Annotated in this window: 409 protein-coding genes, 3 tRNA genes, 1 other RNA gene, 2 pseudogenes and 1 riboswitch (1 of these 416 cut by a window edge); of the genes and pseudogenes, 251 read left to right on the top strand and 164 right to left on the bottom strand. The window is 58.7% G+C overall.

The genetic code is table 11. From position 1 onward, the window contains the following. Positions 1-2,043 carry the 5' portion of a hypothetical protein gene (locus I2I05_RS09495; protein ID WP_196281987.1) on the bottom strand. 720 nt of this gene lie to the left of the window's left edge, so 2,043 of the gene's 2,763 nt are visible here — the first part of the coding sequence; its start codon is at positions 2,041-2,043; its stop codon lies beyond the left edge, outside the window. A 284-nt stretch (positions 2,044-2,327) separates the two neighbouring features. Between I2I05_RS09495 and I2I05_RS09490 the strand changes: the two genes are divergently transcribed. The 3 genes from I2I05_RS09490 to I2I05_RS09480 all read left to right on the top strand — a co-directional run bounded on the left by I2I05_RS09490 (position 2,328) and on the right by I2I05_RS09480 (position 5,065). Beyond that, positions 2,328-2,852 carry a hypothetical protein gene (locus I2I05_RS09490; RefSeq protein ID WP_196281986.1) on the top strand — a complete coding sequence of 175 codons (525 nt, stop codon included), beginning with the start codon at positions 2,328-2,330 and terminating at the stop codon, positions 2,850-2,852. Between the two features lie 116 nt (positions 2,853-2,968). Next, positions 2,969-3,508, top strand: a complete 540-nt coding sequence (locus I2I05_RS09485; RefSeq protein ID WP_196281985.1) for a hypothetical protein — start codon at positions 2,969-2,971, stop codon at positions 3,506-3,508. A gap of 81 nt (positions 3,509-3,589) precedes the next feature. Then, the gene (locus I2I05_RS09480; protein WP_196281984.1) at positions 3,590-5,065 is read left to right on the top strand and encodes an APC family permease; all 1,476 of its coding nucleotides are present in this window, start codon (positions 3,590-3,592) and stop codon (positions 5,063-5,065) included. A gap of 95 nt (positions 5,066-5,160) precedes the next feature. Here the strand turns inward: I2I05_RS09480 and I2I05_RS09475 are convergent, their stop codons facing one another. The 4 genes from I2I05_RS09475 to I2I05_RS09460 all read right to left on the bottom strand — a co-directional run bounded on the left by I2I05_RS09475 (position 5,161) and on the right by I2I05_RS09460 (position 8,129). Beyond that, positions 5,161-5,889 (bottom strand): carboxypeptidase-like regulatory domain-containing protein, encoded by a 729-nt coding sequence (locus I2I05_RS09475; protein WP_196281983.1) that lies wholly within the window; start codon positions 5,887-5,889, stop codon positions 5,161-5,163. A gap of 469 nt (positions 5,890-6,358) precedes the next feature. Next, complete coding sequence (locus tag I2I05_RS09470) at positions 6,359-6,790, bottom strand: hypothetical protein (RefSeq protein ID WP_196281982.1); 432 nt, start codon at positions 6,788-6,790, stop codon at positions 6,359-6,361. A gap of 111 nt (positions 6,791-6,901) precedes the next feature. Further along, positions 6,902-7,696, bottom strand: a complete 795-nt coding sequence (locus tag I2I05_RS09465) for a DUF547 domain-containing protein (RefSeq protein WP_196281981.1) — start codon at positions 7,694-7,696, stop codon at positions 6,902-6,904. Positions 7,697-7,862: 166 nt separating this feature from the next. Next, entirely contained in the window at positions 7,863-8,129 is a 267-nt protein-coding gene (locus I2I05_RS09460) for a hypothetical protein (protein ID WP_196281980.1), read from the bottom strand. A gap of 87 nt (positions 8,130-8,216) precedes the next feature. On the opposite strand from I2I05_RS09460, the gene I2I05_RS09455 reads away from it, so the two are divergent. The 11 genes from I2I05_RS09455 (at position 8,217) to I2I05_RS09405 (ending at position 20,908) form a co-directional block, all read left to right on the top strand. Continuing rightward, positions 8,217-9,554: an NAD(P)/FAD-dependent oxidoreductase gene (locus I2I05_RS09455; RefSeq protein WP_196281979.1), complete on the top strand. Its 1,338-nt coding sequence runs from the start codon at positions 8,217-8,219 to the stop codon at positions 9,552-9,554. Positions 9,555-9,667: 113 nt separating this feature from the next. Beyond that, entirely contained in the window at positions 9,668-9,898 is a 231-nt protein-coding gene (locus I2I05_RS09450; RefSeq protein ID WP_196281978.1) for a hypothetical protein, read from the top strand. A 68-nt stretch (positions 9,899-9,966) separates the two neighbouring features. Further along, on the top strand, positions 9,967-11,328 hold the full coding sequence (locus tag I2I05_RS09445) for a 4Fe-4S binding protein (RefSeq protein ID WP_196281977.1): 1,362 nt from the start codon (positions 9,967-9,969) through the stop codon (positions 11,326-11,328). Between the two features lie 976 nt (positions 11,329-12,304). Then, positions 12,305-13,297, top strand: a complete 993-nt coding sequence (gene mgrA / locus I2I05_RS09440; RefSeq protein WP_196281976.1) for an L-glyceraldehyde 3-phosphate reductase — start codon at positions 12,305-12,307, stop codon at positions 13,295-13,297. Between the two features lie 82 nt (positions 13,298-13,379). Then, on the top strand, positions 13,380-15,056 hold the full coding sequence (locus I2I05_RS09435; protein WP_196281975.1) for a GMC oxidoreductase: 1,677 nt from the start codon (positions 13,380-13,382) through the stop codon (positions 15,054-15,056). A gap of 11 nt (positions 15,057-15,067) precedes the next feature. Continuing rightward, a complete protein-coding gene (locus tag I2I05_RS09430) occupies positions 15,068-15,673 on the top strand; it encodes a gluconate 2-dehydrogenase subunit 3 family protein (protein ID WP_196281974.1) in 606 nt (201 codons plus the stop codon). A 169-nt stretch (positions 15,674-15,842) separates the two neighbouring features. Beyond that, positions 15,843-17,099, top strand: coding sequence for a nucleoside permease (locus I2I05_RS09425; RefSeq protein ID WP_196281973.1), 1,257 nt, complete (start codon positions 15,843-15,845; stop codon positions 17,097-17,099). A 103-nt stretch (positions 17,100-17,202) separates the two neighbouring features. Next, positions 17,203-18,354, top strand: a complete 1,152-nt coding sequence (locus I2I05_RS09420) for a Gfo/Idh/MocA family protein (RefSeq protein ID WP_230688238.1) — start codon at positions 17,203-17,205, stop codon at positions 18,352-18,354. A 7-nt stretch (positions 18,355-18,361) separates the two neighbouring features. Next, a complete protein-coding gene (locus tag I2I05_RS09415) occupies positions 18,362-19,414 on the top strand; it encodes a sugar phosphate isomerase/epimerase family protein (protein WP_196281972.1) in 1,053 nt (350 codons plus the stop codon). A 15-nt stretch (positions 19,415-19,429) separates the two neighbouring features. Then, positions 19,430-19,903 (top strand): c-type cytochrome, encoded by a 474-nt coding sequence (locus I2I05_RS09410; RefSeq protein ID WP_230688237.1) that lies wholly within the window; start codon positions 19,430-19,432, stop codon positions 19,901-19,903. 120 nt (positions 19,904-20,023) lie between these two features. Next, positions 20,024-20,908: a sugar phosphate isomerase/epimerase family protein gene (locus tag I2I05_RS09405; protein WP_196281971.1), complete on the top strand. Its 885-nt coding sequence runs from the start codon at positions 20,024-20,026 to the stop codon at positions 20,906-20,908. A gap of 35 nt (positions 20,909-20,943) precedes the next feature. On the opposite strand, the gene I2I05_RS09400 is transcribed toward I2I05_RS09405, so the two are convergent. The 7 genes from I2I05_RS09400 to I2I05_RS09370 all read right to left on the bottom strand — a co-directional run bounded on the left by I2I05_RS09400 (position 20,944) and on the right by I2I05_RS09370 (position 31,560). Further along, positions 20,944-21,720: a 3-keto-disaccharide hydrolase gene (locus tag I2I05_RS09400; RefSeq protein ID WP_196281970.1), complete on the bottom strand. Its 777-nt coding sequence runs from the start codon at positions 21,718-21,720 to the stop codon at positions 20,944-20,946. Positions 21,721-21,766: 46 nt separating this feature from the next. Then, positions 21,767-22,570: a hydroxypyruvate isomerase family protein gene (locus I2I05_RS09395; protein ID WP_230688236.1), complete on the bottom strand. Its 804-nt coding sequence runs from the start codon at positions 22,568-22,570 to the stop codon at positions 21,767-21,769. 597 nt (positions 22,571-23,167) lie between these two features. Beyond that, positions 23,168-24,613, bottom strand: coding sequence for a TolC family protein (locus tag I2I05_RS09390; protein WP_196281968.1), 1,446 nt, complete (start codon positions 24,611-24,613; stop codon positions 23,168-23,170). After that, the gene (locus tag I2I05_RS09385) at positions 24,606-27,797 is read right to left on the bottom strand and encodes an efflux RND transporter permease subunit (protein ID WP_196281967.1); all 3,192 of its coding nucleotides are present in this window, start codon (positions 27,795-27,797) and stop codon (positions 24,606-24,608) included. Before I2I05_RS09385 ends, I2I05_RS09390 begins: the two co-directional genes overlap by 8 nt. Before the next feature lie 176 nt (positions 27,798-27,973). Beyond that, positions 27,974-29,065, bottom strand: coding sequence for an efflux RND transporter periplasmic adaptor subunit (locus I2I05_RS09380; RefSeq protein ID WP_196281966.1), 1,092 nt, complete (start codon positions 29,063-29,065; stop codon positions 27,974-27,976). A gap of 428 nt (positions 29,066-29,493) precedes the next feature. Beyond that, positions 29,494-30,843 (bottom strand): sensor histidine kinase, encoded by a 1,350-nt coding sequence (locus tag I2I05_RS09375; RefSeq protein ID WP_196281965.1) that lies wholly within the window; start codon positions 30,841-30,843, stop codon positions 29,494-29,496. A gap of 45 nt (positions 30,844-30,888) precedes the next feature. Next, positions 30,889-31,560: a response regulator transcription factor gene (locus I2I05_RS09370; protein ID WP_196281964.1), complete on the bottom strand. Its 672-nt coding sequence runs from the start codon at positions 31,558-31,560 to the stop codon at positions 30,889-30,891. A 384-nt stretch (positions 31,561-31,944) separates the two neighbouring features. Between I2I05_RS09370 and I2I05_RS09365 the strand changes: the two are divergent. Together I2I05_RS09365 and I2I05_RS09360 are read left to right on the top strand one after the other, a co-directional pair. Next, positions 31,945-32,238 (top strand): annotated as a pseudogene (locus tag I2I05_RS09365) (4Fe-4S binding protein); the annotation flags it as partial. A 381-nt stretch (positions 32,239-32,619) separates the two neighbouring features. Continuing rightward, entirely contained in the window at positions 32,620-33,330 is a 711-nt protein-coding gene (locus tag I2I05_RS09360; protein WP_196281963.1) for an outer membrane beta-barrel protein, read from the top strand. Between the two features lie 68 nt (positions 33,331-33,398). Here I2I05_RS09360 and I2I05_RS09355 read toward each other — a convergent pair whose 3' ends face one another. The 4 genes from I2I05_RS09355 to I2I05_RS09340 all read right to left on the bottom strand — a co-directional run bounded on the left by I2I05_RS09355 (position 33,399) and on the right by I2I05_RS09340 (position 36,298). Next, the gene (locus I2I05_RS09355; RefSeq protein WP_196281962.1) at positions 33,399-34,139 is read right to left on the bottom strand and encodes a hypothetical protein; all 741 of its coding nucleotides are present in this window, start codon (positions 34,137-34,139) and stop codon (positions 33,399-33,401) included. Positions 34,140-34,347: 208 nt separating this feature from the next. Then, positions 34,348-35,340 (bottom strand): alpha/beta fold hydrolase, encoded by a 993-nt coding sequence (locus tag I2I05_RS09350; RefSeq protein WP_196281961.1) that lies wholly within the window; start codon positions 35,338-35,340, stop codon positions 34,348-34,350. 33 nt (positions 35,341-35,373) lie between these two features. Then, positions 35,374-35,829 carry an SRPBCC family protein gene (locus tag I2I05_RS09345; RefSeq protein ID WP_196281960.1) on the bottom strand — a complete coding sequence of 152 codons (456 nt, stop codon included), beginning with the start codon at positions 35,827-35,829 and terminating at the stop codon, positions 35,374-35,376. A 13-nt stretch (positions 35,830-35,842) separates the two neighbouring features. Then, a complete protein-coding gene (locus I2I05_RS09340) occupies positions 35,843-36,298 on the bottom strand; it encodes a peroxiredoxin (protein ID WP_196281959.1) in 456 nt (151 codons plus the stop codon). A 137-nt stretch (positions 36,299-36,435) separates the two neighbouring features. Between I2I05_RS09340 and I2I05_RS09335 the strand changes: the two genes are divergently transcribed. The 3 genes from I2I05_RS09335 (at position 36,436) to I2I05_RS09325 (ending at position 40,071) form a co-directional block, all read left to right on the top strand. Beyond that, positions 36,436-37,134, top strand: a complete 699-nt coding sequence (locus tag I2I05_RS09335) for a glycosyltransferase family 2 protein (RefSeq protein WP_196281958.1) — start codon at positions 36,436-36,438, stop codon at positions 37,132-37,134. 75 nt (positions 37,135-37,209) lie between these two features. Beyond that, complete coding sequence (locus tag I2I05_RS09330; RefSeq protein ID WP_196281957.1) at positions 37,210-38,658, top strand: cellulose synthase family protein; 1,449 nt, start codon at positions 37,210-37,212, stop codon at positions 38,656-38,658. A gap of 24 nt (positions 38,659-38,682) precedes the next feature. After that, positions 38,683-40,071, top strand: a complete 1,389-nt coding sequence (locus tag I2I05_RS09325; RefSeq protein WP_196281956.1) for a glycosyltransferase 87 family protein — start codon at positions 38,683-38,685, stop codon at positions 40,069-40,071. A gap of 65 nt (positions 40,072-40,136) precedes the next feature. On the opposite strand, the gene I2I05_RS09320 is transcribed toward I2I05_RS09325, so the two are convergent. The 5 genes from I2I05_RS09320 to I2I05_RS09300 form a co-directional block, all read right to left on the bottom strand. Next, the gene (locus I2I05_RS09320; protein WP_196281955.1) at positions 40,137-40,775 is read right to left on the bottom strand and encodes a TIGR04282 family arsenosugar biosynthesis glycosyltransferase; all 639 of its coding nucleotides are present in this window, start codon (positions 40,773-40,775) and stop codon (positions 40,137-40,139) included. After that, on the bottom strand, positions 40,768-41,289 hold the full coding sequence (locus tag I2I05_RS09315; RefSeq protein WP_196281954.1) for a rhodanese-like domain-containing protein: 522 nt from the start codon (positions 41,287-41,289) through the stop codon (positions 40,768-40,770). The genes I2I05_RS09320 and I2I05_RS09315 overlap by 8 nt, the downstream gene beginning before the upstream one ends. Before the next feature lie 109 nt (positions 41,290-41,398). Continuing rightward, positions 41,399-41,953 (bottom strand): heme NO-binding domain-containing protein, encoded by a 555-nt coding sequence (locus tag I2I05_RS09310; RefSeq protein ID WP_196281953.1) that lies wholly within the window; start codon positions 41,951-41,953, stop codon positions 41,399-41,401. Between the two features lie 144 nt (positions 41,954-42,097). After that, a complete protein-coding gene (locus I2I05_RS09305; protein WP_196281952.1) occupies positions 42,098-43,015 on the bottom strand; it encodes an anti-sigma factor in 918 nt (305 codons plus the stop codon). Positions 43,016-43,022: 7 nt separating this feature from the next. Then, on the bottom strand, positions 43,023-43,583 hold the full coding sequence (locus I2I05_RS09300; protein ID WP_317192335.1) for an RNA polymerase sigma factor: 561 nt from the start codon (positions 43,581-43,583) through the stop codon (positions 43,023-43,025). A 234-nt stretch (positions 43,584-43,817) separates the two neighbouring features. Here I2I05_RS09300 and I2I05_RS09295 point away from each other — a divergent pair, with 234 nt between their 5' ends. Then, a complete protein-coding gene (locus I2I05_RS09295) occupies positions 43,818-45,212 on the top strand; it encodes an NAD-dependent succinate-semialdehyde dehydrogenase (protein WP_196281950.1) in 1,395 nt (464 codons plus the stop codon). Between the two features lie 29 nt (positions 45,213-45,241). On the opposite strand, the gene I2I05_RS09290 is transcribed toward I2I05_RS09295, so the two are convergent. Beyond that, positions 45,242-46,009, bottom strand: coding sequence for a YdcF family protein (locus I2I05_RS09290; RefSeq protein ID WP_196281949.1), 768 nt, complete (start codon positions 46,007-46,009; stop codon positions 45,242-45,244). Between the two features lie 164 nt (positions 46,010-46,173). Beyond that, positions 46,174-47,931 (bottom strand): DUF885 domain-containing protein, encoded by a 1,758-nt coding sequence (locus I2I05_RS09285; protein ID WP_196281948.1) that lies wholly within the window; start codon positions 47,929-47,931, stop codon positions 46,174-46,176. 158 nt (positions 47,932-48,089) lie between these two features. On the opposite strand from I2I05_RS09285, the gene aspA reads away from it, so the two are divergent. The 8 genes from aspA to I2I05_RS09245 all read left to right on the top strand — a co-directional run bounded on the left by aspA (position 48,090) and on the right by I2I05_RS09245 (position 56,261). Beyond that, positions 48,090-49,496: an aspartate ammonia-lyase gene (gene aspA / locus I2I05_RS09280; RefSeq protein WP_196281947.1), complete on the top strand. Its 1,407-nt coding sequence runs from the start codon at positions 48,090-48,092 to the stop codon at positions 49,494-49,496. Between the two features lie 181 nt (positions 49,497-49,677). Then, complete coding sequence (locus I2I05_RS09275; protein ID WP_196281946.1) at positions 49,678-50,550, top strand: alpha/beta hydrolase; 873 nt, start codon at positions 49,678-49,680, stop codon at positions 50,548-50,550. 169 nt (positions 50,551-50,719) lie between these two features. Continuing rightward, positions 50,720-52,318 carry a protein adenylyltransferase SelO gene (locus tag I2I05_RS09270; RefSeq protein ID WP_196281945.1) on the top strand — a complete coding sequence of 533 codons (1,599 nt, stop codon included), beginning with the start codon at positions 50,720-50,722 and terminating at the stop codon, positions 52,316-52,318. 212 nt (positions 52,319-52,530) lie between these two features. Beyond that, the gene (locus I2I05_RS09265) at positions 52,531-53,994 is read left to right on the top strand and encodes a DNA/RNA non-specific endonuclease (RefSeq protein WP_196281944.1); all 1,464 of its coding nucleotides are present in this window, start codon (positions 52,531-52,533) and stop codon (positions 53,992-53,994) included. An 18-nt stretch (positions 53,995-54,012) separates the two neighbouring features. Next, positions 54,013-54,381 carry a DoxX-like family protein gene (locus I2I05_RS09260; protein ID WP_196281943.1) on the top strand — a complete coding sequence of 123 codons (369 nt, stop codon included), beginning with the start codon at positions 54,013-54,015 and terminating at the stop codon, positions 54,379-54,381. A gap of 8 nt (positions 54,382-54,389) precedes the next feature. Then, the gene (locus I2I05_RS09255; protein WP_196281942.1) at positions 54,390-55,130 is read left to right on the top strand and encodes a DUF2071 domain-containing protein; all 741 of its coding nucleotides are present in this window, start codon (positions 54,390-54,392) and stop codon (positions 55,128-55,130) included. A gap of 149 nt (positions 55,131-55,279) precedes the next feature. Further along, complete coding sequence (locus I2I05_RS09250) at positions 55,280-55,882, top strand: class I SAM-dependent methyltransferase (RefSeq protein ID WP_230688264.1); 603 nt, start codon at positions 55,280-55,282, stop codon at positions 55,880-55,882. Next, positions 55,866-56,261, top strand: a complete 396-nt coding sequence (locus I2I05_RS09245; RefSeq protein WP_196281940.1) for a hypothetical protein — start codon at positions 55,866-55,868, stop codon at positions 56,259-56,261. The genes I2I05_RS09250 and I2I05_RS09245 overlap by 17 nt, the downstream gene beginning before the upstream one ends. A 47-nt stretch (positions 56,262-56,308) precedes the next feature. Here I2I05_RS09245 and I2I05_RS09240 read toward each other — a convergent pair whose 3' ends face one another. From I2I05_RS09240 to rsmA, 5 genes are all read right to left on the bottom strand, one after another. Beyond that, positions 56,309-57,277: a lipoprotein gene (locus tag I2I05_RS09240; protein ID WP_196281939.1), complete on the bottom strand. Its 969-nt coding sequence runs from the start codon at positions 57,275-57,277 to the stop codon at positions 56,309-56,311. Positions 57,278-57,438: 161 nt separating this feature from the next. Beyond that, the gene (locus I2I05_RS22330; RefSeq protein WP_196281938.1) at positions 57,439-58,266 is read right to left on the bottom strand and encodes a nuclease A inhibitor family protein; all 828 of its coding nucleotides are present in this window, start codon (positions 58,264-58,266) and stop codon (positions 57,439-57,441) included. A gap of 140 nt (positions 58,267-58,406) precedes the next feature. Next, positions 58,407-58,883 (bottom strand): transcription elongation factor GreA, encoded by a 477-nt coding sequence (gene greA, locus I2I05_RS09230; RefSeq protein ID WP_196281937.1) that lies wholly within the window; start codon positions 58,881-58,883, stop codon positions 58,407-58,409. Positions 58,884-58,984: 101 nt separating this feature from the next. Further along, positions 58,985-59,992, bottom strand: a complete 1,008-nt coding sequence (locus I2I05_RS09225; RefSeq protein WP_196282041.1) for an NAD(P)-dependent oxidoreductase — start codon at positions 59,990-59,992, stop codon at positions 58,985-58,987. A gap of 45 nt (positions 59,993-60,037) precedes the next feature. Then, entirely contained in the window at positions 60,038-60,871 is an 834-nt protein-coding gene (gene rsmA, locus I2I05_RS09220; protein WP_196281936.1) for a 16S rRNA (adenine(1518)-N(6)/adenine(1519)-N(6))-dimethyltransferase RsmA, read from the bottom strand. 203 nt (positions 60,872-61,074) lie between these two features. Here rsmA and I2I05_RS09215 point away from each other — a divergent pair, with 203 nt between their 5' ends. From I2I05_RS09215 to I2I05_RS09155, 13 genes are all read left to right on the top strand, one after another. Beyond that, positions 61,075-62,535, top strand: a complete 1,461-nt coding sequence (locus tag I2I05_RS09215) for a leucyl aminopeptidase family protein (protein ID WP_196281935.1) — start codon at positions 61,075-61,077, stop codon at positions 62,533-62,535. Positions 62,536-62,650: 115 nt separating this feature from the next. Next, entirely contained in the window at positions 62,651-63,682 is a 1,032-nt protein-coding gene (gene pdxA, locus I2I05_RS09210) for a 4-hydroxythreonine-4-phosphate dehydrogenase PdxA (RefSeq protein WP_196281934.1), read from the top strand. A gap of 191 nt (positions 63,683-63,873) precedes the next feature. Beyond that, positions 63,874-64,407 (top strand): YceD family protein, encoded by a 534-nt coding sequence (locus tag I2I05_RS09205; RefSeq protein WP_196281933.1) that lies wholly within the window; start codon positions 63,874-63,876, stop codon positions 64,405-64,407. Positions 64,408-64,467: 60 nt separating this feature from the next. Next, positions 64,468-64,698 (top strand): 50S ribosomal protein L32, encoded by a 231-nt coding sequence (gene rpmF, locus I2I05_RS09200; RefSeq protein ID WP_196281932.1) that lies wholly within the window; start codon positions 64,468-64,470, stop codon positions 64,696-64,698. Between the two features lie 115 nt (positions 64,699-64,813). Beyond that, entirely contained in the window at positions 64,814-65,755 is a 942-nt protein-coding gene (plsX, locus tag I2I05_RS09195; protein ID WP_196281931.1) for a phosphate acyltransferase PlsX, read from the top strand. Between the two features lie 150 nt (positions 65,756-65,905). Beyond that, the gene (locus tag I2I05_RS09190) at positions 65,906-66,901 is read left to right on the top strand and encodes a beta-ketoacyl-ACP synthase III (protein ID WP_196281930.1); all 996 of its coding nucleotides are present in this window, start codon (positions 65,906-65,908) and stop codon (positions 66,899-66,901) included. Positions 66,902-67,015: 114 nt separating this feature from the next. Beyond that, on the top strand, positions 67,016-67,579 hold the full coding sequence (gene efp, locus I2I05_RS09185) for an elongation factor P (RefSeq protein ID WP_196281929.1): 564 nt from the start codon (positions 67,016-67,018) through the stop codon (positions 67,577-67,579). 83 nt (positions 67,580-67,662) lie between these two features. Further along, the gene (gene accB / locus I2I05_RS09180; protein WP_196282040.1) at positions 67,663-68,130 is read left to right on the top strand and encodes an acetyl-CoA carboxylase biotin carboxyl carrier protein; all 468 of its coding nucleotides are present in this window, start codon (positions 67,663-67,665) and stop codon (positions 68,128-68,130) included. Between the two features lie 125 nt (positions 68,131-68,255). Then, positions 68,256-69,602 (top strand): acetyl-CoA carboxylase biotin carboxylase subunit, encoded by a 1,347-nt coding sequence (gene accC / locus I2I05_RS09175; protein WP_196281928.1) that lies wholly within the window; start codon positions 68,256-68,258, stop codon positions 69,600-69,602. Between the two features lie 77 nt (positions 69,603-69,679). Beyond that, positions 69,680-70,036 carry a hypothetical protein gene (locus I2I05_RS09170; RefSeq protein WP_196281927.1) on the top strand — a complete coding sequence of 119 codons (357 nt, stop codon included), beginning with the start codon at positions 69,680-69,682 and terminating at the stop codon, positions 70,034-70,036. An 89-nt stretch (positions 70,037-70,125) separates the two neighbouring features. After that, positions 70,126-70,476: a hypothetical protein gene (locus I2I05_RS09165; protein WP_196281926.1), complete on the top strand. Its 351-nt coding sequence runs from the start codon at positions 70,126-70,128 to the stop codon at positions 70,474-70,476. A 110-nt stretch (positions 70,477-70,586) separates the two neighbouring features. Further along, positions 70,587-71,984 (top strand): dihydrolipoamide acetyltransferase family protein, encoded by a 1,398-nt coding sequence (locus I2I05_RS09160; RefSeq protein WP_196281925.1) that lies wholly within the window; start codon positions 70,587-70,589, stop codon positions 71,982-71,984. Positions 71,985-72,117: 133 nt separating this feature from the next. Then, a complete protein-coding gene (locus tag I2I05_RS09155) occupies positions 72,118-72,312 on the top strand; it encodes a hypothetical protein (protein ID WP_196281924.1) in 195 nt (64 codons plus the stop codon). A gap of 78 nt (positions 72,313-72,390) precedes the next feature. Here the strand turns inward: I2I05_RS09155 and I2I05_RS09150 are convergent, their stop codons facing one another. Both I2I05_RS09150 and I2I05_RS09145 read right to left on the bottom strand, forming a co-directional pair. Then, positions 72,391-75,021 (bottom strand): valine--tRNA ligase, encoded by a 2,631-nt coding sequence (locus tag I2I05_RS09150; RefSeq protein ID WP_196281923.1) that lies wholly within the window; start codon positions 75,019-75,021, stop codon positions 72,391-72,393. Positions 75,022-75,187: 166 nt separating this feature from the next. After that, entirely contained in the window at positions 75,188-75,538 is a 351-nt protein-coding gene (locus tag I2I05_RS09145) for a 4Fe-4S dicluster domain-containing protein (RefSeq protein ID WP_196281922.1), read from the bottom strand. A 194-nt stretch (positions 75,539-75,732) separates the two neighbouring features. On the opposite strand from I2I05_RS09145, the gene I2I05_RS09140 reads away from it, so the two are divergent. The 3 genes from I2I05_RS09140 to I2I05_RS09130 all read left to right on the top strand — a co-directional run bounded on the left by I2I05_RS09140 (position 75,733) and on the right by I2I05_RS09130 (position 77,414). Next, positions 75,733-76,746 (top strand): acyl-CoA reductase, encoded by a 1,014-nt coding sequence (locus I2I05_RS09140; protein WP_196281921.1) that lies wholly within the window; start codon positions 75,733-75,735, stop codon positions 76,744-76,746. A gap of 105 nt (positions 76,747-76,851) precedes the next feature. After that, entirely contained in the window at positions 76,852-77,157 is a 306-nt protein-coding gene (locus I2I05_RS09135; protein WP_196281920.1) for a hypothetical protein, read from the top strand. A 38-nt stretch (positions 77,158-77,195) separates the two neighbouring features. After that, a complete protein-coding gene (locus tag I2I05_RS09130) occupies positions 77,196-77,414 on the top strand; it encodes a hypothetical protein (RefSeq protein ID WP_230688234.1) in 219 nt (72 codons plus the stop codon). Positions 77,415-77,439: 25 nt separating this feature from the next. On the opposite strand, the gene I2I05_RS09125 is transcribed toward I2I05_RS09130, so the two are convergent. The 8 genes from I2I05_RS09125 to xerD all read right to left on the bottom strand — a co-directional run bounded on the left by I2I05_RS09125 (position 77,440) and on the right by xerD (position 87,688). Then, a complete protein-coding gene (locus I2I05_RS09125) occupies positions 77,440-78,309 on the bottom strand; it encodes a nucleoside phosphorylase (protein ID WP_196281919.1) in 870 nt (289 codons plus the stop codon). 109 nt (positions 78,310-78,418) lie between these two features. Then, the gene (gene trhO / locus I2I05_RS09120; protein ID WP_196281918.1) at positions 78,419-79,360 is read right to left on the bottom strand and encodes an oxygen-dependent tRNA uridine(34) hydroxylase TrhO; all 942 of its coding nucleotides are present in this window, start codon (positions 79,358-79,360) and stop codon (positions 78,419-78,421) included. Positions 79,361-79,464: 104 nt separating this feature from the next. Further along, complete coding sequence (locus tag I2I05_RS09115; RefSeq protein WP_196281917.1) at positions 79,465-80,097, bottom strand: NeuD/PglB/VioB family sugar acetyltransferase; 633 nt, start codon at positions 80,095-80,097, stop codon at positions 79,465-79,467. A gap of 95 nt (positions 80,098-80,192) precedes the next feature. After that, positions 80,193-81,533, bottom strand: a complete 1,341-nt coding sequence (locus I2I05_RS09110) for a hypothetical protein (protein WP_196281916.1) — start codon at positions 81,531-81,533, stop codon at positions 80,193-80,195. Continuing rightward, positions 81,533-82,831, bottom strand: coding sequence for a DUF2851 family protein (locus tag I2I05_RS09105; protein ID WP_196281915.1), 1,299 nt, complete (start codon positions 82,829-82,831; stop codon positions 81,533-81,535). Before I2I05_RS09105 ends, I2I05_RS09110 begins: the two co-directional genes overlap by 1 nt. Positions 82,832-82,900: 69 nt before the next feature. Then, a complete protein-coding gene (locus tag I2I05_RS09100) occupies positions 82,901-83,545 on the bottom strand; it encodes a LolA family protein (protein WP_196281914.1) in 645 nt (214 codons plus the stop codon). Positions 83,546-83,745: 200 nt separating this feature from the next. Further along, the gene (locus tag I2I05_RS21860) at positions 83,746-86,673 is read right to left on the bottom strand and encodes an FtsK/SpoIIIE family DNA translocase (RefSeq protein WP_230688233.1); all 2,928 of its coding nucleotides are present in this window, start codon (positions 86,671-86,673) and stop codon (positions 83,746-83,748) included. Positions 86,674-86,788: 115 nt separating this feature from the next. Next, entirely contained in the window at positions 86,789-87,688 is a 900-nt protein-coding gene (gene xerD / locus I2I05_RS09085; protein WP_196282038.1) for a site-specific tyrosine recombinase XerD, read from the bottom strand. A 176-nt stretch (positions 87,689-87,864) separates the two neighbouring features. Here xerD and aroQ point away from each other — a divergent pair, with 176 nt between their 5' ends. From aroQ to I2I05_RS09065, 4 genes are all read left to right on the top strand, one after another. After that, positions 87,865-88,311 carry a type II 3-dehydroquinate dehydratase gene (aroQ, locus tag I2I05_RS09080; protein WP_196281913.1) on the top strand — a complete coding sequence of 149 codons (447 nt, stop codon included), beginning with the start codon at positions 87,865-87,867 and terminating at the stop codon, positions 88,309-88,311. Positions 88,312-88,540: 229 nt separating this feature from the next. Further along, a complete protein-coding gene (locus tag I2I05_RS09075; RefSeq protein ID WP_196281912.1) occupies positions 88,541-89,617 on the top strand; it encodes an aminotransferase class V-fold PLP-dependent enzyme in 1,077 nt (358 codons plus the stop codon). 148 nt (positions 89,618-89,765) lie between these two features. Further along, entirely contained in the window at positions 89,766-90,236 is a 471-nt protein-coding gene (gene rnhA / locus I2I05_RS09070; RefSeq protein WP_196281911.1) for a ribonuclease HI, read from the top strand. A 7-nt stretch (positions 90,237-90,243) separates the two neighbouring features. Continuing rightward, positions 90,244-90,966: a tRNA1(Val) (adenine(37)-N6)-methyltransferase gene (locus tag I2I05_RS09065; RefSeq protein ID WP_196281910.1), complete on the top strand. Its 723-nt coding sequence runs from the start codon at positions 90,244-90,246 to the stop codon at positions 90,964-90,966. Positions 90,967-90,998: 32 nt separating this feature from the next. On the opposite strand, the gene I2I05_RS09060 is transcribed toward I2I05_RS09065, so the two are convergent. Genes I2I05_RS09060 through I2I05_RS09050 form a run of 3 tightly spaced genes read right to left on the bottom strand, consistent with a single transcriptional unit; the run spans position 90,999 to position 94,099 of the window. Next, positions 90,999-91,691, bottom strand: a complete 693-nt coding sequence (locus I2I05_RS09060; protein ID WP_196281909.1) for an ABC transporter ATP-binding protein — start codon at positions 91,689-91,691, stop codon at positions 90,999-91,001. A 50-nt stretch (positions 91,692-91,741) separates the two neighbouring features. Next, the gene (locus I2I05_RS09055; protein ID WP_196281908.1) at positions 91,742-92,701 is read right to left on the bottom strand and encodes a hypothetical protein; all 960 of its coding nucleotides are present in this window, start codon (positions 92,699-92,701) and stop codon (positions 91,742-91,744) included. Between the two features lie 45 nt (positions 92,702-92,746). After that, positions 92,747-94,099, bottom strand: coding sequence for a saccharopine dehydrogenase C-terminal domain-containing protein (locus I2I05_RS09050; RefSeq protein WP_196281907.1), 1,353 nt, complete (start codon positions 94,097-94,099; stop codon positions 92,747-92,749). Positions 94,100-94,234: 135 nt separating this feature from the next. On the opposite strand from I2I05_RS09050, the gene cdd reads away from it, so the two are divergent. Then, complete coding sequence (cdd, locus tag I2I05_RS09045; protein WP_196281906.1) at positions 94,235-94,732, top strand: cytidine deaminase; 498 nt, start codon at positions 94,235-94,237, stop codon at positions 94,730-94,732. Between the two features lie 76 nt (positions 94,733-94,808). After that, positions 94,809-95,471 carry an alpha/beta hydrolase gene (locus I2I05_RS09040; RefSeq protein ID WP_196281905.1) on the top strand — a complete coding sequence of 221 codons (663 nt, stop codon included), beginning with the start codon at positions 94,809-94,811 and terminating at the stop codon, positions 95,469-95,471. Positions 95,472-95,507: 36 nt separating this feature from the next. On the opposite strand, the gene I2I05_RS09035 is transcribed toward I2I05_RS09040, so the two are convergent. The 5 genes from I2I05_RS09035 to I2I05_RS09015 all read right to left on the bottom strand — a co-directional run bounded on the left by I2I05_RS09035 (position 95,508) and on the right by I2I05_RS09015 (position 100,786). Beyond that, complete coding sequence (locus I2I05_RS09035) at positions 95,508-96,254, bottom strand: SDR family NAD(P)-dependent oxidoreductase (RefSeq protein WP_196281904.1); 747 nt, start codon at positions 96,252-96,254, stop codon at positions 95,508-95,510. A gap of 66 nt (positions 96,255-96,320) precedes the next feature. Then, positions 96,321-97,127, bottom strand: coding sequence for a type IX secretion/gliding motility protein PorT/SprT (gene porT / locus I2I05_RS09030; protein WP_196281903.1), 807 nt, complete (start codon positions 97,125-97,127; stop codon positions 96,321-96,323). After that, a complete protein-coding gene (gene ubiE / locus I2I05_RS09025; RefSeq protein ID WP_196281902.1) occupies positions 97,076-97,804 on the bottom strand; it encodes a bifunctional demethylmenaquinone methyltransferase/2-methoxy-6-polyprenyl-1,4-benzoquinol methylase UbiE in 729 nt (242 codons plus the stop codon). Before ubiE ends, porT begins: the two co-directional genes overlap by 52 nt. 175 nt (positions 97,805-97,979) lie before the next feature. Then, positions 97,980-100,250, bottom strand: a complete 2,271-nt coding sequence (locus I2I05_RS09020) for an OmpA family protein (RefSeq protein ID WP_196281901.1) — start codon at positions 100,248-100,250, stop codon at positions 97,980-97,982. A gap of 65 nt (positions 100,251-100,315) precedes the next feature. Further along, entirely contained in the window at positions 100,316-100,786 is a 471-nt protein-coding gene (locus I2I05_RS09015; protein ID WP_196282047.1) for a hypothetical protein, read from the bottom strand. Here I2I05_RS09015 and yihA point away from each other — a divergent pair. The 3 genes from yihA (at position 100,701) to I2I05_RS09000 (ending at position 102,519) form a co-directional block, all read left to right on the top strand. Then, positions 100,701-101,321: a ribosome biogenesis GTP-binding protein YihA/YsxC gene (gene yihA, locus I2I05_RS09010; protein WP_196281900.1), complete on the top strand. Its 621-nt coding sequence runs from the start codon at positions 100,701-100,703 to the stop codon at positions 101,319-101,321. The genes I2I05_RS09015 and yihA overlap by 86 nt on opposite strands. A 73-nt stretch (positions 101,322-101,394) precedes the next feature. Continuing rightward, positions 101,395-101,862 carry an energy transducer TonB gene (locus I2I05_RS09005; protein ID WP_230688232.1) on the top strand — a complete coding sequence of 156 codons (468 nt, stop codon included), beginning with the start codon at positions 101,395-101,397 and terminating at the stop codon, positions 101,860-101,862. A 105-nt stretch (positions 101,863-101,967) separates the two neighbouring features. Continuing rightward, positions 101,968-102,519: a DUF5606 family protein gene (locus I2I05_RS09000; RefSeq protein WP_196281899.1), complete on the top strand. Its 552-nt coding sequence runs from the start codon at positions 101,968-101,970 to the stop codon at positions 102,517-102,519. A gap of 71 nt (positions 102,520-102,590) precedes the next feature. Here the strand turns inward: I2I05_RS09000 and fbp are convergent, their stop codons facing one another. Beyond that, positions 102,591-103,616 (bottom strand): class 1 fructose-bisphosphatase, encoded by a 1,026-nt coding sequence (gene fbp, locus I2I05_RS08995; protein ID WP_196281898.1) that lies wholly within the window; start codon positions 103,614-103,616, stop codon positions 102,591-102,593. Positions 103,617-103,789: 173 nt separating this feature from the next. Here fbp and I2I05_RS08990 point away from each other — a divergent pair, with 173 nt between their 5' ends. The 5 genes from I2I05_RS08990 to rsgA all read left to right on the top strand — a co-directional run bounded on the left by I2I05_RS08990 (position 103,790) and on the right by rsgA (position 108,803). Further along, complete coding sequence (locus I2I05_RS08990) at positions 103,790-105,052, top strand: aspartate kinase (RefSeq protein ID WP_196281897.1); 1,263 nt, start codon at positions 103,790-103,792, stop codon at positions 105,050-105,052. Positions 105,053-105,090: 38 nt separating this feature from the next. Next, positions 105,091-105,864 carry an enoyl-CoA hydratase-related protein gene (locus tag I2I05_RS08985; RefSeq protein WP_196281896.1) on the top strand — a complete coding sequence of 258 codons (774 nt, stop codon included), beginning with the start codon at positions 105,091-105,093 and terminating at the stop codon, positions 105,862-105,864. Between the two features lie 94 nt (positions 105,865-105,958). Continuing rightward, positions 105,959-106,540 (top strand): peroxiredoxin, encoded by a 582-nt coding sequence (locus tag I2I05_RS08980; protein ID WP_196281895.1) that lies wholly within the window; start codon positions 105,959-105,961, stop codon positions 106,538-106,540. Positions 106,541-106,641: 101 nt separating this feature from the next. Then, the gene (locus I2I05_RS08975) at positions 106,642-107,838 is read left to right on the top strand and encodes a 3-deoxy-D-manno-octulosonic acid transferase (protein ID WP_317192336.1); all 1,197 of its coding nucleotides are present in this window, start codon (positions 106,642-106,644) and stop codon (positions 107,836-107,838) included. After that, positions 107,835-108,803 carry a ribosome small subunit-dependent GTPase A gene (rsgA, locus tag I2I05_RS08970; protein ID WP_196281893.1) on the top strand — a complete coding sequence of 323 codons (969 nt, stop codon included), beginning with the start codon at positions 107,835-107,837 and terminating at the stop codon, positions 108,801-108,803. Before I2I05_RS08975 ends, rsgA begins: the two co-directional genes overlap by 4 nt. Before the next feature lie 71 nt (positions 108,804-108,874). Here the strand turns inward: rsgA and I2I05_RS08965 are convergent, their stop codons facing one another. Then, positions 108,875-109,504, bottom strand: a complete 630-nt coding sequence (locus tag I2I05_RS08965) for a fasciclin domain-containing protein (RefSeq protein WP_196281892.1) — start codon at positions 109,502-109,504, stop codon at positions 108,875-108,877. A 189-nt stretch (positions 109,505-109,693) separates the two neighbouring features. Between I2I05_RS08965 and I2I05_RS08960 the strand changes: the two genes are divergently transcribed. Beyond that, entirely contained in the window at positions 109,694-110,152 is a 459-nt protein-coding gene (locus I2I05_RS08960) for a peptidylprolyl isomerase (protein WP_196281891.1), read from the top strand. A 147-nt stretch (positions 110,153-110,299) separates the two neighbouring features. On the opposite strand, the gene I2I05_RS08955 is transcribed toward I2I05_RS08960, so the two are convergent. Beyond that, positions 110,300-110,878 carry a DUF3109 family protein gene (locus tag I2I05_RS08955; RefSeq protein WP_196281890.1) on the bottom strand — a complete coding sequence of 193 codons (579 nt, stop codon included), beginning with the start codon at positions 110,876-110,878 and terminating at the stop codon, positions 110,300-110,302. Positions 110,879-110,980: 102 nt separating this feature from the next. Between I2I05_RS08955 and I2I05_RS08950 the strand changes: the two genes are divergently transcribed. The 4 genes from I2I05_RS08950 to I2I05_RS08935 all read left to right on the top strand — a co-directional run bounded on the left by I2I05_RS08950 (position 110,981) and on the right by I2I05_RS08935 (position 116,582). Further along, positions 110,981-113,227: an ATP-dependent helicase gene (locus I2I05_RS08950; protein WP_196281889.1), complete on the top strand. Its 2,247-nt coding sequence runs from the start codon at positions 110,981-110,983 to the stop codon at positions 113,225-113,227. Between the two features lie 193 nt (positions 113,228-113,420). Further along, complete coding sequence (locus tag I2I05_RS08945) at positions 113,421-114,152, top strand: DUF4290 domain-containing protein (RefSeq protein WP_196281888.1); 732 nt, start codon at positions 113,421-113,423, stop codon at positions 114,150-114,152. A gap of 119 nt (positions 114,153-114,271) precedes the next feature. Next, the gene (gene murA, locus I2I05_RS08940; RefSeq protein WP_196281887.1) at positions 114,272-115,576 is read left to right on the top strand and encodes a UDP-N-acetylglucosamine 1-carboxyvinyltransferase; all 1,305 of its coding nucleotides are present in this window, start codon (positions 114,272-114,274) and stop codon (positions 115,574-115,576) included. A gap of 145 nt (positions 115,577-115,721) precedes the next feature. After that, positions 115,722-116,582: a DUF4349 domain-containing protein gene (locus I2I05_RS08935; RefSeq protein WP_196281886.1), complete on the top strand. Its 861-nt coding sequence runs from the start codon at positions 115,722-115,724 to the stop codon at positions 116,580-116,582. 89 nt (positions 116,583-116,671) lie between these two features. Here I2I05_RS08935 and I2I05_RS08930 read toward each other — a convergent pair whose 3' ends face one another. The 7 genes from I2I05_RS08930 to I2I05_RS08900 form a co-directional block, all read right to left on the bottom strand. Next, positions 116,672-117,010, bottom strand: coding sequence for a phage holin family protein (locus I2I05_RS08930; protein ID WP_196281885.1), 339 nt, complete (start codon positions 117,008-117,010; stop codon positions 116,672-116,674). A 26-nt stretch (positions 117,011-117,036) separates the two neighbouring features. Next, the gene (locus tag I2I05_RS08925) at positions 117,037-118,134 is read right to left on the bottom strand and encodes an agmatinase family protein (protein WP_196281884.1); all 1,098 of its coding nucleotides are present in this window, start codon (positions 118,132-118,134) and stop codon (positions 117,037-117,039) included. Positions 118,135-118,277: 143 nt separating this feature from the next. Beyond that, complete coding sequence (locus I2I05_RS08920) at positions 118,278-118,910, bottom strand: chemotaxis protein CheC (RefSeq protein ID WP_230688231.1); 633 nt, start codon at positions 118,908-118,910, stop codon at positions 118,278-118,280. A 53-nt stretch (positions 118,911-118,963) separates the two neighbouring features. Beyond that, the gene (locus tag I2I05_RS08915) at positions 118,964-120,604 is read right to left on the bottom strand and encodes a chemotaxis protein CheA (protein WP_196281883.1); all 1,641 of its coding nucleotides are present in this window, start codon (positions 120,602-120,604) and stop codon (positions 118,964-118,966) included. A gap of 105 nt (positions 120,605-120,709) precedes the next feature. After that, positions 120,710-121,111 (bottom strand): response regulator, encoded by a 402-nt coding sequence (locus tag I2I05_RS08910; RefSeq protein WP_230688230.1) that lies wholly within the window; start codon positions 121,109-121,111, stop codon positions 120,710-120,712. Between the two features lie 62 nt (positions 121,112-121,173). Then, the gene (locus tag I2I05_RS08905) at positions 121,174-121,704 is read right to left on the bottom strand and encodes a chemotaxis protein CheW (protein ID WP_196281882.1); all 531 of its coding nucleotides are present in this window, start codon (positions 121,702-121,704) and stop codon (positions 121,174-121,176) included. A 90-nt stretch (positions 121,705-121,794) separates the two neighbouring features. Continuing rightward, positions 121,795-126,237 carry a methyl-accepting chemotaxis protein gene (locus tag I2I05_RS08900; protein ID WP_230688229.1) on the bottom strand — a complete coding sequence of 1,481 codons (4,443 nt, stop codon included), beginning with the start codon at positions 126,235-126,237 and terminating at the stop codon, positions 121,795-121,797. Between the two features lie 278 nt (positions 126,238-126,515). On the opposite strand from I2I05_RS08900, the gene topA reads away from it, so the two are divergent. Both topA and I2I05_RS08890 read left to right on the top strand, forming a co-directional pair. Further along, a complete protein-coding gene (topA, locus tag I2I05_RS08895) occupies positions 126,516-128,999 on the top strand; it encodes a type I DNA topoisomerase (protein WP_196281881.1) in 2,484 nt (827 codons plus the stop codon). 90 nt (positions 129,000-129,089) lie between these two features. Further along, complete coding sequence (locus tag I2I05_RS08890) at positions 129,090-129,971, top strand: DUF4846 domain-containing protein (RefSeq protein ID WP_196281880.1); 882 nt, start codon at positions 129,090-129,092, stop codon at positions 129,969-129,971. Between the two features lie 51 nt (positions 129,972-130,022). Here the strand turns inward: I2I05_RS08890 and I2I05_RS08885 are convergent, their stop codons facing one another. Continuing rightward, a complete protein-coding gene (locus tag I2I05_RS08885) occupies positions 130,023-130,709 on the bottom strand; it encodes an HAD family hydrolase (protein ID WP_196281879.1) in 687 nt (228 codons plus the stop codon). A 221-nt stretch (positions 130,710-130,930) separates the two neighbouring features. Between I2I05_RS08885 and I2I05_RS08880 the strand changes: the two genes are divergently transcribed. From I2I05_RS08880 to I2I05_RS08865, 4 genes are all read left to right on the top strand, one after another. After that, complete coding sequence (locus tag I2I05_RS08880; RefSeq protein ID WP_196281878.1) at positions 130,931-131,353, top strand: pyridoxamine 5'-phosphate oxidase family protein; 423 nt, start codon at positions 130,931-130,933, stop codon at positions 131,351-131,353. Between the two features lie 94 nt (positions 131,354-131,447). Further along, positions 131,448-132,134, top strand: coding sequence for an SIR2 family NAD-dependent protein deacylase (locus I2I05_RS08875; RefSeq protein WP_196281877.1), 687 nt, complete (start codon positions 131,448-131,450; stop codon positions 132,132-132,134). A gap of 93 nt (positions 132,135-132,227) precedes the next feature. After that, a complete protein-coding gene (locus I2I05_RS08870) occupies positions 132,228-132,779 on the top strand; it encodes a metal-dependent hydrolase (protein WP_196281876.1) in 552 nt (183 codons plus the stop codon). Positions 132,780-132,830: 51 nt separating this feature from the next. After that, positions 132,831-136,577, top strand: a complete 3,747-nt coding sequence (locus I2I05_RS08865) for a BamA/TamA family outer membrane protein (RefSeq protein WP_196281875.1) — start codon at positions 132,831-132,833, stop codon at positions 136,575-136,577. A 209-nt stretch (positions 136,578-136,786) separates the two neighbouring features. Here I2I05_RS08865 and I2I05_RS08860 read toward each other — a convergent pair whose 3' ends face one another. Then, positions 136,787-137,527, bottom strand: coding sequence for a hypothetical protein (locus I2I05_RS08860; protein WP_196281874.1), 741 nt, complete (start codon positions 137,525-137,527; stop codon positions 136,787-136,789). Positions 137,528-137,601: 74 nt separating this feature from the next. Between I2I05_RS08860 and I2I05_RS08855 the strand changes: the two genes are divergently transcribed. Next, complete coding sequence (locus I2I05_RS08855; protein WP_196281873.1) at positions 137,602-138,597, top strand: Ppx/GppA phosphatase family protein; 996 nt, start codon at positions 137,602-137,604, stop codon at positions 138,595-138,597. Between the two features lie 105 nt (positions 138,598-138,702). Here the strand turns inward: I2I05_RS08855 and ppk1 are convergent, their stop codons facing one another. The 7 genes from ppk1 to I2I05_RS08820 form a co-directional block, all read right to left on the bottom strand. Beyond that, positions 138,703-141,057 carry a polyphosphate kinase 1 gene (ppk1, locus tag I2I05_RS08850; RefSeq protein WP_230688228.1) on the bottom strand — a complete coding sequence of 785 codons (2,355 nt, stop codon included), beginning with the start codon at positions 141,055-141,057 and terminating at the stop codon, positions 138,703-138,705. Positions 141,058-141,111: 54 nt separating this feature from the next. Beyond that, positions 141,112-141,492 carry a RidA family protein gene (locus I2I05_RS08845; protein WP_196281872.1) on the bottom strand — a complete coding sequence of 127 codons (381 nt, stop codon included), beginning with the start codon at positions 141,490-141,492 and terminating at the stop codon, positions 141,112-141,114. Between the two features lie 70 nt (positions 141,493-141,562). Continuing rightward, positions 141,563-143,557, bottom strand: coding sequence for a DNA topoisomerase (ATP-hydrolyzing) subunit B (gene gyrB, locus I2I05_RS08840; protein ID WP_196281871.1), 1,995 nt, complete (start codon positions 143,555-143,557; stop codon positions 141,563-141,565). 241 nt (positions 143,558-143,798) lie between these two features. After that, a complete protein-coding gene (locus I2I05_RS08835) occupies positions 143,799-145,133 on the bottom strand; it encodes a T9SS type A sorting domain-containing protein (RefSeq protein ID WP_196281870.1) in 1,335 nt (444 codons plus the stop codon). Positions 145,134-145,557: 424 nt separating this feature from the next. Next, a tRNA-Arg gene (locus I2I05_RS08830) sits at positions 145,558-145,631 on the bottom strand. Between the two features lie 20 nt (positions 145,632-145,651). After that, positions 145,652-145,725 (bottom strand) — tRNA-Pro (locus I2I05_RS08825). Positions 145,726-145,805: 80 nt separating this feature from the next. Continuing rightward, positions 145,806-145,893 (bottom strand) — tRNA-Ser (locus I2I05_RS08820). A 156-nt stretch (positions 145,894-146,049) separates the two neighbouring features. Here I2I05_RS08820 and I2I05_RS08815 point away from each other — a divergent pair. The 14 genes from I2I05_RS08815 to I2I05_RS08750 all read left to right on the top strand — a co-directional run bounded on the left by I2I05_RS08815 (position 146,050) and on the right by I2I05_RS08750 (position 164,244). Beyond that, on the top strand, positions 146,050-147,042 hold the full coding sequence (locus tag I2I05_RS08815; RefSeq protein ID WP_196281869.1) for a VWA domain-containing protein: 993 nt from the start codon (positions 146,050-146,052) through the stop codon (positions 147,040-147,042). Continuing rightward, positions 147,039-148,043: a hypothetical protein gene (locus I2I05_RS08810; protein WP_196281868.1), complete on the top strand. Its 1,005-nt coding sequence runs from the start codon at positions 147,039-147,041 to the stop codon at positions 148,041-148,043. Before I2I05_RS08815 ends, I2I05_RS08810 begins: the two co-directional genes overlap by 4 nt. A gap of 142 nt (positions 148,044-148,185) precedes the next feature. Next, on the top strand, positions 148,186-149,370 hold the full coding sequence (locus I2I05_RS08805; RefSeq protein ID WP_196281867.1) for an acetyl-CoA C-acyltransferase: 1,185 nt from the start codon (positions 148,186-148,188) through the stop codon (positions 149,368-149,370). 118 nt (positions 149,371-149,488) lie between these two features. Further along, positions 149,489-150,946: a toxin-antitoxin system YwqK family antitoxin gene (locus tag I2I05_RS08800; RefSeq protein WP_196281866.1), complete on the top strand. Its 1,458-nt coding sequence runs from the start codon at positions 149,489-149,491 to the stop codon at positions 150,944-150,946. 597 nt (positions 150,947-151,543) lie between these two features. Further along, complete coding sequence (locus I2I05_RS08795) at positions 151,544-154,093, top strand: TonB-dependent receptor domain-containing protein (RefSeq protein ID WP_196281865.1); 2,550 nt, start codon at positions 151,544-151,546, stop codon at positions 154,091-154,093. Positions 154,094-154,277: 184 nt separating this feature from the next. After that, positions 154,278-155,699, top strand: a complete 1,422-nt coding sequence (hisS, locus tag I2I05_RS08790) for a histidine--tRNA ligase (RefSeq protein WP_196281864.1) — start codon at positions 154,278-154,280, stop codon at positions 155,697-155,699. 120 nt (positions 155,700-155,819) lie between these two features. Beyond that, the gene (locus I2I05_RS08785; protein WP_196281863.1) at positions 155,820-156,191 is read left to right on the top strand and encodes a hypothetical protein; all 372 of its coding nucleotides are present in this window, start codon (positions 155,820-155,822) and stop codon (positions 156,189-156,191) included. A gap of 24 nt (positions 156,192-156,215) precedes the next feature. Next, positions 156,216-156,656, top strand: coding sequence for a hypothetical protein (locus I2I05_RS08780; RefSeq protein WP_196281862.1), 441 nt, complete (start codon positions 156,216-156,218; stop codon positions 156,654-156,656). After that, positions 156,640-156,966 (top strand): helix-turn-helix domain-containing protein, encoded by a 327-nt coding sequence (locus tag I2I05_RS08775; protein ID WP_196281861.1) that lies wholly within the window; start codon positions 156,640-156,642, stop codon positions 156,964-156,966. Before I2I05_RS08780 ends, I2I05_RS08775 begins: the two co-directional genes overlap by 17 nt. Positions 156,967-156,993: 27 nt before the next feature. Next, the gene (locus I2I05_RS08770) at positions 156,994-158,832 is read left to right on the top strand and encodes a serine hydrolase domain-containing protein (RefSeq protein ID WP_196281860.1); all 1,839 of its coding nucleotides are present in this window, start codon (positions 156,994-156,996) and stop codon (positions 158,830-158,832) included. Between the two features lie 87 nt (positions 158,833-158,919). Further along, positions 158,920-160,413 carry a histidine ammonia-lyase gene (gene hutH, locus I2I05_RS08765; protein WP_196281859.1) on the top strand — a complete coding sequence of 498 codons (1,494 nt, stop codon included), beginning with the start codon at positions 158,920-158,922 and terminating at the stop codon, positions 160,411-160,413. A 250-nt stretch (positions 160,414-160,663) separates the two neighbouring features. Further along, the gene (locus I2I05_RS08760) at positions 160,664-162,643 is read left to right on the top strand and encodes a T9SS type B sorting domain-containing protein (RefSeq protein WP_196281858.1); all 1,980 of its coding nucleotides are present in this window, start codon (positions 160,664-160,666) and stop codon (positions 162,641-162,643) included. A gap of 211 nt (positions 162,644-162,854) precedes the next feature. Then, complete coding sequence (locus I2I05_RS08755) at positions 162,855-163,193, top strand: YbaB/EbfC family nucleoid-associated protein (protein ID WP_196281857.1); 339 nt, start codon at positions 162,855-162,857, stop codon at positions 163,191-163,193. After that, a complete protein-coding gene (locus I2I05_RS08750) occupies positions 163,183-164,244 on the top strand; it encodes a glycosyltransferase family 2 protein (RefSeq protein ID WP_230688227.1) in 1,062 nt (353 codons plus the stop codon). Before I2I05_RS08755 ends, I2I05_RS08750 begins: the two co-directional genes overlap by 11 nt. 103 nt (positions 164,245-164,347) lie before the next feature. Here I2I05_RS08750 and I2I05_RS08745 read toward each other — a convergent pair whose 3' ends face one another. Both I2I05_RS08745 and I2I05_RS08740 read right to left on the bottom strand, forming a co-directional pair. Beyond that, positions 164,348-165,064, bottom strand: coding sequence for a DUF273 domain-containing protein (locus I2I05_RS08745; protein ID WP_196281856.1), 717 nt, complete (start codon positions 165,062-165,064; stop codon positions 164,348-164,350). 959 nt (positions 165,065-166,023) lie between these two features. After that, positions 166,024-166,242 carry a PspC domain-containing protein gene (locus tag I2I05_RS08740; RefSeq protein WP_092668307.1) on the bottom strand — a complete coding sequence of 73 codons (219 nt, stop codon included), beginning with the start codon at positions 166,240-166,242 and terminating at the stop codon, positions 166,024-166,026. Between the two features lie 162 nt (positions 166,243-166,404). Between I2I05_RS08740 and I2I05_RS08735 the strand changes: the two genes are divergently transcribed. Continuing rightward, positions 166,405-168,213: a tetratricopeptide repeat protein gene (locus tag I2I05_RS08735; protein WP_196281855.1), complete on the top strand. Its 1,809-nt coding sequence runs from the start codon at positions 166,405-166,407 to the stop codon at positions 168,211-168,213. A 73-nt stretch (positions 168,214-168,286) separates the two neighbouring features. Beyond that, complete coding sequence (locus I2I05_RS08730; RefSeq protein ID WP_196281854.1) at positions 168,287-169,270, top strand: pyruvate dehydrogenase complex E1 component subunit beta; 984 nt, start codon at positions 168,287-168,289, stop codon at positions 169,268-169,270. 73 nt (positions 169,271-169,343) lie between these two features. Here the strand turns inward: I2I05_RS08730 and I2I05_RS08725 are convergent, their stop codons facing one another. Together I2I05_RS08725 and I2I05_RS08720 are read right to left on the bottom strand one after the other, a co-directional pair. Then, positions 169,344-170,729 carry a hypothetical protein gene (locus I2I05_RS08725; protein ID WP_196281853.1) on the bottom strand — a complete coding sequence of 462 codons (1,386 nt, stop codon included), beginning with the start codon at positions 170,727-170,729 and terminating at the stop codon, positions 169,344-169,346. Then, complete coding sequence (locus I2I05_RS08720; protein WP_196281852.1) at positions 170,723-171,427, bottom strand: Tim17/Tim22/Tim23/Pmp24 domain-containing protein; 705 nt, start codon at positions 171,425-171,427, stop codon at positions 170,723-170,725. The genes I2I05_RS08725 and I2I05_RS08720 overlap by 7 nt, the downstream gene beginning before the upstream one ends. Positions 171,428-171,576: 149 nt before the next feature. On the opposite strand from I2I05_RS08720, the gene I2I05_RS08715 reads away from it, so the two are divergent. Then, positions 171,577-172,143, top strand: a complete 567-nt coding sequence (locus I2I05_RS08715) for a DinB family protein (protein WP_196281851.1) — start codon at positions 171,577-171,579, stop codon at positions 172,141-172,143. A gap of 5 nt (positions 172,144-172,148) precedes the next feature. Here the strand turns inward: I2I05_RS08715 and I2I05_RS08710 are convergent, their stop codons facing one another. Beyond that, positions 172,149-172,577, bottom strand: coding sequence for a thioesterase family protein (locus tag I2I05_RS08710; protein WP_196281850.1), 429 nt, complete (start codon positions 172,575-172,577; stop codon positions 172,149-172,151). Between the two features lie 77 nt (positions 172,578-172,654). Next, positions 172,655-173,386 (bottom strand): class I SAM-dependent methyltransferase, encoded by a 732-nt coding sequence (locus tag I2I05_RS08705; RefSeq protein ID WP_196281849.1) that lies wholly within the window; start codon positions 173,384-173,386, stop codon positions 172,655-172,657. Between the two features lie 144 nt (positions 173,387-173,530). Between I2I05_RS08705 and I2I05_RS08700 the strand changes: the two genes are divergently transcribed. Next, entirely contained in the window at positions 173,531-173,704 is a 174-nt protein-coding gene (locus tag I2I05_RS08700) for a DUF2256 domain-containing protein (RefSeq protein WP_196281848.1), read from the top strand. 92 nt (positions 173,705-173,796) lie between these two features. Next, entirely contained in the window at positions 173,797-174,189 is a 393-nt protein-coding gene (locus tag I2I05_RS08695; RefSeq protein WP_196281847.1) for a hypothetical protein, read from the top strand. 123 nt (positions 174,190-174,312) lie between these two features. Here I2I05_RS08695 and I2I05_RS08690 read toward each other — a convergent pair whose 3' ends face one another. Both I2I05_RS08690 and I2I05_RS08685 read right to left on the bottom strand, forming a co-directional pair. Further along, on the bottom strand, positions 174,313-175,125 hold the full coding sequence (locus I2I05_RS08690; RefSeq protein WP_196281846.1) for a molybdopterin-dependent oxidoreductase: 813 nt from the start codon (positions 175,123-175,125) through the stop codon (positions 174,313-174,315). A 10-nt stretch (positions 175,126-175,135) separates the two neighbouring features. Beyond that, entirely contained in the window at positions 175,136-175,861 is a 726-nt protein-coding gene (locus I2I05_RS08685) for a cytochrome b/b6 domain-containing protein (RefSeq protein ID WP_196281845.1), read from the bottom strand. A 272-nt stretch (positions 175,862-176,133) separates the two neighbouring features. Here I2I05_RS08685 and I2I05_RS08680 point away from each other — a divergent pair, with 272 nt between their 5' ends. From I2I05_RS08680 to I2I05_RS08630, 11 genes are all read left to right on the top strand, one after another. Next, positions 176,134-177,612 (top strand): phage integrase SAM-like domain-containing protein, encoded by a 1,479-nt coding sequence (locus I2I05_RS08680; protein ID WP_196281844.1) that lies wholly within the window; start codon positions 176,134-176,136, stop codon positions 177,610-177,612. Positions 177,613-177,651: 39 nt separating this feature from the next. Beyond that, complete coding sequence (locus tag I2I05_RS08675) at positions 177,652-178,158, top strand: hypothetical protein (protein WP_196281843.1); 507 nt, start codon at positions 177,652-177,654, stop codon at positions 178,156-178,158. Between the two features lie 640 nt (positions 178,159-178,798). Further along, positions 178,799-180,349, top strand: coding sequence for a hypothetical protein (locus I2I05_RS08670; RefSeq protein WP_196281842.1), 1,551 nt, complete (start codon positions 178,799-178,801; stop codon positions 180,347-180,349). Positions 180,350-180,400: 51 nt separating this feature from the next. Beyond that, positions 180,401-180,874: a hypothetical protein gene (locus I2I05_RS08665; protein WP_196281841.1), complete on the top strand. Its 474-nt coding sequence runs from the start codon at positions 180,401-180,403 to the stop codon at positions 180,872-180,874. Between the two features lie 99 nt (positions 180,875-180,973). Next, positions 180,974-181,381, top strand: coding sequence for a hypothetical protein (locus I2I05_RS08660; protein ID WP_196281840.1), 408 nt, complete (start codon positions 180,974-180,976; stop codon positions 181,379-181,381). Then, complete coding sequence (locus I2I05_RS08655; RefSeq protein ID WP_196281839.1) at positions 181,369-181,698, top strand: hypothetical protein; 330 nt, start codon at positions 181,369-181,371, stop codon at positions 181,696-181,698. The genes I2I05_RS08660 and I2I05_RS08655 overlap by 13 nt, the downstream gene beginning before the upstream one ends. A 91-nt stretch (positions 181,699-181,789) precedes the next feature. Beyond that, positions 181,790-181,978, top strand: coding sequence for a hypothetical protein (locus tag I2I05_RS08650; protein ID WP_196281838.1), 189 nt, complete (start codon positions 181,790-181,792; stop codon positions 181,976-181,978). A 1-nt stretch (position 181,979) separates the two neighbouring features. Continuing rightward, positions 181,980-182,156 carry a hypothetical protein gene (locus I2I05_RS08645; protein WP_196281837.1) on the top strand — a complete coding sequence of 59 codons (177 nt, stop codon included), beginning with the start codon at positions 181,980-181,982 and terminating at the stop codon, positions 182,154-182,156. Positions 182,157-182,244: 88 nt separating this feature from the next. Beyond that, positions 182,245-182,967 carry a hypothetical protein gene (locus I2I05_RS08640; protein WP_196281836.1) on the top strand — a complete coding sequence of 241 codons (723 nt, stop codon included), beginning with the start codon at positions 182,245-182,247 and terminating at the stop codon, positions 182,965-182,967. A 68-nt stretch (positions 182,968-183,035) separates the two neighbouring features. Then, on the top strand, positions 183,036-184,079 hold the full coding sequence (locus I2I05_RS08635) for a hypothetical protein (protein ID WP_196281835.1): 1,044 nt from the start codon (positions 183,036-183,038) through the stop codon (positions 184,077-184,079). Between the two features lie 398 nt (positions 184,080-184,477). Beyond that, a complete protein-coding gene (locus tag I2I05_RS08630) occupies positions 184,478-185,140 on the top strand; it encodes a recombinase family protein (RefSeq protein ID WP_196281834.1) in 663 nt (220 codons plus the stop codon). Between the two features lie 77 nt (positions 185,141-185,217). On the opposite strand, the gene I2I05_RS08625 is transcribed toward I2I05_RS08630, so the two are convergent. Beyond that, entirely contained in the window at positions 185,218-185,922 is a 705-nt protein-coding gene (locus I2I05_RS08625) for a hypothetical protein (protein ID WP_196281833.1), read from the bottom strand. A gap of 117 nt (positions 185,923-186,039) precedes the next feature. Continuing rightward, positions 186,040-186,399: a hypothetical protein gene (locus I2I05_RS08620; RefSeq protein ID WP_196281832.1), complete on the bottom strand. Its 360-nt coding sequence runs from the start codon at positions 186,397-186,399 to the stop codon at positions 186,040-186,042. A 492-nt stretch (positions 186,400-186,891) separates the two neighbouring features. On the opposite strand from I2I05_RS08620, the gene I2I05_RS08615 reads away from it, so the two are divergent. The 28 genes from I2I05_RS08615 to I2I05_RS08480 all read left to right on the top strand — a co-directional run bounded on the left by I2I05_RS08615 (position 186,892) and on the right by I2I05_RS08480 (position 213,543). After that, positions 186,892-187,599, top strand: a complete 708-nt coding sequence (locus tag I2I05_RS08615; RefSeq protein ID WP_196281831.1) for a hypothetical protein — start codon at positions 186,892-186,894, stop codon at positions 187,597-187,599. Between the two features lie 53 nt (positions 187,600-187,652). Continuing rightward, positions 187,653-188,198 carry a hypothetical protein gene (locus I2I05_RS08610; RefSeq protein WP_196281830.1) on the top strand — a complete coding sequence of 182 codons (546 nt, stop codon included), beginning with the start codon at positions 187,653-187,655 and terminating at the stop codon, positions 188,196-188,198. A 24-nt stretch (positions 188,199-188,222) separates the two neighbouring features. Then, positions 188,223-189,812, top strand: a complete 1,590-nt coding sequence (gene terL / locus I2I05_RS08605; protein ID WP_196281829.1) for a phage terminase large subunit — start codon at positions 188,223-188,225, stop codon at positions 189,810-189,812. A 29-nt stretch (positions 189,813-189,841) separates the two neighbouring features. Continuing rightward, a complete protein-coding gene (locus I2I05_RS08600; protein ID WP_196281828.1) occupies positions 189,842-190,627 on the top strand; it encodes a hypothetical protein in 786 nt (261 codons plus the stop codon). Between the two features lie 76 nt (positions 190,628-190,703). Then, positions 190,704-191,186 carry a hypothetical protein gene (locus I2I05_RS08595; RefSeq protein ID WP_196281827.1) on the top strand — a complete coding sequence of 161 codons (483 nt, stop codon included), beginning with the start codon at positions 190,704-190,706 and terminating at the stop codon, positions 191,184-191,186. Continuing rightward, positions 191,186-191,746 carry a hypothetical protein gene (locus tag I2I05_RS08590; protein WP_196281826.1) on the top strand — a complete coding sequence of 187 codons (561 nt, stop codon included), beginning with the start codon at positions 191,186-191,188 and terminating at the stop codon, positions 191,744-191,746. The genes I2I05_RS08595 and I2I05_RS08590 overlap by 1 nt, the downstream gene beginning before the upstream one ends. 12 nt (positions 191,747-191,758) lie before the next feature. Next, positions 191,759-193,177 carry a hypothetical protein gene (locus tag I2I05_RS08585; RefSeq protein ID WP_196281825.1) on the top strand — a complete coding sequence of 473 codons (1,419 nt, stop codon included), beginning with the start codon at positions 191,759-191,761 and terminating at the stop codon, positions 193,175-193,177. After that, positions 193,178-195,853 (top strand): hypothetical protein, encoded by a 2,676-nt coding sequence (locus I2I05_RS08580; protein WP_196281824.1) that lies wholly within the window; start codon positions 193,178-193,180, stop codon positions 195,851-195,853. It abuts the gene before it with no gap. 78 nt (positions 195,854-195,931) lie between these two features. Then, positions 195,932-198,745, top strand: coding sequence for a hypothetical protein (locus I2I05_RS08575; protein WP_196281823.1), 2,814 nt, complete (start codon positions 195,932-195,934; stop codon positions 198,743-198,745). 18 nt (positions 198,746-198,763) lie between these two features. Beyond that, positions 198,764-199,429, top strand: a complete 666-nt coding sequence (locus I2I05_RS08570) for a hypothetical protein (protein ID WP_196281822.1) — start codon at positions 198,764-198,766, stop codon at positions 199,427-199,429. Continuing rightward, on the top strand, positions 199,422-200,063 hold the full coding sequence (locus I2I05_RS08565) for a hypothetical protein (RefSeq protein ID WP_196281821.1): 642 nt from the start codon (positions 199,422-199,424) through the stop codon (positions 200,061-200,063). Before I2I05_RS08570 ends, I2I05_RS08565 begins: the two co-directional genes overlap by 8 nt. A gap of 110 nt (positions 200,064-200,173) precedes the next feature. Beyond that, positions 200,174-200,716, top strand: a complete 543-nt coding sequence (locus I2I05_RS08560; RefSeq protein ID WP_196281820.1) for a hypothetical protein — start codon at positions 200,174-200,176, stop codon at positions 200,714-200,716. Between the two features lie 23 nt (positions 200,717-200,739). Beyond that, a complete protein-coding gene (locus I2I05_RS08555) occupies positions 200,740-201,669 on the top strand; it encodes a hypothetical protein (protein WP_196281819.1) in 930 nt (309 codons plus the stop codon). Between the two features lie 89 nt (positions 201,670-201,758). Next, positions 201,759-202,310 carry a hypothetical protein gene (locus I2I05_RS08550; RefSeq protein ID WP_196281818.1) on the top strand — a complete coding sequence of 184 codons (552 nt, stop codon included), beginning with the start codon at positions 201,759-201,761 and terminating at the stop codon, positions 202,308-202,310. A 97-nt stretch (positions 202,311-202,407) separates the two neighbouring features. Then, positions 202,408-202,695, top strand: coding sequence for a hypothetical protein (locus I2I05_RS08545; RefSeq protein WP_196281817.1), 288 nt, complete (start codon positions 202,408-202,410; stop codon positions 202,693-202,695). A gap of 6 nt (positions 202,696-202,701) precedes the next feature. Further along, positions 202,702-203,607 carry a hypothetical protein gene (locus tag I2I05_RS08540; protein ID WP_196281816.1) on the top strand — a complete coding sequence of 302 codons (906 nt, stop codon included), beginning with the start codon at positions 202,702-202,704 and terminating at the stop codon, positions 203,605-203,607. A gap of 25 nt (positions 203,608-203,632) precedes the next feature. Next, a complete protein-coding gene (locus I2I05_RS08535) occupies positions 203,633-204,991 on the top strand; it encodes a hypothetical protein (RefSeq protein WP_196281815.1) in 1,359 nt (452 codons plus the stop codon). Next, positions 204,978-205,472, top strand: coding sequence for a hypothetical protein (locus I2I05_RS08530; RefSeq protein ID WP_196281814.1), 495 nt, complete (start codon positions 204,978-204,980; stop codon positions 205,470-205,472). The genes I2I05_RS08535 and I2I05_RS08530 overlap by 14 nt, the downstream gene beginning before the upstream one ends. A gap of 29 nt (positions 205,473-205,501) precedes the next feature. Then, entirely contained in the window at positions 205,502-206,017 is a 516-nt protein-coding gene (locus tag I2I05_RS08525) for a DUF6712 family protein (protein WP_196281813.1), read from the top strand. Between the two features lie 13 nt (positions 206,018-206,030). Next, a complete protein-coding gene (locus I2I05_RS08520) occupies positions 206,031-206,306 on the top strand; it encodes a hypothetical protein (protein ID WP_196281812.1) in 276 nt (91 codons plus the stop codon). Positions 206,307-206,311: 5 nt separating this feature from the next. After that, complete coding sequence (locus I2I05_RS08515) at positions 206,312-206,509, top strand: hypothetical protein (protein ID WP_196281811.1); 198 nt, start codon at positions 206,312-206,314, stop codon at positions 206,507-206,509. Positions 206,510-206,554: 45 nt separating this feature from the next. Then, positions 206,555-207,403: a hypothetical protein gene (locus I2I05_RS08510; RefSeq protein WP_196281810.1), complete on the top strand. Its 849-nt coding sequence runs from the start codon at positions 206,555-206,557 to the stop codon at positions 207,401-207,403. 11 nt (positions 207,404-207,414) lie between these two features. After that, positions 207,415-210,357, top strand: coding sequence for a hypothetical protein (locus tag I2I05_RS08505; protein WP_196281809.1), 2,943 nt, complete (start codon positions 207,415-207,417; stop codon positions 210,355-210,357). 74 nt (positions 210,358-210,431) lie between these two features. Further along, a complete protein-coding gene (locus tag I2I05_RS08500) occupies positions 210,432-211,922 on the top strand; it encodes a hypothetical protein (RefSeq protein WP_196281808.1) in 1,491 nt (496 codons plus the stop codon). A 152-nt stretch (positions 211,923-212,074) separates the two neighbouring features. Further along, on the top strand, positions 212,075-212,506 hold the full coding sequence (locus I2I05_RS08495; protein WP_196281807.1) for a hypothetical protein: 432 nt from the start codon (positions 212,075-212,077) through the stop codon (positions 212,504-212,506). A gap of 27 nt (positions 212,507-212,533) precedes the next feature. Further along, a complete protein-coding gene (locus I2I05_RS08490) occupies positions 212,534-212,719 on the top strand; it encodes a hypothetical protein (RefSeq protein ID WP_196281806.1) in 186 nt (61 codons plus the stop codon). Positions 212,720-212,815: 96 nt separating this feature from the next. After that, a complete protein-coding gene (locus I2I05_RS08485) occupies positions 212,816-213,217 on the top strand; it encodes a DUF5675 family protein (RefSeq protein ID WP_196281805.1) in 402 nt (133 codons plus the stop codon). An 86-nt stretch (positions 213,218-213,303) separates the two neighbouring features. Beyond that, positions 213,304-213,543, top strand: coding sequence for a hypothetical protein (locus I2I05_RS08480; RefSeq protein WP_196281804.1), 240 nt, complete (start codon positions 213,304-213,306; stop codon positions 213,541-213,543). A 361-nt stretch (positions 213,544-213,904) separates the two neighbouring features. On the opposite strand, the gene I2I05_RS08475 is transcribed toward I2I05_RS08480, so the two are convergent. From I2I05_RS08475 to ffh, 3 genes are all read right to left on the bottom strand, one after another. Then, positions 213,905-215,788 carry a CHRD domain-containing protein gene (locus I2I05_RS08475; RefSeq protein WP_196281803.1) on the bottom strand — a complete coding sequence of 628 codons (1,884 nt, stop codon included), beginning with the start codon at positions 215,786-215,788 and terminating at the stop codon, positions 213,905-213,907. Positions 215,789-216,138: 350 nt separating this feature from the next. Then, positions 216,139-216,846, bottom strand: coding sequence for a DUF1345 domain-containing protein (locus tag I2I05_RS08470; RefSeq protein ID WP_196281802.1), 708 nt, complete (start codon positions 216,844-216,846; stop codon positions 216,139-216,141). 51 nt (positions 216,847-216,897) lie between these two features. Next, positions 216,898-218,262, bottom strand: a complete 1,365-nt coding sequence (gene ffh, locus I2I05_RS08465; RefSeq protein ID WP_196281801.1) for a signal recognition particle protein — start codon at positions 218,260-218,262, stop codon at positions 216,898-216,900. 156 nt (positions 218,263-218,418) lie between these two features. Here ffh and I2I05_RS08460 point away from each other — a divergent pair, with 156 nt between their 5' ends. The 4 genes from I2I05_RS08460 (at position 218,419) to I2I05_RS08445 (ending at position 225,497) form a co-directional block, all read left to right on the top strand. Continuing rightward, positions 218,419-219,726 carry a glycosyltransferase family 4 protein gene (locus I2I05_RS08460; RefSeq protein ID WP_317192334.1) on the top strand — a complete coding sequence of 436 codons (1,308 nt, stop codon included), beginning with the start codon at positions 218,419-218,421 and terminating at the stop codon, positions 219,724-219,726. Positions 219,727-219,881: 155 nt separating this feature from the next. After that, a complete protein-coding gene (locus tag I2I05_RS08455) occupies positions 219,882-220,922 on the top strand; it encodes a putative sugar O-methyltransferase (RefSeq protein ID WP_196281800.1) in 1,041 nt (346 codons plus the stop codon). 18 nt (positions 220,923-220,940) lie between these two features. Then, positions 220,941-222,014 (top strand): acyltransferase family protein, encoded by a 1,074-nt coding sequence (locus I2I05_RS08450; RefSeq protein WP_196281799.1) that lies wholly within the window; start codon positions 220,941-220,943, stop codon positions 222,012-222,014. 27 nt (positions 222,015-222,041) lie between these two features. Then, positions 222,042-225,497, top strand: coding sequence for an FG-GAP-like repeat-containing protein (locus I2I05_RS08445; protein WP_196281798.1), 3,456 nt, complete (start codon positions 222,042-222,044; stop codon positions 225,495-225,497). 64 nt (positions 225,498-225,561) lie between these two features. Here I2I05_RS08445 and I2I05_RS08440 read toward each other — a convergent pair whose 3' ends face one another. After that, positions 225,562-226,425, bottom strand: coding sequence for a hypothetical protein (locus I2I05_RS08440; protein WP_196281797.1), 864 nt, complete (start codon positions 226,423-226,425; stop codon positions 225,562-225,564). A gap of 92 nt (positions 226,426-226,517) precedes the next feature. Continuing rightward, a complete protein-coding gene (locus I2I05_RS08435; protein WP_196281796.1) occupies positions 226,518-227,990 on the bottom strand; it encodes an MBOAT family O-acyltransferase in 1,473 nt (490 codons plus the stop codon). 183 nt (positions 227,991-228,173) lie between these two features. On the opposite strand from I2I05_RS08435, the gene pseB reads away from it, so the two are divergent. From pseB to I2I05_RS08370, 13 genes are all read left to right on the top strand, one after another. Then, on the top strand, positions 228,174-229,193 hold the full coding sequence (pseB, locus tag I2I05_RS08430; protein ID WP_196281795.1) for a UDP-N-acetylglucosamine 4,6-dehydratase (inverting): 1,020 nt from the start codon (positions 228,174-228,176) through the stop codon (positions 229,191-229,193). A gap of 15 nt (positions 229,194-229,208) precedes the next feature. Further along, positions 229,209-230,399, top strand: coding sequence for a UDP-4-amino-4,6-dideoxy-N-acetyl-beta-L-altrosamine transaminase (gene pseC, locus I2I05_RS08425; RefSeq protein ID WP_196281794.1), 1,191 nt, complete (start codon positions 229,209-229,211; stop codon positions 230,397-230,399). 130 nt (positions 230,400-230,529) lie between these two features. Then, positions 230,530-231,180: a pseudaminic acid biosynthesis-associated methylase gene (locus I2I05_RS08420; RefSeq protein WP_196281793.1), complete on the top strand. Its 651-nt coding sequence runs from the start codon at positions 230,530-230,532 to the stop codon at positions 231,178-231,180. After that, positions 231,180-231,914 carry a cytidylyltransferase domain-containing protein gene (locus I2I05_RS08415; protein ID WP_196281792.1) on the top strand — a complete coding sequence of 245 codons (735 nt, stop codon included), beginning with the start codon at positions 231,180-231,182 and terminating at the stop codon, positions 231,912-231,914. Before I2I05_RS08420 ends, I2I05_RS08415 begins: the two co-directional genes overlap by 1 nt. Next, positions 231,911-232,828 (top strand): class I SAM-dependent methyltransferase, encoded by a 918-nt coding sequence (locus I2I05_RS08410; protein WP_196281791.1) that lies wholly within the window; start codon positions 231,911-231,913, stop codon positions 232,826-232,828. Before I2I05_RS08415 ends, I2I05_RS08410 begins: the two co-directional genes overlap by 4 nt. Before the next feature lie 9 nt (positions 232,829-232,837). Then, on the top strand, positions 232,838-233,590 hold the full coding sequence (locus I2I05_RS08405; protein WP_196281790.1) for a class I SAM-dependent methyltransferase: 753 nt from the start codon (positions 232,838-232,840) through the stop codon (positions 233,588-233,590). Positions 233,591-233,704: 114 nt separating this feature from the next. Next, the gene (locus I2I05_RS08400) at positions 233,705-234,298 is read left to right on the top strand and encodes a GNAT family N-acetyltransferase (protein ID WP_196281789.1); all 594 of its coding nucleotides are present in this window, start codon (positions 233,705-233,707) and stop codon (positions 234,296-234,298) included. Beyond that, positions 234,270-236,240 carry an NAD-dependent epimerase/dehydratase family protein gene (locus tag I2I05_RS08395; RefSeq protein WP_196281788.1) on the top strand — a complete coding sequence of 657 codons (1,971 nt, stop codon included), beginning with the start codon at positions 234,270-234,272 and terminating at the stop codon, positions 236,238-236,240. The genes I2I05_RS08400 and I2I05_RS08395 overlap by 29 nt, the downstream gene beginning before the upstream one ends. A gap of 25 nt (positions 236,241-236,265) precedes the next feature. Continuing rightward, positions 236,266-236,943, top strand: coding sequence for an HAD family hydrolase (locus I2I05_RS08390; RefSeq protein WP_196281787.1), 678 nt, complete (start codon positions 236,266-236,268; stop codon positions 236,941-236,943). A gap of 82 nt (positions 236,944-237,025) precedes the next feature. Then, positions 237,026-238,069 carry a pseudaminic acid synthase gene (gene pseI, locus I2I05_RS08385; protein WP_196281786.1) on the top strand — a complete coding sequence of 348 codons (1,044 nt, stop codon included), beginning with the start codon at positions 237,026-237,028 and terminating at the stop codon, positions 238,067-238,069. Positions 238,070-238,101: 32 nt separating this feature from the next. Then, a complete protein-coding gene (locus I2I05_RS08380; RefSeq protein ID WP_230688226.1) occupies positions 238,102-239,376 on the top strand; it encodes a glycosyltransferase family protein in 1,275 nt (424 codons plus the stop codon). A 32-nt stretch (positions 239,377-239,408) separates the two neighbouring features. After that, complete coding sequence (locus tag I2I05_RS08375; protein WP_196281785.1) at positions 239,409-240,812, top strand: DUF7033 domain-containing protein; 1,404 nt, start codon at positions 239,409-239,411, stop codon at positions 240,810-240,812. 60 nt (positions 240,813-240,872) lie between these two features. Further along, entirely contained in the window at positions 240,873-242,366 is a 1,494-nt protein-coding gene (locus tag I2I05_RS08370; protein WP_196281784.1) for an oligosaccharide flippase family protein, read from the top strand. A gap of 128 nt (positions 242,367-242,494) precedes the next feature. Here I2I05_RS08370 and I2I05_RS08365 read toward each other — a convergent pair whose 3' ends face one another. Beyond that, positions 242,495-243,547 (bottom strand): methyltransferase domain-containing protein, encoded by a 1,053-nt coding sequence (locus I2I05_RS08365; protein WP_196281783.1) that lies wholly within the window; start codon positions 243,545-243,547, stop codon positions 242,495-242,497. A gap of 186 nt (positions 243,548-243,733) precedes the next feature. Then, the gene (locus tag I2I05_RS08360) at positions 243,734-244,072 is read right to left on the bottom strand and encodes a tetratricopeptide repeat protein (protein WP_196281782.1); all 339 of its coding nucleotides are present in this window, start codon (positions 244,070-244,072) and stop codon (positions 243,734-243,736) included. 153 nt (positions 244,073-244,225) lie between these two features. Between I2I05_RS08360 and I2I05_RS08355 the strand changes: the two genes are divergently transcribed. The 6 genes from I2I05_RS08355 to I2I05_RS08330 all read left to right on the top strand — a co-directional run bounded on the left by I2I05_RS08355 (position 244,226) and on the right by I2I05_RS08330 (position 249,308). Further along, positions 244,226-244,966: an electron transfer flavoprotein subunit beta/FixA family protein gene (locus I2I05_RS08355; protein ID WP_196281781.1), complete on the top strand. Its 741-nt coding sequence runs from the start codon at positions 244,226-244,228 to the stop codon at positions 244,964-244,966. A gap of 99 nt (positions 244,967-245,065) precedes the next feature. After that, positions 245,066-246,043, top strand: a complete 978-nt coding sequence (locus tag I2I05_RS08350; RefSeq protein WP_196281780.1) for an electron transfer flavoprotein subunit alpha/FixB family protein — start codon at positions 245,066-245,068, stop codon at positions 246,041-246,043. 212 nt (positions 246,044-246,255) lie between these two features. Continuing rightward, on the top strand, positions 246,256-246,888 hold the full coding sequence (locus I2I05_RS08345; protein ID WP_196281779.1) for a bifunctional nuclease family protein: 633 nt from the start codon (positions 246,256-246,258) through the stop codon (positions 246,886-246,888). A 125-nt stretch (positions 246,889-247,013) separates the two neighbouring features. Continuing rightward, positions 247,014-247,550, top strand: coding sequence for a YfiT family bacillithiol transferase (locus tag I2I05_RS08340; protein ID WP_196281778.1), 537 nt, complete (start codon positions 247,014-247,016; stop codon positions 247,548-247,550). 111 nt (positions 247,551-247,661) lie between these two features. Further along, positions 247,662-248,720, top strand: a complete 1,059-nt coding sequence (locus tag I2I05_RS08335) for a LacI family DNA-binding transcriptional regulator (RefSeq protein ID WP_196281777.1) — start codon at positions 247,662-247,664, stop codon at positions 248,718-248,720. 84 nt (positions 248,721-248,804) lie between these two features. Then, positions 248,805-249,308, top strand: a complete 504-nt coding sequence (locus I2I05_RS08330) for a cupin domain-containing protein (protein ID WP_196281776.1) — start codon at positions 248,805-248,807, stop codon at positions 249,306-249,308. A gap of 166 nt (positions 249,309-249,474) precedes the next feature. On the opposite strand, the gene I2I05_RS08325 is transcribed toward I2I05_RS08330, so the two are convergent. Both I2I05_RS08325 and I2I05_RS08320 read right to left on the bottom strand, forming a co-directional pair. After that, positions 249,475-250,290 carry an ABC transporter ATP-binding protein gene (locus I2I05_RS08325; RefSeq protein WP_196281775.1) on the bottom strand — a complete coding sequence of 272 codons (816 nt, stop codon included), beginning with the start codon at positions 250,288-250,290 and terminating at the stop codon, positions 249,475-249,477. Positions 250,291-250,377: 87 nt separating this feature from the next. Beyond that, positions 250,378-251,109, bottom strand: a complete 732-nt coding sequence (locus I2I05_RS08320) for an MlaE family ABC transporter permease (protein ID WP_196281774.1) — start codon at positions 251,107-251,109, stop codon at positions 250,378-250,380. Between the two features lie 101 nt (positions 251,110-251,210). Between I2I05_RS08320 and I2I05_RS08315 the strand changes: the two genes are divergently transcribed. Next, positions 251,211-251,936, top strand: a complete 726-nt coding sequence (locus I2I05_RS08315; protein ID WP_317192333.1) for an SDR family oxidoreductase — start codon at positions 251,211-251,213, stop codon at positions 251,934-251,936. Between the two features lie 101 nt (positions 251,937-252,037). Here I2I05_RS08315 and I2I05_RS08310 read toward each other — a convergent pair whose 3' ends face one another. After that, complete coding sequence (locus tag I2I05_RS08310) at positions 252,038-252,841, bottom strand: GIN domain-containing protein (RefSeq protein ID WP_196281773.1); 804 nt, start codon at positions 252,839-252,841, stop codon at positions 252,038-252,040. 21 nt (positions 252,842-252,862) lie between these two features. Here I2I05_RS08310 and I2I05_RS08305 point away from each other — a divergent pair, with 21 nt between their 5' ends. The 6 genes from I2I05_RS08305 to gldC all read left to right on the top strand — a co-directional run bounded on the left by I2I05_RS08305 (position 252,863) and on the right by gldC (position 259,481). Then, positions 252,863-253,558 (top strand): SDR family oxidoreductase, encoded by a 696-nt coding sequence (locus I2I05_RS08305; RefSeq protein ID WP_196281772.1) that lies wholly within the window; start codon positions 252,863-252,865, stop codon positions 253,556-253,558. Between the two features lie 33 nt (positions 253,559-253,591). Further along, positions 253,592-254,500: a gliding motility-associated ABC transporter ATP-binding subunit GldA gene (gldA, locus tag I2I05_RS08300; RefSeq protein ID WP_196281771.1), complete on the top strand. Its 909-nt coding sequence runs from the start codon at positions 253,592-253,594 to the stop codon at positions 254,498-254,500. Between the two features lie 119 nt (positions 254,501-254,619). Then, positions 254,620-255,345, top strand: a complete 726-nt coding sequence (gldF, locus tag I2I05_RS08295; RefSeq protein WP_196281770.1) for a gliding motility-associated ABC transporter permease subunit GldF — start codon at positions 254,620-254,622, stop codon at positions 255,343-255,345. Next, positions 255,345-257,075: a gliding motility-associated ABC transporter substrate-binding protein GldG gene (gldG, locus tag I2I05_RS08290; RefSeq protein WP_196281769.1), complete on the top strand. Its 1,731-nt coding sequence runs from the start codon at positions 255,345-255,347 to the stop codon at positions 257,073-257,075. The genes gldF and gldG overlap by 1 nt, the downstream gene beginning before the upstream one ends. Positions 257,076-257,903: 828 nt before the next feature. After that, entirely contained in the window at positions 257,904-259,028 is a 1,125-nt protein-coding gene (gene dnaN / locus I2I05_RS08285) for a DNA polymerase III subunit beta (protein WP_196281768.1), read from the top strand. 117 nt (positions 259,029-259,145) lie between these two features. Then, positions 259,146-259,481, top strand: a complete 336-nt coding sequence (gene gldC / locus I2I05_RS08280) for a gliding motility protein GldC (RefSeq protein WP_196281767.1) — start codon at positions 259,146-259,148, stop codon at positions 259,479-259,481. 81 nt (positions 259,482-259,562) lie between these two features. Here gldC and I2I05_RS08275 read toward each other — a convergent pair whose 3' ends face one another. The 5 genes from I2I05_RS08275 to I2I05_RS08255 all read right to left on the bottom strand — a co-directional run bounded on the left by I2I05_RS08275 (position 259,563) and on the right by I2I05_RS08255 (position 264,991). Next, positions 259,563-260,105 (bottom strand): hypothetical protein, encoded by a 543-nt coding sequence (locus tag I2I05_RS08275; RefSeq protein ID WP_196281766.1) that lies wholly within the window; start codon positions 260,103-260,105, stop codon positions 259,563-259,565. Positions 260,106-260,240: 135 nt separating this feature from the next. Beyond that, entirely contained in the window at positions 260,241-260,780 is a 540-nt protein-coding gene (gene dcd, locus I2I05_RS08270) for a dCTP deaminase (RefSeq protein ID WP_196281765.1), read from the bottom strand. Positions 260,781-260,842: 62 nt separating this feature from the next. Then, positions 260,843-261,724: a hypothetical protein gene (locus I2I05_RS08265; protein WP_196281764.1), complete on the bottom strand. Its 882-nt coding sequence runs from the start codon at positions 261,722-261,724 to the stop codon at positions 260,843-260,845. Between the two features lie 126 nt (positions 261,725-261,850). After that, the gene (gene hemL, locus I2I05_RS08260; RefSeq protein ID WP_230688225.1) at positions 261,851-263,149 is read right to left on the bottom strand and encodes a glutamate-1-semialdehyde 2,1-aminomutase; all 1,299 of its coding nucleotides are present in this window, start codon (positions 263,147-263,149) and stop codon (positions 261,851-261,853) included. A gap of 111 nt (positions 263,150-263,260) precedes the next feature. Next, positions 263,261-264,991, bottom strand: coding sequence for an ABC transporter substrate-binding protein (locus I2I05_RS08255; protein WP_196281762.1), 1,731 nt, complete (start codon positions 264,989-264,991; stop codon positions 263,261-263,263). Positions 264,992-265,276: 285 nt separating this feature from the next. Here I2I05_RS08255 and I2I05_RS08250 point away from each other — a divergent pair, with 285 nt between their 5' ends. Next, entirely contained in the window at positions 265,277-265,954 is a 678-nt protein-coding gene (locus I2I05_RS08250; RefSeq protein WP_196281761.1) for a DUF1361 domain-containing protein, read from the top strand. Between the two features lie 19 nt (positions 265,955-265,973). Here the strand turns inward: I2I05_RS08250 and I2I05_RS08245 are convergent, their stop codons facing one another. Beyond that, complete coding sequence (locus I2I05_RS08245) at positions 265,974-266,477, bottom strand: GNAT family N-acetyltransferase (RefSeq protein WP_196281760.1); 504 nt, start codon at positions 266,475-266,477, stop codon at positions 265,974-265,976. 153 nt (positions 266,478-266,630) lie between these two features. On the opposite strand from I2I05_RS08245, the gene I2I05_RS08240 reads away from it, so the two are divergent. Then, the gene (locus I2I05_RS08240) at positions 266,631-269,609 is read left to right on the top strand and encodes a M1 family metallopeptidase (protein ID WP_196281759.1); all 2,979 of its coding nucleotides are present in this window, start codon (positions 266,631-266,633) and stop codon (positions 269,607-269,609) included. Between the two features lie 63 nt (positions 269,610-269,672). After that, positions 269,673-271,040: a dGTP triphosphohydrolase gene (gene dgt / locus I2I05_RS08235; protein WP_230688224.1), complete on the top strand. Its 1,368-nt coding sequence runs from the start codon at positions 269,673-269,675 to the stop codon at positions 271,038-271,040. Here dgt and I2I05_RS08230 read toward each other — a convergent pair. Together I2I05_RS08230 and guaA are read right to left on the bottom strand one after the other, a co-directional pair. Beyond that, positions 271,037-271,765, bottom strand: coding sequence for a type 1 glutamine amidotransferase (locus I2I05_RS08230; RefSeq protein WP_196281757.1), 729 nt, complete (start codon positions 271,763-271,765; stop codon positions 271,037-271,039). The two genes, dgt and I2I05_RS08230, sit on opposite strands and share 4 nt — an antisense overlap. A gap of 156 nt (positions 271,766-271,921) precedes the next feature. After that, a complete protein-coding gene (gene guaA / locus I2I05_RS08225; RefSeq protein ID WP_196281756.1) occupies positions 271,922-273,457 on the bottom strand; it encodes a glutamine-hydrolyzing GMP synthase in 1,536 nt (511 codons plus the stop codon). Between the two features lie 220 nt (positions 273,458-273,677). Between guaA and ffs the strand changes: the two genes are divergently transcribed. The 5 genes from ffs (at position 273,678) to I2I05_RS08200 (ending at position 276,636) form a co-directional block, all read left to right on the top strand. Continuing rightward, positions 273,678-273,775, top strand: an RNA gene (ffs, locus tag I2I05_RS08220) — signal recognition particle sRNA small type. A gap of 182 nt (positions 273,776-273,957) precedes the next feature. Beyond that, positions 273,958-274,614, top strand: a complete 657-nt coding sequence (gene fsa, locus I2I05_RS08215) for a fructose-6-phosphate aldolase (RefSeq protein WP_196281755.1) — start codon at positions 273,958-273,960, stop codon at positions 274,612-274,614. Between the two features lie 104 nt (positions 274,615-274,718). Further along, complete coding sequence (locus I2I05_RS08210) at positions 274,719-274,922, top strand: fructose-6-phosphate aldolase (RefSeq protein ID WP_196281754.1); 204 nt, start codon at positions 274,719-274,721, stop codon at positions 274,920-274,922. Between the two features lie 80 nt (positions 274,923-275,002). Next, positions 275,003-275,683, top strand: coding sequence for a cell division ATP-binding protein FtsE (locus tag I2I05_RS08205; RefSeq protein ID WP_196281753.1), 681 nt, complete (start codon positions 275,003-275,005; stop codon positions 275,681-275,683). A 59-nt stretch (positions 275,684-275,742) separates the two neighbouring features. Next, on the top strand, positions 275,743-276,636 hold the full coding sequence (locus I2I05_RS08200) for a glycosyltransferase (protein WP_196281752.1): 894 nt from the start codon (positions 275,743-275,745) through the stop codon (positions 276,634-276,636). Positions 276,637-276,768: 132 nt separating this feature from the next. On the opposite strand, the gene I2I05_RS08195 is transcribed toward I2I05_RS08200, so the two are convergent. Further along, positions 276,769-277,626, bottom strand: a complete 858-nt coding sequence (locus I2I05_RS08195; protein WP_196281751.1) for a DUF6565 domain-containing protein — start codon at positions 277,624-277,626, stop codon at positions 276,769-276,771. Between the two features lie 226 nt (positions 277,627-277,852). Here I2I05_RS08195 and I2I05_RS08190 point away from each other — a divergent pair, with 226 nt between their 5' ends. The 4 genes from I2I05_RS08190 to I2I05_RS22325 all read left to right on the top strand — a co-directional run bounded on the left by I2I05_RS08190 (position 277,853) and on the right by I2I05_RS22325 (position 281,753). Continuing rightward, entirely contained in the window at positions 277,853-279,001 is a 1,149-nt protein-coding gene (locus I2I05_RS08190) for a DegT/DnrJ/EryC1/StrS family aminotransferase (protein WP_317192332.1), read from the top strand. Positions 279,002-279,195: 194 nt separating this feature from the next. Further along, a complete protein-coding gene (locus I2I05_RS08185) occupies positions 279,196-279,546 on the top strand; it encodes a hypothetical protein (protein ID WP_196281749.1) in 351 nt (116 codons plus the stop codon). Between the two features lie 40 nt (positions 279,547-279,586). After that, entirely contained in the window at positions 279,587-280,612 is a 1,026-nt protein-coding gene (locus I2I05_RS08180; protein ID WP_196281748.1) for a Gfo/Idh/MocA family protein, read from the top strand. A 289-nt stretch (positions 280,613-280,901) separates the two neighbouring features. After that, a complete protein-coding gene (locus I2I05_RS22325; protein WP_317192331.1) occupies positions 280,902-281,753 on the top strand; it encodes a DUF695 domain-containing protein in 852 nt (283 codons plus the stop codon). Between the two features lie 93 nt (positions 281,754-281,846). On the opposite strand, the gene I2I05_RS08170 is transcribed toward I2I05_RS22325, so the two are convergent. Further along, complete coding sequence (locus I2I05_RS08170; RefSeq protein WP_196281747.1) at positions 281,847-282,536, bottom strand: hypothetical protein; 690 nt, start codon at positions 282,534-282,536, stop codon at positions 281,847-281,849. 769 nt (positions 282,537-283,305) lie between these two features. On the opposite strand from I2I05_RS08170, the gene I2I05_RS08165 reads away from it, so the two are divergent. Next, positions 283,306-283,959, top strand: coding sequence for a hypothetical protein (locus I2I05_RS08165; RefSeq protein WP_196281746.1), 654 nt, complete (start codon positions 283,306-283,308; stop codon positions 283,957-283,959). A 36-nt stretch (positions 283,960-283,995) separates the two neighbouring features. On the opposite strand, the gene I2I05_RS08160 is transcribed toward I2I05_RS08165, so the two are convergent. Next, positions 283,996-284,937 carry a DUF3078 domain-containing protein gene (locus I2I05_RS08160; RefSeq protein WP_196281745.1) on the bottom strand — a complete coding sequence of 314 codons (942 nt, stop codon included), beginning with the start codon at positions 284,935-284,937 and terminating at the stop codon, positions 283,996-283,998. A 310-nt stretch (positions 284,938-285,247) separates the two neighbouring features. Here I2I05_RS08160 and I2I05_RS08155 point away from each other — a divergent pair, with 310 nt between their 5' ends. The 5 genes from I2I05_RS08155 (at position 285,248) to I2I05_RS08135 (ending at position 292,533) form a co-directional block, all read left to right on the top strand. Beyond that, positions 285,248-285,706, top strand: coding sequence for a BLUF domain-containing protein (locus tag I2I05_RS08155; RefSeq protein ID WP_196281744.1), 459 nt, complete (start codon positions 285,248-285,250; stop codon positions 285,704-285,706). A 71-nt stretch (positions 285,707-285,777) separates the two neighbouring features. Next, positions 285,778-288,789: a PD-(D/E)XK nuclease family protein gene (locus tag I2I05_RS08150; RefSeq protein ID WP_196281743.1), complete on the top strand. Its 3,012-nt coding sequence runs from the start codon at positions 285,778-285,780 to the stop codon at positions 288,787-288,789. A gap of 14 nt (positions 288,790-288,803) precedes the next feature. Continuing rightward, the gene (locus tag I2I05_RS08145; protein WP_196281742.1) at positions 288,804-289,256 is read left to right on the top strand and encodes a nucleoside deaminase; all 453 of its coding nucleotides are present in this window, start codon (positions 288,804-288,806) and stop codon (positions 289,254-289,256) included. Positions 289,257-289,384: 128 nt separating this feature from the next. Beyond that, positions 289,385-291,172, top strand: a complete 1,788-nt coding sequence (locus tag I2I05_RS08140; RefSeq protein ID WP_196281741.1) for a chloride channel protein — start codon at positions 289,385-289,387, stop codon at positions 291,170-291,172. A 92-nt stretch (positions 291,173-291,264) separates the two neighbouring features. Further along, complete coding sequence (locus I2I05_RS08135; protein WP_196281740.1) at positions 291,265-292,533, top strand: BaiN/RdsA family NAD(P)/FAD-dependent oxidoreductase; 1,269 nt, start codon at positions 291,265-291,267, stop codon at positions 292,531-292,533. A gap of 3 nt (positions 292,534-292,536) precedes the next feature. Here the strand turns inward: I2I05_RS08135 and I2I05_RS08130 are convergent, their stop codons facing one another. After that, entirely contained in the window at positions 292,537-292,800 is a 264-nt protein-coding gene (locus I2I05_RS08130; protein WP_196281739.1) for a hypothetical protein, read from the bottom strand. A gap of 195 nt (positions 292,801-292,995) precedes the next feature. Here I2I05_RS08130 and I2I05_RS08125 point away from each other — a divergent pair, with 195 nt between their 5' ends. Beyond that, positions 292,996-294,444 (top strand): DNA integrity scanning protein DisA nucleotide-binding domain protein, encoded by a 1,449-nt coding sequence (locus tag I2I05_RS08125; RefSeq protein WP_196281738.1) that lies wholly within the window; start codon positions 292,996-292,998, stop codon positions 294,442-294,444. 51 nt (positions 294,445-294,495) lie between these two features. Here the strand turns inward: I2I05_RS08125 and I2I05_RS08120 are convergent, their stop codons facing one another. After that, positions 294,496-295,488 (bottom strand): aldo/keto reductase, encoded by a 993-nt coding sequence (locus tag I2I05_RS08120; RefSeq protein ID WP_196281737.1) that lies wholly within the window; start codon positions 295,486-295,488, stop codon positions 294,496-294,498. A 235-nt stretch (positions 295,489-295,723) separates the two neighbouring features. On the opposite strand from I2I05_RS08120, the gene I2I05_RS08115 reads away from it, so the two are divergent. From I2I05_RS08115 to I2I05_RS08085, 7 genes are all read left to right on the top strand, one after another. Further along, positions 295,724-296,179 carry a hypothetical protein gene (locus I2I05_RS08115; protein WP_196281736.1) on the top strand — a complete coding sequence of 152 codons (456 nt, stop codon included), beginning with the start codon at positions 295,724-295,726 and terminating at the stop codon, positions 296,177-296,179. A gap of 3 nt (positions 296,180-296,182) precedes the next feature. Beyond that, the gene (locus I2I05_RS08110; protein ID WP_196281735.1) at positions 296,183-296,872 is read left to right on the top strand and encodes an SCO family protein; all 690 of its coding nucleotides are present in this window, start codon (positions 296,183-296,185) and stop codon (positions 296,870-296,872) included. Between the two features lie 36 nt (positions 296,873-296,908). After that, on the top strand, positions 296,909-297,274 hold the full coding sequence (locus I2I05_RS08105; RefSeq protein WP_317192330.1) for a c-type cytochrome: 366 nt from the start codon (positions 296,909-296,911) through the stop codon (positions 297,272-297,274). 246 nt (positions 297,275-297,520) lie between these two features. Then, positions 297,521-298,459, top strand: coding sequence for an enhanced serine sensitivity protein SseB C-terminal domain-containing protein (locus tag I2I05_RS08100; protein WP_196281733.1), 939 nt, complete (start codon positions 297,521-297,523; stop codon positions 298,457-298,459). Between the two features lie 219 nt (positions 298,460-298,678). After that, positions 298,679-300,037: a M20/M25/M40 family metallo-hydrolase gene (locus I2I05_RS08095; RefSeq protein ID WP_196281732.1), complete on the top strand. Its 1,359-nt coding sequence runs from the start codon at positions 298,679-298,681 to the stop codon at positions 300,035-300,037. 27 nt (positions 300,038-300,064) lie between these two features. After that, entirely contained in the window at positions 300,065-300,679 is a 615-nt protein-coding gene (locus tag I2I05_RS08090; RefSeq protein WP_196281731.1) for a hypothetical protein, read from the top strand. A gap of 73 nt (positions 300,680-300,752) precedes the next feature. Then, positions 300,753-301,523: a slipin family protein gene (locus I2I05_RS08085; protein WP_196281730.1), complete on the top strand. Its 771-nt coding sequence runs from the start codon at positions 300,753-300,755 to the stop codon at positions 301,521-301,523. An 82-nt stretch (positions 301,524-301,605) separates the two neighbouring features. Here I2I05_RS08085 and I2I05_RS08080 read toward each other — a convergent pair whose 3' ends face one another. Further along, positions 301,606-302,466 (bottom strand): DUF2911 domain-containing protein, encoded by an 861-nt coding sequence (locus I2I05_RS08080; protein ID WP_196281729.1) that lies wholly within the window; start codon positions 302,464-302,466, stop codon positions 301,606-301,608. A 133-nt stretch (positions 302,467-302,599) separates the two neighbouring features. Here I2I05_RS08080 and I2I05_RS08075 point away from each other — a divergent pair, with 133 nt between their 5' ends. Next, a complete protein-coding gene (locus I2I05_RS08075) occupies positions 302,600-304,060 on the top strand; it encodes an SDR family oxidoreductase (RefSeq protein ID WP_196281728.1) in 1,461 nt (486 codons plus the stop codon). Positions 304,061-304,273: 213 nt separating this feature from the next. Here I2I05_RS08075 and I2I05_RS08070 read toward each other — a convergent pair whose 3' ends face one another. From I2I05_RS08070 to I2I05_RS08060, 3 genes are all read right to left on the bottom strand, one after another. Then, the gene (locus tag I2I05_RS08070) at positions 304,274-306,862 is read right to left on the bottom strand and encodes a type IA DNA topoisomerase (protein ID WP_196281727.1); all 2,589 of its coding nucleotides are present in this window, start codon (positions 306,860-306,862) and stop codon (positions 304,274-304,276) included. A 144-nt stretch (positions 306,863-307,006) separates the two neighbouring features. After that, on the bottom strand, positions 307,007-307,675 hold the full coding sequence (locus tag I2I05_RS08065; RefSeq protein WP_196281726.1) for a GAF domain-containing protein: 669 nt from the start codon (positions 307,673-307,675) through the stop codon (positions 307,007-307,009). A gap of 275 nt (positions 307,676-307,950) precedes the next feature. Further along, positions 307,951-308,682 (bottom strand): GAF domain-containing protein, encoded by a 732-nt coding sequence (locus tag I2I05_RS08060; protein WP_196281725.1) that lies wholly within the window; start codon positions 308,680-308,682, stop codon positions 307,951-307,953. 283 nt (positions 308,683-308,965) lie between these two features. Between I2I05_RS08060 and I2I05_RS08055 the strand changes: the two genes are divergently transcribed. Continuing rightward, complete coding sequence (locus tag I2I05_RS08055) at positions 308,966-309,451, top strand: hypothetical protein (RefSeq protein WP_196281724.1); 486 nt, start codon at positions 308,966-308,968, stop codon at positions 309,449-309,451. A 94-nt stretch (positions 309,452-309,545) separates the two neighbouring features. Here the strand turns inward: I2I05_RS08055 and I2I05_RS08050 are convergent, their stop codons facing one another. The 4 genes from I2I05_RS08050 to I2I05_RS08035 all read right to left on the bottom strand — a co-directional run bounded on the left by I2I05_RS08050 (position 309,546) and on the right by I2I05_RS08035 (position 315,820). After that, a complete protein-coding gene (locus tag I2I05_RS08050) occupies positions 309,546-311,015 on the bottom strand; it encodes an amino acid permease (protein ID WP_196281723.1) in 1,470 nt (489 codons plus the stop codon). A gap of 188 nt (positions 311,016-311,203) precedes the next feature. Beyond that, entirely contained in the window at positions 311,204-312,223 is a 1,020-nt protein-coding gene (locus I2I05_RS08045; protein WP_196281722.1) for an LLM class flavin-dependent oxidoreductase, read from the bottom strand. Between the two features lie 10 nt (positions 312,224-312,233). After that, the gene (locus I2I05_RS08040) at positions 312,234-313,232 is read right to left on the bottom strand and encodes an ATP-grasp domain-containing protein (protein WP_196281721.1); all 999 of its coding nucleotides are present in this window, start codon (positions 313,230-313,232) and stop codon (positions 312,234-312,236) included. Between the two features lie 475 nt (positions 313,233-313,707). Beyond that, positions 313,708-313,800: riboswitch (SAM riboswitch) on the bottom strand. Between the two features lie 112 nt (positions 313,801-313,912). After that, a complete protein-coding gene (locus tag I2I05_RS08035; RefSeq protein ID WP_196281720.1) occupies positions 313,913-315,820 on the bottom strand; it encodes a TonB-dependent receptor plug domain-containing protein in 1,908 nt (635 codons plus the stop codon). Positions 315,821-316,026: 206 nt separating this feature from the next. Here I2I05_RS08035 and I2I05_RS08030 point away from each other — a divergent pair, with 206 nt between their 5' ends. Further along, entirely contained in the window at positions 316,027-318,513 is a 2,487-nt protein-coding gene (locus I2I05_RS08030; protein ID WP_196281719.1) for a M1 family metallopeptidase, read from the top strand. A 221-nt stretch (positions 318,514-318,734) separates the two neighbouring features. On the opposite strand, the gene I2I05_RS08025 is transcribed toward I2I05_RS08030, so the two are convergent. From I2I05_RS08025 to I2I05_RS08010, 4 genes are all read right to left on the bottom strand, one after another. Continuing rightward, a complete protein-coding gene (locus I2I05_RS08025; protein WP_196281718.1) occupies positions 318,735-319,499 on the bottom strand; it encodes a carbonic anhydrase in 765 nt (254 codons plus the stop codon). 84 nt (positions 319,500-319,583) lie between these two features. After that, complete coding sequence (locus I2I05_RS08020) at positions 319,584-321,221, bottom strand: SulP family inorganic anion transporter (RefSeq protein WP_196281717.1); 1,638 nt, start codon at positions 321,219-321,221, stop codon at positions 319,584-319,586. 141 nt (positions 321,222-321,362) lie between these two features. Further along, on the bottom strand, positions 321,363-322,772 hold the full coding sequence (locus I2I05_RS22320; RefSeq protein ID WP_196281716.1) for a HAMP domain-containing sensor histidine kinase: 1,410 nt from the start codon (positions 322,770-322,772) through the stop codon (positions 321,363-321,365). Between the two features lie 182 nt (positions 322,773-322,954). Further along, a complete protein-coding gene (locus I2I05_RS08010) occupies positions 322,955-323,635 on the bottom strand; it encodes a response regulator transcription factor (RefSeq protein ID WP_196281715.1) in 681 nt (226 codons plus the stop codon). Between I2I05_RS08010 and I2I05_RS08005 the strand changes: the two genes are divergently transcribed. The 4 genes and pseudogenes from I2I05_RS08005 to I2I05_RS07990 all read left to right on the top strand — a co-directional run bounded on the left by I2I05_RS08005 (position 323,634) and on the right by I2I05_RS07990 (position 328,247). Further along, positions 323,634-323,786, top strand: coding sequence for a hypothetical protein (locus tag I2I05_RS08005; protein ID WP_196281714.1), 153 nt, complete (start codon positions 323,634-323,636; stop codon positions 323,784-323,786). The two genes, I2I05_RS08010 and I2I05_RS08005, sit on opposite strands and share 2 nt — an antisense overlap. Positions 323,787-324,331: 545 nt before the next feature. After that, a pseudogene (locus I2I05_RS08000) lies at positions 324,332-324,841 on the top strand ((2Fe-2S)-binding protein); the annotation flags it as partial. Positions 324,842-324,984: 143 nt separating this feature from the next. Next, entirely contained in the window at positions 324,985-326,010 is a 1,026-nt protein-coding gene (locus I2I05_RS07995) for an FAD binding domain-containing protein (protein ID WP_196281712.1), read from the top strand. Further along, positions 326,007-328,247, top strand: a complete 2,241-nt coding sequence (locus tag I2I05_RS07990) for a xanthine dehydrogenase family protein molybdopterin-binding subunit (RefSeq protein WP_196281711.1) — start codon at positions 326,007-326,009, stop codon at positions 328,245-328,247. The genes I2I05_RS07995 and I2I05_RS07990 overlap by 4 nt, the downstream gene beginning before the upstream one ends. A gap of 351 nt (positions 328,248-328,598) precedes the next feature. Here the strand turns inward: I2I05_RS07990 and I2I05_RS07985 are convergent, their stop codons facing one another. Continuing rightward, positions 328,599-329,480 (bottom strand): NAD(P)H-binding protein, encoded by an 882-nt coding sequence (locus I2I05_RS07985; protein WP_196281710.1) that lies wholly within the window; start codon positions 329,478-329,480, stop codon positions 328,599-328,601. A gap of 75 nt (positions 329,481-329,555) precedes the next feature. Continuing rightward, positions 329,556-330,428 carry a helix-turn-helix domain-containing protein gene (locus I2I05_RS07980; protein ID WP_196281709.1) on the bottom strand — a complete coding sequence of 291 codons (873 nt, stop codon included), beginning with the start codon at positions 330,426-330,428 and terminating at the stop codon, positions 329,556-329,558. A gap of 126 nt (positions 330,429-330,554) precedes the next feature. On the opposite strand from I2I05_RS07980, the gene I2I05_RS07975 reads away from it, so the two are divergent. Continuing rightward, on the top strand, positions 330,555-331,709 hold the full coding sequence (locus I2I05_RS07975; protein ID WP_196281708.1) for an XdhC family protein: 1,155 nt from the start codon (positions 330,555-330,557) through the stop codon (positions 331,707-331,709). 612 nt (positions 331,710-332,321) lie between these two features. Here the strand turns inward: I2I05_RS07975 and preA are convergent. The 8 genes from preA to I2I05_RS07935 all read right to left on the bottom strand — a co-directional run bounded on the left by preA (position 332,322) and on the right by I2I05_RS07935 (position 343,594). Continuing rightward, positions 332,322-333,710 carry an NAD-dependent dihydropyrimidine dehydrogenase subunit PreA gene (gene preA / locus I2I05_RS07970; protein WP_196281707.1) on the bottom strand — a complete coding sequence of 463 codons (1,389 nt, stop codon included), beginning with the start codon at positions 333,708-333,710 and terminating at the stop codon, positions 332,322-332,324. Between the two features lie 131 nt (positions 333,711-333,841). Further along, on the bottom strand, positions 333,842-335,167 hold the full coding sequence (locus I2I05_RS07965; protein WP_196281706.1) for an FAD-dependent oxidoreductase: 1,326 nt from the start codon (positions 335,165-335,167) through the stop codon (positions 333,842-333,844). Positions 335,168-335,324: 157 nt separating this feature from the next. Further along, entirely contained in the window at positions 335,325-336,191 is an 867-nt protein-coding gene (locus I2I05_RS07960) for a nitrilase-related carbon-nitrogen hydrolase (RefSeq protein ID WP_196281705.1), read from the bottom strand. Positions 336,192-336,237: 46 nt separating this feature from the next. Beyond that, complete coding sequence (gene hydA / locus I2I05_RS07955; RefSeq protein WP_196281704.1) at positions 336,238-337,611, bottom strand: dihydropyrimidinase; 1,374 nt, start codon at positions 337,609-337,611, stop codon at positions 336,238-336,240. Between the two features lie 97 nt (positions 337,612-337,708). Further along, positions 337,709-339,061: an aminotransferase class III-fold pyridoxal phosphate-dependent enzyme gene (locus tag I2I05_RS07950; protein ID WP_196281703.1), complete on the bottom strand. Its 1,353-nt coding sequence runs from the start codon at positions 339,059-339,061 to the stop codon at positions 337,709-337,711. 353 nt (positions 339,062-339,414) lie between these two features. Further along, complete coding sequence (locus I2I05_RS07945) at positions 339,415-340,887, bottom strand: CoA-acylating methylmalonate-semialdehyde dehydrogenase (protein ID WP_196281702.1); 1,473 nt, start codon at positions 340,885-340,887, stop codon at positions 339,415-339,417. Positions 340,888-341,095: 208 nt separating this feature from the next. Continuing rightward, positions 341,096-343,057, bottom strand: coding sequence for a WG repeat-containing protein (locus tag I2I05_RS07940; RefSeq protein ID WP_196281701.1), 1,962 nt, complete (start codon positions 343,055-343,057; stop codon positions 341,096-341,098). A gap of 60 nt (positions 343,058-343,117) precedes the next feature. Continuing rightward, a complete protein-coding gene (locus tag I2I05_RS07935) occupies positions 343,118-343,594 on the bottom strand; it encodes a DUF6799 domain-containing protein (RefSeq protein WP_196281700.1) in 477 nt (158 codons plus the stop codon). A gap of 269 nt (positions 343,595-343,863) precedes the next feature. Here I2I05_RS07935 and I2I05_RS07930 point away from each other — a divergent pair, with 269 nt between their 5' ends. The 7 genes from I2I05_RS07930 (at position 343,864) to I2I05_RS07900 (ending at position 354,416) form a co-directional block, all read left to right on the top strand. Next, positions 343,864-344,691 (top strand): phosphatase PAP2 family protein, encoded by an 828-nt coding sequence (locus I2I05_RS07930; protein ID WP_196281699.1) that lies wholly within the window; start codon positions 343,864-343,866, stop codon positions 344,689-344,691. 270 nt (positions 344,692-344,961) lie between these two features. Further along, positions 344,962-346,611, top strand: coding sequence for a TldD/PmbA family protein (locus I2I05_RS07925; RefSeq protein WP_196281698.1), 1,650 nt, complete (start codon positions 344,962-344,964; stop codon positions 346,609-346,611). 135 nt (positions 346,612-346,746) lie between these two features. Next, on the top strand, positions 346,747-348,066 hold the full coding sequence (locus tag I2I05_RS07920; RefSeq protein WP_196281697.1) for a TldD/PmbA family protein: 1,320 nt from the start codon (positions 346,747-346,749) through the stop codon (positions 348,064-348,066). A 106-nt stretch (positions 348,067-348,172) separates the two neighbouring features. Beyond that, on the top strand, positions 348,173-349,825 hold the full coding sequence (locus I2I05_RS07915; RefSeq protein ID WP_196281696.1) for a TldD/PmbA family protein: 1,653 nt from the start codon (positions 348,173-348,175) through the stop codon (positions 349,823-349,825). Positions 349,826-349,849: 24 nt separating this feature from the next. Next, positions 349,850-351,184, top strand: coding sequence for a TldD/PmbA family protein (locus I2I05_RS07910; RefSeq protein ID WP_196281695.1), 1,335 nt, complete (start codon positions 349,850-349,852; stop codon positions 351,182-351,184). 183 nt (positions 351,185-351,367) lie between these two features. Next, positions 351,368-353,017, top strand: coding sequence for a TldD/PmbA family protein (locus I2I05_RS07905; protein WP_196281694.1), 1,650 nt, complete (start codon positions 351,368-351,370; stop codon positions 353,015-353,017). A 73-nt stretch (positions 353,018-353,090) separates the two neighbouring features. Continuing rightward, a complete protein-coding gene (locus I2I05_RS07900; protein WP_196281693.1) occupies positions 353,091-354,416 on the top strand; it encodes a TldD/PmbA family protein in 1,326 nt (441 codons plus the stop codon). A gap of 104 nt (positions 354,417-354,520) precedes the next feature. Here I2I05_RS07900 and I2I05_RS07895 read toward each other — a convergent pair whose 3' ends face one another. Beyond that, on the bottom strand, positions 354,521-355,147 hold the full coding sequence (locus tag I2I05_RS07895; RefSeq protein ID WP_196281692.1) for a porin family protein: 627 nt from the start codon (positions 355,145-355,147) through the stop codon (positions 354,521-354,523). A 247-nt stretch (positions 355,148-355,394) separates the two neighbouring features. On the opposite strand from I2I05_RS07895, the gene I2I05_RS07890 reads away from it, so the two are divergent. The 7 genes from I2I05_RS07890 to I2I05_RS07860 all read left to right on the top strand — a co-directional run bounded on the left by I2I05_RS07890 (position 355,395) and on the right by I2I05_RS07860 (position 364,866). Further along, on the top strand, positions 355,395-356,018 hold the full coding sequence (locus I2I05_RS07890; protein ID WP_196281691.1) for a DUF4159 domain-containing protein: 624 nt from the start codon (positions 355,395-355,397) through the stop codon (positions 356,016-356,018). A 117-nt stretch (positions 356,019-356,135) separates the two neighbouring features. Then, positions 356,136-357,113 carry an AAA family ATPase gene (locus I2I05_RS07885; RefSeq protein ID WP_196281690.1) on the top strand — a complete coding sequence of 326 codons (978 nt, stop codon included), beginning with the start codon at positions 356,136-356,138 and terminating at the stop codon, positions 357,111-357,113. Positions 357,114-357,190: 77 nt separating this feature from the next. Then, on the top strand, positions 357,191-358,066 hold the full coding sequence (locus I2I05_RS07880) for a DUF58 domain-containing protein (RefSeq protein WP_196281689.1): 876 nt from the start codon (positions 357,191-357,193) through the stop codon (positions 358,064-358,066). Positions 358,067-358,211: 145 nt separating this feature from the next. Next, positions 358,212-358,961, top strand: coding sequence for a hypothetical protein (locus tag I2I05_RS07875; protein ID WP_196281688.1), 750 nt, complete (start codon positions 358,212-358,214; stop codon positions 358,959-358,961). A gap of 193 nt (positions 358,962-359,154) precedes the next feature. Beyond that, the gene (locus I2I05_RS07870) at positions 359,155-360,789 is read left to right on the top strand and encodes a BatA domain-containing protein (RefSeq protein ID WP_196281687.1); all 1,635 of its coding nucleotides are present in this window, start codon (positions 359,155-359,157) and stop codon (positions 360,787-360,789) included. Continuing rightward, positions 360,786-363,050: a hypothetical protein gene (locus I2I05_RS07865; protein ID WP_196281686.1), complete on the top strand. Its 2,265-nt coding sequence runs from the start codon at positions 360,786-360,788 to the stop codon at positions 363,048-363,050. The genes I2I05_RS07870 and I2I05_RS07865 overlap by 4 nt, the downstream gene beginning before the upstream one ends. Positions 363,051-363,054: 4 nt before the next feature. Further along, the gene (locus I2I05_RS07860; protein ID WP_196281685.1) at positions 363,055-364,866 is read left to right on the top strand and encodes a hypothetical protein; all 1,812 of its coding nucleotides are present in this window, start codon (positions 363,055-363,057) and stop codon (positions 364,864-364,866) included. Between the two features lie 378 nt (positions 364,867-365,244). Here I2I05_RS07860 and I2I05_RS07855 read toward each other — a convergent pair whose 3' ends face one another. Both I2I05_RS07855 and murI read right to left on the bottom strand, forming a co-directional pair. Then, complete coding sequence (locus I2I05_RS07855; RefSeq protein ID WP_196281684.1) at positions 365,245-367,791, bottom strand: IPT/TIG domain-containing protein; 2,547 nt, start codon at positions 367,789-367,791, stop codon at positions 365,245-365,247. Between the two features lie 167 nt (positions 367,792-367,958). Continuing rightward, a complete protein-coding gene (gene murI, locus I2I05_RS07850; RefSeq protein ID WP_196281683.1) occupies positions 367,959-368,810 on the bottom strand; it encodes a glutamate racemase in 852 nt (283 codons plus the stop codon). Between the two features lie 139 nt (positions 368,811-368,949). On the opposite strand from murI, the gene I2I05_RS07845 reads away from it, so the two are divergent. Next, positions 368,950-369,177, top strand: coding sequence for a hypothetical protein (locus tag I2I05_RS07845; protein WP_196281682.1), 228 nt, complete (start codon positions 368,950-368,952; stop codon positions 369,175-369,177). Between the two features lie 50 nt (positions 369,178-369,227). Here I2I05_RS07845 and I2I05_RS07840 read toward each other — a convergent pair whose 3' ends face one another. Further along, positions 369,228-369,953, bottom strand: a complete 726-nt coding sequence (locus I2I05_RS07840; protein WP_230688222.1) for an arylesterase — start codon at positions 369,951-369,953, stop codon at positions 369,228-369,230. A gap of 249 nt (positions 369,954-370,202) precedes the next feature. Here I2I05_RS07840 and I2I05_RS07835 point away from each other — a divergent pair, with 249 nt between their 5' ends. Genes I2I05_RS07835 through I2I05_RS07825 form a run of 3 tightly spaced genes read left to right on the top strand, consistent with a single transcriptional unit; the run spans position 370,203 to position 373,632 of the window. After that, positions 370,203-370,904, top strand: coding sequence for an ABC transporter ATP-binding protein (locus tag I2I05_RS07835; RefSeq protein WP_196281681.1), 702 nt, complete (start codon positions 370,203-370,205; stop codon positions 370,902-370,904). Then, entirely contained in the window at positions 370,885-373,452 is a 2,568-nt protein-coding gene (locus I2I05_RS07830) for an ABC transporter permease (RefSeq protein WP_230688221.1), read from the top strand. The genes I2I05_RS07835 and I2I05_RS07830 overlap by 20 nt, the downstream gene beginning before the upstream one ends. Positions 373,453-373,476: 24 nt before the next feature. After that, positions 373,477-373,632: a thioredoxin domain-containing protein gene (locus I2I05_RS07825; protein WP_196281680.1), complete on the top strand. Its 156-nt coding sequence runs from the start codon at positions 373,477-373,479 to the stop codon at positions 373,630-373,632. A gap of 82 nt (positions 373,633-373,714) precedes the next feature. Here the strand turns inward: I2I05_RS07825 and I2I05_RS07820 are convergent, their stop codons facing one another. Beyond that, the gene (locus tag I2I05_RS07820) at positions 373,715-374,425 is read right to left on the bottom strand and encodes an arylesterase (protein WP_196281679.1); all 711 of its coding nucleotides are present in this window, start codon (positions 374,423-374,425) and stop codon (positions 373,715-373,717) included. A 306-nt stretch (positions 374,426-374,731) separates the two neighbouring features. Between I2I05_RS07820 and I2I05_RS07815 the strand changes: the two genes are divergently transcribed. Next, positions 374,732-377,560: an alpha/beta hydrolase family protein gene (locus I2I05_RS07815; RefSeq protein ID WP_196281678.1), complete on the top strand. Its 2,829-nt coding sequence runs from the start codon at positions 374,732-374,734 to the stop codon at positions 377,558-377,560. Between the two features lie 64 nt (positions 377,561-377,624). Here I2I05_RS07815 and I2I05_RS07810 read toward each other — a convergent pair whose 3' ends face one another. Together I2I05_RS07810 and I2I05_RS07805 are read right to left on the bottom strand one after the other, a co-directional pair. Then, positions 377,625-379,586: an ATP-binding protein gene (locus I2I05_RS07810; protein ID WP_196281677.1), complete on the bottom strand. Its 1,962-nt coding sequence runs from the start codon at positions 379,584-379,586 to the stop codon at positions 377,625-377,627. A 580-nt stretch (positions 379,587-380,166) separates the two neighbouring features. After that, positions 380,167-380,868: a hypothetical protein gene (locus I2I05_RS07805; protein ID WP_196281676.1), complete on the bottom strand. Its 702-nt coding sequence runs from the start codon at positions 380,866-380,868 to the stop codon at positions 380,167-380,169. A 102-nt stretch (positions 380,869-380,970) separates the two neighbouring features. Between I2I05_RS07805 and I2I05_RS07800 the strand changes: the two genes are divergently transcribed. Continuing rightward, positions 380,971-382,887, top strand: coding sequence for an ABC-F family ATP-binding cassette domain-containing protein (locus I2I05_RS07800; protein ID WP_196281675.1), 1,917 nt, complete (start codon positions 380,971-380,973; stop codon positions 382,885-382,887). Positions 382,888-383,040: 153 nt separating this feature from the next. Here the strand turns inward: I2I05_RS07800 and I2I05_RS07795 are convergent, their stop codons facing one another. From I2I05_RS07795 to I2I05_RS07785, 3 genes are all read right to left on the bottom strand, one after another. Continuing rightward, entirely contained in the window at positions 383,041-383,895 is an 855-nt protein-coding gene (locus I2I05_RS07795) for a hypothetical protein (protein WP_196281674.1), read from the bottom strand. Positions 383,896-383,972: 77 nt separating this feature from the next. Next, positions 383,973-384,320, bottom strand: coding sequence for a DUF952 domain-containing protein (locus tag I2I05_RS07790; RefSeq protein WP_196281673.1), 348 nt, complete (start codon positions 384,318-384,320; stop codon positions 383,973-383,975). Between the two features lie 167 nt (positions 384,321-384,487). Then, the gene (locus I2I05_RS07785) at positions 384,488-384,874 is read right to left on the bottom strand and encodes a hypothetical protein (protein ID WP_196281672.1); all 387 of its coding nucleotides are present in this window, start codon (positions 384,872-384,874) and stop codon (positions 384,488-384,490) included. A gap of 151 nt (positions 384,875-385,025) precedes the next feature. On the opposite strand from I2I05_RS07785, the gene hppD reads away from it, so the two are divergent. The 3 genes from hppD (at position 385,026) to I2I05_RS07770 (ending at position 389,237) form a co-directional block, all read left to right on the top strand. Then, positions 385,026-386,159, top strand: coding sequence for a 4-hydroxyphenylpyruvate dioxygenase (hppD, locus tag I2I05_RS07780; RefSeq protein ID WP_196281671.1), 1,134 nt, complete (start codon positions 385,026-385,028; stop codon positions 386,157-386,159). A gap of 91 nt (positions 386,160-386,250) precedes the next feature. Then, positions 386,251-387,987, top strand: a complete 1,737-nt coding sequence (locus tag I2I05_RS07775; protein ID WP_196281670.1) for a phospho-sugar mutase — start codon at positions 386,251-386,253, stop codon at positions 387,985-387,987. A 116-nt stretch (positions 387,988-388,103) separates the two neighbouring features. Further along, positions 388,104-389,237 carry a porin family protein gene (locus tag I2I05_RS07770; protein ID WP_196281669.1) on the top strand — a complete coding sequence of 378 codons (1,134 nt, stop codon included), beginning with the start codon at positions 388,104-388,106 and terminating at the stop codon, positions 389,235-389,237. Positions 389,238-389,407: 170 nt separating this feature from the next. Here the strand turns inward: I2I05_RS07770 and I2I05_RS07765 are convergent, their stop codons facing one another. From I2I05_RS07765 to I2I05_RS07725, 9 genes are all read right to left on the bottom strand, one after another. Continuing rightward, positions 389,408-391,516, bottom strand: a complete 2,109-nt coding sequence (locus I2I05_RS07765) for a hypothetical protein (RefSeq protein WP_196281668.1) — start codon at positions 391,514-391,516, stop codon at positions 389,408-389,410. 155 nt (positions 391,517-391,671) lie between these two features. After that, entirely contained in the window at positions 391,672-393,363 is a 1,692-nt protein-coding gene (locus I2I05_RS07760) for an ABC1 kinase family protein (protein WP_196281667.1), read from the bottom strand. A 174-nt stretch (positions 393,364-393,537) separates the two neighbouring features. Further along, on the bottom strand, positions 393,538-394,008 hold the full coding sequence (locus I2I05_RS07755; protein WP_196281666.1) for a phasin family protein: 471 nt from the start codon (positions 394,006-394,008) through the stop codon (positions 393,538-393,540). Between the two features lie 258 nt (positions 394,009-394,266). Further along, entirely contained in the window at positions 394,267-395,244 is a 978-nt protein-coding gene (locus I2I05_RS07750) for an alpha/beta hydrolase (protein WP_196281665.1), read from the bottom strand. A 165-nt stretch (positions 395,245-395,409) separates the two neighbouring features. Further along, a complete protein-coding gene (locus I2I05_RS07745) occupies positions 395,410-396,573 on the bottom strand; it encodes a lysophospholipid acyltransferase family protein (RefSeq protein WP_196281664.1) in 1,164 nt (387 codons plus the stop codon). Between the two features lie 87 nt (positions 396,574-396,660). Next, the gene (locus I2I05_RS07740) at positions 396,661-397,329 is read right to left on the bottom strand and encodes a YggS family pyridoxal phosphate-dependent enzyme (protein ID WP_196281663.1); all 669 of its coding nucleotides are present in this window, start codon (positions 397,327-397,329) and stop codon (positions 396,661-396,663) included. An 87-nt stretch (positions 397,330-397,416) separates the two neighbouring features. Beyond that, positions 397,417-398,439, bottom strand: coding sequence for a vWA domain-containing protein (locus tag I2I05_RS07735; protein WP_196281662.1), 1,023 nt, complete (start codon positions 398,437-398,439; stop codon positions 397,417-397,419). A gap of 95 nt (positions 398,440-398,534) precedes the next feature. After that, positions 398,535-399,446: a hypothetical protein gene (locus I2I05_RS07730; protein ID WP_196281661.1), complete on the bottom strand. Its 912-nt coding sequence runs from the start codon at positions 399,444-399,446 to the stop codon at positions 398,535-398,537. A 1-nt stretch (position 399,447) separates the two neighbouring features. Next, positions 399,448-400,350 (bottom strand): DUF58 domain-containing protein, encoded by a 903-nt coding sequence (locus I2I05_RS07725; RefSeq protein ID WP_230688219.1) that lies wholly within the window; start codon positions 400,348-400,350, stop codon positions 399,448-399,450. A 37-nt stretch (positions 400,351-400,387) separates the two neighbouring features. Between I2I05_RS07725 and I2I05_RS07720 the strand changes: the two genes are divergently transcribed. Next, entirely contained in the window at positions 400,388-400,810 is a 423-nt protein-coding gene (locus I2I05_RS07720) for a DUF4296 domain-containing protein (RefSeq protein ID WP_196281660.1), read from the top strand. Here I2I05_RS07720 and I2I05_RS07715 read toward each other — a convergent pair. The 6 genes from I2I05_RS07715 to egtB all read right to left on the bottom strand — a co-directional run bounded on the left by I2I05_RS07715 (position 400,803) and on the right by egtB (position 407,018). Next, a complete protein-coding gene (locus I2I05_RS07715) occupies positions 400,803-401,147 on the bottom strand; it encodes a tRNA-binding protein (RefSeq protein ID WP_196281659.1) in 345 nt (114 codons plus the stop codon). The genes I2I05_RS07720 and I2I05_RS07715 overlap by 8 nt on opposite strands. A 31-nt stretch (positions 401,148-401,178) precedes the next feature. Continuing rightward, the gene (locus tag I2I05_RS07710) at positions 401,179-401,778 is read right to left on the bottom strand and encodes a DUF922 domain-containing protein (RefSeq protein WP_196281658.1); all 600 of its coding nucleotides are present in this window, start codon (positions 401,776-401,778) and stop codon (positions 401,179-401,181) included. 120 nt (positions 401,779-401,898) lie between these two features. Further along, complete coding sequence (locus I2I05_RS07705) at positions 401,899-403,269, bottom strand: MATE family efflux transporter (protein WP_230688218.1); 1,371 nt, start codon at positions 403,267-403,269, stop codon at positions 401,899-401,901. Between the two features lie 105 nt (positions 403,270-403,374). After that, entirely contained in the window at positions 403,375-404,517 is a 1,143-nt protein-coding gene (locus I2I05_RS07700; protein WP_230688217.1) for a pyridoxal phosphate-dependent aminotransferase, read from the bottom strand. A gap of 89 nt (positions 404,518-404,606) precedes the next feature. After that, complete coding sequence (gene egtD, locus I2I05_RS07695) at positions 404,607-405,569, bottom strand: L-histidine N(alpha)-methyltransferase (protein WP_196281656.1); 963 nt, start codon at positions 405,567-405,569, stop codon at positions 404,607-404,609. A gap of 129 nt (positions 405,570-405,698) precedes the next feature. Next, the gene (gene egtB / locus I2I05_RS07690) at positions 405,699-407,018 is read right to left on the bottom strand and encodes an ergothioneine biosynthesis protein EgtB (RefSeq protein ID WP_196281655.1); all 1,320 of its coding nucleotides are present in this window, start codon (positions 407,016-407,018) and stop codon (positions 405,699-405,701) included. A 268-nt stretch (positions 407,019-407,286) separates the two neighbouring features. On the opposite strand from egtB, the gene I2I05_RS07685 reads away from it, so the two are divergent. The 4 genes from I2I05_RS07685 (at position 407,287) to I2I05_RS07670 (ending at position 410,437) form a co-directional block, all read left to right on the top strand. Next, positions 407,287-407,556 carry a KGG domain-containing protein gene (locus I2I05_RS07685; RefSeq protein WP_196281654.1) on the top strand — a complete coding sequence of 90 codons (270 nt, stop codon included), beginning with the start codon at positions 407,287-407,289 and terminating at the stop codon, positions 407,554-407,556. Between the two features lie 36 nt (positions 407,557-407,592). After that, complete coding sequence (locus I2I05_RS07680; RefSeq protein WP_196281653.1) at positions 407,593-408,663, top strand: o-succinylbenzoate synthase; 1,071 nt, start codon at positions 407,593-407,595, stop codon at positions 408,661-408,663. A 122-nt stretch (positions 408,664-408,785) separates the two neighbouring features. Beyond that, on the top strand, positions 408,786-409,997 hold the full coding sequence (locus I2I05_RS07675; RefSeq protein ID WP_196281652.1) for an aspartyl protease family protein: 1,212 nt from the start codon (positions 408,786-408,788) through the stop codon (positions 409,995-409,997). Between the two features lie 62 nt (positions 409,998-410,059). Further along, positions 410,060-410,437 (top strand): DUF423 domain-containing protein, encoded by a 378-nt coding sequence (locus I2I05_RS07670; RefSeq protein ID WP_196281651.1) that lies wholly within the window; start codon positions 410,060-410,062, stop codon positions 410,435-410,437. A gap of 80 nt (positions 410,438-410,517) precedes the next feature. Here I2I05_RS07670 and I2I05_RS07665 read toward each other — a convergent pair whose 3' ends face one another. From I2I05_RS07665 to I2I05_RS07655, 3 genes are all read right to left on the bottom strand, one after another. Beyond that, entirely contained in the window at positions 410,518-411,045 is a 528-nt protein-coding gene (locus I2I05_RS07665) for a DUF1573 domain-containing protein (RefSeq protein ID WP_196281650.1), read from the bottom strand. Between the two features lie 232 nt (positions 411,046-411,277). Then, on the bottom strand, positions 411,278-412,708 hold the full coding sequence (locus tag I2I05_RS07660; protein ID WP_196281649.1) for an ATP-dependent DNA helicase: 1,431 nt from the start codon (positions 412,706-412,708) through the stop codon (positions 411,278-411,280). A 142-nt stretch (positions 412,709-412,850) separates the two neighbouring features. Next, a complete protein-coding gene (locus I2I05_RS07655; RefSeq protein ID WP_317192329.1) occupies positions 412,851-413,297 on the bottom strand; it encodes a PaaI family thioesterase in 447 nt (148 codons plus the stop codon). A 215-nt stretch (positions 413,298-413,512) separates the two neighbouring features. Between I2I05_RS07655 and I2I05_RS07650 the strand changes: the two genes are divergently transcribed. The 4 genes from I2I05_RS07650 to coaD all read left to right on the top strand — a co-directional run bounded on the left by I2I05_RS07650 (position 413,513) and on the right by coaD (position 416,200). After that, positions 413,513-414,100: a DUF4126 domain-containing protein gene (locus I2I05_RS07650; protein ID WP_230688216.1), complete on the top strand. Its 588-nt coding sequence runs from the start codon at positions 413,513-413,515 to the stop codon at positions 414,098-414,100. A gap of 120 nt (positions 414,101-414,220) precedes the next feature. Then, positions 414,221-414,724 carry an NUDIX domain-containing protein gene (locus I2I05_RS07645; RefSeq protein WP_196281648.1) on the top strand — a complete coding sequence of 168 codons (504 nt, stop codon included), beginning with the start codon at positions 414,221-414,223 and terminating at the stop codon, positions 414,722-414,724. Between the two features lie 128 nt (positions 414,725-414,852). Then, positions 414,853-415,722 (top strand): DUF3822 family protein, encoded by an 870-nt coding sequence (locus I2I05_RS07640; RefSeq protein ID WP_196281647.1) that lies wholly within the window; start codon positions 414,853-414,855, stop codon positions 415,720-415,722. A gap of 10 nt (positions 415,723-415,732) precedes the next feature. Then, positions 415,733-416,200, top strand: coding sequence for a pantetheine-phosphate adenylyltransferase (coaD, locus tag I2I05_RS07635; protein ID WP_196281646.1), 468 nt, complete (start codon positions 415,733-415,735; stop codon positions 416,198-416,200). Between the two features lie 117 nt (positions 416,201-416,317). Here coaD and I2I05_RS07630 read toward each other — a convergent pair whose 3' ends face one another. Both I2I05_RS07630 and I2I05_RS07625 read right to left on the bottom strand, forming a co-directional pair. Then, entirely contained in the window at positions 416,318-416,686 is a 369-nt protein-coding gene (locus I2I05_RS07630) for a hypothetical protein (RefSeq protein WP_196281645.1), read from the bottom strand. A gap of 148 nt (positions 416,687-416,834) precedes the next feature. After that, entirely contained in the window at positions 416,835-417,539 is a 705-nt protein-coding gene (locus tag I2I05_RS07625; protein ID WP_196281644.1) for an NUDIX hydrolase, read from the bottom strand. Positions 417,540-417,677: 138 nt separating this feature from the next. On the opposite strand from I2I05_RS07625, the gene I2I05_RS07620 reads away from it, so the two are divergent. Next, positions 417,678-418,181: a metallophosphoesterase family protein gene (locus I2I05_RS07620; protein WP_196281643.1), complete on the top strand. Its 504-nt coding sequence runs from the start codon at positions 417,678-417,680 to the stop codon at positions 418,179-418,181. Positions 418,182-418,353: 172 nt separating this feature from the next. On the opposite strand, the gene I2I05_RS07615 is transcribed toward I2I05_RS07620, so the two are convergent. Beyond that, the gene (locus I2I05_RS07615) at positions 418,354-418,662 is read right to left on the bottom strand and encodes a hypothetical protein (protein WP_196282046.1); all 309 of its coding nucleotides are present in this window, start codon (positions 418,660-418,662) and stop codon (positions 418,354-418,356) included. Between the two features lie 229 nt (positions 418,663-418,891). Here I2I05_RS07615 and ltaE point away from each other — a divergent pair, with 229 nt between their 5' ends. After that, a complete protein-coding gene (gene ltaE / locus I2I05_RS07610; protein WP_196281642.1) occupies positions 418,892-419,944 on the top strand; it encodes a low-specificity L-threonine aldolase in 1,053 nt (350 codons plus the stop codon). 68 nt (positions 419,945-420,012) lie between these two features. Here the strand turns inward: ltaE and nhaA are convergent, their stop codons facing one another. Continuing rightward, entirely contained in the window at positions 420,013-421,209 is a 1,197-nt protein-coding gene (gene nhaA, locus I2I05_RS07605; protein WP_196281641.1) for a Na+/H+ antiporter NhaA, read from the bottom strand. A 205-nt stretch (positions 421,210-421,414) separates the two neighbouring features. Here nhaA and I2I05_RS07600 point away from each other — a divergent pair, with 205 nt between their 5' ends. Together I2I05_RS07600 and I2I05_RS07595 are read left to right on the top strand one after the other, a co-directional pair. Further along, entirely contained in the window at positions 421,415-422,068 is a 654-nt protein-coding gene (locus tag I2I05_RS07600) for a metallophosphoesterase (protein WP_196281640.1), read from the top strand. 30 nt (positions 422,069-422,098) lie between these two features. Next, positions 422,099-422,731, top strand: coding sequence for a DNA-3-methyladenine glycosylase family protein (locus I2I05_RS07595; RefSeq protein ID WP_196281639.1), 633 nt, complete (start codon positions 422,099-422,101; stop codon positions 422,729-422,731). A 2-nt stretch (positions 422,732-422,733) separates the two neighbouring features. On the opposite strand, the gene I2I05_RS07590 is transcribed toward I2I05_RS07595, so the two are convergent. Together I2I05_RS07590 and I2I05_RS07585 are read right to left on the bottom strand one after the other, a co-directional pair. Next, positions 422,734-423,273 (bottom strand): 2'-5' RNA ligase family protein, encoded by a 540-nt coding sequence (locus tag I2I05_RS07590; protein WP_196281638.1) that lies wholly within the window; start codon positions 423,271-423,273, stop codon positions 422,734-422,736. A gap of 6 nt (positions 423,274-423,279) precedes the next feature. Continuing rightward, positions 423,280-423,858 (bottom strand): DUF1572 family protein, encoded by a 579-nt coding sequence (locus tag I2I05_RS07585; protein ID WP_196281637.1) that lies wholly within the window; start codon positions 423,856-423,858, stop codon positions 423,280-423,282. Between the two features lie 176 nt (positions 423,859-424,034). Between I2I05_RS07585 and I2I05_RS07580 the strand changes: the two genes are divergently transcribed. The 5 genes from I2I05_RS07580 to katG all read left to right on the top strand — a co-directional run bounded on the left by I2I05_RS07580 (position 424,035) and on the right by katG (position 433,293). Beyond that, positions 424,035-426,734, top strand: a complete 2,700-nt coding sequence (locus I2I05_RS07580) for an AsmA family protein (RefSeq protein WP_196281636.1) — start codon at positions 424,035-424,037, stop codon at positions 426,732-426,734. A 171-nt stretch (positions 426,735-426,905) separates the two neighbouring features. After that, complete coding sequence (gene abc-f, locus I2I05_RS07575; RefSeq protein ID WP_196281635.1) at positions 426,906-428,807, top strand: ribosomal protection-like ABC-F family protein; 1,902 nt, start codon at positions 426,906-426,908, stop codon at positions 428,805-428,807. Between the two features lie 346 nt (positions 428,808-429,153). Continuing rightward, a complete protein-coding gene (locus I2I05_RS21845) occupies positions 429,154-429,618 on the top strand; it encodes a hypothetical protein (protein WP_230688215.1) in 465 nt (154 codons plus the stop codon). Between the two features lie 445 nt (positions 429,619-430,063). Then, positions 430,064-430,375 carry a hypothetical protein gene (locus I2I05_RS07565; protein WP_196281634.1) on the top strand — a complete coding sequence of 104 codons (312 nt, stop codon included), beginning with the start codon at positions 430,064-430,066 and terminating at the stop codon, positions 430,373-430,375. A 665-nt stretch (positions 430,376-431,040) separates the two neighbouring features. Further along, entirely contained in the window at positions 431,041-433,293 is a 2,253-nt protein-coding gene (katG, locus tag I2I05_RS07560) for a catalase/peroxidase HPI (RefSeq protein ID WP_196281633.1), read from the top strand. A gap of 258 nt (positions 433,294-433,551) precedes the next feature. On the opposite strand, the gene I2I05_RS07555 is transcribed toward katG, so the two are convergent. After that, positions 433,552-434,193 carry a DUF6000 family protein gene (locus tag I2I05_RS07555; protein WP_196281632.1) on the bottom strand — a complete coding sequence of 214 codons (642 nt, stop codon included), beginning with the start codon at positions 434,191-434,193 and terminating at the stop codon, positions 433,552-433,554. A gap of 252 nt (positions 434,194-434,445) precedes the next feature. Here I2I05_RS07555 and I2I05_RS07550 point away from each other — a divergent pair, with 252 nt between their 5' ends. The 3 genes from I2I05_RS07550 to I2I05_RS07540 all read left to right on the top strand — a co-directional run bounded on the left by I2I05_RS07550 (position 434,446) and on the right by I2I05_RS07540 (position 438,876). Next, the gene (locus I2I05_RS07550; protein ID WP_196281631.1) at positions 434,446-435,780 is read left to right on the top strand and encodes a type IX secretion system plug protein; all 1,335 of its coding nucleotides are present in this window, start codon (positions 434,446-434,448) and stop codon (positions 435,778-435,780) included. A gap of 117 nt (positions 435,781-435,897) precedes the next feature. After that, positions 435,898-437,358 (top strand): M48 family metalloprotease, encoded by a 1,461-nt coding sequence (locus I2I05_RS07545; protein WP_196281630.1) that lies wholly within the window; start codon positions 435,898-435,900, stop codon positions 437,356-437,358. Positions 437,359-437,472: 114 nt separating this feature from the next. Then, on the top strand, positions 437,473-438,876 hold the full coding sequence (locus tag I2I05_RS07540; RefSeq protein WP_196281629.1) for a M48 family metalloprotease: 1,404 nt from the start codon (positions 437,473-437,475) through the stop codon (positions 438,874-438,876). 115 nt (positions 438,877-438,991) lie between these two features. Here the strand turns inward: I2I05_RS07540 and ychF are convergent, their stop codons facing one another. After that, positions 438,992-440,092, bottom strand: coding sequence for a redox-regulated ATPase YchF (gene ychF / locus I2I05_RS07535; protein WP_196281628.1), 1,101 nt, complete (start codon positions 440,090-440,092; stop codon positions 438,992-438,994). A gap of 208 nt (positions 440,093-440,300) precedes the next feature. Continuing rightward, entirely contained in the window at positions 440,301-440,669 is a 369-nt protein-coding gene (locus I2I05_RS07530; RefSeq protein ID WP_196281627.1) for a DUF3276 family protein, read from the bottom strand. Positions 440,670-440,930: 261 nt separating this feature from the next. On the opposite strand from I2I05_RS07530, the gene I2I05_RS07525 reads away from it, so the two are divergent. The 6 genes from I2I05_RS07525 (at position 440,931) to I2I05_RS07500 (ending at position 445,155) form a co-directional block, all read left to right on the top strand. Next, positions 440,931-441,848: a DUF58 domain-containing protein gene (locus I2I05_RS07525; protein WP_196281626.1), complete on the top strand. Its 918-nt coding sequence runs from the start codon at positions 440,931-440,933 to the stop codon at positions 441,846-441,848. A 35-nt stretch (positions 441,849-441,883) separates the two neighbouring features. Beyond that, entirely contained in the window at positions 441,884-442,099 is a 216-nt protein-coding gene (locus I2I05_RS07520; RefSeq protein ID WP_196281625.1) for a hypothetical protein, read from the top strand. An 82-nt stretch (positions 442,100-442,181) separates the two neighbouring features. After that, on the top strand, positions 442,182-442,379 hold the full coding sequence (locus tag I2I05_RS07515; RefSeq protein WP_196281624.1) for a hypothetical protein: 198 nt from the start codon (positions 442,182-442,184) through the stop codon (positions 442,377-442,379). 56 nt (positions 442,380-442,435) lie between these two features. After that, complete coding sequence (locus I2I05_RS07510) at positions 442,436-442,900, top strand: hypothetical protein (RefSeq protein ID WP_196281623.1); 465 nt, start codon at positions 442,436-442,438, stop codon at positions 442,898-442,900. 355 nt (positions 442,901-443,255) lie between these two features. After that, on the top strand, positions 443,256-443,765 hold the full coding sequence (locus I2I05_RS07505; protein WP_196281622.1) for a DUF7878 domain-containing protein: 510 nt from the start codon (positions 443,256-443,258) through the stop codon (positions 443,763-443,765). Positions 443,766-443,844: 79 nt separating this feature from the next. Continuing rightward, positions 443,845-445,155 (top strand): cystathionine gamma-synthase family protein, encoded by a 1,311-nt coding sequence (locus I2I05_RS07500; protein WP_196281621.1) that lies wholly within the window; start codon positions 443,845-443,847, stop codon positions 445,153-445,155. 64 nt (positions 445,156-445,219) lie between these two features. Here I2I05_RS07500 and I2I05_RS07495 read toward each other — a convergent pair whose 3' ends face one another. Together I2I05_RS07495 and I2I05_RS07490 are read right to left on the bottom strand one after the other, a co-directional pair. Beyond that, a complete protein-coding gene (locus tag I2I05_RS07495; protein WP_196281620.1) occupies positions 445,220-445,981 on the bottom strand; it encodes an SDR family NAD(P)-dependent oxidoreductase in 762 nt (253 codons plus the stop codon). Positions 445,982-446,059: 78 nt separating this feature from the next. Then, the gene (locus I2I05_RS07490; protein WP_317192328.1) at positions 446,060-446,395 is read right to left on the bottom strand and encodes a helix-turn-helix domain-containing protein; all 336 of its coding nucleotides are present in this window, start codon (positions 446,393-446,395) and stop codon (positions 446,060-446,062) included. On the opposite strand from I2I05_RS07490, the gene I2I05_RS22135 reads away from it, so the two are divergent. The 4 genes from I2I05_RS22135 (at position 446,396) to I2I05_RS07475 (ending at position 449,274) form a co-directional block, all read left to right on the top strand. Then, entirely contained in the window at positions 446,396-446,527 is a 132-nt protein-coding gene (locus tag I2I05_RS22135; RefSeq protein ID WP_262895145.1) for a hypothetical protein, read from the top strand. A 281-nt stretch (positions 446,528-446,808) separates the two neighbouring features. Beyond that, on the top strand, positions 446,809-448,182 hold the full coding sequence (locus I2I05_RS07485; protein WP_196281619.1) for an OmpA family protein: 1,374 nt from the start codon (positions 446,809-446,811) through the stop codon (positions 448,180-448,182). Positions 448,183-448,314: 132 nt separating this feature from the next. Next, positions 448,315-448,695: a PH domain-containing protein gene (locus tag I2I05_RS07480; RefSeq protein ID WP_196281618.1), complete on the top strand. Its 381-nt coding sequence runs from the start codon at positions 448,315-448,317 to the stop codon at positions 448,693-448,695. A 129-nt stretch (positions 448,696-448,824) separates the two neighbouring features. Further along, complete coding sequence (locus tag I2I05_RS07475; protein ID WP_230688214.1) at positions 448,825-449,274, top strand: hypothetical protein; 450 nt, start codon at positions 448,825-448,827, stop codon at positions 449,272-449,274. Between the two features lie 104 nt (positions 449,275-449,378). Here I2I05_RS07475 and I2I05_RS07470 read toward each other — a convergent pair whose 3' ends face one another. The 5 genes from I2I05_RS07470 to I2I05_RS07450 all read right to left on the bottom strand — a co-directional run bounded on the left by I2I05_RS07470 (position 449,379) and on the right by I2I05_RS07450 (position 456,386). Further along, on the bottom strand, positions 449,379-450,350 hold the full coding sequence (locus tag I2I05_RS07470) for a deoxyhypusine synthase family protein (protein WP_196281617.1): 972 nt from the start codon (positions 450,348-450,350) through the stop codon (positions 449,379-449,381). A 149-nt stretch (positions 450,351-450,499) separates the two neighbouring features. Continuing rightward, entirely contained in the window at positions 450,500-451,039 is a 540-nt protein-coding gene (gene hslV / locus I2I05_RS07465; RefSeq protein WP_196281616.1) for an ATP-dependent protease subunit HslV, read from the bottom strand. A gap of 136 nt (positions 451,040-451,175) precedes the next feature. Further along, positions 451,176-453,689 (bottom strand): TonB-dependent receptor, encoded by a 2,514-nt coding sequence (locus I2I05_RS07460; protein WP_317192327.1) that lies wholly within the window; start codon positions 453,687-453,689, stop codon positions 451,176-451,178. Between the two features lie 177 nt (positions 453,690-453,866). Next, positions 453,867-455,627, bottom strand: a complete 1,761-nt coding sequence (locus I2I05_RS07455) for a pyruvate dehydrogenase complex dihydrolipoamide acetyltransferase (protein WP_196281614.1) — start codon at positions 455,625-455,627, stop codon at positions 453,867-453,869. A gap of 135 nt (positions 455,628-455,762) precedes the next feature. Then, positions 455,763-456,386 (bottom strand): histidine phosphatase family protein, encoded by a 624-nt coding sequence (locus tag I2I05_RS07450; protein WP_196281613.1) that lies wholly within the window; start codon positions 456,384-456,386, stop codon positions 455,763-455,765. Positions 456,387-456,528: 142 nt separating this feature from the next. Between I2I05_RS07450 and I2I05_RS07445 the strand changes: the two genes are divergently transcribed. The 5 genes from I2I05_RS07445 (at position 456,529) to I2I05_RS07425 (ending at position 461,337) form a co-directional block, all read left to right on the top strand. Further along, positions 456,529-456,963 carry a hotdog fold thioesterase gene (locus I2I05_RS07445; RefSeq protein ID WP_196281612.1) on the top strand — a complete coding sequence of 145 codons (435 nt, stop codon included), beginning with the start codon at positions 456,529-456,531 and terminating at the stop codon, positions 456,961-456,963. Continuing rightward, the gene (locus I2I05_RS07440) at positions 456,963-458,192 is read left to right on the top strand and encodes a chorismate-binding protein (protein WP_196281611.1); all 1,230 of its coding nucleotides are present in this window, start codon (positions 456,963-456,965) and stop codon (positions 458,190-458,192) included. The genes I2I05_RS07445 and I2I05_RS07440 overlap by 1 nt, the downstream gene beginning before the upstream one ends. A 19-nt stretch (positions 458,193-458,211) precedes the next feature. Beyond that, positions 458,212-459,921 (top strand): 2-succinyl-5-enolpyruvyl-6-hydroxy-3-cyclohexene-1-carboxylic-acid synthase, encoded by a 1,710-nt coding sequence (menD, locus tag I2I05_RS07435; RefSeq protein WP_196281610.1) that lies wholly within the window; start codon positions 458,212-458,214, stop codon positions 459,919-459,921. A gap of 112 nt (positions 459,922-460,033) precedes the next feature. Further along, a complete protein-coding gene (gene menB, locus I2I05_RS07430) occupies positions 460,034-460,858 on the top strand; it encodes a 1,4-dihydroxy-2-naphthoyl-CoA synthase (protein WP_196281609.1) in 825 nt (274 codons plus the stop codon). 104 nt (positions 460,859-460,962) lie between these two features. After that, a complete protein-coding gene (locus I2I05_RS07425) occupies positions 460,963-461,337 on the top strand; it encodes a DUF6370 family protein (protein ID WP_230688213.1) in 375 nt (124 codons plus the stop codon). Positions 461,338-461,373 lie beyond the last annotated feature (36 nt).

The raw sequence follows: 461,373 nt of genomic DNA, 5'->3' as shown, positions 1-461,373 counted from the left end.
ATTACTGGACGTGACGACCAGTAGCCGGGCGGGCGCCGCGGGGCCCGGCCCGGCCAGCAGCGCCGTTGCCCGCACGGTATCGGGCAGGTGCAACGGGAAAGGCAGGATTTCGGCGCCCTCGTTGCCCATCAAATGCAGCCGGTTGCCGGCGCCGGCCAGCAGCCCGCCGGGCACTCCCCCGCCGCCTGGCAGCAGCTGCACGCCCACGGCGGGCCCGGCCAGCGTATCGGACCACAGCACCGAATTATCAGCACTCACATAATGCAGCGCCCGCACCGAATCCTGCACTACTACAGCCGGGATGCGGGTGCCGAGGGCGGGCAGCAGCGTGGGCATTCCGGTTAACGGGTGCTTGAAGGTGAGCACCCGTCCATTGGCCGCGGCCACGCCGGGATGCGCCGTGGCTGGGCCCAGGTCGGGGTGGCGTAGCAGCAGCTGGGTGAAATACTGGGCATCAGGGACCGACTCGTTGTCGGCCGGCACCAGCTGCATCGCCATTTGGGGAAAACGCTTGAATAAGGCTTCGTTACGCAATAAGCCCGCCCGGCGCTCTTCCGTGAGCACCCCCAGCAAGGCATTCCAGCTGTTGCGCGTGTCGACGAGGATGCTCAATCGCGCCCGGGGCAACGTTTCCTGCAGAAAAGCCACTTGCGAAGGGTTTTGCGACCAAGTGCGGCCGGCCACAACGTCGGCCAGATAGCCGTTCAGGGTCAACTGGTCGGACAGCACCAGGTAATTTCCAACCACCACGCTCGCGCCGGGCCGGGCCTCAACTGCATTGGGCTGGGCGGGGTTCAGCAGTGGGCCGAGTACGGCCTCCTCGGCAAAGCCAACCGGGTGCACTTGATAAGGCCCTACATTGGTGAAAGACGGCGAATTATTGTTTAGACGGCGCAGCAGGGCCAGCCACCGTTGGGTGCGCGCCGGCGTGGGGCAATGCACGAAGGCGAGGCGTCCCAGCCGACTGCTGGCGGCCGGCGCAGCCAAGTAAGCAATGGCCATCTCGCCCCCAAACGTGGCCCGCAGGCTATCGAGCGCCGCGCCGTTGCCCAGCGAATCGGCCCGCGCGCCGGCCGGCCGGGGCCAGGTGCGGGCGGGGTTGGCCGCAAGGTGCAGCAGCAGCGCGGTGCGCATGCTCATCATGGGCGTCAGGCCCAGCGGCAGGGCGCGCTGGCCCCGCAGCCGCTGTTGCAGCGCGCCTTTGGCCGTTTCGGGGTTGGAAAACCCTTGCAACTGCACCCGGCTACCTATCACTTTCATGCCCAACAACCCCTCCGAAACCAACCCGGCCAAATGGTCGAATTGCCCGTGGGCTTCGGGCCGGAACAGCACATCCAGAAACTGGGGCAGGCGGCGGTAATTAACCATGAGCGTCGCATCCATGCCCCGCACCCGCAGCAAATCGGTGGCGCCAAACGGGGTGAGCACCGTGGGCTCGTCGGGGTGCGCCACCCGGCGCACAACGGCTTCCACCAACCCCGGATTGGTACTGATGAGCAAATGGTTGCGGTAGTTGAGGACGGTGAGGCTGGTTTCGCTGCTGCGCTCGGTGAGCACGCTAAACTCGTGGTCTTCGTAGTCCCGCGTGGTGAGGCGGTAGCGCGGGTCGCGGCCCAGCGTTTCGAGCAGGCTCCGCACCTGGCGGTATTCGCTCACCCGGGTCAGCGGTATTTGGTAGAGCACGTCGAACACCGCGGGCCCGGTGACGTGGATGGACGTAATCACCAGCTTGCGTCCCAGCAACCCGAGCAGGCCGGTGCGCCGCCGCGAGGTGCCCCCCGTCAGGCTATCGGCCAGGGCCAGGTGCCCAGCCGACTGCTGGAAGTAGCGCACCGCTGTGAGATTGTCCCACAGGCCGGTTTCCTGCAAGCGACGTACCAGCGTGGGGTGGTCTTGCGTGCTCAGCACCAGCACGGCGTCGTTGGGCACCAGCGCGTACGGGTCAACGGGCACGGCCGCCAGCGTGCGCCGGTAGTAGACATAAGTGGCCAGCGCGAGCAGCAGAAGGAGCGCCGTGAATAACGCCAGGAGCTTTCGGGACATGCGAAGGGAAGCGGATGACGGGCGACGAAAGTACGGCCGGATGGCGGATTGGGGAGCGGCGGGCCCAAGCGTTCCAAGGTTGCGCTTCCCCGAGGCAATAACGCACTTCTCTCCTTCGCTTTTCGCGTGGCCTTTGAATGCGTGGTGTATCTTTCTGCATGTTTTTCCGGCCTCGTATGCTGTGCAAATTTTTGCTTTCTGCTTCGTGCTGCCTTGCTTGGCTGGCGCGAGCGCGGGGCAGGGATGCGGTGGCAGGGTCAGTTTTGGTGGGGGGGCTGCTGCTCTTGCCGGGCTGTTTTCAGCTACGCGAGCCCGAGCCAGCGGCGGCTTCCAGCGAATGGATTCAGCCCACTCAAGTAGATATTTTGCTGGCCAATTTCACCACTGCCGTCCAGCGGGTGAACGCGGCCAACTACGAACGCAGCTTCAGCGGGCCCGACTTCCGTTTTGTGCCCGACCCAACCAGCGCCGGCTCCACGCCAGCCCTCTTCGCCAACTGGAGCGTCCCCGAGGAAGTCACCTATTTCACCAGCCTGCGCCGCCGCACGCCCGCGGGCACCACCAATTCGCTGGTGCTCACCGACCGGCGCGACCAACTCTACACAACGGATTCGGTGGAGGTTTCGGCGCTGTACGAGCTCCGCATCAGCCAGCAGGACACTGCCTTTCGCGCCGGATTGCTGCAAGGCAACATTCGCCTCATTCTGCGGCGCCGCAACAACGAGTGGCGCATCATTGCCTGGCGGGACCAACGCACCGGCCCGGGCTTGTGCTGGACGGACCTGAAAAAGTATTTCAGCACACGCTAGCAGCGGCTGTAAAAACCCGAATGAACCGGCCGCTGGGTATGGACGACCGCAGCCACGCCGCAACAAACTCGTCCGCTCTGGCTTTTTTCAACTCATCATCACGTATATTTCGTCTTATGAAGAGGCCGTTGCGTCCGTTGTTTCCGGTGGGGCTGCTGGCCGGCATCGTGCTGATGCTGACGGTTCCGGGCTGCAATCCCTTCGCCCCGGCGCTCGACGAGGTTCCCGCGAACGAAAACGACCTGTTGGGCAACCCCGTCACCGTCCGTGGCTTCTTCGATCGGTTTCGGGCGGCCTACCAGCTGCGGGATTCTACCCTATACGGCCAACTGCTGGCGCCGGAGTTCCGGTTTACCTACCGCGACTTCGCCGCCAACCTCGACCGTTCCTGGACGCGCGACGTGGACGCCAACACCACTTACCGCTTGTTCCGGGCCGCCCGCTCCACCAACCTGCAGTGGACGCAGTACCTGCCCAGCTCCGACACCCTCGCCTCGGACACGCTGGCGAGCGTGGAACGCTCATTTTTGCTCACCATCGAGCAACGCGACAACGAGCGGTTTTCGGGTTCGGGCACGGCCCGGCTGGTGCTCGTGCGCAAAAACCGCAACGACCCGTGGCGCATGCGCAGTTGGTATGACCGCAGCGAATTTTAAGCCATTTACAGTCTCGTTTATCCGGGCTCGCCGTTCACGGCGGGCCTTTTCGTTTTCTTTGACAAAAATCTCCGCTTTTATATGACCGAACCTCAACCTTCACAACCCCATTTTCAACGGGCCATCACCCTCTTCGATGCCATTATGCTGGTCACTGGCAGCATGATAGGCTCGGGCATCTTCATTGTTTCGGCCGACATCGCCCGGAAAGTAGGCTCCTCCGGCTGGCTGCTGGTGGTGTGGCTGCTCACGGGCGTCATCACCATGGCCGGTGCCATCAGCTACGGCGAACTGGCCAGCATGTTTCCTAAAGTAGGCGGCCAGTACGTGTACCTACGCGAAGCCTTTGGCCGCCTCACTGCCTTCTTGTACGGCTGGACGCTGTTCCTCGTCATTCAAACCGGCGTGATTGCGGCGGTGGCCGTGGCATTCGCCAAGTTCACGGGCGTGCTGCTGCCTTTTTTCAGTGTGCAGAACATTCTGTTCTCAGTCGGCAGCTTCGACTTTAGCTCGGTGCAGTTGCTGGCCATCCTGCTTATCGTCGGAATCACCGCCCTCAACGCGCAAGGGGTGCGCACCGGCAAGCTCATCCAAAACGTGCTGGGCAGCACCAAGCTGATAGCGCTGGGCTTGCTCATTGTGCTAGGCGTGGCCTTGGGAATGAATTCCGAAGCCATCGCGGCCAATTTTGCCGATTTGTGGTCGGCCAGCCGGCACGCGGCGCCGGGCGTTTCGGCGCCCACCATACCCATCAGCGGCACCACCCTGGTGGTAGCCATCGGCATGGCCATGACGGGTTCGCTGTTTTCTTCCGACTCGTGGAATAACATCGGCTTTGCCGGCGAGGAAATTCAAAACCCCGAGCGCACACTGGTGCGCAGCATGGCCATCGGCACGGCCATTGTCACGGCCCTCTACATTCTCATCAACGTGGTGTATTTGCTGGTGCTGCCCATCAACGGCTCACCTGAAGCCACCACTCTGGCCGGCCGCGGCATCATGTACGCCACCGACGACCGGGTAGCCACAGCCGTGGCCGAGTCGGTGCTGGGTCGGGCGGGTGCTTACGTGATGGCGGTGCTCATCATGCTGAGCACCTTTGGCGCTAACAACGGCATCATCCTCAGCGGCGCGCGCGCCTATTTTGCTATGGCCAAGGATGGCTTGTTTTTCCCAGGGCTGGCGCGCCTCAACGGGGCTGGTGTTCCCAGCCGAGCGCTGTGGGCCCAGTGCTTCTGGGCGTGTTTGCTCTGCCTGAGCGGCAAATACGGGCAGTTGCTCGACTACGTGATGTTCTCCGTCATCCTGTTTTATGTCGTCACCATCATCGGCATTTTTGTATTGCGCCGCACCCGCCCCGAGGCGCCCCGGCCCTACCGTGCCTGGGGCTACCCACTGGTACCCGGCCTGTACGTTCTGCTCGCTTCCACTTTCTGCATCATCCTGCTTTTTGCGCCGGACACGGCAGAGTTTTCGCGCCGAGGCCTGGGCCTGATGGCACTGGGACTGCCCGTTTACTTCCTCTTCGGCCGCCGGTTCGGCAACCGTACGGCATAACGCGCTGGCATACGCACACAAAAAAGGCCTCCCGATGGGAGGCCTTTTTTGTGTGAACTTTTGAAACAGCACAGTGCCCCAGGCACCCGCAGATGCTAGCGCCGGCTCCGCCCGGCCTTGGCCCGCGGAGTCAGGGTCACGTTCACGGGCCGGCTGCCGGAGCTGCGCACCACTTCATCTTCGTAGCCGCCGTAGCCAAAAACGAGGGTGTGGTCTTTATCGTTGGGCACTTCAAAAGAGTAGTTGCCGCTGGCGTCGGTGCTGGTGCCTTTGCTGCTGCCCTTCAGCAGCACGGTGGCGCCCACCATGGGGCGGCCGTTTTCGTCCTCAATCTTGCCCGACATCGTGACGAACGCAGGCGCGGCGGGCTCGGGGGCTGGCGCAGGGGCAGCTTCTGGTACCGGCTCGGGAGCAGGTGCAGGAGCTGCTGCCACCGGAGCCGCCACGGCAACCGGCCCGGCGGCGGGGGCCACCGTTTTGGCAGCTAGGGCGGCCTTTTCGCTTGGTTTAGCGGTGGTCTTTTCTTCCTCTTCTTCTTCTTTCGCAACGGGGGCTGCTTTAAGCCCCGCCGCAATGCTATCGGCCGCGGTGGGCGTTGTGCCCGTCACGGCGGCATCGTCCAGCATAAACGACGGCGTTACCGACGCTATGCCATCGCCACCACCTTTGGGCAGGGCCACGTAGCCAATCACCAATGCCACCACTACTGCTAGTAGCACATATAACAATCGATTGTTGCCACCCGACACAACTTCTTCATCTTGGGCATCCAAGTTGGGGTCGTACTGTTCTGGCTCTGCTTTTTGTAGATTTTCGGGATTCATATTTTGGAATTAATGAAGGTGTTCAAAAGCAATTGGAAAAGGATGAAGGCTAAAGCCACTATCCCAACTAGACCCGCAAGTTAAGCTTTTGGCGCGTTATCCCCTCTCATGATTGTTTTTTTTGTACACCTGCGAAAAAAAACTCAACCGCAGCAGCGAAAGGCGTCGTGAGCAAGCGGGTATTTAACCCTTGGAAGGAGGCAAAACTCCTTCGGGAGCAGAGTATGACGAAACATCCACCTCACTCCTTCTCTACTCACATTTCGCCTCGGGCGGAAACTCCTCCTTAGCAAGTTACGCCCAGGGGCTGCTGTGAATCAGCCCAAACGCGGCAACACCAATGCGCACGGCTGTAGTGTACACAAAAAGCCCCACCCTAGCGCGGGGCCAAGAACCAGCAGCTGCCTTCGCAGCCGTAGCTCCCGGTACCGCGCTGGGGTGGGGCTCCGTAAAATGACTTGCTAATGCGTTAGCCGTCGCTGATGCTTTCGTTGTGGCCAGCGGGCGTGGCTTCACCCGAAGCCTCTTTGGCTCCGAATGGCTGCTCGCGGGTGCGTAGATTGTGGTCCAACTCGATGCTGCCTTCGGCTTCGAAACCGGGGCCTTGGGCTTGTTCGCCGGCCCCGTGGTGGTCGTTGCCGCCCTGGGGCTCGGTTTCGGAGCCGCCGATGTGCAGGTTGTCCAGCTGGTCTTTCTGGTTTTCGCGCTGGGTGTAGTCGTTAGCGCCGGTGTTGCGGGCGGCCGAGGGGTCGTTGCTGGACTTGTTGTTGCTCTGGTCCTGCTTGTACGCTTTCTGTCTTTCCAGCTCTTCGTTTTTCGGGAAATTCTTGTTTTCGGTAATGTCGGCGTTTTCGCCTTCGTTGGGTTCGGTGCCGTTGCCGGATATGTTGTCGGGAAGCATAAGGGTAGCGCTGATGTGAGTGGGGAATTGCAGTAATTAAGCGTACGCAACGCCCCGGCTTACGTTGCTGCAAAGTCAGGCGGCAGCCTTGCGACCGTCCGCCGCTTTCCCTCAGCGGCCGGCCCGCTCAGCCGTCACTTCTTCCGTGAACTTCTGGTCGTTCAACGACCAATTGTAGGGATAATAAACCACCGAAAACCAGGTGGGCACGGTACTATCCTTCCGAAATTGATTGACGTAGGAAACACCCGTTTTGCCACTCGCGCTGAAGTCGGTTTCGTACCATTTGAAAATCTCCGGCAGCCGCACCAGCTTGTTCTGCTCGTCCACTTTCACGTAGCTGGGGTCGAGCATCGCAAACCGGGCTTGGTTGTTTAGCTGCACAAACAATTGCTTGCCGATGTACGCCGTGCGGCTCAACCGCGGGCAGCTGCTAGTGCCGCACACCAGGGCAAAATGCAGCCGGGGGTCGTCGTAAATTTTGCGCAGCTTGTCGAGCTCAATCTGGTCGAGGGTGAGGCGCTCCCCGGCAATGCTGAGCAACGTTTTGTTGAAAAAGCCGGGCATCTCCTGCACCGAGCGAAGCGGATAGTTTCGGACTATTTCCCCAATCACCAGAATGTTGTAGGCATTGAGATAAAAGGCGTACTGGTCGGCCACTTCGGTCTTGCCCGCATCAAAATCCGCAATCGAGGTCAGCAACTCGTCCAGCAACTGTGGGTTGACTTGAATCCCGGCATAATCGACCTTGCCGCTTTTATTCACATACTTGTGCAGAAAAGTATTTGTCTGGGCCGTAATCCGGGCCACCGTGGGCGAAGGCGCCTGCTGGGCCGCGGCGTTGCTTAAGCTCAGCAACCACAATACCACTGCCCAAACCATTCCGAAGTTGTACAAACTTTTCATCTGGTGTTCTTTAGCGTTAAAGATGACAGAGCTACTACGTTGGCACAGCGTCGGATTTAGCCGTTTATGGTATTCCCATTTTGAAACAAAATCGGATTATGAAAAGGGGATTTCCTGCCTGTGAAGCAGGCATCACCCCTATTTTTTCCAAAAAATAGTTTGCTCTTTATTTTCGTTCAACCGCAAAATCATTCATTTCACCGAGCAAATCAGTGCGTTCAACCGCCCGTTTTTGTTTGCGAAAAAGTAATGCTTCATAATCCAGGCAGCCGCCACTCCTGTTCAGGAATCCGGCAGTAATGAATTGTCTGGCCAAACCCTCTGGTAGGTAATGAAACGGCCGAACCAGCAAACTCCTGATTGGTACTCGGATAAAAGAAAACAACCGGTGCGCCGCAAGGTTGAAACGGCTGCCAGCCAATGATGGGTCCACTGGCGCGGGCTGGCCGGGCGTAGGATTGTGGTACGGCCCCGGTTACTTTTGACGATAGGCTTGGCCTCTCACCTCATCCATTCAGCAATGCGCCTGGTAATCATCGGCAATGGCATTACCGGCGTCACGTGCGCAGTGGCGGTGCGGCGCCTGAACCCCGAAGCGCGAATAACCTTGGTTTCTGCCGAAAGCGCGCATCATTACTCCCGCACGGCGCTGATGTACGTGTACATGGGCCACCTGCGCCCGCAGGACATCAAGCCCTACGAAGACTGGTTTTGGGCCGAAAACCGCCTGGAGCTGGTGCATGCGAGCGCCACTTTACTGAATACCGAAGAACAGCTGCTGGTGCTGGACAACGGCACCACCCTCGCCTACGACCAATTGCTGCTGGCCACCGGCTCGGCGAGCAAGCTGTACGGCTGGCCCGGCCAACACCTGGCGGGCGTGCAAGGCCTCTACAACCTGCCCGACCTCCAGGCCATGACCCGCGATACCCACGGCATCAGCCGGGGCGTGGTGGTGGGCGGCGGCCTTATTGGGGTAGAGCTGGCCGAAATGCTGCACAGCCGGGGCATCGAAACGCTGGTGCTGGTGCGCGAAGCCCGCTATTGGGCCGGCGTGCTCCCGCCCGAGGAAGCCCAACTGGTTGACCGGCAGTTTCAAGAAAACCACGTGACTGTGCGCTACCGCACCGAATTGCGCGAAATCTTGGGCGACACGCAGGGCCGGGTGCGGGCCGTGGTCACCACCGCCGGCGAGGAAATAGCTTGCCAGTGGGTGGGCCTTGCCACCGGCGTGGCGCCCAACCTGGGCCTCGCCCTGACCTCGAATGTGGAAACCGACCGCGGCATTTTGGTTGACGAATACCTGCGCACCAACGTTCCTAACGTATTCGCCGCCGGCGACTGCGCCCAGTTCCGGCGGCCTGCCAGCGGCGAAGTGCCCATCGAACAGCTCTGGTACACCGGCCGCATGCAGGGCGAAACCGTGGCCCACACCATTTGCGGCCACCCCACACCCTACCGGCGCGGCGTGTGGTTCAACTCGGCCAAGTTCTTCAACCTCGAATACCAGACCTACGGCCAGGCCCCGGCCGGCCCCACGCCGGGCCTCACCAGCTTCTATTGGGAACATCCGTCGGCGCGGGGGGCGTTGCGCATTTACTTCCGCAGCGAAGCGCCGCACGCCGTAGTTGGGTTCAATGCCATGGGCCTGCGCTTGCGCCAGGCCGTGTGCGAGCACTGGATACAGCAGGCCACGGCCGTGGCCACGGTGATGGCCCAGCTGGGCAAAGCTAATTTTGACCCGGAGTTCTTTCCGCAGCACGAAAATACCATCGTGAAGGCCTTCAACCAGCAATTTCCCCAGCAGCCCGTGGTGCTGAAGCACCGGAAAGGCCTGTTTAATTTCACCAAGCGTTGAACTCCGAAACCAGACCATTTCTGGCAGCTTATACGCTATCCACTACCTCAGACTTTTCGAATTAAAAACCAGGCTTTTCGATTCATTCTTGTTTATACTACTTCCTTCCTCCCGTGGACTACTCCAAACTTTACCGGCCTTCGGCGCTCAATAGCTTTCAGTTCATTGCCCTCACGGGCCTGTTGATGAGTGCTAGCGCCCACTTGATTCTGTACTTTTTTGTTGGCCATACGCCCGCCGGTTTCAACTGGCTGTATGTGTGCTGGACGGGCTTCTACATCGTCGGCACGCTCATCAATCTATTTGGCAAGCCCGATGAGCCGCACGACCACCACCATCATTGATATTCGGCACAACTGACTGGTAAGGTCAGGCTCAAACTAACCTTAGAACAGGCCTTCGCACTCCCCCAATGACCCCAACGCTTGCCACGCCGCCCCTGCCCACTTCCTCGCCGGCCGAGAAGCTCAGCCTGGCGGCGGTGGCCGCGGGCGTACTGGCCCTTGTACTGGCCCTGGCCGACGCCGACGCCGCCCGCCAGCAAACCTGGCTTTACCTCGCCCTGGGCCTGGTGAGTGCAGGAACGCTGGCCTGGAGCTGGCTGAAATTTGGCCAAAAGCCGGCCGGCGTACACCAGAATAATTTGTGGTTGCGCGCCAGCACCGGGCGCGGCGCCGTGGCCTGGGTTACGGGCCTCGTGCTCACGGGCTTTTACGTGGTGCTGTACTGGTACAGCGGCGACGACGGCCGGGGCAATTTTGGGCCGCTCAACAACTTGGTACATGGCTTGGACGACTTTAGCCAGTGGCTGCGCGCCCGGCCTGCCGACCAATGGTTTCTCTACGGCACGTTCTACACGCTGGCCATTCTGCTCATGGGCACCCGGGCGCTTTGGAAGTACCGGCACTCCCGCTACCAACTGATTCGCACCGGGTCGGTGATGTTCTTTCAGCTCGGCTTCGCGTTTATTATTCCGGGTTTGTTGCAGTTCTTTCAGCAGCCGGAATTCTACTTCACCTACTTCTGGCCGCTGAAGTACGAGTACCTGTTTCCCGGCACGGTGACGGGGTTGGTACATAATGGCGGCGTGGGCATGTTCATGGTGTTTTGGGGCGCGGTGATGTCCTTCTTGGCCACGCCCGTGCTCACGTATTTCTACGGTAAGCGCTGGTATTGCTCGTGGGTGTGCGGCTGCGGCGGGCTGGCCGAAACAGCCGGCGACCCCTACCGGCAGCTGTCCGACAAAAGCCGGGCCGCTTGGCGCTGGGAGGTACGCCTCATCTACCCCATTCTGGGGCTCATCATTGCCATCACGGTATTGCTGTGGGCAAATTTTGCCTTGAACAGCACGCTGCTCGGTGAAGCCGGCAACGTGGGTGCCAAGTGGTACGGCTTTGCCATTGGTGCCGTTTTCTCGGGCGTGATTGGAGTGGGCTTCTACCCTATTCTGGGTTCGCGGGTGTGGTGCCGCTTCGGCTGCCCCATGGCAGCGTATCTGGGCTTGCTGCAAAAGCACTTCTCGCGTTTCCGCATCAGCACCAACGGCGGGCAGTGCATTTCGTGCGGCAACTGCTCCAACGTATGCGAGATGGGCATCGACGTGAAGCAATACGCCCAGCGCGGCGCGCCCATTGTCCGGGCTTCCTGTGTAGGCTGCGGCCTGTGCAGCACCGCCTGCCCCCGCGGCGTCCTCAACCTGGAAAACGGGCCCCGTGAGGGACGTTACCAAAGCTCGCAACTGATTCACGCGGATTCGTTGCGGATACTGAGTTAATCAAGCAAGGTTAATCCTACTGTGTGTCGGGTTAAGCCGGGGTTTCTCCCTGCGACAACTTGAGCTGTATTCCCCGGCTTCGGAATTATGACCATTCATTTCCAATGCACCTAGCTCCTGAATGTGGTGTGTGGGCAAAGTGGACTCTCTGTGGAACGTAAAGTCATTCACGAAACGCAACTCACTTAAAGGTTTAGTAAACTTTGAATAGCAAACCAGCTTCATATATTCCGCCGGCATCACAATGAGCTGTCTGCCGCTTTGCACTGGGCTTATGCTAATGGCTCAATGAAAGAAAGGGCTTTGTCATCCATCTCTTCGCGACTGCCCTCACCGGTTTCCGGTTAGAAGATTAAACGGTGAACGAATTGGTGTTTCAACGCGATTTAGGAATAGAACGATATGGAAGCCTAAGCGCGAAGGCAAGAGGTTGCAAGGGCAATTATTTGACGTTTGTGAACGACAGTTGCGTGTAGCAAATCTGCATTGTTTTAGATAAAAATCGACTGGGAGAGTAGCAAGTCGAGCTTCTCAAAAACATTATGGAAATCTACGGATTAACTGGAAGTAAATCATGAGGAATGGTAATCCGTTAAAACAGGTGGTTTTCCTCGGAAAATGGCAGAATAACTTATTTATCCGCTTGATAATTAGCATACTATTAGCACATAGAAATGTTTACAAACGTTCAGTAAATAGTGGTTCCGAAATCTCTGAAATTAATATGGCCAGCTCGTCTTGCTGACAAACTGAAAGCCCGTTGACAAGCCGATAAAGAGCCGTAACTAAGAATTATATCCCTTGTTCGCCGCGGCCTCATCACCGGGCGCAAAGGGGCTCGGCACGAAGCATAATGCATCGGCAAAGGCAAGCGGCTGGCCTGGGCCTGTTTAGAAGAGCAAGTATTCAAATGTTTGCGGTACATTGGGAGCCCGCAGGGTCGGCATCGTGCGCCTGTTGCTCCTACTACCGCTGCATGACCTACCTCCCGAGCCCCACCCGCTACAACTCCATGCCCTACCGCCGCTGCGGACGGAGCGGCTTGAAATTACCGGCGGTGTCGCTGGGCTTGTGGCACAACTTCGGCGATGTGGACACGCTGGCCAATGGCCGTGCTATCCTGCGGTTGGCCTTCGATAGCGGCATTACCCACTTCGACCTGGCCAACAACTACGGCCCGCCCCCCGGCTCGGCCGAAACCAACTTTGGCCGGGTGCTGCGCGAAGACTTCAGCGGCTACCGCGACGAGTTGATTATCTCCACCAAAGCCGGCTACCACATGTGGCCCGGCCCCTACGGCGAGTGGGGTTCGAAAAAATACCTCGTCTCGAGCCTCGACCAAAGCCTGAAGCGCATGCGGCTGGAGTACGTCGACATTTTCTACCACCACCGCCCCGACCCCGACACGCCCCTGGCCGAAACCATGGCCGCGCTCGACCTCATTGTACGGCAGGGCAAGGCCCTGTACGTGGGTCTGTCCAATTACCAGCCTGCCGAAGCCGCCGAGGCCATCAAACTATTGCGCGAACTGGGCACGCCCTGCCTGATTCATCAGCCCAAGTACTCCATGTTTGAGCGCTGGGTAGAAGGAGGCTTGCTCGACGTGCTGGCGCAGGAAGGCGTGGGCTGCATCCCGTTTTCGCCGCTGGCGCAAGGGCTGCTCACCGATAAATACCTCAACGGCATCCCGGCCGATTCGCGGGTGGCCAAGGGCGTGGGCTTTTTGCAGGAAAGCCACCTCACGCCCGAGCGCCACGAGCAGATTCGCCGCCTAAACGACATCGCTCAAACCCGCGGCCAAAGCCTGGCCCAAATGGCCCTGGCCTGGCTGCTGAAAGACCCGCGCGTGACCTCCGTGCTCATCGGCGCCAGCCGCCCCGAGCAGCTTACCGACTCGCTGCGCTGCCTGGAATCGGCCGCGTTCAGCCCGGAAGAGCTGGCCGGCATCGAGCAGATTTTGCAAGATTAACACTGAGCCCCTAACCCCGGGCTCCTCATTCTTCCGCTTTAATTTTCTCCACTTAATTCCCACATCAATCGCAAGCCGAAACATGGAAAAAAACACCTACGATGCCATCGTCATTGGGTCGGGAATTTCGGGGGGCTGGGCCGCGAAGGAGCTGACCGAAAAAGGCCTCAAAACCATCATGCTGGAACGGGGCCGCAACATCGAGCACGTGAAGGACTACGTGAACGCCAACAAGGCACCGTGGGAATTCGACCACCGCGGCGGCAAAACCCAGCAGATGATGGCCGACTACCCGGTGCTTAAGCGGGACTACACCCTCAACGAAACCAACCTCGACTACTGGGTGAACGAGAAGGAAAGCCCCTACGTGGAGGTGAAGCCGTTCGACTGGTTTCGGGGCTACCACGTGGGCGGCCGCTCCCTCACCTGGGGCCGGCAGTCGTACCGCTGGAGCGACTTCGACTTTGAAGCCAATGCCAAGGAAGGCATCGCCGTGGACTGGCCCATTCGCTACAAGGACCTGGCCCCGTGGTACAGCCACGTAGAGAAGTTCGCCGGCATCAGCGGCTCAAAGGAAGGCCTGCCGCAGCTGCCCGACGGCGAGTTTATGCCGCCCATGGAGCTGAACTGCGTGGAAAAGGACGTGGCCGCCCGCCTCAAAAAGCAGTACGAGCACCGCCGCCTGGTCATTGGCCGCACGGCCAACATCACGGTGCCGCACCACAACCGCGTGAACTGCCAGTACCGCAACAAGTGCTGGCTGGGCTGCCCGTTTGGGGCGTATTTCAGCACGCAGTCGGCCACCATGCCAGCCGCCGTGGCCACCGGCAACCTCACGCTTCGGCCCCATTCCATCGTCACCAAAATCCTCTACGACAAGGACACCAAGCGGGCCAAGGGCGTGGAAGTGCTCGACGCCGAGACCAACCAAACCTATGAGTACTTTGCCAAGGTCGTTTTTCTGAACGCCTCAACCCTGAATTCGGCTTGGCTGCTGATGAACTCAGCCACCGACATCTGGCCCGGCGGCTTGGGCAGCAGCAGCGGCGAACTGGGCCACAACATCATGGACCACCACCTGCGGGTGGGTGCCCACGGCGACGCCGAAGGATTTGAGGACCAGTACGTGTACGGGCGGCGGCCCAACGGCGTATACGTGCCGCGCTTCCGCAACCTGTTCGGCGACAAGCGCGACTACCTGCGTGGCTTCGGCTACCAGGGCGGGGCCGGGCGCGAAGGCTGGGCCCGCGAAATCCCGGAAATGAGCATCGGCGGCGAGTTTAAAGACGCCCTCAGCGAGCCCGGCCAGTGGACCATGGGCCTCGGCGGCTTCGGCGAAACCCTGCCCTACCACGACAACCGCGCCTACCTCGACAAAACCAAGAAAGACAAGTGGGGCCTGCCCGTGCTGGCCATCGATGCCTATCTGCACGACAACGAGAAGAAAATGCGCATCGACATGCAGCAGGACGCCATTGAGATGCTGGAAAAAGTGGGCATCAAGAACGTGAAGGGCTACGACACGGAAATGGCTCTGGGCGCGGGCATCCACGAAATGGGCACCGCGCGCATGGGCAAAGACCCCAAAACGTCGGTATTGAACAAGTACAACCAAGTGTGGGACGCCCCCAACGTGTACGTGACCGACGGCTCCTGTATGACGTCGGCCGCCTGCCAAAACCCCTCACTCACCTACATGGCCCTCACGGCCCGCGCCGTGGACCACGCCGTGAGCGAGCTTAAGAAGCAAAACCTCTAAGCCTCATTCCTATGAATCGCAGAGACGCCCTCGCCCGAGTTGCCCTCATCATGGGCGGCACCGTCATCGGAGCCGACTTTTTTCTCAGTAGCTGCTCCTCCCCGACCAAAGAGGACAAAGCCGCGGTTAAAACGGCAAAGCCAGTCCCTCAAAAACCGGATTTCCTGAGTCCGCAGCAAGTGAGTTTTCTCGACGAAGTGGGCGAAACCATCCTGCCCACCACCAAAACGCCGGGCGCCAAAGCCGCCCACGTCGGCCAGTTTATGGCCGTGATGGTGCGCGACTGTTACGAACCCAAGGACCAGAAAGTCTTCCTCAACGGCATTGCCCAACTCGACGTTGACTGCCAGAAGAAGCAAGGCAAAACCTTCCTGGACAGCACCCCGGCCGAGCGCACCGCCTTCCTCACCGCGCTGGATGCGGAACAAAAGGCTTATTCCGCCACGCAGCCCAAGGATGCCCCCAACCATTACTTCCGCATGATGAAGCAACTCACGCTGCTGGGCTACTTTACGTCAGAAGTTGGGGCCACGCAGGCCCTGCGCTACTTGCCCGTGCCCGGCCGTTACGAGGGTTCGGTGCCCTACAAAAAAGGCGACCGCGCCTGGGCTAGCTAACGGAAACCTCACCCCTGTCACCCTCTCCCGCGGAGAGGGGGCACCGGTTATGCGCAGGCGTCAAGCTCCCCTCTCCCGCGGAGAGGTGCCGGGGGTGAGGTGACCCGGCTCCGCGCCGCAATGTGCTTTAATTGAACAATCCCCAGCAATCCATACCTCACCCCTGCCCATGACTCCTGTTATCCGCTTTAAGCTGTCGTTGATGATGTTCCTGGAGTTTTTCATCTGGGGCGCCTGGTTTGTGACGTTGGGCACCTACCTGCTGAAAAACCTGAACACCACCGGCACGCAGGTGGGCTCTGTGTTTCTCACGCAGTCCATTGGGGCCATTGTGGCGCCCTTCATCATCGGGCTGATTGCGGACCGGTTTTTCTCAGCCCAAAAAATACTGGGCGTGCTGCACTTGGCCGGGGCAGCCCTATTGTGGCTGGCCTCTCAGGCGGCTGATTTCAGCAGCTTCTACCCCTACGTGCTCAGTTATATGATTTTGTATATGCCCACGCTGGCTTTGGTGAACTCCATTTCCTTCCGGCAAATGCAAAATCCGCAGAAGGAATTTGCTACCATTCGGGTGCTGGGCACTCTGGGCTGGATTATTGCCGGCCTCACCATCGGCTGGTTGAACTGGGAGCAAAGCGGCAACCTCGTGCTCACCTTCCGCATGGCGGCGGGCGCATCGGCGTTGCTGGGGGTATTCAGCTTCACGCTGCCGCCCACGCCGCCCATCAAGAAAGTGGGCAAAAGCACCGTGGGCGAGCTGCTGGGGCTAGAAGCCATCGGCCTGCTTCGCAACCGTTCGTACCTGATTTTCTTCCTGGCCTCGGTGGCCATCTGCGTGCCGCTGTCTTTTTATTACGGCTTCACCAACCCGTTTTTGAACGAGATGGGCATGAAATCGGCCGCGGGCGTGCAAAGCCTCGGGCAGGTATCGGAGGTGCTGTTTATGCTCCTGATTCCGGTGTTTTTCGTGCGGCTGGGCGTGAAGAAGATGCTGGCCATCGGCATGGCGGCGTGGGTGGTGCGCTACCTGTTTTTCGCCTATGGCAACGGCGATTCGGCCTACTGGATGCTGATTGCGGGCATCGTGATGCACGGCATTTGCTACGACTTCTTCTTCGTAACCGGTCAGATTTATACCGATAACCTCGCCGGAGAACAATCGAAAAGCGCGGCCCAGGGCTTTATCACCCTGGCCACTTACGGGGTGGGCATGCTCATTGGCTCCCTCCTTTCGGGCCAGATTGTGGACGCTTACCAAACCACCGGCGGCCAGCACAACTGGCAAACCATCTGGCTGATTCCAGCGGGCATCGCCGCGGCGGTGTTGGCGGTATTCCTGCTGCTTTTTAAAGACCAAAGCGTACCGGCTACGGCTTCAACCGATGAAATCACCCTCGCCGAGACAAAGGCCCGCGTGGAGGTTTAATTGAAAACATGTTGAGAAAACCCGTCATGCTGCGCTGCGCTATGAATGACGGGTTGTAGTCCTTTGCTGACAGCCTCTACCATTTCCCAACCAACTACTCTCTATGAAATTACGACTGGCCATGATTGGTGGCGGACAAGGCGCCTTCATCGGTGGCATTCACCGCATGGCCGCCGCCCTCGACGGCTTGTATGAACTCACGGCCGGCGCCTTCAGCAGCGACGCCGCGAAGTCCCGCGCCACGGGCGTACTTCTGGGCCTGGCCCCCGACCGTGTGTACGGCTCTTACCAGGAGCTTATCGAGCAGGAACAGCAGCGGCCCACGGCCGAGCGGGTACAAGTTATTGCCATCGTCACGCCCAACCATTTGCACTTTGAGCCGGCCAAACTGGCGCTGCAAAGCGGCTTCCACGTCATTCTGGACAAGCCCATGACGTTTTCGCTGGCCGAGGCCAAGCAACTGCAACAAATTGCCGTCGCGAGCGGCCAGAAACTGTGCCTGACGCACACCTACACCGGCTACCCCATGGTGAAAGAGGCCCGGCAACTCATTGCGGCGGGCACGCTGGGCGGCATCCGGAAGGTGTACGTGGAATATCCGCAGGGCTGGCTCAGCGGCTTTGAAGAGGGCAGCGATAACAAGCAGGCGGCTTGGCGCACCGACCCGGCACGAAGCGGCATCGCCGGGGCCATGGGCGACATTGGCACCCACGCTTTCAACCTGCTAGAATACGTGAGCGGCCTGCAAGTCGAGAAGCTGTGCGCCGATATCAACGTAGTGGTGCCCGGCCGGCGACTCGACGACGATGGCGCGGTACTGCTCCGGCTAAGCCACGGCGCCAGCGGCGTGCTGGTGGCCACGCAAGTCGCGGCGGGTGAAGAAAACAACGTCCGTGTGCGGGTGTACGGCGAAAAAGGGGGCCTGGAATGGCAGCAGGCCGATGCCAACACCCTGCTGGTGCGCTGGCTGGACCGCCCGGCCGAAATCCGCCGCACGGGTACGGGCTACGTGGGTTCTTTCGCGCAGCATAATACGCGGACCCCCGCCGGCCACCCCGAGGGCTACCTCGAAGCCTTCGCCAACCTGTACCGCAATTTCGCACTGGCTTTACAAGCAGAAATGGCGGGCCAAACCGCCGCGCCCGAAGCGTTGGACTACCCGAGTTTAGCAGACGGCATTCGTGGCATGGCCTTCATTGAAAACGTCATTGCCTCGGGTCATTCCGACACCAAATGGACCGATTTCGTTGCCTAATTTGCCCATGAAAACCATTAAAGGACCTGCTATTTTCCTGGCCCAATTCATGGGCGACGACGCGCCGTTCAACAGCTTGGAAAGCATCTGCACCTGGGCGAAAGGTCTTGGCTACCAAGGCGTGCAACTCCCGACCAGCGACCCACGCTTCATCGACTTACAAAAAGCAGCCGAGAGCAAAACCTACGCCGACGAGGTAAAGGGCATCGTGAATGCCGCCGGCTTGGAAATCACCGAACTGTCCACGCACTTGCAGGGCCAGCTAGTAGCCGTGAATCCGGCTTATGACCAACTCTTCGATGGCTTTGCGCCGGAAGCTTACCGCAACAACCCCGCGGCTCGCCAGCAGTGGGCCGTGCAGCAACTAAAATACGCCGCCAAGGCATCCCAAAATTTGGGCTTGCAGGCCCACGCCACGTTCAGCGGCGCTTTGCTTTGGCCGATGGTGTACCCCTGGCCCCAGCGGCCAGCCGGGTTGGTTGAGGCCGGTTTTGACGAGCTTGCCAAGCGCTGGACGCCCATCCTGAACGCCTTCGACGAGTGCGGCGTGGACGTGTGCTACGAAATTCACCCCGGCGAAGACCTGCACGACGGCGTCACCTACGAGATATTTTTGGAGCGTGTGCAGCAGCACCCGCGCGCCTGCCTGCTCTACGACCCCTCACACTTCGTGCTGCAATGCCTCGATTACCTGGAGTACATCGACATCTACCACGAGCGCATCCGCATGTTCCACGTCAAAGATGCCGAATTTAACCCCACGGGACGGCAGGGCGTGTACGGCGGCTACCAGAGCTGGCCGAACCGGGCCGGCCGCTTCCGCTCCTTGGGCGACGGGCAAGTTAATTTCAAGGCAATATTCAGCAAGCTGGCACAATACGACTTTCCGGGTTGGGCCGTGCTGGAGTGGGAATGCGCCCTCAAGCACCCGGAAGATGGCGCCCGCGAAGGAGCGGCCTTCATCCGCGACCATATTATTCGGGTCACCGAAAAAGCCTTCGACGACTTCGCCGCCACAGCCCCCAATCCTACCCTCAACCACACCCTGCTGGGAATCTAAGCCCGCTGCATCCTCATGAAAAAAACTGCTTTGCTCCTCAGCCTTTGCGGCCTGCTCGCCGCTTGCGATACCGGCTACAAAAAAGATGGACCCGACCAAACCAGCACGGAAACCCCGGCTACTTCGGAGGGCGACAGCACGACGGCTTCTAACTTGAAAGCGGTGGCCCAGCAGCCCCAGATTGACACCAGCGTCTCGAAGATTGGCACCGAGCACCCCGGCGGCGTTGCTGCTGTGCCCACCGGCGCCACCCTGCTGGCCGCTTCCGATTGCGCGAGCTGTCACAAAATGAATGACAAGGTGATAGGCCCGGCCTACGTGGCCATTGCGCAGAAGTACCCCAACACCGAAGCCAACGCCACCATGCTGGCCGGCAAAATCATCCATGGCGGCTCCGGCAACTGGGGCGCGGTTCCCATGACGCCCCACGCCGGCATTTCGGCCGATGATGCCCAGGCCATGGCCAAATATATTCTAAGCCTCAGGTAGGCCAAATTGCGGAGCAACCCTACTTCAGAAACAGTTGGCCCGATATTCGAAATGCAGCGGCTGAGCTTTTTCAATCGCAAGGCGACTTCTTCTTATCTAATAACTTAAACCCGTTCGCCCATGACTTCCCGTAGAGACTTTTTGGCTTCGGCCGCACTCTTGTCCGCTGGCCTGCTGGTGGCACCGTCGCTGCTGGCGGCACCCAAAAAAAAGTACATCGGGCTGCAGCTCTACACCGTGCGCGACGCCATGGAAAAAGACCCGGCCGGCACGCTCGCGCAGCTGGCCAAAATCGGGTATAATTCCGTAGAAGGTGCCACCTACACGGGCAGCCAGAAATTCTACGGCATGACGCCCCAGGGTTTTGCCTCCCTGCTCAAGCAAAACGGGCTGATTATGCCCAGCAGCCACTACCGCCTGGGCGAGGAGCAGATGAACGGCGCCCCGGTGCAGGGCACCATGCTCCACGGTTGGGACCGCGCCGTGGACGATGCCGCCGCCGTTGGGGCCAAATACATGGTGTGCGCCTACCTCTCGCAATCCGAGCGCGGCAACATTGACCACTACAAGTACGTGGCCGACCAACTCAACAAAGCCGGCGAGCGCTGCCAAAAAGCCGGCCTGCAGCTCTGCTACCACAACCACGACTTCGAATTTGTGGCCCAGGAGGGCCAACTCCCCTTCGACCTGCTCCTGGCCACCGACAAGAAACTGGTGCAGATGGAGCTGGACCTCTACTGGGTGACCAAAGCCGGCAAAGACCCGCTGACGCTGTTTGCACAGCACCCCGGCCGCTTCCCCCTCTGGCACGTGAAGGACATGGACCACACGCCGCAAAAGTCCTTTACCGAGGTTGGCAACGGCAGCATCGACTTCAAAAAGATATTTGCCCACGCCAAAGAAGCAGGACTGCAATATTTCTTTGTGGAGCAGGATGCCACGCCCGGCTCGCCCTTCGATAGCGTGACCCAGAGCATGGCCTACATCAAGAAAAATTTGGTGTAAGCAGCAGCGCGGACTACAACGTCAGCGCTGCTGCCCTACGGCAACTCCCGCACCCAAATGTTGCGAAAGCTCAGTGGCTCGCTTTTGTCGCCGTGGGCCTGCAGCTTAATGGGGGCTGGGCCGTGGGGCTGTTGGTAGGCGGGCTTGCCAATGTAGACGGTGGGGCCGGCCAGGGCCACGTGGTTTTGCACCAGCACGCCGTTAAAAAACACGGTGGCAAAGGCGGGCGTGGCCACGGCGCCATTGGCTGCGAAAGTCGGGGCCGTCCACACCACGTCGTAGGTCTGCCACTCGCCGGGGCGGCGAGCTGGGTTGGCGGCCGGAATGCGCTGCTTGTAAATGCTGCCCGCCATGCCATTGACGTAGGTTTTGTTTTGGTAGGCGTCGAGAAGCTGCAATTCGTAGCCCAAGTCGCCTTTGCCCAAAGAAGCCAGGAAGATGCCACTGTTGCCCCGCACCTGCCCCGTGCCGCTGATGTTGGCCGGCACGCGCCACTCCAGGTGCAGCTGGTAGTTGCCGAAGCTGCGCTTGGTTTCAATGTTGCCCACCGGCTTGTTTACCGTGAACACGCCTTTGGCCACAGTCCAGTTGGCCGGCGCATTGCGGTTCTCGGTCGAAACCCACTCGTCCAGATTTTTGCCATCGAATAGCACCAGCGCATCGGACGGAGCGTCTGCGTTGGCCCTGCCTGGCGTTACCACTTTGGGAGCGGGCTCCCAGACCTCGGTTTCTTCGGGTTTGGCAGCTTGCTGGGCCTGAGCGGCCCCAACGGCGCTCACGAAAAGGACTGCGAGAAAAAGGCGAAAGTTCATGCAAAAAGGATAAGAAGAACGGGCGAAAATTGACAACAGAGCCTGGTTACACGTCGCAGAGCTGCACGGCTTTGCGTAACGAGGCAATTTTATCGGGTTGCTTCGGGATAAATTCCTGGGCCACATAGCCCTTGTAGCCAGTGGCTTTGATGGCCCGCATGATGGCCGGGTAATTCAGTTCCTGGCTGTCGTCGATTTCGTGGCGGCCGGGCACCCCGGCGGTGTGGTAATGCCCGATGTAGGCGTGGTTATCGGTGAGCGTGCGGATGACGTCGCCCTCATCAATCTGCATGTGATAAATATCGAAAAGCAGCTTGAAATGCTCGGAGCCCAGCTTTTTGGCCAGCGCCACACCCCAGGCGGTGCGGTCGCAGTGGTAGTCCTTGTGGTCGATTTTGCTGTTGAGTAATTCCATCACCAGCACCACGTTGTGCTTTTTGGCCAGGGCCAGCAGCGGCGTGAGGCCCTTCACGCAGTTGGCCCAGCCAGTGGCGTCGTCCATGCCGCGCCGGCTGCCACTGAAGCAAATCAGATTCTGATAGCCGGCCGCGGCCACTTTCGGAATCATAGCCGCGTAGTTCTTCTGCAGCGTGGCGTGAAACCGTGTGTCGTTGAAGCCATCAGTGAGGTTGATTTCGGCCCCGTTGCACATGGGCGAGTCGAGGCCGTGTTTCTTCAGTGTGGGCCAGTCGGCGGGCCCCACCAAGTCAATGCCTTTGATGCCGATGCTTTTGGCCGCCACGCACAGCTGTTCCAACGACAAGTCCTGGTAGCACCAGCGGCACACCGAGTGGTTGATGTTGCCCTTAAGGGCTAACGGCAGTGGTTCTATCTCTCCCGCAGGCATCATGGCACTCAATGCCCCCGCAGCTCCAACTGCGGCCGTGCTTGCCAAAATGGATTTAAGGGCCGCTCGGCGGTCTGGATAAGGCATACAAGCAGGGGTTTAGTAATAAGGCAAAGCTAGGACTTGCCATTTTCTGCGCGCTTGCTTTTCAGCAAATATGAGTTAGGCGCCAGCCGAAATTGTCCTCAACAAAGTAAACATTGTCACGCCTTATGAATTTTAAATAGGCAGCGGTAAACCTGCAGAATCGTTACTTATGCGTTGACAAAAAAGACAACTGTAGTAACCCTTCAGGCATGATAATGAAGACTTATGAGACCTAGGAATTTGAATATCGTAATAATCTGCGAATTAGTACCGTAAGAGTTGATAAAAAAACACCGTTAAAGTGAAGGTTGGTCTTAGCTTCCATTTTACGTTACGTTTCCCTCGCTGGGATGATGAATGCCAAACAGGCGAGTTCATTAAGCTTAACGGCCTGCCCTGTGTCATCGGCGCCTTAGCGAAAGTCTACGTGGGCGATTTACTCGTTCCCTAGATTTACTCATTCCCTAAGACGTCGTATTTAAACCGCGTAAGGCCATTTGGCCGCTTGCATCATTATTTCCAGCCACCGCCCAAGGCGCGGTACACATTCACCGTGGCATTGAGCTGCTGCATCTTGGTTTCGATGAGGTCGAACTTCGATTCCAGGGCGTCGCGCTGGGTGAAAAGGACCTCCGTGTACTCGGCCCGCGCCGAGCGGAAGAGGCTGTTGGAGATGTCGATGGATTGATTCAGGGCGGCTACTTCCTTGGCCTTGGCGTCGTAGCTTTTTGCCAGGTTGTTGATGTTCGAAAGCTGGTTGCCAACTTCGATGTAAGCGTTGAGCACCGTCTTTTCGTACTGGTACACTGCTTGGGTTTGCACGGCGTTGGCGCTGTAGTACGCGGCCTTGATGCCGTTGCGGTTCACCAGCGGCGCTACCAAGTCGCCGCCCAATGAATAGAGCATGGACTGGGGAGTTGAAACCAGCAAGCCGGGCGTGAATGCGGCCAACCCAGCCGCAGCGGAAAGCCCCAGCCGAGGGTAAAAATTGGCGCGGGCTACCTGCACGTCCAGTTTGGCGGCCAGCAACTGCTGTTCGGCCTGGCGGATGTCCGGGCGGTTGGTGAGCAATTGGGTGGGCATGCCGGCCGTGATAATAGCCGGCTGCAAGTTGTTGAAAGACTCGTCGTTGCGGGCCACCGGCTGCGGGTAGCGGCCCGCCAGGTAGTTCAACTTATTCTCCGTTTCAACAATGCTTTGCTGGAGCTTGAATTGCAGGCTGCGGGTATGCTGCACCTGCGCCTCGAAGCGCTTCACGGCCAGCTCGGTGGTGCGGGCCGACTCTTTCTGCAGGCGCACCAGCTCCAGGGCATTGCTTTGAATGCCAATGTTCTGCTTCACAATGGCCAGCTGATTATCCAGGGCCAGCAGCTCGTAGTAGGAGTTGGCAATTTCAGCCACCAGGTTGGTGACCATGAAGTTCTTGCCCTCTACTGACGCTAGGTAGCGCTGGGCCGCGGCCTTCTTGGCGTTGCGCAGCTTGTGCCAAATGTCAACCTCCCAAGTAGCGTAAGCACCTAGCTGGAAATTGGTGAGCGGGTCGGGCGTGTGGCGGTTTTTCTTGATGTCGACCTGCTCCTCGGTGGCGCCTTGCAGGGTGTAGCGGCCCACTTTTTCTACGTCGGCGCGGGCACCCAGGCCCACAAAGGGCAGGTACTCGCCGCTGCGGGCGCGGACTTCGTTGCGAGCAATTTTAATTTCCTGCAGGGTGATGTTCAGCTCCTGGTTGTTTTGCAGGGCCGTGCCGATGAGGGCTTGCAGGTTGGGGTCGGTAAAAAACTGCTTCCACTGCACGCGGGCAATGTTGGCGCTATCCTGGCTGGCGGCAGTCGTGGTGGTATAGCTGGCCGGCGTGTTGCGGCTCTCGTTTTTCACCACCAGCTCCGGCGTTTTGCAGGCGCCCACGGCGAGGGCCAAACCGGCGGCGCTCAGGCATTGATAAAGGCGTTTCTTAAGCATAAGGCTCGGTTTCTTCAATTAATACGCGAGGCTCTACGCCTTCAAATACGGGGGACTCGTTCTCGTCCCGAATCAGCTTGCTGTTACCGGCCAAGGTGCCAAAGAAGTAGTACAAGCCGGGAATGATGATGACGCCGAACACGGTGCCAAACAGCATACCGCCAAGGGCCGAGGAGCCGATGGTGCGGTTGCCAATAGCGCCCGCGCCGGTGGCCACCACCAGCGGAATCAAGCCGGCGATGAAGGCAAACGACGTCATCAGAATCGGGCGGAAACGCACTTTGGCGCCTTCGATGGCCGCGTCGCGGACGGACATGCCCTCTTCATGCTTTAGGGCTGCGAATTCGACGATAAGTACCGCGTTTTTTCCCAGCAGACCGACGAGCATCACGAGGCCCACCTGGGCGTAGATGTCGTTGGCGAGGCCGAACATCTTGATGAATAGAAACGACCCGAAGACGCCCGCAATCAGCGAGAAGATTACGGCCAGCGGTAGTAGAAAGCTTTCGTACTGCGCGGCCAGCACCAGGTACACGAACACCAGCACCACCAGGAAAATAATGGTCGACTCGTTGCCGCGGCCCACTTCGTCTTTCGACAGGCCGCCCCAGTCGATGCTGTAGCCGTGGGGCAGGTCCTGGGCCACTTCTTGCACGGCCTTGATGGCCTCGCCTGAGCTGAAGCCCTCGGCGGCACCGCCCCGGATGGAGGCCGTGGTGTACATGTTGTAGCGGTTGATTTCGTTGGCGCCCTGGGTCTTCACGATTTTCATGAAGGCCGAGAACGGCACCATTTCGCCCTTGTCGTTCTTGGCCCACATGTTCAGAATGTCCTCGGGCAGCTTACGGTATTCCGGCGAGGCCTGCACGAACACCTTGAAAAAGCGCTGGTACTTGATGAAGCCCAACTCATAGGTTGAGCCCACCAAAATGCTCAACGTGTTCATGGCGTTGCCGATGCTGACGCCCTTCTGCATAGCCAGCTCGTTGTCAATCTTGAGCTCGTACTGCGGGTAGTTGGCCGAGAAGAAGGTGAACAGGCCGGCCAGTTCCTTGCGTTTCTTCAACTTGGCCATGAATTCGGCGTTCACCTTTTCCAGGGCCTTATAGTCACCGGAGTTGGTTTTGTCGAGCAGCTGCAGCTGGAAACCGCCGGCCGCGCCGTAGCCCGGCACGGCCGGCGGCTCGAAGAATTCGATGGTCGCGCCCGGGATTTCGTGGGCTTTTTTCTCCAGATTGCCGATGATGTCGGCGATGGACTCCTTGCGCTCCGACCACGGCTTCAAGTCGAGCAGCAGGGTGCCGGCGTTCGAGCCGCGGCCTTCGGTCAGCACTTCGTAGCCGGCCAGCGACGAGATATTGGCAATGCCGGGCACGTCCTTGGCCATACCCGCCAGGCGCTGCGACACGGCGTTGGTTTGCTCCAGCGTGGTGCCGGGCGGCGTCTGCACAATGGCGTAAATCAGGCCCTGGTCTTCGCTCGGAATGAAGCCAGCCGGCAGCCGCGCCGTGATGGCCCAGATGCCCAGCCCGAAGGTCAGCAGCATGGCGAAGGTGATGAGGCGGTTGGCCACAATCTTTTGCAGCAAGCCGACATAAGCATTAATCAGCTTCTCAAACCCGCGGTTAAAAGCATCGAAGAAGCGCTGCATGGGCGTTTTCTTCTTGGGCTGGCCGTGGTTATTCTTCAAAATCATGGCGCAGAGCACCGGCGTCAGCGTGAGCGCCACAAGGCCCGAAATCACAATAGCCGTGGCCATGGTGATGGAAAACTGACGGTAGAAAATGCCCACCGGGCCGCTCATGAACGACACCGGGATGAACACGGCCGTCATCATGATGGTGATGGCAATGATGGCGCCACTGATTTCGCCCACCACCTTGCGCACGGCGTTGTAGGGCGAGAGGTGCTCCTCCTCCATCTTGGCGTGCACGGCCTCAATCACCACAATGGCATTGTCGACCACAATGCCGATGGAGAGCACCAGCGCAAACAGCGTAATCATATTGATGGTAAGCCCAAACGCCTGCATGGCCATGAACGAGCCCACCAGCGACACCGGCACCGCCAGCGCCGGAATCAGCGTCGAGCGCCAGTCGCCCAGGAACAGGAACACCACCAACGCCACCAGAATAAAGGCGTCGCGCAGGGTATGAATCACGTTCTCAATCGAGGCGTCGAGGAAGTTCGACACGTCGTAGGTGATTTTGTAGTCCATGCCGGGCGGAAAGCTGGTTTTCTTAAGCTCCTCCAGCTTGGATTTCACCTCCTTGATTACATCCGACGCATTGGAACCGTAAGTCTGCTTCAGCACGATAGCCGCCGACGGGTACTGGTTCAGGTTGGAGTAGATGTCGTAGTACTCCGAGCCGAGTTCCACGTTGGCCACATCCTTCAGGTGCAGGCTCTCGCCGTTGGCATTGGCCTTCAGAATCACGTTCTTGTACTGCTCCACGTCGTTGAAGCGGCCCTGGTAGCTGAGCACGTACTCCAACGATTGCGCCTGCTTGCCATCGGCCCGGCCGATGCGGCCCGGGGAGCCGATAACGCTTTGCTCATCCAGCGCCTTCATCACGTCGTCCACCGAAATGTTGTAGGCCCGCATGCGGTCGGGTTTCAGCCACACGCGCATGGCATATTGCCGGCTGCCCAGGATGCTGGCCCGCCCGATGCCGTTGATGCGCTGCAGCTCAGGCAGCATGTTCACGCCGGCAAAGTTGAACAGGTACTTCATGTCCGTGTTTTTGTCTTTCGAGTACAAGTTCACGTACATCAGCATGTTAGGCACCACGCGGTTCACTATCACGCCCTCGCGCTGCACCAGCAGTGGCAGGCGGTTGAGCACTTGCGCAATGCGGGTGTTCACGTTCACCACGGCCTGGTCGGGGTTGGTGCCCAGGTTGAAGACAATCTGGATGTTGGCCTCGCCGGCACTCACGGCGTCGGAGGTCATGTACTTCATGCCCGGCACGCCGTTCACGGCCTGTTCCAGCGGGATAAGCACCGACTCGGTGAGCACCTTGGCGCTGGCACCGGGATATGAGGCGCTTACCATCACCAGCGGCGGCGAAATCTCGGGGAACTGCGACGTGGGCAGCTGCATGATGGCCAGCCCTCCCATGAGCAGGATAACAATCGAAATAACAATGGCGAATACGGGCCGCCGAATGAATTTACTAAACATATGCTGGCTGATTATTTAATAATTGGAGAGGTTTAGAGCCAAAGCCCGTCATGCAGAGCGCAGCGAAGCATCTCGCTTGTGGTAGCCACTAACCCAATCGTTCCGCAGTGTTAATAGCTACCACAAGCGAGATGCTTCGCTGCGCTCTGCATGACGGCCTATTAGGCTCGTTTCCGTTACTCGCTGTACACCTTCAGATTCGACAGCACCGACTGCGGCTCTTTATAGTCGTAGGCCACCTTGTCGCCGTCCTTCACCTTGCGCAGGCCTTCCAGCAGAATGCGGTCGGTGCCGGTGATGCCGGATTTGATGACGTACAGGTCGGGCATTTCGGAGGCGATGTTTACCTCCTGCTGGTGCACCACGTTGTTTTTATCGACCACGAAAACGTACTTTTTCTCCAGCACTTCGAACGTGGCCTTCTGCGGAATAATAAGGGCACCTTTCAGCGGCACCGTCATGAGCACGCTGCCGGTTTCGCCGTTGCGCAGCAGGCCATCGGGGTTGGGGAAAGTGGCCCGGAAAGCGATGTTGCCGGTTTCGTTGTTAAAATCCGCCTCGATGGTTTGCACCACGCCGGTCTGGTCAAACTCTTCGTTGTTGGCCATGCGCAGCTTCACGTGCGCCGCTTTGTCGCTGGACTTGGCGTGTTGCTTATAGGCCAGGTATTCAGCTTCCGGCACGTTGTAGTACACCCACATTTTGCTGTTGTCGGAGAGCGTCGTCAGCAAATCTCCTTCATCTACCAAGCTGCCCAAACGGGCTTGAAAGTGGTCCATGATACCATTGAAGGGCGCTTTCACCGTGGTGAACTGCAGGTGCGTTTGGGCCAGCGACACCTCCGCGTTAGCCTTGTCGTACTTGGCCTGGGCCAGCGCCAACTCGCTACCGGACACGATGTTTTTATCGGCCAGCTTTTTGGTGTTCTGGTACTCCAGCCCCACGTAGTTGGCCTCGGCCTGCGACTTTCGGAGCTCGGCCTGGTACACCGTGGGCTTGATTTGAAACATAAGCTGCCCCTGCCGCACCTGCTGCCCCTCGTCAACGTAAATCTTCTCCAAATAGCCCTTCTCCAACGCTCGCAGCTCAATGCGCTGGATGGCATGAATCTGGGCCACGTATTCTTTCGTGATGGTGGTGTCTTTCAGCAGCGGGCTGGTGGCCACCAGCTTGATTTGCTCTTCAACTTCCTTTTTTTCTTCCGAACATCCTGTACCGCAATACAAGGCGCACAGGCTCATCAGCGCGAGCAGGGGCTTTCTTTTCATAAAATTAAGTACGATGGCGGGCGTTTGCAAACGCCCATAAGATGTTGGACCAGAATGGCAAGCGGACGCAGCTGCTCTGTTTCTGAAAGAATCCCACTATGACTAGCAATTAGGCCTGCCCTGCCGCCATGGCGGAGCAAAAAAATCAAGGCCAGCTCCTAGGCTGGCTAGGGCAGCGGGGGCGCCGCCCCAGCAAAAACCGCCCGCGCCAGCGTTGCCGGCACCTCCAAAAAACGCAGAAATGAGGCCATACCGTTGAGTTCTTCCCTCTAGAAGTCGCAAAGGTGAAGCGGCGGTATTAACGTGGGATTGGAAAGAAATTAGAACTTTCTAATGTGGTCCAACCCCACGTTTTGACCCCTAATTTTCAGAGCTACCCATAGTAAACACAGTGCTTTCGCAGGCCTTTAGCCAGCGCTTGGCCCCTCTCAGAGCCACAGGCGAAACTCCGTGCCCTCGCCCAGCACCGAATGGGCTGCCACACCGCCGCCGTGCAGCTCCGCAATGCGCTGCACCAAGCTCAGTCCCACGCCGTTGCCGCTGATGCGGGACCGCACGGCCTCGGCTCGGTAAAACGGCTCAAACACGTGCGGTAGCGCATCGGGGGCGATGCCGAGGCCGGCGTCGCGCACGGTATAGGTGTAGCCGTCGGGGCCAGCGGCGAGGCTGGCGTGCACGGCCGCGCCAGTGGGCGAGTACTTGCAGGCGTTGTCGAGCAGGTTGACCAGGGCCAGGGCCAGCAATTCGGCGTGGGCCGGGGCCTGGCATTCTTCCACCGCGTCGGGCAAGTGCAGCTCGATGGTGGCGGCCGGGTAGCGGCGCTGCACGGCCTGCACGGCATCGAGCAGGGGCTCGGTGAGTAGCACGCGCGTCAGGGGCAGGTCGTGGGCGGGTTTTTCCTGGCTCAGCTCGGCCAGCAACAGCAGGTCGTTGGTGAGCGAGATGAGGCGCCGCACTTCTTCGGTGGCGGAAGTAAGCGCGGCGCGCAGCTCTTCCGGCCGCTCGTCGTAGGCCCGGGAAATGTCAAGTGTGCCCAACAGATTGGCCAGCGGCGTGCGCAGCTCGTGCGAGGCCTGCCACACAAACGTGCGGTTCTGGGCCACTGTATCGGCCAGGCGGGCGAGCAGGCCATTAAATTGGGCGGACAGGCGGGCCAACTCGTCGTGGCCGTTGCCGGTTGAGAGTCGTTGGTCCAGGGTGCGCGAGGAAAGCGCCTGTATTTCCTGGCTGAGCTGTTGCACCGGGCTCAGGGCGCGGCCGGCAAACAGGTTGGCCAAAGCTACCACCAACGTCAGACCCAATATATTGCTGATAAGCAAATTGTTGCGCAAACGCACCAGCCCCTCCCGGCCAAATCGGTCTTCTGCCGTGACGATGACCACGAACCGCTCGTTGCCTTCCTTCGTGTAGAGTGCCACGCCCCACGCCGGCCCGTGGCTGAAAACCGCTCGCCCAGCAGTGCGCGCCCGCCGCAGCAAGCGGGCCGAGACAACCAAATCAGGATTGGGGCGGCTGGCGTAGACCCGTTGGTTAGCGTCGTTGTAGATGGCTTCGTACTGGTTTTCCTGAGTCAGCAGCAGGAGGGCGTCGGTGGGCTCCAATCGGTCGTGCCGGCGCACGTACACCTTGGCCGTCGCCTCGGCCTTGCGCAGCAGCAGCCCCTCAAAAATGCCCCGCTGGCTGCTGCGCTCAAAGAAATAGACGCCGCACGACACCGCCGCGACCAACGCCAGCATCAGGCCGGCGAAGAAGAGCGTAAGGCGGGTGCGAATGGTCATGCAAGCAAATGGCGGGTAGGCAATTGGGCAGCAGTAGCTGGCTGTTTATTCGCGCAGCACGTAGCCCATGCCCACCACCGTATGGATGAGCTTGGGCGCAAAGTCTTTGTCAATCTTGCGACGCAGGTACGTGATATACACGTCGATAACATTGGTATTGGTATCGAACTTCAACTCCCAGACTTTTTCGGCGATGTCGACCCGCGACACCACGTGGCCTTGGTTTAGGAGCAGGTATTCGAGCAGCGCGTATTCCCGGGCGGTGAGGGCAATGGGCCGGCCGGCCCGCTCCACGCGCTTGGTGGTGAGGTGCAGCGTGAGGTCGGCCACGCTCAGGGTGCGGCCGGGGCCGGCATCGTGGTAGCGCCGGTAGAGGGCGCGCACCCGCAGCAGCAACTCCTGGAATTCAAAAGGCTTCACCAGGTAGTCGTCGGCGCCCGCGTCGTAGCCCTCGGTTTTGTGGCCAATTCCACCCAGGGCCGTCAGCAGTAGAATAGCCAGTTGCGGCAGTTCGACCCGCAAGCGGCGGCACACTTCAAAGCCGTTGAGTTGGGGCAGGCTGACGTCCAAAATCACCAAATCGTAGTCTCCCCGCAAGGCCATACTCAGGCCAAGCTGGCCATCAAAAGCAGTTTCGACCCAATAGCCTTCGCCCTCCAGACCCTTACGCACGAATGAGCTGAGCTTGGCTTCGTCTTCGACCAGTAGAATCTTCATAGAACAGCAGCTTGCGCGAAGGAGCGCAAAGGTAGCCAGCATCCTACCGTATGTGGCAGCCCCAAGAGCCTGCTGCCTAATGTCAAGCTTGAGGTAAGATGTGGTGGAGAATTTAGTTAAATGCTCTTGGCGGTTACAAAAGTCCCGACTGGTTAGGCGCAGTTCGTGAAGGAAGGATGTAATGCAAAAACTAAGTACCTCGAACAAGAGGTTAATCGTTTTCGGCGTTCCGAGCGGGTTTTGCCCTATAATTCCTATCGCCGGGTCGCGTAATTGGTAAATGGGATGGTTCTCTGCAAAGAAACACGGGCACCCTACGGTCGTACCGAGCAGCCCTCGCTCGACCCATTGGCATTTTTCAAGTTGGTGTTCGTATGCTTGCTGCAAAAGCACTTCTCGCGTTTCCGCATCAGCACCAACGGCGGGCAGTGCATTTCGTGCGGCAACTGCTCCAACGTGTGCGAGATGGGCATCGACGTGAAGCAATACGCCCAGCGCGGCGCGCCCATCATCCGGGCCGCCTGCGTAGGCTGCGGCCTGTGCAGCACCGCCTGCCCCCGCGGCGTTCTCAACCTGGAAAACGGGCCCCGTGAAGGGCGCTACCAAGGCTCGCAACTGATTCATGCGGATTCTTTGCGGATTCTTTGCGGATTCGTTGCGGATTTTGAGCTGATTTAAGCAGGGTAAACCGACTGTAACCCGCTGGTAAATTGGAGTTATCTTCTCACTATAATTTTCGCAGTACCCCCGACTTAGAAATCGTGGTGATTTGCTTCGACCAACTCAGTCACCCGAATGTAATAAATCGACAGAGCGGGCTCCCACTGAAAAGTAAAGCCGTGCACGAAACTCATCCTTGTTGAAGGTTTCGTGAACTTTGAATCGTAGACCAGTTTCTTAAACTCCTGCAATATCACAGTGACTTATTAGCCGCTTTGCACTGGGCTCATTCTATTCGTTCAGCGAAAGGAGCCTTTTATTGTCCCGGCGCCGAAGCATACAATAATCTAAGTACCTCGTAGTTTAGCAGCGGGCTTTTCTTCCGGGCCCGTCATAAACATGATACATAAAGTACAATTATGCTCTTTGGGGCTGCTACTGGCCGGTTCGGGTCTGCTGCCCTGCGCCGCTCAGACGGCCTCGGTCCCGGCCCCCGGGCGCTTCTACGTCGGCGCCTCCTTCATCCGGAAGGAATACCTCGTGTACTCGGACGCGCGGCGGTACACCCAGCAAGCCCGGCCGTGGGAAGCGGTCGCCGGCGTCCAAGTGACGCCGAACTGGGCGCTGCAGGTGGGTTTCGCGAACCGGGTCAGCCGCAGCAGCCCCACCCCGGGGTACTATGGGGAAGACGGGCAGCTCATTGGGGACGTGCAGACGACGTATCGCATTACCGCTCTGCCGGTGCTGGTGCGCTACACCGCCCTGCGGGAGCGGCACACGGGGCTGCAGCTGGACGTGGTCGGCGGCGGCACGGTGGCTTTTTCCAGCATTGAAGAGCACTACCTGGGTTTCGTTGGGGGGCCGCCCGTGGTGGAGCAGACCTTCACCGAGCGCACGACCCAGAAGTACGTCACCGCCGGGTTGGGGGTGCGCTACCCCTTAGGACGGCACGTGGAGGGAGTGCTCGATTGGGCCTATAGCCGCAACCTGGCGAGTATGCCGACGGAGCAACGTAAAGGGTTTACGGGCAATAAATACGGCCTGACCCGCGCCGTGGGCTTGGGCCTGACGTACCGTTTTCACGGCTTCAAGAAGCCGGCCGCTTCCTAAACGGCCGGTGAGGTGCCCGTTCAGTCGACAGGCCCCGTCGCGTTGCAGTAGCCCCTCCGCGGTCCAGGTTACTCCGACGCGGGGGGGCGATGCAATTGGTAGGCCACGGAAAAGAGGCCCTGGCGCAAGGCTTGGCGGTAGCCGTAGGAGTTTCCTTGGTACTGCAGGGTCTTGGTGAACGGGGTCAGGTTCTGCTCGTAGCGCACCTGCAGGTCAACCCGGCCGGCCTGGTAGCCCACGCCGACCTGGCCCAGCAGCTGCCAGGATTCGACGCTGCGCGACAAGCGGTTAAAGAGTTCGGTCACGGGCCGCGTGGGGTCCACCGGCACCGCCCGGTCGCGCCGGTTATAGGCCACGCCCGGTCCCAGCATCAAATACGTCCGCTGGCTGGTGCGCACCCCGCCCAAGCCGACGAGGTCGAGCCGGCGCAACGGGTGTCCGAAGGGTTCCTGGTTCGGGTAAGCGTCTCCGGGCTTGTAGTACTCGATAAAGTAGCCATGGCCCCGGGAGGAGGTCAGCGCTAGTTCCGGCTGCACAAAGTAGCGGGAGGCGCCGAGCTGCCAGCGCGCAAACAGGGAGAGGCGAAACCCCACCTCGTCGTAGGGGCTGGTGTCCCGGGTCCGCAGGACGTAAATCCCCACCTGGGCGGGCGGGCTGGCGAAAGGCGTCTGCGTCACGTTCAGGCCCAGGCCCACCCCGAAGGTTTCCAGGCGCGGGCTTAGGTCCCTCGGTGCGGCGGACTGAGCCCGGCTTAGTGCTGCAGGAAGCAAAAAAGCCAGGCCTAACAGGCCAACAAGTAGACGGTTCACGGTAGAAGAGAAAGGGGCGCGAAGAAAACAACCGCGTAAGGCGATTGCACAGTCGTGAAAGATAGGTGTCATACTATGGACTTCACTCGGTGCTGGGCAATGCGGTTTAGAAAAACAGTGGTTCAAATAACATTCCAAGCACTTCAAACTCTGGTAGTAATTATTCACAACCAAAATAAGACTGGATAATAGCTCCACTCTTCAAAGTTTATCGCAAAAAATCCAGCAGCGCCTTATGAAACGGCGCTGGCGCTTCCAGATGTGGAATGTGGCCCACCTTATTCAGCTCCACCAGCTTGGCGCCTTTAATCTGGGCGGTGGTATGGCGGCCTAATGCTGGGTACTGCCCCATTCGAGCCAACACGTTGGGGTCTTTGATTAAGCCTTTGCCCACTACCGTGCGGTCTTCCTGGCCGATAATCAGCAGCGTGGGCACCGCAATCTGGGTGAATTCATAGCTCACCGGCTGCTGGTAAATCATCTCAAACGTGAGGGCGTTGGCTCGGGCCACTTTCGGAAAGTCGGGGCTTTTGGTTTGGGCAGCCAAGGGCAGCAGCCACTGGTCGTGGGCGGCTGGGTAGCCGTTTGGATAGTACGTTGCGTGGTACTTGCGGATGCTGGCCTCGGTGCTTTTGGCCTCGGAGGCTTCAGCTTGGTCTACGCTTTGAAACGGCACGCCCACACGGTAATCTTCCAAGCCAATGGGATTTTCGAGCACCAGCTTTTCGGTGCTTTCCGGGTACATAAGTGCGAAGCGGGTGGCCAGCATCCCGCCCATGCTATGGCCCAGAATAACAGCTTTCTGCACGCCCAGCGTATCAAGCAAGTGCTTCGTGTTGCGGGCCAGTTGATGAAACGAGTAATGGATATCGGCCTTGTCCGACTTGCCAAAGCCAATCTGGTCGGGGACCACCACGCGGAAACCGGCTCCGGCAAGGACTTTAATAGTTTCGCGCCAGTATGCCCCGAAGAAATTTTTGCCGTGCAACAGCACCACGGTTCGGCCATTGGCTTTGGCTGTAGCCGGCACGTCCATGTAAGCCATGCGCAACGCCTGGTCTTCCAGCTTCAGCGGCAATTTTCTGACCGGAAACGGGTATTCGTATCCGTCCAGCGTAGCATTCAAAGTCGAATTTTGGGCCTGGAGCGTGGTTGCCACCAGGAGCACCGGGCACAGCAATAGGAAAACAAATCGGGGCATAATGAAAAGTAAGGACCTCCGTCCAAGCTAATGTTAATGCTTGTTTTCAAGCTGTTGCTTCAAAATTGCATTGCGAGCCTGAAGGAACTTGGTTAGATAACGGGTTAGAAATAAACGGTTAAAGCATTGACCTATGATGCCAGCCGGGCTACTAAAATCGAACACGTCCCGCACGCGGGTACCCGTGGGCGTTGCTTCAAAGTAGTGGTCGTGCCACAGGGTGCGAAACGCCCCACGCACCAACTCGTCGCGAAAATGATGAGGTGCCGACGTGGCCGTGATTCGCACCGTTAAGTGCTGCCTAATCCCAAAATGCCGGCCCTCCCACGTCACCACGTCGCCCAATTGCAACTGGGCAGCAGCCGGCCCGGCAATCACTTTTTCGCCGGTTTGCTGGGCAGATTCCAGATGCGCCTGCACGTTCAAGGCCAGCGCATAGCAAGCTTCTGGCGGCGCCTGCACATGCATTTCTAACTCAATGCGCGGCATAGGAGCTCAATAATTAAGCCGGCAGCCCTTCCAATACTTCCTTGGTTTTGCGCACGTGGTCGGTGGCGCCGCTCAGGGAGTTGAAGATGTAGCGAATGATGCCCTTGTTATCAATCACATACGTGACACGACCCGGCAACAGGCCCAGCAATGCCCGGGGCACTTCGTAGAGCTTGCGCACGTCGCCCTTCTCATCGGCCAGCAGCTGAAACGGCAGGTTGTGCTTGGCTGTAAATTTTTGGTGCGACTTTTCGCTGTCGGAACTGATGCCGACTACCTCAGCGCCCAGGTCTTTAAAGTCCTCGTACTGGTCGCGAAAGCTACAGGCCTGGGCCGTGCAGCCGGGCGTATCGTCCTTGGGGTAGAAGTACAGTACCACGTGACGACCGCGCAGCGACGAAAGTTGAAACTTCTCGCCGGTGGTGGTATTCAACGTAAAATCGGGAGCGGGTTGGCCTACCTGGAGCATGGTTGAGTGGAATGAATTACAGCCGCAAAGGTGCGGCACCGCGCTGCTTTACGGCGGCGGCGACATCTTTGTGGTGCGGTTGGCAAGTGCTGTCCGGTTTCTTACGCTGTGGCGGTCCGGCCCCGCGTCCCTTTTTCATGTCCCAGCCCCGCATCAGCGTCATCATTCCGGCTCATAATGAAGCCAATGCCATTGGCCTGGTGCTGGCCGAAATCCCGGCCGGCCTGGTCGAAGAAGTTGTGGTGGTTGATAACAATTCGACCGACGACACCAGCCACGCGGCCACGGCCGCCGGGGCCACCGTGCTGCACGAGGCCCGCCCCGGCTACGGCTATGCCTGCCTGGCGGGCATGGCCTACGTCTTCGGCAAGCCCCAATCCGAGCAGCCCGATATCGTCGTATTTCTCGACGGAGACCATTCCGATTACCCCGAACAAATGCCTGAGCTGCTGGCTCCCCTGCTCGAAGGCACCGCCGATATGGTCATTGGCTCGCGGGCGCTGGGCGTGCGCGAACGCGGGGCGCTGCTGCCGCAGCAGCGCTTCGGCAACTGGCTGGCCTCCCGCTTATTGCGCCTGCGCTACGGCGGCACCTTCACCGATTTGGGCCCTTTCCGGGCAATTCTCGCCCCCGCCTTACTCGGCCTGCATATGGAAGACAAAACCTACGGCTGGACGGTGGAAATGCAGGTAAAAGCCGCCCGGCAGGGCCTGCGCACCGTGGAAGTGCCCGTGCGCTACCGCAAGCGCATCGGTACCAGCAAGGTATCGGGCACGGTGCGCGGTACCATTGGGGCGGGCTACAAGATTTTGTGGACCATTTTTCGGTATTGGTAAGCTCCCGGCGGCCCCGTTTTCTGCTACTTTTTAGCAAAGTTTCTCTGTGTTGTTGGTTTTTTGTTTCTGCTCCTGATGCCGCTGCTGCCCCTTTTTCTCGTGGTGGTGTACGGCCTGTGCCTGCTCTTCATTGTTTGCTTCAGCCTGGGCCAGTGGCAGCTTACACGGTTGGCGCTACGGGCCTACGCCGGGCCGCCCGCCCTGCCGCCACCCGCCCCGGCCGCGTGGCCCCGCGTCACGGTGCAGCTGCCGCTTTATAACGAGCAGAATGTAGTGGAACGCATCATCGACGCCACGGCGGCCCTCGATTATCCGGCTGGGCTGTTGCACATTCAGGTCCTGGACGACTCCAACGATGCCACCGTGGGCCTGGCCGCGGCCCGCGTAGTGCACCACACGGCGCAGGGCCTGCGCATCAGCCACGTGCGGCGGCTGAACCGGGAAGGCTACAAAGCCGGGGCCCTACGCCATGGCCTGACCGAAACCGACGGGGAATTCATTGCCATTTTCGACGCGGACTTTGTGCCGGAGCCCGATTTTCTGCGCCGCACCGTGCCCTACTTTTTGCAGGACGCCGCCGTGGGCGTGGTCCAGACCCGCTGGGGCCACCTCAACCAACACGAGTCGCTGCTGACGCGCCTGCAAGCATTTGGTCTCGATGCCCATTTTCTCATCGAGCAGGTGGGGCGCACGTTCGCCGGCTTTTTCATCAATTTCAACGGGACAGGCGGCATCTGGCGCCGCACCTGCATCGACGATGCCGGCGGCTGGCACATCGACACCCTCACCGAAGACCTCGACCTGAGCTACCGCGCCCAGCTGCGCGGCTGGCGCTTCATCTACCGGCCCGAAATCGTGGCGCCCGCCGAACTGCCGGCCGTGATGGACGCGCTCAAGTCCCAACAGTTCCGTTGGACCAAGGGCGCGGCCGAAACCGCCCGCAAGCACCTGGGCACCATGTGGCGCTCGTCGCAGCCGCTGGCCACCAAGCTCCAGGCCAGCTTCCATCTGCTCAACAGCAGCGTGTACGTCGTGATAATGCTGATGGCGCTGCTGAGCGTGCCGCTGGTATTTGTACGCGAGGACTACCGCGAATTCAAGTTCGTATTTCAGCTGGCTTCGGTGTTTTTGGTGGGTTTCGCGCCCCTCATCTACTACTACTACACGGCGTGGCGGCTGGCCCAGGGAAAATCGAGGCTTTATCCGGGCTTTTTTCTGCTGTTTTTATCAGTCTCCATGGGTTTGGCGCTGCACAATGCGCGGGCCGTTATCCTGGGTTGGATGGGCCAGCGCACCCCCTTCGTGCGCACACCCAAGGCCGGCAGCAGCGGCCGTACCAAGCGGCGCTACCGTACCGGGGGCGTCGGGTTTCTGGTGCTGCTGGAAGGCCTGCTGGCCGTTTACTTCGCCTTTGGTCTCGGGTGCGGCATTTACTTTGGCGATGCCGGCCTGCTGCCCTTTCATACCCTGCTCACGTTCGGCTTTGCGGCGGTGTGCTATTATTCGGTGCGCCACGCCCGGTAGGGCTATTTTCAATTATTCGTGCCAGTGGCCATCAAGCTCCCCTCTTTGTCGCAGCTAGCCGCCCTGGTGGCTTCGGGAGCGGCGTATTGGGGCTTGGCTTATGCTACACCCCGGGCACATTTCGGGCAATTGGTCGGCCTGTTTGGGGTGGCTTTGCTGGCGTATGTCTGGCTGCTCCGCAGCCGGCTGCCGTGGCGCTGGGGGCTGGCGGCAGCCTTGATATTTCGGCTGCTCTGGCTGCCCGCCGTGCCCGCCCTTTCCGATGATGCCTACCGCTTTCGCTGGGACGGGCTTTTGGTTGCCAGCGGGGTCAACCCCTTCCAATTCCGCCCCGCCGAACTCATCGCCGACGGGGCTCGCACGGCCATAAAAAACGAGGCAACCCGCGCTAAACTGCTGCCCGAACTGCAGCAGCTCTACCGCAAGCTCAATTCGCCGCAGTACTACTCGGTGTACCCGCCCGTGTGCCAGTACCTTTTTGGGGCCGCCGCGTGGTTATCTCCAACTTCATACGCGGGCTTCGCTTTCAGCCTACGCGGCGTGATTCTCGCCGCCGAAATAGCCACAGCGTGGTTGTTATGTGCTTTGCTGCCGGCTTTGGGATTTCCCGTGCCGCGCGCTCTGGGCTATCTGCTGCATCCGTTGGTAATTGTAGAACTAACCGGAAATCTTCATTTTGAAGGCGTGGTTTTCTGCTTTCTGCTACTGGCGCTCTGGTTGCTGAGTCGCGGGCGCTGGCGGGCCTCGGCGTTGGCGCTGGGACTGGGCGTGGCCACCAAATTGCTGCCGCTGCTGGCGTTGCCGCTGCTGGCGCGTCGCTTGGGCTGGCGGCGCTTCGCAGGGTATTCCGTGCTGAGCCTGGGCACCGTTGCCCTACTTTTCAGCCCGTTTCTTTCGGCTGATTTGTTCATCAACATCAGCCGTAGCCTCACCCTCTACTTTCGCAGTTTCGAGTTCAATGCCAGTGTGTATTACGTGCTGCGGCCCATCGGCATCTGGCTTACTTCTTATAATGAAATTGCCATTATCGGCCCGGCCCTGGCGCTGGCCAGCGGGTTGTTTGGGCTGGGGCTGGCGTGGCGGGAGCGGCGCCCGCGCCTGGTCTCACTGCCTCAGATGCTGCTGTTCCTGCTCACCGCATACTACGCCCTATCCACCACCATCCACCCTTGGTACCTCACGCTGTTGGTGGGTCTGAGCGTGTTTTCTCGGTTGTGCTACCCGCTGGTTTGGGGCGGCGTGGCCGTGCTGTCCTACTCGGCATACCGTTCCAGTACCTACACCGAAAACCTGTGGTTGGTAGCACTGGAATACACCGTGACGTTTACCGTGTTGGGAGTAGAACTCTATCAGCAATTCGCGGCTCGCAAGCGCGGAGCAGATTCAACGAACGAGTTGCTGACCAGCGACTGATTGTTGGAAATTGCTTGCCACTGCCCTCAATGGTCAAGGCCGATGAAATGGGTAGGGCTCTGGGATTACGAAGCGCGCCATGTAGCCAAGTCGTCGGCCGTATCCACGTCGTGCAGCGCGGGCAGAAGGGCCACCCGGCAGCCCAGGCGCTCGGCATCGGCCACGGTATCGGCCAGCACCGAAGCGGTGCTCCATTGCTTGTTCAGGAATAATTCGGGCCGGGGCTGGCGCATGCCCAGCAGGTAGTAGCCGCCGTCGGTGGCCGGGCCCAGCACCACGTCGTGCTGGTTCAGCAAGGCAAACGCCTGGGTCAGGTGCGCGTCGCGCAGGCCCGGGCAATCGGTGCCAATGATGGCCACCCGCTCGGCCCCGGCGCTAAACGCCGCCGCAAACGCCGCCGTCATGCGCTGGCCCAGGTCACCGTCGGCTTGGCACTGCGCCGGAAGCCCGCCCCATTCCTGGGCTTCGGTTTCGGTGGGTTCGGGGCCGGCGGTGCCAGCCAGCCAGACGGTGGTGGCCACGCCCGCATCCAAAACGGCCGTGCGCGTGATGCCCAACAGCTCCTGGTAAATAGCTAGCGCGGCCGGCTCGCCCACCCCGGCGGCCAAGCGGGTTTTCACTTGGCCCAGCGCGGGCACGCGGGCAAAAATAAGCAAATGGGCCTTTTCATGGCAGTCATTGCGCTTGGTCGGGGAATTACTCATACACTTTGCGTCCATTTTTCAGCCACGGGCTCCACAGGGCCGAGTACGGGTGCACGTCACGGGTGAGGCCCTGGGCGTTGTAAACGGGGTTGTTTTGGTTGACCCACTCAAATAGTCCGCCGTATAAATTGCGCACGTTCTTGAAACCCAAGGCCTGCAAACGCTCCCCCAGCCGCTCGCTACGGTAGCCCACTGAGCAGTACACCACCACCGGCTGGCGACGGTCGAGCCCCACAAACTGCTCTTTAGCCAGGGAATCGTAGTTCACAAACCGGGCGCCGCGCAAATGACTAACCTTGAATTCGGCCGGGCTGCGGGCATCCAGCAGTTGTGGCTTCACGGGTTTGCTCAACTCTTTCGCTAGTTCGGCAGGCGCGATGGTGGGCACGGTGTTGCGGTACAGAGCTTGCAGCATGCGGGCATAAGGCGCGCTGGTTTTGCCGGGTTCGGTTTGGCCGCAGGCCGTGAGCGCAAACAAGCTAAAGCAAGTAAAGGCGGCGCGTTTTAATGCCATTGGTTGAAGTATGGAGTGATGCTTGGGTAGCAAAAAGGCGTTGCGGAGGTCCGGCCCTGCAATGCCATCGCGCGAAGTATTGAGTGAAATATCCTGTAGCGGGACCGCGCTACTCGCCCCTGGGCGGGATGCGGCGGACGCGGATGTTCACATGCTCCCCGTCTTCGGAAGTGGTGGGAATGATGTGAATTTGGTCGGCTTCGTCGTAATAATTAGCCAAACCCCGGACAATTCCGACGGCAAGTCCGCCCATGCGGCGGTCCGAAACATATTCAATCACCAGTTCATTGGGCCCGATTCGGGTAACATCGAGAACCGGGGGCGAGTTCTCGGTGTGTTCTTTCCGCACTTGCTTGTGCATGGTGAGTTCGGTGTGCTCAATCATGTCCAACGTCTTCCACTCGGGCCGCAGCAGGCGTTGGTACATATACATCAGGTCGGGCACCAGGTATTCGCCAAATCGTTCGTGCAGCTCGCCGGCTGAAACGCCGGTCATGGCCGAGGCGTGGCCGACCAACGCATAGATGTATTCGTCGGGATACACCGTTTTGTGGTCGAACTCCACCTTGCTGATGCCCGACAGCTCCATGAGCGTCACCCACGTACTGTGGTCGTACTGGGTTTGCACGTAGCGTTTCAGCAAAATGATAATGGAACCGTGCATTTGACAATTAGAAGGACTGAAACAAATAACGTGGATAGTAAAATTACCGCCCGCTAGCCGGTTCGGCTAACAAGCGGTAATTAATGACAACCTGCTGACAGCAACCTTGAGCAGCGAAATCAGCTAATCCGGCTGCCGGTATGGCTAAATGTTGCCGACCACGGTCATGGTGCTGAGAGTTGGGTTGACGCTGCCGCCGGCGGGCTCTACCGTCATGGCAAACGCCTGGGCACTGGCAATGTCTTTCATGGCTTGCAGGCCTTCGCCCGTGGCCGTAGCCGCGGTGAGCACGCCGGCATCTACGGGCTTGCCGTTGTCGAGGGCCCAGAGCTGGTATTGCTGGCCAGCGGGCAGCGCCGGCAGGCTTTTCACGTCCACGTAAACCTTCTTGGTGGCGGCATTATACAGCACGCGGGCCTTAGCCAACGGTGCGGTTTTGGTGCCCGCCAGGGCCACGGCGCGGAATTCATCGCTCCGCAACACTTGGTTTTCCTGGCGCAGGCTGCCGAGCTGCTTATCCATCACCTGAGTGGTGGTGGCAAAACGGGCTTGGTTGTCTTGCAAGGCCACGAGGTCGGCGCTGGCGTCTTTCCAGCGGGAGTAGAACAGGGCGTTGGCCGCTAGGCTCAGGATGAGGGCGACAGAGGCGGCCATGGCCCAGGTGGACCGGCCGGCTGGCGCAGCCACAGGGGCCGACGACATGGGGCGAATAACAGCTTCGGGCGCAGTGCTCACGGGCGCGGCAGCTGCAGTAGAGGCATTGGGCTGAGGAGCGGCATTGGCTTGCGCCACGGCGTCAACGTCGGTGCGCAGGGAGCTCGTTGGGGTTGCAATTTGGGCCAGCACATTGCCCAGCACCCGTTCGCGCATGCCGGCGGGCGGCGTGATGGCGTGGGCTTCGGCGTAAAAACCCAGTGCTTGTTGTATTTGCAGCAACTCTTCGCGAATCTCGGGGTGGTGGGCAGCGTGCGCTTCAACCTCCGTCTGTTCGGCGGGCGTAAGTTCCCCGAGCACGTATTGCTCTAGGATGCCCGATTCTATATAGTCTTGGATGTTTTCCACGGTTGGTTCAGCGAATAAGTTTGCTAAGGACTTTGATGGCGGTGCGGGCGCGGGTTTTCACCGTTCCCAGAGGAATGTTGAGCTCCTCGGCCACCTCACTTTGGGTGAAGCCCTCGAAATAGAGCAGGTCGATAATCTGGCGCTGCTCGGGAATCAGTTTTTGAGTAATTTCCTGCAGGCCAATGTGCTCCGGGCGGAAGGTCGTGGGCGCGGCTTGGCGCTGCGCCGTCAGACTATCATCCAAACCCTGAGTGCGGCTACCTACGCGGTGCTGCCGGGAGCGGATTTTATCGATGCTGAGATTTCGGCAAATGTTGAGCACCCACGTGAAGAGCCGCCCCTTGCCTGGGTCGTAGCTGGCAAAAGCATGCCAGATTTTAACCAGGGCTTCCTGCAGCACGTCCTCGGCCTCGTCCTCGGCTTTCACGATGCGGAAGATGACGCCGTAGAGGGCCGCCGAGTACCGTTCATAGAAGAGGGTCATCGCCGCCTCGTCGCGGGCTTGCAGCCGCCGGACAAGGTCTGCCTCGGCGGCAGGTGGTAGGGAAATAAGGGAGATATCGGACACGGGAGTGACAGAAAGTGAATGATGAAGCCCAACCGGCCTCATGCTAAGCGCACGAAAATACAGTAACCTGGGCAATCGGCGCCACACGGCGCGGCACAGCGTAACCATAGTGCCCCTGCGTAAGTTGAAGCGAAGGCAAAATCGGGGCCGCCCGCGCTGGAGTGCGGGGCCAACCGACGCTTACTTTTAAGCCGTTGCGGCAGGGCCGGCTGCCGTTTTTTCTCTCCTCTTCTCATGCCCATCGAATCCTACAACCCGCATACGGGCCGCGTGCTGCGCCGTTTCTCCGCTTTTTCCTGGGCTAAAACCGAGCGCATCCTCGGCCAGGCCCACCACGCGGCAGCCAGCTGGCAAGCCACTTCCTTTGCCCATCGGGCCAAGGTGCTCCGCGCTGCCGCCGCGCTGCTGCGCGAACGCCAGCACGATTTGGCCCGCCTCATGGCCCTGGAAATGGGCAAGCCCGTGGCCGACGGCCGCGCCGAAGTCCTGAAATGCGCCACCTGCTGCGAGTACTACGCCGAACACGCGGAAGGTTTTCTGGCCGATGAAATCATCAAAACCGACGCCCGCCGCAGCTTCATCAGCTACCAGCCGCTGGGCGTGGTGCTAGCCGTGATGCCCTGGAACTTCCCACTTTGGCAAGTGGTGCGGTTTGCCGCGCCGGCCCTTATGGCCGGCAACGTGGGCCTGCTCAAGCACGCCTCCAACGTGCCCCAATGTGCGCTGGCCCTCGAAAAAATATTTCACGACGCGGGCCTGCCGCCGGCGTGTTTTCGCACCTTGCTCATCGGGTCTGACTTGGTAGAAAAGCTGCTGACCGACGACCGGGTGCGCGCCGCCACCCTTACCGGCAGCGAAGGCGCCGGGGCGGCGGTGGCGGCCATTGCCGGGGCCCAAATCAAAAAAACCGTGCTGGAATTAGGCGGCTCCGATGCCTTCATTGTGCTGGCGGATGCGGACATTGCCTTGGCCGCCAAAACCGCAGCCCAGTCCCGCATGATTAACAGCGGCCAGAGCTGCATTGCCGCCAAGCGCTTCATCGTGGAAAAGCCCGTGCTCAAGGACTTCATCAATCAGCTGAAAACGCATTTGCTGGCCCTACGCCCCGGCGACCCGCTCGAAGAATCGACGCAGTATGGCCCGCTGGCCCGGCCCGATTTGGCCGATGAACTGACCCAACAAGTAGCCGATTCGGTGGCCCAGGGTGCTAAAGTGGAGCTATTTGGCGGGCAGGCCAAGCCCGGCACCGCCCTGTTCCGACCCGTTATTTTATCAAATGTCAAGCCCGGCCAGCGGGCGTATGCCGAAGAGTTTTTCGGCCCGGTGGCGCTGGTACTGGAGGCTAAGAATGCCGACGACGCCGTGCGCCTGGCCAACGACTCGCGCTTCGGCCTGGGCGCCGCCGTGTGGACGGCTGATGCCCAAAAAGGGGAAGCCATGGCCCGCCAACTGGAAAGCGGCGCCGTGTTCGTGAACGGCCTCGTGAAATCCTCGTCGGAGCTCCCGTTTGGCGGCGTCAAAAAATCCGGCTACGGGCGGGAGCTGTCGTATTTGGGCATCCGCGAGTTCGTAAACCAAAAGTCAATTTGGATTGGCAAAGAAGCCGTTGCAACAGCCAAAACGGAGTAGCGACGCAGCCTTAGCCGCACGCCGTTTTTCTACAAATAGCCCATGGCTTTGTAAATGAGCCATCCGGCGATTTCGTGCACCAGCAGGCTCACGTTTTCGAGGGCACCGGGGTTGGGCAGCAGCCAATAATCGGGCGTATTCCCCCGGTCGGAGCTGCGGTAGCCGGCGGGAAATGCTACCGGCTGAAGCCCCACTTTGCGAAAGCAACCCAAGGCCCGCCGCTGATGAAACGCGGAGGTGACGAGTACCAACGAGTCGATATCCGGGTAAGGTGCCAGCAGGCGCTTGGTAAACAGCGCGTTCTCCCGGGTGTTGCGGCTTTGGTCTTCCAGCATGATGGCACTGTTTGGCACCCCGGCCAGGCGCAGCAGCGTGGCGAGTTCCGCCGCTTCGGTTTGGCTCTTTTTAACGACTGCACCCGAGCCACCGGAGATGATGATGCGCCGCACCCGTCCTGCCCGGTACAGCCACAGGGCATTGGTCAGGCGGTCGGCCCCCGGCCCGAGATACACCCGGTCGTGCGGCGATTTATTAACAGCGGTGATTCCGGTGAGTAGCACGGCCGCATCGGCGTGAGTCGGCAACGCGGCCAGCGCCACCGGCGCTTGCTCCCAAGCCAGCAAGGCCTCGTTCACCAGCGCCGAGTTCGTGGTAATCAGGAGCAAAGCCGTCGCGGCCACCAAAAACTGCCGCTTCCGGCGCGGCTGGCGGGCCACCAACGCCCCCAGTAGCAAGGCCAACAGCCACACCGTGGGGAGCAAAACGAAGTCGAGAATTTTGGAAAGCAGGAAAAACAAGGCGAATTTTTGAGTAGTCGTGAACCAGCAGACTCCGGTCTTGCTGAGCGCAGTCGAAGCATCTCGCGTGCTGTAACTAATCCTTACGATTGGTTTACTACCACACGCGAGATGCTTCGGCTGCGCTCAGCATGACGTTCTTTAATTTAACCAACTGTCGTCCCCTACTTCGCCAGCATCAGCTCCCGAATGTATTTGACGGGGGCGCTGCCGTAGCTCAGGAATTTTTCGTGGAAGGCTTTCAGGTTAAAATCCTTGCCTTGTTTCTGCTTGAGCTCTTCGCGTAGGGCATAAATTTCGGTGTAGCCCGTGAAATAGCTGCTGAGCTGCACCTGGCTCAGGGTGGCGCGCAGCCACTTGCCGCGGGCTTCGGCTTCTTCCTGGAAACCGTCGCGGCGCAGCAGGGTCACCACCTCGTTTTCGCTCATATTATCCACCTGAATGGCGTGGTCGATGACGGTATTGAGGGTCACGCGCATGTTCCACTTGTCCCAGAGCAGCCACATTTCGTCGGAGTTGTTGCCATAGCCGTTTTCCAGCATCATGCGCTCGGCGTACACGGCCCAGCCCTCCACCATGGCGCCGTTGCCGAAGATGCTTTTCACCAGCGAAGGCGAGCGGTTGGCGTACACCAGCTGGGTGTAATGGCCCGGAATGGCTTCGTGAATGTTCAGGATTTGCAGCGTGTAATCGTTGTACTCGCGCAGGTAGCTTTCGGCCTGGGCGGGCGTCCATTCGGCCGGAATCGGCTCCACGTTGTAGTAAGTATTAGCGCCCTTGTCATAAGGGCCGGGAGCCGATACGCTGGCGCCCGCGCCGCTGCCGCGCATGTAGAGCGGGGTTTCGCGCACCACCAGCGGCTTGCTGGGGTCCTGGGTGAGCAGTTTTTTATCGTTCACGAACGCCACCAACGTTGGAATCTGGCGCTTCACAGCGTCCACGAAGCCATCGCGCGGGGCGTGCTTCAGGGTGAGCTGATTGACAACGGCTGTAATTAGAGCCAGAGTGTCTTTGGGCGCAGCCTGCTCCGGGAAGTACTTGGGATAGAGCCGGGCGGCGCGACGGCCCATGTCGTGCAGCAGTTCGGCCTTGTGCTTCAGGGCCTGCTCGTATATCTCAGTGGCCGTGAAATGCGACTGAATATCATAGGCAAACTTCTGGTCGTAGAGCGTTCTGCCGATGCGGAACGAGCGGAATTTGCCGGCCGTCAGCACGTCGTTTTTCAGGTAATCCATGTAGCCCTGCACGGCGGCGCGGGTGGACGTCACGCGGTCCGTAAAGGTCTTTTTCTCGGCTGCGGACAAGCCGGATTTCTGAACCGAATCGGCCAGGGCAGCCCCGAACACGGCGAGCCCGCCGGCATTTTGCTTAATGGCTAGCTCCGTGTGCTCGCGGGTGGGGTTGCTGAGGTTGGCTTTGGCCGCCGCGTAGTATTCGGCGGCGTGGCTGATTTTGTCGGAGATGTTGCGCAGTCGCCGGTCGAGGGGAAAATAGCGGCCATTGAGCAAGTCGCCCACCGAGGCGCCGAGGTTGTAGCTGGCTGGGTTCCACTGCCAGTTTTGGAGGGTATCGGCGTACCAGCGCTGGGCGCGCAACTCATTGCGCAGCAGGCGCAGGTCAATCTGGTTATTCGGCGACAGGCTATCTAGCCCAAAGGAGCTCATGGCCGCCAGGTATTTGCGCGTAAATGCTGCGTCGCTCTGCCGCTGGGCAGCATTGGGAATCACCAGCAACGAATCGTACTTGTGGTAGCCCTGGCTGGAAGCATAATCGGGGCTCTGCCGCCACAGGGCTTCAATGAATTTGCCTTTGAAGGCATCAAACCGGGCATCGGTGCTCGAAGCGACATCGGTGCCGGAATTGTCGGCTGGGGAACAACTGGCTATGGCCAGGGCCAGCAAAGGCAGGTAACTGAATTTCATGAAAGGGGCGTGAATGACGGCTTTTTTTCTAAGTTGCCCAGTAGGCAGGGGCTGTAAAGGAACAGCGCAAAACTGATACGTTGCAGAGCCAGGCAGTAGGTTTGTCTGCTACTACGGCTCGGCCGTACAAGCTCCACATATCCTCCTGCCTCCGCCCCATGCAAACCACCCGCATCGAACATGATTTTTTAGGCGAACGCCAGCTGCCCGACACGGCGTATTACGGCATTCAAACCCTGCGCGCGCTCGAAAACTTTGCCATCACGGGCATTCCCATCAACACCGAGCCGCTGTTTGTGCAGGCGCTGGCGTATGTGAAAAAAGGGGCCGCGCTGGCCAATATGGAGCTGGGCGTGCTGCCCGCGCCCATAGCCGAAGCCATTGCCGCGGCCTGCGACCGAGTGGCGGCCGGCGAGTTTGATAATCAATTCCTGACCGACATGATTCAGGGCGGCGCCGGCACGTCGGTGAACATGAACGCCAACGAAGTCATCGCCAACGTGGCCCTCGAAATCATGGGCAAAGCCAAGGGCGAGTACCAGTACTGCCACCCCAACAACCACGTCAACTGCTCGCAAAGCACCAACGACGCCTACCCCACGGCGTTCCGCATTGCCCTCAACAACAAGCTGGTGGGCTACCGCGAAACATTGGGCCAGCTGGCCGATGCGTTTGCCGCCAAAGGCGAGGAATTCCGCAACGTGCTTAAAATGGGCCGCACCCAGCTCCAGGACGCCGTGCCCATGAGCATGGGCGACGAGTTCCGGGCCTTCGCCACCAACCTGCGCGAGGAGCTCCTGCGCATCGACGACTCCCGGCGCCTCATCGACGAAATCAACATGGGCGCCACCGCCATCGGCTCCCGCGTGAACGCGCCCACCGGCTACCCCGAGCTTGTGACCGAGCACCTGCGCGCCATCACGGGCCTGAACCTGATTTTGGCCGGCGACCTGTTTGAGGCGACCTACGACACCGGGGCGTACGTGCAGCTGTCGGGCGTGCTGAAACGCACGGCCGTGAAGCTCTCCAAGATTTGTAATGACCTACGCCTTCTGTCCTCCGGCCCACGCACCGGCATCAACGAAATCAACCTGCCGCCCTTGCAGCCCGGCTCCAGCATCATGCCGGGCAAGGTAAACCCCGTGGTGCCCGAGGTGGTGAACCAAACAGCATTCTACGTTATCGGGGCCGACCTAACGGTGACTATGGCGGCCGAGGCCGGCCAGCTTCAGCTCAACGTGATGGAGCCGGTGATTTCCTTCGCCCTGTTTACCTCCATTTCCTACATGACCAATGCCTGCCGCACGCTCCGGGACAAATGCGTAGTGGGCATCACGGCCAACGTGGCCCACGCCGAGGCCATGGTGCGCAACAGCATCGGCATCGTCACGCAGCTCAACCCGGTGATTGGCTACGAGGCTTCAGCCGAAATTGCCAAGGAAGCCCTGCTCACCGGCAAAACCGTGCACGAAATCGCCGTCACGGAGCGCGGGCTCTTGACCCAAGATAAATGGGATGAAATCTTCACCTTCGAAAACCTGATTCGCCCGGTGTTTATTCAGTAATTCAACTGGTGCCCTTCAACTCTGCTGAGAACCCCTCCTTCATTAATAATAACCCGTCATGCAGAGCGCAGCGAAGCATCTCGCGTGCAATAAGTAATTAGTGGTAGCACGCGAGATGCTTCGCTGCGCTCTGCATGACGTTCATAATTTCTACACAACAACTCCAACTCAACCCTTTCCCATGCGCCGCCTTCTACTCCTCGCTTTATTCCTTCTGACCACAACCGCGGCCTCTGCTGCCAAAGTCGATACGCTGGCCATTCCCAGCGCGGCCATGAACAAGACCTACCGCGCCGCCGTGGTGCTGCCGGCCTCCTACGCCAAGAATAAAAAGGCGAGCTACCCCGTGCTCTACCTGCTGCACGGCGCCTACGGCCACTTTGCCGACTGGCTAAAAAGCACTCCCGACAAGCAGCTGGTGCACCGCCTGGCCGACCAGTACAACCTAATCATCGTGCTGCCTGAGGGCGAAACCTTCGCCTTCTACCTCGACAGCCCCGTGAATCCCAGCAGCCAGTTCGAAACCTACCTGACCAAGGAAATAATCCCCAAAATCGACCAGACCTACCGCACCATCCGCGACCGTAAGGGCCGCGTCATCAGTGGCCTGTCGATGGGTGGACACGGTGCCCTCTATCTCTCGGCCCGCCACCCCGACCTCTACAGCGCCGCCGGTAGCATGAGCGGTGCCCTCGATTTGCAAACCATCAGCCGCAAGCTCACGCCCGAAGCAGCCGCCCAGCGCGCCCAGCTCTGGGCGCCCGTGCTCGGCTCCGAAACCGCCAACCCCGAACGCTTCGCCGCCAACTCCGTGGTAAACCTCGTGGACCAGATGCAGCGCAACGGCCTGCCCCTCATTATCGACTGCGGCATCGACGACGGCCTCATCGACATCAACCGCGAAGTACACCGCCGCCTGCTCTACAACCACACCCCCCACGACTACACCGAGCGCCCCGGCGCCCACACCTGGGAATACTGGCAAAACGCCCTGCCCTACCAGGTGCTGTTTCTGCATCAGGTGCTAAAGGCCAACGGGGCGGTGGCGCTGTAGCGTGGACTCTGCGAGTCCGCGTATCCGCCGCGCCCCTCAGAACGATACCCGAACAAATTCAGAACGGCGCGGGCGACACGCGGACTCGCAGAGTCCACGCTACAGGCAAACGCTTCCCGAACTTCCCGCCCCTAAAAGCGTTTCCCTGCCAGTACCCTTGCAGCGCCCCATGCCCACCCAGTCCCTCCACGAAGCCTCATTCACCAACACCCTCGTCGAAACTCTCCGCGGCGAGGACACCCCCACCCCCGGCTCGCGCCAGGTGCCCGGCTACACCTACTCCCGCGTGCAGCCCACCCCCGTGGCCGACCCGCGCCTGCTGGCCTGGTCCTACGAGCTGGGCCAATTCCTCGGCCTCTCCACCCCCGCCGAGCGCGGCCCCGCCGTCGATACCCTGGCCGGCAACCTCGTCACCGTCACCATGAAGCCTTTTGCCGCCCGCTATGCCGGCCACCAGTTCGGCAACTGGGCCGGGCAGCTCGGCGACGGCCGCGCCATCTCGCTGGGCGAGCTCCGTGCCACCGACGGCCGTACCTGGGAGTTGCAGCTCAAGGGTGCCGGCCCCACACCCTACTCCCGCCGCGCCGATGGCCGGGCCGTGCTCCGCTCCTCCCTCCGCGAGTTCGTGTGCAGCGAGGCCATGCACTACCTGGGCGTGCCCACCACCCGTGCCCTAAGCCTGGTAGCCACCGGCGACACCGTGGTGCGCGACATGTTCTACAACGGCAACCCCCAAGCCGAGCCCGGCGCCATTGTGTGCCGGGTGGCGCCCACCTTCATCCGCTTCGGAAACTTCCAGATGATGGCCGCCGCCGGGGAGCTTGACAACTTGCGCGCCCTCTCCGACTACACCATCACCCATTTCTACCCCGAGCTCGGCTTGCCTTCGCCCGAGGTGTACGTGGCGTGGTACGAGGAAATCTGCCGCCTCACCGCCGTTATGGTGGCCCACTGGATGGCCGTCGGCTTCGTGCACGGCGTGATGAATACCGACAACATATCTATCCTCGGCCTCACCATAGACTACGGCCCCTATGGCTGGCTCGAACCCTACGACCCCGACTGGACGCCCAACACCACCGACTTCGGCCACCGCCGCTACGCCTTCGGCCAGCAGCCGCAAGTGGCCCTCTGGAATTTGGCCCGCTTGGCTGAAGCTCTGGCCCTGCTGGTGGGCGACGTGGAAAAAATGCGCCCCGGCCTCGATGTGTATAAGTCGACTTTCGAGAGCACTCGCCATCAGCTATTCCTGAAAAAGCTGGGCCTTACCAGCCTCAGCCCCACCGAAGACGCGCAACTGCTCGGCGACCTGCTCGAAGCCTTGGCTGAGTCCGAAGTCGACATGACCATTTTCTTCCGCCAGCTTTCGCACACGGCCCCTGCCCTGCTGGCCGCGCCCGACCCCGAGGCTACTGGCTTCACCCAGCTGCTGGCCGCTGCCACCTACGTGCCCCTGCCCAGCCCCACGCATGCCGCGTTGCTGAACTGGCTGCCGCGCTACATCAACCGGTTGCGCCAGGAGCCCACCACTCCTGCGGCAATTACAGCCGCAATGCTCCAGGCCAACCCCAAGTACGTGCTGCGGAATTACCTCGCCCAACAAGCCATTCAATTTGCCGAACAGGGCGACCTCACCTACCTGCACAAGCTGATGGCGGTGCTCAAAAAGCCTTTCGACGAGCAGCCCGGGCACGAAGAATTCGCCGCCAAACGCCCCGACTGGGCCTGGGACATGCCCGGCTGCGCCACCCTTTCCTGCAGTTCCTAGCACAATGTAGCGTGGCCCCTAACATAAACGGCCGTCATGCCGAGCGCAGCGAAGCATCTCGCGTGCTATCACTAATCAATACGATTGGTTACTACCACACGCGAGATGCTTCGCTGCGCTCGGCATGACGGGATAGGATGGTTCGTGTATGCTTGAAGCCGTTTAGTGCCTTCCAATAACTACACACCTGCGGGCATACATATCTTCGTCCCATGTATCGCCCATCCCTGCTCATCCTTGCATTTGCCCTGCTCGCCTGCTCGCAGCAATCCGCCGAAAACACTACTTCGCGGCAGCAGCCCGCCGCAGCCCGCCAGCAGTCCGCACTAGCCCCATTTCCCGAAACCTTTGAAACCGGCAGCAAAGGCGCATATGCCGAAGCCGACGAGCCCCTGGCCACCGGCTCCTGGAAATTTGCCGAAGCCTTGGTGGGCAACAGCCCCCAGGACCATAAGAACGGGGAGCGGGCCGCTCGCCTGCACAACCTGGGCCGTATCCGGATGAATTTCGACGTGCCCGCCGGCGTGCAGCGCATAAGCATCAGCGCGGCGGCCTATGGGCAGGACGACCCCAGCACCTGGGAGCTCTGGCTGAGTCGCGACGGCGGCCGCAGCTACCAGCAAACCGGGCAGCGCATCACTACCCGCGGCCCTCAGCTCGTGCCCCACGTTTTTGAGGGCGTCGCCAACCAGTCCATTCGCCTGGAAATCCGCAAGACCAGCGGCCAAAACGCCCGGCTCAATATCGACGATATTCGGCTAGAAACCGCCCAAGGCGCCGCCGTGGCAGCGAATACGGGGGTAACCGGGGGCTATTTTGAGAACCGCACCAGCACCCAGCCTACGGCTCCTGCGCAAGCGCCCACCGCCCGCACGACGCAGCCTTCAACGGGCAGAACGCAGGCGCCCACGTCACCTTCCGACAACCTCGCCCTCGGCAACCCGAGCGGCGCCACCTCCGACCCGGCCAATGCGAGCAACTACCTGCTGGTGCATCCCGAATTCACTATTGGTTACCACGCGGCCCGGGGCATTCCGACCTGGGTGAGCTGGCACGTGGGCCGCGGCGACCTGGGCAAAGCGCCCCGCCAAAACAACTTTAGGCCCGATGCCGCCCTGCCGCGGCAGTTTTACCAGGTGAGCGCGGCTAGCTACAGCCGCTCCGGGTTCGACAAAGGCCACAACTGCCCCAGCGGCGACCGCACCGCCGACCTCGACGCCAACTCGGCCACTTTTCTGATGACCAACATGGTGCCCCAAGCGCCGCAAAACAACCAAAAAACCTGGGCCAGCCTCGAAGAATACGGCCGCGCCCAAGTGCAGCGTGGGCAGGAACTTTACATCGTGATGGGCAGCTACGGCCGCGGCGGCACCGGCGCCAACGGCTTCGCCCAAACCATCGACCAAGGCCGCGTGACGGTGCCCGCCCGCATTTGGAAAGTCATGGTCATTATGCCCGAGGGCCAGAACGACCTCCAGCGCCTAGCCACCGAACCCAGCGTGCGCGTGCTGGCCATCGACACGCCCAACGACAACGCGGTGAGCCCCGACTGGCAGCAGTACCTCACGTCGGTTGATAAGCTGGAAGCCGCCACGGGCCTCGATTTGTTGAGCGCCCTGCCCCGTGAGACCCAAGCCCGCCTGCAAAAGCTGGTGGATGGCGGAAGAGTGCAGTAAGTGAGTCGCGGCCCCCTTATGCATCGCCTCATTCTCTACTGCATTGCCTTGGTTTGGCTGGCCAATGGCTTGCTCTGCAAAGTGCTGGCGCTGGTGCCGCGCCACGAAGCCATTGTGGCCCGCATTCTGGGGCCCGCTCATGCCGGGGTGCTTACGCGGCTGATTGGGCTTTCGGAGATTGGCATGGCGCTGTGGGTAGTCAGTCAGATTCAGCGCCGGTGGTGCGCACTGGCGCAAATCGGGCTTATTCTGTCCATGAATTTGCTTGAAGCTTGGCTGGCCCCCGACCTGCTTTTGTGGGGCCACGCCAACGCGGTTTTTGCCGCATTGTTCTGCTTGCTGATTTACTGGCATACATTTACCGCCGCCCGCCTCTCCCCGCGCTAACTCCCACTATGCTGTCCTGGCTGAAAACCCATCCGTTTGCGGTAGAAGCGTTTATTGAGCACTCCCTGGTGCTCACTTTTGCCGCGCCGGTGGCCGAAATCCAAGCCTTGCTTCCAGCGCCGCTGGTGGCCGATTCCTTTGCCGACCGCTGGGGTTTCTTGGCGGTGGCGCTGGTGCAAACCCGGAATTTGCGCCCTAAAGGGTTCCCAAGCTGGCTGGGCCAAGACTTCTATTTGATTGGCTACCGCGCTTTCGTGCGCTACCCCGCGCCCAACGGCAAGCGGCTACGCGGCCTGTACATACTGGGTTCGGAAACCGATAAGCCCCGCATGTCCGCGTTAGGCAATGTCTTTACGCATTACCAGTATACGACCACCGACATAGTGCGGCAGCAAATAGGCGGAGGTTTCGAGGTGAACTCCCAGCAATCGGATTTGCACGTTCGATTGGCTCCCGCCAGCTCAGCCGTGCCCCTGCCGCCAGCGTCCCCCTTTGCCACTTGGAGTGAAGCCCGCCGCTTCGCGGGGCCTTTGCCCTTCACCTTTTCCATTGATGCCGGCTCACCCCGCATGCTGATTGTGGAAGGCGTGCGCCAGCACTGGGAGCCCCAACCTGTAGCTGTTGAAAGCAGCCACGTAGGCTTTTTCACGCACCTGAAGCTTAGCAGCTTGGTTTTGGCCAATGCCTTTGCTCTGCAGGATGTGCCCTACCACTGGAAGAAAGGTCGTACGGAACAATGGCGCCGCTAAGAAAACCACTCCAGGGACTGTGGAATGTGGTCCGGTTCAATTGGCATTTTTATGCCATTGCGATGGTGCTCGCCGGGTGCTTGGCTTTCGCCTGGCTAGTGGCCCCACCCGTTGCCAGGCCATATGTAATCGTGGCTTTGGTTTGCTTGATGTTGCCCATCGTGGCCTCCCTGGCAGCCTCTACCTACGTCTACGATTACTCGAACCTGTATCGGCTCAATTGGCTTCCCTCTGCCTGGCCAGCCAATTCTAAAATCCTGACGGTATCTGCAGGCTTTGATGAAATCAGTTCGGCGCTACTCCGCAAGTACTCGCCGCTTGCCTTGCTAGCCGTGGATTTTTATGACCCGGCCCGCCACACGGAGGTTTCCATCAAACGCGCCCGCCGGGCCTACGCACCATTTCCCGGCACCCAGCAAGTTGACACCCGCGGTGCGTTGCCCGCGCCGGATGACTCCATGGATTTGGTTTTTGCCTTTTTATCGGCACACGAAATTCGGGATGCGGCGGAACGGGCCGCCTTTTTCCGGGAGTTGAAGCGCGTTACCAAGCCAGCCGGCTCCATTATCGTGACCGAACACTTGCGCGACCCGGCCAACTTCCTGGCCTATTCTGTCGGTTTTATGCACTTCCATTCCCGTCGCGCCTGGCACGCCACCTGCCGCGATGCCGGACTACAGGTGCAGCAGGAAATCAAAATCACGCCGTTGGTCACCGCTTTTATTTTATGTAAAAATGGAAGCGCAGCTTGAAGTAATTGGCTTCTTACTCGTAGCCTTGGCGCTGCTACACGCGCCCTTTGCCCGCTACTTCAATTGGCGGCAGGAGTTTGCAGCCGTGAGCCTAATAAACCGGCAGATGATGTACGTCCACACGTTCTTCATCGCCTTCACAGTATTGCTGATGGGTGTGCTCTGCCTCACTTCGGCCCCGGAACTGGTGAGCACGGTGCTCGGTCGCAAATTGGCCCTGGGCTGCGGACTTTTCTGGCTGGCCAGGCTGCTTATCCAGTTCTTCGGCTACTCAGCGGTGTTGTGGCAAGGCAAGCGTTTTGAAACCACCATCCACGTGGTTTTTTCCATCTTTTGGGCGTACCTGAGCACCGTTTTTATCTTGGTTAGCTTCGGGTAGATGCGCTAGCCATCATGCCTAGGCAACCTTCTTGAACTCCCGCGCAGCTAGAATCGCCGCGTGAGCGACAACCCAGTTCCACCTGCCGAGCCAGGATAATTGACTAAGCCCACCTCCGTGCGCTCCACCGTGGCGTTGCGATGATGCAGCAGGTTCCAAGCACTCACGGCCAAGGTGGCGGTGCCAGCTCCAATATTGAGAAACGAAACAGTTCGTTCGGCAGCGTAGGATTTGCCTGGCAGAATAGAATTAATGCCTGTGATTGGGGGCATGTCGGCCGGTAAATGGAGCGCACCCAACAGCGCTTGGGCCGTTCCACTGACCAAACCGACGTAAGCAGCTCCCCGTCCCGCATTTGGCTGATTAAACTGGCTGGCGTTGGCCAGACCGAGCATTACGTTCACCCCGCTCCACATTGCGGAGCCGATGCCGTAGCTAGTTTGAACGGGCACAGCCGTGGCAGAACCTAGAGTAACTGGAGAGCCGTAGGTGGGCTGAATCAAGGCACATTCTGCCAGCGTGAGCCCCGACGATTGCACCCAAGCGGCCAGAGCGGGCGTCCGCATTGCGGTTATTAAATCGTATTTGTGCTGCTGGTTGATTCGTTCGGCCACAGGCCGCCCCGCGGTTTCCGCTACCAAGAATCCCACCGCGCACAACCGCCCGTCGCGGTCGATGAAGCACGGGCGTCGCTCACTGGGGTAATCATGATTGCGCGGGAATACGCCGGCCTGCCAATAGGCGTGCAGCTTATCGAGCAAGTTGGCGCGCCGTTGAGCGAGCGTGGGACTTAGGCCGGTGGTTGACTTCTGACGTAGCAGGCGCTCGGCATATGCCAAGTGGGCTTGCACGCGCGCCTCGTCAGGGGTTGACGTGGTGGGCAGCTGGCCGGTCGCGGCCACGTAGCTAGCATTGCCTATCACCGCATTGACTTGGTCGGTAGCTAAAGACGCGGGCTGCAACTGGCAACCGCTTAAGCCTAGCACAAATAGTAAAAGCGTGACGATTTTTTTCATAAAAAAAGGAATAAGCGACTGGAACGGGAACGCCCCGTTTTCAGGCCTGACCGCCCCATGCTGCCACAGGTTGCACGCCCTTTTTATCATAGCGTAAATCCCTGTTTATATTCTCCTAAAAAACAGCCCAACGATTAACGCTTAATCTAATGGAGTCTGGCCTATGTTTCGGTGAGCACGGTTTTGAAGCCGGCCAGCGTGCCGTCTGTCGTGCGGCCCAGGGCGTAGGCGTGCACCTTGGCGCCGGTGCCTACGCGGTATACCTGCGTGCCGTCAAGCTCCTGCTTCATAAACATTTGCAGGGCCTTGAAGCGGTTGGCTAGTTCTACATCGCCCAACACGCCGTCATCGGCCGTGTGGTTTCGCAGAAATTGTGTCAGCTCCACTTTTTCCATGGCCGTACCGGCGGGCTCGCCCACAGCTTTCAGTAGCGCCGCTTCGGACAACTCGCCACCGGCGGCGGCATAAGCCACGGCCTCCAGTGGGGCCTCCGATTCACTTACGAAATGCAAGCCCTTCACCGCTTCCTGGAGCGGCGGCGGTATGACCGCACCAGCTTCGGAACCGGCTTTTGCTTCGGTTAGGCCGCTGCCGCCTTCCACTTTGGCGGCGATGGCCGCGGCCAGCTCCTGCATGCGCGCCTCGGGCACCTTAATCTTGGGATTGGCAAAATTCATATCCGACACTTTGGTCATCGGAATGAGGTGAATGTGGGCATGGGGTACTTCCAGGCCAATCACGGCAACGCCCACGCGCTTGCAGGTCACGGCGGCCTTCACGGCCTTGGCCACGCGCTGCGAGAAAGCGTGCAGGGCCGCCAGTTCGTCCGTCGGCAAGTCAAAGATGTAATCGGTTTCCTTTTTCGGAATCACCAGTACGTGCCCTTCTACCAGCGGCGTGATGTCGAGAAAGGCCAAATGGCGGCCGTCCTCGGCTACTTTGTAGGCCGGCAATTCGCCGGAAACGATGCGAGAGAAGATGGAAGGCATATAGTTTGGATGCTGATGGGCAGTGTGCTGTTGTCAGTGCGAATAAACGAGAACAAATCCGCTAAGGGCGAGCCAAACGCTAAAAAAGAAAGGGCAGCACCTTGCGGCGCTGCCCTTAAAACTGATGACTAACGAAATGGCTAGCGGGTGATTTCCAGAATCTCAAACTGCAGCTTTCCGGCGGGCACGGTGATTTCGGCGGTGTCGCCGGCCGATTTACCCAGCAAGCCTTTGCCGATGGGCGACTTCACGGAGATTTTGCCGGCGGCCAAGTTGGCTTCTTCCTCGGCTACAAGCGTGTAGTCGAGCACCATGTTATTTTTCAGGTTCTTCAGCTTCACCTTGCTCATGATGAGCACCTTGCTGAAGTCCATGTTGGTTTCGTCGATGACGCGGGCGTTGCCCACTACTTCTTCGAGCTTGGAGATTTTGAGCTCGAGCAGGCCCTGGGCGTCCTTGGCGGCGTCGTACTCGGCGTTCTCGCTCAGGTCGCCCTTGTCGCGGGCTTCGCGCAAATCTTCGGCGGCCTTGGCGCGGCCCCGGACTTTGAGGTCCTGGAGTTCATCCTTCAGTTTTTGCAGGCCCTCGGGGGTGTAATAATTGATGGTGCTGGCCATAAGATGTAGATGCTGACGGTTTGGCTAAAAAGCAAGGAGAACGGCTGGCACTGCCAACCGTTCTCCCTCCTTAGGTTCCTTGCAAAGATACGCAAAACGGGCTAGCTCCCCGCCAACTCGCCGGGCCGGGAGGTGAGAAAAGCCCCAATCTTGTGAACCAACACCTCGTTGATGCGGGCGTAGCTCTGGTGCGTCCAGCCGCTCACGTGGGGCGAAAGCACCACATTGGGGGCGCTGCTGAGAAATTCGAACCGGGCTTGCTGCTCGAGGGTAAGGGCGCCAAGCCGCTCGTTTTCGAGCACATCGAGTGCCGCGCCGCGCACGCTGCCCGCTTGCAGTCCCGCTATCAGCGCCGCGTGGTCCAGCACTTCGCCCCGGGCCGTGTTGAGCAGCCAGATGGCCGACGAAAATTGTGTCAGCAGGCCCTGGTTCACGAAATGATGATTGGCGGGCGAGTACGGAATGTGCAGGCTCAGGACCTCGGCGCGGGCCTGCAGTTCGGCCAAGCTCACCAGTGTGGCGAAGTCATCGGGCACGCAGTTGGGGTCGATATCGTGGGCCAGCACGGTGCAGCCAAAGCTGCTGAGCCGTCGCGCAAACGCCCGACCCATGTGCCCGTAGCCCAGCAGCCCGATGATTTTGCCGCCAATTTCCTCGCCCCGGTTGGCCTCGCGGCGCCACTGGCCCTGGCGCACTTCGTAGTCGGCCCGCGTGATATTGCGGAACAGGGCCAGCAGCAAGCCCAGGGCGTATTCACCCACGGCATCGCGGTTGCCCTCCGGCGCATTCAGGAGCGTCACATTTGCGGAAGCCAAGGCCGGTTCGTCAATGTTATCCACTCCGGCGCCGGCGCGGGCCACGTAGCGCAGGTGCGGGCCGTGCGCCAGCAGGTCGGCGGTAATGCGCAGCTTGCTGCGCACCATCAGGCCATCGTAGGGAAAAGCGGCCAGAGCCACGGGCACTTCGGCAGCCGTGAGGTTGGGTTGGTAGTGAATGTCGACCCCTATTGCCTGTAGCATTTCGTGCAGTGAGGGATGCATTTCATCTACTACTAAGCACACACTTCTGTAGTGTTGGGATACGAGTGCGTTTTTACCGTTCTCAGACATTTCTACTGGCTTCATAGCGGCAGGTGCAGGGCCTCGGGCCGTGGCTTACTCGGCAAGGTCATTCAAATCTAAATCGGGCAAAGCGGCACTGGCACCGGCATTATGCTGCCCAATTCGCTGGGTCAGTCCTACAAATTCGGCCACACCCAGTTGCTCGGCCCGTTTCTCAAAAATGGCATCTGCGGTGGCTTCGGGCGGCAGGCCAAAGGGCTTGAGCGCATTGCGCAGCGTCTTGCGGCGCGTTTGAAACGCCTGCTTAACCACCCGGAAAAACAGCTTCTCGTCGCAGTCGAGTTTCTCCGTTTCGTTGCGGGTGAGGCGCACTACTGCCGATTCGACCTTGGGTGGCGGCACAAACACGTGTGGCGGCACCGTAAACAGGTAGTCAATCTTATAATAGGCTTGCAGCAGCACGCTCAGGATGCCGTAGGTTTTGGAGCCAGGTGGCTCGGCCAGGCGCTGGGCTACTTCCTTCTGAATCATGCCCACCACTTCCCGCACCTGCTGCCGGTTGGCCAGCACCTGAAAGAAAATCTGGCTGCTAATGTTGTAAGGGAAGTTGCCGATGATGGCCAACTTCTGGTCTGGGAACATGGTGCTCAGGTCCTGGCGCAGAAAGTCGGTGGCATAAATCCGGTTTTCCAGCGCCGGGTAATGCACTTTCAAATATGCCACCGATTCGGTATCAATCTCCACCACACTGGTTTGGTAGGCCGGGTTTTGCAGCAAATACTGGGTGAGCACGCCCATGCCCGGCCCGATTTCGAGCACCTGCCCCACGCCATCCGGCAGTTGCAAAGCGCCCACGATATTGCGGGCAATGTTGGGGTCGGCCAGAAAGTGCTGGCCAAGGTGTTTTTTAGGGCGAACGGTATTCACGATAGTGAGGCGTAAAGGATTAACAGAACGTCAGGCCGAGCTTGCCGAAGCAACGCTCACCCGCAAGTACTTCATGCTGCCGCAGCAAAGCGGCAGAGATGCCTCGGCAAGCTCGGCCTGACGGTATTCTAAATCCCATCAAAAAAACCTTGCTACCTAAACAGTACCTTGCGGACTCAAATCTACGGCCTTCATTCCCGCTCATGCCCCTAGCCCTTGCCCACGTGGCCGCCGCGCCGGCCCAATCCACGCAGGTCTTCATCCTGTCGAACGGCACCACCACCCTGCCCACCGGCGCCGCCGGCGACCTTTCGGCCGAAGCCCAGGCGTACGTAGCCACCGCGCTGGCCGATGACCAGAAGCTCGTTCACCTCAACCATTTCAGCCACCAGCACTACTTTGTGGTGCTGGCCAAGAAGCCCACGCCCGAGCAAGTAGCCGAGGCCCTGCGCCGCAGCGGCCACGCCCTGCACGGCCAGTTGAAAAAAGAAAAAACGGCCGAAATTTTCATTCACAACCTGAGCGAAACTCCGGACGCGGCCCTGCTCCTCGCCGAAGGCTTGGCCCTGACGGCCTACCAGTTTGAAGGCTACAAAACCGACGAGAAGTCGCGGAAGCCCGCCACGCTCACCACCATCTCCGTCGTGGGCGACGCGGCCACGCCCGCCTCGCTCACCGAGCTCGACGGCTTGCTGCAAGGCGTCACTCTGGCCCGCAACCTGGTCAATGCTCCACTCAATAAGCTCAATGCCATTCAATTGGCCGAGAGCATTGCCACGGCGGGCGATGAGGCCGGCTATACCACCGACATCCTAGACCTGCCCAAAATTGAAGCCTTGCGCATGGGCGGCCTGCTCGCCGTGAACTTGGGCTCGCCCGAGCCGCCCACCTTCAGCATCCTGGAATGGAAGCCCGAAGGCGCCCAAAACGCCAAGCCCTACGTGCTGGTAGGCAAAGGCGTGGTATTCGATACCGGTGGCCTCAGCCTCAAGCCCACGCCCAACAGCATGGACATGATGAAGTGCGACATGGCTGGCGGTGCCGCCGTAGCCGGCACCCTCTATGCCCTGGCCAAAAACAACGTGCCGCTGCACGTTATCGGCCTCGTACCGGCCACCGATAACCGCCCCGGTGGCCTCGCCTACGCGCCCGGCGACGTCATCACCATGCACAGCGGCCTCACGGTGGAAGTAAAAAACACCGACGCCGAAGGCCGCCTGCTCCTCGCCGACGCCCTCAGCTTCGCCAAGAAATACGACCCCGAACTGGTTATCGACCTCGCCACCCTCACCGGCGCTGCCGTGCGGGCCCTGGGCACCGAAGCCACTGCCGTGATGGGCACGGCCGATACGGCGACCTTGGCAGAACTTTCGGCCGCTGGCCACCGCGTGCACGAACGCCTCGTGGAATTTCCGCTCTGGGACGAGTACGCCGACCACATCAAGTCGGACATTGCCGACCTCAGCAACCTGGGCAAGGGCGAAGCCGGCCAGATTTCCGCCGCCAAGTTCCTAGAGCGCTTCGCCAAAGGCTACCCCTGGATTCACCTGGATATTGCCGGCCCGGCTTTCCTCACCGCGCCCGAGAGCTACCGCGGCAAAGGCGGCACCGGCATGGGCGTGCGCTTGCTGTACGCGTTTCTGACAAATAAACTGTCGAAATAGCCCTTCATGCAGAGCGCAGCGGAGCATCTCGCATGCCACTAATAACCCAATCGATTGAGACATAATAGCACGCGAGATGCTTCGCTGCGCTCTGCATGACGTTCCTCTGATAGCAATGCCCCAAAACCTTCCCCGCCTCGGCTTTTCCGTGGGCGACCTCGCCGGCATCGGCCCCGAAGTCATTTACAAAACGCTGCTCGACGAGCGGCTCCTCAAAATTTGCACCCCGGTTGTCTACGGCACGGCAACGGACCTGTTCCACGATTTTCCGGTGGCGCCTGATGCCGAGCCGCTCATGTTCCGCCAGTTGCGCGACGCGGCGGATATCGCGCCCGGCCGGCTCAACGCCGTAACCTGCTGGGAGGAAGACTTTGTGCTGGCGCCCGGGCAACCTTCGGCCGCAACCGGCCAAGCTGCCCGCGAAAGCCTGCTGGCCGCCAGCCGCGACCTGAAGGCCGGTAAGCTGGACGCCATTGTCACGGCTCCAATCAGCAAGGACAATACCCAGGCCGACGACTTCCGTTTCCCCGGCCACACCGAGTTCCTGACCAGCTATTTCGGGGTACCCGAAAGCCTGATGTTTCTGGTGGACGAAAGCGGCTTGCGCATTGCCACCGTCACGGGCCACATCCCGCTCAAGGACGTGCCCGCCCGCCTCACCGCCGAGTTGCTGCGCACCAAAATCACGCTACTGCTCAAGTCCTTGAAGCAGGATTTCGGCATCCTGCGGCCGCGCATTGCGGTGTTGGGTCTGAACCCCCACGCGGGTGAAAACGGCCTGCTGGGCAGCGAGGAAGGTGATATTGTAACACCCATAATCCAGCAGTTTGCGCAGGATGGGCAGTTGGTGTTCGGGCCTTTCCCGGCCGATGGCTATTTCGGCACCCAGCAGTTCCGGCAGTTCGATGCCACCCTGGCGCTGTACCACGACCAAGGCCTGATTCCGTTTAAGCTGATGGCTTTTGAGCAGGGTGTAAATTTTACCGCCGGCCTGCCGGTGGTGCGCACCTCCCCCGACCACGGCACGGCGTATGGCCTGGCGGGGCAGTTCAAGGCCAATGAATCGTCATTCCGGGCCGCTGTTTACTTGGCTTGTGAAGTGTGGAAGCAGCGGTGGGAAGATGCCCAGCCGCGCTCGGCTCGCTAGGAGTTGCACCACCAATTCGGGCACCATTACGGGGCGCGCAACGTATAGGGGTCCGTGCAATTTGCCAGAGCAGGACTGACCTTCGGCGTAAAAACCAGCCGTTTGCGGCTGAAAACGCTAAGAAAGTTGGGCTTATCTTTTGGCAAAAAGCCGGATTTTCACTACTTTTGCCCCCTGCTATCAAGCCGACCGTGAAAAAAGAAAGCCAATACGACATCAACCTAGCCAAGCTGGCGCTGAAAACGCACCATTTTGAGTACGAGTTGGGTCCCGACTTTTTTGCCTTATTCGACCAGCCTTTGGTGGAACAAGGCAATCTGCACGCCGACGTGGAGCTCATTAAAACCGAGCGGCTGCTTACCCTCAATTTCCACATCACTGGCACCGTGCGCCTGACCTGCGACCGCAGTTTGGACGAGTTCGACCAGCCGATGGACATTGACGAGCAGCTCTTGGTGCGTTTCGGCGACGAGAACAAGGAACTGGACGACAACGTGCTGCAAATCACGCCCGAAACCCAGTCCCTGCCCTTGGCGCAGCACCTGTACGATTACATCGGCCTGGCGCTGCCCATGAAGAAGCTGCATCCGCGCTTCCAGAACGAAGCCGATGAAAACCCTGACGCTCCCACCAAGCTCATTTTCAGCACCCGTCCTGCCGATGATGCGCCTGATGACGACGAGCCGGCCGACCCGCGTTGGGCCGCCCTGCGCAACCTGAACTAAGCGCCCCGAGTCGCCCTTACTCGTTTACTGAAACTTCAAATTCCCTAATTCAACAAAACCATGGCTCATCCTAAGCGCCGCACCTCTTCCTCCGTTCGCGATAAGCGTCGCACGCACTACAAGCTTACCCCGAAGGCCGTTACCTTGTGCCCCAACACGGGCGAGCTGCACCTGCGCCACAAGGCCTACGTAGTGGATGGCGACCTGTACCACAACGGCCAGCTGGCCATCAAAAACTACTCGAAGGTGAGCTCTGCGCCCGCTGCCGATGCTACCGGCGACGACGAATAGCGCGTCAGGTTGTTAATTCGCGGTACCTTACGGTCCGGCTTCGCGCTTTTGTAAGCCTGCGGGGCCGGACTTTTGGTTACCACCCCTCACCCTGACCTCCCCAAACACCTTTTACATGAAAATAGCCCTCGACGCAATGGGCGGCGATTTCGCCCCCCAAGCCGCCGTGGCGGGTGCCCTGTTGGCCGCCGAACAACTCGCCGGCCGGGCCACCATCGTCCTGATTGGCCAGGAAGACGCCGTGCGACCCCTGCTTGATGCCGCTGGCCCTGCGGGTGCTGCCCTCGAATTTGTTCCGGCCTCGCAGGTCATCGAAATGGCCGAGCACCCCGCCAAAGCCTTCCAGCAAAAGCAGGATTCCAGCATCGCCATCGGCTATAAATTGCTCCTTACCGGCGAAGTCGAGGCCTTTTGCTCGGCCGGCAACACGGGCGCCATGCTCGTGGGCGCCATGTTCACGGTGAAGGCAGTGCCCGGCGTAATCCGCCCCGCTATTGCCAACTTCGTCCCTAAAAAGCACGACAAATTTGGCATCCTGCTCGACGTAGGTGCCAATGCGGAATGCAAGCCTGAAATGCTGGAGCAGTTCGGCGAGTTGGGTTCGCTCTACGCGCAGTACGTGTTGGGCATCGACAAGCCCAAAGTGGGCCTGGTGAACCTGGGCGAGGAAGAAGGCAAGGGCACGCCCAATACCCAAGCCGCGCACCAGTTGCTGAAGGCCAACCCGCACATCCATTTCGTGGGCAATATCGAAGGCCGCGACATGTTCAACGAAAAGGCCGATGTGGTGGTCTGCGATGGCTTCACCGGCAACATCTTGTTGAAAATGGCCGAGTCCATTTATGAGATGATGGAGGAGAAGAACATTCACGACCCGTTTTTCGACAAGTTCAACTACGAAGCCGTGGGGGGCTCCCCCATCCTGGGCATTAACGACAATGCCATTATCGGCCACGGCCGTAGCACGCCGTTGGCCATCTGCAACATGCTGGTGCAAGGCTTCAATATGGCCGAGTCCGGAATTGTGGACCAAATAAAGGCTACTTTTAAGTCCTAACACCCGCTTCGAGCGGGGGAAAACTTCCGGCTCCGGCCGGATTTTTTTTACAATTGCTTTCGTCACTCTCCAGGGCATAATGGGCGTTATGGTAGCGCTTTTTTATTCTGCTTTGCCCATTTCTCGCTTGCCCCGCCTACTTTTGCCCATATGAAGATTACTGCTGCCATCACCGGCGTGGGTGCTTACGTGCCCGAATATGTGCTTACCAATGCCGAGCTTGAAAAACTGGTAGAAACCACCGATGAGTGGATTTTGTCCCGGACCGGCATCAAGGAGCGGCGCATCCTAAAAGGAGAAAACCAGGGGGCTTCCGTAATGGGTATTAAAGCGGTACGGCAGCTTCTGGAAAAAACCGGCACCAATCCCGAGGACATTGACCTGCTGATTTGTGCTACCACCACGCCCGACGTGCTGTTTCCGGCCACGGCCAACATCATTTCCAACGGCGTGGGCATTACCAAGGCGTTCAGCTACGACGTGAACGCGGCGTGTTCCAGCTTTCTGTTTTCGCTGGCCACGGGCGCGCAGTTCATTCAGGCCGGCACGTATAAGAAGGTGATAGTGGTGGGCGCCGACAAGATGTCGTCCATCGTGGACTACACCGACCGCGCCAACTGCATTCTCTTTGGCGACGGTGCCGCCGCCGTCCTGCTAGAGCCCAACTCCGAAGGCTTCGGCCTGCTCGACCACGTGCTGCGTACCGATGGCAGCGGCGAAGCTTACCTGCACCAGAAAGCCGGCGGCAGCCGCCGCCCACCGTCCCACGAAACCGTGGATAACAAGGAGCACTACATCTACCAGGAAGGCGCCACGGTGTTCAAGTTTGCCGTGAAGAGCATGGCCGACGTGGCCGCCCAGGTGATGGAGCGCAACCACCTCAGCAACGACGACGTGGCGTGGCTGGTGCCGCACCAAGCCAACAAGCGCATCATCGACGCTACCGCGAACCGCATGGGCGTGGGCCCCGAGAAGGTGATGCTCAACATTCACCGCTACGGCAACACCACAAACGCCACCATTCCGCTGTGCCTGGCCGACTACGAAAGCCAGCTGCGCAAGGGCGACAACCTGGTGCTGGCCGCTTTCGGGGGCGGCTTCACGTGGGGGTCCATTTACCTGAAATGGGCCTACGACCCCAAATAAGCGCAGCCGCCGCACTTTTTTCACGAATTTTCCCACCCAACGGGCAGTTTAACGTTGATTGATACGCCAATTAGGCGTTCGATTTTAACCGTCAACCGCTAAATCCTAATTACCATGGCAAGTACCGCCGACTTCCGCAATGGCCTCGTTCTCAATTACAACAACGAGCTGCACGTCATCACCGAGTTTCAGCATGTGAAGCCCGGCAAAGGCCCCGCTTTTGTGCGCACCAAAATGCGCAACATCAAAACCGGCCGCACCATCGACAACACCTTCAACGCTGGCGTGAAGGTGGAAACGGCCCGCGTGGAGCAACGCCCCCACCAGTTCCTCTACAAAGACGATTACGGCTACAACTTCATGGACAACTCGACCTTCGAACAAGTGGTGTTGCCCGAAGCCCTGGTGCCTTTCGCCGACATCATGAAGGAAGGCCAGGAGGTTACCATCCTGTTCCACGCCGAAACCGAGCAACCCCTCACCGCCGAACTGCCCACCACCGTGGACCTCGTGGTGACCTACACCGAGCCCGGCCTGCGGGGTGACACCGCTACCAACACGCTAAAGCCCGCCACGGTAGAAACCGGCGCCCGGATTCAGGTGCCACTGTTTGTTGATGTAGATACCAAAATCCGCATCAAGACCAGCGACTATAGCTACGTTGAGCGCGTGAAGTAAATCCTAAGGCGTTAGTTACTAGCTAATAGCCCACAACCAGCCGCTTATTGAATATGTCAAATTCGCCCAAAAAGGACGCTGCCATGAAAGCCAAAGAATTACAGGAGCTGCTCGATTTTATTGCCAAGTCGGGCCTCAACAAGGTTAACATTGAAACCGAAGAATTTAAGATTTCGGTGCAGCGTGACCCCAACACCAAGCACGTAGTAAGCATGGCGGCGCCGGCCCAAAACCACGCCCCCGCACCAGCTGCCGCCGCGGCCCCTGCGCCCGCCGCACCCGCCACGGCTGCTCCTGCCGAGGCTCCCGTAGCCAACCACCGCGCCCTGAAGGCCCCAATGATTGGCACGTTCTACCGCAGCAGCGGCCCGGATGCTCCGGCTTTCGTGCAAGTAGGCGACATGGTAGAGAAAGGTCAGGTTATCTGCATCATCGAAGCTATGAAGCTGTTCAACGAAATTGAAGCGGAGGAAAGCGGCCGCATCGTGAAGGCAATGGTAGAGAATGCGACTCCCGTGGAGTACGACCAGCCGTTGTTTTTGATTGAGTAGTTAATACGTCTGTCATCCTGAGCGGAGCGAAGGACCTTATCACGCTGGAACGACCTGTTCTGACTTGATAAGGTCCTTCGCTCCGCTCAGGATGACAGTTTTTTTATTCCTGACTATCCCACCCAATGTTCAAGAAAATACTCATCGCCAACCGGGGCGAAATTGCCCTGCGCATTATTCGCACCTGCAAGGAAATGGGCATCAAAACGGTGGCCGTGTACTCGACTGCCGACAAGGAAAGCCTGCACGTGAAGTTTGCCGACGAAGCCGTGTGCATCGGCCCGCCCGCTTCGTCGCAGTCCTACCTGAGCATGCCCAACCTGATTTCGGCCGCCGAAATCACCAACGCCGACGCCATTCACCCCGGCTACGGTTTCCTATCGGAAAACGCGGAATTCTCGCGCATCTGCGCCGAAAACGGCATCAAGTTCATCGGGGCCTCGCCCGAGATGATTAACCAGATGGGCGACAAGGCCACGGCCAAAGCCACGATGATTAAGGCCGGCGTGCCCTGCATTCCCGGCTCGGTGGGCTTGCTGGATTCGGTGGAGCAGGGCAAGAAAATTGCCAACAAAATCAAATACCCCGTCATTCTGAAGGCCACGGCCGGTGGCGGCGGGCGCGGCATGCGCATCATCCACTCCGACGACGAATTCCAGAAGGCCTGGGACGATGCCCGGACGGAATCCAAGGCGGCGTTCGGCAACGACGGCATGTACCTGGAGAAGTTTGTGGTGGAGCCCCGCCACATCGAGGTACAGATTGTGGGCGACCAGTTCGGCCACGTTTGCCACCTGTCGGAGCGCGACTGCAGCATCCAGCGCCGCCACCAGAAACTGGTGGAAGAAGCACCTTCCCCGTTCATGACCGACGCCTTGCGCGAGAAAATGGGCAAAGCCGCCGTGGCCGGCGCTTCGGCCATTGGCTACGAGGGCGTGGGCACCATTGAATTCCTGGTGGATGCCAACCGCGACTTCTACTTCATGGAGATGAACACCCGCATCCAGGTGGAGCACCCGGTGACGGAGGAAATCATCAACTACGACCTCATTAAGGAGCAAATCAAGGTGGCGGCGGGCATCCCGATTTCGGGCAAAAACTACTTCCCGAAGATGCACGCCATGGAGTGCCGCATCAACGCCGAGGACCCGCGCAACGGCTTCCGCCCCGCACCGGGCAAAATCACAACGCTGCACATCCCCGGTGGCCACGGCGTGCGCGTGGATACGCACGTGTACGCGGGCTACACCATCCCGCCCAATTACGATTCGATGATTGCCAAGCTCATCACCGTGGCTCAAACCCGCGAGGAGTGCATCGTAAAAATGAAGCGCGCCCTGAGCGAGTTCGTGGTAGAAGGAGTGAAAACGACTATCCCCTTCCACCTAGCGCTGATGGACAACGCGCAGTTCAACGAGGGCAATTTCACGACGGCATTTCTGGAGCAGTCGTTTGATTTCTCGACGATTTAGACTTTAATCTACTATTTGACAGCAGCGCCTAACCCAAAATGGTTAGGCGCTGCTGTTTACAGTTTTTCATTATCGCAATGAAGAGAGTATTCCAATCCGTCATTTTCCTAGGAATCGGTGTGTTGCTAGGCAGCTGCGCCGATGAATGCAACGGCAGCATCGAAACCACGGTGCTCTATGCCAAGCCGGGGCCTAAAGCGGTGGGCCGGTCCATCTATGTGAACGTGGTGAACAAGCCGGATTTGGGCATTAAGCAACGCCTGATGTACGAGGGGAAGGAGTTTGGCACTTTTGAGCACGTTGTCATCATCAGCGACCCCACCAACCGCTTTGCTTCGAACCGTACTATTTGCTTCTCTAAGTTTCGGCAGGAAGCGGCCACTACGGGCGGCGATTTAACAGAGGAAGGGCTGCCGGTTATCACAGTGGAGTAGTACGGGCGACATTATCATTGCCGACTCTACTAGAAAACTGCTGCAACATGATAAAATACGTCTTGCTAAGCCTCCTGCTAAGTGGAGCTATGCCAGCCTTTAGCCAGGGGCTCGATACTGTTTTTGCCGTGCACAAGCTGTTTCGCGAGAAGCGCGCTAGTGGCCAGGGCCTACAATCAATCAGGGATAGTTCGGCAGTAAAGGCACTTTATGCCGAGCGTGTTGGCAGGCCCCGCACGGCCCAGGAGGCCCGACAGGACGCCTTGGCCAGCACCGCATTTACGATTGCGGGCACATTGAAGGCCAGTGACTACAGCACCGAAAACGAGGCGGCTATCATTCGGCGCTACAACAATGGCGAGTCCATACCACCGGCCATTCGGCGCAAGCTGAAGCGCAAACATTTCCACCGCACCACCAGCGACGTGCTGAATCCTTGATATTGATTTAAACGCCCCCGCCGCTTTGCGCCGGGGGCGTTCAGCTTTCTGGCTACCTTTGTCCCACCAAATTCCCATCCCACCTTAATTCCCAAAATACCCCTCCTAATATGGCACGAGTGGAAATGACGATGCCCAAAATGGGCGAAAGCATCATGGAAGGCACCGTCCTGAAATGGCTCAAGCAAGTTGGCGACTCCATTGAGCAGGACGAATCAGTGCTGGAAGTAGCCACTGACAAAGTTGATACCGAAGTTCCCGCCATTTACGCGGGCGTGTTGCAGGAGATTTTGGTGCAGGAAGGCCAGGTCGTGGCCGTGGGTGCGCCCATCGCCATTATGGAAACTGATGCTGCCGCGGCAGTTGCCGCCGCCCCGGCCAGTGCCCCCACCGCGCCGCAAGCGGCAGCTGCACCCTCTAGCAACGGCAGTCCCGCAGCTGCTGTGCCCTACCTGCCCGAGCCCCACGACCCACAAGCCAGCCAGCAGGCGGCAGTGCACCAGCCCGGCCGCTTTCTTTCGCCGCTGGTGCTCAGCATTGCCCGCGAAGAGGGCGTGAGCATGACCGACCTAGAGTACCTGCCCGGCACAGGCAAAGAAGGCCGAGTAACCAAAAAAGATATTCTGGACTACGTAGCCAGCGGCAAACAGCCCCTGACCCCCAGTGCGGCTCCCGCGGCTGTTGCGACGGCTCCTGCGCCGGTTGCCCAGGCACATCCCCAGTCAGCTACCACTCCGGCCCCGGCTGCTACACCCGCTGCATCGGCTCCCAGCACCAAAGCCATGCCCAGTGTCAGCGGCGGCCAAGAGCTGATTGAGATGGACCGCATGCGCAAGATGATTGCGCAGCGCATGGTGGACTCGAAGCGCATTTCGCCGCACGTCACCAGCTTCGTGGAAGCCGACGTGACGAACCTCGTGAACTGGCGCAACAAGCACAAGGATGCCTACAAGAAGCGCGAGGGCGAAAACCTCACCTTCACGCCCATCTTCATCCAGGCCGTGGCCCGCGCCATTCAGGACTACCCGATGATTAACGTGTCGATTGACGGCGACTACATCATCAAGAAGCGCGACATCAACATCGGCGTGGCCGTGGCCCTGCCCAGCGGCAACCTCATTGTGCCGGTGATTCACAACGCCGACCAGCTGAACCTGAATGGCCTGAGCAAAAAGATGAACGACCTGGCCAACCGGGCCCGTGCCAACAAGCTCACCCCCGCCGACCTCGAAGGCGGCACCTACACGCTGAGCAACGTGGGTTCGTTCGGCAACGTGATGGGCACGCCCATCATCATGCAGCCGCAAGTGGCCATCATGGCCGTAGGCGCCATCAAGAAGAAGCCCGCCGTGATTGAAACGCCGCAGGGCGACCTCATCGGCGTGCGCCAGTTTATGTTCCTCTCCCACAGCTACGACCACCGCGTGGTAGATGGCTCGCTCGGCGGCATGTTCGTGCGCAAAGTGGCCGATTACCTGGAGCAGTTCGACCCGAATACGGCCATTTAAAGATATTGAGACCTTAGTTGAACGTCATGCTGAGCTTGTCGAAGCATCTCTACCGCAGTAGTAATTGATATTACTATTGCGGTAGAGATGCTTCGACAAGCTCAGCATGACGTTCTTATTTAAAGAAACGTACATGAAAAACATCTTTGTTTTAGGCGCCCTCGTCCTGGCTTTGGGCCTGATTGGCTATTTATACCAGCACCTTTCGGCCACCCAAAAAGCTCTACAGGCTTCCGAGCAGCGATTCTCTGATTGCGAGAAAGTGACTTTTCAACTGCAGAATCAATTGGCCACCATGCAGAAGAAGGCGGGCCAGCCGCCGCAATAGTATCATCTGGTCGCCCCTCCAATCAAAAAGGCCCTCTCCTGAATTAGGAGAGGGCCTTTTTGCTTTTGGTTGGCGGTATTATAAGCTAACCAAAGCCTGCTCCAGAGCCGTGATTTTCGCTTCGGCGTCGGCTAGTTTCTGGCGCTCGCGCTCCAGCACGTCGGGCTTGGCGTTTTGGGCAAATTTTTCGTTGCCCAGCTTGCGCTGCACCGATTCGCGGAAGCCCTGGGCGTATTCCAGCTCTTTCTCGAGGCGGGTGCGCTCGGCAGCCATATCGATGTGGCCTTCGAGGGGAATGAAGAACTCGCTGCCGCCCTGCACGAAGCTCACCGAAGCGGCGGGCCCGGCATCGGCGAACGTCACTTTCGAGATGCTGCCCAGCTTGCGGATAATGCCGTCGAAATCGGTCAGCAGCGCGGCCTCATCGGTTTTGGCTACCAGGGCTAAGGGCTTGTTGGGACCGATGTTTTTCTGGTTGCGCACAGTGCGAATGCCGGCTACTACGGCCAGAGCTTTGTCCATATCGGCCAGTATGCGCGGCGGCACGGCAGCGGCGCTGGCCTTTGGCCAGGGAGCCACAGTCACGTAGTCGCGGGGGCCGCGCTCGGCCAGCTCGTGCCACAGCTCTTCGGTGATGAAGGGCATGAAGGGGTGCAGCAGCTTGAGCAGCGTTTCGAGGTAAGCCGTGGTGTGGCGCAGCGTTTCCGCGTCGATGGGGTGCTGGTAGGTGGGCTTCACCATCTCCAGGTACAGGGCGCAGAAATCGTCCCATACGAGCTTGTACACCGTCATCAGCGCATCGCTCATCCGGAACTTTTCGAAATGGTCGTCGAGCTCGATGATGGCGGCCTGCAGCTTGGCTTCAAACCACAGCACCGGCTTTTCATTTACGAAGGGCAGCGCCGCATCCACCTCCCAGCCTTTCACCAAGCGGAAGGCGTTCCAGAGCTTGTTGGAGAAGTTGCGGCCCTGCTCCACCAGCTTCATGTCGAAAAGCAAATCGTTGCCGGCAGGGGCCGAAAACAGCATGCCGGTGCGCACGCCATCCGCACCGTACTGAGCAATAAGGTCGAGCGGGTCGGGCGAGTTACCGAGCTGCTTGCTCATTTTACGACCCTGGGCGTCGCGCACAATGCCGGTCAGGTACACGTTTTTGAACGGGATTTCCTTGCGGAATTCCAGCCCGGCCATAATCATGCGGGCCACCCAGAAGAACAGGATGTCCGGCCCGGTCACCAGGTCGTTGGTGGGATAGAAATAGTTGATATCGGCGTTGTCGGGGTCCTTGAACCCGTCGAAAACCGAAATCGGCCACAGCCACGACGAAAACCAGGTATCGAGCACGTCTTCGTCCTGGCGTAAGTCGGCTAGCTGCAGGTCGGCGTTGCCGCTTTGGGCACGGGCTTGTTCCAGGGCAGCCTCGGCCGTCAGGGCCACCACGAAGGTGCCATCGGGCAGGTAGTAGGCCGGAATTTGCTGGCCCCACCACAGCTGGCGCGAGATGCACCAGTCGTGCACGTTTTCCATCCAGGCCCGGTACATGTTCTTGAACTTGGGCGGGTGCAGCTTGATGGTGTCGTTTTCCACCACCTCCAGCGCGGGCTTGGCAAGGTGCTCCATTTTCAGGAACCACTGCAGGCTGAGCTTGGGCTCGATTACGGCCTTGGTGCGCTCCGAAGTCTGCACGATGCTGGCATACTCTTCAATTTTGACGAGTAAGCCGGCTTCCTGCAAATCCTTAGCAATTTGCTTGCGCGCGGCAAACCGGTCCTGGCCCACGTAGAGCACCGCTTTTTCGTTGAGTGTGCCGTTATCGGCCAGAATGTCGATGACGGGCAAGTTGTGCTTCACGCCCAACTCGTAGTCATTCAGGTCGTGGGCGGGCGTCACTTTCAGCGCGCCGGTTCCAAATTCTACTGATACGTACTCGTCGAAAACCACCGGGATTTCGCGGCCCAGTAGCGGAATCGTTACTTTGGCGCCCGCCAAATGGGCGTAGCGCGGGTCAGTGGGGTTCACGGCTACGGCTACGTCGGCCATAATCGTTTCGGGCCGCGACGTGGCCACGGTCAGAAACTGGTCCTCCTGCCCTACCACGGCGTAGTTAAGGTAATACATTTTGGCCTGCACGTCCTTGGCAATCACCTCTTCGTCCGAGATAGCGGTGCGGCCTTCGGGGTCCCAATTCACCATGCGAACGCCGCGGTAAATCAGGCCTTTGTTGTACAAATCGACGAAGACGCGTAGCACCGCCTCGGTCAGCTCGGGCTCCATGGTGAAGCGCGTGCGGTCCCAGTCGCAGGAAGCGCCCAGTTGCTTTAGCTGCTCGAGAATAATGCCGCCGTACTTTTCCTTCCACTCGAATGCGTGGCCCAGGAACTGCTCGCGGGTGAGGTCGCTCTTGGCAATGCCCTGCTCCTTGAGCTGCGCTACCACTTTGGCTTCGGTAGCAATGCTGGCGTGGTCGGTTCCGGGCACCCAGCAGGCCTCCTTGCCCTGCATGCGGGCGCGGCGCACCAACACGTCCTGAATGGTATTGTTCAGCATGTGGCCCATGTGCAGCACCCCAGTCACGTTCGGCGGCGGAATCACAACGGTATATGGGACCTTTTTCGGGTTGGCGGTAGCCTTGAAAAAGCCTTGCTCCTGCCAGCGCTGATACCATTTGGCTTCAACGTCGGTGGGCGAATAGGTGGTGGCGAGGGACATAAAATGGTGCTAGAATCAGAAGCCGCAAAAATAGGCATTAGAAACGCGGGACTCACTCATCAATAAACTGCCTAAGGCAGCTCATCGGCCTTTGACAGCAAGGCCAGCGACACGAAAAAGGCCGCTTCCAGGGAAGCGGCCTTTTTTGGATTTGATTTTCAGAAAGCTACGCGGCGATATGCAGCCATTCCTTCTTTTCGAGAAGCCGCTCGCGGGTTTCGCGCAAGTCCGGGTCGTCCACGCAGCAATCGACGGGGCAAACGGCGGCGCATTGGGGTTCTTCGTGAAAGCCCACGCACTCGGTGCATTTATCGGACACAATGTAGTAGTACTCATCCGATACCGGCGTTTGGGGAGCGGTACCGCTCACCACGCTGCCGTCGGCGGCAGTTACTTCTTTCAGGCTGGTGCCATCGGCCCAGCGCCACTGGGCGCCGCCCTCGTAAATAGCATTGTTGGGGCATTCCGGCTCGCAGGCACCACAGTTGATGCACTCGTCGGTTATCATGATGGCCATGGGGCGTCGGGGGTCAGGTAGTGAGGGGAAACCAAAGGGGAACTTGCCAGCTTTACGTAAAACGCCCGGCCGGCGCCGTTCTTTGGGCTAGCAAAATTAACCAACAACGGTTGGGTTTGCATGGTTTAGCCCAATTTTGCGGGGCATTTGTCCGCTCTGGTCCAAGTATTCTGCTCGGACCCCCTCTTTTCGCTATGAATCACGCCGAACGTTTAGCTGCTTTTGTAGCCTTGGGGCACCGCCTCACGGCCCTTTCCCCCGAAGAAATCACCACGCTGGCCGCGCGCGCCCGCAACCAAAATGCCTGGTTCGACGAGCCCAGCGTGGCGGCCGCCGTGGCCGGCATTGCCCATATGCTAAGCGAAGCGCCCTTGCGCCACTGGGCCAGCCGCTACCCGGCCGAACCCACCACCGTGCACCAAATTGGGGTAGTGATGGCCGGCAACATCCCAATGGTGGGTTTCCATGACCTGCTGTGCGTGCTACTCAGTGGGCACGTGCTGCTGGCCAAGCTCAGCGCCGATGACACCGTGCTGATGACTTGGCTAATCGATGAAATCACGCGACTGGAGCCACGCTTTGCCGCTTTCATCCAGATACTGCCCCGGCTGAATGCAGCCGATGCCTTCATTGCCACCGGCTCGGATAATACGGCCCGGTATTTCGAGTATTATTTTGGCAAGAAGCCCCACCTCATCCGCCGCAACCGCACCAGCGTGGCCGTGCTCACGGGCCAGGAAACCAGCGAAGAACTAGCCAAGCTCGGGCCAGACATTTTCCAGTACTACGGTCTGGGCTGCCGCAATGTGAGCAAGCTATTTGTGCCCACTGACTACAGTTTTGTGCCCCTGCTTGATGCCTTGCAAACCTGCGAAGGCGTACTCAACCACCACAAATACAACAATAATTACGATTACAACAAAAGCATTTTGTTGGTGAACCGGGTGGCGCATTTCGACAACGGTTTTTTGCTGTTGCGGCCCAGCCCCGCATTGGTTTCGCCCATTTCGGTGGTGCACTACGCCGAGTACGCCAGCGAAGTAGACCTGGTGGACCAGCTAACCGACATTGCGGCCCAAACACAATGCGTAGTTTCCGCCGGCGGTCGGTTTGCGGGCAGCCTGCCTTTTGGCCAAGCCCAGTCGCCGGGCGTCGATGAATACGCCGACCGCGTGGACACCATGGAATTCCTGGCCCAGCTGCCTTAGTTTTTTTCCGAAAAACCTAGACTGATGCGGTTGAAATCCCGTTTACACGCAAAATTGAGTTCCACTACTTCCTCATTTTGGCTGTTCAGCTAATCCCGTTTCACCATGTCGTTTATTCCCGCCGCCGCTACTGTCGAAATAGTTGAAAAAGAAGCCCTCGAAAGCCTGCTTTTTTCGCCCGAAGATGTTCTGACCGAAGTAGCTGACCGCCAACGCCGGCGGGCCGATGCCGACCGGGCCGTGACGCTGGGCAACGCCTACCACGGCAAGCTGGACATCTATTTCCAAACGGCCGACGGCGCCACCAAACGCGTGGCCACCACCGTTTGGGCCGCCGATGCCGAACACCTGACGCTGAAATCAGGCGCTATGCTGCCCTTGCGGGCGGTGCTTGGGTTCGACTTCTATTAGCCTGTTGTTGCCCCACCGGCATTAAGTTGATTATTCCAATGAACATCATTTCAACACTCTGGGGGATTGTGGCGCTATTGCTGGCCGTGTTGGCCCTGTTTCCACTTTTGGGGTGGGCCAACTGGTTTATCCTGGTTTTTGCCGTGATTGGGCTGATTATCGGCGCCTTTGGGCAACGCAAAACCGGCATGATGCTCAATGGCATTGCCATCCTCATTGCCTGCGTCCGCCTGTTTATTGGCGGCGGCATCATTTAAGCTCCCCGTTGCAGTAAGCAGCAGTTTAGAGCCGCAAGAGTGTGCGCTCAATCATTGCATCGACCACGGCGCCGGCATTTTCCGCAAACTCGCCCGTGGCTCGGTTGGCAACGATGGCATTGAGGGAAAGCACTTCGTGGCCCAGCAAACGGCCCAGCGAGTAGTAGCCGGCGGTTTCCATCTCAAAATTGCTTAAGCGGAACTCCCCTTCCGCACTTTGGTGCCGGAAGTTTTGCAGCTGCGATATGTAATCCGGTTGGCGCAAATCGAGGCGTAGCACGCGGCCTTGAGGCCCGTAGAAACCGGGACAAGTGAGCGTATTGCCCATCACCATGCCGGCCCCCACCTGCTCGCGTAGCAAATCGGAACCCCGAACCACGTACGGCGCAAACGGAAGGCCGAGCGACTGTTGCAACTCGGTGGCGATTTCGGTTTCGAGGCCGGTTTCTACCAGCGGATAGAACTGCATAAGGCTGTCCAGGCCCACGGCGTGCTCAGTAGCCAGCATGGCGCCAATGGGCACGTCGGCCTGCAAGCTGCCACTGGTACCAAGCCGAATGATGCGCAAGCTCAGCCGTTCCTCTACCGGCCGCACCGTGCGCGACACGAAGTCGATGTTGACCAGCGCGTCTAGCTCGTTCATCACAATGTCGATGTTGTCGGTGCCCATGCCGGTGCTCAGCACCGTGAGGCGCTTCCCACGGTAATACCCCACATGGGTCACAAACTCGCGGTGCGTGGTTTCGAACTCCACCGAATCGAAATGACGGCTCACCTGCGCCACCCGCGCCGGGTCGCCCACGGTGAGAATGGTGTCGGAAATGTGGTCAGGCATCAGGTTGAGGTGGTAGATGCTGCCGTCGGGATTAAGGATGAGCTCAGAGGATGGAATCATTGGAAAGAACTGAAAACCCGGGTTGAAAAAAGCTAAACCCAGGTGGTTACGTTTCACAGTTGGCCCGGAAGGAAGCGGAGGATTTTGCTGCTTCTGCTCCGGCGCTGGCTTATGCCTTATACGAGGCGAGCCCCTGTGCGGGGTTGTAATGGTTGCTGAGTTTGGGGTAGGCGCCGGTGCCGTCGTAGGCGCGCTTATCGGGGTGAGTGGCGCAAGCTTCGGAGCAGGCGCCGTGCAATTGTTCGCCGCAGGCCTCACAGAGCGGCAAGTGGGCGTTGCAATGCGGGTTGGCGCAGTTCACAAGCCGATTGCTGGGCTGCTGGCAGTGGTGGCAGCGCGAAATCACCGTGGGGTTCACGCGGTTCACATCCACGGCCACGCGGTTGTCGAACACGTAGCATTGGCCATCGAAATCCTCGCCGCCGGCTTCGATGCCGTATTTGATGATACCGCCGTGCAACTGGTACACGTTCTCGAAACCTTGCTCAAGGAGAAATGCGCTGGCCTTTTCGCACTTCACGCCGCCAGTGCAATAGGTCAGAATTTTCTTGTCTTTGAACTCCTTCAGGCGCTCCAACCGCTCGGGAAAATCGCGGAAATTCTCCATGTCCAGCGTCACGGCGTTTTTAAAGCGGCCGAGGTTGTACTCGTAATCCGAGCGCACGTCTACCACCACCACGTCGTCGCGGTCTTTCAGGTCCTTGAACTCCTGGGGCGACAAGTGCTGACCGGTTTTTTCGTGCGGCCGCACGTGGCGCAGGCTGCTGTGCACGATTTCGGGCTTTACCCGCACGTGTAGCTTCTGGAACGTGTGCGCCGGAACGTTGTCAATCTTAAACTCCAGCGCAGCAAAACGTGGGTCGGCTTTCACGGCGGCCATGTAGCGGGCGCAGTGTTCGGCCGTGCCCGATACGGTGCCATTCAGTCCTTCGGCGGCCACGATAATGCGCCCGCGCAACTCCAGCTCCAGGCAAAAGCGGTGGTGCTCCTCCCGAAATTGCTCCGGGTTTTCGATGGGCGAATAGCAGTAATAAAGAAGAACCTGATACATGGTTAATTAGGAGTTTTGAATTAGGAGTTTTGAATTACCGGTCCTGAGTAAAACAGCCTGCCGCTGAAAACTCATAACTCCTAATTCGAAACTCATCATTCCCTTCAGACTTTTACCGCAGGATTGCCAAAAACCGTTTGGCCGTTGGCCACATCGGCCACCACCACCGAGCCCGCACCAACCCGGGCCTTGTCGCCAATTTTAACGCCGGCCACCACCACCGCGCCCGCGCCAATGAAGGCCAGTTCGCCTACCTGCACATCGGCCCCGAGCAGGGCACCGCTACCCAGCTGGGCAAAATTGCCAACGGAAGCGCGGGCTTCCACCACGGCATTGGCCCCTACCATGCAGCCATCGCCGAGGGTAGCCGTTGCGGCCACTACCGCATTAGGACCCACGTAGTTGCCATGGCCCAGGGTGGCATGCGGAGCCACGCTGGCGCGCTGATGAATGGCATTGACGGGCACGGCTTCGTATTCCGTGCGCAGCATCTGGGTAAGGCTGCGGCGGCTTGCGGTGTCCTCGGTCGCCACGAATACTTCGCATTTTTTGCCGAGCAGTTTCAGCAGTTCGCCGTCATCGGTATTGCCCATCACGGGCACGTCCAGCAATTCGGTGCCTTGCAGGGCTTTATCGTCGTCGAGCAAACAGTACACCACGATTTCATTCGAAAGAAAAGCATCGAGGACGGCCGTGCCAACGGTTTGGGCACCAAGAATAATGACGGGGTTTTCCATAAAAGGCAGTATCAATTAAACGTTCGCGCCCAGGGCATAATGACCCCACCGGCGGCTGAACGGATGGCAAAGTTACGCCACTGGCAGCGCAAGGCTTATAATCCGGCTGTCGGGGGGCCGCCCAACTCCACGCGGCGCAGCCACGCGGCAGCATAGTCATTCTGAAGCAGCAGGAGCACCAGGAAGGGCATCAGCTCGCTCCGGTAGCGGTTCAACGAGCCCAGATTGGGCGTGGTGAGCCCAATGAGGAAAGCGAGTATCAAACAAAAAATGGCCAGCCCCAAACCCAACTCAAACGGCAGGCAGCCGCCGCGCCCCCGCCCCACGCCGATGACGGCCAGCAGCAGAAGGCCCAGCAAAAGGGCATTTTCAAGACCCGCAACAACGTACATGGGCAGTCGCGATTCGCCCAGCCAGGGGCGGGTCAAGGTATTGGCCACCGCCAGAGGAGCATGAGCCACGAAGCTTTCGATGGTCGGTCGAAGGGCTGGGTACTCGAAATGAGGCTTCCCGGCCGAATGATAGGCCTCGAAAGTGTACACCTTGATAACCTGATTGGTAAACTTGTTGGCGGTGAAACCACGACTAATGAGCGGGGCGAGCCAGACGCCGGTGGCTAGCACTGCTGCTAACACCGCCACCTGCGCCCATCGGGCCTGCACCACATTAATCTGCTTCAAACCAGCAAGTAGCGCCACCGCCGCGAGCACTCCAAGAAGGGGCACGGCAAAGAAATACCGCATCTTGAAATGCACAAATGCTAATACGATGGTGCCCAGCCACCACCTCAACTGCCGCCATATCGGCTTTGCGACGGGGCGGGCCCGGTCATAGAGTTGTTCTACAATGCGGGCCGTCAGCCAGGCGCCACTGCCCAATAGCACGGCTTCTTTGCTGATACCAGTGGACCAAAACCAGACCGAGGGCCACAACAGAAAGGCTACCACCCCGGCACCCGCTGGCGTGCCGGGCAATACCTCCGCCAACTTGCGCACCAGCTGCCAGCACCCCACAAAAGCGAATAAGCTGAGATAGAACCCATTAATGGCGCCAATGCCCAACGACCCAAAGTTCAGCAACGCCAAAAGCTTAATCAGAAACCAGGTATTGGATAAGCCCTGATAAACGGCCTGATAATCCGCGCCAGCTTCGTTTTGAATTCGAATGATGGTAACGGCCTGGGTGAGTGTGTTGAAAGCACTGGCCGGGGCAGCCCATAATTGGGCCGTTACCTGCTGGCTTAGGTTGCTCATGAACGCCGCATCCAACTTTGGCGTCCAGTTCCGTGCTATACCCAAGCCAAGGCGCAGGGCCATCCCTCCTACCAGAGCGAGGCGCCACCACCGCGGCCCTGCCCACCGCCACTGACGCAATAGCCACGGCAGCAGCAAGGCTAATAAGGCCGCGTTCAGCAGAATGGCCAAAAATATCTTCATTACGCCACGCGGGGTTGTTGCACCAAACGGCTGCCAATGGCGCACTGCAGGCAGCGGCGGGGGCCGCAATAGTTTTTGTGCAACGCCAATAAGCCCTGCGAATCGGCTGCGGTGCGATGGGTGAAACCCAATGACTCGTACATGTCCGTAAATTGATTGTGCTCAGCTGGCAATTCGCTTAGTAGCGCTACAATGGTTTCTACCAACGCTGCCTGGCCCACGTGGCGGGCGTAGGCCACCCGCAATGGCACCACCACGTTGGCAGTGAGAAGGTCGGTGCTGCTTTTGCCGAGCGCCGGGACCTTGCCCGGCCGGCCGGGCCGGTAATGCGTGCGCCAATAAGCCGGCACGGGAGCTTGAAAAAACTCACTCAGTGCCCGCACGCTGCCGGCCGTTAGCAACGCCTCAAACAAGGACGGACGCGCGTGCAACAGGCCCGCCAACTGCCCCAGCCGTACGGGCGGGAAATTAGCCGGCCGCAACCGCAGGTAGTTCCACTCGTGCACCTGCAAAGCCGTTGGCTGCAGTTGGTATTTGTGGCTCAGAAACGCATGTTCGCGCTTCAAGTCCTGGATGTACTCATCGCCACTGGTTTCCTCATTATCAGTCAGAAATCCGGCCTGGCCAAAGAGCAAGGCTTCCACCTGACGCTGGTCGTGGCGGTGGCGGCGCAGCACGGCCAGCGGCACGGCCTTGGCCAAACGTGCCAGTGGTTCGCTGTTCTTTTGAAAACCGAAGGCCGCCATTAACGCGTGGTAAGCCGTGGCTTCCCAGTCCTGCCCGAGGTGCTGATGCAGGGCCATTACCGCGTCGGCCTTGCGTTCCACCCGCTCGAGTAGCGCGCGCTCGGTCATCATTGTCTTCGTGATTTCCGGTATCAGATGTAGCAGCGGGGCGCAGGGCAGCGTCGCTGGCCCCGGTGTTTCCACCAAGGCCTGATAACGGCCCAGCAGTTCCGGAAGCAGGCGCGGCTGCAAGGCCAGCGTTGGAATGATGCTGCCGTTGGTGCGCGCCACATCCGCATCGTGACTCCCCACTACGTGTAGTATCACCTGGTCGTATTTGGGGTCGGTTTGGTGATTGTGGCGGGCCCAATCCGAAGCCCGAAGATGAATTTCCACGGCACCGTTCCACTCCACCTCGCCCACCCGCAAGCGCGCGTTCAGAAAATCCGGGCCGGCATCGGCGTTGCGGTAGCCGGGACGCAGAACCTGGATTTCCTCCCCAGCGGCGGTGCGCAAATCCACCTTGTCAAAATACTGGTGTTGCCAGATGTAATGGAGAAAATCCTCGCGCATGGAACAAATGTAAAACGGCCCGCCTCTTTCGAGACCGGCCGTTTAACATTTCAATATTTTTTTCCTAGACTAACGCAAATCCACCACTTTCACGCCCTTGTACTTTGCCTTATCAAAGGCAAACGTACTGGCATCAACAGTCGGATTGGGCTGAAATTTCTTAATGGCAAAGGTGTACTGGTTACCGTTCTTTTTGAACATCTGCCAGCTTTTTACCGAAGCATCCTTCTTGCGGACTTTCAGTCGCACTTTAAACACGTCATTCTGGCGGCTTTCGGGCGATAGTTCAATCACATCAATGGCCTCGCCGGCTTCCTGTACTTGCTGCACGTAGGTGTACTTATACCCCTTTTTGTACATGGTGTAAATCTGCGAGGGCGACATATCTTGGGCTTCCGGGTCGGAATCTGAGATGTTGACCTCGTTTTCATTTTTCAGGTAAGTCCAAGTGGTTTTGCCATCGTTGATGACTTCCTGGCCGCTGATTTTCAAACGAAATTTCTGGCCGCTCACCAAAATATCACCGTTGATGTTTTGCTTCACCTTGGCCGAAGGATTCTCCAGCGTCTGCGTAAAATTAGCCTGGAAGGCCTTCAGCGACTGGTATTTTGCGCTCATCTGGTCAAGAATTTTGCCAGCTTTGGGGTCTTGCTGAGCAGCAGCGGGCAATGCCAGCGTGGCCGCGAACAACAGCAGAGAAAGAGATTTTTTCATTGGTAAGGGAAGAGCTACAAGCGCCGAAGGACGCCCTGATGGCCTGATACGGTTTCTGTTTAACAAACGACCGGCCAAAGTGCTACTGGACGACCAATTAAAACAAAAATAATTGGTTTCCAAGTTTTCACCGACGGTAAGTGCATCCATCGTAGCCAGCCAACTTACTGGCTATGTGGCACTCAAAATTGCCACACCAACTATTTGCTCAGACTATTTAGCAACTGCTCCAGCGCGTATTCGTCTGGAATAAGCACGTCGCGGGCTTTGCTGCCTTCGAATGGCCCCACGATGCCCGCGTGCTGGAGCTGGTCGATGAGGCGGCCGGCGCGGTTGTAGCCCAGCTTGAGCTTGCGCTGGAGCAGGCTGGTGCTGCCCTGCTGGTGCAGTACGATGCAACGGGCTGCATCCTCAAACATGGAGTCGCGCTCCGAGGGGTCCATTTCTTCGTTACCGCCGCCGGCGTCGCCGTCGGCCCCGGCCACTTCGGGTAGCAAATAGGCATCAGAATAGCCTTGCTGGCCGCCGATGAAATCGCAGACGCGGTCCACTTCGGGCGTGTCGATGAAGGCGCACTGCACGCGTATTAGGTCGGAGCCGGCCGAGAACAGCATGTCGCCCTGGCCAATAAGCTGGTCGGCGCCGCCGGTATCCAGAATGGTACGCGAGTCAATCTTGCTGGTCACCTTAAAGGAAATCCGGCAAGGGAAGTTGGCCTTGATGATACCCGTAATTACGTTCACGCTGGGGCGCTGGGTGGCCACAATGAGGTGAATGCCGATGGCGCGGGCCAGTTGGGCGAGGCGTGCGATGGGGGTTTCCACCTCCTTGCCCGCCGTCATCATCAAGTCGGCCAATTCGTCGATGACCAGCACGATGAAGGGCAGGAAGCGGTGGCCTTTCTTTGGGTTGAGGCGGCGCTCGATGAACTTGTGGTTGTATTCCTTGAGGTTGCGGCAGCCGGCTTCTTTCAGCAAATCGTAGCGCCGGTCCATCTCCATGCACAGCGAGTTGAGGGTATTCACCACCTTTTTGGTGTCGGTGATGATGGCCTCATCGGTGTCGGGCAGCTTGGCCAGGTAGTGGCGCTCAATCTTGTTGAAGATGCTCAATTCCACCTTTTTGGGGTCGACCAGCACAAACTTGAGCTGGGCCGGGTGGCGCTTGTAGAGCAGCGAGGCCAGAATCACGTTCAGGCCCACCGACTTGCCCTGGCCCGTGGCGCCGGCCATGAGCAAGTGGGGCATTTTGGCCAAATCGGCCACGAATACCTCGTTTGTAATGGTGCGCCCGAAGGCAATGGGCAAATCCATTTCGCTGCGTGCAAACTTCTCCGAGCCCAGCACCGAGCGGATGCTCACCATCTCCTTTTTCGTGTTCGGCACCTCAATGCCGATGGTGCCCTTACCCGGAATGGGGGCAATAATACGGATACCCAACGCGGCCAAGCTCAACGCAATATCATCCTCCAATGCCTTGATTTTGGAGATGCGCACCCCGGCTTCGGGCACAATTTCATAGAGCGTGACCGTGGGGCCGATGGTGGCCTTGATGCTGGCGATGCTGATGCCGTAGTGGCCCAGCGTTTCCACGATGCGGTCCTTGTTGGCTTCTAGCTCTTCTTTGGTGACCTGGGCCTTGGCCACGCCGTAGTCGTTGAGCAGTTCAAGGGTGGGGAACTGAAAGCGAGAGAGCTCGAGCGTGGGGTCGTAATTGCCGGGGGGCATGGTATCGGCATCCTCGTCCTCGTCGGCCACGGCCGCGATGTCGGCACCGGCATTGGGGTCCAGGTCGTCGCGGCCGGGGGTGGTGATTTCCAGCGAGCGGGGAGCGGGAAGAGAAACCTTGGGGGCCGGAGCCGGGAGGTCGCCATCGGCCAAATCGGCCAGGGAAAGCGGCGTGGGAATCGTCGACAGTGGCACACTTGGCGCAAGGTCGGGGGTGGGCATTTCAATGGAAAAGGCCGGACCAGCGGCCACAAGCGGTGCAACAGCCGCCGCAGTAGCGGCCACGGCAGCCACCTCTGAGCTGGCTACCGACAGCGCCACACCAGCACCAACGCGCGGTGCCGGTTCAAATTCAACTGAAGGCGAGGCGGAAGCAGCTAGCTCATCGGCGTCCAATTGGAGCGCAGCCCGGCCCGTCTTCTCTCCACCCGCGGCACTGGTAGCAGCCGAATTCGCGGCAGATTCCTGTATGGCCGGCTTGGCTTTAACTGGCGCGGCGGCTACTACCGGCGCCGAGGCAGCGGCTTGCTCGGCGGCCAGCTCGGCTTCAATTTCAGCATCTTCCTCGGCATCGTCTTCCACTCCGAGGCGGCGGAAGCTGGCGAGGTTGATGCTGGTGACGTTGAAAAAGAACACCACAAACGAAATCAATACAAAGGTCAGCAGCAGCACCGTGCCCCAGCCAATGAGGCTATCGAGCCAAGATGCGGCCTCGAAACCCACGCCGCCGCACAAAAAGTCGAGCCGGTGCGCCAGAACGGGGTCGGCACCGGGCGTGGCCAGGGTCACGACCACATAGCCCAGCAGCACGCTCAGCCAGGCCATGCTGAACAGGCCCAGCGCCAGCACGTAGCTCACCGAACCGGTTGCGGTTCGGAACACAATCTTGTATCCTAGGAAGAAAACCACCGGAATCAGGGCAAATGCGGCTACGCCAAATAGCTTGTAGATAAACAGTTCGGCGGCCCAGGCGCCAAGCAGGCCCAGCCAATTGCCCGATTCCTGGCCGGCTTCTTTGAGCGGTGTGTTGCCCAGGCCAGCCACCACGCTCTGGTCGGCGTGGCCGGTAAAGAGGAACGACGTGAAAGCAATGGTCAGGTACAAGCTGGCGAGCAGCAAGCCAAACCCAATGAACAAATGAAAACGCCGGTCGCGCAAAATGGCCAGCAGGTTGCTCAGGCCGGGCAGCGGGCCACGCGGGGCACGGGGCGGCTTAGGCGCGGCCGCAACCCGGGCGGCTTTGGGCACATTGGCAGCGGCGGGGCGGGGCTCCGGGCGCACGGGAGCCGGCTCGGGACGGGGGCTAGCGGGGCGCGGCTCGTTTTGCCGGGGCTGACGGGCGTCGGCGGGGCGGTTGGCAGAAGGGCCAGCAGGGGTATTTTTATAACGATTATCTGCCATTCGGAGGAAGCATAAAGGCCAAATTTACGCAATGCAGGGTTGCAAATGGCCCGTTGGCTAGAAAATGAGCAGCGTTATTCTTTGCCCCTCGGCTTCCCTCCTCCCCCAACCCGTATTAGCTGCGCGGATGAAACTCAGTGATGACCTGGCGCAAATAATCCCGGTCCAGGTGGGTATAGATTTCGGTGGTGGTAATGCTGGCATGGCCCAGCATTTCCTGCACGGCGCGCAGGTCGGCGCCGCCCTCGATGAGGTGCGTGGCGAAGGAATGGCGCAACGTGTGCGGGCTGATGGTCTTGCGCAGGCCAGCTTGCTCGGCCAGTTTTTTGAGGGTGGTGAAGACGGTGATGCGGGAAATAGGCCGGCCGCGCTGACTGAGAAACACCACGTCTTCGGCGCCGCTCTTGATGTCGAGGTGGCCCCGCACACCGCTGAGGTAAAAGTTCAGGTGCTTCAGGGCTTCGCGGCCAATGGGCACCAGCCGCTCCTTGTTGCCTTTGCCCACTACTTTCACAAAACCCTGCTCGGCATACATATTCGACAACCGCAGGTCGCACAACTCGCTCACCCGCAGGCCAGAAGAATACATAACTTCGAGCAGGGCGCGGGCCCGCAGGCCGTCGTCGGTGCTAAGGTCGATGGCGGCCAGTAGTTCCTCGATTTCGGGATAGCTGAGGGTGTCGGGCAAGTGGCGGCCGGTTTTGGGCGCTTCCAGGGTGTCGGTGGGGTCCAGCTTCAGCAGGTCTTCCATTATCAGGAAGCTGAAGAAGGCTTTGAGCCCCGACAGCGTCCGCGCCTGCGACGTGGCGCTGAGCCCGAGGCCTTGCAGCGTGGCCAGAAACTCGCGTAGCAACGCCGTGGTCACCTGCAGGGGACCGGCGTGCATCTTTTCCATTACCAGAAACTGCTGGAGCTTGGTGACGTCGCGCACGTACGCCTCCACCGAATTTGGGGAGAGCGACTTTTCGAGCCGGAGGTAGCCCTGAAATTGCTGGATAGCCTGGGGCCAGGTCATCATTGGAAAGGACAGAAGGCGGTGGAGAGTCAGGGCGAAGCAACCGTAAAATTGCCGGGGGCAAGTCTAGCTTGCAGCTTCAAAGGTCGAAGAAAAGGAATCAGAAACGGCCGTACCCGGGCCCTGACCGGCAGCAAGCCTTTGAAAACTGGTCCCCGACAACTGTTAACTGCACAATGAACATCCTCATAATCAACGGCCCCAACCTGAATTTGCTTGGCCGGCGCGAACCCGGAATCTATGGCACCCGCTCGTTCGAGGATTTTTTCCCGGAGTTAGAAGCCGCATTTTCGCACCTCACCCTCACCTACTTTCAGTCGAACCACGAGGGCGAATTGCTCGACAAGTTGCACGAAGTTGGCTTCACACACCACGGCATTGTGCTCAACGCGGGGGCTTATACCCACACCAGCATTGCCCTGGCCGATGCCGTGGCCGCCATAGCCACGCCCGTAGTGGAGGTGCACCTGAGCAACCTGGCGGCGCGCGAGGAATTCCGCCAGAAGAGCCTGCTCGGGCGTCATTGTGCGGGCAGCATCAGCGGGTTTGGGCTGGAAAGTTACCGGCTGGCCGTGCAGTGGTTTCATAATCAGCAGCCCAAACGCGCCGGGTTTCGAGTGTGAGCCGACGGCGAGCAGGATTTTAACAAGGCCCGGGTTTTAGCAGGGCCGGTCTTCGGTTGGCGACGATTTGAAGCCGAACTTTGCGCAGGTGGCCCGTTCTTCTGCCACTCAATCCGTTCTGGGCGCCCCGCCCCAGCGCCGCAGCCAATACATCAGGCGATGTTTTCGTTGTGGCCCAGGTCTGTAAACCGGCCCCAGAATTTCCTCCACTCGAAAATCCGTTCAATCCGTGGTTCCGTTCTTCACCTTCAACCCCGGGCCTTCGGCCGTATATCCTGCCGTCCGCCAGTACCTCACCGATGCTTTCGACGACGGCTGGCTCTCGGCCCCGCACCGCAGCGAAAAAGTAACCAGCCTGGTGCGGCAGACCGTGGCCGACCTCAAGACCAAGCTCAACATTCCGCAGGATTACACCGTGCTCTTCACCGGCTCGGCCACCGAATGCTGGGAAATCCTGGCCCAAAGCCTCACGCCCCGCCGCAGCTTCCACTTATACAACGGCGACTTCGGCGAGAAGTGGCTAAAATATGCCAAAGCCCTGCGGCCCGCCAGCACCGGCATTGCTTTCGACGTTGATGAGGTGCCCGACATCGCGGCCCTCCCCTTTTCGGGCGAAGACACCGACCTGGTGTGCATCACCCAGAACGAAACCAGCACCGCCACCCAACTGCGCGAAGGCTTTATTCTGAGCCTGTACAACCGCCTCGGCGGGGCCCTGCTGGCCGTGGATGCCACCAGCAGCCTGGGGGGCCTCAACCTCAAGTACATCAAGGCTGACGTTTGGTTTGCCTCGGTGCAGAAGTGTTTTGGCCTGCCCGCCGGGCTGGGCGTGCTGGTGCTCTCGCCGCGGGCGGTGGCCCAGGCCCGCCTCGTGAACGACAGGGCGCACTACAACGCCCTGCCCGCCATGCTGAGCCAGATGCTCAACTTCCAGACCAACTACACGCCCAACGTGCTGGGCATCTACCTGCTCAGCCGGGTTTTGGCCGACCGGGAGCCCATCAAAGCCATGCACCAACACCTGGCAGACCGCGCCCAAAAGCTCTATGACTTTTTTGAGCAAGCCACGCCCCTGCAACCGCTCATCACCAACCCCGAAACGCGCTCGACCACGGTTATTGGCTTAAAAGGCGACGCAGCCACCATCGAAGAAATCAAGCGAAAGGCGCTGGAAGTGGGCCTGCACCTCGGCAGCGGCTACGGGCCGTTGAAAAACACCACCGTGCGCATAGCCAACTTCCCTGCGGTGCCAGATGCGGCCTTCGAAGCCCTGGTGCAATTTTTTGCCAAAGAATTTCCTGGCTAAATATGGAATTTGAACGTCATGCTGAGCTTGTCGAAGCATCTCTCCCGCTCAACTAATCCCCCTTGATTGGTTTACTGCTGCGGGAGACATGCTACGACAAGCTCAGCATGGCGTTTTGGGTCTAAAATATGGCCGTTACACTAAAATCATGATTCATCTATTCACCGACGGGTCGGCCCGCGGCAACCCCGGGCCGGGCGGCTACGGGGCAATTTTGCGCTACGGCCCCCACGAAAAGGAGCTGACCCAGGGCTTCCGGCTTACCACCAACAACCGCATGGAACTGCTGGCCGTCATTGTGGGCCTCGAAGCCGTGAACCGGCCCGAACTGCCCATCCGCGTCGTGTCCGACTCGAAATACGTGGTGGATGCCGTGGAAAAGAAGTGGGTTTTTGGTTGGGAAAAGAAGCCGGATTTTGGCAAAAAAGCCAATGAGGACCTGTGGCGGCGCTTTCTAAAAATATACCGTCAGCGCAAAGTCAGCTTTCACTGGATTAAAGGCCACGCCGGCCACGCCGAAAACGAGCGCTGCGATGTGCTGGCCGTGCAAAGCGCCCTGGGCAAAGGCCTGCTGATTGACGAAGGCTACGAAGCCTTGGTCAAAACGCCGCTCCTCTAGCCGCCCCATGCCCAACGACTACTTCCAGTTCCAGCAGTTCCGGATTGAGCAAGGCCACTGCGCCATGAAGGTGAGCACCGATGCCTGCCTGTTGGGAGCAGCCGTGGACCTCACAGGCGCCACTCGCCTGCTGGATGTGGGCACCGGCACCGGCCTACTGGCTCTGATGGCTGCGCAGCGCCATTCCACAGTCGCGATAGAAGCAGTGGAAATTGACGTGGCCGCCGCGGCCCAGGCAGCCGCCAATGTTGCCGGTAGTCCGTGGGCTTCCCGCATTCGGGTGCGGGGCCAAAGCCTAGCCGCACTTGCGGCCGCCGCCCCGGCACCATTTAGCCACATCGTCTGCAATCCACCCTTTTTCCGGCAGTCGCTGGCTTCGGCCGATGCAGCCCGCAACACGGCCCGGCACGTAAGTTCGGCGTCGCTGTCCTTTGAGGAGTTGGCGGGATTTGCCCACCAGTTCCTGCTTCCCCACGGTGCGTTAACCGTGTTGCTCCCACCGCCAGAGATGGCCATTTTTGAAAAGTCCGCCGCTACGGCGGGACTACAGTTGGCTACGCGCCTACTGGTGCGGCACCGACCAGGCAGCCGCGTCACGCGTACCATCGGCCGCTTCCAGCGGAGTGCCGCGGCGGCGGTAGAAACCGAATTGTTTATTCACCTGGGCGCTGGCTCCGAGTATTCAGCAGATTTTCAAAAGCTACTGGCGGGGTTTTACCTGGCACTGTGAATATCAGCCATTCAGGCGCATTGCCGGCGGCATCACACCAAAGAATCGAGTAGCCCCAGCTTTTCGCGGTGCAAACTATCGAGCAGGTCCTGTTCCAGGCTTCCGAATTCGGCTCGCGAATAGTGGCGCTGCACAAGGCCGCCCACCAGCACGGTCACCTCATCCGCCGTCTCGGTGAGGGCCCCCAGAATGTGGGACGTGAGCAGGATGCCGGTGCCCCGGTCGCGCAGCCGCCGCAGTATCTCTTTAAGCAGCAGATTGGCTTCCAGGTCCAGCCCATTGAAAGGCTCGTCCAGAATCAGGTAGTTGAAATCCTGCACCAACAGCGCTAGTAGGGCCAGCTTTTTGAGCATGCCGGCGGAGTATTCGTCGGCGTATTGGTCGAGGGGCAATTCGAGCAAGCGGTTCCAGCCAGCAAACTCTCTTAGCGGCCGCCCACGGGCTTGCAGGCAAAATTCCAGGTATTCGCGTCCGGTCAGGCGCGGGTAAAAAAACGGCTCGTAGGGCAGCAAGCCCGTTTGCTTGCGCAAGGCCGGGCCCGTGGTGGCCCGCACTACCCCGGAGAAGTCCGTTTCCAGCCCATACAAGCAATGGAGCAGCGTTGTTTTGCCAGCCCCATTGGCTCCCACCAGGCCGTGAATGGTGCCGGGACGCAGCGTCAGGCTCACGTCGTGCAGCACCACGTGGGCGCCAAAAGCTTTGTGCAGGTTTCTGATTTCGAGCATGGAAAAAAAGCTGCTTATTAAGTTTTTTATGACGCCACGGCAAGCCAGCCTTACCGACCATCCGGCCCCAGCACGGCCCGCAGCCGGCGCTGGCTTTGCCAGATAAGCCCCCCCACCGCCGCTAGCAGCAGCGCCGGATACACGGGGTTGCCGGGCAGGGCCACGGCGATGCCCACCACCAGCGCCTGGGTAATGCGCAGTTGCATGGCATTGGGGTAGAAAGCATATTTGGCCAGTATCACCAGCCCCAGCAACCCCAGCCAAACCACGCCAACGGCTACTGCCCCTGCCACCCCGGCCGGTCCTGTGGCCAGCACCCCTAAGAAGGGCGCGGCCGTGAGCAGGCCAAACCCTAGCCCCAGCAGCAACCGACGCAGCAAAAACCGGCGGGCGGTGCGCGCCGCCAGCACCAGCATTGTCAGGGGCTCGGGCACGCCGTAGCAGGCCAGCAGCACCAGGAGCCAGCAAGCCAGCGCAGCGATGGGCGCCAGCGGCGCGGTGTGCTGCCATACGGCCCCGGCCAAAAGCGGTAGCCACACCCAGCCCGCTCCCCGCATGCCACTCACCCACTCAAATGCCTCGCTACGGAAGAAGCTACGGCTTCTCATGCGCGTGCTGCGGGCTTCGCGCATGGCCGGCACCGCCGCCGCCAGCGGCGTCAGTAGCAGCGTTAGCCCGGCCGCGCCCCAATCTTTAAAGGCCAGCAACATCAAGGCCACCGGCAAGGCCCACAGCAGGTATTCCACCGCCAGCCAACGCCGAAATGCCGGCGCGCTGATTGCTAGGAAACGCAGGTCGGCGCGCTGGCGATGGGCAGCCGCCAAGAGCGCCGCTACACCCACGGGCACCGCCCACTGCACCACTGGGCTGCTTGCTGCCATTACCAGCGCCCGGCCAACGGCTACCAGCAGCACGGGCAGCAGAAGAGCCAGCCGCACCCAGCCAACTTCGCGCAGCTGCCGAATTACGAGATGGCGGCGCAGACGCAGGTAGGCTTGAAGTGCTTGCATGGAGAAAGCTGAACGGCCCGGAGCCACCCGATATTGTCGGTTGGGTCAGGCAGCCTTTTCCTCTTCCAGGAATACGATACCGTAATCAGCGGCCAACTCGTTCAGAATCGGCTCATACAGGGCAGCATCTACGGGCAGCAGCACGCCGCGCTGCTGTACTTCGCCCCGGGCGAGCCGGCGCACGGCCATCCCGAGCGGCAACCCCACGGTTTTGGCCATGCCGGTGTGCGTGGCGTCATCGCCCACTACAGTCAGCGACGAAGTCAGGCGGTGGCTGGCCCCACCCAGTTCAAACTCGAAAAGGTGCTGCATCACAATCAGGTCGTGGTCGTGGGGTTGCAACTGCCATTTTTCGCTGAGCAAGCGCTCCAGCAACTGCGCGGGCGTGGCATTGGCGTGGCCCACGGGGCGGGCCGAAAACAAGCCCAGCCAGTTTATGCGGCCCATCTCCGCCCCGGTTGGGTCCAAGCCAAGGTAGTGAGCCAGCCGCACCGATAAGTCCAGGCTCGGCGCGAGTGAAATCGGCAAGTAAGCTTCCACCAGCTCGGCCCAGGTCATAGTTTCCGAGTTGCCCAGATTTACGGAGTCATCGGTTAGCCCGAGGCGCACCAGGGCGTGCCAAGCGGCGCAGTAGCCCGGCCGCCGCAGGGTGCCGCGCAAAATGGTGGGAATCTCATCGAGGCCATACGGCGCGCGGTAGCTAAGCGAGTCGCGGTTGGCATAGCCCTCAAAATCGCCGTAGCCGGGCAAGGTCAGTGTTTCGGTACGCGCAAACAACTGCTGGTACGGAATAAAGCGCGGGTGGCCGTTTTCCAGGTATTTCGCCGTGCTTTGGCCCGCCAGCACAACATTGCGCGGGTTCCAGGTGAACTTGTATTTCCACGGATTATCGCCCTCGGCTGCGGGGGCCAGCAGCCCACCGCAGTACGACTTGAAAGAAGTAAGCCGGCCGCCCCGCGCCCGGATGTGCTCAATAGCCCGCATGGCCGACATATGGTCGAGGCCGGGGTCGAGGCCACACTCCATGAGTAGGGTCACGCCGGCTGCCCGGGCGTCGTCGTGCAGGGCAGCAATTTCCGGGCTCACGTAGCTGGCCGTGGCCAGGTGCCGGCCGTGCCGCACGCACACCCGCGCCACCACGGGGTGCAGCATAGCGGGGAGCATGGAAATTACGACGTCAGCTTCGGTCACCAGTTGCTCAAGCAGCGTTTCGTTTTCGAGGTCAAACGGCACCGCCCGGGCGTATTCCGAATGCGCGGCCAACACCGGTGCAAGATGCGCGGCATTGGCATCGGCCACGGTCATAAACCAATTTTCGGCCGGCGCGTGGCGCAGCAGGTATTGAATGAGGGACGAGGCCGAGCGCCCTGCGCCGAGCAATAGTAAGCGGGAAGTCATGCGGCAAAAGTAGGAAGCGCCGCGTACGCTGGCGGCAATCCAACTTTTGTCGCGTTGGGGCAGCGGTTACCGTTCTGCTTCCTGATTCCTCATTACGCGTAAGGTCTTATCTTCGCCGCCCCTTATCCGTACGACATGGCCCGCATTCCTCGCCAGCAACTCATTTCTTTTGAAGAACTGGACACTGCCGCTGACCTTTCTCCCGCCGAGCAAGCGACCTGGCAGGCCGCCCGCGATGCCACCGCGAATGCATACGCCCCCTATTCCGGGTTTCAGGTGGGCGCGGCCCTGCTGCTGGCCGATGGGACCATTTTCCGGGGCACCAACCAGGAAAACGCGGCGTATCCATCGGGCCTCTGCGCCGAGCGCACGGCCCTATTTGGCTTGGCCGCCAGCCAGCCGGGGCACGCCCCTATTGTGGGAATGGCCGTTGCCGCCCGCCCCATTGTTGGCGACTTTGGCCCGGCTCTCCCCTGCGGCGCCTGCCGCCAGGTGATGCTGGAGTATGAATCCCGCCAAGGTCAGGCCATCCCGCTTTTGCTTCCCAGCCGTGAAGGCACTATCCTACGCTTTGCTTCCCTGGCCGCGTTGCTGCCCTTTAACTTTTCTCCCGACGACTTACCAGCCAACTGAATCCAGCGGGTAATTCGTCCTTTTTTCATCGACTTCGGCGTAATCGCTCCCTCGCACGTTTCTGCAATCGGTAATAATGACGGAGCACCACCTCGCCGTAACGCGCACCGCCCGGTACTATCAACTGGGTGAATTATCGGCCACTACACGGCGAATTTGGTTTGTGTGTCACGGCTACGGCCAGCTAGCCGCCTACTTCTCGCGTCACTTCGCCTTTCTTACCGAAGCCGACCCGCACACGGTTATCATTTCTCCGGAGGGACTTTCCCGGTTTTATCTTAGCGGAAACGGGGGCCGCGTGGGGGCTTCCTGGATGACCCGCGACGACCGGCTACACGAAATTGACGACCACATCGGCTTTCTCAACCAGCTGGCGGAGCAAGTGCTGGCCGCTTGCCTTACTGAGGTGCACATCACCGTACTGGGCTTTTCGCAGGGCACAGCTACCGTGAGCCGGTGGCTGACGCGGGCGCCCTTTCGGCCCGACCACCTGGTGTTGTGGGCCGGCGGTTTCCCTGAAGACCTTGATGCAGTTGCTGCTACCCGTCTGCTGCAAGGAATACACCTCACGCTTGTCGTCGGCACCGAGGATGAGTACATTTCCGCGGCTAAAATCACCGAACAGCAAGCGCAGCTGCAGCAGCTGGGAGCCTTCCCTCGCCTGCTAACTTTCAGCGGCAAACACGAACTGAACCGCGCCGTGTTGGAGGCATTGCAGCAGGTGCCGGAACCTGAATAAGCGGCCGGGAGTGTTTCAAAACCGCAGTTAATGACTTTACTTGCGGACGATAGTAGTCGCGGCACCCTGCGCCCCGGCCAATACCAACACCTCGGCAATGGTCACGTGTGGGGGGCGCGTTACCATAAAAACAATGACGTCGGCAATATCCTCGGGACGCAAGGGCTCAAAGCCCTCGTATACTTTGGCGGCTCGGGCGTCATCGCCCTTGAAGCGAACCTGCGAAAACTCGGTTTCTACGGCGCCAGGGTTCACCTCAGCCACCCGCACGCCCGTGGGCAGCAAGTCCAAGCGCATGGTTTTGGTGAGCATGGCCACCGCCGCTTTGCTTGCGCAGTACACGTTGCCGTTGGCGTAGGCTTCCTGCCCCGCTACCGAACCCACGTTTATAATAAACCCGGTTTGGCGCGCCGTCATGCCCGGCAGCAAGGCCTGTGTCACGTTCAGCAAGCCCCGCACGTTGGCGTCGAGCATCTGGTCCCAGTCGGCGGGGTCGCCAGTCTGAATTGGGGCCAAGCCATGCGCTCCGCCCGCGTTGTTCACCAGCACATCGGGCGCTTGCAGTTCGGCGGGCAGCGTAGCCACTGCTGCCTGCACCGCGGCCCGGTCGCGCACATCAAACACCAGCGGGTGCACCGGCACGGGCGCCAGTTGGGCGGCTAGCTCCTCCAGGCGTTCGCGCCTCCGCCCGGTAATCACTAGCTGGTAGCCGGCTCCGGCCAGCGCTACGGCAGTGGCACGGCCAATTCCCGAAGAAGCTCCCGTGATAAATGCAGTCTTCATTGGTGGTAGTTGCGGGCCAACGGCCCTGTGTACAGCAAAGCCGACGGCCTCTTCGGCCGCCTAAGGCTAGTTCTGAATGTTGAGGTAAAGCGTCACCGAATTGGTGGTCATGCTTTGCAAGCTGCGGCTGAACACGTCGCGGTCCGTGGGCACCAGCAAATTGCGCAGGCCGTGCGAAAAACGCAGTTCCGGTGCCAGCTTAAACAACGGATAAAACAAATCGAGTCCAACGCCATATTCAAGCGTGAGGTCGCTGTTGAGGGCCCGCAGCTGGTTGCGCAACGGGTCGCTGCGGCGATTGCTGGCCGTCAAGCTGGGGCTAAGGCCGGCAATCATGTACACACGGCTGTTGCGGCGGCGGTCCGATTGGTACTTGAGCAGCACCGGAAACTGAATTACCGTGGAAGTCACTTCCTGGGTCACAATGGAATCCGGGTTGGGGTATCGCCGCGGGGTGAATTCCACCTTGCGCGTCAAGAACGTAACGCCCGGTGCAAAGCGCAGAACAAACGGCGAAGTTGCATTGCCTAGGCGCGCATCGCCAATGAACCCTACGCCCAAACTCGGGCTAATGATGGAGTTGGCAATGATGTTGCGCTTGTTGATGTACCGGTCCGACTGCTCGATGAGGAAGCGGGAAGCACTAAAGCCCAGGTACATGCCCGGGTGAAACCACCGGTCGTCGTAGGCCGGCAGGTTTTTCACCGTAATGGACTTCACGGTGCCGCCCTTGCCGCGCGTGGCCTTCGAGCTGGATTTGCGCTGCGCAAATGCCGCGGTAGGCACCAGCAGTCCCAGCATGCCCAACAGGGCAAGACGCTTTACTTGTGCGCCGTGTAAATGGAGCTGATACCGAATGTGAGTGGTTGCCATGCAGGTTCTTTAAAACCGACTTTGGCCAAAATGGCTAGGAAGTCGGGGCCGTCGGGGAATGCCTGCACCGAAGCGGGCAGGTACGTATATGCCGATTGGTCTTTGGAAATCAATTTGCCAAAGACTGGCAGCACCCGACGGAAGTAAAAATTATAGGCTTGCTTGAGCGGAAACGCCGTGGGCTTGCTGAATTCCAGGATAACGAGCTTGCCGCCCGGCCGCAGCACGCGCAGCATCTCGGCCAGCCCCGCCTCTAGGTGCGCAAAGTTGCGCACACCAAACGAAGCCGTGACGGCATCGAATTCACCGTCCTTAAACGGTAGGTTTTCCGAATCCCCCAACTCGAGCTGAATGCGGTTTCCAAGGCCCTTGGCCGCCAGTTTCTTGCGGCCTACCGCCAGCATGCCTTCCGAAATATCCACGCCCGTCACGTGGGCATCGGAGGCGGCGGTGCGCAGGGTTTCAATGGCGAAATCGGCCGTGCCGGTGGCAATATCCAGAATGCGCGCCGGACGCAGCGTTTTCAACTCATCCACGGCTTTGCGCCGCCAATAGATGTCGGTGCCAGCGCTAAGGAAATGGTTGAGGAAATCGTATTTGCCCGCGATGGAGTTAAACATCTGGGCAACCTGCGATTTCTTATCGGCGGAATTGTCTTTGTAAGGTACTACGGCCATGAGCGGGCGCAAAGAACGGTAATGAAGCGAGAAAATTGTATTCCCCCAACGCCCAACGGGGCAGGATTGTTAACGAATCGGGGAGCAAAGAAGGCAGAGGATGCGTTCAGAGCCCATAAAAAAAGCGGGCCGGACAATTTGCCCGGCCCGCTCCCCTATTTACTGGCCTGATTGACTAGTCAACTTTGGTCTTGATTTTGGTTTTGTCGCCGTTGGCGTCCTTGGCTTTGCCATCCAACTCACCGTTTTTGGTTTTGGTTTTGGTTTCCTCACCGTCGGGGCCTTCGGTTTTCACCTTCACTTTGTCAGAGTCCTCGTCCACTTTGGTTTTCACCTTGGTGCCGTCGGCCATCTTCACCTTGCTCTTGCCGGGGGTCAGCGGGGCGGCAGTGCCGGACGTGCCAACGTAGGTAGAGTCGGAGGTCGTAGTGGTGGTGGTGCCAGCGCCAGTAGTACCTGCGCCAGTAGCGCCAGTGGTTGGCATCGACTGGCCTTCGGCCAATACGGGCTTGAACTCGGCACGACGGTTAAGCTGCATGTTTTCGGGCGAATCGTTTGGCGCAGCCGGACGACGCTCGCCGTAGCTCACGGTGGTCATGCGGGTTTCGGCAATGCCCTGCTTCTTGAGATAGTTGTAAGCAGCCTCCGCACGGTTCTGGCCCAGTACCATGTTGTACTCGTCGGTGTTGCGCGAGTCGCAGTGGCCTTCAATCGAGATATTGATGCCGGGAGTGGCCTTCAGGATTGTGGTCAGGTTGTTGAGCTCCGTAATCGACTCGGGACGCAGCTTGTACTTGTCGGTATCGAAGTAGATGCTCTTGTAAGCGTAAGTACCGGTCGTATCGATGTAGTTCACGTAGAAATTCTTCGTGATTACAGTCGAGTCGTTGGTCGAAACCGGAACCGCAAACTCTTGCGTTTCGATGTTCTGACCATCCTTGCTAACGGCGACCTGATAGGTCCGGCCCGAAAGAACCGCTACTTGGTAAGCACCGTCGGGCTTGGTGATGTCACGGAAGCTCAGGGCCGTTTTGTCGGCTTGGGCACCGCTGAATACCAGCTCTACGCCGGGAATCACCGTCGTGCTGTCGCGCGACGAGAACACCTTACCTTGGATAATGGCATTTTTGATGTAGTTGATGGTGTAGATGTCCTTCTCACCGTAGCCCCCGATGCGATAGCTGCTCAGGTAAGCATACGAGCCATCGGGGCTCAAGCGGTAATAGGAGTCATCATCGGGCGTGTTCACGGGGTAGCCCATGTTCTCAGCCGTGCCCCAACGACGGGTTTCGGCGTTGTATTCCGACTTGAAAATGTCGTAGCCGCCCATCGTGTTGTGACCACGCGACGAGAAGTACAACGTTTTGCCGTCGCGGCTCAGGTACGGGCTGTCGTCGTCGTAGCGCGTGTTGATGACGCCACCGAGCGATTTGGCCGGACCGAAGTCGCCATTTACGTCCGAACGAGTCGAAACGTACAAGTCCAGCGTACCATCTTCCGAATAGCGGCCGGTTGAGAAATAAAGCGTCAATCCATCGGGCGTGATGTAAGCGTCGCCTTCGTAGGATTTGGAGTTGATGTTGCTTCCCAAAGGCTTGGGAGCCGACCACCCACCGGTAGCGCTGCGCTCGGCTACAAAGATGTCGCCGTTGTTATCGTTACGGTACATCAACAGCTTGCTGTCGTTGTCGAACAGCTGAGTCGAAGCGTCGTGGCCTTTGCCGTTCAGGGCCGCGCTCAGCGAGCGGGGAGCTTCCCAGTTTTCGTCGTCGACGCGCTTGGTCTCGAAGATGTCTTCGTAGTACTCGCCGTCGGCAGCAATGCTCTTGTTCTTTTTGTCGCTGGGGTTGCCGGTCGCGCCCGTCACTTTCTCGCCGCGCGAGGTGAAGAGCAGCATTTTGTCATCCGACGAAATAACGGGGCTGTGCTCCGAAAACTGCGTGTTGATGGTCGGGCCCAGGTTTTTCACGAAGATGTCCTTGGGCGAGTTGAACTGCACCTTGGCATTCTTGCTGTGCTGAATCAGCTGGGCCAGTTCCTCTTTGCGCTGGTCGTTCTTTTTCAGCGTGGCGTTGTAGGCCTGGAAATGCGCTACTGCTTCGTCGAAGTTGTAGTTGAGGTGGTCTACCCGGCCCAACCAGTACTCCACGTCCTTCGAAACCTTCGGCTTCAGCTTTTGCGCCTTGTAGATGTAGTCGCTGGCCTTTTCCTTGTCAAATGACATGTAGGAAATACCGGCGTTGAACAGCGCTTTGGCGTTGTTCGGGTCTTTTGCCAATACCTTTTCGTAGAACGGAAGGGCGGCGCGGTAATTTTCCTGCTCGAAGAACTTGTTGCCGGTCTTGAGGTCCTTACGCGTGCTTTGCGCCTGGGCCGGAGAGGCGATAGCGGCGGTGAGGGCAACGGCGCACGACGCTTGCAGTAACCTTCTGGATAAGTTGTCCATTGGAGGAGAAGTTTGAAAAAAAGAAATTTCTGAAGGGATTGTACTCGGAAAACACGCGGCGTAGACTATGACAGGGACAGCGCGTTAATTTTTGGGCTTATACTGAAAAAGTGGGGCAGGGTTAGGCTTTCAACCGGCTTTGCAGAAAAAGTAACCGTACCGAAGGCTGACGGCACCGCACACTTCGCCACGTCAAAGGCAGGACAATGACGTGCAAAGATAGGTTTTTTGCTTGCGAAAAGCGGTTTTAGACAAAATTTCGGCCATTCAGGAACACCTAAATCCACGAGCAGCGGCTTGCGGGTTTGGCAGGCATGCTGCGCAAATATAGAAGCATCAACTAAATAGCCATTCAAACGCGGTTTTTTATTTAGTTCCTCTAGCCCCTGCTTTAGGATGTAATTTTGCAACAGCTTCCCATTTGCCAATTGCTTATTTACCTGCCAACCAATGATTATTCGTGATGCTCGCTTTCTAACCAGTAATTCGAGGGCTGACTTATGTCCTGAGCCCACGCTGCCGGAGTACGCTTTCATTGGCCGTTCCAACGTGGGTAAGTCTTCGCTTATTAATATGCTAACGGGGCGCAACGGCTTGGCCAAAACCTCGTCATCGCCCGGTAAAACGCAGTTGATAAACCATTTTGTAATTAATGATGACTGGTTTTTGGTCGATTTACCAGGCTATGGTTACGCCAAAGTGAGCAAAACCTCGCGTGCCGAATGGGCGCGGATGATTAATTACTACCTGCGCCAACGGCCCAATCTGATGTGCGTGTGCGTCCTCATCGATTCGCGGCACGCACCGCAGCCGGCCGACTTGGAGTTCATGGAAAAGCTCGGCGAGGAAGGCATTCCCTTCGTGATGATATTTACGAAGACGGACAAGCAGTCGACTGCACAAACCAAAGCTTTGGTGACCTCCTACCTGGCAAAAATGAGCGAAACCTGGGACGAGTTGCCCCGTTACTTTCAAACCTCGGCGGAAACCGCTCAGGGGCGCGAGGAAGTGCTGGACTTCATTGCCGAAGTGAATAAGGAATGGGTGGCCGGTGCCGAGAGCAATTCGTAAATTGGCCCTGTAATTGCCAGTAGCGGCGGGCCCAAGTCGGGCGCTACCTTCCAGTCTCATTCCTTCCTTTATAATGAACATGTTTCAGAAACCATCTTTTCCGCAGCTGGCACTTGGCCTGCTGCTGGCGGCCGCCGCTCCCGCCGCGGCCCAAACCGCTCCCAACACCCAGCCCGCCACACCACCAGCCGCCGAAAAAGGCGCGGGCCTCGGCGCGGCGGGCAAGGTCATTCCGGTGGCTGAATACTACGAAGGCGGCCAGGCTGCGATGTACGACTTTATTGCGAAGGAGCTGAAATATCCCCTTACGGCCAAGCGCAACCGCATTCAGGGCCAGTGCATCGTGAGCTTCACCCTGAATCCCGACGGTACCATGCAAGGCGTGAAACTGGTGAAGCAGGTGGGCGGCGGCACCGGCGAAGAAGCGTTGCGCGTGGTGCGCCTGCTCAAATTCAAGAAGCCGGAATACCCGATTCTCACCAGCCTACCCATTGTGTTCAAGCTTGGCGTGACGGGCTCGAACGCGACGGGAGGAGAATAACGCTTAATTTTGGTTGAGAAATGACGGTGAGGAAGGGCTTCTGGCGCGTGCGCTGCCCTCTTTTCCTTTTGTTCATTCCTTAGTCTCCATTCATTAATAAGTAAGATGCCCTACGAACTGCAAGAGTTGGCCGCCATCAGCGGTATGCCCGGTCTCTACCGCTTGGTGCGCGCTGCCCGCCACGGTGTACTGGTGGAAAGCCTCGACGAGAAAGCGACCCGCACCCTGGCCCCGGCCCGCAATAAAGTGTCGCTCCTGTCGGAGATTTCCATTTACACCCAAGACCCCGAAGAGACGGTGCCCCTGACGGAAGCGTTCGAACGCATCTACCAAAAGCACGGCGCTTCGGCACCGGTCACGTCCAAATCGAGCGAAACCGAACTGACCGACTTCATGGCCAGCGTAATTCCCGATTACGACCGCGACCGGGTGTACCTATCCGATATCAAGAAGCTGGCCAGTTGGTTCGGCATCGTGAGCAAGCACGTTCCTTACCAAGAAGCCGTGGCTCCGGCCGCTCAGGAAGCAGAAGCGACCGAAGAAGCGCCCAAAGCCAAGCGCAAATCAGCCAAGGCCGACACGGATGAGTCCGCAGAAGAAGCCGGCACCGAAGAGACTGACGCAACCGCGAAAAAAAGCCGTAAAAAGGCAGAATAAACGCCATTGAGACCAAACAAAAGGGCCGGTCCTAGTGGTAGGACCGGCCCTTTTGTTTGGTCTCAATGGCTCTACTTTGCAGGTACGGCTTTGGCTTGCTTCTCCTTCGCTAGGTAGGCTTCGGCTGTCTCCACCAGTTCCTTGCTGCCGATGAAAACGGGGCACCGCTCATGGGGCGTTTTGGGCTCAATTTCCATGGTGCGCTGGTAGCCGTTGGAGCTTTTGCCGCCGGCTTGCTCCACGATGAAAGCCAGCGGGTTGCACTCGTACATGAGGCGCAGCTTGCCCTGCGGGCTTTTGGCCGTGGCGGGGTAAATGTAGATGCCGCCCTTGAGCAGGTTGCGGTGAAAATCGGCCACCAGCGAGCCAATGTAGCGGGCTGAGAAGCTGTTGTCTTTGCAGTGCTTCACGAAGGCAGCCACGCCAGGTGCGAAAGAGTCGGAGCTGCCTTCGTTGATGGAATAGATGGCGCCGGTTTTGGGCGTCTGAATGTCGGGGTGGGAAAGAAAAAACTCGCCCAACGAATGCTCGTAAGTGAAGCCGTTCACGCCGTTGCCGGTCGTGTACACCAGCATGGTGCTGGAGCCGTAGATGACGTAGCCGGCGGCCACCTGGTGGGTGCCGGGCTGCAGGCAGTCGGCGGCGGTGCCCTCGCGGCCGGTAGGCGACACGCGACGGTAGATGCTGAAAATGGTGCCGATGCTCACGTTCACGTCAATGTTCGACGAGCCGTCGAGCGGGTCGATGGCCACCACGTACTTGCCCTGGTTGTTGCCGGTCTGAATCATTTCGTCGTCTTCTTCCGAAATGATGGTGCAGACCTCGCCCCCGTTGCGCAGCGCCCGAATGAAACGGATGTTGGCAATAACGTCCAGCTTCTGCTGGTCTTCGCCCTGCACGTTGCGGTTGCCGTAGGCGCCCGCGATGTCGATGAGGCCCGAACGGTTGATTTCACGGTTGACAATCTTGGCAGCCAAGGCAATGTCGCGCAGCAGCTGCGACAATTCTCCCGTGGCGTAGGGAAAATCCTCCTGCTTGCGCATGATGAAACGGTCGAGGGTAGTGCCGACGGGCAGGGCCAGTTTGTTGTGGTCCATAAAAAGAGTTGAGTGGGAAAGCTTCGGGCAAATTTACCCGGTTCCCAGCGAGAAAGCTACTTTCCCTCACAATACCGCTCCTAGTAATCCGGAAACCGCAGCCCACTGCCCCAAAGCCGCAGCGAATGGACCGAAAAGGCGCCTTTCGGCTTAGCTGCCTACTTTTGGGTCCTATGAAGGAGTTAACGGGCTTACAGGTCTTCAAATTTGGCGGTGCCTCGGTGAAAGATGCGGCGGCTATTCTCAACCTTTTCTCAATTGTAGAGCACAGTGGTCCGGGTCCCTTGGTCATTGTGGTGTCGGCGATGGGCAAAACAACCAATGCGCTGGAAAGCATCTTTCATCTCGCCTACTCCGGCCAAGAATACGCTGCTGAACTTGCGGCCCTGACTGACTACCATCGGCAGGTAATCAGGAATCTGGACAGCGAAATAACTACGGCCGGCAAGGATGTAGAGGAGTTGTTGGCGGCATTAGCCCAACAGCTCGCTTCCATTAATCCGCGAGAGGACTACGATTGGCAATACGACCAAACTATCTGCTATGGCGAGCTGCTGGCCACGCGCATCGTTGCAGATGTAGTAGGCGGCCAGTGGGTTGACTGCCGTACTCTGATTAAAACCGATGAAAACTGGCGTGAAGGCCGCGTTGACTGGGCCAGCAGCGAACAGAACACCCAGCAAGTGCTGACTGCAGAACTAGCGGCGGGGCCAATAAATGTGGTCACGCAGGGATTCCTCGGAGGCACGGCCGACGGCCGCACCACCACCCTGGGCCGGGAAGGCTCCGACTATACGGCCGCAATATTGGCTTATTGCCTGCGAGCAGAAAGCGTCACCATCTGGAAAGACGTAGCCGGCCTGCTCAACGCCGACCCCAAGCTCTTCCCCAATACGGTGCGCTACCCGGAAATCAGCTACCGCGAAACCATTGAAATGGCGTATTACGGCGCCTCGGTTATTCACCCCAAAACCCTGAAACCGCTGGCTGACCGTGGCATTCCGCTGCGCGTGAAGTCTTTTGTAGACCCTGAAGCGCCGGGCACGCTTATTCACGACTGCCAGCACCCGGCGTTAGCTCCGGCCTTCATCTGTAAGCCGGACCAATGCCTGCTTTCTTTCGAGAGCAAGGACTTTGCCTTTATATCGGAGGAAAACCTGGAGGTGATTTTTGGCGCTTTGGCCCAAGCCAAGCTTAAAATCAACGTCATGCAAAACTCGGCCATCAGCTTTTCGGTGTGTACCGATTTTTCGGAGCGCCGAGTCAATCAGTTACTCGATATCCTGCGCGAGCAGTTCACTCTGCACTACAACACCGGCTTGACGCTCTTTACCATCAAGAACTACGACACGGCCAGCATCAAGCAACTTACCGAAGGCAAACGCCTGCTGCTGGAGCAGCGCACGCGCAATACCTTCCAATTCGTCTGCCAATAACTCCCCACCGCTCGTTGCGCCTCACTCACTACTCTCCCATGGAATTCATCCTCGTTACCCCCCAGGCCCGGCCCGGCGTGGCTCTTATCCAACTGAACCGCCCAAAGGAGCTGAATGCGTTGAATCTGCAGCTGATGCTGGAAATTCGCGACGCACTCAAAGCCTTGGACGAGGACGAAGCCGTGCGCGTGGTCATCATCACAGGCAACGAGCGTGCTTTTGCGGCCGGGGCCGACATCAAGCAAATGGCCGGCAAGACGGCCATCGACATGCTCATTACCGACCAGTTCAGCACTTGGGACCAGATTCGCAAGTTCCGCAAGCCGCTGATTGGCGCTGTTTCGGGGTTTGCCTTAGGTGGCGGCTGCGAGTTGGCCATGACTTGCGACATGCTGGTGGCTTCGGAAACGGCGCAGTTTGGCCAGCCCGAAATTCGCATCGGCACCATGCCAGGCGCGGGTGGCACGCAGCGCCTCACCCGCGCCGTGGGCAAAGCCAAGGCCATGGAAATGGTGCTTACCGGCGAGTTCATCTCGGCCCAGGAAGCGCACCGCGTGGGTTTAGTAAACCGCGTGGTGCCAGTGGGGCAATACTTAGAGGAAGCCTACCGGCTGGCCGCTAGCATTGCGGCCATGTCGCCGGTAGCCGCCCGGCTGGCTAAGGAATCGGTAAACCGGGCGTTCGAAACCCATCTGGACGAAGGGCTGCATTTCGAACGCAAGAACTTCTACCTCACCTTCGCTTCGGAAGACCAGAAGGAAGGCATGGCCGCGTTTGTGGAAAAACGCAAGCCGGAATTCAAGGGACGCTAAGTAAAAAAAGTCGGCAGTAGGCACTAAAAAGCAGAACCCTTTTGGTGGTTTGCGTTTAACACCCAACTTCTAACTTTTTTTTTAATTTCCTACCATGGCAGTTCTCGTGGGCAAGCGTGCCCCTTCCTTTAAAGCCACCGCCGTCATCGACGGCACCTTCGAAGAGGATTTTTCACTGGACCGCTATTTGGGCAAAAAGCACGTCTTGTTCTACTTCTACCCTTCCGATTTCAGCCTCATCTGCCCCACCGAAATCCTCGCTTTTCAAGACCGAATTGAGGAATTTGAGCGCCGAGGCGTGGCGGTAGTGGGCTGCTCCACCGATTCGCAATACGCGCACTTGGCTTGGCAGCTGAAGCCCCGCGACAAAGGCGGCATTGCCGGTGTGAAGTACCCGCTGGTGGCTGATGCTACCAAAACGGTTTCGGCGAACTACGACGTACTAGGTGGCCACTACGACTACAACGAGCAGGGCGAGATGACCTATACGGGGTCGCCGATGGCTTACCGTGGCCTTTTTCTGATTGATAAAGACGGCATTGTGCGGCACCAGTTGGTGAACGACCGGCCCTTGGGCCGCAGCATAAATGAGGCCCTGCGCATGGTAGATGCGCTGCAGTTCTACGAGAAAAACGGCGAGGCTTGCCCCGTAGATTGGCAAGCGGACACGAATTAAACCGTTCTGCTGGCGCGCGCTGGGCTGCCATGGCGTAATTTTGGGGCTTGCTATTTCTGTATAACATTGTCTTAGGCCTCTATGGCTTGCTGCTGCGCCTGGTGGCGCCCTTCGTGCCCAGAGCGGCGGCTTGGGTGGCCGGGCGCCGCGGGCTGCTTGCCCACATCCGCCAAACCATTGGTTCGGACCCCGCGCCCCGCGTGTGGTTCCACTGTGCCTCGCTCGGTGAGTTCGAGCAGGGCCGGCCGTTGCTGGAAGCCTACCGCCAAGCTTATCCCGGCACCAAACTGGTCCTGACGTTCTATTCGCCCTCAGGCTACGAAATCCGGAAAAACTGGCCCGGAGCAGACTATATTTTCTACTTGCCACTCGACACCCAGCGCAATGCGCAGGCCTTTTTCGATGCCGTCCAGCCGCGGCTCGTGGTTTTTGTGAAGTATGAGTTCTGGTACCACTTCCTGAACGAGGCTCAACGGCGCGGTATTCCCTCAATTGTGGTATCCGCAATTTTCCGGCCCGACCAGATTTTCTTCAAGCCCTGGGGCGGGTTTTTCCGGAGCATACTCAGGAAGTTCGCCCACATTTTCACGCAGAACGAATCGGCTGCCCAACTGCTTCGGACCATCGGAATTACACAGGTGAGCGTGGCTGGCGATACCCGATTCGATACTGTGGTGGCCACCGCTGCGGCTCCATTGCGGCAGTTGCCCAATATCGAGACTTTTGTGGCAGATGGGGTGCCCGTGTTAGTGGCCGGCAGCATCTGGCCCGAAGATTTGCCCGCTTTGACGCCCCTAATGCGCGATTATGCTGGTCGTTTGCGAATCATCATGGCCACCCACGAAATCGACGAAGCAACGCTGAAAACAGTTGAGTTGAACTGGCCGGGCAAAGTAGTCCGGTACTCGAAAGCAACGCCAGAACTTTTGCACAGCGCTTCCATCTTATTAATAGATAACATTGGGCTCTTGAGTCAGCTTTACCGGTATGGCCACTACGCCTATATCGGAGGAGCTTTCGGCAAGGGGCTCCACAACACCTTAGAAGCGGCGGCATTCGGCTTACCGTTATTTTTTGGGCCTAATTATCGCAAGTTTCAGGAAGCGGTTGATTTATTGGAGCGAGGGCTGGCGTTTTCCGTTTCCGATGCCAACGAATTATCGCATCATTTTGCCCCGCTGTGGGAGGATGAAAAGCGCCGTTTACGTATTCAAGACCAAATGCTAGATTACGTTCACGGGCAAGCCGGCGCCACCCGCACCATTATGGCCGCTTTGCCCGGTCTTTCCGCCTCATGAATTCCGAACCCTCCGCTTTAGCTACCCCAAACGCCCTGCTCCACGGCACCGTCGTCAAGTCCACGGGCTCGTGGTACGTGGTGCGTGGCACCGAAACTGGCCAGCTCTACCGTTGCCGCCTGCGGGGCAAATTCAAGATTAAAGGCCTGAAAGCCAGCAATCCGCTCGCCGTGGGCGACCATGTGGAATTCACCGTCGAGGTGCAGGCGGAGGGCGCCGCGGTTATTTCCCACATAGTGCCACGCCGCAACTACATCGTGCGGCGCTCGGTGCACAAAACCGGCCACGTACACATCGTAGCCGCCAATCTGGACCAGGCGCTACTGGTCGTCACGCTCGTGTCACCGGCCACCTCGTTTGGGTTTATCGACCGGTTTTTGGTTACAGCCGAGGCCTACCACATTCCTGTCACCCTGCTCTTCAACAAAACTGACCTCTACGACGCCGACGGCTTCGAGTACCAAGCCGAAATAGCGGGCATGTACGCCAGCCTGGGCTACCCCAGCCGCACGTGCGCCGCCACCACCGGCGAGGGCGTGGCCGAAATTGACCAGCTGCTCGAAGGCAAAGTGAGCCTGTTGGCAGGCCACTCCGGTGTGGGCAAAAGCACGCTCATCAATGCCCTGGTTCCTGATTTGGACCTGAAGACAGCCGAAATCAGCGAATTTTCTGATAAAGGGGTGCACACCACTACTTTCGCCGAAATGCTGGAGGTGCGCCCTGGCACCCATATTATTGATACGCCGGGCATCAAAGAACTTGGCCTTGTGGACATGCCGCCGGCCGAACTGGCGGGCTATTTCCCCGAAATGCGCGCCTTGCTCAATCAGTGCCGCTACCACAACTGCCAGCACACGCACGAGCCCGGCTGTGCGGTGCGCGAGGCCGTAGACCAAGGCCGCATTGCCCTGCCCCGCTACGATAGCTACCTCAGCATGCTGGCCGGCGAGGACAACCGACACTAACCACTTTTAGGGTCAACGAAAAAGCCCCGCTGGTAAAACCAGCGGGGCTTTTTTACGCATTAGATGCTGTCTTACTTGGCAGCGGGCAGAATCACACCGTCGATTACGTGGGTCACGCCATTGCTCGAAATCACGTCGGCGATTTGGACGGTAGCCGGAGCATCTTTGCCATTACCTACCATCACCGCACCGTCTTTTACGGTAATGCGGAGCTTCTCACCATTTACGGTGGTCAGCTCTTGGCCGTCTTTCAAGTCGGCGGCCACTAAACGGCCGGGGATTACGTGGTAGGTGAGCACGCCGGCCAGCTTGGCCTTGCTAGCGGGGTCCATCAGGCCAGCAACAGCGCCTTGGGGAAGTTTGTCGAAGGCGGCGTTGGTGGGTGCGAAGACGGTGAAGGGACCGGGGCCGCTCAGGGTTTCAACGAGGCCAGCTGCTTTCACAGCCGACACCAAGGTGCTTACGCTTTTGGCACCGAGCGCATTTTCAACAATGTTTTTGTCAGCCGTCATGGCCACACCGTCAACCATTACGCCTTCGGGCTTGGCCATGCGGGCCGAGTCACCAGCCATGGCAGCAACCGAATCAGCAGGGTTTGCAGTCGTGGTGGCCGTTTCGGTGGTGGTGGTCTCGGAGCTGCAGCTAGCTAGCATGAGCGAGGTGGCCAGGGCAGCCAACAGGGGAGCAAATTGCTTTTTCATGAAAAGGGTGTGGTGAATGGGTATTGTGAAAAAATGGTTAGGTGTACTTAAGCCAATGAGGCCGTCGAGCTTACGAAGTAGGAAACCCCTTTGGATGTTTCGGCACCCCAACCGAATTCTTACCTTCGTCGTTAGGTAAGCACCACCGTGTTTACGGTTGAACCGTTTCACTCGCTAAATCCGCGATATATGAAAACTGCAGAAATCCACACCAAAAAGGGTGTAATGAAGGTTGAGTTCTACGAGCAGGACGCACCTAAAACCGTTAAGAACTTCATCGATTTGGCCGAAAAAGGCTATTACGACGGCCTGAAATTCCACCGCGTGATTCCGAATTTCGTGATTCAGGGCGGCTGCCCCAACACCCGCGCCGGCGCCAAAGGCGTGCCCGGCACCGGTGGCCCCGGCTACAAAATCGACTGCGAAACCAGCGGCAACAACCAATACCACGAGCGCGGCGCCCTCAGCATGGCCCACGCCGGCAAAAACACCGGGGGCTCGCAGTTCTTTGTGGTGCACGACCGCCAGAACACCGCCCACCTCGACCGCGTGCACACCGTGTTCGGCAAAGTGGTCGAAGGCGTTGAGGTTATCGACCAGATTCAGGCCAACGACGAAATCGAGAAGATTGTAGTGAAAGAGGCGTAATAACTTGCCGTCCTAAAAACACAAAAACGTCATGCTGAGCGTAGCCGAAGCATCTCGCGTGGTGCAGTAAACTCAATCATTAGGATTAGTGACTGCACGCGAGATGCTTCGGCTACGCTCAGCATGACGTTCTTTTTCTGTGCTTTTCTATTTTTTCCCCGGAGTCGGGTTCTCAATTTCCCGCACCAACTCGCCGTACCAACCTTCACCGTATTTGCGGATGAGCGGGTCTTTCAGAAACTGGTACACCTTCACCCCCAGCGTGCTGCCAAAAGAGCAGGCTGGATTGCAGATTCCCCACCGGTCATAGTTCAGGGCATCGAACCCGTCGTATTTGGTGATGCGGATTGGGTACAGGTGGCAGCTGATGGGTTTTTTGAACGTGGTGGCGCCGGCCAGATAGGCCTGCTCGATGCCGCATTTGAGGATGCCGCGCTCGTCGTAGAGCGCATAGGCGCACTCCTTGTCGTCAATCGTTGTTGTACTGAAGTCGCCCTCCCAGTCCTTGATGTAAAGGCCCTGGGCCTCGATGGCCGCACGGCCCGCATCGGTGAGGAAGGGTTTGATGTTGGCGTATTCCTGCTCCAGAATTTTCAATTCGGGTTCTTCGAGCGGCGCGCCGAGGTCGCCCTCCACGCAGCAGGCGCCTTTGCAGGCTTCGAGGTTGCAGACGAAAAAGTTGTCGGCGATGTCGTCGGAGATGACCGTTTCTTGAATAATAATCATTAGTACAAAGATAACCCCGGCAACGGGGCCAGAAATTCATTGGGCCCCCTACCCCGTGGGCCGTATCTTTGTCAACCGCCCAAAAGGCGGCTTAATTCGCAGATGGCACTAGATTATTTATCCCTCCTGAATGGCTCGCAGGCCGCCGCGGTGATGCAAACCGAAGGCCCGTGCATGATTATCGCCGGTGCCGGCTCGGGCAAAACCCGGGTGCTCACCTACCGCATCGCCAACCTGTTGGAAAAGGGCGTTGACCCGTTCAACATCCTCGCCCTCACCTTCACCAACAAGGCTGCCAAGGAGATGCGTGCCCGTGTGGAGAAGGTGGTCGGCCCCGCCGCCCGCAACCTCTGGATGGGCACCTTTCACTCGGTGTTCGCCAAAATTCTGCGCTCAGAGGCCGATAAAATTGGCTACCCGCGCAGCTTCACCATCTACGACACCCAGGATTCGAAAACCCTGATTGGCCAGATTGTGAAAGAGCTGGAGCTGGACGATAAGCTCTACAAGCCCAGTTTGGTACTCGGCCGCATTTCGGCGGCTAAAAACAAGCTGATTTCAGTTAATCAGTACCTGAACGACGCTGCCATCAAGGCCGACGACGAGGCGGCGCTCCGGCCAAAAATCGGCGTGCTCTACCAGCAGTACCAGCAGCGCTGCTTCAAGGCCGGTGCCATGGACTTCGACGACCTGCTTTTCAACACCAACGTGCTGTTTAAAGACCACGTCGATATTCTGAATAAGTACCAGAATATGTTCCGGTTCGTGATGGTGGACGAGTACCAGGACACCAACTATTCGCAGTATTTAATTACCCGCAAACTGGCGGCTAAAGAGCGGAATATCTGCGTGGTGGGCGACGATGCGCAAAGCATCTACGCCTTCCGGGGCGCGGATATTACCAACATTCTCAATTTTGAGAAAGACTACCCGGAATTGCAGGTATTTAAGCTGGAGCAGAATTATCGCTCCACCAAGAATATCGTGTGGGCCGCTAATTCGGTCATTAAAAACAACCAGGCGCAATTGCGCAAGGACGTTTTTTCGGAGAACGAGGACGGCACGCTGATTGAAGTCCTGAAAGCCGCTTCCGACAACGAGGAGGGCAAATTGGTGGCCGCCTCCATCTTCGAGGACAAGATGAACGGCCATTTGTCCTACGACAATTTTGCCATTCTCTACCGCACCAACGCGCAAAGCCGCGCGATGGAGGAGTCGCTGCGGAAATTAAATATAAAATATAAAATCGTTGGTGGCCTGTCGTTTTATCAGCGCAAGGAAATCAAGGATTTGGTGGCTTATCTGCGCCTCACCGTCAACCAGAATGACGAGCAAGCCATTCGGCGGGTAATCAATTACCCGAAGCGCGGCATCGGCGACACCACCATCAGCAAACTCATTACCACGGCCGACGAGCACAACCACACCCTGTGGGAAGTGGTGGCCAACGCTGACCAATTCCTGGCCGCACGGGTGTCGAATCCGGTGGTGGGATTTGCCGAGAAAATAAAGAGCTACATGGTAGTGGCGGCCAAGGAAGATGCCTTTGAAGCTGCCAAGTTCATTGCCAAGAACTCCGGCATGCTGGAGGAATTGTATGCCGACAAAAGCATTGAGGGCCTCTCCCGCTATGAAAACATGCAGGAGCTGCTCAACGGCATCAAGGAATACGTGGACGACCCGGAGCGCGAAGACAAAAGTCTCGGCGCATTCCTGCAGGACATTGCCCTCGTGACGGATTCGGACCTGAAAGACGCGGCGCAGGAAGGCGAAGCCGTAACGCTGATGACCATCCACTCAGCCAAGGGCTTGGAATTTCGCAACGTGTACATTGTGGGCATGGAGGAAAACCTCTTCCCGAGCCAGATGATGATTACTTCGCGGGCCGATTTGGAGGAGGAGCGCCGGCTGTTTTACGTGGCCATCACCCGGGCCGAGAAAAAGCTAACGCTCAGCTACGCCACCTCGCGCTACCAGTGGGGCAACCTGCGCAGCTGCGAGAAAAGCCGCTTTCTCGACGAAATTGACCCGCAGTACGTCAACTTCAAATTTGCGGCCGGGCCGGGTTCGGGCGAGTCGCCGTTTCAGCACGTGTTTGAGCGCCGCTCGAACCTGATTCCGACGGCCCCGCGCAAGGTGCAAGCCACTAAATATGTACCGCCCGCTGATTTTACGCCTTCTGACACATCCAATCTGCAAAGCGGGCAACGCGTGGAGCACGCCAAGTTCGGCTTCGGCGTGGTGAGCCAGCTCGAAACCCAGCAAGGCACCACCAAAGCTACTATTCAGTTTGAGGAAGTGGGCGAAAAAGTGCTGCTGCTGAGTTTTGCCAAGCTGCGGTTGCATTAAGCATTTTGTCCTCCTGAGCGTAGCGAAGGACCTTCTCAAGTTAGAACTGTTCACTGGTGAGAAGGTCCTTCGCGGCGCTTAGGAGGACAAAAGGCGCTACACCTTTAAGGCGTTCAACCCAAAACCCGCTGCCTCAACACTAGGCCCTATCTTTGGCCTGAGTCCCGCCCCGAGCGGCCTCTTTTTATAAACTATGACTGACCTCACCACCCTGCCCTTCCACCTGCAACTGCTGGTGCGCGAATACGGGCACAGCACTTACCAGCTCATCCAGGGCTTGGCCCAGATTGAAGACGTGGCCGAGCGCACCAAGCGGGCCAGTCAAATTGTGCAGCTCATGCTGCGCCTGCAACCCGCATTGCGCGAGTTGCCCGAGGTGCAGACCCGCCTCTGGAACCACCTCCACGCCATGGCCGGCGAAGACGTAGCCCTGGAAGCACCCGTGGCATTGCGCAGCCTCACGGTGCGCACCGAGAAGCCAACCCGCGTCCCCTACCCGCGTCAGGGCCCCAAATTGCGCGCGTACGGCGCTGCTGTCGAAGCCCTCATTGCGAAGGCCATCACGATTGAAGATGCGGCCGAGCGCGAGCAGGCGACCGTGCAAATTGGCAGAACCATGAAGTTCTTGTACCGCCAGCACAACAAGGAAAACGCGAAGGATGTAACTATCCTGCGCCATTTGGGTGAGCTGTCGGGCGGTCAGCTGAAGCTCGACCCGGCCGTAGTGGATAGCGAAAACCTATTTGAGATGCCAGCTGGCACGGGCCGCACGCCTGCTTTCATCGTACCGCAGCCCCAGCAACGCGAAGGCCGCGACCGGCGCGATGGCCGCGACAACCGCGAAGGGCGCAATAATAGCTTCGGTAACAAGGGCGGCAAAAAACGAAAAAAAGGCCGCCAAGAGCCCCAACAGCCGCCTCAATAACATTCCTCATTGTCATCCTGAGCGCAGCGAAGGACCTCATCACCGTTGAACGGCTCTTCGTTCACGGGTGATGAGGTCCTTCGCTGCGCTCAGGATGACAGACTTTTAAACCAAGACAAATGGCAGCATTTGAAGTACGCGGCGGCAAAGCCTTACGCGGTGACATCACGCCCCAGGGCGCCAAAAACGAAGCCCTCCAAATACTCTGCGCAGTATTGCTGACGTCCGAGCCGGTTACTATCAGCAACATCCCGGATATCCGCGACGTCAATAAGCTCATTGAGCTGCTGCGCGACTTGGGCGTGAAAGTGGGCAAGCTGGCTACCGACACGTACATTTTTCAGGCCGAGAACGTCAACCTCGACTACATGGATACGCCGGAATTTGTGGCGCAAGCGGGCTCTTTGCGGGGTTCGGTCATGATTTTGGGGCCCATGCTCGGGCGCTACGGCCGTTGCCAGCTGCCCAAGCCGGGCGGTGATAAAATTGGTCGTCGGCCGATGGATACCCACTTTTTAGGCTTAGAAAAGCTTGGCGGCAAACTCACCTTGGAAGGCCTGGATTTCTACCGCATCAAAGTGGAGGGCAAGCTAAAAGGCACCCACATGCTGCTCGACGAAGCGTCGGTAACCGGCACCGCCAATATCCTGATGGCCGCTGTGCTGGCCGAAGGCACCACCACCATCTACAACGCTGCCTGCGAGCCCTACTTGCAGCAACTCTGCCGCATGCTTGTGCGCATGGGCGCCAACATCCAAGGCATCGGTTCGAATCTGCTCACCATCGAAGGCGTACAAAGCCTCGGCGGCACCGAGCACCGCATGCTACCAGACATGATTGAAATTGGTTCGTTCATCGGCCTCGCAGCCATGACGGGTTCCGAAATCACCATCAAAGACTGCCAGATTCCGGAGCTGGGCCTCATTCCGGATACTTTCCGCAAGCTGGGCATTCAGATTGAATTCCGAGGCGATGACATCCACATTCCTGCCCAGCCACATTATGAAATCGCCACGTACTTGGACGGTTCCATTCTGACGGTGAGCGACCACACCTGGCCGGGATTCACGCCCGACTTGCTCAGCATTGTGCTGGTAGTAGCCTGCCAGGCCAAGGGCACGGTGCTCATTCACCAGAAAATGTTTGAGAGCCGCCTGTTCTTCGTGGATAAGCTCATCGACATGGGCGCCCAAATTATCCTCTGCGACCCGCACCGCGCTACCGTCATTGGCCTCGACCAAACGAAGCAGTTGCACGGCATTACCATGACTTCCCCCGATATTCGAGCGGGTGTAGCCCTGCTCATTGCCGCTCTTTCCGCCGATGGCACCAGCACCATTCTCAATGTGGAGCAGATTGACCGCGGCTACCAGTTTATCGACCAGCGGTTGAATGCGTTGGGCGCGGATATTCGGCGCCTCTAAGCCGGTTATTGCGTCATTTTAAAAATGCCCGGCTCCTGAGCCGGGCATTTTTATTTACGGGTGTACGGGTTACTTCTGCTTGTGCGTTGGGATAAAAGTAGCTGCGCAGCTTCTGTTTCAGATTTCACCTTACCACCGATGAATCATGAAGTACACCCTGGGAATTCTCCTTGGGCTAGCAGCGCTTTTGAGCAGCTGCAGCCGCGCCAACGAAGAAAAAAGTGCTATCGCAGTGCCTGCCAAGGAAATGATGATGAACGCGCCTCCGCCTAGCATGGAGGCCGACAAAGAATTAAACGAAGGCATGCCGGGGCCCACATTGGCCACACCTACGGCAGCCGTAGTTGCGCCCGCCCGGCTACTCATCTACCACGCCGATTTACGGCTGAAAGTGGAAAATTTGCCGCAGGCAAGCAAGCGCCTAGACAGCTTGGTGCAGCGCAATGGTGGGTTTTTGAGCGCTGCTAATGAAGTACGGGAAGAGGAAGAATGGCGCCAGGCCATGACCATCCGGGTGCTTCCCTCCCGCTTTCGAGCCATGATGGCAGCTTTGGGCAACCTGGGTACCGTGGAGGAGAAGAAGCTGACAACCGACGACGTAACAGCACAACACGCCGACATTGCCGCCCGCCTGCGCACCAAACGCATCGTTGAGCAGCGCTACATTGCCCTGCTGGCCCGCGCCAAAAAAATCAGCGACGTGCTGGAAGTAGAGCAGAAAATTGGCGAAGTGCGCGAGGAAATCGAAAGCACCGAAAGTCGCATCAAAACGCTGAACGACGAAGTGGCCTACTCCACCATCTCGCTGGTGTGCTACCAGCCGCTGGCCCAGCCCATCCCCGATGCGCCCGTCGTCTCGTTCAGCAGCCGGCTGGTCGATTCCTTTTACACCGGCTGGACGCTTATTACCAGCGTGCTGATTGGCGTGGTGGCCATCTGGCCGTTCCTGCTGCTCGGTAGCGCCGCTTGGTGGGCGGTAAAACGGTGGCGCCGTCGCCTAGCCTGATACCAGTGTTGTACGAAAACGACAAAGCCCCCATACTGCCCCGTAAAGGCGCAGCATGGGGGCTTCCCGGTTGGTCTTTCGGTTATCGTCTAGTCAACTACCAAGTCAACCACGGCATTGACGATGGATAACGCAATGCTGAAAAGCAATGCGTTGAGGAGGCCGTGAACGTCGAAGCTGCTCATCAGGAAGTCAGCCAACTTTACGATTATAACGTTGATAACCAATAGAAACAACCCCAGGGTGAGCACCGTGATGGGGAACCCCAGAATTTTGAGAATCGGCTTCACTACCGCATTGAGCAGGCCAAGCACGAGCACCAGAATGGCCGCACTACCAAAGCCGCTAAGCACCACGCCCGGCAGCACCATGCTCAGGCCGTATACCAATAATGCGGTCAGAATAAATTTAAGAATGAAGCCAAGCATGGAACAATGAGTTGAAGTGAAAGAAGTTATTCGGCTACCTCCATGCCCTTGGCAACGAGGCGGCCTTGGGATACGGCCATCCAATTGCAAAGTTGGTAGAGCAGGCGGGCGCCCACAATGCCGTTCCAGTCCGTATCGCCGGGCGCCACCTCGTTGAGGTCGCAACCGATGATGGTGATGCCGGCGCGCACGATGGAGCGAATCAAATAAGTGGCTTCTTCGAACTCCAAGCCGCCGGGCACGGGCGTGCCGGTGCCGGGGCACAGCTTGGGGTCCAGCCCGTCAATATCGAAGCTGATGTACACTTTGGGGGGCAGCTGCGCGATGATTTTGCCGCAGACCTTCTTCCAGGATTTTTTGGCGAATTTTTCCTCGCTTAAAAAGCGCTGGCTGAACAGGGCAACCCGGCCATTGGAAGTGGCAATGTACTCGGCTTCTTGCTGGCACATGTCGCGGATGCCTACCTGCACGAGTTTCTTGACCTGAGGCAACTCCAAGGCATTGTGCATGATGCTGGCATGCGAATATTTGAAGCCTTCGTAAGCCGGACGCAAATCGCAGTGTGCGTCGAACTGGAGAATGGCAAATTCCTCGTTCCGCTCGGCCAGCGCGTGCAGGTAGCCAAGGGGCGTGCTGTGGTCGCCGCCCAGTACCACCACCCCTTTGCCTTGGTCGAGCAGAGCGCCGGTTTTTTCTTTGAGCCACTGCACCATCTTGGTGCCTTCTGCGGTGACCTGGGCGGGCACTCCACCGTGCTTGCCCAGGCCCGCTTCGGGTTGGCCGTCCTCAATCCAGTTGATGTAATCGGCCGCGAGGGGACGCAATTTGTTGCTAACAGCGGCGATGGTTTCGTCTTCTTCCTCCATGGCCAAGCCGAGCTTCCAGGCATCGGGCAGGTCCGGGTCGTACAAGTCCACCTGCAGCGACGCTTCGTGGATGGCTGCCGGGCCTTTGGCCGTGCCGGCCCGGTAGCTCACGGTAACCTCCCACGGCACGGGCACTACCACTACCCGCGCTTCCTCGGGTGTGAAAGGCAGGCCGAAAAGGCCGCCCGCGGCATCTCCGGGAGCATTGGGGTCGAAAGAAGCTATTTTTTGGGCCAATGCGGCTTCAGATTTAGGCATTATGAATTGCTTGTGGATGAACAGAAAACCAAAGTTGCCAGCAGCTAAAAGCCTGGGCTATACACTATGGTAAAGAAAGAACGTCATGAAGCGAACCACGCAGCATGACGTTCAAAAAAAGTAACTAACAGGCGAATGATTTTCTAAGCCGACATCTGGCTGCCTAGGAAATCGTAGCTGCGAATTATCTCCAGAATTTTGGTAAACGTGTCACGGTCAAAGAATAACATCAAGGGCAGTTCCACCATGTTGTCCTTGTCCGAGAACTGGGTAATAACCGAAAAAATAAGTGGCTGCAATTGCTGCTCAGGCAATAGGGCCTGCATGATATCGGCCACATCGCCATGCGGAGCAACGGGGGGTGCGCCGTAAATATTCGCTTTCAGAATATTGGCCAACTGCGTGACCAGGGCCCCGGTGATGATATTGCTGATTTCGAGCAGCAAGGACTCCTGCAACTCGTTCACTTCCAGCGATTCCGTCGTCTGCATGCGCAGGCAAACGCGCGAGAGCCGCTGAATGTGCTGCCCCGAGAAAAACATCAGCGTAGTGCCGTTGAAATCCCCCCGAATATCGGATTGAATGGGAACGTGCCTCGACTGGTACTCGCGCACTCTTACCAGAATATCGTCGCTGTCCAACAAATCAATGTTCGGCACTTCCAAAAGCACCCGTTCCTGGGCAATAACGGCGAACGAGTCGGCGGCGCGCGCCAAGCCAATGTTCAAAATCTCGCGGATTATATCACGCTCTAAATCAGTCATCGATAAATCCATAACGTACAAAATAGGGGAAGTGCAGTTGCGAGTACTGGGGTTGAAGAAAGAGATTACGGCCGTTTGTTTAAAAACAGACGGGTAAGGGCGGGCACGTCGAGCACCAGGCAGACTTGTCCGCTCCCGAGCAGGGTGACTCCCCCAAACAGGTCAATGGTATCCAATGGCTTGCTCAGCGGCTTGATGACAATGTTCTGCTGGCGCATGAACCGGTCCACCAGCAAGCCCAAGCGGCGGTTGTTGTAGTTGACCACCAACACGTGCTGGGGCCCATTCATATCGGTTTTGGTGGCGAACGGCAATGGCTCGTCGCCTTCTTCATACAGCAGTTGGCGTAGCGGAACCAGCGGCACGGCTTCCTCGTGGAAATGGGTGACCAGCACCCCACCAACTACTGATATCTGGCCGGGATGCAAAGCCAGCACCGTATCGGTGTGCAGCAACGGAACGGCATATGGCCGCTCGTCTACCTCCACCAGCAGGGCGCCTTTCACGGCAATTGAAGTTGGGAGCACCAAGGTAAAGGTGGTTCCCTTGCCCAGTTGGGATTCGACCCGTAGCTGACCGCCTAAAGAATCCAATGCCAGCTTCACCACATCCAGCCCCACCCCGCGGCCCGAAATGTCGGTGACTTTATCGGCCATTGAGAAACCGGGCTCAAACAGGAAGGACCAAATGGCCTGTTCCGGCAAGGCGGCGGCGGCTTTGGCCGTCGTCAGGCCGCGCTCGATGGCTTTGCGACGGACCGCTTCGGTATTGATGCCGCGGCCGTCGTCCCGCACCTGAATCAGCACATCGTCGCGCTCGGTAAGTGCCGAAAGCGTGAGTTGTCCCACGGCGGGCTTGCCTGCCTGCAGCCGCTGCTCGGTGGTTTCGAGGCCGTGGCTTACTGCATTGCGCACCAAGTGCAACAAGGCATCGGTGATGATTTGCAGAATGTTCCGGTCAATCTGAACGTCCTGACCGCTCATCGTCAATTCCACCTGTTTGTCCTCGGCACTCGCTACGTCGCGCACCACGCGGGGAAACTTGTTCAGCAGCACCCCCACGCCCACCAAGCGGGCATCCATCACGCTGTACTGCAAATCGTCGGAGATGCGGAACAGGTGCTGAGCCGTTGCCAGCAACGCCGGGTTGTCAATTTCTTGGGCCAGCGTCATAATACGGTCGCGGTCAATCACCAACTCCCCTACCAGATTCAACAGATTATCAAGCTTTTTAACCTGGATATACACCAAGTCAGACAGCTCCATTTTCCGGTTGGATTCCTCTTCGGTCTCAGGGGCTTCAATCTCTTCCAGCAAAGGAGCTTCGCCCCGCACGAGGCGGTCGAGATTATCGAGCAAGCCCGAAACCTCAGGCATGGGCTGATTAGCCCCCACTGCCCGAATCATGTTGCCCAAGGCATCGACCCCGGCAAAGACTACCCGAATAAGCACCCCACTAAACGTGCGTTCCTTGTCCCGAATCAGCCCAAAGAGCGTTTCAAGGTGGTGGGCTACTTCGCCCAAGTCGGTGAAACCCATAGCCCGGGCATTGGCCTTCAGGTTGTGCATGAGCCGGAACAGCTCGTTGAGGGCCGGGCCGGCGTTGGGATTGTTTTCCAACTCGCTCAGGTGCCGGCTCATGGAGTCGTAATACTCCAGTGCTTCGGCCATAAACAGCTCCCGATATTCCTGGTCGCGCGTTTTCATTGGCCAAGGCACGTTAAGTCGACCATCCCCAAATCCGTTGCGCATACACACGCCCCCTCGACTTCGAGGAATAGCGGCACTGATACGAACGGTTGAGCCTGCACCTTACGCGGTTTGTTCGGTGGCGTCGTTTTGCAACGCAGCTCCTACGATTTCCAATACTTTCTCTTCCGAGAACGGCTTTACAATGTAAGCTAACGCACCGTTTTCGATGGCTTCGTTCACAATAACTTCCTGCCCTACGGCGCTGCACATCACCACTTTGGCCGATGGCTGAATCTGCCGAAGGCTCTTGAGTACGTCAAGGCCGGTGTTATCGGGCAGAATGACGTCGAGCGTAATGAGGTCGGGAGCGGTAGACGTTGCCATTTCCAGGGCTTGGGCGCCATTGGCCGCTTCCCCTACTACTTCGTAGCCGGCATCGGTGAGCATGTTCTTGAGCATCGTACGCATGTAGAACGAGTCGTCGACGATGAGAATGCGCTTATTCATAATGGTGGGTGACATGGGGATAAATCGAATGTACGGCCGGGCTACACAGCCAAGCCCCGCGTTGTACGGGTAGCAGGCTAGGAAGATGCTCCTTTTCCGGGCAACCGCATCACTTCGCTCGGAGTGAGCACCTTACGCATGTCCAACACGATAATGATTCCGCCTTCGGGCAGTTTGGCAATGCCTTCCAGGTATTTGTCCCGGGTGCTGGAATCTTGCACGAATTCGGGCGCTGGCTCAATCTGGCTGAGAGGCAATGTAAAGGGCCTCGGCACATCGCGGACCATCAGTCCCAATGTGTAGTCGGCCGCTTCTACTGCTACGGTATAGGAGCGCTCGGGCAAAGGACGGCCCGCGGGCCGCAGCCGAAAACGCTCTTCCAAGTCAATGATGGCAATGATATCGCCGCGCAGGTTAGCAATGCCTTTGATGAAAGGCGGGGTCTTGGGCATGCGTGCCACCTCAGGCGTCACCGTGACTTCCTTCACCTGTTCGATGCGGATGCCATAGTCCTCATCGCCCAAGCGAAACACGATGAGCTGCACCAACTCAGCGGGTTTGATGCGTTCGGCTTTGGGAGTAGGCGAAGCGAGTTCAATCTCGGCCATGTACTTAATAATCAGTATTGAGTAAGGAGTAATTGGGAGTGAGTACTTAGAATCTCGAAAAACGAAACTTCTAAGCACCCACTACCTGTATTACTTGGCTTTGGCTTTCGATTTAGGTGTTGCAGCGGGAACGGCTTGGCCGTTTTGCTGGGTCTTACCATTCTTAGCAGCTGCCGGCTTAGCCGGTGCAACCGAACGGCTGGTAACTGGCCGCGATGCCGTTGGCGCAAGAGACGTTGCCTTAGCCGAGGACTCGGCGCGCTCCGGGCGAATCCGCCGCTCGGGGCGTGTGGGAGCTGCAGGGGCTGCGGATTCAATACGGGAACTGCGCCGTGCTAATCCATTGCGACGGCTATTGTCTACAGGTTCGGGCGCCGCTTCACTTTGCCGTTGGGCGCGGCGGGCAGCCATGCTGTTCTGCGGCTCCGTGGCGTAAGAATCGCGGGCCCGGTACGTATCACGAGCACTGGGACCGCGCCGAACGGGCAGTGGCTCTGGCTCGGGCTCATAAGAGCTGAGCTGGAAGGTTTCGAGACCGGCCTGGAGGTCGTCGGCAATGTCGGTGAGGCGCTGCGAGCTGGTGGTCAGCTCCTGCATGGCCGTCGACAATTGTTTGGCCGTGCCGGCCACTTGCTGTGTGCCGGTTGCCGTTTGCTCGGCAATGGCTACTACTTCTTCCACGTACTTCACCACGTCGCCAATCGAGGTTTTCTGAACCTCAGTAGCCGTGAGAATGTCGCGCGAGGTGCGGAGCGTTTCGCCACTGCTGGTGGCAATGTTTTTAAAGGCCGAGCTGGCTTCGAATGTGGCGTTCTTGCCTTTCAATACCCGGTTTTCCATGGTCGAAATAGCGGTTGCGGCCGAGGAAGTATCTTTTTTCACATCCTCTACCAACGTAGCAATTTCGTTGGCTGATTTGCGGGAGCCTTCGGCCAACTTCCGGATTTCTTCAGCTACAACGGCAAAACCACGGCCGGCTTCTCCGGCGCGGGCCGCTTCGATGGCGGCGTTCAGGGCCAGCAGGTTGGTTTGCGAGGCAATATCGGTAATCACACCCAGCGACTTGCTAATTTCTCCCGACCGGGTGCTCAACACTTCAATAGTGCGCGAAGTCTGGGAAGCGGCGCTGGATATTTCTTCCATGTTTTTCACCACTTCCGCCACCGTTTTCAAGCCCAGCTGGGAGGTTTGTTCACCTAGAATAGCCGATTTGTTTACTACATCGGCCTTGTTGGCGGTTTCCTTGGTGGCCTGCATGATTTCCTCAATCAGCTTAAAGGCCTGGTCGGTTTTCAAAGCCTGATTCTGGGCACCTTCAGCCATTTGCTGCATGGCCAAAGCCACATCGACCGTTACGCGGCTCATTTCCTGGCCTTTACCAGCCATTTCTTCCGAAGACGTACCCACAATCTGCGACGAATCGTTGATTTCGCCCAGTAGTTCGTTCAGGTTTTCAACAGCAAGGTTAAGCGCGTTGGCCATGGCCAGAATGTCGCCCGTGGTGGGCACTTCTACGCGTTGGGTCAAGTCGCCTTCCGAGATAGCACGTACCACGCGAGATACTTCCAGTACCGGCGAGGCAATGCTTTCAATCAGAGCGTTCAGTGTGTCCACCAGTTCTTTCCACGAACCCGACACGCCACCTACCGTGGCGCGTTCCGTCAGCTTGCCTTCTACCCCGGCCACTTTTGCCACGCGGCTAACTTCCGAAGCGAGGCGGTTGAGGTCGTCCACCATTCGGTTGATGGTGTCAGCCAGGTCAGCTACTTCGCCTTTGGCTTGCAGGGTCAGTTTCTGGGTCAAGTCACCTTTCGATACCGCCGTCACCACTTTCACAATGCCCCGCACCTGCGTAGTGAGGTTGGAGGCCATGTAGTTTACGTTGTCGGTGAGCTCTTTCCATACGCCAGCTACGCTGGGTACGGATGCCTGACCACCCAGCTTGCCTTCGGTTCCTACTTCCTGCGCCACACGGGTTACCTCGCCGGCGAAGATGTTCAAGGAGTCCACCATTCGGTTCAAGTTGTCTTTTAGGTCGAGCAGCTCGCCGTTGACATTTACCGACACTTTTTGGCTCAAGTCGCCGCGCGACACAGCGGTGGCCACGTTGGCAATGTCCCGTACCTGAGACGTCAGGTTGCTGGCCATCGTATTTACGTTGTCGGTCAAGTCCTTCCAGGTGCCGCGTACGTTGGGCACTTTGGCTTGGCCGCCGAGCTTGCCTTCCGTTCCTACTTCGCGGGCCACGCGGGTTACTTCATCACCGAAGGTGTTCAGGGAGTCCACCATTTCGTTGAGGTTTTCCTTCAACTGCAGCAGCTCACCGCGCACGTTTACCGTAATTTTTTGGCTCAAGTCGCCTTTCGCAACCGCGGTTGCCACGTTGGCAATGTCGCGCATTTGCGAGGTCAAGTTCGAGGCCATCGTATTCACGTTGTCCGTCAAGTCCTTCCAGGTGCCGCTTACGCGGGGCACGTTGGCTTGGCCGCCCAGGATACCCTCGGTGCCCACCTCCCTTGCCACGCGGGTTACCTCGCCGGCGAAGATGTTGAGCGAGTCCACCATCTGGTTCAGGTTGTCCTTCAGGTCTAATAGTTCGCCCTTTACATCTACCGTAATCTTCTGCGAAAGGTCACCTTTCGATACAGCGGTAGCTACGTTGGCAATGTCCCGCACCTGAGACGTCAGGTTGCTGGCCATCGTGTTTACGTTGTCAGTTAGCTCCTTCCAGGTTCCACCAACGCGGGGCACGACGGCCTGGCCGCCCAGTTTACCTTCCGTACCTACTTCGCGGGCCACCCGGGTTACTTCGTCACCGAAGATGTTCAGCGAATCCACCATCTGGTTGAGGATGTTCTTCAGCTCCAGGATTTCGCCCTTCACGTTCACAGTCATCTTCTGGCTCAAGTCGCCGCGGGCTACGGCGGTTGCCACGTTGGCAATGTCTCGCACCTGCGAGGTAAGAGCCGCAGCCATGTCGTTTACGTTGTCGGTGAGGGCTTTCCACACGCCGGCCACGTTCGGCACCGATGCTTGGCCGCCGAGCTTACCCTCCGTTCCCACCTCCTGCGCCACACGAGTTACCTCGCCGGCAAACAGGTTCAGGGACGCCACCATTTGGTTCAGGTTCTGCTTCAGCTGCAGGAATTCGCCTTTTACATCGACGGTTACCGTCTGCGTCAAGTCGCCTTTGGCCACTGCGGTAGCGACGTTGGCAATGTCTCGTACCTGGCTGGTCAGGTTACTAGCCATGTAGTTTACGTTGTCCGTCAGGTCCTTCCATACGCCGGCGACGCTGGGCACGGAGGCCTGACCGCCCAGACGGCCTTCGGTGCCCACTTCCTGCGCCACGCGGGTTACCTCGCCGGCAAACAGGTTGAGCGAGTCCACCATCTGGTTCAGGTTCTGCTTGAGTTGGAGAAGTTCGCCTTTTACATCAACCGTTACCTTTTGGCTCAAGTCGCCTTTGGCCACTGCGGTAGCGACGTTGGCAATGTCTCGTACCTGGCTGGTCAGGTTACTAGCCATGTTGTTTACGTTGTCCGTCAGGTCCTTCCACACGCCGGCGACGTTTGGTACGCTGGCCTGGCCGCCCAGTTTACCTTCCGTTCCCACTTCCTGTGCCACGCGAGTTACCTCGCCGGCAAACAGGTTAAGCGAGTCCACCATCTGGTTGAGGTTCTGCTTGAGTTGCAGGAATTCACCTTTTACATCAACCGTTACTTTTTGGGTCAAGTCGCCTTTAGCTACGGCCGTTGCAACGTTAGCAATGTCTCGTACCTGGGAAGTCAGGTTCGAAGCCATGTTGTTCACGTTATCGGTCAGGTCCTTCCAAATGCCACCTACGTTGGGTACACTGGCTTGGCCGCCGAGCTTTCCTTCGGTGCCTACTTCTTGCGCCACACGGGTTACCTCGCCGGCGAAGATGTTCAGGTTGTCAATCGTTTTGTTGATGGTTTCGGCCATCAGCTTGAAGTCGCCCGACACCGGAATCTGGAAGCTTTCGTCCAGATTGCCACGGCTGATGTTCTTCAATACTTTGCCTACTTCCAATACCGGCACGGCGATGCTGTCCACCAAGCCGTTGATGTTATTTATCATGTCGCGCCAGAAACCGGCGGCGCCTTCGGCCGAAGCCCGGGCCTTGAGGTTACCCTCTACCCCGGCCACTTTCGAGATGCGCGACACCTCCCCGCCTACCCCGCCAATCATTTCCACCATGGAATTGTAGGCTTCGGCGATTTCGGCAAAAATGTCGTCGTTCTGCTTGGTCAGGCGCACCGACACGTCGCCTTTCTTAAAGGCGTCGAGCGCGTAAAGCACCCGGTTGAGCTGGTCGTTGACATAGCCGGGGTCCTGCGTGTCGATGGAACCGCGCGAACCGCCCTTTTTACGGGTCAGGTCATTGTTGGTCCGTAGCACGTCAAGGGCCGATACGGCACCTGAATCCGGCTTTCCACCGGTGATATCTTCCGAAGCTGCCAGGACCGTGGAACGACGAGGCTTAGTTTGCGGAGTCTTGGGGGAAGCCATATAATATAGGTATCAAACAGATGGAGGAAGGACTGGATGGAAAGGCGAAAGTACGCGGAATAAGCCGGAATAAGCAAAGGTTTACCCGGCAGCCAAAGCAGTGAACTCGGCAGTGCCAAAGTTCTGTTTCATGGCCCTCGGAGCGCCCTTGTAATTACAAAGTGCGGCAGGGCTGGGAATTATCCGGCATCTTTGCGGCCAATTTCAACATTTTCCACGGCTGGCCGTTTCACTCAGGACGGCCCTCTTTCGTCTGCCGTCCCCCCTTACCCGCCCACATGGTCAAGAATTTAGTTATCGTCGAGTCGCCGGCCAAGGCCAAAACCATTGAAGGCTACCTCGGCCAGGATTACGTGGTGCGCTCCAGCTACGGGCACGTCCGCGACCTGCCCAAGGACAACAATGCCATTGACATCGCCAATGGATTCAAGCCAACGTACGTGGTGTCGGCCGACAAGCGCGAACTGATTGCGCAGCTAAAAAAACTTTCCAAGGAGGCCGAAATGGTTTGGTTGGCGAGTGACGATGACCGTGAAGGCGAAGCCATCAGCTGGCACCTTGCCGAAACCCTGAACCTGCCCGGCGCCAAGACCAAGCGCATTGTTTTCCGCGAAATCACCAAAAGCGCCATTCTGGGCGCCATTGCCAACCCCCGCGAAGTAGACCAGAATTTGGTAAACGCCCAGCAGGCCCGCCGGGTGCTCGACCGCCTCGTGGGCTTTGAACTGAGCCCGGTGCTCTGGAAAAAAGTAAAGCCCGGCCTGTCGGCGGGCCGGGTGCAGTCGGTGGCCGTGCGTCTGGTGGTGGAGCGGGAGCGCGAAGTGGCTTCGCACTTATCGGCCAGTGCTTATCGCATTGTGGCGCGTTTTGATGCCGGCCGCGGTGCCGTGCTCGAAGCCGAGTTGCCCACTCGTTATAAAGTACGGGACGAAGCGGAAGCTTTTTTGCAACGCTGCATTGGAGCCACGTATCAGATTGAAAGCCTCGATAAAAAGCCAGGCAAGCGCAGTCCGGCCGCGCCGTTCACCACGTCTACGCTGCAGCAGGAGGCCTCTCGCAAGCTGGGCTTCTCGGTGGCCCAAACCATGAGCGTGGCCCAGAAGCTGTACGAAGCCGGTAAAATCAGCTACATGCGGACAGACTCGGTGAACCTGTCGGGCGAGGCCTTGGCCGGCGCGCAAGCCGCCATCACGGCGGCCTACGGGGCCGAGTACCACCACACCCGCACGTTCAAAACCAAGTCGGCCTCGGCCCAGGAGGCCCACGAAGCCATTCGCCCCACCGATTTTGGCGCGGTTAAGGCGGGTTCCGATGCGTCGGAGCAACGCTTATACGACCTGATTCGCAAGCGCGCCATGGCTTCGCAAATGGCGGAAGCCGTAATTGAGCGCACGACGGCGGTAATCGGCATCAGCACGCAACCAGGCGTCACGTTCACGGCCACTGGCGAGGTTATCACCTTTGAGGGTTTCCTGAAAGTGTATGCCGAAAGCAAGGACGACGAGGACGAAGAAGAAAGCAAGGACGGCGAATCGAGCTTTTCGCGCGGCCTGCCGCCGCTCAGCGTGCGCCAGGCCTTGCCCTTGCAACGCCTAAGCGCGACTGAGCGGTTTTCGTCGCCGCCGGCGCGCTACACCGAAGCCTCACTGGTGAAAAAGCTGGAGGAAATGGGCATTGGCCGGCCTTCAACTTACGCACCTACCATCAGCACGGTGCAAAAACGTGGCTACGTGGAAAAAGATACCCGTGAGGGCAAGGAACGCAAGTTTCACGTGCTCACGCTGGACAACGATACGGTAAACACCGAAGTTAAAACCGAGAACTACGGTGCCGAAAAAGCCAAGCTGTTTCCCACGGATACGGCCATGGTGGTAAATGACTTTCTGGTGGAGCACTTCCCCGTGATTGTGGACTATCAGTTCACAGCCAAGGTAGAAGACGAATTTGACCAGATTGCCAACGGCCTCGAAGACTGGACCCAGATGCTGACTGGCTTCTACGGCAAGTTTCACGCGACCATTGAGGCCGGGCAGGACATTGAGCGCAGCACGTTGGGCAGCACCCGCGAGATTGGCGTACACCCCGAAACGGGCGAGAAAATCACGGCCCGCCTGGGGCGCTACGGCCCGTATGTGGCCCTGGGCGACACCGAAGGCGAAACCAAGCCCGCTTACGCCAACCTGCGCAAAGGCCAGTTCATCGAAAGCATTACGCTGGAAGAAGCCCTGGAATTGTTCAAGCTGCCACGCGTGGTGGGCGAGTTTGAGGGCAAGGACATGACGGCCAACCTCGGCCGTTTTGGCCCTTATGTGCGGCACGATAGCAAGTTCTACTCCCTCGCCAAGGAGCAGGACCCGCATACCATCAACGCTGAAGAAGCGGTGACCTTGATTGAGCTGAAGCGCAAAACCGATGCGGAGCGCCTCATTAAGAGCTTCCCCGAAAACCCCGACATCCAGGTGCTGAACGGGCGCTTCGGTCCTTACATCGTGGCGGGCAAGAAAAACGTGAAAATTCCCAAAGGCGAAGAACCTACGGAACTGACGCTGGAACGCTGCCAGGAGCTAGCCGACGCCACGCCCGACAAGCCCGCCAAAGGCGGCCGCTTCGGCAAAAAAGCTGCCCCAGCCGCTAAGGAGGAAAAATCGGACACGCCCGCCAAGAAAAAACCAGCAGCCAAAAAGCCGGCGGCCAAAAAGAAACCCGCCGCCAAAACGGCTACCAAGCCGGCCGCTAAAAAGACCGCTGCCAAAGCAAAATAAACCGTGCCTCGGGCCGTTCATCGGCCCCGGCACTTGCCTTCAAAAGCCCGCCTCGTAGCGGGCTTTTGTTTTTTGGTGCCCGTGGCTTTTATGAATATTTATCTCTTGCTGGTGCTGGCCGTGACGCCGAGCTTAGCTACTCCCAAGCAGTTCACCCGCCCTCCTATTCTTCCAGCTGGCATTCGCTATCCGTGGCTTGCGAAGCAGCCGGGCGCGTCGGCAACTGTGGCTGCCCGCTTTCCGGCGCCGGCCGGATGCCGACGGGTGGCGGTTACTCCGGGCTCCTGGGGCGAGTGGCTGCGTTACCTGCCTTTGCAGCCACCCGGCACCCCGGCTCGGACCTTCAACGGCGGCTTTAAAAACCGCCAGGACGTGGTAGCCGCCGTGGTCGACATTGATGTGGGCACCCAGGACCTGCAACAGTGCGCCGATGCCGTTATCCGGCTGCGGGCGGAGTACATTTTCACCCACAATCCCCGCCAGATTCATTTTCATCTCACCACGGGGTTTGATTTCAGGTTTGCTGATTATGTGGCGGGCCGCACGTTTAAGGTTATCGGCGAGCAGGTGCTACCGGCGGCCAGGCCGGCCCAGGCGCCTACCCACGCGGCCCTCATGAGCTACCTTATTCCCACGTTTGGGTACGCCGGCACCTTATCGCTGAGCCGGGAGCTGCTGGCCGTGCCCCTGGCTGGCGTGCAACCCGGCGATGTGCTCATTCACGGCGGCCGGCCCGGCCATGCCGTGGTGGTGGTCGACGTAGCCCGGCACCCCACCACGCGGCAGCAATACCTGCTGCTGGCCCAGAGCTACATGCCGGCGCAAAGCATCCACGTATTGCGCAACGTGGATGAGCCCCGATTAGGGGCGTGGTTTGCCGTTCCAAGTATGCTGCAACCGCAGTTCTTCACGCCGGAGTGGAATTTCGACTGGGAGGAGCTAGGGCGGTTTAGTCCACTCCCGTGGAACTGATTACGTTGCTGCAGGGCAGCCACTTTCTCAAACCGCAACTACCAACGCTACCTACTCGCCTTGGCCAACTGATTTCCCAACGGGACGAATGCCGACAATTTCCTGAGCCGTCAGCTCCGAAAAATGCTGGATAATGCGGTCGGCGTGGTGCAGGTCTTGACCGGCCGAGTGCGGGCTGGCGTACCCGACGCAGTAGATACCCGCCGCTTTGGCCGCTGAGACGCCATTCGCGGAGTCCTCAATTACGATGCACTCCGCCGTGGGCGTTTCGGCCAGCGCCGCCGCGTGCCGGAAAATAGCCGGGTCAGGCTTCGACCGCTCAAAATCTTCGCCGCTCACGAGGTGGGTGAAGTAAGGGCCCAGCTCGAACCGCCGAAACACCCGCGCAATCGTGGCTTTCGAAGCCGACGAGGCCAGCACCAGTTGCACGTCATTGGCCCGCAAGTCCTCGATTAGGCCCCGCACGCCGGGCAACAGGTCCAGTCCGGCATCTTCGTCGAAGGACTTATTAAACAGCTCGCGCTTGCGCAGGAGCAGGCTTTCTACGTCCTGCGGCAGGCCAAACTCGGCCTTAAGCCGCTGAAAAACATTGCGCGTCGAGCCCCCCAGAAAGGTGGCGTACTCGGCCGCGCTAACGGCAATACCCAACTCGGCAAATTGTGTGAAGAAGGCGTGGTGGTGCAACGGTTCGGTGTCGATGATGACGCCGTCCATGTCAAAAATTACGGTACGAATCATAAGGGAGTATAAGGGGCCGCGGTCGGGCAAAGGTACCGGCCTGTCCTTTTCCATTCTCCAAGCTGGCTATTTGGTAAAAAAAGCGGGGTCAAATCAGGGGACCACTTGGCGGCTCTATCTTCTAATGCTTGCGCAAGCGCATGCCGTATGAAGCTGACGCGGCACTCATAACTACACACGGTAACAGCGCGTATTCTTCGCTCACGCAACTACTTCCTGCCATGCCCGCCAAAACCCTGAAAGAAATTGCCACCAAAATGGCCAATCTCGACATTGCCATGCTCACCACGCACACCAGCCGCGGCCAGCTCAGCAGCCGCCCCATGAGCAACAACGGCGACGTGGAGTACGACGGCAACTCCTATTACTTCACGTACGAAGGCTCGCGCACGGTGCGCGACATCACCGAAAACGCCCACGTCAGCCTCGGCTTCTCGGGCCCGAAAGGTCTTTACATTTCCATTGTTGGCTCGGCACACCTCATTCGCCAGAAAGCCACCATGCAGAAACATTGGGTGCCCGACCTCGAAGTGTGGTTCAAAGACGGCATCGATACGCCGGGTTTGGTGCTGGTGCGGGTGCAGGCCAACCGCATCAAATACTGGCAAAACGAAGAGCAAGGCGAGGTGCACCTTAAGCAATAGCGGCTAGAATACCAACAAGAACTTAAGGAGTCGGCTGCACTCAGCACGATGTTCTTTTGTTCTATCCTCACTCCTAGCCCTCATACCCTAACCAATGAAACACCTTGTCGTTCTCACCGGGGCCGGCGTCTCGGCCGAGTCGGGTATCCGCACGTTTCGCGATAGCAACGGCCTGTGGGAAAACCACCGGGTAGAAGACGTGGCCTCGCCCGAAGGCTTTGCCCGCAATCCTGCGCTGGTGCTTGATTTTTATAATCAGCGGCGCGCCCAGGCCCGTGAAGTTGCCCCCAATGCCGCGCATCTCTCCCTGGCCGGCTTCGAGGAGGAACCCGGCTGGCGCACTTCCATCATCACCCAAAACGTGGATGACCTACACGAGCGCGCTGGTTCTACGGAAGTAATTCACCTGCACGGCATGCTGAGCAAGATGCGCTCCGTGAAGAACGATGCGCTGGTGTACGACTGCCCTGGCGACATCAACCTTGGCGACCTTGCTCCGGACGGCGGCCAACTGCGCCCGCACATCGTGTGGTTTGGCGAGCTGGTGCCCCTGATAGAACAGGCCGCCGAAGTGGCGGGCACTGCCGATGCCTTGCTGGTAGTGGGCACTTCTCTGCAAGTGTACCCGGCCGCGGGGCTGCTGCACTACGCCCCCGTGGGCTGTCCGGTCTACGTTATCGACCCGCACCAGCCCGAAGCGGGCCGACGCGGCATTCGGTACGTGGTGGAGCCCGCCAGTACGGGCGTACCCAAGGTCCTTCGCGAGTTGGCAATTGGGTAGCTCAGACCTGCTCGCTTGCACGAACCGTACCGTGCAGTTGGTCAGGCGAGCGTCTTTCTGCACCTACATTCGCAGCACTTCTTCTCGTCGGACATGGCATCAGCATTCGCCCACGCGGCATTGGGCGCTACTTTGGGCAGCCTTATTCTTCCCGAACGCCGCCACTGGCCCTACTGGGTAGCAGCGGCCGCGTGTGCCGCGCTGCCCGACGTGGATGCGCTGGGCTACAAGCTGGGGGTGCCGTATGCCAGCCTGTGGGGGCATCGCGGCCTGACGCACTCGCTGCTGGCGGCGGCTTTCGTAGCAGCGATTGGCGTAGCGGTTGCTTATCTAATTCGTACCAGTCGCCGAGCGCCAGTGGGGCGGCTGGCGCTCCTTTTATTTCTGGCGACGGCCTCGCATGGCGTCCTCGATGCGATGACGACGGGCGGCTTAGGGGTGGCCTTTTTCAGCCCCTGGGACTTGGAGCGTTATTTCTTCGGCCTGCGGCCAATTAAAGTATCCCCCATTGGCCTCAAGGCGTTTTTTACCGGGCGGGGGCTGCAGGTATTGGCTAGCGAGGCCATCTGGGTGGGGCTGCCGTGCCTGGTGGCGCTGGGCCTGCAGTGGCTGTTGCCGAAACCAAGGCAGAAGGCACTTCGGTAGCCACCTTACTTTTTCGCGCTCCCATCGTAAGAGGGCCTATATTCTGACTCCATGTATCGATTTTTAACCATATTCCTGGCAATTCCTCTCTTCGTTGCCAGTCCTTCTCACGCCCAGACTACTCCGCCGTCACACACCGTTTACCTGCTCGGCAATACCTCGCAAGCCACGCTGCCCACCGAACGGCTTAAGCTGCTACGGCAGACGCTGGAGCAGCAAACGGGGCCTTTCACGGTGGTGCATTTGGGTGATATTGTGGCCAACGAAGGCGTGGCCACCAAAGGCGACACAGCCCTAACGGCCACCGCCCGCAGCCACGCCGACGCCCTAATTGCCTTGGTAAAGGGATTGCCACAGGGCAAAATCTATTTCCTACCGGGCGATAAAGACTGGGCTAACTCCGGCGCGGCCGGCTTAAAAGCCGTGCGTCGCCTCGAGAAGTACATTGAGAAACAGCTCCCCGGCCAAAATGCCTTTCTACCCACTAACGGCTGCCCTGGCCCTGAAGTGGTAGATGTAGCCCCGCTGGTGCGCCTGGTGGCCCTGAACACGCCGTGGTTCACGCACCCTTTCAACCGCCCCGAAGCCCCCGACACCGACTGCAAGACCCTGACCAAAGAGGAGTTTCGCGAACAGCTCCAGGACCTTATCGACGAAACCAAGGGCAAGAACGTGCTGCTAGTGGGCCACCACCCCGTGCTCAGCAATGGGGTGTACGGTGGCAGTCAGCCCCTTTCGCGCCACCTGAGCCCGCCCGTATTCGGCACCATCTATGCGGCTTACCGGCAAAACGTGGGCTCGCCCCGTGACATGGCGAATCCGCGCTACCAGGAGTTGCGCAAGGAGTTGTTGAACACGCTTCAAAGTAACCCTGGAGTGGTGTACGCCGCCGCGCACGACTTCAGTTTGCAGCTCACGCCCTTTCAGGGCAACTACCACTTGGTGAGTGGCAGCTTTGCCGAAAGCCAACACGTGGGGCCTCAAGGCAACTCACTGTATAGCGAGAGCGAGCAAGGCTATACCACCCTCGAATACTTTGCCGATGGCCAAGTCAGCACGCATTTTTATACGTTTGGTGGAGCTGCGGCCCCGGCCAAGGAAGCCTATACAGCGACCTTGTTCCGGTCGGCTTGCGAAGATACCGGCCAGGGTGAGCAGGGCGCCAAAGGCAATGAGCCGCCCATCAACCCATTTATTCAGAGCTGCCCCGGCGTCACCAAAACGGTAACCGCCGTAAAGTCCGACGCTCCCTTTCAGGCCACCACCACCGTTGTGCCCGGCCCCGAATACAAAGGCAATGGCAGCAAGCGGTTTTTCTTAGGCACCAACTACCGCACCGCCTGGGTGCAGCCGGTGGCAGTACCAACGCTGGACCTGCGCACCGAAAAAGGCGGCCTCCGCCCCTACGGCAAGGGCGGCGGGCGCCAAACCACCTCCCTCAAGCTCATTGCGGCCGATAGCTCGGAGTACGTGTTTCGCTCTGTGGATAAGGACGTGACCAGAATTCTACCGCCCGAGCTGCGGAATTCCATTGCCGCCGATGTGCTGCGCGACATCACGGCCACAGCCCACCCGTACTCGGCGCTGGTCACGGGGTCACTGCTCGACCAAACTGATATCCTGCACGCCCGGCCGCGGCTTTTCCGCCTGCCCGATAACCAACAGCTCGGGCCCTACCGCGAGCAGTACGCGGGCTTGCTCGGCACGCTCGAAGACAGCCCGAAAGACCCCAAGCCCAACCTGGCTGGCTTCGGCGGTTCCGATGAAGTGACGCGTAGCTTCAACTTCTTCCGCAAGCTGTATAAGGACAACGACAACCGCATCGATGCGCCCGCGCTGGCCCGGGCCCGGGCGTTCGACATGCTCGTGGCCGACTTTGGTAAGCACGAAGACAACTGGAAGTGGGCCGGCTACAAGCAGGCCGATGGCAGCACCCTCTACCGCCCCATTCCGCGCGACCGCGACCAGAGCTTTACCCTCTGGAATGGCCTGCTCACCTACATGGCAAACCGCGAGTGGGCCGTGCCCAGCATCGAGGATTTTGGCGAAGATTTCCACGACCTGAAAAGCCTGAACTGGCCCGCCCGCCACCTCGACCGATTTCTACTCCAAGGCCTTAGCCGCGAGCAGTGGCAGGAAGCCGGCAAGTACCTGCAGGCCCGATTGACGCCCACTGCCATAGATGAAGCTACTAGTAAATTACCAGCTGAAATTCAGGGAATATCTGGAATTGACCTCAATCGTAAGTTAAAGTCACGAATACAGGAATTACCCAAGGCATTGGACGATTACTACCTCCTTCTAGCCAAGCGCGTGGATGTAGTGGGCAGCAACAAAGGCGAGGTGTTTCTGGTGAATCGGCTGCTCGATGGCCAGGTTCGTGTGCAGCTGTTTGACCGGGCCAAAGAAGGCGAAGGCCCCAACGGCCCGGCCCTTTTCGACCGTACTTTCAAGCCGCAGGAAACTCAGGAAGTTTGCCTCTACGGGCTCGATGGCCGGGACATTTTCACGGTCACCGGCGACGGCGGCAAGCACAGTATTTTGGTTCGGGTTATCGGCGGAGATGGCAAGGACCGTATCGCCGACAACTCTACGGCTTCCGGATTCCGCACCAAAACCAAAGTGTACGACGTACCCGAAACGGACCTGAAGCTCGGCTCTGAATCGGACGACCACACCAGCTCGCGGCTCGGCGTCAATGCCTACGACCGCGAGCAATTCGAGTACAATTCGTACCGGCCCAGCTTCGGCCTCGGCTACAACGGCAACGACGGCTTCACGGCCAGTGCGGGCGTCACGTTCCTGCGCCAAGGCTTTCGCAAGCCGGGGTTTAAGAACATGTATTCGTTTAGTGCCGAGGGCAGCACCGGAGGGCAGCGTCAGCTCACGGCCAGCACGCGCCATCGGTATGCCATCGGCAAAGTTGATGCGGGCGGCGAAGTGAGCTACGGCAACTTCTTCCCCTACTACAACTTCTTCGGCCTCGGCAATAATACCGCCTTTAACGAGGACCAGTACGACGACCGATTTTACCGGGCCCGCTACCGTGGCGTGACCCTGAATGCCTTTCTGGAGCGGGTGTTCCTGCAGAGGAGTGTCATTCGGGTAGGCCCCACGTTCGAGTACTACAACACCGATTTCACGGACAATAGCTACTTGGGCACACTCAATACCACGCCCGGCGAGGAACAAATCCGGCCCAATTCCACCACCCAGCGTCTGCTGGGAGTCAATGCGTTGTTCGACCTCGACTTGCGTGACCGCCCGGCATTTGCCCGGCGCGGCGTGCGCTTGCGGGCACAGCACGACACTTACCGGCAGTTATCCGGGTCGGAAAGCACCTTTGGCCTCACCCAGGGCTTTGCCGAATACTACGGCACGGCCCGGTTGGGCATCCCGGTCACGCTGGTGGTGAAAGGCGGCGGGGCCAAAAACTACGGCCGCGATGCCGACATACCCTTCTACAAATTCACCTCGTTGGGCTTGCGCGAGGGGCTGCGCGGCTACTACCGCAACCGCTTTACCGGCGATGCCAGCGTGTACGTCAACTCCGAACTACGCCTCTCACTGGGCCAGGTTAAGAATGGCTTTCTCCCCTTCTACTACGGCGTATTTGGGTTTTACGACCAAGGACGCGTGTACTACCAAGGCAACTCACCCGGCGGCTGGCACGCAGGCTATGGCGGCGGCTTTTACATCGCGCCAGTAGTTGAGACACTTGCTTTTGCTATCTCTTATCAGGTGTCAGAAGAAATCAGCTTGATACAATTTGGACTGGGATTCCGCATTGATAAATAGGAAGGTAAGTCGGTTTTCGGCTGCTTATTGCTCAGTAAATTGAGCCTTCTAAATAATTCAAACACCGTCATCCTGAGCGGAGCGAAGGACCTTATCACGTCTGAACAACTTGTTGTGAATTTATAAGGTCCTTTGCTCCGCTCAGGATGACAAACGCTCAAAAAGCGACTTGCTTTTTGGTTTCACTTATTCTAGCTGTGTACGGTTCCCTATGGCAACTCCGGATTCAGCACAGAACGCCGACGGAGCAATTTGTAGAGGCTAGCCACGTGGCTAAATAGCACCACCGGCACAATAAACGCCGGCAGCCACACATACGGAAAGCGCAGCACAGCCACGTTAGGCTGCTCAAAGGCCAATTGCTGAGCGGGCGTGGGAGCTGCAAGTAAGGCCAACACCACAATGTTGTTCAGCAGCATCAGGGCCGCAACATGCCACACCATGAGCCAACCGCGGCTGATGCGGTGCGTGCGCAACAGCCCAACAATCAGCAGGGCGGTGAGGCCAGCCAGAATGTCAAAGTTGCGGCCGGCAAACGTCATCAGCTCGGGCACCAAGCGGTTCATTGCCAATCCATATAAACCTACTTCGACTGGCACACGCACCACACTAATGGCAACCAAATCAGCCAGTGGCAAGCGCGCCATCCATCGCCGGCCTGCGGGGGCCAGCAGCAGGCTCGTTATCACCAGCGCTGGCGGGAGAATGCCCGCCACCAGCAGGCGGGGAGGCAGCACGTCCAGGCTCGATTGGTAGAAACCAGTCAGTCCCAAAGCTGCCGATACCGCTAGCCATAGCCCAGTGAGCAACCAATAGCGGCTCAACCCGTTCCCAGTTCCCCCAATTGCCTTGCCCAACAGCACCGCCGCCAGCGCCGTACAAGCAACAAACAGTATTGCCACCCAAGTGGGTAGGGGCGCGTTGAGATACTCCAAATTAGGCGTTTGCATAGCTACTGAGCAGGTTATGCGAATTGATTGACCTAATGTACCGCCCTGAAGTATTGTACTGTAATTTCGTGCCTATGAATTATCCGCTTCGCAAAATTGCCGCCATTGATATTGGGTCCAATGCTGTTCGGTGCCAGATATCCGCGGTACTTTATTACGAAGGACGCTACCGGCTCAAACGCGTTGAATACGTGCGTTTTCCCATGCGTTTGGGCGAAGACGTATTCGCTTCCGGCGAAATTTCACCGGCCAAGGAGGAAAAATTCGTCAAGTTTCTGCATTCGCTGAAGCTGCTCATGGAGGTGCACGAGGTTTGCCATTACCTCGTGTGCGCCACCTCGGCCATGCGCTCGGCTTCCAATGGCGCGGCCATCGCGGCGCGCGTCCAAGCAGAGCTGGGCATGGAAATCAAGGTGATTGACGGTCAGGACGAAGCCTTCTACATCAACCGCGTCATTGAGCACCTGCTGGAAGACAACAAGCACTACCTGCACATTGACGTGGGCGGCGGCAGCACCGAGTTCAACATCTACCACGACCGCCGCAAAGTGGCCGCGCAGTCGTTCGAAATTGGCTCCATCCGCCGCATGCAGCAAGAAGAAAGCGGCGACGCCAGCACCGAAGCCCAGGCCGACCTGTGGGCCCGCATGGAAGCCTGGGTGCGCGAAAACGCCCGCAAGCACCACGTCACCCGCGCCATTGGCACGGGCGGTAACATCAACAAAATCTACAGCCTCTCCCCTGCGGCGCCCAACAAGCCCATCACCAAGCGCAGCATCGACAGCATCCTCACGCGCCTCTCTGGCCTCACCATGGAGCAGCGCGTAAACGTGGCCATGCTCAACCCCGACCGGGCCGACGTCATCGTGCCTGCGGGCCACATCTACCTTTCGGCCATGGAATGGGGCGGCATCAGCAGCATGATAGTGCCCGATATCGGCTTGAAAGACGGCATGCTACAGTCGCTTTTCGAAGACTTCTTCGACGATTTAAACTCCGACCCTAAATCGGGCCATCCGGAGCACCTCCCCGTGCCAGATATGCAAAACCATCCCGCCGAAATGGAGTAGCCCATCCCATTAAAACCAAAGAGCCCGTTGCTGCTGCAACGGGCTCTTTGGTTTTAACCGCATTTCCATCCAGCGGATTGGCCGGTTCTACGCAGAGCACAAAAGCTAAACCCGCGCAGCATCGGCGCTCACACTTTCCTCGTCGATGTGGCCCACGGGCGTGGCATCGTCTTCGCAAATCTCTTCCGGCTCGCCTTCTCCAAAAGCATCATCGGCACCGGCATCGTTGGCTTCGCTGGCAGCCAGGGCTGCTGCTTCTTCTGCAACAACCAGCGCCGTGGCCACGTCAACGCGGCGCTGGGCCTGCACGTCGAGCAACGCCAACAAGCCCTCGGGCGAAGCAGTAGCCAGCTGCGCCTCATCGCGTTTGAAGAAGTCGCGGTGCACATTCACCACGGGTTCGCCCGGGGCCGGCTGCTGCCGGATGTACGCGCCGTCTTCGCGCATTACGTAGCTATTTTGATTATCCATCATATTCATCATCAGAATATTAATAGCCTCTCGTTTAAGCTGAGGATTAACAATCAGGAACAATGCTTCAATACGCCGGTCAAAAGACCGTACCATGATATCGGCCGAGCCCGCGTACACCCGTGCCTCGCCGCCGTGGTGGAAATAAAACAGGCGCGTGTGCTCCAGGTACTCGCCCACAATGCTGCGCACCTCAATGTTTTCGCTTAAGCCCGGGCGGCCCGGCCGCAGGCAGCAGATGCCGCGCACTATAAATCGGATGGGCACGCCGGCCTTCGCCGCTTTGTAAAACTCATCGATGATTTCCTTGTCTTCGAGCGAATTCATCTTCATCACAATGCCACTCGGCTGGCCCTTCTTGGCGTGCTTCACCTCCTCGCGGATGAGGTGAATGAGCTGCTGTCGCATGTCCTTCGGCGCCGTGATGAGGTACTCGTAATCGTCGGGTTGCGAGTGCCCGGTGATGACGTTGAAGAATTCCGACACGTCGTGGCCGTACACGTCGTTGGTCGTGAGCAGGCTCACGTCGGTGTACAGGCGCGAGGTTTGCTCATTGTAGTTGCCCGAGCCGATGTGCACGTAGCGCGTCACCTTCTCCCCTTCCTTGCGGATAATCATCAGGAGCTTGGTATGCGTCTTGTACTTGCTCACCCCGTAAATCACAAAGCAGCCGGCCTTTTCTAGGCGGGCGCCTTCACGGATGTTTTTCTCCTCATCAAACCGGGCCTTCACCTCGAACAGCACCGAAACGTGCTTGCCGTTCTCGGCCGCCTTGAGCAGCGCAGCCGATACGCGCGAGTCGTCGGCCAGCCGGTAAATGGTTTGCTTGATGCCCAGTACGTGCGGGTCCACGGCGGCCTGCTCCAGCAGCCGCACCATGGGCTCGATGCTGTTGTAGGGATGGTGCAGGAGCACGTCGTGGTGCTTGAGGTATTCGAACATGTTCTCCTCCGCGCCTTCCGGCAGACTGAGCGGGGCCACAGTTGAGGGGAGCTTGGGCGTTTTGCCCCGGAAAGCAGGGTGCTTCACAATCTGCCACAGGCCCTTCAGGTCAATCAGCGAATTGATAACAAAGACGTTACCGTTGTCGATGTTCCAACGTTCGCGCAGCACGTTCATGAGTACCGGCGAGGCGTTGGGCTCCACTTCCACGCGCACCACGCGGCCGCGCTTGCGGGTTTTCAGTCCGACTTGGATTTCCTTGATAAAGTCATTATCGATGTCGTCCGACTCCTCCAGGGTAAAGTCGCCGTTGCGGGTGATGCGAAACAGGTTGGCGGCCACTATTTCGACGTTGCGAAACAGCCGCGGCAGAAACTCGCGCACCACCTCTTCAATGGGCACGAAAATGACCTTGTCCTTGCGGGTGAGTTCGAAGAATCGAGTCAGGTTTTGGGGAATCTGCACGAACGTGAGCCGCTCCTGGCCTTTCTCGGCTTCGCCGTCTAACCCCACCGCTAGGCCGTTGCCAATGCGCGTCACGACACCGAAGATGAGCATCTGGTTCATCATCAGCGGGAAGCCGTGGTAGGCGTCGTACACCATCGGCGTCAGCAGCGGAAACACGGTGTTCTTGAAATAGCCGTCGGCCTTCTTCACCTCCAGCTCCGTCAGGTCCGACATCTTGAGGATGTTGAAGCCATTTTTTTCAAAATTGGGCTTCAGTTCGTTCAGATACGTCAGGCTTTGGTCGTTCACGAACCGGTGCGCAAAATCCAGCAGCTTCCGCCGAAACGGCAGCTCCCGCAGACCCGAGTAGTCAATCCGCTCCTTCCCGTAGTCGAGGTAGTTATACAACGACCCAACCCGAATCATGAAAAACTCGTCCAGGTTGGAACTGGTGATGGCCAGAAACTTGAGCTTATCGAAGATGCTGCGACTGGGGTCCTGCACTTGGTCGAGCACCCGGTAGTTAAAGCGCAGCCAGCTCAGGTCGCGGCTGATGTACTTGCTTTTGCGAATGAGGTCGGCAGACTTGAAGAGCTTCATAGTGGAGGAGAAAGACAGGGCAAAATACGGGGAAACGGCCCTGTTCAGGCTATTTTACTTGGAAATAATGGCGGTGGCCTCAATTTCAACCAGCAACCGCGGGTCAATCAGGGCCTTAACTTCAACCATCGTCGTTGCCGGCCGGATATCACCAAACACCTCGCCGTGGGCCCGCCCTACGGCTTCCCATTGCGTGATATCGGTGACATACATGCGCGTGCGCACCACATCTTCAAACGATGCTCCGGCCTCAGTTAGTGCCAGACCAATTTTTTCAAGAATGCGCCGGGTTTGGGTGTATACGTCAGCTCCCGTTACCGCGTCGCCATCCTGCGCGGTGGTGCCGGCCACTTCCACCACATTGCCCACGCGCACAGCCCGCGAATACCCCACGATGGGTTCCCAAGGCGCGCCAGAAGAAATTAGTTGTCGCATGTGTGAATGGTGGAATCAGGTGAAAAAGAAAAGGCCCGCTTTGCAGCGGGCCTTTCTACAAGCTTGACGCTTACACGTCTAGTTTCGCATACTTGGCGTTTCGTTCGATAAAGTCGCGGCGGGGCGCTACTTCGTCGCCCATCAGCATCGAGAACAGGTGGTCGGCCTCAGCGGCCGATTCTACCGTTACCTGCTTCAGGGTGCGGGTCATGGGCTGCATAGTGGTGGTCCAGAGTTGCTCGGCGTTCATCTCGCCAAGACCCTTGTAGCGCTGCACGTTCACCGTTTCAGGCTTGCCGCGGCCGAGGTCTTCCTGGGCCTGGCTGCGTTCCTCCTCGGTCCAGCAATACCGCTCCTCCTTGCCACGCTTCACGAGGTACAACGGCGGCAGAGCAATGTAGATGAAGCCCCGGTCCACCAATTCGCGCATGTAGCGGAAGAAGAAAGTCAGAATAAGGGTCCGGATGTGTGAGCCGTCAATGTCGGCGTCGGTCATGATGATGACCTTGTGGTAGCGCAGCTTGCTGAAGTTCAACGGGCCCGATTCCGTACCGTCGTCATCCGTGGTAAAGGCCAATGATTTCCGCTCGTTGAAGCTCACGCCCAACGCGGTAATCATGTTCCGAATTTCCTCATTCTCCAGGATGCGGTGCTCCTGAGCCTTCTCCACGTTCAGGATTTTACCGCGCAACGGCATAATGGCCTGAAACGCCCGGTTACGGCCCTGCTTGGCCGTGCCACCAGCCGAGTCACCTTCGACGAGGTACAATTCGCAGATTTCGGGGTCCGACTCCGAGCAGTCGGCCAGCTTCCCAGGCAGGCTATTCGACGACAGCACGCCCTTGCGCTGCACCATGTCCTTAGCCTTACGGGCAGCGATGCGGGCCTTAGCGGCCAGAATCACCTTTTCCATAATGCGGTTGGCCTGGTTGGGGTTCTCGTCCAGGTACTGGGTCAGAATCTCGCCCACTACCGAGTTCACGGCGCCGCTTACTTCGGAGTTGCCGAGTTTGGTCTTGGTCTGGCCTTCAAACTGCGGCTCCATCACCTTTACCGAGATAACGGCTGTGAGGCCTTCGCGGAAGTCGTCGCCGGTGATTTCAACTTTGGCTTTTTCGAACAGCTTGTTTTTATCGCCGTAGGTCTTGAGCACCCGCGTCACCGCCGAGCGGAAGCCCGCCACGTGCGTGCCACCTTCAATGGTGTTGATGTTATTGACGTAAGAATAGACGTTTTCCTGGTACGAGGTATTGTACTGCAAGGCCACTTCCACGGGCGTACCGCCCTTCTCACTCTCCACGTAAATGGGCTCCGAGAGCAGCGAAGGGCGCTGCTCGCCGTCGAGGTACTGCACGAAGTCGCGCAGGCCACCAGTCGAGTAAAACTCTTCGCCGCGGAAGCTCCCGTCCGCGAGCTTCTCGCGGAGGTCAGTCAGGGTGATGCGGATGCCCTTATTCAGGTACGACAAGTCGCGCAGGCGGCCGGCCACGGTATCGTAGCGGTACTCGGTTTCGGTGAAGATGCTGGCGTCGGGCAAGAACTGCACTTCCGTGCCGTGCTCCTCGGTGTCGCCTACTTCCTTCACAGGGTATTGTGGGAAGCCGATTTTGTACTCCTGCTCGTACTTGTGGCCGTTGCGCCGCACGGTCACTTTCAGGTCGGTGCTCAGCGCGTTCACGCAGCTCACGCCCACGCCGTGCAGGCCACCGGAAACCTTGTAGGAGCCTTTGTCAAACTTTCCACCGGCGTGCAACACGGTGAGTACCACTTCCAGGGCCGACTTGCCTTCTTTGGCGTGCCAGTCCACGGGAATGCCGCGGCCGTTGTCGCGGACGGTGATGGAGTTGTTTTCGTTGATGGTGACGTTAATCAGGTCGCAATGGCCGGCGAGGGCTTCGTCAATCGAGTTATCGACTACCTCCCACACCAAGTGGTGCAGGCCTTTCATGCCAGTGTCGCCGATGTACATGCTGGGCCGCTTGCGCACGGCCTCCAAACCTTCCAGTACTTGAATGCTGTCGGCGGAATAGTCCGACTGCGCCATTTTCTCTTTCGTTTCGCTCATGTGGGCGGGATTAAATCAGGTCGTAAAACAGCCCTTCGGGTTGCTAGGTACTGAACAATCAAAAGTACTTATTTAATCCCATTTTCGGGAATTTTTGCGGTTTTTATCCTTGGAATTTTTCATTCTGCCGATTCCGATTCGTTTGATAAAAGACTTGAATTTGAGACAAAAAATCCACCTACAAAAAAAGACCGTTCTCAGATAAGAACGGCCTTTTTTTAACTTAAGAAGTGGTTCGTATCTATTCAATCACCAGCTTTTTGGTTGCAATGCCGGCGTCGGTTCTAATCTGCAAGGTGTACAAACCGGCTTTCTGGCCGCTTAAATCCAAGTTTACCTGCCGGGAACCGATAGCCGTTGCATTCAACGCCTGCACCCGCACCTGACGGCCCAACGCGTCAACAACGGATAGTTGGGCATTGCCTTTCAGCACGGAGCCCAAACTTACCTGAAACACCCCCGAATGACTCGGGTTCGGGTAGGCGCTCAGGGCACCCTGCAAGGCAGCATTGCGCGTAGCGCTCAGCACATTGGAAGCTTTGTAGATGCCCCCACTTCCATCTTCCGTAGTGGCAGCACCAGCGTACCCAACCACGCTACTTGCACCAGAACCCGCAATCACATCCAAGGCCAGGAAAGGCTGGCCCGTGCTGAGGTTCACCCAATTGATACCATCTGTGCTGTAAGAAGAGCCGAAATCTTCCGCCACCGACGTGGCCGATTCCGGAAACCGGGTACCCACGCTGTAGTAGCGGCCATCTACGGCGTCAATGTCATACCAGAAGAAGCTACCCGTGGCGGTGTTGATGGGTGTAATGGGCGACCAAGTGGCCCCACCGTCGGCGGTGCGAATAACGTTGACCGAAGTGAGTTCCCCATTGTCGGCCGACAGGTTGTAGGCAATGCCGTTCAGGTCGTCTTTGAACGCCAAACGGTTGATGCTGCCCAGCAGCGTGGTTGGGGTGCTCACCGACCACGTCTGGCCGCGGTCGGTGGATTTGAGAACCCGTGCCGGGCTATTCACATCTTCAGGAGTGGCCGTGCCCGCCCAAATGGTATTGCCCCGCGCAAAAAACGAGCGCACCAGCCCGAACTCGTCGGGCAGCGGCACGGGGCTGTTGGCTTGGGAGTTTCGCTTCCAGGTAACGCCGCCGTCGGTGGTGCGCAGAATTTCGAAGTAGCCGGTGTTAGCAGTGGGGTCGCCTAAAGCCACGCCATCGTTGGCATCGAACATGTGCACGAAATTGCAGAACCCTCCTTGGGCGCTCGCGAACTGTGTGGCCGTGGTTACTTTGGTCCAGCTTACGCCGCCGTTGGTGGTGCGCAGAATTTCGCCGCCCGCTTCGCCCGGGGGATACGTGGCCGCTACAGCCACCAAAGCCGAATTGCCAACTGCCGAAATATTGGCCGTTTCAAAGCCTGCCGACCCATTGGCCGCGCTGACGGCCCCAAATCGAAACTCGTCTCCGGCGGCGTTTTTGGTCACAAAAAACGCATTCGGACGCCCATCTTCATCTGCGCCTTCGGCCACCGCCCACGCGATGTTAGACGAAACCGTTTTGAGGTCCCTAATCAAATATCCCGGCGAAAAAGATTCGAAGTTATTGACATTAACCTCAACCCAGGGGCCAGGATTAGGATTTGTCTGAGCATAGCTACCGCCAGCAAAACCGAGTAGCCCCAGGAAAAGTAGTGCTTTTTTCATGACCAAAAGTGGGTTTTAGCGAATAAATAAGGAAGAAGGGAAGCCGGCGGGAAAAGCGCGAACAATTACCAGCCACGCTCCAATTACGGAGTATATCCGACTTCAAGGTAAGAAATCTGGTTCACTACCGAACATTTCCATCAACCAAGAAAGGGCGTTGCACTTTGAATGGCGGTTGCGTTGTTCAGTGCCTAGTAATGCATTTTGCAGGACGATTCTCATAATGATGACGGTAGAAAACCAATTGCGGCAAAAAAATAAAAAGCCGTTTCCTGTGAGGAAACGGCTTTTTAAGTGGCCCCGTTTGGATTCGAACCAAAGACCGACTACTTAGAAGGTAGTTGCTCTATCCAGCTGAGCTACGGGGTCGAAAACGGGGCAATCAAATGTCGGGGTGGCAGGATTCGAACCTACGACCTCCTGGTCCCAAACCAGGCGCGATACCGGGCTACGCTACACCCCGAGAAAAAAATAATGCTGGGTCTTGGCAACTACCTATTGGGTGGAGCCCCAACGGGAAGCTTTCGCAACCCAACATTATAGTGGAGAGGGGGGGATTCGAACCCCCGGTAACCTTTAGAGCTACGGCAGTTTAGCAAACTACTGGTTTCAGCCACTCACCCACCTCTCCAGGTTGGTTTCGCTTCCGTCCGAAGCGGGTGCAAATATACGGGCAGAACTCAGAAAGCCACACTTTGAGCAAAAAATTTATCTTTGAGAACGAAATAAGCTGAGCAACCGGCGCCCCGGTGGGTTCTTTGCATTTCGCTTTCTTCTTGTTCTGCAATTGATAACCTGGGCTTACCCTAATTTTTTCGCCGTCGGACTAACGCTGGCCCTGGCCCTGCTTTTATTGGTGGGGCACTGGCGCCGAAGCAGCCAGCTGGGCCGGGCGCTGGGCAGCCGGCCCCGGCACCGGGGCTGGAAAGCGGTGTTGAGGGTGCTAACCGGAGCAACGCTTTTGGCAGCGGCCCTGGGCCCGGCCTTGGGGGTGAGCCAGCAGCCGGTGCGCACGGCGGGCAAAGACGTGTGGCTATTGGTGGATGTGTCGCGCTCTATGGATGCCCCCGATGTGGCGCCTACCCGGCTGCTACGCGCGCAGGCCGAGCTGCAGGAACTGGTGGCCCAGTTCCCGGCCGACCGACTCGGGCTGGTGGTTTTTGGCGCGGAAGCGGTGGTGCAGTGCCCGCTTACGTATGACCAAGAAGCCGTAAAGGTTTTCATCAGCACCCTGCGAAGCAGCCTTTTGCCAAGTGGGCCCACTACTTTGCGGGCGCCCTTGGAGTTAGTCTTGAGCCGATTGACACCTGCGCCGGTTGCTCTCCCTCAATCTACATCAGCACCGCTGCCGCGGGCTACCGCGCTGGTGGTGGTGAGTGACGGTGAGGATTTTGGCGAAAATCTGGAGCAACCGCTGCGGGAATTGGCCCGTAGTGGGGCCCGGGTGTACACCGTGGGTGTGGGAACAACAGAAGGGGCCAAAATCCCGAATGCAAGCGGTGGCTTCGTGAAAGATGCCCGTGGGCAATTGGTAAAAAGCCGTTTGCAAGAAGCGCCATTGCTGCAGTTGGCCGCGCAAACAGGCGGGCAGTATGTGGAGTTAAATAACCAGCAAAACGGCTTTGGACCGCTGTTGCGGTCGTTGCGCACCATGCAAGGCACGGCCGAACAGGTGCGCACTGTGGCCGTGGCCGACAACCGCTACCGCTACCCATTGGCAGCTGCCCTGCTTCTACTGGCGCTTGATATTACGCTGACCGTCACCGTCATTCGCCCATGAAATACCTTGTATTGCTGGTACTTGGCCTTGGCATGCCCACGTGGAAGCTTTTAACTTGGGTGCACGACCGGAATACGGCTGTGGCCGATGGCACTGCGGCCTACGGGCGGGGGAATGCTGCCCGCGCGGCCGCTGCATTTAGCGCTGCATTGGCAGCCAAAGCCCGCCGCACGCCCGACCCACGCTTGGTGCTCAACCTAGCACATGCGCAAACCCGGGCTGGGCAGCTCTCCCTGGCCCAATCTACCTATGCGCGGTTGATAACGGGGAGCCCGGCAGGGCTAAGTAGCGTGGCCCGCCAACAACTAGCCGTGCAGGCGGCTCAAAAAGGTGAAATAGCCCAGGCCTTGACCTTATTACGGCAAGCGCTGCTTCTTGACCCCAAGAATGGAGGCGCCCGGTACGATTACGAAGTGCTCAGCGAGTATCTGGCCAAAAAACCCAACACTCCCAAAATTTCGGCGCCCCAGCCTGAATCAAAAGCCGATAGCCCCAAGCCTTCGCCCGAGAAAAATGGAGCCGAGCAAAATCAACCTGCTGAAAAAGCCGGCACCAACCGCAAAGGGGAAATAAACATTCCGACGCCCACGCCACCTAATTCCAAAGCGGCACCTAAGCGTCAGGCTGACCCAACCGGCCAACCTGACAATCAACAGCCTAATGGTGGAATCGGCAACCGCACTCCCGGTGGGCGCGTGCCTGGCCCCGGCTCGGCGCAACCCGTAGCCAGCGGCAGCACGCCGGGCACCCAACGCGGGCTGGACCGCAGCAGCACTGCCGGGAATAGCAACAGCGGCGCAAGCAACCGCCTCGGTACGGATGCGGCCACGGCAGGTGATGCACAGCTACAAACCCAGCGCGAGCGGCTGAAGGCCATGAACCTAAGCCCAGCCCAAGCACGCCAGCTGCTGGAGACGCTGCGCGCGCAAGAGCAACAGTACCTGCAGCAGCTCACGCGACCCGCCGCGCAGAAACCGAACCCCAACAAGCCTACCTGGTGATTTGGCTTTTCGCACTGAAGACATTAGGCCGCCAACTAAAGGTTGCGAACGTCCGTTAGGCTCGCTACTGTTTCGGGGGTTGTAAATCCGTACTTTTGCGGCCTGATTGAACCTCCCACCCAACACTTTTAACATACCCCGTATGCAAACCAAGGAAGTTGTCATTATATCTGCCGTTCGCACGCCGATTGGCTCATTTGGCGGAGCACTCGCGTCGCTGTCGGCTATCGAGTTGGGCGCCATAGCCTTGAAAGGTGCGCTGGAGAAAGCCGGCGTGGCCGCCTCGGAAGTTGAGCAGGTGATTATGGGCAACGTGATTTCGGCCAACCTGGGCCAAGCCCCGGCCCGCCAGGCTGCCAAAAAAGCCGGCTTGCCCGATACCGTGGAGTGCACCACGGTGAACAAAGTGTGTGCTTCGGGCTCGAAGGCCATCATGTTTGCTTCCCAGGCCATCATGCTGGGGCAGGCCGATGTGATTTTGGCCGGCGGCATGGAAAGCATGAGCAACGTGCCGTACTACCTCGACAAAGCCCGTTTTGGCGCTAAGTATGGCCACGGCCAGATGATTGACGGCCTCGTGCGCGACGGCCTCTGGGACCCCTACCACGACTACGCCATGGGCAATGCCGCCGAGAACACTGCCAAGGAAATGGGCATCACCCGCGAGCAGCAGGACGCTTTTGCCATCGAGAGCTACACCCGCAGCGCCGCGGCCGCCAAGGCCGGCAAAAAGAAAGACGAAATTGTGCCGGTGACCATCGAAAGCCGCGGCAAAACCACGGTGATTGAGGACGACGAGGAGTACCTCAAAGTGGATTTCACCAAAGTGCCCGGCCTGAAGCCCGCCTTCATCAAAGAAGGTGGCACCGTGACGGCTGCCAACGCCTCAACCTTGAACGACGGCGCCGCCGCCGTGCTGCTGATGAGCCGCGAGAAAGCTGACGCGCTGGGCCTCACCCCCATCGGCCGCATTCTGGGCTTCGCCGATGCCGAGCAGGCGCCGGAGTGGTTCACCACTTCGCCCGCGCTGGCCATTCCGAAGGCCCTGAAGCACGCCGGCAAGACGGCCGCTGATGTGGATTTTTACGAAATCAACGAAGCTTTCTCGGTGGTTAGCTTGGCTAATAACAAGCTGCTGAACCTGGAAGGCACCAAGGTGAATGCCTACGGCGGCGCCGTCAGCCTCGGCCACCCGCTGGGCGCTTCCGGGGCGCGCATCGTGACCACCCTGATGAACGTGTTGAAAAATGAAGGCGGCAAAATTGGTGTCACCGGCATTTGCAACGGCGGCGGCGGCGCCAGCGCCATTGTGGTGGAGCGGTTCTAGTTTTCCGCTGGTTAGCAACAAAAAAAGCCCTGTCGAATATCGGCGGGGCTTTTTTTGGCTCGAATTTTAGCTGCCCCACCCTTCGCACGGAAAAATCATTTTCTGCGTTCTTTCGCCTATGAAATACCTAGTGCCTTTTTTTCTGTTGCTGCTGGCGTTGCCTTCGCACAGCCAGAAAGTGCGTCGTTTCACGACGTTTTATGACTCAACCAAAGTAAACAAGCGGGAAGTATACACCGCGCTGGTGGCGGCCGATACCGTGCCCCAAGGCACCTACAAGCGCTTTTACCGCAACGGCAAGCTGGAGCAGCAAACCAGTTTCACGCAGGGCAAGCGCGACTCTGCGTATGTGGAATTCCACCCCACCGGCAACCGCCGACTGGAAACGACTTACCGCGACGGCATTCGCCAGGGCCCGTTCAAAACGTACTATGACAACGGCAAAGTGGCGCAGGAAGGTCTGTTTGAAAACGACGAGCCCAACGGTGAGCTAACGTTTTATCACCCCAGTGGGGAAGTGAAGCTGCGCACCACGCTCACGAAAGGCCAACCCAATGGCGCGCTCAAAGCGCTGTACCCCGACGGCAAGACCCAAGCCGAAATCAGCTACGTGGACGGGCAGCCCAATGGGGCGGTGAAGTTCTTTTACCCCAACGGCGCGGTGCAGAGCGAGGGCGTCTTCACGCGCGGGCTCTTGTCGGGGCCGTACAAAACGTATTACCCCAACGGCCAGATTGAAAATGAAGTATTGGCCGACAAAAACGGCCGCGGGCGCTACCGCAGCTACTACCAGAGCGGCAAACTCCAGACCGAAAGCACCTACGCCCCTGCCCCGCTGGTGCAGCGCCCGGTGAAAAACCCACTCGGCGACGACCTCACCAAGCGCGTGGCCCCGCCCACCGGCACCAACAACCTCGACGGCGCTTCGACCAGCTACTACGAGAGTGGGCAGGTGAAAACCAAGATGACATACCGCGCCGGCGTGCCCACCGGCAACGCCCTGGAATACTTCGAGAACGGCAACCTGCGTGAGGAAATTGACTACAGCAACAACGGGCGCGACCGCAAAATCACGCGCTTCCACAACGCGGCGGGCAGGCTGGCCCAGGCCGAAGTGCAGTACAAGAATAACAAGCCCGCCGGTACCTGGAAGGAGTTTTACCCCGATGGCAAAACCCCGCGCAAGGCCGAAACCTACGGCCCCACCGGCCGCTTGCTGGGCGACCGGATTACGTATTTTGAGAACGGCGACGTGCAGAGTCGCCAGCCTTTCCTGAACGGGTACATGGCTGGCGTGGCGCAGGAATTCTATCCCTCGGGCAAGCTGCACAAGGAAACCACCTACGTACGCAGCGTGCTGCTGGGCCCCTTCCGGGAACTGCGGGAGGACGGCACCGTGGCCGTGAGCGGCCAGTACCGCAACGGCAAGCAAAGCGGCGTGTGGACCTACTTCAAAGAGGACGGCAAAACCGAAGCCCGCTCCGTGACCTACCGGAACGGTGAATTGGTGGACCCAGTGAAAAAAGCGGCCGCCAAGCCCAAGCTCGCCCCCAAACCTGCACCCAAGCGCAAGTAGTCAAGCAACTGCTGGTAGCAGGAGTAGAATCTTTCATCTTCGGAACGGCCACCTTCTTCTGTCATGCTGACGAAGGAAGCATCCTCTCCCCGCGGAACGAGTCGTGAGAATGTTAAAGATGCTTCGCGAGGAGCAGCATGACAATTCATTTTTTAGCAATTTTCCTCTAAGCCCTGGTCTCCAGCCAGGGCTTTTTTTGGCTTTTAGTAAATAAATCAACTAATCAGGCAACCTGAAAACCGTGCGCCGCATCTGAAATACCGAGCGCACAAGGCTTAAAAGCCAGAGCCACAGGAACGTTGAATATTTTTTTATTCGCGTTACAAGCTAATAATCAGTTATTAACAAATCGCAAAGCGTAGCTTATTGAAAATATTTTGAAACAGTACCTTGCGTTACAAAGTACCTGCTTTACTTTTGTTCTGTTCAAAGCCTAGTAGCTGTGCTTAGCGTGTACCAAAGATGGCCCGCTACCCCTGCTGCTTCCCCCTCACTCACCGGAGAACGGGCGGCCGAGCAACTCACCTCTCTAGCGGAACCGCGGCCGCCGGACGACCTGATTAGCTCGCTCGCCCCCTCACATCTCACCTCTGCACCATGAAAATTCTCGTCACTCGCATTACCCTTTCTCGCTTTGGCCGCGCCCTGCGTGGGTTGGCATTTGCTTCCTTCCTTCTACCCTTGGGCGCCATGGCCCAAACCGCCGGACCAGGCAGCGTAAGCGGCAGCCTGGTGGAAGAAAGCAACGGCCACGCCGTCCCTTTTTCCGATGTCATCTTCCTCCGAGCCGCTGACTCCACGTTTGTAGCCGTGGCCCAAACCACCGAGCAGGGCACGTTCAAAACCGCTTCGCTCCCGCTGGGCACCTACCTCATGCGGGTACAGGACCTGAACTACAAGGCCCTACGCCGCCGCTTCACCCTGACGGAAGCCGCTCCCAGCCTCAGCTTCATGGGCCTGAAAATGACGGCCGCCTCGGCCACCAAGCTCAGCGAAGTGGTGGTGACAGGCCAGAAAGCCACCGTGGTGGAGGAACTGGGCAAGCGCGTGATTAACGTGGAAAAAGACCTCGGCAGCGTGGGCGGCACGGCAGCCAACGTGCTGCAAAACGTGCCTTCGGTGAACGTAGACGTGAACGGCACGGTCACCATGCGCGGCTCGTCCAACCTCACCATTCTAATTGACGGCAAACCCGCTGGCACCGGCAACGGCGGCGGCGCGGGCGGCCCACGCCTCGACCAGATTCCGGCCTCGCGCATTGCCCAGGTGGAAGTCATCACCAACCCTTCGGCCAAGTACGACGCCTCGGGTGGCGGCGGGGTTATCAACCTCATTACCAAGAAGGAAACCAAGAACGGCACCAACGGTACGGCGGCGTTCAACCTGGGCACCAAAGACAAATACAGCGGCAACCTGAACCTGACCCGCAAGGTGGGCAAAGCCACGTGGTCGGCGAGCTACAATGGCCGCGACGTAACCTACGGCAGCCGCGGCAACTCGGAACAAACCGCCTTGCTGGGCACCGCGGAGAAACCCCAAACCGTGCGCACCACCCAAACCGGCGTGGGCCGCGAGACTCACCGCAACCACTCGGTGGAAGTAGGTGTACAGCTGGACCTGCCCAAAAATCAAAACCTGAGCTTCAGCGTGTCGCCCGGCACGGAGGAAAACCTGGAGGGCGAAGGCCAGAACCTGACCCAGCAAACCAACAATGGCCCGGTGCAGCGTGTCCGGGGCCGGCAGGACCTGGACGTGAACGTGAAAATCCTTGAGTACGGCAGCGACTATCGCCGTACGTGGTCGGACCACAAAGGCCGCGAGCTGACGGCCAACCTGGGCGGCGTGCGCATCGATGCCACGGTGCCGGTGGTGCAGCGGCAGTTTGCGGAGCCAGGCTCGGCGCAGGTGCCACAGCCCGGCACCCGGCAGCAGCTCGACGTGCTGGCCAACATTCAGTTTGGCAAGATTGACTACACCCACCCCTTCGCCGAAGGCAAAGGCCGCCTCGAAATGGGCGCGAAGTTCGAACGCCAAGCCAATCAAGGCTTCAACAAATTCGGCTACGCCAACAGCGAAACCGCCCCTAATAGCTTCCAGGACGACCCCGCTCGCTCGCTCACCTACACGTTCGAGCAGGTGGTGCCCGCGGCTTACGTAACCGTTCAGCGGCCGCTGGGCAAGAAATGGAGCACGCAGCTCGGCCTGCGCTCGGAGTACACCCGCATCAGCGGCACGGTGGAAGGCGGCGTGGGCATCGCCCAGCGCGGCAGCCTCGACCAAGATTACCTGAACTTCTTCCCCTCGGCTAACCTCAGCCGGGAGTTTGGCAAGGAGCCCGGCCAGAACCGCCTGCAGCTGAGCTACGCCCGCCGCCTCAACCGTCCCAACTTCATGCAGCAGCTGCCGCTGGCCATCTACCAAGACCCGCGCAGCTACCGCCTCGGCAACCCCCGCTTGCAAGCCGAATTCAGCCACAACATTGAGCTGGGCCACCAGATGAGCCTGGGTTCCGCCACCATCACCAGCACGGCCTTCACCCGCATCACCACCAACTCCATCCAGCGCCTGCGCTTCATCGACACCACAGCTACCCGCCTCGCCGGTGCCAATGCCGGCCTTGTCACCGCCGAAACGTTCGACAACAACGGCACCATCACCAACATCGGCGCCGAGTTCAGCCTCAACCAGCCCATCGCCAAGTGGTGGCGCCTGAATGCCAGCACGAGCATCTACCGCGCCCAGATTGCCGCTAACGCTTTCGGCAACAACCGCCAAGCTCTGGTGGGCTCCGTGCGGCTGAACAACAACTTCACCATCCGCCCTACTTTGGAAATGCAGCTGAGCGGAAACATGCGCTCGGCCTCGCTCACGGCCCAGGGCCGGCAGTTGGCCCAAGGGTCGGTGGACCTGGCCCTGCGCCAGCGCCTGTTCTCGGACCGCGCTGCCCTCACGCTCCGCGTTTCCGATGTGTTCAACACGCTGAAGTACCGCAGCGAAATCGAGACCGACGCCCTGCGCAGCTACCGCTACGCCAAAGACGAAACCCGCGTGGGCTGGCTGGGCTTCACCTGGTACATCGGCGCCAGCAAGGCCAAGCCAGGCCGCATCGAGGCCGCGCCTCAGGGCGGTGGCGGGTTCGGCGGCTGAGTTAGTTAAGTTTTCGATTGCCACCCCGCTTTTCTCTCCTTCTTTTCTGCAAACAGCCCCGTCGTCGGTTCGTCCGGCGGCGGGGCTGTTCCTTGGAAAGTGGCGTCCTGTTACAAGCAGCATGCTTCTCATCTCCGCAAAGCGCGGCGTTTTCGTTCTGATGACTGCCTACCTTTGCCCCGTCATGCAAAAACCCAGTATTCCCAAAGGCACCCGCGACTTCGGGCCGGCCCAGGTGGCGCGCCGCCAGCACATTTTCAACGTCATCCGCCGCACGTTCGAGTCGTTTGGCTTTGCCCCCCTTGAAACGCCCACGCTCGAAAACCTCTCGGTGCTCACCGGCAAGTACGGCGACGAAGGCGACCAGCTTCTCTTTAAAGTCCTCAACTCCGGCGATTTTGCCAAAGACGTAACGGTGGCCGACGTCGAAATCGGCAGCAAAGCCCTGCTGCCGAAAGTAGCCGAGAAAGGCCTGCGCTACGACCTCACCGTGCCCTTTGCCCGCTACGTGGCCATGAACCGCGGCACACTCACCTTCCCCTTCAAGCGCTACCAGATGCAGCCCGTGTGGCGCGCCGACCGCCCCCAACGCGGCCGCTACCGCGAGTTTTATCAGTGCGACGCCGACGTGGTGGGCACCGACTCGCTGCTCTGCGAAGCCGAAATTGTGCTGATGACGGCCCAAGTACTGAACGGCTTGGGGCTGCACGACTTTACCATTAAAATCAACCACCGCGGAGTATTGCGCAACATTTACCAGGCACTAGGTGGCGAAGGCCGCGAGTCGGACTTGTTTGTAGCCATTGACAAGCTGGATAAAATTGGCCGCGACGGCGTGACAAAAGAGCTACAGGAACGCGGGTTTTCGGAGCCGACGATTGACACACTTTTTGAGTTGCTAACCGTGGCGGGCAGCGACGAAGAGAAGTTGGAGCGCCTGCTGGCGGGCTTCGTTACGGCCGGCGTGGAACCGGATGGCGCCCGCCCCGGCACCGAGGAAACCACTGAGGGCCCAGCCAACTACCGCGGCCTCACCGAACTGGCCACCGTGCGCGACTTGCTCCAGGCCTCCGGCTTCAAGCAGTTCGACCGGCTAGAATTTGACCCTACCCTGGCGCGGGGCCTCTCCTACTACACGGGCTGCATTTTTGAAGTCAAAATCAACAACGTCCTGATGGGCAGCGTGAGCGGCGGCGGCCGCTACGACAACCTCACCGGCAGCTTTGGCCTGCCGGGTGTGTCGGGCGTGGGCTTCTCGTTTGGCGTCGACCGGCTCTACGACTGCCTCGAGGCACTGGATTTGTTTACCGACACGGCCGAGACGCCGACCCGTTGCCTCATCACGCATTTTGATGTGGCTAGCGGCCGGGCGGCGCTGCCGCTGCTGGCGCAGCTGCGGGCTGCCGGCATCCCCAGCGAGTTGTACCCCGATGTGAGCAAGCTGCAAAAGCAGTTTAAATACGCCGACGCCAAGGGCATTCCGCTGGTCATCATCCTCGGCCCCGAGGAGTTGGCGGCGGGCGTAGCAAAAATCAAAATCATGAAATCCGGCGAGGAAAAGGTGCTGCCGCTGGCCGAAGTAGTGCAGTCACTGACGGCGGAGTAAGCTATTTCGATGCAAAACGCCCCGGCGCGGTTGGCCTTGCCCAACAACGCCGGGGCGTTTCGGCTTTAGCAAGGGAGTGTGTAGCGGCATATATATTGCCCGCGCAATTGTCGGTTTCCCATGTTTGTACACGTTGACCTGGCGGTGGTTTTTCGGCTGTTCTGCATTGTGCAGGGGCTGACGACGGGCGTGTACCTGCTCGTGGCGCGGTCCCGGCGGGCGGGCAACCGTTGGCTTGGCCTGCTGCTGCTGGGACTGACGTTGCAGGTGGCCGACTACTTCTTGAGCCGCTCAGGCGTGTACTACCGGCACCGCTGGCTGTATTTTACGCCATTATTTTTTTCGTGGGGATTCGGGCCGCTGCTGCTGGGCTACGTGCGGGTGGAATACGGGCAGTCGCCCCGCTTGGCGTGGCCACACTTCGTGCCCGTAGGGGTGCAGGCACTATTTTATGGGATTATCTCGCTGCAATCCTTCGACACAAAGACCTAGTTTTGGCTAAACGTTCACAAGCCCGTGACGCGTTACGTGGAGCATTACGGCGCCATTCTGTCGGTGATGTGCTACTTGTTTGTGGCGCTGCGCCTGGTGGGCCGGCACGAGGAGCGCCCGCGCTGGCAATGGGCTGCACTGCTCGGCCTGGGCATTTTTTACGCTGCCGCGGCCCTCGACCCGCTGGTAAATGCGGCGTACCTGCCGCCGGGTGCCCCCAAATTTTACCTGACCACGGTGGCGGTGCCGGTGTTCGCGTATGCCCTGGCGCTGGGCGGATGGCTTAGTCGCCGGGCCAGCCGCTTCCCAGCACAAGCACCGGCAATGGCAGCCACAGGGAGCGGCTGCTTCTGCAAGCGAAGCCGTACCTCGCCCGGGCAGCCATCCGGCCCCCGTCGTCGACCCTGGCTACCTGGCGCGGGTAGTGCAAGCCCTAGAGCAGTAACAGTTGTACCGCGACCCTGACCTCACGCTCGACCGCCTGGCCCACCACGTTGGCTTGTCGCCCAACGTGGTGTCGCAAACCATTAACGCCGGATTGCAGCAATCCTTCCACGACGTGGTGAATGGTTACCGTCTGGCCGAAGTCAAGCAGCGCTTGCTCACTGCCGATGCTCGCCGTCTCACGGTGCTGGCGCTGGCTTTGGAAGCGGGCTTCAATTCGATGACGACTTTCAACCGGGTTTTCAAAGAAAAAACCGGCCTGACGCCCAAAGAGTACCAAAATAAGTACCACCTTACCCGTTGGGACGACTCGGCACCCCACGCCAGCTAGGTTTGCGGCAGCTAATTCGCCCTGCTTATGTCCTGCAACCGCTTTCTCTTTCTGCTACTGTTCAGTGGCTTGTACCCCGGGCTGACTCGGGCACAAGTTGGGCCTGCCGCGCCCGTCCCTCCGACGGTAGCCGCGCGCATCCGACAAGTTGAAAATAGCCTGATGCCGTTCGTGCCGGTGGCCGGCCTACCCGGCTGGAACCTGCAGGAGCGCATGAAATTCCATCGGGTGCCGGGCCTGAGCATTGCCGTAATTCGCAACTACCAAATCGACTGGGTGAAGGCCTACGGCTGGGCCGACACCACGGGGCGGAAGCCCGTTACGCCCACCACGTTGTTCTCGGCCGGTTCGATTTCGAAGCTGGTGGCCGCGGGGGCCGCCCTGCTTCTCGTGCAACAGGGCAAACTGGACCTGGACCAGCCCAATAATACGTATTTAACCTCCTGGAAACTGGCCGAGAACGACTTCACCCGCAAGCGGCCCGTGAGCCTCCGGCTGCTGCTCAGCCACCAGGGCGGCACCAGCCAGTCGTCGTACTGGGGCTTTGTGCCGGGCAAGGGACCGTTGCCGTCGGTGGTCGACATTCTGAGCGGCCAGCCCCAGGCCGAGAGCCGTCCCGTAATTGTAAACCGCGAGCCCGGCACGGGTTTCCAATATTCGGGAGGGGGCTATCTGGTGGCCCAGCTTGCCCTGATGGATGCAACCCGGCGGGACTTTGCCTCCCTCACAAAAGCTGCAAAGTTCAAGCCGTTAAAAATGCGCACGGCCACCTATGCCCAGCCTCTGCCCGCGCCCCTGCAAGGGCAAGCGGCGTGGGCCTATTCCGAAAACAGTTGGTTTCAGGGCATGCCCTACCTGTACCCTCAGCAGGCACCGGCGGGTTTGTACGCCACGCCCACGGACTTGGCACGGTACCTCATCGAGGTGCAGCAGGCTTATCGGGGGCGAGGCAAGGTCTTCACCCAAGCCACGGCCCGCGCCATGCTTGCACCGCAAGCAGCCGTATCGGACGGGACCTACCGCGAGGAAATGGGACTGGGTCCGTTCCTGTTGCAACGCACCGACCGAACCGACGAAAGCAGCCGGTATTTTGAGCACACCGGCGTGAATGCGGGCTTTCTGGCCTACGCCCTGGCCAGCGTGACGGGCGGCAACGGCGTGGTTATCATGATGAACAGCGACGGGGGCGCCGGTGAATTGGGCAAGGAGCTGCGCCGCGCGGTGGCGCAGGTATATCAGTGGCCCGGTTTTCTGCCGGAAACCCTGCAGCCCGTGTCGGTGCCCGTGTCCACGCTCGATGCCTTTGTGGGGCGCTACCAACGCGGCCCCGACGAGGTGGTGACGTTTCAAAGAGAGGCTACGCATTTGGTCGAACGCATTAACGCCGGCAATCCGATTCTGACTTATCCGATGGGCGGCGACACGGTGGCTTTTTCCGACTTTCCCATGCGCGGCCGGTTCGAGCGCAACGCGGCCGGCGCGGTCACGGGTTTTCGGATGCTGGGGGCCGAAAAACCAATGCCCCGCCTACGGCCCGACCAACTTGTGCCCGACGAGCTCCTGCGTCTGGGCCGCATTCCGGAGGCCGTGGCTGGCTACCGCCAGTTCCAGCTCAACGAATACCAGCTCACTTACATGGCCTACGAACTGCTAAACCGTCGCCCTCCAAACCTCGCCGCGGCCGAAGGCTTGCTGAGCCTGGCTTTGGAACGGTTTCCTGAGTCAGCCGTGGTGCACGCGCGGTGGGGCGACTTGCACCTGAGCCGCGGCGACAAATCCCAGGCCATCAACTCCTACCAAACGGCTTTGCGGTTGAACCCGGAAGACAAGAGCTTGCGAGAAAAACTAGTGTCCATCACCAAATAAGCAACGGGAAACTCAGGCTGCTTAGGGTACCAGTGGCGGCGGCGGCAAATACCTCTATTTTTGTAGCCACCCCCACTCACCCCCTCAATGCCCACCCACATTATTTCGCCCACCCAGCCCCTCACCCTGGCTGCGTTGGCCGCCGTGCTGGCCGATGGCCGGCCCGTGTCGCTGAGCGACGACGCCAAAACGCGCATCGCCACCTGCCACGCGTACCTGCACCAGCGCCTGGCCCAGGACAATTCCCCCATTTATGGCATCAACACCGGCTTTGGGTCGCTCTATAATGTGAGCATCGCCCCCGAAGCCCGCGCCCAATTGCAAGTCAACCTGATGATGTCGCACGCCTGCGGCACGGGCGCCGAAGTGCCCGGCAACCTCGTGCGCCTCATGTTGTTGCTCAAGGCCCAAAGCCTGAGCTACGGGCACAGCGGCGTGCAGGTAGCCACGGCCCAGCGCCTGCTAGATATGTACAACAGGGAAATGCTGCCCGTGGTGTATGAGCAAGGCTCTCTGGGTGCCAGCGGCGATTTGGCCCCGCTGGCACACCTATGTCTGCCACTGCTGGGCCTGGGCGAAGTCAACTACCAAGGCTACCGGCTAAGCGCGGCCGATGCCATGAGTCTGTTCAGTTGGGCGCCGCTGGAGCTGCAAGCCAAAGAAGGGCTGGCGCTGCTTAACGGCACCCAGTTTATGCTGGCCTATGCCGTGGACGGCGTGTTGCGGGCCCAACGCCTGGTGGCTGCCGCCGACGTGATTGGGGCCCTTTCCACCGAGGCGTTTGGGGGCTGCGTGGCTCCGTTCAGCGAAAACCTGCACCGCATTCGTCCCCATGCCGGACAGGTGCTAGTTGCCCAGCGGCTGCGCGACCTGCTGGCTGGCTCCGAATTACAAACCCAGCCCCGCATGGCCGTGCAGGACCCCTACTCGTTCCGCTGCCAGCCGCAGGTGCACGGCGCCAGCCGCGACGCCCTGGCCTACGTGGCGCAGGTAGTAGAAACCGAGTGCAACTCCGTAACCGACAACCCCAACATCTTCCCTGACGACGACCAGATTCTGAGCGGCGGCAACTTCCACGGCCAGCCCCTGGCCCTGGCGCTCGACCACCTGGCCGTGGCCGTGGCCGAGCTGGGCAGCATCTCGGAGCGCCGCACCTACCAGCTGATTTCCGGCCAGCGCAGCCTGCCAACGTACCTGGTAGCCGAGCCCGGCCTCAACTCTGGCCTCATGATTCCGCAGTACACCGCCGCTGGCATCGTGAGCCAGAATAAGCAGCTGTGCACGCCTGCTTCGGTCGATAGTATTGTGAGCAGCAACGGCCAGGAAGACCACGTGAGCATGGGCGCCAACGCCGCCACTAAAGCCCGCCGCGTGATTGAAAACGCGGAGCAGATTCTCGGTATTGAGTTGATGACGGCCGTGCAAGCGTTGTCCTTCCGGCGGCCGGGCCGTACGTCTGCGGCATTGGAGCAGTTAGTTGCGGCGTTCCAGCAAGAAGTGAAGTTTGTGGGCCAGGACCGGGTGCTTTACCCCGACCTGCACCGGGCTGCGGCCTTCGTCCGTAAGTTTGACTGGCAATAAGTTGACTCAAGGCCGAGTGACTCGGGGTGGGAAAGCTTGTTTTGGTCGTTGTACAGAGCACCGCGAAGCGTTTCGCTAGGGGCGGTAGTTAGTAGTCAGTTAGAGCACGCAAGATGCTTCGCGGTACTCTGCATGACGTTCTTTAGAATCATCAATCCGTATCGGTACCTGTGTTTTTTGTAGGACCGGCGCTAGACTGCCTTTTCCTGCGTTACGTGAGTTGCTTATGAAGCTGGTTCGGTGCTGTTTTTTGCTTGTTGCCATCTGGCTGGGGGCGGCTTCTGCGGTGCAGGCGCAAGCCTCGTGCGCTTCGGCCAACCAGCCGGCGTGCAGCTTCCTCGCCATTGACGTGGCCACGGGCCAGCCCGTAGATGCCTTTTGCGTGGGGCGGCGGGTACGTTTTCAGCAATGCGCCGGGCGCAACATCCCCACTTCGCTGTTATTTTACGGGGTACTGCCCGGCTCCGGCACCACGTTTCTACCGTCGTGCAGCCCGCCCAATCCTTATAACTACGAATACACCCCCACCAAAGCGCAAGTGGGATTGGTCACGGTTTCGGAACTGGCGAACGCGGTGGCGGGCGGCAGCGGCCAAGCCTCTACCTACTACATCCGCACTTTCCGGGTATACGACCCAACCCCGCCCGCCTTCACGGTGGCGCCCTGCCCCAGCAATTCGGCTCTGATAACGGTGACCGATGCCGCTTACGACAGCTACACCGTGCGCGTGGGAAACGCTCCGGAGCGCGTCATTCTGCGGAACCAGGCCACCGTAGTGGCCGTGCCGGCCGGAGCTACCACCGTCACGGTGACGGGCCGCTATGCCGCCACCGGCGTGTGCGATGGGGCCGCCACCCAGCCCATTGCCCCCCTCCTGCCCCCACAAACGCCGGCCCTCACGCGCCTTACGCTGCAGGCTCCGCTCCCGGGCAGCGCCGCCACGTTGGATGTGGCACAACTGCCGGCGGGCTACACCTACACTCTGCAGCGCGCCGACGCGAGCGTAGCCGGGAGCTACCGCGCCATCGCCAACATTCCGCCCAATAGCACCAGTTTCAGCCTTGCCAACGCAGTGGCGGGCTGCTACCGCCTGCGCCGCACCGACCCGTGTCGTCTCGATTCGTCCTTTTCGCCCCTTGTTTGCACCCTCAGCCTGACGGGTAGCTCCACCCAAAACCGCAACCAACTGCTGCTGAATGACGCAGGCCGGGGCAACCGGTATAGCGTCACCCGCAATGGCCAGCCGCTTGCGGTTTTCACGCCCATTGCGGGCGGCCTGGAAGACCCCAACGTGGAGTGCGGCACCACCTACACGTACCGCGTTACGGCCACCCAGCCGGGCGGGGGCGTGTCCGTATCCAACCCGGTGTCCATCACCACGCAGTCGGCCCTGCCGCCGGCCCAACCCCGGCTGGTGGCTAGCTTTAACCTGCGCAATGTAGTGGAACTGACGCCTTTTTTGGCTAATGGTAATCCCCTGGCCACGGGCAGCACACTGCGCTACCAGCGCAGCACCGCGGGCGGCCCGCCTGCTGCGTTTCGCACCGCCAGCAGTACCGGCATTCAGCGCGATTCTGTGGCCTTGGCCGCGCTTATTACCCAGGCCCCGTGCTACACCGTGCGCCTAGTAGATGTGTGCGGCAACACTTCGCCGGAAAGCTCCCCGAGTTGCCCGGCCCTGCTTACTGCTGCCCCCGCCGACCCCACGGGTGCTACCGCTTCCCTCACCTGGACGCCTTTTACCGGTCCCACGCCCGGCGCGGCCGCCACCTTTACACTGCAACGGCTGGCGTCCGATGGCACGGTACTCAGCGCGGTGCAAGTCAGCGGCAGCAGCTACACCGACCTGACTCCGCCTACGGACCGGCAAATTCTTCGCTACCGCCTCCAGATTGGCGGCGCGGGCCTACCCCCTGGCACGTTAAGCTACTCGAACGTGGCCACAGTTACCCGCCAGGTGTATCTCAACATTGCTACTGCTTTCACTCCCAACGGCGACCGCCTCAACGACGTCCTGGAAGTGAAGGGGCGTTATTTGCAGCGGTTCACCTTTGTAGTTATTGACCGCAACGGGCAGGAAATATTTCGCAGCACCCAACGCGACGAAGCTTGGGACGGCACCATTAAAGGGCGCGCTCCGGTGCTGGGAACTTACGCGTGGCGATTCCAGCAAATTGGAGAGGACGGCGCGGCTTTTAGCGCCACAGGGTCGGTAACCATTTTGAAGTAATGCTGAACACAAAGCCGGGCGTGGGGAATGAAAAGCCATCGAAGAAATGCTACGCAGCTAAAGCGTAATGTCGGCGCCTTTCGTATAGAGCGAAGAAGTGCCTTGGCCAGCTATACGTGGGTATTCTTTGTATTCCCGGCAGCACTTTCCGGCCGTTATCGTGTTTAAAGCGAACGGACAACCAACACCAACAAGCGACAACTATTAAATTATGGCATTCGACCTAACCGGCATGATGGGCAAAGTGAAGGAGCTGCAAGACAAAATGCAGCAGGCCCAGCAGGAAATTCAACACCTCACCGCCACTGGCGAAGCGGGCGGCGGCCTCGTGCGCGCCACAGCCAGTGGCCACCGCAAAATTCTGAAGCTTGAAATTGACGAGAGCCTGCTCACACCCCAGGACCGCGACATGCTGGCCGACCTGGTGGTAGCCGCCGTGAACAAAGCCTTGGACGATGCCGCCGAGCTGGCTCGCCAGGAGCTGCAGCGCAAAACCAGTGGCCTGATGCCCAACGTTCCGGGCCTCGACCTGAGTGGTTTTGGAGCCTAGCGCCGCAAAAGTCGGTGCCTGCGCCGACGTCGCCATCGTTATTCTGAACTGGAACGGCGCGCATTTCCTGCGCCGTTTTCTTCCAGGCGTCATCACCCACGCCGACGGCGCCCGCATCATCGTGGCCGATAATGCGTCTACCGACGAATCGGTGGAGTTGATGGCACGCGATTTTCCGTTGGTGGAGTTGCTGCTGCTCGACCGCAACTTTGGCTTTTGCGAGGGCTACAACCAAGCCCTGGCACAAGTTGATAGCGACTTCTTTGTGCTGCTGAACTCCGATGTGGAAGTAACGTTGGGGTGGCTGCGGCCGCTGCGCGGCCTCCTCGAAGCCAGCCCGCGCGTTGCCGCGGTGCAGCCCAAAATCCTGGCCCACGCCGACCCTACCTATTTTGAATACGCAGGCGCGGGCGGCGGCTACCTCGACCGGCTGGCGTATCCCTTTTGCCGCGGCCGTCTCTTCGATACATTGGAAAAAGACCAGGGCCAATACGATGACTCGCGCCCCGTGGCCTGGGCTACCGGAGCCTGCCTCATGGTTCGTCGTTCAGCGTGGCAAGCGCTGGGTGGGCTGGAACCCGCATTTTTCGCCCACATGGAGGAAATTGACTTGTGCTGGCGCCTGTGGAATGCCGGCCACGAGGTGTGGTACCACGGCGGAAGCGCCGTCCACCACGTGGGCGGTGGCACCCTGCCGCAAAGCAGCCCCCGCAAAACCTACCTTAATTTTCGCAACTGTTTGGCCCTGCTCTACAAAAACGCAGCACCCAGCGAATTAGTCGGTACCATGCTGCAGCGCTTGTTGCTGGATGGGGTAGCCGGCCTGCGATTTCTGGCAGCCGGCCAATTTCGCAATTTCCAAGCCGTCCTCCGGGCCCACTTCAGCTTTTATGGCAAGCTCGGGTACTGGCGCAAGCAGCGCCAAGAGGCCCGCCCGCACCTGCGGGTATCTGAGCGCCCCGGCGTGTACAACGGCAGTTTGGTGTGGGCTTATTTCGCGAGGGGGAAACGCAAATTCAGTGAATTAATAATTGACAGTATTAAATTCTGAAGCAAATACTTCAGAATTTAATACTGGATGCATTTTTTCAAGTCCTGGATAAAGGTCAACATTATAAAAATAGCGACAGTTATCCAGGACTTGAAAATAAAAGTCACATTTGGTAATGCTCACTCAATTGCAAAAGCTGCTCCTTTAGGCCAACTCCTTTCATAACATCTGAATTTTTTGTAAAATATTTATTCAGAATCTTACTATAAACTATACGAGCTTTTAAGTATAAACTATTGTTGTTCAAATAAACAGCTCGAAGTGGGCCGCCACTATAGTGTTGCACGTAGCTTTTTTCGTCTATTTCGGAATTGTTATTCCATAATAGTCGTGGAATAATCTTTATTTCTGGGCTATTTTTCCCATAATGAATCATATGTCCATTCTCATAAAGCGCATAATCATCTTGTGGCACTTTGATTTCACATTTGTCTAAAATGTTTTGGAAAAACGCTAATGATTGTGGCGTGTTTTTGACAATAATTACTCCTGCATTAATTCTTCCAGAATACCCTTGTGCTACATAGATACTTTCTGTGTCAGCAACAATTTGCTCTATGCCAGGGGTGTGAGGTCTAACTAGACAATCTGCATCAATAAAGAAAATAGTATCGTACCCGCTTTTTAATGCTTTAATTATCAAAACAATTTTTAACCAAGAAGACACAGAAGCAGTTAGCTTATAGTGAGAATCAGTTATCAGTCTATACTCATAACCCAACCTATCACAATAATCCTGCTGCGACTTTATACAATTTCTAAATACAAGGTCATAACCACCTAGGGCGATACTTAAAACCAGGGTTCTGTTCTTAGTCATGAAAAATCTTAAAGTCAATATGAGTCAGGACAAAGTTAATGTCATTTCTGCGCAGATAATACATTGGAAATTTATTAAATTTTCAATTTTATTTACTTATAATTTATATCCAAATTATTATAAGTGCTGCGGAAAATTGAACCATTAAGCAACTATTTATTATTTATCCTAGAGCTACTTTAGCTACTGGGTGCCGGGACAAACTAAAATCTGGTCTCTGGTAAGCACACGGTTAGCGAAATTCTTCGAAGTAATTGCTTCGTTGTGGACTGCTAGCTAAAACCTGAAGCTCCGATTCAGAGCATGCCAAGTGTATGCTAATACTCGTGAATAATATGCCAAATTGCGAGACTATATAATCGGTGGGCACAGGTGCAATGCTGCCGTCCGGGGGTTCGGGCGAGGTTCTGAAATTTTCATGTGGGCACCGGAGCCTCTGGCCAGCCCGCTTAATTCACTACAGTAAACGTGTTGGGAGTCGAGTACTTCAACGCTTGAAATCACCGGCTTGAAGCGCCGCTAGGGCTTGCTGCCGGAAGTAGCGCTCCAGCGCCTACCCCCTACAGTCATCCGTCACCTTGCCAGCGGCGGTAATTTTAATTTCTGCAGCTTTATCAGTTACCAAACCCACCGCACTATGGGACTATACAGCTTGTGAATGATGTGAATGGCACGTAAACCACCAAGTAAGGCGCTCTGGTAGGCGCATCAACAGGCCCATAGTTGATTTCTTAGGAAATGTGCCACTATTATCGCAGGAATTTCACCAATTCGCATTCGTTGGAACTATCTCCAAAAGGGAATAATTTTCCACAAGAGCTACAAAATCCAATTTACCTATGGATTACTAATACATAATCAGACCACTAAGCCTTTCTTGCTATTGTGCGATTGAATTAGCCCAAGTCGAATCGCTGTAAAAAATGCGAAGTATCAAAACGCATTTTGCGTAAGCAAATTTACAAATCCCAAACGGTGCTGCGCTGCTGGCGCATGGCCCGGCGCACGTTCATCCAGAAAGCTCCGGCAAAGTAGAGCACTACGGGCGAGCCGAACGTAAAAAAGGAGGCGTACACGAACGAGAGCCGGACGCTGCGGGTGCTGAACCCCCACTTTTGAGCAAGGGCAGAGCACAAACCAAAAGACTGTGTTTCCAGGTAGTCGGTGAAGCGTTTCATGGGCGGTAGCGGCTAGCGAAAAACAGATTCTCTGGGCTAAGATAAGACTTTCCTAAGGGCGAGGCAAAGTCATTGGCGTAATTTCGCCCCCTTGAGCCCGACTAATTTCGGGGCTTTTACGTTTGTAGGGATGGTTTTCGTTTTCCCGCGTTACGCTTTTTGATGACAAATATTTTGCGGCCACTGGCCCAGGGGCTGCTGGCAGCCACTTTGTTTTTATCGGCTTGCACCCTGCCCCGGGTACTCAAGCAGGCCGAAACCGGGCGGACCGTGGTGGCCCGGCCTACCCCACTCACGGCCTCGGGCGAATCAGTCCCGTTTGAGGTAATTGCCCGGGTACCAGCCAGCCACCTGCACAAGGGTGTAGCTTATGAATTGCTGCTGAGCTACCGCTACGAGCACGGCTTGCGCGAAGACACCGTTGGCCGCATTGCCTTTACCACGGGCAACTACGTGTACGATGACGAGACCAAGGGCTTGCTCGTGGCTACCCAAAAATTTAGCCTGCCCAACACCCCCAACCGCAACCCCGGCGAGTTGCTGGCCCAGGCCCAAGTGCGCGAGCTAAAAAAAGATGGCCGCGTGCTCCGCGCCAAGAATGAAGTACGCGTCACGCGCGGCATTGCCGACCCGGCCCGCCTCGTCACCCGCGAAGACACAGTGCTGACACTGCTTCCCGAGCGCGCCAGTAACAACATGAGCGGCACCCGGGTGCTTCCCTTTTATTTCGATGAAGGCCAATGGTTTATTCGCGGCTACTTGGGCACCAACGTGGCCGCGCTAGAAGACCTCATCGACGCTAACCAGCAAACCAAGCAGGTACTCATCATTGCCGGCCACTCACCCGATTCCGTTGATGCCCACAACCGCTTGCTGGCCAGCAAGCGTGTTCGCATGCTCCTCTATTACTACAAGCAGCGCGTTAAAACCTTTTCTTACCTTAACAAGGTACAGGACATTCGCTTTGATACCCTGGCCTATACCCGGCGCTGGGACACTTTCCTGAGCAAAGTCACGACCTCGGCCCTGAAGGCAGACCAGATTGACTCCATCGTGAGCATCATTAACGATGCCAAGGGCACTTTTCAACAGAAGGAAAAAGCTTTGCACCGACTGTCATCGTTCGATTACATCGAGCAGTATATTTATCCCGTGCTGCGTTTCGGCACGGTAGCGGTGACTTACGACGCCCCCAAACGCTACGATTCGGAAGTTTATCTGCTTGCCAAAAAGATAGTTGACAAGCAGGTTGAAGCCGATGCCCTCACGCCCGAAGAATTGCGCTATTCGGCCACCCTGACCCCGCTGCTGGCTGAAAAGCAACGCATTTATGAAACATCAGCTGCTACTACCAATGGTTGGGAAGCCTTTCATAACCTGGGCGTGGTGCTGTTGCAGCGCGGCGAAAAAGAGCCCACCGATAAAATCCGCAAGGCTTACTACCGGCGGGCGGCGGTCAACTTCACCCTGGCTGCCCACCGCAACCCCACGGCGGAGTTTTTCTACCACGCCGCCACGGCCTACCACCGGGCCGGCGACCGCCTCGAAGCCTTGCAGAACTACGATTACGCCATTAAGCTGGGCGGCGAACGGCCCCTCTTGCGTAAGGTTTTCTCGGACCGCGCCGCGTTAGAAATCGAAATTGGGCAAGCCGACGAAGCCTTGCGCAGCTTGGAATACGCGGGGCCTTCCTACCAAAACGCATTGAATCGAGGCCTGATTCTGGTGGGCCGCGAAGGGTACGAATCAGCTTTAGAACAGTACCGTCTGGCCCAAAAGCTGCGTCCCGCTGCTGCCGCCCCGGTTTATGGGATGGCCGTGGTGGCGGCCCGGCAAAAGGATGAAGCCGCTGTGGGCGATTTTTTGAAGCAAGCTGTGGCGCTGGACCGGAGCTACGCCCAGCGCGCCGTCGAAGACCTGGAATTTCAGGATTATGCCCAAGGCAAGGTATTTCGGGAGGCCCTGCGCTAACCGTTGCCCATCCGCCCGGCTCATCGTAGCTTTGCCCAACGGCTCAAAACGGCTGTTTACCTACTAGAATATCATGCGTCAAATTCAATTTCGTGAGGCCTTGCGCGAGGCCCTGTCCGAGGAAATGCGCCGCGACCCGCGGGTTTTCCTAATGGGCGAAGAGGTGGCCGAGTACAACGGTGCCTACAAAGTGAGCCAAGGCATGCTCGACGAATTCGGGCCGGAGCGAGTGATTGACACCCCCATTGCGGAGCTGGGTTTTGCCGGCATCGGCGTGGGTGCAGCGGCCAATGGGCTGATTCCGGTTATCGAATTCATGACCTTCAACTTCTCGCTGGTTGCTATCGACCAAGTAATTAACTCGGCCGCCAAGCTGTATTCGATGTCGGGCGGGCAGTATTCCTGCCCCATCGTATTCCGCGGCCCCACCGGCAATGCCGGCATGCTCAGCAGCCAGCACTCGCAGAACTTCGAAAATTGGTACGCCAACTGCCCCGGTTTGAAAGTGGTGGTGCCCAGCAACCCGTACGAAGCCAAGGGCTTGCTGAAAGCTGCCATCCGCGACCCCGACCCGGTGATTTTCATGGAATCGGAGCTGATGTACGGTGACAAGGGCGAAGTACCAGAGGAAGAGTACATTCTCGAAATCGGCAAGGCCAACGTGGTGCGCCAAGGCAAGCACGTGACCTTGGTGAGCTTCGGCAAAATGATGAAACTGGCCTACACCGCCGCCGACGAACTGGCCAAAGAAGGCATTGAAGCCGAAGTCATTGACCTGCGCTCGGTGCGGCCCATCGATTACGACACGCTGGTAGAATCGGTGAAAAAGACCAACCGCATGGTGGTTATCGAAGAAGCGTGGCCCCTGGCCAGCATTTCCAGCGAGCTGGCCTACATCGTGCAGCGCCGCGCGTTTGATTTCCTCGATGCCCCGGTTATCCGCATCACCTGCGCCGACGTGCCCCTGCCCTACGCTCCCACGCTCATCGAAGCCTCGCTGCCCAACGTGGCCCGTGTGGTGAAAGCGGTGAAAGAAGTGACCTACGCCAAAGCGTAATTCAACCCTTAGTAGAAATAAAAGCCCCTGCCGTTTAAACGGCAGGGGCTTTTATTTGAAAGCATATTCTGAATTATTCCTGCGGGGCTTCGCTGGGCGGGCGTAACTGTCGGGCTGTGGACTCGGATAATTGCCAGCAGCCCCATAGCCACACGCCCCAGAAACCCAGCACTGCTACCCGCCGAAGCGGCCGGCCCAATGCCCGCCAACAAGCTATTGGCTGCCACGTGCCGGCAATGATAGTGATAACCAGCATGTGCAACGGCAGCAGAAACCGGCATTCCATAAGGGTGGGCAAAACGAGCAGGCAAGGCAGTAGCAGCGCCAACAACGCGGCAGGCCGGCTTGGAATAGTTAATACTTGCTCCTTCTCGCTTTTGCGACGGCGCCACACGGCTCGGGCAGCCAGCCAGGCCCCCAATCCCAGAAGACTGTAATTCAACAGCCGCAGTACTACTTGCCCCGGCGGGTGCAGCTGGCGAGGATAAGGCGTTGGGAAACGCAGGTCCAAGCCGTTGAAAAGGTGACGGCAATACCGCCAGCCGGTTGCGACCGGGTGTTGCAATGCGTGTTTCAGGTAATGATTATAACTGGAAAAACGCCCGCTAGACTCCAGTAGTAGTTCCCGCTGGCCAGCGGGGTCCGCATAAATCAAAGAGCGGGGCATTGCTGGGACCATGCTAGATTCGTAGCGTTGGAAGCGCGTGCCCCATGTGAGTTGCTTGAGATACAAAGGCTGGCTGCCGGGAAAGCCCGCCAGCACCAGCGGAGTTTCTTGCTGAAAATGCTGCCGGTTGATAAGCCATTGGGGCAACAACACCAGCGCCATGCCCAAAACCAGGCCCGCCAAACAACGCCACCGCAACACAGGCATCTGGCACGAAACCAATAACAACCACAAACAGCCCGGCAACGCCGCCACGTAAACGGGCCGAATGTTAATTGCCGCCGCCAAAAGCAGTCCGCCAACCAGCCCCCACTTCCACTCCCTGCGCCCCAAAGCCACCAGGGCCAGTAGCAGCAGCGTGAGCGCCGGCATGTCGCTCAACGTGAAATTGAAGTAGTCCCGCCAGAAAATGAACGCCAGCCCGACCAAGATGAGCCAGCGCGCTCCGGCAAGTGGGCGGCCCGCTACCTGCGCCCACAACTGCGGAATGGCCACGCCGAAGAGCAACGCCGCCCAGCTGGCACCCAACACCTGCGCCCCGGTGAGCATGGAGCACCCGGTGATACGACACAGCAGCCGAGCCGGCATGATTAGTAATGGCCCCAGATAGCCCCGCAAAGGGTCGTCAAACCGCAGCAGAGAAAAGCCGCCACCCTGCGTGAACTTCAACGATAACTCCCAGTACTCGGCGGCATCGAATCGAAACTGGCCAACGGTGTAGCCGCTCAGCGGCAGGTAGGCGGCGTAGAGCGCCAGCACCAAAAGAAAGCGCCCACGCATAGTATCTACCATGGTTCGGGCGCGGGAGCTGGCAAGAAATCGTCGATGGTCACGTTGCGGAACGGCAAATCCTGCAAAATTTGCCGAGGTTTCAGGGCCACAACAGCCAGAACGCTGGCGCGCGCCCAATCCCACCAGCGTGACCGCCCCACGGCCGGCAGCACCGCCAGCAGTACGATTGCCGGAATTGCGGCCTGGTACACCGAACGCATGTTCACTGCTGCGGCCAGCGCAATATCGGACGCGAGGCCACTGGCCAAGCAGAGGCCGCGTAGCAAGCCAATCAGCGTGATGCCAATGGCCAAAAGGGCCGGAAAATTGGTCAGGCAAAAGTTGAAGTAGTCGCGCCACAAGGCAAATCCCAGCCCGGCGACCGGCAACCGGCGGCCCAATGGCACGGGGCCCCCGCCTTTCACGGCGTGCCACAAGGCCGGGCCGGCCCAGCCAAACACCGCCGCCGCATTGCAGGCGCCCAAAAGCCGGCACAGGTCCATCACGGTCCAGCCATAGTTAACCTCCAACCGGGTGAGAGGGGCCAACAGAAGCGGGGAAAAGTAGCCGCGGATGGCGTTGAAATAGGAAAGAAGGGCAAAGCTCCCCGTGGAAAAGTACTTTTCGCCAAACATCCAGTAGCCTTTCGCGCCGTAGTACTGCTTGGTGTACTCGGTGGTTGGCAAGAAGAGCAGGTATACCACGAATACGATTAACACGGCAACTATGGTCGGGTGGCGCAGCACCCACTCCCACTGTTTCCTTAACCAATCAAGTTTCCCCATACCTTGCTACCCTTTACGACCCTGAGGCCGTACACTTCCTTTAAATATCCCAAAGCTACACCACTGCTGACTTCGCTTTCACGATGAATCATCGCCTCCATCTCAAACTGGAACAATTGGAACGCGCCACCGAGCGCCTGCTGGCTTCGGCCGAAGCACTGGGGGCGGATAGTGCCAAGGCGCCGGCCCCGGGCCACTGGTCGGCCACGCAAGTGGTGCATCACCTGCTGTTCATCGAAAGCAACATCATCCAGTACATCCAGAAGAAAATGCAGGCCGAGGAGTTGTTGCCCAAAGTCGGGCTATTTACGCGGCTGCGGGCCCGGTTTGTGCGCTTGATGCTGCGCGTGCCCGGGTTCAAGTTTAAGGCGCCACGCGGCGTGGCCACCCTCACGGATACGGGCGACGTGCCCACGCTGCCCGAACTGCGCCAGACCTGGCTGGCTTCACGCCGCCAGTTCGAGCGCTTGCTCAACGAGTTTCCGGGCCGGCAGATAAACCGGGCTATTTTTCCGCATCCTCGCTCGGGCAAGATTACCATCGGGCAGGTGATGGACTTTTTGCTCGACCACTTGCTACACCATCAGCAGCAGATAGGCCGCATTACCAAAGCATTGCAGCCTTCTGCGCCCGTTTTGGCAAAATCCTGAAGCAGTTAGCGCGCCGCTGGCTCGTAGGCGGGCATCGAGTCGAAGGCGGCGGCGAGCTCAGCGGGGGGCACGGTGAGCTTTCGGCGGTCGAGGTCGAGCCAGGCCCCGTCGACGGTGACAGTGGCCGCAACCCGGCCGTCGGCCTTGTAAATGGTGTGGACGATGGACCACCGCGAGCCATCGGCACTGGCCGAAGCCAAGCGGCCATCGACACGAATCTCTTCGCCGATTCCGATTTCTTTCAGGAACTTGGTTTCTTCGCGGAACAGAATTGGCCCAAGGCGCAGTTCGGCGAATTTGGCCACGCCGTAGCCCCACTGGGCCAGCATCACCACCCGGTGGTCGGCGGCATAGTCGGCGTAAGCGGAGTGGCGCATGTGGCCATTGGGGTCCATGTCGGCCCAGCGGGTGCGGTAAGTGACGGTGTCAGTCATTCAGAGGTGAGTAGAGTTGGGGTGGTCAAGCGAAATGCTTGGGCATTGTCCGGTAAGCCGTCTGGCGAGCAGCTGAATTAGCCTAACGGTGTGAGGCGGACCAGGTACTGCTCGTCGTCGTCTTCGCCCAGAAATTCGGCGCTGAAGCCCGCGGTTTCGGCGGCGTCGTTGAGCAAGGCAGCATCCACGAACAGCCAGGGAAAGGAGGGCCCGGTTTTGCCGGCGTAGCTGAGGGAGTAATCTACTTCGCCGTAATACGGGCCGTTGAGGTTCAGCATCAGGGCGCCATCCTCGTCTTCGTAGAGGTAGCGGATGTCCGATGACGTGGCCAGAATCTGGCCGCCCGGCGCCAACAAGGTGCGGGCGTGAGTGAGAAACCGGTCGAGTCCCTCCAAGGTGCCCGTTAGGCCGAGGCCGTTCATGAGCAGCAGAATGGTGTCGTAGGGCAGCTCGTTGGCGGGCAGCGGGTCGAATATATCGTGGCGGGCTACGGTGCGAACGCCGCGCTCGGTCATTACCTGCGCGGCCCCGCCCGATTCGTCCACGGCTTTCACTTCGAAGCCGCGGCTCTGCAATTCCAGGCTGTGGCAGCCGGCGCCTGCTCCCAGGTCGAGCACGCGGCCACGGCACTCGTCGAGGGCCAGGCGTTCCAGCTCGGGCATTAGCAGCAGGGTCCGAAAAAAGTACGCAGCCGGCAGGGGCTCGTCATCGGCCACGTTGCAATGCACGATGAGCGACGCCTCGGCATCGCCGTGGTGGTAGGCCAGCAGGGCCTGGCCCAAAACATCGGGGGCGGTGGTCGTGGTCATGAAGAAATTATTCGCTGGAATGAAGTCCGAAGGGTGAGGAAAGAGAGCCTTCGCCGCTTTGCAACTGTTTCGGACCCGAAAAGTACCCAAAACTTCGCGGTAGCGTCAGCCGTTTGGCATTCAGTTAATGCTTTCCCTCCCGCCATGCTCCCCGAAAAGCTTCGCAAAGGCCAGTTACCCACCAAAATCTGCCTCACCTGCGGCCGCCCCTTCGAGTACCGCAAAAAGTGGCGGGCAAACTGGGCCGATGTGAAATACTGCGGCGAACGCTGCCAGCGCAACCGCCTACCGGCCGCTGCAACCAGCGCAAGCGCCTAGCTCAATAGCAGCGGCCGTATCTTTTCGGGAGCCGAAGACGTTCTGAAGCCGGGCGACCATTTTCTTACCCTCCTCCCAGCCCACCCCGTACCATGGCATCCAACCTCGACTATCTTGACCCGGCCCTTATTCCGCTGGAAGAAAAGGCAAACGCATACTTAGAATCAGAGAAAGCCTTGCAGCGCGCCATTGCCGCCACCAAAAATGCGCCCTTGCACCGCCAGGAGCAAGCGCAGGCAGCCACGGAGTTTGAGCAGCGCCCTCCCACCGGCAGCTACGACCAGGAGGCCGATGAGCTGAACCAAGAAGTGGAAAACCGCCGTGCCGAACTGGCTCGACTGGAACAGGAAATCATTGCCCTGCTCCCCACCCGCAACGAATGGCTCAAAGTAAACCTCGGCTACGGCCCCAGCCGGATTGGGGCGTGGCACGTGCCCGCCGTGGGCAAGGCCCCCGAACGCTACGAGCTGCGCATTGTGCATTAACCATTGGTTTACCCAGGCTACTCAACGTTGTCCGCGTCACTGAGTAGCTTGAAAGCCGCAACGCCCCGACTGGTTAACCAGTCGGGGCGTTGCGGCTTTCAAGCTACTCATTTCCAATCGGGCTTAGTGCCCGGAGTCCCAATCGTACCCCATTTCGGCCCAGTAGTCTTTGGGTCGGGTGTCAGAAAAGGCGATGGTTCCAATCCGCTTCAGGTGCTTGGTGCCGTACTTGAGCGGCGTCACCAAACGGAGCGGGGCGCCATGCCCGGCAGTCAGCGGCATGCCGTTCATTTCGTAGCAGAGCAGGGTTTGGGGGTGCAAAGCACTGGGCATATCCAATCCCACGTAATAGGCATCGTCGGGGGTGCGCATGCCTACGTAAGCCGCACGGGCTTGAGGCGTTCCGGGCCGGGCCGCCAGGGGGTAGCGCGCCAGAAAATCACTGAGGCGGGCACCGCCCCAATGCACCACGGTACTCCAGCCTTCAATGCACTTGAGTTCGGTGGTCATCTCGATTTTGGGCAAGGCCTTGATGTCCTCCAAGGTAAATTCCTGGGTATTTCCGGTCGCAAAATCCTGAACGCGGAGGCGCCAGGCCACAGGGTCCAGCTCAGACTTGAGGCCCACTTTGCCATTTATGCGGGGATTGCGGGCCCGGCTACGGGCAAACTCAGGAGCCAGCCGCGTTTCCTTGTAGTAAGCACTGGATAAACGAGCGTTGAAATCCAAAACTCTTCGGAGCGGCTTGGCAATGCCGGAATCCTGGGGCCGCGAAACCAGCCAGCCCCACCCGCCAATGCCGGCCAGCCCGGCCAGCCCGAGGCCAATGAATGCCCGGCGCGAACGAAGGCGCGCCTCCGCCAGTACCGCGGCTTCGGATTGCAACGGCTCCGGCGTGCGTTCCGCAGCGGTTGGGGTTGAAGATTCGTCAGTCATTTCAGGGGGGTTACTTGGACGAGAGGGACGCATCGGCAGCAGGCAGCGCCGTGGGCCCGGCCTGCACTTGGTGGGAAGCGGGGTCAACCTCCACGATTTCAAACCCGGCCACCATGGCGCGAAAGTTATTCCAGCCCGCCCGCACTACCTGGGCAATGTGCACGATAAAAAACAGCACGTAGCCAATTGTGAGTGCAAAATGAATGATGCGGGCAAACTCGTAGCCGCCCAGCAGGCTGGTGAGCCAGGCCAGCTGCGTGGGCTTGTAAATGGCCAGCCCGCTCAGCACCGACCCTAGGCCCATCAGCACAACGCTGGTGTAGGCTATCTGCTGCGCGCCGTTGAACTTGCGCACTGGCAGGGGTTCTTTCCGCAGGCCCAAATCGTGCAGCATGACCTGAATGGCTTCTTTGAAGGAGTGGCGGTTGGGCAGCAGGTAGCGCCATTCGCCCGAGAAAATGGTGTAGAGCACGTACAGGAGCCCGTTGAGGAAGAAAACCCACATCAGCACAAAGTGCCAGGCCATGCCCTTGGCCAGTTTGTATTCGACGTGAAAGGCTTCGTAGAACGACTTCGGAAAGAATTTGAACAACGTGGTGTCGCCCCAGCCCAGCCGATACACGTCGTTGGCCCAGTAAATCCAGATGCCGCTCCATATCATCAGGCTCAGCACCGGGAAATTCACCCAGTGAAACCAGCGGATGGCTAAGGGGTGTTTTTCAATGAGTTGCTTCATAATTGACAGGATGTGGTTGGCCCGTGCAAGGTAAGGTTACAACCTCCCTCCTGCTTAAAGCCCCTACTGCCGGTGAAGTTTCCTGTTCGGGCAAAAAAAGAGGCAACCCAAAGGGATGCCTCTTTCCATACCAAAACACCCACATTGTGAAAAGTTCCATTTTGAAGCAATAGAAGCATGTTCATAAGTAAAATCCGGACCTTTTTGTAAAACAAATCCGGACCTGTCCTATACCTTTGGGCCACTGACCTCATCCCAAAGCACCAATTCATATGGCAACCGTTACCGCGCTTGTTAAAATCAAGAACAAGGACCGAGACGAAAACCCCTTGTGGGTCGTTTTCCGCCACCAGAAATTGGAAGTCGTGGTCAGCACCGGGGAATCCCTCAGCCCCAAGTTGCTCAAGAAAGGCAAGGTCATCGGGGACCGGGCCTTGGTCCTAAACGAACTCATTGCCACCATTGGCAGCGACTTGCAGAAAGCGTACGACACAGTGACCAAGCGGGCCGAAGGCCTGTCCAGTGCCGATGTAAAGCAAGAGTTTGAACGCCTGGACGCCGAGCGCAAGACCAAGCTCAAGTGGGACAAGTTCCTGCACAAGGACGAAGAGTACACCAAGAACCAACGCATCGGCCACGCAAACCGACGCGTTTACCGGGCCAAAAAACAACTCGAAGAAATCCAGGCAGAAATGGCTTATTGGGCCAAACAGTATGCTGAACTGAGCGGCACCGTTACCAGCCTCGAAGACGAGAAGAAAGAGTACCTGACGACGTACATCCAGCGGTACACCGACGAGCGGATGTCGGCGATGGCCCGGAGCACCAAGAGCGGTTACAACGCGGTCTGCACGGCCATCAATGCGTACAACCCCACCCTGAAACTCAAGGACGTTACCCTGACCATCATGCGGGAAATCGAAGCGCACTTGCTGACCTCGGATACCCAGAATACAACCATTGTCAGTTACATGGGAAAAATCAAGGCCGTATGTAACTTTTACGCTTCGGAAGCTGGGATGACTTCATCTTACAAGATGTACGAATGCGAGCTGCCGACCCAGCCCAACGACGTGGTATACCTGACGGTGAAACAACTGGAAGACTTCTGGAACCACGAGAAGCAAGCCTTAATTCACGAGAAACAACCGGGCCGCACCGCTCCGAAGAAGTCGTATATCCAGGTACGCGACATGTTCATGTTCATGTGCGCCACGGCCCTGCGGTACTCGGACTTGTTCCAGGGAGACTTCCGGGACTTCATCCAGTCGGAAACCCTGGAAGATGGTACCGTGGAAGAACACCTTGTCATGTTCCCCAGGAAGACCCGGAAGAAGAGCATCAAGGTCATGGTACCAGTGACGCCGATTGTTAAGGATATCCTGGAACGCAACGATTACAAATTCAAGCGCATGAAGGATTCCTTCTTCCGGGACTTGCTGCGTGAATACTGCAACGACATCCCCAGCTTCCAAGCACCGGTCACCAAGTTCGAACTCAAAGGGACCGACCGTTCAACGGTGAAGAATGAATACACCGGGGAGAAAATCAAGTTCTGGGAAGCCATCGGCAGCCACACGGGCCGCCGAACCTGGACCAACTTCGCTTTCCAATCCGGCTGGCTGATTCCAGAGATTGCCGGGGTCACCGGCCACATCAGCTTGAACACGCTGATGACGTACGCCAGCAAAGTCAAAGTGGTCAAGAGTGCCATCAAACCCCTGGACACGTTCCACCGCTTGAATCCGTAACCACTCACCTGCCAGATTTATCCATACTTTCGACCCATCATGACAATACTGAACGATTGGTCGGCTGCCGACCTGCTGGACCTGTACAAACGCCTCGAAGCCCACGTCAGCTTCAACGACGAACCCCTCTTCACCCTGGACTTCGACGCCGGGGACGATGGGTTCGTCTCCGGACAAAACTCCGAAGGGTACATGATTAAGTTCACCGAAGCCGAAGCGAAGTTGCTGCTGTTCTTCACGGGCCGGGAGTTCCATTCGGAAATGGTGATTCACCTGTACAGCATCGCCGGTCATTTCCGGAGCGCCGCGAAGGCCAAGGTGGACGAAGCTATCCCCGAGCCACCCGCGAAGTGGTACCGGTACCTCAACGCCTTCCGGACCAACTGGACCCCCGAAGACAAAGAGAAGAAGAACGGTAAAGCCAAAGACGACGAGTTACCGGCCCAGTTTAAGCCCAACACGATTCGGCTGGGTTCGAAGGTTAAGAATTCCCCGGTACCCTTTCCGAAGGGCAACATGAACAAACACGAGGACCCTCCCTTCTGAGTTCACATCAACGTCGTCGTAACCGAACCCTGGCTGTAAATGGCCGGGGTTTTGTTTGCTGCGCAATTTTTACCACGCCGTTAACGCGTGTAAGCACTTCACTGCATATATTTTATAGCAATGCAATCGACTTGCTGTACCCTTAAAAGTAATAGAGACACCCCCACCTTCCCCAACACTTACACCTCTATTACTCCTCAGTATTGTACCCGATGTACCCTTATAAGTAACCCCCCCCCCTTTCTTACTATATCCGATTGATATACCCTTTGTATACCTATTTATGAATGTAAACATCGAAGATGTAATCGTTGAACTGAGTCAGACGCGTTCGATGAAATGCCGACGCCGAATTGAAACCGCGCCGAACGATTTGTTTTCGTCGTGTTGGCTGTGAACGTATTTTTGGTTAAAGAGAAACTTTTAGCGCAAACGCGCAAAGAAGTGCAAGTACGGCGGCGTCCCCGACGACCGCAGGCGCAAGCCGACGTATTTAATCTCGGATGGTGGTAATCGCCTTATCGTCATCCACGGGGCCGGGCAAGGTTGGTAATGACTTGCCCGGCGTTCCACCCCGTCCCTCATTACCGCCTGCCGTGGAAAGCGGGATATCCCTAAGAGAATCATTGCCACCCAATATTTGTACCACCACCATTTGTTCGGCCCGTCGCTCATCGACGTCCGCGCCACCTTTGACCACATCGATTTCGATACCGCCTTTGACGGGGAATTTGCCCACATCGAACGCAACAAGACCTTGTACCTGGACAACCACGTTGACAAGTACCATTACATCCTAAACCGTATCCACGAAGGCCACGTCTTCAATCGCACCACCGTCCAGGGTTACGCCAGCATCAACTTGGCGGACCTTCGGGAATTCATCGGTAAACGTTACGCGGACGAATGCTTGAAGCTGATGAAGCTGCTCGGCTGGATTCAATGTGACAACTGGCGTGTTTACGGTCAGAAGTCGTTCGGCTATCGCATTGCCCCCAATTTCGTCAGCACCGCCATCGGCCACCTCGTCTTCAAGGATGAAGTCATGGGACGCAAGCTTCGGCTGCGGACGGCCGCGAATAACAAAGCCAACCAGAAGCTCGTCACCTGGAAGAACCTGCGCCAGATTCGTATCCACGACCGTGAAGCCCTCGGCTTCGTGGACGCCAAGCTGGCCTTCTCCTTGCAGTACCTGGAAGCCTATCGTGGTCAGTTGTCCTTGATATCAACCCCTGCGGATGTCAAGGCCGAAGCGTACAACGAAATCCGTTGGGCGTGGTCGCACCCGACGTACTGGTTGAATCATTCCGTTTACGGCCTGCTAAATGTAAACGACGCCCGCTTGGCGTTGGCCCAGGACGATAACGCCGGTCTGACGCTGTACGGCATCTTGAAGAACAGCATCGTTAATCAGCATGGTACCGACCAGATAGCCATTAGCAAAATTGCCAACCTGCACTTCTTCCACAAGCGGAAGGTCAGCAAGTCCCGGTTATACACGAACCTGAGCAACATCAGCACCGAGCTGCGCAAGTTCTTATATCACAAGGACCACGCGTACAATCCGCTGGTCAACCTGGACATCCGCAACTCGCAACCATTTATCCTGGCCTGCCTGCTCAAGAAGCAGTACGGTGACGCTAGCATCCTGCCAGAAGACGTCCAGCACTTCATCGACCTGACCATGACCGGCAAGTTTTACGATTGCATCATGGACCGGATGAACATCGCCGCAACAGAGCGCAAGGAATTCAAGGTGCAATTCTTCGCCAACATTTTCTTCTGTACCAACGAGTACGCCAAGCGCACCCAGGACGGAAAACTCTTCAAGGAATTGTTCCCCAACGTTTACGCCATCATCGTCCAGATGAAAACGAAAGACGCACTCGGTGGTCACGAGAAGCTGGCGATTGCCATGCAACACTTGGAAGCCGATATCATCTTGGGAGCCGTGGGCAAAAAGCTGGAAGCCGAAGGCATCTGGTACAACACCATCCACGATTCCGTCGTGGTCAGTATTCAGGCCGCCGACCGGACGCGGGAACTCATGCTGGAAGCCTTTCGGCAAGAAGTCGGCATTGTTCCCACTATTAACACCGAAGTGCTAACGGTGGTAACCGCTGACATCAAGGCTAACATTCTGAAAGATGAGAACGACGATGATATCATGATGATGTCAATGGCAGCCTAAGGTTCACCCACCGTTCGTATCATTGCCCCATCATCATCAACTTTAATCATCATGGCAAAACAAACCCTTCAGGAAAAATTGCTGGCCTTGCTCGAAGAAGCCACCAAGGCGTCGGCACCTGCGTCCACGAAAACCGTCAAAAGCAAGGACGTCACCAAAGCCTTAGGCATGTTGAAGAAGAGCCGCGAATTGGCAGATGCTGCTTACGCCTTGCTGGCCGGTGACGGCGGTAATGATGAAAACCAGTCGGAAGAATATAAAGCCAACGTTGCCCTGCGCAGCTTTGCCCCTTTCGGTCGCCGCACCGATGGCACCCCCAAGAAAGGCAGCGGTCAAGCTGTGGGCAACGCGGACGACCTGAAATTGCAAGAGCTATACCCCGACCTGTACACGTCCGGCGACAAGCCAAAATCCGAAAAACGCATCACGTTGAAAAATCTCCGGACCGTTTTGGTTTCCGACAGCACGGCCGATAACCCCGGCCACGGCGGAAGCAACAAACCCGGCGATAAAGTGGGCAATTAATAAAAGCCTGCGCCTGATAGCAACGATGAACCCTGGCTGTAAACGGCCGGGGTTTTTGTTTTTCAAGCGGTCTTATCTGAGGGAAACCACGCTTCCTTCATGTTAACCTTATCCCTGGTACTATTATTCTTGCTGAACCTGTACGCCAGCATCAGCGGCTTCAAGGACTCCATCCTGTACAGCCGGACCGCTGCCGACGCCACCAAGTACAACGAGCACCTTCTTTACATTGCCGAACGCGTGGTGGTGCTGGTTATCGTGGCCGTAAGCACTCAACTAGGGCTAATTCCTGCCCTGGCTGCCATCCTGGGCTTCGCGCTGATGTTCTCGTTCAGCCACAACCAAAGCTATTACCTGGGCCGCAACATCATCGACGGCACCACCCACGGCTTCACGTATTCATCGAAGTCGAGCACCGCCAAAATCGAAATGGGTTTCAAGCTGCGGGCCACGTTGTTTGTCCTGGGCCTTGTTCTCCACGTCGGAATCGTCGCATGTACACGATAACCTGGACGGGCGCGTGGCTATCCTGGAACACGATGCTGAGCAAGAACCGCTGGCAACGTGCCAAGCTGATGGAAGACTGGAAGCCGCTGTACCGGAAGATGTTCGCCGATGCTGGAATGAAGCCGATGAAAAATTTCACCATTGTCATCCGGTACTGGTCAAGGATGGACGCCGATAACGTATACATGAAGGCGTTCATCGATTCCCTTCGCGCCGAGCACCTGGTTCCCAACGACGACAAGCGGTACTTCGGTGGCATTAGCTGCACTCCCGACCCCACGCTAAAACATAACACATACGTTATCAGCGTAATATGAAATAGTTGGAAAAACCCGAAGAAAAGTGCGGCAAACCGCTTTCAGCGACGGTCATTGCCGCTATTTACAGGGGAACAAACAGACCATCGACATGAAGACCCTGCAAACCGGCGGTTACAGCCACCACCCATCCGCCACGACCTCAACCATCGTGACTATCACCCTCACCCCTGCTTTGACCGAGCGTCAGGCCGTGCTCGTCCAGGTGCAACAAAACACCCAGCGACTAAAGAACCTGACGGATTCCATCACCGAATTATTCGTCGGTATCAACAGATAACATGAGTGACACCATCATCACCGACGCCATCACCCCCAAGGACATCTTGGTGGCCGTGGTGAAGCAATTGGACCACATGTCGCAGACGGAATACGCCGACTTCATTCAGCACCTCAAAACCAAGTACGACGCCCGCCTGGAAGCCCATTACCTGCAATACCCCCGCCACCGTCCTTGATGACATACCAAGTTTCAGAAGCCACTCCAATAGTCATCAGGGGTGGCTTTTCTTTTACCTTGCGTTTTACATTCTGATTCTGCCATATATGCCTGTCGGTACTTTGCCCATCGAATACGTCCCCATCATCGGGTACAGTCTCACCTTCGTCAGCAGCCTCGTGGTCGGGGTCGTCATGGGTATCATGCTTCAAAAGAGAAAGGAGACCCACGAGCTGAGGCTAAAGGAAATGGACATTCAGCAACGACGAGACGAAATGTCGTACGCCGACCTCAAGGAATTCCGCAACCGCAAAGCCCTGGCCGGGGAAGACCTTATCAAAGAATACACCCTGTTTATCCAAGAACTGGAAGCACGGAAAAAGTTTTACCAGCACCAGCTTGAACAAGGCGGGGACCCCGAAACCTATTCCCGTAAGTCAACCCAATACGAAGCCCACATGAACAAACTGAACAACCGCTTGGCACAAAGCGAAGGCGGTTTGCTCGGCAAATACTTTGTGTACTTCGCCGACGCCGAAAACGAGAACGCTGGACAACAATTCCAGGACGGACTGGAAGAACGCGACGACACCATACGCCATCGGTTGGATGACATCCTTGATTCCACCCACAACATGTATCAAGCCCTTTTGGAAGGGATGGTGTACACCCCCGAAGCCCACACCGGCTTCCGGGCCATCGCAACCGACATGGCAAACGAAAAGAAAGCCCTGCTGAATGAACTGATTGCTATCATGGATTCCCGCCTGGAAACAATACGCGGACTCATCTTCCATATTCGAGAAGATATATCCGGTAAGAAGCGATAACAACCTGAATGCCCTCCATCGTCACCGAAAAGTAACACTCCCTTATTCTGCCAAATAACTTTAAAACTGTGAGTACTGAACCAAAGAGTCAACTAGAATCAATCAAGAATTATCTGCCCTTCGTTTCCCTGATACTTCTAGGGATGGGTACAACCTGGTTATTTGTTTTTTATAACTATTTTAATATTGATATAACTGTATTTATAGATTTAACGGAAATAATTCAATTACAGTTTCCTTTTTTCGCCCTCGTTCTGCTGTACATAGTTGTGTATGCTTCATTGATTCAAGCGACGGCCGGACACGTCAATGTTTACGGGTACGGTGCAAAAAAGAGAGTCGCACTCAGAATCGAAAGATTTCGTCAACATCGGATTTACCGAAATGCTGGCGATTTCGGTAGAAACCTAATAGACCCGTTCATACGAAACAGCTTACGCATCCGTACCAACCATATTTCCAACCTGACACAAATGCTTATTTATATAAGCATATGCAGTATTCTTTTATTTGCTAGTATTCATATTGATACTGAAGCATCTATCGACAATTATGTTATCCGCGACTTATTAATTTTAAGCTTTGTTTTGGTTATTCTCTTTTACTTGATTCACGGCACATTTAGGAGAGTTTTCAATGAAAGCAAAGGTGAAGGCCTCACCCTTGAATTTAAATTACAAACCTTCTCCATCGCTTTCCTAGTGTTAGTAATCGGGATGGGAATAATTTACAACAGAGCACTTGCTTATGATACAAAACATGGAAGCCCCCCGCTAATCGTTCGGATGCTAATGAAAGGAAAGTCGCTGGTATCGGCCACCTCATCGTTTCAATCCGATACCGTAATGGTTTACGTGGGTCAAACCAAGAATTATGTATTCCTATACAACCGCAAGAACGAGCAAGGCCATGTAATTCCTAGAAGCGAAATCTTAGATATCCAGTTTAGCGAGTCCCCAAGCACCATACGGCGAAGACAGGAGTGGACGAGAAGGAACAGCACTTGGTATTGGGGAGATGTAATGCCGTATTTCACCAAGCTGTTCACAATTTCCCAACGGCCTGCACTAATACCCAACGTCCCTGCCAGATTACCAAAATCCAGGGAATAGCTTAATTAATAAGCTGCTGAAAAAATCTCAGAGTCCAATCATGTTAATGGTTGGACTTTTTTCTCGCCATTTTCTCAGCCCATTGACTCAAATCCCACTTTCTGAACCTCGTCTATCCTCAAGACCTGGGTATCATGACCACGGCGGTTTCTGCGCGGGCCGCATTCGAATCATTTGGCGGCTGCACTATTCGCAAAAATTAGCCTCATTTAGTGCCACTTTGATACCATAAGATATTTGCAATAAAATGCTCATATCATTGCGAATATCATAATCAATTAATCATGTACTCAGGAGTCCAAGACACTGAAAAAGTCTATACTGTTTATTAAATGTCCGTTTAACAAATGAGAAATGATTCGTACCTTCGTGGGACCTCCCCTGGAAAAGTCCAACCCATGCAAAACTTCGTCGCGTATTACCGAGTCAGTACCGTCCGCCAAGGTGAATCCGGTCTCGGCCTGGAAGCTCAGCAAGCCACCGTCCTGCGCCACGTCGCCGCAAACGCGGGCACAATCAGCTCGGAGTACATCGAAGTGGAATCGGGCAAGAAGAACAACCGCCCCAAGCTGATGGCAGCCCTAGCCGAAGCGAAGGCCACGTCCAGCACTCTTATCATCGCCAAGCTGGACCGCCTGTCCCGTAACGCTTCCTTCTTGCTGAGCCTGATGGACGCGGGCGTAAACTTCGTGGCCGTTGACAATCCTCATGCGAATCCGCTGACCTTGGGATTGCTGGCGGTGATTGCCCAACACGAAGCCAAGCAAATCAGCACCCGAACGCGGGAAGCCTTGGCTGCCAAGAAGCGCCGTGGCGAACGACTCGGCTCCCCGGCCAACATGACCGCCGACGCCCGTGCCACTTCCTTACTGGTCCGCCAAAGCAACGCCCGCCAAGCCGCCGTACAAGTGACGGATATCATCGCCGACAAACGCCAGCTCGGCTGGACCTTGCAACGGGTTGCCGAGCACCTAACCGCCAAGGGATACACCACCCGTCGTGGTCATCCCTGGACGGCGGGCGCGGTTCATCGCTTGGTCCAAACCCCGATACCGGCCTAATACCAAACCATACCAAAAGACGAAGCCCCGACCGAGTTATCAGTTGGGGCTTTTTCGTTTCTAACGTCTGGCCTTGGTTATTTCCCGATGGCGGTGGTGCCGCTGATGGCTTGGTTCACGCGGTCGATTACTTCATCCAGGTTGGTGAACGCCATCGTCTCCTTGCTGTAATACAGGTCCACGGTCTCGGCACCGGTCCGGTCCCGGAACGCCGCTTGGCGTTGATGGTCCAGCGCCTTATGACTTCCCCACGTAGATGTCGGCGACGTAAACTTGTAATTCAACGGCTTCACCTGGATGCCGAGCACCACCGATTCCTTGCCGTTGGGGGTGGCGACGCCACTGGTACTGGTCATCACCGCGAAGTCCACGCTGTATTTGCTATCCAAAAGCGTATGGCTGTACATGGTATAGCCGGTGAAGTGGCTGCCCACAGCGGCGACGGCCTGCCGCTCCATGTCGAATCCGAGCCACGAGTCCAAGACCAGGACTTGCTTCACCATCCGCTTGCAGTCTTCGATGTCGATATCCAGGCTGGCGAATTCCGGCCGGTCACCGACCAAAGTTTCCACGGCGGACCACAGCTTGTTCACCCGTTGCCGGAGGGTCATGGTACCGGTGGCATTCAAGAGCAGAATCAAGGCCTGCATGTCTACCGGCTTGTGCTTATAGATAACCTTGGATACCGGGATATCACGGAAATCGTTGATGCCGGTGTTGTTGATAAGGTCGCGTAACGTTTGGTCTTTGCCGTTGGTCACGCGTAAAACGCGGTTTTTCAAATGTTGTCATGATTATTTTTATTGTGTCCTCACGAATCGTTTTCAGACCCGTGACGACGTTATTGATTCCGGTGAATGTCCACGTCACCGTCAGCGTGTATCCCTTAACCTCAGGCCCTAATTCAAGACCTGTTGAGGCTTTGACAAGTCATCGGCATTGATGCCAAATTTCTTGGCGGTATCCAGGTAATGAAACCGGACATCCGAACACTGTTGGTGAATCTTGTTCCGAAGCTCGTCCAGCTTGGCTTGGCGCAGGCTCATGATTTCAATGCCGATGGCTTGGATGTATTGGTGCAAGGCATCCAACTGTTCGCCCGTAAACGGCTTCGACTTGCCTACGCCGTTTAGCTTATTCCGGAAGCTAGCTTGGCACATGCCAAGCAAGTCTGCCAATGGCTGCAAGCGCAACTCGTACTTCTTGATGAAGTCGGTGATGGTTATGGTGGTGGTAACGTTCATATGAATGGTGTTCATGGGTTTGATTCTGGGCAAGCCTCACAAGTAAATACTCGTGTTCAGGTCGCCATCATTTCAATCGATTAATTATTCTATTCAGTTTGGTGAAAAAGTTGTCAATCTTGAGAAGAAAATGTGCGACAATTTTCGCTTTGACTAAAAATACAATTCATGACCACCACGACGAAAACAAATCGTGCCTACCGGGAGCAAGTATTTTAGAAGTATCTATCCAAGGAACGGCCCTCCCCTAGGCCGGGCGCAATTGTTTTCAGCATTTATTTACTGTAATATCTTGTATATTAAAACTATACAAAACATTATCGACTTGCTGTACCCTTATAAGTAATAGAAAACCCCACCCCTTCCCTTCTTATCTTACCTAGTTGTATCCTATCGTTAACCACCTTGATATTCACCTCGGGTTTACATACTATCAAGGTTGACGTAAATGCTGTTATCAACCTTTATTCATTTCTGACTTCGTGACAATGCCGAGTATTTATCGGTATGACCAATGAAGTACCGGCTGAAACCAACACCACACCATTAACCACCGAAGAAATCTTTGCCGTCCTGGTGGCCGAACGCAAATACATCCGCGCCAAGGTCAAGGAAGGCATCAAGTTCAAGCTGCGCAAAACCATCGCCAGCGACGAGCTGGAAGAACTAATTAGCGACGCGCAGTACCGGATGATGGAACAAGCCCTCAAGGGAAAGACGGCCTTCATCAGCGCCGCCAAGGTCGTCGGATACGTCTTGTTCGCGTGTTGGTGCAATTATCGGACACTTCATTACAAGAAGACCACCGCCAACAAGACCAATACCCATCAAGACGACTGGATGGTGGAAGGCCTGGTTAACCCACCCGTGCGCCGCCGCGAATACATCCACGTCAACCTGGAAGACCTCTTGGATACCGGCGTTGAATTCGCCGCCGAGCCACCCCGAATTGAAACCGATTCGGACCTTCGGGACTCCTATTATTCCGAACTCTGGGAGAAACTGTTCACGTACTTGGACGACTGCATCCTGGACGAGTTCTTCACCTTCCGCGAAGTCGGCATTTACAAGGTGTACATCCTGAACCGGTGGTCGATGAAGCGCTTGGTGAGTGAATCAGATTATTCGCGGGCCATCTGCTTCGATGCCGTGAAGAAGATTCGGGAACATTTGAAGACGGTCCACTGGTACCTGACCGACGAACGCGATTCATAAGCGGTACCGGGGAATAGCGGTCTTCTTATCTGAGGGAAAGCATTCCTCAATCAATGGAACCCGACCCCCTCAACACCACCGGCCTCGTCGTCAAGCATCATCCAGGCAGCAAAGGCACGGACAAGATGAACACGCTCAGCAAGGACGAACAAAAGCAACTGCGGAAAGAAATCATCGAATCCTGTCGGTCCATGATGGGACGTGGCTGGACGTACAAAATGAAGATGGACGGCTTGGCTGCCGAATTCGGCGTCAGCACCCGGCAAGCCAAGAAGTACATCACTTACACCCGCGAAGACATTCAGAATCGCAAGACGGAATCGTACGCCAAGGAATATGATGAAGTCCTAATCAAGTTGGAAACGCTGTACCGGGACATGTACGCCGCTGGCAAGCTGGACCAAGCCTTGAAGGTCTTAAATCAACTGATTCAATTGCGGGGGTACGAAGCGCCGAAGGCCTTGGTGGTGAAACAGGAAGTCCAGGTACGCAACGACCTGTCGCATTTGAGCGCCGACGAGTTACGGGACCTGCAACGCTTGCTCAAGCTCAGCAACGGCCACCCGAACGAAGGCGAAAGCGACGCGGTGCTGGTCTAATCCGATTGTACCACCACTCCCCTCATGCCTATTAACAAAGATGATTTACTAATCACCAAGGTACCCAAGAACAAAGGCGGACGCCCACGGAAGCACCCGTTGCCGGTGAAACCCGTCCCCTCGGTTAACCCCGACACCTTGCGCGTGGACGTCAACCGGGCGCTGTACCGCAAGGATTTTTTCGCGTTTTACCAAGACCTGTTCCCCAATATCAAAGGCGAAGTCTTCGAAAACAACTGGCACGTCAAGGCCTTGTGCGACGACATTCAACCCGACCTGGAACGCGCGGCCACCGGCAAAGCTCGGCTCAAACACGTGGACGCCAACATCGGGCCGCGTACGGGCAAGTCTTTCATTTACAATGTGGCGGCTCCGCTGTGGTTTCACCTGCTGATGCCGAAGGCGGAAATCGTAACCGTCACCAACGGTTCACGCCTGTCGGGCAAGATGCTCGGCTTCACGAAGAAGGTCATCAAGTCCGACTGGTTCAAGCTGCATTACCCGGAAATGACATTGGTCGTGGACAACGAAAGCGGATACGAATGGTCCACGGGGGGCAAACGGACCGCCTTCGGTATCGACTCCAAGATTCTGGGTGAGAATACCGACCTGACCATCACCGATGACTTGCTGGATTCGCCGACCGCCACGAGCGACGCCGAGCGCAATAACGTGCTGAACAAACTCATGCACGACATTTTCGGCCGTTTCAACAACAAAGCGGTCGGCCTGCACATCAACTTCAACCAGCGGCTTCACGTCCAGGACGTCAGTGGGGCCATCCAGGCGCAGCTGGCCGAATACTTCCGCGTCATCAAGCTGCCCTCGGAAGCCAAGTCCAGCGCCGACGTCATCCCGTCCGAGTGGTTCGACCGGTACACACCCGAACCAGGCACCGGGAACCGCTTGCTGTGGGACGCTCCTGGTCGCCTGAGTCGTCCGGACTTGAACTTCGAACGCGCCCGACTCGGCACCAACGGGTACAGCCAACAGCACTTGCAGCGGCCACGCAGCCGGGACGGCGGCATCTTGAAAACGAAGTGGTTCACCGATAACACCGTAACCGCCGACGAATGGAAGCTCAAATCCCAAGGTCGGCACGTCGAATACCAGGTGTTCTTGGACGGAGCCGAAACCACTAATCCATTAAATGACGCCACCTGTTGGGCGCTCGTTGGCAAGTTAGACAACCAGGTATTCGTCCTCGATGTCCAGTGGCGTCGCCTGACGTTACCGGACTTGAAGCGCAGCTTGGCGGCGTGGCTCGATGCCAATCGGCACGGCCTGTACCCGGCCACCCGCGTCTGGATTGAAGGCAAGTCGATTGGCAAGTCCCTCATCAGCGAAATGAAGGAGCTGGTTCCCAACGTCATCTTCCTGGAATTGCAGCCGGGCCGGGACAGCAAAGCCGCCCGCTGCATCGGGATAGAAAGTTACGTTGAAGGTGGCCGGGCGCGAATCCTTGCCGGTCAGCCCTGGACGGAAGAGTTCATCGATGAATGTTCCAGCTTCACCGGTAAGGAGTCCGGCAAGCGCCACGACGACGCCCTAGATACGCTGATATACGCCGTGCGCAATGCCAAGGAAGGCGACTTCTTCTTTGCCCCCATTTAGGCGGCACACCTTATTTGATACCGAACACTATGTTGGAATTTACCCTCAATACCGATACCCTGTACCTGCCGCAATCCTGGGATGAAACCTCGTTCGACCAGTACGCCACGGTGGCCGAAGTCCAAGCGGACGAAACCATGACCGAGTTGCAACGCGCCGCCCGAATCCTGTCCGCTTTGACGCGGATACCGATGTCCACCATCGAAGAGTCGGGCTTCGGCTTGCTGAATCCGCTGTGGAAACACCTGGACTTCACCAAGGAAGCCCCCCAAAAGAAGCCCGTGGCCTTTGTTACCATCGCCGGGACCAACTATTACGCGCAAGAATTGCGGACGTTCGGCGAATTAACCGCCTTCGACCAGGTGCAAAACATGTTCCCCGGCCTGCCGATGAAGCAAATCCCATACTATCTGGCACTTTTGCTCAGAAAACGACTGGATATACCTGAAAATAAGGTGCGTACATCCTGGTTACAACGCTGGTTCAATGGCACAAACGCCCAAAACCAGCCGGTTCAGCTCGTTGAAAGCGTGAATCTGGACCCGGAATTCATCAGAAAACGCGCTGAATTCTTCGCCAAACACATCAATCCGGTGCAAGTGATGAATCTGGCGGCTTTTTTTTTGACCAAAGAGCGAGCATTAAACACCGTTTTCGGCCTTTGTTCAAGTGTTCAAGCCATGCTTCTCACGCAGAAAGCGAACATGGACGCGAAACCAGCGCCGTTTACGGGTGGCTGGCGGCTCTTTACGACCTTGAACCGAACGTATGCCGCCATGCTGAATGGTTACGTCAGGACCTGGATGACGTCTTGACCTTCCTCATGTACCGGAAGCACGTCGCCGACTATCAGCGCCGCCAATACGAACAATCCAACAAGCATTAATCGCTATGAACGATACCAATACTCCTTACGCCCAACGTATCCAACCCCTGCGCCGCCTGTACGAACGCATCCTCAACATTTGCGGCAAACACGTCGCCGTCGCCAGCATCGCCAGCGGCGACCAAACCATGTTCACGGGCGAAGACACGGCGTATCCCTGCGCGTACCTGGAAACCATCGCCGACGCCACCGAAGGCGAAAGCAAGGGATTCGAAACGTACGGCGTCGTGCTAAACATCCTGGACTTGCTCCCGGCCAACGCCACCGAAATCCAGACCATCGAATTGTTCGACAGGTGCAAGCAAGTGCTGGACGAAATCAAAATGTATTTGGAACAAAAGCACGTGTTCGGGACCAAGAACGTCGGACCGGCTCAATACCTGCTCTTCACCGATGGCGACGTGGCACGGGTCCGTGCCGAGTTCAGCGTCACCGTGGAAAAGCTTATCACCGACCGGCCTGACCTCTCCCTCATTTTCCGGGACTAATGGCGAAGTCCGTGGCGCAAATCGTCCATTCCGTTAAACGCGGCACGGGCACGGGGAAAATCTTCACGACAGCGCAGGTCAAGCCGTTCTTGGATAAGCAACTCCAAGAGGCTGCCGACGCCTTTAAGGAATTCGTGGTCGAACTCATCGAAGTAAACCGCCAGCACAAAATCCGCCGCGACGATTCGGGCCTGTACGCCAATATCGTATCCAGCTTCACCACCGATGGCGCGAAGCTATCCGTGCCGCAGTACGCCGAAGACCTGGACAATGGCCGTGCGCCCGGCATTGCCTTGGTTCCCCTGGATGCCATCGTCCGTTGGATTAAGCGGTACCGCATCGTCGGACGCCAGAAGAAGACCGGCAAATTCCAGAAGGCCAACACAGACGTCAACGCGGCTGCCTATGCGATTCAGCAAGCCATTTTCCGCAACGGCATCAAGGCGCGGCCCTGGCTAGAAACAGCGCTCGGCTTCCAAGACACCTTGGTTGCCAGCCTCGTGGACGAAATAATCTTCCCGCAGATTGTCAGCGTGTTGGAGTTTACGGCCAAGAAATAAAGAGAATTAGCAATGCCTATCAATACCACATTATCCATCACCGTCAGCCTGAACGGGAACTCCGCCACGGTCAACGTGCTCGGCGCGAAATCGGGCGCGACTCGGGCATTTACGATGACCACGCCGGACGGCACGTTCACTTCCCAGACGACCAACGTGTTCGCCACGCTCAGCAACGGCAGCCACGTCGCCACCGTCGTGGAAACCGACGCCATCGACGGCACCGAGACCACGGTTGAAAAAGCCTTTGCCGTCAACGTGCCGCCTGCGCCGTCGATGACCTTCCAACAAGCACCGGCCTTTCTGAACGCGGTGTATAATCCCATGCCGGTGGTGCTTCGGGCCGCGCCGTATGCCATCGGCGACCTGTTTTACGTCGAAGTCTGGTCCACGCCCGGCAAGGCCGTCCACCCGGTTAACAATAGTCCGGAACGGGCCGTGCTGCTGCAAACCCTGCGCAGCAACGGCGATGGCCTGGGGACCGCAAGCTTCGATATCAGCGGCGTGTTGCAATCCAGCTTCGAAGCCGGTGGCGCGTACGTTCCCGGCCTGAGCACCGCCTTCCAGAAAGACGAGACTTGTTACCAAGGCTTCTTCGTGCGTTGCGGCATCATCCGATTCGACGCCGCCAACAAGGAAATCAAGACTCAACTGCTGAGCACCAACGTCCAATTTGCGCTTCGTGCCGCCTTCCCGCTGGCAACAACCGCTTCATTAACGCGCTATTTTTATACCGGTGACGACACGATTCCCTTCCTGACCAACTTGCCGTATGCCGCCCGGCGCAAGCGCAGCGAACCGACGTTGCTCGGCTTGTTTGCGCCGCTAGCCGACACCGCCAGCCTGAACCTGAACGCCGAGCTGGTGTTCCGGGACGGGACCAGCGAAGTCGTGGCCCTGGCTGGAAACCAGACCGCCAGCGGTGGCGTGTACCTCTTCACCGTAATGGCGAAAAACTTCCAAGGCCACCCGAAATACGACCAGTTGAAACGGTTCTCGGTTTGGGTGAACCAAACCCCAATTGACGGCACCGCCTTCCGCCTGTCGGACACCTTGGAAATCACCGTGGAAGACGACGTGGACCAGCCGGTGACCGTGCTCTTCATGAACCGCAAAGGCACGTGGGACAGCCTGCACTTCAACCGGGACACCGACACGACCATCAAGCTCAAGTCCTTGGCCTTCGCCAACGGGTACGGCCAACGAACCTATCAAGTCAGCACCGACACCACCCTGACCTATTACTCGGGATGGCTGACCGCCGACGAATACGAATGGCTCAAGGACCTGATGACGAGTCCCGTCCTGTACATCAACGGTTCCTATTACCGCCAAGAAGACGCCACGTTCGAAAAGACCACGCGCCTGGGTTTGTTCACCATCGAATTGAACGTCAAACCCGCTAATGAAGAAAACACCATCAAGCTGTAAATGAGCACCATCGAATTAATCTTCAACCAGAACCAGAGCGCCGACCTAAGCAATGAATTGAAATTTATTCTCGACAAGGTGGTGAGTGAATTCCGGGACCCGTTGAAGAAAACCGGCATCAAGTCGCAGCCGTTGACCTTGCCCTATACGGAAAAGAACAACGCCATTTTCTTCCACGAGCAAGACAAACAGGTGCTCGGCAAATTCCGGCGCACTTATCCCGTGCGCTTGGTGAAAAACGGTCAGACGCTCGTCACCGGGGAATTTCTGCACCAAGCCAACGGCGGTTCCGGTTTCGAAGGTGCTGTGGGCGAACGCGGGCAAGGCTCGGTGACCTTGAAGCTCGGCGACTTGCTCGGCACCAAAAAGCTGAAAGAACTCAAAAGCCTGACGCCTATAGATTTCACCGGCCACGCGTATGTGGTTGATTCCTGGAACAACACCGTGGCCTATCCGGACGCGGAAATTTGCTTCCCGTACGTGCTGCCAAGCCTGAGCCACTTGAAGACCGGCAAGGTGACGCATTACGAAGACTTAGGCATCAGCCACTTCGCTGCGGCCGTGCTCAAAGCCGTTTTCGCCGACGCCGGTTACCAAGTCGAAGGCGACATTTTCACCAACGCCACTTTCCAGAAGCTGGTCTTGCTTTACTCGGATGGCGGCGACCAGAAATGGAATTACGGGCGCTTGCTGCCAATGTCCGCCACTTGTCCCCTCAGCTTTCTGGGCAACAGCGGCGAAGGCGTGGTGGACAAAATCATTGACCGGGACACCGATTACGTCTTTGTCATGTCTTATCCCTTCCAGGCGGGCAGCGGCGACGCGGCCGGATGCCTGGACGACGGCGTGTACTCATCCAAGTTCAGTGGCCTGTACACCATGAGCATCCGCGCCGAAGTCGTGACGACCAAAATCACCACGGAAGTACAGCCTTCGACAAGCTTCGCCGTGCTGCGCAGCATCGGCGGCAACGAGTACATTCCCGACCAGCTCTTGCCGCAGGCGGGAACCTTTGACACCGCGCCCGTGCTGGCTCAACTCGACCGGGACACCCTGCTGGTCGGCGGCACCGCAGGCGAAGCCCTGGAAGGCACGGTTCGTCTGCAAGCCGACCAGCAATACGTCGTTCAGCGGTACGTCAGCATCCCAAAATCAGCGGGCGCGGCCAACACCTTCTTTCTGTACAATCCAGACGGCGGTCAGTGGAACATCACCGACGTTAACGCACCGCTGGCCCTGAATCCCGCCTTGTTCTTGCCCGACCTGGCCCAGACCGAGTTCGTGGACGCCGTTTTCAAACTCTTCAACCTGTACTATTTGTTGAACCAGAACGAAAAAGTCGTCACCCTGGTCACCCGCGATGATTTCTTCCAAGAAACCATCAGCGACGTCGTGGACCTGACGCCGTACCTGGACGTCAACGACCTGCGCGAAACCCCGTTGTCGGCGAAGGAAATCGGGCAGACCTATTTGAACTGGGCCGGTGATGACGCGGACCTGTTGTTAAAGCAAACCGATTACATGTCGGACGTTAACGGCATCCAACCGGAAGAAAGCACTAAGCTGCCGTTCGCGCCCCTGGGCTTTTTGCGTGTTCCCTTCAACCTCGGCACCCTGGACACGCCCAATGTCGGATTCGACCTGATTCCCGCCATCCTGCCGCCGTCCGACGCCGACGACGCCAGCTTGCTGGATGATACCAACGCGGTGACCGCTGGTGGCTCGTGGGTTCCGCGCCTGTGCCTGTACCACGGCAACAATTGGCTGACCGAGCAATCCGCCTTCAAGGTATCAATGGGAAAGTATATTGCCCCGGTACCCGACTTCATCGGCGGATACACGCCCGGCTATTACGAATTCTTGACGCTGCCTCCCAAACTGGGCTTCTTTGACTATTCGCATCAACCCGCGTTCGAAGTCGTGGAAGACACCACCCTTCGCACTTTCGCCTTGGTCAAGTCAGTCAACGAAACTATCTACGCTAACCCGAACGAATTCTTCCTAGTCAACACGGCCACCGCCGACCTGGACGCCGTATCATTAGCGACCAATATCAACGATGATGTCAACCCACGGGGCTTCTTCTTTCAACTGTACAGCAACGACCTGTTGATTGGCAACTTGTCGCATTACCTGGAAGGCGTGGGACGCATGAACGAAACCTTGTTCCAACGGCTGACCGGACGGCAGGTCCTGCGGTTGTCGTCGGACCTGTACTTGCTGGAATCCATCAAGAACTTCGACCTGAACCGCAACTCGGCGCAGTACAAAATTTACAAACTCGTTGCCAACAGCGGCGCGGCGGGCGTGGACTTGGTTCGGTACACGAGCACCCAAACCCACACCGCCACCTGTGGCACGGGCCTCATCGGCACAGTTACCAAGGCCGCAACCAGAAGTTCATATATCAGCATCGAAGACGCTGTTAATAAAGCTGCTATATCAGCCCGTGAATTAGCGGAATCCCTGCTCATTTGTTACGTGGACACCAGCCAACAGACCTGGACGCGGACCGCCACCCATGTCGCCACCTGCGGTGGTGGGTACACCGGCAACGACAGCGCCGGAACCGGCACCTATACGTCCAGTATCAGCGAACAAGACGCCATCAACCAAGCGACTGCGCTGGCGGTGGCGGACGCCGAGTCCCGGTTGCAATGCGACCTGATTGAATAGGGCCGTGCGCCCGCTTTGCCTGGAAATCTTATTTGAAAGCGATGGTCACCCGCCGTCGTTTTCAAGCAAGACTCATTCATGGCAACCACCACCCGTACGCTAAGCCTAAATATTCAAGGCGTCCAGCAAAACATCACCTCCATCGGCCAACTGCAAACAGCGGTATCGACCTTGGAGAACGACTTGAACAACGCCACCTTCGGCAGCGCCGAGTTCATTCGCCTGACGGAAGAAACGCGTCGGGCGAACGTGGCGTTGGCGGCATTTCAAGCTCAAACCCAAGCCACGGCGCAGGCCGCGAACCAAGCCGGGCAAAGTGCTCAGCAAATGGGCGGCGACTTCGATGCCGCCTTTGGGTTAGGCTCCTTGGCCGCTGGCGAAACCGGCGAAGCCCTGGGAAAACTGCAAGGCGGATTCAGCGCGGTAAAATCCGGACTCGACACCGTGGGCAAAGGCTTCGGCACCCTGAAAGGAGCCATCGCCAGCACCGGCATCGGCATCCTATTGCTGGCGTTCGGGGCCTTGGTCACCTATTTCACCCAAACCCAAGCCGGGATTGATTTCATCAACCGGAAGACCGCCGCGCTGCAAGCCGTTTTCAGCCTCGTCAGCGAGAAGGTGGCGCAGTTCGGCAAGTTCCTATTCGACGCGTTTTCCAATCCCAAAAAGAGCCTGGAAGACCTTGTTGATGCCATCCAGAACAACTTGGTCAACCGCCTGAAATCCTTCACGGTCATCCTGGACGGCATCCGCAACGCGGACTTCACCAAGGTCGTGGACGGCGTGGCGCAGTTTGCCACCGGCATCACCGACGCCACCGCCAAAGCCCGTGGCCTGGGAAATGCCATGTTAGCCTTCGGTCAGCAAGCCAGCGCTGCCGCCAGTGAAGGCGAACGCATCGCCGACGTTACCCGGCAAATCGCCGTGGCCGAACGCGAACTCGGCGTTGCCAAAGCCGAATCCGAAGCTCGGATTGCCAAGTTGAAGCTGGATGCCGCCAACACCGAGAAAGGCAACGGCGAACGCCTGAAAGCGGCGCAGGAAGCCGCTGCCTTGGAGAACAAATTCATCACCGCCGCCATCGGCCTGCAAGACCGTAAAATTGCCAACCTGCTAGCCGAACAGAAGCTCAAGAAAAACTTGACCGCCGAAGACCGAGACGCGGAAGCTGAATTGCGTAAACAACGCGCCGAGACCCAAAAAGCTTCGCTGGACGTCCAAAACGAGTTGCAAGCCACCTTGCTCGGCATCCGGGCCGAAGCCAAAGCGAAACGGGAAGCCGACGCTGCCGCCGAAAAGGCCACGAGCGAGAAAAACGCCGCCGACCGCAAAGCCCTGACTGAGAAAATGGTGGCCGATGAACAAGCGGCGCGGGCCATCGGGTTCGACAACCAAAAAGTTCAGCTTGCCGCCGAGCTGGAAGCCGTAGAAAGCGGCAGCCGGGCCGCGTTGGATATCATCAAGCGTCAAAAAGCGCTGGAAACCGTGCTGGCGCTGCAAGCCATCGACGACAAATACCAGAAGGCCGGGGAGAAAGAAAAAGCCGCTTTACTGACGCAAAAAGCACTGGTCACGGCCGAAGGCAACCGCCTGCAAACCAAACTGGATACCGACTTCGCCAAGAACCAGGTGCTCGTGGACGCCGGTAACGCCAAAGCCCGTGCCGATGTGAAGCTGGCGGGCCTCAAAGAAGGCAACGCCGCTTATTACGACGCGCTGCTGGACCAGCAAGCCGCCGAAGAAGCCTTGGCCCTGGGCCAGCTCGGCACCGATGTTAAGAACGAAGACGCCCGCACCCTGGTACGCGCCAACGGCGTCGCCGCCCGCCAGAAAATCGTTGAATCCGCCACCGCTGCGCTCCGCGAATTCAACCTGGGGACTTCGATTCTGAGCAAAGTCTTCGGCGTGGACCGGGAAAGCGTGGATAAAACCAAGCAAGCCTTGGCGGCATCCTTCACCGGGGCCTTGGCGCTGGGCATGGAATACCTGGCTAGCGCCAACGAAGCCCGTTCTGCCGCCCTCGAAGCCCAACAGAAGGAAAACGACGACTTGTTGGAAGCCGCAAAGAGTGCTTCGGACGACCTGAAAACTCAGTTGAATGACTCTGCTTCCCGCGTGGACGAGCTGGAATCCAGTCTCAAAGGCACCCGTGGCATCGAACGCCAAGCTATCCTGGACCAATTGGAAGAGGAACGCAAGCGCAACGCCGCCATCGCCAAGGACAAACAGAAGGAAGACGGCCGGATACGCCAAGCCGAAGCCCAAAAGCTTGAGCTGGAAAAGAAGAAAACGGCCGAACAAGAAAAGCAGGCCAAACAACAGCAAGTGATGAACGCGCTGCAAGCGGTCAGTGCCGCCTTGGGTGCCACGGAAGTCGCTGTATCCTCGGTTAAAGCCATTGCCAAGGCCGGGGAAGGCGGCAAGTTCGGCTTCGATAACATCGCCTATATCCTGGCGGCGACGCTGGCGATGGCGGGCGCGTTCCAGGCGGTCAAAACCGCAGCCAAAGGATTCGCCGCAGGAGGTTTCACCGGCATCGGGTCATACGAACGCGACCACACCGGGCATCGGGTGGCGGGCGTCGTCCACGAAGGCGAATGGGTGGCTCCGAAGTGGATGGTTGAATCGCCCAAGTTCCAAACCTCAATTCATCAATTGGAAGCAGCTCGGTCCACCGGTAACGGGTACGCGGCCGGTGGCTTCGGGCAACCGCCGGTCAACACCACCGCAGGCACCGCCAACATGGACGCCTTCCTGGCGATGCAAGCCGAACTTATCTCTTTACGGAAGGACACCATCGCCCTCGCCAGCCGTCCGAGTCAATTCGTGGTCACCCAATACGATGACCACGTGACGAAGAACACCGAAATCAACGACTATTTCCTTGGTTAACTCCATCACTATCCTCCTATGAAATTACCCATTTACGAACTAGAAATCAACGACGACGATGCCAGCGGCATCGACTTGATATCCCTGGTAAAAAATCCCGCCATGCAAGTCCAGGCGGTTCGCCTATCCGAAGACGAGCCGCGCCCGGTGGCGCTGCAAACCAACGCCATGAAACGTCACCTGACGTCGGCGGTCATCATTCCCGACAAGCTCATTTACCGCAACGACGAGCACCACGGCGAATATTACGTCAAATTCACCGTGGACGCCGCCGAGCGAATTGCCAACAAGTTCATGGGACAAGGCCAATTGCACTTGAGCAACAAGAACCACGTGCAAGCCGACAAGGTAAAGGCCCGATTGATTGAATTCTGGCGTATCACCGACGCCAAGATGGACAAGGCCGTGGCGCTCGGCTTCACGGGCCTGCCAGCCGGGACCGTGATGGCGACGTACTTCGTGGAAGACCCAGCGTTCTGGAACGATGAAGTCATGACCGGCAACATCGACGGATTCAGCCTGGAAGGTTTGTTCGGCGAAGTCTTAGTCCAAGCCAGCAAGCAACTCGGCGCGGACGACATTATCGCCGTGCTGGACGCCTGGACGCCGATTCACGACGCACTGGACGCCCTCATGTTGGACCTAACCGGAGACAGTGACAACGGTGACGGCCACCATGTTTAACCGCAGCTTATTCTTCGCCTTAGTGGCTGCCGTGGCGCTCGTGCTGGTTCAATGTTCCCGCCTGAGCACCTTGCAATCCCAACACGCCCAAACGACTTCCGCGCTGCTGGCGGCGCAGGACACCGCCCGTCATTACCAAGACCAGTACGGGCGCTCCGTGGTGGAAAAACGCGGCATTGAAGCCGACATGAAGACGCTGAATAACGCCTTCAACATCCTGAGCAAAAACCAACAAGCGCTGGTCCAGGACCTCAAATCCTTGCCTAAAGCCGAAAGCAAGCGACTGGCCTCGGCCACGAGCATTGTCCAGCACGTCGCCGTCGTGCGCCACGTCAACATCGATTCTGCGGCCCTGAGTCGCCACGACTGGTCCCTAGCCTCCGATAGCCTTCGGTACCGGATACGTGCGCGTGGCGACACCCTGTACATCGATTCCCTGACGATTCCGAACCGCTTACTTGTCACTCATTACCGGGACCAGAAGGACGTTCTGCATATCACCGCTAGAAACACGAATCCTTTGATTCACAACCAGGACGTCGATGCCGTGATTCCACCCGCCAAGAAGCGCAAGTGGCGAACTGTCTGGACCCTATTGGCGGGCGCAATCGTCGGCGTCCTGGCATCGCGCTAATCGTCTTCCGTCAAGCTTCAAATCAACCGCCTCACGGCGGTTTTTTTTGGGTCCATACGATTTTTTGGGTCCGACTTATTTGATGGTGATAATAGATATCATCCCATTAAATGAAAGATACCACTGAAAAAAGCACGTCAGCCTTGACCAAACTCAAAGCGATGGCGAAAGCGATTCTTTCAATGGATGCCGAAGTGGAAGTAAAACTGTCCGAGTACAAAACGAAGGACGGCGAAGCTATCAGCGTTAACGACGACACGCAGGAAACCGCAACTCCAGATGGTGAATACACCTTGGAAGACGGTTCGACGCTGGTCATCAAAGACGGCAAAATGGAAAGCTTGACTCCCGCCAAGGCGGAAGACGAAGTACCCGTGGAGACCGCAGACGAAGCACCTATTGAAGCACCTGTTGCCAGCGATGACCTCGCCGTTGAAAACGAATCCCTGAAAGCGGAAATCGAAGCCTTGAAAGCCGAGCTGGAAGCCTTGAAAGCCACCGCCACGGAGCTATCCCAAACCACTGCCGACTTGAAGACCAAGTTGAGCGAAATCCAGGCCAAACCAGCCGATAAAAAGACGGTGCTCAGCGTCCAGGACGCACCCACCAAACCGACGACAGTCGCCGAACGCGCTGCCGCCATGTACAAATAATAGCTAGATAACAGTCTTATACAATGGCATTTGAATCAATTAACGTAAACTATGTTGGCCGTGACGCCAAAGCATACATCAGCCGCGCCACCCTCGGTGCTAAATCAATTGCCGGTGGTTACGTAACCCCGCAAACTAACGTCTCGGTCCCCACCTCGATTTCGGTACTGGAAGTCGGTCAAGACCTTATCCAAGCGTACAGCTCGGACTTCGTTGCCAAAGGCGGTTACACCCTGTCGCAGCGCATGTTGGTGCCAAAGCACCTGATGATTAACATCGAACTGGACAAGCAAATCTTGCTCTCTTCCTGGGAAGCCGACAAGATGAAGGCCGGGGCCATGAACAAAGACATTCCGGACGACTTTTTCGCGTACGTAACGTCTAAAATCGAAGAGTCGGCGAACATGCAAGTGGAAGCCAACTTGTGGCGCGGTGCTTACAACGTTGCTGGCGGATATACCCAAAAGTTCGACGGGTACCTGACTTTGGCCGCTGCCAGTGGTTCGACCGCCGTGAAGGTGACCGGTACCGAAGGTGCCACACTGAGCAAGGCGAACATTAAGGCCGCGCTGGCGAAAGCGTACGAATCCGCACCGGACGAAATCAGCGAAAAAGAAGGTTTCAAGCTGTACGTGTCGCCCGGTACCGCCAAAGCTTACCGCATGTCGCTCGGCGATTACGAGAACCAATCGACCGTGGGCCGCAAGCCGCTGGACTTTGAAGGCATCGAAGTGGTTCCGACCGCTGGCATTGTCAACAAGAACATCATCGTGGGCACGACCATCGACAACCTCATCTTCGGTACCGACCTCGTGTCCGACCTGAACGCTTTCGCCGTGAAGGACATGTTCGAATCCACGCTGGAACAGAAAATCCGCGTCCGTGCCGAAATGTTCGCTTGCGCCAACTTCGCCTTCGGGGAAGAATTCGTCCTTTACACCGCTGGTGCTTAATAACTTATAAAGAAGTTGATTCCGAAAAATGGCGGTCCACATGCCGCCATTTTTCGGAATCACTCTCCTCTTTAAAATTACATATCAATATGGCTAATTTTCTAACCAGCGGCATCGGTAACACGTCCGCCAGCACCTTCGAAATGGGTGGCCTGAATTTCTTGGGTTTGCTCCCGTACAAGGATTTCGTGGGCAAACACGCCGTCGTACAAGGCACGGAATCCAATAGCGTCATCGCCATCAGCGGCATGAGCTTGACCACGGACCACAAGTTTGTGGAAATTGGGTTTGTCGAAGGTCAAGCGTCTTATACCGACGCGTACACGCCTTCCAATACGAAGCGCTTCATGGAATTGACCCTGAACGCCACCGTGGATACCAGCGGCAAGGAAGCAATTGACCGCGTTCACAACCTGTTGCTGCAACGCAAAGTCGTGGCCCTGGTTCAGCGCAAGAACGGCAAGTGGTACGTCCTTGGTCAATCCGATGGCCTGGTCCCTGCGCCGGGCAACGCCAACAGCGGCGCGGCCCGTGGCGACGACAGCGGCATCACGTTGTCCTTCACGGGTGGTAACCGGGGCTTCGCGGCCGAAGTGACCATGACCGATATCGAAATCGAAGCCGTAATCGACCGTCTCTAATCGACGTCATCCAGTTTGAAACCAGCCATCTGTCCATTCGACGGGTGGCTTTTTTCATACCGGTACAGGCACGGGGCCGCGCTCTTATTTGAAACTGATGATGACGCTATACACCCACACCGACATGTTGCTTCAACTGCACAAGTCCACCGCCACACTGGACGCCTCGGCCGCTTGCGAAGTCCGGATTGTGTCCGCCTTTGGGGGTGATACCGAAGTCGTGGCAACGGCGCAGGTCCAGACTTTGAAGCACTGCTATATCCTTACCCTGCCTGCGGGCATCAGCGTCGGCAGCACCAAAGCCGTGCTCAGCATCCGCCAGAACGACGCCGTGGTGTACACGACTAGCATCGATATCATCGCCACCACTTCCCTTTCCGCTTAATCACCCATGAATTCCTTCCTCCAAAACGGCCTGGACAACCGCCCGGTCCTGAGCCTGACCGGCGCTCGTTGCGTTCTGTTGGTTAACCGCAACGCGGTCATCGACGTGGCACCGAGCACGGACGACGTAATGGTGCTCGATGACGTGTATCTCGTCACCGGAACCAAGTGGAACCTCTTCAACGAGCCGGAAAACCTGTCCTTCACCTGCGAACCGGCGTTTTCGCCCGCTGGTACGGTGTACAACGTCAGCATCGGCTTCACGGCCACGATTCTGACCAGTGCTAAGTCGCAGCTCTTCCGCAGCATGGCGAAAACCAAGCTGACCGGCGTGGTCCAGGACAAAAACAACCGGTGGTGGCTCGTGGGGGCCGAACAAGCCCTCAGCCTCGTGGAAGCGCCCCGTCGCATCGACCAGGACGTGAACCAATACACCGTTAAAATCACCGGGACGCAGCTCGTGGACGCCCGCCAAATGTCGCAAACTTGGGTATCGGCGCTGACCGACGCCAGCTTCACGGACATGGTGGACGCCATCGACGGCGGAACCAGCTTGGTCGTACTCGGAGCCGACGCCAACGGCAACAGCGGTGGCGGCACGACCATCTTCCTGGGTAACAACTTCCAGAACACCATCACGAGTCCGCCAAGCGGATACGTCATCCCGAGCACCATCGGAATGGTGTTCGCCAACTCCGGAACCGTGGTCAACCTGCCTGCCAACGCCCTGGTCGGGCAACAGCATACGGTCAAGGATTTCAGCGGTGGCGCTTACATGGCGTCCATCACCATCAACGGCAACGGCCACGCCATCGACGGCAGCCCTGGGCCGGTCAAAATCAGCACCGAGTACGGGGCCATGACCTTCACCTATGCCGATTCCGGCTGGATGACCAACGCCTTCGTGAACTAAGAAAAATATTAGTCAGCCATTTAACGTGTCTAAAAAATACAAATTCAACCATCCCATCCAAGCTGCCAAGCCTGCGCCGATTGATACCTTCCAGGTCAACTTAGCCGAAGTGAAGTTGCCCGAAGTGGATAACAACCAGCTCCGCGCCTCCAAAGACGATTGGGCGCAATACGGCGACAACAACTTGTTTCCGGATTATTTGATGAAGTCGGTGAAGAAGTCCACCCGGCATTCGGCATTCATCAGCTTGCGGGAAAACCTGATTAAAGGCGGTGGCATCAGCTATAGCAACGACGTCAAGGAATTCATGGAGAACCTGGACGAAGAAGGCCAGACCATTGAAGAGCTGTTCGAAGACATTGCCAACGACCTTGCCATCCAGGAAACGTTCGCCGTTTTCGTCCGGTACAACGCCGACCGGACGCGCATCATCCACCTGGACTTCCAGGACGCTAGCAAGGTCCGCCCGAAGAAAGAGCTGGACGATATGGGCAAAGTCCAAGGATATTACGTCAGCGGCGATTGGTCCGACGTCAAGCGGTACAAACCGGAATACTTCCCGAAGTTCAATCCCTTCCCTCGGGACGCCAGCGGCAACTTGGTTGCTCCCAAGCATACCAAGGAACTCTTCTTCTATCACAAGCGGGCCAATGGTCAGCCGTACTTGCCCGAAATCAGCTATGGTTCGTGCTTGAATTACGTCCAGATGGAGTACGAAACCAGCAAGTACGGCCTGAACGCCATGCTGAACGGCTTCTTCGCCAGCGCCATCATGACCATCACGGCATCGATGACGCCGGAACAAAAACGGGCCTATCACCAAAGCATCCAACGCACCCTGGTCGGCTCCGAAAACGCCTCCAAACTCATAGTCAACATCCAGGAAAGCGATTCCAAGGTGACCGTCACGCCGCTGAACGGTGGCGACTCGACCCCGATGCTCAAGGCTTTGACCGACATGGCCGAAGTGGCTATTTGCACGGCCCACCGTGCGCAGCCCGTGCTTGCCGGTATCGCCAGCCAAGGCAGTACGCTCGGCAGCGACGGCAAGCTGATTAAGGTCAGCCAAGAATTGTACTTCAACAACGTCATCACCCACCTGCAAAAGCCGGTGCTGGCCTTCTTGAAGAAGGTGTTGAAGTTCAACCAGGTGGAGAAGTACGACCTGAGCATTGAATCCCTGAACCTCGTCAGCGAAGATTGTCCCGAATGGGTGGAAACCGACCTCATCAAGCCGCTGGACGTGGCCTTGAAATACGGCTGGAAGAAGGAAAACGTCCGGGACGAATTACTGACGCTGCCCTCGGCTCCCACGGCCGCGCCTTCGCCAGCGGCGGACGCCCCAATGGATTCCCCCTATCCTGCCAGTGATGACCTTGACTAGAACGGCAGCGGGCCGGAAGATTCAATTCTATTGGTCGTTACCACCGGCCAAAGCCAAATACCTGGAACTATGGGAGCAATCCACCTTTGACTTTTGGTCCCGCAAGACCTGGGTGAAGTTCATGTTCGTTTACGCCGACAACGAGCTGAACCGCAAAGCCGGACGCGTGGGCAAGATTTCCAGTTTTCGCATCGGCACCCGCAACGTGGACTTGATTCCGACCGCCGACAAGCCGAAGTCCCGTGGGGACGATAGCGTGAAGCGGTATTACGACGTCAGCCGCGCCGGGACCAACGTCTTGAATGGCGTCAGCAGCGGGGGCCTGCGGGGCAAGGTCACGAGCAACGCGGCCCAGCCGGGGCAGTGGCGCAGCTTCCGCCCGTCCACGTTCAGCATCATGGTCGAAATCTGGTCCTTCGAACGCGAAGCCTGGGTGGACCGCTTGGAAGATTTTAACATCCGAGACCAGAATTCCGGCTAACCCTCCGCTTAATACCTTATCTAATAGTGATGACTAAATATCTAATCAACGACACGTACTTGACCGAGTTCACGTCGGTATCCACCACCAAAAACGCCAAGGACATTCAGGCGGCATTCCAGTCGGTCACGGTCATTTACGTGCGCCCGTTGCTCGGCATTCAACTCTATGAGTTGTATGAACAACACCTGAAAACCAACAGCGTGTTGACGCCCAAACAAGCGGAGTTATTCGGCTATATCCAGTATTACATGGCGCTTCGCGTCGAACGCGAAATGATGCTGAACGTGCTCAAAATCAGCAACCACGGCGTCACCGAGCACGAGAAGGTCGCCAGCATGGAGAACATCAAAATCATGCGTCAGGACGCCGAGTCCCGCGCCGAAGCGGTCAAAAAGCTCCTATTGGATTACCTGAACGCCCACAAGCCGGACTTCCCGGAATTCTTCCCTGAAACCCTGGCGGTCATTAACGACAACGGCAGCCACGGCGACTTCACGGGCGGCATCGTGTTCGACACCGCTCCCAAATTCTTCTATCAATAGCCCTATCCTGACCATGAATCTATCCATTGACATTATCATCACCGTGCTCACGTTTACCGGAAGCCTGATTGCGGTCTATGCCAAAATGCAAAGCAGCAACGCCGTCATCCAGTCCGAAATATCCCAACTCAAGAAGGAAGTCGAAGACGATAAGCAGGACAAAAAAGACTTCATCAGCGCCTTGTCCGCCATGCAAAAAACCATGCACAACCTGGACAAAACCATCACGAGCATGAAGGCCATCTTGAAGTATAAAATGAACGCCGACACCGACGACACCACCCCCTAACCCTCATGTTGAAAACCATTTGGCTTAACATCACCAAAGCCCCCAAGTCCACCAAGTTCGGCGTCCTGGTCTTCCTCATCGTCAGCGGAATGAAAATCCACGGCAGCATCGAAGCCGAAACGTACATCCCGCTGGCGACGCTGGCGGTTACGGCCCTGGTCACCGACGTCGGCAAAGAACAGCGCTGCAAGGACGAGTCCTGACGAATCCCGGTTCACACGAGCCGGGATTTCTTATTTGATGGTGACATGAAAGACACCAAACTCACCCTTAGCAACAAGACGGTCAAAGTCGATTTACCCGACGCGACCGGGACTAACCTAAAGTCCGTCGTGGTGGATTCCAGCGGCTTCTTGGGCATCGGTTTCAGCGGTGGTGGCGGTGGCGACAATACGCCCTTCAACGGGCAACGTCCCATCGTGGCGGCGATACCCTATCTGCAAGGCAAAACGCTGGGCGGCACCACCACGGGCGCAGTATTGGAAAATTTTCTCAAGGTCCTGTACCCGGCGCAAGCGCCCGTGGCGACGTTATCCGTGGCGAATCCAAACCGGGAAGTCGGAGAATCCACGGCCGTCACCCTGACCTATGGCGTCGCCGTCAAGGACAATCCCATTGACTCCATCGTGGTCAACGGCGGGCAACGCGACCCCGACGTGCTGACCGGTGTCGTCACCACGGCCACGGCCGTTGACACCAACACCACCTTTACCATGTCGGCCACCGACTCGGCGGGCCTGACCGACTCGGAGTCCGTGACGGTCCAATACTTCCGGAACCGCTTCTGGTTCCGCGCTGCGGCCAACTTGCTGACCAGCTCGGCGTCGGAAGTATCGGAAATCCTCAACAGCATCACGAGCAAGGAATTCAGCACGAGCCGCGCCCAAACCCGCAGCTTCACCCTGGACGCCGAATACATCTATTTCGCCTATCCGGTCAGCTTCGGTACCGCCAGCTTCGTCGTGGGTGGCTTGCCCAATACGGCCTATCAATTCAAGGACTTCGCGTACGTCAATACCTTCGGCAACAGCACCTTGTACCGACTTTATCGGTCGGGCAATGCCGGTACCGGTACCATCACCGTGGAAGTTAAATAGCAATACATTACATGAGTACTTTTCAAGGAACCGTCGTTGCCGATGCCATCGTGCCGCTGGGCAGCAACGCCACCCATTATGATATTTACGGGCAAGGCGGTTTCCGCAGCGTGGCCGACCTGGACGAGCGCAACAACTTGTCCCTCAGCGCAGGCCTGGACCCCGATGGCATGTCCAGCGGCCTGCGCAAGCTCGGCATGATGGTCACCGTGGCCGACACCGGCAAGACATACCAGCTTCTTGTTCCCGGCTTCTTCACCCTAGGCACCGAGACCGCCAAGCTGGAAGCCCTCGGCGACGACGCCAACTGGCTGGAATTTGCAGGCAGCGACGCCGACAAAGCCTATATCGACGCACAGGACGCAATTTTGCTAGCAAAAATCACGGCCGAAAAACTGCGAATTGACAACTTGGTGGTTAACGCACCCGGCGCACTGGATACCCTGCAAGAAATTGCCAACCAGCTTGCCGCCGATGGTGCCAGCGCTGCGGCGATTCTTGCCAAGCTGAACCTGCACACCACGCAAATAGGCACCATGTCTGGTCTGACCACGACCGAGAAATCCAACTTGGTCGGCGCTATCAACGAAGTCAAAGCCTCGGTCCCGCCTGCGCCGGTATCCACGACTTATGTCCAGAATTCGTTGTCGCCATCGACCACGACCAAGGCACCGAGCGTGACGGCCGTGAACACCGGCTTGAATTTGCGCGTCCTGTCTTCGGATAACTTCGACGTGTACGACATTTCCAGCACCATCCGGACGGCGGTGGTCAACGGCGTTTACAACGCCAACAACGAGCTGCAAGGCATTGTCACCGGCTCGGTCGTGGGTATGCGCTTCACGTACCTGCTCAACAATTACGAATACATGCCGGGCACGGCGGGAACCCTCACCTGGGTCCGCAGCACGAAGAAATCCAGCGTCACCCTGGTCCAGAACAACACGACCACCACGACGGGCATCAGTGCGCCCGTGCTCATTACCCACGCCGAACTGACGACAAAAATGGCAGCGGCACAACTCGTGGCCGATACCACGTACATCGTAACCAGCCGCCCGTCCTCGGCGCTGGGGCAAGCCGGTGACGTCATGGTTCGGGCCGTCTCGGCTAGCCACGTCAGCAGCCACGGCACCCTGGCAACCAAGGTTCCCGATTACGCCACCACGAGCACCTGGGCCGCAGCCAAAGGTTCGGGCAGCGCGTACGCTTATTCGGCCGATACATATAGCGGATACTTTCCGTACACGCCCACGGGGACCGTTACCACGGCCGTCAGCGGCGACGACAACTTCCAGATTTATCCGTTGCCGTTTCCCTTCACCTTCGGCGGCGTCCAGTATACCGAGTTCGGGATTGATACCAACGGGCGCATCACTTTCGAATCGGGCAATTTCGCCTATGGTGGCGGCAGCTTATCCACGGCAAGCGGCGTTCCCCTGATTGCCTTGGCGTGGCAAGACTTCGTGGTTCCCGTGGGCGGCATCACCTTCTTCACCGAAGGCACGACGCCGAACCGGGAACTCGTGATTCAATTCAGTGGCGCTCAGCAGTACACCGACCCGTCCAAGACCTTCACGGGCCAAGTCATCCTGGAAGAAACGGCCAACCTCGTCACCATCCTGACCGGCCCGACCACGTTGACCGTCCAAGCTTCCCAAGGCATTCAGTACGAAGGTGGCGCTTACAACACGACCACGACCAACATCCCGGTCCCAAACACGACCACCACGTATTACCCGTTGCCGCTGCAAACCTCGATACCACCGGTTGTGATTCACGCCGGGAAGACATGGAGTTCGCCCCAAGGCAGTTTGACCGAGCCGGGGACGGGCGGTTCATGGGTATTGAATCCCATGGGAGACTTGTACGGCAACACATTGGCAAGTTTCGACCAAGTGCTGTACAACGCCGTCACCGACGACATCCTGGAACGCCGGGACAACCGGTTGAACGTCGTGGCCGAGAAGGCCACCATCAGCGGCTTCCCCTGGGGTAATCCCAAGTTCACGAGCAACACCCTGGACGCGGTAACCCTGGACAACTCCTTGCTCACAGCCGAAGCCACGTTCACCAACAACGCCTTCGTCGGCGGAAGCCTCACCAACATGCCGTTGCCAACGGGCGTCGTTTTCAACGGCAACACCCTGCGCAGCGTGGCGCTCAACAATTACACGCCGGTCAACTTTACCAACACCACCGTCCTGAATTCCTTTGATACGGCCGTGACGAGTTACTTCGGCAAGGTGATTATCAACTCGGTGGACATGTCCACGCTGAATTCGCGCTTGGGGCAAATCGACTTAAAGCAAGTAAAACCGACGACCACCAACACGTCATATGGTTTGTTGGCGGGCGCGGGCGGTTTGGGTATCACCATGCTCGGAGCCAGCGCCGGGGCCGTGAACACCGGCAACAACAACACGTTCGTCGGCATCGGCAGCGGCAGCGCCAACACCTCGGCGTCCAATAACGCGTTTATAGGAAGCTATGCCGGTCAAGCCAATACGACCGGACAAAACAACGTCTTCCTCGGTCATTTCGCGGCGCGAAACACCACCACTGGCAGCAGCAACGTGATGATAGGTTCGGTGGTCGCACAGGCCAACACCACGGGTGCCAACAACGTGTTCCTGGGCTTCGGCGCAGGCAACTCAAACACAACTGGTACCAACAACATCGCCATCGGCAGCGGCGCAGGACCGTTGACGGCCACCTTGACCAACACCGTCAGCTTGGGAACGTCGGCACGTGCCACCACCACCAACACCATGCTCGTGGCCGATAGCCTGAGCACCGGTTTTGGCGTTGCCGCGCCGACCAGCAAGGTCCACGTAAACGGCGACGTAGAAACCAACGCCAACTTCGGCATCGTCCTCAAATCGCCGGACGGCAAGCGGTGGCGCGTCAAGGTTGGCAACGATGGCGTCCTGACGACCACCCTTTTGGTCTAACCCCATAATAGCTAGCTATCCAGACGCTTCGCATGAAGAACTTCAAAGGAACTGAATCCTATACCTTAACCCCGTTGACGGTACCCGCACCCGTGGTACCGGCCACCACATTACCGATTGCCACCGCCGACGAACTCGGCGTTGTTAAAATCGGCACCGGCTTAACCATTTCCATCGACGGCACCCTGAGCATCATGGCCGGGACAGGTGGTGGCGGCACCGTGCAAAACTCCCTAAGTCCTGCCAGTACCACGGCCGCGCCAAGCGTGGACGCCGTGAACGCGGCACTGATTAACAAAGCCAGCACGACGTACGTGGCGACCGAAATCGGTGCCTTGCAAACCAGCATCAGCACCAAAGCCGATGCCGGTGCCACCACCACGGCCTTGAACGGCAAGGAAAACGCCATCGCTAGCAGCAGCAGCGACAAGTACTGGCGTGGAGACAAGACCTTCCAAATTTTGGACAAAACAGCGGTCGGACTCAGCAACGTCAACAACACCGCCGATTTTGACAAGCCGATGTCGAATGCCGCATTAATTGCATTTTATTCCACTTCTGACGCTCTTTTCCTCAAAGCCGACAAGGACAGCCCCATCTTCACCGGAACACCCACGGCACCCACGCAAACCGCTGGCAACTCGTCCACACGCATCGCCACCACGGCATTTGTCACCACGGCCATCAACCTCAAAGCCAACGTGGCTTCCCCTGCGTTGACGGGCACTCCAACCGCCCCAACCGCCACGGCGGGAACCAACACCACGCAACTGGCCACCACGGCATTTGTGACCGCAGCGGTTACCGCTGGCGGTGGCGGTGGTTCGGTTCAAAACTCTTTGACTCCCGCCAGTACCACGGCCGCGCCGAGCGTGGACGCCGTGAACGGTGCCATCACCACCATCAACACCACGACCGGTGTCTTGACTTCGTTGACCACCACCAACAAAACCAACTTGGTCGCGGCCATTAACGAAGTCAAAGCCGCCGTGGGCAGCGGTGGCGGTGGTGGCGTGACCGATAACTCGGTGTACACTGCCGCCATCGTGGATGCTGCCGTGACCACGGCGAAGCTGGCACCCAACGCGGTGACCAGCACCATCATCGTGGACGGTGCCGTGACGACCGCCAAAATTGCCAACAACATTTCCCTGACCGGTTTACCAACGGCGCCCACGCAAACCGCTGGCAACTCGTCCACGCGCATCGCCACCACGGCCTTCGTGACCGGCGCGGTGGCGACACTGGCCACCACCGTGGAAACGATTCGTGCCACGACAACCATCACCGCCAGCAAATCAGCGAACTATACTTTGGCGCTTGCCGACGCCGGAAACATCATTCCCTTCACCGCTGCCGCCACGGTGACCATCCCGTTGGGCGTGTTCGCGCCCGGTACCGTCATGGAAATTGCGCAAGAAGGTGCTGGTCAAGTCACGGTGGTTGGCGCTTCCGGTGTCACGGTGTTTTCGTTTTCGGGCTTCAAAACCGCAGGTCAGTGGGCGTCGGTCGGCTTGCGTCAACGCGCAGCAAATGAATGGGTTATAACAAATGCCGTGGTGTAATTATGGCAGCACTTAACAACCGACGTCGCAGCCTTGACCGCCCGACCGCCAACGCCAACTTCACGCCCACGAACCGGTGGCAAATCCAATTCGGTCCCGGTTCCTTGGTCCCGGAATCCGGCTATAATACAGCCGGTGGAACGCCGAAATTCATGTACTTACGCGACACCAACAACGTGATGTCCAGCACCGTTGGCTTCCGTTGGACGACGGTACCGACCGGCATTATCACCAACAACAACTTCACCACGCCCGCGCTCGGTCATCCCACCGCCGCGTGGGTGAACTCGTGGTATTCGGCGTCCAGCACCGTGGCCGAAGTCGCGCAATTCGAAGGACTCGATGATGCCGGGACGTACGAACTGACCGTTTTCGGCGCCCGCAACCCTGTTACTGGCGGCAACTCGAAGGTGACGGTCAACGGCGTGGAAAAATTAATCACCCCATCATCGCCGCGAACCATTGCGGGCAACATGGCGCTCTTCACCAACTTGACGCCCGTGGGTGGCATCATCAGCTATAGTTGGATAAATACCACCGCTCCCAACTTTTACAAGAACATCGTCGTGCTGCGCAAAGTGTAATTCCTTATCTGAAGGAAACTATCCTCTATGAAGCATTTGAAAAACCCCTATATCTTTTTTGCGGCACTGGCCGTGTGTTTCGTCTTCGTGTGGCAATTCAACAACCTGTTCAATATCAGCGGCGACACCGATGGTTTCGCTCGTCTCGGTGCCTTGGTCGTGCCGTTGGGAATCTTGGTTGCCTTGAAAATACGAGCCGAGTCGCAGCAGTAACGCCCGTTTTCTTACATCCTAATTGTTAATACTAACCCTGACCGGTCTCCGAGTCGGGGTTTTTCATGCGCTCTTATCTGAGGGAAACAATCCCTCATGAAAGAATTTATTTTAACCCGTCAACCGTCCACCCCGACTTCAACCAGTGGTCAACTGACCTTCGAAGGTCAACACTTAGCCTGGACGCTGGAAGACGTGGTTCGCCCCGCTGGCGTCAAGCTGTACGGCGAAACCGCCATCCCGGCCGGTCGATACGAACTTGTGCTCACGTTCAGTAACGCCTTCCAGAAGTACTTGCCCTTGCTGATGAATGTACCCGGCTTCCTCGGCGTTCGCCTGCACGGCGGCAACCATGCCGGTCACAGCCTCGGGTGTCCGCTGCTGGGCCTGGAACGAGGTTCGGACAAAATTTGGAATTGTGCGCCCGCCGTCAAGAAGGTAATGGACCTGATGAAGAAGCACGAGAAGAAAGAGAAGATGTACCTGGTTGTCCGCTAACGCCGCCATAATACCTTTGGGACATGCTTCGTAATCTTCTTCGTCCCCGCTTGTGGTGGTTGCTCGTCTTGCCCCTTTGCTTTTACATGACTCGACAAGTAAACACGGAATGGCACGGTGATATGTCCATGCAAGAATATGAGGAGGGTCGTCAACATCCATCAAGTAATAATTGGGACATTGCCAATTATAGCATCTTGGGCGTGATGATTCGCCCGAACACTTACCAAGTGCTTTACTTCGTGGCCAACGCTTGCCTCGTCATCGGCTGCCTGTCCGTGGGCAAGGAGCTATTCTTGAGCAAGCCCACGGCCACAACTGCCTGACGGCACTTTCGCCCAGAAACACCCAGAAATCCGGTCTTTAATCAGGTCCGGATTTTTTATTTTTTGGCCCTATTCCGGTCCGGAAATCGAGGTAAATGTGGAAAATTTTCCGGACCTCGGGGCAATAAATCCATGTGGATAACTTCGTAACGTGTTGACCCTTAAACAGAAAAAGAGCTGACAGGGATACCCCATCAGCTCTCCATACCAAAACACCTTAAAAAACTATTCTTTCACGGATGTAGCAACAACAATTGCACCAAAAGATTCCGCGCCAGCAGATTTTTCTCAAAATCACTACTCAGTAAATAGCTTACCTTGAATACTTTATTGTCCAGCTTATTCTGGTTTTACTAGGTGTTTACTCCTTCGCAACGCGAGTTATCAACCGGGTGTTGCCCACGTCCAGCGTTAGCAGATAGAAGCCGGGCGCGGCGTGGAGCAGGGCCAACGGCAGGACATTGATACCGGGCCGCACGACGACAGTCTGGGTTGTTACGGAACGGCCCAGCACGTCGGCGAATTGCAAGCGGCCGGTGCCGGCCACGCGGGCGTCGAAGGACAAAGTGAGGGCCGAGGTGAAGGGGTTGGGGGCCGTTCGCAAGGAGCCGGCTACCACAGCGGCGGGTTGGGCGGCCAGAATCTGTTGCAGATTGCGCGCTCCGCGGATAACCTGCCCGCGAATTTCGCCGCCCGGAACTGCAGCCGTGTGCAGATTAATGTACATGCTGTCGCGCCGGAACTGAAGGGAGCGGCGCAACGTGAACGGCTCGGCTGTGTTTTCGGCTTCCCAGTAGCCATAGGCAGCCGCTGGTGCCGCTGCGTTGTCGAAAAACGGCGTGAGCGTGAACGCCACGGGCCCTGCCTCCGTGCGCAACCCGGTGTGGAAATGGCCCATGGCCGCCGGCCCGGTTAGCCCGTCCCACACGGCCATGAAGTGAGCGTTGGTTTGGTCGCGGTCGATGCTCACCACCCCCACTCCATACCCCGAACTGGCCGTGGGCGTGGGCCGTTCCTGGGCCCCGTTGAAAGACGAGGTGTAGCCTTCGCGGGCCAGCCGGTACACCTGCCCGCGGATTTCTCCGGTGGCGCTACCCGCCGTGCTGAGCACCACGTTCAGACTGCCGCGCAAGAGCAGGTTCACGAAAGCATCTGGCAGGTTGGGGCCCGCCAGTTGGAAAGTGGTGACGTTGCCCACAGTATTGCCGCTGGTGATGGGCACCGAGCCCAACAGGTTGGCGGTGGTATTGGCTTGCCCTAGTTCGGCGTTGTGAAAGTTGAGGGCAAGCGGGGCGCTGCTCAGGCTGGTGTGGGCTACCAACACAGTGATGCTGTCCAGGGCGGCGCCTAGCCGGCCCACGGCCACGGCTTTGGCGGCCGTGGTGACGGCGGGGACCAATTGGGCTCCATCGAGGCGAGCGTCGAAAACCAGGTTGCGACTAACGGGCAACACCTGCGCCCGGATTTCGCCGTTGGGGTAGGTGCTGGTGTGCACGTTAATATAAATCTCCTGCTGATTCAGGGAGGTGAGAAAGTCGGCGGTGGGCACAATTTCGCCTTCAATCACATTGCCCGAGACAAAGGGCACGAGGTCGACCACTATCGGGCCGCTCACGCCCACAGCGCCCCGGTGAAAGTGTGCCCCCGTGATAGCGCTGCTCAGCCCGGCCACCACCACCCGGAATTTCATCTTCTTCTGGTTTTGGTTGAGGGTAAACACCCCCAGGCCGGTGCCGGCGGTGGGCACTTGCGGCACTTCTTGAGTTCCGTTCAGGGTGCCCGAAAACTCTTGGTCGGTTTCGACCAAGAGCTGCCCCCGAATTTCCCCGTTGGGATTGGCAGCGGTGTGCACGTTGAGGTAGTAGTCGCCGCGCAGGTACTTGGCCAACTTATCCGATGAAATGTCGGCCCCAGTCAGGTAGCCCGACAAGCGGTTGCCGCGCAACAGCGGCACCAGGCTGGTAACAATGGGCCCGGCCACGCCCACCGCCCCTTCGTGCACGTGGACGCCCACGATGGCGCCGCTCAAGTTGGCAAAAGCCGCCTGCACAAAGAGCGTATCGCGCGTAGCATTAAGCGTGAAGCCAGCCACTCCTTGGGCGGGAGTAGTTACGGACGGCGTTTCATGGCTGCCGTTCAGGCGCGCCGTCAGCAGCAATTGGGGGCGCAGGTGGTCAGCCGAAGCAACCACGGGGGCGGCCAGCAGCACACTTGCTGCCAGGCCGCGAAGTAGTTTTTTTAACATAACACTTGAGATAAATGGATAAAATAATCATTGAAATAGGGGTTTTCTGGGCACTATCACCTTTCTATTTAGAGAAGTTTTTTTGTTTATAAACAGTGATTCTTAAATTATAAACACCTCATTAGCAATACACTATTTGCAAAAATCCACAAGAAGGAACTACGCAGAAAGCGGATTTAGGTGACATAATTCCGTGAGCATTTTGCTTCCCCGCGGAGCTTACAGCGACTTGAGCCAACCACTATTTGGGCCTTAACGCACGAGCCTACGGGCACAAAAAAGCGCCCAGCCACAAGGCTACGCGCCATCCAGTATTTCGGGACGAGTACAGAAAAACGGCTTTGCTAATTTCAGAGCACGCCCGCCAAGATATTGATGCTCAACGCCAGGATGGCGGTATTGAAGCCAAAGGCCATGATGCCATGAAACAGCACCAGCTGGCGCATGCGCAGCGAAGTAACCCCAACATCGGCGGTTTGTGCGGTTGTGCCCACGACAAAGGCGAAGTACACAAAATCCCAATACAACGCCGGAGCGGCGCCCACAAAATTCAGGCCGCCTTGCCGGCGCTCGGGTTCCACACCGGGCAAGGGCTTGAAGTAAGTATGGGCGTAGTGGAGCGCAAACAGCGTGTGCAGCATCAGCCAGGTTCCCACGATGGCTACCACCGATACCAGTATATGTTCCAGCCGTTCTTCCAGCGGCATCGTGAACAAGCGGCGCAGCATCAGCATCACGGCCAGCAGGCTGATGGCCACCCCAACGAACGTAACCAGTAAAAGCAGCCCCCAGGTGCGGTTGGGGTGCAGCACGCGGGCCACCCGCTCGATATCGGCGGTGCTGGCCTGCAGAATGGTTGCCCACGTAAGCATCAAAATGCCCACCAGAAAACCATCCCAGGCCAGCAGCAAAGTGGTAACGAGCTCAAAGTCGGACGGAGCTACCCAATAGCAAAACGTGCCGATTACCATCGCCAGCCCCACGCGCAGCAAGCGCGCCGGCACTCCCAGCCGAAAAAGCAGCGGAGTAGAAAGCCGGGCGGGCGGAGAAATATCCATGGCGCAAACAGCTACGACCCTGCTTTACGCCCCCGCGCCGCGCCGCGTTGCTTAGCGCATCATGCCGCCGGGGCCGCCTTTCATGCCGCCCATCATCTTCTGCATCTGGGCCATGCCGCCTTTGGTCTGGCTCATTTTGTTCATTGTGCGCATCATTTTGCGCATGTCGTCGAACTGCTTCATCAGCGCGTTTACCTGCTGAATATCGGTGCCGGAGCCCTTGGCTAGGCGGCGCTTGCGCGAGCCGTTGAGGATGTCGGGGTTGGCCCGCTCCTGCTTGGTCATGCTCTTGATGATGGCCTCAACAGGCTTGAAGGCGTCGTCGTCGATTTCCACATCCTTCATGGCCTTGCTCATGCCCGGAATCATGCCCATCAAGTCCTTGATGTTGCCCATCTTCTTGATTTGCTCCAGCTGCGAGAGGAAGTCGTCAAAGTTGAACTGGTTTTTCCGGATTTTGGCGTTGATGCGCTTGGCTTCGTCCTTGTCGAACTGCATCTGCGCCCGCTCCACCAGCGAAATCACGTCGCCCATGCCCAAAATGCGCTGGGCCATGCGGTCGGGGTAAAACAGGTCCAGCGCGTCCATCTTCTCGCCCGTCGAGATGAACTTGATGGGCTTCTCTACCACCGCGCGAATCGAGAGAGCCGCACCGCCCCGCGAGTCGCCGTCGAGCTTGGTGAGCACCACGCCGTCAAAATTCAGGCGCTGATTAAACGTTTTAGCGGTATTCACGGCGTCCTGGCCGGTCATGGAGTCCACCACAAACAGCGTCTCGCTCGGGTTGATGGCCGCTTTCACGGCTTCAATCTCGCGCATCATCTGCTCGTCCACGGCCAAGCGGCCGGCGGTGTCGATGATGACCACCTTTTTGTTGTTCTTTTTCGCGTACTCAATGGCGTTGCGCGAGATTTCAACGGGGTTTTTGTTCTCGACTTCCGAGTACACCTCCACGCCGATTTGCTCGCCGAGCACCTTGAGCTGGTCGATGGCCGCGGGGCGGTACACGTCGCAGGCTACCAGCAGCACGGTTCGGTTTTGCTTCTTCACGTAGCTGGCCAGCTTGCCGGCAAACGTGGTTTTGCCCGAACCCTGCAGGCCCGAGAGCAGGATAACGGCCGGGTCGCCCTTGATGGTGATGTCCTTCTTCTCGCCGCCCATGAGCTCGGTCAGTTCGTCGTAGACGATTTTGACCATGAGCTGGCCCGGCGACACGGCCGTGAGCACGTCACGGCCCATTGCCGCGTCCTTAATCTTGTCGGTTACATCCTTGGCAACCTTGTAGTTAACGTCGGCATCGACCAGCGCACGGCGGATTTCCTTAATGGTGGCCGCGACGTTGATTTCCGAGATACTGCCCTGGCCTTTGAGGGTTTTGATGGCCCGGTCGAGCTTGGTGGAGAGATTATCGAACATGAATCGCTGAGTTGAGCAGAGTTAACGGAGGAGGCTGATGTGGCGCCGGACGAGCTGCCGGGAATCAGGCGGTTACTGAACCCCAAAAGTAACCATAAATGCCCGAAAACCGGCAAACCACGTACCTTCGCGCCCCGTTAGTTATCCACTGCTTACGTGCCCTCCCCCCGCCCGCTCCGTTTGCTCGTCATCACCTACTACTGGCCGCCTTCGGGCGGAGCCGGCGTGCAGCGTTGCCTGAAGTTTGTAAAGCACCTGGGCCGTTTCGGCGTGGAGCCCACCGTGATAACCGTGGACCCGGCCGAGGCCACCTACCCCGTGCGCGATGAGAGCCTGCTGGCCGAGGTGCCCACCGGCGTGCGCGTCATCCATACCGGTACTTCCGAGCCTTTTGAGAGCTACAAAAAGCTGACCGGTCGGGCCGTGCCCTACGGCGGCTTTGCCAACGAAGGCAAGCCCGGGCTCATGCAAAAGGCTATGCGCTTTGTGCGTGGCAACCTGTTTATCCCGGACCCGCGCCGGGGCTGGAACCGCCACGCGCTGGCCGCCGTCGAAAAACTGCTGGCTGCCGGCGAGTCATTCGACGCCGTGCTCACATCGTCGCCCCCGCACTCCACCCAGCTCATCGGCCTGGAGTTGAAGAAACGGTTCGGGCTGCGCTGGCTGGCCGATATGCGCGACCCCTGGACGGATATTTATTACTACAAAGACCTGCACCACACCCCGCTGGCCGCCTGGCTGGATGCCCGCTACGAGCGACAAGTCCTCACGCAGGCCGATGCCGTGCTGGTGACCTCGCCGGAAACCAAGCGGCTGTTTCTTGCCAAGCTCCCCGCATTGCCCACGGCCAAATTCCACGTCCTGCCCAATGGCTACGACGAGTCGGATTTTCAAGAACCGTCCGCGCCGCCTACTGACTGCCTGCGCATTACGCACACGGGCACCATCACGGAGCTCTACCACATCGGCCACTTGCTGAAAGCTGCCGCTACTTGCGCGGCCCGCCACCCCGATGTGCCGCTGCGCCTGCGTTTCGTGGGCCAGGTCTCAGCCGAACTGCGCCGCCAGATTGAGCACGCCGGACTATTCGAGGTAACGGAGTTTTTGCCCTTTGTCCCGCACGACGAATCGGTCAAGCACCTGTTGAGTGCGTCGGCCCTGCTCATGGCCATTCCCGATGTGCCGCGCAACTTTGGAATATTGCCAGGCAAAGTATTTGAATACCTGGCCGCGAATAAGCCCATTCTGTGCGTGGGCCCTGCCGGGTCGGACGCCGATAACCTGCTGCAGGAGTGCGCCGCCGGCCACGCCCTGCCCTACGATGATTTCGCGCTGATGCTCGAGACGCTGGAAGGCCTGTTTGCCCAATGGCGCATCAATCCCAACTTGGACTTACCGGCGATTAGCCACAAACGCTACTCACGCGTGGAGCTAACGGAACGGCTTACTAAGATTATACTCTGAAATTGCAAAAAAATCATTCAAATGCAATTTTCAATCTGCATTTTGAATCTCAAATGTGCTCCAAAATACGACAAACCTACATTTGTGGCACCTGAATCGTACTAGAGAAATTCAACACGCTGACAAAACACACGAATACTACCCTAATTAACCTAATGAATCATCTCGACAAACTCAATGCCGCCTATCGTAACGCGCCAGAAATATTCCACGCAGGAAGGTATTGGAAAGCTTATGAAGATAAAATTGTAGAGGAAGTCAAAGGAGCTGATTTGAGCGAACTCCGAAGTGGCAAGTACCCGATTTTTACAACATTCGGTTTTAACGACCTAGTATATTACTATCATCCCAGGATGCCTTTTTACGTCAAGTTTATTAGGCAACTTGTCCGAAAACTCTTTATTGATAACCGAGCTTCATTGCCTTACTCTTTACGTCTGTCTGATATCAGGGAAATGGCTTATAAATATGCCGATAGCCAAGGCCAGCTAGCAGATGCTTACCCTATTAACAAGCTCGAAGCCAGTGATTTTGGGAAGCCACAAGACTTATTCTCTGTTCATGGAAAGAAATACACCATGAAATTTCTGAGCTTCTATGTGCGCTATAGCTTTGCTCACAAATTTTTTAAACTCAGAGGCGATGAAACAATAATTGAATTAGGTTCAGGCTCGGGTTTCCAAGTTGAGTTACTCAAAAAAATATATCCTGACCTGACAATTTTGTGCTTCGACCTACCCGCACAATTGTACCTCTGTGAAAAGTATCTAACGAATGTATTAGGTGAAAATGCTGTGGTTGGCTCTGAAAAGGGTCTTGAGCGAACGGACCTGCATAATTTAGAGAAAGGGAAAATCCATTTATTTGGTAACTGGCAATTTCCGCTTTTGGCAAATTTTAAGTTCGATATATTTTGGAATGCCGCCAGCTTTGGCGAGATGGAACCGGAGATTGTAGCAAACTATCTAAGTTACATCAAAGGCAATTTTACTTGGGCATACTTGATGCAGGCCAGAAACGGCAAGGAGAGTTCCGCTGAATCTGGTGTAGTGAAACCCATCCTGTTTGCCGATTACAGTAGAATGCTTGGCCAGAGCTATTCGTTGGTATGTGAAGAAGATGCCTACGATGCGCATCGTCGGGTGTCGCAGACGGGAGGTTATTTTCAAGCAGTATGGCAAAACAGTGCCAAGTAGAGAGTGAGTATAACAACCATGCCTCTACAATCCGGAGAAAAGCAAAGACTTCATGGCTTGGACTACCTACGCGGTTTAACTGCGGTTGGAATAATGATTTACCATTATTCCTCTTGGACTTATGGTGAACAAGCAGCAAGCTCGTTTTTGGGCCGGATAGGCATTTATGGAGTCGCCATTTTCTATGTTCTCAGCGGTCAGGCACTCACTTATATGTATGCTTCAAAACTAGCGCTGGAACCGGGAAGCTTAACTAGATTTTACATAAAAAGGTTTTTTAGAATATTCCCTCTTTTATGGTTAGTAACATTCCTATCTATTATCCTCTCAAAGCGAATTCCAGATGTATTGGATTTATTTCTCAACTTGACGGGACTGTTTGGACTAGTTAAATGGAACACCTATTATGCGACAGGAGCTTGGTCAATCGGCAATGAACTAACATTTTACCTTGTCTTCCCTTTATTAATTTACTCCTTTAACAAAAGTCGGACAGGCTTATTCATCATTGCCTTATCCACTGCTTTACTATTTATATACTTTGCTTTTTATAAGATAACACCCGTTGCTTCTCTGTCCAGCCAGTGGCATTTATACACTAATCCGTTAAACCAGTTTACTTTTTTTTTGGGTGGCTGCCTAATTGGAAGATTTATCAATCCTGCATCCCTAAAAGCCGCAACTAGCCTTTCGATGGGCGTCCTAGGATTAGCGGTTCTACTATTTATCCCAATTGGCCCGAGCACGACTGAATTAGTGACGGGTCTCAATAGGCTAATATTTACCGGAAGCTGCTTTTTAATCTGCTGTGGTTTTTTTCGAACAGCACAAGCAGTGAATTTGCTTGATAAGCCTCTGGCACTCCTAGGCCAAATCAGCTATTCTCTTTACCTGCTTCATCCAATCGTTTATGCTTTTGCCAAAGCTTTTTTTTCACTGCTCGCTAAGTTAGGTTTTACTTATCCAGTTTTAATTGCCCCTCTTTTAGCCAGTGTTGCCTCAGTAGCAATCAGCTATCTATCTTATCACTATTTTGAGGTTTTTTTTATGAGCCTCGCTCGCAGGCGCGCAGACGTTATAGCTAACCGGTGAGTATTTATATCTTCTTATCAGTTAGCTTTGATTAAATTACTCATTTTAATTTTTCATTTTCCGTCTTCAATCGATTCAATCATCTACTCTTTGCTAATGAAGTTTTCTATACGCTTTTCCAGTTTGGGGTTTGGGCTGCTGCTACCAGTAGCCCTCTCTGCCCAACCCATCGTTATCAACGTCTCACCGGTTGCTAACCAAAAGGCTGCCCCACGCACTAGCAACGTTGCGGCCACGTTCAGTGAGGCCCTAACGGTCGGTTCAGAGGCGGCTATGCACGTTTTCAGCAATCAACGTGGTGGCAAACGCACTGGCAACTCCGGTAGTACCACTTTGAGCGGCACCACCTTGTCATTTGACCCCGCATACGATTTCAAGCCCGGGGAAACAGTATTCACTAGCATAACCACTGCCGCCCGCAGCACCAACGGCAGCCTTGCAGCGCCGCGGGTGTTTCAATTCACTGCTGCCGCTACAGGTGGCAATGGTACTTTCACCGGAGGAACGGAAGTACCGGTGGGCAACAAACCTTATATAGTGCTAACCGCAGATATCGATGGCGATGGTGACCTCGACCTGCTTACGCCCAACTTTACGGGCAATTCGGTTAGCATTCGGCTCAACAATGGAACTGGTGTCTTTAGTGGAACCGTCGACACTCCAGTTGGCGACCAGCCTCGTGGCTTAGCCCTGTCGGATTTAGATGGTGACGGCGATTTGGATATAGTCACTGCAAACTACAACGACGACAAGGCTAGCATACGCTTTAACAATGGCAGCGGTGTCTTCTCAGGCAATACGGAACTGACAGTCGGAAGCCGCCCTCAAAGCGTAATGACTGCTGACTTGGACGGCGACGGCGACCAAGACTTGTTGATTTCCAATGGCGCCAGCAGCACAGTAAGTATCTATATCAACGATGGCAATGGCAACTTCACTAGCAACCCCGATGTGGCCGTAGGAAACTTCCCATTCAGTTTGACGACTGCTGATGTTGACAATGACGGCGATGTGGATTTGCTAACCGGAAGCTACCAAAGCACGACAGTAAGCGTGCGGCTAAACGATGGTAACGCCATCTTTAGTGGAACCACTAATCTTGCAGCGGGCTCGCAGCCTCGCGGGGTAACCACGGCGGATATTGATGGTGACAGGGACCTTGACTTACTGGTTGTAAATGCCTTTAGTAATAGCCTGAATATTTTTCTTAACAACGGAAGCGGAGGCTTTACCCTCAATGCGACGTTGGCGGTGGGGAATTTCCCAGGCGGAGTGACTGCGGCTGACATCGATGGTGATGCTGATATGGACATTCTTGTTCCTAATATCGTAAGCAACACAGTAAGCGTGAAGGTAAACAACGGGAGTGGCGTCTTTAGTAGCGGTGCAGATGTCCAAGTAGGCAGCCAACCTTATCGGGTTGCGATGGCTGATATTGACAACGACGGCGACTTGGATTTGCTTTCTGCAAACTTTGACGACAACACCGTCAGCGTGCGTTTTAATGATGTCTCTACGCTCACCGACCTGGTTGTGAGTACGCCAGAAAATGTGAGCGGAACCTACCGCAACGTCACTATTACCGGGCCTACGACGGGCGGTGCTGGTACTGCGACGCTCACAGGCACACTCAATGTAGTCGGCACTTTGACGGTGCAAAACGGCGGTACACTGCTCACCGGGTGCCAACCGCTCATCGGCGCCGGCAATTTCGTATTGGCAGCGGGCGGTACGCTGGGAATTTGCGACCCAGCTGGCATTGCACTTACGGGTAACACCGGGTCGGTGCGGCTAACCGGCACGCGTAGCTTCAGCAACGACGCCAGCTACATCTACAACGGTACCTCGGCCCAGATTACGGGCGGCGCTTTGCCCAGCCAAGTACGCAACCTCACCACGACAAATGCCGAAAACGTATCGCTGACTGAAGCAGTGACTGTGGTTCAGACGCTCATAGTAGCCTCGAGTGGTGACTTATTGTTGAATGGCCACACCCTTACCTTGACATCGGATGCAACTGGTACAGCCCTTGTTGTAAACAGCAGCACTGGTGTGGTTCAGGGCCGCACGGCGCTGATGGAGCGGTACATTGACCAAAGTAAAAACCAGGGTACTGGGTACCGGCACTACAGTGCTCCGGTAGCCGGGTCAACAATCGCAGATTTGGCCACTACTGGTTTTGTGCCGGTAGTCAACAGCAAATACAACACCTCCGCGACTCCTGGGCAGGTGAAGCCGTTCCCCACTGTGTTTGCATATGAGCAAAACCGCGTTGCAACCACGACCAGTAATTATCCGGCTTTTGACAAAGGGTGGGTATCGCCCGCTTTGACTAGCGACCGGCTCGAAGTTGGGCGCGGCTATACCGTCAATATTGCTGCTTCCGAAAAAGCTGATTTTGTAGGCTCCCTCAACAATGGCAGCCTGACCGTACCACTTGCTCGCAACGCCGGCCCGACGGCCGCCGCTTCGGGATGGGCTTTGGTGGGTAATCCCTACCCTGCCCCACTCGACTGGCGGTTGGTGACTGCGGCTGACCGCAACAATTTGGACGGAGCTATGTATGTGTACGAAAGCCGGAGCCAGTACGATGGCAACTACCGCAGTTACACCAACGGCATTGGTGATGGCAATCCGCTTATTGCTTCGAGCCAAGGATTTTTTGTCCGCGTGAGCGCCGGCCAAACCACCGGCAGCCTGACTTTCCGGAATGAGCAACGGGTTACGACCTACAGTTCGCAAGCGTCGTTTCTGCGTACCAATGCCGATGCTCGGCCGCTGGTTGAACTGCGACTGCAGGGCGCAACGGGTCCTGCCGACGCCCTTTTTGTCTACGCTGAAGCTGGTGCCACAGCTGGCCTTGACCGTAACTACGACGCCGTGAAGCTTGGCAACCCAAGTGGTTTGAACTTGGCCGCCATCATAGGCAACGATACAAACTTGGCCATCAACGGACTTCCGGCGTTTTCGGGTACAATGAGCATCCCCTTGAGCATTAACGCACCTGCAGCGGGCCGCTACACCTTGAACGCGGCCCAGTTACTTAATTTATCTGCAACGCAAGGTGTCTTTTTGTTCGACGCACAAACTGGTCTGTCCATAAACCTGCGGACCCAGCCCAGCTATACGTTCAACCTGACTGCTGCGCAGGCGTCTCAAAAATTAACCACGCGCTTTGTTTTGCGCTTTGGTCCAGCCGCTAATCCTCTTGCAACCACTGGTGCTAAGCAAGGCTTTGAAGTTTTGCTATACCCGAATCCAACTCGTTCATCCTTTACCATCTCGTTGCCAGCTATTACACCAGCAACTGACGTTCAGGCGACCTTATTCAACAACTTGGGCCAGCGCGTAGGCAATCACATTGCCGTAAATAAGACCGGAGCTTCAACGCTGGTCGATGTTTCCAGCTTAGCTCAGGGCGTCTACACCCTTCAAATTAAGATTGGTACCACTTCCACTACCAAAAGAGTAGTGATTCAATAAGGTCACCAAGTCTCAAAAGAAAAAGGCGGCCCTTCATGGAAGGGCCGCCTTTTTCTTTTGGATATCATTTACGCACCGGTATTTCGCTTTTTGGTATTAGTTGATAACCTTTCAAATCCTGAGCAAGCCTCACACTAAAATCTTGGCTAGCCGCGCGCTGTAGGTGGTTTCCATCGGTGGTGGCGTAGGGTTGGGCGCTGTAGTCCAAATAAGGAACCGCCAGTTCAGCAGCGGTTTGGCGCATGCGTTGGTCAAAATCGGGTTGATATTGCTCTTCCAATTGCAACAGAGTAGCGCCAACTGGAAGGCGCACCATAAATACCCGGCCGTGCTGCTTTAATAGTTCAATTGTCTGGCGCAGGGCTGCCAATCGGCCGGAGGAAAGGTGCTGGCTGGCAGCAAGGCGGCGGTAGTCCTGTAGTTTGCGGGCAGTGCGGGCCCGCACTTGGGCACTATCGATTCCAATGGTGACTTCCAGCCAGCCGTCGGGGTGCAGGCGTTCGGTGGCGGTGGCATAGTCCAGTAACAGGCGGTAGAGTGGCTTGGTCTGGAAGCGGGCGAGATATGCCAAATTGGGATTCTGGCTTACCTGACCAAGTTGACCAATAAACGAATTATCTTCCGGGAAACTACCCTCCGCCCCGGTAAGGGATAAGGACCAGGGGTCGACGGCGACGATAAACAAGCCGTTTTTAGCATCGGGCCGGAGCTTGCGCTCAATGCTGTGCAAATAGGCTGGGCCGTACGGCGAATGTGTGAGTGTGAAAGAGTAATTCAAAAGCGTCACTTCGAAGCGGTTGCCCAAAGTGGCTGCCAGCACGGCGGGCTGAATTCCCTGCGCCGCCCGCGACGTGCCAATTATCAGAGAACCGGCCTGGGGACTAGTAAAGCGACCATAAAATGCATCTACATGGCCGCCCAGCACCACGGGGCCCAGCAAAAGCAAGCCCAGTACGTCGGCCCCCGCCAGCAGCAGCAAACGGGAAATAAGGCGCCATCCAGCAGGTGAGAGCAAGCGTTTCAGAACTGAAAGTAGATAAAGGAGGTGCTATTGAAAATACCCAGGTACAATATGAGGAGCGTGAGGCCCGCGTAGCCGACCCAACGCACCCCAAACGGCTGTCCGGTAATCCAAGCCTGCAGGCTACGGTTGCGGCCGAAGTATTCGACTACCAGCATTAAGACAACACCGAGCCCTGCCATCGCCAGTTCGGGGCGGTAGTGTTGCGAGAAATCCAGCAGCAGCGTGGCCACTTTCTGCCCGTCAAGCGCAGCCCAACCATTCCCCAACCGCTGACTGATGAACACGGCATCGCTGAGGGAATTGGCCCGAAAAAATATCCAAGCATACGCAACCAGCACGAACGTTATAACTACGCCCAGCACCTGGCGCAGGCTGGGATGCGCCGCCAGCCCCGTGAGTTGGGCCAACCGCTCGCGGGCCGGCTTGGCCCAGGTGCTGACTACTAAATACAGACCGTGCAGACCGCCCCACACCAAAAAGGTCCAGTTGGCACCGTGCCACAGGCCACTGATGAGAAACACGGCCAGTAAGTTGCCATAGGCCCGGGCGGGAGCAACGCGGCTGCCTCCCAGCGGGATGTACACGTAGTCTCGGAACCAGCTCGACAGCGAAATGTGCCAGCGCCGCCAGAATTCCGGCACCGAAGCCGACAAGTAAGGCTGCCGGAAATTGAGGTTGAAATCGAAGCCCAGCACGCGGGCCGCACCGCGGGCCATGTCGGTGTAGCCCGAAAAGTCGCCGTAAATCTGAAAGGTGAAGGCCAGCGTGGCCAATACCAGCACCAAGCCTTCGGGGTGTTCCCGGGGGTTGTTGAACACGGGGTTGACGAACAACGCCAGCCGGTCGGCCACCACCACTTTCTTGAACAAGCCCCAGGCCATCAGGCGCAAGCCGCTCACCACCCGCGCGTAATCGAAGCGGTGCGTGCGCTTGAACTGGGGCAGCATGTGGCCGCCGCGCTCGATGGGCCCCGCCACCAGCTGCGGGAAAAACGCCACGAACAGCGCAAAGCGGCCGAAATTCCGCTCGGCCTCCAGGCGGCCCTGGTACACATCAATAATGTACCCCACCGACTGAAAGGTGTAGAAAGACACGCCCACCGGCAGCAGCAGCCCAAAAGCCGGCACCGCCGTGGCCGGCAAATGCAAGGCCTCTGCCAATTGCACAGCCGTGTCGCGAAAGAAGTTGAAGTACTTGAAGACGAACAGCGTGCCCAGATTGCTGATGAGGCTAAGGTAGAGGTAAGGCCGGCGCGCCTGTTTGGTGGGCAGCTGGCTCATGCGGTAGCCGCTGTAGTAATCAACAAGCGTGGTGGCCAGCAGCAACAGCGCGTAGGCAGCCCGCCAGCTCATGTAGAAATAGTAGCTGGCCAGCAGCAGCAGCGCCCCGCGCCAACGCGGCGCCAAGCCATAATAGAGCCCGACAACTATCGGGAAAAACACCAGAAAATGGAGGGAATTAAATAGCATTCGAAACGCGGAAGTAGCTCCGGCGGCCAAAGGTCGGGAATGCAGCGTGGACTCCGCGCGTCCGCACGGGGGCGTAACGGAAACGGGTTCAACGGCGCCAGTTGTTGCGCACGCGGACGCGCAGAGTCCACGCTACATTCCTGCAAACTACTTTTGCAGTCCTGTTTCGGCTTACTTATTTTCATGGCTCTCGACCTCAACCACAAATCCATCCTCGTTACCGGCGGCACCGGTTCCTTCGGCAAGCAATTCGTACGCACTGTCTTCGAAAAATTTCCGGAGGTGAAACGCCTCGTGGTGTTTTCGCGCGATGAGCTGAAACAGTACGAAATGAGCCAGGAGTTCAGCCCGGCCAAGTACCCGGCCATTCGCTATTTCATTGGCGACGTGCGCGATGGCGAGCGGTTGCACCGGGCCTGCGAGGGCATCGACATCGTGATTCATGCCGCGGCCCTCAAGCAGGTGCCCGCCGCCGAATACAACCCGATGGAGTGCATTAAGACCAATATTTTCGGGGCGGAGAACGTCATCAACGCAGCCCTCGACAGCGGCGTGAAGGACGTGGTAGCCCTGAGCACCGACAAAGCGGCGGCGCCCATCAACCTCTACGGCGCCACCAAACTCTGCTCTGATAAGTTGTTTGTGGCCGCCAATAACATGAAAGGCAAGCGCGACCTGCGCTTTTCGGTGGTGCGCTACGGCAACGTAATTGGCTCGCGCGGCTCGGTGGTACCGTTTTTCCTGCAGCAGCGCAGCACCGGAGTGCTCCCCATTACCCACCCCGACATGACGCGCTTCAATATTTCGCTGGAAGAAGGCGTCGATTTGGTACTCTATGCGCTGGAGCACTCGTGGGGCGGCGAGATTTTTGTACCCAAAATCCCAAGCTACAAAATCACGGAGGTGGCCCGCGCCATCGGCCCGGATTGCGAGCAGCGCATCGTGGGCATTCGCCCCGGCGAGAAGCTGCACGAGGCGATGATTACCGAAACCGATGCCCTGAGCACGGTCGAATTGGACCGCTACTACGTCATTCTGCCGTCGATGCCGACCTGGGACGTCGACAAATTTGTGCAGCACTTCAACGGCAAGCGGGTGCCGCTGGGTTTCCAGTACGATTCGGCCAACAACGAAGAATGGCTGACGGCCGAGCAGATTCGCGACGAAATACGCCTGCACGTGGACGCCGATTTTCAGGCCTAAAGCACCGTTTCGTCAATGCCAAAGCCCAGTTTTCATCCCACCCGCGCCCTACCCTACGGCCGCCAGCATATCACAGAGGCGGACGTGGCGGCCGTCACGGCGGCCCTGCAAAGCGACTACCTCACCCAAGGGCCCACCGTGGGCGAGTTCGAAAAGCAGTTTGCGGCCTACGTGGGGGCCCAGTATGCCGTAGCCGTAAGCAACGGCACGGCGGCGCTGCACCTGTGCGCGCTGGCGCTGGATGTGCAGCCCGGCCAGCGCGTTATCACCACGCCGCTCACCTTCGCGGCCTCGGCCAATTGCGTGCGCTACTGCGGCGGCGAGGTACACTTTGCCGACATTGACCCTGCCACCGGACTCATCGATTTGGGCCAGGTGCGGAAACTGCTGGAAGCCCACCCGAAAGGGTATTTCGCCGGGTTGATTCCGGTGGATTTTGCTGGCCTGGCCGTGAATCTTGAAGAAGCCCGTGCGTTGGCCAACGAGTTCGGTCTTTGGATAATCGAGGATTCGTGCCACGCGCCGGGCGGCTTTTTCATTGATTCGCAGGGGCAGGAGCAGCGCTGCGGTAACGGCAACTTTGCCGATTTGGCCATCTTCAGCTTTCACCCCGTCAAGCACATTGCCACCGGCGAGGGCGGCATGATAACCACCAACGACGAGCAGCTCTTTCACCGCCTGCTGCGCCTGCGCACCCACGGCATCACCCGCGACCCGGCCGACCAAATCCACGAATCGGAAGGCGGCTGGTACATGGAAATGCAGGAGCTCGGCTACAACTACCGCCTCCCCGACCTCAACTGCGCCCTCGGTCTCAGCCAGCTCGCCCGCGCTGACGAAGGTTTGGCCCGGCGCCGCCAGCTGGCCGACCGCTACGATGCCGCTTTTGCTGAGGCACCCGGCCTGACAATTCTAGCCCCGGGCCGCCCCGGCCACGCGTACCATCTGTACGTCATTCAGGTAGCCGACCGCAAGGGGCTCTACGATTTCCTCAAAACAAGGCAGATTTTTGCGCAGGTGCATTACATTCCCGTGCACCGCATGCCGTATTATGAAGGCCTCGGCTGGCGGGCCGGCGACTTTCCGCTGGCGGAAAAATACTACACGCAATGCCTTAGCATCCCGCTATTCCCGACGCTTACCGATGAGGAGCAAGACTACGTGGTAGCGTGCATCACCGAATTTTTAACCGAAAACAACCAATAAACAGTGCGTCATGCTGAGCTTATCGAAGCATCTTTCCCGCTTCGCATGGGCTGTTCAACGCAATCCAGTAGATATGCTTCGACTGCGCGCAGCATGACGGCTTATTTGGTATAATTCAACACCACCTCCCTTGCAGCACACTCAACAAGAAGACTTCTGGTCCGGCGATTTTGGCCGTGAATACACCGACCGCAATTCCCGTCCGCTGGACGAGTGGAACGAGTTTTACCGTGGCATCTTCGGGCACACCAAGCTGGAAATGAACGCCGAATTCCTCGGCGACCTGCCCCGCGACGCCCGCATTCTGGAAGTGGGCTGCAACACTGGCATGCAGCTGGTGGGCCTGCAAGCCGCTGGTTTTGAAAACCTCTACGGCATCGAGTTGCAGAAATACGCCGTTGAAAAAGCCCGGGAGTTTGTGCGCGGCGTGAACATCCTGCAAGGCAGCGGTTTCGATTTGCCTTTCAAGGACAACTACTTCGATGTGGTGTGCACCAACGGCGTGCTCATCCACATTGCGCCGGCCGACCTGCCGCGCATCATGACCGAGATGGTGCGCTGCTCACGCCGCTACATCATGGGTTTCGAGTATTACGCCCCCGAAACCACGTCCATTGAATACCGCGGCAACGAAGGATTCCTCTGGAAAGCCAACTTCGCCCAGCTCTTCCTGGACAGCTTCCCGGAGTTGCGCCTGGTGAAGCAGCAGCTGTACCCTTACGTGAACGATGCCGAGCGCGGCAACCAAGACGTCGTGTATTTGCTCGAAAAAACCACCTGATGCAGCGCGCGGGCATTATTTCGCAGGTGCGCATGGGCAGCACGCGGCTGCCGAGCAAGGTGCTGCTGCCAGCCGGTGGCCGGCCATTGCTGGACTACCACGTGGCCCGGCTGCGCCAAAGCGGTCTGCCGGTGCTGCTGGCCACCACCACCGAACCGGCCGACGACGTGCTGGCCGCCTACGCCGAAACCCACGCCCTGCCCTACCACCGCGGCAGCGAAACCGACGTGCTGGCCCGTTACTTCGAAACGGCCCAGCGCTTCGGCCTCGATGTCATTGTGCGCGTGACCAGCGACTGCCCGCTGGTAGACGGCCACCTAATTGGGGCTGCCGTAGCCCGCTACCTGGCCGAGGACAACCCGCTGGTGTACCGCTCCAATGCCATTGTGCGCACTTTCCCGCGGGGGCTGGATTTCGAGATTTTCTCCATGGAAATGCTGCGCGAGGCCTACACCAACGCCACTTTGCCCTACGAGCGGGAGCATGTCACGCCCTACCTCAAAGCCAACCCCGCCACGGCGGGCCGCGTGCTCTACCGCGACGAAATCTGGCCGGGTGGTGACTTCAGCCGCTTCCGCATTACCCTGGACACGGCCGAGGACTACGAAGTGTTGTGCACCCTGATTGAGCAGTATGGCGCCGCCGAATTAGGCGTTGCTGACCTGCTCCGCTTGCTGGAAGCGCACCCGGAAATAATGTCCATAAATGCCCACATCGAGCAAAAAACCACATGACCGTGCCCGATTCCTTGCGCCTGAATGAGTACGGTTTTTATGAAATCAAGGAAAAACCTACTCCAGAAGCTCTACGGGAGTACTACGAGCAACGCTACTATCAGGAAGAGCTAACTACCTACACGGCGGCCTACTCGCCCGAAGAGCTGGAGCACTTTGATGGCATGCTACGCCTGCGCCACTGGGTGCTGGAGAACCTGCCAGCCACAGCGGCAACGCCACCAGCCGCAGCATCAAGTGCGGCGCCGCGAAAATTTCTGGACATTGGCTGCGGCGAGGGCTGGGCTCTGGCCTATTTTAAGCGCCAGGGTTGGGACGTGTTGGGTCTGGATTTTAGCAGTTTTGCCCTCACGCACTTCCATGCTGACTTGCTGGCTCACCTGCGCACCGGCGACCTGTTTGAGAGCCTGCACCGGCTGGTGGCAGAAGGACAGCAATTCGACGTGCTGTGGCTGGATAACGTGCTCGAGCACGTGGTGGAACCAGCCGAATTGCTGCGGCTGTGCCGCCGGTTGGTGGCGCCCGGCGGGGCGCTGCTGGTGGATGTGCCCAACGATTTTTCGACCCTGCAGCAGCACGTGCTCAGCACAGGGGAAATTGACCGCCCGTTCTGGGTGGTGTTGCCCGACCACCTCTCCTATTTCAACCAAACCGGCTTGCGCAACCTGGCCGAAGCCACGGGCTGGCAGGTGGCCCGGCTCCTGGCCGACCACCCCATCGACCTCAACTTGCTGACGCCGCACAGCAACTACGTAATGAACCGCGCCGTGGGCAAAGCCGCGCACCGGGCCCGCATCGCGCAGGACAGTTTTTTACTGCGCACCGCGCCCTTGCCGGCCGTGGCCACTTATTACGAAGCCCTGGCCGGTGTGGGCCTGGGCCGCAGCATTGTTGCATTTTTGCAGCCGGCTTAATTTTTATTCATGTCCCCCACCTCCCCCATTTCCGTCATCAGCGGAGCTCCGGCACCCGAGCAGGCGCGGCGCGAGAACTTCGCTCAAACCCTGCGCGACTCGCCCATTCCCAACACCGAGCTGCTTAATAACCTGGGCCTATACCTAAACCGCCAGACGTTTTCGCGCCTGCTGTTCTTCACCGAGCTATACCAGCAAATTATCCCGGTGCACGGCGTGGCCATGGAGTTTGGCGTGCGCTGGGGCCAAAATCTGGCCCTGATGCACGCATTGCGCGGCATCTACGAGCCGTTCAACTACAACCGCAAAATAATTGGTTTCGATACGTTTGGCGGTTTCCCCTCGGTGGACCCGAAGGACGGCACCCAGGTGAAAGAAGGCGACTACGGTGTGACGCCCGAATACCAGGAGTACCTCACCCAAATCTTGGCCCTGCACGAAGCCGACAGCCCCATTCCGCACAAGCGCAAGTTCGAGCTAGTGGCCGGCGATGCCTCCGAAACCGTGCCCCGTTACCTGCGCGACCACCCCGAAACGGTTATCGCCTTCGCGTATTTTGATTTCGACATCTACGCTCCAACCAAAGCCTGCCTCGAAGCCATCCGGCCCCGCCTCACCAAAGGCGCCGTTGTGGCTTTCGATGAGTTGAACTGTCCGGAGTTCCCCGGCGAAACCTTGGCGTTTGATGAGGTATTTGGCGTGGCCAACTACGCCTTGCGCCGCAGCCCGCTCAACCCGCTCATTTCTTATTTAGTGGTGTAGTTAATTCAGAACAGACATGCAGAGCACAGCGAAGCATTTCGCTTGTGGTAGTAGTTATGACTGCCTGCGCGATACTTCCATACGCTCGGCATGACCGTCTTTTAAATTCTTGCCTTGACTACTTATCGTTCTCTCACGCAAGCCGAATTCCGCTGGGAAAACTACCGGCTGATACCCATCCGCTACGAAGACCGGGAGCCCATTCGAGCTTGGCGCAACGCCCAGCTTGAAGTATTGCGCCAGGCCGCGCCGCTGACGGCTGCGCAACAGGAAGCGTACTTCCAGCGCGTGGTGCTGCCTTTGTTTGACCAAGAGCAGCCGGGCCAGCTCTTGTTCTCGCTCCTGCACCACAACAACCTCGTGGCCTACGGCGGGCTGGTCCATATTTCGTGGCCCGATAGCCGCGCCGAAGTTTCTTTCCTGGTGGACCCGGCGCGGGCGGCCGAGCCGGAAACTTACCGCACCGATTTTCTGGCGCACCTGCGGCTGTTGGGTCAGGCGGCCTTCGAACAGCTGAACTTCAACCGCTTATTCACCGAAACCTATGACATCCGGCCGGCCCACGTGGCCATTCTGGAGGAAGCCGGTTTTCGGCTGGAAGGTCGGTTGCGGCAGCACGTGCGCCTGGCTCCGGATACCTTTGCCGACTCACTGATGCACGGCCAGCTGGCCGCCGACTATGCCACAGCCTTTGGTTCTGCCGTTTAAACGAATTTTCATCAGCGGCGGTGCCGGTGTCATTGGCCAGGAAATGGTGCGCCGCCTGGCCGCGCTGCCCGCCGATGTTCAAGTCTTGGTAGGCGACCTCAAGCCCCGGCCGGCTGATTTCCCGGCCCGCTTCCAGTACCGTCAGGGCGACCTCAATTTCCTCACCGAGCAGGAAATCAGCGTTTTTGCGCCCGACCTGTTCATTCACCTCGCCGCCACCTTCGAGCGGTCCACCGAAACGTACGGGTTTTGGGAGGAGAATTTTCAGCACAACGTCCGCCTGAGCCACCACCTGATGACGGTGCAGAAAGACGTGCCCTCGCTCCGGCGCGTGGTGTTTGCCTCCAGCTACCTCATCTACGACCCGGCGCTATACAACTTCGCCGAGGTGCCGGCCCAGCCCCGCAGCCTGCGTGAAGAAGATGCCATTTTGCCCCGCAACCTCACGGGTATGGCCAAGCTAGCCCACGAAATCGAACTACGCTTCCTCCAAACATTCCGCGCCCAGCAGTTCAGTACCGTGTGCCCGCGCATTTACCGCGGCTACGGTCGCAACGGGCGCGACATCACCTCGCGCTGGGTGCGCATGCTGCTGGCGGGCGAAGAAATCACGGTGTATGGGGCCGAGTCGTTTTTCGACTACATCTACGCTGCCGATACGGCCGAGGGCTTGCTGCGCTTGGCGGCAGCCGAAACCGTCACTGGCATCATCAACTTCGGCACCGGGCGGGCGCGCCGCGTGGCCGATGTGGTGGACGTGCTGCGGCATCATTTCCCCAACCTGCGGGCTAACTACGTGGCTTCCGACATCCCTTTCGAAGCCTCGCAGGCCGACATGTCGTTGTGGTCGAGTCACATCGACTGGCTCCCGCCCACGTCGTTGGAAGCCGCCATTCCCGAAATCATTGCCTTCGAGCAAAGCCGCGCGGCCAATGCCCCGGTGGCCAAAGCGCCCGGGCACGTACTTATCAGCAGCGCGGCGGCCAAGGTGCCCCTGGTGCAGGCCGTGCGCGCAGCTGCCAAGCGCCTGCATCCCGACATAAAAGTGGTGGCCGGCGACATGAACCATGCCTGCCTGGCCCAGCATTTTGCCGATGATTTCTGGCTGATGCCGCCCACGGCCGACGAGCACCTGCCTGCCATCATTAGCCACTGCCAAGCGCAGGGAATCGGGCACATCATCCCGACGCGTGACGGCGAGCTGGCTTTCTGGAGCCGCCACCGCACCGCGCTGGCCGAGGCCGGCATTGTGGTGCTGGTGAGTGCGCCTGAAGCGGTACAGCGCTGCCTGGACAAGCTGGAATTCGCGGCTTTTGGACAGAAAAACGATTTGCCCGTTATACCCACCACCCTATCCCTCGATGCACATTATGTGTTCGATAACCGGGCGGGAGCGGCGACTAACAGCTTTGTTGTGAAGGAGCGGCACGGCGCGGGCTCCTTAAGCCTAGGCCTCAACCTGGCCGAAGCGGCCGCGCTGGCCCACGCCCAAAACCTGAAGGAACCTATCTTTCAGCCCTTTATTAAAGGCCAGGAAATCAGCGTTGATGCTTACGTGGGGCGCAATGGCCATGTCCACGGCCTCGTGCCGCGCACCCGCGACGTGGTGGTGCGCGGCGAGTCGCAGGTCACGACCACGCTCCCGGACCCGGAATTGGTGGCTCGCCTCACTCCCATCGTCGAAAAGCTGGGGCTGTATGGCCCACTGGTGCTGCAGGCCCTGCTCACCGACGACGGCAACCTGCAACTCATCGAGTGCAACTGCCGCTTTGGCGGGGCTTCCACGCTGGGCATTGCCGCAGGCGTCGATTCCTTTTTCTGGTTTCTGCAGGAAGCCGCGGGCGCTGATTTAGCCCAATTTCCTTTTCACCCAGCCCGCACACCGTTACGTCAGGTTCGGGCGGCCACCGATGTGGTTGTGCCAGTGGCCCAAACCGCCTGAACGTTCTATACATTGCCTTAAGGCCATGCCCGTCCTAGTTTTCGACCTTGACGATACGCTCTATCCTGAACTGAGCTACGTGCACAGCGGGTTTCGGGCCGTGGCTGCCTATCTGAGCCCGCTCCTGCGCCAGCCACCCGAAATGCTGGCCGCCGGCATGGTGGCCGAAGAAGCAGCGCACGGCCGCGGCCAAGTATTCGACGATGTGCTGCGCCAACATGGCCGCTGGAGCAAAACTCTGGTGGCGGCCTGCCTGCGCACCTACCGGCAGCACTTGCCCACGCTGGCACTCTACCCAGACGCCGAGCGCTGCCTGAAACGATTTGGCGCCTGGCCGCTCTACCTCGTTACCGACGGGCACAAAGAGGTACAGGCCCGCAAAGTGGCTGCGATGAGCGTGCCCACCCACGTCCGGCACGCCTACCTCACCAACCGCTACGGCCGCCACCGGGCCAAACCCAACCCGCACGTTTTTGAGTTGATTTGTCGGCGCGAAGGCGTGTTGCCCACGCAGGTTATCTACGTAGGCGACAACCCGCGCAAGGATTTTGTGGGTATTAAGCCGCTAGGGTTTCGCACCGTGCGCATTCTGCGGGGCAATTATGCGCATCTGGAAGCCGATGCTGCGCACGAAGCGCACCGACGCATTCACACGCTAGACGAGCTGACGGAGGAGATGGTAGCGGAATTGCTGGCCTCGTAGACGGGTATGGCCATTTCACCGGTTGCACCACAACGCGCGACGGCCCGACTACCTTTGCCAATTGATATTGCCCAGCCCTAACATGACCGAAATTACCATTGGTGGCCGTCCGGTTGGCCCCGCGCACAAGCCGTTTATCATCGCCGAAATGTCGGGCAACCACAACCAGAGCCTCGACCGCGCTCTGGCGCTGGTTGATGCCGCCGCCGCGGCCGGCGTCGATGCCCTGAAGCTGCAGACCTACACGGCCGACACCATCACCATGGATACCGGCTTTGCCATCGACGAAGAAGGCCAGTCGCTCTGGGAAGGCAAGAATTTATACAAACTGTACGAAGAAGCCCACACGCCCTGGGCCTGGCATGCCGAGCTATTTGCCCGGGCCCGGCAACACGGGATGCTGGCTTTCAGCTCCCCGTTTGATGAAACGGCCGTCGATTTTCTGGAAGAATTGGACGTGCCGGCCTACAAAATTGCTTCCTTTGAAAACGCCCATTGGCCGCTGCTGCGCAAGGTAGCCGCCACTGGCAAGCCCGTTATTGTGAGCACCGGCGCCGCCACCCTGGCCGAAATCGACGACGCCGTGCGGGTGTTGCGCGCAGCCGGGTGCCGCGAACTGGTGCTGCTAAAATGCACCAGCACCTACCCCGCTTCGCCCGCGAATACCAATCTGCGCACCATTCCGGTCCTGGCCGAAACCTTCGGCTGCCCCATCGGCCTGAGCGACCACACCATGGGCGTGGGCGCCAGCGTGGCCGCCGTGGCGCTGGGCGCCTGCGTTATTGAGAAGCACTTCACGCTGAGCCGGGCCGAGGGCGGCGTGGATTCGGCCTTTTCGCTGGAGCCGCACGAACTGAGAGCCCTAGTGGAGGAAACCGAACGCGCCCACCAGGCCTTGGGCACGGTGCAGTTATGCATTCAGACTGGTGAGGAGAAAAGCCGTCTATACAAACGCAGCATTTACGTGGCCAAGCCCATTGCGCAGGGTGAAGCCTTCACGGCAGACAACCTGAAAATCATTCGCCCCGGCGATGGGCTATGGCCCCGGCATTGGGACATGGTGCTGGGCCGCAAAGCCACGCAAGACCTGAAACCCGGCACGCCCCTCACCTGGGAGGCGCTCTAATGCCGCCTCGCACGTTACCACTGATTTCCCGGTTGCGCGACATTCTACAGTTGCGCTTCACCGCGGTGTTTGCGGCACTTCCGCCGGCCGCACTAGCCAGCATTTCGCCCGCCAACCCGCTGAAACGGTTGGCGCGGGTGCTGGGCTACGCGGGGTTGCGGCTGGTGGGCAATGTGTTCCGGCCCGTGCACAACCCCAACAACTTGCACGGGGCAGTGTGGCTCTACGTGGTGAGTGCCAACAATTATGACGCCCTGGAATTCATCCAGAAAGCCCGGCCGGATGCGGTGCTGGTTGCCGGGCAGGCGAAGAATATCGGGCGGTACAATGCCACAGTCAACCGGCTGTCGCTGCGGCGCAAGCTGCTGTATTACTGGCAATTCCCCTACGCCTTCTTCGCTCTGGCCCAAACAGAAGGCGGCCGGGCCTGGCGGTTTTTCGACTTTATTTTTTACGCCATTGGCTACTACGAGGTGTACCGGCGGGCCTTGCGCCGCCACCGGCCACGCGCCGTGGTGTTTTCCAACGACCACAACGACGACACCCGCTCGCTGCTCTTGGCCTGCCGCGCCGAAGGCATCCCGACGGCCTACGTGCAGCACGCCAGCGTCAGCGCCAACTTCCCGCCTCTGGGCTTCGACCTGAGCCTGCTGGAAGGCCAGGATGCGCTGGACAAATACCGCTTGTGCGGCCCCGTTCAAGGCCGCGTCGAGTTGGTGGGAATGCCCAAAGCCGATGCCTACCTGGCCCGCCGCAACACTGCCCCGGCCGTGCGCCGCGTGGGTATTGCTTGCAACATTCACGACCCCCTGCCGGCCCTGACGGCCGCGTTGGTGTACTTGGTGGCGAAGTTGCCCGAACTCACGTTTACGTTGCGCCCCCACCCCAGCGACGGGCGCAACTTTGAGCCCCTGCGGCAGCTTCTTCCCACGTTGGAATGGTCGAGCGCGCGGATAGAAAACGTGTTCGATTTCCTGCTGCGCCAGGATGCGCTGGTTGCCGCCGACACTTCTACGCACCTCGAAGCCACGCTGCTGAACGTAGCCAGCGTGTATTTCCGCTTTGGCACCAATCCACTAACCGACGACTACTACGGGTATGTAGCCAAAGGCCTAGTAGAACGAGCCGATAATCCCAGCGAACTCGCGGAGAAACTGCGCGCCTACGCTCGCCACAAGCCGGCCGACTTGTACCGCCGCGCCGCCTACTACAACGCCACGCTCGGCACGCCCGACGAAGGCCGCAGCCAACCCCGCACCGTGGCGTTGCTCAACGAGTGGCTCGAAAGCCCACACCAGCAGCCGTGAGTGCGGGCAAGCGCCGCCGTACTTTTACCCCAATGCCCACCGATGCCCATTCTGCTGTCCTGCCGCCGCTGGCGGCCGTGCCCGTTTCCCAGGAAATGCGGCTGGCATATGTGCTGCGGCATTTCTGGCTGGCATACGAAGCGGTACCGCACGTGGCCATCGGCTATGCTGCGGCCCAGCCTGCGATGGCCCCTGCTATCACCATTGCGGAGGGAACGGCCGACTTTTTCCAGCAGCAAACGCCCTACCCGCCCGCGCCTGCTTTTCGCGAATGGGCCGGCCAACAGGTTCCTTTTTTCTTTGACTCCCAACCGGGCGCGGCGCTTCTGGAGAAGGGAATTGCGCAGGCCACCATCGGCGTTGACATTATTTCGGCGGCGTTTTACCTGCTCAGTGGCTGGCAGGAGTATTTTTCCGATGTCCGAGACCAGCACGGTCGTTTTCCCTACGCCGCCAGCGTGCACAAGCAGTACGGCTTTGTGGCGCTGCCCGTGGTCAACTATTACTTTGATGTGCTGAAAACTGCCGTGGAGCATGTCACCGGCCAGGTATTGCGGCCTAGAAGTTGGCAGACGGGCGCGCCATTTGCGGCCTTCATCACCCACGATGTCGATACGCTGCGGAGCGCTTGGAAAGCCCCAGCCAAAGCCGCCTTGCAACGAGGACAATACGTTGAATTCGGCCTGCAAATGTGGCGCCATCTCACCCAACCTGACGCTTGGGACAACCTGACCGACGTGGCCACTGCCACGGCCGCCTACGGCGCCCGCTCAACCTTTTTCATTCTGCCCAGTCACCGCATCAGCCCCCAAGGTGTTCATAACGCCGATTATAAGCTGACCCCACAACTGAAGAATGACCTGCAGGACCTGGCCGCCCAGGGCTGCGAACTGGCCCTGCACGGCAGCATCGGCACCGCCACCGATATCGGGCAGCTTCGGGCAGATTGGGCGAACTTGGGGGAGCGCAGCATCGCCGGCAACCGCTTCCACTACCTGAGTTGGGAGCCACGACTCACGCCGGAAGTGGTGGAGGCCGCCATGATTTTCGGCATTGGCTACGACACTACACTGGGCTTTGCCGAGCATTTTGGGTTCCGCCATTCCTATTGCCACCCTTTCTACCCCTTCAATTTTGAAACCGGCGACGCGCATCGTTTCCTCGAAATTCCCCTTAACGTGATGGATGCAACGCTGCACCACCCCCACTACTTGCAGCTGCAGCCGGATGAGATACTGCCGGCGTTGCGCCCGATGTTTGCCGAAGTGGTAAAGTTTGGTGGGGTAGCAACCTTGCTTTGGCACAACGACCATTTCGACCCTGCCAATGCCGTGACCGGCCCCCGGCAATTCGCCGACCTGATGGACTACCTCCAGCATCAAAAAGTGGCTTTTCTGACCGGCCGTGAAATTTGGCAACAGATGGCTGGCTCATAAAGCTTCCTCCGATTTCTTCATCGGCTATTTTCCGCTTCACTTCTTTACTTCGTTTTTCTTTTGGGCATCGTTCAGCGCCAGGGCATCCGCAATACTCTGATTTCCTATGTCGGGCTGGCCATTGGCTTTGCCAATACCATTCTGATTCTGCCCCGGCTGCTGACGTCGAGCCAGATTGGCCTCACGGCTGGGGTGCTGGTGCCGCTGGCTACCATTGGGGCGCAGGTGGCCGCCTTTGGCTTTGCCAGCGCCGGCATGCGCTACTTCCCATTTTTCCGGAACCAGGGCCGCAACCACGCAGGGTTTTTTCCATTGCTACTGGGGCCGCCGCTGCTAGGATTTGCAGTGGTGGCCTTGCTGATGTGGTTCGGCAAGCCGCTGGTGCTGCAATGGTATGCCAAGGGCGATGACGTGGCCCTGCTGGCCTCGCATTACACCGTCGCCATTGGCCTAGCGGGCTGCATCATGCTGGGCGCCCTGCAGGATGCGTACCTGAAGTCCTTGTTTCACACCTCTTTTTCCTCGTTCGCGCAAGAAATTTTACTGCGTCTAATGTTGGTAGCGGCCGCGGTGGCCTATAGCCAGCATTACATCGGTTTTCATGGCTTCGTGCTGGCCTACACCGGCGCCTACGCAGTGGTGGCGGTGCTGCTGGCCATTTATCTGGCCGCCATTGGCGAGCTGCACTTGCGGCCCACGCGGGCGGCGTTGCGCATCAAGCCATTGGGCGAAATGCTGGGCTTTGGCGGCTTTATGCTGCTGAGCAACATTTCGGGCACCGTGCTGCTGAACATCGACACCTTGCTGGTGGGCACCAAGCTCAGCCTGGCAGCAGCCGGCATCTACCTCATTGCCACCAACATCAGTACGGCGCTGGTTCTGCCTTTCCGGGCGCTTTATAAAACCGCTTTTTCGCTCATCGCCGAATATTGGAAAGAGGGCGACATGGCCAAGATGGCCGATTTCTACCGCCGCAGCACCCGCATCAACACCTTACTGGGCTGCTACCTGGCCCTGGGCATCGGGCTGAATCTGGATTTCATCTACGGGCTGGTGCACCGGCCCGAGTACGCGGCGGGCACCGCGGCGGTACTGCTGCTGCTGGCCGGCCGGCTGGTCGATGGCATCACCGGCGTCAATGGCATCATCGTGGCTACCTCGCCCCGCTACCGTTTCGATTTGGTGTTCAACATCTCTTTAGCGGCTGCGGTCGTGGGCCTCAACTGGGTATTGATTCCGCGCCTGGGGCTGGCCGGGGCGGCCCTGGCATACTGCGTGGCCCTGGTCAGCATCAACCTAGCCCGCACGTGGTTTGTGTGGCGCTCCTACGGTTTGCAACCGTTTGACGGTCGCATTGTGCGGATACTGGCCTTGGCCGCAGTGGCCGGCGGAGCGGCCTGGCTGATGCCCGATGTGGCCAATCCCTGGCTCAATTTGTTGCTGCGCGGGGGTACCCTGACGGTGGTATATGCAGCCGGCGTGCTGTTCACCCGCACCGCCCCCGAACTGACGGCCCTCCTAAATGGCTTGAAAGCGCGCTTTATAAGAAGCTAGCGGGTGCGCGAAGTCAGAATCAGCGTGTTGGGAATGTCCGACCTTCGAGTTTAATAAAAAAAAAACACAACAAAGCCCGCTTCAGATTTCTCCGAAGTGGGCTTTTGCATTTAATCAACGCTCCAATGTTAGCAGCAGCTGCCCCCAACTGCTTCGCCCGAAGCCTTGGCCGTAGCCGGTACCGGGCCACAGTCGAATAGGCCGAAATGACGGCTTGTGTCGCCTACCACTTGGAAGTAGGGCGCGTAGCGGGTATCGTTTAGCATGGCCGCAGTGTTGCCGCATACCAGCATGGGCCGTCCGGCTTCGAAGGTGTGGTGGTCGTCGAGCACGAACTGGGTGGGCTGGCCGGGCACGGTGCCGAGGTAAGTTGCTACCTGGCCGTGGTCTTCGCACCGGTCCTCCAAGTCGAGCTTAAAGGCCCGCACCGTGAACGAGTAAAAGCCGATGTTGCCAACCTTGGCCTCGATTTCGGGGTTGTTGATGCTTAGGCGGCGGCTGGCGAACAGGCGGTAGTCGTGCACGCCCAAGCGCAGCAGCAGGCGGCGAAAATCCTCCGTGTACATGGCCCCGCTCAGGCACTCGCCGTAGAGAATGGGGTCCTGGCGCAGGGTTTCGGGCACGCGGCGGTCGGCAAATACGTCGGCAATGAATAGCTCGCCGCCGGGCTTCAGCACCCGGAAAATCTCGCGGTAGGTAGCCTCTTTATCGGTGCTCAGGTTGAGAACGCAGTTGCTCACCACAATGTCCACGCTGTTGTCGGGCAGGCCGGCGGCCAGCAAATCCTCGATGTAGCCGTGGCGGAATTCGACGTTGGGCTGCGCGTAGCCAAACTTTTCGGTGTGGAAACCAACGTTGCGGCGCGCTACATCAAGCTGTTCCTCGGTCATGTCCACGCCAATCACGTGGCCGGTTTCCCCCACCAGCTTGGACAATAGGAAGGCATCGCGCCCCGAGCCGCTGCCCAAATCCAACACCGTGCAGCCTTCGATGGCTTCGGGTATGCACACGCCGCAGCCGTAGTATTTATCGAGCACTTCGGGCGCCAGCTGGGCCAGAATGCGGCGGTGCGCCAGCGGAATATCGTCGGTGCAGCAGGCATTGGTGAGCAGGTCCTGGCTGGTTTGCAGCTGGGTGCCGTAGTAGTCTTGTACCTGGGCGTGCGTGTCGGTGGTGGGCATGATTAAAATTTAAGGAGGCCGAAAGTAACCGGTGCATCCGGTGCTTGTTCACGTCGAAGCCCTACGCTATTGGCACGGGCCGCGGTTTTCCTGGCGTTGCAGCGGCAGCAACGAAGTTAAATTTTGGTCGGATAAGCAACTGTCTGAATAGCCGATGCAGCAATTTAACCTGCGGTTTTCCGTGCGCTAGTCGTCTTCGTAATCCAGGCCCAGGCAGCTATTCAGGGCTTGTAGCAACTCGCTGGCGGCATGATGCTGGCCCACCGAACGGGCTACTTTCAGGCCGGTGCGGTAAACTTTTTCGGCTTCGTCCTTCTTATCAAACTGCTCGAGCAGCTTGCCGGCGTGGTAGTACGTACCCACGTAATCAGGGTGTTCGGTGAGTAGTTGCTGGTAAAATTTCCACGCTTTTTCCGGCTCCTGCGCCCGGTATTCCGTCGCTAAGGCATATATGGTGAAGGCATCGGTCGGGTCGTCGTCGTAGAAAGCCAATAACTGCTGCAAACGGGTGGGCGGAGTGTTCATCAGGGCGAGAGTTTTGTTTACCTTTGGGGCAAAATTGCGGCTTTTCTCGCGTAACTCCCTCGTTGTTGTTTGCTGCCGAAAGCCGGTATTTTCCTATAGGTTGTTATGCATGCAGCCTTTTTCCGTGTTTTAGCCCACCCTAACCCCGTTTAGATGAAGTTTCTGGTTTGTATTTCTAACGTGCCCGACACGACCACCAAAATCACCTTCACGCCCGATAACAAGGAGTTTAACAAGGCCGGAGTGCAGTTCGTGATTAACCCCTGGGATGAATACGCCCTCACCCGTGCCATTGAGTTGAAGGAAGCGGCCGGCAGCGGCACCGTAACGGTTCTCAACGTGGGCGAAGCCGATACCGAGCCGAACATCCGCAAGGCCTTGGCCATCGGGGCCGACGACGCCATCCGGGTGAATGCTGCCCCTCAGGACGCTTATTTTGTGGCCGAGCAGATTGCCGCCATCGCCAAAGAAGGCGCCTACGACGTGATTTTGATGGGCAAGGAAAGCATCGATTACAACGGCTTTCAGGTGCACGGCATGGTGGGCGAAATGCTCGGCATCCCGACGGTAGCCCCGGCCATGAAGCTGGATATGAGCGGCAACACCGCTACCCTGGAGCGCGAAATTGAAGGCGGCAAGGAGATTGTGACGGTGAACACGCCGTTCGTGGCCTCGTGCCAGCAGCCCATGTGCGAGCCCCGCATCCCCAACATGCGCGGCATCATGACGGCCCGCACCAAGCCGTTGAAAGTGGTTCCCGCCGTTGGCGAGCCCGCCCGCACACAGGTAACCGAGTTTGCCTTGCCCCCCAAGAAGCAGGGCGTAAAGCTGATTCCTGCCGAAACCGCCGGTGACCTCATCAAGTTGCTGCGCAACGAAGCCAAAGTCATCTAAAGGGAGTTATGGGTTATGAGTTACGAGTTGGCTGTAAGCTGATTCTGGCTCCTACTGACAACCCATAACTCGTAACTTTTAACCCATAACTGAATAAAGATGTCTGTACTAGTTGTAGTTGAATGCGCCGACGGCGAAGTAAAAAAGTCTTCGCTTGAAGTAGCATCTTACGGAGCGGAAGTGGCGGCCATGCTGGGCACCACCGCCACGGCCATCGCCGTGGGCGAAGCCACCGAGGCCAACCTGGCCACGCTGGGCGAGCAGGGCATCACGAAAGTGCTCTACGACGCCGAGCCCCGGCTGAAAGATTTCGTGAACAATGCCTACACCAAGCTCATCGCCACGGCGGCCGAGCAGGAGCAAGCCAAAATCATCATTCTCGCCAATTCCAACATTGGGGCGGCCGTGGGTTCCCGCCTGTCGGTGCGGCTGAAAGCCAGCTTGGCCACCAACGTAGTGGAGCTGCCAAAACTCAACGGCGACCAGTTTGTGGTGCGGCGCGGGGCTTTCTCGGGCAAGGCGTTTTCGGACGTGGTGCTGAGCGGCGACCGCAAAATCATTGCCGTGAAAAAGAATTCGACCGAAGCCAAGCACGAAGCCGGCAAAACGGCCGAAGTGGCCAGCTTCTCGGCGCAGCTTTCGGATACGGACTTTGCCGATGCACCTTCGCAAGTGGTGATGCAGGACCAGGCCGGCGGCATCCTGTTGCCCGAAGCCGACCGGGTAGTTTCCGGTGGCCGCGGCATGAAAGGCCCCGAAAACTGGAACCTGATTGAGGACCTGGCCAAAGCCCTGGGCGCGGCCACGGCGTGCTCCAAGCCCGTGTCGGACGTGGACTGGCGCCCTCACCACGAGCACGTGGGCCAAACCGGCATCACGGTTTCGCCGAACCTGTACATTGCCTGCGGCATTTCGGGGGCCATCCAGCACCTGGCCGGCGTGAACAGCAGCAAGGTGATTGTGGTCATCAACAAAGACCCCGAAGCCCCTTTCTTCAAAGCAGCGGACTACGGCATTGTGGGCGACGTTTTTGACGTGCTGCCGAAGCTGACTGCCGCCGTTAAGGAACTGGGCTAAGTTTTTTTAGTTATTTGGGGACTTCGGCGCTTGATTTTCGTAAGGAAATCGGGCGCCGAAGTCCCCAACCCGTTTTTAAGGAGGCGGGGCGGGCTACATTGCGGCGGTAGATGGCCGGACTTTCCTTTATTTGCACGTCCATCCGGCCCGCTGGCCGCCGCTGCCACGCCGCTCGTCCTTTCCAAGTCCCAGACACCCACTTCCCCAGTCCCTTGAAAAAAATCCAGCTTGAAATCCTGGGCCTTTCGTCCAGCCAGTCGCAGTCTGGCTCCTTTGCGCTGATTTTGGGCGAAAAGGGTGGCAACCGCCGCCTGCCCATCATCATCGGCATGTTCGAGGCGCAAAGCATCGCCATTCAAATCGAGAAAATCAGCCCCAACCGCCCCCTCACCCATGACTTGTTCAAATCATTTGCCGAGCACGTGCACGTGGTGATTCTGGAAGTCGTGATTTCGGATTTGAAGGAGGGCGTGTTCTATTCGCGCATCGTGTGCTCCGATGGCGCCACCACGTTCGACATTGACGCCCGTCCCTCCGATGCCATTGCCATTGGCCTGCGCTTCGGAGTGCCCATTTTTACCGTAGAAACCGTGCTCAGCGAAGCCGGCATCATTCTGTCGGACCTCGACGAGTCAGAAAGTGATGCGGACGACGAGGACGAAGAAGATGACGAAGACACCGATTCCGATTCGCCCCGCCCCAGCCGGACGCAGCCCGAGCCACGCGACCCCAGTGGGCAGGTGTCGTTAGATGAGTTGACCAAAATGCTCGCCCAGGCTCTCGAAAAAGAGGATTACGAAAAAGCCGCTAAAATCCGTGACGAATTGAACAAACGCAACGGTTAGTTACCCTTTAGTGGGTTGGTTTTGGCAGCGTTAGCGAATTCGATTCGCGGTGCCGGAGCTTAATTCCACCAACACTTTGCGAAAGCGCCCTGGTCACATCGGCCGGGGCGCTTTTATTTGCAGCTATGTACCCAACCTCCGACTTGCTTCGCTATCCCATTGGCCGTGCCCAATTGCCGGAGGGCCCCCTCGCTCCGACCGAACGCGCCGTCCTAATTCAGCAAATAGCGGAACTGCCCGCGCAGCTGCTGGCAACCGCCCAAGCCGTGGGCGGTGCGGGATTGGAACGCCCCTACCGGCCCGGCGGCTGGAACGGCCGGCAGGTAATTCACCACGTGGCCGATTCGCACCTGAACGCTTACTGCCGCGTCCGCCTAGCCCTAACGGAAGAAAATCCCACCATTCGGCCCTACGACGAGCAAGCCTGGACCGAGCTGCCCGACGTAGCCGCCACGCCCATTACGGTGTCACTCACCCTCATTGAAGCCCTGCACACGCGGTGGGCAACGCTGCTGCACCACTTGAGCGCAGACCAATGGCAGCGCACATTCTATCACCCCGGCACCGAGCGCGACTTCACCCTGGACCAGGCGCTGGCCATGTACGCCTGGCACGGCCAGCATCACTTGGCCCATTTAAAATTGCTACTTTCGGCTGCTTAATCCTGGTCGCCGGAATTAATGATATCGATTACGGGACTACTTTGGTGCAATTCTGCCTTTTCTTGTATTCTCGGCCTCAGCAGGCACAGCTTGCTACCATTGCATTAATTTATGTCAGCGAAAAAGCACCAAACCTCCATCAAGGACTTAGCCCTGCAGCTTAACCTGTCGATTTCGACGGTTTCACGGGCTTTGGCGGGGCACCGCGACATCAGCGAAGCCACGAAGCAGCGGGTGCGGCAACTGGCTCAGGAGCTAAGTTTCCGGCCCAATCAACTGGCCGCGGCCTTGCGCAAAGGGCACAGCAAAACCCTGGGCGTGATTGTGCCGCACATCAAGGGGTATTTTTTTCCAGCCGTGCTCAACGGCATCGAAAAAGTAGCAACCAGGGAAGGCTTCAACGTGATGATGTGCCAGTCGAACGAGGACCTGCGCCGCGAGAAACGAAACATCGAAACCTTACTTGATGCACAGGTGGAGGGCATTCTCATGTCGGTTTCGGCCACCACGCACCCCGAGGTGGAGCACTTTGAACAAGTACGACGGCAGGGCATTCCGCTGGTGTTTTTCGACCGCGTGCCCGAGCTTCCGCAGAGCATGGCCGTGGTGCTCGATGATTTTCAGGGCGCTTACCAGGCCGTGTCCCACCTTATTGCCCAGGGCTGCACGCGCATTGCCCACCTCGCCGGGCCGCAGCACCTGAACACCAGCCGCAACCGCTGCCTTGGCTACCTGGAGGCGCTGCGCGCCCACGGCATTGCCCACGATGAACAGTGGCTGTACTCGCTGCCCACCCTCACCCACGAAGCCGGACGCCTGGGCATGCAGCACTTGCTGGACAGCGACCCGAAGCTGGACGGCCTGTTTGCGGCCTATGCCATTCCAACGGTGGGGGCGCTGGAGGTACTGCGCGAGCAAGGGCGGCGCGTGCCGCAGGACATGGCGCTGGCCTGCTTCAGCAACGAGCCCTTCACGGCCATGACCCAGCCCCAGCTCACGGTAATCGACCAGCGGGCCGAGCAAATGGGGGAAACCGCGGTGCGGCTCTTCCTGCAGCTGCTGAAGCGGGGCCCGGTTTATGCCCCGCCCCACCTCGTTCTGAAGCCGGAATTAATCATCCGCAACTCCTCGCTTCACCGCTCGCAGGAAAGCCCAGTTCCGGTGCGCTAACTGCTATAATTGGCGCGCTGTCAGCAATTCAAGCTATTTTTCGATTCTCCGTTTCCTCTATTCTTTATCCCGTTTCACATTCCCATGAGCCTAGCATTGACAAAGGAGGAGCTGTTTAGACAAACGGAGCAACACCTAACGGAGCAGGGCTTTACCATCCAGCAACAAGACAAAACACGGCCGTGGGGCGGTTTTTTTGTCCTCGATGAAGGCCAGGCCCAGCAATTTGCCAACCTTTATTTTGATGGCATTCTGATTGAGGAGCTCCGCATTTCCGGCAAGCTCAGCCCCAAGGTGTTGCTGGTGGCGCCGCATCAGCGCCTTTCCTGGCAGTACCACCACCGCCGGGCCGAAATATGGAAAGTAGTGCACGGCCCCGTGGGCGTGATGACCAGCCCCAGCGATGCCGAAGGCGAACTTAGAACGCATTTGCCGGGCCAAACCATTAAGCTCCAACAAGGCGAGCGGCACCGCCTGGTAGGGCTCGAATACTGGGGCGTGCTGGCCGAAATATGGCAGCACACCGACGCCGAACACCCTTCCGACGAAGATGATATTGTACGGGTGCAGGATGATTTTGGTCGTTAATACTTCCGAAATCAAAACCTCTACGCAGCCGTTAATACTGGTAAGCGCGCTTAACTACAATTACTGAAAATGGCGTTTTAACTGAAAAAAGGCTTCTGATAAGGAAGCCTTTTTTCAGTTAAAACGCCGACACGAAAAATACTGGCTTCGCACCTACGGCCCGCTATTAAATACCGCTGCCGTAGGTATCGTTTTCGGTGATAGCAGCCAAGCCGCCTTCCGATTCATCGTCTACTTTCTTGGCGGCCCGCACCAGGCTGCTGCTGAAAATAAATTCTTTGAGTTCGGGAACGTCGGCATTCAGGATTTCATCCTTGGTGCCATCCCACAGCTTTTTGCCCTGATGCAGGAAGATGATGTGCTCGCCGATTTCAATGACGGAGTTCATGTCGTGGGTCACGATGACGGTGGTGATGCCGTATTCGTGGGTGATTTCCCGAATCAGCTCGTCAATCTTGATACTGGTGGCGGGGTCGAGGCCGGAGTTGGGTTCGTCGCAGAACAGGTAGGTACACTGAGGCGCGATGGCGCGGGCAATGCCGACGCGTTTTTTCATGCCGCCCGAAATTTCAGCGGGCATTTTGTCGCCTGCTTTTTCCAGGCCCACGCGCTTCAGGCAAAATTCCACTCGGTCACGGCGCTCGGCGGGCGTCATTTCCGGGGTGAGCATTTGGAGCGGGAATTCTACGTTTTGGGCCACCGTCATCGAGTCGAACAGCGCCGAGCCCTGAAACAGCATCCCGATTTTGCGGCGAATTTCCTGCCGGATGTCCACCTTGCTGTTGGTGTAGATGGTGCCATCGAACGTGATGGAGCCAATGTCGGGCTTCATCAGGCCCACAATGCACTGCAGCAGCACGCTTTTGCCCGTGCCCGAGCCGCCGAGCAACAGGTTGCACTTGCCCGTTTCGAACACGCACGAAATGCCTTTGAGCACGGGCGTCCCGTCGAATGACTTTTCGATATTGGATACTTCTATCATGATAAAAAGAGGGCTGGCTTGAGCAAATGAAGGCGGGAAAGCGGCCTGAAAATGGATTCAGCCCGCGCTGCTTCGGTTGCTGGATAATTAGAGAAGCAAGGCGGCCAAGGCGAAGTCGGCGATGAGAATGGCGATGATGGAATTGGTAACGGCGCCGGTGCTGGCTGCCCCCACTTCCAGTGCACCGCCAGTAGTGTAGTACCCTTTGAAAGAGGAAATACCGGACACTAGGAATGCAAATACGACGGCTTTGATGAGGGCAAAGACGATGTTGTAGGGAATAAAATCCATGCGAATGCCTTCAATGTAGTCCTGCGAGGTCATAACGCCAGTGAGGGTGCCGGCCAGGTATCCGCCCAAAATGGAGAGCAACATGGCCAGAATAACCAGCAGCGGAAACATGAGTAGCGCCGCGATAATCCGCGGCAGCACCAGGTACGAGGTGGAATTGATGCCCATTACTTCCAGGGCTGAGACTTGTTCGGTGATGCGCATAGTGCCCAAACCGCCGGCAATGCTACTGCCAACTTTACCCGCCAGCACAATGCTGGTGATGGTGGGAGCCAGTTCGAGAATGGTCATTTCGCGCACCATGTACCCAATGGTGGACTGCGGAATAAGTGGGTTGGTGAGGTTGTAGGCAATCTGGACGCAGGTAACGGCCCCGATAAACGCCGACACAATGGAAACGATAACCACCGAATCGACCCCGATGAGGATGGCTTCGTCAATCGTACGGTTCCAAAGCACGCTGAAGCGTTCGGTACGCGTCACCATGCCGCGCATAAAAAGGACAAACGTGCCGAAAGTTTTAAGCATGGAGCGGTATTGAGAAATTAAAAACCGAAGTTTGAGCGGGGGTGTTGCTACGGACGAGTGGCAGCATGACGCGCCACCTTACGTAAAATGACGTGCTGACAGTGCAAACGAACGAAAAAATTATTGTCGTGACCGGCGGCAGCAAAGGTATTGGACGGGCCGTAGTGTCGCGCTTTCTGCGAGCCGGGTATCCAGTGGCCACTTGCGCCCGCTCGGCCACCGATTTGACTGCCCTCACAACCGCGATGCAGGCAGATGTTCCCGGCGCGGTGCTGCACACCCTGCCCGCCGACCTCAGCGTGGCCGAAGACTGCGCCCGCTTCGCCGCCTTTGTGCTGGCCCTGGGTCTGCCCGTGGAAGTACTGGTGAACAACGCCGGCGCCTTCGTCCCCGGCCGGCTGCAGGACGAACCCGCCGACGGCTCGCAGCTGCGCCAGATGCTGGCCGTAAACCTGCTAAGTGCCTACGACGTCACGCTGCCCCTGTTGCCGGGCTTTATTGCCCAGGGCCGCGGCCACATTTTCAGCATCTGCTCCACGGCCAGCATCACGGCCTACCCCAACGGCGGTTCCTACGGCATTGCCAAGCACGCCTTGCTGGGCTTTACCCGCAACCTGCGCGAAGAACTCAAGCCCGCTGGCGTGCGCGTGACGGCAGTGCTGCCCGGACCCACGCTCACGGCCAGTTGGGCCGGCGTGGACCTGCCGGCCGGACGGTTTGTGCAAGCCGAAGACGTGGCGGAAGCGGTGTTTTCGGCGTATTCTTTATCCCCGCACGCTGTGATTGAGGAGTTGTTGATACGGCCACAGTTGGGCGACTTGGGGTAGTTAGTACGGGCCGAAAACCCAAGCCAGTGATGTAACCCATTGCGCCCTTGGCGCTGAATACACATTGCTTTGATTCAGCTCCCCGTGTTGGATAATGCTTCCTAATTAGGCTGGGCACTGCCCGAGCCAGTGACTTTAATGTCAACGAAGCCCGGCGACCCGCTGTAATACAGGGTGCCCGTGCCGGCCACTGTGCCCCCCACGGCGTCGGTGGCGCGAATGCGGGCGTCACCGTCACTGAAGTTGGTTAGGTTGAAGTAGCAGCGGCGCGTATCCAGATTCTGGGCAAATAGGCGGCCGCCGCCGCCCAGGTTAAAGTTGAAGCCATCGGTGGTGCCGCGGATGTTCACATCGCCCACTTCGTACAAGTCGAGGTATACCTGGTGAGCCTTCACGTTCAGGTCGAAGTCGCCGGCCCCGATTAAGTGGAAGAAGATGGTATCTTTTTCAAATACCCCGGCCGTGCTCACGTTGCCCTGCCCGCGCAGAAACACATCGGTGAGGGCCGGCACGTGCAACGTTACCTCGCGGGGCGTGTCGTAGCTGCGGGCCCAGTTGCAGCTGCTGGTGTTGGCGATTTCCAAGCTGGGTCCTTTGCGGGTAAATTCGATGTCTCCAATCAGGTTTTCGCCTGCTCGCACTTCGGCGTAGGTTTCGGTATCCTGCACAATGCGCACGTCCACGTTATCGAATGCCGTGATAGAAACCAGCCCCGGGGCCACATCGCGCCGCTCGGTAATGATTTTGCCGGTGCTTTTGAGACAGTCGCCGCCGTGGCCGGGCTGGCAGGTGCTCAAGCTCGCGGCCAGACTTAGCCCCCAACCGGCGCGCACAAGCCAGCCCATCCCCCCAAACCACCCCGTGCCGCTAACTTGCGGCCGCAAACTCGTATAGCGCATTTGCATTCTTACTTTTTTCAAAGATAAATGGACCTCACGGGTAAAGTCGCCATCGTCACCGGCGCGAGCAAAGGAATCGGGCGCGCAACGGTGGAGGCCTTGCTGGCCCGCGGCGCGGCCGTGGCCGGCTGGGGCCGCACCGCCCCCCAGGGCCTTGCGCACGACCGGTTCCAGTTTTTTGAGTGCGATGTGCGCGACGAAGTAGCCGTGGCCGAAGCCCTCACCAATACGCTGCGGGAGCTCGGCCCCGAGGTTCATGTGCTGGTAAACAACGCCGGCCTGGGCATTGCCGGCCCCGTCGACGGCTTCCAAACCGACGACTGGAAGCTCATGTTTGACACCAACGTGCATGGCACCTTCTTTTGTTCGCGCGCCGTGCTGCCCCACATGAAACGCCAGCAGGCTGGCCACATCCTCAACATTGCCAGCATTGCAGGCACCACCGGCATCGAAAACATGGCCGGCTACTGCGCCAGCAAATTTGCAGTGCGCGGTTTTTCGCAGTCGCTATTCAAAGAGGTGCGGAACGATGGCATCAAGGTGACGTGTATTAGCCCCGGCTCGACGCAAACCAACTTCTTTGACGACATTCCCGGCACCACGGCCAACGATTCGATGATGAGCCCGGCCGACATTGCCGGTTTCATTATCTATTCGTTGGAAACGCCCTTCAACTTTCACGTGGTGGAAGTGGAAATGCGCCCGCTGCAACCCAAAAAGTAAGGGCGTACCCAAGCCCGCACCCACAATCACTACATGGTAGAAATAGAAAACCTGACCAAAACCTACGGCACCCAAAACGCCGTGGACAACATCAGCTTCACGGCGGGTAAGGGCGAAATCGTGGGCTTCCTCGGGCCAAATGGTGCGGGCAAAAGCACAACGATGAAAATTGCGACCGGCTACCTCCCTCCCACCGCCGGCACCGTGCGCGTGGCCGGCCACGACGTGCTTACCGAAAGCCTGGCGGTGCGGCAGCACGTGGGCTACCTACCCGAGCACAACCCGCTTTACCTCGACATGTACGTGCACGAGTACCTGGAATTCATTGGCTCGGTGCACGGGCTGCGCGGCCGGGAGCTTCGCACCCGCGTGGGCGAACTGGTGCGCCGCGTGGGCCTCAGCCGTGAGCAAAACAAGCAAATTGGGGCGCTGAGCAAAGGCTACCGGCAACGGGTAGGCTTGGCCCAAGCACTTATCCACGACCCTGAGGTGCTGATTTTGGACGAGCCCACCACGGGCCTCGACCCCAACCAGATTCTGGAAATTCGCCAGCTCATCCGCGAAGTGGGCGAGGACAAAACCGTCATTTTCAGCACCCACATTCTGCCCGAAGTCACGGCACTGTGCTCCCGTGTGCTCATCATCAGCCGGGGCAAGCTAGTGGCCGACAGCCCCGTGGCCGAGCTGGCCGCCCGGGCCGCCGGCGAAACCATCGTGCGCGCCGAGTTCGAAGGCCCGGTGGATACTGCCAAACTGAGCAAACTGGCCGGCGTGCGGCACGTGGAAGCCGCCCCTGATGGCGCGGTCTTGCTGCGCGCTGCGCCCGGCACCGATGTGCGTGCGGCCGTGTCGCGCCTGGCGGGGCAGGAAGGCTGGATTCTACTGGGGCTGCGGCAGGAGCAGCAGAGCTTGGAAGAGGTTTTCGGGGAATTGACGAAGTAAAATTGGCCGGTCATGCAGAGCGCAGCGAAGCATCTCGCTCGAAGTCGCTAATTAGTTACAGCACGCGAGATGCTTCGCTGCGCTCTGCATGACGGTCCTGCCATGCGACGTTCTAACATATGCTCACCATCCTTCAAAAAGAATTTAATGCCTTCCTGAATTCGCCGGTTGCCTACGTGGTGCTGGGCGTATTCCTGATTGCAACCGGCCTATTCGTGTGGGTATTTCCCGATAGCAGCGTGCTGGATTACGGCTTTGCCGACCTCCAAACCCTGTTTTCGCTGGCGCCTTGGATATTCCTGTTTCTCATTCCGGCCATCACCATGCGCACCTTCGCGGAGGAGAAAAAAGTCGGCACCATTGAACTGCTGCTGACTCGGCCGCTGACCGATTGGCAAATCATTGGCGGTAAATACTTTGCCTGCTTTCTGTTGGCGCTGTTGGCGTTGATTCCCACCCTGCTTTACTATTTCTCGGTGTACCAACTGGGCAGTCCCGAAGGCAACATTGATTCGGCCGCTACCGTCGGCTCGTACTTGGGCCTGGCGCTGCTGGCGGCGGTATTTGCGGCCATTGGCGTGCTGGCTTCGGCCCTCACGCGCGACCAGATTATTGCGTTTCTGATGGCCGTGGTGGGGTGTTTTCTGATTTATTCGGGCTTCGATTCGCTGGCCTCGGTGCTCGAAGGCAGCCCCGCCTATTACGTGAGCCAATTGGGCATTGCCGCGCATTACCGCGACCTGAGCAAAGGCCTGGTGGACTCGCGCGACTTGATTTATTTTTTCAGCGTGGTGGCAGTGGCCTTACAAGCCACGCGGCTGGCCTTACGGAGCCGAAACTGGTAATGGAAAATACCCTCCCCGATTCGCCCATCGCAGCCCCGGTTGCGGCCTCGCGCAAGCAGCGCGACCTGTCTGTTTTTGCCGCCGTAGTCGTCGGGCTGCTGCTGCTGAACTTTGCGGCGCAGCGCTTATTCTTCCGCCTCGATTTAACCGAGGAAAAGCGCTACACCATGTCGCCGGCTACCAAAACGCTGCTGCGCGGCCTCAAGCAGCCCGTCACCATCACGGTGTACCTCACCGGCGACTTCCCGCCGGCTTTCCGCCGCCTCGAACAGGGCGTGCGCGAAACGCTGAATGAATTTCAAGTCTACGGCGGTGCCAATCTAAATTACATATTCATTGACCCCAGCGCGTCCAGCACCGAAGCTGCCCGGAATCAGTTCTACACCACGCTTTTCAAAAAAGGGCTGAAGCCGACCAACCTTGGCGCCGCCGAAAACGGCAAGCGCGTGGAGAAAATCATCTTTCCCTACGCCGTCGTCAGTGTAGGCGGCCAAGACCGCAACGTGCTGTTGCTACGCGGCAATCAAGCCGAATCGGCCGATGTGCGCCTCAACCAAAGCATTGAGGGCCTGGAGTATGAGCTGGCCAGTACCATCCGAACGCTGGTGCCGGCCCTGCGCAAACGCATCGGCGTGGTAGAGGGCCACGGCGAACTGAGCAACATACAGGCCGGCGACATGCTCGGTACCTGGCAGCAGCAGTACGACGTTTTTCGCGTCACGCTCAGTAAGGTAAAGGACCTGAGCACACTTGATGCCGTGGTTGTAGCCCAGCCCAAAACCCCTTACACCGAGGACGAAAAATTCAAGCTCGACCAGTTCATCACCCAGGGCGGCCGGGCGCTGTTTTTCGTCGATGCGCTGCGGGTGGACCTCGACAGCGTGGCCCGCAATGGCGTGGCGCTGGCCACGCCCTACAATCTCAACCTCGACGACCTGCTGTTCAAATACGGCTTGCGCCTGAACCAAAACCTGTTGCTCGACCTCAACAGCGGCCAAATTCCGCTCGTGACCGGCATGGACGGCAACAAGCCCAAGATTGAGCCCATGCCCTGGCAGCTCTACCCGCTCATCAATAAATTCAGCGCCCACCCCATCACCCGCAACTTGGATGCGGTGTACCTTAAATTCACGGGCAACCTCGACACAGTGAAGGCCATTGGCATCCGCAAAACGGCGCTGCTCACCACCTCGCGCTATACCCGCGTACTGCCCGCCCCGGTGCCCATCAACTTCAACGACGCCCGCCTCGAACCCAACCCCAAGCTCTACCAGAAGGCTTTCCAGCCGGTGGGCTACCTGCTCGAAGGCCAGTTCACATCGCTCTTCGCGAACCGCGCCCGGCCTGGCACTCTGCAGTTTCAACCGGAGAAACCGGCCAACGCCAAACCCTCTAAAATTGTGGTGCTGGCCGATGGGGACTTCATCCGCTCCGAAATTGACCCCAAAACCGGCAATCCATTCCGTCTCGGATTCGACCGCCTCGCCAACACCGAATTCGCCAACCGCGAGTTGGTGATGAACGCCACCGACTACCTGCTAGACGAAACCGGCCTCATCGCCGTGCGCGGCAAGCAAATCACCCTGCGTCCTCTGGATAAGGTCAAGCTAGCCGAACAGCGCCGCCGCTGGCAGTTGCTAAACCTCGGTGCGCCGCTGATGCTGTTAGGGATTTTTGGGGCTGTGCGGGCGTGGCGGCGCAAGCGGCGGTATGCGGGGTTTGGGGCATAACTAGTGTATTTTAACACTGCACTCTAACAAGACTAAGCACAGTAGAATGGTGGACATTTTCGGAGGTATCGTCGAGGAAACAATCACCAGGTTGCTATTGACTCCGATAGGCTTTGCGTATCTGTGGCTACGATACCAGAACAACATGCGAGTGAAAGAAGCACTCATCAAAGAATACGAGAACAGCTATGCAAACGCAGGAAGCGCTCTATTTATCAATGCAATAGCAGCCATCGGAATAGCATTAGTACTTTTTTTGATGGTTGCGCCACTCCTCCATTGGCTCAAGACCTAGAGTTCCTGCATTAGCTCTCAAAGCTGACTTGTCGCAACTACGCATTGTCAAATTCTAGAATCACAAGGCAACTTTGCTCGGAATCAGCAAGCATCTGCATACGGCTGAGTAACTGGCACATTAGCTTCCCAACAAATTTTGGACATACTGGCTCAAAACAATCTCGCAGCCCCTGCCAATCGCCGCTAGGCGCATAGACCAAACTACTTGCGCCATTACTTCAGCAGTTGCTCTACCTTTTCCTGCGTTATAGACTCTCCCCGCTCAATAACTGCTAGGCTTTATCAACCTTCTCAACGACTGATAAGGCGCTCAACCAAGGCATTAAGGTCAAGCTTTTCGGGCAAAGTATTCATTGCTTCGAATACCTCTTCTTTAGTCATGGTGAGCACAATTTAGCTTGTTGAATATCCAGCGTATCTCCAAAGAAACGGCATTGCCAGAATCGCCGTTTACAAATCCCGGCTGCCCTTCCAAAGCCCAACCCCGCCGCGTATCTTTGCCCTCCCCCAACCTCAACCAAGGCCTTTCTTATGAAATTCATTGTTTCGTCCTCCGCGCTGCTCAAGCAGCTGCAAAGCATCAACGGCGTGGTTACGAACAACCCCGTGGTGCCTATCCTGGAGAACTTTCTCTTTGAGATTGAGGCCGGTAAGCTCACCATCACTGCCTCCGACCTGGAGACGAGCATGATTACTGAACTGCCCGTGGAGGCCCGCGACACCGGCCGCATTGCAGCGCCCGCCCGCATCTTGCTCGATACGCTGAAGAACCTACCCGACCAGCCCGTGACTTTCACACTGGACGAGGAAACCTACACCATCGAAATCAGCTCGGCCAACGGTCGCTACAAGCTGGCCGGCGAGAATGCCGCCGACTTCCCCCGCGTACCAGTAGTGAAGGGCTCGGCCCCGATTGAGATGCCGTCGTCGTCGCTGGCCCGGGCCATCAACAAAACCATTTTCGCGGTGAGCACCGACGAGTTGCGCCCGGCCATGACCGGCATTCTGGTGCAGCTGGCCGACTCGCAGGTGACCTTCGTGGCCACCGACGGGCACCGCCTGCTGCGCTATCGCCGCCAGGACGTGGGCGCCGGCCAAACGGCCAACCTCATCATCCCGCGCAAAGCTTTTAACCTGCTGAAAGGCACGCTGCCCTCCGAGGCCACGCCGGTGAAGATGGAGTTCAACCAGAGCAACGCCTTCTTCAGCTTTAATCAGATGCGCCTCGTGTGCCGCCTGATTGACGAGCGCTACCCGGACTACGAAAATGTGATTCCGGTGAGCAACCCCAACAAGCTCATCATCAACCGCGCCGAGCTGTTGAATTCGGTGCGTCGCATCAGCATCTATTCCAACAAAACCACCCACCAGGTGCGCCTACGCTTGGCTGGTTCGGAGCTGGTGGTGTCGGCCGAAGACCTGGATTTCAGCAACGAAGCCAAGGAAACGCTGAGCTGCCAGTACGACGGTGAGGACATGGAAATTGGTTTCAACGCTCGTTTCTTGCTCGAAATGTTGTCCAATATCGATTCGGAGGACATTACGTTGGAACTGAGCACGCCCAACCGGGCCGGCTTGCTCATGCCGACTACTGCCGACGACAACGAGAACATTCTGATGCTGGTAATGCCAGTAATGCTGAATAACTACGTTTAACTTTTGTTTTTAAAACTGTCATCCTGAGCGCAGCGAAGGACCTTATCACCGTCGAACAACTTGTTCAAGCGCGATAAGGTCCTTCGCTGCACTCAGGATGACACATTTTTACCCTATATGAAAAAATCAGAAATTCGCTTCAGCATTGCCCTCGACGAAAACAAGGTTCCCGAGGCCATCAGCTGGTCAGCCACCGATGCGGGGCCGGATATTCACTTTGCCAAAGCCATCAACATTGCGCTGTGGGACCGCGAACAAGTGGGCACCATGAAGATTGACCTTTGGACCAAAGACATGCCGGTAGACGAGATGAAGCGGTTTTGCGTCGACAATATTGGCTCCATGGCCGAGAACATCGTGACCGCTACCGACGACAAGGAAATGGCCGCCAAGATGCGGGCCTTGTGTAAGGAATTATCTGATTATCTAGACAAGCAGGAACAAGGCCGGTAGTTTTTAAGCGCACAAAAAAGCCCCGTCGCGCATTGCGACGGGGCTTTTATTGTAATGGCTTACGCCGACGACTGCGGGTAATTAGCGGGCGTTCCGGCCCAGGTTACCAGAAGGCTGGTTGGCCGGCTTGGTCTTAGCTGGGCCAACTACTGCGTCGTTGGCCCGAGCGGGCGCAGGGTTCTGCACAGCGTCAGCTAACAAGATACTGGCCGATTGCGACGCGTAATCCTTGTCGAACTTATAATAGGTGGAGCGAGCCCCGTAGTAGCTGCTGTACTGGTCGTTGCTTAGCACGGCCAGCAATTCGCGGTCACGCTCCTTGCAGACGCCGTTGCACTGCTCGTCAATGAGACGCTGGTTGCCAGCGTTTTTGCGCTCAATGGCCGCCATCTTGGCTACTTTATCGGCATTGATAGCGCGGAGCTTGCTGGCTTGGTAGCCATTGAGCCGAAGCGAGCGCACCATGTGGCTGCTCAATCGGTCGGCTCGGGCCTCCACGGGGTTCAGGCGGGGGCTGGATTGGGTTTTGTCTCGGGGCTGAACGACAGAAGCCAGCGGAGCCTGCTGCGCGGAAGCAGCACCGGCGAAAAGAGCAAGAGTCAGGGCAGCAAAAGCGGTTTTCATAGTCATCGTCGTAGGGTTTTGGTAACACTTACGCAAGGACCGGGCCAATCGAAAGGGGCCTGGCTAGCTTGTTAAACGATGAAAACACGGTTTCGGTTCGGGTTTAGCTCGACTTGCCAGTACCTGCCAGCTCTTCTACCAGTTGTTTTTCCACATCATCGACTCCACCGGTTTGTCGGTGCGGTCGTTGTACTTCGCGCTTTGCTTGCGGTTGTAGAATGTAGTCACATCGCCCTGCACCATGAAGTAAATCAGCTGCCCGATGGGCATGTGCCGATACACCCGCACGGGCATTGACACACTGATTTCCAGCGTCCAATGATTGCAAAATCCCACATCTCCCTTGCCAGCGGTGGCGTGAATATCTATCCCCAAACGGCCCACGCTGCTCTTGCCTTCCAGGAAGGGAACGGTGGCGTGGGTTTCGGTATATTCTTGCGTCACGCCAAGGTATAATTTGCCTGGCTGAAGGACAAATCCTTCCGTTTCGTGGATTTCAAATGTGTCGATTTCGTTGTGCTTGCGGGCATCCAGTACCTCGTCGCGGTAGGTGGCGAGGTATTGGCCCAAGTGCACATCGTAGGAGTTGGTGCCCAGGCAGCTGCGGTCGTAGGGCTCGATGATGATGGTGCCTTTTTCGATTTCCGCGAGGATTTGCTGGTCGGTAAGAATCATTATTGGAACGGGTGGGGCTGGAATTTGGGTGCTGAACTACTCGACAGGTGCAAATTCAGTGATTAATCGTCGTCGTGGCCACGGGCCCGGCCGGTGGGTTCGTAGTCGTCTTCGTCCTCTTCGTAGCGGTCTTCGCGCAGCTCCTGCGAGCGGTTGGGACGCAAGCGGCTCGCCAACGTGCGGGGTTCGGGTTCGGGCTCGGGCTCCGCGGCGAGGTTGTTGATGCGGCGGCTCATGGTTGGGAGCACGCTGGTCATCAGATTCAAAAGCATAACCACACTGGCGATGCTACAGAATAGCGTGAAGTAGTCGACCCAGTCGTGTCGCGGTCCTGGGCTGGCATCCGTAGCGGCGGAGGTGGTAAGAGGCTCCTCCTCCGTCGAGGCCGTAGTCAGTTCGTCGTCGTGCGTGGTAAGCGGAGCCGCAAGAGACGTTTCGGGCTGAGCCTCCACGTCAGATAGGGGCGTCGCGGCGACATCGGTGGCCGCTCCGGAGGCATTAAACTGCGCCGAGGCCTGCTGAATGAGGCGCTGTTCGGCCCGCACCAGTGCTACCCGCTCATCGCGGGGCAGGTTGTGAATGAAGAACTCGAAGTTCTTGTCCAACAACACGGAGTTCAACTGCTTTTCGAACTCCGCCAGCGTATTGGGGCCATTGCCGAAACGGTTCTTGTAACGCTCGGCAATGCCGTTGTAGTTCATAAACAACTGCTTGAGGCCGGCATTGTTGCCGAACTCATCGAAGCTGCGGCGCGCCGCGGCGGTGCGAAGCGTGAGCGGAAACTTGCCGCGCGTGAACGACTTATCGTACACCGTTTCCATGGTGCGGAAGTTCAGCTCGTCAATGGTTTTATCGAAAAGGCGCTTGTTGGCTTCGGCAGGCGTTTGAGCGTGGGCGAGCGCCGCGAGGAGCAGAAAAAAGCTTAGCAGGCGAAGTTTTAGCATGGGGCAAAGGTCGCGGATTAATTGGGCGCACGGTTTCACAAGGCGGAAATTAAGTTTTCCGGCGCATTAATTACCAAGATATGGCAGCTGAAGGAGACTTACTGGTGGCGTGACGCCCCGGGGAGTCTACAGGCTGTGAGCTTCCACCAACGATTCGCGGCAGGCGTTCAGGTACTTCTCCACCAATTCATCGGTGATGGCCGTGGATACAAAAAGGGCTTCGAACTGCGAGGGCGCCAAGTAAATGCCGCGGTTGAGCATGGCATGAAAATACCGTCCGAAGGCGGCGGTATCGCACTTTTTCGCATCTTCCAAATTGGTCACCGGTTCGCTGGTGAAGAAGAGGCTGAACATGGAGCCCACGCGGTTCACGGTGTAATGCAGACCGAGTTCGGCGGCAATCGCACGGGTGCCGTCGGCGAGGCGGGCGCTGGTTGCTTCCAAGTCGCGGTACAATTCGGGATGTTCGTGCAGGTAGCGGAGCTGGGCCATGCCCGCCGCCGTGGCCATGGGGTTGCCAGAAAGCGTGCCGGCCTGGTATACTTTACCGGCCGGGGCTACTTGATTCATAATGTCTTCGCGGCCGCCGTAGGCACCCACGGGCAGGCCGCCACCGATGATTTTGCCCAAGGTAGTAAGGTCGGGCTTGATGCCATAGAGCTGCTGCGCACCGCCGGGCGCGAGGCGAAAACCGGTCATCACTTCGTCGAAAATCAGGACGATGCCGTGCGTGGTGCACAAGTTGCGCAGGGCCGCGAGGAAGCCTTCGGCGGGCGCGACGAGGCCCATGTTGCCCACAACGGGCTCCAGAATCAGGGCAGCAATTTGGTCAGGGTTGGCTGAAATGAGGGCCTCCACGGCCGGCAGGTCGTTGTAGGGCGCAGTGAGGGTGTCTTGGGCGACGCCGCGCGTCACGCCGGCCGAATCAGGCTCACCGGCGGTGAGGGCGCCGCTGCCAGCGGCAATCAGAAAGGCGTCGCCGTGGCCGTGGTAGCAGCCTTCGAACTTAATGATTTTGGCGCGGCCCGTATAGCCGCGGGCCACCCGGATGGCCGACATGCAGGCCTCGGTGCCGGAATTTACCAGGCGCACTTTTTCGATGCTGGGCACCATGGCCCGAATCAGCTCGGCCATCTCCACTTCACGGTGCGTGGGAGCCCCGAAGCTGAGGGAGTTAGGCAGCGCCTGGCGCACCGCGTCGAGCACTATTTCGGGCGCGTGGCCCAGTATCATCGGTCCCCAGGAATTAATGAAATCAACGTACTGGTTACCGTCCACGTCGGTGAGCCAAGCGCCTTGGGCGCTTTGCATGAACACGGGCGACCCACCCACCGAACGAAAGGCACGCACCGGCGAATTAACGCCCCCCGGAATCAGGGTTTTGGCTCGTTCGAAAAGGGCAGCGGAAGTTGAGAGGTTGAGCATTAGCGTATTTGTAGTCATTGGTTTACATTCGATATTCAATCCCAGAACCGGCTGCTTGATTAAGAATTGGTGCCAACCAACCCTCAAAAGCAACACGGTCTTTTGGAAGGACTAGCGCAGCACCTGCGTTTCCAGATTGGTGAGCTTGACGATGGGCACCACTTGGTTATCGTGCGCCCCGCCCCCGTAGCTCTGGCCTTCAAACACGGCCCCGGGCACGGCGGGCGCGCTGGCTAGGCTTGTTTGGAATGCTGGGCCGTATTGAAACAAAGCCGAACCGAAATACAGCAGCATTTCAAACCCTTGGTTGGCGTACATGGACGGCGGCACGCGCTGGCGTTGCAAGTACAGCTGCCGAAAACGACGGTAGCCGGGGGCCTGGTCATCGAAGTACTTCGGGTGCATGAGGTACACATTGGCGTTGTTGAACTGCTGCACATCCAGGCGCACATTATCGAGCCACGAACCCGGACACAGCAGCGGCGGACGCTTGGCGGCGGGTTGCTGCTGCATGATGTTCATGGCATATGGCCCGGTGCGGCGGTGCTCCGACATCACCACCACGTGGCTGACATTGGGCAGGTCGAGGCCAGCGAAGGCTGCGTTCAGGCTTTCATCCACGTCGGGACTGAACCGGCGCAGAAGGCTGATTTTACCGCCCTGCGCCTCGTACGCAGCTTTGTAAGAGGCGGCAAAGGCGGCGTCGTCCTTGTTGTCCTCGTGAAGCAAAACGCCGGGCCGCCCCGTACCAAATGCGCTGGCTGCGAACTGTGCCGCCATCCGGCCCTGCGTAGCCACACTGGGGCCAAACAAGTAATGCCAAGGATTATCGAGCACCAAATCACCATCCTCCGAAAGCGGGTTTACGCACACAATCTGGTGCTCGCGGGCGTAGCGAGCCAGCAGCCGCGCCCCCGATTTGTACACCGGGCCGATGAGCAAATCCATGCTGGCCAGTTCGGGCTGCGCCAGTACTTGCTTCAGGGTCAGGGTATCGGCGCCGGTATCGTAAGCAAACAGCTGCAGGGTGCGGCCCGTGCGCTGCAAGCTGTCCTGCGCCAGGCGCAGGCCGGCGTATAAGTCGGTCACAAACTGATTTTTGCGTTGGGTTTGCCAGCTCGGGTCGTTCAGTTCGAAGGGCAAGAGCACGCCCACGTTGTAGGTGCTTTTTTTGGCCACGCGCGCCGGCGGGCTGTAGCGGACGCGGTCGAGGTTAAACTTGGCGACCAACTCGTCGAGCTGGGGCCGGTCGGCCTCGCTGAAAGCGCCGCCGAATACCAGCCGGTCGGCGTAGGCCCGGCCTACGGTAGAGTCGGCGGGGTAGCGGCGCAGCAGCCGCTGCCACGTGCCGCGGTCGGTGATGCGCTTAAGGTAATTGGCCTTCATGAGCTCCCGCTCGGGGTTCAAGCGCGCATCGGGCAATTGCGCCAGCGTCTTGAGAGCCGTGTCGTAATCGCCTTGTTCAAACGACACCTGCCCTTGCAGGAACAGCACATCGGGCAGGTTGGGGTACGTGGGGTACTCGGTCCGGAGCAGGTTCAGCAGCTGTTCGGCCTCGGGCCATGCTTTGAGGCGCGCCGCTGCTACGGCGCTGAGGTAGGCGGCATCGGCGGCGCGCGCGAAGCGGGCACTGGGTTGGGCCAACGGCTCCAATTCTTTAAGCGCCGCCTGGTACTTGCCTTGGTCGAGCTGGGCTTTGCCGTTGCGGTAGCGCGCGTCGGGCGAAACAGCGCTGGTAGCTGGCCCGGTGGTTTTCGGTTTGGTTGGCGCCTGGCCCCACGCGGGGCAAGCGAGTAGCAACATCACCGCCAAACCGGCCAACACAGAAGATTTATGATTCATCTAGGAAACCCAAAAAGCCAGACTTAGCCTTAATTTGCACAAAGGTACGCGGGACAGCAAGCAGGCAGCGCAGCAAACTTTCCAACCGGATAGCTGGCCCCACAGCCCAGCGCTGGGTGCCGCGCCTGCACCAATAGTAGTCGAGGGGGCGTTGAAAATGACAGTTTCTCATTAAGTGATTCGCCAGCAGCGAACTGGCCGAGCGGCGCGCCTACCCGGCCCTTAAACTCCGCAGTACGCTGAATGGCCCCGCCCGGGTCGGCGTTCCGGTTATCTTCGCACTCCATGGCCATCTCCTCGCTTGCCCTGCGCCGTCGCCTGCCGCTGTTCTTCGTGCTGGCCCTTTCGCTGGGGTTGAGCTTTGTGTTGATTGGTGGGCGGGTACTGCTCACGGGCAAGCTGCAGTTCATATTTCTGCTTTGGAATCTGTTTCTGGCGGCCCTCCCCTTTTGCCTAAGTGCGGCCCTGAGTTTGGCGGCCAACCCACCCCGCCCCTGGTTGATATTGCTGGTAGGCGCCGTGTGGCTACTGTTTTTTCCGAACGCGCCCTACCTCGTCACCGATTTATTCCACCTCGAAATCCGGCCCGGCGTCCCGTATTGGTACGATTTGGCCCTGATTCTGAGCTGCTCCTGGAACGGGCTGATGCTGGCCTACGCTTCTCTGCTCGACATGCACACGCTGGTGCAGCGCCGCCTGGGGCGCTGGCCCGGCTGGGTGTTTGCCACGGTGGCGCTGTTGCTCAGCAGCTTTGGCATCTATCTGGGGCGCTACTTGCGCTTTAATTCCTGGGATATTCTGGCCAACCCGCTCACGCTGTTCTACGACATCCTGAACCGGCTGGTCAACCCCTTCAGCTACCCCCGCACCTGGGGCGTGACGGTGGTATTTGGCGTGTTTTTGTTGATTGGCTACGGGACCGTGCGGCTCCTGGGCCGCCCGCACGAGGAAGAACTGCGCTAACCCTGCGTCAATACCATTATTAGATGGTCTCCAATGGATAGATGTATTCGACGTAGCCGTCCGGCAATGTTGCTGCCTCCCGAAATGCCAGACCTTCCATAAGGCGAATTGCCGGGCGATTTTGCCGGGAGGTTATGGCCACAATCGCCTTCAGGGCCAGCTCGCTCTTCCCAAATTCTATGACCAGCTTCAGGGCTTTTGCCATGTAGCCCTGGCCCCGAAACGGCTCGAGTAGCACGCAGCCCAATTCGCCCCGCTCCTTTTCAAATCCGCGGTAATAACCGCAGGTGCCGACCAGTCGGTGGGTGGCTTTGTCCTCAATGCCCCAGTGAATGGTATTTCCGGCGCGGTAATCTTCGGCTATTCTGGCCAGCATGGAGGCCGCTTGGTCAACGGTTGTGGCTTGCTTGGCATCGTAAAAGGAAATGTCGATAAGCTGCGAAACCTCGTGCGGCGCGATTTGGCGCAGCAAAATCGTGTCATCCGACAACGCTGGGTGATGCGGGAAAGGCGGGCGTTGCATGGGTTGCAGCTGGTTGGCTAGGCTAGTCTCGTTGGGGGCAGGAACAAGGTAGCGCAAAGCCACAAGGCCAAGCGCGAATGCCGAGTTGGTTCGTAAGCGCGCCGTAGCTTCGCAGCCTGAGCGCGGCGCTACTACCGGCTCATTGCTTTTACTATGACAAAACGGATTCTCTCTGGGCTGCTGGCATTGTTGCCCGGTCTGGTGCTGGCCCAGCCGGCCAAACCCACCCGCCCCACCGCTGCTGCTTATTTCCAGCAGGAAGTCAATTACTCCATCGATGTGACGCTCGATGACAAGGCGCACCAACTCACGGGCCGCGAGGAGTTAACCTACGTCAACAACTCGCCGGCGGCCCTCTCTTTCATCTGGTTTCACCTCTGGCCCAACGCCTACCGCGACAATACCACGGCCTTTGCCAAGCAACAGCTGCGCAACGGGGAACGCAAGTTTCAGTTCGCCAAAGCCGAGGACCGGGGCTTTATCGATGGCCTCGATTTCAAGGTAAACGGCCAGGCGGCGAAGCTGGAGTTTGACCCCTTGAACCCCGATATTGCCAAGCTGGTGCTGCCCGAGCGGTTGGCGCCGGGTGCCAGTGCCACCATCAGCACGCCGTTTCGGGTAAAGCTGCCGGCGTCGTTTTCGCGGCTGGGACACGTGGGCCAGAGCTACCAAATCACGCAGTGGTACCCCAAGCCGGCGGTGTATGACCGGCGCGGCTGGCACCCCATGCCCTACCTCGACCAGGGCGAATTTTATTCCGAATTCGGCTCCTTTGATGTTACCATTACGCTGCCCACGAACTACACCGTGGGCGCCACCGGCGAGCTGCAAAACCCCGACGAGCTGGCCCGCATGGATGCCCTGGCCACCGCCACGGCCGTCAAGAAAACTGCCAAAGATTTCGGCAAGGACCTGAGCTTTCCGGCTTCTGAGCCCACCACCAAAAGCCTGCGCTACAAGCAGGACCGCATTCACGACTTCGCCTGGTTTGCCGATAAGCGCTTCAACGTGCTCAAAAGCGGCGTGACACTGCCGTCGGGCAAAGCCGTGACGTCGTGGGCCCTGTTCACCAACAGCAACCCCGAGAAGTGGATTAAAGGGCTGCAAGACGTAAATGACGCGCTGACTTACTACTCGAAGTGGGTGGGCGAATACCCGTATTCCGCCGCTACGGCCGTAGATGGCGCCCTCAGCGCCGGTGCCGGCATGGAATATCCGATGGTGACCGTGACCCAGCCCGATGCCATTGTGCACGAGGTGGGCCACAACTGGTTTTACGGCATTCTGGCCAGCAACGAGCGGGATTTCCCCTGGATGGACGAGGGGATGAACAGCTACCTGCAATTCCGGGTTGAAGGCCGCGAAAATCCGCAAGCCGGCATTCTGAAGGACGTCTATAAAAGCCCGGCTGCGACCAAAGCGCTGGGCGTGGAGCGCCTGCCCGGCGACGCGCTCAACCAACTGCCCTACCAGGCCATGGCCAGCCGCGGCCTCGACCAACCCATTCAGGGCCCCACTTCCGGCCAGTTTGGCAAGGTGAACTACGGTGTAATTGTGTATTTCAAAACCGCGGCGCAGTTCAAGTACCTGGCGGGCTACCTGGGCCAGGAGAAGTTTGACGCTGCCATGAATGCCTACTACACCAAGTGGCAGTTCAAGCACCCCTACCCCGAAGATTTGGAAGCGACTTTTGAGGAAAGCACGGGCCAGAAGCTGGATTGGTTTTTCCGCGAGATGCTGACCAACACGCGCCAATACAACGCCGATATTTTTGCCATCCAGCAGATTGGCGACGTGGTGAAGGTGCTGGTGCGCACCGAGTCGCCGGTGCTGTGGGCCGTGCCCGTGTCCACCGTCGACGCGCAGGGCAAGGTACTTGAAACTCAGTGGACGCCGCCTTTTGGAGACCCCGAGGACGATGCCGAAACCCAACTCAACTTCCGCCTCGCCAACGTGACGGCCGTGGTGGTGGATGCCGAATACCTCACGCCCCAGCTCAACCGCCGCGACGACCGGCTGGCACTGGGCGGCGGCAACTTCCGCCGCTGGGAGCCCGTGCGCCTGCAGCCCCTGGTGAGCGTGGAGCGCTGGGACCGGTCGGCCATCAACTGGCTGCCGGTGATTGGGGCCAATACGTCGGATAAGTTCATGCTGGGCGCGGCGTTCTACAACGGCTTATTGGCGCCCAAAACCATTCAGTACTTGGCCATGCCGATGTATAGTTTCAGCCGCAACGAGCTGAACGGCATTGCCGCAATCAACCTGAATGTGCTGCCCGCTCGTTTTAGCCGGCAGGTCATCACGGGCCTTACGCTGCAACGCTTCGAGCGCTACCTGAAACTGGAACCCAGCGTGACGGTGGTGCTGCCACACACGGCCTACGACTACCCGCAACAGCAGGTAAAGCTGGCCCTCACGTCGGTGGAAGACCAGGACCGGGGCCTCACCAATGTCCTGACGGCCGAGTACGGCGTGCGCGGCGGCAATGCCCTGCAAAAGTGGACGGCCCATGTAGAAATCAACAGCCTGGAGCGGCTGCCCGGCGAAGGCCAGCTGAGCGGCACCGCCCTGCTGGTGCGGGCCAACGCGACGTACGAGCGGTTTTACTCGCCCAAAAAGCGGGTCAGCGCGCGGCTGTTCGGCGGACGTTTCGTGATGCAGTCCGACAACAACGCCTTCGTCATGGGCCTGAGCGGCAGCCCCGACTACCGCCGCCAATCGGCTTTCCTGGACCGCCAACGGATTTCCAATTCCCTCGAAGCGCAGGTTCATCAGACCGACAACCGCGACGGGGCTTTCAAAGCCTACGTGCCCGCTTTCAGCTCCCAGTGGCTCAGCACCCTCAACCTGCAGGCCGATTTGCCCATCACGCGCCTAGCGGTGTTCGCCGACTTGGGCGCCACCGCCGAGCAGCAGCTTGTGAACGGCACCTCTAAGCGGTTTTTCTACGATGCGGGCTTCGTGGTGCCCGTCGTCCGCAACTTCCTGGAATTCTATGTGCCCGTAGCCGGCTCGCAGTACGACAACGGCTTCCCCAGCAATTTTTCAGATTTCACCGACCGCATTCGCTTCGTATTGAACCTCAACGAAGCCAATCCTTTCAAGCTGTTGGGCGATAAGTTGGCCCAGTAGCCGCTTTGCAGTACCTGATTTTTACGCTTCGCTTATCCTCCCAGCCACACCCGAATGGATTCCATGCTCTGGCCTCGTCTGCTCTCGCAACGCCGCTTCCCCGACCAGCAGCTGCCGCCGCCGAGTGCAACGTTGGTCCGGGGCGCCTTTGTGGCCGATTACGACCGGGTGGTGTTCAGCTCTGCGTTCCGGCGCCTGCAGCGCAAAACCCAGGTGATGCCCCTGCCCGAAACCGACTTCGTGCACACCCGCCTCACCCACTCGCTCGAAACGGCCGTGGTGGGCCGCTCCTTGGGCCGGCTGGCGGCCCGGCAATTGCTGGAAACCGACGCTGACTTGGCCCAGCTGCTGCCGAATTTCGACCAGGACTGCGGCGACATCGTGGCGGCTGCTTGTCTGGCCCACGACATTGGCAATCCGCCGTTTGGGCACTCCGGCGAGGACGCCATCAGCAGCTATTTTGCCAGCGCGGCCGCCGAGCCCTATTTGGAGAATCTGACGGCCGCCGAAGTTGCCGATTTGCAGCACTTTGAAGGCAACGCGGCCGGCTTCCGCATTCTCACGCACACGTATGCGGCCCACAGCACCGGCACGGCCGGCCTGGGCCTGACGTATGCCACGCTGGGCGCCTTCACCAAATACCCCAAGCCCAGCCTCGTGGCGGAAAGCCTCAAAAAAGGCGGCGCGTCGGAAAAGAAATACGGTCATTTCCAAACCGAAAGCGCCCGTTTCCAGCACGTAGCCACCGAGCTGGGGCTGCTGCCCAAAGATGCCGACAGTGGTTTTTACCACCGCCACCCCCTGGCCTTTCTGGTCGAAGCGGCCGACGATTTGTGCTACCGCATCATCGATTTCGAAGACGGCCTGAAGCTGGGCCTGATTGCCCCCGAAGTCGGGTTGCCGCTCCTCAAAAAGATGCTTAACGACCCGGCCGGGCGCGTGGGCAGCGTGCAGTGGCACGACTGGCGCGAGGAACTGGGCTACATCCGCGCCCGCCTCATCGGCAAGCTGGTAGCCGAAATCGCCACTCTGTTTGCCAAGCATGCTCCCGCCATCCTGCGCGGCGAGTACGACCAGCCGCTTATCAAAGAGTTAGTCTGCTGGGCCGATTTGCAGGAAGTGCAGCGCCTGAGCATTGAAAAACTCTACCGCAGCCGCCCCGTTCTGGAGATTGAAGCGGCCGGCTTCGAAGTGCTCGGCGGCTTGCTCGATGCCTTCCTGTGCGCCGTTTTTGACGCAAGCCACGGGCACCGCAGCCGCAAGCTCCTGCTGTTGCTACCGGAGCAATTTCGGGCCGAAGGAAAGCAGGCCGGGGTTGCTGCTTATGAAAAAATCCTGCTGCTCACCGATTTCGTGGCGGGCATGACCGACCAAAACGCACTCAGTCTCTACAAAACAATCAAAGGAATTGAGCTGCCCAAAGGGTTTTAACTATCCAGCAAATCCAGTTCGCCTTCGTGCACCGCTACCAAGTTAGCCAGCAGCGACTCCAAGAGCTTGCGCCCTTTCCACACCGATTTTAGCTTGGCGCGAATCTGCTCGGCGGTTTGCACGAACTGCTGTTCCTCAGCAGTTTCGTGGCCTTCGAACTCGATGAGTAGCTCCACCATTTCCACCGTCATTTCGGGGTGAAATTGCAGGCCGATGATGCCGTCGCCCCACACAAAACCCTGCGTGGCGCAGCCCGCCGACATGCCGACCCGAATGGCACCCGGCGGCACCGTGAACGTATCCAAATGCCAGTGCAACACGGCCGCTTTTTCAGGCCAGCCGCGCAGCAACGGGTGTTCGAGCGCCTTAGCTGAAAAGCGCACGGTCCAGAAGCCAATTTCTGGCTCGTGGTTGGGCCGAACTTCCGCGCCGAGAGCCTCGGCTACTAGCTGTGCGCCTAAGCAAATAGCCAGCGTCACTTTGCCCGCCCGCAGTACTTCTCGGATAAAAGCTTTTTCCTCTACCAGCCAGGGAAAAGCGGCTTCGTCGTGCACACTCATGGCCCCACCCAAAATTAGGAGTCCATCGAATTCACTCAATTCAGGCAGTGTCGGATTCGGCTCGAAAAAGCGCGTAAATGTGAGCGAATGGCCATTAGCCAACAACCACTCAGCAGCGTGGCCGGGCCCCTCATTGAGCAAGTGTTGCAGGCAATGAAAGCGCATTATTTACAGGAATTGTCAGGGTATGACCGTAAAAGTAGAACGTCATGCTGAGCGTAGCCGAAGCATCTCTACCGCAATAGTAAATGGATTACTTGCCCGGTAGAGATGCTTCGGCTACGCTCAGCATGACGTTCAAAAAATAGTCAGAGAGCTACGCTACTCCCACTCAATCGTAGCCGGGGGCTTGCTCGAAATATCATATACCACGCGGTTGATGCCGCGAACTTGGTTGATGATTTTGTTGCTCACTTCGGCCAGAAACTCATAGGGCAGGTGGGCCCAGTCGGCGGTCATGCCGTCCACGCTGGTCACGGCGCGCAGGGCTACTACCCGCTCGTAGGTGCGCTCGTCGCCCATCACGCCCACGCTTTGCACGGGCAGCAGCATGGCACCCGCTTGCCACACGTGCGAGTAGAGGTCATGCTCCTTTAGTAGGTTGATAAACACCGCATCGGCGCGCTGCAAGAGGTCTACTTTTTCGGGAGTGATGTCGCCGAGAATGCGGATGCCCAAGCCCGGGCCAGGGAACGGGTGGCGGTTAAGAATCTCGCCGGGCAAGCCCAGCGCGGCGCCTACTTCCCGCACTTCATCTTTGAAAAGCATGCGCAGCGGCTCCACCACTTTCAGGTTCATGTCGTCGGGCAGGCCGCCCACGTTGTGGTGGCTCTTGATAGTAACCGAGGAGCCGTGCACCGAAACCGATTCAATCACATCGGGATAAATAGTGCCCTGGGCCAGCCAGGCGGCACCTTCCACTTTGTGCGCCTCGCGGTCGAACACCTCGATAAAGGTGCGGCCAATGGCTTTGCGCTTGGCTTCCGGGTCAGATAGGCCCGTGAGCGCGGCGTAGAACTCGGGCGCGGCGCGCACGCCGGTCACGTTCAGGCCCAGACCTTCGTAGGCTTTCAGCACGGTCTCAAACTCGTCTTTGCGCAGCAGCCCGTTATCCACGAAAATGCCGTGCAGCCGCGGCCCGATGGCGCGGTGCAGCAGCAGGGCCGCTACGCTGGAATCGACGCCGCCGGAGAGGCCCAGAATCACTTGGTCGTCGGGCCCAATGGTATGCTGCAGAGCCAGCACGGCCGAATCCACGAAGTGGTCGGGCGTCCAGGTTTGGGCGCACTGGCAGATGTTGACCACGAAATTGGACAGCAGCTGCTTGCCTTGAGTGGAGTGCGTCACCTCGGGGTGAAACTGGATGCCGTAGGTGTCCTGACCTTGAATTTTGAAGGCAGCCACCGCCACTTCGGGGGTGCTGGCAATGATGTCGTAGCCGCTGGGCAGCGTTTGGATGGTGTCGCCGTGCGACATCCACACCTGTGAGCCCGCGTGCATGCCTTGCAGCAGCGGCGACTCGTCGTTGAGCTCGGCTAGGCGGGCGCGGCCGTATTCGCGGATGGTGGCCGGCGTGACGTCGCCGCCGCCCTGCTGGGCCAGCAGCTGCGCGCCGTAGCACACGCCCAGCACGGGCACGTGGCCCAGCAAGTGGCTCAGGTCGGGGTTGGGGGCGCCTTCCTCCCGCACCGAACAGGGCGAGCCGGAAAGAACAACGCCCCGAATATCGTCGGTCAGAACGAGGTTCGGGGCGTGGGTGTAGGGATGAATTTCGCAAAACACGTGCAGCTCGCGGATGCGCCGGGCTATCAATTGCGTGTACTGCGAGCCGAAATCCAGAATGATAAGTCGTTCCATGCCGCAAAGCTACTCACGGAATTATGCGAATTGGCGGCGCATTCGCTGGTTTTTATAGACAACACCCTTACCAGGGGCATTTTTTAGCCACGAAGTCCAGCCCAGGTAGGATGTCTGAAATCAACCGGTTAGCCCGCAAAACCGCCGCGCTGAGGCCACAGTCCGCCACAAAAACCCAATGACTCCTAGAAAATCCCAGTAATCTGTGATTACCTTTGCAACGGCAAGTCAGAACGACCAGCTCCCGCTGAACTCCCCCAGGACCGGAAGGTAGCAAGGGTAAGTGGTTGTAGCGGTGCGATTTTGGCTTGCTTTTTTTTGCCCTTTCGTGTCGGCCCCGGCGCTGCTCTGTTCCGCATTATGGCGGCCCAATGAGTAGCTTTGGGGCCGATTCTTTTTTGCCTTTGCTCGCTTTTCGTTCCCCGCCATTGGCCCGGAGCAGATGGCCTTCAGGTGAATAAGCCCTTACCGCAACTAGCCAACCGCCAACCGCCCCATTCATGAAATTCTTCATTGACACCGCCAACCTCAACGACATTCGCGAAGCAGTAGAGCTGGGCGTGCTCGACGGCGTAACCACCAACCCGTCGCTGATGGCCAAGGAAGGCATCCGCGGCATGGACAATGTGATGGCGCACTACCGTCAAATTTGCGAGTTGGTGAGCGGCGACGTGTCGGCCGAAGTCATTGCCACCGATTACGAAGGCATCATCCGCGAAGGCGAAGCGCTGGCCGAGCTGCACCCCAACATCGTGGTGAAAGTGCCCATGATTAAGGACGGCATCAAAGCCATCAAGTACTTCTCGGATAAAGGCATTAAAACCAACTGCACGCTGATTTTCACGGCCGGTCAGGCGTTGCTGGCCGCCAAAGCCGGTGCGACTTACGTGTCGCCTTTCGTGGGCCGTTTGGACGACATCGGGCACGACGGCTTGCAGTTGATTGAGCAAATCGTGCAGATTTTCAGCAACTACGGCTACCCCACCGAAGTACTGGCGGCCTCGGTACGCCACGTGCCGCACCTCATTCAGTGCGCCGAGATTGGCGCCGATGTGGTGACCTGCCCGCTCAACGTCATCACCGCCTTGCTCAAGCACCCGCTCACGGACCAAGGCCTGGCTACTTTCCTGGCCGACCACAAGAAGGTTAACTCGTAATTGAGTTATGAGTTAAAAGTCAGGAGTTATGAGTTCGTACCCGGTTTGCCGAGCACTCATAATCCCAACTCATAACTCCCGACTTTTACCTCACAACCCGAAAAATGTACATCATCAAAGTAAAAGGCAAGGCTAAAATCCCCGATTACATTCAGCTGCGGGACGAAGCGTTTGTGCTCATTGCCTACTTTCGGGCCGACCGGCCGCTGAAGGATTTGCACCGCTACGGCCTCGAGGGCAAGGAGACCGAACTGGCAGCGGTAATCTCAGAATTAGAGTTTGGCAAGCTGCGGCCCTTGAATTTGTAGGGCCCACGGTAATTGAAATTTGGTTAAACGATAATTGTTGGAGCAACGCAAACGAGGCTTCACTAAATATTGGAGTTCCTATGTCCGAAAACGTTATTGAGCTGCACGATGCCACCATTATGCAAGAGCAGCAAGCGGTATTGCAGGGAGTGACGTTTTCGCTCGAGAAAAGCGCTTTTGTCTACTTGGTGGGCCGCACGGGTTCCGGCAAGTCGTCGCTGCTGAAAACACTGTATGCCGATTTGCCCTTGCAAAGCGGCATGGGCACGGTGGCCGGCTTTCCGCTACCGAAATTATCGGCCAGCAAAGTGCCGTATCTGCGCCGGCGGTTGGGCATCGTGTTTCAGGATTTTCAGCTGCTGTCTGACCGTTCGGTGGCCGAAAACCTGATGTTTGTCCTCAACGCGACGGGTTGGAAGGGCAAGGCTAAAAAGCAACAGCGCATCAGCGACGTGCTGACCCAAGTGGGCCTCAACGGCGCCGCCAACCGCATGCCGCACCGCCTTTCGGGCGGCGAGCAGCAACGCGTCGTTATCGCCCGGGCCATGCTAAATGAGCCCGTGCTTCTGCTCGCCGACGAACCCACGGGCAACCTCGACCCCGACGTGTCGGCCAGCATCATGCAGTTGTTCGGCGAAATAAATAATTCCGGCACCGCTATTTTAATGGCGACGCACAATTTTCAATTAATTGAAAAATATCCGCACCGCGTGCTCACGTGCAAGGACGGCGAATTATTAGATTCGGCCAAAACCCGCTAGCGGCCCCGCAAAGCCGCAGTAATTAATTACCGGTTGCGCGTTATTAATTCATAATTAATATGACGTCTGGGCTTTCGGTCTTAATTCCGGTATTCAATTGGGATGTCAATGCCTTGGTAGAAGCACTGTTGGCGCAGCAAGCCGACTGGTCGGGGCCAGTCGAAATAATTCTGTTCGATGACGGCTCTCAAGAGCAATTCCGAACGCTGAACCGGCCGCTGGCCAACCGGCAGGGAGTGCACTACCAGGAATTACCGCAGAACGTGGGCCGCGCCGCCATTCGCAACCAGTTGGCGGCAGCCTCTACCCGGCAAGAATGGTTGTTGCTGCTGGACAACGACAGCTTGCTGCCCGATGCGCAGTTTCTGGCGCGCTACGCAGCGGCCCGCCACCGCGCCCCGGTGCTGATAGGCGGCACCAGCTACGCCCCTGCTCCGCCCGCTGATGCCGCGCTCTACCTGCGCTGGCGCTATGGCCGGGAACGGGAAGAGCGGCCGGCGGCGGTGCGCCAGCAGGCTCCCCACGCCCAGCTCACCATCAACAATGCGCTGCTGCACGCCGACATCATGGCCCGGTTTCCGCTGGATGAGGGGTTAAATGGGTACGGGCACGAAGACACGCGGTTTGGCGCAGCGTTGGCGAAGGCAAAAATTCCGATAATTCACCTCGACAACCCCGTTCTGCACGCCGGATTGGAGCCTGTGGCTGTGTTCCTGCAAAAGAGCGAGCAAGCCGTGCATAACCTGGCCCAACTCTACCGCACCGAACAACTGGACCAAGATTCCCGCCTACTGCAAACGGTTCGGCGGCTGCAACGGCTTGGGCTGCTGCCCGCCACTCGGTTTGCCCTCCAGGCGCTGGCGCCGGCGCTACGCCGCAATTTGCTTTCCCGCCAGCCCCGCCTGCGTCAGTTCGATTTGCTGAAGCTTTACTGGTTTTTAGTCCAGATTTAGCAGTTGCTGCATAAATCAGATTTGGGCCTTACATCATACTCAGACTAGTTCTCCTCTTACTAACAACGCAAAAAGCCGGTTTCCGGCACGAGGCCCGGAAACCGGCTTTTCAACCGTCCTAATTCCTGGGAATTAGTCTTTCTTGTCGTCTTTGCCGTCGAAGACGTCCTTCACGGCGCCACCGGCTTTCTTGCCGGCCTGCTTCACATCGGAAGCGGTGTTGCTCACGGCCTGGCCAACTTTGCTGCGCTCGTCGGCCGTTTCAACCTTTACTTCCTGCGCCTCATTGCTGACCGCATTGGCGCCCTGGGCCGCCCGGCCCTGGGTTTTATCCCACGATTTGAAGGCGGCGTACTTCAGCTTTTCCTTCTGAATCTCGGCTAAGTCATTGGCCGGAATGTCGCCTTTGATTTTGTCGTAGGCTTCGTCCAACGCGCGCCATTCGGCGTTGATGTAGCGCCAATCGTCGAGGTCGTACCGCTCTTCGTTCTGCTTCACATTCTGCACAAAAGCCTCGTAAGTAGCGCGGGCATTGGCGGCTGTGAGCTGGGTGGCGGGTTGCGTGGGCTTGTAGTACTTGCCCACTTTCAGGGGAGCGGCCGTGGTGGCAGCGCCCGCACTGGCGCGGTTGGCCCAAGTGCTTTCGCGCTGTGCGATGGCGGTGGAGTAGCGGGTGCGGAGCTTCTCGATTTCCTGGCGGCGGTTTTCGTCGTAGTCGGCCGTGTAGCGGTCTATGGCCGCCACTTTGGCGTCGTAGTCAGCCTTGAGCTGCGTGGTTTCGCTTTCATAATCGGCTTCGGCCTCGCTGGCGACGGCGGCGGCATTGGCTTCGGTTTGCGAAACGAAGGTTTCGAAGTCGTTATAGGCTTGGTCCCTTTCTACCACTACTTCCTTCTTCTCAGTCGACGTGCAGCTGGTTTGGGTAAAGGCGCCACCGCCCACTAAGAGCAGGGCGGCCAGGGTGTGGAGGGTGAAATATCTTCTAAGCATGATGCAGAGGTTGTTTCGGGTGTAAGAGGAAATATGCAAAGGCGCACTTATTTAATTGTAAGGTGGCCTAATGCGTCCCTTAACGCAGGGTTTCGATGGCGGGTTGTGCAGCGCCGTCGGCCGAAACGCGCTTCTCCTTCGGTACAGACGCGTTAATCTTAGCTGCAACGGAGCCGGTACGTGCGGGCTTCTATCTTTGAGGCCCGCCTTGATTTGTCTTTCCACCGTGTCCATTTTACCCGCGCCCTCCACTCCTATTTACTTGCTGGACTTGCGCGCCGAACACGCCCGCATCCAGGCGGAGCTCGATGAGGCCGTGCAGCAAACCTTCGCCGACGCGGCGTTCATTCAGGGGCCGGCCGTGAGGGCGTTTGCGGCGGAGCTGGGTACGTACTTGGGCGGGGCCACCGTGGTGCCCTGTGCCAACGGCACCGACGCCCTAACCCTGGCCCTGATGAGCCTGCGGTTGCCCGCCGGAGCCGAAGTCATCGTGCCGGCCTTCACCTACGTGGCCACACTGGAAGCCGCGGCCCTGCTCGGGCTGCGCCCCGTGCTCGTCGATGTTTGCCCCGATACGTTCAACGTGGACCCGGCCGCGGTAGAAGCGGCCATCACGCCGCGCACCGGGGCCATCATGGCTGTGCATTTGTTTGGGCAATGTGCCGATTTGGAAGCACTGCGCCGTATTTCCTCCCAACATGGCGTGGCTTTGATTGAAGACAATGCCCAGGCCATCGGCGCCACGTTCCGGTTTGCCGATGGTGAAACCGTCTTTGCTGGCACCGTGGGCGAGGTGGGCACCACGTCGTTTTTCCCCTCCAAAAACCTCGGCGCAATGGGCGATGGCGGCGCCCTGCTCACCCGCGACCCGGCCCGCGCCGCCCTGCTCCAGCAGCTGGCCAACCACGGCCAGAGCCAGAAATATCACCACCAGCACATCGGCCTCAATTCCCGCCTCGACACGCTGCAAGCGGCCCTGCTGCGGGTGAAGCTGCGGCACTTGCCCGCCGCCACCGCCGCCCGCCAGGCCGTGGCTGCCCGCTACGATGCAGCGCTGGCTACTATTTCGGGCGTGCGTATTCCGGCTCGCGACCCGCGCAGCACCCACGTTTTTCATCAATACACCGTCACGCTGGAGGAAGCCGGCCGCCGCGATGACTTGCAGCATTTCCTAAGGCGCTGCGGCATTCCGAGTATTGTCTATTACCCGCTGCCGGTGCATGCGCAGGCCGCTTATGCCTATCTGGGCTATCGGGCGGGGCAGTTTCCGGTAGCAGAGCGGCTGTGTGGCGCTGTGCTGTCGCTCCCCATTCACCCGCTGCTGGCGCCGGAGCAGCAGGAATACATTATTGAAATCATAAAACAGTTTGTGTAGCGGCCTTAGCTGGCTGGGTTACGTTGGGGAGAGGAGCGGCATTTAAGGCCTATCTGAAAAATACTTTGAACGTCACGGAACGTCCTGCTGAGCTGGTCGAAGCAAGGCTTCCTCTTTACTGGAATGGCTCTTTGCTGCAATGGTAGTTTTTACATAGATTCTACTGCTACTGATTAACGCCCAAATCGAGATTCATGGAACGCTGGAGGAATTACCAAGAAGGCCGGTATTTACTTGTGCAGCTGCTGGTAGCCGGGGCTTTTCTGGGCCTGACCGGCTGGCTGTGGTATTCAAGTTTCTACAGTAACGCAGCGCTTGAAGCCACCGGAGATAGCGCCGTCTTGTTTGCGGCGATTGTGGCCGTTCTGTACAGCCTGCCTTTCGCCGGGTGGCAAGCGGGGTTGGTTTACCGCCGGAAACGCGGACAGTCCGTGTCGTCCCTCACTAGCATCCTCGTTTTGCTGATAAGTCTGTTTCCGGTGGGCGTAATTGTTTATCTCGCAATTATCATTGGGCTAGGCAGCCTAACCGCTGGTCAGGGGTAGCGTTGGGGCTACTTTTGTTGGCTATCCTCCTTCCGCATTGATGAGTACCCCCGTTGATTCCGTCCGCTTCGCCATTTGCGGGGTGGGCCACATTGGCCGGCGCCACGCCGCCCTCGTTTCCCGGCACACCGGGGCCGAAGTAGTGGCGCTGATTGACGTGCGCCCCGAGCTGCAACCTGAATTAGCCGTCGAATTTCCCGGCGTGCCCTTCTTTCCTTCGCTCGAAGATTTCCTGAACAGCGGCCCTGCCGCCGACGTCCTCACCGTGGCCACGCCCAACGGCTGCCACGCCCCGCAAGCGGTAGCCAGCCTGCGTCACGGCTTGCACGTGGTCATCGAAAAGCCCATTGCCCTGAGCACCGCCGATGCCGACACCATCGTGCACACGGCCCAGCAAACCGGCAAGCTGGCCTTCGGGGTGATGCAAAACCGCTACTCCCCGCCCGCCGCCTGGCTCAAGCAAATTGTGGACGAGGGCCGCCTGGGCCAGGTGTTTCTAGTGCAGCTCAACTGCTTCTGGAACCGCGACGCCCGCTACTACCGCCCCGGCGGCTGGAAAGGCACTCAGGCCCTGGACGGTGGCACCCTCTTCACCCAGTTCAGCCATTTCGTCGATTTGCTGTACTGGGTATTCGGCGACGTTACCAACCTCACGGCCCGGTTCCGCGACTTCACCCACGCCGGCCTGACTGAGTTTGAGGACAGCGGCCTCGTCACCTTCGACCTCGTGCGCGGCGGCAGCGGCACCCTCAGCTACAGCACCGCCGTGTGGGACCGAAACCTCGAGAGCAGCCTCACCGTGGTGGCCGAACGTGGCAGCCTGCGCATCGCCGGCCAGTACATGGACAAAGTGGAGTACTGCCACCTCGAAGACTACACCCTACCGGATTTGCCCGCCACCAACCCCGCCAACAACTACGGCGCCTTCCAGGGCTCCGCCGCCAACCACGTGCAGGTTATCGACAACGTGGTGGACACTGTACAGCAGCGCAGCTCCGCCACTACTAATGCACTGGAAGGCCTGAAAGTGGTGGAAATTATCGAGCGGATTTACGCGCTACGGTAGAGCAAGCCTATCATATCATTTCCCGTATCCTTATTATATACCTGATGAACTTTATAAAAAAAATACTTGGCAACAAGGGAGATAACCTTGGACCAAATGAAACATTCTGGAATTGGTTTCAAAAACATGAAAAGGATTTCGCTAAAGCTGTGAGGGAAGGCACCGCTATTGAAAAACTTTTTTTGATAAGCTTTCACCGAAGCTACAGGAAATAAAAGAAGGCTTCTATTTTCTGACAGGAATATCTGACGACGACAGAGTAGAATTAGTTTTCACCGCCGATGGGGATGTGAAGAATATACCTTTCGTAGAAGAGCTTGTTAGCAGGGCCCCTAAAATCGACGGCTGGCTGTTCACTGCGCTCAAACCAGCGTCGGATATAACAAGTGTAAGTATTGAAATCGCCGGATACGCAATCGATGCCGATTCTCTGAGCTTTTATTCGAATAAGATTTCTTCCTGCCCAGATGAGGTTGATGTAACAATTGTTTACAATGCTTTCTTGGAAGCTGACGAATCCATAATAACGCAAGGCGTATTTATTTTTTTAGAAAACTTCTTGGGTGAATTAAATTTTGCAACTTCAATTGACAATTCTAAAGTCGTCGGAAATACGGGCGTAACAGAAGAACTAATACCAATAGAAAAGTTAAAAGCATATCTATTATGGAGAGAAAACGAGTTCATTGAAAAGTATCAAGGCGTAAGGCACAACACTGAAAATGATTCTCATTCTTCTTTAACTGCAGAATTAGAAAGCGGCAACCGATTGCTAGCTATTATTAATACCGACTTGCTCGAATGGGATGGCAAACCATCCCACCCTTGGATATTACGAGTTGAACTGCCCTACGATGGAGTAGAAAACAATGGAATGCCTAACACAGATGATTACGAGCTATTAAATCAACTAGAAGATGATATTACGTTGGAACTCAAAGATGCTGACGGATACCTGAATGTTGGCAGAGAAACCACCAATGGCATCAGAACTATATATTTTGCCTGCAAAGAATTTAGAAAACCTTCAACAGTGTTATTCAGCATCGCAAAAAAATACTCGGGCAAGCAAGAACTGACCTATGAAATCTATAAGGATAAGTACTGGCAGTCTTTTGACCGGTTCACTCCTGGTTTGTAAATAATTTAATTACCATTGCCAAAGAAGCAAAAAAGCGCCGGAGCCTGTGGGCTCCGGCGCTTTTTTGCTTCTTATTAATTCTGATTTTTTTCACTACCCCACGGGCGGCACCACCGGCGCCGCCGGCTGCACACTCGGCGCAATTACATAGTCGTCGTATTTGCTCACGTCGGTTTGCTTGAACAGGCCCTGGCCGATGCCGCAGAGGGCGGCCAACTCATCATACAGTGTGTTGAGGGTGATTTGGCGGGTTTGGGTGGTGGCGCTGCGGCTGCTGATGGCCAAGCGCTGGGCCTTGAGGGCGGCCAGGTATTGTTCGTTGTCGGCGGCGAGGGCAGTGAGTTGGGCGGGCGTGAGGCCCTGGGCGGCGTAGTCGGCAGCGTGGGCGGTGGCCCAGTCCAGGAGGTGGCCCATGTCCACGTAAAAGTCGCCTTCGCTGGCGCCGTAGAGGCCGGCGCTGCCGAAGGCTTTGTAGGCGGGGCTGCGGTCGTTGTGCACAATGGCCACTTGGCTCATCACGGTGGCCATGCCGCTTTCTACCACGGCGCGCTGGGCGGTGGCGGCGGCCGTGAGGGCCTGCTTCTGGTAGTCGAGTTGCTCGTCGCTGGGCAGGTTTCCGGCGGCGTTGGTTTGGGTTTCGAAGGCGGTGAGGCGGGCCGCTTGCACGCCACGCGTGGCAAAGGCGGCCGCGTCGCGGGTCATAAACTCGGCTTTGGTGTGGCAGGTGAGCAACAGGTCGCCCTGCGACATGGGATATTTGGCGGTAACGGCTTCTTGTTTCACGGTAGAAAATGGGTTTACTCACCAGCAGGCCTGGCCGCCTTCCCCTGAAAATCAGGAGATGCCGCAAGCTGACCAATAAATTTTATATAATTCTATTCTTAAGCATTCACCTGCCGCCGCGCCGTTGCGCCGGGATAGCCAATAGGCCCCGCTTCCCATCTCGTAGGGGCCGCTTCACGGCCAGTAGCGGCGGCAACCCTGCCCGTAAGCTCCGCTTGGGCGCCAGTGCGCCCGGCTACCGCGCCAGTGGGCTTCGTTTGGGTGCCAGTAGGCTCAGAAACAGTGCCAGTACCTTCAGAAACATAAATTACTGACACATTTGTTGCACTATTCCATCTTACTGAAATTACTCCTGCCCTACTTCTTCTCGTCCACGAAGTTTTGGAAGGCGTAGGCGATGCCGATATTGAGACCCTGGGAGTACTGCACGCCCCGGTCCTGGTCGAAGTCGTAGAGTAGAGGGCGGGATGGAGAGAATGAGGTCCCCTACATTTGCTAAGCGCCGGGCTCTAGGCCACATACGGGCGAAACGTCGGCTACCATGAAGGAACAATGCAACCTTACCCATGCAACTTTCCGCCGCTTTTTTGGAGCCGTTACCGCTCTCGGGGCACTGTGCTGCACTGGTTCGGCGGTGTTTTTTCCAACGCAAGCCCAACCTAACCCCCTCGTTCGCGGGGTGCTCCGGGAAAAGACGAACGTTGCAAGCGGGCCACCAATAGCAAAGCAGGCACCCGCCGGCCGACGTCCCGCTAGGCCAGCCTACACGATGGGCCCCGCCTCGCGGCAGGAGTTTGAAGCGGCTTTGGCTCGCCAGCGGAAGACCATCACGCCGCTAGCGCCGACCGATACGCTACGCCGGCAGACGAAATCCATGATTTACCAATATGGCGACCCCAAGGAACAAGTCAAGTATTACGCGTTGCGGCTGAAACTGGCAAACAATACAACGAAGGTCCTGACCAGCAAGCCCAGCGCTTTTGAAGAAGAGACCAACGAATTGTCGTACGTGGGCAAAATCGACGCCCTTCACAAATACGTGCTCCATGCCGGCCATTACGAGGGCGCAACCTACTTGCTGGTTGACCGCAAAACTGGCAAACTAGACACGCTGCAAGGTGCCCCGGTTGGGAGCCCCGCCCTGAAGCGGCTAGCTGCCTTGTACCAAGGCTACCCCTATGAAGGCGCGCCAAACGGAGTCGAAGTGTATCGTAACCTGGGAGGCAAGCTGCAAAAAAGCTTCACCATTGCCCAGCTAAAGTGGTTGCCGGAAGGCATTGCCTGGGTGAGCGACGACCTTTTCCTGCTGAAGATTCTGCCGATGTCGGAAGTCGCAAAAAACGAAAAGCTAAACCGGCCACTAACCGCTGCCGAACGCAAAAAGCAACAATATGCTTACCTGCGCGTCACGCTGTTAAAGTGAAGTTGAGGCTTCTCTTTGCTAGGCACTAGCGCCGCCCTACTTCTTCTCGTCCACGAAGTTCTGGAAAGCGTAAGCGATGCCGATGTTGAGGCCCTGGGAGTACTGCACGCCCCGGTCCTGGTCGAAGTCGTAGAGGGCGATGCCGTTGAGGGCCACGTTCACGAATTTGCCCACTTTGGCGGTGAGGGCGAGGTCGAGGCGGTGGTCAATTTCCTGGCCGTTGAAGTTTTCGTAGTTGGCGAAAAGGACGTAGCGGGCCTTGAAGGCCACGGTGGGGCTGAGGTTTTTGTCGTATTCGGCCAGGATTTGGGCGGCCAGAATTTCCCAGCGGGTGCTGTGGCCGGGGTTCACGCCGTAGGGCTTGTCGCCGAGGACTTCCACGAACCGCTCGGCGCGGTTCACCACCGTGAGGCGGGGCGCAAAGGGCGCAAAACGCACCCGAAACGTGGGATTGGGGTGGTACTCGAAGCCATAGGCGGCGGTGATGAAGGCCGGTGCAAAGAAGCTGGACACCTGCCGGGCGCGGTCGTTGCCGAGGGCGTCCTCGTCGTACTTAAAGCCGCCAGCGAACTGGGTGAGCAGGTTGAGTGAGGTGAACATGTTCCAATCGGAGCTGATATCGCGGCCGTATTTGGTGTCGAGGTACAGGCGGTCCTGGCCCTTGCGGTAGCCCAGGCCCCGGGTTTCGGAAAAGGCGAAGAGGAAGTCGGCTTCGTTGTCGAAGCTGTGGATGCCGAGCTTGCGGTTGGCCTTGAGGTTGGCCAGGGCGTTGAAGCCGATGGTGTTGACGCCGCCGCCGCGCCAGTTGCTGCTCAGCAGCGACTCGTTGAGGCCGAGGCCGGTTTTGCCCGACTTGCGCCACAGCGGCGGCGCGGGCGGCGTAGCCACGCGGGCGGTGTCGGGCAGCGGCGTGGTTTGGGCGTGGGCGCCGAGAGCCAGCAGCGCCGCCGCCAGCAAATAGAGGAGAGGTAAACGCATGGGTCAGGGGAAAAGGTGGAGGGGCAAAGGAAACGCCAATGGCCCATTTTTTAAATTGGGCGGCGCCGGGCCAATATGCTACCGGCAACGCCGCGACGGAAATCCCCTATTTCCCTTTGGCCTTCGCCCACGAATCCCAAGCAGTTGCGCCGCCAGCACGGTTTAGCTAATGCACAACGGGCGGTGGAAGCGTCACAAATTTTGTAACTTGCTAGGCCTTATTGATGTTGCCTCTTCAAGGGCCGTGCCGCAGAATAGGCCATTTAAGGCTTGGCTCAGGTCTTTTTCTCCACCTTTTGGTAATTGCGCTATGGGGCTGTACCAACTCATATACCAGAGCCAGGCGCTGGTGCCCTTCGAGCAGCCGGAACTGCTGGCCCTGCTCCACCAAGCGCGGGACTTTAACCGCGTCCATCACATCACCGGCGTGCTGCTCTACACGCCCGACGGGCGCTTTATGCAAGTGCTGGAGGGCGAGCAGAGCGTGGTGCGCGACCTGTACTTCAACCGCATCGTGGCCGACCCGCGCCACTACAACTGCCGGGTGATTGCCGACGGCCCCTGCCTGCAACGCAGCTTTGCCGACTGGACCATGGGCTTCCGCATTGCCACGGCCGTGGACTTGCGCAACCTGCTCTGCAACGTGCCGCCCGATGTACCCGGCCTGCTCGTGCCCCGCCCCCACACCCGCCCCGAGCTCCTGGAGTTGCTGCAGGAATTTGTGGCCAACGGCGAACCCGAGCCCTGGATGGAGGTTCCCCGGAGCTAGCACGAAGCGGAGGCGCGCCCTGGCCCGGCCCCGCGCGCCCCGCTTCGTGCTGCCACGGTATCTTTACCGCAATGCCAGTTCAGCCCACTTCCTACCCCGCTCCTGCCACCGTTGCGCCGCCTGCGGCCTCTGTTTCATTCCTGGCCGCCACCGCCCGCGAGCTGCTGGACCGCTACGGCTCCGGCCCGCTCGATGAGCTGTCCGACATCGTGGTGGTGGTGCCCACGCGCCGCGCCGTGGTGTACCTGAAAAATGAGCTGGCCCTGGCCCTGCCGGGAGGCGCGCCGCTGTGGGCGCCCCGCGTGGCCGCCATGGAAGACTACATGGTGGAGCTGGCGGGTGTGCAGGTAGAGGAGCCCATTGCGCTGCAATTGCTGCTGTTCGACATTCTTAAGCACATCGATACCAGCCTCGATTTCGACCGCTTTGTGGGCTGGGCCGGGCTCCTGCTGAGCGACTTTTCGAACCTCGACCAAAACCTGGCGCCCACTCGCAAAGTGTTCGAATACCTGAGCCAGGCCAAGGCCCTGGAGCGCTGGAATCTGGAAGCCCTGCCCGAGAAAAGCAAAGCCGCCGCCCACTCCTTCAGCTTCTGGGACCAACTCGAAAAGGTGTACCGCGAACTGCAGCGGCGCATGAAAGCCAACCACCTCGCCTACCCCGGCCTGGCCTACCGCCTGGCCGTGGAAAAGCTGGAAAAGCGCCTCGAAGACCCCGCAGGGGCCGAGGTAGCCCGCCACGTGTTCGTGGGACTGGGTAATTTGTCGAAGGCCGAGGAGAAGCTCATTCGCTTGCTGATGACGGCCGGCCGGGCCGAAGTGCGCTTCGACGGCGACCCGTTTTACCTCGAAGAAGCCTCGCCCAACCGCGCCGGCCAGCACCTGCGCCGCTACCTCAAAAACTGGAATTTGCCGCTGGAAAACTTCGGCGGCGGCGTGGAATGGCTGCGCGGCCAGCCCCGCCACGTGCGCTACCTCGGCGTGGCCAACCCCAGCATGCAAGGCAAGCTGGCCGGCCAACTCCTGGCCGAAGCCCGCCGCCAGTACCCCGACGCCACCGTGGCCGTGGTGCTGCCCGACGAAACCCTGCTCTTGCCCGTGCTCCACGGCCTGCCGCCCGACGAGGTGCCCGACTACAACGTGACCATGGGCCTGAGCTTCCAAGCCACGCCGTTGTTCAACCTCGTCGATTTGCTGTTTGAGGTGCACCTGACCGGCATCCGGGAAGGCAGCGCCGAAACCGGTTACGGGGTGCCGCGCTACCACCATTTGGCGGTCAGCAAGCTGCTGAGTCACCCGTTTCTGCGCCGCTACCAGCAGTGGCAGGACCAGCAGGGCGACCAGCCCCAGTACCACGGCCTGCTCGACCAGATTTGCCGTGAAATCGTGCGCCTCAACGCCGTGCTCCTGCCCGCCAGCGAGCTGCTGAAACTGGGGTCGCACCACCCGCTCATCGAGGCGTTGTTTAAGACCTGGGACAACTGCGACGACATCATCGCGGCCTGCTACACCGTCATCGACCTGCTGCGCCAGGTGTACGCCGCCGAAAAAGCCGATACGGATAAGGAAGCCAGCCTGGGCGCCGAGTACCTGTACCTGTTCTACACGCTGGTCAAGCAGCTCGATTCGGCGTTTGATTGCCGTGAGCAGCGCCTGTCGGTGCGCTCGTTCCGGCGGTTTCTGTACGAGCAGATGGGCCGCACACGCCTGCCCTTTTCGGGCGAGCCTCTGGCCGATGTGCAGGTGATGGGTTTGCTCGAAACGCGGGCCTTGGACTTCGACCACGTCATCATTCTCAGCTGCAACGAGGGCGTGCTGCCGGCGCCCAAAAAGTCGCAGTCGCTGTTTCCCTACGACGTGTTGCAGGAGTTCAAGCTGCCTACCTACGCCGACGCCGAGGCCATCACGGCCTACAATTTCTGGCGGCTGCTGCAGCGCACCCAGCGCGTCGACTTGGTGCACGTGCTGCCCGGCGCCGAGGGCATGAAAAGCGGCGAGCGCAGCCGGTTCCTGCTGCAATTGCAGAACGACCTGCTGCCCCAAAACCCGCAGATGGTATTGGAAGACCTGAGCGTTTCGGTAGCAGGGCCAGAAACCGAAGTAGGCGTCGACCCCTACGAAGGCGACCTCATTCTGGAAAAAGACGAGGAGATGCTCGCTGCCCTGCGCGGCGTGTTGGAACGCAACATTTCGCCTTCGCGCCTCAACGATTTCCTGGCCTGCTCGTTGAGGTTTTACTTTTCCAAAGTGGCCCGCTTTCAGGAAAACGACGCGGTGGAGGAAACGCTGGAAGCTGGCAGCTTCGGCACCATGGTGCACACGGCGCTCGAAAACCTGTTGCGGCCCTTCGAGCAGGACGCCCGACCCATCACCTCCGCCGATATTCCCGAACTGCTGAAGCAGGTACCCGAAGAAGTGCGCAAGGCCCTGCGGCAGGAAGAAACCGAAAAGCACGCCCGCCCCGACGAAGGACTGAACCACGTGTACGGCCAAGTGGCAATACGCCTCATTTCGCGCTACCTCGAAGGATTGGAGCAGACCGAGGGCCTGCCCCTGCGCCTGTTTAGCCTGGAAAAAGACCTGGCCGCCACTGTGTTTGTCGACGTGCCCGGCTCGGGCAAGCTGGCCGTGCGCCTATTCGGCAAAGCCGACCGGGTAGACCAACTGCCCGACGGCCGCCTGCGCGTGGTGGACTACAAAACCGGCCTCGTCGAAGCCAACGACCTCAACCTGACCAATCGCGGCAAACTCACCCCCGCCGAAGCCACCGAGCGCCTGCTCTGGGAAGCCACCTCCAGCGCCGACAAAGTGCGCCAGCTCTGGCTCTACCGCCTCATGCTGGCCAGCACCGAAAAGCGCGAAACTGAAAACACGGCCATCGTTTCGATGCGCAACCTCGACAAAGGCCTGCTGTCGGCGGATTTAAATTTTCTCACGCCCGAGGGCGAGGATTTTGTCCGGGTTTCCGAGGAATTAGTGAGTAAAATTGTGCTGCGAATTCTGGACCCTACGGAGCCCATTCGCAAAACCGACGATTTCAAGAAATGCGAGCATTGCCCCTACCGCGGCATTTGCGCCCGCTAAATCCCACCCGCCCCATGACTGACCAGCCCCAGAAAGACGAATTTATGCAAGCCGCCATCGACGAAGCCCGCCTGGGCCGCTCGCAAGGAGGCATTCCCATCGGCTCGGTGCTCATCCGCGACGGCAAAATTGTGGGCCGGGGCCACAACAAGCGTGTGCAGGAGGACTCCGCCATCAAGCACGGCGAGATGGACTGCCTCACGAACGCCGGCCGCCAGCGCACCTACCGCGACACCGTCATTTACACCACGCTCATGCCCTGCTACATGTGCGCCGGCACCATTGTGCAGTTCAAAATCCCGAAGGTGATGGTGGGCGAGTCGCGCACATTCGGCGAGTCGCGCGCTTTCCTCGAAAGCCACGGCGTGGAAGTGGTGGACCTCAACTTGCAGGAGTGCGTGGACATGATGAACGAATTCATCGAAGCCGAGCCCACCCTCTGGAACGAGGACATTATGGAATTGTAATAAAGCAGAAGCCCGCCGACCGGTTCGGCGTGATTTTTGGCAGGCCCAACGAGCTTTTCTTTCTAAGCCGAAATCTGCTAGCTTCCCCTTTGCGTTGCTGCTACTGCGTTCCCCTACCGTTATAGCTCATGCCCCATCACGCCGTTCACCGATTGTTGCGTCCGCTGCTCGTCTGGCGGGCCCGCCACGTCAGCGAGCGGATGTACATGATTTTCCTCAGCATCATCGTGGGGCTGGGGGCTGGTTTGGCAGCGGTCTTATTAAAAACGGCCATCCGAGAGCAGGTCAAATTGCTGCAAGGCTCCATTTCGGAACCGCAGCGGGTGTTTGCCTTGTCGATTTACCCCATCATCGGCATCACGCTCACGGTGCTGGTCACAAAGTATTTGCTGGGCGGGCAGCTGGGCCGGGGCATTGGGCCCATTATCTACAGTACAGCCCGGGAAAACAGCGTGGTGCCACGGTCCAAGCTGTATTCCCAGATGATTACGGCCTTTCTCACGGTGAGCTTCGGCGGCTCGGCCGGCACCGAGGCCCCGATTTCCGTGACCGGTGCGGCATTGGGCTCCAACATTGGCCGGGTGCTGCACGTGGACCGGCGGCGCCGGCGCCTGCTCACCGGCTGCGGCGCGGCGGCGGGTGTGGCCGCCATCTTCAACTCGCCCATCGCGGGGGTGCTGTTCGCCGTCGAAACCATTCTGCTGGAGCTGCCGGCGCAGTATTTCATCCCGCTCTTGATTTCGTCGGCCACGGCCACGGTTATTTCCAAAGCGCTGTACGAGGGGCAGCCCTTCGTGCTCATCACCACCAGCTGGCCGGTCGATGCCGTGCCGTTCTATATTTTGCTGGGTTTGTTCACGGCGTTTTTCTCGGTTTACATGATTCGGACCTACCATTGGTTCGAACGCTTTTTTGACCGGTGGCCGGGCCTGAACTGGCGCAAGGTGCTATTCGGCGGCACGGCGCTGGGCGTCCTCATTTTCCTGTTCCCCACCCTCTACGGCGAGGGTTACAATACCGTAGAACTCCTGCTCAACGGCCATGCCGAGCACCTCACCGACGGCAGTATTTTCTCGGTTTACAAGGATAATAATCCTTGGCTGCTGTTGGTGCTGGTGCTGTTTAGTATGTTGCTGAAAGTGGTGGCCACCAGCATCACGGTGGGCAGCGGCGGCAACGGCGGCATGTTCGGTTCCTCGCTGTTTGCGGGGGCGCTGGCCGGCTTTTTCTTTGCCCGACTCATCAATTTGAGTGGCCTGATTTACATTCCCGAGGTGCATTTTGTAGTGCTGGGCATGGCAGGCACGCTGGCGGGCGTCATCCACGCGCCACTCACGGCCATCTTCCTCATTGCCGAAATCACGGGCGGCTACGCCCTGTTTGTGCCGCTGATGTTGGTGAGCAGCTCCTCCTACCTCATCACCAAATACTTCGAGCCCTACTCCGTGTACACGCGCAAGCTCACAGCCCGGGGCGTGGACGTGTACGCCAACCGCGACCGCGGCCTGCTGGCCCAGCTTGACCCGCGCAAGCTCCTGGAAACCGATTTTATTCCCGTGCGGCCCAACACCACCTTGGGCGAGTTGGTCGATATTTTCCGCCACTCTTCGCGCAACCTGTTTCCGGTAGTGGCCGCCGGAGGCCGGCTCCTGGGCGTGGTCAGCCTCGACATGGTGCGCGATGCTCTCTTCGACGATGCCCACTACACCACCACCAAAGTGAGCGAACTGATGAAGCCCGCCCCGGCCGTGGTAGGGCCCAACGATGACCTGGAGCACACCCTGTCCATGCTGGACCGCTACGGTGCCTGGGCCCTGCCCGTGTGCGAGGAGGACGGACGCTACCTCGGCTTCATCTTGAAGTCCGCCATTCTGGCCCGCTACCGCCGGCAACTGATTTTGGAAAGCGAGGCGTAACGAAGCTGATTTTTATCAACGGCCAGCACTTGCCTTATTAAGTGCGGTTCCGCACTGGCAACCGTACTTTGCAAACTTTGCATGCACTGGCTGTGGCCGAAAAATCATCCGATAATCCGTCTTTTATAGCCGTAGTGGGCGGCGGCCCCGCGGGGCTGCTAGCGGCCCAGCGTCTGGCCGAAGCCGGCTGCCGGGTGCGGGTGTACGAAGCGCAGGCCACGGTGGGGCGCAAGTTTCTGGTGGCCGGGCACGGCGGCTTCAACCTGAGCAATGCCGAGGACCTGGCCCGTTTTGCCAGCCGCTACGGCCCGGAAGAGCCCCGATTCCTGGACTTGCTCAACCACTTCTCGCCGGCTGCATTGCGAGCGTGGGCTGCCGGCTTGGGCATTGAGACGTTTGTGGGAACCAGCGGGCGCATTTTTCCGGTGGCAGCTCACAAACCGGCCGAGGTGCTGCGCGCTTGGCTCACCAAACTCCGCGATTTGGGGGTGGAGATTTATACCCGGCACCGCTGGCTGGGCTTTGTGGGAAGCACGGGCTTGCGCCTGCGCGATGAGAGCCAGGGCCCCGATACCCGCCGCGAGTTCGAGGTAGAACCCGTCGCTACTGTGCTGGCGCTGGGCGGCGGTAGTTGGGCCAAAACCGGCTCCGATGGTGCCTGGGTGCCGATGTTGCGGGATACCGGCGTACCCGTCATGCCCTTTGCTCCGGCCAACTGCGGCGCGGAGGTGGCGTGGTCGCCTTTTTTTAAAGAGAAAACGGGCCGGGCGCCTCTCAAGAACATAGCTCTGCGCGTGAACGATGGACCGGCCGTGCGCGGCGAAATAATGCTGACCGAATACGGGGTGGAAGGCACGCCCGTGTACGCCCTCACCCCCCAGCTCCGCGCCGCGCTGGCCAATGGTGGGCCGGCCGTGCTGCACCTCAATCTCAAGCCCGACCTCTCGGCCCCGGCCCTGCTTAATAAGCTACAACTGCGGCGCCCAGGGGCCTCCCTGCCCGATTTTCTGCGCAAAACCCTGCACCTCGGGCCGCCGGTACCCACTTTATTGCGGGAAGTACAGCCCGAAGTTGCCACGCTGCCCCCGGAGGCTTTGGCGGCGCTGTTGATGGCTGTACCGATTACAGTAGAGGGCCTGCGCCCGCTTGATGAGGCCATTTCCACGGCCGGCGGCATAGCGTTTTCGTCCGTGAACGAGCAACTCATGCTGCGGCAGCGGCCGGGCACGTTCGTGGCGGGCGAAATGCTGGATTGGGAGGCGCCCACGGGCGGCTATTTGCTGCAGGGCTGCTTCAGTACGGGGGCGTGGGTGGCCCAGGGTGTGCTGGCGTGGCAGCAGGCGTTGAATGAAAACGGCTAGCGCTTACTTCTCGGCCCGGATTCGGGCCGCGGCTTCTTCGGCTTCGCGCAAAATTTGTTTGGCTTCGCCCAACAGCCGGCGGCCGGGGTTCAGTTCGTCGCGGGCAATGAGGGCGAAGAGCAGGAAGAACGAAACCAAGGGCAGCACCCACCCCAGCACAAACCACAACCAGAACGACCGGCCGCGGCTGTGCGCGCAGTAGCCGGTCAGAATGGGGATGAAGGAGATGGCCACCACCATCACAAAAAGCATGTCGACGAAGAGCATAGGCTTGCGCGTGGAGCGGTGGTGAGGGCGAGGCAGGTAGGCGGGCGCCAGATGTCCCGAAGTTACAACTTTGTGAGGAGTAGAGGAAGCCCCGAACGAGGAAATTTGTTTGGCGTTGCCACTATGCCGTGCTTTTTTCCGTAGTTCGGTACGAAGTCGCACCTGCAACAGGGTTCGGCCGTCCTCTAATTGCCCATGTGGGAACACCAAAGTCTGTTTCGCGTCTCTGCTCAGCTCTTCGCTGAGGGTATTTTCAATTTGCTGGACCGCAACCTGCGGCCCGAAGTTTTTTTGCTCGGCTTTGCTTCGTCGAAGGAGCCGGACGAACCCGGCGCCGTGATTGTTGAGCCCGCGACCACGCGTTATTCCCCGCTCGATTTTAAGGACGTCAAGAGCAAGGCTGCCACGCTGGAAACCGACACGGGCCCGCAGGGAAGTGTGTACCACCTGCACCCCAACGACCACGACCGCCTCGCCAAGCACCACTGGTACGAACTCGTGTGCCGGGCCACCGAATCGACGCTGCAATCCTTGGCCACGTCGCGCCACGAAAACCGGCGCTCGTTTTGTGCCGTGCCCGTGAGCCTGCAGGGCTACCTCGTAACGGTGGTGCTGCAGCTTTCGGCCGATTGCTACGATGCGTATTATAACCTGCCGAAATCAACCGCCGGCCGCCCTACCAACCTGCCTCACGCGGCTGTAATTGAGTTTCTACACGATTGCAACCGCGCCCTGCGTGAAGCCGATACGGTTGACAACGACCAGCCCGTGCTTGACCGCGACTACAACGAACTGTTGCGCTCGGCTGGCCGCCGCCTCATGCTGCGCGTGGCGCCGGCCGGCACCCACGGCCTCTACGATGCCTGCAACGGCGTGGCCGCCCTACGCCACGAGGGCGACGAGGGCGTGGGCACCATGCTGGTGAGCCGCCGCCTGCACCCGGCCATTGTGCCGGTGCTGACTTTGGAAACGCCCGTGCCCATGCGCGACCACCGTTCCATCCGCAAGCTGCTCGAACTCAGCGAAGGCCACACGGCCCTGATTTCGGATGCCTCGCACGTGTTTGGGTTGGGCCAGCTCGTACCCGAGTCCGATGGCCAATACGAACCGCTGGTCACGGTGCACTTCACCAACCACTACAGCTGGGAAATGAGCCACGCCGGCCACGTGCTGATGCGTGTGGTGAGCAACACCCCGCGCCTGCCGCAAGGCCAGGTAGCGGCCGACAACTTTGCCCGCACGGCCCGCATCGTTTTCCCCAACCTCTCGCTCGACAGCATTGATTACCTGTGGGATTTGGCCCAAAAAGCCACCACCCAGCCCACCGGCACCATTCTGGTCATCAGCACCGGCGCGGCCAAAGAAGCCCTGCGCCTTACCCGGCAGTGCTTTCGGGTGGTGCCGCGCATCATGACGCCTTCCGTGCTGCGCCTCGTCACCAACATCGACGGGGCCGTGCTCATTGAGCCCAACGGCATGTGCCACGCCATCGGCGCCATTCTCGACGGTCTGGCGACGGAGAAGGGCGACTCCTCACGGGGCTCGCGGTATAATTCGGCCCTGCGTTATGTGAACAGCAGCAAGTACCCTGCGCTGGCCGTGGTGGTCAGCGAAGACGGTTGGATTGACCTGCTGCCCTCGTAAAACCGTTCACTGCGCTGGAAATCTTCCTCGCAATGAACGGTTTGCTGGCACTTAGCCATTCACGGAGCCCATCATGGCGGCGGGGTAGCGCAGGCCCGCGGCGGCCTTGCCTTTGGGAGCAATTTCATCGAGTTGCGCCAGTTCATCGGCCGACAAGTCAACCTCCAAAGCACCCAGGTTTTCTTCCAAGTACTTCACGCGCTTGGTGCCCGGAATCGGCACCACGTCTTCGCCTTGGGCCAGCACCCACGCCAGGGCCAGTTGACTAGCGGTGCAATGCTTTTGGCCGGCCAAGTCTTTGATGCGGGCCACGAGGTCAAGATTTTTCTGGAAATTCTCGCCTTGGAAACGCGGCGTGTGGCGGCGGTAATCATCCGCTTCCAAATCCTCAAACTTCTGGATTTGCCCGGTCAGGAACCCTCGGCCCAAAGGCGAATAGGGCACGAAGCCCACGCCCAACTCGCGGATGGTGGGCAGAATTTCGTCTTCGGGCTCCCGGCTCCACAGCGAATACTCGGTTTGCAGGGCGGCGATGGGGTGCACAGCCACGGCCCGGCGCAGGGTGGCGGGCGCCGCTTCGCTGAGGCCCAGGTGGCGCACTTTGCCTTCTTCTACCAGGCGGGCCATAGCCCCCACGGTTTCTTCAATGGGCGTGCTGGGGTCCACGCGGTGCTGGTAGTACAGGTCGATGTAATCGGTGCCGAGGCGTTTAAGGCTGGCTTCGCAGGCAGATTTTACATATTCCGGCCGGCCATTGATACCGCGCTTGGTGGGGTCGTTGGGGTCACGCTCGATGCCGAATTTGGTGGCTAATACTAAGCCTTGGCGTTTGCCTTTGAAGGCCCGGCCCAGCAGCTCTTCGTTTTTGAAAGGGCCGTACATGTCAGCAGTATCGAAGAAAGTGACGCCCAGTTCCACGGCGCGGTGCAGGGTGCGGGTGCTTTCGGCATCGTCCTGCCCGCCGTAGAAATCGGACATGCCCATGCAGCCGAGGCCCAGGGCGGAAACGGTGAGGCCGGAGCGTCCCAGTTGACGAGTTTTCATACGTATATGGTGAGTTGGTGAATAGAGGGAAGTAGCGTTTGTATGCTACGCACAATCCGTAGCAACCGGCGAGACCTGCCATTTGATTTGTCCAGTTGCGCTAGGCTAATCGCCAATTCAAAACTTCAAGGGGCAAAATCTTTCTGTAGAGTGCTACTCAAACCCATCCCACTTGCCTCGCATAATGAAGACAATTTTCGATGGTGGGCTCCGGGCCTCGGCGTACCTTTGCAGCGTGAATATTCTCTCCAAATCCCGCTTGGTTTCAGTGGTAAGCGCTATCGCCTTTCTAGCGGCTTGCTCCTCGCCCAACAAACCTATTGCCGAGCAAGGCGCCCCCTCGCCTGCCACGGCAGCCGAAATGGCCGTTATGGCGCGCCACGATTCGTTGATGGCTAAAATGGACCAGTTGTATTCGCTCAAAGCCAAAATAAATGCGGCCAAGGCACCGGCTTCCGGGCCCTACCTACGCGGGCTGGCTGCCGCCGATGCGGCCATGATGGACTGGATGCACCAGTACCGCGCCCCCGATTCCACGGCCACGCCATCGGCTCGTTTGGCCTATTTCCAGCAGCAACAGCAAGTGCTGGCTGGGGTGAGCCGGCAATTTCGCGCAACGATAGACTCGGCAACCTTGTTTATCCAGCAACTGCCAGCCGCTCCGGCTTCGGCGGCTACTCCTTCTAAATAAGTCATGCTGAAACGTCTTTTTCTGCTGCCCGCTTTGGCGGCTGCTCTTGTCACGGCCTGTACCAGTCCCGATACCGCTGTCCGCCTGCCCATTTTGGGCGAACGCGACGTGCGGCCCCGCGCCGACGGCGGCCCCGCCGATACGGTGTTTGCCAGGGTGCCGGCGTTTCGGCTCACTAACCAGGCAGGTGAAGTTATTACCAACCAGACCTTTGCCGGAAAGGCCTACATCGCCGATTTCTTTTTTGCCACCTGCCCCGGCATCTGCCCCAAAATGCAGGGCGAGCTGTTGAAGGTGTACGCCAAGTATGGCAAAGACCCGCGCTTGGCTTTCCTTTCGCACACCATCGACCCGGCCCACGATTCCATTCCGGTGTTGCGCGACTACGCCGACCGCCTGGGCATGGGCGCGGCCCGCAACTGGCACTTTGCCACCACCGGCGCCAAGGGCGAGCCCGCCGCCAAAGACTCCGTGTTCTTGCTGGCCCGCGCCTACTACACGGCCGCCGAGCCCGACAAGCAGGCGCCCGGCGGGTTTGCCCACAACGGCACCTTCGCCCTCGTAGATGACCAAGGCCACATTCGCGGGCTCTATGATAGCCTCAACCCCAAGGAAGTCGAGCGCCTAATGGCCGAGCTTCCCATTCTGCTGGCGGAGATGGATACGCGCAAGCCGGCCGTGGCCCGTCAGTAAATGAGGCTCAAATTTCGTTTTCTTTTAAGCTGTTCGGTGCTGGCAGTTTCGCTGCCTGCCTGCTTCAGCAGCAACAAAAACCAGGGCGAGCGGCTGTACACGCAGCACTGCTCAAGCTGCCACGGCGACCAGGGCCAGGGCCTGGCGCGCCTGATTCCGCCGCTGGCGGGCGCCGACTACCTTGCTCTGCACCGGGCCGAACTGCCCTGCTTGCTCCGCAACGGTCAAAACGAGCCCATTGTGGTAAACGGCATCCGCTACCACAACGTGATGCCCGGCGAGAAAGGCATGAGCCCCGCTCAGCTCACCAACTTGCTGAACTACATCGAGAACAACTGGGGCAACAAATCCAAACCGCGCACCATCCGCGAAGTGGAAGAACAGCTCGCGGCTTGCAAGTAGGTGCCCCGATTGAGCAAAACACGTCGTCATGCTGAGCGGAGTCGAAGCATGTTTACCGCTTCGTTGCATGAAGTGCATTCGTTGCGTGGTAGAGATGCTTCGATTCTGCTCAGCATGACGGTTCAATTGGCTTTAAATATTCTCAACCCAGTGCATTTAAAAGCCAGCTTACTGCCTTTTACTCCCTTTCCAACCCGGTTTCTGCCGTAGATTGCACTCCCAATCCACTCGACATTTTATTGCTTTATGGGCCTGCTCGACTTTCTGAAAAACAAACCCGCCGACAACAAGCCGGCCACTTCCGCTCCCGCTACTCCCGGGGCGCCCACCCCAGCGGCCGAAAAGCCCGCTGGCGGCCCTCGCTACCAGGGGGCTAAGTTCACGGCGCCACCCGAGCCGGTAGCGCCCGTGCCTACGTTCCAAATGCCGGAGCCCGAGCCGTTTCCATTCGAGCCCGAGAACGTGCTCGAGCAGCTCCTGCTGCTGGCCGCCACCGACGAAAACGCCCGTCCGGCGTTCTACCAAGCCTTGTTGCAGGAGGAAATCCTGATGATTCTGGCGCCCATGGAAGGCATAAACGAGGGCGAAGTGGTGCTCACCGAAGGCCAGGAAATCCAGCTGCAGATTCTGTCCGATGGCAAGCTGCCCGTCTTCTCCTCCGTCCCCCGCCTCACCGATGGCGGCGTTGATAACGGCACCGTGAGCTACGTGCGCCTGCCGGGCCACGCGTTTTTCAACATGGTGCAGGGCCAGGACTGCGTTCTGAATCCGTTCTCGCCTGCCGGCAAGCTGCTGCCCAAGGACGAGCTTGCGGCCCTGTTAGCCGGGCAGCTCACCGGCCCGCTGTCCCCCGCCGGGGGCGATGCCCAAGTGCTCCTGAGCCAGCCCGCCGAAAACCCCACCGCCGTGGCCGATGCCATTGCAGCCTGGGCCGCTACTCACTCCCACATCGAAGCCGCTTACCTGGCCCAGATGCAGTTAGCCGACAACCCCGATGTACCGCGCCTGCTGCTGGCGTTTGTGAGCAACAGCCCCGACCCCAGCTTCATGCAGGAGCTCGGACCCGTGCTGCAAGGCCAAACCGATGCTTATCAATTCGTTGATTTGATGTTGCTGGATATGAATTCGGAAGAGGGCGTGAATCCCTATTTCCGCACGATTGAGCCTTTTTATAAGGCTGGGTAAGTTAATAAGTCCCGCCCTCCCAAGAACGTCATGCTGAGCTTGTCGAAGCATCTCGCGTGTGGTAGTAAACCAATCATTAAGATTAGTGACTACACGCGAGATGGTTCAACAAGCTCAGCATGACGTTCTATTTTGATACAGCCTGTTTCTCGCTACATGATTTTGGCACACCTGCCCTTCCGCTTGGTGCCAACTCGCTTCTCGCCCTACCTTTCCCACATGAAACTCGCTACGCTCCTGCTCCTGGCACCATTTGCCGCCCTCGCCCAAACCAAACCCGGCCCGCTGCTTCCCGCCGCCGACCCGCGCATTCAAAAACTGGTCGAGGAAATTTCGGCTAAAAACCTGGAAGCCGACATTCGCAAGTTGGTTTCTTTTGGCACCCGCCACACGCTGAGCGAGACGGATAATCCCAAGCGGGGCATTGGCGCGGCCCGCAACTACGTGCGCGACGAGTTTCTGAAGTACAGCAAAGCCGGCGGCGGCCGCATGACCGTCGAGATGGACACCTTCACCATCAAGCCCGATGGCCGCCGCATCAACAAGCCCGTGCTGATGGCCAACGTGCTGGCCACCCTGCCCGGCACCGACCCTACCGACACCCGCATCATTCTGGTAAGCGGCCACATCGACTCGCGGGTGAGCGACGTGATGAACGCCACCGCCGACGCACCCGGTGCCAACGACGACGGCTCCGGCACTGTGCTGGTGATGGAGTTGGCCCGCGTACTGGCCGGCCAGAAATTTCCCTGCACCCTCAAATTTGTGGCTGTGCAGGGTGAAGAGCAGGGCCTTTATGGCTCCGGCCACTTGGCCGCCCGCGCCAAGAAGGAAAATTGGAACCTGATTGCCATGCTCAACAATGACATTGTGGGCAACTCGCACGGTTTTGACCCGGTGATTAACGACGACAAGCACTTGCGCGTATTCAGCGAAGGCGTGCCAGCAAACGAAACGCCCGAACAGGCCCGCGTGCGCCGGCAGCTGAGCAATGAGAACGACGGCATCAGCCGGCAACTGGCGCGCTACACCCAGCGCGTGGCCAAGCAGTACGGTAAAGGCCACGAGGTGGTACTGGAATATCGCCCCGACCGCTTCCTGCGGGGCGGCGACCACACGCCCTTCAACCAGCAGGGCTTTCCGGCCGTCCGGTTCACCGAGATGAACGAGGACTACACCCACCAGCACCAGGACCTCCGCACCGAAAAAGGCCGCGCTTACGGCGACGTGATTGAGGGCGTGGACTTTGCCTACCTGCGCCGCAACGCCGGCGTGAACCTCGCCACCATGGCCAGTCTGGCCCTGGCCCCGGCCGCACCCGCCAAGGTGGAGGTACTCACCGCCAACCTCACCAACCGCACCGAGTTGCGCTGGGAGGCGCCCGCCACTGGCCCGAAGCCCGCCGGCTACGTGGTGCTGGTGCGCGAAACCAGTGCCCCCCAGTGGCAGCAGCGCATACCCATGACTGGCCTCACGGCCAACCTAGACATCAGCAAGGACAACTTCATTTTCGGCGTGGCCAGCGTGGACGCGGCCGGGCACGAGAGCGTGCCCGTGCTGCCGGTAGTGGGGCGGTAGGGCACATTCTTTACGGCAGGTAAATTGATGAAAATCGCGCTGGTTTTGCTGGGCCTCACCTTGGCCGCAACAGTGGCTTCTTGTTCCTTTGATGCGACCAGGCAAGAGGCAGCAAAGCCCTCTGCTAAAGCTAATCAGGCGACTAGTCCTGACGCAGTTGTGCAACATTTTCTTACGTGGTACAGCGGCCAGAAAGAAGCTCTGGGCAGCATGCCTTTAGTGCCCGCTTGGTTGAGTGACGATGGCGATACGACGGATGTCTACAAGGTTGATTTCAAGGTTGCTGAGGAGTATTTGCAGCCGTTCAAATCAAGCGGTTTTTTGTCAGTGAACTACGTAGCGAATGAACGCGAGGAAATACGGAAAGCTGACAGCGTGATGCAGGCCTTGCGGCAATGGGCTGGCCCACCACAGGGACTCAACTACGACCGGGTAGTTTTCTCGCAAGACCCAGATGCCGATTTGGAAAAGCTGCGCCGCACCAAGCCCGCCGTTACCATCAATGGCGACACAGCACTCGTATTTTTTGCGCAACTGCCAAAACCTGAGGATTTACGCGAGGGCGCGAATTTAGAGTTTCGGCTGGTACGGCAGCAAGACAAATGGCTTGTTGATAATATTCGCCCGGTGTTTGGTCCCTGACGTCCAATACACATCTGTAATGGATATTTCCCGGCAACGATACATCGACCAAAATCACTAACCTGAACTGGTCATGTCGCCATTCCTCATTGTTCTAATCATTGTTCTCATCCTACTCTCCGGCTTGCGCATTGCGCAGGAATACGAGCGGGCCATTGTGTTTCGGCTGGGCCGGTTTATGGGCACGCGGGGGCCGGGACTGTACTGGATAATCCCGGTTATCGAACGGCAGCAAACCATTGACATCCGCACCAAAACGGTGGACTTGGAGCAGCAGGAAACCATCACGAAGGACAGCGTGACCATCAAGGTGAACGCCGTGCTGTGGTTCCGGGTAGTGAACCCAGTCGATGCCATTATCAAGGTGGCCAACTTTAATCAGGCGGTGTACCAACTGGCAGTCACGGCGCTGCGCAACATCATCGGGCAGCACCAACTCGACGAAGTGCTGCGGGAGCGAGCCCAAATCAACACTGCGCTGCTGCAAATCGTGGATGCGGCCACGGAATCCTGGGGCGTGAAGATTGAGCTAGTGGAAATCAAGGACGTGGAGATTCCAGAGTCCATGCAGCGGGCCATGGCGCGCGAGGCCGAAGCCATCCGCGAGAAGCGGGCCCGCATCATCAAGGCCGAGGCCGAGTTGGAGGCCAGCATCAAGCTCACGCAGGGCGCCAAACAGATGGAGGAAAGCCCCATTGCGCTGGAGCTGCGCCGCATGCAAATGCTCTCCGAGATTGGCATCGACAACAACACAACCACCATCATGCTCATCCCCTCCGAGTTTACCAACGCGGCCAAAAGCTTCACGCAGTTGGTGGAGCAGGGAAATAAACTGCCCGTTTAGCCGCAATAAATTACTACCATCGAAGAGGCCCGGCGCAATCGTGCACCGGGCCTTTTCGAATAGTTAGTAGAACCTGTTGAAGTTATTTCTTGCTACCGGCCGCCGCGAGCACCTCTTGGTTGAGACGGATGTACTCAGCTTTCGACACTTCGTTCTTATCGGTCTTCACCAACTCCAACGACTTGTTGGCGGCTTCAATGGCTTCCTTGTTTTTGCCCTGCTTCTGGAGCAGCTTGCCTTTCCAGTAGTAGCCGTAATAGCTACTGGGATTGGCCTTGATGAATTCATCGACCCAGCCGATGGCGGGCGTGAGGTCTTTGCCGGCGTTGAAGTAGTATTGTGCGGCGGTGATGTAGGGTTTCTTCTCACCCTTCATGGCTTCCGCAATCTGGCCCATCACAATGCGGTCGGGGTCGGCGGTGATGGGCAGAGCCACTTGGGTGCGGTCCCAGCTCACCACCAGGTCGGCGGCGTTGGGGCGCAGGTTTTCCACGGTTAGCGACATGGTTTCGACGGGGGCAGCCAGCTTGGTGGGCTTGGCCTTCACGCGCAGCACGTCGAGGTCTTGTTTATACTGGTAAGTCCCCCACTGAGCAGTGTCGCGGTTCAGAATGAAGGTCCACTCCTTGGCATCGGGGATGGTGAGGAGAGCGTAGGCGCCGGCGGGCACCGCTTGGCCGTTGATTTTCACTTCTTCGCCGAAGCGCACCTTCGTCACGGTGTTGGCACCGGTGCGCCACACCGTGCCATTGGGCACGAGGCCCCCAAATGCCACCCGGCCCCGCAACGACGGGCGCGAGTACGTGAGGTCGATGAAGGACGTGGAGAAACTCTGGCGGATGTGCGTGGACGGGCTGAGCGGCGGTGCCGTGAGTTTGGTTTGGGCGTGGGCAGCCGAAGCCAGCAACAGGCCAGTGGCGAGGAGTGGGACGAAGTGTTTCATGCTGGCAAAGATGCTGATTAGAAGCTGAGGATGCAGTAGTTGAGCTTGCCTCTTGAGCGCGGTTTCTAAACAAGGTGCCGGGTTAGCCGTTCAGTCTAGAACGACTACTACCGGCTGCCATTCGCTTCAGCAAATGAAAATCCTTCTCACCGGAGCTACCGGGTATATTGGCCAGCGCCTGCTGCCACTCCTGGCGGCCGACCACGACGTGGTGTGCCTCGTGCGCGACCCGCGGCGCTTCTCCCTGCCCGACACCCTGCCCGAAGCACTCCGCGCCCGCGTGCAGGTAGCCAGCGGCGACCTGCTCCGGCCCGCCACCCTGAGCGACCTGCCCACCGACATCGACGCCGCTTACTACCTAGTGCACTCCATGAGTGGCCACAGCGAGGACTTCTTCAACTTGGAGCAGCAATCGGCGCACAACTTCGTCGATTACCTGAATACGACTGGTGCCCGCCAGATAATTTACCTCTCCGGCATTGCCAACGACCAAGGATTGAGCGTGCACTTACGCTCCCGCCGGGCGGTGGAATCGGTCCTGAGCCAAGCCACCACAGCCCAGCTTACCGTACTCCGGGCCAGCATCATTATTGGGTCAGGTTCGGCCTCTTTTGAGATTATCCGAGACTTAGTTGAGAAGCTACCGGTGATGGTCACGCCGAAATGGCTAAATTCTTGTTGTCAGCCCATTGGCATTCGCGACATCATGTTTTACTTGACCTCAGTTTTAGACAATAAAGCATGCTTCAGCAAAGCCTTTGACGTGGGTGGCCCCGACGTGCTAACCTACCGCGAAATGCTACTGGGTCTAGCCGCAGAGCGGGGCTATAAGCGTTGGATTGTGACCGTGCCGGTCCTTACTCCTCGCCTCTCCTCGTGGTGGCTCTACTTGGTCACGAGCACTACGTTTTCCCTTGCCCAAAGCCTGGTCGAGAGCCTCAAGAACGACACCGTGTGCGACCCGGCCAAAAGCATCGACGGGGTGGTTCCCCACACCTGCATGAGCTACCGAGCAGCGTTGGCGCTGGCCTTCCAGCGCATCGAGCAGAACGAAGTGGTGAGCAGTTGGAGCGACGCCCTGAGTTCGGGCACCATGCGGCAGAACTACATGGATGCCATTCAGATTCCCAAGAATGGGATGTTCTTCGACCGCCAGCTCATGCCGTTCCGGCGCCCGGTAGCGGAGGTGTTGGACAACATCTGGCGCATCGGTGGCGAGCGGGGCTGGTACAAAACCGACTGGCTCTGGCAACTCCGGGGCTTCCTGGACAAGGCCGTGGGCGGCCCGGGCCTTCGCCGTGGCCGCCGCTCCCCCAGCCGCCTGCGCGCCGGCGACCCGCTGGATTTCTGGCGCGTGCTGGTGGCCGACAAGGCCGGCCGACGCCTGCTGCTCTACGCCGAAATGAAGCTGCCCGGCGAAGCCTGGCTGCAGTTCCGCATCGTGGACCAGCCCAACGGCGGACACGCCGTGGAGCAACTCGCCGCCTACCGCCCCCGCGGCCTGGCCGGCCGGCTGTACTGGTATGCCGTGCTGCCGTTTCACGGCATCATCTTCAAAGGGATGGTGCGCAATTTGGTACAATACGGAGAGTAACCAATGCCTCCAAACCGTCCTGCTCCTTTAGCGTCCGCGCAGTCTAAACCGCTATACCACGCCATCTGTCAAGCTGAGCCTGCGAAGCATATTTTCACCTTGGAAGGGCTCGTTCCGGTGTGATAAGGGCCTTCGCTTCACTCAGGATGACAAAACAGTTGTGCGATATGCTTAGACTTTGCTCGGCTTGACGGCCACCTTTACAGCAAGTAATCAACCGAATACTGGCACCACGCGGCCCTCTTCCACCTTTAGCGCGGCGTCGTACTTATTGCCGGTTTTAGCCGATATAAACCCTTTGATAACACTCGTTTCGCCCCGACGCAGCAGTTGCTTGAGTTGGGTCTCGGTCAGGGCCTTGCCGCCCCACTCGAAGGCCACCCGGAACTGGCAGTCTTCGCGGAAGCGGGAGCAGCCGTAGGCCGCTTTGCCCTTGAGCATGGTGCCGAGCTTGCACACCGGACACGGAATCAGGCCGGAATCGGGCGTGGCGCCGGGCTTGGGCTCGGCCACAAGCTGCAGGGTGGGCTGAAAGGAAGTGTCGAGGCCGATGGCGGCATCAAACTTTTGCCCATCGGCTCCCACAAAACCCTTCATGATGGGCGTGCGACCTTTGGCCAGCAGGGTTTTCACTTGCGGGTCGCTTAGTTTTTTGCCGTGCACTTCGGCGGGCAGGCGGAACGTGCAGCCTTCACGGAAGCGGGCGCAGCCAAAGGCAGTTTTGCCCCGCAGCACGTGGCCCGTTTTGCAAATGGGGCAGTAGCCCAGGCCGGCACCGCTGGTGGTGCCGGCTGCGTTAGCAGGCTTGGCCGCTTTCGTACCGGTGAGGCCGGCGGGCACCTTACTACCGGCTGATGCCGAGCCTCCATTGGCCTGGCCCTGGCTCATGGCCAGCTCAGCGCTGCCGGACGTCACCATGCGGCCCCGGCCATCGGTTTTCACCTCCTGCACCATCTCGCGCACCAGCCCGGTGAGCTCGGCCAGGAACTGCTCCGACGACAACTCGCCCTTCTCAATCTGGCGCAGCTTCCGCTCCCACTGGCCGGTGAGCTCTGCTGATTTCAGTGTCGGGTTGCGGATGAGGCCGATAAGCTCGACGCCGGTGGGCGTTGGAAGTAAGCGCTTTTTCTCGCGCCGGATGTAGTTGCGCTTGAACAGCGTTTCGATGATGGCGGCGCGGGTGCTGGGGCGGCCGATGCCGTTTTCCTTCATGGCCTGGCGCAACTCGTCGTCGTCGATGTTGCGGCCGGCCGTTTCCATGCCGCGCAACAAGCTGGCTTCGGTGTAGTCCTTGGGCGGCTGCGTGACTTTGCTGTCGAGGCGCGGGTTGTGGGGGCCGCTTTCGCCCTGCACGAAGCTGGGCAGCACGGTGCTCACTACGTCTTCCTGCTCTTCACCGCCGGTCTTTTGGTTGGGCGCGGGGGCCGGGGTCGGCGCCTGCTGCTCCTCGGGGTTGCCATAGACCACACGCCAGCCGGGGCTGAGAATCTGCCGGCCGCGCACCCGGAACGGGCGCTCGGCGGCCTCGGCCAGCACGGTGGTGTTGCTCACCTCGCAGTCAGGGTAAAAGGCCGCAATGAAGCGCCGCGTGATGATGTCGTACACGCTGCTTTCCATGCCCCCGCCGGGGCCCGCCGCGCCAGTCGGGATGATGGCGTGGTGGTCGGTCACCTTGGCGTTGTTGAACACCTTGGGCGTCTTCGGAATCTTGGCGGCGAGCAGCGGCGCGGTCAGGCTGTCGTAGCCAATGCCCCGCAGAATGCCCGGGATTTTTGGGTACTGGTCGTCGGGCAGAAAGGTGGTGTCGACGCGCGGGTAGCTCACCGCTTTCTTCTCATACAGGCCTTGCACAATCTTCAGCGTGTCCTCGGCCGAGAGGCCCAACTGGTTGTTGCACTGCACCTGCAACGAAGTCAAATCGAACAAGCGCGGCGGTGACTCCCGGCCTTTTTTAATTTCTACGCCTGTGATAACCAGTGCTACAGGCCGCACGGCCTCAAGCGCTTCTTGAGCCTCTTGCTCGGTCACGAAATAGCCCAGCGCGCGGAGGCGGGTCTTTTCATCGGGGGCGTCTTCGGCTTCTTTAGCTTGCTTGGGCGGGGCAATGTGGCTGAACATGGTGCCCCGGTATTCGGTGCGCAGCACCCAATACGGCTCAGGCTTGAAGTTCCGAATTTCGTGCCAGCGGTCCACCATCAGCGCCAGCGTGGGGGTTTGCACCCGGCCGATACTGAGCAGCTGCTTGTCCTGGTAGGTGGTGTATTTGAGGGTGAACAGGCGGGTCGCATTCAGGCCCAACAGCCAGTCACCCACGGCGCGGCTTTTGCCAGCCTGGTAGAGTTTGTCGAACTCTTTGGCCTCGCGCAGATTGGCAAAGCCTTGGCGAATGGCCTCTTCGGTGAGCGACGAAATCCAGAGCCGTTTCACCGGCTTGCGGCACTTGGCTTCCATCAGCACCCAGCGCTGAATCACCTCCCCTTCCTGCCCGGCATCGCCGCAGTTGATGACTTCCTCGGCCTCGTCCACCAGCTTCTTGATGGTGTGGAACTGCTTCACCACGCCTTCATCGCGGCGCATGAGCTTGATGCCGAACGAGTCGGGAATCATGGGCAGGTTGTGCAGGCTCCAGCGCTTCCACTCGGGCTGGTAGTCGTCGGGCTCCTTGAGCTGGCAGAAGTGGCCAAAGGTCCAGGTAACCTGATAGCCGTTGCCCTCATAATAGCCGTCCATGCGGCGGGAGGCGCCCAGCACGTTGGCAATTTCGCGGGCCACGCTGGGCTTTTCGGCAATACAAACCTTCACGGATTCGAGTTGATTTTAGGTGCTGCGCCGATGGGTTTGGGCGCAGGGAATCAACAAAGGTAACCGGATAAAAGGTCGATTTTCGAGCCCCGGCACCCGGGGCCACTGCTGGCACGGCCCAGCGGCCCCGGCCAGCCCACCAACTTACTGGCCCAACCGCTTGAGCGTGACCTGCAGTTCTTGCTGAATGAGCCGGGTGACGTAGGTGGCCTCTTCGAGAATAGACTGTTGATACGCCAGCGCTTCGTCGCTATCGGGGCTCTCCCACTGGCTTAAGTCGGCGAGGGTGCCGATGCGGTCGAGGGACTGGCTGACGTGCCCGTCGAGCATATCGCGCAGGCTGGACAGCAACGTGGGGTCGGAAACCAAGGCGGAGCGGATATCCAGCAAGCTCATGGCCACCTGGCCGAGACTATCGAGCAGGGTGCGCTCGGGCATGGAAAAGCGGCGGGGCTGGCGGTCCATCACGCACAGGGCCCCAATGGGGTAGCCAGCGGTGGTGTGCAACGCGCAACCGGCGTAAAACTGCAGTTTTAAGGTCTGGGCCGCAGCATCGGTGGTGAGGTGGCAGGGGCGCAGCAACAGGTCTTCGTATAGCGTGATGCCGTCTTGCAGAATGGCCACGGAGCACAAGCTGTCGGCGCGGGGCACCGACGAAGTACCCGGCAGCCCGGCATTGCCCACAAACTGCACGTCTTCAGCCTGCACCAGCGATAGCAAGGCCACCGGCACGTTGAACAGGCGGGCCACAATGGCCACCAGCGTGTTAAATAGTTCTTCGCCGGGCACGCTCAGCACTTGGTAACGGCGCAAAGCCTCCAGGCGTTGGGGTTCAAAGGATGGTATTAGTTCGGGGTGTGGAACAGTGATGGGGTGCATGGCAAGGCTCAGTGCCACGGCATGGCACAAGGTTCTGATTTAGGCGCACAAAGTCGAGCCAAACCAAGCGGCAACCAACCTGCTCTCGGCAAAAGGCCGCATTGGCATGGCCAACGGCGGCTGAGGCCCGACTACCCGACAGCCAAGACCAACGAAACCATACAGCGAGCCAAGCCACGGCTCATCCAGCTGCCTTAATTGGAGCGGTGCTATTGCCCCGCGTGCGTCAGCGCCGCTTGCAGTTCGCGATACAGCGTCTGGGCCAAATACCGGGCCTCGTCGAGGCGGGACTCCACGTAGCGCTGGGCTTCGTCGGTATCGGCCGAGGATTCCCACTGGCGCAGCTCAGCCAACGTAGTCAGGCGAGTGAGGGACTGCTGCACGGGGCCTTCTAGCCGAGCGCGCAGTTCGGGGACTAACGTAGGATTGGCCGCTTGGGCAGCTTGCAAGCGCAGCAACTCCTGAGCCACAAGGGCCAGCTCTTTGAGCAAGCTGCCCTCCAAGGAAGTGAGTTCACGGGGGCGACGGTCGATGATGCAGAGACTTCCTACGGCTTGGCCATTTGGCGTGCGTAGGGCCTGGCCAGCATAAAAACCCAGGTGCATTTGCTGCGCCACCCGAGGATTTACCAAGGCGCAGGGCTCGGCGGCCACATCCTTGAATTCCGTGAGGCCGTCATTTAGAATCGCCACCGAGCACATGCTGTCTTCGCGGTCAACTACCAAGGCTTCGGGCAGGCCCTTATTACCGATGAATACCACGTCTTCGGCCCGCACTAGGCTCACGAGGGCAATGGGCATGTCGAAGAGCTTGGCCACGATGCTCACAAAATCGTTGAACAGTTCCTGGCCGGGGGTACTCATCACCTGGTAGGGCTGCAATGCCACCAGCCGCTCGTGTTCGTAGGATGGAATGAGGCCGGGGTACTTTGTAGAAATCATAATAGTAGGAGAATCCAGGGCCCAACCGTTCGGCTTACCTAAACGTTCGGTTCCAGTCCTCAAAAGGTACGTTAACCCTTACGGGGAGTTCAGATTTGGGCATTTTGCATTGCAGCTGAACTGTTGAATACCGGGGTGACATCCAGAGAAAACACAAAGCAGAAGTTCTTTCCGGCCCCCGCGGGAACTATGCTAGCGCAACTTGGGCTCTGGCAGACCGTACTTTTCTCAACGGCCTCGGATTCGGCGGCTCGTTAAGCTTATGCACGCTTGTCTCTCCCCCATGGCCCGGACCGTAGTCGGCTTATTCAACAGCGCCCCCGAAGCGCAGCAGGCCATTGACCAATTGCTGGCCGCTGGCTTCATACGCAGCAACCTCAATCTGGCAACACAAGCCACGCTCCGGGCCGAGCACTTGGCTGGAAACACCGCCAGCAGCGCGCCCGTTGAGCCTTTTGAAGAAGGCATCGTCCGGTTCTTCACCAACTTGTTTACCGGCAACGAAAACGCCGCCGCCGAAGCCCACATCGCCGCCAGTGGCCCCGATAGCGCCGTTATCACCGTAAATCCGGGCTCGGATGACGAGAGCGAACGCGCCCGGATTATTCTGGACGAATACGGAGCCATTGACGTGTATAAACAGGCGGAAAAGGCTCGTCCGGCAACGTCGCGCCCCAGCCTGGCCGATAACATTGTGGACCTGGAAGGCAGCCTTTCCCGCGTGCGGGACAAAGATGACCTGGACGCCAATGGGCTGACAACCCATTAGCCGGCCAGCAAGTACCGGCGGCTTGCAAGCAGCACAAAGCCCGTCCAGCGGCGGTGTGCTTTGCTGGACGGGCTTATAATATTACTTGGGTGATTTAGGCTGGTGTCTCAGCCTTCTGCTCGGCCACCTGGGCCAGCCGCAGTTTGCTGTGCTTCTTGCCGTAGCCGAAATAAATGGCCATACCCAGCGCGAGCCAGACAATCAGGCGCAACCACGTTTCCCAGGGCAAGGAGGCCATCATCACCACGCAAACCACGATGCCCAGGATGGGCACCACCGGCACCCACGGGGTGCGGAACGGGCGGGGCGCATCGGGGTTGGTGCGGCGCATGATGAGCACGCCCAAGCACACCATCACGAAGGCCAGCAGCGTGCCGATGCTCGTCATTTCGCCCACTACGGCGATGGGCACGAAGCCCGCAAACAGCGCAATGAATAAACCCAGCAACAGGCTGGACTGCAAAGGCGTGTTGAACTTGGGATGCAACTTGGAGAAAATGGGCGGCAACAAACCGTCCTTCGACATGGAGAAAAACACCCGCGACTGCCCCAGCAAATCCACCAGAATCACGGACGTGTAGCCGATGAGAATGGCCAAAATCACGGCGGAACTCAGCCAGGCGTACGGCGTTTTTTCAATGGCAATGGCGACCGGCGCGGCGCTGTTTTTGAACTCCGTGTAGTTGGCCAAGCCGGTGAGGACGTGGCCGAATAGCACGAACAACACGGTGCAGACGGCCAGCGAGCCAAGGATACCGATGGGCATGTTGCGCTGCGGGTTCTTGGTTTCTTGCGCCATGGTGGCCACAATATCGAAGCCAATGAAAACGAAGAAGATGACGCCCGCGCCGCGCAAAATTCCGCTTAGCCCGAACTCGCCGAACTCGCCGGTGTTGGCCGGAATGTAGGGCTGGTAATTGGCCGGGTCGATGTATTGCCACCCCAGGGCGATAAACACCAGCACCACCGCCACTTTGAGCGCGACCACCAACGCATTGAACCACGCCGAACCTTTGGTACCCCGCGTGACAATGGCCGTGATGGCCAGCACGATAAGCATGGCCGGCACGTTCACGTAACCCGATACCGTGGAGCCATCCGCAAGCTTGGCCGATTCAAAGGGCGACATCACCAACTGCGCCGGAATGTGCAGGCCGTATTTGCCGAGGAACTTCACCAGGTATTGCGACCAGCTAATGGCCACCGTGGCCGCTCCTACCGAGTATTCAAGCACCAAATCCCAGCCAATAATCCAGGCGAACAGCTCGCCCATGGTGGCATAGGAGTAGGTATAGGCGCTGCCCGAAACCGGCACGAGCGCCGCAAACTCGGCGTAGCACAGCGCGGAGAATGCACAGCCAACTGCCGCAACAATAAAGGAGAGCGTAACCGCGGGGCCTGCATTGTTCGCGGCCGCGATGCCGGTTAATGAAAAGAGGCCTGCCCCGATGATAACGCCGATGCCAATGGCAATAAGGCTAATGCCATTGAGGCTACGTTTGAGGGAGTTAGTCCCCGTTTCGGCTGCTTCCAATTGAAGCAGCGCTAATGATTTTTTTAACATGAAATGATGTAGACGCACCAAGAGGCACGTGTGGCAGCACTATTACTAGTAATCTGATTTATTGATTATAAACGTCATGCTGAGCGCAGCCGAAGCATCTCTACCGCAGTAGTAAAATCAACTACTTTTCGCGGGAGAGATGCTTCGGCTGCGCTCAGCATGACCGGACTTTTCGGGTACCCAAAAATCTACGCCAGCACCTGAATTACCGCTTCCGAAAACCGCTCCATTTCCTCCAACTGTGGGCTGGCCTGGAGCAGGAAGAAGTCCACTCCCACTTGCTCAAACGCCCCGATGCGGTCCTGAATCTGGGCGGGCGTGCCGGTGAGGCCAGTGCGCAGGCCGCGGTTCGACACCGAGTAGTCTTGCAGCGACACTTGCTGCTCGAGCTGCGTACCAGCCAGCCACTGCTGGTAATTGCCATAGCCCGCAGCCGACGCCTTCACGTTGGTGATGCGGTCGAGCTCCTTCTGCACGTCCTGGTCGTTGTCGCGCACGATGGTGTACCCGGCCACGCCGAATTTCATCGGCGGTAAGCCTTTCTGCTCACGGCGCCGGCGCATGTCGGCAATGCGGGTCCCGATTTGCTCCGGCGAGTCGCCGTGCATCACGTAGCCGTCGCACTGGGTCGAAATCAAGTCCTTGGCCGCTTCCGATTCGCCGCCAGCGTACAGGAAGGGGGCTTTGGCAGGTTTGGGCTGCAGCACGTTGTCGGCCACCTGGTAGTACTTGCCGTCGTAGCTGAAATGGTCCTGCTTCCACACGTTTGTCACCACGTCGAGCCACTCGCGGGTGCGGGCGTACCGGTCGTCGTGCTGCTCGAAGTGCAGGCCGTATTTGGTGGCCTCGTCGCGCCACCAGCTCGATACCACGTTCAGCGACAAGCGGCCGGGCGCAATCAAGTCGATGTTGGCGGCCTGTTTGGCCAGCAACGCCGGGTTGTGGAAAGTGGGCCGCACGGCTACCATTATTTCCAGCTGCTCGGTCACGGCAGCCAGGGCAGCGGCCGTACTCCAGGCCTCCATGGAGGGCGCCTCGGTGCCCTTGATGTCGTTCAGGTACAGCTCCGCAATGAGCGTAAGGTCGTAACCCAAGGCCTCGCTACGCTGCGCCAGTTGCTTCACGTAGCTCCAGTCGGTAGGCATGTGCTCGTCTTCCACGTTGCGCAGCCAACCGCCAAAAATGGGCATCCAATATCCAAATTTCATGTCGTTGAGCTTAAGCGGTGGCTAATTCGGGTTGAGCGGTAGCCGTTGCGGTAGCACCCGGCAGCTGGGCCTCCAGGTAATCCACGAACCGGGCGTAGGGGTCGAAGCCCACCACGTTCACGGCATCTGCCACGAAGTTGGAAAGGGCGTTGATGTCGTAGAACAGCACGTCGCCGGTGCGGTCATCGATGAGGTACTCAATGCCGCCCACGTCAATTTTTGCAGCAGCCACGATGCGCTCCACGGCGGCAATCACCTCGGCTGGCGGGGTGAAGGCTTCCACCTGAATGCCTTTCTTGGGCGCTTCGGTCAGGCAGAACTCGACCGACTGCTCTTCCGGAATCTGGCAGATTTCGGCCGGGCACAGGTTGAAGCTCTCGCCGGTCGTGAACACCTTCATGGCGTAGAGAAACTTGCCGTCCAGCGTTTCCACGCGGTGAATATTGCCGCCGCGGGGCGTCACGTATTCCTGCACCAGCGCCGTCTGGTCGATGCCCAGGTCAATCTGGTTGTTGTCCACGGCGGCTTGCAGGCCTTCGGGCGTGTCGAAGCGAATGATGCCCGCGCCACTCCCGCCAATGTTCACCTTCACCACAATGGGAAAGCGCAGCTGCTTGGCCGCATCCACAGCCCGCGAGGCGTGGTTTATTACGAAGGACTTGGGGTATTTCAGTCCCAGCGACTCGAACAGGGAGAGTTGCCGCGCCTTGTTGGTTTCGATGGCCGTGGCCGCCGAGCCGTTGATGATGCGCGTACCAATGCGCTCCAAGTGGGTGGCGTAGCCGGCCGTGTGGAAGATGCCCTGCCCGTGCCCACGCAGGTAGGCCGACGAACTCATGCGGTTCACCACGAGGCTGTAGCCGCTTTCCTGCTCGGCGGGGTTGAATAGGTGATGGGCGGCGTCAATTTTCTCGTAGGGCAGTCCGCGGCGGTCCAGCTCGGCGAAGAGCGGCTTGAACCATTCGGGGTGCTCGAAATAGATGCCAATGGGCTTTGGGGTCAGCGACATAGTCAGCAAAAAAGAAATGAATTAGAGTTGAAGCAGGGACGGAATTACGTCAGCCAGTGCGGGCGGCAGAGCGACGATAATTCCAGAAAATGAGTGAGCGGAACTGGCCCTGAACCTGAGGGGCAGCTTACTTCCGAGGAGTCTTCGCGTGTCGGTTCCGGACCCGCCCCATCCGTTGAACGGACGCGTTGGAGCAATCAGACTTCGTGCGAAACCAACTCAGCACCAAAGCGCAGAGGCGGAAACAACCCAGAAAAAGGAGGATGCAGCCGTTCGGAGCGGCCACAAAAAGCAGGCATGCGGAGGCAATCAGCTTCCGCTACAGCCCACCTACCCGCAGAAATTCAAGCGGGACAGGCTAAGCCAGCCAACAACAGCAACAACAGCCCATACCAGCCCGGCGCATGAGAGCGGGGGCAGCAATAAAACCGGCGGTGTGATTGGGGGGGGTGTTGGCAGCGTCCACGGCAACTTGTTTTTATATGGTCAGGAATTGGCACCTTGCCCGCGGTTGCGGATGGTTGCCGGCGCGTCGTTGAGCCTGTCTCTCAGCGCCTCTGTATAAAAACAATCCTTTGGGAGAAAGAATTGATACGGCAAATATACAGCGAAGGCCCCGATTTGTTCCAAATCGGGGCCTTCAAAAGAAAATGAATTAGGGAATGCGCTAAGCCACTATCCTACTTCCGCAGGGCCAAGCGCACGCCGGCCATGAACCAGCGGTTGGGCATTTGGGCACCCAGCAAATCGGAGTATTGCTCATTGAACAGGTTCTGCACCTGGCTAGTGAGCCACAGGCGCTGCGGCAGCACGGCCACCTCCAAGCGGGCGTTAAAAACCATATACTCGGCGGCTTGGGTGCGGCTGATGGCGGCCACGGCCGAGGCGTCGCGCTGCTTCCAGAGGCCACTCAGGCTGCCATTGACGCGCTTCGTGGTGAAGCCGACCGTGCCCGAAATTACCTGGCGGGCAATGTTGGCGAGGTACTGCGAGGCGATGTTTTCGGCGTTAGTTACCTTCACGTAGGTATAGCCCACACTGACGTTGAAGCGGGTGGTGGGCGTGAACTGATGCGCGGCGCTCAGCTCCGTTTCCAGGCCCTGGGTGGTCACATCAAACAGGTTTTGGGCGAGGCGGTAGGTGCGGGCGGCGTCGAGGTTGGGCAAGCCCGTGATTTCGATGACCTGGGAGCCGGCCGTGGGCACGTAGTCAATCTGGTTGTTGCCTTTGCGCAGGAAATAGGTGGCTTTGGCCGTGACGCCGGGCAGCGGGCGGTAGTCGGCGCCGAGTTCGTAGTTCATGGTGCGCTCGGCTTGCAATGCCGCATTGCCCACGTTGAAGCCATTGGGCACGATGCCGGGCCGGGCATTGGCGTTGTAGCGCTCCGTGAAATCGGGGGCGCGAATGGCGCGGCCCACGGCGCCGCGCACGGTCACCGTCTCCCCTAACTGCTGGCTGACGTTGAGCTGCGGCACCACTTCCGTGCCGTAAGCCTGGTCGTGGTCGAGTCGCAGCCCGCCGGTGAGGGCCAGGCCGGGCGCGGGCGTCACCGCTACTACGCCGAAGGCGGCGTAGTGCCACTGCGCGTGGTTGCCCCGGTCGTTGCTGCGCACAGCGCGGCGGTCGGCTTGGCCACCAAGGGTAGCCCGAACTTTATCCGAAAATTGCTGCTGGTGGCTGAGCAGCATGTTGGTGTAGTGCGTGAGATGGTCGCTGGCGACGGACGTGGGCGTAAAAACGTAATAGTCGGTGCTGCGGCTGGTGGAAACCTGTGCTTCGGTGCGGGCCCGCTCGGTGTGCTGGTAGCGAACCTGGCCCTGGTACCAGTCGCGGTTCGTGGTTTCGCGGGCTTGGTCGGCGGGGTTGGTGGTGTAGAAATACTGGGCGTTGTAATCGCGGCGGTCTAGGCTGGCGCGGGTGGCCAGGCTGAGCTTGGGCGTCAAATCATAAGCCACTGAAAGTGAGTACGTTTTCAGGCTGGCATCGCTGCGCAGGGTGCTGGGGGCAGCGCGCAGCTGGCCGTCGGTGGTATTGAGCAGGAGGCCGCCACCGAGGCGCAGCTTGTTTTTGGCCAAGAAGCCACCGGTGTTGGTGTGCCACAGGTTCCACTCGCCGCGCATGGTGGTGCTCAGGAATTCGGCTTCGTCGCGGCGCTCGGTGGCCGCGAAGGTTTTGGTCACGATGTTGATAACGCCGCCCACGGCATCGGGGCCGTAAAGCGCGGCACCAGCTCCGCGAATGATTTCAATCTGCTCAATCTCGGCCGGGCTGATGGGGAAATAGGCGCCAAAGTGGCCCGTGAGCGGGTCGTTCAGCCGCATGCCATCAAGCAGGAAAAGCACTTGGTTGAAGGTGCTGCCGCGCAGGCTCACGTCGGCCTGCGCACCGAAACTACCGCGGCTCTGCACCTCCAAAGCTGGCAGGCAACGCAATAAATCATCAATTGAATTGACGGGGTAGCGGGCAATGCTGGCCCCCGAAATAACGGTGACGGCCCGGCCGGTCTGGTTCAGGGGCTGGCTCAGGCGCGAAGCGTACACAGTGACTTCCCGCAGGCTCCGGCTGCTGTCGGCCGGCGTTTGGGCCAAGGCATTAACAGAAATTAAAAGGCTCGGTAACAGAACCGGTAAGCGTAAAAAATGCATCGTGGTGGGATTGATGAGGCCGCAAACTTACGGTCAGGAAGCGAGGCCGGGCGCCGCTGACGCACTTTACCTACTTTCGTAGCCGAAACAGACAACATCGCATGGCCGGTGGTGTCTTTCGCTCAAACCAATATTCCCCACCATTTTTCATGAAGCATCTTTTTGCGCTGGGCCTGCTGGGCCTGGTGGCCACCACTCCGGCTCTGGCCCAGGCACCCGCCGCCCCCGCCCCGAAGGCCGAATCCCCTTACCGCGCCTCTGACACCAAGATTAACGACTTGGTACACACCAAGCTCGATGTGCGTTTCGACTATGCCAAGCGCTACCTCTACGGCAAGACGTGGATTACGCTCAAGCCCCACGCCTACCCCACCGACACGCTGCGGCTCGATGCCAAAGGGATGGAAATCAAGGCCGTGGCCCTGATGAACGGCGACCAGCAAACGCCCCTGAAATACACCTACACCGATGGCGCCAACCTGCGCATCAACCTGGGCAAAACATTCAAGCCCGGCGAGCAATACATCATTTACATCGACTACGTCTCGAAGCCCGACGAACTGAAAGTGCAAGGCAGTGCCGCCATTACCGACGCCAAAGGCCTGTACTTTGTGAACCCAGACAGCGCAGTGGCTGGTAAGCCAGTGCAAATCTGGACGCAGGGCGAGACCGAGGCATCGTCTGCTTGGTTCCCAACCATTGACCGGCCCAACCAGAAAACCACCCAGGAAATCAGCATGACCGTGCCCAGTAAGTACGTCACGCTGAGCAATGGCGCGCTGGTGAGCCAGAAACCCGCCGGCCCTGGCCTGCGCACCGACACCTGGAAAATGGACCTTCCCCACGCCCCCTATCTCTTCATGATGGCGGTGGGTGATTTCAAAATCACCAAAGACACTTGGCGTGGCAAAGAGGTGAGTTACTACCTCGAGCCGAAGTATGCCCCCTTCGCCAAGCAGATTTTTGGCAACACCACCGACATGATGGAGTTTTACTCCACGCGCCTCGGCGTGGAGTACCCGTGGAACAAGTACGCCCAGATTGTGGCCCGCGACTACGTGAGCGGTGCCATGGAAAACACCACCGCCACCCTGCACGGCGAGCAGGTGCAGATGACGGACCGCGAGCTGGTGGACCGCGAGTACCAAAACGAATCGGTGATTGCCCACGAGTTGTTTCACCAGTGGTTTGGCGACTACGTAACCGCCGAATCGTGGTCTAACCTCACCGTGAACGAGTCGATGGCCGATTTCTCGGAAGGGCTCTACGCCGAACACAAATACGGCCGCGACGCTGCCGATGCGCACTACTACCGCTACCTGCGCCGCTACCTGAGCAGCCCGCGCGACGCCGCCAAGCCGCTCGTGCGCTTCCACTACGATAGCCAGGAAGACATGTTTGACTTGGTGAGCTACCAAAAGGGCGGCGCCATCGTGGACATGCTGCGCACCTACCTCGGCGACGATGTGTTCTTCGCCGGCTTGCAGAAATACCTCAAGGACAATGCTCTTGGAAACGGGGAAGCCCACCAAATGCGGTTAGCCTTCGAAGCCGTGTCGGGCCAGGACCTGAACTGGTTCTACAACCAGTGGTACTTCGCACCGGGCCACCCAGTGGTCACGATTGATTACGCCTGGGACGCCGCCAAAAAAGTGCAGTCCGTGACCGTGAAACAGACCCAGCCGGGCCAGCCGTTCCGCCTGCCGTTTGCCATCGATTACTACGTGAATGGCAAGAAGCAGCGCCAACAAGTGGAGATGACGGAAGCCACCCAGACGTTTACCATGCCCCTTTCGGCCAAACCTGAGCTGGTGAACGTGGACGCCAACAAGAAAACCCTATGGCAGAAAACGGACAACAAGCCGTTGGGCGACTACGTGTACCAGTACAACAAAGCGCCGCTGTTTGTGGACCGTGTGGAAGCTTTGGGCGCCGCCGCCAAGGAGCAAACCACCAATGCCGCCGCCCGCGGCGTGCTGGTGGCCGCCCTCAACGACAAGTTTGCCAGCCTGCGCGCCGCCGCCGCCGAAGCCCTGAATCTTGAGGACAAAGCTGTAGCCAAAGCTGCCGCCGCAACCCTGCGCAAGCGGGCAGCCAGCGAGAAAGAATCGGTGGTGAAGGCCCAATTGCTCACGGCCCTGGCCAAGCTGAAGGATAAGAAAGACGAAAAACTCTTCAGCCAGGAGTTGAACAGCCAGTCGTATAACGTGCAGGGCGCGGCACTCCGGGCCTTGGGCACGGTGCAGCCCGCGCAAGCCCTCACCCGCGCCAAAGCCTTTGAGACGGACAGCCACGGCGCCCTGACCCAGGCCGTAACGGAAGTGTACGCCAAAAACGGCACCCTGGCCCAGTGGGCTTACGTGCGGGATAAGTTCGACGCGGCGCGCCCCCAGGGCCAGTTCAACATGCTGGAGCCGATGGCCGCTATGCTCGGCCGTCTCGACGACGCCACTGCCGTAGCCGAGGGCATCACCCGCCTCACGAGCATCGGGGTGAAGTACAAGAGCTACGGCGCCGACAAGCCCGTCATTGGCATGCTGCAAGGCATTGCCACAGCCAAAGCCAGCCGCCCCAGCGCCGCCGAAACACAGCAAGCCGTAGCGAAAGCAGTGGCCGAAATTGAAGCAGCGAAGTAAACAGCGTTAATAAACACAACAAAAAGCCCGGTGACTGAAAAGTCACCGGGCTTTTTGTTGTGGCCACGATTGAGAAATTTGAATCCCTAATGTGCCTATAATCCTGGTTTAAAAGAGATTTCACAACGGCAATCGCACAGATATTCACCCCAAAAAAAAGGGCCTTCCGCAACTTGCGGAAGGCCTTTTCCTTCTCTTATTCACTCTTCTATCAGGTTTTCTTACTTCGCAAAGCTTTCAGCATTCATTTCGGCTGGATTGTGCTTTGGCCCTTCGTACGTGCTCGAGTCTTCCTCGGCCGTAGGGGGCTCAGGAGCATCCGATTCCTCATCGTAAACTTCCTCTTGGTCGTGCACCTCGGTGCCGTAAATGTGCTCCATCTCGCTCATTACCTCGTCGCTGTCGACATTCAGGTCTTTCAGGACGCCATCGGCAATGTCGTAGACGAGGCCGTGCAGCCGCGGCGGATTATCGGCGCGCATGGCATTCTGGATAATGTTGGTTTTGGCCAAGTTACGCACCTGCTCAATTACGTTCAGCTCCACCAAGCGGCGCATGCGCTGCTTTTCGTCCTTTATTCGCAGAATCTCGGTTTCGTGCAGGCGCACCACGTCGCGAATATTAACTAACCAGTTGTCAATGAGGCCATACTGCTTATTGGCAGCGGCAGCGGCTACCCCGCCGCAACCGTAGTGCCCCACCACCAGAATGTCTTTTACGCCCAGTACTTCCACGGCGTATTGCAGCACCGAAAGCATGTTCATGTCAGAATGCACCACCAGGTTGGCGATGTTCCGGTGCACAAACATTTCCCCGGGGCCCGTGCCCGTGATGCCCGAGGCGGGCACCCGCGAATCGGAACAGCCGATGAATAGGTAGCGGGGGGTTTGGCCGTTGGCCAGCCGCTGAAAAAACTCAGGGTCGTTGGCGTTTTTAGTAGCTACCCACTCGCGGTTGTTGGCGAGAATGTCTTGAATGCCTGCCATGATATTTTTTTTTAAGTGTTCTGTAATTAAAGGGTCCAGGGTGTTTTTGCGCAGTGCTTGCTTGGCTACCGTCGGCTTAGCGTGCTAGTGCGCTGCCAAGTCTACTTGCCGAATGCCGCGCATTTCCAATTCAATGCCGCGGGCCGGGGCCGCTTGGCGAAAAGCCTCCAAGGCTTCCAGAACGTCGTTGTCGATGACGTGCGAACGGCTGCCGTCGAGAACTACACGGCTACCCGCGGGCAATTGTTCCAAGGTGGTCACAATACTAGCCTTGTTGAGGAACGATACGTGTTCGGGCAAACGCAGGTGCATGAAGTTGGGGTCGTCGCTGTCCTCGGCGTGGTCGCGCGCCAGGTAAGAGCCTGCCTTCGAGTTGTCGCGCAGGATAAAGAAGAAGCCCAGTACCAGCCCGATGCTCACGCCCTTCAGCAAGTCGGTGAACAGTACCGCCACAATCGTGATAATGAAAGGAATAAACTGTTCACGGCCCAGTCGCCACTGCTTGCGGTAGAGTGCCGGCTTGGTCAGTTTATAACCAACAAGCAAGAGCACAGCAGCCAGAGCCGACAGCGGAATCAGGTTCAGAATCGAGCTCAAAAACAACAAACTCGCCAACAGCAGCAAGCCGTGAATAAAGGAGGACATCCGGGTTTGTCCCCCCGCGTCGATGTTCGCCGAAGAGCGCACGATAACAGCCGTTACAGGCAAGCCCCCCAGCAATCCACTGACCAAGTTGCCGCCACCCTGGGCCATCAGCTCGCGGTTGGTGGGTGTGTGGCGCTTGTGGGGGTCGAGGTTGTCGACGGCTTCCACGCTCAGCAGCGTTTCGAGCGATGCCACCAGGGCAATGGTTAAGGCGACCCCGTAAGTGGCCGGCCGTTTCAGGGCGCTAAAGTCCGGAAACGTCATCTCGCCGATGAGTTGTTGCAGCGACGAAACCACAGGCAGCGTAACCAAGTGTTCGGGCCGAACCTGCAGGCTTGGGACAACGGCCTTTAACAACTGATTGATGGCCACCGAAGCCAGCACGGCTACCAGTGCCCCGGGCACCAAGCGGGCCCACGGCTGACGCCGGACCGCCGGACGGTCCCACAGCAGCATTAGCCCCAGTGCCACAAAGCCCACCATGACCGAACCCACGCTCAAGCTCTTTAAAGCGGCCGAAATAGCCGAGAAAGAGTTGTAGCCGTCAATTTGCGAAAAATTCAAATCCTCGAAATAGTCCGAATCGGCCCCGAGGAAGTGGGGAATCTGCTTTAGAATCAGAATAATGCCAATGGCCGCCAACATGCCGCGGATAACCGCGGCCGGGAAATACAAGGCAATGATTCCGCCCCGACCCAGCCCCATGATTATCTGGAAGACGCCCGCAATAGCCGTGGCCGTGAGAACGGCTGGCCAAGAACCCAGGGTACTAATGGCCGACAACACAATCGTGGTAAGCCCCGCCGCCGGGCCCGTTACGCTCACGGCCGAACCGCTGAGCCAGCTCACCAGCACCCCGCCCACAATACCCGCAACCACGCCCGCCAACAGCGGCGCGCCCGAGGCCAGCGAAATACCTAAACACAACGGCAGCGCGACCAGAAAAACGACTAGTCCCGCGGGTGCATCCTGCCCCAGCGAGCCGAAAATGGAAGGCTGAGGCTGAGGAGTTTTGGGCCTAATGGCTGCGGCAATGGGAGTGCCCGTGCGCGCAGGGGTTGAAATAATTTCCGGCATAACTATTAATTATTGTAGTAAGCAAAGCACTATAAAAAGGATGTTCCTCCAATAGGCCGAATCCCGATGCAAGGGTACGGGAGCCCGATTAAGACGGCGTTAAAGTCGAATTAAAAGGGTATTAAAACCGAAATTTGCCCTTTATCGGGCCGGTACCACGGGCCATTCCAACCACACCTGCGTGCCTTGTCCTACCTCGCTTTCCACGCGAATAACCCCTCCGTGCAACGCCATAATTCGGGCGGCCAGGGGTAGGCCGATGCCGTGGCCTGGCACTGCGCGAGCCGAAGCGGCCCGGAAGAAGGGCACAAACACCTGCTGCAAATCGGCCCCAGACAGGCCCGGGCCTTCGTCGGCCACCAACAGCGTCAACGTGGCGCCCGTGCGCGCCAGGGTAGCCGTCACGGTGCCGTTGTTGCCCGCCGAAAACTTGCAGGCATTATCGAGGACATTCAACATCGCCGACAGCAACAGGGCCTCGTTGCCCCGCACGACATAAGCGCCGGAATCGTCGGCTTCGCCAAAGTCCAGGTCGACGCGGCAGGTTGGGTGGCGGCGCAGCAGCTGCTCGTGCGCTTGCAGCAGCAGCTCATCCAGCCGCACCTTGGCCATTGGCACCTGCGAGGGGTCGTCGGACGCCCGGGCAATTTGCAGCAACCCATTGGTCAGCTCGTTGAGCTGCCGCGACGAATCCAGGGTGCATTGGAGCACGCGTCGGTACTCGGCGGGGCTGCGTTCGGCTTGTAGCAGGGCCACTTCCAGCTCGCCAATGAGGGCCGTGAGGGGCGTGCGCAATTCGTGCGAGGCGTCGCGCACGAAGGTGCGCTGCCCGGCAAAGGCCGACTGAAGCCGGTCGAGCAAGCGGTTGAAGCGCTGCGCCAGGCGGCCTATTTCGTCGTTGGAGCCCGCGGCCTGGGTCAGCCGCTGGCTCAAATCGGTGGCCGTAATGCCGTCTACTTCCTGCACCATGCGGCGCAACGGCCGCAACGCGCGCCCGGCAAATACCCAGTTTCCGATTCCCACCACCACCAGGGCGGTTAGCAGCCCCACGGCCAACAGCTTGCCCAGTTGTTCCAGTTGCTCGCGGCTATCCTCGTCAACCGACGAGGCCACGACGACCAATGGTCCCAATCGGTCGTCGTGGTACAGCAAGCCCACCGTTTCGTGGTAGTTGGTTTCGGACTCCAGCACGGCCCGGCCCGAGCGGCGCACTTCGGCCAGCCAGGCGCTGGGCACGGGCTTGGCCGGGCCCTGGCCCTCCTGAAACACCAGCCGATTGGCAGCATCGTACACCCGTCCTTCTTCGGCCGGCAGCGTGCGGTAGAGCTGGCGCAGGTAGCGGCGGTAGGACACCTGATGGCTCGAGTCGCTGTGGGTTGCCAGGCCGTCGGCATAGGCGTGGCCCACCACCAAGGTGCGCTTAAACAGGCTTTGCGTGAATAAATTGCGGCGCGACTGCTTGGTGGCAAAGTAGATGGCCAGCGAAAACAGCAACAAAGTCACGGCCAAAATAGACCCGAACTGGATGGCAAGACGAAGGCGAATGGACACGAGCGTGGGCTAAGAAGGGCAGGAGAACTTCGATGAAGGAGAAAGCTACAGCCTACCAAAGGACTTGCTGCGCTGCCGAACCTCCTCCCCTAAATACGGCATTTAGACGGCCAAAGCGCAGCTGCCAACCGCTTTCGGCAGCGCGCACCAGCGCGGCATTTTTCCCGATGCTGAACACCATCTCAGCCCTCGTTCTTCATCACATACCCCATTCCCACGAGCGTATGAATGAGCTTGGGCTCGAAATTTTTGTCGATTTTTTTACGCAAAAAATTGATGTACACATCGATTACGTTAGAGCCGGTGTCGTAGCTCATATCCCAGACTTGTTCCAGCAAATCGGCCCGCGACACCACTCGGCCCTGGTTGCGCAGCAGGTATTCGAGCAAGGCAAACTCGCGTGCCGTGAGCTGCACCACTTGGCTGGCGCGCTCCACGCGCTTCGCCACGGGGTCCAGGGTGAGGTCGGCGAGGTGCAATACGGCTTTGGGTGCGGGCGCTTCGGTGCGCCGCCGCACCAAGGCGCGCAGCCGGGCCAGCAGTTCTTCGAAGGCAAACGGTTTGACCAGGTAGTCATCGGCGCCGGCATCCAACCCGCGAATCTTGTCATCGGTCTCGCCCAGGGCCGTGAGCATGAGAATGGGGACGCCCGCGTCGTGGGCGCGCACTTGGCGGCACACTTCCAGGCCGCTCAGGCCGGGCAGCATTTGGTCCAGAATCAGGCAGTCGTAACGGGTCGACTGGGCGCGGCGCAGCCCCAGCAGCCCGTCGGCGGCTAGGTCAACGGTGTAGTCTTGTTCGGTGAGCCCTTGGTGCAGAAATGCGGCAACCGAGGGCTCGTCTTCAACTAAGAGAATTTTCATGACACCTGAAGGTAGCGCCGACGGCCCGAAAACGCCGCCCGTCTGCCCCTACCGGAGGCTGCCGGCCGGTGCGGAAATGCTCACCGTACTGGGCTTACCGGTGGGCTTGCGCGAGCGCAAAGCCAACCATGGCAACTCGGCCTCCTGCTGACAGGCAACTGGTGTACTGGCGGTCAGGTCAATTTTTCCTGAAAATATCCGGCTGCCCAGCGGCGCCGCTTGCAGCCGGATACCGACGGCCAATAAAATTGACAAAATCAGCGCCAGGCAGTACCGAAAATTCCTTTGAAGAAGTGGGACCATAAGTAGCAAACAGGGTAACCCGGCGAGTTGCGTCTCCATCGCAAGCTCAACATTTTTTGATGCCTAAAATTAGTTTTTTAGCAGCAATTCGTGAATCTGCTCCGAATTAGAATTTCATTCTGGCGGGTTTTTGCATGCGTTATCTTAACGAATAACGCTTTTCAAAACATTCATAATTATTCAATTATGCGCAAGAGTACAGCTCATCCGCAAAAATAGAAAGAAACTATATACATGTGTTTTTATCAATGACAAAATTCGGACATCCTGGTACAAAAGGCAGCACTCATTCGACTAAGGCTCGTATGGAATCTGGATTCCTTCTGGTCGCATCGCGGCGGGTGGCTTTGCTTTTACTGCGCTTTCTTCTCACTTTTCTTCCTGCCTTATTCTATGAGTCAATTTACCCAGCCCACATTGGAGCGCCCGCCTATGGCCTTGGCTCCCACCCAGGCCGTGAGCCTGAACATCAACGGCAAAGCCCACACCCTCCAGATTGCGCCTTGGACCACCTTGCTCGACGCCCTGCGCGAGTACCTTGACCTAACGGGCACCAAGAAAGGCTGTGACCACGGCCAATGCGGCGCTTGCACGGTTTTAGTGGATGGCAAGCGCATTAACTCCTGTCTTTCGCTGGCGGTGATGCAGGAAGGCAGCGAAATCCAAACCATCGAAGGACTCGGCTCGGAAGACAACCTTAGCCCGCTACAACAGGCGTTTATCGACCACGATGCCTTCCAGTGCGGCTACTGCACACCGGGCCAGATTTGCTCGGCTCAAGGACTCCTCAACGAAGGCCGGGCTACTACTGAAGCCGAAGTGCGGGAGCTGATGAGTGGCAACCTCTGCCGCTGCGGCGCTTACTCCAATATTTTGAGTGCGGTGATGGAAGTCCTTGGCAATAAGGGAGCCGAAGCCGCTGGCAGCCAGGCAACGCCGAAGAAGGAATCGAAGGAAGGCGCAAGGCAATGGGCAGCCGGCGCGGCGAGCCAGTCCGTGCCCCCGGTAGAACCCGCCAAGTAATCCTCCTTCTTACAGCCCACAATATGAACAGTTTCACTTTCACCCAAGCTACGGCCGTGGAGGCCGCAGTGCAGGACAAAGCCGCGCACGAAGGCGCGGCCTACATCGGCGGCGGCACTAACCTGATTGACCTAATGAAGGAAAACGTGGCCCGCCCCACGCACCTCATCGGCCTCAAAAACCTCGGTCTCGATAATATAGAGAACACGCCCGATGGCGGCCTGCGCCTCGGCGCCCTCGCCACCAACGCCGACACCGCCTACCACCCCGAAGTTGAAAAGCGCTACCCGCTGCTGAACCAGGCCATCTTGGCCGGGGCCAGCCCGCAGTTGCGCAACATGGCCACCGACGGCGGCAACCTGATGCAGCGCACCCGCTGCTATTATTTCTACGACTTGGCCACGCCCTGCAACAAGCGCGAGCCCGGCTCCGGCTGTTCGGCCATTGGCGGCTACACCCGGGTGCACGCCATCTTGGGCACCAGCGAGCAGTGCATTGCCACGCACCCGTCGGATATGTGCGTGGCCCTGGCTGCGCTCGACGCCACCGTGCGCGTGAGCGGCCCCAACGGTGAGCGCACCATTGCTTTTGAAGATTTCCACCGCCTGCCCGGCAACACGCCCGAGCGCGACAACAACTTGGAGCCCGGCGAGCTGATAACCGGCCTTGACTTACCCGCCAAAGGCTTCGAGAAGAATTTCAGCTACCTGAAGCTGCGCGACCGGACCAGCTATGCTTTCGCGCTAGTGAGCGTGGCTGCCACGCTGGAGCTAGACGGCACTACCATCAAGGATGCCCGCCTCGCGCTGGGCGGCGTGGCCCACAAGCCCTGGCGCGACAAAGCCGCCGAGGCGCTGCTCATCGGCCAGCCGGCCACGGCCGACACGTTCCGCCGCGCTGCTGCCAAGGTACTGGAAGGCGCCAAAGGCCAGGGCACCAACAACTTCAAAATTGAGCTAGCCAAACGCGCCATTGTGCGGGCCCTCAAACAAGCCACCGAAATGAATCAGGCCCTAGACGCCACCGCCTTTCAAAATTCCAACCCATGAGCCTGATCACTGATTACATCGGCAAACCCACCAGCCGCGTCGACGGACCGGCCAAGGTGCTGGGCACCGCCAAGTACGCCGCCGAATTTAACGTTCCGAACCTGCTCTACGGCTACGTAGTGAGCAGCCCAATTGCCAAGGGCAAAATCACGAAAATTGATTCTGAAAAGGTGCGGGCACTCCCCGGCGTGCAGGAAGTTTTCACGCACGAAAACGTGCCGAACTATGCATTCTTAGACCGCAGCTACAAGGACGACGTGGCCCCCGGCGGCTCGCCGTTTCGGCCGCTGCACGATGCCGAAATCAAGTACAGCCTGCAGCCCGTGGCGCTGATAGTGGCCGATACGTTTGAGTTGGCCCGCTACGCCGCGTCCATCCTGCACATTGAATACGAGGAAGCGGCGCACGAAACCGAGCTAACCAAGCACATTGACGAGGCCTACGAGCCCGGCCGGGGCAAAACCGGCTACAAGCCGCCGAAGTCGCGCGGCAACTTCGGGCGCGGCTGGAAAGAGGGTGTGGCCCACATGGAAGGCCAATTTTCGCACCACGCCCAGCACCACAACCCCATGGAGATGTTCGCCAGCACGGTGGAATGGCTCGGGGATAAGAAGCTGAACATCTACGACAAAACGCAGGGCGTTTTCAACAGCCAGCAGTACGTCAACAAAGTTTTTGGGCTAAGCAAGGACCAGGCCCGGGTGATTTCGAAGTACACCGGCGGCGGTTTTGGCTCGGGGCTGCGGCCCCAATACCAGCTGTTTATGGCCGTGATGGCTTCGTTGCAGCTCGAACGCTCGGTGCGCGTGTCGCTCACCCGCCAGCAGATGTTCAGCTTCGGCCACCGGCCCGAAACCTTGCAGCATGTGGCTCTGGCCACCGCGGCCGACGGCTCGCTCACGGGCATGAACCACTTCGCCGTGGCCGAAACCTCGCAGTTTGAGGACTTCACTGAGAACGTGGTGGGCTGGACGGGCACCCTTTACGATTGCAAAAACGTGAAGCTGGGCTACCGCTTGGCCAAGCTCGACGTGTTTTCGCCCCTCGACATGCGGGCGCCGGGCGCGGCCTCGGGCTCCATCGCCCTGGAAATTGCGATGGACGAAATGGCCTACGCCGCAGGCCTCGACCCGCTCGAATTCCGCATCCGTAACTACTCCGATTTCGACCAGGCCCAGAACCTCCCCTATTCCAGCAAGGCCCTGCGCAAATGCTACGCCGAAGGCGCCGCCAAATTCGGCTGGGAGCAGCGCACGCCCGAGCCCGGCTCGATGCGCGACGGCAACCTGCTGGTGGGCTGGGGCATGGGCGGCGGCATCTGGGACGCCTCGAAGCAGCCCGCGGTGGTAAAAGCCAGCCTCGACGCCGACGGCCATCTCACCGTGAGCAGCGGCACCAACGACATCGGCACCGGCACCTACACCATCATGACGCAGATTGCGGCCGAAAGCATGGGCTTGCCCATCGAGGCCGTCACCTTTGTGCTCGGCGATACCACGCTGCCCGAGTCGCCGCTACAAGGCGGCTCCTGGACGGCTGCTTCGGTGGGCAACTCCGTGGTAGAGGCGTGCAACAAGCTTGGCGAAGCGCTGCTGAAGCAAGCCCAGAAAATGGACCATGCCACGTTCAAAGATGCCAAAATTGACGACGTGCAATTTGTGAACGGCCAAATGCGCCTGCGCACTGACCTCACCCAGGGCATCGTGCTGCGTGATATTGTGCAAGCCAGCGGCGAGCCCAAAATGGAAGCCGAGAACTCCACGGTGCTCACCAAACTGGAAATGCTGAAGCCCCCGAAATACTCCATGCACGCCCACAACGCGGTGTTTGTGGAGGTGAAAGTGGACCCCGACCTGATGACTGTGCACGTTACCCGCGTGGTAAATGCCGTGGCCGCCGGCCGCATCATCAACCCGAAAACGGCCCGTAGCCAGGTGCTCGGCTCAGTCGTCTGGGGCATCAGTTCGGCCCTGATGGAAGAATCGGTGATGGACCACCGCTTTGGCCGTTACATGAACCACAACTACGCCGAATACCACGTGCCCGTGAACGCCGACATTCACGACATTGACGTGATTTTCGTGAACGAGGAGGACGACAAAGTCAACCCCCTCGGCATCAAAGGCATTGGCGAAGTGGGTCTGCTCGGTGTAGCCGCCGCCGTGGCCAACGCCATCTACCACGCCACCGGCAAACGCGTGCGTGATTTACCGATTACGATTGACAAGCTGCTCTAGAAACCATGGCGCCGAGTGGTGCTGTTCTAGCTAGCGCTTTAATTAAAACGGCCCGTAACGAATTCGTTACGGGCCGTTTCTGTTAATACTCTTTCTGAACCAGTCAGGCAGGCTTGGCAGTTATTTTAAATGTCACTCTAGTTCAGCCCGTCATACTGAACGGAGTCGCACCATCTTCACCTCTCTTCCTGTCATGCTGAGCGGAGCGAAGCATCTTCTCACCGCCGAACGAGTCTTGCAAACATGAGAAGATGCTTTGCTCCGCTCAGCATGACAGGCGTTTGAGGGCGTTTAAGACTACTCTCGTTCAGCATGATGAGCTAAAAATCACCTATCTGCTTCGCCATTTTGTTAAAAAGCAGCCGCGAATTCCTTAGCGAAATCTTCCAGCTTCACGTTGCCCAACGTGGGGCGATGCTGCCAGTAGTCCTCTCCCAATTTGCCGCTGTTGATGCTGGCGTAGATGTCCACAACTTCATGGGACCGAGTAGGTGGCACACCGTTTTTCACCATGTTATGCCGCATTTGCTCGTCGGTGAAGGCCACCCATTTCAGGTCGGGCTTGCCGATGGCGGCGCCCAGGGCGTGCGCAACTTCGTCGGCTGTCCGCTCGTCGCTGGCTACGTAGCGCACATTCTGGCTGGCGGCAGTAGCTGGTTTGGCTAACTCTTCTGCTGCGGCGGTAGCAATATCTCGCGGGTGAACCCAGGCAACCTTGATATCGCCCGCGTAATTGGCCCCCAAAATGCCCGCGCCTTTTATCATCCCGACCGAAGTATACAGATTGGTGTAGAAGGATGTGGGCCGCAGGTGCGTGAGCGCAATGCCCGGCACTTCCCGCAGGATGACTTCCACGTCATGCGTGCCGAGGATGCCGCCGGTGCCGTGGTCCAGATGTGCGCCCCAACTGCTGAGCTGCACCACCCGCCGCACGCCCGACCGCTGAATGGCCTCTGCATAGTTGCGGCCGATTTGCTGGTGGTAGGCCCGCGAATCAGCCACGGCAAAGTGGGGCGGCACCATCAGGTACACCGAGTCAGCACCCGTGAAAGTGGCCGTCAAAAAGCCAACGTCTTCGACCGAGCCGATGGCGGCCGACGCGCCCAATGCTTCAATTTCCGACTGCTTGTCGGGCTTGGTGCTGATAACCGTGACGGCGTGGCCGTTGCGCACCAACTCGCTGGCCAGTGGCTTGCTGATGTTCCCGAGGGAACCTGTTAGGATGATTTTCATACGGCAAAGTTCCGGCGGCCACCAGCGGGCCGAAAGGGCGAAACAGCGGGAAGCTTGGGCGAAAGTGCGGAAACGCTATGCCCAGCGCTGGCGGTAGGCAACGGGCGATACGCCGGTGCTTTTCCGGAAAAACCGCCCGAACGTGGACTGGTCGGCGAAATGCAGCGTGTCCGCAATCTGTCCGATGGTCAGGGCCGGGTTCTGCAGGAGTACGTTGGCTTCCAGCAGCACGGCTTCGGCCAGCCATTCCACGGCCCGCTTGCCGGTGGCTTCTTTCACAGTTTCGGCGAGGTGCTTGGGGGTGACGCACAGCTTGTCGGCATAAAAAGCCAGGCTGCGCTCCGTGGCATAATGACTGTTGACCAGCTTCTTAAACTCGGCCGCTATCAGCTGGCTTCTCGTCTGGATGGCGCTCGACGAAACATGCTGCATGCTGTAAATGGGAGCTGTTTCGTGCAATAAAATTTGAATCAGGTTGCGGATAATTTCCTCTCGGTAAGGATGCGGCGCGTCGTATTTCTGCTCAACGGCCCGCAGCAGAGCCGTGATACTGTCGGCTTGGGCAGGAAGTAATTGCAGAACGTGGGTGGCGTCGCGCTCAAAAAACGGGAACGTATCCAGATTCAAACTGCCGTGAGCCGAGATAAACTCTTTGGTAAAAAAGATACTCAACGCGTCCAAATCCGCCGACATAAACGGCCACTGCTTGATAACGAATGGCGAAAGCACCATCAACGAGCCCGGCCCGATGTCATAAGTTTCGAGGTTGACTTGCAGGCGGGCACTGCCACGCAGGCAGATGCCGATTTTGTAGTAATTGCTGCGGTAAGGCAGGTCGATGGGCAGTTGGGTTGGGGCAGAATTCGGCCCCAAAAAGAAGAAATCAACCGGCTTTTCTGCCGTTTCGGTGAGGGTTTGTAATTGATAAACGGGAATAGTTGCCTCCATAAGCATCAATATACACGCCGGTAGCCGGCGGCTTGCAACTGCCCCAAAACCGCGCTTCCCGGCAAGTAGTTTACATAACCTCACCCATCCGCCGGGCGTACAGCTTCAGCCAACAACATTCCGATAATGACCGAACTCCAACGCCTGCTTCTGGCCTACGACCAGCACCGCGCCGCGGCCCGGCCCTGCGCCTTGGCCACGGTGGTGGAAGTGCTGGGCTCGGCCTACCGCCGCCCCGGCGCCCGCATGCTCGTCACCGACGACGGCCAGCTCACCGGCGCCATCAGCGGGGGCTGCCTAGAAGGCGATGCCCGCCAGCGGGCGCGACAAGCCATTTTCCGGGGCCAGCCAGCATTGGTTACTTATGACACCCGCGACGAAGACGACCCGCGCCACGGCTTGGGCCCCGGCTGCCAAGGCGTGGTACGCATCTTACTAGAGCCCCTGGACTTCGCGGCCCCCGACAACCCGGTGGAGCTGCTTCGTAGTTTTGCGCAGCACCCCGAATCCACCGTATTGGTGACCGTATTTGAAACCGATGCGGCCAGCGGTTTGCTGGCGGCAGTGGGCCAGCGCCAGCTATCCACGGCAACTGGCGTGGTTCACACCACCCCCTTTCTAACTCAACTCACTGAGGATTCGGCCCTGACCGCCGCTATTCAAAGCACTCTGGCCGACGGCACGGCCCAAGTGCTGGACTTGGAAACAACTGATGGCTCAATCCGTGCTGTGCTCGAACGCCTCACCCCGCCCTTGCGTCTCATAATCTACGGGGCGGGCAACGACGCGCAGCCCTTGGTGCGCCTCGCGGCTTCATTAGGCTGGCACATCACCGTGCTCGATGGACGCCCTAATCTGGCAACTGTGGCCCGGTTCCCTGAGGCGGCCGAAGTCCGCGTGGTGCCTGTGGCGGCCATTCCGGATGAGAATCCGGGGGAGGCATATGCCGTGCTGCTAAGCCACAACTACGCCTATGATTTGGCGGCGCTGGCGCTGCATATTCCCGCCGCTACACCATACATTGGGCTGCTCGGGCCACGTCTGAAAGCAGCCCGCTTATTGGACGAACTTGACCTTTCGGAAGCCGAAATTGCCCAATTACTCAGCACCCGCCTGCACAGCCCCATCGGCCTAGACCTGGGCAGCGAAACACCCGAGGAAATAGCATTGGCCATTGTGGCTGAAATTCAGGCGAAACACCAGCAACGCAACGGACGCCCATTGCGCGAACGGGCCGGAACGGTGCACGTGCCCATACGGACTGCCCCAGTATCCGCCTAGAAGTGGCTTATAACTGGTCCCTGTGATTGGGTATTGGATTTGCAGGTAATTTCGGTAACAACGGAGGCTTTCCTAACAGCAAAAACGGGCCACTCACAGTTTCGTGCGAGTGGCCCGTCTAACTTGAAAGTCTGTACCAGGCTGGCTTAATCCGACCGCCGACGGCTGTGTCCGTAGTTGCCATCCGAGCGCCGGTAGCCGCTGGTGTTGTTGCGGTAAGCGCCGTCGTTTCGGTACGCTCTGTATCGCCCCCGATAGGGCTGGCGATAATACGGCCCCGGCACTACAACTACCGGTCGGGGCGGGTAGTAATAAGGCCGAACCGGCCCATAATACGCTCGGGCGGGTGGACCATACCCATAGTCAACCCCGACGCCGACTCTTGAGGCACAACCGCTTAAAAAGAGTAAACACAGCCCCAAGACAACCATTAAGGATTTAGATTTCATGGCCGACTGCGCCGAAGCGCAGGATTAACGAGTGAAAGCTATTCCTAGAACAAATTTTAGTCCAGAACAAGTGCGCCCTTACCATAATAAGTCCACAGGCCTATAGCTTTTTACGGCTGTTTTAGACCACGGTTTACCTTCGCAATTCAGCTACGCACCCGTCCTAAACAACCGTTGGCAGTTCGGTTTCACCAGAATAAATCCGGGCTTTGCCAGGGAGCGTTTTGTGGCGTTCCTTGCCCAGTGCGGCGGCGGGCTCAGGTACCCAATGGTGGCGGCCACCCGCCCGCTCGTCGTTGAATTCGGTGGGCGCGGTGCCCGCTTCTACCCGCTCCTTCCAGGTGAGGTGCTGGGTGCCGTCATCGGTGCGGTCCATCGTGATGCAGTCTTCCACGGGGCACACCAGCGAGCACAGGTTGCAGCCCACGCAGTTCTCCTGAATAATTTCCGGCACCCGGGTATCGGCATTGAGCTTGATGGCTTGGTGGGCACCGTCCTCACAGGCCGTGTAGCACAGCTGGCAGCCAATGCATTTCTCCTCGTGGATGTTGGCCGTTACCTTGTACTTCATGTTGAGTTGCTCCCACGGCAACACATTCGGCAAGGCTTTGCCCACGAAATCGTAGATGGTGTTGAAGCCTTTCTCCACCATGTACTGCTCCAGGCCAGTCGTCATTTCCCGAATGATGCCGAAGCCGAAGTGCATGGCCGCCGTGCACACCTGCACACTACTGGCACCGAGCAGGATATGTTCCACCGCGTCCCGCCAGTTCTCAATGCCGCCAATGCCCGAGATGGGCAGGCGCACGTCGGGGTGCTGGGCGCAGTTCTTCACCATATTAAGGGCAATGGGTTTCACGGCCGGGCCGCAGTAGCCCCCATTCGTGCCCTTGCCGTCCACAATGGGGTAGGGAGCAAACTGGTCGAGGTCGACGCCCACAATGCTCTGGATGGTGTTGATGAGCGAAATGGCATCGGCCCCGCCGCGCCGCGCCGCCATGGCGGGCTCGGTAATGTCAGAGATGTTAGGCGTGAGCTTCACGATGACGGGCTTGGTGGCCACTTCCATCACCCACTCCACTATCATCTGCAGAATCTTGGGCTCCTGCCCCACCGCGGAGCCCATGCCGCGCTCGCACATGCCATGCGGGCAGCCGAAGTTCAGCTCGAAGCCATCGGCGCCGGCGTCCTGGCTTTGGCGCACGATGTCGTGCCACTCCTGCCGGCTCTGCACCATGAGCGAGGCGATGACGGCGTGGTTCGGGAAGCGCTTTTTCACTTCCTCAATCTCGCGCAGGTTGTCGGCCAAGGGCCGGTCCGAAATCAGCTCGATGTTGTTGAAGCCGACCAGGCGCTTGTCGCGGTAATTCACTCCGCCGTAGCGGCTCGACACGTTCACGACGGGCACACCCAGTGTCTTCCACACCGCGCCGCCCCAGCCGGCGTCGAACGCCTTCATTATTTGGTAGCCGGAGTTGGTGGGCGGAGCTGAGGCCAGCCAGAACGGATTCGGCGATTTGATTCCGGCAAAATTTATTGAGAGGTCGGGCATAATTTCTATTCTCCAAAACGTCATGCTGAGCGCAGCCGAAGCATCTCGCTCGCATCGTTGAATGATTTATTTACTACCACATGCGAGATGCTTCGGCTGCGCTCAGCATGACGGGCTTTTGACAGAGTAATCTACTTGCTTAAGTAGGCATGAATGCCGCGGGCTGTCAGTTTGGCTTCGGCCGCCGCGTTTACCACTTCGGCGCCGCCGTTCCAGGCATCGCCGGAGGCGAAGTACTTAGGATTGGAGGTTTGCCCGGTGTGCGCGTCGGCCACGATGCGGCCTTTCCCGTCCAGCTTCAGGCCAGGAATCAGTTGCAAAAACTCCGTTTGCTTGGCTTGGCCAGTAGCTTTAATCACCATGTCGCACGGCTCCACGAACTCGGAGCCGGGCACTTCCGATACTTTCCCATCCTTGGTTTCGGTGCGAATAAATTTCACGCCCGCCACGTAGCCATTGCCCACAATCTCCACTGGCGCCACGTTGAACAAGCCCTTCACCCCTACGCCTTTGGCCAAATCATACTCGAATTCGTAGGCCCCCATTTCTTCCTTGGCGCGGCGATAAGCCAGAATGACTTGCTCAGCCCCGAGGCGGGAAGATTCCGAGGCGGCATCCATGGCGGTGTTGCCGCCGCCCAGCACAATCACCTTGCGGCCCACGTTCACCTGGTGGTGATGCTGCCGCAACTCGGCAATAAATTCCACTGCGCCAGTGCAGTTAATCTTGTCTTCGCCCGGCAACCCCAATTCGTTGGTTTTGCCCAAGCCAATTCCGAGGAAAATGGCGTCGTATTTATTCTCCAATTCCACTAACTCCTCGCGTGAATTAATGGGCGAATTGAACTGGGTATTGTAGCCGAATTGGGCTTGCAGATAATCCATTTCAGCCAGCGTTTCCTCGTTGGTAATTTTGTACGGGGCAACGCCGTAAACCGTCAGGCCCGAAGGCTGCGCTTTGGCCTCGAACACATCGACGGAATATCCCAAAGCACGCAGCTCGCACGCGGCGGAAATACCGGCTGGGCCAGCCCCAATCACGGCCACACTTTTGCCATTGGCCGCCCCGGGACCAAACAGTTTTTTGCCGCTTTCAATCACCTTGGTGGTGGCGTAGCTCTGCAACCGGCCAATCTCAATTGGCTTCACCTCCTGCAAGTTGTACACGCAGGCACCTTCGCACAGTACTTCCGTGGGGCACACTTTGCCGCAGGCATTGCCGAAGTAATTGGCCTCATAAATAGTGCGCGCCGCCCCGGTGTCGTTGCCCGAATTAATCTGCCGAATGAACTGCGGAATGTCAATCCCCGAAGGGCAGGCTTTGATGCACGGCGCATCGAAGCAAAACAGGCAGCGCGAGCTTTCGTACAGCGCCTCCGTGCGGTTCATGTGCGGCTTGAGCTGCGCGAAATTCAGCTGAAATTCCTGCTCGGTGGTGGGGGTGTGAAATTCGGGCATTTGGTCGGAAATGAATTCTAATAGCACGTCATGCAGAGCGCAGCGAAGCATCTCGCGTGAATCGTTAACCGGTTGATTTGCTGTTGCACGCGAGATGCTTCGCTGCGCTCTGCATGACGACTTCAAAAGCGGCTTGAGCAGAGCTATTGGGAGGTCCTTACAGCTCCACCAATTTCTCGTAGGTCTCGGGCCGACGGTCGCGGAAGAACTGCCAGGTGTTGCGCACTTCGTCAATCATGTCGAGGTCGAATTCGGCAATCAGCAATTCGTCTTTGTATTCATCGGCTTGCGCGATGATTTGACCGCGCGGGTCCACGAAATACGAAGTGCCGTAGAAGCGGCCCAGATTCCAAGGTTTCTCCTCACCAACGCGGTTGATGCAGCCCATGAAATAGCCGTTGGCGGCGGCGTGCGCGGGCTGCTCCAGCTTCCAGAGGTACTGCGAGAGGCCGGCCACGGTAGCCGAGGGGTTGTACACGATTTCGGCCCCGTTCAGGCCCAGCACACGGGCGCCATCGGGGAAGTGCCGGTCGTAGCAGATGTACACGCCCACTTTGGCGTACTTGGTTTGGAATACCGGGTAGCCTAGGTTGCCGGGCTTGAAGAAGAACTTCTCCCAAAAGCCGGAGGTGTGGGGAATGTGGTTCTTGCGGTACTTGCCGAGGTAGGTGCCGTCGGCATCAATCACGGCGGCCGTGTTGTAGAGGAAGCCAGCGGCTTCGCGCTCGTACACGGGCACAATCATCACCATGTTGTACTTCTTGGCGTATTCGGCCATGCGCTCGGTGGTGGGACCGGGCACGGCTTCGGCCGAGGCGTACCAGTCCTTGTCCTGACCGGGACAGAAATACGGGGTGTTGAAAATCTCCTGCAAGCAGAGAATTTGCACGCCCTGCCGGCCGGCCTCCTCAATCAGCGGAATGTGCTTCTGCACCATGGCCTCCTTGATTTCTTCAATGGTGCCTTCGCCTTCGGTCATCGGCAGGCTCATCTGAATCAAGCCGGATTTGATAATTCTGGACATTGTGTTTTTGATGGGTGAGATTTTACAATTGAAGTAGTCTGCGGAGCTAGATATTGGTCTTGCCGCGCTTGATAAACTGTCCGTAGCCTTTTGCTACTTTGGTTTCGCCGGCATCCACGGCCACTTGGCCGCGCAGCAGCACCGTATCTATTTTGCCGGTTACCTCCCAGCCTTCGTAGGCCGAATAGTCACAATTCATGTGGTGGGTATCTGCGGAAATGCGGTGCTTTTTTTGCGGGTCAAATATCACCAAATCCGCGTCGGCACCAATGCTAATGGTGCCTTTGCGCGGAAACATGCCGAAGATTTTGGCCGCGTTGGTGGAGGTGACTTCTACAAATTTATTGAGGGTGATTTTACCCTTATTAACACCTTCTGAAAACAACAATTCCATGCGGTGCTCAATGGCCGGGTGCCCGTTCGGAATCTTCGAAAAATCGTCCTTGCCCATCAACTTCTGCTCCCACATAAAGGGGCAGTGGTCGGTGCCAACCACATTCACCAATCCCTGATTAAGGCCGGCCCACAGTGTAGCTTGGTCTTTTTTCTCCCGCAACGGCGGCGACATGACTACTTTGGCGCCGTTGGCCTCGTCCTCATACAGCCGCGCATCGAGCAGCAGGTATTGAATGCAGGTTTCCACCAGCACGCGCTGGTTGCGCTGGGTGGCGCGGCGTACCTGGTTGAGCGCGCCTTCGCAGGTGAGGTGCACGATGTAGGCATTCACGCCCGTGTAGTTGGCAATGTCGGCGAAACGGCCCGAGGCTTCGGCTTCCGTCACTTCGGGCTGCGAGAGGTAATGGTAGAGCGGCGTGAGTTTGCCCTGCGCCCGGTGCTGTGCAATGAGCGTGTCAATCATGTCGCCGTTGGTGGCGTGGGCGGTCACGAGGCCGCCGTGCTTTTTCACTTCCTGCATCAAACCCACCATCTGCGCGTCGTCAATCATGAGCGCGCCCTTGTAGGCCATGAAGGTTTTGAAGGACGTAATGCCCTCGGCAATCATGTCCTTGATTTCCTCCTTGGTGCTCGGGTTGAAGTCCGTCACGGCCATATGGAAGCTGTAGTCGCCCACCGCATTGCCGGTGGCGCGGCCACTCCATTCATCAAAAGCGGCGCGAAGCGAATTCCCCTGCTTTTGCAGAATGAAATCGATGACGGTGGTGGTGCCGCCGTGCAGCGCCGCGCGGGTACCGGTTTCGTAGGTATCGGAGCTGAAAGTGCCCATGAACGGCATCTCCAAATGCACGTGCGGGTCAATGCCCCCGGGCACGATGATTTTTCCGGTGCAGTCGATAACCTCCGCCCCCTCAGCCGACAAATTGCGGCCGATGGAAACGATGCTTTCGCCTTCAATCAGGATATCACAGACGGCGTCCGAATCGGCGGTGACGACGCGGCCGTTTTTGAGGAGAATGGACATATGAGAAGTAGCGCAGACTTTGTAGTTCGCGCCCCGGAACGATTTGGTTGAAAGTATAGATGCGCGAAGACGCGGACTACAAAGTCCGCGCTACGGCCTAGTTCACGTGCTTATCCGCAATGCTGATGGCTTCGGAAATAATGGCCAACCCTTCGTCGATTTCATCCTTCGTAATGTTCAGCGGCGGGCAGATGAAGATGTAGCTCCAACGCACGAAGGTGTACATGCCCAGCTCGCGGATTTTGGCGGCGACTTGGTTCATGACGTCCATCTGGGCGGGCGTGGCGTTCCAGGGCGCCATGGGCTCTTTGGTGCTGCGGTTTTTCACTAGTTCCAGGCAGCCGAAAAGGCCGGTGTTGCGCCAGTCGCCAATGCTGGGGTGGTGGCGCATGAGCTGGGCCACTTGCTCGTCCATGTACTTGCCCATCTCCACGGTATTTTCGAGCAGATTGTCTTCTTCGTAGATATCGAGCACGGCCACAGCGGCGGCGCACGATACGGGGTGCGCCGAGTAGGTCAGGCCGAGCGGCAGCGGCTTGTCGTCAAATGATTTGGCGATGGTTTCGTCCACCATCACCGCCCCCAACGGCAGGTAGCCGGCCGTGATGCCCTTGGCCATGCACATGATGTCGATTTTGACATTGTGATGGTCCGACCCGAACCACTTGCCGGTGCGGCCGAAGCCCGACATCACCTCATCGGCAATGAGCAGGATGCCGTGCTTGTCGCAGATTTCGCGGATGCGCGTCCAGTAACCGGGGGGGTACTTGATGCAGCCCGACGTGCCCGACTCCCCTTCCATAATGATGGCGGCCACGCTGCCGGGATTTTCGTAGCCAATGATGCGCTCCATGGCCTCGGCGGCGCGCTGGGCGCACTGCTCGGGCGTTTCAGAGTACCAGGGGCAGCGGTAGAAATACGGGTTTTCAACGTGCACCACATTGGGCATGGCCTGGCTATCCACAGCAAACTTGCGCGGGTCGCCGCCGGCGCTCATCGCGCCGTAGCTGGCCCCGTGAAACGACTGGTACAGCGTCACAATCTTGTGGCGGCCGGTGTAGACCCGCGCCAGCTTGATGGCATTTTCAATGGCCTCGGCCCCACCCAGCGTGAAGAAAGCTTTGGTAAGATTGGGTGCGGTGATTTCGGCCAAGCGCCGGCCGAGGTCGCCGCGGGCCTTGGTAATCATGCCGGGGTATACGTAGCTGAGCTCGCGCATCTGGGCAGCCACGGCCTCGGTCACGCGCTGGTCGCCGTGGCCGATGTTCACGTTCATCAACTGCGAGGAGAAGTCGAGGTAGCGCTTGCCGTCGCGGTCCCACACGTACACGCCCTCGGCGCGCTCGGCGTTGATAGGATTCAGGCCCGTTTGCTTCGACCACGAGAACAGCGTGTGGTCGAGGTTGTCGTGCAGGATTTGGTCTTTGTCGGTGGCGAAGGTGGTTTCCATGAAAAGTCGAGGAAAGGAATTAGGGAAACGGAAGCGGAAGACTCCCCTGTTGAGCGCAACAACTTACGAAGCAATGGGCAGCCTTCTATCTCTGCGGCTCAGTGCGAATAAGGTGTTTGGGTGAAGTGCGCTTTTCAGAAAAGCCCTCCGTTCCGCCACGGCGCGGGGCGGAATCGCGACGTGTTGAGTGGGAATTCTCGTGGTGAGTTGGTTGGGTTTTTATTGTAGAATTGAACGTCATGCTGAGCGCAGTCGAATCATCTCTACCGCCATACTAAAACAGATTACTTGCGCGGTAGAGATGATTCGACTGCGCTCAGCATGACATTCTTTTCATTGACGTTCTATCCGGGCTAGCTCATCCAATTCACGCGCGACTCGGGATTCCACTTGGTCGTGGTTTTCTTGAGCTGCGTCCAGAATTCGATGGAGCTTTTGCCGGTGATGTCGCAGGCGCCGAACTTGGAGTCGTTCCAGCCGCCGAAGGAGAAGGGCTCGCGGGGCACGGGCACGCCGATGTTCACGCCTATCATACCGGCGTTGGCGTGGTCCATCACGTAGCGGGCGCTGCTGCCACTGCTGGTGAACACGGCGGCGGCGTTGCCATAGGGGTTAGCGTTTTCGATGGCAATGGCTTCGTCCAGCGTGTTGGTGCGCATGATGGCGAGCACTGGGCCGAAGACTTCTTCCTTCGCGATGCGCATGTCGGGTGTGACGTAGTCAATGACGGTGGCGCCTACATAGTAGCCGTCTTCGTGGCCGGGCACCACGGCGTTGCGGCCGTCGAGCAGAACTTTGGCACCAGCCGCCTCGGCTTCGGTGATGTGCTGCTCGATGCGCTCCTTGGCTTCTTTGCTAATAACGGAGCCCAGGTTCTGGCCGACTACAATCTTGCGGGCTTCTTCCACGATTTTGGCCACGATGCCATCCACCGCGCCCACTCCTACCATGGTGGAGCCGGCCATGCAGCGCTGGCCCGCGCAGCCCGACATGCTGGCGGCTACGTTCGACGCCGTCATTTCGGGGTGGGCGTCGGGCAATACCATCAAGTGGTTTTTGGCGCCGCCGAGGGCCACGCAACGCTTCAGGTTGCTGGTAGCGCGGATGTAAACGACTTTGGCAATTTTGGTGGAGCCCACGAAGCTCACGGCCTGGATGTCGGGGTGGTCACAGATGGCTTCCACGATTTCCTTATCGCCGTTCACCACGTTCAGCACGCCATCGGGCAGGCCGGCTTCTTTCAGTAGCTCGGCGATTTTTACGGCGCTCAGCGGCACTTGCTCCGAGGGCTTCAGAATCATGGTGTTGCCCAGCACAATGGCGTTCGGGATGGTCCAGTGAGGCACCATGTTGGGGAAGTTGAACGGGGCAATGCTGGCCACCACGCCCAGCGGCTTGCGCTCGGCGCGGGCTTCCACGCCCTTGCTTACTTCCAAAAACTCTCCTTGGATGAGCTGCGGCATGGAGCAGGCAAACTCGGTCAGCTCGATGGCTTTTTCGACTTCGGCGCGGGCTTCGTCATAGGTCTTACCGTTCTCCTCGCGCACGAGGTCGGCGAGGGCTTTCATGTCGCGCTCGAGCAGCGTTTTGTAGCGATAAAAAATCTGGACCCGTTCTTTAATAGGAGTAGCCGACCACGATGGGTAAGCCGCTTTGGCAGCTTCCACGGCCGCGTTGAGGGCCGCCGCGCCGCTCAGGGGCACCGTTGAAATCAAGGCCCCGCTGATGGGGCTGAACACGTCCATGGTGGCCGTAAGGGCCCCATCAACCATTTGGCCGGCCACGTAATTGCGGATGGCAGGATACTTTAAAGTTTGAGCTTCCATATTACCTTAGGGTTGAGCGGGGCGCAAGCTAAGATTTTTGCGGGAAAACAAACAGCCCTCCCATCTATTCCTGGAGAAAAATGTAGCAATGCCACAGCCAGCGGCACTGATACATTCTAGGAAAGTGGAATGGCCTCGGGACCCGCAACGGAAGTGCTCAAGGCTGGGCTGGCATGCCTGCCAACGGCTGTCCCAAATTCTGGGGGCTCTACTTCACCTCTTCCCCGTCCTTGTCAATCAAGAAGCTGCGACCGTTCTGCGTTACCCGAGCCTGGCCTTGGTCAAAATCGGCGACTTGGGTGTAGCGGCCAAACGGCTTGGTGCCACGGCTGGGGTCCTCTAAATAATCTGGCGTGATGTAGGTGTAGCCATCGGCTAGATTCACCCGGGCCAAGCCGTCCACAAATGAATAGGCTTCGGTGAATATGACGGCGGGCGTATCGGGGCTGTTGGGCCCGGAAATATAATGCCACCCCCGGTAGTCGAGCACGGCGGCGTAGCCCTCGGAAAAGTCGAGGGCATTAAAGTAAAAATGGTCGAATTCTACCCCCTCCTTGTCGATGAAGGTGTACGTATCGCCCACCCGCACGCGGGCAAACCCACCGGCATACGGATTCAGCGCGTCATAGGCGGGCGCGACAACCTCCTCCCCCTTTTCGTTGAGAATGCCGAAAACGTGGTCTTGGGCTACCACGGCCTGGCCGGCGGTGAAGGGACTGGCCGACGTGTACTTGGCCGGAACTACGGGCTTGCCATTGGCATCGGCGTAGCCCCAACGGCCATTTTCCTGAAATGGAACCAGGGGCGTATCCCCCGCTTGGCTCAGCGCCCAGCCCAGCAGGCCAAGTGCGACCAAACTTCCCGCCGCGATAGCAACCCGCGGGCGTTGCCGGCCCCTCTCCCGCAACTGCTGCCATTGAGATGCCGCCCATGGAACCGCCTGGGAATTTGGCCGCTTAGGGCGGTTAGAAATAGGCGCATGCCCCGGTGCGGCACCAGTCGGGCGGCTATCCGCAGTGCCTAGGCCTGCCGCATGGGGCACACTGACGGCCTGGGGCACCGGCTGTGAATTCAGTTTCTCGATAAGCTGGCCCAGCTGCTGAATCTTTGTATCCAGCTCCTGGTTGCGGGCCGCCGACTCAGCCCGCGAGGCCTGCATGGCAGCTTCCAGCGCCTCCTTCTCTCTATTTTCGATGGCCAGTCGGGCTTCCAGCGCGGCGGCCTCGGGGGCTATGGCGGGGGCCTGGGCCAGTTCGGCGCGAAGCTGGGCAATGCTGCGCTCGCGTTCGGTTTCGCGGGTTTCCAGCGCGCGGAGCTGGCTGCTGAGGTCGGCTTGCATCTGTTGGCGCAGTTCCTCAAGCTGCTGTTTTTCCTGGGTGCGGGCGGCAGCCGCCGTTGGGTTATAGCCGTAGGCGGGGTCGTCGTCGGGCACATCGGCCGCGCCGAGCCACCGCCACAGCGCGCCGGCCTTCTGGCTCAGAAAACCAGCAGCATTCGCGGCCTCGGCCGCAGGCCCCATTGCCCCGGCGTGTTGCGGAGGCGAAACAGCATCGGCCGAACCCGCCTCAGCCGTTTCGGGCGCTTGCTGGCGTTCGGCAAAGGCCGCCCATTCGGCGGCCCACTCGGCCAGGTCGTCGGGGGTCAGATTGATTTCGGGGGTAGCCAGCTGGCGCAGACAGTGGGAGAATTCTGCGAGGTCACTTAAAAGCTGAAAACTGCTGGGGGCGCTACTCAGGGCCGGCTCCACATCGGGGCCGAACGTGACGGGGGCCGCAAAAAGTACCCCGCTGGAAACAAAGCGCAGGTTGACCTGCTCGGAACTGTACCGGGCACCAAGCCACGCTTCCAGCTCTTGCTTTTGCTGCACCAATTGCTCGAACGGGTTGTCAAATCCCTCTGCGCCCGGCAGAGGAATTCCATCGAGCTGCCAACGGCCATATCCCAATGCCGGGATGCACAAGCGGCCGCCTTTGGGCACAAACGCCAGGAGTGTGATGCCGTGCGGCCGCAACACCACCGCATCGAGGGCCGTGGAGCCGTCTTCGAGCACCAGGTTGCCGAGTAGCAAGGAGTCAGTGGCCACCTCGGCGTGCAAGGCCGCAAGCACGGCGGCGTATTGTTGCGCCCGGATTGCCTCCGCAAAAGGCGAGGCGATAAAACTATAAACCATAATAATGCAAAATCAGGGATGAGAAGCTGGCGCGCCGGCCACTGCGGCTAGCCACCGTCGTTAGTCGTCCCCCCCCTTCCAGCGGCCCTTACCTTTGCCGCGGTTCTTTTTGGCTTTCTTGTGCTTAGAATAACTTTTCTTCTCGTCCTCATCGTCGGTGCCGAATAGCTGCTCCAAAATCGAGTGGGACGGGGCCACTACACTGCGCTGGGCGGTGGGGGTAGCTAGCGCTAGCCGGCCGTCGGCCGCCATGCGCACGGCTACGGGCTGGCCTTTCAGGTCGCAGCCCTGGCCTTCGCGCAGCTCGGTGCGCTTGCCGGTGGCGCTCACCACAAACCCGTCTTTGGTTACGGTGGCGCCCGTGGGCAGGTGCGCGTCGCGCGTCATGAGGCGGGTCTGGCCGTTACGCACCACGTGCATCTGGCCGTTGCGGCGCTGGTAGCCATCGTTGCTATCGGCAGTCTGAGCGCGAACAGCCGGGGTGCTGGCCATAAGCAGGCAAGCCGCTCCGAAAGCTCGTAGGGTAAATTTCAACATAGTGAATTGTACTGAATCGACGGCCTGCCCCGCGCCGGGGCGGTTGCCGAAGGCCGTATACGTCAAAGCAGATGCCAGGCCGGTTGAAGTCCGCTTTATTTCTTCCTTAGGCATAAAAGACAAAGGTAAAGCCTCATGCTGTGCAAGTTTTGGAGCGCAAAGACGGCTCAGGCGCTGCGCGTAGCGTTACTTTCCCCTCATTGCTGCTCCTGCCCGGCACGTTTTCGCCAGGCAACCGTATTAGCAGCGGCTCCCGCTCAACCTTGAACTTGAAAAAAACTTTAATGCGCGCACTACTGCTGAATCGATTTTTAGGCATTCTGCTGATTTTTTCTGGCTTGAACCCAGCCCTGGCCCAGATTATTCCGGCCCCGCCGGCTGCGGACACCACGCGGAAATACGCAAACCCAAGCGGCGTTTCTGACCCGGTGAAAGCCCCGTGGTACAAAGGCAAGCTGGTGAGGGCAGTGGCCATTCCGGCCCTGATGATAGGCTATGGCGCCATCACGGCGCAGGGCGATGCGGGCATCAATCGCAGCAGCCGGGAGTTCGTGCAGAAGCAATTCCGGCCGGTAAGTACCATGATTGACAACACCGTAATTTTCCTGCCCTACCTCGAATTGGGAGCCGTGGCGTTGGCAGGCGTTGAGTCCCGGGATGACCGCCTCAACGTGCTGCTCATCATTGCCAAGGGCGAGGCCATCATGCTTGCCTCGACCTATGCAGTGAAGTACCTGAGCCGCGAAACGCGCCCCAACGGCGAGGACAAGCTGTCGTTTCCGTCGGGGCACACGGCGCAGGCGTTTTTGGCGGCTAGCATCGTGCATACCGAGTTTCGTGACAAAAGCCAGTGGTACGGCGTGGGGGCTTATACCATTGCCACCAGCGTGGCCGCGCTGCGGATGATAAATAACAAGCACTGGCAGAGCGACGTGGTGGCCGGCGCCGGCTTTGGCATTCTTTCGGCTCACTTAGCGTACCTCTCGCACCGCAACCGCTGGGGCCGCAAGCCCATTGGCCGGGGCATCGGCATGGCCCCCGCTTATTTCGGCAACGGCACCTCGGGGTTAACCCTCACTTGGCGGGCCACCAAGTAGCCGACACAACCCAAGGATTTCACTTTTCTCTTAACTTAAGTCAGCATGTAGCAGCCTTTTATTGGCGGAACTGTGGTTTCGCTAACGGGCTGTGACTTGCACCCCATAATCTTTTAGCTGCTGCAAATAGCTTCAGAATAGAATTTTGTTCAAACTAGACCTAAGTTTGAGCAGTGACGCAACGGCGGGCCTTTCTTATTGTCATTTCAGTTAAGATTTGGGTCCATCTTCGCGAATCTGCTTTTTGTATAACAGAACTTCTATTCTCTTTTGAAACGTCGCGACTTTGTGGGACTTTCCGGCCTAGCGGCTGGTGCCCTGTTTCTCCCCAGCCTCCCCAGTTTGGGCGGCACCCCGATTGACCCGTCACGCTTATTGGAAGGCATCGACCCAGCAGTAAAAAAACGCATGGCCGACGCCGCGCTGAATGCCGCCAAAGCCGCCGGTGCCACCTACGCCGACGTCCGGATTGGCCGCTACCTCAACCAAAGCATTTTCACCCGCGAAAAGCAGGTGCAGAATATCGCCAGCGGCGAAAGCTTTGGTGCCGGCGTGCGGGTGCTGGCCAACGGCACCTGGGGCTTTGCGGCCACCAATTCGGTGAGTGAAGCCGGCCTAGCCAAAGCTGCTCAGCTGGCCGTGGCCATCGCCAAAGCCAACGCCAAAGTGCAGAAGGAAAAAGTGGTGCTGGCCCCCCAAAAAGGCTTCGGCGAAGTGACTTGGAAAACGCCCATTCAGCAAAATGCTTTTGAGGTGCCGGTGGCCCAGAAAGTGGAGCTGCTGCTGGCCGCCAACGCCAAAGCCACGGACAACGGCGCGTCGTTCGTGAACTCCTCGCTCTTCCAAATCAACGAGCAGAAGTACTTCGCCAGCACCGACGGCTCCTACATCGACCAGGACGTGCACCGCATCTGGCCCACGTTCAGCGTCACGGCCATCGACCGGGCCACCGGCAAGTTCCGGAGCCGCGATGCGTTGAGCGCGCCCATGGGCCTGGGCTACGAATACCTCGCGCCCAAAGCCGCCGACAAGATTCCGGGCGCGGCCGGCACCGGCCTCATCGGCTACCGCAACAGCTACGACATCCTGGAAGACGTGACCTTGGCGGCCAAACAGGTGAAACAAAAGCTAACCGCGAAGTCGGTGACGCCGGGCAAGTACGACCTCGTGCTCGACCCCAATCACCTGGGTTTGACCATTCACGAGAGCGTGGGCCACCCCACCGAGTTGGACCGGGTGCTGGGCTACGAAGCCAACTACGCGGGCACTTCATTTGCCACCTTGGAATGGAAGGCTAAGAAGATTCCCTACGGCTCGAAGCTGGTGAACATCGTGGCCGACAAGCTGCAGCCCGGCTCGCTCGGCGCGGTGGGCTACGACGACGAAGGCGTGAAAACCAAGCAGTGGAACATTATCAAAGAGGGTGAGCTCGTGGATTACCAGAAGACCCGCGACCAAGCCCATATCGTGGGCCAAAACGAATCGGACGGCTGCTGCTACGCCGACTCCTGGGACTCGGTACAATTCCAGCGCATGCCCAACGTGAGCCTGCAGCCCGGCAAAGCCAAGCTGAGCGTGGACGACATGGTGCGCGGCGTGGACAAGGGCATTTACATTGCCGGCCGCGGTTCCTATTCCATTGACCAGCAGCGCTATAATTTCCAGTTTGGCGGGCAGGTGTTCTACGCCATCGAGAAAGGCAAAATCACGGAAATGATTGAGGACGTGGCGTATCAGGCCAACACCCAGGAATTCTGGAACAGCTGTGCCGCCATTTGCGACGAGTCCGATTACCGCTTATTCGGCTCTTTCAACGACGGCAAGGGCCAGCCCTCGCAGAGTTCGGCCGTGAGCCACGGCTCGGCCACCACCCGCTTCAACGGCGTCAACGTAATCAACACGGCCCGCAAAATCGGCTAATTGTTCGTCAGACCGTCATGCAGAGCGCAGCGAAGCATCTCGCGTGCAATAAGTAATTAGTGGCGGCACGCGAGATGCTTCGCTGCGCTCTGCATGACGGTCTGAGTTTATAAAGTTTATCAGCACCCCAACTCAATGGCCATTCTTTCTCAAACCGAGGCGCAGGACATCCTGAAAAAAGTCCTCTCCTATAGCACTTCTGACGAGTGCGAAGCGACTCTCAACGGCAGCATCAGTGGCAACGTCCGCTCGGCGCGCAACACCATCAGCACCGCCGGCACGGCCGATAACGTGTCGCTGGCCGTGCAGTCGCGCTTCGGCAAGCGCAGCGGCGTGGCTACCTGCAACGAATTCGACGAAGCCAGCCTGCGCCGCTGCGTGCAGCGCGCCGAGGAAATTGCTAAGCTCGCGCCCGAAAGCCCGGAGTACGTGCCCTTCCTGGGCCCGCAGAAATACCTGGCCTCGCCCGCGTCGTTTGCCCAGCGCACGGCCGACATCACGCCCGACTACCGCGCCCAGCAGATTGGGGCCAGCATGGCGCTGTGCGAAGCCAAGAAACTGTCCTCCGCCGCCTTTTTTAGCGACTCTTCCGGATTTGTGGCCAAGCGCAACACCAAAGGACTGGAAGCATACCAGCGGCTGACCAACCTCGATTTCACCATTACGGTGCGCACACCCGACGGCACGGGGTCCGGCTATGCCATTGCCAACTTCAGCGACCTGGCCAAGTTTGACGCCGCCCGCCTCACCCGCGTGGCCGCCGACAAAGCGGCCTCGTCGGTGAAGGCCCGGGCCATTGAGCCAGGCAAGTACACTGTCATCCTGGAGCCCGCCGCGGCCGTGGAAATGCTGAGCAACATGATGCGCTCGATGGACGCGCGCAACGCCGACGAAGGCCGCAGCTTCCTGAGCAAAAAGGGCGGCGGCAACCGCAAGGGAGACAAGCTGTTCGATGAACGGGTGACCATTTACTCCGACCCCACGAACGCCGAAATTCCTGACCTGACTTTTTCGGGCGATGGCCGTGCCCAACAGAAAGTGACCTGGATTGAGAAGGGCGTGGTTAAAAACCTGTACTCATCGCAATTCTGGGCGCAGAAATCCGGCAGTCCCGACATCCCACCTCCCGGCGGCTGGATTATGGAAGGCGGCACTCAAAGCACGGCCGACCTGATTAAGGGCACCGCCAAAGGCATTTTAGTGACGCGCCTGTGGTACATCCGGGCCGTAGACCCGCAGACGCTGCTCTACACCGGCCTCACCCGCGACGGAACCTTCTACATTGAGAATGGGCAGATTAAATTTCCGGTGAAGAACTTCCGCTTCAATGAAAGCCCGGTCATCATGCTCAACAACCTGGAAGCTGTGGGCAAGCCTGTGCGCCTGGGCGGCAACCTGGTGCCCCCACTCAAAATCCGGGACTTCACCTTCACCAGCCTCTCGGACGCGGTGTAGCGCGGACTTTTAGTCCGCGTTTATATAGGCTTAGCCCCCTTCTCTTTTTGCAATTTCTTACGGTTCATGCGCGGACTCGCAGAGTCCACGCTACATTTTTCTCCTCATGAAAAGACGTGACTTTGTGGGACTATCCGGCCTAGCGGCTGGCGCCCTGTTCATTCCCAACATCCCGAGCTTTGCCGGCAACCTAGTGGACCCTGCTCGTTTGCTGGAGCCCGGTGTTGACGCAGCGATGAAAAAGCGGCTAGCCGATGCCGGCCTGAATGCCGCCAAAGCTGCGGGTGCCACCTATGCCGACGTGCGCATTGGCCGCTCCCTCAACCAAAACGTCTTCACCCGCGAGAAGCAGGTGCAAGGCATCACCAGTACGGAAAGCTATGGCGTGGGGGTGCGCGTGATTGCGAACGGTACTTGGGGCTTTGCCGCCACCAACAACGTGACCGAAGCGGGCATTGCCAAAGCCGCCCAACTGGCCGTGCAAATTGCCAAAGCCAACTCCAAGGTGCAAAAGGAACAGGTGAAGTTGGCTCCGGTGAAGGGGCACGGCGAGGTGGCCTGGAAAACGCCCATTCAACAAAACGCCTTTGAAGTCCCGATTAAAGACAAAGTTGATTTGTTGCTGAGTGTCAATGCTAAAGCCTTGGAGATGGGCGCCTCGTTTATCAACTCCACCATCCAGCAGGTGAACGAGCAGAAATACTTTGCCAGCACCGACGGCTCCTACATCGACCAGGACATTCACCGCATTTACCCCAGCTTCGGCGTGACGGCCATTGACCGGGCTTCGGGCAAATTCCGGACGCGGCAGGCGCTCAGCTCGCCCATGGGCTTGGGCTACGAGTACCTCTCGCCCAAGGCCGCGGATAAGATTGCCGGGCCGGCCGGCTCGGACGTGGTGGGCTACAAAAACAGCTACGACATGCTGGAAGACGTGGCCTCGGCCACCAAGCAAGTGAAGCAGAAACTGACCGCCAAGTCGGTGACGCCGGGCAAATACGACCTCGTGCTGGACCCCCATCACCTGGGTCTAACCATCCACGAATCGGTGGGCCACCCGCTGGAACTAGACCGCGTGCTGGGCTACGAGGCCAACTACGCGGGCACCTCGTTTGCCACGCTGGAGTGGAAAGCCAAGAACATTCCTTACGGCTCGAAGCTGGTGAATATTGTGGCCGACAAGCTGCAGCCCGGCTCCCTGGGTGCGGTGGGTTTTGACGACGAAGGCGTGAAAACCAAGCAGTGGGACCTCATCAAAGAAGGCAAACTGGTGGACTACGAGAAGATTCGCGACCAGGCGCACATGGTGGGCCAGAACGAATCGGACGGCTGCTGCTACGCGCAGTCGTGGCAGGACGTGCAGTTCCAGCGCATGCCCAACGTAAGCCTGCAGCCCGGCAAAACCAAGCTGAGCGTGGACGAACTGGTGAAGAACGTGGATAAGGGCATCTACATCGCCGGCAACGGCTCGTTCTCCATCGACCAGCAGCGCTTTAATTTTCAGTTTGGCGGGCAGGTGTTCTACGCCATTGAGAAAGGCCAGATTACCGGCATGTTGGAAGACGTGGCCTACCAGGCCAACACCCAGGAATTCTGGAACTCCTGCGCGGCCGTTTGCGACCAGAGCGACTACCGCTTATTTGGCGCTTTCAACGACGGCAAGGGCCAGCCCTCGCAGAGCTCGGCCGTGAGCCACGGCTCGGCCACCACGCGCTTCAACGGCGTCAACGTCATCAACACGGCCCGCAAAATCGGTTAATTAATTCCTTCGCCCTTCTGAATCATGCCCATTCTTTCTAAAGACGATGCCCAGACCATCCTCAAAAAGGTCCTGAGCTTCAGCACGGCCGACGAGTGCGAGGTTTCCCTCAACGGCCAAATCGGCGGCAACGTCCGCTCGGCGCGCAACACCATCAGCACGGCCGGCGCCGTGGATAACGTGTCGCTGGCGGTGGAAAGCCGCTTTGGCAAGCGCAGCGGCGTGGCTACCTGCAACGAGTTCGATGAGGCTACTTTGCGCCGCTGCGTGCAGCGGGCCGAGGAAATTGCCAAGCTCGCACCCGAAAGCCCGGAGTACATGCCCCTGCTCGGCCCGCAGCAATACCAGGACAGCACCAAGGCCTTCGCCGCTGCTACAGCCGCCATCGACCCCGACTACCGGGCCCGCCAGATTGGGGCCAGTACGGCCCTCTGCGACCAGCGCAAGGTAAGCTCAGCCGGCTTCCTGGAAGACTCGGCGGGCTTTGTGGCCAAGCGCAATTCCAAAGGACTGGAAGCTTATCAGCAGTATACCAACGTGGAGTTCAGCGTGACGGTGCGCACGCCCGACGGCACGGGCTCCGGCTACGCGGCCGCCGACTACACCGACGCCAGCAAGTTCGACGCGGGCCGCCTCACCCGCGTGGCCGCCGAGAAGGCAACGTCGTCGATGAAGGCCCGCGCTATTGAGCCGGGCAAGTACACGGTGATTCTGGAGCCCAATGCGCTGGTTTCAAACGTGGACACGTCGCTGATGGCGGCCCTAATGGGCAGCTTCGATGCGCGCAATGCCGACGAAGGCCGCAGCTTCCTGAGCAAAAAAGGCGGCGGCAACCGCAAGGGCGAAAAGCTGTTCGATGAGCGGGTTACAATTTATTCAGACCCGATGAATGCCGAAATCCCCGACCTCATGTTTTCGGGCGACGGCCGACCGCAGAAGCGCGTGACCTGGATTGAGAAAGGCGTGGTCAAGAACCTCTATTCGTCGCGCTACTGGGCCCAGAAAGCCGGCATTCCCGACCTGCCCCGCCCCGGCGGCTGGATAATGGAAGGCGGCACCCAAAGCACGGCCGACCTGATTAAGGGCACCGCCAAAGGCATCTTGGTGACGCGCCTGTGGTACATCCGCCCCGTGGACCCGCAGACCTTGCTATACACCGGCCTCACCCGCGACGGAACCTATTACATTGAGAACGGGCAGATTAAGTTTCCGGTGAAGAACTTCCGCTTCAACGAGAGCCCCATCATCATGCTCAACAACCTGGAAGCCATTGGCAAGCCCGTGCGCTTGGGCGGCAACTTGATTCCGCCGCTCAAAATCCGGGACTTCACCTTCACCAGTCTCTCGGACGCGGTGTAGCTTTTCCCTAATGCTGCCCAAAGGCCGTCATGCGGAGCGCAAGCGGAGCATCTCGCTCGCCACCAGTAATCTCATTTAGAATTGGGTTACTATTGCATGCGAGATGCTTCGGCTGCGCTCGGCATGACGGCCTTTCGGCTTTTCGGTTTCAATTCCCCTTCACCCCTTTTATTCTGCACCTGTATGAAAAGACGCGACTTTGTAGGACTCACCGGCCTGGGAGCTGGTGCACTCTTTCTCCCGAGCCTGCCAGGCTTCGGCCACACGCCCGTTGACCCGGCTCGCCTGCTGGAACCCGGCGCCGACGTCATCGTGAAAAAACGCCTGGCCGACGCGGCCATGAATGCCGCCAAAACGGCCGGCGCCACCTACGCCGACGTCCGCATTGGCCGCTCTCTCAACCAGTACGTGTTTACCCGCGAGAAGCAGGTGCAGAACATTGTGAGCACCGAGAGCTACGGCGTGGGCATTCGGGTGCTGGTAGATGGCTGCTGGGGCTTTGCCTCCACCAGCGTAGTGACCGAGGCCAGCCTGGCCGCCACGGCCAGTGCGGCGGTCGATATCGCCAAGGCCAACCGATTGGTGATGAAGGTGCCCGTGCAGCTGGCGGCCCAGCAGGGCTACGGCGAAGTGAGCTGGAAAACACCCATTCAGCAAAGCGCTTTTGAGGTGCCCATCAAACAGAAAGTGGACCTGCTGCTGGCGGCCAACGCCGCTGCGCTCGATGCGGGAGCCAATTACATCAATTCGGGGCTGTTCCAGGTGAATGAGCAGAAGTACTTCGCCAGCACCGACGGGTCCTATATCGACCAGGATGTACACCGGCTGTGGCCGACGTTCAATGCCACAGCAGTGGACACGAAGTCGGGCAAATTCCGCTCGCGGGAATCGCTGAGCGCGCCGGTCGGCCTGGGCTTCGAGTACCTCACGCCCAACGCGGCGGAGCAGGTGCGCGGCCCGCTGGGCACCGATACCGTCGGCTATAAGCTGCGCTACGACATGCTGGCCGATGCGGCGCTAGCCGGCAAGCAGGCCAAGGCTAAGCTGACGATGAAATCTGTCACGCCCGGCAAGTACGACCTGGTGCTCGACCCTGCACACCTCGGCCTCACCATCCACGAATCGGTGGGCCACCCCACCGAACTGGACCGCGTGCTGGGCTACGAAGCCAACTACGCCGGCACCAGCTTTGCGACGCTGGAGTGGAAGGCGAAGAACCTGCCCTATGGTTCGAAAGAAGTCAACATTGTGGCCGACAAGCTCCAGCCCGGCTCGGTGGGGAACGTGGGCTACGACGACGAGGGCGTGAAAACCCGCGAGTGGGACATCATCAAGGAGGGAAAGCTGGTGAACTACCAGAAAATCAGGGACCAAGCGCACATCGTGGGGCAGAAGGAATCGGATGGCTGCGCCTATGCGCAGTCGTGGGAAGACGTGCAGTTCCAGCGCATGCCCAACATCAGCCTGCGCCCCGGCAAAGCCAAAATGAGCGTCGACGACATGATTAAGGGCGTCGACAAGGGCATTTACATTGCCGGCGCGGGCTCGTTTTCCATTGACCAGCAGCGTTTCAACTTCCAGTTTGGCGGGCAGTTGTTCTTTGCCATCGAAAAAGGCAAAATCACGGAGCCGTTGGAAGACGTGGCTTACCAATCGAATACCCAGGAATTTTGGGGAGCCTGCGCGGGCTCGTGCGACCAGTCCGACTACCGCTTGTTCGGCACGTTCTTCGATGGCAAAGGCCAGCCGGCACAGGTATCCTCGGTGAGCCACGGCTCGGCCACCACGCGCTTTAATGGCGTGAACGTCATCAACACGGCGCGCAAAGTTTAAGCGTCAGGCCGACCACACTCCTCTTCTTCAGAGAAGGAGCGTTTTTTCACCTTCCAAATCCTGCAAAATCATCATGGCTATTCTCTCCAAAGACGACGCCCATACGTTACTTAAAAAAGTCCTCAGCTATAGCACCGCCGACGAATGCGCGGCCTCGCTGCGAGGCCGCACCGCTGGCAACATCCGCTACGCCCGCAACAGCGTGAGCACGGCCGGCGCTCAGGACTCTGTTTCCCTGGCCGTCGAGGCGCGCTTCGGCAAGCGCAGCGGCGTTGCCACCTGCAACGAGTTCGACGAGGCCACTTTGCGCCGCTGTGTGCAGCGCGCTGAGGAAATTGCCAAGCTCGCGCCCGAAAGCCCGGAATACGTGCCCTTTATCGGCCCGCAAACGTATTTGAGCCCGCCCTCGTCGGCTACTACACTGCTCACGGCGGCCACCCGTGCCCAAGCTGCGGCCGAAAGCATGACGCTTTGTGCTGCCAAAAACCTCAGCGCCGCCGGATTTCTGGATGGCGGCACCCGGTTTGTGGCCCAGCGCAATTCGAAGGGGCAAGAAGCCTACCAGCAATCGACCAATACCGACTTCTCGGTGACGGTGCGCACGGCCGATGGCAAGGGCTCCGGCTATGCCATTGCCGACGTAACCGACCCGGCCAAACTCAACGCCAAGAACATCACCGAACGCGCCGCCAACAAAGCGCTGAGCTCGGTGAATGCCAAAGCCATCGAGCCCGGTAAATACACCGTGATTCTGGAACCCGCCGCCCTGATGGCCGGCGACGACCTGTCGCTACTCGGCGGGCTTGTGTACAGCATGGGCGCCCGCGAGGCCGACGAAGGCCGCAGCTTCCTGAGCAAAAAAGGCGGCGGCAACCGCAAGGGCGAAAAGCTGTTTGACGAACGCATCACCATCTACTCGGACCCCATGAACGCCGAGGTGCCCGGCAATGCCTTCGATGATGACGGCTTGCCCACCAAACGCCAGACCTGGATTGACAAAGGCGTCGTCAAAGACCTTTTTTACACCCGTTTTTGGGCGCAGAAGAACAATGTACCGGCTACGGCCTACCCCAACGGCTTCATCATGGCCGGGGGCACGCAGAGCACGGCCGACCTAATTAAGGGCACGGCCAAAGGCATTTTGGTGACGCGCCTGTGGTACATCCGCGAGGTAGACCCGCAGACGCTGCTCTATACTGGCCTGACGCGCGACGGAACGTTCTATATTGAGAATGGAAAAATCAAGTTCCCCATCAAGAACCTGCGCTTCAACGAAAGCCCCATCATCATGCTGAATAACATCGAGGCCATTGGCAAGCCGCAGCGCCTGGCCGGCTGCCTGGTGCCGCCGCTCAAAATCCGCGACTTCACCTTCACCAGCCTTTCCGACGCGATATAAAGATTTCAACGGTCGTGCTGTGCTTGGGAAGCAACTTCGGCGGTCGGAACGAGTCGTTCGGCTGCAACCCGTTGCTTTTTAAGCGCAGCACGCTATTGATGACCTCATTTACCCCCAAATTGGAAGGCCGCATAGAACTGAAACACCCGGTTCTGCAGGCGCGGGTCGTTGATGCCGGACAGGTTTTTGGCATCGTTGACATCGTTGAGCCCGGCCACGAGGCGGCCGCCCAGCGAGAAGCCGGAAGCGAGCTTGAGCCCGACGCCGCCAACCACACTGAAATCGTTGCGCTTGAAGCTGCCCGTCGCCAGGCGGGATTCGTTGCCGTAGGTCGGCGTGCCGTCGGGGGCCAGGCCTACCTGCATCATGCCCGACTGGTCGGCGCTGAGCAGGATGCCAAACTGCGGCCCGGCTTCCACAAACACAGGCCCCACGGTGAGCTTGGCCAGAACGGGCACGGTGAGGTACTGCAGTTTGCTGTCGTAGTCGGTGAAGGCCGATTTCAGATTGCCGCCCGCTACCGAGTACTGCACTTCGGGCTGAATGGCCAGCGGCCCCGCAATATTGGCCTGGTAGAAAACCCCCACGTGGTAAAATGCTTTGTAGGAAGAACTTTCGCCTTCGCGGCCGGTGAGCTCAGCCACGTTCAGTCCGCCCTTCACCCCCAGTTGTGCCTGCGCGAAGGGGATATAAAACATGCTTAGCAAGACGATAAACAGGGCTTTTTTCATGGGATAAACTATAATTTTGAATGGTGCGCGCATCCTGGCCGGGGCTAAATAAGCCACTTAACCCTGCCGCAATACTGAGTACGGCCGCCCGCCAACGCAAAGTTGCGACTTATCACCCAACCCCGGAAAAGGGCCTTTACTTTGCCAGAGCCCAACGAAAAAGCAACCCGTTTATTTTGAATCCGAATACCTCCTTAGCGAGCTGCTTACCCAACCCTAATTTTCCGCCTTTCCTCATTCGCTACCCGTGCCCGCTACCCCTTTCACATTTGTTCGCCTGAAATACCAATCCGGCGACTGGGACGCGGTGGACGAACGGATGCCCGCCAACCTGCTGCACTCGCTGGTGCAGTACACCACCGTGCCCGTAGACCCCAAGGAAAAAGTGGTGGCCCTGGATAGCCCGGAAATCTTCAACTACCCGTTTTGTTACTTGTCGGGGCACCGGCTGGTGCAGTTTTCGGCCGCCGAAAAAAAGAACTTCACCCTCTATGTACGCAACGGCGGCTTCGTGTTTGTCGACGATTGCAACCACGACATCGACGGCCTGTTTGCCCGCTCCTTTGAGGAGCAGATGCGCCAGTGTTTCGGCGCGGGCGCCCTGAAGAAAATCCTGAAAACGCACCCGATTTACTCGCAGTTTTTCAAGTTCAAAGATGGCCCGCCCAACACCGGGTTTGAGCTCAACGGCTGGGGCGACGACCTGGTGCACGACTACCTGAAAGCCGTGGAAATAAAGGGCCGCATCGGCGTGCTCTATTCCAACAAAGACTACGGTTGCGAGTGGGATTATGACTTCCGCAACAAACGCTTTCTAGCCGAAGACAACACCAAGTTCGGGGTGAATATTTTGCTGTATGCCCTTACCTAAAAAGCTCATTAACAACGGTCATGCTGAGCTTGCCCAAGCATCTCTACTGCATATATAATCATCTACTTACACGGTAAAGTTGCTTGGGCAAGCTCAGCATGACCGTTCAATACCCCAATGACCGAACAAGAAGTAAATACCCTGCTGGCCAAGCTGCCAGTGCTCAAAGCCGAAATCGCCAAGGTCATTGTGGGCCAGGAAACCGTGCTGGACGAAGTATTGGTGGCGCTGCTGGCCGGCGGCCACGCCCTGCTCGAAGGCGTGCCGGGCTTGGCCAAAACGCTGCTCGTCCGCACGCTGGCGGCCGCTACCGACCTGCCCTTTCGGCGTATTCAGTTCACGCCGGATTTGATGCCGACCGACATCCTCGGCACGGAGGTTTTGGAGGAAGACCACGGCACCGGGCACAGGTCGTTCAAGTTCAACCAGGGGCCCATCTTCGCCAGTCTCGTGCTGGCCGACGAAATCAACCGGACGCCGCCCAAGACCCAAGCCGCCCTGCTCGAGGCCATGCAGGAAGGCCACGTGACCTATGCCGGCACCGAGCACGCCCTGCCGAAACCTTTCTTCCTACTGGCCACCCAAAACCCCATCGAGCAGTCGGGCACCTACCCCCTGCCGGAAGCTCAGCTCGACCGTTTTCTGCTATACGTGCGCATCGGCTACCCCAGTGCGGCGGAGGAACTGGCCGTGTTGCGCGGCACCACCGGCGCGGCCGGGCAGCAAGTGCAGCCGGTGTTGGGCGGTGCCGATATTCGCCAGTTGCAGCAGCTGGTTCGGCAGGTAAGCCTGAGCCCCGAACTCATGGATTTTGTAAACCGCCTAGTGCGCGCCACGCGCCCGGCAACTTCCGAAGTTAAATTTATTCAGGACTACGGACGTTGGGGGGCCGGGCCACGGGCCGGGCAGGCGCTTATTCTCTGTGCCAAAGCGCGGGCCCTGCTGCACGGCCGCTTTGCCGCTACGCTGGAAGACTTGCACACCCTGGCGCCGCCGGTACTACGGCATCGGGTGCTGCTGAACTTCAACGCCGAAGCCGAGAACCTGACGGCGGACGACGCCGTGGTGGCGCTGCTGAAAGCCGTGGTGGTATAGCGCGGACTTGTAGTCTGCCTACGTGCTGCCCCCTATTCAATCGTTCAGTTTGCGGACTACAAGTCCGCGCTACTTCCATGCTTTCTCCTGAAATCCTGCACGGCCTGCGCAACCTGTCCCTCGCCGCCCGGCAAGCGGCGGAGGGCTTCCTGAACGGTGCGCACGCCAGCCGCCGCCACGGGGCGGGCATGGAATTCAGCCAGTACCGCCCCTACCAGCCCGGCGACGACCTGCGCCGCCTCGACTGGCGACTGGCCGCCCGCTCAGACCGCTACTACCTGCGCGAATCGGAAGTGGACACCAGCCTGACGGTGCACCTGCTGCTCGATGCCAGCGCCAGCATGAACCACCGCGACGACAACGGCCTGACCAAGCTCGACTATGCGCGCCTGCTGCTGGCTGCCCTTGCCTACCTCGCCCACCAGCAGGGCGATGCCGTGGGCCTCACGATTCTGAGCCCCGGCGGCTTGCGCCACCTACCCGCCCGCGCCGACACCCGCCAGCTACCCCGGATTTACCATGCGCTCGAAACGGCGGAAGCGGCCGGGCACTTCCCGGACGCGGCCACGTTGGCCCCGCTCACCGCCCGCCGGCAGCGGGCCCTCACGGTCTGCGTGAGTGATTTATACGAAGACGATTCCGAAATCAATGCTTTGCTGACGCGGCTGCGCGCTGTGAGCGGTGACGTATTACTCTTGCATTTGCTCGCCGATAACGAATTGAAATTCAATTACAAAGGCGCGGTTACTTTTAGAGACTTAGAAACTGGGCGCACGCTTCAGCTGGATGCCGACCAACAGCGGCCGGTATATCAGCAACAGCTGCAAGCGTGGCTGCAGGTGACGGCGCAGGCGGCCCGTCGGAAGGGGCTTGACTACCACCAGCTCAGCACTGCCGAACCGCTGGACCAGGCCATGCGGGAGTTTCTGCGGCGGCGGAATGCTTCTAGTTAAGGCATCGGGAATAGTAAAAAACACCTGGCTTAACCGGCCTCTAGGAGCGGCATCTCAGGCGGCAGCCGGATTTTGGGCCGGAAATTGCCCTGCAGAGTTAGCGGCCGGCACCCCGGCGTGCGTATAGCTCTTCTTTCCCAAACTTATGAAACGTATTCTCCTTCCCATTTCCCTGGTTGCCCTGATGCTTGCGCTGGCCACTGGCTCGGCGGCAGCCCAGCAAACGCCGGCCAAGAAACCGACGCCAGCAGCCAGTTCCTCCACCAAAACCTCGACTACAACCAAGTCCACCGGCACCACCAAACCCTCAACCGCTAGCAAGACTTCCATGACCAGCCTTGATAAGGAACTCCGCGCTTTCAGCAATTGGGTTGATGAGAAGCTTGAGTTGCCCATGGCCAACGTGCGCCTCGACTGGGGCGGCATCGAAGCCGAATACGCCCGCATGACCAAGCGCCTGGACGGTGCGGCCGACAGCCTGTCAGCGCAGTCACGTCGCGAATACCTGGGCCAGAAAGCCCGCTTCAAGGCCTGGGCTGCCGAAAATGGCCATCCCGTGGTGGAGGAAGTCCTAGTGGGAGAAGCCCGCGACAGTGCCGTGAGCGAAGTACAGCGCCGCTTACTTAGCAGCACCGCGCCCATCAACCGGGCCATGGCCAGCGCACTGCCCGACCTGTACGCCCGCCTCGTGGAATCGACACGGGTGCAGCACAAGCGCTGGACTGCCACCAACTGGGCCGAAGCCAACACCGTACTGGACCGCCTAAACGCCCGCTACGACCAAGTAGGCAGCCAACTGCCGCTCGAGGACCGAGCGCGGGTCCGCTCGTTGCAGGCCGAGTTTCGCACCCTTGAGAAAGTTCGCGACCTGAAAGGCATATTAGACGGCTTGTAAGCTGTCCCAATCGGACCAGTTTGCTCGCTTGCAGCTACTTTTGAAGTAGCCCTGCTGTCAAAAGCGCGTTAAAGCAAGGGGCCTTAGACGACGGCAATGGAAGGATGGCTGAATTGCACCCGTAGTTTTTACGGTGTTTGCAATTGTCGGAACATTTCCGCGTCTCTGTTCTGATTCCCTACTGACCTGCCTTTTGTTCACGCTTCTTACCCCGTCTGCCCTGTTGGCCCTGCTGGGGTTGTTGGTGCCAGTTGCCATTCATTTATGGAACCGCCGGCCGGGCCGAGAAATAGCCGTGGGCAGCCTGCGCTGGCTAGCCGCCGGGGCCAACCGTCGCCTGCGCAACTTGAAACCCGAGCAGCTCTGGCTCTTGTTACTGAGGGCCTCGCTGCTGGCCGTGCTGGCCGTTGTGCTGGCAGGTCCCGTGTGGCGGCAGGTGCAGCCCGCCGGCCGGGGCCAGGTGCTGGTGAGCCCCGAACTAATTGGAACGTCTGCCTTGGCAGCATCGCGGCCCACCATCGATTCGCTGCGTCGGCGCGGCTACGCGCTGCGGTGGCTGGCCCCGGACTTTCCCAAAATGTCGCGGGCGGCCTTGCGGGCTGATTCGCTGGGTCAACAGGATAGTGCGCAGGTGTTGGCGGCCGTGAACAAGACCGGTGCTGCCCACCTATGGGCCCGGGTGCAGCAAGCCAGCCAGTCGTTTCCCAGCCAGCCGCTCTATGTGCTTACCCCGGCAGCCCTGCGCGGTTTTCGAGGCATTCAACCGCGCCTTCCCGCTACCGTGACGTGGCAAGTGCTGCCTACCGGGGCATCTGACACCTGGCTACAGGCAGCCGCGCAGCGGGGCGATAGCCTGCGCCTGCTTGTGGGGCAAAGCAGCGAATCCCAAACGGCTTTTCGCACAACATCCGTGGCCCGGCCCCGGCCGGGAGGCGTGGTCCGGCTTGCCGGATTGCCACCATTTGAGTTGGTCACCAGCACGGCGGGCGACCAGCTTCGGCCCCTCACGCCCACCGCTGATTCAGCGACCAACAAGGTCCGGACCGTTGCAATTCGCAGCCAGCCAATTAGAATAACCATTTACGCAACCCCAGCTTACGCGGCGGATGCCCGCTACCTGCAAGCCGGCTTGCGGGCCGCGGCGGCAGGCTTGCTTGCCCCGCTGGTTTTGACTACAACCACAAGCGCGCCGGGCGCAGTTACTCCGCCGGATTGGCTCTTTTGGCTGTCGGACGCTCCCCTGCCCGCCGCATGGAATACCGCAGTGAGCCAAGGCACCCAAGTCTGGCAGGAAGCTTCCGGGCCCGGCGTTGCCGCCCCGGCGCGGTTGGCTGTCGTAAGCGCGGATGAAGTGCCCGCAACCGTTTTTCGGCGAAGTGCTGCTCCCAATGTGAGTACTGATTCAAGTTTCTCGCTGTGGACTGATGGACTGGGAAGAGCCGTGCTTTCGCGGCTGGCACAAGGCCGAGGCGCACACTACTACCTCGCCACTCACCTCAACCCTGCGTGGAGCGACTTAGCCGACAATCCTTCGTTGCCGGCGCGGCTATTGGCCTTGTTACAGCCCGAAATCACCGATGAAAACGCGCCGGCCCGCCTGACGCTCGACGAGGCGCTGGCCTCCCATGACCAACGTGCCCTCGACCCCGCACAGCTGAAACTAGTCGGCCCGGTCCCGACGGCCAATGCGGTTGCTCCAACTACCTCTGGCTCTCGCCAAACCGATTTGCGGCCCTGGCTGGTGCTAGCTGCGCTGCTGCTTTTTGCCATCGAACGCCTGCTGGCTCATCGCCGGGCAGCTCAGGCCTTATCCGTAACTGCCTCATGAGTCCGCCGGTTGCCCCTTCCCCAATCGCAGATTTAGCGCCAGCCCGGCAGTTGCTGCGGGCAGTTGGGCGCAGCTTGGGCTGGCGGCGGGCCGCTGCTGTTCTGCTACCCGCTACGGCTGGGGCACTGTTGCTGCTGGTGTTGAGCCAACATTGGCCCGCGGCGCGTTGGGTATGGGGAGGGGTGGCCTTTTTCGGCCTGCTTTTCACCGCCTGGCGGCTCTGGCCGCTACGCCAAATAAGCCCGGCTACCACCGCCCCCTTGCTTGACCGGCAATTTCCGGAATTGGAAGACAGCACCGGACTGCTGCTAAAATCAACTGAACGATTGAACCTGCTGGAACAGCTTCAGCAGAGCCGGGTGGCCCAGCGCCTGCACCAGCTTCAGGCAGCCGGGGTGCTGTTGCTACACGTAGCTTTTCGGCGCTCCCTCCTGCTCGCCGCCGGGCTATTGGCCGGTGCGGCCACAGCATGGTGGCTGCCGGCTACTGCTATTCAGGAAAATAAGGCCAGAAATGTGGCGGTGCGTTTTTCTACCAAGCTGCCCGCGGTGGCTGGCCAGAAGCCAGCTAGCATCGCCAGCACGCAGTTGTTGGTAACGCCGCCGGCTTACACGCGGCTGCCGGCTTTTGCGCCCGCGCAGGCTTCGTTTCAGTGCCCGCAAGGGTCGCGGGTGCGGTGGCAAGTGCGCGTGAGCGGCAGCAGCCGAACGGCGCCGGAGGTAGAACTGGGCCGGCAGCGGCTACGCATGCGGCCGGTAGCAGGCCAAGCAAACCTGTTTTTTGCAGAACAGACGCTGGCCACTTCTGCCCTGTACCGCCTGCGCTTTGCAGGCACGGTTTCCGATGATTACGCCATTGACGTACGAGCCGACCAGGCGCCAGTGGTTCGTATTCAAACGCCAAAACCTTACACCCTGGTGGAATTTGGTGTGCGCCCCGATTTGCCGGTGCGCGCCACCGTGCGCGACGACTACGGCTTGAGCCGCGCCGAGCTGGTGATTACCGTAGCGCAGGGCGAAGGCGAGGCCGTGAAATTCCGGGAAGTGCGCCGCGATTTGAGTGCGGCGCTCGGCGGGCAGCCGGCCCAAACCAGCCTGAGCAGCCAGCTCAACCTCCCCAAACTCGGCCTCACCTACGGCGACGAGCTGTATTTCTACATCGCGGCCCGCGACAACGCCGGCCATTCCTCGCGCACCGATTCGTACCTGGTGCAATGGCAGGATACCGCCGTGGCCGACAGCCCAACCGATATGGGCATGGGCATAAAAGTGGCGCCTGCGTACTTCCGTAGCCAGCGGCAAATCATCATCGACACCGAAAAGCTGATTGCCGAAAAGCCCAAGCTCGACGCCGCAACCGTGGCCACCCGCGCCAACAACCTCGGCTTCGACCAGCAGACGCTGCGCCTGCGCTACGGCAAGTTTATGGGCGAAGAAGTGGGCGGAAGCATGGGGCCCAGCGCTCCACATTCGCCCATTGCCGAGGATGAAGACGAAGAAGGAGCCGACCACACCGAGCACCCGGCCGAGGGCGCTGCCGAGGAGCACCACGACCACGCCACTTCGCCGTCAACATCGGCCAAAGCATCACCGACCGCCGCCACCGACGAGCTGATGGACCCCTACATTCACAAGCACGACGACTCCGAAACGGCCGACTTCTTGGAGCCGGCAGTGAAGGCCAAGCTGCGCATCGTGCTCGACCAAATGTGGGCCGCCGAGCTGCGCCTGCGCACCGGCCAACTCGCGGCCGCCCTGCCCTACGAATACAAAGCCCTGCGGCTGCTAAAGCAAGTGCAGCAGCAAACCCGTGCCTACGTCAAAAAAGCCGGCTTCGTACTCCAGCCCCTGCCCGAAGCCACGTTGCGCCTAACCGGCGACCTGGCTGGCGCAGCCGTGCCCCAACGCCAACAGAATTTGCCAACTCCCACTTCCCAGCCCGCGGTGCGGGCAGCGTTGCGCTGGCTGGCAACAACTTCTCCCTCCACCAAAACCAACCCCGCCGATGCGCGCGTGCTGGAGCAAGCGGGCTCGGCGTTGGCCGGCGCAGCGTTGCAGCGGCCGGGCATCTACCTGCCTGCGCTGCGTGCGCTGCGGGAGTTGGTGGCCGACGTGCGGGCGGGACGCCCGGCTTGCACCGCGTGCCGCGCTCCCGTGGAGCGGGGCCTCACCGACCTGCTGGCGCCGGCGGCGGCAGCGCCACTGGCCCCGCCGGCGCCCAACCGTCTGGCCCGGCGTTATTTCCAGGAGTTAAACCGCTAGTATTTTGCTTGTTACACCTTCGCATTCCACCATTTACTACATCCTATTGGCTTGCTGCGTGGCGCTGGGCATTGGGCTAATGGTGCTGGCGTGGCGGCGGCCACGGCAACGGCACCGTTGGGCCCGGGTAGTAGCTGGCGCCCTAGCGGCCACGTCGCTGTGGCTGATGGCCTATCCACCCATGCGCCAGCTACCGGCGGCGCGCGCCCAAGCTATTCTGCTCACCGAAGGCTACCACCCCGACACCCTGCGGCAACTCGTGCGTCGGCTTGGCGCGGGCACTCCGCTGTGGTATTATGGCTCGGGCGCAGCTCCTGTTCGGGCCCGTCCGCTCGCGAGCCTGCTCACCCTGGCTGAGCAACGGCCGGCGCTCCAACGGCTGCACGTTGTCGGTCGCGGTTTAGCAGTGGCCGATTTATCGGCCCTGGGCAACCTCGCCGTCCAGCTGCATCCGGCGGCCACATTTACTGGTTTTCAAACGGCTTTGTGGAATCAAAAATTGGCATTGGGCGAAGCCGTGCGGGTGGAAGGAACCGTGGCTTGGACCAAAAGCAGCTCGCCCGCTTGGGTATGCCTGCGGGCAGCCGGCACCGTCCGGGATTCGGTGCGGCTGGCAGCGGGCAACGGAGCATTTCAGCTCCGCTACCTACCCAAGGCGGCGGGGCGGGCCCTCTACGCGCTGGAGCTCCGCCGCGACGGCCAGTTGCTGGCCACCGAGCCCGTGCCGGTGGAAATTACCACCACTACCTTGCCCGCGATTTTGCTGCTGACTGCTACACCTTCTTTCGAGTTTAAATTCCTGAAAAATTACCTGGGTGAAGCGCATTACCCGGTAGCGCTTCGCACCACCGTCAGCCGGGGCATGGTGCAAACCGACTTTGTAAACCAGCCTGCCCGGGTTCTCAATCGGCTCACGCCCGACCTGTTGCGTAGCCACGCCCTGGTAGTTGCCGACGGACCCACGCTGGCCGGTCTCTCGGGTGCCGAAGCCCAGGCCCTGCAAGCTGCTATTGGCGCGGGCTGGCTTGGTTTGGTGGTGCTGGCCGATGCCGCGCCGTTGCCCCGTGCGGTTCCTACGCGGACGGATTTTGCCATTCTGCCCCGAGCGGCGGCGCAAGCCGTGCCGCAAGTATTGACCTGGCCCGACGCGCCAGCGGCAGCGCGCACAGCCATTCCCGCGCAATTGCGCCCCGCTGCCACTTTGCATTCATTGGTTACGGGGCCGGGTCAGGCGCTGGTAGCCGCCAGCCGGCGCGCGGGCCTTGGTTTCGTGGTAGTATCGCTGGTGCCCGAAACCTTCCGCTGGGCCCTGCAAGGTCAACAATCCATCTATGCTTCGTTTTGGAACCGGCTGTTGACCGCGGCAACCCCACCAGCCCAGGCAGCCGCTACCTGGCATGCGGGCACGCCATGGCCCCGCCCCTTGCGCCCCCTCACGCTGCATTTATCCGCCGCCTTGCCCGAGGTGCAACCCACCGTGAGCTTGGCATCCGGCGGCGCTACGGTGCGCCTGGCTTTGCGCCAGGACACGCGCTTACCGGAATGGAGCACCGGGTTTTTCTGGCCGGCTACTGCCGGTTGGCACCAAGTGCGTGGCCCCGGGCGCACGGCGCACAACTTTTACGTATTCCCGGATTCTGCCTGGCAAGGGCCCGAATTGCAGCAGCGCCAGCAGGCTATAGCCCAACGCACTGCCGCAACGCACGCAGGCCCCCCACCAACTGCTGGAATCGTGCAAGTACCCTGGCCAGCCGCGTGGTTCTTTGGGATATTCCTGCTGGCAGCGGGGTACTTGTGGCTCGAGGAAAAGCTGTAATAAACTTCGATAGGTCGAATACAGGCATCCATCTCCGAACACTTCACCGGCTTGTCGTTAGCGGCTATTCACCCAATCAAGATGCGAATCCAACGCGACTTTTCGACTCACGCTCCTGCGTCTGTGACCATCTCAGCATGACGCTCCGATAGTTTGCGGTGGACCTCCCCTACATGCTTCGAAAAGATGCTTGTTCCGTGAGCAAGGCATACGTTACAAAATACCAGTAAGAAAGCCCATTAAAGCAGTAGTACAAATCGCCTTATTATAATTTGTCATCACTGATAAGCGGACACAAAAAAGCCCCTGCCGTAGCAGGGGCTTTTTTGTATGAGAATGCCGACCCCACCCCAAAAGGTAAAGGCGGCATTTAGCCAACTAGTTTTTCTGCACGCGGCGTACGGCGGTAACTGCGCCTTGACGCACTTCCAGCAAGTACACACCAGCAGCCAGGCGGGCGGGCAGCAGCATTTGCTGGTCGGCAGCGAGGGCGGCGGGCGCCACTACCAAGCGGCCGGTCAGGTCGCGCAGGGCAACCGTGGCGGCACCAGCTTTCGGCAGCGCTACGGTAATGCGGTCGGTGGCGGGGTTTGGCGACACCGTCAGGCCGGGCATGGCCTTGCTGGCGTTGGTGGCCGTGGCCGTGAAGTCCGTGATGATGAGGTCGTCGATGATAATGCGTGGGGCGGCAGCGCCTGTGGTCGCAGTTACGGAGTGCGAAATCCGGAAGCGCACAGCCCCCGTTTGATTCACCGTAAAGGTATAGGGCGTGAGCGTGGCCGTGAGTGCAGCGGGCGCACCAGGCACTACAGTGTAAGTAGTACCACCGTCGGCAGACATTTCCAGCGCGAAGGTAGCGGCGGCATCAGCACCATAAAGGGCGGCATTGATGGTAACTACGCCCGCACCGTTGGGCTTATCGAAGTACATGGCGATGAAACCGCCGGTGCGAATCCGGGCCGACTTAAGACCATTGAATTTATCTGCAAATGAACTGCCAATCAGTGAGTTACTAAAGTTCCAGTTGCCGCTAGTGAGGAAAACCGTATCGGCTGCGTAACCACCTTTAACCCCGGTTTCGAAGTTTTCGAAAGCCCCGGCGGTGCTGGGGTTCGACACGATGAAGGTAAAGGCAGTGGACGTAGCACCCGCATTGCTAACCGAAACCGTGTAGCTGCCGGCCGTGGTCAATGCACTGGCGGGGATGGTGACCACCAGCGTGGTGGCCGTGCTGCTGGTCTGGGTATAGCTAACGCCGTTGAAGTTTACCGTGGAAGAAGGCGTGAAGCCCGTACCAGTGATGGTCAGGGTCACATCGGGGCCACCAGCAACTTGGGCATTGGGCGAGAGCGCCGAAATAACCGGCGTAACCACCGGGGCCGTTACCGTGAACGAAGCGGTGCTGGTGGCGGTGCCGCCAGGCGTGGTCACGACAATGGTGCCGCTGGTAGCGCCGGCGGGCACATCAAACATGACCGAAGTAGCGCTCATGACCATGAAATTGGTAACGGCCGTGCCGTTGAGCGTAGCGCCGGTGGCGCCGGTGAAGTTCGTACCGGTCACGGTGACCGAAGTACCCACGGGGCCGGTAGCCGGCGTGAAGCTGGTGATGGTAGGCGTGGGCGTTGCCACGGCAGTTACGGTGCCAACTACGGCCACGTTGGCGGTGGTAGCACCGGTGCTGGCCACGGTCACATTGCCGGCGAAAGCGCCAACCGTGGTGCCCGTGAGGCGCACGTAGACGGGCGTGCTAGCGGCGGTGCCAGCGGCCTGGGCTATTGTCACGGAAGCCGCGAAATCGGTGGTGGCGCTCAGCGAGACTTCGTAACCGGTGGGAGCCGTCACTACTACGTCGGCCGTCAGGGTCGAGCCGCCTACCGTTACGGTTTGGGTGGCCGAAGGCGTGCCCACTACGGCAGTAAAGGCGTTCAGCGTAGCCGGGGTGGCCGTGACCGTGGCCGCAGGGGCCGTCGAGCAGCCGGCATTTAGCGGCGTGTCCGTGGCCGTGAGCAAAATGGGAGTGATACCGCCCGTGGGATTTGCGGTATTGGCTCCCGAGGGCCAAGTGCCATCCGCGTCGGTGTTGCAGTTCAGTACCGAGCCCGTCACCACGCTGCGCTCTTCTACGCGGCGTACGCCGGTGCTCAGCGCATTGGGGATAACCAGGTTGTAAGCGCCATTGGTCGTATTGTAAGTACCCGAAGTGGCAGTCCCGCCGGTTGTGCCAGTGGTCACGCCTACGGATTCTACCAAGCCGCCGCTCAGGGGGCGTCCAGCGCCCGTGGTGTTGTCGTAGGTGAATACTAGGTTTTTAGGCGTAGCCGACGAAGCGCCGTTCACCATTGTGCCGTTGCCGGTTGCAGCGTTGCCAAAAAGCACTACTGTAGCGCCCAAATCCAGGGCGCGACGCGCCACAATGGTAGCCGGCGCCGCATCGGTGGCCAGGGTAATCATTGGGAACAACACATTGCCCGGAGTGCTGAAGCGTGCGTTACCGGAATTCACGTAGCCAAACCAGCCGGTATAGGTACCAGCGGCATCGGTGGTGAAGGAGGCGTAGCTGCCCTCGGTGCCCAAGCTGCCCGTGGAGGAGGTGGCATAAACTGTTGAGGCGGCATCAGTACCGGGAGTCAGCGACAAAATAACGCCGGCCCCACCGGTACCAGTGAGGTCAGTGGCGATAGATGCCGTCACGAAGTAGCGGTAGGTGGTGCTGGCCGTTAGGTTGGTCAGCGTGGCCCGGAAAACATAAGGCAACCGGGTGCCGGGGTTGCTGGTACTGTTGTTGCCACCGCTCACAAACTGGGGGACAATCACCCCGGTGAAGTCGGTTTGGGTAATATTTTGGGCTTGTATGGCAGCAGGCCACAGCATTAGCAGCGCCACCAGACAAGCCAGCAGCCGCGTTGTGAAAAAGTGTTTCATTAAAAAAGGGTAAAAGTGAAAAGGAATGAAAAAACGAAATGTGAGTGAGTAATGATTGGCTAATTACCAAACCGCCATAGCATCAGGCAGGCCCCAAAGATAGAGTTCAGATTTGCGCGAGGAAAATTGCTGTCGAGTTTAACAAATTCACAATCTGGGCCAGGGAGCTACTCCCAGAGCGGGTAGTGCTCCAAATGCACTTCCTGTCCAAAAAACAGCCGGGTGCTTTCTTCAAAAGAGCGGGTGAAATCCGACACGTAAAAATGATGCAGCGGCGGCGCAACGGCCGCCGGGGCCAGCAGCCCGTGCGCCGCTAGATACGCTTCAGCATCGGCCGCCACCACATCCGAGGCATCGAGGACATCGACGCGGCCGGCGTAGTAGCGCGCAATTTGCTCCTTGATAAGGGGGTAATGCGTGCAAGCCAGCACCAGCGCTTCAATATCGGCCAGGGCCGCATTGCTCAGGTACGTACCAATGATGTCGTCGGAAATGGAGTTCTTGAAGAAGCCCTCCTCTATCATCGGCACCAGGAGCGGGGTGGCCAGCGACTGCAAATCCACCCCGGCGTCGAGGTCATCGACCTTCTTTTTGTAAACGTTGGAATTCACCGTTTGCTTGGTGCCGATGAGCCCCACGTGGCGGCCGGGGTAGGTGCGGCCCAAGTGCGCCACAATGGGGTCGATGACGTTGAGCACCCGGGCTTTGGAGCCCACGTACTCGCGCACCAGCTCATAGGCCGCCGCCGAGGCCGAGTTGCAGGCAATCATAATCAGCTTGCAGTGCTGGCGCAGCAGCAAATCACAAATCTTAACGGAATACGCCTGAATGGCGGCGGCGCTTTTATCGCCGTAGGGCAAGTGGGCCGTGTCTCCGAAATACACAATCCGCTCGTGGGGCAGGCGCTGGGCCACCGCCCGGGCCACGGTGAGCCCGCCGATGCCGGAATCGAACATGCCAATGGGCCGGGTATCCGAAGCCGCAGCTGAATGGGAGGGCGCAGGAGCGGAAGTTATCATGCGGCAAAGGTAGGAGCCGGGCGCGGCCGGCTCAACGGTGCGGCCACGGGCGCGGAAATAGTCCAAAAAAAACACTCCCTTCTTTCGAGATTCTTAAAAACCTCCTATATTTCGCCCCCTTCAGAAATTTTATTTCTTTATGAGCACCATTCTGGCCGAAATTGACCACGCCTTGGCCGAACACGACCGACGCCTTGGCCAGCCCGTGGCCATTTACTTGGGCGAGCGCAAGTTTACCCAGCTCACGCTCGACGCCGCCCGCGCGCACCTCCCCGACCTCAGCACCGACGCCGGCCGGCCCCTCGCCTACCGCAACCTTGAATTGCTGCGGGACGAAGTGGATGTGGACGGACTGCGGGTTATTTAAACTGCAGGCAGCCTTTTCGTTATTCTCAATTCAGTCAAATAACCCAGTCGCTAAGCCCCAGCGGGTGGAGCCGCTACCTGCGCCTGCAGCAGCGGCTGAAGCACCGACCAAACGTTGCGCGCCAGAATGCGATGGCCGGCCGGGGTAGGATGAATGCCGTCGGGCTGGTTCAGGCGGCGGTCGCCGCCCACGCCCTGCAGCAGGAAGGGAATGAGCACCAGTTTGTTTTTCGCCGCAATTTCCTGGTAAAGCGCTTTGAAATCGGCGGCGTAAGTGGCGCCCAAGTTGGGCGGGATTTGCATGCCGGCCAGCACAATTTGGGCCTTGGGGCTCCGGCGGCGCACAGTGTCGATGATGGCCTGCAGGTTGCGGCGCGTAGCGGTGAGGGGCAGGCCGCGCAGTCCGTCGTTGCCGCCCAGTTCCAACACAAACACGTCGACGGGCTGGCGCAGCACCCAGCCCACGCGGCTGCGGCCACCGGCAGTGGTTTCGCCGCTCAGCCCGGCGTTGATGACTTTGTAGTCCAGGCCCAGAGAATCAATTTTTTGGCCCACCAGCGCCGGGAAAGCTTGGTCAGGCTCCACACCGTAGCCGGCGGTGAGGCTATTACCAAAGAACAATACCCGCTTTTCGCCGGCGCTAGCCGGCTCATTGGCAGGGACTTTGGCGGCTGAAGCAGCCGATTGCGATGCGGGCGTATTGGTGGCTGGGCTGGAATCACAGGCACTCAGGGCCAAGACCAGCATCGCCGCAAAAGGGAAACGAATGAAATTCATGGGCATTAATTTGGGCACAAAGCCGTAAAGGTGGAAAACAAAGCAAAGGTTTTGGCGTCTTCCATAATCGTAAGGAACGACGCCCCGCCCGGATATGTGCCGTGCAGGATTACCATTCACTACCGCCGCTACCACGTTTGGTGTGGCGAAGCACTATCAAAATCAGGTTCACCAGCGCCGCATCTTGCGGTAAAATGATTTGACTGCGCTCCACTGGCCGTTCCTTTAGCACTTGCCAATTTCTTCTGCATGAGCATTCTAAGAGTCGATAACCTAACCAAAACCTACGCCAGTGCCGGGCACCAACTTACGGTGCTTCAGGCCGTGAGCTTCGAGCTCACGGCGGGCTACACCTTCGCCATTGTTGGGCCCTCGGGCTCGGGCAAAACCACGCTGCTGGGCTTGTGTGCTGGCCTCGACCGCGCCACCTCGGGAAGCGTGTGGGTCAACGGCATTCAGCTCGATAACCTGAGCGAAGACCAGCGGGCCGCCGTGCGGAGCGAACATGTGGGCTTCATTTTCCAGAACTTCCAGCTCTTGCCCACGCTCACGGCGCTCGAAAACGTGCTGGTGCCGCTGGAGCTGCGCGGCCAGCGCGGCGCCTCCAAAACGGCCCTGACGCTGCTCGACCGCGTAGGCTTGGCCGACCGGGCCGCCCATTACCCGGCCCAGCTTTCGGGCGGCGAGCAACAGCGCGTGTCGCTGGCCCGCGCCTTTGCCAACCGCCCCGCGCTACTTTTCGCCGACGAGCCCACCGGCAACCTCGACCCCGATACCAGCGAACGAGTGGTGAACCTGCTGTTTGAATTGAATCGGGAAGCGGGCACCACCCTCGTGCTGGTGACCCACGACTTGGAGCTAGCCGCCCGCACCCAGCGCACCATGCGGCTGCGCGGCGGGGCCGTCCTCGCCGATTATCCCAACGCGGCTTATGTCCAGCCCAGTGCGTAGGCCGCAGCCGGCCACGCGGCCGGGCCTGGGCTGGCTGCTGCGCATGGCGTGGCGCGACAGCCGCCGCAGCCGGGCGCGGCTGCTTTTGTTCATGGCCAGCATTGTATTGGGCATTGCGGCGTTGGTGGGCATCAATTCGTTTGGCGACAACCTGGCGCGCAGCATCAACGAGCAGGCGCGGGAACTGCTGGGCGCCGACTTGGTTCTGGATGCCAACCAGCCTTTTGCCAAAGAGCTAGAACCCACCTTGCAGGCGCTCGGTGAGGCCCGAACCCAGGAAATCTCCTTTGCTTCGCTGGCGGAGTTCCGGCCCGGCCGGGGCGTCCGGCTAGTACAGGTGCGCGCCCGCGACGGCGGCTTTTTCTACGGCGACTGGCAAACCGAGCCTCAGAATGCCGCCCAGCGCTTCGCGCAGCCCAGCGCCGCCCCCGGCGCCTTGGTCGACGACGTGCTGCTGGCGCAGTTCGGGGCCAAGATTGGGGATTCGGTGCAAGTGGGCCAGATTACGCTGCCCATTGTGGGGCGGGTGCTGAAGACGCCGGGGCAGTCCGGCTTCAGCAGTGCGGTGGCCCCGACGGTGTTCATTCCCGCATCGTTGGTCGCCAATACGGGCTTGGTGCAGCGCGGCAGCCGCGTGCAATACAAACGGTCGTACCGATTTGCGCCGGGTACTGATGTGGCGGCGGTCATCAAGCCATTAGAGGCCCGCCTCGACAAAGCCGACATTGACACCGACACCGTGGCCGAGCGCCAACGGCAGATTGGCCGCTCCTTCGCCGACCTGACCCGCTACCTGAGCTTGGTGGCTTTTGTGGCGCTGCTGCTGGGCTGCGTGGGCGTGGCCAGCGCCGTGAACCTGTACGTGCGCGAAAAGCTGGCCGCCGTGGCCGTGCTGCGCTGCCTGGGCGCCAGCGGCCGCCAAGCGCTGCTGATATATTTGCTGCAAACGGCCGGGCTGGGGCTGGTGGGCGCGGTGCTGGGCGCCGCGCTCGGGGCCGCTGTGCAGGGCCTGCTGCCGCGGGTATTGGGCGATTTCCTGCCCGTAACCATTGCCGTTAGCGTGTCGTGGCCCGCCGTGCTCATGGGGTTGGTGACGGGCCTGCTGATGGCGGTGCTTTTTGCGCTGCTGCCATTGCTCAGCATCCGGCGGGTGTCGCCGCTGCGGGTGTTGCGGGCCGCGTTTGAGGACGATACCGCCGCGCCCGACCCGCTACGCGCCCTCGTCATAAGTGCTATCGGCTTGTTCATTCTGGGGTTTGCCTACAACCAAACCCGCGACTGGAAGCTGACGCTGGGCTTTGGGGCCGGGCTGCTGGCAGCGTTTGCCGCGCTAGCCGGCCTCGGCCGGCTCCTGATGGCTTTGGTGCGGCGCTTCTTCCCGGCGGGCTGGGGCTATGCCTGGCGCCAGGGATTGGCCAACTTGTATCGCCCCCAAAACCAAACCCTCACCCTCATTACTTCCATTGGGCTGGGCACGTTTTTGCTGGCCACGCTTTTCCTGACGCAGGCCCTGCTGCTGGGCCGGGTGCAGTTGGCCTCCCAGGGCTCGCAAGCCAATCTGGTGTTGTTCGACATTCAGTCTGAGCAATTATCCGGCGTTGAGGGCCTATTGCGGGCGCAGCGGCTGCCGGTCCTGCTCCAGGTTCCCATCGTGACGATGCGCCTGACTTCCATCAATGGCCGCTCGACCACTGCCCTGAAAAAGGACACCGCCAACGGCATTCCGCCGTGGGTGCTCACCCGTGAGTACCGCGTGACCTACCGCGACTCGCTCAACGCTTCCGAAAAGCTATTGGAAGGCACCGCACCATCCCGCAAGCCCGATGGCACGCCCCTTATTTCGGTGGAGGCCAGCTACCTGCAGCGCGCCAAGCTCAAGCTCGGCGATACGCTGGAGTTTAACGTGCAGGGTTCGCCGTTGCGCACCATTGTGGGCGGCACCCGCGAGGTAGACCGCAGCCGGGTGCAGCCCAGCTTTTTGGTGCTGTTTCCGGCCGGCGTGCTGGAACAGGCGCCGCAGTTTCACGTGTTGCTCACGCGCACCGACAGCACGGCGGCCCTGGCTGCGGTGCAGCAAGCCCTGGTGCGACAGTTTCCCAACGTGTCGGCCATCGACTTGGACCTGATACTGCAAACGCTGGACGACATCGTGGGCAAAATCTCCTTTGTCATCCGCTTCATGGCAGGCTTTAGCATCCTTACCGGCTTGCTGGTGCTGAGTAGCTCGGTGGTCATCAGCCGCTACCAGCGGGTGCGCGAAAGCGTGCTCCTGCGCACGCTGGGGGCCAGTCGCGCCCAGATTCTGCGCATCACGCTCATCGAGTACGGGCTGCTGGGGCTGATGGCTTCGCTGGCCGGCATTCTGCTGGCAGTGTTGGCGGCTTGGGCGCTGGCTTTCTGGGTGTTTGAGGTTGGTTTTGGGGCGGCGGTGCTGCCGCTGTTAGGTTTGGCCGCGTTGGTGACGGTGCTGACGGCTGGCATTGGCCTTTTCAATAGCCGCGATGTATTGCGCCGCTCGCCACTGGAGGTGCTGCGCAGCGAAGGCTAGCCTCGTCCTTACAAATTACCCAACTTGGTGCCGAGTGGCCGGTACATTGCTGGGCGCTATGGCATTCAGTCCTACCCGACCAACTTAGTGATTGACCGGCAGGGCAAGGTGGTTTTTCATGCGCAGTACCACCCCAACATGGCTTTCTTCCTGCAGAAAGCCATTGATGAAGTGAAGTAAGGACGCCAAAACGCAGTCAGCGGCCGGCTTCCACTGGCAGGGCCGGCCGCTGATTTTACACGAGGATTCTAGGTTATTGCAACTAGAGCGTTTTGGTTTGCAGCAACGGCCCCAGCGTGCTCCATACCGTATTGGCCACCACTTTGTAGCCAGCGGCCGTGGGATGGATGCCGTCCTGCTGGTTCAAGTCGGGGACACCGCCCACGCCTTCCAGCAGGTAAGGAATCAGGGCCGCGCGGTTTTTGGTCGCGATGCTCTGGAACACGGATTGAAACTCCGTGACGTAGCCGGGCCCAAAGTCGCCGGGAATCTGCAGGCCGGCGATGACGATTTGGGCCTTTGGGTTTCTGCGTCGGACGGCGTCGATGATGCCTTGCAGATTGCGCCGGATTTCGGGTACGGGCACGAGGCGAAACACGTCATTCGCGCCCAGTTCGAGCACAAACACATCGACCGGCAAACGCAGGACGTTGCCAACGCGCGCGAGGCCCCCGGCCGTGGTTTCGCCACTCACCCCCGCGTTCACCACTTTATAGTTTAACCTAGCGGAATCAATTTTTTGGGCAATCAGACTCGGCAGATTGCTCTTTGGGGCCACGCCGTATCCAGCAGTCAAACTATTGCCAAAGAAAACGACGCGCTTGGTAGAGGACGTGGCAGGAGCCGCTATTGGCTGGCTAACCCGGGGCCTGGTGGCGGGCGCCGCCGGAGCTGTTTGAGCATTTGCACTGAAGCCGCAGGCGCCAAGCACCAGAACAGACCACGTTATGATTACGAATTGGGGCACTTTCATGGACAGCAATACAAACTTTTAAGTTGAGCAATGGGAGTGTTAGCCCGTCGGTGACGGTTAATAATCAAAGCGCGCGCCAACTCCTCTGGTTCCCGGCCGCACGAGTTGCTGTAATAACGAAGGAGGCTTCAGCTTATTCTTACTTCACCGCAGTTCTGGCTCCTCAGGCAAGGGCGGTTATTTATCATCCTTGGTTGAACCAAATGCTTGGGATGAAGCAGCCTCTAGCGCAACGTCCCTTCGTCGATTTTGCCTGAAACCGAACTTGGCAGTGGAGTATATTTGGGAATAATCCCCTCCAAGTACATGCACAAGCTCCTCGTTCTCTTTGCCTGCTTCATTTGTCTACCGCCCGCAGTGGCGCAACAAGTCCCCAAAAAGCCGCTCGACCATTCGGTTTACGACAAATGGGAGAGCGTTGCCAACCCGAAAATCAGCAACAACGGCAAGTACGTGCTGTACCAGGTGAAGCCCCAGCAGGGGGACGCGATGCTGTACATCAAAACGGCCGCCAACCGTACCCTGCGGCAGGTCAGCCGCGGCGATTCGGCCTTGTTTACCGCCGATTCCAAGTACGTGGTTTTCTCGATAAAGCCGCTGTACAAGGACGTTCGGCAGGCCAAAATCAAAAAGAAAAAGCTCGAGGACATGCCCAAAGACTCCTTGGGCATTTTGGCCCTGGAAACCGGCAAGCTCACTAAATTCGCCAACGTCAAATCTTTCCAGGTAGCCGAAAAAGCATCGGTCCTGGCGTTTTTGGCCACGAAGCCGCCGCTGAAAGACGACAAGACCAAGGCGCCGGCCGATACGCTTAAGAAACTCACCGACGACTTGCTCGAAGCTAAGAAAGCCGGCGCCGCGCTCACGGTTGTGAATCTGTTGAATGGCAACGTGCGCGAGTTTGCCGCGGCTACTGATTATCAGCTGAGCAAGCTGGGCAACAAAACGGCGTTTGCGGTAGCGGCGCCCAAGGGCAGCAAGACCATAAAATCGGGCTTGTTCGTGTTTGATTTGGCGTCCGGCAGCCTCAAGAAGCTGAGCTCGGGCAAAGGGGTGTATAAGAACCTGGCATTTGACGACGCGGGCAAACAGCTGGCCTTCACGGCGGAAAAGCACCCCGAGAAAGCGCTGGTGAAACCGTTCAGCCTATACTATTCGGACTTCACCAAGGACTCGGCCGCCACCATTTTGCGGCCCGGCGATAAGGCCCTGAAAACCGGCTGGTCGCCGAGCGGCTTTGGCAAAATTGTGTTTAGCGAGAATGGCGAGAAGCTTTTCTTTGGCACCGCGCCCGACCCCATTCCGCAGGACACCACGCTGGTAGAATTCGAGAATGCCAAGCTCGATATCTGGAACTATAAGGACGACTACTTGCAGCCCATGCAGCTCAAAACGCTGAAGAAGGATTTACAACGTAACTACCTGGCCGCCATTTATCCGAAGCAAGCCAACAAAGTGGTGCAGCTCGAAGACGAGTACCTGCGCGACTCGTATATGGCCGACAACACCAACGCCGAATACGTGCTGGCTACTACCGACACGGCCAAGCGCGTGTCGCTGCAGTGGGAAGGCAACACCCGCAAGCAAGCCTATTTGGTATCGACGCGCACCGGCCAGCGCATTGCCATCAACCCAAAGGCCTCCAAAAGTCGCTTCCAGATTTCGCCCCACGGCGACTACGCCCTCTGGTACGACGACGCGGCCAAAAACTGGTTTGCCTTCTCGGTAGCCAGCCGCAAAACCGTGAACCTGACCGCCAAAGCCGGAGTATCCTTCACGGACGAAGAAAACGACTCCCCTACCGACCCCGAGCCCTACGGCCTGGCCGCGTGGACGAAAAACGACGAAGCCGTGCTGCTCTACGACCGGTACGACATCTGGAAAATCAACCCCAAGACCGGCCTAGCTACCAACTTCACCAACGGCGTGGGGCGCCAGAACAAGCTGCGTTTCCGCTACCGCATTCCGGTGGATAAGCAGAAGTTTATCGAGCCGAAGGATGAGTTGCTGATGCAGGTACAAAACGAAGTGGACAAGACCTGGGGCTACTACCGCAAGTCCCTCGCCAGTACCAAAGCACCCGAGCGGCTGGGCATGGCCCCGATGGCGTATTCCAACATCGAGCAGGCCAAAAATGCCCGCCGCTACCTCTACACCAAATCGAGCGTGAGTCAGCCGGCCGACGTGTACGTGAGCGCCGACCTGCAAAAGGAAACCAAGCTCAGCGCCATCAACGCGCAGCAGAAGGACTACAATTGGATGACCGCCGAATTGGTCCAATGGACCACTCCCAAGGGCTTCAAGGCGACGGGCGTGCTCTACAAGCCCGAGAATTTCGACCCGACCAAGAAGTACCCGATGGTGGCGTATTTCTACGAAAAGCTGTCGGATGGCATCTACCGCTACCAGGCGCCCGCGCCGTCGCCGTCGAAGCTCGACATCACCATGTTTGCCAGCAACGGCTACCTCGTGTTCACGCCCGACATCAGCTATACCGTGGGCGAGCCCGGCCCCTCGGCCGTGGAATACATCAACTCCGGCGTGGAGGCCTTGAAGAAAAACAGCTGGGTTGATGCCGCCCACATCGGCATTCAGGGCCAGAGCTGGGGCGGCTACCAGGTGGCCTACCTCATCACCCAAACCAACATGTACGCGGCCGCCTGGGCCGGCGCGCCCGTCGTGAACATGACCTCGGCCTACGGCGGCATCCGCTGGGAATCGGGCATGAGCCGGCAGTTCCAGTACGAGCGGACGCAGAGCCGCATCGGCGGTTCGCTCTGGGAAAAGCCCGAGCTGTACATCCGCAACTCGCCGCTGTTTGAGTTGCCCAAGGTGCAAACGCCGGTGGTCATCATGTCGAACGACGCCGACGGAGCCGTGCCGTGGTACCAGGGCATTGAAATGTTTACCGACCTGCGCCGCCTGGGCAAGCCCGTGTGGCTGCTGCAGTACAACGGCGAGGCCCACAACCTAGTCAAGCGCGAAAACCGCAAGGATATTTCCGTCCGCGAACTCCAGTTTTTTGACCATTACCTCAAGGGCCAGCCTGCACCGGTGTGGTTAGAAAAGGGCGTGCCCGCCGTGGAAAAAGGACGCAACTGGGGCTTGGAAGTATCGAAAGAAACAGGCCTGTAAACGCACGGCGGGACTGGGTCAGCCACCACTACAGGGCCAGAAACTTAAACCCACAGCCACTGCGCTAGTAAAAGTATATGGCCTTGTCCTCCTGAAGCGGCTGGGAATGTAACGATTCAATCCCAATCACTTCGCTTGGCAGGCAAATCGTGAATTCTGTAAATTGGCTTTCCTCCGACGTCACGGTCAAGGTGCCGCCGTGTGTTTCGGTCACGATGTCATAGCTCAGCGACAAGCCCAGTCCGGTGCCTTCACCCGGCGGTTTGGTGGTGAAAAAGGGCTGAAAGATTTTGGCCTGAAGCTTTTTGGGGATGCCCGTCCCGTTGTCGCGCACGCGGATTTCCACCGCGTGGCCCGAGGCGGCGCGGCGGGTGCTCACCATGACCGTGGGCTCGTAGCCCGCCGGCCCGCCAACGGCAGCGACCGATAACGCCTGCTGGCGCACGGCATACAAGGCGTTGGCGCACAAGTTGAGCAACACCCGGCTCAGGTCCTGCGCCACCACGGGCACCGGCCCCAATTTCACATCCAGACGGGTGTGCAGGAACGCCCGAAACGCGTGGTCGGTACTGCAAAGGTTCTGGTAAGCTAGCATCAACGACTCTTCTACCAAAGCGTTGAGGTCGGTGGGGAGCCGCGGGGCCGGGCCATTGCGCGAATGCTCCAGCATGGTCTTCACAATGGACGACGCCCGTTGGCCGTGCTGCCGAATTTTTTCCTGGTTGAGCTGCACGTCGGTGGCCAAAGCTGCCAGGGCCTTGCGGTTCAGCACGGGGCGGCCTACCTCTGCCTGTAGTTCGGCGGTGAGCTCGGCGCTTACGCTGGCAAAGTTGGCCACGAAGTTGAGCGGGTTTTGCAGCTCGTGGGCAATACCGGCGGTTAGTTCGCCCAGGAAAGCCATTTTCTCGTGCCGCAGCAATTGGTCCTGGGCCGTTTTGAGGTCGGCCAGGGCCGTACGCAAGGCGTCGCGTTGGGCAGCCAGCTTTCTATTCCAGGTGTGAAGCTGCTGGTTGGCGTGCTGTTTCAGTCGGTTGTTGCGCCACAGCAGCAGCAGGAAAGGCACGGCCGCCAGCACCACCGCCAGCAAGGCCTGCTGGCGGCGCTGGGCGGCGCCCAAGCGTTGCTGGTCCGCCAGGGCGTCCTCGCGCATCAGCTCGTTTAGCACCAGGGCCTGCACCTGCGCCATCTTGGTTAAGCCGAAAAGGCTTTCGCGGGTGGCACTGGCCAGCGTCAGGTACCGAAAAGCCGCGGCGCTGTCGCGCCGGGCGGCGTGGGCCGCGGCCAAAAACTGGCTGGCCTGCAGCACGCCCTTCGGGTACCGTCCTTGCTGCCCGGCGGCCAGGGCCCGTTGCGCGCAGTAGAACGCCGAATCGGCCCGACGCCCGCCTTGGCGCGCAAACAAGCGGGCCTGGCCCATATAAGCTCGGCACAGTGCAAAGGTGATGTGGCCGCTTTGGGCCCGCCGAATGCCGCGGCGGAAGTAGGCCTGGGCCACGCGGGACTGGCCCAACGCCGCGTACACATTGCCCAACATGGCCACGTCGCCCACTTCACTGGTTAGGTCGTGCTCGCGCACATCCAGGGCGTAGCCTTGCTGCAGGTAAACCAAGGCCGAATCCAACCGGTGAAGCTGGTAGTACACGTTGCCAATGTTGCCCATCACTCGGGTCAGCAGCTTCACGTTCTGGCTTTTCTCGGCCACGGTTTTGGCCCGAAAAAAGTACGCCAGAGCCGGCCGGCTGTTGCCCTGCTCCCAATGAAGGTAGCCCAGCGCGTTGAGCGCGCGGCCCAGCAAAAACGGGTCGCGCAGTTCCTCGGCCACCCGCAAGCCCCGCAGGCCCAATTGCAGAGCAGCGGGGTAATTGCCGGCCTCCCGAAACCCGGACCCCAACCGAACCAGCGCCCAGCCCTCGCCCCGCCGAAACCCCAGACGTTGGGCGAGTTGCAGGGCTTGCTTGCCGTAAGAAATAGTGGCCAGGGGGTCGGTATGGGTGAATTCGTAGGCCAGGTCGGACAGCAAAAGCACGCGTGTCGAATCGGGCGCAGTGGCCTCCAATTGTTGTCGGAGACTGTCTATCCGGGACAGTGGCGGAGTAACAGGTGCTGCCGTAGGGACCAGCCACCACAGGAAAAGTGCGCAAACCGTTGTCATCACTACAAAGCAGAAACACCCGAGTGGAAAACCATCTCCAGCACCAAGATTTCGGGGATTTATCGGCGTTTCGTGCTTGGCCGCGCACGCCGGTCAGCCACCCCTATCAAGACCTGGGCCCCACCCCGAAGCCGTCTGTAGCAGTTCCAGTGCCGCCTTTAGGCAGCAGTTTTATAAATATAACCATAAAATATTAATAAACCGTACAATTAAATACTGGGCTCGCAAACTGGGTGAGGCTGAGAAACTTTTTGGATTTGTCTCTTGGCCATGATAGAACGTTCGTCCATGTACCTGGTTACCTGCCTATTCTCCGCAGCCTACGCGGTGAATGCAGGGGTTAGTTTCCGTATCCGCCCCTGCGGCGGCCCCCGACACGCCCCGTCGCGGCGGGGGCCGCCGCAGGGGCGGCAGAAACTCCAAAGCTCCCCAAATCAAGCTCAAATGGAAATGGCTATTTCCCAAAAACAACTGGCAGGTTTTCTAATCGATTTGCCCATTCCCATTGCTTACGTCGCCATTGATAATCTAGAAATAGAGGACTTCCTTTCGAATCGTATTCACCCATCCAAACATTAACTCCAATCTGGTGTGCTCCTGTTTGCAAATGGATATACCTTATTCCGTCATGAATTGGCCCTCTTGGCAGAAAACGAGGTTTGTCTGGATGTTCTTTATTGTATCTGGCGAAGTCCAAATAAAATTGTGTGCCTTCGTCCAACACGCTTGTATTCTGATAGTAAAAATTGAAAGCATCTGCTGATGTGCGCAAAACCGGATTATTCTGACAGCAGTCTAACTTTTTGACAAAAGTCTGACCTTGATATTGCCAGTATAAATAAGAGAGAAGCTCCGTCGAGTTGCAATCACAACTAGGTTTTCCGGGTTCTATTAGAATCTCGCATCCTGAGCAACCACTTCTGTAATACAGTATGGTATCAATTCCCTGACGCTGCAACGCCTTTGAAATGTGAGAAACCAAGGTGTCGCTCCATGTATCCATCGAATCATGGGCATGCACTAAAAAATCAGCCGTCAATGAGTCTAATGGTTGCGACTTGAAAGCAATTGTTACGACATCTACTTTACTATGCTGCTGCTGGCAACTCAAAATCCAGCAACTCAATACTAGCAGTACAACTATGCGCTGAATCAAACTGCAAGGGGTAAAACTTATGACGAATACACCTCTTCAAAGTAAGCCTTAAAATACTGTAGCCATCCAACCCCGCCCGCCCCGGCCGTACCTTTGCGGCCTATGAATCTGTTATCCGCCGAGAACATCTCGAAGAATTACGCCGACCGCTGGCTGTTTAAAGACCTCAACTTCGGCCTGCAACAAGGGCAGCGCGTGGCCTTTGTGGGCATCAACGGCACGGGCAAAACCACGCTCATGCGCGTGCTGGCCGGCCTCGAAATCCCCGACACCGGCTTGGTGAGTGTGCGCAAAGGCATCCGCGTGACGTATCTGGGCCAGCAGCCCGTGTTCGACGAAAGCCTGAGCGTGGAAGAAACCATCTTCGCCAGCCAGAACGACACGCTCAAGGCCATCCAGGAGTACGAGCACGTGGTGAACGACCCCGACCACAAATCCGACGACCTGCAGCGCGTGCTTGAGCGCATGGACGCCCTCAACGCCTGGGACTACGAAGCCCAGGTGCAGCAAATCCTCGGCCGCCTCGGTATCCTCGGCGAGTTGCTGACCCGCAACGTTAGCCAGCTCTCGGGTGGGCAGCGCAAGCGCGTGGCCCTGGCCCGCGTCCTCATCGAAGAGCCCGATGTGCTGCTGCTTGACGAGCCCACCAACCACTTGGATTTGAGCACCATCGAGTGGCTCGAGAACCGGTTGTCCTCTCCCACCCTCACGCTGTTGATGGTGACCCACGACCGGTACTTCCTCGACAAAGTGGCCAATGAGATTGTGGAGCTCGACAAGGGCCAGATGTACCGCTACCAGGGCAACTACGCCTATTTCGTGGAGAAAAAGGCCGACCGCGAAATGCGCGAAACCGTGGAAGTGGAAAAAGCCCGCCAGCTCTTCAAAAAGGAGCTCGACTGGATGCGCCGCATGCCCCAGGCCCGCGGCACCAAGCAAAAAGCCCGCATCGACGCCTTCTACGTGACCAAGGAAAAGGCCAGCACCAACCTCAACAAGCAGCAGATTGAGCTGAGCGTGAAAACCACCCGCCAGGGCGGCAAAATCATCGAAGCCGACCACCTGAACAAGAAATTCGGCGACAACGTGGTGCTCGACGATTTCAGCTACGTGTTCAAAAAGAAGGACCGGATTGGCCTCGTCGGCCCCAACGGCGCGGGCAAATCCACGCTGCTCAACATGCTCACGGGCAAGCTGCAGCCCGATTCCGGCACCATCGACGTGGGCACCAACACCGTGTTCGGCTACTACACCCAGACCGAGCTGGAATTCGACCCCTCGCAGCGCGTCATCGACATCGTGAAGGAAGTGGCTGAAGTGGTGGAACTGGCCAACGGCGACGTGCTCACCGCCAGCCAGTTTCTGAACCTGTTCCTGTTCCCGCCGGCCCAGCAATACACGCTGGTGAGCAAGCTGAGCGGCGGCGAAAAGCGGCGCCTACAGCTGCTGCGCGTCCTCATCAAAAACCCCAACTTCCTCATTCTTGACGAGCCAACCAACGACCTAGACCTGGCCACGCTCAACATCCTAGAAGACTTCCTGCTGCACTTCACGGGCTGCCTGCTCATCGTCAGCCACGACCGGTACTTCCTCGACCACCTCGCTGAGCACCTCTTCGTGCTGGAGCCCGGCGGGGCCGTCCTCAACTTCCCCGGCAACTACACCGACTACCGCGAATACTTGGAAGAGCGCGAAGCCGAAGCTGCCATCGAAGCTGAAGAAAAAGCCGCCAAAGCCGCCCGCGCCGCCGCCAAGCTCATTGCGCCCGTGGCCGTGAGCACCGCCGTAGCCCCGTCGCCAGCCAAGCGCCGCGCCACTTTTGCGGAGAAAAAGGAGTACGAGCAGCTTGAAAAAGCCATGGCGACTTTGGAAACCGAGAAGCAGGAAATCACCTCCAAACTGAACGGCGGCGCCGGCAGTCCGCAGGATTTCGCGGCCTGGGGCGCCCGATTACAGGCCCTCGAAAAAGAGTTGGCCGAAAAAGAGGAGCGGTGGTTGGAACTAGCTGACTTAGGCTAAGTATTCGACTTATCGATTTGATATAAAAAAGGTCCCTGCAATATTACTGCAGGGACCTTTTTTAGTTTAGAACCAAGATTTCACCTGTTCTCCCGACAACCATAGTTCAGAGTAAATTTGTTCTAACTACCAAAAAGGCTTCGCAGGATTGAACTACCGTCGCGTACGCACTTGCACAAACTCCAGCGGCACCGCGCTGCTGCCCACCGGGGCACTTACCACCAAGCCATCGGCCGCATCGTAGCGCGGAAAGTAGAGGTAGCCTTTCACTTGGTAGCCCGGCGCCAGCGTCACTTTGCGCAAGGCATACTCTTGTAGGTTGGCGGCGCGCTGCTGCATCACGTCGGCCGTTACGGCGTGGCCGATTTTGGCGGCCGTTGAAATGGCGCTGTAGGTCACGGCCGCGTCGTGAATGGCGGCCCGGCTTTGGTATTGGGCCGTGGTTTCCCGCTTGCCGATGCTGGCCACGTCGGTGGCCAAGCTGGCGGCGCCCAACGCTATGCCCAGCCAGTCGATGCGCGCGGCTTTGGCGGCTTCTTTCTCGGCTCGTTCACTTAGAGCACGAATTTCTGGCTCTGGGTCAAATGCAGCTACTGCACTGGGAGGCAAGGGTGGCAGCGGCAGGGCCATGCTGGCGGCAGCTTCGGCGGCGGTCACTTGCGTACCCGGCAGGGGCTTGGGACGCTTCCTTTTCTGGCCGGGCGCGGGTTCTGACACCGACAAGCGGCTTGCCTGGTATTTGAAATCGGCGGGGTCAACCACCAAGGAGCGTTTGGTGGGGTTGTAGTATTCGGCCTCAAATACCACTCGTGTCGGCTCGTAGCACACAAAGCGGAGGCGCACTTCCACGCTGTCGCCCACGGCCAGGGCCTGTTCTTGTCCTTCGGTAAATTGCTGGGTTGGCCGGGCTGGTTTCAGGCCCAACTCATAAGTGGGCGCACAGCCAGCTGTGGCGACCAGCCCCGCCAGGGCCAGCAAATGCACGGGACGCAGGTAAAAAGGCAGCATACGACCAGGGGGATGGGAAGGTGCTTCTAGCGGGAAGATGCATCTGGCGGCGCCAGGGTTGCATGCCTGGCTACACGTTATGCAATATCACTCGGCAGCAGGAATTTACCATCTTCTTGGGCCTTGAAAGGCCATACCCGGCGCACTGCCGCGAGCGGTACCGGCCCAAACACGTGGGCAAATGCTTCGCCGCGCGAGGACACCCATTCGCGTTCCACCCGCACACCCGCAGCGGCCAAAGCTTCCTCATCCCATTCCAGCAACACCAAATCGGACTTGCCGGCATAGTAGCGGTGCGCGGTTTCCAGTATCTGATGCGGCTCGGAAGAATGTAAAAAGCCATCGGCCGCGAGGTCGGCGCTGATAAAAACTCCGGTTTGCTGGGCTTGCTGCCAGTCGGCAGCTTCGGCAATGCGATAAAGCATATTGTTAGATTTTATCTGAGTAGAACTCACAAAAAGAACGTCATGCTGAGCGCAGTCGAAGCATCTCGCGTGTGGTAGTAATTCAATTGAATGAGTCACTATTGCACGCGAGATGCTTCGACTGCGCTCAGCATGACGTTCTGTTTTATTCTAAATAGGCTAGTTGCTTACGCTTTCCACAGCTCCTGCTGCACCTGCTTGCCCACGGTGAGCATGATGCGCACCGGATTGGGGATGAGCGTGATGCGGGCTTCCTTGCCAGGGTATTTCTCTGAATCGACCCAGACGCCTTCTTTGGGCGAGGGCGTGGAGCCGGGGGTGCTGGGCAGGTAGGCGGTGGGCAGCAGCACGTCGGTGTCCGATTTCAGGTCGGTATGCACTTTGTCGAGCGCCGTTTCCAGGAATTCGCCGTATTCATCGTTGAAATCGTCCTCCAAATCGTGCAGGGCCTCTTCCACGTCGTCGTAGCGCGCGTCGTCGTACTTGAGGGTGTGCAGCTCGGCTTTTTTCTCAATCAGGGCCACTAGGGCGAGGTTTAGTTCTTCGGTATTCATGGGGCGCTAAGGCAGATGATTGGGCACAAAAATGGGAATGAAATGCTAAACACTCGCCGTTTCTGATTCGCATTTGTACGGCAACGGCTGATTTATATCCGAACCCGTAATTTTACCGCCTCACCCCCACCCTTACTTTCCCCTTCCGTCCATGCATACCATGACCTCGCCCGAAGTGCTGGCCCAGCCCGCCCAGGACTTCCTCCCGCTCAAAGGCACCGACTTCGTCGAATTCTACGTCGGCAATGCCAAGCAGTCGGCCTACTACTACCAGGCGGCCTTCGGCTACGAGCTGGTGGCCTACGCCGGCCCCGAAACCGGCCTGCGCGACCGCGCCAGCTACGTGCTGCAGCAAGGCAAAATCCGGCTGGTGCTCACGACCTCTCTCCTGCCCGATTCTGACATTACGCGCCACGTGGCCCAGCACGGCGACGGCGTGAAGGTGATGGCCCTGTGGGTAGACGACGCCCGCAAGTCCTTCGAGGAAACCACCAAACGCGGCGCCCGCGTGGCCTTCGAGCCATATACCATTGAGGATGAGCACGGCTCCGTGACGCTGGCCGGCATCTACACCTACGGCGAGAGCGTGCACACCTTCGTGGAGCGCACCAACTATACCGGCCCGTTCATGCCCGGTTTCGTGGCCAAAAGCAGCACCATTCAGCAGGGCAACCCGGTGGGCTTGCTGCACGTCGACCACTGCGTGGGCAACGTAGGCTGGGGCGAAATGAATACCTGGGTGAAGTTTTACGAGGACGTGATGGGCTTCAAGCTCCTGCTCACCTTCGACGATGAAGACATCAGCACCGAATATTCGGCCCTCATGTCGAAGGTCGTTTCCAACGGCAACGGCTACGTGAAATTCCCCATCAACGAGCCCGCCGAAGGCAAGAAAAAGTCGCAGATTGAGGAGTATCTCGACTTTTATCACTCGCCCGGCGTGCAGCACATTGCCATTGCCACCAACGACATCCGCAGCACCGTCACCGAGCTGCGCCGCCGCGGCGTGGAGTTCCTGAGCGTGCCCGGCACGTACTACGACGACCTGCTCGACCGCATCGGCGCCATCGACGAGGATTTGGCTTCAATCAAGGAGCTAAACTTGCTCGTGGACCGCGACGAAGAAGGTTATTTGCTCCAGATTTTCACCAAGCCCGTGGAAGACCGGCCCACGGTTTTCTACGAAATCATTCAGCGCAAAGGCGCCAAAAGCTTCGGCAAAGGCAACTTCAAGGCCTTGTTTGAAAGCATTGAGCGCGAGCAGGCCCTGCGCGGGAATTTGTAAGCACTGCAAAAGGAACGCGCCGTAGCTGTTTCATGCCACAAACTTCTTTTCTTTACACCCGTTCTTTCTTTCTCCCGAAACCCTCCTTTCTATGCCCCTCGCTCCCACCATCCAGCAAACCATCGACACTTGGCTCACGCCCGACTACGACGCCCAAACCCAACTTGCCATTCGCGAAATGGTGGCCAACGGCCACGAAGAGGCTCTTACTGACGCGTTCTACCGCACCCTCGAATTTGGAACGGGCGGCCTGCGCGGCGTCATGGGGCCGGGCTCCAACCGGATGAACCGCTACACGCTGGGCATGGCCACGCAGGGCTTGTGTAATTATCTAATTCAGAGTTTCCCGGGTCAGGAAATCAAGGTTGCCATAGCGCACGACAGCCGGAACAACAGCGCCGAATTTGCACAAATTGCTGCCGGTATTTTTTCGGCCAATGGCATTATTGTCTATTTGTTTGACGCGTTGCGTCCCACGCCCGAACTGTCGTTTACCATCCGCGAGTTGGGCTGCCAAAGCGGCTGTGTGATAACAGCTTCGCACAACCCCAAGGAGTACAACGGCTACAAGGTATACTGGAACGACGGGGCACAAGTGGTGGCGCCGCACGACAAAAACATTATTGCCGAAGTCACTAAAATCACCAGCGTTGGCGACGTAAAATTTGACGCTGACCGCTCGAAAATAATCAGCATCGGCCGCGACCTCGACGCCCGCTATTTTGCCCGTGCCGAGCAGCTCAGCATCGACCCCGCCGCCATCAAGCGCCAGCACGATTTGAAGATTGTGTATACGCCCATTCACGGCTCGGGCATTACGCTCGTGCCGGGCTTGCTAGAGGCGTTTGGCTTCACAAATGTGAGCATTGTGGACGCCCAGGCCACGCCCGATGGCAATTTCCCCACCGTGCAGTCGCCCAACCCGGAGGAGCAAAGCGCCATGCAACTGGCCCTCGACCAAGCCCAGGCCCAAGACGCCGACATTGTGCTGGCTACCGACCCCGACGCCGACCGTGTGGGCGTGGGCGTGAAAAATGACAAGGGCGAATGGGTGCTGCTCAACGGCAACCAAACCGCTGCCCTGCTTACCTACTACCTGCTGTCGGCGCGGCACCGCGCGGGCCAGGCCACGTCACGGGACTTCATCGTGTACACCATCGTTACGAGCGAAATCCTGGGCGACATTGCCCGCGGCCACAACGTGAAGAGCTACCAAACGCTTACCGGCTTCAAGTACATCGCCGGCCTCATCCGCGACCTCGAGGGCAAGGAAACATACATCGGCGGCGGCGAGGAAAGTTACGGCTTCCTCATCGGGGATTTTGTGCGGGACAAGGACGCTGTATCGGCCTGCGCGCTGGTGGCCGAAATGGCCGCCGTGGCCAAAGACCAGGGCCGCACGCTCTACCAGGAAATGGTGCAGATGTACGCCCAATACGGCCTCTACGTGGAAGACCTGATTTCGCTCACCAAAAAAGGCCAGCGTGGCGCCGAGGAAATTCAGGAGATGATGGCCGAGCTACGGGCCAACCCGCCCGCCACCATCGCCGGTCTGAAAGTGGTGGAAATCCGGGACTACAAAACCGGCCGCATTCACGACCTGCGCACTGGCCTCGCCACCGACACCGGCCTGGAAAGCTCCAACGTCCTCCAATTCATCACCGAAGACGGCAGCAAAATATCGGCCCGCCCCAGCGGCACCGAACCCAAAATCAAGTTCTATTTCAGCGTAAAGCAGCCCCTGAAATCAGCGGTTGATTTTGATTTGGCTACGGGGCTGGCGCAAGAGAAAATCCAGGCCATCATTGCGGATATGAAGCTTCAGTAATTACTCGTAAAGTTGCCAAGAGGCCCTGCGTTGTATTTCAGAAATACAACGCAGGGCCTCTTTTTTTGCGCTTAACTTCGTCCCAATTTGCTTATCAACCAATTGTTCTTCTTTGCATGAAACTACCAGTACTTTTTTCCATATTGTTCCTGAATGCCGGGGCAGCCCTGGCCCAGAATACTCAGCCGGATTATTTGGTTAAAGCCAACGGCGATACTTTGCGCGGCCGTATTCAGCTGATTGGCAGCGGGGCCAGCACAGTCCGTTTACTTCGGGCAGGCCAACCGGCCGTGGATATCAATGCCAGCGAAGCCCGCAGCTATGGCAGTGCGGCGGGCGTGGGCGGCGTGAGCAAGCAAATAGTTGCCCACGGCGCGCCACGGTTTTTGTCCCCCCTCGTGACAGGCTACATGAGTGCTTACACCGGGCAGAACGACGAAAAGGAGCTTCGCTTCTATCTCCAACCAAAGGATTCAACCCACGCAGTAGAAATTTCTCCTGTTACGGCGCAGCTTAGCTACGCGCAGCTGTTGGTGGACTGTCCGCAGTTTGAGTTTGGCTCGAATAAAATTCAAAGTCAGTACCCTTACACCGCCACGGGCGTTTCGGCTTTGGTAGTGGCCTACAACCAATGCCGCTTCCCGCAACAGGCTACCCAGCAGATAAAGCGCGACATGGGCCTGCGCACCACTTTCGGGCTGAAAGCTGGTGTGAATACATCCGATTTCAGCCTGGCTTCGGAGGACTACCGGAGTTCACACACAAATGCAATTGGATTTCAGGCCGGCGCAATGCTCAATGTGGCCACGCGCACAAACTTCTCGGTGCAAGTTGAGGCCGTATATGTGAAGCTACAAAGCCTCTACAGCGGCGATTATAACTCGTATAATTCCGGCATTGTGCCTACTTCACTCACTGCGAGAATGAGCTTTTCACAGGTGCAAGTGCCCTTATTGATTCGGTACACGGTAGGCCATGGCAAGTTGCGCCCGTTTCTGAACGCTGGCCCGAGCCTTGCCCGCAACTTCAACAATTCTTCGGTGTTCAGCGTCCCGTTTACGCTCACAACGTCACGCGAAATCCCCATCGAATTAGACGCGCTAAGCATCGGTTTTGCTGGTGGAATTGGCCTGAACATTCAGCGCCTCAGCGCTGAGCTTCGCTACGACCGCATGATTGACAACCGCGAATTCTATACGTATACTCCCAAGCACACCTCTTTCCGTTTCGATGTAGGTATTCGCCTGTAGGGCCACTAATCAGCAAAATCGATTATTGCAACCTGCTGTCTATGCCCGATTCCAGATATATTCTTCGGCTATTAACAGTTTAAAATTTGAAAAAGACCCGCAGAATTTCCTGTGAAATCTATTCGGCCGGAAATTTAGAATTGTAGGATTACACCAAATGACTGCTGATATTACAACCGCACGCCAATGCCCGGCCCGAGCAAATAGAACCACTTGCCCGCGCCCAACAACCGTCCGCCTCCCAGGTACAGCGGAAACGTGAACTTGGCATCGCGCCGCGTGGGGTACACCGAACCCAGAATTACAATACCCAAGTCGCGTTCGCTAGTGCTGCTCTGGCTTAGGTTGAAGGCGTTGAGGGCCACGAAACCGGCCCCAATCTTATATGGACGCAGGCGGTTGATTTTATCCGGGCTGTAGAAGCTGAGCTGCGCCAGCGTGGCCAGCGAAATACCACCAAAGTCGCCGTAGCCCTCCTGGCCCTCCCGCCGGGTGAGCAGGCCAGCCGGAAAGCTCACGTCAATATCGAATTTGTAACGGCGCTTTAGTACCACTTCTACCGTTTGGGTGTGGCCGGGCTCGGCGTACTGGCTGGCCTGGTGGCGCACGGTTACCACAATGCGGCTCCAGTCGTCGAGGTCGTACGATTTGCGGCCCAGCAGCGAGTTGATGCTGATGGGGTCGGTACGGCATTGCTTGTCGGCGTAAAAAGCCGTTCGCAGCGAATTCTCGCCGGGGCAAATGACGACGTTGTCGATGTTTCGCAGCTCAATCAGCTCGCCTTTGCTATTGAGGGTTCGCACCTCGAAACTCAGATACTGCTTGCCGAATAGCTGCTCGCCTTGGTCGATGCCGTTGGGGTTGAACTGAAACACCACGTCGCGAATAGTGCCATCGTGCAGCAAAGGCCCGTCGATGCGGGTGAGCGGCCGCGACGCTTCGCCATACACCACCGATACGAAACTGAGCGGATGCGGCCGTTGAAACTCTTTGATGGTAAGCGAATACCCCGTGGGCTGCCCCAGGTTATAGATAATGCTTTTCCGTTTGGCGAAGCTCACCGGCACCTGCACCCGATACACCAGCCGGGCATCGGTCCGCACGGTGGAATCGGAAGGAATAATGGGCAAATCTTCGAAGGACAAACGCGCTTTTTGCAGGCCTTCGCCCTCCAGGCGCACGTCCACAATTTCGCCGGGGCTCACGCTCAACGACGATGTCCATTCGCCGCCGCGGTGCAGCACCTGCACGCTGCGCACCACGGTTTGGGGCGTGATGTCGAGGTTGGTCACGTAGCGGGCCACATCGTTTTCCTTGATGTAGAGGTAGCCTTCGGTCTGGCGGTGGGTGTTGTACGGGCGCAGGTAGCACAGCACCCGGTCGTTGCTCAGGTACTGGCGCGTGAAGACTTCGGCAATAAGGGCGCCGCCGGCCTCTTCCTGGTCCTCAATGCGGTAGGTGCGGTGCAGCTCAAAGCTGCGGCCGTTATCAAGAATCAGCTCCACGCCCCGGCGACGGCTGGCATCGTCCATGGTCACGCTGCGCTTGTCGGGCGACAAAAACCGCAGGCGGCTGCCTTTCACGCTGAATTCTTGACGCAGCACCGGCAGCTGGTAGCTCAGCCGCCCGCTGGGCAGCAAGGTGGGCCGCTCGGTTTGCGCCTTCACGAGCAGGGTGCGGCTGCCCAGCTGGTTGGGCAGCACATGCAGCCGGAGCGCGCCGTTGGCCTCGCTCACCAAGCGGTAGTCGAAGTCGGCGCCGCGCACCCATTCGCCGGAAGCATGCACGTTCCGGGCATTCGAGCTGGTCAATTCAAACACCTTTTCTTCGCCCACAAACAGTTCGTTTTCCGCAACGCGCAATCCCAGCGATGTGCGGGCCAGCGGCAGCAGCGGCACCACTTGCCAGCGGGGCGCTCGGCCCACCGAGTCCGACGCCTGCTCCACCACCAAACGCAGGAAACCGCCCGCGGTCAGGTTTTTGAATTTCAACCGGGTACGAAAGCCGCCATCTTCTTCGCGGGTCAGCGAGTCGAGTTGCAGAAAATCGGCGTTGCGGCGCAGGCGCAAGGGTTGTGCGCCGGCATTGCTGGCCGGGTACAGCCGCAGTTCCACGGCTTCATCGTCGCGCCGGTACCAGAAGTACTGCGTAGGCTCCCCCTGCACGTCCACCTTGTTTCGGCTCAGCAGGTAAGTGGCGGTATCGGTGCGCAGGCTGACTTCGCGCAGGATGGGCGAGCCGGCCGATGCACTCTGTGCCGTTGCCAAACGAGGAATCATTCCCAACGCAATGCTCGCAACGGCTAGGACTATTCGGAAGCGTAACAAAAATGACATTCGCATTGAGCAGGGCAGACACAAGGCCCCTCGCTGCAAAGGTCGGGGCGCATAAGCTCGACTGCAATGCTTGGACGCTAAATTATTGGTAGGCTTTGCTACCCCCTCTCCTTGTCGCGGCGGCCGGTGCCCAGCAGCAACAGCACCAGCAACAAAAAGCCGGTGGCGCCCAAGCTCCACCACGTTATCTCGGGCACGCCGCGCCAGTAGGGCATATCAGCCGAGTAACGTCCCATCAGCGAAAGCCCCGAAAATATCAGGCCGCCCACACTCAGCAGGGCCAGAATGGTGCGGCTCACTAGTTGGTCGGCTTTGCGCAGGAGCAGGTTGTAGCCCACCAGCTCAAATTTGAGCCGCAGCTCGCCCTTGCTGATTTTGCGCACAATTTGGCGCACATCTGAAGGCAGCGTTTGCAGCAAAGCCAACAGTTGCGTGCCGGTATACTCGGCCTCCAAGAGCAGGTTTTGCCGCGAGTATTGCTCGCGAATAATCTTGGCTCCGTACGGGCGCACAAACTCAAACGTGTTGAAATTCGGGTGCAGCACCTTGCCAATGCCTTCCAAAATCACCAGCGCCCGCAGGATGAGGAATACCGCGCCCGGCACTTGCAGCTTGTAGTTGTAGATAACGGTCTGGAGCGCGTCCGCGAGGTCGCTCATGCTCATTTCCTTCACGTCGAGCGTGGCAAAATCCTCAATCAACTGGCTCAGGTCCGACTCGAACATCCGCATATCCGGGATTTCCGCCGTGAGGGCGAGGCGCCGGAAATTGAGCGCCATGTTGCGGGCATCCTGCCGGGCCATGCCGATGAAAACGCCCGCAAAAGCGTATTTCTGCTGCTTGGTGAGCCGGCCCACCATCCCAAAGTCGATGAGTACCACCGTGCCATCGGGCTGCACCAGCACGTTGCCAGGGTGCGGGTCGGCGTGGAAAATCCCGAACTCAAATATTTGCGTCAGGTAGATGTCCATGCCCGTTTCGGCCACCGTTTCGGGGCTCAGGCCCCACTCTAGCAATTGGGTCTTGTCGGTGATTTTGCAGCCGCTCACGAACTCAATTACCAGAATCCGCTCGGTGCTCAGTTCCCGGAAAGGCTTCGGGATATAGAACGTAGTGTAGTCTTCGTAGAGCTTGCGAAACTGCTCCATCGAGCGGGCTTCGGCAGTGTAATCCAGCTCTTTGCTCATGCTGCGCTCAAACGCATCCACAATGTCCTGCGGATTGGCAAGGCCCTGCTTTTGCAGGAAGCCGGCCGTGAGGCGTACCAGTTCGTGCAGCAAGGCCAGGTCGGAGCGCACTTTTTCGCGTACGCCGGGGCGCTGCACCTTCACTACTACTTCCTCGCCGGTGAGCAGCCGCGCCCGGTGCACCTGGCCGATGCTGGCCGAGCCCAGCGTGGTATCGTCAAACTCGCTGAAAACCTCCGAAATGGGCTGGCCCAACTCCTGCTCAATAATCTGCCGCGCAATCACCACATCAAACGGCGGCACGTTGCTTTGCAGCTTCTCAAACTCGTCAATCAGGGCCTGGGGAAGCAAGTCGGCTCGGTTGCTCATGGCCTGCGCCAGCTTGATAAACGTGGGGCCCAGCTCTTCAATAATGAGGCGAACCCGCTCCCAGCGCGTGGTCTCGAACACCTGGCGGTCGGCCCGTTGCCAGTTCAGGCGGCGCGCCTGGCTCACCAGGCGGCGCAGGGGCGTGGTAGTCACCACATCCTCAAAGCCGTAGCGCAGCAATACCTCAGCTACTTGCCGAATGCGGGTGAGGTTGGAAATCGTGTTTTTAAACATCGACCGTGAAAGTAGTGCTACGGCGTGGCATCCGGCAGTGGAGCGAGGTGGGGAACGGGCGAAATCTGGGTTTGAAATAATGCCACAGCAAACCAGCAGCCGGCAGAACCCAAAGCCCTAAAAGCCCCGTTCACATAGCGCAAACGGGGCTTTTTTAAGGGGCAATCGAAATGCCTAGGCTTGGTCGGCAGCGCTGGAAGCCGAAGTAGCGGGCTTCTTGGCAGCAGGCTTTTTGGCCGCACCGGCATTCGCAGCGGCCGATTTCTGAGCCGTGCCAGCGGCAGCGCTCACTTTGTCGGCAGCCTTTTTGGTGGCACCAGCAACCTTGCTCGTGGCGCTGGTCGCGGGCTTAGCGGCAGCCTTGGCGGCCGGCTTTTTGGCGGCGGGCTTGCTTTTGGCTTTGGGTTTAGAATCGCCCAAGCCAACGCTGCCCTTGATGCGCTCGGAGAGGCCCTGGAACTGCTTTTCGAGCTCGGCACGCTTGGTTTCGCCGCTCTTCATCAGGTCGTCAACAATTTTCTTGCCCTCTTCCTGGGTCATCTTGTTGTCTTTCACCAACTTCTCGATGGTGCTTTGCAATGACTTGCTGCCTTGTGCGATGTAGCCAACGCCGGCATTAACGAACTTCTTGAACAAATCTTCCATGATAAGGACAGGATTGGAGGTGAAAAATGAAAACAGGGAAGTAGTTGAAATAAAAGCACTTGCCACATCAAAGTAGTATGCAAGCCGACTATTTCCGATGCAAACCTACGAACACAATGCAATATAGTTGAACGGTGTACGCCGCTTTTTGTGAAAAGTAGCCCTATTTCCTCAAAATCAAGAAATATTTTTCTACGCATCGGTACTTACCCCGAACGTGGCTTCCTTAAAAAACGAAAAACAGAAGCGCCTGATTTCCTACGCCGCCCGGCGCCGAGCCACTGGCCGGCGCGGTTCCGCTGCCGGCCACGCTACCGAGGCAGCCTTGGCGGTGGGCCACATTTGCTCCAGAAAGCTTGCTACCTGGTCCAGCGCCTGCCGCGCCTCGGGCACGATGCGCCAGAACAAATGCCACCAATGTACTAGGCCCTCAAACGGCTGGAGCGTGACTTTGCTGCCCGCGGCCCGGGCTTTATCCACGAATTTCAACACGTCTTCGTAGAGTACTTCGGCCGTGGAAATCTGGATAAGTAGGGGCGGCAAGCCGTGCAAATCAGCCTGCGCGGGCGACAGCAGCGGGTGCATCAAAGGAGTTTTGTGGGCGTAGAGCGGGCCCCAGGTGCGCATTTGCAGCGCTTCGAGCAGGAGTCCCTCTTCCCGAGCCACGCGGCGCAGGGCCGTGATGGGCAGGTTGAGGTCGGTCCAAGGCGAGAGGCCAACGGCAGCGGCCGGCAGGGCCGCGCCGGCATCGCGCAGGGCCAGCACCAAAGCCAGCGCCAGGCCACCACCGGCCGAATCTCCGGCCACCACAATTTCGTGGGGCTGGTGGCCGTGCCGTAATAGCCAGCGATAAGCCCGTTTGGCATCGTCGAGCGCTGCCGGAAACGGATGGTCGGGCGCTTTTCGGTAGTTGATGGTCAGCACGTTGAGGCCGCAGCGATGAGCTAGGCTGCCCACCAGGCTGCGATGGGTGTTGAGCGAACCCAGCACGTAGCCGCCGCCGTGCAGGTAGAGCATTACCCGGGTGGCGTGGGCACCGCGAGGCCGCAGCCACTCCGCTTCCAACCGATTATCCACCTTCAAACTCTCCAAATGCACGTTCCAGGGCATAAACTGGAACATCGAGCCGGCTTCCATGGCTAGGCGCATGGCCCCCACGCTGGGCTTGCGCCGCGCCAATGGCGACGCGGCCGCGGTGAGTAGCTGCTTAAGCAGCAAATGCTGGAAAGAGGGCATTGGGTGGGATTTGTAGAACGGGCAGGTGGGCAAAGGCCGTCATGCAGAGCAAAGCGAAGTACCTCGCTCGCGTAACTAATTCAATACGATAGGTTTACTGCCACACACGAGATGCTTCGCTTTGCTCTGCATGACGGCTTTTTTTTACATGCTTAGGCAGAAAATTCAAGGTTTTTGCCCCAGCTTATTGCCTCGGTATCCTTTGATGGCAAGCGGAATCCAGCCAATCAAGGGAATGAAGTAAGCCAGGGTGATGGGATTGCGCCATAGCATACGCAACCAGGCGCCGGGGCGGTCGAGTTGCATCCGAAAATTTCGACGGCCTTCTTTCACGTACAGACGCTCAAACTCCGTGAACATGGCCGGCCAGGCAAAGGGCAAAAAGAACGGAAAGTAGCGGCGGTTTTCCTTCATGCGCTGCCAGAGCTCACCCCAGCGGTAGGGTTGCTGGCCGTGGGCGGCCACGGCGGCGTCCATCTCGGCCTGCATCTTTTGCCGAATTTGCTCCGACAACGCCGCGTAGTCTTCGCGGGTGTGCTCTTCGGGCTTTTTGGTGGTCAAGTCGGAGGGCCGAATGCGAGTGCCCATCACGAAGACAAGCTTGGCGGGCAGGGCGAGGTAAAACGCCCACGGCTGAATGAGCACCAATAGCAGCAACACCGTGATGGGCAAAAACGGGATGCCGATTTTCTTGGTGTATTTGTTTATCCAGTCCCAGGAATAGGCGTAGGGATTAAGGTATTCGGCGTTGATGGTGTAAAAAGGCACGATATCGGTGCCGTGCTGTAGGCTCAGGCGCACCATGCTGGTAGCCAGGCGCTGGAACTGATACTTGCGATTGAACCCTTTGCCGATGCCGGGCACGCCTTCCGGGTACAGCATCAGGTTGTGGTCCTGGTAATACATCATGGTTTCAAAATTCAGCGTCGTGGCATCCACGCAGCCGCATTTTTTCCAGAATTCCCGCACCAGATACGGATTCATCAGGGCCGTTTGGGAGAGCAGCGGGGCCGAGAGCGGCCGCGGCAAGTCGTGCATTGCCCCGTTCTTTTTGAGGTGGCGCCACAGGTGCGACAGCGCCACGATGGCATCCCAGGGAAAAGCCATGCCCGAGTGGTTGGACGCGAAAATCAGCGGTCGGTCGGGGTTGTTGCGCTGCGGGTAATTTTCGAACCCCACCAGTTCGGACCGAAACCACACCCGGTCGAGCAGTTGCAGGATGTTTTCGTCCAGTGTCTGGGTAAATTCCTCGCGGAAGTAGTCGTTGTAAATGTGCTGATTCGCCTGAATGGCTGGCGGAGGCGACGTGGCGGAAGCGGCAGTGGGCATAAGCAGGAAGCAGCGGATGGAGGAAAGATAGGAGAATTTCTACCGCCGCGCCCGGGGCTCCTGCCCTACTCCGCCGCCCGGCCCCAATCAGCCGCGGCTGCCAAAGATGGCGCTGCCCACCCGCACCAGGGTGCTGCCTTCGGCCACAGCCAAGGCATAATCGCCGCTCATGCCCATCGAAATCTCCCGAAACCCAGGTTGGTCGGCGAAGTAAGCCGTTTTCAGCTGCTGGAAATAGCCTCGCAACTGGCCGAATTCCTGGCGTAACTGGGCTTCGTCGTGCGTGAAGGTGGCCACGCCCATTACGCCGGTGAGGCGCACGTGCTGCAACTGCCGGTAGGCGTCGGAAGCGAGAATTTCTTCGGCCTCGGCCAGCGTCAGGCCTGATTTGGTTTCTTCCCGGGCAATGTGAAATTGCAGCAGTCCGTTGATGACTCGGTGATGCGCAGCGGCGTGCTTGTCGAGTTCCCGCAGCAGCTTGAGGCTGTCGATGCTTTGCACGGTGTGCACGAAAGGCGCCACGAGTTTGGCCTTGTTGGTTTGCAACTGGCCGATGAGGTGCCACTCCACGTCGGCAGGCAGTTGGGGCTGCTTGGCGGCCATTTCCTGGGGCCGGTTTTCGCCAAACATGCGGGCCCCGGCGGCGTACGCCTCCTCCAGCTTCTCCACGGGGTGCGTTTTGGTAACCACTACCAGCCGGGCGGCCGTGCCGGCTAGCTCTTGTTCGATGCGGTGGATGTTATCGGCAATAGACATTCAGGAAGGTTCAGGATTATGAGCTAGACAAACACTACGGGTTCCATAAGCTGAGCTGGCAGGGCAGTATTTAAACGGATTGGGCGGCTAATCCTCCAACGGATTACTCAGGAATGTGCTTTTCAGCGCCAGCCACAGCACCCATAAGGCAATGGCCAGCCACAGATAAGGCAGGTAAAAATCCTTGGTATTGCGGAAGCGCAACTGTTTGATTTCGGACTTTTCGAGCTGGTTTATTTGCTTGAAAACCTCGCGTAAGCCTGCCGTATCGGTGGCCCGGAAAAACTGTCCCTGGGCCGCCGCCGCCAGCTCGCGCATGGTGGTTTCGTCGAGCCGGGTTTGGACGTAGCGAGGCTGGCCCTGGGCGTCCTTGCCGTAGGGCACGAAACCGTCCTTGCCCAGCCCGATGGTGTAGATGCGGATGCCGTAGGCATGGGCCAGGCGGGCGGCCAATTGCGGGTCGAGACTGCCGGCGTTGCTTTCCCCATCCGAAAGCAGAATGCACACCCGCGAGCGCGCCGTGGATTCGCGCAACCGGTTGGTGGCCACGCCTAGGGCAGTGCCGATGGCCGTGCCGTCCAGCTTTATCATACCAAAGCGAAGGCTGGCCAAATGCTCGCGCAACAGGTCGTAGTCGGTGGTGAGCGGGGCCAGCGAGTAGGCTTCGCCGGCAAAGGCCACGAGGCCGAGCCGGTCGCCTGCGCGGGAATTGATGAAATCAGTGGCTAGGCGCTTGGCGGCTTCGAGGCGGTTGGGCAGCAAGTCCTGAATTTCCATCGAGCCCGACACGTCGATGGCCAGCACCAGGTCAATGCCTTGGCCGGACTGTTCTACCCGCTCGTCGGTGCGTTGGGGCCGGGCCAGCGCCACGATAGCGAAGTTGAGCGCCAGGCCCAGCACTACATCGGGCAGAAAACGCAGGAAAGCCACCCAATCCCGCGGCCCCGCCCCGGGACCAAACGCCACCGCCACCCGCGGCCGGCGCCGGGCCAGCGCCCAGCGCAGCACAAACAGCAGCGGCACCAGCAGGATAAGCAGCAGCAGCCGGGGCTCCTGCCACTGGTAGCCGGCCAGCGTAGTGTAGCGCAGAAGGTTAAAAAAGTCGTTCAAGCAACCGCGAAGGTAAGTTGAGGCACCGCACAGTTGGCGGAGAGCCGCAGGGAACTCTGGCTACCACTGTAACTAACGGCGCAGCCTTAACCTATTCACTGACTTACGGAGGCGTAGCGCCGCTCGGCAAAGCCGCGCAGGCGTTGGAAGGCCCGGTCAACCTCTTTGGCATCTTCGGTTTGCAGGTTTCCGTAAATCACTTTGTCCGTGGCACTCAGGGCTTTGCGCACGTCGCTGTCGTTCTCAAAATAGGTCACAATCTCACGCGTGGTGAAGGAACTCAACTCGTTGTTTTCCAAAAGGGCAAGGTAGTTTTTCCACAGCACCACGGCTCGTTCCACATTGGTAGCCGAACGGGACAGTTCGAACCGCTCGACGTGCCGCGCAAACTGGGCCAGAAAATATCCGTGGTTTTTGCGCCGCTTGTAGGCCTGGTAGCGCCGCGTGAGGCGCTGCCGAAACAAGGCCGCACTGCCGGCCAGCAGCAGCAGCACCGCCGCGCTTCCAGCCAGCCAGTATGGGTAGTTAAAAACCGGCTCTACCTGCACCAGCGTCAGGTTTTGGCGCAGTTCGGGCAAGTCGTTGGTTGCCTGGGGCGGGGCCGTGCGCCGTAGCCGCACCCTGCTGGGCGGCGGGGCCAGGCTTAGCGTGTCGGCCCCTTGCAGCACCAGCACGGGCAGCGCCAGGCTCTGCACCGTATCGAGGCGGAAGGTGCGCAGGTGGTAAATGGCGCGGTCGAGGCTGCGGCCGTTGCGGGTGCGCGTTGGGAAGTAGGTTTTGCCCGTGTAGTCGAAAGGCGCAAAGCCCGCCAGCGAATCGGGAAACACCACTTCTAGGTCGGGAGCGTGCTCGTACCGCAGTTCGTAGTCCACGGGCTCGCCCACTAGAATGCTTTTTTGCAAAAAGCGACCCTGCAGGCCCTCAGCAGGCCGGGACTGTGCGGCGGCGCGGGTGCTCAGCAGCACACTCAGCAACAAGAAGGCAAGTAGTCGGGTGGCGTTTATCATCTTACCCACGGCGGCCCGACTGCTGGCGGTGACGAAACAGATTCACGAGTTGCGGCACGAAGTCGCCTTCGGTGCTCAGGGCCAGAAACCCGGTGCGGTTGCGGCGGCAGATGTTCACCAGTTGGGCTTCCTGATAATCGGCATTGGCCTGCACCTGGGCCCGAAAATTTGCGGAGGACGTGTTGACCCAGCGCACTTGCCCGGTTTCGGCATCGCACAGAGGCACAATGCCCACGCCGGGAAAATGACGCTCGCGCGGGGCGAGGGTTTGCACCACAATCAGGTCGTGGCGCTGGGCCAGCATGGTGAGCTCCCGCTCGTAGTTCCCGTCGATAAAGTCCGAAATCAGCACCACCAGCGTGCGGCGCTTGAGCAGCCCCAGTGCCTGCCGAATGCCCGCCCCTACCCCAGTTCGGCGGGAAACGGGCACGAGCGCAAACAGGCGCTGAATGAGGGCGTACGCCACACGCGGGCCTTTGGCGGGGGGCAAATACAGTTCCTTTTGGTCAGAAAAAGCCAACAAGCCCAGCGCCGAACCCTGCCGGGCGGCCGACAACGCAAGCAGGCCCGCAATGTCGCGGGCTACGTCGAGCTTGCGGCGCTGGCCGTCGCCCACGTCCAGCGAGCCGCTCACGTCGAGTAAGACCAGCACTTGCTGCTCCTTCTCCTCTTTGTAGGTTTTCACGAATGTACCGTGCCCCTTGCTGGATACCGCCCAGTCGATGGCGCGCACCTCGTCGCCGTATTGGTAAAGGCGCACGTCATCCACTTCCAGGCCCGTGCCCTTGAATACGGAATGGAAATCACCCTGTAATTGGGCCTCCACAGCCTTGCGGATGCGGATTTCGAGGTGGCGCAGGCGGCGCACCAAGGCGGTCAGGGCCGAAGGCACGGTGGGGTTCATGCAAGCGAAGCTACGGCTTGGGACTAACTTTGCGGCCGTGAAATCATTCCATTGTCGTGGCCTGCGCCTATTAGTTGCCCCGCTCCTACTGGCTATGTCGGCTTGCCAGCGTCCCGAAGAGGCTCCCGCACCTGCCGACCTGCTGCCCAAGGAGCAAATGATATCCCTGCTCACGGACCTACACGTGCTCGAAGCGCGCGTGGAGAGCAGCCGCCTGCACCCCGATTCGGCCCGGGCCCTTTACTTGAGTCAGCACAAGCGGTTGCTCAAGCAAAGCCAGGTCACCGATTCGGCCTTTCAGCGCAGCTACCGGTACTACGGTATTCACGGCAAGGACTTGAACGACATCTACTCGGCCGTGGTCGATACCCTCAATGCGCGTAGCCGGCGAGCCGACCCCGCCTCAGCCATCCCGGGCGCCGGGCGGCCCGCCCCGCTCATCAACGGCCCCATCAGATAAGGCGGCTGCCGTTGGGCACGGGGCTGGCCACGCTGGCCAGCACAATGTGGCCGTCGGCATCGGCAAACCCGGTCACCAGCACTTCGGACCGAAACTTCCCGATTTGCTTGGGTGGGAAATTGACCACCGCCACCACCTGCCGGCCTACCAAGCCGTCGGGACTGTAGTGATGGGTGATTTGGGCGCTTGATTTTTTCAGACCGATTTCGGGACCAAAATCAATCAGCAGTTGATAAGCCGACCGGTGGGCTTCCGGAAACGGGTGGGCCTCGCGGATGGTGCCCACGCGCAAGTCCACGCGCTCAAATTCAGCCCAGGTAAGCAGAGAAGAAGCCATGGACGAAGGTAACGCGCGGCCGCGCTTGGCGCTAAAGCGCGAAGGCCTGCAGTTGCGCCAACTTTATCTGGGTTTGCTTCTCCCAGTACTCCTGGCGCACGGCGTTGAGGCCGTGGTTGGTTTCCATGTCGTAGCGATTCTGCTCCTTGTCCCAGGCGGCGTAAATGCCTTTGGTGATGTTGTTGAACGCCGGCTGCAAGTGCTCGCAATCTATTTTGGCCTGAAAAACCAACAGCTTTTGCCGAAGCAGCCGGGCGTGCACCTCGGTCAGGTCGAAGTGCATCTGCTCGTGGCGCAGGAGTTGGGGCGTGAAGTTCACGGGGTCTCGAAACCAAGAGGAATTGGGGTCGAACGTAGCCTGCACGGTACCGGAGAATACAAAATCGCGGCACGCGGCATTGGCTTTGATGTCGGTGGTGGTCAGCGCGGCCAGCTTTTCGTACGGCTTGGGGCGGCTCTGAAAATCGGCTACCGTGAGCGGGCGCGTCGCCGACCACGCAATGGGCGCCGCAAGGGCGGGCTTGCTGGCTTGCGCAGGGCCTGCGGCGGCTGAAACGGTTTTGCCAGGCTTTGCAGCCGGGCCTTGCAGTAGCGCCACCGCCACCAAAAAGGAGGTTATAATAGAGAGCATAATGGAGACAGTAAACCAGAATAATGCAGAGGAAGCAGTTCCCGCTGGACCTGTCGGGCCGCATATACAAGAATTGCTCCAACGCCACGGTTCACCCGAAGGGTTCCAGTCAGCGGCTCCTTACACGGTGGCCTGCTCTTGCGCAGCAGCGACTGCGGCGGGAAACGTTGGCTCGGTTTCGCGCCGGAAGCGCTGCAGCAGCACCACGGCCACAATGGTGAGGCCCACCAGCAAACCCGTCCACACGCCCGGCGCGCCCATGTGCAGCTTAAAGCCCAAGAAGTAGCCCAACGGCAGCGCCACAGCCCAGTAAGCCAGCAACGCCACCACCGACGGTACCTTCACGTCCTCCAAGCCGCGCAAGGCGCCCAGGCCCACCACCTGCAAGCCATCAGAAACCTGAAACAGAGCCGCAATTAGGAGCAGCGTGCTGGCCTGCGCCACCACTTGCGGGTCGGTGATGTAGACGTACGGCACAATGTGACGGGTCAGAATCAGCAACACCCCCATAGCGCCCATAAACCCAAACGTGAGCCAATACGCGGCAAATCCGGCTTGGCGCGCAGCGCCAAGATTGCCTGCCCCACGTAAGTGGCCCACCCGAATGGTGGCCGCCGCCGCAATACCACTCGCGGCCATGTACGTCATGCTGGCCACGTCGATGGCTACTTTGTGGGCCGCTTCGGTCGTCACGCCCAGCCAGCCCGCCATGAGCAGCGACAGCCCAAAAGCGCCCACTTCCAGGGCCATCTGCACCCCAATCGGCGCACCCAAATCGGCGGCCCGGCGGATGGTGGCTCCGGTGGGCAGCCAGCTTGTTAGGGCGGCCCGCTCGGCACGCAGCCGGCCGGCGTAGAGCACATACGCGGCCATTAATGCGGCCATGAGCCCCCGGGCGATAAGCGTGGCCCAAGCCGACCCCATCATGCCCATTTCCGGCGCGCCCCACCGCCCGTATACTAAGGCGTAGCACAGCAAGCCGTTCACCACATTGGCGAGTATGGACAGCCACATGGCCTGCCGCGTCAGCCCCAAACCGCCCGCAAACTCGCGGAATCCCTGAAACACCATCAGCGGAAACAGCGACAGGCTGATGACTTGCACCCAGGGACCGGCCAGCGCCACCACCTCCGGCGGCTGACCCAACAAGTACATGAACGAGGGCAACAATTGGCCCAGGCCCGCCAGTACCAACCCGGCCAATGCACTCATCCACACAGAGGCCACCAACAAGCGGCCCAGTTCGGGCAAGTCGCGGCGGCCGTTGGCGGCGGCTACCAGCGGCACCACGCCCATGCTCAGACCAATGCCCAGCACCAGCAGCACGCTGGTCGTGCTCACCCCCACCCCAACGGCCGCCAGGGGCACCTTGCCAATGTGGCCGACGACCACCGAATCGACAAAATTTACCAGAACATGGCCCAGCTGCGACAGCATCACGGGGAAAGCGAGCAGCAGCGTGGGGCGCAGATGCGGACGAAGGTTTTCCAACTTAACAATCAAAATCAACCGGCCAACCAGCCGACCTCAAAGGTACGGCGGCTGGTTTTCGCCCCGAAGTTTCGGTTGCGGAGAAGTAGCTGCACTCAGGTTTTCTCAGCCTGGAATTTCCGCCGGCATGGGAAGGCGGGCAAATGTTTCCTGCATGCGGGTTAGCGCTTCTTCCAAGTCGGCCGCGGGCACGGCGTAGGAAAGCCGGGCGAAGCCCGGCGCTCCGCAGGTTGCGCCGTCCACTACTTCCACCCCAGCGGCGGCGAGCAGTTCCACCAAGCGGGCGGAGGCTTCAACGGCCGGCCACTCGGGCGCAAGGAAACGGGTGAAATCAGCAAAAACGTAATAAGTGCCTTCTGGGGCAATGATAGCGGGGGCGCCGGGCAGAGCAGCCAGCCCGGCCAGCAGTTGTGCCCGCGTGGGGGCCAGCTGCGCGCACAAGGCCCCACTTATGCTTTCCGCGTGCTGCGTGGCAGCCAGCGCAGCCGCCTGGGCTGGTGTGGGCGCGGCCGCGCCGGTCCCGAACAGTCGAGCGGCTATTGCTGGCGCCAAGGCCGGAGGCACCACCACGCAGCCTACTCCCCAGCCCGCCAGCGCCAACGATTTTGAGAACCCGCTTACCACCACGTGCCGCTGATGCACGTCGGGCTGCGCCAGCAACGTGGGCACTGCCTCCGGCCCAAAGCAAATGCCTTCGTAAATCTCATCGCTGAGCACCCAGAGCTGCGGAAATTCGTCGGTCACGGCCAGTAGCTCCGTCCATTCGGCCTGAGAATAAACCCGTCCGGTGGGATTGTTGGGGTTGCTGATTATCAGCAACCGGGTGGCTGGGGTGAGGGCGGCCCGCAGCACCTGAGGACGTAGGACGTAGTTATCGGCCGCGGCAAGCGGCAGGGCGCGCAGAGTGCCCCCGGCGCGGCGTACTAAGTCGTCGAAGCCGAACCAGTTGGGCGTTGGCATGAGGACGTCATCGCCGGGTTGCAACAACTCGCTGAGCAATGCAAAAAGTCCGGTTTTGGCCCCGGCCGTCACCAGCACCTGCTCGGCGGTGAGTCCTGTGGCGCCGCGCTGGCGGTAGCGCCGGGCTAAGGCTTCGCGCAATTCCGGCAGGCCAGCCACCGGGCTCACGGCCAGCGGAACATGCTGCCGTTGCGTGCTGGCCAATACCTCAGCCGCCGCTTCCAGGGCTACTGCGGGCACAGCAAAATTCCCATATCCAGAGGCTAGGCTAATGGTTGCCGATGCCATATGTCGTTGCTGAAAAGAAGTAAGTTGTGAATCAATTTTTCAGAAAATCAAACTACTTTCGCCTTAAGAGCGGATTGGAGAGCGCCCGCTTACTCGTGCTGCGTTGCCAATACCACGTCAGCAAAATCACCCGCGGCATCCGTGAACGATTCCACTACCCGCAAACCGGCTTCGGCGGCTAGCTCCTCGATTTGGCGGAGGGTAAACTTATAGGAATTTTCGGTATGAATGACTTCCCAGGCGGCAAATTCGAAGGTTTCGTCCAGCGCTTCAATACGTACTTGCTGCGCGTGGGTGCTCACTAAGTACGAGCGCACCGCCCCGTTCAGGGGGTTGTAGTCGGTGTAGTGCTGCCATTTGGCAAGGTCAAAATCGGCGCCCAATTCTCGATTGAGGCGCGTGAGCAGGTTGAGATTAAAAGCCGCCGTAATGCCTTGGGCGTCGTCGTAGGCGGCACGGATGCGGCGCGGGTCCTTCTGCAAATCGAAGCCAATCAGCAGTCGGTCGGCCGGGGCCAGCGGAAAGGCCAGTTTACGCAGGAAATCCAGTCGGTCCGTCGGGTGGAAATTGCCGATATTGGAGCCCAGAAAAAGCACGGCTTTGCTGCCCGGTCGGGTGCGCAGTTCGGTGAGGGCCGTGGCGTAGTCCGACACCAGTGGCGCCACGTGCAACGCGGGCAATTCCTGCCTGAGCGACTCTACCAGGCCAGTCATCGCCCCTTCCGAAATATCGACGGGGGCGTACGTAAACGCTGTGCCCGCCCGTAGCAATTCGCGCAGCAGCAGCTTGGTTTTGGCCCCGTCGCCCGCGCCCAGCTCCACCAACGCAAACGCCCCTCCGGCCTGCGGACTCAGCGCCGCGGCCAAAGCGGCCCCGTGTTCCCGGAAGATGGAAAATTCGGCGCGGGTGGGGTAATACTCCGGCAGCTTCATTATTTGCTGGAACAGCTGGCTTCCGATGTCGTCGTAGAAATACATGGACGACAGCGTTTTCGGGGTCCGACGCAGCCCTTCGGCCACGTGCTGCGCGAGCTCACTTGCTACATTTATCATTTACTGATTTCTTTAATTCCCAACCCACCAGCTTCTTTTTCTATTCTTAAGAGTTGCTGGCACTGAATTAGCTGCTTTTTTTTGTGCGGAAATACTCCGATTGCCAACTTGTAACTACTTGCGTACCGTTTACTCGCTTAGGGAGCGGGCCAGGCGGATGCCGGTAAACTGCCAGCGCTTGTCGGCGTGAAAAAAATTGCGGTAGCTGAGGCGAATGTGGCTTTCCGGCGTGGCGCAGGAGCCCCCGCGCAGCACCAGCTGGTTTACCATAAACTTGCCGTTGTACTCGCCCAAGGCGCCCGCGGCCCGCTGGTAGCCGGGGTAGGCATGGTAGGCCGAATAGGTCCACTCCCAGCAGTCGCCGAGGAGCTGGTGGCAGGCGGTGGGGTCGGCATCGGCGGGCACGGGCTGAGGGTCCAGCACGTTGCTCTCCAGCCAGGTGCCCTCCGCGGTGCTGGCCCCAAAATGCCGGGCAGCCGTTTCCCATTCGGCTTCGGTGAGTAGGCGCGCGCCGGCCCAGTTGGCATACGCATCGGCTTCGTAAAAACTGATGTGGGTGACGGGCGCCAGCGGGTTCAGGGCTTGCAAGCCGTGGTGCGTAAACCGGTGCCAGCAGCCTTCTTTTTGCATCCAATACAGCGGTGCTTCCCAGCCCTGCGCCTGGGCCAGGTCCCAGCCCTCGCCCATCCAATACCGAAAGTCGCGGTAGCCTCCCGTCTCCATAAAGGCCAGGTACTCAGCATTGGTTACCAGCCGGTTTTGCAATTCAAAAGGCGCCAACAGTACTTCGTGGGCCGCCAGCTCATTATCAAAGCAAAAGCCGGTTTCCCGAAAGCCAATGCGATGAATACCACCCGGCACGGCCAGCCACGCAGCCGCACCAGAAGCAACTGCTTCAACTTCCTCTCCTTCAAGCAGCGACTCTGCAGCCAGATAAGCCGGCGCCAATGGGCTGGTGCTGAGAATGTATTTGATGTCCGTAGCCAGTAGTTCTTGGTGTTGCTGCTCGTGCTGGAGGCCCAGTTCTAGCAGTTCGTAAAAAGTGGTGGGCAACTCGTCGGTTTCGGTCAGCAGCGCCTCCAAAGCGGCATCGACGTGGGCCCGGTAGGCCAGCACATCGGCCAGGGCCGGGCGCGAGAGCGTGCCACGGTCAGCGCGGTTCACGCGCGAACCCAGGGAGTTGTAGTAGGAGTTGAACAGAAAAGCGTATTCGGGGTGGAATAGCTGGTAGCCGGGCACGTACTCTTTCAGCAGAAACGTTTCCCAAAACCAAGTGGTGTGGGCCAGGTGCCATTTGGGGGGGCTCACATCGAGCATGGGCTGCACCACCGTGTCTTCGGGGAGCAGCGGGGCACACAGGGCCTGGCTCTGCGCCCGCACGGCCCGGTAGCGCGCCAACCAGGATTGCGCGACGCGAACAGCTGAGGGAAAAGCTTGAATCTCGGACATAAGACGTAACAAAAGGGGAACCACAGCACTAACCGGATTAGCAGGCCGGAGGTTGCGTTGCGCGTAAACCCGGCATTTCACGCAACCCTAAGCCAAGGAGGAGATAAACACGCAGAGCCCGACTGTGAAGTACGTACAAGCTCTTCCGTAGAAAGTGGTATTTACGCCCATTTTCGACCTAAATCACAACTAAACAGGCATGTTAGAGTAGGATTACCACCAGATAGTATTACACTTGCACCATACTTAACCTTCTTTCAATATTCCTATGGCTTCTTCAATTTCTAACATCGCCAATTCAGCGGCCGCGGCTGCCAAATCGTCCACCCGCCCTGCTAACCGTGTGGGAACTAAGAGCCGTCGCGGTTTTGCGGCCATGAGCCCCGAGACCCAGCGTCGCATCGCCAGCGAAGGCGGCAAAGCTTCCCATGCCAGTGGCCGCGGCCACCGCTTCTCGGCCGAAGAGGCCCGCGACGCAGGCCGAAAGGGTGGCTTGGTAAGTCGCCGTGGCAAGACCAACGCCACCGCCAGCAAGTAGCACAGCCAAGCGCCGCCAGCCGCGCATCTTTGCGGCATGCTTCGTCTCCGCTTTACGCACCGCGCGCTGCGCTTCAACTTCCCGGCCCGTACCTCCCGCGGGGCCTTGGCCGAACACGTGGCCTGGTACCTGCACCTAGCCGACGATGCCGCTCCGGCGGTAGTTGGCATCGGCGAAGCCGCCCCCTTGGCCGGCCTCAGCCCCGATTTTGTCCCCACATTTCCAATCGCAGTAGCTCAGCTCTGCGAACGGTTCAATGCCGGAGCATTTGCCACCTTCGCGGCGGCCGATGCTCCGGCATTTGTGGGTCCGGGGTATCCGTCGCTGGTTTTTGCCCTCGAAACCGCGGCCCTCGACTTGGCCGGCGGCGGGCACCGCCAGCTTTATGCGAACCCCTTCAGCCAAGGGCGGGCCCCTCTACCCATCAACGGCTTGGTGTGGATGGGCGACGCGCCCTTCATGCGCGAGCAGATTCAGCAAAAACTGGCCGCCGGGTATTCCTGCCTTAAGCTTAAAATAGGAAGCCTGGATTTTGATACTGAACTGGCGCTGCTGGCCGAAATCAGGGCCGTGGCCGGCCCCGACCAGCTCATGCTGCGGTTAGACGCCAACGGCGCGTTCGCGCCTGCCGATGCCCCCCGGAAATTAGAGCAGCTGGCGGCATTTCAGGTGCACTCCATCGAGCAGCCCATTGCCGCCGGCCAACTCCCGGCTCTGGCGGAACTGTGCCGCACATCCCCCATCCCCATTGCGCTCGATGAAGAGTTAATCGGAGTGAGCGACCTTACTCAACAAACCGCATTACTGGATGCGGTGCGCCCCACCTACATTGTGCTCAAGCCCACGCTGCTGGGCGGCCACGCCGCCACCCGCCGCTGGATTGCCCTGGCCGAGGCACGCGGCCTTGGCTGGTGGATTACTTCGGCCCTGGAATCCAATATTGGCCTCAATGCCGTGGCGCAGCTCACGGGCGAGTACGACGTGCGAGGCTTCGCGCAGGGGCTGGGCACGGGCCAATTATACCATAACAATATAGCTGCGCCTCTTTATATTGAGCACGGCAGCCTCCGCTTCGACCCCCACGGCCCCTGGGAACCATGCGACTAAAGCAGCGCAGTTAGGTAAAGGCGCTGCTTATTCGCTTTATTTACCGGTCCGGTTTCGCTCTGTTTTCTATGTTGGCCCTGCGTTTTGTGTGTTTGCTTGTTTTCCTAAGCTTTTGCTGGGATATGGGCCGCCCCGCGCAGGCCCAAACCGGCCAGGAACCGGCGCCGTTTGTGTTGGCGAACAGCCGGCGGCGGAGCGTTCGGGTTCCCATTCAGCTTCAGCGCAACCTCCTGGTGGTAAGCGCGCGGCTTAATAATTCCGGCCCGTACAATTTTTTGCTGGACACCGGCGTCAACACGTCCATTATTACGTCCCCCAGCCTGGCCGATTCGCTGCGAATGCGGCAGGGCGAGAAGTTTCGAGTGGTAGGTGCGGGCGGGGCCAGCACCGGGCTGCTGGCCTACCAAACCGACAGCATCCGGGTGGAGATTCCCGGCGCAATTGCGGCCCACATGTCGTGGTTGGTTATTTCGGAAGACGTGCTGAACCTATCCGGCTACATCGGCATGCCCATTCACGGCATCTTGGGGTCGGAGCTGTTTCGCAGCTTTGTGGTAACGCTCCGGCCCGAACAGGGCGAAATCCTGCTCAGCAATCCGGCTACATATAAAGCCCCAAGCGGGAAAAATTGGGCCGCTATCCCGCTGTCGTTGGAGAACAACAAAGCCTACATCACCACGCCCGTCAAGGTCACTGATTCGCTCACATTACCACTTAAGCTGGTATTGGACACCGGCGCCAGCCATGCACTATCGATTGAAATAGATTCTGACCCACGCCTTAAACTCCCTGCGCAACGCCTTTCCGCTGACCTTGGCCGCGGGCTTACGGGCCTAGTCGAAGGCTACCTCGGTCGAGTGCCTGAATTACAGTTGGGCCGCTATACTATGCGCTCGGTGCTCACTTCTTATCCCAACGCCGCCGATGTGCATCGCCGCATTGAGATTCCGCGCAATGGAAACATCGGCTACGAACTTCTCAAGCGCTTTTACCTCGTCGTCGACTACCCTAACCGGCGGTTGCTGTTGAGGCCTAACACCAGATTCCGCGAACCTTTTGAGCACGACATGTGCGGCATCGAATTATTGGCGACCGGTCCAAAGTACCGGCGGTTTTTCGTGCTACGCGTCATGGCCAATTCCCCCGCCGAAGCCGCCGGCTTAGCCGTTGACGATGAGCTGATAAGTATCAACTTTACTCCGGCCAATGCTTACTCGCTTACCCAACTCGACCGCATGTTGCACTCTGAAGACGGCCGGGCTTTGTTTATGGTACTGCGGCGGCGCAACGGCAACCTGCATACCGCTTCCGTGCGCCTGAAGCGGCAAATCTGACGGCCGCACCGTGGCATCGGTCCGTACCTTCGGCGCAACTTCTTCTCTTTTTCTCTTTTTCAATGACTGCTCGCCTTCTCCTTCAACTTGCGGCCCTGCTCGGGGGCCTGGGCGTGGCCATCGGCGCATTTGGCGCCCATGGCCTGCGCGAAACCCTGGAAAAATCCGGCCGCTTCGACACCTTTGAAACCGCGGTTCGCTACCAGTTTTACCACGCACTGGCGCTTTTGGCCATTGGCGTTCTGTGGGCCGTGCGGCCCGAACTGCGGGCGCTGGGCACCACGGGCTGGCTCTGGGTGGGAGGCATTATCATTTTCAGCGGCTCGCTTTATGCGTTGTGTTTCACAGGCATCACCAAGTTGGGGGCGGTGGCACCCATCGGCGGGCTGCTGCTGCTGGGCGGCTGGCTTAGTTTACTGCTGGCCGTGCGCAAGCTGTAGCCGCTACAAAACCTGACTACAGAAAAAGGGCTATCCGCAGTGCGGATAGCCCTTTTTCTGTAGCAGCAATGGGTGAAAGCTTACTTCACTTTGGCTTTGAATTTTGAATCGGTGGTCTTTTCTTTTACTTTTTTACCAGCAGTTGGCGTGGCAGTTGTGGCATCAGCGCGGGCATCCGAAGTAGCCGAGGCCGAAGGCTCTTTCACTTCGCCTACCAGCGAAACGGTGGTGCTGCCGGCGGGCGAATTGGACTCGATGGTCAGCACTTTGTTCTGCATGCCGATTTTGCCGGCCGTGTTGAAGTGGGCACTGATGGTGCCGGTTTTGCCGGGCATCACCGGCGTTTTGGTCCACTCGGGAGTGGTGCAACCGCAGCTCACGCCAATGTTGGAAATCACGAGGGGAGCCGTGCCTGTGTTTTTGAATTTGAAGGTATGGTCAACCACACCGCCCTGGGCTACCGAACCAAAGTCATATTTCGACTCTTCGAACGTGATGGCGGGACCGGCAACCGGGCCAACTGCTTTAGCGGCGGGCTTGGCAACCTGGGCTTGCGCAGAGTAAGCGGCAGCGGTCAGGCTCAGGGCGAGAAGCAAGGTTTTTTTCATGAGGCGGAAAAAAATAATAAGAATGAGAAGAGTTCGCGGAAAAAGTTGGGATGAACAAATTTACTGGTTCCGGGCCGACACGCAAATTTACGACCAAACTGCCCCGGCGGCCCCCAAGGCGCACCGAAGGTACGCTCTTAACCAATTCATTAGCCTTAAGATTCTGCGAAAGAAAAGATTACTGTAAAATTTATGTATTGAGCGCTTTAGACGGTTGACTTAATCTGCTACTTCACTCTTCCTCAGGCACGTCGCTCAAAAGCTTGGGCTGAAAGTTCAGCAAAAACAACCGCTCCGACGCCCGCGTGATGGCCGTGTACAGCCACCGCGCAAACTCACCCGCCAACGGCTCGTCGGGCTTCAAAAAACCGTGGTCAACGAACACGGCCTGCCACTGCCCACCCTGCGCCTTGTGGCAGGTCAGGGCGTAGGCAAACTTCACTTGCAGCGCATTCAGGTACGGGTCTTTGCGCATTTCCTTGTAGCGCTCGGCCTTGGTTTTCAGGTGCGCGTAGTCTTCGCTCACGGCCATATACAAGGCGTTGTTGCGGTCCGAAGGCAAGGCCGGGCTTTCGGTGTGCAGGGTATCGAGTAGCAGCTTTACTTCGATTTCGGGCTCGTCTGGGTAATCCACGAGCCGGACCTGGGCCTGGGCAAAATGAAAACCGTACACTTCCTCGCGCCGAATGATTTTGCTGATTTGCAGGAAGTCGCCGTTGGCCAGAAAGCCAATTTCGGAATCCTTGGGCAGCCAGAAGTAGTTGTTGCGCACCACCATCAGATAGTCGCCACCCTCAATCTCCTCCTCGGCATCGAACAACGCCCGCCGAATGAGCTGGTTATACTGGTTGGCATTGCGATTGGAGCGGCAGATGATGGTCGTGTTTTCGTGCCCAAAATTGCGGTACGCCCAGCGCAAGCCGTCTTCCAGCTTGTCGCCGCCCATCTTAAAGATGTCACCGTAGCCTTTGGTATGGAGCTGAATATTGGGCACTTCCTCGCGCAGCTCTTCGCGCAGTTCCGTAGCATTCACCAGAATGCCCGATTCCTGGGCCTGACGCATTACTTGCCGCAGCTCCACGCTGCCCACGGTGGCCCGGAAGCGGTGGGCCAGCAACTCGGGGTCGAGGGCCGGACTCAGGAGTTGGCCCACGGGCGGCAGCTGCGCCGTGTCGCCGATGAGCAGGAGCTTGTTGCTGGTTTTCTCGAACACAAACCCCATCAAGTCGTCCAGCAAACCGCTTTCGCCAAAGGCTTTCTCGTCCGAAATCATCGAGGCCTCGTCCACGATGTACAGCGTTTGCTCGGTGCGGTTGGGCTGGCGCTGGAAATTGAGCCGTTCGGAAGGCGAGCCGGAGGTCTGGCGGTAGATTTTCTTGTGGATGGTGCTGGCGGGCACGCCTGCGTAGCCGGCCATCACCTTGGCAGCGCGGCCGGTGGGGGCCATCAGCGTGTATTTGCGCTGGAGCTTGTGCAGCCACTGTACCAGGGCGCTGACCACGGTGGTTTTGCCCGTGCCCGCATAGCCACGCAGCACAAAAACCTTACGGCCCGGCAGGTCGTCGCGCAAAAACGCATCAAGTTGCGTGAATAGCTGAGCTTGGTCGTCGGTGGGCTCGTAAGGAAAATAGTCGCGAACGGACGGGGTGCGAAGTTTTAACATATGTTTCGTAAATCCTGCTTCACGCTCAAAATAGGGATAAGCACCGCCGCCGTTGAAGATTCCACGTTGAGCTCAGTCATCTCAGAGTCCGCGGGGCTAAAAGGTCCGCTCACCTAACCTCTGGTGCGTTTTCATTTTTTGGTTACTGCGGCTCAATCACCGCCATGGTGGCGCTGGCCTTGGCAATTAGCAAGTCATCGCACCACACTTCGGCTTCGCAGAATTGCAGGCGCCGGCCGGCTTTCAACACCCAGCCGATGGCTTTTAATTTCTGCCCGACGCCGGGATGCAGGTAGGAGATTTTCAAATCGGAGGTCACCAGCCCGAAATGGTCGGGAATGAGGGTGACGCCGGCAAAGCCGGCCACCAAATCGGCCAGGGTGGCGATGAGGCCGCCGTGGGCAAAACCGCGCTGCTGCTGGTGCTGCTCGCCCATGACGAGCTCCGCTTCGACCCGGCCGGGGGTTATCACCGTCAAATCGGCCCCGATGAGGTGCATGAAGCGCTGGCGGGTGAGCTTGCGGCGGATGCGGACTTCGAGTTCGGCGGCAGTATCGGCCGAGGCGACTTTTTCTGAGTTAATAGACACTGAAAACGTTTATGTTTGCTGAGGTACCCGGGCTGGGCCAACTATTGGGCCCGGCACTGGCACCGCTTTCTGTTTTGGTTTGATTCGAAAACCTGCTTACTGGCCCCCAGAATGGCTTTGCGGCCACGACAAACGCCATTAGCAGATAGATACCCAAAGGTACTGGCTTCGGGGCGGGCGCCTGCCTTCATCCTTCACATTAGCTCCTTAAGCAGATGGACCAATTGCCAATGATGCAGTTTCTGGTGGCCGGCGCGCTGGGCCTCGGGCTGGCCGCTTCCAGCGGGTTCCGAGTGTTTGTGCCCTTGCTGGCGGCCAGTCTGGCTTATCATTTCGACTACATGACGCCCGCCTCAGGATTTGCGTGGCTGGGTAGCTGGCCGGCCCTGATTACCCTGGCCACGGCCACTTTGGTGGAAATAGCGGGCTATTATATCCCGGTTGTCGACCACTTCCTCGATACGCTCACCACGCCGGCGTCCTTCGTTGCCGGCACCATTCTCATGACGTCGGCCCTGCCCCACCTCGACCCCACCCTGCGCTGGACGCTGGGCGTGCTGGTAGGCGGCGGCACGGCCGGCATCATTCAAACCGGTACGGCGCTGCTGCGAGGGGCTTCGGCCGTCACCACCGGGGGCCTCGGCAACCCCGTGGTGGCCACAGCGGAAAACGCGCTGGCCGTGGGCGGAGTAGCTTTTACGCTGCTGCTGCCGCTGGTGGCGGCGGGCGTGGTGCTGCTGCTCCTGGTATTCATGCTGAGCCAACTGGGCCGCTGGCGGGCCCGGCGGCGCATGCGTATTTAACGGGGGCCGCGGCTTGGGCTTTCTTTTCGCAGTTGAATTAAAACAATGTCAGCAGCCTGCCGTTAGCCGTACAACACCGGGCGCCGATTTCTAACTCCGCTGGGGTGCCCGACCACCACCATGCCTACTTCGATTATTACTTCTCCCGATGCCCTGCTTCAGGCTTACACTGGCCAGGTGCGGGTCCGGGTGGGGGGGCTGCTGTTGCGCGACGGCGCCATTCTGCTGGCGGCCCACCGCGGACTGCTGGCCAATGGCGAACCTTTTTGGTCGCCACCGGGCGGCGGCTGGCAGTTTGGCGAGAGCATTCGCGAGGCCTTGGTCCGGGAATTCCACGAGGAAACGGGCTTGAACGCAACGCCAGGCCGTTTTCTGCACCTCCACGAATTCGCTACCGATAAATTGCAAGCCCTTGAGCTGTTTTTTGAGGTGGTGAACGAGGAACAAGCCCAGCCCGTCCTGGGGCACGACCCCGAGCATTCCGCAGACCGGCAATTGCTCACGGAATTGGCTTGGTTCACCCCGCGTCAGCTCATGCAACTACCATCGGCTCAAGTACATCCGGTGCTGCGCATGGTGCTCAGTGTCGACGACGTATTCGTGCCGCAGACCCATTTCGCCTAGCGCGTACGCATTGGGCTGACCCAGGTTTTCCGTTTGCATTTTCGATTCTTGCGTTCGGAGTGCTTCATTCTTCATGAAGCGAGGCATTATCTTTAGCCCCGGCCATTGCGCCCGTTTAGCTTCGATTTGTGCCTGCCTCTGCTGCTTCTTCTGCTTCCACGGCTGCGCCGTCTTCCCACCTGCGCTTGCGCGACGAGACGTTTGACCCCGCCAACCCCGCCGCTTACAACCTGTACTTGCTGGCTGGGCCCTCCCGCCTCTACCTTGCGGCTGCCGATGTGGAACGCAACAAGTTCGTGGCCCTTGAAGAGTATCCGCTAGCCGCCGGGGGCGTGCCGGCCCTGGCCGCGCAGCACGATTTTTTGAACCAGCGCGGCTGGAACGCGGTGCGGCTAGCCGTCACGGGCCGGGCCTTCACGCTGCTGCCAGCGCCCCTGTTCCGGCCCGGCGACGAAGCTGCGGCCCTGCGCCTGCACCACACCCTCACGCCCACCGAAACCGTGCGCCACACCACCCACCCCGGCATGGAACTGGTGAACGTGTTCGCCGCTGATGCGGCGCTGGCCGACTGGCTGGCCGCCACCCACGGGTCCACGGGCCGCATGCTGCACCACACCAGTGCGCTGCTAGCGGGCCTCGTGCATCAGCGGGGAGCCGCAGCCCCCCGCCGCCTCTACCTCAACCCCGGCCAGCAGGAGCTGACGCTGGTGGTGATGGGCCAGCACCTGGAGTACTGCAATGTTTTTCCTTGCACCACGGCCGAGGATGTTGTCTACTACACCATTCTCGTGATGCAGGAGCTCAACCTAGACCCCGACCAAGATGAAGTTACCGTTTGGGGCGAGTTGATGCCTGATTCCGCGATTTTCAGCTTGCTGCGCACCTATTTGCGCAACGTCCGTTTTGGCCCCCGGCCCGGCAACGTGCAATACAGCTACCGACTCAACGACGTGTTTGAGTACCGTTATTTCGACTTATTCGGCCTGCACTTTGCGTAAAGGTTTGCCCATGCCCCGCATTGCCGTTTTTCCCGGTTCCTTCGACCCTTTCACCAACGGCCACCTCGACGTGGTACAGCGTGGGGTAGCTTTGTTCGACGAGGTTATCGTGGCCATTGGCACCAACAGCAGCAAGCAACGCTACCTGCCTATTGAGCAAATGCAAGACCTTATTGCTGCCGTATTTCGGGACGAGCCACGGGTTTCGGTACGCACCTTTCAGGGGCTTACGGCAGAGTTTGCCCGCGAAGTTGGGGCCCATTTCCTGTTGCGGGGCCTGCGAAACAGCCCGGATTTTGAGTACGAAAAGCCCATTGCCTACGGCAACCAGCACGTGAACCCGGGCTTGGAAACCGTGTTTCTACTAACCTCCCCCACGTTGGGAGCCATCAGCAGCACCATCATCCGGGACATTCACCGTTTTGGCGGCAATGTGGATGCTTTTTTACCCTTTTCGTTGCCACCGCTCGCAAAGTAGCAGCCTAGCTTCGTGCTAGTAAAACGTAGGTAACAGGGCCTGTGCTTGCCGGAAGAGGGCACCCACGCCGAGCCTTTTCGACGGCCACTTGACCCAATTTGTTGCGTCTGTAGCGCCTCAATAACGAATGGCTTGTTGGCCCACTGCGGTCGCAATCACGCGTATGCCCAGCAAACGGCTGAGGTGATGCTCTTCAAAAACCGGCAGCACCAAATAATCGTCATCCCCAAGCTGCAAGTTGGCGCTGCTCATTAGCTGCTGCTCGTCGGTACCTAGCAGCAACAGGTTGCTCACCTGGCCCGTTCGGTAGTCATAAGAGGCAATGAGGGACAATCCTTGGTACCGAAAAAGCGCAGAAGAATCTATCCTTTCGTCGGTTTTGGCCAAAGGCGCCAGCACCGGGTCAATAAATCCATGCGGTACTGGCATTTGAGGACCCAGCCGCTGGCCCAATTCGCCAATCGGCAAACTGAGCAAGCTGGGCACATTTAGCACAGGCTTGTTCCGAACGGCCTTGGCTACTACACCTACTGGCTGGGTATGCGGGGGCTCATGAGCGCCGGAACAAGCACCCATGAGCCCCCCTAATGTAAGAAAAACCAATAATCCCGGCCTCATAGCCGCCAATATAGCGCTATTTCCCGGTAGCGGGCGTCACTTTGGCGGGCTTTCCAGCCATGTTGTTGAGGTAGTGCCGCACCACCAACGCAATGGAGGCGTACGAATCCTCCAGTTTGGCCAATGCTTCCTGGGGCGACATCCAACGCACCTCCTCAATGTATTCTTCCGTCTGGGGCTTCATCAGGCTGTCATCCAGCGATTTCATAAGGTACCAATCGGTCTTTTTCAGCATCTTGTTGCCTTTGTAAGCGTAGCTGTGCCAGGTGCTGGGCAGCTTTTCGCCGAGTTCCAGCTTGATGTTCGTTTCCTCTTCAACCTCGCGCAGGGCGCCCACGGCCGTGTCTTCGTCGCTCTTCAGCTTGCCTTTCGGCAAGTCCCATTTGCCGAGGCGGTAAATCATCAGCACTTGGTCGTCTTTCACGACCAAACCGCCACCGGCTTTGGCAATTTTGAACTGGTCTTTGAAATGCAGGATGACGTGCTTTTTCTTTTTGACCAGCATGGTGAGGGATTTCAGCTTTTTCAGCTTTTTCACCTCCATTAGGCGCAATAGGCGGTCGATAAACAACGGGCCGGCGTCGCGCACCAGCACGTCGCCCACCAAATCTTTCGACGTGAAATCATCGTCGGGGTTAAGAACCAAGTCAAACTTGTGTTTATACACCTTTTCGCTCAGTTTTTTAATAACCAGCGGAATGTCGTTGATGAAAATATTCATCGGGAATAGCGAATTGAAAAGATGATGACGGGCAGGGTGTAGCGCCGGAGTCAGAAATTTAATACCTAAACGGGCCTCGGGCAGCGACTGCAAGATACGGGGCCGTACCGATTTGCCAGCCTGCCGCATCTTTGCGGCATGACGCGCATTGGCCTGCTTTCCGACACCCACGGTTACCTCGACGAGCGAATTGCGCACCATTTGCGCGATTGCGACGAAATATGGCACGCCGGAGACTTTGGCGATGCCCGCGTAGTGGACGAATTGCAGGGCTTAGCGCCGTGCTTCCGGGGCGTGTACGGCAATATCGACGGAACGGACGTGCGAAGGACGCAACCGCTGGTGCAGGACTTCGAAGTAGAGGGCTTGCGGGTGCTCATGACGCACATTGGCGGGTATCCGGGGCACTACGCGCCCGCCGCCCGGCCCCTGCTGGCAGCCGCGCGGCCGGGCCTGTTCATTACCGGGCATTCGCACATTCTGCGGGTGATGCCTGATAAGAAGCTGGGCCTTCTTCACCTGAACCCTGGGGCGGCGGGGCGGCATGGGTTTCACCAAGTGCGCACGCTGCTGCGCTTTGGCATCGATGCAGGGCAGGTAGTGGACTTGCAAGCCGTGGAGCTAGGCAAACGGGCCAGCTAATTTGGCGGACAGTTGCAACTAACAAGAGTTTGCCGACAAAATTCTCGGCACGCCCCAAACCGACAAGCCCCGCCGCCTGACTTGCAGGGGACGGGGCTTATCAAGTTTTTGCGTGGGCCACTCAGCACCAAGGAATTGCTCCACTTGCTGCCACGGCCAACCCAAAAGTTATTTACAGTGCGATTTCAGGCTTGGGATGCTCGCCAGCCTGGCCTTCTTCGTTTACGGGCTTGGTTACGGCTTCGGCGTCGTCGAAAGCGACGGCGTTTTCAGCCGTTTCGTTTTTGTCGGCTTGGGCGGCAGGAGCGGCTTTCTTGTCAGCAGCGGCAGGAGCAGCCGTGGTGGTGAAACGCGACTTCAGCTCTTCCAAATCAACATTTTTCAGAACGGGCGTGCGGAGCAGCTCCTTGATGATGTGCTGCTTGTTGTTGGCACGGGCAATGTTTTTGCGGTGCTTGCGCTTGAGGCGGGTAACGGACATGGTGCCGGATTGGTTAAAGTCTAGGGGCTTACGAAACGGAGGGCAAAAGTAAGGCTTTCATTTTGAAAGTGCAAGCCCAGGAGGCATTTTGCTGAATTACTGCACATTCTAGGGTGTAGCAACGAGGCCGTTTCGAGCGCTACTTTTGCTCAGGGCAGCAGGGCCAGCACACCAAGATGACTGGAACCTGAAAGGCCCGCTTGCCTTTTCGCCTGTCCAACCCGACCCTATGTCTGCTGACTCCTCCCTCCTGCCTGTAATTGACCTGCGCTCCGATACCGTGACGCGGCCCACGCCTGCCATGCTTGCGGCCATGATGGCCGCGCCCGTGGGCGACGATGTTTACGAGGAAGACCCCACCGTGCGCCGCCTCGAAGAAGCAGCGGCGGCCCGGTTTGGCCTCGAAGCGGGCCTGTTTTGCCCCTCGGGCACCATGACCAACCAGATTGCCATCAAGGCCCACACCGAGCCGCTGAGCGAAGTAATTTGTGAGCAAACCGCTCACGTGTACCTGTGGGAAGTGGGCGGCATTGCCTTTCACTCGGGCGCGTCGGTGGCGCTGCTGGCCGGCAACCGGGGCCGCCTGACGGCCGCGCAGGTGGAAGCCGCCATCCGGCCCGAAAACATCCACTACCCCACCACCCGCCTCGTGAGCCTGGAAAACACGCACAACCGCGGCGGCGGCAGCTGCTACAGCTGGGATGACCTAGTGGCCATCAGCGAGGTGGCCAAGCGCCACGGCTTGGCCCGCCACCTCGACGGCGCGCGCATCTTCAACGCCTTGGTGGCTACCGGGCAGCGCAGCGAAGACTACGGGCAGGTGTTCGACTCCATTTCGGTGTGTTTGTCCAAAGGCTTGGGCGCGCCGGTGGGCTCGGTGTTGCTGGGCTCGGCCGATTTCATCAAGAAAACCAAGCGCATTCGCAAGGTGATGGGCGGCGGCATGCGCCAAGCCGGCTACATTGCCGCTGCCGGCTTGTATGCGCTCGAAAACAACGTGGCGCGCTTGGCCGACGACCACCGCCGCGCCACGCGCCTGGCCGAAACGCTACGCCAGCAGCCCTACGTGGCCGAAGTGCTGAACCCCGAAACCAATCTTGTCATTTTTCGCCTACAAGACAGCCAGCCGGCTGCCGAATTCCTGCAAGGCCTGGAGCAGCAGGGCATTCGGGCCAGCAGCTTCGGGCCGCAGTGGATTCGCTTCGTTACGCACCTGGATGTGGACGACGCGGGCCTTGCGCGGGTAGAAGAAGCCTTGCAGCAAGTAGCGCAACTCGTCTAATATTTGCTTTTAGCTGAACAATACTGCGACGGAATTACCCGTGCATTGCCGTTTAAGCGTTTTTTTTATTATTGCACAGAGGCTGATGGGGCGGAGGCCACGTCAGCCTTTTGTGTTTCAACTTGGTCTTCTGAATTTTCCGAAAACCAGAGAATGATGGCCCCTGCGATGGCGGCAATGGCTGAGCCAATTAGCACGGCCAGTTTGGATACGTCCACGGCGGCCGGGGCTTGATAGGCCAGTGTGGCGATGAAAATGGCCATGGTGAATCCAATGCCGGCCGTGAAACCCAAGCCGACCATCTGCCGCCAATTGACCAGTGCGGGTAGCTCCGCCACTCCCAAACGCACCAGCAACGCCACCACGCCCACAATGCCCAGCGGCTTGCCCAGCAATAGTCCTAACCCAATACCCAACGCCACCGGCGAGGCAAAAACAGGCCCCAAGCCAGTATTAAGCACAATGGCCGTATTGCAGAGGGCAAAAAGGGGCAGCAACAAGTAGCTAACGGGCCGCTGCAAGGCGTGCTCCAGGCTCTCGATGCGGTGAGTTGGAATGGTGAGGGCCAGCAATACCCCGGCCACGGTGGCGTGAATGCCGGATTCGAGCACACAGAACCACAGCAGCAGCCCCAGCCCCAGATAGATACCCAGGGCATTTACTTGCAGGCGGTTGAGTAGCACCAAAAGCCCAAATATTCCTGCGGCACCCATCATGTAAGTCAAATGTAGACTACCGGAGTAGAAAACGGCGATGATGAGCACGGCCAGCAAGTCGTCGATGATGGCCAGGGCCGTGAGAAAAATGCGCAGACTGGCCGGCACCCTCTTGCCCAGTAGGGCCAGAATGCCCAGCGAGAAAGCAATGTCGGTGGCGGTGGGAATGGCCCATCCCGAAGCCCCCGGCGTTCCCCGTGTAAAAGCCAAGTGAATAAGGGCCGGCGCGGCCACGCCTCCCACAGCCGCCAGCGCAGGCAGCATGGCTTGGCGCGGATGTGACAGTTCGCCATCCACCACTTCGCGCTTGATTTCCAAGCCAACCAGAAAGAAGAAAATGGCCATCAAACCATCGTTTATCCAATGGGTTAGGGATTTATCGAGCACCCCGTAACCCAAGTGGATGTCCCACAAACTCAGGTAGGACGCACTCAGGCTGCTGTTGCTGAGCAGCAACGATACCACGGTGGCCAGAATGAGTAGAAGCCCGGCCAACTTGCCACTTTCAGATAACTCCCGGATGGGACGCAGAACTCGACGAATGGGCATAAGGACAGGAGAAGGAACGGCGCCCAGCCAAGGGCGCAGTCCGTCAAAAGTACCGGTTGCGGGTTTGGCGGCGGCCGGCCAAGCAGTGACATCGTGGCTTACGCGGCTTGTTTTGATTCAGATACCTGCGGCTGTCAGCAGCTTCGCAGCAGCGTTTAAATGAACTGTTTTGGGCCTAAAACGGCCTGACTTCGTTATTCAATTCATGAATCTTTTCATTATTGGCGACGTCCACGGCTGCGTCAACACGTTCAGCGAGGTGCTGACGCACTGGCGGCCGGCTACCGAACAACTCATTCAAGTGGGCGACTTGGTGGACCGGGGCCGCCACTCCCCCGAAACCGTGGAGTTGGCCCGCACACTGAGCGAGCAGCATCCGGATTCCACTACTTTCCTGATGGGCAACCACGAGCACGCCATGCTCCAGCACTTTGGGCCCGCGGGGCCGTACCCGGATTGGCTGCTTTGGGGGGGCCGCGAAACCGTTCATCAGTACAAAAGTTGCCCGAAGATGCTGGCCAAGCACCTGCCGTGGCTGGCGCAGCGGCCGTTGCGGTGGCAGAACGACTGCGTTGTGGTCAGCCACGCGGGCCTAGCCGACTCGCCCCATGCCCTCGAACCCGACCATCCCGACGGCCTGCTTTGGCGGCGCGGCCCGCTCCGGAAACTCCCTCAGCTGCAGGTGGTGGGCCACACCCCCACGGCCAATGGCCAGCTGCTGGCCGATGCCGCAACGAATACTCTCTACATTGATACCGGCGCTTATTTGAAGCGCAACCTGGCTGGGGTGCGCCTTTCGCCCACCGGCGATTTGCTGGACACGATTCTGGTGCCTACCCACCCCGAGGATTTATATTGAAGCCCCAAATTTGCCAGCAAACCGCCAACAATGAGCAACCAATCTGCTATTCAACACCTTACTGAATCGGACCCGGTTTTGGGCCAGGTGATTGCGCAAGGGCGCGAAATCCAGCCCCGGCCGCACGAAGACTTGTACCTGGCGCTGCTGCGGGCCATTGTCAGCCAGCAAATTTCGACCAAGGCGGCGGCGGCCATCTGGAAGCGCTTTCAGGCCTTGTTCCCACCCGAGGGCTACCCGGAGCCGCGCGAGGTGCTGGCCCTGGACGAAGACGTGCTGCGCAGCGCGGGCCTCTCGCGCCAGAAAGCAGGCTACCTCAAAGCCATTGCCGAATACAACGAGCGGGGCCTGCTGGACTACGAGCACCTCAGCAACCTTTCGGAGGAAGCCTTTACACAGCACCTCACCGCCATTCGGGGCGTGGGGCGCTGGACGGCCCAAATGCTGCAAATGTTTGCCCTCGACCAACCCGATGTGTTTTCGGAAGGCGACCTGGGCGTGCAAAACGCCATGCGCCGCCTGTACGGCCTGGAGGAAACCGGCCGGGCCCTGCAAAAACGCATGCTTGTGATTGCCGAATGCTGGCGCCCCTACCGCTCGCTTGCCTGCAAGTACCTGTGGCAGTCGTTGGACAACGGCACCCAGATTCCGCCCGTGGTCTGAAACTAAGGCTTGCCCGTGAGCTCAAACACCTCTTCGCGCACGAAGAGGTCGCCTTTCTTGCGCAGCAGGGCCAGGTTGTTCACGTTCAGCCGCAGGTTGTAGGTTTCCTGGTTGAGGTGGCGGAGCACGGGGCCCAGCAGGTCGGGCGTGGTGTCGTGTAGGGCCAGGGAAAGGTGCGGCAGCCAGCGGTCGGGGCTGTAATAGGAGCCGGCGCGGCACATCGGCGCGGTCACGTCGAGCACGCGCTGGTGCAGCAGGTTCAGGTCGTTGGAGCGCAGCACCGGGATGTAGATAACCGGGTTATCGCCGGGAAAAACGCCCAGGCCCGTGGTGTAAGCCGAAAACGGCGGGGTGGTGGCGGCCACATCCCGCAACACGGCTTTCAAATCGTTGAGCCGGCGGGTGCCCGTGAGCAGGTAAGTCAGGTGCGGGTCGGGGGTATCCTGCACGTCGTCGAGGCCGAATTGGGTTTCCAGGCCCTTCACAATGCGGTTGATGCGCATGGCATTGCGGGGGTTGAGCAGCGAGGTAATGGCGAACATAGCAGACTAAACTGGAGAATTGGTCCCCGGGTTGGCGCGGAGGTGCATTTGGTGGTTGAATTGTTCGCTCTGCCCTCTGGGAATGCTCAGGGATTGAAACTCCGGCCCCCGAATAATCTTGGCCAGCTGCACCAACTGCCCAATGTGCGAGCAATAGTGCGCCACTTGGCGTTGCACCGCAGCTAGTACCGTATGGGCCTCGCCCCGAATAGTGACGGTGCGCAACAAGTCGGCCGGCCGGAGGTCGTCGAGCACCTTGAATAGTATGGCCCACGCCGATTCCCACTCCTGCCGGAGCACGGGCACGGCGGCAAGCGTAGGCTCTTCAAATTCCTGCTCTCGGTGGCGGGTGGGTTTTTCGCCGTCGGAAGTGAGAAAATCCGTAAAACGGGAGCGTAGGTTGCCTACCAAATGCTGCACAATAACGGCCGCACTGTTGCTGCCTGGCGCCGGCTGCCGTAGCCATTCCTCATCGGAAAGCTGCGCCAGGGCGCGTTCTGCCAGGGTCTTATACGCCTGGAAATTGTGGCGAAAAGAGGCCAGCAGGGCGGCCCCAAGGTCATCGGCGGTTGCGGCAGGAAGCATGCCCAAAGTAACGGCGGCAAACGATAGGCAAAGCGTAGCAGGCAAACATTTTGACTCTTTTAGGTATTTAAATCACCTTCCTCCGTCGGGAAATTATCCTGCTCCATCGACTTAACGCATTTATCCACAACCCTACCCGGGCCCGTTCTCGTTACGCTAGCCTTGCTCCTGTCCTCGTGCCCGAAACGCTTGCCGCTGCCGATTCTTCCGCTGTTCCCGTCTCCCCGGCGGCGACGCCCACCCCTCGGCCCCGCCGTTGGGCATGGTGGCTGCTGGCCATTGTTGGGCTCGTAGTTGGCCTGGTGCTCGTGGCCCAGCATTTTCTAGACCCGTGGCTGAAGCAAAAGCTGGAGCAACAAGTGGCAGCCCAAACCAACGGCCAGTACCGCCTGCAAGTGGGCGAGCTGCGTACCAACCTCTGGCAGCGCGCCGTTCGCCTGCGCCACCTGCGGTTGCGCCCCGCCGCCCAGGTAGCCGATACCCTTCCCCGCGTGCGGCTCGATGCGGCCCGCCTCCATATTACGGGCGTGGGGCTGTTGGCTCTGCTACGCAAAGGCGTGGTGCCCATCGACAGCCTGGTGCTGGATTCCTTGCGGATTGAAGTTTTAGCCCTGGCCCGCAAACCAACCAAAAACGCCAATAAACCGCTGCACGAGCGGTTGCCGCTCCGGGTAGCTGGCGTAGCAGTCGGCTATTTCGGCCTACTGCATACCCAGGCCAACTACCGGCCCAACGGCCAGCCAACCGCCCAATTTCGACAGGCCAACCTGAGCGCCCGCGACCTGGAAATCAGCGCCACCAGCGCCGCCGATTCGCAGCGCGTGGGCTACGCCGCCGCCTGGGAGCTACAGTTGCGGCAAACCCAAGCCTTGGTGGCCGGCCACAGCTTAGCCCTACGTGGCTTGCAGTTATCTACGGCCAACAAGTCACTCACTATCGATTCCCTCCGCATTGCGCCCAGCGGTTCGCGGCAAGCCCAAAACCCCAGCGTCAGTCTGGCCCTCCCCCGCCTTCGCTTGACCGGTTTTGAGACTGCTCCCTTGCAGCACCATCGGCGCTTTCGGGCCGATTCTGTGCTATTTGATAGTCCGCAGCTTGCCGTAACGCCGCCGGCCGCTCCGGCAGCAAAGCAGGCACCAACGGCGGCGCGCTGGCTGCGTCAGCTAGACCTGGGCCATTTTGCGGTGCGCAACGGCCAACTGCGCGTGACCGGAATTGCCGAAGCACCCATTATTCGGGGTATTGAGCTCACCGCCGCTTCGTTGCGCTACGACTCGGTTGCGGCGTCCGATGTCCGGCGTGTGCTGTTCGCGAAGTCCTGGAACGTGGCGTTGGGCAAAAGCCAAGCCACGGTGGCGGCCCACCCGGTCACGCTGGAAAGCCTGCGCTTCTCCACCGCGGCGGGCACCTTCAGCCTGCGTTCGCTGCGGGTGCGGCCACCGGCGGCCGGCCAAGGTCAGCCCGGCGGCGTACGCCTTGACTTAGTGTTGCCCAGCCTGGCGCTCACCGGGCTCGATGCGATGGCTTTGCAGCATCAGGGGCGTTTTCAAGCGGCTGCTTTGCTGGTGAATGAGCCTAAGCTCACTTTCACACCGCCCAAACAGGCCCCGCCACCGGTCTGGAAAATGCTGGCCCCGATGCTCCGCCGTTCCGACTTGGGCCAGTTGCGGGTGCGGGGCGCCGACTTGCGAATTGGCGGGCTGCGCCACTCGCCTGAAGTATTCGGCCTGAACCTGACCGGCAATTCCATCCGCATCGACTCACTGAGCGCGCTCGCGCCTGCGCGCATTGCCTACGCCCGCAGCTGGCAGGGCCGTTCCGGCCGCGTCACGGCGCCTTTCGACCCGCCTTATTACCGGGCCAGCAGCCAGCAAATGTACCTCGACACCGACGCCAAAACCTTCCGCTTCGACAACATGGCCCTCACGCCGAAGTATTCGGCGGTGAACATGAACCTGCGCAAAGGCTACCAGGCGCCCGCCATCACCATCCGGGTGGCCGCGTTGGCTTTTGAGGGCCTGGATTTTGCCGAGCTGGTGCGCCACACCAATTTTCGGGTAGCCAAAGTCACGGCCCTGCGGCCACTGGTGCGCATCGCCTCCGACGGCCGCGGCCCCATCAACCCCAATTGGTCCAAGGTTTCGCCCGAAGAAATGCGGAAGCTGCCGATGATTGTGGACGTGCGCCGCCTCGACATTCAGGGCGGCAACCTGTATTCTACCTACCGCAGCCCCCTCACGCCCATCACGGGCACTATGAGCATCAACCGCTTCAACGGCAGCTTTTACAACCTGAGCAACGACCGCCAGCGCCAGACAGTCGCCACGCCCCTCACCGGCCACGCCACCACCTACCTACAGAACTTGTGCCGGCTCGATGCCCAGGTTTCCATGTATTTACTGGACCCCAAGGGCCGGCACCGGGTGTGGGGCGCTTTTGGGCCGGGCCCGTTTGCGATGCTCAATTCCATGACCGTGCCCACCCGGTTGGTCAAATTCAAAAGCGGCGATGTGCGGCGCATGCGGTTTGATTTGCGGGCCGACCGCCAAGGCGTGACGGGCACCACCTGGACGGAATACGCCAACCTGCAAATGACCTTGCTCAGCTACCAGGACGAAGCCGAGGAAGTCAAAAAATCTTTGTTTAGCCGGGTAAAGTCCAAGGTTGTCAACGTGGTGGTTATTCGCGACCAGAACCCGCGCAAGCGCGGCGAGCTGGTGACCGGGGAAATGACTTCGACGCGCGAGCCGCGTTTTTCCGTGTTCACGCTCTGGCGCCAGGGCATAGTCAGTGGCTTGTTCCACAACGTGGGCGTGCCCCAAAAAATAGCGCAAAAGCTCAGCGAGAGCAAAGACGAAGCGCCCCTGCCCAAATAAGGCCCGGGGCTTGGCCTACCCCCCCCCCGGCGTTGCCAAAGAACGGATTCGGGCATCAACCACGTTGCGAGAAAACACGGGCCATTTGGGTCAAGATTTGAATCTGCCTGCCCGTTGGACCGTTGGGCTCAGGCGGACGCCGTACCTTTGCCCCCCAATACCCCTGACCCGATGATTTCCATTTCCGACCTCGACTTCCACTTTGGCTCCCGCACGCTCTACGACAACGCGAGTCTGCACATCAAGCCCAAAGACAAAATCGGCCTTATTGGCCTCAACGGCACCGGCAAATCCACGTTGCTGCGCCTGCTGGTGGGCGAGTACAAAGCCGATGGCGGTTCAATTTCGATGGCCAAGGACGTCACCTTGGGCTTCCTGAACCAGGACCTACTGAGCTACGACACGCACGAGAGCATTCTGCACGTGGCCATGCAGGCGTTCGAAGAAGCACTGGATTTGCAGAAGAAGATTGACGACATTCTGGTGCAGTTCGAAACCGATTATTCCGATGATTTGGTCGATAAGCTGGCCAACATGCAGGAACGGTTCGAGGCGCTGGGCGGCTACACCATGCAGTCGCAGGCCGAGGAAATTCTCGAAGGCCTGGGTTTCACCACCGAGGAGCTTAGCAAGCCGCTGAAGACCTTCTCGGGGGGGTGGCGCATGCGCGTGATGCTGGCCAAAATCTTGCTCCAGAAGCCTTCGCTCCTGCTCCTCGATGAACCGACCAACCACTTGGACTTGCCGTCTATCAAGTGGATTGAGAATTACCTAGCCGACTACGAGGGCGCGGTTATCATCGTGAGCCACGACCGGGAATTCCTGGACCGCACCACCAACACCACCGTCGAAGTCATCGGCGGCAAGCTGGTGCCCTACGCCGGCAACTACTCCTACTACCTCGAAGAAAAAGAGGAGCGCAACCTCATTCAAAAGGGCGCTTTTGAAAACCAGCAGTCGCAAATTCGGGCCGCCGAGCGCTTCATCGAGCGCTTCAAGGCCAAAGCCAGCAAGGCCAAGCAGGCCCAGAGCCGCGTGAAGGCGCTCGACAAATTGGAGCGCATTGAGGACGTTGCCAGCGACGCGGCCAAGATTAACATGAAGTTCCAGTTCAAGGTGGAGCCCGGCCGGCACATCCTGCGCATGGAGCACGTGATGAAGAAGTACGACCAGAAGCTGATTTTCCGCGATACCCACGTGCACATCGAGCGGGGCGACAAAATCGCGCTAATCGGCGCCAACGGCAAGGGCAAATCGACGCTCATGCGCCTCGTGGCCGGCACCGAGGAGCCCACCACCGGCAAGCACCAGTTGGGCCACAACGTCATCATGTCGTTCTACGCCCAGCACCAGTTGGAAAGCCTGACGATGGACAACGAAATCATCCAGGAAATGCTGGAAGCCGGCTCTAAGCGCAGCGAAATGGAGCTGCGCTCGGTACTGGGCTCGTTTTTGTTCACGGGCGAGGAGGTGTTTAAGAAAATCAAGGTGCTGAGCGGCGGCGAGAAAAGCCGCGTGGCCTTGGCCAAAACCCTGATTTCAGAAGCCAACTTCCTGCTGCTTGACGAACCGACCAACCACTTGGACATGGTATCGGTAAACATCCTGATTCAGGCCCTGGAACAGTACGCTGGTACGTTCATCGTCATCAGTCACGACCGTTTCTTCGTGGAAAACGTGGCTACCAAAATCTGGTACATCGAAGATTTCCAACTGAAAGAGTACCCCGGCACCTACCCCGAGTACGAGCAGTGGCAGGAAGACCGCGAAAAAGCCGCCAAGAAAGCCGGCCTGCCCAGCCCTTCGGCCCCCAAGCCGATGCCCAAAGTGGAAGAACCAAAGCCCAGCCATAATAACAACAATAGCAACGAGGCCAAGAAAGTGGCCAAGGAGCTTGCGGACGTGGAAGCGCGCATCACCGCGCTCGAAAAAGAACTGGCCATCTACGAAGCCCAGCTCGCCGACCCGTCTATCTACGCCAACGCATCGCAGCTAAAAGACGCAACCCTGAAGTTTGAAACCGTGAAAAAGGAATTGGCGGCTCAAACCCAACGCTGGGAGCAGCTAATGTAAATTTCAGCAGCATTTTACGCTGGCAAAATGCGACCGGTGTGGTTCCTATGGGAGCCGCGCCGGTCGCATTTCAATTTTGCGCCAGCAGGTTTGGGATTTGCTTCGGAACGCGAAGGTTCACTTTTGCTTTCTGCCCTCCTGAAATCAGGTTCGCGTTATCGCTGCCCCGGCGCTCAGAAGCCGGCAGCGCCATGCCAAACGGCCGAGCCGCCAAGTGGCATACGCTGCCAGGCATTCATCACACCCAAAATTTGAGGAGAACGAATTAGGTGGTTTGGAAAATTTCCACTTACTTTGAACTACAAAGTTCTTTTGGCATCAAACAAAAGTCCCGGCTCCCAACCTCATGAGCTTATCGTCCTCACTTGACCGTCTGCATTTTCAGGTAAGGCAAAAGCGGTTGCTGCGGGATTTTGCTGTCTTTACCCGCATACTGCTGGCAATGGGTTTTTTGCCTTCGGGATATGTCAAAATTGTTGGGGAGCGGTTTACCAATTTAGCCATTTGCCACCCAATGGGCCACTATCTGGAAGCATTTCATCGCACTGGCTTCTACTACACTTTTGTGGGCGTGATGCAGGTAACCGCCGCGTGCTTATTGCTGATTCCACGCACAGCCACCCTTGGGGCTGTGCTCTATTTCCCCATTATTTTCAACATCTGCATCCTGACGTTTGCGGTGCGCTTTGTTGGCTCATGGCTTACGGCGCCCTTAATGGTGCTGGCTAATTTATATCTGCTGTGCTGGGACTACCACAAATTGAAGTTCATTTTCCCCTGGGAAAAAAGTGAGATTTCCATAAACAGGTAACCATCCTTTCAAACGCTACTCAGTGCAGAATCAGACGTGTATTCCTAAGGTTTCCTTATCAAATAAGCACGATTTGCAGCAATAGTAATAAGCAAAATGAAACCATTACCGATATTATTAATGGCAACACTGGCATTTGCAACTGCCTGCGAAATCATGCCCAACAATAACTTAAGAGACTGCCGAAAACAGTGCGAGGGGAGCGAAAAACCAGCTGCGTGCTACGATTTCTGCGACTGTATCCATAATAATTGCCAGCCGCTTGACACCTGCTTGGCCAAATACAACAAGGCACCTAAGAAGAAACCAATCCCATAAAACAATTACTTCCCTCAAATTCTGTCCATTCTCAGGTTCGCTCACCTAGTGTATGGTAAAACAGTAGGACAACGTGCTTTTCGCTTTTTCACCTAATTGTTTTTCTCACTTTTAACCTTAACCCGTCATGACACCCACATCAAATGCTCCGACAAATTCTTCACCCGCTATTTTGGATATAATCGGCTGGCTGTTTGGCTTGGTGGCGCTGGCAATTGGCGTGATAAATACGTTTTGGGGAAACGACCCCGGCTTTGGCGTTTTTGTTATGCTGCTGGCTTTCGTGTTTTTTCCTCCGGTAGATAATTTCATCAAGGGGAAAACCGGATTTGCCGTTCCGAGGATTGCAAAATGGCTTTTAGGCTTTTTTATTCTGTGGGCATCAGTGGGCGTGGGCGAATTGTTCGATAAAATTGACCTGATGATGGCATCTTTTTAGAAATCCATAAATAGGACCTGACACGTCCCTGGAGACATATAAATAGAGAATTTCGCAGTTTTGCAGTCCGAGTTTTAACAAAAAATCCACTGAAATTTCTTAAAGAAAAAGCCATGAATAATAATTCGAATGTTCTGAGTGAAAACGCCCCTGTTTCTAACCTATTCGGTTGGCTATTTGGACTACTGGTTTTGGCTGCCGGAGTCGCAAATTTAATTCTGGTACACCCCGTTCCAGGAGTTGTTTATATCCTCCTTTCCCTCGTGTATTTTCCGCCGGCGAATGCTGTCCTCAAGGAGAAAGCCGGTTTCTCGATTCCGCTCGCAGTAAAGCTTCTCTTAGGCATAGTTATTATCATGTTCACCTTAGGCGTGAGTGACCTCGGGGATATGATAGATTAAGCAGGCTGGCTAACACCCGCATCAGCAAACGAAAAAGACCTGCAAGGCAGCGCCAGTCGCTTCCTTGCAGGTCTTTTTATTTCTTCGGAGGCACTTGCGGGAGCCTCATTGAATTTCGTGGCACGGTGCTCCCACCGAGCTAGCGGGGCTTCGACACGCCTAGCCCAACGGTCGCGCGAATCATTGAACAGTTTTCCAAGCAAAAGCGCAAACTTTTTGGTGAACTTTGCATTGTAATGGGACGAAATAAAAATCACCTTGAAGATGCATAATACCCAAAATACCCCGCCACCAGAAAACTCAATTCTTTACGAGCTCAACGAGCCAGCCGCCCAATGCCCGTTCAGCAGCGGCGCGCTGAAACAAAGCGCCGGGGGTGGCCGCACCAACCGCGAATGGTGGCCCAATCTGCTCAAGCTAAGCATTCTGCGCCAGCATGCCGACCTATCCAACCCTTTGGGCAAGGATTTCAACTACGCCGAGGAGTTCAAGAAGCTGGACCTGAATGCCGTAAAGCAGGACCTGTTCGCGCTGATGACGGACTCGCAGGACTGGTGGCCGGCCGACTACGGGCATTACGGCCCGTTCTTCGTCCGGATGGCCTGGCACAGCGCCGGCACCTACCGCATCGGCGATGGCCGCGGCGGCAGCGGCTCGGGCGCTCAGCGCTTCGCGCCCCTCAACAGCTGGCCCGACAACGCCAACCTCGACAAGGCCCGCTTGCTGCTGTGGCCCATCAAACAGAAATACGGCCAGAAAATATCGTGGGCCGACCTGATTGTTCTGGCCGGCAACTGCGCTTTGGAGTCGATGAACTTCCAAACCTTCGGTTTTGGTGGCGGGCGTGACGATGTGTGGGAACCCGAGCAGGACATTTATTGGGGCCCCGAAACCGAGTGGCTCGGCGACAAGCGCTACACCGAGGAGCGGGAGCTAGATAACCCGCTCGCCGCCGTGCAGATGGGCCTGATTTACGTGAACCCGGAAGGACCAAACGGCGAACCCGACCCGATTCGCTCGGCCCGCGACATCCGCGAAACCTTTGGCCGCATGGCCATGAACGACGAAGAAACCGTGGCCCTGATTGCCGGCGGCCACACCTTCGGCAAAACCCACGGCGCCGCTGACCCCGGCGAATTTGTGGGCAAAGAGCCCGCGGGCGCTACCCTGGAAGAAATGGGCCTGGGCTGGCGCAACAGCTTTGGCCAGGGCCACGGCGGCGACACCATCACCAGCGGCTTGGAAGGCGCCTGGACCAGCACACCCGCCAAGTGGAGCAACGACTACTTCAATAACCTGTTCGGCTTCGAATGGGAGCTGACCAAGAGTCCCGCTGGGGCGCACCAGTGGCGGCCCGTGAACGGCGGCGGCGCCGGCACCATTCCCGATGCCCACGACCCGGCCAAGAAGCACGCCCCCTTCATGCTCACCACCGACATCGCCCTGCGGGCGGACCCGGCGTATGAGGTGATTTCGCGCCGCTTCCACGAGAACCCCGCGGAGTTTGCCGATGCGTTTGCCCGGGCCTGGTTCAAGCTGACGCACCGCGACATGGGCCCCAAAGAGCGGTACCTGGGTCCGGAAGTGCCCACCGAAGAGCTGCTCTGGCAAGACCCCATTCCATCCGTTGCCTATGCTTTGATTGACGACCAAGATGTTGCGGCGCTGAAAACCAAAATTCAGGCTTCCGGCCTGTCAGTGTACCAATTGGTATCGACGGCATGGGCTTCGGCCTCTACTTACCGCGGCTCCGACAAGCGCGGCGGCACCAACGGCGGGCGCCTGCGCCTAGCCCCGCAGCGCCATTGGGAAGCAAACAATCCCGCCCAACTGGCGCAGGTGCTGCAAAAGCTCGATGGAATTCAACGGGAGTTCAATGGTGCCCAAACCGGCGGCAAGCAGGTTTCGATGGCCGACCTGATTGTGTTGGCCGGCGGCGTTGGCATTGAGCAGGCGGCGCAAAACGCCGGCCATGCGGTGACGGTTCCGTTCACCCCGGGCCGCGCCGATGCCTCGCAGGCACAAACCGATGTCGTGTCCTTCGCAGCCCTAGAGCCCGCGGCCGACGGCTTCCGCAACTACCTGAAGCCTCACCACAAGGCGGCAGCCGAGGAACTGCTGGTTGACAAAGCCCAACTCCTGACGCTGACTGCCCCGGAGCTCACGGTACTGTTTGGCGGCCTGCGGGCCATCAACCTCAACTTCGACCAGTCGCAGCACGGCGTTTTCACCACCCGCCCGGGCGCCCTCACCAACGACTACTTCGTGAACCTGCTCGACATGAACACCACTTGGAAGTCCACATCGGATGCGCAGACCACCTTCCACGGCCGCGACCGCAAAACCGGCGCCGTAAAGTGGACCGGCACCCGCGTCGACCTGATTTTCGGTTCGAATTCCGAGTTGCGCGCCCTGGCCGAAGTTTACGGCTGCTCGGATGCGCAGGAGAAATTTGTGCAGGACTTTGTAGCGGTGTGGACCAAGGTGATGAACCTGGGCCGCTTCGATTTGGCGTAATGCCAAAGTAGTTTTGTTGATTGTAATTAACGCATTCAACAGATAAAAAAGGTGGCCTTTTTCAAGGCCACCTTTTTTATTGTAATTATTTAGCAACTTAAAATACCTCTTATTCTGTGCTTGAGAAGGGCTTACTTCCGTTCACGCTATTACGGAGCAAGTTTTTTTCTAATAATAGGCGTTTATCTTAATTTATAAAATGTCAACCTAATTATAATACTAACCCCATGTAAGCGGTAGTTTTGACAAAGAAAAACGCTATGATTTCAATCTTACTTTTTCGATTATAGCCAAGTGAGATTCAAGTCTGTTTGTTGTAATGTTTTTATCCCAATATGGTTTGTTGGCAATAAATTTAATCCAATTATCAGAATGCTTGGAAGTCAAATTCGTGTTATTAATTTTATCAAGATAAGTCAGTGCTTCCATTGCATAGAGTTGGTCAAACCAGAGGTCAGGTTTTGATAAGTAATATGTCAGATATTGGTCTAAGTAGTCGATGCTTTTGTGTGTATTGAACGACACAAAAGCGTAAGCGTATGTTTTTCCTGCGTAACAAACTTCACTTTTCAATAAATGGATTCCGATTATATCAGTCAAGTCTGTTGCGTTTTTTATAGCGGCAAAAAACGCTCCTGTTTGCCTTGTTCTCCAATCGAAGTCGCCAAGTAATTTCACCACAACATCTTTGGTTATGGTGTCATTGGCCTGAATTAATTGGCTCACCCAACTGTCGTCTGTCTCACCAATTTTCATATAAAAAGGCGCAGCCCAGGTATCAATAAATTCCTGAGATAATTCGTCAACGTTATTATAAGAAAGCAAGTCTTCAAAATCCGAAGTGTGTCTAACTGTTGCACCTGCTGAATGAAGTCTTATCTGTTCGTTTAAGTCATCCATAAAATTGAAGCTTACATGATTGATTGCCGAAAGATGTAACAGACACCCACTTTCGGCAATATAGCTTCAGTATGCACGATGCTTAGGTAGCAGGTTTGCAGCTTACAGACCCAGGCTACTAATTGGTATGGTTGCGCTGGACCACATGCCTGTAAATTCCGACTATTTTAATACCGCCACGCCCCTGCAAGTCGCCAAAAAGTGAAGGCGGCGTCATTAGTCGCAAGCAGCGTTGGGCCTTACTTTCGCGCCATGCGCCTTCTCCCCTACGCTTCCCTGCTGCTTGCCACCGCTTGTGTGCCGCTCGGCACGCCCATCACCAGCACCAATCCGGCAACCACCAGTGCCCAAAAGGCGCCCGAATACTACGCCGACAAAACCCTGCGCTACCAGGACTACACCTACTCGCCCGACGTGCGCAGCGTGCAGTGCTACGTAGCCACCGGCCAGCCCAACGAAGTGTTTCAGCCGCCGGTGGTGCCCCTGGGGCGCAGCCAGGCCATCACGCTGGAATTTGACGTGCTAGGCGACCAGAGCCAGCGCTACACCGCCAAGCTCCTGCATTGCGACGCCAACTGGCAGCAGTCGGTGCTAACGGACCTGCAGTTTCTCAACGAGATAAACGAGTTTCTCATCACCGATTACCGCGTGGGCATCAACACCCGCGTGCCGTATTTCCACTACCGAATGCGGGCGCCGGGCGTGAAACTGAGCGGCAACTACCTGCTGGTGGTGCAAAGCGCGGGCGGCGTGCCCGTGGTATCGCGCCGCCTGGTGGTGTACGAAAACCAGGTGCAGGTGCTCCTGAAACCGGGCATTGTAGTGGGCGGCGCCGAGCGCTACACCTTGCAGCAGCTCGATTTCGGCATTGCCTACCCCAGCGTGAATCTGGTGAATCCCGCCGCCGAAGTGAAGGTGGTGCTGCGCCAGAACTTTCGCTGGGACAACGCCAAGTACAACCTGCGGCCCACCTTCGTGCGCGACAACGAGCGCCGGCTCGACTACCAGTACTTCGGCTTCGAAAACGCCTTCCCGGGCCTGAGCGAGTACCGGTACTTTGACACCCGCTCGGTGCAGGCGCCCGGCATTGGCGTACTGCGCGTCGACCCACAAACGACGCCCGTCACCGCCATTTTGCAGCCCGAAGCCACGCGCGCCAAGCAGGCCTACAACCAATACCAGGACGCCAACGGCCAGCGCGTGTTCGAAAGCCGCGAGTACGGCCGTGGCGACACCAATGCCGACTACGCCGACGTCACCTTCCAGCTTAAAGCCGAGCAGCCCGCGCCCGGCCCGGTCTACGTCTTCGGTGCTCTCACCGACTGGCAACTCAAAGACGACTTTAAGCTGACTTACGATGAAGCCAAGCAGTTGTACACCGGCCGCGCCCTGCTCAAGCAAGGGTACTACAACTACAGCTTTGCGGTGGGCGGCGCGCGCGGCAGCGTGCCCAACGAAGTGTACTTCGAAGGCACCCACCAGGAAACCGAAAACCAGTACGACCTGCTGGTGTACTACCGCCCGCCCGGCACCCGCGCCGACTTGCTCATCGGCTACCAAACCGTGACCATGAACAACCGCCAATAAGCCGCGGCAACAACCCGCGTCGTTCGGTTGCGTTTGTTAGCGAATTCCGGTTGCGGGCACTTGGCGGATATCCCGCGTTCAGTTGCCCGGCACCGGTTCTCCCTTTCCCACTCCCACATGAATACACGTCTCCACCTGAGCGTTGGGGCAGCGGCCGTGCTGCTGCTGAGCGGCTGTGCCACCAACCCCGTCACCGGCAAAAAGCAAATCAGCCTGGTATCCGAAGGCCAGGAAGTGGCCATGGGCGCGCAGTCGGACCCGGCCGTCACGGCCCAGTTCGGTTTATATCCCGACGCGAAAATCCAAAAGTTTATCGACGAAAAAGGACAAAAAATGGCGGCGGTTTCGCACCGGCCCACCCTGAAATACCAATTCAAAGTGGTCGATTCACCGGTGATTAACGCCTTTGCGGTACCCGGCGGCTACGTGTATTTCACGCGCGGCATCATGGCCCACTTCAACAACGAGGCGCAGTTTGCCGGCGTGCTCGGCCACGAAATCGGCCACGTCACGGCCCGGCACTCGGCCCAGCAGCAAACCAAGGCCATTCTGGGCCAGGTGGGCCTGATGGGCGCCATGATTGCCTCGCCGCAAGTGGCGCAGTTTGGCGAGCAGGCCATGCAGGGCATGCAGTTGCTGTTCCTTAAGTTTGGCCGCGACGACGAGCGGCAAAGTGATGAGCTGGGCGTGGAGTATTCGTCGAAAATCGGCTACGATGCTAGCCAGATGGCCGATTTCTTCCAGACCCTGGCCCGCGAGCAGCAGAAAGGCCAAACCGAGGCCATTCCCGACTTCCTCTCCACCCACCCCAACCCCGAGGACCGCTACAACACGGTGCACCAGCTGGCCGACAAGTGGAAAGCCGCCAACGGCAGCCCCAAACTGGCCATCAACCGCGACCAGTACCTGCGCCTCATCGACGGCATGGTGTACGGCGAAGACCCCAAGCAGGGCTTTGTGGAAAACAGCGTGTTTTATCACCCCGACCTGAAGTTCCAACTGCCCGTGCCCACCGGCTGGAAGCACCAGAATACGCCCCAGCAGTTCCAAATGGCCGACCCCGGCGGCAAAGCCCTGTTGGTACTGATGACCGCGCCCGGCAACACCCCGGAGGAAGCCGCCCAAGCCCTTGTGCAGCAGCTCAAGCTGCAGCCCGGCGCCTCGCAGCGCACCACCATCAACGGCTTTCCGGCGCTGGTTTTTGAAGCCGACCAAGTGCAGCAAGACCCGCAAACCGGCCAGCAAGTGGCGGGCGTGCACGTATTAGGGCACATTATTCAGGATGGCAAAACGCTGTATGCGCTGATGGGCGTGGCCCCACCGGCCGAGTTCCCAAACTACGCCCGCCAGTTCACCGGCGTGGCCCAGGCCTTTCGCCGCCTCACCGACGCCGACAAGCTCAACCGCCAGCCCGAGCGCATTCGCATCAAAAAACTCACGCTGCGCAGCAACCTGGCCCAGGCCCTCACCACCCACGGGGTGCCGGCCAAACGCCACGAGGAACTGGCCATTCTAAATGGCATGCAGCTCAACGAGCAGGTGAACGCGGGCTCGCTCATCAAAGTGGTTGGAAAATAACTGGCATTATGTTGGTTTAAGCGGAAGCAAGCTTGCTCCGCAACCCTGATTGCAGTGTTGCGTTTGCAAGCCCAGCCGTCGCAGCTCACGCGATACATTTAGCTTTTTTCGAAAATGAACTTCTCCTTCCTGCGTACCGGTGCCGCGCTGCTCTTGCCACTCACGCTGGTCAGCGCCATTCCCACCAGCCCCACCCAAGGCCCCAAGCCCGACCCACAAGTCTTGGCTCAATTTGGCCTGTACAACAACCCGACTTTGCAACGCCTGATTGACACCAAAGGCCAGCAGATGAACAAGGTTTCGGACCGCCCCGGCGACTACGGTTTCACCATCGTCGATTCGCCTGTTATCAACGCCTTCGCCACGCCCGATGGCCACGTGTACTTCACGCGCGGCATCATGGCCCACTTCAACAGCGAGGCCCAGTTTGCCGGTGTGCTCGGCCACGAGCTGGGCCACATCACGGCCAAGCACGGGCAGAGCCAGCAGCGGCGCTCCACGGTGGCGGGCATTGGCCTGTTGCTGGGCTCCATTGTGGCCCCGCGCGTGATGCAGTCGGTGGGCGGACTGGTGCAGCAGGGCGTGGGCCTGGGCATGCTCAAGTACGGCCGCGACGACGAGCGGGAGTCGGACCAATTGGGGGTAAAATATTCCACCAAAATTGGCTACGATGCCAGCCAGATGGCTGACTTCTTCCAAACCCTGCAACGCAACGAGCAGGCCAGCGGCTCCACTGGAATACCCACTTTCCTTTCCTCGCACCCCAACTCGGCCGACCGCTACACCACGGTGAAAAGCCTGGCCGCCCAGGCCAAGCAAAACGCGGGTGGCCGGCAGCTTGCCATTGGCCGCGATTCTTACCTGCGCATGATTGATGGCCTGCCCTACGGCGAGGACCCGCGCCAGGGCTTTGTAGAAGGCGGCGTCTTCTATCATCCTGATTTGAAGTTCCGTATGCCCGTCCCCTCGGGTTGGAAGACGCTGAACTCGCCCACGCAATTTCAGATGGGCGAGCCCAACGGCAAAGCCATGGTGGTTCTCATTCCGGCCGGCGGCAATTCGCTCGATGAGGCCGCCCAAGGCCTAGCCAAGGCCATTGGCCTGCAATCGGCCAATGCCCAGCGCACCACGGTAAACGGTTTCCCGGCCGTGGTGATGCAAGGCGACCAGGCAGCCCAACAAGACCAAGCCGGTGCCCGCGTACTTGCCCACGTCATTCAGGACGGCAGCAATTACTACGGCATCGTGGGCCTCACCGCGCCGGCTTCTTTCTCGACTTACTCCAGCACTTTTTCCCGCGTAGCCCAAGGTTTTGCCCGCCTGACCGATGCTAATAAGCTCAACCGCCAGTCGCAACGCATCCGCATCAAAACGGCCACCGGCAACCAAACCCTTGCTCAGGCCCTGACTGCCAACGGTGTGGCTGCCAGCCGCCACGAGGAATTGGCCATTCTCAACGGCATGCAGCGCACCACCCGTTTAAGCAAAGGCATGCTGTATAAATCAGTAGGCAAATAAGCTGCCCTTTTAGAAGCCTTTTAGGAGTTCGAAAACTCCGTTGACCGGATTAGCCCAACAAAAAAGCCGCTCGATTGAGCGGCTTTTTTGTTGGGCTAATCCGGTGAATTAACACTTACACGTTGAAGCGGAAGTGCATGATGTCACCGTCCTGCACCACGTAGTCTTTGCCTTCAACCGACATTTTGCCGGCTTCTTTGATTTTTACTTCAGTCTTGTATTCCTGGTAATCCGGCAGCTTGATAACCTCGGCGCGGATGAAGCCTTTCTCGAAATCGGAGTGAATAACACCGGCCGCGGCGGGCGCTTTGTCGCCGCGGTGAATGGTCCAAGCGCGCACTTCCTGCACGCCGGCGGTGAAGTAGGTAATCAGGTTCAACAGTTCGTAGCTGGCCCGGATTAGCTTGTTCAGGCCCGACTCGGTGAGGCCGTATTCGCCCAGGAACATGGCTTTTTCCTCGGGGTCTTCCATTTCGGCAATCTGCGCTTCGATGGCGGCCGAAACGAGTACGACTTGGGCACCTTCAGCTTTCACGTGCTCGCGCAGGGCGGTTACGTGGTTGTTGCCGTTGCTGGCAATGCTGGCTTCGTCCACGTTGGCCACGTAAATCACGGGCTTGATGGTGAGCAGCTGCAAATCGGCCACGGCCTCCAGCTCATCCGGCGTAGCCTGGATGGCGCGGGCGTTCTGGCCAGCCTCCAAGGCGTCTTTGAAGCGCTGGAGCACGGCCACTTCCTTCTTGGCCACGGCATCGCCGCCCTTGGCGCTGCGCTCCGATTTCACCAGTTTCTTATCAACGCTCTCCAAATCCTTGATTTGCAGCTCGGTGTCGATAACGTCCTTATCAAAAACCGGGTCCACGCCGCCAGCTACGTGCACGATGTTGGGGTCGTCGAAGCAGCGCACTACGTGGATAATGGCGTCGACCTCGCGAATGTTGGCCAGAAACTTATTGCCCAGGCCTTCGCCCTTGCTGGCGCCTTTCACAAGACCGGCAATGTCGACAAACTCGATGATGGTGGGCAGCACGCGCTTGGGGTTCACCAGGCCTTCCAGAATCTGGAGCCGCTCATCGGGCACCGTAATCACGCCCACGTTGGGCTCGATGGTGCAAAAAGGGTAGTTGGCCGATTCGGCCTTGGCGTTCGAAAGCGCGTTGAAAAGAGTGGATTTACCGACGTTCGGCAAGCCGACGATACCGCAGCGGAGGCCCATAGTGGGAGTGAATGAGTGACAAAGTGAGTGAGCGAATTGCTGGCAATTCGGCCGCAAAGGTACACAGACGCGCAAGCGTAGCACGCCGTTTGCGCCACTCGGTCCGATTTCGTGCCCCAATACCCCAAACGGGTGCTTCGGGCTACACCAAAAACGGCGCGCACGGACTTGCATCCGCGCGCGCCGTTGGCGGGTATCGGTCCAGAAATTAGTAGTTCTCCTCGCTCTTGTTGGGGTCGAAAGCCGGGCGCTCGAACTCTTGGCGGGGCCGGTCCCGGTCGTCGAAGTCCCGCGGGCGGTCGAGTTCAGCCACTTCCTCCGGCGTCAGCAATTCCTCCCGAACGTATTCTACGGCGTCCTGCAGGGCATCTACGAATTTGAGAAAATCTTCCTTGTAGAGAAAGATTTTGTGCTTTTCGTAGGAAACCGAGTCGTCGCTGTTCTGGCGGCGCTTGCTCTCGGTGATGGTCAGGTAGTAATCCTGACCGCGGGTGGCTTTCACGTCGAAGAAGTACGTGCGCTTACCGGCTTTTATACGTTGGGAATAAATTTCTTCCTGGTCGTGACGGTCGTCCACGGGAATGGGAGGGGGTATGAGTGGAAAATAAAGTCGGGTGGTTGATTGAAAGGCCTAACTTACGAATGTCTGGGCAAAGAAAAACACCGCCGTAGCAGTCGGGTTTACTAATTAAACTTTGGAATGAACCGCACAGCCGCCGTTGGCAAGCGCATCGGCGTCTCGTGGCTCGCTATTTTGATACGCTGAACCTGCGCCTCCAACTGCTTCGTTGCAGCGTGCGAATTCGAGTGCCGTTCTTTATGCTTTAAACCCTGCCCCATGCCACTCGACCTTGCCGCCATCCGTTCGTTTGAAAACCTCGAGTTTTTGGCGCGCCAATTGGTTGATGGCTTCATCACCGGCCTGCACCAGTCGCCGTACCACGGGTTCTCGGTGGAATTTTCGGAGCACCGCCTCTACAACCCCGGCGAGAGCACGCGCCACATCGATTGGAAGGTTTTTGCCCGCACCGACAAGCTGTTCGTAAAGCGCTACGAGGAGGAAACCAACCTGCGCGCCCACATTCTGCTAGATGTGAGCCCCAGCATGTACTACCCCGCGCCGGGCTACGACAAGCTTAAATTCAGCATCTTGGCAGCGGCGGCCCTCACCACCTTGCTCACCCGCCAGCGCGACGCCGTGGGCCTCGTCACCTTTGCCGACACCGTGGAGTTGCAAACGCCCGTGCGCTCCACCAGCACCCACCGCCACACCTTGCTCCTGGCCTTGCAGCAACTGCTGGAGCGCCCGCCGGCACCCAAAACCGGACGCGGCACCGACGTGGCCGGCACCGTGCACGCCATCGCCCAGCAGATTCCCAAACGCTCGCTCGTCATCCTGTTCAGCGACATGCTGGGCCGCAGCGCCGCCGAGCAGGACGCCGCCCTGGCGGCCTTGCAGCACCTCAAGCACCAGCACCACGAAGTGCTTATCTTCCACGTGCTCGACCGTTCCACGGAAGCCAATTTCGAATTTACCGAGCGGCCCTACATCTTCGAAGACGTGGAAACCGGGCTGGAAATCAAGTTGCAGCCTTCGCAAATCAAAGCGCAATACCAAGCCGCTATGACGGCCTATGAGCAGGAGCTGGCCCTGCGCTGCGGGCAGCTACGCATCGATTTTGTGCCGGTTGATGTGCGCGAACCGTTTGAGAAAGTCCTGTATGCTTACTTGGTGAAGCGCGGCAAAGTCCGGTAAGCAGCTGTTTTCTAACTCACTATTCGAAAACCCGCATGCCATTTCTGGAAATTACGCTGGTGCTGGTGGGCGCCGTGGTGCTGTTTGCCCCCATCACGGGCTACATAGCTGCGAGCTACGGCCGGTCGTTCTGGCGCTGGTACGGCTTGGGGCTGCTACTCCCCTTCTTTTCAATGTTCGTGGCCATTTTCGTGGCCATCCGGAGCCAGCTGGCCGAGGAAAAGGCCAATCCCAAATTGCCGAAGCCCTGAGCAGGCGCCGCAGCCAGGCGGATTTCAGCCCCAAGTAGGGCGTAATTTTGCCGCGGCTAGCCTTGGCTGGTCCCTGCTTTTTATGATTGAAGTTCTCATTGCCATTCTGGGCCCCATCTTTTTCATGCCGCTGATGACGGCTTTTATGGCCTACAGCCACGAACGGTCCTTCTGGCGTTGGTTTGGCGTGGGGTGTGCTTTGCCCTACGTTTCCCTTTTCGTGATTATGTTCGTGGTGCATCGCGACAAGAAAAAGCTGGTCGCGGAGCCATTAGCCTGAGTCCATTTCTTTGGCAACGGGCGGATTCACCTTCTTCTTCACCCTTTTTCCCCTTCATGTCGGCATACTCTGTACTCCTCGCTTTGCACTCCTGGTCCCGCTGGCTCGTGCTCGTTTTCGGCCTCATCGCCATCTACCGCGCCTACGTGGGCTGGACCGGCTGCCGCCGCTACGTGGGCGCCGACAACGGCATGGGCGCCAGCTTTGTAGGCTCGATGCACTTGCAAGTATTGCTGGGCCTGGGCCTCTACTTCGGCCTCAGCCCCTGGGGCCTGAACGCCATGAAGCAAGCCGGCGCCATGAAAGACCCCACGGCCCGTTTCTTCGGCATGGAGCACGTGGTGGTGATGATTCTGGCCGCGGTGCTGGCGCAGGTGGGCCGCAGCCTTTCCAAGAAAGCCAGCAACGACACCCTCAAGCACAAAAAGGCGTTCACTTACTTCGGTATTGCCCTGCTCCTGGTGCTGCTCATGATTCCGTGGGGCATCTGGAATCCGGCGCGGCCGTTATTTCGTTTTTAAGTGCTAAGTTCGAATCCTGCTTCTCCGTCGCATCTGCTTGTTTATAGCTATAGTTTTTAACTCGTGTCCAGCGCGCCCAAACGTTCCTACTCCATCGAGGACTTTTCTGACTTAATCAATACTCGCCTTCAAGTCATTGAGCGTCAAAAAGAAGCACAGCAGCGCTACGGAAGCTTGCTGGCCGTATTGCGGCAGCAGGTAGACTCCTACCGCCTGCGGCGCCCGCGCAGTTGAGTTCTATTTTTAATTACTTGGAAACTTTAAAAAGCCTTCCCGTTGCATGACGGGAAGGCTTTTTTTCTGCCATTTCCCCTGTCAATTAAGCTTTCTTAAAAGAATTGCTCCTAACGCAATTATGCTAACTTATAAAATAGGGCCTCTCGAAACCAATTCCCCTCAAGACTACCTTAAGGAGAAAGAGTTACACAAGCACCCCATGGGAATATGGGCCTTTCGAAGTTTTAGCGGTGATTTTGAGTTCTTCATTAAACGCCACCTCGTACTGGCCGAAGGCGGTTGGAATGTGGGAGAATTGGCGATGCAACTGAACGATTGGCTTGAAACCGGTTTGCAAACCGACTTTCATTATGATTGCATGGACGCGGAGGAAAAAGACCTGTTCACGTTCATAAATCATGGTGGCACTTTTCAGTTTTACGCTGAATGGGCAGCAGAAGGCCTACCTAAACCCATTGCGCGTCAGGATTTGGAAGAATTTATTTCCGTCTTCCGGGCCGATGTTAAAGAGCGAATTGAATGCGAGCTTGGCTTCAATGTAAGCGCCTACTTAGGCCAATATCTACCCCTGAAATTAAGTTGCGTTCGCTTTATCGCGCACGCTGATGCGCCTCAAAGTAGCGGTTGAATTTTGTTGCGCAGGTTAGGGTCTGCCGGAAAAACTTACCTTCACGGCACGTTTATCCCTCCCACCCAACCCATTTTTCATGCCTACCATTCACGAACACGCCCAAATAGGCGGCCAAACCCTGCGCCCCGAAAGCTTGATGATGAGCTACGGCTACACACCAGCCTGGAGCGAAGGCGCCATCAAACCGCCCATTTTTCAAACCTCTACGTTCGTCTTTAAAAATGCCGAAGAGGGCAAGGCGTTCTTCGAACTTGCCTACGGCCTGCGCCAGGCCAACCCCGACGAGGAGATGGGCCTCATCTACTCGCGCCTCAACAACCCGAGCCTGGAAATTCTGGAGCACCGCCTCACCCTCTGGGATGGCGCCGAGGAAGCTGCCAGCTTTGCCAGTGGCATGGCCGCCATCAGCACCACGCTGCTGGCCCTGCTCAAGCCCGGCGATGTGGTGCTGCACTCCGAGCCGGTGTACGGCGGCTCCGATTTCTTCCTCAAAAACGTGCTGCCCAAGTTCGGCATCACGGCGGTCGGGTTCCGGCCCACGGCCACGCCCGAGGAGCTGACGGCCCAAGTGGCGGGCATCGAGCAGGGCCGCTTGGCCATGATATTCGTGGAAACCCCGGCCAACCCCACCAACCACCTCGTGGACCTGGAAGCGTGCGCTGCCCTGGCGCGCCAGCACGGCACGCCCGAACACCCCATTCGGCTGGTGGTCGATAATACCTTCTTGGGCCCAGTATTCCAACACCCGCTCAAGCACGGCGCCGACGTAGTGCTGTACTCGGCCACCAAGTTCCTGGGCGGGCATTCCGACCTCATTGCCGGGGCGGCCCTGGCCAGCAAGCTCCTGATGAAGGAAATCAAGGCCATGCGCACTTTTATGGGCACCATGTGCGACCCCAACACCGGCTGGATGCTCATGCGCAGCCTCGAAACCCTGAAATTGCGCATGGAGCGCGCGGCGCAATCAGCCCAACTCATTGCCGACTGGCTGCGCGAGCACCCGCTGGTGGCGCGCACCTACTACCTGACCCACCTCGAACACAACTCGGCCCAGCAGGACATTTACCGCCGCCACTGCCTCTCCCCCGGCTCCATGATATCCTTTGATATCCGCGGCGGCGAGGCCGAAGCCTTCCGCTTCCTCAACGCCCTCAAGCTCATCAAGCTGGCCGTGAGCCTGGGCGGCACCGAGAGCCTGGCCGAGCACCCCGGCACCATGACGCATTCCGACATTGCGCTGGACGAGCAGCGCGAAATGGGCATCACGCCCCAAATGATTCGCCTCAGCATCGGCGTAGAAGACCCGCAGGATTTGATGCTGGACCTGAGTCAGGCATTTGAAGCCGTGGGGCTGCCCAAGCAAGTGTCGGAAATGGAAATGGCATAATCCGTGAAACGCAAAAGCCCCGGCCGGAAGTTTTTCCGGCCGGGGCTTTTGCGTTTCACGGATTTTACAACGAATACCCGCCCGAGGCTTCAATGCGTTGGGCATTCACCCAACGGGCCGCATCCGAACACAGGAAGGTCACCACGCCGCCAATGTCTCCGGGCTCGCCGATGCGCCCCAGGGCCGTGTTGCCGCTCATGTAGGCCTCCAGTTGCGGGTGCGCGGTGCGGGCCGCGGCCGTAAAGTCGGTTTTGACGATGCCGGGCGCGACGATGTTGGCCCGGATGCCCCGGCTGCCCAGTTCCTTGGCTAGGTACTTGGTAAAAATCTCCACGGCGCCTTTCATGCTGGCGTAGGCCGCGTAGCCGGGCGTGGTGAAGCGCGTGAGGCCGGTGGAAAGATTTACCACGCCGCCGCCATCGGCCAGCAGCGGCAGCAGCGTTTGGGTGAGGAAGAAGACGCCCTTGAAATGCACGTTCAGGAGGCGGTCAAAGTTTTCCTCGGTGGTGGCGGCGAAGGGCGCGGCGGAGTCGATGCCGGCGTTGTTCACCAAGTAATCCAAGGTGTCGCGGCCCCAGGTCTGCTGCAATTTTTCGGTTACGGCTTGGGCAAAGGCCTCAAAGGAAGCCACCTTACCGGTATCCAGCGGCAGGGCCACGGCTTTGCGGCCCAGGGCTTCAATTTCAGCTACGACAGCCGCCGCTTCGGCCGTGCGGCTGTGGTAAGTAAGAATAATATCGGTACCGGCCGCGGCCAGTTGCAGGGCCATGTTTTGGCCTAGCCCACGGCTGCCACCCGTAATGAGGGCGATTTTGGGGATGCTCATCCGTTCGGTTTGATTTATTGTAGAGGATGGCACAAAGGTCCGGGCGCGGCGTGGCCGGCGGATGGTGACTGTTTCAGTTTAAATGGTGACTGTTTCCGAAGTTTCGGTTCGGTGCCGGGCCCATTCCTGCTCGCGGTATTGCTTGGGTGTGCAGCCCTCGAAGCGCTTGAAAAACTTGGTGAAGTTTGAGGGGTCGAAGGTCAGGTTGGCGGCAATGTCGGCCACGGGACGGGCGGTGTCGCGCAGCAACTGCCGGGTCACGTCCATGATGCAGCTCTCGAAAAACGTGCACGGCGACTGCCCCGTGGTTAGTTTGAGGGTGTTGCTCAGGTGCGTGGGGTGAATGCAGATCTGCCCGGCAAAGTCTCGGATTTCCAGCATTTCGGTGGCCCGGCCGGTGGCAATGTCGGCCACGTGCGCAACTACCAGCCGCTGAAAATCGGCGGTGATTTCGTGCTGCCGGGCCAGTTTTTTTTGGGTATGGGCGTGGTGGGCATTAGCTCAATGCGTTATGGGATATGGATTCTGCAAACGGAACGCGAATAGAAACAACAGTAGCAATCGAATGGCTAAATAAAATGCTGTGCTGCCAACCAGCCGGAGCGCGGCAGAGGTGCTTCACGTTCGCTCGCCGCTGCAGTCGTTTGGGTATCATTCGCCCGCGAGGCCTCGGTTTCGCCCCAGGCTCACGCCCTGCGCCACCAGACCGTATTGCACGTTTGGAAGAATAGAAAAACACCTAACCAATTCATTTACAATCTCATCACTAACATACCACCTCACAGATAATACGTAGTTTAGGAGTCAATCACCTTAATCCCCAAACCATGAGCACCAACCTATTGGACCTTGTGCAGCAGTATTTCGGCGGCGACACCGTGCGCCAAGCCAGCACCGCCCTGGGCGAAAACGAAAGCAACATCGGGACCGCGCTACACGGGGTAGTACCCATGGTGCTCGGGAGTGTGTTTGCCCGCTCGCAACAGCCGGGGGGCAGTGAAGAATTACTCAGCATGTCACAACAAGCGCATAGCAGCGGCATCTTGGGCAATATGGGCAACCTGTTCAGGGGCCTGGGCAAAGGCGGCACGCCTGCCCCCGCTGCCGATGGGGGCCTGATGGCTCGCGGCGCCGATTTTCTGCGCTCGGTGCTGGGCACGGGCTACACCCCGGCCGTGGAAGGCGTGAGCCGGCAGGCCGGCGTGCAAACGTCCACGGTGAGCAGCCTGATGAGCATGGCCATGCCGGTGGTGCTGGGCGTGCTGGGCCGGCACACCGCCGAAAACAAGCTGGACGGCAATGGCCTCCGCACCTACCTGAACAGCCAGCGCGGCAGCATCATGGGGGCGCTGAGCAGACTACCCGCGGGCCTGGGCACGGTGCTATCGGGCCTGGGGCTGGGAACCGTCGCCGCGGGCCTGGGAAATGCCGCGCACGACGTGGGCAGCACGGTTTCGGCAGCTGCCAACCGTGCCGGCGACTCCTTCCGCGATTCACCCCGCGACGAGCGTGGTGCTACCTCCTCGCCGAGCCGCTGGCCCTGGCTGGTGTTGCTGCTGCTAGGCGCCATTGCGTTGATATACTTTATGCGCAGCTGCGACAAACAGCCCGACGCAACCGCGCCGGTCACCACGGAAACAGTGCCGGATACGACCACGACCACGGCACCCATCACGGCCACTGCCCCCACCGGCCGCTTCGATGAAGCCAGCGGCAACTATATCTACGACACCGGCGCCGATACCCAACTCACGCTTCCCAATGGCACGGTGCTGAACGTGGGCAACAATTCGGTAGAAGCCCGCATGTTTAATTTCCTGAACGACGCCAACCAAACCGTGAGCGACGACAAAACCGCGGGCTGGATGAGCCTGGACCGGGTGTATTTCAACACCGCCAAGGCCACGCTCACGGCGGAGTCGCAGGCTCAATTGAAGAACATTGCCGCCATTCTCAAAGCCTTCCCGAACGCTGCTATTAAGCTGGGTGGCTACACCGACAGCCGCGGCCAGGCCGCGCAGAACAAAACTCTGAGCACGCAGCGGGCTAATGCCGCTAGGCAGGCCGTTATCAACGCAGGCATTGCTGCCGCCCGCGTAACCGCCGAAGGCTACGGCGCCGAGCACCCCATCGCGAGCAACGATACGCCCGAGGGCCGTGCCCAAAACCGGCGCGTGGATGTGCGCGTCACCAAAAAATAGGACCTGAATCAACGTATTCGCTCCCTTGCTGACGTGCATTTGCATCGTGCGCCGGCAAGGGAGCAATTGCGTGCTAGCGAATCATCTACTATTTCTTATACTGCGGGATATCTCACCAACTCTCTCACCTGTATGGGCTTTTTTTCTGCATTAATCGGCAACGCGGGGGTTGTCCAACCCGCCGAGTTACACAGCGAATACGGCGTGCTGCTGGCGAACGGCGAGGCCATCGAAATCGGTTTTAAACTGGTGCGCGACGTCTTCATCTTCACCAACAAACGCCTTATACTCGTTGAAAAGCAAGGCATCACGGGCAAAAAGACGGACTACCTGTCCATTGCCTACAAAAGCATTTCCCGGTTTGGCATTGAAACGGCGGGCCATCTGGACCTTGACGCCGAATTGAAAATATGGGTATCGAGCGAAGCGCTACCCAGTATTGTGCGCAAATTCAACAGCCAGGTTAATATCTACGACGTGCAAAAGGTACTAGCCCAGCACGTACTGGGATAATAATTCCATAATTCACCTAGTATGTAACATTACATTGTCAAACTCTTTGCATTTCTTCTTGTCAATCCCATTTATTTCGACTGAATTTTGGGGTTTCCAATATTAGTAATTTACGCTGACCAAAATTTCATGAAAAAATCATTTTTTTTCTCTTTACTATTTTTTCTTCTCGCTTATAACTCTTTTAGTCAGGATACACCCGAAATTTTAGTAGCCAATTTTTTCAAAGCTTATCCGCAAGGTCCGGCGAAAGCCGTTGAAAAGCTTTACAACACTAATCCGTGGGTATCGCGCAATATGGATGCAGTTGAAGGGCTTAAGAATGAAATTAATAAGCTAACTCCCGAATACGTGGGCAAATACTACGGATATGAGCTTATTGTTAAACGTCAGATTGCGTCCAGCTTTATACTCCAATCTTACCTAGTGCGCTATGACCGTCAGCCATTGCGTTTTACATTCGAGTTCTACAAGGCTAACGACAAATGGTTTCTGTACGCCTTCAAGTTCGATGCTAACCTTGACGACGAACTAGAGGAGTCAGCCAAGCTAAACTATTTGCCTGCATCTGTAAATTAAAGAATTGCGGGCGCAGTAAACTCATCAAATCCATTAAAAAAAAAGCAAAAGAGCCTGCCGCTTCATAAGCGGCAGGCTCTTTTGCTTTTTAGGCTATGCAGCAATTACTGCCCCAGCACGATGGCAAACACCAGCGGCGCCACAATGGTCGCGTCGCTTTCGATGATGTATTTCGGCGTGTGTTCGCCGAGCTTGCCCCAGGTAATTTTCTCGTTGGGCACGGCGCCGGAGTAGCTGCCGTAGCTGGTGGTGGAGTCCGAAATCTGGCAGAAATACCCCCACAGCGGCACTTCGTGGCGGCCAAGGTCCTGGTGCAGCATGGGCACCACGCAGATGGGGAAGTCGCCGGCAATGCCGCCACCAATCTGGAAGAAACCCACTTTGCTCTCGTCGGTGGCCTGGGCAGTGTACCAGTCGGCCAGGTACATCATGTACTGGATGCCGGTGCGCATGGTGTGCACGTTTTTCACATCGCCCGTCATCACGTGGCCGGCGTAGATGTTGCCGAGCGTGGAATCTTCCCAACCGGGGCAGATGATGGGCAGGTTTTTCTCAGCTGCGGCCAGCATCCAGGAGTTTTTGGGGTCAATCTGGTAGTACTGCTCCAGTTCGCCAGAGAGCAAAATCTGGTAGAAGAATTCGTGGGGAAAATAGGCCTCGCCGGCCTTGTCGGCCTTTTCCCAGAACTTGAGCACCGAGTGTTCAAGGCGGCGCATGGCTTCTTCCTCTGGAATGCAGGTGTCGGTTACGCGGTTCATGTGGCGCTTGAGCAGCGCGGTTTCGTCGGCAGCGGTGAGGTCGCGGTAGTGCGGCACCCGCTCGTAGAAATCGTGGGCCACAAGGTTGAAGATGTCCTCCTCCAGGTTGGCGCCGGTGCAGCTGATGATTTGCACCTTGTCTTGCCGAATCAATTCGGCCAATTGAATACCGAGTTCGGCGGTACTCATGGCGCCGGCTAGGGTTATCATCATTTTGCCACCGTCGGCCAAGTGTTTGTTGTAGCCGTCGGCGGCATCGATGAGCGCCGCGGCATTGAAATGGCGGAAATGGTGGCGGAGGAAGTTGGTTACTTGCATGTGGGGTGGGTTATTGTCTGTATTGTTGACCGTCATGCTGAGCGCAGCCGAAGCATCTCTCCCGCGCAACTAATCAGAATTAGTATTGCGGGAGAGATGCTTCGACTGCGCTCAGCATGACGGTCTGATTGGTTTTTTCAAAGTCAAGCTTAAATAGGCGACTCAATCATCAAATTATGATTGGTGTAAATGCAGATGTCGGCGGCAATGTGGAGGGCGTCTTCCACCATTTGCCGGGCCGTCAAATGCGGCGCGTGCTTTTTGAGGGCCAGCGCGGCTGCCTGGGCATACATGGCCCCGCTGCCGATGGCGGCCACGTCGGAGTCGGGCTCTAATACGTCGCCGGTGCCACTAAGGATGAGTAGTTCGTCGCGGTCGGCCACCACCATCATGGCTTCCAGCTTGCGCAGGTACTGGTCTTTGCGCCATTCCTTGGCCAGTTCGATGGCGGCGCGCTTCAGGTTGCCGCCGTAGGCGTTCAGCTTCTCGTCGAACTTGTCGAGCAGCATGAAGGCATCGGCCGTGGAGCCGGCGAAACCAGTCACCACTTTCCCGTCCTGCAGCTTGCGAATTTTGCGGACGTTGCTCTTGGCCACCTGTTTGTCCATGGTGGCCTGGCCGTCGGCGCCGAGGGCAATTTCACCGTTGTGGCGAACGCCGAGAACGGTGGTAGAACGGATTCTGGTCATTGAATAAATAGCAGTTAATACGCTAGCACCGCGCTACTGGTACGAAGGGGCGAAATTACGCCGTACCGCTTAACCAAACCGCCCGGCCATGAAGACCGGGCGGTGGATAAGTGCTAATCAACAACTAGTAAACCGATTAAAAGCGGGCCTGCAATTTGGCGAAGAGGAAGCGGCCGTTGGCGCCCATCTGCACGGGGTCCCAGGCGCCACCGGTTTCGGTGCGCTGCGGGTCAAACAGCGTGGGGTATACGCCAAACAAGTTGGAGCTGCCCACCGCCAGCTGCAGGTGCGGAGTTAGGGCGTAGCTAAGCGTGAGGTCGGTAGTGATGCGCGAAGCGTAGTTCATCTCCTCGTTATCAAAATCGAGCAGCGTCACCTTGTCGAAACGCACGAAGCGCAACAGGGCGCCCCAACGGCTTACTTGGTAATCAAACGTCGCATTGATTTTGGAGGGCGGGGCCGAAGCCTTCACAAACGCCTGCTCGCGGGGGCCGAAGAAGTCATCCTCGCGACCGGCCAACCGACCTGACGTTTGCACGCGGTCGATGCGCAGGTTGTTGAAGTTGGCAGCCAGCGTGGTGGTGAGGCGGCCCGTGCCAACGGCCGTGAAGTGGTTCAGCACCACGTCGAGGCCCAGCGAGCGGGTGTCGGCGGCGTTGGCGAAAAACTGGGCCTGGTCTACATTCAGGGCCACTAGGTCGGCGCCAATCACGGGGTCGTCGGCCCCAAACTGGGTCGTGAGCACCACCCGGTCCTTCACCTTGATGTAGTAGCCGTCCACCGTCAGGCTCAGCGACGAACCCAGGCGGCTGGTGAAGCCCACGTTGGCGCTGGTCGAAGTTTCCTGCTTCAGCGACGGAATGCCGAGTTTTTGAGTCACGGCGCTGTTGTTGCGGGCCAGCAGCACCTCCACCGGGTCGCCGTTGATGAAGTTGGTAAAGGTTGAATTGAAGTTAATCTGCGCCAGCGAAGGCGCCCGGAATCCGGAGCTGACGGTACCGCGCACCGTGAGGAAGTCGGTCACGTTGTAGCGTGTCGATGCTTTGTAGTTCAGCGTGCTGCCGAAGTCGCTGTAGTTTTCAAAGCGAAGAGCGCCCGCCAGCAGCCAGCGCTGGGTCACGCTCAGCTCCGCATCTACATAGGCACCCACGTTATCGCGCTGGGCTTTGATGGCGTCGCTGGGCTGGTAGCCCGGAAAGCCCTGTGAACCGCCCGACAAATCGGGGTCGTAGTTGCGGTAGGATGCTTCCTCCCCGGCAAACAAAGAGTACCACTCGCGGCGCGCCTCGGCGCCCGCCGCCACGTTGAGGCCCTGCAGCACCGTTTTGTAGTTGCGCGTCAAGCCCACGCTCACCACGTCCTGCTGCAGCTGGAAGCCGCCCGCGTTGAAAGAAGTCGGCGAGGCCGCGCCCAACGACGCATTTAGCGTATTGCGCAACCCGTACTCAAAGCGGTTGGAACCGAAGTTGTTGCTGATATCCAACTCCCACTCGCCCAACGCCGTGCGCACGCCGGCCACGGCCGAGGCATCCACAATGTCGCTAGTGATGATGGGGTCGAAGCCGTCGGGGTAAATGGCGGGCACGTTGCGGTCGTCGTCGGCAAAGCGCGTCCAAGCGTAGGCGTCGCCTTTGCGCTTGTTTACGCCGCCAAACACGTAAACGTGGGCCTTCTCGCTGAGCGCAAACTTGGAATTGAGGTACAGCGAGGCATTCGATATTTCCGGGTCGCCGTATTCGCGCCGGGCCAGGCCATTGGGTGAGGGCACGTTGGCGCGCTGGGTGTGCTCGCGCTTGTTATAGTCGAGCGTGGCGTTGATGAAGCTACCCTTTTCGCCCAATCCAATGCCGTAATTGACATTGGCATTAAGGTTGCCGCCGTCAAATTTCTTGTCGTCGCGTCGGTATTTGGCGTCATAAACGCCGTAGTTGGCGCTGGCCGTGAGCTGCTTCACCGAGCTTTTCAGCACGATGTTAATCACGCCCGCAATGGCATCGGAGCCGTACTGAGCCGCCGCGCCGTCGCGCAGAATTTCAATCCGCTCGATGCTGGCGGCTGGTATCACGTTCAGGTCGGTGCCGGTGTTGCCGCGGCCGCGCGAGCCAAACAGGTTCACCAGCGACGACTGATGCTGGCGCTTGCCGTTCACCAGCACCAGCGTTTGGTCGGGGCCTAGGCCGCGCAGCGAAGCGGGGTCCACATGGTCGGCGCCATCGGAGCCGGTTTGGCGGTTCGAGTTGAACGAGGGCGCCACGAACTGCAGCAGCTGGTTCACGTCGAGCTGGCCGGTTTTGGCCGTCACTTCGCGAATGTCGATGATGTCCACCGGCGAGGGCGAATCGGTCACGGAACGGTTGGCGCTGCGCGAGCCCACCACCTGCACAGCATCAAGGCTGGTGCTGCTTTCGGCCAGGCTGATGCTGAGGGCACTCCCGTCGCCGGCCACCTCCTGGGTGGTATAGCCCAACGAGCTGATAACGAGGCGCGGCTGCGCGGTGCGCGTACGCAGCGTGAATCGGCCATCGCCACCGGTGGAGGTACCGTTGTTAGTGCCTTTTTCCACCACCGTGGCGCCGATTACGGGCCGGCCGGCGGGGTCCAGCACTTGCCCGGTCAGCGCAGCGTTTTGGCCCCAGGCTATACTGCTCACAAGGCAGATTGGGGCAAGCAATAAACTGTGTTTCATCGCCATAGTAGCAGGTTAAAGAGGAGTTGGTGTTTGTAGAATTGGGGAAATCAAGTATTACAATGAATGCAAGCTAGCTCATCTGAGCACAAAAAAACCAGCCGGTCGGGGCTGGTTTTTTTGAAAATGACTTTATCAGGCTCAGATGAGCATGCGCATGGGGTCTTCCAGCAAGCCTTTCAACGTTTGGAGGAAGGCAGCGCCGGTGGCACCGTCTACCACGCGGTGGTCGCAGCTCAGGGTCACTTTCATGATGTTGCCGACCACAATCTGGCCGTCCTTCACGATGGGCGTCTGCTTGATGCCGCCCACGGCCAGGATGCAGGCATCGGGCGGGTTGATGATGGCCGTGAACTCGTCGATGCCGAACATGCCCAGGTTGGAAATGGTGAAGGTGCTGCCCTCCCACTCGGCGGGCTGTAGCTTCTTGGTTTTGGCTTTGCCGGCCAGTTCCTTCACTTCAGTGGCAATCTGCGAGAGGCCTTTCTGGTCGGCGTTGCGAATCACGGGCACCAACAGTCCTTCGTCCACGGCCACGGCCACGCCGATGTTGATGAGCTTGTTCTGACGGATTTTATCGCCTAGCCACGAGGAGTTAACCACCGGATGCTGGCGCAGCGCCACAGCGGCCGACTTCAACACCAAGTCGTTAAACGACAGCTTAATGGGCGACAGCTCGTTGAGCCGCACGCGGGCTTCGATGGCTTTGTCCATGTTGATTTCCATCGTGAGATAGAAATGCGGCGCCGTGAACAGGCTTTCCGAGAGGCGCTTGGCAATCACCTTGCGCATCTGCGACACGGGCGTGTCGGTGTAAGTAGCATCGGTAGCCGCCGCGGCCGGAGCCGGGGCGCTGGTTGGAGCGCTGGCTGGAGCACTTGCTACCGGCTGCGGGGCTGCAGCCGGAGCCGCTGGCGCAGCAGCCTGGGGCGCCGCAGCACCGGGCTGGAAGTTCTCCACGTCGCGCTGCACAATGCGGCCGTTGTCGCCGCTGCCCACCACCTGGGATAAGTTGATGCCTTTCTCTTTGGCAATGCTCTTGGCCAGTGGCGAAGCCAGAATGCGGCCGCCGGGTGTGGCTGGGGCAGCCGCAGCCGGCTGAGCGGGCGCAGATGCTACTGGCGTGGCTGCAGGAGCCTCGGCGGGAACAGGCACAGGTTCAGCTGCTTTGGGGGCTTCGGCAGGGGCGGCAGCGCCACCGCTGGTACCACCGAGCAGGGCCTGAATGTCAGCACCCTCTTCGCCAATAATGGCGAGGATGCCGTCAACGGCCACGGCTTCGCCGGCTTTGGGGCCAGTGTAGAGTAGGGTGCCATCTTCGTAATTCTCCAGCTCCATCGTGGCTTTGTCGGTCTCGACTTCGGCCAACACGTCGCCGGATTTCACTTTGTCGCCCACGTTTTTCAACCAGGCCGCAATGGTGCCTTCGGTCATCGTGTCGCTCATTTTGGGCATGCGCACCACCGTGGCTTTCTTGCCATTGGCCGGTGCGGCGGCTGGAGCTACGGCTGCGGCGGGTGCCGCTGGAGCGGGCGTTGGCGCAGGGGCGGGAGCTGCTTTTGGTGCTTCGGCCGCTGGAGCAGCGGCGGCTTCGGGTTTGGGGGCCTCAGCGGCGGGGGCTGCGCCGCCCTGCGCACCGGCCAGCAGGGCCGAAAAGTCTTCCCCTTCTTTGCCGACAATAGCCAAAACGCCGTCAACGGCCACGGCTTCGCCGGCTTTGGGCCCGATGTAAAGCAGGGTGCCGTCTTCGTAATTCTCAAGCTCCATCGTGGCCTTGTCGGTTTCGACTTCGGCCAGGATATCACCGGATTTAACTTTATCACCCACATTCTTGAGCCAAGCCGCGATGGTCCCTTCGGTCATCGTGTCGCTCATTTTGGGCATTTTTATGATTTCGGCCATCAGTTTGTCGCGCTTGTATTGAGGAGGCCAAAATTAGCCCGAAAAATTGGGGGTGCAATTATTGAAACCGGTCCACGTAATCTTTGCCCAGTCTTTGCCGGTTTATCAAAGAATCTACGCAGCTTTTAAAAAGCACTATGCCGGCACCTGCAGATGCGACACGTCGAGGAAGTTCTTCACAGTGAAGGACGTGCCGGTAAATTCCAGTTTATAGAGGCATAAGTTGCTGTGCTCGAAGCCCTCCATACACTGCAACGGATAGTTGAGTAGTTGGCAGAGCATCACCCGCATGGCGCGGCCGTGCATGCACACTAGCACCGTTTCTTCTTCGGGTCGGGACTTCAGGAGTTCAATAAACGGGCGTTGGCGAGCGGCCACGGCCTCGGGACTTTCGCCCCCGGTGAGGCGCGAACCGGTGCGGCCGGCCGCCCAGTCGGCCAATACCTGGCGGTACTCGGCATCCTCCTCCATGGTAATGCGGGTGCCTTCGCGAACGCCCCAGCTTATTTCGTTTAGGCCAGAATGGGCCTCGTGCGGCAGCCCCAGGTCCAGAAACTGCTGCACCGATTCCTGCGTGCGCCGCAGGGCCGACGTGTACACCTTATCAAAGGGCATGTGCCCGTAGGCGGCAAAAAACTGCGCAGCCTGGCGCCGGCCCGTCTCGTTCAGGCTCGAATCGACGCCGCTCCCCTGCACAATGCCTTGCACATTGAAATCAGTTTGGCCGTGGCGCAGAAGGAAGATGGTCCGGGGCCTCACGTTGCGTGGTAGTTTTGCATGCTCTTGCATTAACAATACGTCAAAGTACGAGGTTTTAACCCCGGCCGTTGGCCCATTTTATAAAATATCGGCGGTTAAACTGCTTTAAGAAGCATTTTCCGCACGCCTTGCCCCGCGCCCTATGAATTTGGAAGAAGTGAAGCGTTGGACGGCCTCCCGCCCTACCCTGGCCGATGCCCTCGGCATTGAAATCACCGATGTGGCCGAAGGCTACGTGGAAGGGCGCATGCCCGTGGATGGCCGCACCCACCAGCCCATGGGCCTGCTGCACGGCGGCGCTTCGGTGGCCTTTGCCGAAACGCTGGGCAGCATTGCGGCGGCCTTGCGCGTTGACCGTACTAAGCAAGCTACTGTAGGTCTGGAAATTAACGCCAACCACCTCAAAGGAGTTCGCGATGGCTGGGTGCGGGGCCGGGCGACGCCGGTGCACGTGGGCCGCAGCACCCAGGTGTGGGAAATCCGCATCACGCACGAAGAAACCGACGCGCTGGTGTGCATCAGCCGCATTACCATGGCCGTGATTGACCTGCCGGCTGCCCCCGCCAAAACCACCTGATGAATACCGGTGCCTTTCGCCAACTGCGGTGGCCCGCTGCCGCTGCGGGCCTCGATGCCTTAGGCCGGCTGCGCCACGTGGTGGCCGGTGCGCTGCGCACGGGCCGGCCGCTAGCCGTGTGGCGGGAGCCCGGCGCTAGTACGCCGCGCCTGCTGGTAGCGCGCTCATTGGAAGCGACCTACACCGGGCTGTCGCCGGCGCTTGATGCCCAGGCACCGGCGGGCTTTGCCTTCTTTCCATTCCGTGATTCCGACCAGAATCCGGCGCTGTTTCTGCCCGCCGATGTGGTGTACGATGCCAGCCAGCCCGAAATCGTGGGTGTATCGGCGGCTGCCCGCGACTTGGTGCCGGCCCTCACCGCTTGGCTGAGCGCCGCACTGGTTGAGGAACTGAGTTGGCACCGCAGTACCCAGCCCGCTCCCCACGCCGCCACCGAAAGCGAATACACCCAGCTGGTGCAGACCGGCGTAGAGGCCATTGAAACCCAGGAGGTGGTGAAAGTGGTGACTTCACGCGCCGCCCGCCGGCCGTTGCCCGCCGACTTCGACCCGCTCGTGGCCTTTGCAGAGCTTGACCGGAAATACCCACAGGCTTTTGTGTCGCTGGTGAGCGTGCCGGGCGTGGGCACGTGGCTAGGCGCCACGCCGGAAATTCTGGCCGAGGTCACCGCCGACGGCACTTTTCGGACCATGGCCCTGGCTGCCACCCAACCGCTGACGGCCAATGTTACCCCGCGCACGGCCATCTGGCGGCAGAAGGAAATTGAAGAGCAAGCTTTGGTGGCGCGCTACATCGTGAGTTGCTTCAAGCAACTGCGGTTGCGCGAGTACCACGAAACCGGGCCGCGGACGGTGATTGCCGGGCAGTTGCTGCACCTTCGTACCGATTTTGAGGTGAACCTGCAACATGTGCCGTTTCCCTCACTGGGCACCGACATGCTGCGGCTGCTGCACCCCACCTCCGCGGTGGGCGGCATGCCCAAGGTGGCCGCCATGCACTTCATTCAAAAGCACGAGGGCTACGACCGCGCTTATTACAGTGGCTTTCTGGGACCGGTAAATGTGGCCGCGCCTGGTATTGCCCGCCTCTACGTGAACCTGCGTTGCCTGCAAGTGCGCGCCGATGAGGCCATTCTCTACGCTGGCACCGGCCTGACCGTAGACTCCGACCCGGAGCGTGAATGGCAAGAGACGCAAATGAAATTGCAGACCATCGCCGCAGTCCTTTAATTCTACCCCAAGGCGCCCTATGCAAGCCGTTTATAACATCGCTGAAATCTGCGCCCAACACGGCATTACCGACGTGGTGCTTTCACCCGGGTCCCGCTCGGCGCCGCTCACGCTGGCTTTTGCTCGCCACCCAGCCCTAACGGTGCGCGTTGTGCCTGATGAGCGGGCCGCCGCGTTCATCGGCTTGGGCATTGCGCAGGCGCAGAAGCGGCCGGTGGCGCTGGTCTGTACCTCGGGCACGGCGGGCTTGAACTACGCGCCCGCCGTGGCTGAAGCCTTTTTCCAGCACGTTCCGCTGGTGATTTTCACTGCGGACCGGCCGCCGGAATGGATAGACCAGCTTGATGGGCAAACCATCCGGCAGCGCAACTTGTACGGCGCGCACGCCAAGGGTGAGTTTGAATTCCCGGTGGATACTGCGCACGCCGATGCCAAGTGGCATTCGGCCCGCATCGTGAACGAGGCCATTAATCTGGCGCAGGCCGCACCCGCCGGGCCAGTGCAGGTGAACGTGCCATTGCGGGAGCCGTTTTACCCGAAGGCGGGTGAGGAAATTGGGTATGAAAAGGCTGTAAAAATCACTCGCGAGTCAGCGCTTCCCGCCGAATTGTCAAGTGATGCGCATTCAATTTTTGTTGAGCAGCTACTCGCTTCCAGCAACATTTTGGTGGTTGCCGGCCAGCATGGTGCTGATAAGCAACTAATTCAACCTTTGACGGCATTTGCAGCCATCTACGGGGCGACGGTGGTAGCCGATACCATTGCCAATTTGGATGAAATGGGAGATGGCCTCATCGGCAAACATGATGTCTTTCTTGCGGGCCTGACCAGTGAGCAAAAGGCGAACCTCCGGCCTGATTTACTTATCACCTTCGGCCAGTCGCTGATTTCAAAAAGCCTGAAGTTGTTCCTTCGGGATGCTGCCCCTCGGTTTCATTGGCACATTCAAGCCACTGGAGCGGTAGCTGATACTTTCCGCAGCCTGACGTCAATAATTCGGGTTGAGCCCGCCACTTTTTTTGGTAGTCTGGCACTGGAATCAACTTCAACTGAAAGAAGTACGCCTTCGGTTTGGCAAGAGCAAGAATTGAAGGGGCACGCTTTTTTGAGCGGCTTCTTTTCCGCCTCTGCTCAGCCTTTCAACGAGTTTTCGGCTTTTCATTTAACGCTGGCGCAACTTCCAGAAACCACTGCCCTGCACCTCGCCAATAGCATGGCTGTGCGCTACGCCAACATTCTCGGCATCTCGCAAGGCAAGCAAATCGAAGTATTCGCCAACCGTGGCACCAGCGGCATCGATGGTTGCACCAGCACCGCCGTGGGCGCTGCCCTAGCGCAGCCCGAGCGTCCGGTGGTGCTGCTCACTGGCGACGTGGCGTTTTTCTACGACCGTAACGCGTTTTGGCATAATTACCCCACGCCAAACCTGCGCGTGGTGCTATTCAACAACCACGGGGGCGGCATCTTCCGGCTTATTGATGGGCCGCGGCAGCAGCCCGAGCTGGAAGAGTTTTTTGAGACGCGCCAGGTGCTCACGGCCGAGAATACGGCCAAGGATTTCAACCTACGCTATTTCTCGGTTTCAACGTTTGCCGAACTAGATGCCGCGCTACCGGTTTTCTTTGCAGCCAACGGCGGAGCTGCGATTCTGGAAATCTTTACGTACTCCAAAACCAACGCGGCTTTTTTCGAAGAATACCGCGCCGCGGTCAAACAAGCTTTTTCTTAATTGTCATGCTGACGAAGGAAGCATCTTATCACGGCTGCTTTCGTTTGCTTTCGTAACCCCAGCGGCGCGGACGTGATAAGATTCTTCGCTGCGCTCAGAATGACAACTTTCTATGTCCGAAACCATTCAGTGGAGCCCCATTAAGGAGTTCCGCGAAATTCTTTTCACGCAGCACGGCGGCATCGCCAAAATCAGCATCAACCGGCCGCAGGTGCACAACGCCTTCACGCCGCTCACGGTGCAGGAGATGATTGAGGCGATGAACATCTGCCGCGACCGCACCGACATCGGCGTCATCATCCTCACCGGCGAGGGCGGCCGGGCCTTTTGCTCAGGCGGCGACCAAAGCGTGCGCGGCCACGGCGGCTACGTGGGCGAAGACGCCATGCCCCGTCTCAACGTGCTCGATTTGCAGCGCATCATCCGCACCATTCCCAAGCCCGTGATTGCCATGGTGGCGGGCTGGGCCATCGGCGGCGGCCACGTGCTGCACGTGGTGTGCGACCTGAGCATTGCGGCCGACAACGCCCGCTTCGGCCAGACCGGCCCCAACGTGGGCTCGTTCGACGGCGGTTTTGGTGCTTCCTACCTCGCCCGCGTGGTGGGCCAGAAGAAAGCCCGCGAAATCTGGTTCCTCTGCGACCAGTACGACGCCCAGGAAGCCCTCGACATGGGCTTGGTAAACAAAGTGGTGCCGCTGGATAAGCTGGAAGAAACCACCGTGGCCTGGTGCCACAAGATTCTGCAGAAAAGCCCGCTTTCGCTGCGCATGCTCAAGTCGTCGTTCAATGCCGAGCTGGATGGGCAGGCGGGCATTCAGGAGCTGGCCGGCAATGCCACGCTGCTCTATTACCTCAGCGACGAGGCCAAGGAAGGCCGCAACGCCTACATGGAAAAGCGCCAGCCAGATTTCTCGAAGTTTCCAAAATTTCCGTAAGCGCGCCGGAATCCTTCAGCGGAGTGCGTCCCTGGCCCGTTTGGGGCGTTAAACCAATTGCACTGCGGCTTGCTCCTAGCTATGTTAAAACTGACTCCCGTTTTATGTCTTTCAACATAAAAATATTGCCTCTGCTATTTGTGCTTGGCTCCGGCGCTGCTGCGGGCACGGCGCAGGCTCAAACCGCCCCTGCTGTTGCGGCAGCTCCGGCCGACACGCTGCTGCTGGCAACTGCCTGCGGGCAGTGCCGGCTGGGACTGCCGGGCAAAGGATGTGACTTGGCGGTGCGTTTCCAGGGCCGGGCTTATTTTGTAACGGGCACCGGCATCGATTCCCACGGCGACGCGCACGCTCGCGACGGCTTCTGCAACGCCGTTCGCCAGGCCCGGGTGCGAGGCGCCGTGGTGAATAATCAATTTAAGGTGAGTTACTTTCAGTTAGTACCAGAGGCTCGCCCCCCACAAAAGCCCAAACCCTAGAAACTGGCTGGCAATACCACGCTGCTCTACTCTACT

This window comes from Hymenobacter jeongseonensis (genome assembly GCF_015694725.1).
Taxonomy (GTDB): domain Bacteria; phylum Bacteroidota; class Bacteroidia; order Cytophagales; family Hymenobacteraceae; genus Hymenobacter; species Hymenobacter jeongseonensis.
Note: the sequence above shows the minus strand (reverse complement) of the source record. Positions and strands in the feature narration are given on the sequence as shown.

Bases quoted from the DNA above. Each gene is read 5' to 3' on its own strand.
- I2I05_RS09485 (WP_196281985.1), top strand. From the start codon at position 2,969: ATGAAGAGGCCGTTGCGTCCGTTGTTTCCGGTGGGGCTGCTGGCCGGC.
- I2I05_RS09480 (WP_196281984.1), top strand. From the start codon at position 3,590: ATGACCGAACCTCAACCTTCACAACCCCATTTTCAACGGGCCATCACC.
- I2I05_RS09475 (WP_196281983.1), bottom strand. From the start codon at position 5,889: ATGAATCCCGAAAATCTACAAAAAGCAGAGCCAGAACAGTACGACCCC.
- I2I05_RS09470 (WP_196281982.1), bottom strand. From the start codon at position 6,790: ATGCTTCCCGACAACATATCCGGCAACGGCACCGAACCCAACGAAGGC.
- I2I05_RS09465 (WP_196281981.1), bottom strand. From the start codon at position 7,696: ATGAAAAGTTTGTACAACTTCGGAATGGTTTGGGCAGTGGTATTGTGG.
- I2I05_RS09455 (WP_196281979.1), top strand. From the start codon at position 8,217: ATGCGCCTGGTAATCATCGGCAATGGCATTACCGGCGTCACGTGCGCA.
- I2I05_RS09445 (WP_196281977.1), top strand. From the start codon at position 9,967: ATGACCCCAACGCTTGCCACGCCGCCCCTGCCCACTTCCTCGCCGGCC.
- mgrA (WP_196281976.1), top strand. From the start codon at position 12,305: ATGACCTACCTCCCGAGCCCCACCCGCTACAACTCCATGCCCTACCGC.
- I2I05_RS09435 (WP_196281975.1), top strand. From the start codon at position 13,380: ATGGAAAAAAACACCTACGATGCCATCGTCATTGGGTCGGGAATTTCG.
- I2I05_RS09430 (WP_196281974.1), top strand. From the start codon at position 15,068: ATGAATCGCAGAGACGCCCTCGCCCGAGTTGCCCTCATCATGGGCGGC.
- I2I05_RS09425 (WP_196281973.1), top strand. From the start codon at position 15,843: ATGACTCCTGTTATCCGCTTTAAGCTGTCGTTGATGATGTTCCTGGAG.
- I2I05_RS09420 (WP_230688238.1), top strand. From the start codon at position 17,203: ATGAAATTACGACTGGCCATGATTGGTGGCGGACAAGGCGCCTTCATC.
- I2I05_RS09415 (WP_196281972.1), top strand. From the start codon at position 18,362: ATGAAAACCATTAAAGGACCTGCTATTTTCCTGGCCCAATTCATGGGC.
- I2I05_RS09410 (WP_230688237.1), top strand. From the start codon at position 19,430: ATGAAAAAAACTGCTTTGCTCCTCAGCCTTTGCGGCCTGCTCGCCGCT.
- I2I05_RS09405 (WP_196281971.1), top strand. From the start codon at position 20,024: ATGACTTCCCGTAGAGACTTTTTGGCTTCGGCCGCACTCTTGTCCGCT.
- I2I05_RS09400 (WP_196281970.1), bottom strand. From the start codon at position 21,720: ATGAACTTTCGCCTTTTTCTCGCAGTCCTTTTCGTGAGCGCCGTTGGG.
- I2I05_RS09395 (WP_230688236.1), bottom strand. From the start codon at position 22,570: ATGATGCCTGCGGGAGAGATAGAACCACTGCCGTTAGCCCTTAAGGGC.
- I2I05_RS09390 (WP_196281968.1), bottom strand. From the start codon at position 24,613: ATGCTTAAGAAACGCCTTTATCAATGCCTGAGCGCCGCCGGTTTGGCC.
- I2I05_RS09385 (WP_196281967.1), bottom strand. From the start codon at position 27,797: ATGTTTAGTAAATTCATTCGGCGGCCCGTATTCGCCATTGTTATTTCG.
- I2I05_RS09380 (WP_196281966.1), bottom strand. From the start codon at position 29,065: ATGAAAAGAAAGCCCCTGCTCGCGCTGATGAGCCTGTGCGCCTTGTAT.
- I2I05_RS09375 (WP_196281965.1), bottom strand. From the start codon at position 30,843: ATGACCATTCGCACCCGCCTTACGCTCTTCTTCGCCGGCCTGATGCTG.
- I2I05_RS09370 (WP_196281964.1), bottom strand. From the start codon at position 31,560: ATGAAGATTCTACTGGTCGAAGACGAAGCCAAGCTCAGCTCATTCGTG.
- I2I05_RS09360 (WP_196281963.1), top strand. From the start codon at position 32,620: ATGATACATAAAGTACAATTATGCTCTTTGGGGCTGCTACTGGCCGGT.
- I2I05_RS09350 (WP_196281961.1), bottom strand. From the start codon at position 35,340: ATGCCCCGATTTGTTTTCCTATTGCTGTGCCCGGTGCTCCTGGTGGCA.
- I2I05_RS09345 (WP_196281960.1), bottom strand. From the start codon at position 35,829: ATGCCGCGCATTGAGTTAGAAATGCATGTGCAGGCGCCGCCAGAAGCT.
- I2I05_RS09340 (WP_196281959.1), bottom strand. From the start codon at position 36,298: ATGCTCCAGGTAGGCCAACCCGCTCCCGATTTTACGTTGAATACCACC.
- I2I05_RS09335 (WP_196281958.1), top strand. From the start codon at position 36,436: ATGTCCCAGCCCCGCATCAGCGTCATCATTCCGGCTCATAATGAAGCC.
- I2I05_RS09330 (WP_196281957.1), top strand. From the start codon at position 37,210: ATGCCGCTGCTGCCCCTTTTTCTCGTGGTGGTGTACGGCCTGTGCCTG.
- I2I05_RS09320 (WP_196281955.1), bottom strand. From the start codon at position 40,775: ATGAGTAATTCCCCGACCAAGCGCAATGACTGCCATGAAAAGGCCCAT.
- I2I05_RS09315 (WP_196281954.1), bottom strand. From the start codon at position 41,289: ATGGCATTAAAACGCGCCGCCTTTACTTGCTTTAGCTTGTTTGCGCTC.
- I2I05_RS09310 (WP_196281953.1), bottom strand. From the start codon at position 41,953: ATGCACGGTTCCATTATCATTTTGCTGAAACGCTACGTGCAAACCCAG.
- I2I05_RS09295 (WP_196281950.1), top strand. From the start codon at position 43,818: ATGCCCATCGAATCCTACAACCCGCATACGGGCCGCGTGCTGCGCCGT.
- I2I05_RS09285 (WP_196281948.1), bottom strand. From the start codon at position 47,931: ATGAAATTCAGTTACCTGCCTTTGCTGGCCCTGGCCATAGCCAGTTGT.
- aspA (WP_196281947.1), top strand. From the start codon at position 48,090: ATGCAAACCACCCGCATCGAACATGATTTTTTAGGCGAACGCCAGCTG.
- I2I05_RS09275 (WP_196281946.1), top strand. From the start codon at position 49,678: ATGCGCCGCCTTCTACTCCTCGCTTTATTCCTTCTGACCACAACCGCG.
- I2I05_RS09270 (WP_196281945.1), top strand. From the start codon at position 50,720: ATGCCCACCCAGTCCCTCCACGAAGCCTCATTCACCAACACCCTCGTC.
- I2I05_RS09265 (WP_196281944.1), top strand. From the start codon at position 52,531: ATGTATCGCCCATCCCTGCTCATCCTTGCATTTGCCCTGCTCGCCTGC.
- I2I05_RS09260 (WP_196281943.1), top strand. From the start codon at position 54,013: ATGCATCGCCTCATTCTCTACTGCATTGCCTTGGTTTGGCTGGCCAAT.
- I2I05_RS09255 (WP_196281942.1), top strand. From the start codon at position 54,390: ATGCTGTCCTGGCTGAAAACCCATCCGTTTGCGGTAGAAGCGTTTATT.
- I2I05_RS09250 (WP_230688264.1), top strand. From the start codon at position 55,280: ATGTTGCCCATCGTGGCCTCCCTGGCAGCCTCTACCTACGTCTACGAT.
- I2I05_RS09245 (WP_196281940.1), top strand. From the start codon at position 55,866: ATGGAAGCGCAGCTTGAAGTAATTGGCTTCTTACTCGTAGCCTTGGCG.
- I2I05_RS09240 (WP_196281939.1), bottom strand. From the start codon at position 57,277: ATGAAAAAAATCGTCACGCTTTTACTATTTGTGCTAGGCTTAAGCGGT.
- I2I05_RS22330 (WP_196281938.1), bottom strand. From the start codon at position 58,266: ATGCCTTCCATCTTCTCTCGCATCGTTTCCGGCGAATTGCCGGCCTAC.
- greA (WP_196281937.1), bottom strand. From the start codon at position 58,883: ATGGCCAGCACCATCAATTATTACACCCCCGAGGGCCTGCAAAAACTG.
- I2I05_RS09225 (WP_196282041.1), bottom strand. From the start codon at position 59,992: ATGTCTGAGAACGGTAAAAACGCACTCGTATCCCAACACTACAGAAGT.
- I2I05_RS09215 (WP_196281935.1), top strand. From the start codon at position 61,075: ATGCCCCTAGCCCTTGCCCACGTGGCCGCCGCGCCGGCCCAATCCACG.
- pdxA (WP_196281934.1), top strand. From the start codon at position 62,651: ATGCCCCAAAACCTTCCCCGCCTCGGCTTTTCCGTGGGCGACCTCGCC.
- rpmF (WP_196281932.1), top strand. From the start codon at position 64,468: ATGGCTCATCCTAAGCGCCGCACCTCTTCCTCCGTTCGCGATAAGCGT.
- plsX (WP_196281931.1), top strand. From the start codon at position 64,814: ATGAAAATAGCCCTCGACGCAATGGGCGGCGATTTCGCCCCCCAAGCC.
- I2I05_RS09190 (WP_196281930.1), top strand. From the start codon at position 65,906: ATGAAGATTACTGCTGCCATCACCGGCGTGGGTGCTTACGTGCCCGAA.
- efp (WP_196281929.1), top strand. From the start codon at position 67,016: ATGGCAAGTACCGCCGACTTCCGCAATGGCCTCGTTCTCAATTACAAC.
- accB (WP_196282040.1), top strand. From the start codon at position 67,663: ATGAAAGCCAAAGAATTACAGGAGCTGCTCGATTTTATTGCCAAGTCG.
- accC (WP_196281928.1), top strand. From the start codon at position 68,256: ATGTTCAAGAAAATACTCATCGCCAACCGGGGCGAAATTGCCCTGCGC.
- I2I05_RS09170 (WP_196281927.1), top strand. From the start codon at position 69,680: ATGAAGAGAGTATTCCAATCCGTCATTTTCCTAGGAATCGGTGTGTTG.
- I2I05_RS09165 (WP_196281926.1), top strand. From the start codon at position 70,126: ATGCCAGCCTTTAGCCAGGGGCTCGATACTGTTTTTGCCGTGCACAAG.
- I2I05_RS09160 (WP_196281925.1), top strand. From the start codon at position 70,587: ATGGCACGAGTGGAAATGACGATGCCCAAAATGGGCGAAAGCATCATG.
- I2I05_RS09155 (WP_196281924.1), top strand. From the start codon at position 72,118: ATGAAAAACATCTTTGTTTTAGGCGCCCTCGTCCTGGCTTTGGGCCTG.
- I2I05_RS09150 (WP_196281923.1), bottom strand. From the start codon at position 75,021: ATGTCCCTCGCCACCACCTATTCGCCCACCGACGTTGAAGCCAAATGG.
- I2I05_RS09145 (WP_196281922.1), bottom strand. From the start codon at position 75,538: ATGGCCATCATGATAACCGACGAGTGCATCAACTGTGGTGCCTGCGAG.
- I2I05_RS09140 (WP_196281921.1), top strand. From the start codon at position 75,733: ATGAATCACGCCGAACGTTTAGCTGCTTTTGTAGCCTTGGGGCACCGC.
- I2I05_RS09135 (WP_196281920.1), top strand. From the start codon at position 76,852: ATGTCGTTTATTCCCGCCGCCGCTACTGTCGAAATAGTTGAAAAAGAA.
- I2I05_RS09130 (WP_230688234.1), top strand. From the start codon at position 77,196: ATGAACATCATTTCAACACTCTGGGGGATTGTGGCGCTATTGCTGGCC.
- I2I05_RS09125 (WP_196281919.1), bottom strand. From the start codon at position 78,309: ATGATTCCATCCTCTGAGCTCATCCTTAATCCCGACGGCAGCATCTAC.
- trhO (WP_196281918.1), bottom strand. From the start codon at position 79,360: ATGTATCAGGTTCTTCTTTATTACTGCTATTCGCCCATCGAAAACCCG.
- I2I05_RS09115 (WP_196281917.1), bottom strand. From the start codon at position 80,097: ATGGAAAACCCCGTCATTATTCTTGGTGCCCAAACCGTTGGCACGGCC.
- I2I05_RS09110 (WP_196281916.1), bottom strand. From the start codon at position 81,533: ATGAAGATATTTTTGGCCATTCTGCTGAACGCGGCCTTATTAGCCTTG.
- I2I05_RS09105 (WP_196281915.1), bottom strand. From the start codon at position 82,831: ATGCGCGAGGATTTTCTCCATTACATCTGGCAACACCAGTATTTTGAC.
- I2I05_RS09100 (WP_196281914.1), bottom strand. From the start codon at position 83,545: ATGAAAAAATCTCTTTCTCTGCTGTTGTTCGCGGCCACGCTGGCATTG.
- I2I05_RS21860 (WP_230688233.1), bottom strand. From the start codon at position 86,673: ATGGCAGATAATCGTTATAAAAATACCCCTGCTGGCCCTTCTGCCAAC.
- xerD (WP_196282038.1), bottom strand. From the start codon at position 87,688: ATGACCTGGCCCCAGGCTATCCAGCAATTTCAGGGCTACCTCCGGCTC.
- aroQ (WP_196281913.1), top strand. From the start codon at position 87,865: ATGAACATCCTCATAATCAACGGCCCCAACCTGAATTTGCTTGGCCGG.
- rnhA (WP_196281911.1), top strand. From the start codon at position 89,766: ATGATTCATCTATTCACCGACGGGTCGGCCCGCGGCAACCCCGGGCCG.
- I2I05_RS09065 (WP_196281910.1), top strand. From the start codon at position 90,244: ATGCCCAACGACTACTTCCAGTTCCAGCAGTTCCGGATTGAGCAAGGC.
- I2I05_RS09060 (WP_196281909.1), bottom strand. From the start codon at position 91,691: ATGCTCGAAATCAGAAACCTGCACAAAGCTTTTGGCGCCCACGTGGTG.
- I2I05_RS09055 (WP_196281908.1), bottom strand. From the start codon at position 92,701: ATGCAAGCACTTCAAGCCTACCTGCGTCTGCGCCGCCATCTCGTAATT.
- I2I05_RS09050 (WP_196281907.1), bottom strand. From the start codon at position 94,099: ATGACTTCCCGCTTACTATTGCTCGGCGCAGGGCGCTCGGCCTCGTCC.
- cdd (WP_196281906.1), top strand. From the start codon at position 94,235: ATGGCCCGCATTCCTCGCCAGCAACTCATTTCTTTTGAAGAACTGGAC.
- I2I05_RS09040 (WP_196281905.1), top strand. From the start codon at position 94,809: ATGACGGAGCACCACCTCGCCGTAACGCGCACCGCCCGGTACTATCAA.
- I2I05_RS09035 (WP_196281904.1), bottom strand. From the start codon at position 96,254: ATGAAGACTGCATTTATCACGGGAGCTTCTTCGGGAATTGGCCGTGCC.
- porT (WP_196281903.1), bottom strand. From the start codon at position 97,127: ATGGCAACCACTCACATTCGGTATCAGCTCCATTTACACGGCGCACAA.
- ubiE (WP_196281902.1), bottom strand. From the start codon at position 97,804: ATGGCCGTAGTACCTTACAAAGACAATTCCGCCGATAAGAAATCGCAG.
- I2I05_RS09020 (WP_196281901.1), bottom strand. From the start codon at position 100,250: ATGGACAACTTATCCAGAAGGTTACTGCAAGCGTCGTGCGCCGTTGCC.
- yihA (WP_196281900.1), top strand. From the start codon at position 100,701: ATGATTATTCGTGATGCTCGCTTTCTAACCAGTAATTCGAGGGCTGAC.
- I2I05_RS09015 (WP_196282047.1), bottom strand. From the start codon at position 100,786: ATGAAAGCGTACTCCGGCAGCGTGGGCTCAGGACATAAGTCAGCCCTC.
- I2I05_RS09005 (WP_230688232.1), top strand. From the start codon at position 101,395: ATGAACATGTTTCAGAAACCATCTTTTCCGCAGCTGGCACTTGGCCTG.
- I2I05_RS09000 (WP_196281899.1), top strand. From the start codon at position 101,968: ATGCCCTACGAACTGCAAGAGTTGGCCGCCATCAGCGGTATGCCCGGT.
- fbp (WP_196281898.1), bottom strand. From the start codon at position 103,616: ATGGACCACAACAAACTGGCCCTGCCCGTCGGCACTACCCTCGACCGT.
- I2I05_RS08990 (WP_196281897.1), top strand. From the start codon at position 103,790: ATGAAGGAGTTAACGGGCTTACAGGTCTTCAAATTTGGCGGTGCCTCG.
- I2I05_RS08985 (WP_196281896.1), top strand. From the start codon at position 105,091: ATGGAATTCATCCTCGTTACCCCCCAGGCCCGGCCCGGCGTGGCTCTT.
- I2I05_RS08980 (WP_196281895.1), top strand. From the start codon at position 105,959: ATGGCAGTTCTCGTGGGCAAGCGTGCCCCTTCCTTTAAAGCCACCGCC.
- rsgA (WP_196281893.1), top strand. From the start codon at position 107,835: ATGAATTCCGAACCCTCCGCTTTAGCTACCCCAAACGCCCTGCTCCAC.
- I2I05_RS08965 (WP_196281892.1), bottom strand. From the start codon at position 109,504: ATGAAAAAGCAATTTGCTCCCCTGTTGGCTGCCCTGGCCACCTCGCTC.
- I2I05_RS08960 (WP_196281891.1), top strand. From the start codon at position 109,694: ATGAAAACTGCAGAAATCCACACCAAAAAGGGTGTAATGAAGGTTGAG.
- I2I05_RS08955 (WP_196281890.1), bottom strand. From the start codon at position 110,878: ATGATTATTATTCAAGAAACGGTCATCTCCGACGACATCGCCGACAAC.
- I2I05_RS08950 (WP_196281889.1), top strand. From the start codon at position 110,981: ATGGCACTAGATTATTTATCCCTCCTGAATGGCTCGCAGGCCGCCGCG.
- I2I05_RS08945 (WP_196281888.1), top strand. From the start codon at position 113,421: ATGACTGACCTCACCACCCTGCCCTTCCACCTGCAACTGCTGGTGCGC.
- murA (WP_196281887.1), top strand. From the start codon at position 114,272: ATGGCAGCATTTGAAGTACGCGGCGGCAAAGCCTTACGCGGTGACATC.
- I2I05_RS08935 (WP_196281886.1), top strand. From the start codon at position 115,722: ATGAAGTACACCCTGGGAATTCTCCTTGGGCTAGCAGCGCTTTTGAGC.
- I2I05_RS08930 (WP_196281885.1), bottom strand. From the start codon at position 117,010: ATGCTTGGCTTCATTCTTAAATTTATTCTGACCGCATTATTGGTATAC.
- I2I05_RS08925 (WP_196281884.1), bottom strand. From the start codon at position 118,134: ATGCCTAAATCTGAAGCCGCATTGGCCCAAAAAATAGCTTCTTTCGAC.
- I2I05_RS08920 (WP_230688231.1), bottom strand. From the start codon at position 118,910: ATGGATTTATCGATGACTGATTTAGAGCGTGATATAATCCGCGAGATT.
- I2I05_RS08915 (WP_196281883.1), bottom strand. From the start codon at position 120,604: ATGAAAACGCGCGACCAGGAATATCGGGAGCTGTTTATGGCCGAAGCA.
- I2I05_RS08910 (WP_230688230.1), bottom strand. From the start codon at position 121,111: ATGTCACCCACCATTATGAATAAGCGCATTCTCATCGTCGACGACTCG.
- I2I05_RS08905 (WP_196281882.1), bottom strand. From the start codon at position 121,704: ATGGCCGAGATTGAACTCGCTTCGCCTACTCCCAAAGCCGAACGCATC.
- I2I05_RS08900 (WP_230688229.1), bottom strand. From the start codon at position 126,237: ATGGCTTCCCCCAAGACTCCGCAAACTAAGCCTCGTCGTTCCACGGTC.
- topA (WP_196281881.1), top strand. From the start codon at position 126,516: ATGGTCAAGAATTTAGTTATCGTCGAGTCGCCGGCCAAGGCCAAAACC.
- I2I05_RS08890 (WP_196281880.1), top strand. From the start codon at position 129,090: ATGAATATTTATCTCTTGCTGGTGCTGGCCGTGACGCCGAGCTTAGCT.
- I2I05_RS08885 (WP_196281879.1), bottom strand. From the start codon at position 130,709: ATGATTCGTACCGTAATTTTTGACATGGACGGCGTCATCATCGACACC.
- I2I05_RS08880 (WP_196281878.1), top strand. From the start codon at position 130,931: ATGCCCGCCAAAACCCTGAAAGAAATTGCCACCAAAATGGCCAATCTC.
- I2I05_RS08875 (WP_196281877.1), top strand. From the start codon at position 131,448: ATGAAACACCTTGTCGTTCTCACCGGGGCCGGCGTCTCGGCCGAGTCG.
- I2I05_RS08870 (WP_196281876.1), top strand. From the start codon at position 132,228: ATGGCATCAGCATTCGCCCACGCGGCATTGGGCGCTACTTTGGGCAGC.
- I2I05_RS08865 (WP_196281875.1), top strand. From the start codon at position 132,831: ATGTATCGATTTTTAACCATATTCCTGGCAATTCCTCTCTTCGTTGCC.
- I2I05_RS08860 (WP_196281874.1), bottom strand. From the start codon at position 137,527: ATGCAAACGCCTAATTTGGAGTATCTCAACGCGCCCCTACCCACTTGG.
- I2I05_RS08855 (WP_196281873.1), top strand. From the start codon at position 137,602: ATGAATTATCCGCTTCGCAAAATTGCCGCCATTGATATTGGGTCCAAT.
- ppk1 (WP_230688228.1), bottom strand. From the start codon at position 141,057: ATGAAGCTCTTCAAGTCTGCCGACCTCATTCGCAAAAGCAAGTACATC.
- I2I05_RS08845 (WP_196281872.1), bottom strand. From the start codon at position 141,492: ATGCGACAACTAATTTCTTCTGGCGCGCCTTGGGAACCCATCGTGGGG.
- gyrB (WP_196281871.1), bottom strand. From the start codon at position 143,557: ATGAGCGAAACGAAAGAGAAAATGGCGCAGTCGGACTATTCCGCCGAC.
- I2I05_RS08810 (WP_196281868.1), top strand. From the start codon at position 147,039: ATGAAATACCTTGTATTGCTGGTACTTGGCCTTGGCATGCCCACGTGG.
- I2I05_RS08805 (WP_196281867.1), top strand. From the start codon at position 148,186: ATGCAAACCAAGGAAGTTGTCATTATATCTGCCGTTCGCACGCCGATT.
- I2I05_RS08800 (WP_196281866.1), top strand. From the start codon at position 149,489: ATGAAATACCTAGTGCCTTTTTTTCTGTTGCTGCTGGCGTTGCCTTCG.
- I2I05_RS08795 (WP_196281865.1), top strand. From the start codon at position 151,544: ATGAAAATTCTCGTCACTCGCATTACCCTTTCTCGCTTTGGCCGCGCC.
- hisS (WP_196281864.1), top strand. From the start codon at position 154,278: ATGCAAAAACCCAGTATTCCCAAAGGCACCCGCGACTTCGGGCCGGCC.
- I2I05_RS08785 (WP_196281863.1), top strand. From the start codon at position 155,820: ATGTTTGTACACGTTGACCTGGCGGTGGTTTTTCGGCTGTTCTGCATT.
- I2I05_RS08770 (WP_196281860.1), top strand. From the start codon at position 156,994: ATGTCCTGCAACCGCTTTCTCTTTCTGCTACTGTTCAGTGGCTTGTAC.
- hutH (WP_196281859.1), top strand. From the start codon at position 158,920: ATGCCCACCCACATTATTTCGCCCACCCAGCCCCTCACCCTGGCTGCG.
- I2I05_RS08755 (WP_196281857.1), top strand. From the start codon at position 162,855: ATGGCATTCGACCTAACCGGCATGATGGGCAAAGTGAAGGAGCTGCAA.
- I2I05_RS08745 (WP_196281856.1), bottom strand. From the start codon at position 165,064: ATGACTAAGAACAGAACCCTGGTTTTAAGTATCGCCCTAGGTGGTTAT.
- I2I05_RS08740 (WP_092668307.1), bottom strand. From the start codon at position 166,242: ATGAAACGCTTCACCGACTACCTGGAAACACAGTCTTTTGGTTTGTGC.
- I2I05_RS08735 (WP_196281855.1), top strand. From the start codon at position 166,405: ATGACAAATATTTTGCGGCCACTGGCCCAGGGGCTGCTGGCAGCCACT.
- I2I05_RS08730 (WP_196281854.1), top strand. From the start codon at position 168,287: ATGCGTCAAATTCAATTTCGTGAGGCCTTGCGCGAGGCCCTGTCCGAG.
- I2I05_RS08725 (WP_196281853.1), bottom strand. From the start codon at position 170,729: ATGGTAGATACTATGCGTGGGCGCTTTCTTTTGGTGCTGGCGCTCTAC.
- I2I05_RS08715 (WP_196281851.1), top strand. From the start codon at position 171,577: ATGAATCATCGCCTCCATCTCAAACTGGAACAATTGGAACGCGCCACC.
- I2I05_RS08710 (WP_196281850.1), bottom strand. From the start codon at position 172,577: ATGACTGACACCGTCACTTACCGCACCCGCTGGGCCGACATGGACCCC.
- I2I05_RS08705 (WP_196281849.1), bottom strand. From the start codon at position 173,386: ATGACCACGACCACCGCCCCCGATGTTTTGGGCCAGGCCCTGCTGGCC.
- I2I05_RS08700 (WP_196281848.1), top strand. From the start codon at position 173,531: ATGCTCCCCGAAAAGCTTCGCAAAGGCCAGTTACCCACCAAAATCTGC.
- I2I05_RS08695 (WP_196281847.1), top strand. From the start codon at position 173,797: ATGGCATCCAACCTCGACTATCTTGACCCGGCCCTTATTCCGCTGGAA.
- I2I05_RS08690 (WP_196281846.1), bottom strand. From the start codon at position 175,125: ATGACTGACGAATCTTCAACCCCAACCGCTGCGGAACGCACGCCGGAG.
- I2I05_RS08685 (WP_196281845.1), bottom strand. From the start codon at position 175,861: ATGAAGCAACTCATTGAAAAACACCCCTTAGCCATCCGCTGGTTTCAC.
- I2I05_RS08680 (WP_196281844.1), top strand. From the start codon at position 176,134: ATGGCAACCGTTACCGCGCTTGTTAAAATCAAGAACAAGGACCGAGAC.
- I2I05_RS08675 (WP_196281843.1), top strand. From the start codon at position 177,652: ATGACAATACTGAACGATTGGTCGGCTGCCGACCTGCTGGACCTGTAC.
- I2I05_RS08665 (WP_196281841.1), top strand. From the start codon at position 180,401: ATGGCAAAACAAACCCTTCAGGAAAAATTGCTGGCCTTGCTCGAAGAA.
- I2I05_RS08660 (WP_196281840.1), top strand. From the start codon at position 180,974: ATGTTAACCTTATCCCTGGTACTATTATTCTTGCTGAACCTGTACGCC.
- I2I05_RS08655 (WP_196281839.1), top strand. From the start codon at position 181,369: ATGTACACGATAACCTGGACGGGCGCGTGGCTATCCTGGAACACGATG.
- I2I05_RS08650 (WP_196281838.1), top strand. From the start codon at position 181,790: ATGAAGACCCTGCAAACCGGCGGTTACAGCCACCACCCATCCGCCACG.
- I2I05_RS08645 (WP_196281837.1), top strand. From the start codon at position 181,980: ATGAGTGACACCATCATCACCGACGCCATCACCCCCAAGGACATCTTG.
- I2I05_RS08640 (WP_196281836.1), top strand. From the start codon at position 182,245: ATGCCTGTCGGTACTTTGCCCATCGAATACGTCCCCATCATCGGGTAC.
- I2I05_RS08630 (WP_196281834.1), top strand. From the start codon at position 184,478: ATGCAAAACTTCGTCGCGTATTACCGAGTCAGTACCGTCCGCCAAGGT.
- I2I05_RS08620 (WP_196281832.1), bottom strand. From the start codon at position 186,399: ATGAACACCATTCATATGAACGTTACCACCACCATAACCATCACCGAC.
- I2I05_RS08615 (WP_196281831.1), top strand. From the start codon at position 186,892: ATGACCAATGAAGTACCGGCTGAAACCAACACCACACCATTAACCACC.
- I2I05_RS08610 (WP_196281830.1), top strand. From the start codon at position 187,653: ATGGAACCCGACCCCCTCAACACCACCGGCCTCGTCGTCAAGCATCAT.
- terL (WP_196281829.1), top strand. From the start codon at position 188,223: ATGCCTATTAACAAAGATGATTTACTAATCACCAAGGTACCCAAGAAC.
- I2I05_RS08600 (WP_196281828.1), top strand. From the start codon at position 189,842: ATGTTGGAATTTACCCTCAATACCGATACCCTGTACCTGCCGCAATCC.
- I2I05_RS08595 (WP_196281827.1), top strand. From the start codon at position 190,704: ATGAACGATACCAATACTCCTTACGCCCAACGTATCCAACCCCTGCGC.
- I2I05_RS08590 (WP_196281826.1), top strand. From the start codon at position 191,186: ATGGCGAAGTCCGTGGCGCAAATCGTCCATTCCGTTAAACGCGGCACG.
- I2I05_RS08585 (WP_196281825.1), top strand. From the start codon at position 191,759: ATGCCTATCAATACCACATTATCCATCACCGTCAGCCTGAACGGGAAC.
- I2I05_RS08580 (WP_196281824.1), top strand. From the start codon at position 193,178: ATGAGCACCATCGAATTAATCTTCAACCAGAACCAGAGCGCCGACCTA.
- I2I05_RS08575 (WP_196281823.1), top strand. From the start codon at position 195,932: ATGGCAACCACCACCCGTACGCTAAGCCTAAATATTCAAGGCGTCCAG.
- I2I05_RS08570 (WP_196281822.1), top strand. From the start codon at position 198,764: ATGAAATTACCCATTTACGAACTAGAAATCAACGACGACGATGCCAGC.
- I2I05_RS08565 (WP_196281821.1), top strand. From the start codon at position 199,422: ATGTTTAACCGCAGCTTATTCTTCGCCTTAGTGGCTGCCGTGGCGCTC.
- I2I05_RS08560 (WP_196281820.1), top strand. From the start codon at position 200,174: ATGAAAGATACCACTGAAAAAAGCACGTCAGCCTTGACCAAACTCAAA.
- I2I05_RS08555 (WP_196281819.1), top strand. From the start codon at position 200,740: ATGGCATTTGAATCAATTAACGTAAACTATGTTGGCCGTGACGCCAAA.
- I2I05_RS08550 (WP_196281818.1), top strand. From the start codon at position 201,759: ATGGCTAATTTTCTAACCAGCGGCATCGGTAACACGTCCGCCAGCACC.
- I2I05_RS08545 (WP_196281817.1), top strand. From the start codon at position 202,408: ATGATGACGCTATACACCCACACCGACATGTTGCTTCAACTGCACAAG.
- I2I05_RS08540 (WP_196281816.1), top strand. From the start codon at position 202,702: ATGAATTCCTTCCTCCAAAACGGCCTGGACAACCGCCCGGTCCTGAGC.
- I2I05_RS08530 (WP_196281814.1), top strand. From the start codon at position 204,978: ATGACCTTGACTAGAACGGCAGCGGGCCGGAAGATTCAATTCTATTGG.
- I2I05_RS08525 (WP_196281813.1), top strand. From the start codon at position 205,502: ATGACTAAATATCTAATCAACGACACGTACTTGACCGAGTTCACGTCG.
- I2I05_RS08520 (WP_196281812.1), top strand. From the start codon at position 206,031: ATGAATCTATCCATTGACATTATCATCACCGTGCTCACGTTTACCGGA.
- I2I05_RS08515 (WP_196281811.1), top strand. From the start codon at position 206,312: ATGTTGAAAACCATTTGGCTTAACATCACCAAAGCCCCCAAGTCCACC.
- I2I05_RS08510 (WP_196281810.1), top strand. From the start codon at position 206,555: ATGAAAGACACCAAACTCACCCTTAGCAACAAGACGGTCAAAGTCGAT.
- I2I05_RS08505 (WP_196281809.1), top strand. From the start codon at position 207,415: ATGAGTACTTTTCAAGGAACCGTCGTTGCCGATGCCATCGTGCCGCTG.
- I2I05_RS08495 (WP_196281807.1), top strand. From the start codon at position 212,075: ATGTACTTACGCGACACCAACAACGTGATGTCCAGCACCGTTGGCTTC.
- I2I05_RS08490 (WP_196281806.1), top strand. From the start codon at position 212,534: ATGAAGCATTTGAAAAACCCCTATATCTTTTTTGCGGCACTGGCCGTG.
- I2I05_RS08485 (WP_196281805.1), top strand. From the start codon at position 212,816: ATGAAAGAATTTATTTTAACCCGTCAACCGTCCACCCCGACTTCAACC.
- I2I05_RS08480 (WP_196281804.1), top strand. From the start codon at position 213,304: ATGACTCGACAAGTAAACACGGAATGGCACGGTGATATGTCCATGCAA.
- I2I05_RS08475 (WP_196281803.1), bottom strand. From the start codon at position 215,788: ATGTTAAAAAAACTACTTCGCGGCCTGGCAGCAAGTGTGCTGCTGGCC.
- I2I05_RS08470 (WP_196281802.1), bottom strand. From the start codon at position 216,846: ATGGATATTTCTCCGCCCGCCCGGCTTTCTACTCCGCTGCTTTTTCGG.
- ffh (WP_196281801.1), bottom strand. From the start codon at position 218,262: ATGTTCGATAATCTCTCCACCAAGCTCGACCGGGCCATCAAAACCCTC.
- I2I05_RS08455 (WP_196281800.1), top strand. From the start codon at position 219,882: ATGAATCATCTCGACAAACTCAATGCCGCCTATCGTAACGCGCCAGAA.
- I2I05_RS08450 (WP_196281799.1), top strand. From the start codon at position 220,941: ATGCCTCTACAATCCGGAGAAAAGCAAAGACTTCATGGCTTGGACTAC.
- I2I05_RS08435 (WP_196281796.1), bottom strand. From the start codon at position 227,990: ATGCTATTTAATTCCCTCCATTTTCTGGTGTTTTTCCCGATAGTTGTC.
- pseB (WP_196281795.1), top strand. From the start codon at position 228,174: ATGGCTCTCGACCTCAACCACAAATCCATCCTCGTTACCGGCGGCACC.
- pseC (WP_196281794.1), top strand. From the start codon at position 229,209: ATGCCAAAGCCCAGTTTTCATCCCACCCGCGCCCTACCCTACGGCCGC.
- I2I05_RS08415 (WP_196281792.1), top strand. From the start codon at position 231,180: ATGCAGCGCGCGGGCATTATTTCGCAGGTGCGCATGGGCAGCACGCGG.
- I2I05_RS08410 (WP_196281791.1), top strand. From the start codon at position 231,911: ATGACCGTGCCCGATTCCTTGCGCCTGAATGAGTACGGTTTTTATGAA.
- I2I05_RS08405 (WP_196281790.1), top strand. From the start codon at position 232,838: ATGTCCCCCACCTCCCCCATTTCCGTCATCAGCGGAGCTCCGGCACCC.
- I2I05_RS08395 (WP_196281788.1), top strand. From the start codon at position 234,270: ATGCCACAGCCTTTGGTTCTGCCGTTTAAACGAATTTTCATCAGCGGC.
- I2I05_RS08390 (WP_196281787.1), top strand. From the start codon at position 236,266: ATGCCCGTCCTAGTTTTCGACCTTGACGATACGCTCTATCCTGAACTG.
- pseI (WP_196281786.1), top strand. From the start codon at position 237,026: ATGACCGAAATTACCATTGGTGGCCGTCCGGTTGGCCCCGCGCACAAG.
- I2I05_RS08375 (WP_196281785.1), top strand. From the start codon at position 239,409: ATGCCCACCGATGCCCATTCTGCTGTCCTGCCGCCGCTGGCGGCCGTG.
- I2I05_RS08365 (WP_196281783.1), bottom strand. From the start codon at position 243,547: ATGCCCACCACCGACACGCACGCCCAGGTACAAGACTACTACGGCACC.
- I2I05_RS08360 (WP_196281782.1), bottom strand. From the start codon at position 244,072: ATGAACACTCCGCCCACCCGTTTGCAGCAGTTATTGGCTTTCTACGAC.
- I2I05_RS08355 (WP_196281781.1), top strand. From the start codon at position 244,226: ATGAAGTTTCTGGTTTGTATTTCTAACGTGCCCGACACGACCACCAAA.
- I2I05_RS08350 (WP_196281780.1), top strand. From the start codon at position 245,066: ATGTCTGTACTAGTTGTAGTTGAATGCGCCGACGGCGAAGTAAAAAAG.
- I2I05_RS08340 (WP_196281778.1), top strand. From the start codon at position 247,014: ATGTACCCAACCTCCGACTTGCTTCGCTATCCCATTGGCCGTGCCCAA.
- I2I05_RS08335 (WP_196281777.1), top strand. From the start codon at position 247,662: ATGTCAGCGAAAAAGCACCAAACCTCCATCAAGGACTTAGCCCTGCAG.
- I2I05_RS08330 (WP_196281776.1), top strand. From the start codon at position 248,805: ATGAGCCTAGCATTGACAAAGGAGGAGCTGTTTAGACAAACGGAGCAA.
- I2I05_RS08325 (WP_196281775.1), bottom strand. From the start codon at position 250,290: ATGATAGAAGTATCCAATATCGAAAAGTCATTCGACGGGACGCCCGTG.
- I2I05_RS08320 (WP_196281774.1), bottom strand. From the start codon at position 251,109: ATGCTTAAAACTTTCGGCACGTTTGTCCTTTTTATGCGCGGCATGGTG.
- I2I05_RS08310 (WP_196281773.1), bottom strand. From the start codon at position 252,841: ATGCAAATGCGCTATACGAGTTTGCGGCCGCAAGTTAGCGGCACGGGG.
- I2I05_RS08305 (WP_196281772.1), top strand. From the start codon at position 252,863: ATGGACCTCACGGGTAAAGTCGCCATCGTCACCGGCGCGAGCAAAGGA.
- gldA (WP_196281771.1), top strand. From the start codon at position 253,592: ATGGTAGAAATAGAAAACCTGACCAAAACCTACGGCACCCAAAACGCC.
- gldF (WP_196281770.1), top strand. From the start codon at position 254,620: ATGCTCACCATCCTTCAAAAAGAATTTAATGCCTTCCTGAATTCGCCG.
- gldG (WP_196281769.1), top strand. From the start codon at position 255,345: ATGGAAAATACCCTCCCCGATTCGCCCATCGCAGCCCCGGTTGCGGCC.
- dnaN (WP_196281768.1), top strand. From the start codon at position 257,904: ATGAAATTCATTGTTTCGTCCTCCGCGCTGCTCAAGCAGCTGCAAAGC.
- gldC (WP_196281767.1), top strand. From the start codon at position 259,146: ATGAAAAAATCAGAAATTCGCTTCAGCATTGCCCTCGACGAAAACAAG.
- I2I05_RS08275 (WP_196281766.1), bottom strand. From the start codon at position 260,105: ATGAAAACCGCTTTTGCTGCCCTGACTCTTGCTCTTTTCGCCGGTGCT.
- dcd (WP_196281765.1), bottom strand. From the start codon at position 260,780: ATGATTCTTACCGACCAGCAAATCCTCGCGGAAATCGAAAAAGGCACC.
- I2I05_RS08265 (WP_196281764.1), bottom strand. From the start codon at position 261,724: ATGCTAAAACTTCGCCTGCTAAGCTTTTTTCTGCTCCTCGCGGCGCTC.
- hemL (WP_230688225.1), bottom strand. From the start codon at position 263,149: ATGCTCAACCTCTCAACTTCCGCTGCCCTTTTCGAACGAGCCAAAACC.
- I2I05_RS08255 (WP_196281762.1), bottom strand. From the start codon at position 264,991: ATGAATCATAAATCTTCTGTGTTGGCCGGTTTGGCGGTGATGTTGCTA.
- I2I05_RS08250 (WP_196281761.1), top strand. From the start codon at position 265,277: ATGGCCATCTCCTCGCTTGCCCTGCGCCGTCGCCTGCCGCTGTTCTTC.
- I2I05_RS08245 (WP_196281760.1), bottom strand. From the start codon at position 266,477: ATGCAACGCCCGCCTTTCCCGCATCACCCAGCGTTGTCGGATGACACG.
- I2I05_RS08240 (WP_196281759.1), top strand. From the start codon at position 266,631: ATGACAAAACGGATTCTCTCTGGGCTGCTGGCATTGTTGCCCGGTCTG.
- dgt (WP_230688224.1), top strand. From the start codon at position 269,673: ATGCTCTGGCCTCGTCTGCTCTCGCAACGCCGCTTCCCCGACCAGCAG.
- I2I05_RS08230 (WP_196281757.1), bottom strand. From the start codon at position 271,765: ATGCGCTTTCATTGCCTGCAACACTTGCTCAATGAGGGGCCCGGCCAC.
- guaA (WP_196281756.1), bottom strand. From the start codon at position 273,457: ATGGAACGACTTATCATTCTGGATTTCGGCTCGCAGTACACGCAATTG.
- fsa (WP_196281755.1), top strand. From the start codon at position 273,958: ATGAAATTCTTCATTGACACCGCCAACCTCAACGACATTCGCGAAGCA.
- I2I05_RS08210 (WP_196281754.1), top strand. From the start codon at position 274,719: ATGTACATCATCAAAGTAAAAGGCAAGGCTAAAATCCCCGATTACATT.
- I2I05_RS08205 (WP_196281753.1), top strand. From the start codon at position 275,003: ATGTCCGAAAACGTTATTGAGCTGCACGATGCCACCATTATGCAAGAG.
- I2I05_RS08200 (WP_196281752.1), top strand. From the start codon at position 275,743: ATGACGTCTGGGCTTTCGGTCTTAATTCCGGTATTCAATTGGGATGTC.
- I2I05_RS08195 (WP_196281751.1), bottom strand. From the start codon at position 277,626: ATGCTTAGAAGATATTTCACCCTCCACACCCTGGCCGCCCTGCTCTTA.
- I2I05_RS08185 (WP_196281749.1), top strand. From the start codon at position 279,196: ATGGAACGCTGGAGGAATTACCAAGAAGGCCGGTATTTACTTGTGCAG.
- I2I05_RS08180 (WP_196281748.1), top strand. From the start codon at position 279,587: ATGAGTACCCCCGTTGATTCCGTCCGCTTCGCCATTTGCGGGGTGGGC.
- I2I05_RS08165 (WP_196281746.1), top strand. From the start codon at position 283,306: ATGGGCCCCGCCTCGCGGCAGGAGTTTGAAGCGGCTTTGGCTCGCCAG.
- I2I05_RS08160 (WP_196281745.1), bottom strand. From the start codon at position 284,937: ATGCGTTTACCTCTCCTCTATTTGCTGGCGGCGGCGCTGCTGGCTCTC.
- I2I05_RS08155 (WP_196281744.1), top strand. From the start codon at position 285,248: ATGGGGCTGTACCAACTCATATACCAGAGCCAGGCGCTGGTGCCCTTC.
- I2I05_RS08150 (WP_196281743.1), top strand. From the start codon at position 285,778: ATGCCAGTTCAGCCCACTTCCTACCCCGCTCCTGCCACCGTTGCGCCG.
- I2I05_RS08145 (WP_196281742.1), top strand. From the start codon at position 288,804: ATGACTGACCAGCCCCAGAAAGACGAATTTATGCAAGCCGCCATCGAC.
- I2I05_RS08140 (WP_196281741.1), top strand. From the start codon at position 289,385: ATGCCCCATCACGCCGTTCACCGATTGTTGCGTCCGCTGCTCGTCTGG.
- I2I05_RS08130 (WP_196281739.1), bottom strand. From the start codon at position 292,800: ATGCTCTTCGTCGACATGCTTTTTGTGATGGTGGTGGCCATCTCCTTC.
- I2I05_RS08125 (WP_196281738.1), top strand. From the start codon at position 292,996: ATGTGGGAACACCAAAGTCTGTTTCGCGTCTCTGCTCAGCTCTTCGCT.
- I2I05_RS08120 (WP_196281737.1), bottom strand. From the start codon at position 295,488: ATGAAAACTCGTCAACTGGGACGCTCCGGCCTCACCGTTTCCGCCCTG.
- I2I05_RS08110 (WP_196281735.1), top strand. From the start codon at position 296,183: ATGCTGAAACGTCTTTTTCTGCTGCCCGCTTTGGCGGCTGCTCTTGTC.
- I2I05_RS08100 (WP_196281733.1), top strand. From the start codon at position 297,521: ATGGGCCTGCTCGACTTTCTGAAAAACAAACCCGCCGACAACAAGCCG.
- I2I05_RS08095 (WP_196281732.1), top strand. From the start codon at position 298,679: ATGAAACTCGCTACGCTCCTGCTCCTGGCACCATTTGCCGCCCTCGCC.
- I2I05_RS08090 (WP_196281731.1), top strand. From the start codon at position 300,065: ATGAAAATCGCGCTGGTTTTGCTGGGCCTCACCTTGGCCGCAACAGTG.
- I2I05_RS08085 (WP_196281730.1), top strand. From the start codon at position 300,753: ATGTCGCCATTCCTCATTGTTCTAATCATTGTTCTCATCCTACTCTCC.
- I2I05_RS08080 (WP_196281729.1), bottom strand. From the start codon at position 302,466: ATGAAACACTTCGTCCCACTCCTCGCCACTGGCCTGTTGCTGGCTTCG.
- I2I05_RS08075 (WP_196281728.1), top strand. From the start codon at position 302,600: ATGAAAATCCTTCTCACCGGAGCTACCGGGTATATTGGCCAGCGCCTG.
- I2I05_RS08060 (WP_196281725.1), bottom strand. From the start codon at position 308,682: ATGATTTCTACAAAGTACCCCGGCCTCATTCCATCCTACGAACACGAG.
- I2I05_RS08055 (WP_196281724.1), top strand. From the start codon at position 308,966: ATGGCCCGGACCGTAGTCGGCTTATTCAACAGCGCCCCCGAAGCGCAG.
- I2I05_RS08050 (WP_196281723.1), bottom strand. From the start codon at position 311,015: ATGTTAAAAAAATCATTAGCGCTGCTTCAATTGGAAGCAGCCGAAACG.
- I2I05_RS08045 (WP_196281722.1), bottom strand. From the start codon at position 312,223: ATGAAATTTGGATATTGGATGCCCATTTTTGGCGGTTGGCTGCGCAAC.
- I2I05_RS08040 (WP_196281721.1), bottom strand. From the start codon at position 313,232: ATGTCGCTGACCCCAAAGCCCATTGGCATCTATTTCGAGCACCCCGAA.
- I2I05_RS08030 (WP_196281719.1), top strand. From the start codon at position 316,027: ATGAAGCATCTTTTTGCGCTGGGCCTGCTGGGCCTGGTGGCCACCACT.
- I2I05_RS08025 (WP_196281718.1), bottom strand. From the start codon at position 319,499: ATGGCAGGCATTCAAGACATTCTCGCCAACAACCGCGAGTGGGTAGCT.
- I2I05_RS08020 (WP_196281717.1), bottom strand. From the start codon at position 321,221: ATGCCGGAAATTATTTCAACCCCTGCGCGCACGGGCACTCCCATTGCC.
- I2I05_RS08005 (WP_196281714.1), top strand. From the start codon at position 323,634: ATGACACCTGAAGGTAGCGCCGACGGCCCGAAAACGCCGCCCGTCTGC.
- I2I05_RS08010 (WP_196281715.1), bottom strand. From the start codon at position 323,635: ATGAAAATTCTCTTAGTTGAAGACGAGCCCTCGGTTGCCGCATTTCTG.
- I2I05_RS07995 (WP_196281712.1), top strand. From the start codon at position 324,985: ATGAACAGTTTCACTTTCACCCAAGCTACGGCCGTGGAGGCCGCAGTG.
- I2I05_RS07990 (WP_196281711.1), top strand. From the start codon at position 326,007: ATGAGCCTGATCACTGATTACATCGGCAAACCCACCAGCCGCGTCGAC.
- I2I05_RS07985 (WP_196281710.1), bottom strand. From the start codon at position 329,480: ATGAAAATCATCCTAACAGGTTCCCTCGGGAACATCAGCAAGCCACTG.
- I2I05_RS07980 (WP_196281709.1), bottom strand. From the start codon at position 330,428: ATGGAGGCAACTATTCCCGTTTATCAATTACAAACCCTCACCGAAACG.
- I2I05_RS07975 (WP_196281708.1), top strand. From the start codon at position 330,555: ATGACCGAACTCCAACGCCTGCTTCTGGCCTACGACCAGCACCGCGCC.
- preA (WP_196281707.1), bottom strand. From the start codon at position 333,710: ATGCCCGACCTCTCAATAAATTTTGCCGGAATCAAATCGCCGAATCCG.
- I2I05_RS07965 (WP_196281706.1), bottom strand. From the start codon at position 335,167: ATGCCCGAATTTCACACCCCCACCACCGAGCAGGAATTTCAGCTGAAT.
- I2I05_RS07960 (WP_196281705.1), bottom strand. From the start codon at position 336,191: ATGTCCAGAATTATCAAATCCGGCTTGATTCAGATGAGCCTGCCGATG.
- hydA (WP_196281704.1), bottom strand. From the start codon at position 337,611: ATGTCCATTCTCCTCAAAAACGGCCGCGTCGTCACCGCCGATTCGGAC.
- I2I05_RS07950 (WP_196281703.1), bottom strand. From the start codon at position 339,061: ATGGAAACCACCTTCGCCACCGACAAAGACCAAATCCTGCACGACAAC.
- I2I05_RS07945 (WP_196281702.1), bottom strand. From the start codon at position 340,887: ATGGAAGCTCAAACTTTAAAGTATCCTGCCATCCGCAATTACGTGGCC.
- I2I05_RS07940 (WP_196281701.1), bottom strand. From the start codon at position 343,057: ATGGTTTATAGTTTTATCGCCTCGCCTTTTGCGGAGGCAATCCGGGCG.
- I2I05_RS07935 (WP_196281700.1), bottom strand. From the start codon at position 343,594: ATGTTGAAATTTACCCTACGAGCTTTCGGAGCGGCTTGCCTGCTTATG.
- I2I05_RS07920 (WP_196281697.1), top strand. From the start codon at position 346,747: ATGGCCATTCTTTCTCAAACCGAGGCGCAGGACATCCTGAAAAAAGTC.
- I2I05_RS07915 (WP_196281696.1), top strand. From the start codon at position 348,173: ATGAAAAGACGTGACTTTGTGGGACTATCCGGCCTAGCGGCTGGCGCC.
- I2I05_RS07910 (WP_196281695.1), top strand. From the start codon at position 349,850: ATGCCCATTCTTTCTAAAGACGATGCCCAGACCATCCTCAAAAAGGTC.
- I2I05_RS07905 (WP_196281694.1), top strand. From the start codon at position 351,368: ATGAAAAGACGCGACTTTGTAGGACTCACCGGCCTGGGAGCTGGTGCA.
- I2I05_RS07900 (WP_196281693.1), top strand. From the start codon at position 353,091: ATGGCTATTCTCTCCAAAGACGACGCCCATACGTTACTTAAAAAAGTC.
- I2I05_RS07895 (WP_196281692.1), bottom strand. From the start codon at position 355,147: ATGAAAAAAGCCCTGTTTATCGTCTTGCTAAGCATGTTTTATATCCCC.
- I2I05_RS07885 (WP_196281690.1), top strand. From the start codon at position 356,136: ATGACCGAACAAGAAGTAAATACCCTGCTGGCCAAGCTGCCAGTGCTC.
- I2I05_RS07880 (WP_196281689.1), top strand. From the start codon at position 357,191: ATGCTTTCTCCTGAAATCCTGCACGGCCTGCGCAACCTGTCCCTCGCC.
- I2I05_RS07875 (WP_196281688.1), top strand. From the start codon at position 358,212: ATGAAACGTATTCTCCTTCCCATTTCCCTGGTTGCCCTGATGCTTGCG.
- I2I05_RS07865 (WP_196281686.1), top strand. From the start codon at position 360,786: ATGAGTCCGCCGGTTGCCCCTTCCCCAATCGCAGATTTAGCGCCAGCC.
- I2I05_RS07855 (WP_196281684.1), bottom strand. From the start codon at position 367,791: ATGAAACACTTTTTCACAACGCGGCTGCTGGCTTGTCTGGTGGCGCTG.
- murI (WP_196281683.1), bottom strand. From the start codon at position 368,810: ATGATAACTTCCGCTCCTGCGCCCTCCCATTCAGCTGCGGCTTCGGAT.
- I2I05_RS07845 (WP_196281682.1), top strand. From the start codon at position 368,950: ATGAGCACCATTCTGGCCGAAATTGACCACGCCTTGGCCGAACACGAC.
- I2I05_RS07840 (WP_230688222.1), bottom strand. From the start codon at position 369,953: ATGAATTTCATTCGTTTCCCTTTTGCGGCGATGCTGGTCTTGGCCCTG.
- I2I05_RS07835 (WP_196281681.1), top strand. From the start codon at position 370,203: ATGAGCATTCTAAGAGTCGATAACCTAACCAAAACCTACGCCAGTGCC.
- I2I05_RS07830 (WP_230688221.1), top strand. From the start codon at position 370,885: ATGTCCAGCCCAGTGCGTAGGCCGCAGCCGGCCACGCGGCCGGGCCTG.
- I2I05_RS07820 (WP_196281679.1), bottom strand. From the start codon at position 374,425: ATGAAAGTGCCCCAATTCGTAATCATAACGTGGTCTGTTCTGGTGCTT.
- I2I05_RS07815 (WP_196281678.1), top strand. From the start codon at position 374,732: ATGCACAAGCTCCTCGTTCTCTTTGCCTGCTTCATTTGTCTACCGCCC.
- I2I05_RS07800 (WP_196281675.1), top strand. From the start codon at position 380,971: ATGAATCTGTTATCCGCCGAGAACATCTCGAAGAATTACGCCGACCGC.
- I2I05_RS07795 (WP_196281674.1), bottom strand. From the start codon at position 383,895: ATGCTGCCTTTTTACCTGCGTCCCGTGCATTTGCTGGCCCTGGCGGGG.
- I2I05_RS07790 (WP_196281673.1), bottom strand. From the start codon at position 384,320: ATGCTTTATCGCATTGCCGAAGCTGCCGACTGGCAGCAAGCCCAGCAA.
- I2I05_RS07785 (WP_196281672.1), bottom strand. From the start codon at position 384,874: ATGAATACCGAAGAACTAAACCTCGCCCTAGTGGCCCTGATTGAGAAA.
- hppD (WP_196281671.1), top strand. From the start codon at position 385,026: ATGCATACCATGACCTCGCCCGAAGTGCTGGCCCAGCCCGCCCAGGAC.
- I2I05_RS07775 (WP_196281670.1), top strand. From the start codon at position 386,251: ATGCCCCTCGCTCCCACCATCCAGCAAACCATCGACACTTGGCTCACG.
- I2I05_RS07770 (WP_196281669.1), top strand. From the start codon at position 388,104: ATGAAACTACCAGTACTTTTTTCCATATTGTTCCTGAATGCCGGGGCA.
- I2I05_RS07765 (WP_196281668.1), bottom strand. From the start codon at position 391,516: ATGATTCCTCGTTTGGCAACGGCACAGAGTGCATCGGCCGGCTCGCCC.
- I2I05_RS07760 (WP_196281667.1), bottom strand. From the start codon at position 393,363: ATGTTTAAAAACACGATTTCCAACCTCACCCGCATTCGGCAAGTAGCT.
- I2I05_RS07755 (WP_196281666.1), bottom strand. From the start codon at position 394,008: ATGGAAGATTTGTTCAAGAAGTTCGTTAATGCCGGCGTTGGCTACATC.
- I2I05_RS07750 (WP_196281665.1), bottom strand. From the start codon at position 395,244: ATGCCCTCTTTCCAGCATTTGCTGCTTAAGCAGCTACTCACCGCGGCC.
- I2I05_RS07745 (WP_196281664.1), bottom strand. From the start codon at position 396,573: ATGCCCACTGCCGCTTCCGCCACGTCGCCTCCGCCAGCCATTCAGGCG.
- I2I05_RS07740 (WP_196281663.1), bottom strand. From the start codon at position 397,329: ATGTCTATTGCCGATAACATCCACCGCATCGAACAAGAGCTAGCCGGC.
- I2I05_RS07730 (WP_196281661.1), bottom strand. From the start codon at position 399,446: ATGATAAACGCCACCCGACTACTTGCCTTCTTGTTGCTGAGTGTGCTG.
- I2I05_RS07725 (WP_230688219.1), bottom strand. From the start codon at position 400,350: ATGAACCCCACCGTGCCTTCGGCCCTGACCGCCTTGGTGCGCCGCCTG.
- I2I05_RS07715 (WP_196281659.1), bottom strand. From the start codon at position 401,147: ATGGCTTCTTCTCTGCTTACCTGGGCTGAATTTGAGCGCGTGGACTTG.
- I2I05_RS07710 (WP_196281658.1), bottom strand. From the start codon at position 401,778: ATGCTCTCTATTATAACCTCCTTTTTGGTGGCGGTGGCGCTACTGCAA.
- I2I05_RS07700 (WP_230688217.1), bottom strand. From the start codon at position 404,517: ATGGCATCGGCAACCATTAGCCTAGCCTCTGGATATGGGAATTTTGCT.
- egtD (WP_196281656.1), bottom strand. From the start codon at position 405,569: ATGATAAATGTAGCAAGTGAGCTCGCGCAGCACGTGGCCGAAGGGCTG.
- egtB (WP_196281655.1), bottom strand. From the start codon at position 407,018: ATGTCCGAGATTCAAGCTTTTCCCTCAGCTGTTCGCGTCGCGCAATCC.
- I2I05_RS07685 (WP_196281654.1), top strand. From the start codon at position 407,287: ATGGCTTCTTCAATTTCTAACATCGCCAATTCAGCGGCCGCGGCTGCC.
- I2I05_RS07680 (WP_196281653.1), top strand. From the start codon at position 407,593: ATGCTTCGTCTCCGCTTTACGCACCGCGCGCTGCGCTTCAACTTCCCG.
- I2I05_RS07675 (WP_196281652.1), top strand. From the start codon at position 408,786: ATGGGCCGCCCCGCGCAGGCCCAAACCGGCCAGGAACCGGCGCCGTTT.
- I2I05_RS07670 (WP_196281651.1), top strand. From the start codon at position 410,060: ATGACTGCTCGCCTTCTCCTTCAACTTGCGGCCCTGCTCGGGGGCCTG.
- I2I05_RS07665 (WP_196281650.1), bottom strand. From the start codon at position 411,045: ATGAAAAAAACCTTGCTTCTCGCCCTGAGCCTGACCGCTGCCGCTTAC.
- I2I05_RS07660 (WP_196281649.1), bottom strand. From the start codon at position 412,708: ATGTTAAAACTTCGCACCCCGTCCGTTCGCGACTATTTTCCTTACGAG.
- I2I05_RS07650 (WP_230688216.1), top strand. From the start codon at position 413,513: ATGGACCAATTGCCAATGATGCAGTTTCTGGTGGCCGGCGCGCTGGGC.
- I2I05_RS07645 (WP_196281648.1), top strand. From the start codon at position 414,221: ATGCCTACTTCGATTATTACTTCTCCCGATGCCCTGCTTCAGGCTTAC.
- coaD (WP_196281646.1), top strand. From the start codon at position 415,733: ATGCCCCGCATTGCCGTTTTTCCCGGTTCCTTCGACCCTTTCACCAAC.
- I2I05_RS07625 (WP_196281644.1), bottom strand. From the start codon at position 417,539: ATGAATATTTTCATCAACGACATTCCGCTGGTTATTAAAAAACTGAGC.
- I2I05_RS07620 (WP_196281643.1), top strand. From the start codon at position 417,678: ATGACGCGCATTGGCCTGCTTTCCGACACCCACGGTTACCTCGACGAG.
- I2I05_RS07615 (WP_196282046.1), bottom strand. From the start codon at position 418,662: ATGTCCGTTACCCGCCTCAAGCGCAAGCACCGCAAAAACATTGCCCGT.
- ltaE (WP_196281642.1), top strand. From the start codon at position 418,892: ATGTCTGCTGACTCCTCCCTCCTGCCTGTAATTGACCTGCGCTCCGAT.
- nhaA (WP_196281641.1), bottom strand. From the start codon at position 421,209: ATGCCCATTCGTCGAGTTCTGCGTCCCATCCGGGAGTTATCTGAAAGT.
- I2I05_RS07600 (WP_196281640.1), top strand. From the start codon at position 421,415: ATGAATCTTTTCATTATTGGCGACGTCCACGGCTGCGTCAACACGTTC.
- I2I05_RS07595 (WP_196281639.1), top strand. From the start codon at position 422,099: ATGAGCAACCAATCTGCTATTCAACACCTTACTGAATCGGACCCGGTT.
- I2I05_RS07590 (WP_196281638.1), bottom strand. From the start codon at position 423,273: ATGTTCGCCATTACCTCGCTGCTCAACCCCCGCAATGCCATGCGCATC.
- I2I05_RS07585 (WP_196281637.1), bottom strand. From the start codon at position 423,858: ATGCTTCCTGCCGCAACCGCCGATGACCTTGGGGCCGCCCTGCTGGCC.
- abc-f (WP_196281635.1), top strand. From the start codon at position 426,906: ATGATTTCCATTTCCGACCTCGACTTCCACTTTGGCTCCCGCACGCTC.
- I2I05_RS21845 (WP_230688215.1), top strand. From the start codon at position 429,154: ATGAGCTTATCGTCCTCACTTGACCGTCTGCATTTTCAGGTAAGGCAA.
- I2I05_RS07565 (WP_196281634.1), top strand. From the start codon at position 430,064: ATGACACCCACATCAAATGCTCCGACAAATTCTTCACCCGCTATTTTG.
- katG (WP_196281633.1), top strand. From the start codon at position 431,041: ATGCATAATACCCAAAATACCCCGCCACCAGAAAACTCAATTCTTTAC.
- I2I05_RS07555 (WP_196281632.1), bottom strand. From the start codon at position 434,193: ATGGATGACTTAAACGAACAGATAAGACTTCATTCAGCAGGTGCAACA.
- I2I05_RS07550 (WP_196281631.1), top strand. From the start codon at position 434,446: ATGCGCCTTCTCCCCTACGCTTCCCTGCTGCTTGCCACCGCTTGTGTG.
- I2I05_RS07545 (WP_196281630.1), top strand. From the start codon at position 435,898: ATGAATACACGTCTCCACCTGAGCGTTGGGGCAGCGGCCGTGCTGCTG.
- I2I05_RS07540 (WP_196281629.1), top strand. From the start codon at position 437,473: ATGAACTTCTCCTTCCTGCGTACCGGTGCCGCGCTGCTCTTGCCACTC.
- ychF (WP_196281628.1), bottom strand. From the start codon at position 440,092: ATGGGCCTCCGCTGCGGTATCGTCGGCTTGCCGAACGTCGGTAAATCC.
- I2I05_RS07525 (WP_196281626.1), top strand. From the start codon at position 440,931: ATGCCACTCGACCTTGCCGCCATCCGTTCGTTTGAAAACCTCGAGTTT.
- I2I05_RS07520 (WP_196281625.1), top strand. From the start codon at position 441,884: ATGCCATTTCTGGAAATTACGCTGGTGCTGGTGGGCGCCGTGGTGCTG.
- I2I05_RS07515 (WP_196281624.1), top strand. From the start codon at position 442,182: ATGATTGAAGTTCTCATTGCCATTCTGGGCCCCATCTTTTTCATGCCG.
- I2I05_RS07510 (WP_196281623.1), top strand. From the start codon at position 442,436: ATGTCGGCATACTCTGTACTCCTCGCTTTGCACTCCTGGTCCCGCTGG.
- I2I05_RS07505 (WP_196281622.1), top strand. From the start codon at position 443,256: ATGCTAACTTATAAAATAGGGCCTCTCGAAACCAATTCCCCTCAAGAC.
- I2I05_RS07500 (WP_196281621.1), top strand. From the start codon at position 443,845: ATGCCTACCATTCACGAACACGCCCAAATAGGCGGCCAAACCCTGCGC.
- I2I05_RS07495 (WP_196281620.1), bottom strand. From the start codon at position 445,981: ATGAGCATCCCCAAAATCGCCCTCATTACGGGTGGCAGCCGTGGGCTA.
- I2I05_RS07485 (WP_196281619.1), top strand. From the start codon at position 446,809: ATGAGCACCAACCTATTGGACCTTGTGCAGCAGTATTTCGGCGGCGAC.
- I2I05_RS07480 (WP_196281618.1), top strand. From the start codon at position 448,315: ATGGGCTTTTTTTCTGCATTAATCGGCAACGCGGGGGTTGTCCAACCC.
- I2I05_RS07475 (WP_230688214.1), top strand. From the start codon at position 448,825: ATGAAAAAATCATTTTTTTTCTCTTTACTATTTTTTCTTCTCGCTTAT.
- I2I05_RS07470 (WP_196281617.1), bottom strand. From the start codon at position 450,350: ATGCAAGTAACCAACTTCCTCCGCCACCATTTCCGCCATTTCAATGCC.
- hslV (WP_196281616.1), bottom strand. From the start codon at position 451,039: ATGACCAGAATCCGTTCTACCACCGTTCTCGGCGTTCGCCACAACGGT.
- I2I05_RS07455 (WP_196281614.1), bottom strand. From the start codon at position 455,627: ATGGCCGAAATCATAAAAATGCCCAAAATGAGCGACACGATGACCGAA.
- I2I05_RS07445 (WP_196281612.1), top strand. From the start codon at position 456,529: ATGAATTTGGAAGAAGTGAAGCGTTGGACGGCCTCCCGCCCTACCCTG.
- I2I05_RS07440 (WP_196281611.1), top strand. From the start codon at position 456,963: ATGAATACCGGTGCCTTTCGCCAACTGCGGTGGCCCGCTGCCGCTGCG.
- menD (WP_196281610.1), top strand. From the start codon at position 458,212: ATGCAAGCCGTTTATAACATCGCTGAAATCTGCGCCCAACACGGCATT.
- menB (WP_196281609.1), top strand. From the start codon at position 460,034: ATGTCCGAAACCATTCAGTGGAGCCCCATTAAGGAGTTCCGCGAAATT.
- I2I05_RS07425 (WP_230688213.1), top strand. From the start codon at position 460,963: ATGTCTTTCAACATAAAAATATTGCCTCTGCTATTTGTGCTTGGCTCC.